We start from the raw sequence: 461373 nt of genomic DNA, 5'->3' as shown, positions 1-461373 counted from the left end.
CGCGCGGATTCCGGGTACCGCTGGTCCCGTATGTGCCGATCCTCGCGGTGCTGTCCTGCCTGTGGTTGATGGTGAATCTTTCGGTCGAGACCTGGCTGCGTTTCGTAATCTGGATGCTGCTCGGTTTGGTGATGTACTTCGCATACGGCCGACGGCATGCGCTGGTCGGTAGGTCCTCTTCCGAACAGGGGTGATCGCGATGGGTCTGTCGTGGCGGTGGTTCCGGCGCCGGGAGATACAGCCCTTTCATCAACCGGTGCTGCGGGATGCTTCGGGCACGGAACTGGTGGTGGACTGGATCGACGCGGTGACCACCGGCCTGGCCACCGCGCCACCCGGGCCGCCCGAGGCCGCGCCCGCCCGGGTCTGCGACGGTATGTTCACCGCGGCGACCATCGTCGCGGTGCTGATCGAGAAGATCGCCGACCGGACCGAGTACCGGGTCGCCAACAACCGCTGCATGGCCTCGGCGGTCGATTTCATGAAAGTTCTCGGGGAGGACACGCTGCGCCGCTACCGTATCGACGGGGTGCAGCCGGTGGGCTGGGAGAACATGGGCACCGAGATGGACGAGATGGCGATCACCCGCCGGCTCGGTCAGCTGGGTGAGGCCCTGCAACTGGCATTACTGGCGGTGACCACGGACTACGAATTATCCGACGAGGTGCGCGAGGCGGCGGAGGAGTCGGGTTTGCTGGCAGCCGACGTTCTGGTCGAGGCATGTCAGGCTATTCGGACAGATCCCACAGTGTGACTCCCACTCACGGGTATTCCGGTACGGGTGTACGAGTCGGTAGTGTGTGGTCCGCACGCCCCCATAGCCCAATTGGCAGAGGCAGCGGACTTAAAATCCGCCAAGTGTGGGTTCGAGTCCCACTGGGGGCACTGCTGTGCCGCAGGTAGATTGTTGTTTCCTTCGGCCGCGTCGGTGTCCGGACCCTGCTCGGTCCGCAGCGAGTCCGCAGCAGCCAGCGCGCCCCATGCATCGAGTCCGCCGCCGCGGGCAGCCAGATGCGGGGCGGAGTCGAGCGCCTCGACTGTGCGCTGGCACAGGGTTGCCTGCGATACCCCGAATGCTTCGGCGACTTGGTCGATGGGCTGCTTGCTCGGGTACGCCGGCTGCGTCCGAATTGCTCGCCGAAGCGGAAAAGCGAGCTGCAGGCGAAGATCAACAACGGAACCATCACCTCGAACGACCTGCCGGGAGAGATCCAGTCGGAGTTCCCGGGCGAGTTCAAGGGCAAGACGCTCAATGACACCAGGAAGGAATGTGGGATCGAGTGACCACAGAGGAGGGGGCGACGGGTGAAAGCTCCTGGTCGGAGGCACTGTCGGCCGAAGAGATGCGCGGACGCCTCGCGGGTCTGTCGACGGCGGAGCTCGTGGCCAGGTGGTCGGCCGGTGACGAGTACGACGACTACTACGAGGCGGTCGCCCGAGAGCTGTACGAACAGGGCGAACCGGGTATCGAGGTGCTCACCCAAGAGCTGGCCGGCCGACGGGTTCCACAGCTTCGCGCAGCGCTCACGGTCTTGGCGATGCACCAGGGCAGCGAGGTGGCGTTCGTCGAGAAGGTCAAGTTGCTGGCAGGTGATTCCGAACCGGTGATAGCTGGGGATGCAATCAGGCTTCTGGGCTCCCTCGGTATCACCGAACTGGGAGAACGGATCCGCGGAATGGGTGACCACCCGTCGCCGTTCGTGCGAGCCAGCGTCCTGGACTATCTCGCTCGGGCGGAGCCGGAGTCGGCGTATCCGGCGTTGGTGCAAGGCCTTCGCGATAGCGATTACGTCGTGCGTGAGACCGCCGTCGACGCGCTCGATGACCTCGACTCGACGGAGTCGATCTCCGCGATCGAGCCGCTGTTGGAAGATCCTCATGAGGATGTCCGCCTGGCCGCGCGGACGGCTGTGGACAATTTGCGCGATCGGGCCGGCTCCGCCGGCTGAATGGCGGTGCGATCGCCTCGATCGGGAGATGTGAGGCACGCATCGGATGCCTTCGATGGATGATCAGCGTCTACATCGCAAGGCTCAACTCGCCTTCCGGTCGCGGACCTATGGGTACTGTCTCGATGGGCGACATGCGTGCCCGATTCGGGTGGGTCGTCTCGGTCATAAGGGGTACCTTCCCCCTATGACGGAACCGCCGCACAACTATGGGCGCCAGGACCCCCGCCGCGAGGGTTACCCGCCCACCCAGGCCTACTCCCAGCAGCAGGGTCGCGCGCCGCAGCAGTCGGAGTACGGTCATCAGCCCGAATACGGCCACCAGCCCGACTACGGGTACGAATCGGACCGGCCCGAACCGCGGTCGAACGAGCCGAAGATCAACCTCGGGCGCCTGTGGGCGGGCGGGGTCGGCACGGCCATCGTGGTAGCGCTGGTGATCGTCGTGCTGATCATGCTGGTGCGCGGCATTCTGAACATCTCGGTTCTCTCGCCGGAGGGGGCGGGTGCGTACGGAACCGTGTCGACCACGTCCTACGCCGTGGCCGGTGGTGCGGCCGCGATCGCGGCGACCGGGCTGTTGAATCTGCTGCTGGCTCTCATGCCGAGCCCGATGCAGTTCTTCTACTGGATCACCGGGCTGGTCACCGCGCTGGCGACGCTGGTCCCGTTCACCCTGGTCGCCGGGGTGGACGCGAAGATCGCGACGGCCGTGATCAACCTGATCGCGGGACTGTGCATCATGTCGCTGCTCGGTGGCGTCGGGTCCGGTGCGATCATCCGGCGGCCGCAGTCGCAGTACTGACCTGTCGGCCGCGCCGGGTGGCGGTCCCCGGCCGATGGTCGACCCGGGCCGCTCGGTGATGCCGCCGGACCGGTGATTCAGGTGCGCTCGGGATGTACTCGGACGAGCTGCTTTCCGAGGTTGTGCCCGTCGAACAGCCGCTGGAGGGCGGCGGGAGCCTCGGTGAGACCGGTGGCGATGTCCTCCGCCCAGTGCAGGTCGCCTGCCGTGACCCAGCCCGCGAGCTGGGTCAGCGCGGCGGGGAAGTCCGCGTGATGGTCGTAGAAGACGAAACCTTCCATGCGGGCGCGGCGAAAGGCCAGCTGCATGTAGTTGGCCGGGCCGACGCCGTAGCCGGCGGCCGTGTAGCCGGAGGAGATGGAACCGCACAGCGCGATCCGAGCGTGCAGGGCCAGATGATCTAGCGCGTTCTCCAGCAGAATGCCGCCGACATTGTCGAAGACCGCAGTGAGGCCGTCCGGGGCGAACCTGTGTAATGCGGTCGGGATATCGTCGTCGCGATAGTTCACGCAGGTGTCGAAACCGGCGGTCTCGCGAACCCATGCCACCTTCTCCGCCGACCCCGCGGTCCCGATCACGCGCGCACCGCGCAGCCGCGCGATCTGACCGGCCAGCGACCCGACGCTACCGGCGGCGCCGGTGACCAGCACCGAGTCCGATTCCGCTACTTCCAGCACGCGAGTGATCCCCATATAGGCGGTCAGACCACTCACCCCGAAGACGGTGAGCATATGGCGGGGGTCGATCCCCGGGGGCACCGGATTCACACCGAACAGGCCCGCGCGGCGCGCCACAGCGTACTCCTGCCAGCCGAGCTCTCCGTAGACCCAACGGCCCTCCGGTAGCGCCGGGTCGCGCGAGGCGACCACTCGGCCGACCCCGCTGCCGCGCATCACTTCACCCACAGCGACCGGATTCGTATAGGTCGTCACGGGGTTCAACCAGGTGCGCTGGGTGGCGTCGACACCGAGCCACTCCACCCGGACGAGGGCCTCGCCGTTTTCCAATATCGGAAAGGGACTACGCTTTTCGGCAAAGGTGCCGGTGGTTATCCCGGTGGCGGGCCGTTCGCGGAGAACGATCTGGCGGAAGGTCCGGTCGGTCATAGCGGCCAGTGTTCAGCAGAGACCCGGCGGATGTCGCCTTCATTTTCTCTCCTCCGGGTTCTCTCCTCCGGGCGCTGTACCGGCTGTCGTTCGGCAGGCCGGCAGTATTGCGTTCACGGTGATCGCAACCCGTGTCAACCGGCGGACCGGGCCGTAGCCTCGGAATTTCCGGTCCAGGTTCGGGGAGCACACCGCATGATCAAATTACTGATTTTCACCCTTGTGGGTATCGGCGCGCAGATCGTCGACGGTACGCTCGGGATGGCCTTCGGTGTCACCGCGACGACACTGCTCGTCCTCAGTGGTACGGGGGCCGCGCATGCGAGCGCGGCGGTCCATTTCGCCGAGGTCGCCACCACCCTGGCCTCCGGCGCCTCACACTGGCGGTTCGGCAATATCGACTGGAAGGTCGTGCTGCGGCTCGGTGTGCCCGGCGGTGTCGGTGCTTTCCTCGGCGCGACCGTACTGTCCCGGATCTCGACCGAATCGGCTGCGCCCATCACCGCCGGCATCCTGCTCGCGATCGGGGTGTTCCTGGTTGTCCGGTTCTCATCGCGGCCGCCGGTGGAATTTGCGGCCTCGGAGAAGACCGCCCATTCCGCGAAATTCCTGACCCCGCTGGGACTGTTCGGCGGTTTCATCGACGCCAGCGGTGGCGGCGGCTGGGGTCCGGTCACCACCAGCACCCTGCTGACCACCGGCCGCAGCGCACCGCGCACGGTGATCGGTTCGGTGAGCGCTTCGGAGTTCATCGTCTCGGCCTCCGCCAGCGTCGGCTTCCTGCTGGGGCTCGGCTCGGATTTCTTCGACAACCTGGTGATCATCGCGGGCCTGGCACTCGGCGGTGTGATCGCCGCTCCGCTCGCGGCGTGGCTGGTCAGCCGTATCACCCCCGGCGTGCTCGGCACCGGAGTCGGCGGTCTGCTGGTACTCACCAACGCTCGTTCGCTGTTCAAGTATTTCGATATCGAAGGCGCGCCCCGCACGATCGGCTATGTGCTGATAGTCGTGGTCGCGGTGGGTCTCACCGTCCTCGCCTGGCGGAAGTCCCGGGCCGCGACGGCTGCCGAACCCGCGGCCGCGCCCACCGCGACCACGGGGCCGGACGCTGCCGGTACCGAGCCCGAATCCGCCGGTGAAGGCTCAGCGGATGCGACGCAGGTACCGGTCGGATAGCAGGTGATTGCCCGGTTTCGTCCGCCCCCCGATGGGCGGTGTGACCGCAGAGTGAGGAACAGCGTCCGGCCGCCCGGACATCGAGTCCGGCGGCCGGGCACTCTCGTTCGTACTCCCGGCGCTCTTCTTCGGCCGGTTCAGTCGATCGGGGCGACCCGGATCAGGTTGCCGTCCGGATCCTCGACCACGAATGTGCGCCCGAAAACCGCGTCGTGGGGTTCCTGGACCACCTTCACTCCCCGGGCCAACCACTGCTCGAACTGCCGGTCGATCGCGGCCGGGTCGCCCGGCAGGTTGAGACAAACCTCGGCGGTGCGGGCGCCGGCGTGGTCCAGCTGGTCGGCGTGCCCGCTCCACAGCGCGAGGTCCACGCCCGCGCTCAGTTCGAAGGTGATGAAGCGCGGTGATTCGAACTTGGGCGCCATATCGAACAGATCCGAGTAGAAACGGGCCGAAGCAGCTGCGTCGGCGACGTACAGGATGAACATGTTCGGGGTCGGCATGGTGGTGGGACCTTTCGCGTCGGAGCGGACAAGGTCGAGAATGCCGCAGAGGTCCGACAGATTGGCAGAGGTCGCGTTCGGGGGCGGTCGGTGTCGCGACCGCAGCAGCGGCGGTGGCGGCGGTGTTCCGGCTTGTGGTTACCGGTTCATCGACACGGGATCCGCGGCGGCTGACGCGGTGGTGGCCGCCTTGCGTCCGGGTGCCCACGCGCCCAGCACGAAGGCCATCACCACGGTGAGGATGCCCAGCGCGAGGGCGGCCTGCTGCGCACCGTGAACGAAGGCCTCTTGTGCGAACGCCGCGAGCGGGGCCGCCGCCGGCCCTGCCTGCTCGGCGACCTCCAGCGCGGCGGCCAGCGAATCACCGACCGGTCCGCGGGCGGGTTCGGGCAGGCTGCTCAGCGCGGGAGAGATCCGGTCGGCGTAGCCGGCGGCGAGGATGCTGCCGGAGACGGCGATTCCGATGGCCGCGCCCACTTCACGGGAGGCGTCGTTGACCGCGGAGGCCACCCCGTGTTTCTCCGGCGGTGTGCCGTTGATGATGGCCGCGGTCGCGGGGGCGGTGCACAGGCCGAGTCCGGTGCTCAGGATCAGCAGCGGCCAGAGTACGTCGAGGTAGGTGCTCTCCACGGTGGTCCGGGAGACGAGGATCAGCGCACTGCCGACGCACAGGAGTCCGATGAAAGTGGGCAGCCGTAGACCGAACCGTTCGGCCAGTCGCGGCGCGACGACCGAGATACCGATCAGTGGGGCGATCATCGGTGCCATCGCGACAGCGGACATGAGTGGCGAGTATCCGAAGATCAGCTGCATGTACTGCACGAACAGCAGGAAATAACCGAAGGCGACCAGGAACTGGACTCCGACGCTCACCGCGCCGCTGCCGAAGCCCCGGTCGGCGAACAACCGCACATCCAGCAGCGGGTTCGGCACCCGCAGTTCGACCGTCGCGAACCCGACTCCGGCCAGGACTCCGGCGCCGAACAGACCCAGGACCAACGGGTCGGTCCAGCCGCGTACCGGCGCCTCGATGGCGCCGACCACGATGGCGCCGACGGCGACCGACGCCGTGATACCGCCCCAGAAGTCCAGCGGCGGCCGGGTGTCGTCCACGGATTCGGGAACCGTGCAGCCCGCGATCGCCGATACCGCTCCGGCGAGGGTCATCGCGAGGAATATCGCCTGCCAGGACCAGATCTGCAGCAGTAGTCCGGAGCCGAGGATGCCCAGTACGGCGCCACCACTGACCACTCCGGCCCACAACCCGACGGCGACTCCCCGCCGTTCCGGCGGAAAGCCGCCGGTGAGCAGTGACAATGTGGAGGGCATCACCAGCGCGGCACCCACCCCCGCGACAGTCCGCGACGCGATGATCCAGTGCGGTTCGTCCAGGGCCAGCGGTACCGCGGACGCGATGGCGAACACCACCAGGCCGAGCACCATCATGATCCGGCGGCCGAACCGGTCGCCCAGCGCGCCGGAGAACAGGACCAGACAGGCCAGCGCGAGGGTGTAACCGTCGACCACCCAGGTGAGCTGCTGCTGAGTGGCGCCGGTATCGGCGGCGATCTCGGGAAGCGCCGTGTAGAGGGCGGCCATGGCCGCGATGACCAGAGCGACCGCCATGGACGACAAGGTGAGCAGCCAGATGTGCGCCCGGGAAAGGCGCGGGTGCACCGATGTCATTGCCACCTCCCGGCAGATGGAACAAGCGGTTGCTTCCTATTGATCAGAGCACAATTCAGCTGGACGGCTATCGGTGATCTCCGTCACGGTGGCCGGCGGGTGGCGGACCGCCTGGTCACCAGTGGCGTGTGGTGGGCGAGCCGAGCTCCCCTCCGGCGGGCTCCCGACACCCGTCACCACTGCGCCCGCGTGGCTACCCTGGGGCGTGTGAAGGCAGATACCGCGCTCTTGGTCCCGGTCGCCGCCGAACTGGACGACATCACCACCGTCGGTCCGGAAGAGGACGCCGGGGACGGCGGACCGACCCGGGCGGAGATCGAAACGATCTGGTCGGCGGTGCGCGACTGGTACCGGATGGGCAGCACACCCGCGATCCAGGTCTGCCTGCGTCGCAACGGGCGGGTCGTGCTGAACCGGGCTCTCGGCCACGGCTGGGGTAACGCGCCGGGGGACGGTCCGGACGCCGAGCGTGTCCCGGTGACCACCGATACGCCGTTCTGCGGATTCTCCACCGCCAAGGGCGTTTCCGCCGCGGTCATGTTCATGCTGATCGAACAGGGTGCGTTCGGATTCGACGATCCCGTCAGTGACTACGTCCCCGAATTCGCCGCCAACGGTAAAGGCGCCATCACCATCGGTCAGGTGCTGACCCACACCGCGGGAGTCCCGTTCGTGACCCGCCCGTACCGCGGGCACGAGATGGTTTTCGACGAGGACCTGTGCCTGCGCGGCCTGATCGATCTGAAACCGAGCTACCCGGCCGGCCGGTTCCGGGTGTATCACGCGCTGACCAGCGGGCTGATCCAGCGCGTGCTGGTGCAGCGGGCCACCGGGAAGCGGATCCGGGATCATCTCGCCGAGCGGGTGCTGGAACCGCTGGGTTTCCGCTGGACGAATTTGGGTGTCGCGCCCGGCGACGTGGACGCGGTGGTACCGAGTGTGAAGACGGGGCCGCCACCCTCGAAGATCGCCTCGTTCCTGGCGGGCCGGGCGCTGGGCGGGGGATTTGCCCCCGACGCGGTGAACCGGGATTCGAATCGGGCCTTCCTCGCCGCCGAACTGCCCTCGGGCAATCTGGTCACGACCGCGGCCGAGCTCTCCCGGTTCTACGAGATCCTCGCCCGCGGCGGGGAACTCGACGGTGTCCGGATCATGCGGGCCGAAACCTTGCGTGACGCGGTACGTCCCGCTCCCCGAGTTCCGGGTGTCGCGGGGCGGGTGAGCCGCGCGGGATACGAACTGGGGGGCCACCGCTCCAAATTCGGGCACGACACCACCGCGCATTTCGGCCGCAGCGGGTTCACCACCCAGTACGGCTGGGCCGATCCGGACCGCAATCTCAGCGGCGCGATCCTGACCAACGGGAAGTCCTCGCTGGACGGGGAACGGCCGTGGCAGCTGGTGGCGCAGATCTCGGGGTTGTTCCGGCCGCTACCGGCCGCGCAGCGGATCTTCGAACTCTGATCACCGAACTGTGCGCCGGGGTCACTGCACGATCGAGGCGATATGGTGGCGCACCACTCGGTCCGCTGCGCCGTCACCGGCTCCGTGCGGGTAGGCGAGTTCGAAGGCCAGACCGCTGAGCAACGCGACCAGCCGCTCCGTTTCCAGCTCGATATCGGCCACTGCGGCCCGGGTGAGCGCTGTGGCGACGATGGTACGGGTGGAAGTGCCCATCCAGTTCGCCTCGGCCTCCATTCCGTTCACGTGCCGGGCGTTCGCGACGATTTCGGTGCGTAGCAGCAGGCGCCGGCGGTCGGCGGGGTCGAGCAGGAGCGCGCGGATGACCGCCTCGAGATAGTCCCGCCGGTCGGCCACGGAATCGCTCTGTGGTCCGTCCCCGATCGCCGCGAGGCGGCGGTCGCGGTCGAGTTCGAGTTCCTTGGCGGCGGTCATCAGTAATCCGTACTGGTCACCGTATCTGCGGCGCAACGTTTTTCCGTCCACGCCGCAGTGGTCGGCCACGCGGCGCAGCGTCGTATCCGTTACGCCGCGGGAGGTCACCAGGTCGAGTACCGCGTCGAGTACTGCGTGCTGCTCGTCTGTCACGATCGATGATCCTTCCCGAGCCGATCACCAGTGTGTGCCGGGCACCCAGCGGGCGGCGCGGCGCAGGGCGGTGCCGGTACCCCGCGCGACCCGTGCTCCCGCGCGGGGCAGTGGTGCGCGCCTGGACCGGGTCGGTGACGGCGGGCGGTGGTCGTCGATGTGGTGGACGACCGCGGTGACTTCGTCCGGACTCTCCGAATCGGTGAGCGCCGTGACCGATGGGAGGTCCGTGGTCGATCCGTTCTGTTCACCTCGGGCGGCCGGGGAGTCCGGGATCATCCGGTAGTAGCGGTGCAGGACCAGGTCGCGCAGGCGCGGCGCGAAGATCGCGCCGAATTCGCCGAGCGTGCCGATCGGCACGTCGATACGCCGGGGGCGTTCGGTGAGTGCGCGCACGATGGTCGCGGCGGCCCATTCCGGCGATTCGGCGCGCCCCTGATCGCCGGACGGGGCGATCATCGGTGTCCGGACCAGCGGCATGTGGATGGTGGTGAAGCCGACCCCGTCGGCCATGGTCTCCACCGCCGCGACTTCGGCGAATTTGTCCAGCGCGGCCTTGCTCGCCAAATAGGCGGAATAGCGCGGGGTGGCCACCTGGACCCCCGCGCTGCTGATGTTGACGATATGGCCGAAACCGCGCTCCCGCATCTGTGGTAGCAGCGCCAGGGTGAGCCGCAGCGCGCCGAAGTAGTTGACGGCCATGGTGCGTTCGTAGTCGTGCAGCCGGTCGGTGGAGCGGTGGATCGCCCGGCGGATGGATCGGCCGGCGTTGTTCACCAGCATGTCGACCCGTTCGTGCTCGTCGAGCAGCTCCTTCAGGGTCGCCTCGACCGAGGCGGTGTCGGTGATATCGCAGGGGTAGCCGTGCGCCCGGCCACCCGCGGCCCGGATCTCCGCCACGACGGTGGCGAGCTGGTCCTCGCGCCGGGCGATTAGGAATACCACCGCGCCCTTCTTCGAGACGGCCAGTGCCGCGGCCCGTCCGATGCCGGACGAGGCGCCGGTGATGAGGACGTGCCGCCCGGCGAGCTCGTGTTCTGCCCGGTAGGTCCCGGATTCGCTCATGAACAGCCCCTTTGCGCAGGTCTTCCGGGGCCGAACTTACTCCGAAGTAAGAAACTGCGCCAGGGGTGATCCGACGTTCGAAAGCAGGTTCGATTTCCACTCTCCGTATTCGAACATATGTGCGATACTCGAAGCATGACGGACGATCGGATGGCGGATATCTATGCCGCGGTGCGGCTCGGCGGTGTGAATCGGGAAGCGGCGCGTCAGGCGCTGCGAATGCTGTGGGACCAACTCGGGCCGGGCGGGGAACCACTGTCCCGGAGCGCGGTGGCCCATCATCTGGCGGACATCCAGGACACGGCCGAGGACGCGCTGCTCTGGGACACCCGGGCGCTCGACTCGGCCTTCGTCCCCGGTGTCCCGCTCGGCGAAGGACTACTGGGTTTCCTACCGTCGCTGTATCTGAGCCTGGCCGACAGCCACCGGCTGGTAGGCGATTTCGATACGGCACGGATGCAACTGGCGCTGGCGCGCGGGCATGCGAACATACTCGCCGACGACGCCTACGGGCGGGTGATCCGGGCAGGCGTGGATCATGTGGCGACCCTGCTGGAAGCTCAGTCCACCGAGCGGGTCGCCTGCTGACGCGCGGCATGGGATGGAGCAACGGCCCGCCGAGTTGGGCCGAGATGGAACGGGTGCTGTCCGGCCGGCCGGACAAGCGGGTGGTGTCCGGCCGGCCGGACCCCGGACAGCTTTCCGGCGACGGCGGCGACACCCCGGCCTGGAGCAACAGTCGCGGGGAATACCTGCCCGAACCAGCGGACCCACCGGTCGGCCCGCTGGTGCCGTACGCGGAACTGCACACACATTCGGCGTTCAGTTTCCTGGACGGGGCCTCCCAGCCGGAGGAAATGGTCGCCGAAGCCGCGCGCCTGGGGCTCTCGGCGATCGCCCTCACCGACCACAACGGTTACTACGGGGTGGTCCGATTCGCCGAAGCCGCGGCCGGACACGGGATCGCCGCGGTGTACGGCGCCGAACTCACCCTCGTGGAATCCGGTTCCCGGCAGACGGATTCGGCGCCCCGCACCGGCGCACCCGACCCGGACGGTGAACATCTGCTGGTGCTGGCGCGCGGCGAAGAAGGATACCGGCGACTGTCCCGGCAACTCGCGGCCGCGCATATGGCAGCCGGCGAGAAAGGGATCCTGCGCTACGACCTCGATACGCTCACCGCCGCGGCCGGTGGCCACTGGCAGATACTCACCGGCTGCCGCAAGGGCCGGGTCCGGCGGGCGCTGGAACAAGACCTGCACACGGGCGGGCAACCGCTACGCGCCGAGGCGGCGTTGCGGGAACTGTGCGAGCGGTTCGGTCCCGACCGGGTGACCGTGGAACTCACCCGGCACGGCCTGCCTGTCGACGACGAGTGCAACACCGCGCTGGCCGAGATCGCCGAGCGGATCGGGATACCGGTCATCGCCACCACCGCAGCGCATTTCGCGACACCCGACCGCAGTCGCCGGGCTGCGGCCCTGGCCGCTATCCGCGCCCGGCGCAGCCTCGACGATATCGCCGGCTGGCTCGCACCGGCCGGCGGCGGATATCTGCGTTCGGGTGCGGAGATGGCGCGACTCTTCGCGGAATTCCCGGCCGCCGTGCCGAATTCGGTGCGACTGGCCCGTGAATGCGCGTTCGATCTGCGATTGATCGCGCCCAGCCTGCCGCCGTTCGATGTGCCCGGCGGGCACGACGAGAACTCCTGGCTACGTGAACTCACCCGCCGCGGCGCGGCCGACCGTTACGGGCCGCCCGCCGCGAACCCGGCCGCCTACCGACAGCTCGAACACGAACTCGCGATCATCGCCCAGCTCGGATTCCCGGGATATTTCCTGGTCGTGCACGATATCGTGCGGTTCTGCCACGAGCACGACATCCTGTGCCAAGGCCGGGGCTCGGCCGCCAACTCCGCAGTCTGCTATGCCATCGGCATCACCAACGTCGACCCTGTCGCGAACAAATTACTGTTCGAACGGTTCCTCTCCCCGGAACGCGACGGGCCCCCGGATATCGATGTCGATATCGAATCCGATCGCCGCGAAGAAGCGATCCAATACGTCTACCGCCGATACGGCCGGGAAAACGCGGCACAGGTGGCGAACGTGATCACCTACCGCGGGAAATCAGCGGTCCGGGACGCGGCCCGCGCACTCGGATTCGCTCCCGGCCAGCAGGACGCGTGGAGCAAACAGGTGAGCCGATGGACGGGCGTCGGGTCGGAAACCGGGACCGATATCCCCGAACCGGTGCTGGCACTGGCCGCCGATATCGAAGGCCTGCCCCGGCACCTGGGCATCCACTCCGGCGGCATGGTGATCTGCGACCGGCCCATCGCCGATGTGTGCCCGGTGGAATGGGCGCGGATGCCCGGCCGCAGCGTGCTGCAATGGGACAAGGACGATTGCGCCGCGGCGGGTCTGGTGAAATTCGATCTGCTGGGCCTGGGCATGCTCTCCGCCCTGCACTACATGATCGACCTGGTCCGTGAACACATCGGCGTGTCGGTCGAACTGCACGCCCTGGACCTCGCCGAACCCGCGGTGTACGACATGCTGTGCCGCGCCGATTCGGTGGGCGTCTTCCAGGTGGAATCCCGGGCACAGATGGCGACCCTGCCGCGACTGAAACCGCGAAAGTTCTTCGACCTGGTGGTCGAGGTGGCGTTGATCCGGCCCGGCCCGATCCAAGGCGGTTCGGTACATCCCTACATACGCCGGAAGAACGGACTGGAAAAGGTCGTTTTCGACCACGAGGCACTGCGGAATTCACTCGAACGCACACTCGGAGTGCCGTTGTTCCAGGAACAACTCATGCAGATGGCCGTGGATGTCGCGGGATTCACCGCCGCCGAAGCGGACCGACTACGCCGCGCCATGGGGTCGAAACGATCCCCCGAGAAAATGGAACGCCTCCGAGGCCGGCTCTACCAGGGCATGCGCGATCTGCACGGGATCACCGGCGAACTGGCCGACCGCATCTACGAAAAACTCCGCGCCTTCGCGAACTTCGGTTTCCCGGAGAGCCATTCACAGAGCTTCGCCGCCCTCGTCTTCTATTCCGCCTGGTTCAAACTGCACTATCCGGCCGCATTCTGCGCCGGACTGCTGCGCGCGCAGCCGATGGGTTTCTATTCACCGCAGTCACTGGTCGCCGACGCCCGCCGGCACGGGGTCGCGGTGCACGGCCCGGATATCAACGCCAGTGACGCCGAAGCCACCCTCGAACAGCACGGGACCGAGGTGCGACTGGGTCTGGCGGCCGTTCGGTCCATCGGCTCGGACCTCGCGGACAAGATAGTCGCGGCCCGGACCGAAAACGGCCCCTACACTTCGTTCCTCGACCTCACCGGCCGAGTGGAAATGACCGTCCCGCAAGCGGAATCCCTGGCCACCGCCGGGGCACTCGGCTGCCTGGGATACTCCCGGCGCGAAGCACTGTGGGCGGCCGGTGCGGCAGCCGGAGAACGACCCGGCCGCCTGCCCGGGACCGGCGCCTCCACCACCACACCCGCCCTGCCCGGCATGAGCGAACTCGAACACGCCGCCGCCGACGTCTGGGCGACCGGGGTCTCACCGGGCAGCTACCCCACCCAGTTCCTGCGCTCACGCCTCGACGCACTCGGTGTGACCCCGGCCGCCGATCTGCTCTCGATCCCCGACGGCACCCGGGTCCTGGTCGGCGGCGCGGTGACGCACCGGCAGCGCCCCGCCACTGCGGGCGGTGTCACCTTCCTGAACCTGGAAGACGAAACCGGCATGGTGAATGTGGTGTGCTCGGCCGGACTGTGGGTCCGATACCGCCGCACCGCACAGAGCTCCCCGGCACTGCTGATCCGCGGACGGATACAGAACGCGGAGGGGGCGGTGAGCATCTACGCCGAACACCTGAGCCGCTTGGATATGCGCGTGGGCTCCCGTTCCTGCGACTTCAGGTGAGCTGTGTCTGATTGCCCCGCCTTCGGCGGGGCGGGTCGGGGCCCTATTAACCCCGGTTCTTCACTCCGTCGCTCCAGAACCGGGGCGGGCCCCGACCACTGAGGTGGACCATCCGGAGTTACCAGTGAGATGGACCATCCCGGAGAAAGAGCAGGGGATCATGCGACGGGCTGGGCCTGATCGCGGTGGCCGGCCTTCGGATTCGGGTACCTGATCCCGGAATCGACCATTACGCTGCCAGCATGCGAAGGCTCGGGGTGCTGTTACTGGTTGTGTGCGGGTCCGTTCTCCTCGCGGGGTGTGGTGGGGACGACTCCCGCTCCAGCACGGCGGATCACTCGTCGTCCTTCGAGGGCGGTGCGCCGGCACCCGCGACGGCGCCGGGGATCCGGGTCCAGAAGGCACCCAACCGGGAGCAGGCCCCCGCGCCGGACACCCCCGACCAGGCCACCGATCGCAAAGAGGTCATCACCGGGACTGTCGATCTCACCGCTGGTGATCCCGTGGCGGCGGCGAAGACGCTCGTCGACCGAGTGGACGATCTGGACGGCCGGGTCGATCAGCGCACCGAGAATCCCGGGACCGGTGATATCGAACCGCACGTGAATCTGGTCATCCGGATTCCGGCCGCCGATACCGATGCGTTCATCGACGGCCTGGGCGAACTCGGCGAGATCACCCAGGTCAGTACCGATCGTGACGATGTCACTCTCCAGTGGCAGGACCTCGACGCCCGGATCACCGCGCTGCGGGCCTCGGTCGACCGGTTGCGCGACCTGATGGTCCGCGCCGCCGATACCGCCGATCTGATCGCCGCCGAGGAAGCCCTCGCCGTCCGGCAGGGCGAACTCGACAGTCTCACCGGGCAGCGACGGTACCTCGACGACCAGATCTCGCTGTCCACCCTGACCGTCGATATCAGCAGCACTGTGGCGAAGACCGGTGACGACGGGCCCACAAACTTCTGGGACGGGATCGTGGACGGCTGGAATTCGCTGTTCGACTGGCTGAAGGGCGCCATTGTCTTCGTCGGTCAGGTGCTGCCGTGGCTGGCCTTCCTCGCTGTCCTCGGCGCCGTCGTGGGCGTGATCGCCGGACTGGCCCGCCGCCTCCGCGCTCGGCGCGTCACCGTGTCGCCCGCGCCCGCCGCCCCCGCGCCCGCCGCCCCCGCGCCCGCGCCCGCGGCGAGCGTCGACGAGCCGACCGGGACCGATGCCGCTACCGGAAACGCTGGTGCGCCCAGCGAACCGGGCGGGACGGCCGGCGAAAAGGAGTGAGCCTGCCCATCACGGTCCACGCGGTGATCAAACCGAACAGCCGGAAGGGTCCGCTGGTGGAAACCCTGCCGGACGGCACCCTGCGCCTATGGGTGCGGGCACCGGCCGTGGAGGGGAAAGCGAACCGGGCCGCTGCCGAACTGCTCGCCTCTCATCTCGGTGTCCCGAAGAGCGCTGTCCGGCTCACTGCCGGGCCGACCTCCCGGCGCAAACGCTTCGAGATCGACGACTGACCGGATGGCGCGGGTCAGACCGCGCCCGGGAAACCGTGCTGCCGCCACGCCTCGTACACGGCGACCGCGGCCGCGTTGGCCAGGTTCATCGACCGTCGGCCGGGCAACATCGGGATACGTATCTCGGCGCTGATGTGTTCGTCGGCGAGCACCTCGGCCGGTAGCCCCGAGGGTTCGGCACCGAACAGCAGCACGTCGCCGGGCAGGTAGGCGACCTCGGTGAGCGCAGTGGAGGCCCGGGTGGTGAACGCGTACACCCGCTCGGGCCGCAGCAGCTCCCACGCGGTCGGCAGATCCGGGTGCACCGTCACCGAGGCGAGGTCGTGATAGTCCAGCCCGGCGCGGCGCAATTTCGCCTCCGACATATGGAAACCCAGCGGCTCGATCAGATGCAGTTCGCTGCCCGTCCCGGCCGCCAGCCGGATGGCATTGCCGGTATTTCCCGGTATGCGGGGTTCATGGAACATCAATCGGAACACAGCGGACCAGTCAATCAGGTGGTGGCCGCTGCGGCGTACCGTGGTCCCGCCCACTCTGCGGGAATCCGTTTCCGGTGGTCGAATGGGCTGTCCGATTCATTCCGGAGGGAGAAATATGGCCGTGCTGCAGGGCCAGGGTAATCCAGACGACGGGAGCGGGGTGAGCGATCCGGGTGCCGGTCCGGAGAAGCTGAGCCGCCAGTTGGCGAACCGTCATATCCAGCTGATCGCGATCGGTGGCGCCATCGGCACCGGCCTGTTCATGGGGTCGGGTAAGACGATCTCGCTCGCCGGCCCCTCGGTGATCCTCGTCTACATGATCATCGGCTTCTTCCTGTTCTTCGTCATGCGGGCGATGGGGGAGTTGCTGCTGTCGAACTCCGGGTACAAATCGTTCAGCGATTTCGCCGGTGATCTGCTCGGCCCGTGGGCAGGGTTCTTCACCGGCTGGACCTACTGGTTCTGCTGGGTGGTCACCGGTATCGCCGATGTGGTGGCCATCGCCGGGTACGTCTCGTACTGGTGGTCGGACCTGCCCATGTGGATACCCGCGCTGGTCTGCATCGTCGTATTGCTGGTGCTCAACCTGCCGACCGTGCGCGCGTTCGGGGAGACCGAGTTCTGGTTCGCGCTGATCAAGGTGATCGCCATCGGCGCCCTCATCGTCACCGGCGTGGTCATGGTGATCACCGGCTTCACCGGCGACAGCGGTACGACCGCCTCGCTGACCAACCTGTGGAACGACGGCGGTTTCTTCCCGACCGGACCCATGGGTTTCGTGGCCGGATTCCAGATCGCGGTATTCGCCTTCGTCGGGATCGAACTGGTGGGCACCACAGCGGCCGAGGCCAAAGACCCCGAACGCACCCTGCCTCGGGCGATCAACTCGATTCCGGTGCGTGTCCTGCTGTTCTACGTCGGCGCGCTGATCGTGATCTGCGCGGTGACCCCGTGGCGGCAGGTCTCGGCCGCCGAGAGCCCGTTCGTGGCGATGTTCTCCCTCGCCGGGCTCGGTATCGCCGCGAGTGTGGTCAACTTCGTGGTGCTGACCAGCGCTACCTCCAGCGCGAATTCGGGTATCTACTCGACCTCGCGGATGGTGTACGGCCTGGCCGGCGACGGTGACGCGCCCGCGCTGTTCGGGCGGCTGTCCCGGCGCAAGGTTCCGGCCAACGCGCTGCGGTTCTCGTGTGCGTTCCTGTTGATCGGCGTGGTGCTGCTCTACGCCGGCCAGTCGATCGTGGAAGCGTTCACAGTGGTCACCACCATCTCCTCGCTGTGCTTCATGTTCGTCTGGACGATGATCCTGGCCAGCTACCTGGTGTACCGGAAGCGGCGGCCGCAGCTGCACGCCGCGTCGGTGTTCAAGATGCCCGGCGGTGTCCCGATGGTGTACGCGGTGCTGGCGTTCTTCGTCTTCCTGATCTGGGCGCTCACCCAGGAGAGCGACACCCTGCAGGCACTGCTGGTGACCCCGATCTGGTTCGTGGTACTGGGTGTGGCCTATCTGGTCGTGCGGCGCAGCCCGCACCATGCCGCGCTGCGGAAGCAGCATCGGGAGAAGGTGCTCGCCGAAACCGCCGCGCTGCGCTGATCCGGCTTCCGGGCGGTGCCGTCAGCGCAAGCGTGACGTGCCGCCCGGAACCGGGACCACCGGTGTGGGCAGATCCACCCGCTCGTGCCGGGCAGCGGGAACTCGTTCCAGGACGCCGCCCGCGAAGACGTCGTAGAGCGGCAGCGATTCCAGGTGGACGTAGCCGATATGGCAATCACAGAGTGCGCGCTGGCACGGCCGCGGCCCGAGCGCACCGCGATAGGAACCGTCGTACAGGTCATGGTCGAGGTGGTCAATTCGACGCCCGAGCCCGACGGCACCAGCCGCACCTACTGGCTCCGGGTGCCGCCCACCACCCGGACCGCGCGGGAGGGCGTCTCCTGGACGTTCGGCGTCACCGAGGCGGACTACGAACCGCTCGTGCAGACCTGAACCCCGGATCTGGAACAATCGCCCTCGTGACCGACGCCGCGACTGGAACCGACGACGATCCCGGCACCGGCAACCGTTGGGCCGGCTTCTTCCGCTGCCATCTGCCGATGGTCGTGGTGGCGGTGGTGGTGTTGATCGCGGTGGTGTTCGTCGCGCAGGACCGCTGGCGTCGTGGCGCCTTCTTCTTCGGTGGCGCCACCCTTGTCGCCGCCGCGTTCCGGTTGTGCCTGCCGACGGTACGGGTCGGTCTGCTGGCGGTTCGTAGCAAACCGTTCGACGTGGGTGCGCTGACGCTGTTGGGTGGCGCCGTCGTGTTCCTCGCCGCCACCATCAACACCCTCGGCGTGGGCTGACCGGTCCCGTCCCGCTCGAACGGGACGGGAGTCAGCGTCCGGCGCGGGCCAGGTTCATCGTCTGGACGAGCAATTTGCTGATGGCTGCCGCCTCGGTGAGAAAAGCGTCGTGGCCGTCGCTGGAGTTGATGACCTCGAAATGCCGGCAACCGGGCAGTCCGTCGGCCAGTTCCTGCTGCGTGTGCAGCGGGTACAGGCGGTCGGAATCGATACCGCCCACGATGCACGGAACCTCGGTGGTGGCCATCGCGGCCTCGATACCGCCGCGGCCGCGGCCGATATCGTGGCGGTTCATCGCCTCGCTCAACAACACATAGGTCGCCGGGTCGAAACGCCGGCTCAGCTTCTCAGCTTGGTATTCCAGGTAGCTCTGGACCGCGTAGCGGCCGCCGTCGCGCGGGTCCTCGCCCTCCTGCGGGCTGTTGGCGAACCGGCTGTCCAGTTCGACCTCGGTGCGATAGGTGAGGTGCGCGATCCGGCGGGCGATTCCCATACCGGCCGTCGGCGCTCGACCCGTGCCGTGGTAGTCGCCACCCTGCCAATTCGGGTCGCTGGTGATGGCCGCGATCTGGGTGGTCTGGGTGCCGATCTGGTCGGCGGTCGCCCGCGGGCCCACCGCGAGGATCAGCGCGGCCGCCAGGCGTTGCGGGGCCAGCAGCATCCATTCGAGGACGCGCATACCGCCCATCGAACCGCCTACCGCCGCGGCCAGCCGGGGCACACCCAGGAGATCGAACAGTTTCAGTTCCGCGGTCACCTGATCCCGGATGGAGATCTCCGGAAAACGCGAACCCCACGGAACTCCGTCGGAGGCGAGTGCGGCCGGGCCGGTGCTGCCCTGGCAGCCGCCGAGGACATTGGTCGCGACGACGCACCACTCGTCGGTGTCGATCGGTGCGCCGGGGCCGACCATCCCGTTCCACCATCCGGCCTGCGGATGTTCGGCGGTGGGCTGACCCACGACATGGGAATCCCCGGTGAGCGCGTGTTCGATGAGCACGATGTTGTCCATGGCCGGCGACAGTTCGCCCCAGCGCTGGACGGCGAGCCGGACTCGCGGCAGCCGGGCGCCGTTCTCCAGGGTGAGTTCGCCGATATCGATATGGCCCGGGGTGCCGTCGGGCGGGGGTAACTGCGCCACGGGACGAGCCGTGGTCGATTCGGTGCCTACCTTCACGCCGGGACTTCCGCCGAACCGATGGTCAGTGATGCGCGGAAGGTATGAATCGCCGCCGTGGGCCCGCCGGTGCGGGTATCGGGGGCACCGAAAGCGAGCGGCCGTGCCCGGCGGGTCGCTCCGGCGACAGTCGCATCGGGAACATTGTGATCGGTCATATCCTGCTCCGGGAAATGGGGGATTTCTCGTCGAGTCGTGAAAACGCCGCTATCAACGCGACCAGCACCGGCACAAATCGACAACCTCCTGACGTGCGCTTGCTCCCGGCCCTCGGAAGCCCGGTCATCACCCGGAGCACCCCACCGCAGCAGGAGGGTTGCCGACCAGCGAGCCGGGGCTTGGCGCTGGCACTCATGACCTGCCGAATATCGTAGCCGGGCGCCTATGTGGATCGAAATCAGCGTATGCGCCCACCGGGTAATCTTGTGGTGCGATTCACCCCTGTGAGATCTCACCACCGGGGCTGGCTGCACCGTGAGACCACCACTAGCAGTACGCTCGTCTTGGTTACACCAGACGTCTCGTGGACAACGCGGGATGTATACGTTGTCTGTTGAACAGCTGGGGTCCGCTCACAAGCGTGTTCGCCTGGCCGTGCAATGAGGGCACCAGTCTTAGGAGGACACGAAGATCCATGTCCAAGATCAAGGTTGAAGGCACCGTCGTCGAACTCGACGGCGACGAGATGACGCGGATCATCTGGCAGTTCATCAAAGACAAGCTGATCCACCCGTACCTCGACGTGAACCTCGAGTACTACGACCTCGGCATCGAGTACCGCGACAAGACCGACGACCAGGTCACCGTGGACGCCGCCAACGCCATCAAACAGCACGGCGTCGGCGTGAAATGCGCGACGATCACCCCCGACGAGGCCCGCGTCGAAGAGTTCGGGCTCAAGAAGATGTGGCGGTCGCCCAACGGCACCATCCGCAACATCCTCGGCGGCACCATCTTCCGCGCGCCGATCATCATCTCCAACGTTCCGCGCCTGGTACCGGGCTGGACCAAGCCGATCATCATCGGCCGTCACGCCTTCGGTGACCAGTACCGCGCCACCGATTTCAAGGTCTTCCAGGCCGGCACCGTCACCCTCACCTTCACCCCGGAGGACGGCAGCGAGCCCATCGTGCACGAGGTCGTGCAGATGCCGGAAGACGGCGGCGTCGTCATGGGTATGTACAACTTCAAGAAGTCCATCGAGGACTTCGCGCGCGCCTCGTTCAACTACGGGCTGCAGCAGAACTACCCGGTCTACATGTCGACCAAGAACACCATCCTCAAGGCCTACGACGGCATGTTCAAGGACACCTTCGAGGAAGTGTTCGAAGCCGAGTTCAAGAGCCAGTTCGAGGCGGCCGGCCTCACCTACGAGCACCGGCTGATCGACGATATGGTCGCCTCCTCCATGAAATGGGAGGGCGGCTACGTCTGGGCCTGCAAGAACTACGACGGCGACGTCCAGTCCGATACCGTCGCGCAGGGCTTCGGGTCGCTCGGCCTGATGACCTCGGTGCTGCTGACCCCGGACGGCCAGACCTGTGAGGCCGAAGCCGCGCACGGTACGGTCACCCGGCACTACCGCCAGCACCAGCAGGGCAAGCCGACCTCGACCAACCCGATCGCGTCGATCTTCGCCTGGACCCGTGGCCTGGAGCACCGGGGCAAACTGGACAACACCCCCGAGGTCATCGGCTTCGCGCAGACACTCGAGGACGTCGTCATCAAGACCGTCGAGGGCGGGCAGATGACCAAGGACCTCGCCGCGCTGGTCGGTGGCGACCAGGGGTACCTCTCCACGGAGGAGTTCCTCGCCGCACTCGACACCAACCTGGCGCGCGCACTGCGCTGACGGTGTTTTCGGCGCCGCCTGCGGCGGCGCGGGGGTTGAGGGCTGTGTTTTCGGCGCGCTGGCGCGCGCGGGGGTTGAGGCCCTGAAGTCTCGCCGTTCAGGCCTCGAGACTTGCGCTTCGCGCATGCGCTTCGAGGCCTGAACGGCGAGACGGCCTCAACCCTTTGGGTGTCTCGTAAGACTCGACTCATGCGGGTTGCGTCGGCATTCGATGTTCTGGATCGCACGCGGATCCGGGAGTATTGCGCGTTTGGTGGAAGTGGCTGTGCCCGGTCGGTCGTGCAACGCCAGTAGGGGTTGTGTGGTCTGTGTCCGGCTGTTACTCGGTATCGGTGACCGTTCGCCGGTGACCTTGCCTTTGTTCCGGCGGGTTCCTCGGTTTCGTATCCCCGGTAGACCTCGTGTATGTCTTCGCGAACGGTCGCGCCCGCCCGGCACCCCGGATTTCCCGGTTTCCGGTGCCTCCTTCGCCAAGAACTGGCAGGGTGTCAACAAGGCGGGCGAATCGAGGGGTTCGCCCGGTGGTTTACGCCGTAATGCTGCTGGTGATACCGGAGGACGACGATGTTCGAATGGTCCGATACCGACCTGATGGTCCGCGACGCGGTGCGGACGTTCATCGATAAGGAAGTGCGACCCAACCTGGACGCGCTGGACAGCGGGGAGATGCTGCCCTATCCGGTCCTGCGCAAGTTGTATGCGGATTTCGGTATCGGTGCCATGGCCGAAGAGGCTCTGCACAAGCAGCTGGCGGCGAAGCAGGCGGCCGCAAAGGGCACAGGCGGCACAGACGGCACAGACGGCACAGACGGCACAGAAAAGCCTGCCGCGGAACGCTCCGGCAGCGGCTTCGATCAGCAGAGCATGATGGCTGTGCTGACCAGCGAACTCTCCGGTGTTTGTATGGGTCTGTGCAGTTCGCTCGGGGTGAGTACCGGGCTGGGCGGCGCCACCATTCTGTCGCGGGGCACGCTCGCGCAGCAGCAGCGGTGGGTGCCCGATATCGTCAGCCTCCGAAAAATCGCCTGCTGGGCGATCACCGAACCCGATTCCGGGTCGGACGCTTTCGGCGGGATGAAAACGTATGTGCGGCGCGATGGCGACGACTACATCCTCAACGGTCAGAAGACGTTCATCACCAACGGACCGTTCGCCGACACACTGGTCGTCTACGCGAAACTGGACGAGGGCGACGGCACGCCGTCACGTGACCGCAAGGTGCTCACCTTCGTCCTCGACAAGGGTATGGAGGGCCTCACTCAGGGCAGACCCTTCAAGAAGATGGGTCTGCACGCTTCGCCTACCGGGGAACTGTTCTTCGACAATGTCCGTCTCGGCCGCGACCGGTTGCTCGGGGAAACCGAGGAGCATCGCGGCGGTGACGGCCGTGAGAGCGCCAAATCCAGTTTCGTGGCCGAACGGGTCGGAATCGGGTTCATGGCGCTGGGTGTGATCAACGAATGTCTGCGGTTGTGTACCGATTACGCACGCGACCGGAAACTGTGGGGTCAGGAGATCGGCCGCTTCCAGCTGATCCAGCTCAAGCTGGCGAAGATGGAGGTCGCCCGGATCAATGTGCAGAACATGGTCTTCAACATCATCGAACGTGCGAAGGCCGGTAAGCCGCTGAGCCTTTCGGAAGCGTCGGCGGTGAAGCTGTACTCGTCGGAGGTTGCGACGGAGGTGGCGATGGAGGCGGTGCAGCTGTTCGGCGGCAACGGCTACATGTCCGAGTACCGGGTGGAACAACTCGCACGCGACGCGAAATCACTGATGATCTACGCGGGCAGCAACGAGATCCAGGTGACCCACGTGGCGAAGGGTCTCCTCGGGAGCTGAGTGCGAACGGCGGGACCCCGGGGGCCTCGACCCCGCAGGCGGCGCGGAACTACACAGCCCGCAGGTGATCGCGACTGGCGTAGATGTGTTCGGCGATCAGGTTCGCGATCCGCTCGGGATCCTCCAGCATGGGTACGTGACCCGCCCGGTTCAGCATGATCCGATCCGCCGTGGCCGGTAGTTCGCGCAGGAACCGGCGACCGTACCCCGAAGGGGGCAGGACGCGATCGGAGTCGGCGAGGATCAGTCGGATCGGGGTTGTCAGATCGGACATATTCGCCAACGACGGTCCGTGCAGGGTTCCGGCAGTCAGAGCGGGCAGCGCCGGACAGTGCAGCGCCGCCAGGATCACGGCGTCGATGTCCGCGCGGGACACCGCGCGGGTGTCCCGCGTCAGCAGATGCGCCATGGCCCACCGCACGATCCGGCTCCGCACCGGGCGGTCGCCCAGCCGACCGGCGATTTCGAGGACCGGAATCATCGGCATGATCTTGGCCGCCGCGAGGATCTGTCGCGGTGACGGGGTTTTCCAGCCGCCGGCCGGGGCGATGGCGGTGAGTGTTCGCGCTCGGCCCCGGCGCGCCAATTCGATACCGATCCAGCCGCCCAGGGAGTTGCCGGCGATATGGCAGGTCCGCCACCCGAGATCGTCGAGCTGTGTTTCGATGCGGTCGGCGAGGGTTCGGGCGGAGTAGCGGCCGTCCGCGAATTCCGGTCCGCCCCAATGCCCGGCCAGGGCAGGCGCGAAGACCTCGCACCGGCCGGCCAGCAGACCCGCGGTCTGCTCCCAGCAATGTGGCGAGAGCATGACACCGTGGAGTAGCAGCAGCGGGGCGCCCGATCCCAGATGTAGCGCCGCGACCGGCTCGGGTGGGGTGGTTGCGGAGGTGCCTGACATCGGTGTCGTCACCCCTTCCTGGCATGTGGTGGTGACACGTCATTGTACGGTCGGTGGGTGCCTTACATCCTCTCCACCGTCAACGTCAATGGGGTCCGGGCCGCCGCCGGCAAGGGGCTGCTCGCCTGGCTGGCTCGGACCGAGGCCGATATCGTCTGCCTGCAGGAAACGCGAGCCGACGACACGCAGGTCGCGGCCGCGCTCGCGCCGGCGCTGGAGCAGGGCTGGGAGTTGGCGCACGCCGAACCCGGGTCGAAGGGCCGGGCGGGGGTCGGGGTGCTGTCGCGGCGGCCGATCGAGTCGGTTCGGATCGGTGTCGAACCGGATAGCGAGTTCATCGGGACGGGCCGGTACATCGAGGTCGAGCTCGACGAGGTCACCGTGGCGAGCGTGTACGTCCATACGGGAGAGGCGGATACGCCCCGGCAGGACGAGAAGTACCGGTTCCTCGACGAACTCGCCGCCCGGATGGCCACTCGCACCGGCGCTTTCGTCATCGCCGGTGACTGGAATATCGCCCACACCGAGCGAGACCTGAAGAACTGGAAGGGGAACCTGAAGAAGTCCGGTTTCCTTCCCGCCGAAAGGGCTTGGCTGGACAGGCAACTGGCGGCCGGATACGTCGATGTCGTCCGGGAACTTCACCCGGAGGGTGACGGCCCGTTCAGCTGGTGGTCGTATCGTGGGCGCGCGTTCGACACCGACACCGGCTGGCGGATCGATTACCAGCTGGCGACACCGGCGGCCGCCGACCGGGCGAAGCAGGCGGTGGTCGAACGCGCCGCGACCTATGCGGAGCGCTGGTCCGACCATGCTCCGGTGACGGTCCAGTATCGATGAAGGGGTAGTCGTGCGAGCGAAAGTTCTGAAGGTCCTCTCCGCGGTGGGCGCGGTGGTGGTGGCGATCGTGGTGGCCCTGCTGAGCGCTCAGAGTGGGGACGACAGCGGGTCGACGGCCGCGGCGCCGGTCTCCGGCACCGCCGTGACTTCGGCGCCGACCGGTGGGAAGCCCGCGCCCGGCCGGACCACCGCGACCGATGCGCCGGTGGTGTCGAAGGTGGCCGGGGTACCCGACCGCGCCTATGCGACTCTCGCGGAGATCGATGCGGGCCGCTGGCCCGATTCGGCGAACGCGCCGGGAACCAAGGGCGGCGTCCCGTTCGGGAACCGGGAGGGCCGCCTGCCCGCCACCGATTCCGCGGGCAAGGCCGTGAAATATCAGGAGTGGGATGTGAACCCGAAGAAGCGGGGACAGTCCCGCGACGCCGAACGCATCGTCACCGGTAGCGACGATTCGGCCTGGTATACCGGCGACCACTACGACACTTTCACCAGGATGCGCTGATGGCCGAAGCCCTCTCGCTGGCCGATTTCCTCACCCTCCCGCCCCGGGAACAGCTCGCCGCCGGTATCTCGCCGCCGGCTACCGGCTCGGTGACCGTGGACGCCGCCGAGTTCAGCAGGGTGCGCTACGGCGCGCCCTCCGGGTACCGGGTGCGCGAGGTCCGGGGCAGCCGGATGCGCACGGTGGCGGCGTTGTTCGACGAGTTCGCCGCGGCGCTGCAGTTCCCGTACTACTTCCGGCCGAACAAAGACGCGTTCGACGAATGCCTGTTCGACCTCGCGGATCTGCTCGGGGACGCGAGCGGTTATGTGGTGGCGGTGCGGGATGCCGAGCAGCTACTCGCGGACGTGCCGCAGGAGCGGAAGTGGTTCGATTCGGTGATCGCCGAATGCGCGGGGTTCTGGATTTCGCGGGAGGTGGCGTTCCGGGTCGTGCTGCAGGGAGCGCCGGTCGGACTGACAGCGGTTCCCGTCCGTCTCTGACGACACCGGCCGGGCCGGGGCGGGTTCAGTCTCCGCGGCGCGCGAAATCCTCGCCGAGCAGGACGAAGACATCCGTCGTGTAGTCGATCAGCTCATCCCGACTGATCGGCAGATCACCGCGGACCCAGCCTGTCAGCGTCTGGACCAGCCCGCCCACCAGATAGGTCGCCCGGAAATCGATCACCGGGTCCGGCGCGGGATCGGTGACGCCGTAGAACTCGGTCCCCTCGCTGGCTACCAGGCGGGCGAACACGCGGATGGTTTCGGTGGTCCGCGCCCGCAGCGCGGGCGTAGCCATCGCGGCGACCATTGTGACCTCGGTTTTGCGGGGATCATCGGTGAGCAGGTGGATACCGGCGGTGATGGCGGCGTGCGCCTTGGCTCGCGAATCATCGCCGGCCTGCCGCAGAGCCGCCGCGATGGCGACCACCAACTCCTCGGCGATACCGTCGATCAGCGCGCTGAGGACGTCGTCGCGGCTGCTGAAACTCTCGTAGTAGTAGCGCTCGTTGAGCCCGGCCTCCGAGCACATCCCGGACACGGTGAGCTTGTCCATGCCGTGGGTGCCGATGATCTCCAGCGCCGCGCCCAGGAGCGCGGACCGTCGCTGTGTTCGCCGTTCCTCCGCGGACAAACCGCCATAGGTGCGCTGGGCTGCCATCCCTCGATGATCCCAGTGCCCGGGCTCACCCTCCCACGGGGGAGGCCGGGTCGTCGGCAGCGGGGCCGGGGCGGGGTTGTCGCCGCGAGGGGCGCGGACCCCGCTGTGCTCGCGCTCGGCTCCTTTCATCGGTGGTCCCGCGGGTGCAGGATCGGTGGGTGCCGTCCTCTGTCGAGGACCCCGATTCCGGTCCATGGGCACGGCCGGTGGTTGTGCGGGCCGATACGTCCGGCCCGGATGGGCGCGAACTCGCGGCACCCGCCCGGGCAGCCGATCGAGGACAGCGGACCCCAGGGTGTCCCGCCGCGCACAGCTATGCGCAACTGGCGGGCGGTGATGAAGGGACGACATCCGCACGGGGGCGGGGTGCGGTGGACGCCGACACCGATCCACGGTCGGGTGTGCCGGGTGCATGCGGTATCAGTGGACATACCGCGTCTCCGGGTGGGCGGCTCGGTAGCGGGCGATGACACCGTCGATCTCGTGTTGCTGCCGGGGCATGTGGCCGGTGCTGCCGACATCGAGGTCGCGGAGGGCCCCGGCGACCCGTTCGAGGGTTGCGCGGTCATAGCATTCGGCTGCCTGCCAGAGGTGTGCGGCGGCGGCCGACTCCCGACCGTTCGGGGTTGTTCGCCGCGGTAGCGCCGGTAGTGCGGTCGCCGGCCGTTCGGCTGCGTGGTTGCTGGGGATCTCCGGCATGGATACCTCCGGTCGAAGGGCGGTGGTCGAAGCGGTTGATCCGCACCAGCACAACGGATTTGCCGACAGCCGCCGAGCCGAAATGGATAATCCAATCGGATTGATCAGAAGCGCGAGCGTATTGTCCACAGATCGTGCGGGGGCCATCCAGGAATCCGGGCGAACTCATCCAGAAAAGGCAGGTCAGCATGGCGGATATCGGCTCGACCCTCCCGCGCCGCCAACTCGGGAGGTATCTACGGGAGCTGCGGCAGGGCGCCGGGCTGACGATCGCGGAACTGGCGCGCCGGATCGAGCGCGGCGCCACCACAGTCCAGCGGCTGGAGACCGGTAGCGCCGACCGGATCAGGCTCTGGGACATCGAGGCGATCAGCCGGGTGTGCGGTGCAGACGAGACCACGATCGAAGCCCTGAAAGGTCTTGCCCAGCAGGGCAACAGCAAGAACTGGTGGCATCAGTACGGGGATCTGATCCCCCTGAACTTCGATGTGTACATGGGGCTGGAGGCGGGAGCGAGGCGGCTGAGCGCATTTCAGGAATTGGTGCCTGGGCTGTTGCAGACACCTGATTACGCGCGGACGCTTACCCGGCTCGCGCATCCGTCGGAGCCTGATAGTGAGGTTGCTCGGCGAGTCGAGATGCGAGTACGCCGTCAGATTCTTCTGACAAAGAGGGCGGAACCGCTGCCGGTAGATGTCATTCTGGATGAATCGGCGCTGCACCGGGTCATCGGAAGTCGGCGCGTGATGGAAGCGCAGCTGCGACACCTGGCAGATCTGGGGACCAGGGCGAATATCGAGATCCGCGTCCTGCCGTTCGCCGCGGGCGTGCCACTAGGTGATCTGGCGGGACCATTCATAATTTTGGACTTTGCCGGACCCACAGACGGAGACCCCGCAGAGCCGCCCGTCGTGTATGCCGAGGGTTTCACCGGGGATATGTATTTCGAGGATGCGGATCTTGTCGAGCGGTATCGCAGCGCGTACGCCCACCTGCGGCGGGTAGCATTGGATCCGCAAGACAGCAGGAAACTGCTTCGTGAGAAGGCAAGGGAGTTCGCAGGGTGAGCGTTGATCGATCCGAGGCTCGCTGGTTCAAGAGCAGTTACAGTGGCGGCAGCAGAGAGTGCGTCGAGGTAGCTTTTCTTGACGAAGGTGTGGTCGGTGTCCGTGATTCGAAGGATCGTGGTGGTCCGGTGCTGGCTTTCTCGCCTGCCGAGTGGGATGCCTTCACCGTGGACGCTCGTTCGGGTCGGTTCGACGGGAATCATGCCTGAGTGATCGTGCCCGGGCCCCGGACCTGTTGGGTCCGGGGCTTTTTCGTATCGGGGTAGTCAGCTGACTTGCGGCGGGTAGCGTTGGATTCGCAAGACAGCGGGAAGCTGCTTCGTGAGAAGGCAAGGGAGTTCGCAGGGTGAGCGTTGATCGATCCGAGGCTCGCTGGTTCAAGAGCAGTTACAGTGGCGGCAGCCAAGATTGCGTCGAGGTAGCTTTTTTTGACGAAGGTGTGGTCGGTGTCCGTGATTCGAAGGATCGTGGTGGTCCGGTGCTGGCTTTCTCGCCTGCCGAGTGGGATGCCTTCACCATGGATGCTCGTTCGGGTCGGTTCGACCGGAACCATGCCTGAGTGATCACGCCCTGGACCTCTTGGGTTCAGGGCTTCTTCGTGTTCGCGTTCGAAACGGGGCGCCCGCGACTCGGCTGCCGGACCGGCTATTCGTCGTCGGGTAGGAGGCGGAAGTAGTTGTAACCGGTCAGCGGGCGCATCGCGCGGAAATCGCGCCGATCCAGAGTCGAGACGACGTCCGTGTCGTAATCGGCCGCCAGTGCCACGTTCACCGCATCGGCCAGGTCCAGCTCGAGGTCGTGGTATCTCCGCTCGACCGCGCGAGCCGCCGTCAGAGTCTCGAGCCGTGCCTCCGGAATGGTGAAACGCATCCGATCCACCTGTGTGAACAGGAAATCCATCACGGGCCGTCGAACAACGGGAAGTCCAGGGGCTCGTTCCACACGCGCATTTTCTGCGCCGCTCGATGAATGGCCTGACGGATGATCTCGGCTTCGGAAACTCCCCGACGGGCTGCTGCCTCTTTGATGACGGCAAGGTCCTCGGGATCGGCGTAGACAGTCGTTCGTTCCAGTGGCATGTACCTATGTTGGTACACCTTCTGGGCTGCTCGGGTGGCTTCGATCGGTAGCCGCCCGGTCGGCGTGGGTCTTCCGGTCTTCCGGTGCCGGCTCGATATCCCGGTTGGCGCGTCTCGGCCTCGAGGGGTTTGGTGGTGGGTCTTGCCAGAATTCGATAACTGGTGAATCCTATTGCCAGATGCGCGGTTGCGCAGTGCTCGGTGGTGAGCTGGACCAGGAGGCTGAGATGGCCGTGGATAGCGGATATTTCTCCGACGATTCGATGATCCGGCGGGTGATGCGCAAACGCGCCGTCGGCCTCACCTACGGGCTGCGGGCGCTGGTGATCGGCGCGGTCAACCCGCTGCTCTACGTCGGGACCGCCGAATCGACCCAGCACCGGGATACGCCCTACACCCGGCTCGCGCTCACCGGGAACCTCTTCGAGGCCGTGTTCTTCGGAACCCGGGAGGAGGCCGACCGGGCGCTCGAGTTCACCGGGAAGAAGCACGCCCAGGTGAAGGGCCGGCTACCGGAGGACGCGGGCGCACGCCACCCGGCGGGGTCGGCGTATTCGGCCTACGACCCGCATCTGAGTTTCATGACCATGGCGTTCACCTTCGAATCCGCCGAGGTCATGTACGACCTGCTGGTCCGGCGGCTCAGCGATACCGAACGCGAGGACCTGTACCAGGACTATGTGCGCTGGGGGGAGCTGTTCGGGATGCCACGGGAAGCCGCGCCCGCGGACTATCGCGCGTTCCGGGCCTATTTCGACCGCTACCTGGCCTCCGATGAGTTGTTTCTGACCGACGAGGCGCGCATCGTGGGCAACTATCTGTGCGGGCACGTCGTCCCCTACCCGCAGCGGACACCGGGCAGGCAGGTGAGTTCGGCGTACTACCTGCTGGTGCAGGGCAGCCTGCCCGGGCGGATCCGCGATATGTACGGGATCGACTGGAAACTTACCGACGAGATCGCCTATCGCGGGCTGGCGCGGTCGGTGCGCAATGCGCACGGGGTGCCGTCGGTGCTGGTGCCGCGGCCGGTCAAAACGGCGTTGAACGGGCCGAGCGCGCCGATGTACCGGCTGATCACGAAGCAGGAGCAGCGCCTGGCCCGGGAGGGGAAGCGCAGTATGCCCGGTATCGATCCGCGTCGGCACGCGCGAGTCGAGCTCGGAGGCGGAAGCGCGGCGTAACCACGCAGGGCCCTCGCTGGTGCCCGATGGACGCCAGAGCCCTTGCTCGTGCCCGATGGCACGGTGGGCGGATCGGAATTCGGCTTGATCCACATGCGAAGATCGGAGCATGTCCAGTCCTGCGCAGACCCCGGCCGCCGGGGAACGTAAACAGCGGGTGCTCTCCGGTATCCAGCCGACCAGTGCCTCGTTCCATCTCGGGAACTACCTCGGTGCCCTGCAGTACTGGGTGAACATGCAGGACGATTACGACGCGCTGTACTTCATCCCGAATATGCACGCGATCACCGTGTCGCAGGACCCCAAGGAGTTGCGCCGCCGCACCCGGGTCGCGGCGGCGCAGCTGCTGGCACTGGGTATCGACCCACAGCGTTCGACTCTTTTCGTGCAGTCGCAGGTGCCCGAGCACGCCGAGTTGACCTGGGTCCTGAACTGCCTCACCGGGTTCGGTGAGGCGAGCCGGATGACGCAGTTCAAGGACAAGTCGGTGAAGCAGGGTGCCGACAACACCACCGTCGGCCTGTTCACGTATCCGGTGCTGATGGCGGCCGATATCCTGCTCTACCGGGCGCAACAGGTGCCGGTGGGGGAGGATCAGCGCCAGCATCTGGAGCTCACCCGCAACCTCGCCCAGCGGTTCAACACCAGGTTCAAGAAGACCTTCGTCGTTCCGGAGGCCCATATCGTCAAGGGCACCGCGAAGATCTACGACCTGCAGGACCCCACCGCGAAGATGAGCAAATCCGCCAGTTCGGACGCGGGCCTGATCAACCTGCTCGACGATCCCGGGGTGACGACGAAGAAGGTGCGCTCGGCGGTCACCGATACCGAGCGCGAGATCCGCTACGACGTCGAGAACAAGCCGGGTGTCAGCAATCTGCTGGTGATCCTGTCGTCACTGACCGAGACGCCGATCGTGACCCTGGAAAAGGATTACGCGGGCCGCGGATACGGCGACCTGAAAGTCGACGTCGCCGACGCACTGGTCGAATTTGTCACGCCTTTGCGTGCGAAAGTGGAAGAGTACATGGCGGATCAGGGTGAACTCGATCGCATACTCGCCACCGGCGCCGAGCGTGCGCGCGAGATCGCCGGCAACACTCTCGCACAGGTTTACGACCGGGTCGGGTTCCTGGCTCGCTGATACCGGTCGGTCGGCCGTGCGCGTGGGCGATGAGGGGCGCGAACAGTGCAGGTGATCGACAACGGCAAGGCCGCCGTCAAGCGCGTGATCGGACAGCGACCGTGGCTCGACCATCTGGTGCGCGCGGTCGGTAGATATCAGAGCCAGGGTGGCGATTACTACGCGGCGGGTATCACGTATTTCACTGTGCTGTCGCTGTTCCCGCTGTTGATGATCGCTTTCGCCATCGCGGGTTTCGTCCTCGCGGGCAATGCCGAGCTGCTCGGTGAGCTGCAGGAGAAGGTCGTCGAGAACATCCCGGGCGAGATGGGTGACCAGCTCAACGATCTGATCGACCAGGCGGTGCGCTCCCGCGGGACGGTAGGTGTCCTGGGTCTGCTCACCGGGCTGTATTCGGGCATGGGCTGGATGGCGAATCTGCGTAAGGCGTTGACCGAACAGTGGGAGCAGCCCTCGGACGAGGACAATTGGCTGCGCACCAAACTCTCCGATCTGGGGGCGCTGTTCGGTCTCTTCCTGGCTCTGGTGGTGTCACTGGGACTGTCGGCGCTGGCGTCGAGTCGGCTCGGCGTGCAGTTTCTCGAACTGATCGGACTCGAGCAGATGCCCGGGGTGCGCTGGCTGCTGTGGTTGCTGTCCACCGTGCTCGCCATGGTGGCCTCGTGGGCATTGTTCGCCTGGATCATCGCGCGTCTGCCCCGGGAACCGGTCACGCTGCGCAGTGCGCTGAAAGCCGCCGCTCTGGCGGCGGTGGGGTTCGAGGTGTTCAAGAACATCGCCGGGATCTATATGCGGTCGGTGCTGAACAGTCCGGCCGGGGCGGCCTTCGGCTCGATCATCGGCATCATGGTGTTCAGTTACGTGGTCTATCGGATCATCCTGTTCGCGACGGCCTGGGCGGCGACCTCCCGGGAGAACGAGCAACTGACCTCGGTGCCGGTGCCCGGACCGGCCATGATCCGGCCGCGCGTGGCGAGCGGGCGGCCGGGACTGTTCGGCGGTGCCGCGTTGTTCGGCGCGGGCGCGCTCGCCACGCTGGGTGTCGCCCGGTGGCAGCGCCGGCGGCGGGACTAGACCGCCGGACGCTCCGGGGTGCGGCCCGGCCAACTCAGCGGTGACGCGTCCGGATATGCCAGGTGCTCACCAGCAGGATCGGGACCAGGATCAGCGCACCGACCAAGAGCAGCATCCAGAGCTCTTCGAACTGGCCGCCGCCCTGCGGTTGAGCCGAATACGCCACGGCGTCCTGCGGCGGAACCGCCGTTTCCGGTCCGGCTGCGCTGGATTCGGTTTCGTCGCCGGGGATTTCACCGACCGTCGTGTTCGGGCCCAGTGCGAAGCCGTAGTCGAGTAGGCGCGCGGCCTGCTCCCACGGCCGGATCGGCAGCACATCCGCCTGAAGCAGGGTGACCGCGAGGCGGTGGCCGTCGCGTTCCGCCGCGGCGACGAAGGTTTGGCGGGCGTCGTCGGTGTAGCCGGTTTTGCCGCCGAGGGCGCCGGGATAGTTGTAGAGCAGGCCGTTGTCGTTCGCGATCGGGAAACCGGGATGGTCCTGATCGCCGGGGATCCTCGGGTCGGCGGGAAACCCGGGGAAGTCGTACTGCTCGGTCTCGATCATCTCCGCGAACAGCGGGATCGACATGGCCTCCCGGAACAGCAGAGACAGGTCGTAGGCCGAGGTACTCATCCCGGGCCCGTCCAGTCCGGACGGAGTGGCCGCGCGGGTGTCGTAAGCGTGCAGCGATTCCGCGAGGTCGTTCATCTTCACCACCGCGGCCTCGTCGCCGCCCAGTTGAGCGGCCAGTGCGTGGGCGGCATCGTTACCGGACGCCATCACCAGGGCGTGCAGCAACTGCCGGTTGGTGTAGCGGCCGCCCGGCCCGATTCCGACCCGGGTGCCTTCGACATCGGCGTCGGCCTGGGTACCCACGACGACCTTGTCCAGGTCGAGGGTGCGGAGCGCGATGATCGACAACAGCACTTTGATGGTGCTGGCCGGTCGGTACCGGCCGTGCGGGTCCTTGGTGGCGAGGACCGCGCCGGTATCCAGGTCCGAGACCATCCAGGCGGTCGCGGAAATATCCGCGGGCAGCGCGGGCGCACCGGTGGGCAGGACCACACCGCATTCTCCGAGCCGTTTGCCGCCGACCGGGGAATCGGGGACCGCTAGTGGCACCGGCGCCGATTCGCCCGGTTCCGGGACCTCGGAGGCATCGATCGCCGGGGGCGGTTGCGTCTTCTGTGGACAGGAATCGGTGACCGGCGTGGTGAACGGGGTCGTGGTGGGTGGTGCGGGCTGTGCTGTCGCGGGCCCGCATACGATGGTCGTTCCGGCCGCGAGAACCGCGGCGGCGAGCACCGAGCCGAGCAGACGGAGGGTGCGCTGGTTTTGCTGCCTGTTGTACATCGACGCCGAGCCTAGATGGCGCTGCGGGCGCGGCCGTCCACAGCCGGTTCAGCCCAGCAGTACCGCGTATCCCGGTTTGATGATGTCGTCGATGATGCGCAGCCGCTCGGGGAACGGGATGAACGCCGACTTCATCGCATTGATGGTGAATCGTTCCAGATCACTCCAGCCGTAGCCGAAGGTCTGGTGCAGTTTCAGCATTTCCCGGCTCATGCTGGTATCGCTCATCAGCCTGTTGTCGGTGTTCACCGTCACCCGGAAGCGCAGCCGCGCAAGAAGATCGAACGGATGCTTGTCCAAGGAGGGCACCGCGCCGGTCTGGACATTCGACGACGGGCACAACTCCAGCGGTACCCGGGTATCGCGCACATAGGCCGCCAGCCGCCCGAGCCGGGCGTTCTCGATCCCGCCGGGTACCTCGATATCGTCGACGATGCGGACCCCGTGCCCGAGCCGGTCGCAGCCGCAGAACGCCAGCGCTTCGTGGATCGACGGCAACCCGAACGCCTCACCCGCGTGGATCGTGAAATGGGCGTTGTTGACCCGCATGTATTCGAAGGCGTCCAGATGACGGGTGGGCGGGTACCCGGCCTCCGCGCCCGCGATATCGAACCCGCAGACCCCCCGGTCCCGGAAGCGGATCGCGAGCTCCGCGATCTCCCGGGACCTCGCCGCGTGCCGCATAGCGGTCAGCAGACAGCGCACCACGATGGGCTGCCCCGCTCCGGCGGCGGCCGCCTCGCCCGCGGCGAACCCGGCCAGTACGTGTTCGACCACCTCATCGAGGGTCAGGTCCGCGGCGAGATGCTGTTCGGGCGCGAATCGCACCTCGGCGTAGACGACACCGTCCGCGGCGAGATCCTCCGCGCATTCGCGGGCCACCCGGTGCAATCCTTCGGGAGTCTGCATCACCGCGACGGTATGGGTGAAGGTCTCCAGATAGCGCTCCAGCGAGCCGCTGTCGGCCGCGTCCCGGAACCAGCGGGCCAGTGATTCCGCGTCCGCCGCGGGTAGCCGGTCGTATCCGCAGTCCGCGGCGAGGTCGAGCACGGTGGCGGGCCGCAGGCCGCCGTCGAGGTGATCGTGCAGCAAGGCTTTCGGCGCCCGGCGCAGCGTTGCGAGATCCAGCGGCAAAGGTCCGGTCATGTACCGACGGTATCGCCGAATGTCTCGCAGGTCAGCCGGACGCCCGGAAACGTCTCGCCTCTTCGGCTGCCGCTCACCCTGAATTCTTCCCGTGGTCAGCGGCCGGATACGGATGCGTGTGGCCGGTGACCCGACCCGAGCGGGCGGGCGAGTGCCCGGACTGCCCGTGCGGTGTCCAGTGGTGGCCGGAGTGGACGCCGCGCCGGTCGGGACCGATCCGGTCGAGGACCAGTGGGCCGCGGGCGGGGCCGCCGGTGGATTCCGTGTCGATGGTGATCGATTCGGCCAGCGCCTCGAACGCGCGCGGAAACGCTTCGGGGGTATCGGTGTGCAGCGTGAGCAGCGGTCGGCCGGCGATGACCCGGTCGCCCGGGCCCGCGTGTATCCGGATCCCGGCACCGGCCTGGACCGGGTCGCCCTGACGGGCCCGGCCGGCGCCCAGCCGCCAGGCGGCGATACCGATTCCGCGCGCGTCGAGCCCGGTCAGGATGCCGGAGGAGGGGACGGACAGGGTTTCGGTGTGAGCGGCGGCGGGCAGCGGTGCGGCGGGGTCGCCGCCCTGGGCGCGGATCATCGCCCGCCAGTGGTCCATGGCGCGGCCGTCGGCCAGTGCCGCGGCCGGGTCGGCGTCCAGACCTGCCAGCGCGACCATCTCGCGGGCCAGGGCCAGCGTGAGTTCCACGACATCGGCCGGGCCACCACCCGCGAGTACCTCCACGGCTTCGGCGACTTCGAGCGCGTTGCCCGCGGTGCGGCCCAGCGGAGCGTCCATGGCGGTGAGCAGGGCCACGGTGTCGACGCCGGCATCGGCGCCGAGTTCGACCATGGCGGTGGCCAGCGCGTACGCGTCCTCGCGGGTGCGCATGAACGCACCGGACCCGACCTTCACGTCGAGTACCAGGGCGGCGGTGCCCTCGGCGATCTTCTTGCTCATGATCGAACTGGCGATCAGCGGGATGGATTCGACGGTGCCGGTGGTGTCGCGCAGCGCGTAGAGCCGTCTGTCGGCGGGAGCCAGGTCGGCCCCGGCCGCGCAGACCACACACCCCGCGGCCGGGTCGGTGAGGATCTCGCGCATCCGGCCGGGCCCGATATCGGCCCGCCAGCCGGGAATCGATTCCAGTTTGTCCAGGGTGCCGCCGGTGTAACCCAGTCCGCGCCCGGACAGCTGCGGTACGGCCGCACCGCAGGCCGCCACCAGGGGAGCGAGCGGCAGGGTGATCTTGTCACCCACACCGCCGGTGGAGTGTTTGTCCACCGTCGGCCGGGGGAGATCGGTGAAATCCAGACGCCGACCCGATCGGAGCATCGCCTCGGTCCAGCGCGCGGTCTCGCGGCGGTTCATCCCCCGCAGCACGATCGCCATGGCCAGCGCCGCCATCTGCTCGTCGGCCATCTCACCGCGGGTGAACGCGGCTACGGCCCAGTCGATCTGTGCGTCGGACAGTTCGCCGCCGTCGCGTTTGGCCCCGATGATGGATACCGCGTCGTGTGCCGTCACGACCCCAGTCTGGCAGCGTCGCGTGGCCGATGCGGTGCGCCGGCGGACGCTACTCCTGAAGGGCGCGCAGCGTTTCGAGCCGGTGTTCCACCGTGGGCCCGGTGGGGGCGACGATGATCTCGTCCGCGCCGGTGTCCTTCGCCAGCGTGTCGAGCCGATCGATGACCTGATCGCGGGTGCCGATGGCCTGATCGGCATTGCGGTCGTCGACGAAGGCGTTCTCCGCGTCCGACCACGCGTACGACTCCGCTTCGGCCAGTGTCGGGATCCGCTGCGGTAGCTGCCCGGTGCGCATCCGCAGCTGGACCAGGCTCTGCGGCAGCGTCCGCCGCCGGGCTTCCGCGGCGGACTCGGCGACCACGGTCGCCACCGCCAGCATCGAACGCGGTTCGCTGAGCACCTCCGAGGCCCGGAACTCGCTGCGATACAGGTCGAAGACCAGCGGGGTGTTGCGCCCACCGGCGAAATGGTGGGCGAACGCGAACGGCAGCCCCATCATCGCGGCCAGCCGGGCACTGAAATCACTCGAACCGAGCAGCCACATCTCGGGGGAGTCACCGTTACCGGGGACCGCCTGGATACGGTCGCCCTGCCCGCCCTGCAGCGGCGGGATCGTCCCGAAGTAGGCGAGCAGTTCCACCACCTGTTTCGGGAAATCCTCCACCGCCTCGGCCGCGGCACCGCGCCGGATGGTCGCCGAGATCAGCGGATCGGTACCGGCCGCGCGGCCCAGCCCCAGATCGATACGGTCGCCGTAGAGCGCCACCAGGGTGCCGAACTGTTCGGCGACAACCAGCGAGGAATGGTTGGGCAGCATCACGCCACCGGAGCCCACCCGGATCCGTTCGGTCGCCGCGGCCACCGCGGCGATCAGCACCGGCGGCGCCGAACTGGCGATACCCGGCATGCCGTGGTGCTCTGCCACCCAGAACCGGCGGAACCCCAGTCGCTCGGCCTCCCGGGCGACGGTGAGGGTGTCGGCGAGCGCCTGCCGATGCGATCCGTCGGCGGCGACGGCGGCGAGGTCGAGAACGGAGAGGGGAACTGTCATACCCGGACCAACCCGTGCGATCGCGCCGGGATTCCATGGTTCCGGTCACGGATCAGGTCAGACCCGCGGCCAGGTCGTCGGGACCGAAGGCATCGGCCAGCAGCCGCCCCAGTGGGACCGGTCCGTCCCGGTGGTCGATCAGCAGGTCCTTGCCGCCGAATTCGTAGAGCACCTGGCGGCAGCGGCCGCAGGGCAGCAGGATCTCGCCCCGGGAGTCGCAGACCGAGACCGCGAGCAGTCGCCCGCCGCCCGCGGATCTGTTGTTGCCGACCAGCACACATTCGGCGCACAGCCCCAGGCCGTAGGACACATTCTCGACATTGCAGCCGATCGAGACAGTGTCGCCGTCCCAGCCGGCCGCACCCACCGGAAATCTGGAATAGGGGGCATAGGCGCGTCGCATAGCGGTATGCGCGTTGGTGCGAAGAAGATTCCAATCGATAGCCATAGCTGCTCCCGCGTCCGTGGGCGTCCCGGCCCAGCCTGCCGCATCACCGTGTCCACCGTGCGTTCCGCGCCCGATGTTCAGCGCCGGATCCGCTCCGAGCGGAAGTGAAACACGTCGTTCCGCTCGGAGATATGTAGAGTGCCCGGCCGCTCGGCCGGGTCATCACCAGGAAGGTGCGAATGACGCTTCCCAAGTTCCTCATCGTCATGGTGTATTCGAAAATGCTGCTGTCCAAGCTCGACGCCCACGACAAGGTCGAGGTGCGGATGGAGTACCGGATCGTGCCCGATGACGAGGCAGATCCCGCCGTCGGCAAGTACCCGCAGAGCGCACTGGCGAGCCAGGCCCTGCTCGGCCGGGTTCCCGGCGAAATCGTCGATACCGTTTTCAACTACGAAGCCGTACGACTCCGGGTCGAATCGATTCACGAAGGCGACTGACCCGCGGTGGTCCACCGGCGGCGGCCCGGCTTCCGGCTCTCGGGCGGTACGGCGGCCGGTGGCCGGTGGACCCGGCGCTGCCGCTGGGCGCGGACTCCAGCGGGTGCATAGGGTCCGGACCTTCGCGTAATTCCGCCTATTGCCGAAAAGTCTTTCGTCCGGAACCGACCTATCGGCTACTGTTGAGTAACTTGGCCGTGTGGACTGAGACATTTTGCACATTGCCGCCGCGTGCAATGGCGACATCGGCATTCGCAATGGCGACATCGGCATTGTGAGTCCGTGCGCGAACCGTAAACGGCTGCCCTGCTCGTGTGCCCGGGTCGAGATGTGAAATGCGCTGCACAGCAGGGTTTTGCGGAACAATTCGATACCGCGGAAGGGTTCTGTGGGTAGACGGTAGAAGGCGCGACGAACCCGCCGCGAAACCCCTTCACCGCCCTACAAAGGTAAACCTAACCTGTGTGATCTGGGCGCAACGCGCGACCCGCCGAATTAGTTCCCCGTTTGTCGGAGGATTAGAGTCCAGAACAGATCGGTTCAGGTTCGGCGGCGGCGAGCCCATCGACAGCGGCCCCGGAGTCGGCCCCTGTCGGCCGTGGGTTGGTACGCCACCGAAATCCCGGCCCGCCACACCGGTGCCGGGATCTGTGACCGGGTCCATCAACGATGTTGGAGGCACCGAAACCCAATGGCCACGATAGAAGCTCCGGCTCAGCCGAAGCGCAAAACGCTGTACCGAGGCGACCCCGGAATGTGGTCGTGGGCCCTGCACCGGATCACCGGTGTCACGGTTTTCTTCTTCCTTTTCGTACACGTCCTGGACACCGCGCTGGTACGGGTCAGCCCGGAGATGTACGACGACGCGATCGCGATCTACAAGACACCGCTCGTGGCGCTCATGGAAATGGGCCTGGTCTTCTGCGTGCTGTTCCACGCGCTCAACGGTGTGCGAGTGATCCTGGTGGACTTCTGGTCCAACGGGCCCCGCTACCAGAAGCAGATGCTCTGGGGCATCATCGGGCTCGTGGTCGTGCTGCTGGTGCCCTCGATCGGCCGCATGTTCTACCTACTGTTGACGGAGCACTGAGTCATGTCCGCACCTGTTCTCGGTAAATCCCACGACCGTCCCGCGAGTCTGGATCTGCCGCGGTCTCAGCGTTCGCACGCCAGCGGGAACTTCGAAAAGTACGCGTGGCTGTTCATGCGCTTCTCCGGTCTCGCGCTCATCGTGCTGGTCTTCGGTCATATGACGATCATGCTGCTGCTCGACGGTGGCGTGAAACGACTGAACTTCGCCTTCGTCGCCGGCCGGTGGTCCAGCCCGTTCTGGCAGATCTGGGATCTGGCCATGTTGTGGCTGGCCCAGCTGCACGGCGGTAACGGTGTGCGCACCGTGATCGCCGACTACTCGCGCAAGGATTCGACCCGGTTCTGGCTGAACACACTGCTGGTGCTGTCGATGATCCTGATCATGGGCGTGGGCACCTACGTCATCTTCACCTTCGACCCCAACATCAGTTAGGAACGGGCCCCCTCGCATGAGTGAGCGCAGCGAAAGAATCGACACCGCTGGTGAGCGCAGCGAAAGTATCGACACCGCTGGTGAGAGCGGCGAACGAAGCAGCGGTTCCGTTGAATCCCGCCCTGTTCAGGAGCACCGGTACGACGTCGTGATCGTCGGTGCCGGTGGCGCGGGTATGCGCGCGGCTATCGAGGCCGGTCCCCGGGCCCGGACCGCGGTGCTGACCAAGCTGTACCCCACCCGCAGCCACACCGGCGCGGCGCAGGGCGGTATGTGCGCGGCCCTGGCCAACGTCGAAGAGGACAACTGGGAGTGGCACACCTTCGACACGGTCAAGGGTGGTGACTACCTGGTCGACCAGGATGCGGCGGAGATCATGGCCAAGGAGGCCATCGACGCGGTGCTGGACCTCGAGAAGATGGGTCTGCCGTTCAACCGGACGCCCGAGGGCAAGATCGACCAGCGACGGTTCGGCGGGCACACCCGGGACCACGGTAAGGCCCCGGTTCGGCGCGCCTGTTACGCCGCCGACCGCACCGGTCACATGATCCTGCAGACGCTGTACCAGAACTGCGTCAAACACGACGTCGAGTTCTACAACGAGTTCTATGTGCTGGACCTGGTCCTGACCGATACCGATCGCGGCCAGGTCGCCACCGGTGTGGTCGCCTACGAGCTGGCCACCGGTGAACTGCACGTCTTCCACGCCAAGTCGATCGTCTTCGCGACCGGCGGTTCGGGCCGGATGTACAAGACCACCTCCAACGCGCATACGCTCACCGGCGACGGTATGGCGATCGTGTTCCGCAAGGGCCTGCCGCTCGAGGATATGGAATTCCACCAGTTCCATCCGACGGGCCTGGCCGGTCTGGGCATCCTCATCTCCGAAGCCGTCCGCGGTGAGGGCGGCATCCTGCGCAACGCCGACGGCGAGCGGTTCATGGAGCGCTACGCGCCCACCATCAAGGACCTCGCGCCGCGCGATATCGTCGCCCGTTCGATGGTGCTCGAGGTGCTCGAGGGTCGTGGCGCCGGACCGAACAAGGATTACGTCTACATCGACGTGACCCACCTCGGCGAGGACGTGCTCGAGGAGAAACTGCCCGATATCACCGAGTTCGCCCGCACCTATCTCGGTGTGGACCCGGTCAAGGAACTGGTGCCGGTATTCCCCACCTGCCACTACGTGATGGGCGGAATCCCCACCCGCATCGAGGGCGAGGTGCTGAAGAACAACACCGATATCGTTCCCGGCCTGTACGCCGCCGGTGAATGCGCCTGCGTCTCGGTGCACGGCGCGAACCGGCTCGGCACCAACTCGCTGCTCGATATCAACGTATTCGGCCGCCGCGCCGGTATCGCCGCCGCGGAATACGCCCACCGCGCCGAGTTCGTCGAGATGCCGGAGAACCCGTCGCAGATGGTGCAGGAGTGGCTGTCGCTGATCCTGTCCGACCACGGCAACGAGCGGGTCGCCGATATCCGCACCGAACTGCAGCGGTCGATGGACAACAACGCCTCGGTGTTCCGCACCGAGGACACTCTCAAGCAGGCCCTCACCGATATCCACGCGCTCAAGGAGCGCTACGCCCGGATCACGGTGCAGGACAAGGGCAAACGCTACAACAGTGATCTGCTCGAGGCCCTGGAGCTGGGCTTCCTGCTGGAGCTGGCCGAAGTCACGGTGGTCGGTGCGCTCAACCGCAAGGAATCGCGTGGCGGGCACGCGCGCGAGGACTACCCGGACCGCGACGACGTGAACTTCATGCGGCACACGATGGCGTACAAGGAAGGCGCGGATCTCCTCTCGGATATCCGGCTCGACTTCAAGCCGGTGGTGCAGACCCGTTACGAGCCGATGGAGCGTAAGTACTGATGACCGCTGTAGCCGAGAATCCCGCAGCTCCGGCCGCTAGCCCGGCGCCGGTCCCCGAGGGTTCGACCATGATCACCGTCAAGGTGGCGCGGTTCAACCCGGAGGACGGTCAGGGACAGCGCTGGGAGTCGTTCCAGGTGCCGGCCCTGTCGACGGACCGGTTCCTGAACCTCCTCATCTACATCAAGTCCTACCTGGACGGCACTCTCACCTTCCGTCGCTCCTGCGCCCACGGTGTGTGCGGGTCCGACGCGATGCGGATCAACGGGGTGAACCGGCTGGCCTGCAAGGTCCTGATGAAGGACATGCTGCCGAAGAACGGTAAGCCGGTCACCATCACCGTCGAACCCATCCGCGGTTTGCCGGTCGAGAAGGACCTGGTCGTGGATATGGAACCGTTCTTCGACGCGTTCCGGGCGGTGAAGCCGTACCTGATCACCTCCGGCAACGAGCCGACCTACGAGCGGATCCAGAGCCAGGCCGACCGGGCCCGCTTCGACGACACCACCAAGTGCATCCTGTGCGCCTGCTGCACCACCTCGTGCCCGGTGTACTGGACCGACGGCAGCTACTTCGGTCCGGCCGCGATCGTGAACGCGCACCGCTTCATCTTCGACAGCCGTGACGAGGCAGCCCGAGAGCGCCTGGACATCCTCAACGAGGTCGACGGTGTGTGGCGCTGCCGCACCACCTTCAACTGCACGGATGCCTGCCCGCGTGGTATCGAGGTCACCAAGGCCATCCAAGAGGTCAAGCGGGCGCTGCTGTTCGCGCGCTGAGCTCGACCCCGCCGACAGAACCGCTCTCGTGCCCGGCACGGGAGCGGTTCTGCATCTCCGGCCATTTGTATTCCGTCACACGAACTTGATAATTCGGGTACCCGAACTTACCATTCTGACTGGAAGGCGGTGGTTCGGAATGCGAGTGTTTCCCCGGATCGCCGCTGCGCTCGCGGCCTGCGGCCTCGCCGTCGTACTCACCGCCTGCGATACGTTCCACCTACCGCGCACCGGTGCACCGGTCGTCGCCACCACCTTCACCGTGCTGGCCGATATCGCCTCGAACGTCGCGGGCGAATACCTCGAAGTCCAGTCGCTCACCAAGCCCGGTGCCGAGATCCACGGCTACGAACCCACGCCGGGCGATATCAAACGCGCCGCCAAAGCCGACCTCATCCTCGACAACGGGATGAACCTGGAGGCCTGGTTCGGGCAGTTCGTGGCCGATCTCGACGCCGAGCACGTCACCGTGAGCGAGGGGGTCGCGTCGGTACCGATCACCTCCGACGCCTACGCCGGAAAACCCAATCCGCACGCCTGGATGTCGCCGCTGAACGTGCGGACCTATGTGGACAATATCGTCGCCGCCTTCTCCCGGCTCGTCCCCGAACACGCGGCAGCCTTCCGGGCCAACGGGGAAACCTACAAACAACAGTTGCAGCAGGTCCACGACGAACTCGTCGCCGACCTCGCGAACCTGCCCCGCCGCCAGCGGGCCCTGGTGACCTGCGAAGGCGCCTTCTCCTACCTCGCCCGCGACGCCGGACTCTCGGAGTACTACATCTGGCCGGTCAACGCCGAACAGCAGGCCACCCCGCAGCAGATCACCAGGGTCATCGAATACGTCCGTGACCACGAGGTCCCGGCGGTGTTCTGCGAATCCACGGTTTCCGATGCCCCGATGCGCCGAGTCGTGGAAGCCACCGGCGCACGGCTGGGCGGGGTGCTCTACGTGGATTCGCTATCGGCCGCCGACGGGCCGGTACCGACCTATCTGGACCTGATCCGGCACGACGCCGAGACCATAGCCGCAGCACTCACCGGGAGCAGGTCATGACAGTCCCCGCGATCGACGTCGACGGCGTCACCGTCTACTACGGCGAAGTCCAGGCACTGGACGAGGTCCGGCTGACCGTGGACGCCGGCCGGATCTGTGCGCTCATCGGAATGAACGGGTCCGGGAAATCGACTCTGTTCAAAACTCTCATGGGGATGATCACCCCCGATCTCGGAACGGTTCGGATCGGTGGTGCCGAACCGGTGGCGGCCCGGCGGGCAGGTGTCCTCGGATATGTACCGCAGAACGAGGCCGTGGACTGGTCGTTTCCGCTGTCGGTACGCGATGTCGTGACCACCGGGCGTTACGGACGGATGGGATTCACCAGGCGGGCGAGCCGGGCCGACCGCGCCGCCGTGGACGAAGCGCTGGAACGGGTCGAATTGACCGATCTGGCCGGTCGCCAGATCGGTCAGCTCTCCGGTGGTCAGCGCAAACGCGCCTTCGTGGCCCGGGGTATCGCGCAGGGCGCCCGGATTCTGTTGCTCGACGAACCGTTCGCCGGGGTGGACAAGAGGTCCGAGGCGACGATCACCGGCCTGCTGAAGGAACTGGCCGCCGACGGGGCGACCGTGCTGATTTCGACGCACGACCTACATGCCCTGCCCGGGCTGGCAGACGAAGCCGTGCTGCTGATGCGGCGTGTGCTCGTGCACGGCGCTCCGGCGGAAGCGCTGCGACCGGAAAACCTCGCCCTCGCCTTCGGCCTCGACGTCATCGGGCAGCGGTGAGTGTGATGGACCTGCTCGAATTCTTTCTCGAACCGATGCGTTATGCGTTCATGGTGCGCGCACTCACCGCCAGCGTGGTCGCGGCGCTCGTCTGCGGTCTGCTGTCCTGCTGGCTGGTGCTGGTGGGCTGGTCGTTGATGGGAGACGCGGTATCGCACGCGGTGCTGCCGGGAGTGGTGCTCGCCTATATCGCGGGGGTGCCGTTCGCCGTCGGCGCGGTGATCTTCGGGTTCCTGGCGGTCGGGCTGATCGGGCTGGTCCGCGATACCAGCCGGGTGAAAGAGGACGCGGCCATCGGCATCGTGTTCACCACACTCTTCGCCTTCGGGCTGGTACTGGTCTCGGTGACGCCCAGCAATACCGATCTCAACCACATCATCTTCGGCAATCTGCTGGGCGTGAGCACAGAGGAACTGGCCCAGATCGCCGGGCTGGCCGCCTTCGTCTTCGCCGCGCTCGTCCTCAAACGCCGCGACTTCACCCTGTACGCCTTCGACCCCACCCACGCGTACGCGCTCGGCCTGAACCCGCGAGTGCTGGGCGCGACCCTGCTCGGCCTGCTCGCACTGACCTCGGTGGTCGCCCTGCAGGCGGTCGGTGTGATCCTCGTGGTGGCGATGCTGATCATTCCCGGCGCGACCGCCTATCTGCTCACCGACCGGTTCGGGCGGATGCTGGTGATCGCTCCGGCACTCTCGGCGATCTGCGCGGTCACCGGCCTGTACGTGAGCTACTACGCCGATACCGCGTCCGGCGCCACCATCGTGCTGGCCCAAGGGGTGGCGTTCACCGTGGTCTACCTGTTCGCGCCGCGGCAGGGGCTGATCGGCTCCCGGCTGGCCGCCGGTCGCCGCCGGGCCCGCGGCGCAGCCGGAAAAACGCCGGTCGCCGCTGCTGTCGAACCGGGCTCCTGAGCTCCGGCCGATCGTTTCGACACACCCGCGAAACCACAGCCGGTGCCGAGCCGGCGAAACGGCGGACTCACGGGAAAACATCGTCGAACGGGGCAGCGCGCCGCCAGTCCTCGCCGGCGAGCACCACGTGGTCCAGGAACCGCAGACCCACGGTCTGTGCCGCCGCGGCGAGCAGCGTGCTGGCACGGCGGTCGTCCGGGCTGGGTGTCGGGTCCCCGGACGGGTGATTGTGTGCCACCGCGAAGGCGCGGCCGTCGTGGCGCAGGACTGTGTTCAGGATCTCGCGGACCGGTACCGCAACCTCATCGATGGCGCCCTCGGCGACGAAGATCCGCTGTCGTGGCCGGTTGCGCGCATCGCAGATCAGCACCAGGAGCCGCTCCACCCGGGCTCCCGCGAACAGCGGTGCGGCTTCCCGAGCCACATCGCCGGCCCGCAGCAGGGGCGTCGGGGCCTGGGTGCCGGCGCGCGCTCGGGCGGCGAGCTGGAACGCGGCGGTGATCGCCGCGGCCTTGGCCATCCCTACTCCCGGTCGGCGCAGCAGTTCCTCCGGGCGTGCGGAGGCCAGCCCGCCCGCTCCGCCGAACTCGGTGAGCAGTGCGAGGGCGAGTTCGACGGCGCTCTCCCCGCGGCGGCCCTGGCCGAGCAGCAGCGCGAGCAGTTCGCCGTCGTTCAACGCCTGCGGGCCGAGCGCGCACAGACGTTCGCGCGGTCGCTGCGCTATGGGCAGATCGGCGATCGGTACCGGCATGAATCCCCCTCCAGAGTCCGTGCGTCCGGATCATGCCAGCCGATACCGACAGTTTCGGCGGGTGCGGCCGGGCGATGAGCTGCGGTGGGGAGCCGGGCGGCTCAGCCGTCGACCACCGCGGGCTGCGGGGAACGGTTCAGTGCCGACGCGGCAAGCCGCTCGAAATGCCGTAGCTGGCGCTCGTGCACCACGATCCGGCGCAAGGCCTCGTGAATGGTCGCCTTGCTCGTCGCCGTGCCCATTATGGCCCCCGCGGCCACCAACAGGTCCTGATCCAGCTCGATCCGCACTGTCGGCATAGGTCCTCCTTCGTACATCTGCCCTGGTGCGGCGGCGTGCCACCGCACCCGGCAAGCCGGGCAATGGCTGATGGCTACGCAAACGAACGCCGCTGGCCAGTCAGTGTGCCCAGTCGATGCCGGTTTATCGACAGAAAGTCACGCCGTGTGTCCACATCGAGACCTGAGTGCGCACGGATACCGGCTCAGCGCGGAGTGAGCCGGGACTCGAAATTGTGTTCGAGCTCGCGCCAGGCCTGTGATTCGGCGTCGAACGGCGGGTTGGGCGCCATCCGGGTCGGATCCGGATTGAGCAGGTAGGAGACGTACCAGCCGAGCGGCGTCGATTTGGCCAGAGCCTGCTCCACCGCATCGTCACCGGCATAGTCGGCGGCGTCGGAGAACAGCTCCAGAACCAGGTCCAGTTGCTCGGTATCCACGGACTCCGGTCCCTCGGCCAGGTCGTCGGCCAGGCCCGGCAGCACGTAGACGTTCTCCTCGGTGACCTCGACCTCCAGCGATCCGTCGATGGCCGCGGTCTGCACTTCGGCGTACGTGCTGATCCGGGACAGATCGTGCTCGTGGTCGTCGGCGAGATACCGCGCGAGCGCACGCTCACTGCCGAACACCGAAATAGAGTTCTTGGTGCCGAGGAAGATCGGTTCGTCGTCGAGGTAACACCGCAGGGTGAAGTATTCGGTATCGGTCGTCACGATCTTGACGGGGTCGATGCCCACTTCCTCCCAGAACGTGAGTTCCGCGTCGTCGTCCCCGCCGTCGTCCTCGTCCAGATCGACAGGTTCGAAATCGCTGTCGTCGTCGGTGTCGGCCACGTCGTCGGCATCGACCTCGTTCTCCTCGGCGGCCAGCAATTCGGCCTCGGCCACGGCGACCGCCTCGGCGTCGACCTCGGGCACCCGGACCACCGAATCGATGGCATCGAGTACATCGTCCCAGCTCTTGGCCACCGCGGCACCGATCCGATCCCACAGCTCCTGGCCTTCGCGCCCCGCGAACATATGGGTGCCCCCGGCCAGCGCCCCGAGCGACGGATGCGAACCGAAGAATTTGGTGACTGTATCGAGTTCGCAGACCTCGCCGATATTGCGCACCATGGCCAAGGTGTCCTCCAACTCGGCGACGGTGTCCACATCGGGATCACCGGCGGCCAGTTCCGGCACCCCGACCAGGTCGAAGGAGTAGTTGTCGTCGGGCTCGAACTCGGCCGCCGAGAGACCCGCGACCACCTTCCACGCCGGATGATCGACCAGGTCGTTATCGGAGTCGGTTCGGATGAAGGCCGCTAGTTCGGCCACGGACTCGAAGCCGTAGAGGGCATCCTCGTGCCCTAGGAACGCCTCCCACTCGTCGTCACCGTCACGCCAGCGCGGTGCCCACAGGGTGACAAGATCGCCGTCGGTCAAACCGAGCTCGATCGGGACGATGTCTCCAGAAGCCATACGCCGAAGCCTAATAGGTCCGGCAGGGCGGAGCCCACCCCTGGTTCGTACCCGGCCCCGGTGCAGGCGGCGATACGCAATCCGTGCAGGCCGTGGCGGTGGCGAAAGTACACCCACTTCGCGGTCCGCGATATGTGCGGAGGTGCATCCGGGAGCCTGTCTCGTCAGGCGTCGGCGGGCCGGGTTCCGGTCGGTTCGACCACTGCTACCGGTGCCGGCGCGAACGATTCGTTCAGTGTGGCAACGATCTCCGAGCGTCGGCCGCCCGCGTCCTCGGCGGCCTGCCGGCACGCCCAGATGATGAGCTGTGCCGCTTCGGCGGGAGGGAGCGTGGTCACGGCCTCGGTGAGCTGCAGATTCACCAGTGCACCGTCGCTGTCGACCTCGGCGGTGACCATCCCGTCCTCGGTGCCGAAGCGGCCCCGGACCTGTTTGAGTCCGTACAGCGCCGCCTCCAGCGCTTCCAGTTTCCGGGTGGCGCCGGCGACCAGGGCGTCCATCTCCGCGCTCATGCATGCCTCCTGGATACGAGCGGGAATCCGCTGTGTTGGTACCGCGTACGCCGGTCGCTCATACCGGCCTCATCCAACTGGTCTGGCCGGTATCGGCGTCGTCCATCCGGTCGAGTTCGTCGACCGCCTGCTGCCGGGTGGGCAGCCCGAGCTGGTCCAGGATCTCGTCGGGCATTCCGTTCTCCGCCAGCATCTCCCGGCGCTTGGCCTTGGCCGCGATGGTGGAACGGTGGGTCAGCCGCAGGATCTCGTCGGCGAGAGCTTGTGCGCCGTACCGGTATTCGCTGCGTTCGAATTTGATCTCCACCGGCATCCCCTGGTCGGTGGCCCGTACCGACAGGGTGCCGGTCCGATTGCGGCTCGCCGCCATCGTGACATTGGGCACCTCGGGAACCTGCTGCTCACTCATAATTCTGTCCACTCGTCATGATCGGATGTCCACCCCCGCAACGGGCGGCCTCTGCTGCCTGCGATTCATTCCGTCGGCCGGTAGAAACCGAGGAACTCCATCCCGCTGTTCTCCGTCCGAACCGAACTGATCTGCACCGGATCCCCGGCTTCGATCAACTGCCCGTTGCCGATCACCATCGCCACATGACCGTCCCATACCGCCAGGTCACCGGGTGCCAGATCGCCGGGAGAAACCGGAGTCGCGCCGTTGGCCTGTTCGTTGGCCAACCGGGGGATTTCCACACCGGCCTCGCCGTAGGCGTATTTGGTCATACCGCTGCAGTCCAAGCCGGAGCCGGGGGTGTTGCCGCCCCAGACATACGGTGTGCCCAACGTGCCCAGCGCCGACTTCACCGCGGTGGCCGCCTTCTCGTTCGGTGCCTCCACCACACTCCCGTCCGGCAGGGTGACCTTCACACCCTGGCCCTCGGTGGTGGTGCCTGCGGTGGTGGCGGTCTTCTTGGGAGTTCCGGACGAGGTGGTGGTGCCGCCGGGACTCGACGACAGGGCGGTGCTCATCATCGAGCCGGCCATCCCGGCCGCACCGCTCAGGCCCGAGGCCACCGTGGAAACGGCCTGGGTGCTCACCGGCGCGGTGTTCGCGGCAGACGGAGTGGACGGTGGCGGAGTGAGTTCGTTCATGGAGCTGGTCTGGGTCTGCAATTCGTTCTGCACCCGGCCCACCACGCCCAGTGCCTGCCCCAGATGGTCGATGGCAGACCCCACCAGCAGTGAGAGACCCGCCGGGGTGCCCAGGGTGGGCGCGGCCGCGGCGGCGGTGTTAACGAACGACTGCGCGATGGTGGTGAGATCTTTGTTGCCGGTTTCCACATGGGCCGCGGCCTGCCCCATCACCGTCGCCATCTCGTTGCCGCGGTCGGAGATGCTCGCGGCCGAGGTCTGTACCCGCAGGGCCTTGGAGGTCGCGGCGTCCGCGCCGGTGCCGTCCCACGCGGTGTTCATCTGGTTGATTCCGTTGCGGCCCAACGTGTGGACCTGCTCGATGGCCGTGGACGCGGCGCGTAGTGCGTCGCCGGGACCGCCGGTGGCCAGCACACCGGTGCCGAAACTGGCGAGCAGATCGAGAATCGGCTTGGCCAGCGTATTGATATCGATCACAGGGTCACTCCCCGGCGGCACCGCGCAGGGCGGCCGCATTGCTGATATCGGCGTCGGCGTAACTCACCGCGGCCACGCCCGCCGCGCCGCTCATCGTGCCCAGCACCGCGGACAACTGGCCGATCGTCGCCATATGACCGGCGTGTGCGGCCGCGTACGCCGCCAGGAAATCGCCGCCGACCAAACCGAAGATCGGGCCGAGGATCGTGGGCGCCGCACCCGATGCGCCGGTCCCGGCCGCCGCGAGTTCGGCGGCCATCACCCCGGCGGTGGTGCCGTAGGCCGCGATGCCCTGGGCATCGGCTGAGATGTTCACCATCAGAGTTCCCCCTCGACTTCGTTAACGGGCAGAGTATGTCATCCACCGGTTTCGACGCAGCGGCTTCCCGGACGGTTCCCCGAAAACCGAACCCGCGGAAAGTCACGGCGAAACCGCCACGCCCGCCCCTTCGACTTTATCGTTCCTCCATGCGCACGCACACGCTGGATCATCCGCTCGTGGCGATACTGCTCACCACTCTCCGCGACGAACGCACACCCGACCCCGCCTTCCGGGCCGCCCTGCGAGATCTGTCCAGGCTCTTGGTCTACGAGGCGCTGCGCGATGCTCCCGTGGAGTATTTCGACATCACCACGCCGGTCGCGGCCACTCAGGGTGCGCGGCTGGCCCGGCCACCGCTGCTGGTCCCGGTGTTACGAGCCGGGCTCGGCATGGTCGACGCGGCTACCGACCTGATCCCCGACTCACAAGTGGGTTTCGTCGGTGTCGCCCGCAACGAGATGACCCATCGGCCGGTGCCCTATCTGGAATCGCTGCCCGACGACCTCTCGGCGACCCCGGTCATGGTCCTGGACCCGATGCTGGCAACCGGCGGATCCATGCTGCACACACTGGGTCTGCTGGCCGACCGCGGCGCACTCGACATCACCGCGGTCTGCGTGGTCGCCGCTCCCGAAGGAATAGCGGCGCTGGCGGGTTCGGGCTATCCGGTCCGGCTGGTGACGGCCGTGATCGACGACCGGCTCAACGACGACGCCTACATCGTGCCCGGGCTCGGCGATGCCGGGGACCGGCAGTTCGGACCACGCTGAACCCGCTCAGCCCGACAGCGTGCGACAGTAGGCGCGTAGCTCCGCGAGCCGCTCCCGGGCAGTGTCGCGCCCGGCCCGCAGCCCAGCGGGACCGGAAACCGGGTGGACAACCTCCAGATAGCACTTGAGCTTCGGTTCGGTGCCCGAGGGCCGGACGACCATTCGGACCCCACCGCCGGTGAACACCAGTGCGTCGGTACGCATCCGGCCCCGCAGCGCCGACATGTCGGTGTATTCGACCGCGGTTCCGGCCAGCGTCCGCGGCGGCGCGCCACGGAGCGCGGTCAGCACTGCGGCGGCCGCCCGCTGATCCGGTAGGCGTAGCGAAACCTGGTCGACCGCGTGCACACCGAACTCGACCGCCAGCTCGTCGAGTTCGTCGTCCAGGGTGCGACCGCGAACCCGCAATCGCGCGACCAAGTCCGCGGCCAGGACGGCCGCGGAGATCCCGTCCTTGTCGCGGACGGTCGCCGGGTCCACACAGTGGCCGATGGCCTCCTCATAGGCGTAGACCAACCCATCGCCCGCGCGGGCCAGCCATTTGAACCCGGTGAGGGTTTCGGCATAGCGGGCGCCCCGCGCCGGCGCCAGCCGCGACAACAGCCGCGACGAGACGATCGTGGTGGCGACCAGCGCATCCGGCCCGGCGGTGCGCAGCACGTCATCGGCCAGCAGGACCCCGGTCTCGTCACCGCGCAGCATCCGCCAACCGTCCGGTGTCGGGATGCCCAGCGCGCAGCGGTCCGCGTCGGGGTCCAATGCGATAGCGAGATCGGCATCCACCCGTTCGGCCAGCCGCAACAGCAGATCCGCTGCCCCCGGCTCCTCGGGATTCGGGAACGCCACCGTGGGGAAATCGGGGTCGGGTGCGAATTGTTCGGCCACCGCGTGGATATCGGTGAAACCCGCCGAGGTGAGCGCGTGTACTGCGGTGGCTCCCCCCACTCCGTGCATCGGCGTGAACGCGATCCGGATCCCGGCACGCTCCCCGTCGCCGCCGATCAGCTGCGGCAGCTGCGCGACCCGGGCCAGATAGCGCGACAGGACTTCACCGCCGGATACGGTCACCGCGGTGCGCTCGATCGGTTCGGTGACCGCCGTGATCCGCTGCTCGATCTCGGTATCGGCGGGCGGTGCCAGCTGGGTGCCGCCGTCGACGAACACTTTGTAGCCGTTGTCGCCGGGCGGATTGTGGGAGGCGGTGATCTGCACACCCGCCACCGCGCCCGATTCGCGTACGGCGAAGGCGGTTACCGGCGTCGGCAGCGGCTCGGGCAATCGGATCACCGCGAAACCGGCGGCGGCCAGCACCTCGGCGGTGATCTCGGCGAACTCCGCCGACCCGTGCCGAGCGTCCCGGCCGACCACCACCCGGCCACCGCCGAGACAGCGGTCCCGCAGCCAGGCCGCGACCCCGGCCGTGGCCCGGGCAACCGTGGTCTCGTTCATACCGTCCGGCCCGGGCGCCAGCGGCCCGCGCAATCCCGCTGTGCCGAAGGTCAGCATCTACAACTGCTCCAGCAGCCCGCGCAGCAGTTTGCCCAGCCGCGGGGCCGCCGCGCGCCCCTCCGCCAGCACCTCGGCGTGGGTCAGCGGGGCACCGGTGACCCCGGCCGCCAGGTTCGTGACCAGTGAGATACCGAGCAACCGGACCCCCAGGGCACGCGCGGCGATGGCTTCGAGCACCGTCGACATCCCCACCAGATCAGCACCGATCGTGGCCAGCATGCGGATCTCGGCGGGGGTTTCGTACTGCGGTCCGGTGAGCCCGGCGTACACGCCCTCGGTGAGGTCGGGGTCGATGCGGCGGGCGAGATGGCGCAATTCCGGATCCCAGGCATCCACCATATCGACGAAAGAGGCCCCGGCCAGCGGCGTCGTACCGGTGAGATTCACGTGATCGCGCACCAGCACCGCCTCACCGACCCGCAGCCCCGGCCGGATACCACCGGCGGCATTGGTGAGGATCACAGTCTCCGCGCCCGCTGCCACCGCGGTACGCACCGGATGCACGACCTCTTCGGCCCCATGACCCTCGTACAGATGCTGGCGCCCCATCAGAACCAGGGTGTCGGTATCGCCGACCGATACCGACACCACCCGGCCGACATGACCCTGCGCGGTGGGCGCGGCGAACCCGGGTAACTCCGGCATCGGTATCTCGGCATTCGGGGTCCCGAGCTCGGCGACAGCGTCCTGCCACCCCGAACCCAGCACCACCGCGACCCGATGGCGATCCACTGACGTCCGGGCCGCGATCTCCTCGGCGGCCTCTTCGGCAAGCATGGCGGTCAGTGTATTGCCTCGCGCCCCGCCGGCCCGCCCGAACCGCTTGCGCCGGTGACGGCTCCGGCGCCCGCCCGCCGACCCGCAGCCGATACGCTGCACAGATGCCGTACCTGGAACGTGATGGGAACGTTTTCGTGCTCTCGCTGGGCAATGAGGGCCAGACCGACAGCGAGAACCGCTTCAGCCACGAGTGGATAGACGAGACACACGCGCTGCTGGATACGGTGGCCGCCAGTGAGGGACCGGCCGCGCTGGTCACCACCGCCACCGGGAAGTTCTTCAGCAACGGCCTCGACACCGACTGGCTGTTCGCGAATCTCGACCGGATGCACGGCTACCTCGACCGCGTGCACAGCGTGTTCAGCCGGATCCTGGCCTTCCCGCTGCCCACCGTCGCCGCCGTCAACGGCCACGCCTTCGGCGCCGGAGCCATGCTCGCGACCTCGCACGACTTCCGGGTCATGCGGGCCGACCGCGGGTTCTGGTGCCTGCCCGAAGTGCATCTGGGAATGCCCTTCACCATCGGCATGAACGCCCTGATCAGCAGCAGGTTGACCAATCAGGTGGCGGTGACGGCCATGACCACCGGACACCGCTTCGGCGCCGCGGAAGCCCTCGCCGCCGGGATCGTCGACGATATCGCCGAGCCCGCCGCGTTGCGCACCGCCGCGGTGGAACGAGCGGCGGGACTGGCCGCAAACCGGACACCCAGCCTGCCCGCCATCAAACGTTCCCTGCACGCCACGGCCCTGACCGGGCTGGCGGTGCCGACCACTCCCGATAACCTGGCATTCGCCTCGAACTAGCGTCGAACGAGCCCGCCGCACCGGATGCGCGGGCGCGGCGCGGATGCCGTTCGCGCACGGATCCGGCTGCGGTGCGAAACTGGAGGATACGGCCGTTCCCCGGGGGATAGCGGAACCGCCGGTATGTACCGCGGCCACGGTCGCGGACGATACGTGTACGGATGGCCCGTACACGTGCAGAAGCGGTTCACAGCTGCTCGTTCTACGACAGGAGGACATTCGGTGAGCACAACCGGCCGTACGGTGCGAGACGGACAGGACGCGGTGACGGCGTGGCTGGCCGAGCACACGGTCGATCTCGTTCAATGGCGCAGGCACATCCACGCCAACCCGGAATTATCCCGCACCGAGTTCGCGACCACCGAGTTCGTCGGCACTTGGCTGACGAAGGCCGGACTCCCGTTCCGGGTACTGCCGACCGGTACCGGTCTGATCTGCGATATCGGTCCCGAGAACGCGCCGCGAATCGCGTTACGTGCCGATATGGACGCGCTGGCACTCCAGGAATTCACCGGCCGGCCCTTCGCCTCCACGGTTCCCGGGGTCTCCCACGCCTGTGGCCACGACGCGCACACCAGCATCCTGCTCGGTACCGCCCTGGCTCTGGCCGACCACGACCTACCGGTAGGTGTGCGGTTGATCTTCCAGCACGCCGAGGAAGTCATGCCCGGAGGCGCCATCGACATGGTCGCCAATGGGGCTGTGCACGGTGTGGACCGGGTATTCGCCCTGCACTGCGACCCGCGACTGGAAGCCGGCAAGGTCGGCATCCGGGTCGGTGCCATCACCTCCGCGGCCGACACTGTCGAACTGGTCCTGGACTCACCCGGCGGGCATACCTCACGCCCCCACCTCACCAGCGACCTCGTCTACGCCATCGGCACCGTCATCACCGGTCTGCCCGGTCTGCTCACCCGCCGGATCGACCCCCGCACCAGCACGGTCATGGTGTGGGGAGCGGTCAGCGCCGGTAAAGCACCCAACGCGATCCCACAGACCGGCATGCTCACCGGCACCGTACGAACCGGCGACCACGCCACCTGGGCGCTGCTCGAACCGATGGTGCGCGAAATCGTCGACGGCCTGCTCGCCCCGACCGGAGTGCGCTATCAACTCGACTACCGGCGCGGGGTACCCCCCGTCGTCAACGACGAAAAATCGGTCCGCATGTTCAGCGACGCGGTCCGCGCCATCGGCCCCGACGCCCTCGCCGACACCCCCCAATCCGGCGGTGGTGAGGACTTCTCCTGGTACCTGGAAGAAGTCCCCGGCGCGATGGCCCGCCTCGGCGTCTGGTCCGGCGAAGGCCCTCAGCTCGACCTGCACCAGCCGACGTTCGACATCGACGAGCGAGCGCTGCCGGTGGGGGTTCGGACGTTGACGAATATCGTTCTGCAAGCGGGGCAAGAATTGGTTTGAGCGTTCCGGTAGGGGCCGGGGCCGGCCGGGTCGCGGCCTCGCTTGCACCCCGACCCACCGGTGGAGCCGAGGCGGCTTCGCCGGCGGGGTCGGGGTGAACGTGGTGTGCGGAGGTCGGGAGAGTGGATCTGCTGGTGAGGCTGAGGGGTGGGCTTGCTTGCGGGGGTGAGTGGTGGGCTTGCTTGCAGGGGTGAGTGGTGGGCTAACTGGTGAGGGGTGAGTGATGGGCTTGTTGGTGAGAGCGGGTGTGTGTTTGCTCGTGAGGGGTGAGAAGTGAGGTTGCTCGTGAAGGTGAGGGTGGGTTCGTAGGTGAAGGTGCGGGATGGGTTCGCTGGTGAAGGCTGACAGTGTGTGCTGGTTCGTGAAGGTGCGGGGTGGGTTTGTAGGTGAGGGGTTTGTTGATGAAGAGGAGGGGTGGGCTCGCTCGTGAAGGTGGAGGTGGGCTTGCTCGTGGGAGGGTGAGAGGTGGGCTTGCTCGTGGGAGGGTGAGAGGTGAGCTTGCTCGTGAAGGTGCTGTGTTTTTGGCGCGCTGGCGCGCGCGGGGGTTGAGGCCCTGAAGTCTCGCCGTTCAGGCCTCGAGACTTGCGCCTTCGGCGCATGCGCTTTCGAGGCCTGAACGGCGAGACGGCCTCAACCCTTTGGGTGTCTCGTAAAACTCGACTCATGCGGTTGCGCCGGGATTCGCGGTCGCGGTCGGCATCCGGGTTTGAGAGCATTGCGCGGGTCGGTGGAGGGTGCCCGTGCCCGGTCGGTCGCATGGTGCGGTCGAGGGTTGTGTGTCTGTCACTCGGTTCCGGTGGCTGTTCGCCGGTGAGCTCGCCTTTGTTCCGGCGGGTTCCTCGGGTTCGTATCACCGGCAAACCTCGTGTGTGTCGCTTTCGTGGACGGTCGCGCTCGCCCGGTGCCGAGTTTTACGAGGCCCGAAAAGGTCGAGCCCGTCCCGCCCTTGGCCGGAGGTGCTCCGCAGGTCACATTCCACGGATGGCCGACCGCACGTCGCATGCGCCGAAGGCGCGAGTCTCGAGGGCGCAGCGGCGGGACTTCCAGGGGCCTCGACCCGCGGCGCCGCAGGCGCCGCAAATAAACACAGCTCAGCTGAAGTTGTTTCCCGGTCCCACGTTCCGGCTGTTGCGTGTACGCAACGCGTGGACGTATTCCTCGGGCGCGCCGGCCTTCTCGGCGGCATCGGCCATCACGCCGATGTATCGCGCCGAGGGCAGCCCACCTTCGTACGCGTCGAGGACGTACAGCCACGCGAGGATCGGGTCGGTGCCGCTGCCCGGACTGGGCGAGACGCGGAGCCGGATCTTGCGGTGGATCCCGAAATCGGAGCCTTCCCAGCGGTCGAGCCGTTGCTCGTCTTCCGGGGAGACGTCGTAGAGCACGACGAAGACCCTGGAGCCGGGTTCTTCGACGACGGTGGCGAGCGGACCTTCCCAGCCGATATCGTCCCCGCTGAACGTGAGGCGCCAGCCCTCCAGCCAGCCCGTCCCGGACATGGGGGAGTGCGGACAGCGCTCGAGCATCTGGGTCGAATCCATATTGGACCCGTAGGCAGCGTAGATCGGCACACCGGCAGCTTAGTTGTGTGGTCGCTCGCTTCGGTACGGGGCGTCGTAATTCGCTTTCCAGGATGTGCTTCGACCGGTCGGGCCGCCCGGGGCGCGGGTGTGGCGGCGGGTACCCGCCGGGTACCACGAGCTTCGCTCCGGTCGGACGCGGAATGCCGATGGCCCTGCGCCGAGCAGCACCTATTAGGCTGGACGCGGCGAGTGAGGGCCGCGAAGCTGCCGCGCCGCGCGCGGGTGATCAGGACAGGGGAATGTATGACCCGCATTGCAATCATCGGTGGCGGACCGGCCGGTTACGAGGCAGCCCTGGTCGCGGCCCAGCACGGGGCGCAAGTGGTGCTGATCGATTCCGACGGTATCGGCGGGGCGTGTGTGCTCTGGGATTGCGTGCCGTCGAAAACCTTCATCGCCTCCACCGGTGTGCGGACCGATCTGCGGCGTGCCCGGAACCTGGGGATCACTCTCGATCCGAGTCAAGCGGCGGTGCGGTTGCCGGAGGTCAACGAGCGGGTGAAGGCGCTGGCGCTGGCGCAGTCCTCCGATATCCGGTCGAAGTTGCAGGCGGCGGGGGTTCGAGTGCTGCCGGGGCGGGGCCGGCTGGCGGGTGCGGGATCGGGCCGGGCGACACATCGGGTCGTGGTGTCGTTCCCTGACTCGACCGAAGAGGTCGTCGAAGCGGAGGTGGTGCTGCTCGCGACCGGCGCCTCGCCGCGGGTGCTGCCCGGTGCCGAGCCGGACGGGGAGCGGATCCTGAACTGGCGCCAGCTCTACGATCTGGCGGAGCTGCCGGAGACCTTGGTGGTGGTCGGTTCCGGTGTGACCGGCGCCGAATTCGTTTCCGCATATACGGAAATGGGTGTGCGGGTGATCCTGGTGTCCAGCCGGGACCGGGTACTGCCGGGTGAGGACGCCGATGCCGCGCTGGTCCTGGAGGACGCCTTCGCCGAACGCGGTGTGGAACTGGTGAAGCACGCCCGTGCCGACAAGGTGGAGCGTACGGGCGATTCGGTGCTGGTCACCCTGGCCGACGGCCGCACCGTTTCGGGATCGCATGCGCTGATGACCGTCGGCTCCATCCCGAACACCGGTGATCTCGGCCTGGAACAGGCCGGTATCGAACTCGATCGGGGCGGATACCTGCGGGTGGACCGGGTATCGCGGACCGGGGTGCCCGGTATCTACGCCGCGGGTGACTGCACGGGTTTGTTGCCGCTTGCGTCGGTGGCCGCGATGCAGGGCCGGATCGCCATGTATCACGCGCTGGGCGAGGGAGTCAGCCCGATCCGCCTCAAAACGGTGGCCTCGGCGGTGTTCACCCGCCCGGAGATCGCGACGGTGGGCGTGAGTCAGACCGCGATCGATGACGGTGAGGTTCCGGCGCGCACGGTGATGCTGCCGCTCAACACCAATCCGCGGGCGAAGATGTCGGGGTTGCGCCGCGGTTTCGTGAAGATCTTCTGCCGCCCGGCGACGGGGGTGGTGATCGGTGGTGTGGTGGTCGCGCCGATCGCTTCGGAGCTGATCATGCCGATCGCGCTCGCGGTGCAGAACAACTTGACGGTCAATGATCTGGCGCAGACTTTTTCGGTGTACCCGTCGCTCACCGGTTCGGTCATGGAGGCCGCCCGTCAACTCATGCGCCACGACGACTTGGGCTGAGTTCATTTGCCCCGCCTGCGGCGGGGCGGGTCGGGGCCCTCGTGACCCCGATTCTTCACTCCTCCGCTCGGTCGCTGCGCTCCCTCGCTCCGTCGCTCCAGAATCGGGGCGGGCCCCGACCGCGGCGGGCGGCCATCCGGAATAGACGGAAAGTGCGAGCGAATCGGGGAGGTGAGAGTGCGGATGCGCCGGACTGTCTCGGTAGGTCACGGCTTCGTCGGTGCTCAACAGTCGGCGCTCTCCGCTGGCCGACCGCACATGATCGGTCGCCGCGCTCCTTCGCTTCCGCGCTACGGAAAAGGGCTCGACCTCGGAAACCGGCCGTCTGTGAGGGTGTGAGGCCCGGAGGGAGTGCCTCGATCGACTCGTGTAAGCCTTGCGCTTCGAGCGCTCGACGGTCGCGGTCGTGGACCCGGCACGGGCGGCCGTTATGCCCTCGTTCGGTTGCTGTTCTCTCGCTTTGTCGCTACATAAAAAGGGCAGATACTTTCTGCGCATGCCCGCTGTGCGGAGAATGCGTCCGAGAACGAATTCCGGGCGCGGAACCGGGTCTGAGTTACGGGTCGCGTCGCTGCTTTTTCATTGGTTCGCCGCCCGTGAGTGTTCCTGCCGGTGGTGAGTTTTCGCCACATTGCCGGAACTGCTCGAGTATGGTTCACTTCCCAGGCAGAGATGCGATCGACGGGCGGTCGCGAGGTTTGGTGCCGGGGGGTTCGTCCTTTCGGACTCGGACAGCGAGGCCCACTTCGGGTCACCCGCTGGAGTTCGTGTCTCGGATGAGACGGAACTGGATGTGAACCGCAGTGGCGACGCATCCGGGAAAGGGATTGGGCGAATAGTGAAACATCGTAAGCCGAACCGGGTGGGCCGGGCGGTGGCGAGCACTTCGCTGCCTCTTGCAACTGCCGCGGCCATGGCCATTTTCGCGTCGCCGGCGGGGGCCGTTCCGAGCGATCAGCCGGCGACACCGACGACACCGGCGCCTGCGCCTTCGCAGCCGGGCACCAACGAGCAGCAGAACGGTCCGGAGACCACTCCGAGCCAGCCGGGCGTGCAGAGCGATCAGGAGCGGCCGGAGAGCAGCCCCACGCCGAGCCCGAGCCAGCCCGGTGTCACGACTCCGGAGAAGGACGGCCAGAACGACCAGGGCCTGACCGGACCGACCCAGCCGGGTGTCACCAGCCCGCGCGTGGCGCCGCTGCCGGTGCCCGGTCAGCCTGCCCCGGCGCAGCCGGCGATCTCGCCGAATACGCCGCAGGGTCAGCAGCCGCCCGCGAAGCCGGGTGACGCCCCGGCCGCGTCGCCGGACACCGAGGGTGAGAACGCGGAGCCGGGTGCGCCGCAGACCGATGCCCTGGTCGCGCCGCAGAGCCCGCAGTGGCAGGCGCCGAGTCTGGACGAGGCGCCGGTGGCGCCGGTGGTCGAGATGCAGGGTCCGCATACGGAGATCGGTGCCGCCCTCGACGGTGGTTCGCTGGCTCCGGGGCATTTCGCCAACACCCATCACTTCTCCAACCAGGCCGGCTACGTCGGTACGGCCGGTTTCCGTACTCCCACGGGTACGGGCGAGGCCGGTATCTCGGTGGAGTTCGTCGACGAGAACACCATCAACGTGTCGACGTTCACCGGTGGGAACGGACTGCCGGACAACCGCCTCGACCATGTCATCGACACCACGCCGGTGAACACGGCGAAGGCCGCCGTCGAACATTGGATCGTTCAGCAGCCGGGCGGTGCCGCCGCCCTGGACGCTGTGGCCAAGATTCCGCCGCCGCCGCCGTTGCTGCCGCCTGGTAACTACCCGGAGCAGGGATTGAACGTCGGTGGCGTCAATACCCAGTGGGGTGGTTCACTCCAGTACTGACGCGAGTGAAATCTTGCCGGGTGGGGCGGTCGTGTACGGCCGCCCCACCCGCGTGTCTCGGAAGGGATGGGCTGTGACCGGCGAGGGTGAAGGCAGGGAGCGCGAACCCGACCGGGCGGATTTCGGGCCCCCTACCGGCGATTTCGGTCCGCCGGTGTCGGGGTTCGGTCCGCCGACGGGTGAGGTACCGGAGCCGGGCTGGAAGCCGACTCCGCGCCCGGAGGATTCCGGGCTGACCTGGCGACCGGCCGGTGGTTCGGGGGCTTCGGCCCCGGAGCCGCCGCCGGTTCCGCCGCCACCGCCGCAGTATCGGGCACCGGGCAGTTCGATTCCGGTCCAGGTTCCGGCTCCGGCCGATTCCCGCCCGGTGGCGCGGCCCACGGTCGGCGCATCCGATCCGGACTCGACCACGGTCCGCCATCAGATCCCGCCGGAACCGATCGCGCGCAACACCGCCGGGCGTGCGCCGGAGTCGGACCAGGCCACTGTTCGTCACCAGACGGGACCGGACCTGCGCTGGCCTTCGCCGAATCAGTCGAATCAACCGGATCAGTCCGGTGGGTCCGATCCGGCCGCGGGTTCGGCGCGGCCCCGGCCGGGAGGTTTGTCCTGGGACAGCGACCCGATCGCGCAGAAGCTCACCCCACAGTCGGTGGCCGGTGCGCTGTCGACGAAACCCCGCCGCCGTCCCCCGGTCGGCCGGATTGTGACGGGCGTGGCGGTCCTGGTGGCTCTGGTCGCGGTAGGGGTGGCGATCGTCGAGGTGAGTGGAGGTGACGATGAACCGTCGACGCCTGCGACTGCCGATTCCGCGCTGAGCTGCCCGGCGAGCGAGGAGAGCGGGGTGATCGTGGGCGACGGGGTCGGGGATACGACCAGCGGCGCGGGCGCCATCCTGGGGTTCCAGCACCAGTTCTATGTGGAGCGCGATGGTATCGGGGCCCGCCAGTTCGTGGCGGTGGATTCGCCTGCTATCTCGAGCGCGGAGACGATCCAGGACGCGATCGATATGCATATCCCGGCGGGCACCGCACATTGTGTGCGGATCACCGAGCGGGCCCCGGCGTCCTTCGACGTCGATCTCACCGAGTTGCAGCCCGACGGTAAGAAGACCGTGTACAAGCAGACAGTGACCACGGTGGATCGGGACGGTAAAACCGTGCTGTGGGTGATCGCGGATCGGCGCTGATCCCAGTATGTGAAATCACAATGCCAAATGGTGAAAATTCGTGGGATGATCGGGTGCACTACCTGGTGATTCTCCGGAGGCCCCCATGCCGCACTACGAACCGCCGCTGGCCGGCAAGCTGGCCGGCCTCACCAGCTCCGCTATCCGTGACCTGCTGAAACTCACCGCCGATCCGAATATCGTGAGCCTGGCCGGAGGTCTGCCCGACGCCGAACTCATGCCCGGTGCGCGGATCGCCGCCGCGGCCGAATCGGCACTGCGCGGCAGCGCCACACTCCAGTACACCGAGTCACCGGGGTGGGGTCCGCTGCGCGAAGTACTCGCCGACCGGGAATCGGACAGGCTGGGGCGCCGGGTCGATATCGCCGAGGTCTTCGTAACCCACGGTTCCCAGCAGGCACTGTCGTTGCTCGCGGAGGTACTGCTGGACCCGGGCGCGCTGGTGGTGGTCGAGGATCCGGCCTATGTCGGTGCGCTGCAGGTGTTCCGCGCCGCCGGAGCGCGGATCGCCGCGGTGCCGCTGGACGACGAGGGTCTACGGGTCGACCTGCTCGCGGAGTTGATCGCCGGCGGGGAACGGCCGGCTGTCGTGCACACCGTGAGCAATTTCCACAATCCGGGTGGCGTAACCATGAGCCCGGTACGCCGGCAGGCGCTGGCGGCGCTGGCCGAAGAGCACGGTTTCTGGGTGATCGAGGACGACCCGTACGGCGAACTGTGGTTCGACCGGCCCGCGCCCTTGCCGGTGGCCTCGTACTCGGCATCGGTGATCCGGCTGTCGTCGGCGTCGAAGATCATCGCGCCCACCCTGCGGGTGGGCTGGATGGTGGCTCCGGAACGGGTGTGCCGGGCCGTCGAACTGCTGAAACAAGGCGCCGACCTGTGCGGTTCGGCATTGACCCAGCAGATAGCCGCCGAACTACTCGCCGATTCCACCTGGCTCGCCGGTCATATCGAGACCGTCCGCAGGGTGTACGCGGTGCGCGCCGAGGCCCTGGTCGAGGCCGCGCGAGACCACTTCGGCGATACGTTGCGCTGTTCGGCGCCTTCCGGGGGCATGTTCGTCTGGGCGGAGTTCACCGACGGAACCGACACCACCGAACTACTGCCCCACGCGCTCGACGCCGGGGTCGCCTTCGTACCGGGGCGGGCCTTCGCGGTGAGCGAGCTCTATTCGAACGCTATGCGGATGTGTTTCACCACCGCTGCGCCGGAAGCGCTCGCCGAGGCGGTGACACGGCTGGCCCGCGCCGCCGAGCACCGGACGCCGGTTCACTCCGCCCAGTTGTAGGTCCGTTCGACCGCCTTGTTCCAGTCACCGAGCCGGGTTTCGCGTTCGGTGGCGGACATGGCGGGAATCCAGGTCTTGTCCGCGGTCCAGTTGGCCCGGATATCGTCGGTGCCCGACCAGTATCCGACCGCCAGCCCGGCCGCGTAGGCGGCCCCGAGCGCCGTGGTCTCGTTGACCAGCGGGCGGACGACCGGTAGATCGAGGATATCGGCCTGGAACTGCATCAGCAGGTCGTTGCCCACCATCCCGCCGTCGACCTTGAGCGCGGTCGCCTCCAGATCCAACGACCGGGCTTCGGCATCGGCACGCATGGCGTCCATCACCTCACGGGTCTGGAACGCGGTCGATTCCAGGATCGCGCGGGCGAGGTGGGCTTTGGTGACGAAGCGAGTGAGGCCGGCGATCACCCCGCGGGCATCGGGCCGCCAGCGCGGGGCGAACAGGCCGGAGAACGCCGGCACGATATAGGCGCCGCCGTTGTCCTCCACCGTGCGCGCGAGATCTTCGATCTCCGGCGCCGCGGAGATGATGCCGAGATTGTCTCGGAACCACTGCACCAGAGCGCCGGTCACCGCGATCGACCCCTCCAGCGCGTACACCGGCGGATCTTCGCCGAGCCGGTAGCAGACCGTGGTGAGCAGTCCGTGCTCGCTGAAGACCGGGGTGGTGCCGGTGTTCAGCAGCATGAAGTTGCCGGTGCCGTAGGTGTTCTTTGCCTCGCCCGGAGCCAGGCACGCCTGGCCGAACATCGCGGCCTGCTGATCGCCGAGGATTCCGGCGACCGGCACCCCCGCCAGCGGACCCGCGCCGATCTCCGCGTAGATCTCCGACGAACTGCGGATCTCCGGGAGCATCGCGACGGGTACCCCGATCTCCGCGCAGATCTGCTCATCCCAGGCGAGCGTCCGCAGATCCATCAACAAGGTGCGGGAGGCGTTGGTGACGTCGGTGATGTGCCGGCCGGTGAGCTTCCACAGCAGCCAGCTGTCGACGGTGCCGAAACACAGTTCGCCCGCCTCGGCGCGCTCCCGGGCACCCGGCACGGTATCGAGGATCCAGCGGACCTTCGGCCCGGAGAAGTAGGTGGACAGCGGTAGTCCGGTGCGTTCGGCGTAACGCGCCGCGCCGGACTCCCCGGCGAGTTCGGTGCACAGGCGGTCGGTGCGGGTGTCCTGCCAGACGATGGCGTTGTGCACGGGCCGCCCGGTGTCGCGCTCCCAGACGACGGTCGTCTCACGTTGATTGGTGGCCCCGACCGCCGCGATATCGGCAGCGGTGATATCCGCCTCGTCCAGGACTGCGCCGAGGACGAATTCGGTATTGCGCCAGAGCGTTTCCGGGTCGTGCTCGACCCAGCCGGGCTTCGGGAAGATCTGATCGTGCTCGCGCTGGGCGACGCCCGCGATCTGTCCCTGCCGGTCGAACAAGATACATCTGCTCGAGGTCGTGCCCTGGTCGATGGCGGCCACATAGCGCATGGCGAGAGGCTAGCGTAATCCGGCATGTCGGTGACGGCTGTCTCCCTGTGGTGGCGCGCCCCGGTTTTCCGCCTACGCTGTAGATCGAAAGCGGGAATCCACAGCCGAACCCAGTCGATCTCGTACTCCAGGAGTCGAACCGACCTGCGCGTTCGCTACGGCCTCCGCGAACCGCATGTACCTGCTCACGAGGAGGAATGATGCCCATACAACCGGGATCGCAATTTCTCGGACCGGATCAGCGTCGCGCGGCATGGGACCGCATGGGCAAGGAACATTTCGATGTGGTGGTGGTCGGCGGCGGGGTCGTCGGTGCCGGAATCGCACTCGACGCAGCCACCCGGGGACTGAGGGTGGCGCTGGTGGAAGCGCGGGATCTGGGGTCGGGAACCTCGAGCCGGTCGTCCAAGATGTTCCACGGGGGTCTGCGGTACCTGGAACAACTCGAGTTCGGGCTCGTCCGCGAGGCGCTGAAGGAACGCGAACTGTCCATGTCGCGGCTCGCACCGCATCTGGTGAAACCGCTCCGGTTCCTCTATCCGCTCACCCGCCGTGCCTGGGAGCGTCCCTACGTCGCGGCGGGTCTATTCCTCTACGATTCCATGGGCGGCGCGAAATCTGTTCCGGGGCAGCGCCATCTGAGTAGGCACGGGGCGCTGCGGCTGGCTCCCGGCCTGCGGCGCAACTCGATGATCGGCGGGATCAGCTACTACGACACGGTGGTCGACGACGCCCGCCACACCATGACCATCGCCCGTACCGCGGCCCACTACGGCGCGGTGATCCGCACCTCCACCCAGGTGGTGGGGTTCCTGCGGGAAGCCGACCGGGTGGTCGGGGTGCAGATGCGCGACAGCGAGGACGGCACCACCGGCGAAGTCCGGGCGCATGTGGTGATCAACGCGGCCGGGGTGTGGACCGACGAGGTGCAGGCGCTGTCACAGCAGCGGGGCCGGTTCCATGTGCGGGCGTCCAAGGGCGTGCATATCGTGGTCCCGCGCGACCGGATCATCAGCGATGCCGCGATCATCCTCCGGACCGCCACTTCGGTGCTGTTCGTGATCCCGTGGGGTGCGCACTGGATCGTGGGCACCACCGACACCGACTGGAATCTCGACCTGGCCCATCCGGCCGCCACCAAGGCCGATATCGACTACCTGCTGGACCGGGTGAACGAGGTCCTGGTCACGCCACTGACCCATGCCGATATCGATGGTGTGTACGCGGGCCTGCGGCCGCTGCTGGCCGGGGAGAGCGACGAGACCTCGAAGCTCTCGCGTGAGCACGCGGTGGCGCGCACCGCGCCGGGACTGGTGGCGATCGCCGGCGGAAAATACACGACCTACCGGGTGATGGCCTATGACGCGGTGGACGAGGCCGCCCAGGACATCCCGGCCCGGGTCTCACCCTCGATCACCGAGAAGGTCCCGCTGCTGGGTGCCGACGGGTATTTCGCGCTGGTCAACCAGACCGTGCAGCTGGCCGAGGAGTACGGGGTGCACCCGTACCGGGTGAAGCATCTGCTGGACCGCTACGGTTCGCTGATCGACGAGGTCATGGCACTGGCCGCCGACCGGCCCGATCTCAAACAACCGATCGCGGCGGCACCTTCTTATCTGCGGGTCGAAGCCGTGTACGCCGTAGCCGCGGAAGGGGCGCTACATCTCGACGATGTCCTCGCGCGACGAACCCGGATCTCCATCGAATACCCGCACCGCGGCGCCGAATGCGCCGACGAGGTAGCCGGGCTCATCGCCCCGGTGCTCGGTTGGAGCGATGCGGAGACCGATCGTGAAGTCCGGACCTATCTCGCCCGAGTGGACGCCGAGGTCCGATCACAGACCCAGCCCGACGACGCCTCGGCCGACGCACTGCGCATCGCCGCACCCGAACCGCGGCCGGAGATCCTGGAGCCGGTACCCACCGACGGCTGAACAACCCCCCGCCGCGCTCAGTGGGCGGCGGGATAGTGGCCGGGAGCCGTGGTCACCGCAGGTCCGAGCGGTACGGGTGTCGGCGCCTGCGGTGTCGCGGCGGGATGTAGCAGGAAGTAGCAGAACACCGCGGTGGCCACCACTGCCAGCACTGCGGAGAGCAGCTTGCCGGTGACGGCGGCCAAGTGGACGGTTCGGACGTTCATGGGACCTGCTTCCGGTGCGGTACCCGTGTGTCGTCGGAAAGCGGCCGAACATTACTGCGCTCATGGCGGCCGTCACAGACAGGGCAGCGGCCGGTCCGGGCCAGCGTACGGGCTCAAACCGGCGGGACCTGGCATTTCGGGCAGAAGTAGATCCCGCGTTCCCGTCGGCTGACCCGGTCGTATCCCGGGACGGTCTCGCCCAGCATCTCCACTCGCAGCGAGGTCCCGCACCGCCGACAGGGGCGAGGAGCCCGGCCGTAGGCCAGCGGCCGCCACGGCGGCTGGTGCGCGGCTCGGTGCAGTACCCGGTGTGCCTCGTGCACCAGCGCCGCCAGATCGTCCACCTCACCGACCGGGAGCGCCGGATGGACTCGGCGCAGATAGCAGATCTCGCTCCGATAGATATTGCCTATCCCGGCCAGATTGCGCTGATCGAGCAGCGCGAGGCCGATCGGCCGGACCGGGTCACGGCTGAGCCTGTCCACGGCCTCGGCGGGATCCCACCCCGGTCCCAGCAGATCCGGTCCCAGGTGTTCGACGGCGCGATGTTCCTCGCTGCGCCGCAGAACCTCCACCACGCCGAGATCGAAGCCGACGGCCTCGGCGTCGGCGGTACCGAGCACGATCCGCGCGGCGACCCGCGGTTTGGTCCACCGCTGGCCGCAGCGGAAAACCCGCCAGGTGCCCTCCATCTTCAGGTGGGTGTGCACACTGACGGTTTCGGTGCGGATGAACAGATGCTTTCCGTAACTGCCGACGCTGTCCACCACCTGGCCACGCAGATCGACCGTCGCGTACCGGGGCACCCGGAAATCACTGCGGGTCAGCGTCGCGCCGTCGAGCGCGGCCCGCAGTCGCGTGGCGGCGAGAAAGACCACATCACCCTCGGGCATCGCGGGCCTGTGTCGTGGTCATGGGCGGCGCCGAAGGCGCAAGCCCTGCGGGGTCGCGGCGAAACCGGCTGCGGTGAGGAAGGCGGCGAAGGTATTGCCGTGAACCGATTCGCCGTCTACCCGGTCGATGACCAGCGAATCGGCCCGCCCGGTCCGGACCAGGTCGGCCAGTGCCCCGGCCGCGGCCTGTCGAGCGGTGGGATCTTCGGTGCAGGTGAGCAGCGTTTTTCCGCCGCGTTCCAGGTAGAGGACGAGTTCACCGTCGACCAGGACGACCAATGCGCCCGCTTTCCGGCCCGGTCGGTGACCGGCCCCGCCTTCGGTCTTGGGCCACGGGAGCGCGGCGCCGTAGGGGTTGGCGGGATCGCAGGCCGCGAGTGCCAGCGCGGCATCCGTGGGCTTGCGGTCGCTGTCGAAGGAGCGCAGCCGGTCCACCACATCGGTGGTGGAGAATTGGGCACCGCCGAGCGAATCGATGAAATACCCGCGGCGGCAGCGGCCGCGATCCTCGAACTCGCTGAGTACGCGGTATACGAGTGCGAAGCCGCCGGGGACGCCCTCACCCTGCACCGACCCCTTGGTCAGGACGCCGTAGCGTTCCAACAGCAGGTCGGCGGTGGCATGGGCACGGACTGTGTTGTCGGTCGCCCGGTCGGGCAGCAGCGACCAGCGGCCCGCCACGGTCGGTGGGCCGGAACGGCTCGGCATCGCCGGCCGGGGCAGGTAGGTGCGGCCGCGAGGAGCGCGCCGCGGGGTCCGGTGCGCGGTAGGGGTCCGGGTCGATCCGGACAGCCGGGCCCGTACCGGGGCGAAGGTGTCACCGGAGACCAGACCCGCCCAGACCAGGTCCCACAGGGCGGCCGCGACCCCGGCGTCGTCGAGCAGGCCCGTCGCGTCCGACAGTTGACGGAAGAAATAGGCGCCACCGCTGTGCGGAACCGGTGATGCGGTGGGATCGGCATCGGGCCGATGGCCGGCCGGGGTGGTGAGGGCCGGTCCGGCGCCGAGGGCCGCGAGCAGAGCGAGATGGGTCTCGGTGAATTCGGGTTCGTCGGCCGGTGGGAGAGTGAGCGGAGCTCGGTCGGCCGGGTGCAGGGCGACCCAGCCGTCCTTGGCGTTGATGACGCCGTGTCCGGACCAGCGGACCTCGCCGGTGGCCATGAGTTCGTCGAGGAACGCGGGTGTGTAATCGCGGATCCGGGCCGGTAGCACCAGTGATTCCCATGCCGACGCGGGGATCGGGACGCCGGCGAGTTGCTCCACCACTGTCGCCACGCCGTCGATACCGCGCAGTTCACCGGTACCGATGTGCTGCCAGTCGGGTAGGAACCGGCCGAAGGTCCCGGTGGATACCGGTTCCACCTCGTGCCGGGCGGCGGCGAGACTGCGCCGTCGCAACCGCCGCAGCACCTGGGTATCGCACCATTCCGTACCGCCGGTCTCCGGGGTGAATTCACCTTCCACCACCCGTTTCTCGATGCCGAGGCGATGCAGCGCCGACCCCGCGACCGAGACGCCCAGCCCGAACCGGTGCGCGACCGACTCCGTGGTGAACGGACCGTGGGTCCGGGCGAAGCGGGCCACCAGATCGCCGAGCGGGTCGGGGACCGGTTCGATGAAGGCGGCCGGGGTGCCGATCGGCAGCGGAACACCCAGCGCATCGCGTAAGCGGGCGGCGTCCTCGATCGCGGCCCACCACACCTCGCCCGCATAGGACACCTCGAGCGCGCGCCGGGCCCCGGCGAGTTCGGCGAACCAGTCCGCGGGGTCCGCGCGGCAGCGGTGCCGTGCTTCGGCCGCGGTGATCGGTCCGAGCAGCCGCAGCAGATCCGCCAGGCCTTCCATATCCCGGGCCTGCCGGTCCGGGGCGAGGCGTTGCAGTTCCGACTCGACCTGGGCGATGACCTCGCCGTCCAGCAGTTCTCGCAACTCGACCCGGCCGAGCAGTTCGGCGAGCAGCGCCGAGTCGAGGGAGAGGGCCGCGGCCCGGCGTTCGGCCAGTGGGCTGTCGCCGTCGTACATGAACTGGCCGATGTAATCGAACAACAGCGCGTTGGCGAACGGTGACGGGGTGGCGGTCTCCACTTCGACCAGGCGCACCCGGCGGCGCGCCACCTCGGTGAGCAGGTCCCGCAGCGCGGGCAGGTCGTACACATCGCGCAGGCATTCGCGCACCGTCTCCAGCAGGATCGGGAACTCCGGGAATTTCCTGGCTACATCGAGGAGCTGAGCCGACCGCTGTCGTTGCTGCCACAGTGGCGCGCGTCGTCCGGGATCGCGGCGCGGCAGCAGCAGTGCCCGGGCGGCGCACTCCCGGAAACGGGACGCGAACAGTGCCGAGCCGCCGACCTGTTCGGTGACCAGGTCGTCGATCTCGTCCGGTTCGAAGACGAACAGTTCCGCGCCCGGCGGCTCGTCGGTGGTGTCGGGTAGCCGCACCACGATGCCGTCGTCGGAGGCATTCGGTGCGGCATCGACCCCGAAACGTTCGCGCAGCCGGGCGCCCACAGCCAGTCCCCAGGCCGCGTGCACCGGCAGCCCGTAGGGTGAATGCAGGACCAGCCGCCAGTCGCCCAGTTCGTCTCGGAAACGTTCGACCACCAGGGTTCGGTCGGTGGGCAGCCGGCCGGTCGCGGTGCGCTGATCCTCGAGCAGTGCACGCAGATTCGCGGTGGCGTTCTCGTCCAGCCCGGCGGCGGTGGTTTGTTCGGTCAGTGTTTCGGGCGAGGTCTGTGACCCGGCCCGTCGGACGAATTCACCCAGCGCGGCACCGAGTTCGGCCGGGCGCCCGAGCGAATCACCATGCCAGAACGGCAACCGTCCGGGCTGCCCGAACGCGGGTGTCACCAGCACCCGGTCGTAGGTGATGTCCTCGATCCGCCAGCTGGTGGCACCGAGAGCGAAGATATCGCCCACGCGGGACTCGTAGACCATCTCCTCGTCGAGTTCGCCCACCCGCGAGGCTTTCTCACCGACCATGTACACCGCGAACATGCCGCGGTCGGGTATGGCGCCGCCCGAGGTCACCGCCAGTCGCTGGGCGCCGGGCCGTCCGGTGAGCGTGCCGGCGTCACGGTCCCACACCAGCCGCGGCCGCAGCTCGGCGAATTCGTCGGAGGGGTAGCGGCCGGCCAGCAGATCGAGCACCGCCTCGTACGAGGATCGGGGCAGCGACGCGTAACTGCCGGTGCCGCGCACCGTGTCGAACCAGGCATCGACGTCCAGCGGCTCGAGCGCGCAGGCCGCGACGGTCTGCTGGGCGAGGATATCGAGCGGATGCGCCGGTATCTTCAATGCCTCGATCTGCCCCGACAGCATCCGCTGGGCCGCCACCGCGCAGTGCACGACATCGGTGCGATGTTTGGGGAACAGCACACCGCGCGAAATCTCGCCCACCTGGTGCCCGGCCCGTCCGACGCGCTGTAGTCCGCTCGCCACCGAGGGTGGAGCCTCGACCTGGACCACCAGATCCACCGCGCCCATATCGATACCGAGTTCGAGGCTGCTGGTGGCCACCACACAGCGCAGCCGGCCGCTTTTGAGGTCGTCTTCGATGAGGGCGCGCTGCTCCTTGCTCACCGACCCGTGGTGGGCGCGGGCGAGCAACTGTTCGGCGCCGTGGGCGACCTCGGTGGACGGGCCGAGTTGGGCGGGTGGGGCATGGGCGGTGTCGACGGACTCGCCGATCCGGTCGGCGTAGGTTTCGTTCAGCCGGGCGGTCAGCCGTTCGGCGAGCCGGCGTGAATTGGCGAACACGATCGAGGAGCGGTGGTCGAGCACGAGTTGGACAATCGCCTCGTCCACATGCGGCCACAGCGATCCGGGCTGGTCCGAATCGCCCGGCTCGGTCATATCCGGGACCGGGACCCGCACGGAGAGGTCGAAGGTTTTCGGTGCCGGTGGAGAGACGATGGTGATCGGCGCCGGCCCCACCAGGAACCGGCCCACTGCCTCCGGCGGCCGGACGGTCGCGGAGAGACCGATTCGCTGCGCGGGTCGTTCGGTGAGGGCATCGAGCCGGGCGAGGGAGAGCGCGAGATGCGATCCCCGTTTGGAACCGGCGATGGCGTGTACCTCGTCCACGATCACCGTCCGCACGCTGCGCAATGTTTCCCGGGCCGCGGAGGTGAGCATCAGGAACAGTGATTCGGGCGTGGTGATGAGGATATCGGGCGGGGTGCGCTGTAGTCGGCGGCGTTCCTGGGTGGTGGTATCGCCGGAACGGACGCCGACGCTGATCTCCGGCGCCACCAGGCCGAGGCGGCGGGCAGTCTGGCGTACCCCCACCAGCGGTGCCCGCAGATTTCGTTCCACATCCACGGCCAGCGCCTTGAGCGGGGAGATGTAGAGCACCGAGGTACCCGAGTCCGGTGGATCGCCCGCGGCCAGCTGATCGATCGCCCACAGGAAAGCCGACAGGGTCTTACCCGACCCTGTCGGCGCGATCACCAGGGTGTGCTCCCCGGCCGCGATCGCCTGCCACGCCCCCAGCTGCGCGGCTGTCGGCGCAGGGAACGCACCGTCGAACCACTGCTGGGTGGCGGCGGAGAAAACGGTCACGGAACCCAGTGTGCACCGGGGCACCGACACCGGGCCGGATGCGGCCCTGACCCGGCCGGTAGGGGCCGGCCGGGTGTGGAAGCGGTCAGCCCGGGGCCTCCTCGACCAGATAGGGGCCGGTGAGACCCGGATCGGCGAATTCGGTCTCGGGGACATCGGGGGAGAGCAGGTCGGGGGTGTGATCCTCGCCGATCAGTCCGGCCAGCCGGACCAGATCCGAGGTGGTCAACCAGCCGACCGGCCGGAACTCCCGGCTGAGTCGGCGGCGGAGGAACTCGGTTCGGGAAATACCCAGGCCATTGGCTTGCCGGTCGATCTCGTCGATGACCGCACCGGGAACGGCGCGGATCAGAATATCTGTCATCCTCGATCACCTCCTGCTGGCAGCGGGGCACGATGGGCCGGGAGCCGGTACGAACCGGCTACCGGTGACAGTCCGGCATTTCTATGCTTCGACGGTGCCTGGTGTTCGAAAACTCGACTTGATCTCCCACGGCGTCACCGAGGCGTCGCGGGCGGCGCGGTTCCCGGCCGACGAACCGCTCACCCCGGCGGGGCGGGCGGCGCTGGCGGACCGGGCGGTCGAACCACCGGCGGGCGCACTGGTGCTCGCGGGCCCGGAGCGGCGGACCGGAGAGACTGCCCGACTACTGGGCCTGGACGCCGCACCACTATCGACATTACGCGATCTCGATGCCGGTGCCTGGCGTGGTGCGGAACTCGGCCTGCTGGCACCGGAGGAGGTGGGGCGCTGGCTGACCGAGCCCGGGTACCGCCACCACGGTGGCGAGTCGGTTCTGGACCTGATCGAACGGGTCCGCGGATGGCTCGGCGAGGTGGTCGCCGAGGCACAGCCGCACACTCTCGCGGTGACGCATCCAGCGGTGATCCGGGCGGTCCTGGTCGTCGCCCTGGACTCCGCGCCGCAGTCTTTCTGGCGATTCGATGTGGCGCCGGGGGCTCGGGTCCGATTGCACTATCGCACCGCGTGGACCTTACGGCTGAACTGATCGGCCGGGTCCCTCGGACTACTGCGCGTCCACGGCGACCGTGGTGCCGAAGGACAGCGGGAAATCGCGGAAGGTGATGCTCGCCGGCACCGATCCGGCGGGCAGTCCGTAGACCAGATGGGTACCCAGCGATTCGCCCGGTCGCAGGTTTCGCGGAGCGGCCGCGGCGGCCGCGCGCTGGGCGGTGGCGGTCACATCGGGGCTGTATTTCGCGCCCGCCGTATCGTTGAGCTCTTGTCCCAGCGGCAGGTAGGTCTTCGACTGGTCCGCGATATTTCGGACGGTGAAGCTGACCACCACGAAGGTCCCCTCGGCGCGTTCGATACCGACGGCGCGCACCCCTGATTCCACGTTCAGCACCGCGAACTCGAAATTGCCGTCCCGGACCGGGACGCCCGGATCCGCGACGGTCGCATTCGCCGGTCTGTCGTCACCACTGAAGAACCGGATCGATCCGGCGCCTTCGAACAGTGCGGCCACACAGCCGCCGATCAGTAGCAGCGGCACCACGACGAGCACGATCAGCCACAGCAACAGCCGCCGCGATCTGTTCTTGCGGCGCCGGGGCGTTCTGGTGCGGGTGCGCGGTGCGCGCCGACCGGGCGGCGGGCCCGGATAGTGCGGCGCGGGGCGGTTCGGGGCGACCGGGGGACCGCCGCCACCCCGGCTGTGCGGTGCGGGTCCGGCGGTCTGTGCCGGGCTGCCGGCGTAGCCCGGCCGCATCCCGGTCTCCAGCCGGGTATAGGCCCGGGTGGGCGGATGAGCGGGAGGATGCGCCGCCCCTCCGGGCGCGTGGTCGGTGTATACCCGGGTCGGCCGATAGGCGGGGGAGGGCACCGGCTCGCCGGGACGGTGTTCGGTATAGGCGCGGGTTCCCGGGTGGGCAGCCGCGGGTTCGGGCCGGTCATCTGCTTCGTAGTGGCGGGTCCCGGGATGCTCGGCCGCCCGGACGGCTGGATCCGCAGCGCTCGCGGTCCCCGGCTGGGCGGTGGCGGTCCCCGCCAGTACGGTGGTGGCGGTCCCCGCCAGTGCGGCCGTGGCGGCCCGCGCGAAATCCCCGGCGCTCCGGTAGCGATCCCCGGGCTCCTTCGCCATCGCCCGGGCGATCACCCGGTCCAGTTCCGCCGGAATCCCCGGCACCAGGGCGCGCACACTGGGCGGGGTGGTCGTGAGATGGTCGTGCATCTGCCGGGCCGGATCGGTCGCGCCGAACGGCCGGACCCCGGCCAGACATTCGTAGAGCACACAGCCGAGGGAGTAGATATCGGCGCGGGCGTCGGAATGCCCGGTGAACCGTTCGGGGGCCATATACGCCCAGGTGCCGACCGCCAGTCCCGATGCTGTGAGCGCGGCGCTGTCGGCGCCGCGTGCGATACCGAAGTCGATGAGGTAGGCGAAGCCGTCGCGCCGGACGACGATATTGGACGGTTTCACATCCCGGTGTACCAGTCCGGCCCGATGCGCGGCATCCAGCGCCGCTGCGGTCTGAGCGACGATATCGACTGCGCGCACCGGCGGCAGCGCGCCGCTCGTGCGCAGGGTCCGGCCCAGATCGTCGCCCTCGACGAATTCCATTTCGATGAACAACCGGCCGTCCAGCGCGCCGTGCGCGTCGATCGGCACGATATGGCTGTCGTGCAGGCGGGCGGCGAGCTCGGCCTCGCGTTCGAACCGGCTCCGGTAGGTCTGATCCGCGGCGAGTTCGGCGGGCAACAGCTTCAACGCGACCCGGCCGCCCGGGCGTCCGCCGGCCGGTTCGGTGTGTGCGAGCCACACTTGACCCATCCCACCCTGGCCCAGCAATCGCTCGAGCCGGTAACGGCCCAATCGCTGCCCGGTCATGACGCACCCTTCCCGATCACCGCCGACCCGCGGTCCGGACGGTCACGGTGGTCCGGGCCCGCCCGGGGCCGGACTGTACCCCGACCCTAGTGGGCGCGGTCGGCGATGCCCATCGGCAATCCGTGCACGGGTGGAAAGAGGGCGGCGGTACGCCGTAGGCGCACAGGCGGAGCGAACGCCGGCGCCGGGCTGTGCCAGGGTGAGCGGATGGAGGCGATCGAGATCAATGCGGGCGCATGGTATCTGCGTGCGCTGCGGGCCGATGAGCGGATCGACGACCGGCCGGCGCTGGCCGCGAACGGGATCACCGATCCGGAGTACGTCACCCGGCGGCGTACCCAGTGGGCCGAGGAGTCCCGCTTCTCCTGGGCGGTATGTGAACCGACCACCGCGGAACTGGTGGCCGAGATCGGCGTGACCCCTCGACGAGACGGGACCGCCGAGATCGAGAGCTGGGCACTTCCCGGCCACCGGGAGGCGCTCGACGTCGCGGAGCCGGCGGTTCGCCGGTTCGCCGAGGGCGCGCTGGGTTTGCGTCCCGACCCGGCCTGACCGGTTCGCGAGCCGGGGCCGGTCAGCCGAGGTCGGTGAGTACGCGGTCCAATGCGGCCACCGCCGCCGTGAGTTCATCGGGCTCCACGGTCAGCGGCGGCCGGAACCGGATACCGCGCTCACCGGTGCCGATCATCAGCACCCGTTCGCGTTCGCGCAGGGTAGTGAGTACCGCATCACGGAAGGCGGTGTCGGATAGAGTTACGGCGCACATCAACCCCCGGCCGCGCGGTTCGGTGACCGTGGGATGCCGGTCGGCGAGTTCGCGCAGCAGGTCCAGTAGCGAGCGGCCTTGTTCGGCAGCCCGGTCGACCAGTCCGTCGAGTTCGATCACCTCGAGAATTCGGGTGGCCCGCACCATATCGGCGAGATTTCCGCCCCAGGTGGAATTCAGGCGCGAGGACACGGCGAACACATTGTCGCCGACCTCGTCCACCCGGCCACCGGCCATGATCCCGCACACCTGGGTCTTCTTCCCGAACGCCACCACATCCGGCTCCAGTCCGAGCTGCTGGTAGGCCCAGGTACTTCCGGTCATCCCGACGCCGGTCTGCACCTCGTCGACGATGAACAGCGCGTCGTTGGCGTGGCACAGGTCCTGGACGGCCCGCAGGAATTGCGGCCGCATATGGCGGTCGCCGCCTTCGCCTTGGATCGGCTCGGCGATGAAGCAGGCGATCCCGTTGGGCCGTTCGGTGAACGCGCGCGCTGCCTGCTCCAGTGCATGGCGCTCGGCCGCTTCGATATCGATACCTGTTCCGAGGCAGGGTGTTTCGATTCGTGGCCAATCGAAGGCGGGGAACCGATCGGTTTTGACCGGGTCGGTGTTGGTCAGCGACAGGGTGTATCCGGTACGGCCGTGGAATGCGCCGGTGAGGTGCAGGACGCCACCTTCGAACCCGGGACATGTTGTGCGACCGTTCATCTGGTTGTGTCGGCTCTTCCAGTCGAACGCGGTCTTGAGAGCGTTCTCCACTGCGAGCGCGCCACCGTCGATGAAGAACAGGTGCGGTAGGCGCGGATCGCCGAGCACCCGGACGAAGGTCTCCACGAAACGCGCCATCTCGACCGTGTAGATATCGGAGTTGCTCGGCTTGTTCACTGCGGCCGTGAGCAATTCGGCGCGGAACCCGGCGTCCCCGGCCAGCGCGGGATGGTTCATGCCGAGGGCGCTGGAGGCGAAGAAACCGAACATATCGAGGTAGTCGGTGCCGTCGCGCGCGTCCACCAGATGGCGGCCGTGGGATGCGCTCAGGTCGAGTACCAGATCGAAACCGTCGGCCAGCATATTGGCCGAGAGTGTCTCGAACACGCGAGAGGCGGGGATGCGGCCGTTGGTTCTGCCACCGCCCGTGCCGGAGTGCTCCAGTTCGATGGTCACACTCCGACGGTACGGGACCGAACCCGGCTTGTCAGAAAGATTTTCTGACAAGTCCGTAACTAAAGGGACTTGTTACGGTATCGACTACTTTTCATAGAATGTCTGCAGGATTATGGTGCTCCGGGTTCGGACATTGGCCGTCGCCCGGATCTGCTGCAGCAACTGTTCCAGATGCCGCGGTGAGGCCACCCGCACCAGCAGGATGTAGCTCTCGTCGCCAGCCACCGAATGGCAGGCCTCGATACCGGGCATGTTCTGCAGTGCCGCCGGGGCGTCGTCGGGCTGGGAGGGATCGAGAGGAGTGATCGCCACAAATGCCGACAGCAGCTGTCCCAGTGCTTCGGGATCGACGTTCGCGGTATAACCACGGATCACGCCGCGCGCCTCGAGCCTGCGCACGCGTGACTGCACGGCGGATACCGAAAGACTCGCCTTCTCGGCCAGATTGGACAGGGTCGCCCGTCCATCGGCCATCAGTTCCCGGATCAGCAGGCGATCGATCTCGTCCAGGGCTGGTTTTGCCGGTGTTTCCGCCATCAGCGAAGGCTAACGTAGCGGACACACCGCCGGAACAGTGTTGTGAACGTTCATTCTCCGGCCCTGCTCTTCGCACAGTGCATTTCGTCCGGCCCACCCCGAGGAGTTCGTGATGACCGAGACCGACCGCGAGACCGTGACCGCCGCATACGCCGAGCGGATCGGCACTCTGCTGCGTGTACTGGAGGTCGATCCGCCGGCCACCGGGGAGATGCGTGTGCACTGCCCGATCGACGGTGAAGTGCTGATCGGCTTGCGGCCCGACTCACCCGCCGAGATCGATGCCGCCCTCACGGCTGCCGCTGCCGTATTCGGTTCCTGGCGCCTCGTTCCGGCACCGCAGCGGGCCGCCGTAGTACGCGAACTGGCCGTCCTGTTGCGGCGCCACCAGGACGAACTCGCCGAACTGGTCACCCTCGAAGTGGGCAAGATTCCCGCCGAGGCGCGCGGCGAGGTCCAGGAGATGATCGATATCTGTGAATTCGCGGTCGGACTGTCGCGCCAGCTCTACGGCTACACGATGGCCTCGGAACGGCCCGGCCACCGGCTGATGGAGACCTGGCACCCGCTCGGGGTGGTCGGCGTGATCTCGGCCTTCAACTTCCCGGTCGCGGTCTGGGCCTGGAACACCGCGCTCGCGCTGGTCTGCGGCGACACCGTGGTGTGGAAGCCGTCGGACCGGACCCCGCTGACCGCGCTCGCCTGCCATACGCTGCTGCGCCGCGCGGCCGATACGGTGGGCGCCGATCAACGAATCCATCAGCTCGTCCTGGGTTCGGCGGCCGCCGGAGCCCGGCTCACCGACGACGAACGGGTCGCGCTGGTCAGTGCGACAGGTTCGGTGACGATGGGGCGCGCGGTCGCCCCGCGCGTGGCCGCCCGGTTCGGCCGCTGCCTACTGGAATTGGGCGGGAACAACGCCGCCGTGGTCGGCCCCTCCGCCGATCTGGACCTGGCAGTACGGGGCATCGTCTTCGCCGCTGTCGGCACTGCCGGACAGCGGTGCACCACTCTGCGCAGGCTCATCGTGCACGCGTCGGTGGCCGACGAGCTGTGCGACCGCCTGGTGCGCGCCTACCGGCAGCTGCGGGTGGGCAACCCGCTGGACCCGGGCGTCCAGGTGGGTCCGCTGTGCGGCCCCGACGCCTGGGCCGGGATGTGGGACGCGCTGGCGCGTGCCCGCGGCGACGGCGGTGAGGTGCTGTGCGGTGGTGACCGGGTCGAACCCGCGGGTGTGGGTCCCGGTGCGTTCTACGCCGACCCGGCGATCGTCCGGATGCCCGCCCAGACCGAGGTGGTGCGCGAGGAGACCTTCGCCCCGATCCTCTACGTTCTCACCTACGACGATTTCGATGCAGCCCTGGCCCTGCACAACGGCGTCCCGCAGGGGCTGTCGTCGGCGATCTTCACCACCGACCAGCGGGAGGCCGAACGCTTCCTCGCCGCCGACGGCTCGGACTGCGGTATCGCCAACGTCAACATCGGCACCTCCGGCGCCGAGATCGGCGGCGCGTTCGGCGGTGAGAAACACACCGGCGGCGGCCGCGAATCGGGATCGGACGCATGGAAGGCGTATATGCGGCGCGCCACGAACACGATCAACTACTCCACCGAACTCCCCCTGGCCCAGGGCATCCGCTTCGACTGACCGAAGACAGTTCGGTGAAGATCTCCGCCACCACCCGGCGGCCGATCTCCATTCCGCGCGCCAGGATCCCGGGATCGGTTTCGACGCTGCTGATATCCGGTGATCCGGCCGGCGGATGGATCTGGCACGCCGACGCACCCATCCCGGTGATCGCCCCGTCCTCCAGCGCCTGCTGACCGGGCCGCAGCTTCCATGCCCGGTAGGCACCGGGCGCGATGAACCGCATATACGTGCCGCCCACCACATCGTGCAGCCGAGGCGCCGGTGGGCGTCGCTCGTCGGAGCGCCGGGTCCGCAGCACGAGTGCGTGGGTGGCGCCGGCTTTCAGGGCGCTGCGTACCGGGACCGTTTCCGCGAGGCCGCCGTCGAAGTACCGGCGCCCGCCGAGTTCCACCGGGGGACCCGCCAGCAGCGGCAGTCCGGCGGAGGCGCGCAGCGCGGTCTGCAGTGTCGCCTTGTCGACGATGAAAGGGTGCAGGTCCACCGGTTCGCCGGTGCGGATATCGGTGGCGATGGGATGGAAGGTGGTCTCGTTGGCCAGGATGGCCGGGAAATCCATCGGATGCAGTCCGTCGTACACCTTGTGGACCAGATAGTTCAGATCGAATGCGGGCCGGCCGCGCAGCATCCGGGCCGGATCGATCGCCCGGCGCATGATCGCGGCGTCGGTCCATGCCTTCAATCCCCGGCCCGCGCGGCCGCACAGCAGCCAGGCCGCGTTGATCGCGCCCGCCGAGGTGCCGTACACCGCATCGAAGATCCGGGCCATCCCGAGCTCCTCCAGCGCGTGCACCATCCCGCTGGAGTACACCCCGCGGCTGCCGCCGCCTTCGATGACGAGGACGAGCCGATGACCGTCGGCCCGGCTACCGGATGCGAAACGGTCGCGGATCACCTCCGCGACCGTCGGATGTCCTGGACTCACCGGGTCACCATACGCCGGAGCGGGTGGCGGCCATCGGCCGCGCACCCGCTCCGGTGAGTGTGCATCTACTGTTGGTTCGCTGGTCGGCATGCTGTCGCATACCGGTCGCGGCCCACAGCGAGGCGGCCGCGACGCCGAACCGTTATTTGATCTCGGCGAGGACGGTGCCCTGCGTGATCGCCGCACCGGCGGCCACGCTCAGACCGGTCACCACCCCGGCCTTGTGCGCGTTGACCGGGTTCTCCATCTTCATGGCCTCGAGCACCACGATCAGATCGCCCACCTCGACGGTCTGGCCTTCTTCGACCGCGACCTTGACGACCGTGCCCTGCATGGGTGCGGTGACCGCGTCACCGGAGGCGGCGCCGCCGCCCGCACCGCCGCGCGTGCGCGGCTTCGGCTTCTTGCGGACCGCGCCTGCCGCTGCCGGAGCGCCGGAACCGACCGAGAACGAATTCGGCAGCGAAACCTCGACCCGCCGACCGCCGACCTCGACCACGACCTTCTGCCGGGGCTCGTCGTCCTCTTCGGCCGGGGCGCCGCCGGTGAACGGCTCGACGGAGTTCTTCCACTCCGTCTCGATCCACTTGGTGTAGACGTCGAACGATTCACCGTCGCCGATGAAGGCCGGATCCTCCACGATCGCCCGATGGAACGGGATGACCGTGGCCAGACCCTCCACCTGGAACTCGGCGAGCGCGCGCCGCGCCCGTTCCAGGGCCTGAGTCCGGTTCTCACCGGTGACGATCAGTTTGGCCAGCATCGAATCGAACTGGCCGCCGATAACGCTGCCCTGCACCACGCCGGAGTCCACGCGCACGCCCGGGCCGGTGGGCTCGGAGTACGCGGTGACCGGGCCGGGGGCGGGCAGGAAGCCGCGGCCCGCGTCCTCGCCGTTGATCCGGAACTCGAAGGAGTGCCCACGCGGGGTCGGATCCTCGGTGATCTCCAGTTCTTCGCCGTCGGCGATCCGGAACTGCTGGCGGACCAGATCGATACCGGAGGTCTCCTCGGTGACCGGGTGCTCGACCTGCAGGCGGGTGTTCACCTCGAGGAATGAGACGGTATCGCCCTGCACCAGGTATTCGACCGTGCCCGCGCCGTAGTAGCCGGCCTCCTTGCAGATGGCCTTGGCCGACGCGTGGATGCGGGCGCGCTGGTCGTCGGTCAGGAAGGGGGCCGGAGCCTCTTCGACCAGCTTCTGGAAACGGCGCTGCAGCGAGCAGTCGCGGGTGCCGGCGACGATCACGTTGCCGTGCTGGTCGGCGATGACCTGGGCCTCGACGTGGCGGGCCTTGTCCAGGTACTGCTCGACGAAGCACTCACCCCGACCGAAAGCGGCGACCGCTTCGCGGGTCGCCGACTCGAACAGCTCGGGGATCTCCTCGATGGTGTGCGCGACCTTCATACCGCGGCCACCGCCACCGAACGCGGCCTTGATCGCGACCGGCACGCCGTACTGCTTCGCGAATTCGACGACCTCGTCGGCGTTCTTCACCGGGTCCTTGGTGCCCGCCGCCATCGGCGCCTTCGCCCGTTCGGCGATATGGCGCGCGGTGACCTTGTCACCGAGGTCGCGGATGGACTGCGGCGACGGGCCGATCCAGATCAGCCCGGCGTCCAGAACGGCCTGGGCGAAGTCGGCGTTCTCGGAGAGGAAGCCGTAACCCGGATGGATGGCGTCGGCGCCGGATTTGGCGGCGGCATCCAGGATCTTGTCGAAGACCAGGTACGACTCGGCAGAGGTCTGCCCGCCGAGGGCGAAGGCTTCGTCGGCGAGCTCGACGAAGGGTGCGTCGGCATCGGGTTCGGCGTAAACCGCGACACTGCCGAGACCGGCGTCCTTGGCCGCCCGGATAACGCGCACGGCGATCTCGCCTCGGTTAGCTACGAGTACCTTCGTGATCCGCGCGCTGGCATGGCTGGGCACTGAGCCTCCTGTGTGCAATCTCTTTGTTCGATGTGCGGGATGGGCCGCGCTTCGGCTCCGCTCCCGCGGATCGGGGTCCGCTGTCCGGCTTCCGAAGGGGATCGGATCGCATGGTGGGGCTCCGGGTCCGTGGGTTCGGATCCGCTAAGCGGGCTCCGCGCCCGTGGTCGACACTAACTGTCTCGGGGCGAGTGTAGGCAGTCTGCCAACAAAGGCGGAACTCGGATAGGGCTACCGGGGAGTAGGTCCCAGATCACAATGCTTCTCGGCTGGGTATGTGGAACGATCCCGGGCCCGAAACGCGCTGAGCGTCTGAGCCCATCCGGATCACCGGCCTCGGCGGCCGGGGGAGTGCCCGGGATAGGCAGGCCTACCCGAAGTGGGGGAGGCCTGCCTATCCGTGGGTCAGGTCATGGGGCGGGATGTGGGCTTGCTCCGGGAGGACTACGTCAGTAGCTGTCGGTGTCCGGGCCGGAAATGATTCGAGACCGGATCCGGTTCGGGCCGTGGTGCTCTGGGTCGGTCGGTGAGGTCGATGCCGAGTTCGGTGCCTCCGGGGGCTGCCTCCGCAGCTGAGGGGAGGGCGGCTTGCTCGGGCGGGTGTGGGGTGAACTTGCTTGTGAGGTGTTGGGGTGGGCTTGCTCGTAGGGATGAGAGGTGAGTTTGCTGGTGAGGGTGTGGGGTGAGTTTGCTGGTCAGGGTGTGGGGTGAGTTTGCTGGTGAGGTGTTGGGGTGGGCTTGCTCGTGAGGGTGGGAGGTGAGCTCGCTCGTGAAGGTGCTGTGTTTTTGGCGCGCTGGCGCGCGCGGGGTTGAGGCCCTGAAGTCTCGCCGTTCAGGCCTCGAGACTCGCGCCTTCGGCGCATGCGCTTCGAGGCCTGAACGGCGAGACGGCCTCAACCCTTTGGGGTGTCTCGTAAAACTCGACTCATGCGGTTGCGTGGCCGCGGGGATGCGGGTTCGGTACTGCGGCTGGTGTGGGAGGTGATGTTCGGGGTTTCTTGGCGGGGTGGCGCCGCTCATAATCGGCCGGTTGCGATCGGCATCTTGACCGAATTGCCCCATTCGGTCCAGGAGCCGTCGTAGTTGCGTACGGATTCCCGGCCCAGCAGGTACTTCAGGACGAACCAGGTGTGGCTGGATCGTTCGCCGACCCCGCTGTAGACGGTGATGGGCCCGGCATCGATAGCGCCGTAGATCTCGTCCAGTTCGGTCCGGCTGCGGAAGCGGCCGTCGGAAGTGAGCGCGTCGGTCCAGGGGACGTTGACGGCGGTGGGGATATGCCCGCCGCGCAGGGCCGTGCCCGGTCCGCCCTCGCCGGGGTTGCCCGCGTATTCGTGTGGCGAGCGCACATCGATGAGTGGTTCGCCGAGGTGGCCGAGGACGTCCTCGCGGAAGGCCCGGAAACTCGTATCGTCGCGTTCGGTGTGCGGGTACCGGCTGCGGGGCGGCTCGGGGGTTTCGAAGACGGTGTCGCGGCCCTCGCCGATCCAGGTGTCGCGACCGCCGTCGAGCAGGCGGACGTCCGTGTGACCGAACATGGTCAAAAGCCACAGCGCGTGCGCGGCGTGGGAGTTACCGTCATTGCCGTACAGCACAAGGGTGTCGTCGTGTTCGACGCCCTGGGAGCGCATGAGTTCGGTGAACCGCTCGCCATCGATATAGTCACGGGTCACCGGGTCGTCGAGGTCGCTGCGCCAGTCGAGCTTGCTGGCACCGGAAACATGGCCTATGCCGTAGAGGAGGACGTCGGCATTACATTCGATGATCTTCAGGCCGGGCGTGCCGAGGTTTGCCGACAGCCATTCCGTGGTTACCAGACGGTGTGGGTAAGCATAGGAGGCGAAGGCAGGATATGGGTCCGGGGCGACGGGCACGTTCGGATTCCTTCACAGGAGGCGGGCAGTGCTGACGACAGGTTCGAGCCGCACCGTGGATAGTAAGTGTGACTCGAGGTGAACTTGTTGAAGAGCACAAAGTCGGTGCAATGGGCGATTTAGTCGCACATGTCTCCGATAAAGTCTCCCCGAAGGAGGGGTGAGCTATGTCTGATTCTTGGCCGCGGCGACGCCTGCTCGCGATCCTCCGCGGCGCGAGCGAGCCTCTCGACGCACAGCAGCTGGCGCAGATCACCGGCCAGCATGTCACCACGGTGCGGTTCCATCTCGACATCCTCACCAGGGAGTCGCTGGTCCGGCAGTTCCAGCAGCCGCCACGCGGTCGTGGGCGGCCGCGGATCGGGTACAAGGCTGTCCAGCGGACCATCGGATACCAGGATCTGGCCCAAGTACTCGCCGACCAGCTGGGGCCCGACGCGGAACGACGCGCGGCCGCCGGTCTGGCGGCCGGGCGGGCCTGGGGCGACAAACTCGATACGGCCGGAGAACCGATCGAGTCGGTACGCGATGCCAAGGACCGCGTCGTCTCGTTGATGTCGGAGCTGGGTTTCGCCCCCGAGCGGGACGGGCGCGAGAACGGCGCCCGTGATCCCGAGGAGAGCGCGGTGGTCCGGTTGACGGCCTGTCCGCTGCGCGATCTGGCGCGTACCCACACCGATGTCGTGTGCGGGGTGCATCGCGGTCTGTTGGCCGCTCTGCTGGAGCGTTCCGGGGCGCAGGGCACGGTGGAGGCCGAACTGGTCCCGTTCGTGGCCGAGGAGATGTGCGAGGTGCGGTTACGGCGGGTCGCTCCATCACCGGATCGCGCTCCGGTCGAGGAACCGGCGGAATCCGGCGTGACCGGCGCTCGCCGCCGGCCGCAGCCGGGCCGGATCGATCCGGCCGCAGGACAAGCGGCGCGGTTGTCGCGGGTCTCGGGTCAGACGGTTCCGCCGGGCAGTCAGTTGCCGCCCGCGTCGGCCGCGTCGGCTTCGGACCCGTTCCCGGCCGCTACCGGACCGCTGGCTCCGTCCGCCCGGCAACAGGCCGGGCGCGGGTTCCGCGGCGTATCGCCGTCAGAGGCGGTCGGTCCACAGCTGGGCGACGCCAACGCCCACTTCCTGGAGCAGTCGGCGCAGCAGTGGTAGACCGATCCCGACGACGCTGGACGGGTCTCCGTCGATCCGGTCGACGAACCAGCCGCCCAGCCCGTCGAGGGTGAACGCGCCCGCCACCTGCAACGGTTCGCCGGTGGCGATATAGGCGTCCAGTTCGGCGGGATCGGGTTTACCGAAGTGCACGGTGGTGGCGCTGCAATCGGTCGCCTCGGCGGTGACGGCACCGTCGCGCAGGCGCAGTACGCAGTGTCCGGTCACCAGATCCGCGAAGTGGCCCGCCATCGCCTGCCAGCGCGCCAGCGCCACCTCCGGCGTATGCGGTTTGCCCTGTAACTCGCCATCGATCAGCAGCATCGAATCGCAGCCGACGACGACGAGATCGGGGTCACCCTCGATGGCTCCATCGCTCAGGGTGGCCGCCACGGCCCGGGCCTTCGCCCGGGCCAGTTCGACCACCACTTCCCGTGGCCCGGTACCGGCCGGGAGGGCTGCCGCGACAGCGTCCTCGTCCACATCCGATACGCGGACTACGGGGTCGATGCCGGCGGCGCGCAGCACCGACCGGCGGGCAGGGGACGCGGACGCGAGTACCAGCCGGGTCACGTCTGGAGATCTCCTGAAGTCGGTGTCAGAACCGCAGATGCGACAACTGCGGATAGGAGTACGGCGAGAACGGGGAGTTACCGCGGTGCATCAATGTCGCTGTGCCCCACAGGTCCTGCGGGCCGGAGTCGGTCGATGCGGAACCGGCGGCGGCAGCGGTGAACACGCACACCAGCGCCGCGATCTCCGCGTCGGAGGGCGCGCCCTTCTCGATCACGAGGAACGGCTGCTCCCCGTTCGTCGCGGCAGTGCCCGCGGCGGCTTCGGTCGTGGTATCGACCGCCACATCCCTGGTAGCGAGGTCCAGTTCCGCTGCGGCCAATACTTCTTCTTCTGCCACAATCGTCACAGTGCCAGGTCCTCTCTCTTGCCTTGATCGGGCTCGCGCGGTTCAACGGAACCGAGCCGATCCTCTCTCACCGATCGCATACCCGAAATCAGTGTGCGGCCTACTGAGCGTATCGCCGGATCACAACGGGATGTTGCCGTGTTTCTTGGGAGGCATGGTCACCATCTTCCGCTCGAGCAGCCGCAGCGCGGAGACGATCTGGCCGCGAGTGTGCGACGGTGGGATCACCGCGTCCACGTAACCGCGCTCGGCGGCCACGTACGGATTGACCAAGGTGTCCTCGTACTCGTTCTGCAGCTCCAGACGCAGTTTGTCCACGTCGGACCCCTCACGAGCGGCGTCGGCCAGCTTTTTGCGGTACACGAACCCGACCGCGCCGGAGGCACCCATCACGGCGATCTGGGCGGTGGGCCAGGCCAGGTTCACATCGGCGCCCATATGCTTGGAGCCCATGACGTCGTAGGCGCCACCGTAAGCCTTGCGAGTGATGATCGTGATTTTTCCCACAGTGGCCTCGCCGTAGGCGTAGAGCAGTTTGGCGCCGCGCCGGATGATGCCGTTGAACTCCTGGTCGGTACCGGGCAGGAAGCCGGGGACGTCCACCAGGGTGATGATCGGGACATTGAACGCGTCGCAGGTGCGTACGAACCGCGCGGCCTTCTCCGAGGCGTCGATATCGAGGCAGCCGGCGAACTGGGTGGGCTGGTTGGCGACGATGCCGACACTGCGGCCGTCGACCCGGCCGAAGCCCACGATGATGTTCATGGCCCGCTCGGCCTGGATCTCGAGGAATTCGTCGTCGTCGAGTAGCCGGCGGATGACCTCGTGCATGTCATAGGGCTGGTTCGGCGAGTCCGGGATCAGGGTGTCGAGTTCGAGATCCTCTTCGGTGAGCGATTCCTCGATCGCACCGGTGATCGGATCGGAGGCCGGGAATCGCGGCGCTTCGGCGCGGTTGTTGCTCGGCAGGTAGGACAGCAGATCCTTGACGTAGTCGAGGGCATCCTGCTCGCCGGAGGCCACATAGTGCGCCGAACCCGACTTCACCATATGGGTGTGGGCGCCGCCCAGCTCCTCCATGGTGACCTCTTCACCGGTGACCGTTTTGATGACGTCCGGTCCGGTGATGAACATCTGGCTGCTCTGGTCGACCATCACCACGAAATCGGTGAGCGCGGGGGAGTACACATGCCCACCGGCGGCGGCGCCCATGATCAGCGAGATCTGCGGGATCACGCCCGAGGCCTGGATATTGCGATGGAAGATCTCGCCGTAGAGGCCGAGCGAGACGACACCCTCCTGGATACGGGCGCCGGCGCCCTCGTTGATACCGACCAGCGGACGTCCGGTCTTGATCGCCAGGTCCATGACCTTGACGATCTTCTCGCCGTACACCTCGCCGAGGCTGCCGCCGAACACGGTCACGTCCTGGCTGAAGATGCACACCTCGCGGCCGTCGATGGTGCCGTAACCGGTCACCACGCCGTCGCCCAGCGGGCGCTGCTTGTCCAGACCGAAGTTCACGCTGCGGTGCCGGGCCAGGGCGTCGAGTTCGACGAAGGAGCCCTCGTCGAGCAGGGCGAGAATGCGCTCCCGCGCGGTCATCTTGCCCTTGGCGTGCACCTTGTCGACTGCGGCCTCACCCATCGGATGCTGGGCTTCTTCCAGCCGATTCCGCAGGTCAGCCAGTTTGCCGGCGGTGGTGTGGATATCGGGCGCACCTGCCGAATCCGGCGTGGGCTGCTGCTGGACACTCGTCATGGGTCGGAGTGTAACCAGAGTCGCAGCGCGCTGTTAACCCGGATCTGGCTACCGGTGAGTAAGCGCTGGTCGAGAAAACCCCAGGTGGGCACGCCATCAACGGTTCATATGTGTACCGCGGATCGCGGCAACCGTCCGCACGGTCGGCGACGGTGAGCCGTCACAAGACTAACCCGGCCGCGCCCGGGGCGCGCACCCGGGAATTAAATCGCTTTCGCACAACCGGGCCGGGCAATACCCTTGTAGCAGGCCACTTTTGGAACACAGAGGGGAGGTGGCCTGCTATGTGGCATTGGACAACTCGAACCGGCCGATTCCCGGAGGCCGTGGCGTTCACCCGGGTTCCCGAGCCGGAGCCCACCATCACCGACGCAGAGGCAGAAGCTGGAACCGAAGAGACCGAAACCGTGGAACACGACGCGATCTGCGAGGTTTCCCGGCCGATCGGTTACGACCTCGCCGGTTAGATCCCGGGGGTCGCCGCACCCCGCCGTGCGGTGACCCCCGGACCCGCCCGATAACCTGCCCTCGTGCAGAGGCCACCGTTGGACGTCGAACATCTGCGGCGAGCGCTGACCGGAACCCCGGAACTGGCGTTCTACACCGGAATCGACGTGATCGAATCGACCGGATCCACCAACGCCGACCTGATCGCGCGCGCCGCCGACCCTGATGTGGACCGCGTGGTACTCGTCGCGGAAGCGCAGCGGAGCGGCCGTGGCCGCCTCGCCCGTGCCTGGGCCAGTCCGCCACGCGCCCAGATCTCCCTGTCACTGCTCATCCGGCCCGACGGCCTCGACCCCGAGGCGCTCGGCTGGTTGCCGTTGCTCACCGGAATCGCCGCCGTCGACACACTCACCACGACCGCTCAGGTGCCTGCCGCCCTGAAGTGGCCCAACGACGTTCTGATCGAAGGACGCAAGGTCGCGGGAATACTCGCCGAAGTCGCCGCCGGGGGCCCCCGCCCGGCGATCGTCGTCGGTATCGGAATGAACGTGAGCCTCACCGCCGACGAACTCCCGGTCCCGCACGCCACCTCGTTGCTTCTCAGCGACGCCACCGATACCGACCGCACCCGCCTGGTGCTGGCGTTCCTCACCGAATTCGCCCGCCGTTTCTCCCACTGGCAGGAATCCGGCTGGGCGAGTGACCCACTCGCCGAGGCCTACCGGGAACGCTGCGCGACGCTCGGCTCCCGGGTCCGGGCAGAGCTGCCGGGGGGCGGGGTGTTGACGGGAACCGCCCGCGATATCGATGCGGCGGGACGGTTGCTCATCGATGATCGAGCCGTGGCGGCGGGAGATGTGACGCATCTCCGGCCGGGGGGCTGAGGACGAAGGCCCCGCGCCACCGCAGGCGGCGCCGAAAAAATACACCGTCGGCGAGGTAATGTGCGGCCATGGGTTATCCGGAGGATGCGCTGGCGCCCGACGAAGAGTTGATCCTGCACACCCACCCGCATTGGAAGATGCTGTTCTGGCCCATCGTCACATTGATCGTGGTGACGGCGGTCGCCGGTTTCCTGGGCGGCCTGGTGTGGCGTACCGCCGACGAGTCGTGGCGGTCGATCGCGCTGCTGGCGGTTCTGGTCGTGTGGCTGCTGGTCCTGGCGTGGCGCAGTATCGCGCCGATCGTGACCTGGAAATCGACTCATTTCATCGTCACCGATCGCCGGGTGCTGGTCCGCGAGGGCGTGATGACCCACACCGGTATCGATATCCCGATGAGCCGTATTTCGAGCGTCCAGTTCCGGCACGGGCTGGTCGATCGGATGTTCGGGACCGGGGAGTTGATCATCGGTTCCTCGTCCGAGGAACCCCTCGAGTACAGCGATATCCCGGATGTGGAGCAGGTGCACGCGATGCTCTATCACCAGGTTTTCGAGGCCGCGCCCCGGTACGGCGGCTTCTGATCCGGGTATATCTGGTGGTGTCCCGGGCGTGAGGCGGCGGGCCCCCGCGGTGGTGGACCGTAATCTTGTCGCATGACCGCCGTATTGCTGGGCGAAGACGACGAGGCCATCGCGGCGCCGCTGTCCCGGGCGCTGGGCCGCGAAGGGTATTCGGTGACCGTGGAGAGCTTCGGTCCCGCGGTGTTGGACCGCGCACTGGAAGGACACCATGATCTGCTGATCCTCGATCTCGGCTTGCCGGGAATGGACGGGCTGGAGGTGTGCCGTCAGGTGCGGGCCAGGGGTGCCGAGATGGCGGTGCTGATGCTCACCGCCCGTACCGACGAGGTGGATTTCGTGGTCGGGCTGGACGCCGGTGCGGACGACTATGTCGGGAAACCGTTCCGGTTGGCCGAACTCCTGGCCCGGGTCCGGGCCCTGCTGCGGCGCAGCGGGATCGGCGACGACATTGTGGAGGTCGGCGGGATCCGACTGGAACCGGCGGCACGGCGAGTGCTGGTCAACGGGGTGGAAGTGGGGCTGGCGAACAAGGAGTACGAGCTGCTGAAGGTGCTGATCGACCGGGCCGGTCAGGTGGTGCCCCGGGAGACGATCCTGCGTGAAGTGTGGGGTGACGCGGAACTGCGCGGATCCAAGACGCTGGATATGCATATGTCCTGGTTACGCCGCAAGATCGGCGACGAGGGCCCGATGGCGGAACGCCGGATCGTCACCGTGCGCGGTGTCGGTTTCCGGTTGAACACCGACTGACGTGCGGCGGCGGATTCTGCGGTCGATGCTGACCGTGCTGATGTTGACCACGGTCGTGCTCGGCCTGCCACTGACGTATACGGCGTGGCTGTGGGTCGAGGACATCACCCGCAACGACCTGCGCAGCCGGCTGGAACTGATCTCCGCGGAGGTGATCGGCCAGGAGCACGGCAGCGGGGTGATCAGTGGCGGGTTGGATCTGCACACGGTGCAGCCGCTGGTACCCGAGGGCGGTCGGCTCACGGTCGTCTATCCGGCGCCGGAGGATACGGCGGTGAAGGTCGAGGTCGGCTCGTCGACCGTGGACGACCCGCTGGTGGAGTCGCTGTCGATGGGCACCGATGTCTCCCTGCGGCTGGAGGTACCCGCTACTCCGATGGAGGCCCGGCAGCGGCAGGCGGTGGCCGGGGTGGCCCTGGCCGTGGCGATTTCGTTGGCGGCGGCGATCACGGTGGCCATCGTCACGGCGCGCCGGGTCGCCGATCCGATCCGGGATGTGGCCGCGCGGGCGGCGCGGCTCGCGATGGGCGATTTCCGCCCGGATCCGCGCCGCCACGGTATCGCCGAACTGGATCGGGTCTCCGATGTGCTCGACTCGGCGACAGTCGAGATCGCCGGCCGATTGCAACGCGAGCACGCGTTGGTGGCCGATGTCTCGCATCAGTTGCGCAGCCGCCTGACCGCGGTACGCCTGCGGCTGGACGAACTGTCCGCGCATACCGATCCGGCGGTGGTGCACGAGGCAGAGGAGGCGATGGCCCAGGTGGACCGGCTGACCGAGGCCATCGACGATCTGGTGCGGGCCTCGCGTGACGAGGACGCCACCGACCGTGATCCGGTACCGGTGATGGACGAACTGCGCGGCATCGTGGCCGAGTGGACTCATCCGTTCCGGGAGACCGGTCGCACCCTGCGCCTGACGGGTGACGAATCGCTACGTGCCCCGATCTCCGGCTCCCGGCTGCGGGAGGCGGTGACGGTGCTGGTCGACAATGCGCTGATGCACGGCGGTGGCACCTGCACGGTGTCGGTGCGTACGGTGCGGCCCGGTCAGGACCGGGAACCACTGGTGTGTGTGCAGGTCGCCGACGAGGGCGAGGGGGTCAGTGACGATCTGGCGCCGCATATCTTCGACCGCGGTTTCTCCGGCGCGGGTTCCACGGGTGTGGGGCTGGCGCTCGCGCGGGCCTTGATCGAGGCCGACGGGGGCCGGTTGGAACTACAACGCCGCCGGCCCGCGCTGTTCGCCGTATTCCTCGGGAAACCGCTGGCGACGCGGGTCGAGAACCGGGTGGTGGGGGAGCCGCGGTAGGGATCGTCCGGCCGGGGCGGTCGAGCGCCGGGGCTCAGCTTCCGAGCCGGCGCCGACCGTGTTCCTCTTCGACGTATTCCTCGAGCTTCTCCAGCATCTGGTCCACTTCGTCGGGGAATACCCAGCGTCGCATCGCCCAGTACCGGAACGCCATCTGCAACAGATTGCCGATGATGTAGGCGCTGACGAAGTCAGCGATGTTCTCCACCATGAAGCTGACCGTGGGCTGGTGCAGCTGGAAGGCGTAGCGGGAAATGTAGAGCGGGAGCATGCTGAGGACCACGCCCACCCCGCTGACCGCGAAGAACAGCAATGCCTCGTGGTGGCGTTCCCGGCCGCCGCGGTTCTTGAACGACCATTCGCGGTTGAGGATGTAGGACGCGATCACCGCGATCACCCCGGAGATGATCTTCGCGGTGAGCGGCTTCTCTTCGAGTACCGTCCACTTCAGCGCGTAGAAGATGCCGCCGTCGATAACGAACGTGGTCGCTCCGACAATCGCGAACTTGATGAGCTCGCGTTGACGGAAGGCGATCTCCTGGAGGGGCTGCGGGAGGACGCGAACCACGTCGTCGACGAATGACACAAGACCGGAGCATACCGCCAGCCGGTGTTCCCGCAGGACGTGACAGTATTGACCGACGTGAACGCACGTAGTTTCGACCCTGCCGCGATGCCGACCGTCGCCATGATCGGTGGCGGCCAGCTGGCGCGGATGACGCATCAGGCGGCCATCGAACTGGGGCAGCGGCTCCGGGTGCTCGCCGAACGGCCGGACGATCCGGCGGCCCAGGTGAGCCCCGATGTGGTGATCGGCAGCCATTCCGACCTCGGCGCGTTGCGTCGGGCCGCGACCGGCGCGCACGCGCTCACCTTCGACCACGAGGGGGTGCCCACCGAACATCTGGAGGCACTCGTCGCGGAGGGGGTGAACGTCCTCCCGCCGCCGGAGGCGCTGCGCTTCGCGCAGGACAAACTGGCGATGCGCCGGGAGCTGTCCGCGCGCGGGTTGCCGGTGCCCGCCTTCACCGTCGTGGAGTCGGCGGCCGAGGCGGTGCGCTTCGGTGACGAACACGGCTGGCCGATCGTGCTCAAGGCGATCCGCGGCGGTTACGACGGCCGCGGTGTGTGGATGCCCGAGGACGCCGACGAGGCGGCGAAGATCACCGCCGAGCAGCTCGCCGCGGGAGTGCAACTGCTGGCCGAGGTCCGGGTCTCGTTGAAACGCGAGTTGTCGGCCATGGTCGCTCGCTCCCCGTACGGGCAGGCCGCGACCTGGCCGGTCGTGGAGACCGTGCAGCGGCGCGGTCAGTGTGCTGTGGTGATCGCCCCGGCGCCCGATCTCGCGGAGGAGCTGGCCGCCGAGGCCGAGGAGCTGGCGCTGCGGCTGGCCGCCGATCTCGGTGTGGTCGGGGCGATGGCGGTCGAACTCTTCGAGACCACCGACGGGACCCTGTTGATCAACGAGCTCGCCATGCGCCCGCACAACTCCGGCCACTGGGGGATGGACGGTGCCCGCACCGGGCAGTTCGAACAGCATCTGCGCGCGGTCCTGGACTACCCGCTCGGTGACACCCGCCCGCTGGCGCCGGTGACGGTGATGGCGAATATCCTCGGTGCGCCCGAGGCGCCCGCCATGTCGATGGACGAGCGATTGCACCATCTGTTCGCGCGGATGCCGGATGCCAAGGTGCACCTGTACGGCAAGGGCGAACGCCCGGACCGCAAGATCGGGCATGTGAACGTGCTCGGCGACGAGGTCGCGGTGGTACGGGAACGAGCCGAGCGGGCGGCGCACTGGATGTCGCACGCGGTATGGACCGATGGATGGGATCCGCATGAGTGACGTGGTGGAAGGCAGTGTTCCGGGCTCCCCGGCGGTCGGGGTGATCATGGGCAGTGATTCCGACTGGCCCACGATGGAGGCGGCCGCCGAGGCACTGGCCGAGTTCGGGATCCGTTTCGAGGTGGGCGTGGTGTCCGCGCACCGGACCCCGCAGCGCATGCTCGACTACGCTCGCGCCGCCGCCGGGCGTGGTATCCAGGTGCTCATCGCGGGTGCCGGTGGTGCCGCGCATCTGCCCGGGATGGTCGCCTCGGCGACCCCCTTGCCGGTGATCGGTGTACCGGTGCCGCTGAAGTACCTCGACGGGATGGATTCGCTGCTCTCGATCGTTCAGATGCCCGCCGGAGTGCCGGTGGCCACCGTTTCGATCGGCGGTGCCCGGAACGCGGGCCTGCTGGCCGCCCGGATCCTGGGTGCGCACAACCCGGCGCTGCGTGAGCGGATGGAACAGTTCCAGGCGGGACTGGAGGCGATGGTGCTGGAGAAGGACGAGGCGCTGCGCGCGCGTCTGCTGGGCTGATCGCGCCTCCCGGGGACGACTGCTGCCGCTCGACGGACGACTCCGCGGGCATCGCGGCGCCGCTCGCTACGGTGGCGCTCATGGACAACGAGGAAACCGCCCGCCGAGTCGGTGGCGCCGAGCTCGTCCGTTTCCGGCTCGGGGTCGTGGACGAGGCATTGCGCTTGTTCGCGGATCAGGGCTACGAGGCGACCTCGGTGGACGAGATTGCCGAGGCGGCCGGGATATCGCGGCGTACGTTCTTCCGGCAGTTCCGGTCCAAGGAAGATGTGATCTTCGCCGATCACGAGGCCCAGCTGGCCGCCGCCCAGGAATATCTGCAGCAGACACAGATCGACCCGTGGGACGCGGTCTGCGAAGCCGCGATCGGGGTCTTCGAGCGGTTCACTCGCTGGCGCGATATCGCCGATCGGCGATATCGCGTGGTGCGCCGGGTTCCGGCACTGCGTGACCGGGAGATCGTCACCGTCTTCCGCTACGAGCGTTTGTTCACCGACTATCTGCGCGAGCGGCTGCCCGATTCCCCCGACCTGTCGCGGGTCCAGTTCGCGGCCGCGGTGACCGCCACCCACAATTATCTGCTGCGCCGGATGATCCGCGGGGAATCGGCGGCAAGCCCCGCCGACCTGCGGACCGCGCTGAGCGAGATCCCACGAGGCGGCCGACGTCCCGGTGGCGAGGACGATCTGGTGCTCGCTGTGTTCCGCCGTGACCTGCCCGCCCGGCATGTCGCCGAACTGCTCCGCGAGCGCCTGGGTAGTTTGGCAGAAGCACCCACCGACTGACACCGAGTGCCACGGCGTCCTGCGCAACCCCGCGGAGTGCGCGGTATACTGGGACGAGGTCTTGACACTGAGTGCCGATTCGTTGGCACCACCCGTACGCAACAGGAGTGAACCCAATGGCGGGAAACCCGGATTTCGATCTGTTCAAGCTGGCGGACTTCCACGATGAGCTGCGTTCGGCCATCCGCGCCCTGTGCGAGAAGGAAATCGCCCCGCACGCCAAGGACGTCGACGAGCACGCCCGCTTCCCCGAGGAAGCCCTCACCGCGCTCAACGCCGCCGGCTTCAACGCCGTCCACGTCCCCGAGGTCTACGGCGGCCAGGGTGCCGATTCGGTGGCGACCTGCATCGTCATCGAAGAGGTCGCCCGCGTCTGTGGTTCCTCCTCGCTGATCCCCGCCGTGAACAAACTCGGCACCATGGGCATGATCCTCAACGGTTCCGAGGAGCTCAAGCAGAAGGTGCTCGCCGATATCGTCGACGGTGAGATGGCCTCCTACGCGCTCTCCGAGCGTGAAGCCGGTTCCGACGCGGGCAGTATGCGCACCCGCGCCCGGCAGGAGGGCGACGATTGGATCCTCAACGGCTCCAAATGCTGGATCACCAACGGCGGCAAATCCTCCTGGTACACCGTCATGGCCGTCACCGACCCCGACAAGGGCGCCAACGGTATCTCCGCGTTCCTGGTGCACAAGGACGACGAAGGCTTCGTGGTCGGCCCGCTCGAACACAAACTCGGTATCAAGGGGTCCCCGACCGCCGAACTGTACTTCGAGAACTGCAAGGTCCCGGGCGACCGCATCGTCGGCGAACCGGGCACCGGTTTCAAAACCGCCCTCCAGACCCTCGACCACACCCGCCCCACCATCGGCGCGCAGGCCGTCGGCCTGGCCCAGGGCGCCCTGGACGCCGCCCTGGCCTACACCAAGGACCGCAAGCAGTTCGGCAAATCCATCGCCGACTTCCAGAACACCCAGTTCATGCTGGCCGATATGGCGATGAAGATCGAAGCCGCCCGGCTCATGGTCTACACCTCCGCCGCCCGCGCCGAACGCGGCGAACCCAACCTCGGCTTCATCTCGGCCGCCGCGAAATGCTTCGCCTCCGATGTGGCCATGGAGGTCACCACGAACGCGGTACAGCTGTTCGGCGGGGCGGGCTACACCACCGATTTCCCGGTGGAGCGGATGATGCGCGACGCCAAGATCACCCAGATCTACGAGGGCACCAACCAGATCCAGCGGATGGTCATGTCCCGCGCCCTGCTCAAGGGCTGATTCGTAAGATCACGGTGTCCGGCCGGCGGTTTGGGAACCACTCCCGGGCCGCCGTCAGGGACGTCCGATTCGCAGCGACTCGAGTGGTTCTGTCGGCCGGTCTGTAATGCCTTGCTGTGATTGAGTTGAAGCATGGCGAAAGAGAAGGCCGGACCTGCGGCGCATGGCCCGGACCGGTACGGCCCGGACCGGTCGAGGATCGATCCGTCCGTTGAGGACGTCGCGGAATGCCGTGATGTGTACGACCTTATCGATCACAACATCCGGCTGCGGCCGACGATGTGGGTCCGCGGCGGGTCTTTGCAGGAACTCGAGGCGATCTTCTCGGGTTACTGGCTGGCACTTCAGGTGCACTCTGCGGCGGAAGAATTCGCACTTCATCCGAGCGACGGACCGTTCGCGCGCTGGTTGGCATCAGAATATGGGTGGTCGATGGCTCTGGGGTGGGCGTCCGCTATCGAGAACCATCCGAGTGGTGGAGAAATGGCGTTGGATGCCTTCTTCCGCCTGCTCGACGAGTACCGGTCCACTGGAGGGGCGTATCCGACGGTGTGAAATTCTGCGCAGTCGGTTCTGATCGCGAACTGTCGGAATCTTTCCGGGCGCGCTGATCGTGCTCGCGGTCAGGTGCTCCGCACCGGCGGGAACAGCGGTGGTGGCGTACCTATGGGAATTATCCGGGTGCCGGACCAGGGGCAGCGGGTGCTGCTGTCGCGCAGATGGTCCGCGATACGGTCTTCCACCACTGAAACCGAGCGGCCGGGGCACGATCCAGGACAGCTGATGCTTACGAGCGGGCCGATGAGGATTCGGCGGGTGCAGATTCGTATGTACCGTAGATTGATCCACGGGCCGCGCCCGCATCTGCATACCGCGACGTCGATGACCTTCGTTCCGATCCATGGACATTCGCCCGGCACATTCCGCCAGTGTTCCGTCACCCGGTTCTCGTACAGCCGGAAGCCATGAAGGCAGTGCAGTTTCTCCGGGCAGTAGTAGAGCCCCTGGGACGACTTGGGTGTGAGCATTCCGACGTGGATCCAAGGAGCGACGCGACATGGACATTCTGATGCTCTCTGTGGTCGCGCAGTTCGTTCCCTACCAGATGGGCTCACCGGTAGTCACCGCCCGGAAGAGGCCGGTGGCGATCGCGGTTCGGCGGATGCGTTTCGCTGTTGTCCTCCTCGTCCTGCGATCCGCGAAGGAGGCAGGGGGTCGCCTGCTCCCGCAACGCGGTGGCGATGCGCTGAAGGGTGGCAAGGTCTGTGCATCCGCACTCCTGCCACAGGCGCAGGGTTGCGGCGAGTGCTCGGTTCGTCGGCGGTCGGGTGGGCAAGGAAGGGCGATTGTCGAGCGTTGTGTTCCGAGCCGCCGCGAATCGTCCAGGGGATTCGTTCGAGTCGTCCTCTGTTCGCGCCGAACATCGGGGTTCTATCATCCGGCGCTCTGCTGTATCGCTCATACACACAACAGAACCCGGCCCGCCGGGGCTACGGACCATGTGAATCACCGCGTGAATTCGCAGTGCCACGAGTGTGGCCGCGAATCATGACCTGTCGGCGTATCATCGCGTTCGATCTGGTGGCGGACCCGGCGGGAAGTGGGTGACCGAAATGACCGAACCCAATACAGCCCTCGGCGATCTCATCGATGAGGCCGGGATGTCGTGGGCGGGACTCGCGAAACGCGTGAACGCGCTGGGCGCGGATGAGGGTGAGGCGCTTCGCTACGACTACACCGCAGTGGGACGTTGGGTGAAGCAGGGGCAAAGGCCTCGTGGCATCGCCGCGCACCTCATCTCCCGGGCGTTGAGCGAGAAGCTGGGGCGGCAGGTACGTCCGGCCGAGATCGGCATGGAAACTGCGGAATCCATCGCATCGCGCAGCCTGAACTATTCACCGAATCCCCTGGAGACCCTCGAGACCTTGCGGGATCTCGGACACGCGCACACCACCGGTGGATTCGCCGCGCCGTTCATCCTGGCAGCGCTCGCCGCTCCGAGCCGGGACTGGCTGCTCGCGACATTCGAGGAAGTCGGTTCGGATCGAGGGCCCCGAGTCATCGGTATGCATCAGGTGGCCGGCATCCGGGAGATGTTCAGCCTCTTCCAGGAAATGGACGTCATGCGCGGTGGCGGGCACGCCCGCTCCGCGCTGGTCAGCTATATGAACACGACGGTGATTCCACTGATCCGGGACCAGCATCAGCCCGACGTACAGGCCGCGCTCTACGACGCGGCCGCCGAACAGGCGTACCTCATCGGCTGGATGGCTTACGACGACGGTGAGCACGGACTCGCGCAGCGTTATCTGATCCAGGCATTGCGGCTCTCTCAGGCGGCCGGAAACAGAGTTCTGGGCGCCCATGTACTCGCCGGGATGTCGGACCAGGCGAATTTGCTCGGACACTCCTATGAAGCGGTTGCGCTGGCACGGGCCGGAATGCGCGGCATTGCGCCGGCCGATTCACCTGCTTGTTATGCGGACCTGGGCATTCTGGAGGCCCGAGCGCTGGCCCGCCTCCACGACACCCGGGGCTGCACTCAGGCGATCGCCCGCGCCGAATCGAATTTCGAGGCTGTCGATCCCGCGAACGAACCCGAATGGGCACGCTTCATCGATCGAGCCTACTTCTATGGCGAAGCCGCCTATTGTTTCCGCGACCTGCGCCAGCCGGACGAAGTCGAGCGGTTCGCCGAGATCTCGATTCAGGAATGCCGTGCACAGGGTCGTGCCCGGAGAGGCAGCCTCAGCCAGGCGGCGATCGCAGCGGCATGCTTGCAACGCAACGATATAGAGGCGGCGGCGCATCACGCGAGCACCGTCGTCCGGCTGACTTCGACTGTCAATTCTTCTCGATCTCTGCACGCGGTCCGGGACCTTCGGCGCACTCTCGAACCGCATTCCGCTCTGCCGGCCGTCCTGGCCTTCGACCGGCAGGCGTTCCAGCTCCTCGGCTCGGCAGCGTAAGCGCCCTCTACCGTTGTGCCGGGGTCCGGCCTCGATCCTTGGTTGAGGAGAGTCGCCGAAACGCATCGACGCATCCAGCGCCGGGCCACTGTCTTCGACAACAAGATCCTCTCGGTTGTTCGGCTGTGATCCGTGTCGAGGAACGAGACGCCGATCTCGGGCGAGCATCAGGAGACTCTGGACGTGCGGGTGCACGGGCATCATGGCGTTATGCACACGGGCAAGCTCATTCGCGACCTGCGCCAGGCCCGCGGATGGTCACAGGGGCGCCTTGCCGACGAACTGGCCGAACACTCGGGCACATCGATCAGCCGCGAATACATCTCGCGGCGCTGGGAGTCCTGTAGATCGGTTCCGTCCCCGTTCTGGTTGCGGCACTTGGCCGCCGTACTCGATGTGCCGCTGGCAGTTATGGAGTCCGATGTGAACCGCAGACAGTTTCTGTCCTCTCTGGCCGCGACCACGGTCGCTCCGGGCGTCGCATCTGATCTGCTGGCGGAGGGGTTCTCCGCGCGATTGAAAGGTGCCGGGCCATCGGTGGAGGCGTGGGCAGATACCTTGACCACCTACGGCGCCGACTACATGACCCTGGGCGCCGCCGAGATCCAGAAGCGGCTCGCTGTCGACCTCGCAGTGATCCAGCAGCAGTGCGACAACCCGCGGATGTGGGCGCACGTGTCACGGCTGATGACGTTGTATGCCAAGACATTTCCCGGATCGGACGGCAACAGGGCCGTTGCCTGGTATCGAATGGCCGCCGAGTCGGCGGACCGGTCCGGTGATGCCGACACTCGTGTGTGGGTCCGGGGGCGGGCGGCCATCGCCCTCGGATACGAAGGCGCATCGTTGCCGGTGGCGGCCATGTTCGCGGACCAGGCTCTGGCTATCGACGACCGACCTTCGCTGGGCCGGTTGAACGCTATCTACGGCAAAGCGCATGCGGCATCGATCGCGGGAGACACCGACGCGGCGCGCGCTCTCGATACCGAGGGCCGCCGGGTGTTCGACCGGGCCGGTTCCGGAGACGACGAAGCATCCGATTACGCGGTTCCGTACTGGCGGCTGGGGGTCTTTCGATCGTTGTTACGCGCCCGGCTCGGTGATGAGTCGGATGCGGTGGAAGCCCAGGACGAAGCGCGTCGCCTGCTGCCTCCGACACTTCCCCGATTCGCCACCCATCTCGAGTTGCACCGGGGACTGATGCTGGTCCGGGCCGGTGATCGTGATGGTGGGGTTTCGTACGCTCGGGCGGCCCTGGATGCGCTACCACCGGAGAAGCACTCACTCACCCTCCGGATGCTGATGCAGGAAGTCGCCGGACCGACAACCTGAATCGATAGATCGTTCGGCGGTCGGTCCAGCGTCGAGGCCGTGGCGGTATCGTTCCTTGCCGCACCGCCCACTTCGGCTCTATCGGGACGACCGGGGACACCGCACTGTCACCGGGTCACGCGTTTACATGCCTGAACAGGAGAAACCCGGTATCAGGGGCCGTGTCAGGTCGGCGTCAGCACGGTGTCAGGCCGGACGCCGAAAGTTCTCGGTATGACGAAGAACAACACCACCTCGACCTTTTCGAAGTGGACCGGCATGGTTGCGGTTGACGATACGGCCCTGGCCGTCACCGACACCGGCGGTTCCGGCATTCCCGTGGTCTACCTCAACGGCCAGTTCGCCACTCAGGGGTACTGGAAGAAGGTCATCGCCGAACTGGGCACCGAGTTCCGGCATATCACCTACGACGAACGGGCGCGGGGTAGATCCCAGCGTTCGGCGGACTATTCCTTCGAGGTCGCTGTCCGGGATGTCGATACCGTTCTGGCGGCCCGGGGCGTGGCCGGGCCGGTGCTGCTGGTGGGCTGGTCGTATGGGGCGTTCGTCGGGGCGCACTGGGCGGCCCGGAATCCGGCTCGCACCCTGGGTGCGGTGCTGGTCGACGGCGCGTTTCCGTACGACTGGCTCGACGAGGCAATGGAGCAGCGGATTCGCAAGCTTTTCAAGCGGCTGAACTGGGTGATGCCGCTGCTCCGTCCGACGGGTTTGACGCCGCGGATGAGCGCGGAGCAGCAGGCCGAGAGCAATATCGAGGTCGGTCGGATCTCGCGCGAGATCGAGTTGGGTCCGGTGCTGGACAGCATCACCGTACCGGCGCGGTATGTGGTTGCCTCGGGAACTTCCTTCGGAAGCAAAGGCGACGAGCAGGAACGGATCCGTACCGGTCTCGACGCGGTGATCCTCCGCAACTCGAATATCCGGATCAGCGCGAAGGTCGCGAGCAATCACGGCGCCATCCTGCGCAAGGACTTCCGTGCCGTCGCCGGTGCTGTGCGCGAGATCGTGGCGACCGGCGATCACGCGAGTTCGCCGAAACGGTAGTCCCGGCCGTATCTCGCAAGATCACCGCGGCTCTCGACGCCGGAAGAGCGAGAGCGGGATCCGGCCGGGATCGTTCGGCCGGATCGCGCGGTAACTCCGGCGGTCGGAGGGTCCGCCGGAAGGGTCCGGTTACGGAAGTCGGCGGGCGCGAGTGCGGGCTGTCAGCGGACCGGAGCGGTGCGAACGGCTTCGAGAATGCGGCGTAATGAGGCGAGAGTGTCGGGGAGAGCGCCGGGGTCGGAGGTGGAGGCGAGCCAGAGGGCGGCCTCGTTCATGGCACCGGACAACAGGTGGGTGAGCGGTACTACGGGCTGGGGCGGGATGACGCCGGCGTCCACCAGCGAGGTGAGGGCCTCGGTGAGGTGGCGGGCGGAGGCGGCCGCGTCCATGGCGCGCCATTCCTGCCAGCCGAGGACGGCCGGACCGTCGATCAGCATGATGCGCTGGGTCTCCGGGGCGGTGCAGGCGGTCAGGAAGGTCTCGCAGCCGGTGACGAGCTGGGTCCACGGGTCGGATTCGGCATCCGCGGCGGCGGCGACGCGGTCACCGACCTCGGATTGGATGTCTTCCAGGACAGCTCGGAACAGGGCGAGTTTGCTGTCGAAGTTGTGATAGAGCGCGCCCTTGGTCACCCCGGCGGCGGCGACGATCTCCGAAAGACCCACGGCGGCATAGCCTTTGGTAGCAAAAAGTCGTCTGCTCTCGTGCAGCATGGTTCGGCGGGTCTGTTCCCGCTGCTGAGTGCGGAGCGAACCTGCCATCGCGAACCTTCCATTGACATACCAGCGGTATGCGACCTAGCCTAGTTCACATACCGTTGGTATGTGAAATCTGGCGCGAAAGAGGTATCCATGGCACTCAGCAGCTTCTACCCGGTCATCGGCACCACACGCGTCGCGCAGGCACGCGATTTCTACACCCGATGGTTCGGTTTCGAGATCACCTTCGAAGCCGACTGGTACGTCAGCCTGCGGCGTGCGGAGGGCGAGCGGCACTACGAACTGGCCCTGCTCGACCCCGCACACCCGACCCTCCCCGCGGGCTACCGCAAACCTGTCCAGGGGCTGTTGCTGAACTTCGAGGTCGACGATGTGGATGCCGAGTGGGAACGGCTGGTCGTACAGGGCGGTCTGCGGGCCGAACTCGATATCCGCTCGGAGGATTTCGGGCAGCGGCATTTCATCGTCGCGGATCCGAGCGGTGTACTCATCGACGTCATCACCGAGATACCGCCCACCGGTGCATACGCCGAGCAGTTCGCCACCGGATCCACGGCGCAGTGACGTTCAGTTGTCGTCCCTGCCCCCAACCCGCGGCTCGCCGGAACCGGATCTACGGAAGAGCAGGGGCGGGGGAAAATCCCTGGAGACGATCCGCGTGCCGGACCATGGGCACACCGTGCGGCTGTCGCGCAGATGTTCGCCGACGAGTCCGTCCACGATCGTGACATTGCGGGCGGGGCACAATCCTGGGCAGCCGATACCGGTGATCGAACCGGCGCGGTCGCGGTGGAGACTGCGCAGTTGACGCGAACTGATCCACGGCCGGTGACCGAGCGGGCAGACGAGGCTCTCGGTGACTTTGATTCCGACCCAGGGACATTCACCGGGAACATTGCGCCAGTGCTCGGCCACCCTGCCGTCCACCACGGTCGTCCCGTGTAAGCAGTGCAGTATCTCCGGGCAGCGGTACCGGCCGGAGGTCGTTTTGGTGACGAGCATCCCGATATGGATCCAGGGCTCGATCCGGCAATCGCAGTCAGAACCAGCTGGCTGTGGCATGCGGTGTAGTTCGGTGTACCGATGTCGCCGGATGGGCGGACAATCGACGGAATGAGATCCGGTGCGTACGCCAAGTTCAGCGACCCGGCCGAACTCCGGGCGCGGTTGCGCCATATCTATTGGATCGGTGGGGGGGAGCGGCGCCGGGAAGTCGGCCGTCGCGACGCGTCTCGCGGCCCGACATGGTCTGTCGGTGTACTCGACCGATAACACCATGGCCGATCACGCGCGGCGCAGTACGCGCGGCGAAGCGCCCTACCTGTTCGAGTTCATGGAGATGAGCATGGACGAGCGCTGGGTGAACCGGACTCCGGAGACGATGCTCGAATCGTTCCACTGGTTCCGGGGCGAGGGGTTCGGCGCGATCGTCGACGATCTCCTGGGTCTACCCGATAGCACTGTCGCCGAAGGGTTCCGCCTGCTACCGGACTTGGTCGCGCCCCTGCTGGCCGATCCGGCCCGGGCGATCTGGCTGCTGCCGTCGCCTGGATTCCGCCGCAAAGTTTTCGTCGATCGTGGCTGGGAGATTCCGCACCGGACGAGCGAGCCGGATCTCGCGCGGCGAAACCTGTTGCGACGCGACGAAATGTTCACCGACCGGCTGCGCGCCGACCTGTCCCGGCTCGGTTTGCCCGTGCTCGAGGTGGACGGATCGATGACAGCGGACGGAGCCGCCGATTACGTGGGGTGTGCCTTCGGTCTGTGAACCAGTGGGCCGAAGCGAGGAATCAGATCCGGCCGAGATCGATCTCCACGGTGAACGGGGCGGAAACCTTGACGATTCCGGTGAACATCTCCCCGGTCCGATAGGAACCGGTCGCCGGATCGAGGATGGAGGTGTAGATCAGCGGAACTCCGGTCGCGGCTTGTTCGATCCGCCAGTAGAACGCGATACCGGCCCTCGCGTACTGCTCCACCTTCACTATCCGGTCGGTGGTCTCCGATCCCGGTGACACGACTTCGGCAACCAGCAGCACGTGCTCGGGGCGGGTCGGCGTGATGTCGATCGTATCCGCGCGGTACACCACGACATCCGGCCGCCGATTGTTCAATGGGACATCCTGGAGACGAACATCGAAATCTGTATCGGCGTTCCAGTCCGGTCCGGCGGCTGCGTCCAGTGCGTTCGCCAGGATCCTGGCCAGGCGGTTGTGCCGCTTCGATGCACTGGGACTCACGACCACCATTCCGTCCACGATCTCGATCCCGGCACACTGCTCGTCGGACCAGGATTCGTACTCCGCCGTTGTGATCTGCTCGTGCATCCACGCGGGGGCTATCGTCTCGATGGCCATGACGCTCCTCCCGGATACCTGGCGGGCGGGCGGTGTCCCGCTGCAGGAAGTCTACTGCGTCGACTGCTGTCGCAGTCCGGTCGTCACGGTGGCGGTGTCGCGTTTCGGGTCGTCGGTCGGATGGCAACCGACGAGCACCCGAGCGCGGGATACCGGTCGCGGGTCGCCTCGGTGGTATCCGCCCGACTCGTGGATCATGTACGCCGTGAGCGATACCGATCTTGTGGACGTGACCGTCAGTGGACCCGACGAGGAGTGGCTGGCCGAGTTCACCCAGCGTCTCGTCACGGACCGGTTGGCGGCGTGCGGGAACATCTTCCCGGATGTGCGGTCGATCTACCGGTGGGAAGGTGCGGTGGAGGATGCCTCCGAGGCCGTCGTCGTACTGCACACCCGGGCGTCGCTCGTACCCGCGATCATCGAACGCGCCAATTCCGAACATCCCGACGAGGTTCCCCAGGTCGTCGCGGTCCCGGTAGCCGCGGTGAACCCCGCCTACGGACAGTGGATCCTGGACGAGACCGCGAGCTGAGCACGACGGTCACCGTGACCGCGGGCGGTGCGGATCGGGCAATCGAATCCCTTGCCGGCCCGATGGACGCCGCCGCTCAGCGGTGGACCAGATCGGCGTATTCCGGATGGGCGCCGATGTAGTCGTCGACGTACCAGCAGGTGGCCGCGACCTCGAAGCCGGCGGTACGGGTCTCGTCCAGTGCGTACTTCACCACCTGCGCGGCCACACCCCGCCCCCGGAACTCCGGGAAGGTGATGGTGTGGTGGAAATTGCGGACCTTCGGCGACTCGGTCTCCGCGTAGTCGGCATAGCCCGCCAGGGTTCCGTCGAGGTAGATCTCGAAGCGGGTGTCGTCGGCGTTGTGCCGGAGTTCGGTACTCACCTTCGGTGGAACCGTGGGCCGGGGGCGGTTTGTTCCGATATCAGAGGACGGCGCCGGGGTTGAGGATGCCGTGCGGGTCCAGCGCGTCCTTGATCCGCCTGGTCAGATCCATCACCTCGGGTCCCAGCTGATCCGGCAGCCAAGCTTTCTTGAGCCGGCCCACACCGTGTTCTCCGGTGATGGTGCCGCCGAGGGCGATGGCCAGTTCCATGATCTCGCCGAAGGCGCGGTGCGCGCGTTCGGTCTCGTCGGGGTCGGACGGATCGTGCACGATCAGCGGGTGGGTGTTGCCGTCCCCCGCGTGCGCGATCACCGAGACGGTGACCTCGTTGCGGCGGGCGATCCCGGCGACACCGGTGACCAGATCGCCGAGGCGGGGGAGCGGCACCCCGACGTCTTCGAGCAGTAGCTGACCGAGCCGTTCTACCGCGGGGATCGCGTAGCGGCGGGCCGCGGTAAAGGCTTCGCCCTCGTCCGGGTCGGCCGTGTCGAACGCCTCGGTGGCCCCGGCGGTCCGGCAGGCTTCCAGCATGATGCGGGCTTCCTGGGCGGCGTGCTCGCCGGGGGCGTCCGACCGGGCGACCAGCAGTGCGGCGGCGTCGCGGTCCAGGCCCATCCGTAGTTCGTCCTCCACCGCGTTGATGGCGACGGTGTCCATGAACTCCAGCATGGCGGGCCGCAATGCGCCGGTGACGGCGAGAATCGCGTCGATGGCGGCGGGGAGGGTCGCGAACGAGGCGACCACGGTGCTCTGGGCCGGCTGGGCGGGGAGCAGTCGCAGGGTGAGCTCGGTGATGACGCCGAGGGTGCCCTCGCTGCCGACGAACATCTTGGTGAGCGACAGCCCGGCCGAATCCTTCAGCCGGGGACCGCCCAGCCGGACCGCGGTGCCGTCGGCCAGCACGACCTCCATACCGAGGATGTAGTCGGTGGTCACGCCATATTTCACACAGCACAGGCCGCCCGCGTTGGTGGCGGCGTTACCGCCGATCGAGCAGATCTCGAACGACGAGGGGTCCGGCGGATACCAGAGCCCGTATTCGGCGACCGTTCGTTTGACCTCGGCGTTCAACAGCCCGGGGCCGACGACGGCGGTCCGGGTGACCGGGTCGACGCTGATCTCGCGCATCCGCTCGGTGCTGAGCACGATTCCGCCGTCCACCGCGGTCGCCCCGCCGGACAGTCCGGAGCCCGCGCCGCGCGGCACCACCGGGACCCGGTGCTCACCGGCCCAGCGCAGGGTGGCGGACACATCGGCGGTTCCGGTCGCGCGGACCACGGCCAGCGGTGTCCCCGCTGCCGGGTCCTTGGCCCAGTCCTGCCGGTACCCGGCGAGGACGCCGGGGTCGGTGAGCACCGCGCCGGCGGGCAGGAGATCGATCAGTTCACCCAGGTCCACGCCCCAACGCTAACCTCTCCGGGCCGCGTCGGGGTCCCGTCCGCGCGGACGGGACCCCGGGACCTCACAGGCCGTGCCCTCGCGAACCGTTCACCGACTCCGCGAGTTCGGCTTCCCCGGCGGCGGTGAAACCGGCGCGGTGTGTGGCGACCGCGATATCGAACTCCTCTTCCACCAGATCGGCGTTGATCTGCGCGCCGGCCGTGGCACCCGCGGCGGCGGCCGCCCCGACCTGCGCGGGGAGGTCGGTGACATTGCCCGCGGCCCAGACCCCCGGTACCTCGGTGCGGCCGGTGGCATCACTGGGGAGGTAGCGGCCGAACCCGCCGGGATGCTCGATCGCCACCAGACCCAGGCTGTCCAGGAACTCGGACCGGGCCACCATATGTGTGCCGACAGCGATGGCATCCCGCGCGACGACCGTGCCGTCCGCGAGCCGGATACCGGTGATCCGATCGTCGGTGGTCTCGATTCCGGTCACCTTGCCGGAGACCACTCGCACGCCGCGAGCGGCGAGACGTTCGGCGGCGTCCGGTGTGGGATCGGGCTGGTCGTGGGTGAAGTAGACGACGTCGTCGCTCAGCTGCCGGAACAACTGCACCTGGTGCATCGATACCGGTCCGCGGCTCAGCACCGCGATCGCCCGGTCCCGCACCTCCCAGCCGTGGCAGTACGGGCAGTGCAACACATCGCGGCCCCAGCGTTCCCGCAGGCCCGGGATATCGGGCAGTTCATCGGTCAGCCCGGTGGTCACCAGCAGCCGCCGGGCCCGGACGGCTCGCCCGTCGGCCAGGGTGATCGCGAAACCGGCACCGTCGCGAACCGCGGCGATGATCCGGCCGGACACCACCTGCCCGCCGTAACGGCGCACCTCGGCCCGGCCGGTTTCCAGTAGTTCCGCCGGCGGTGTCCCGTCGCGCGCCAGCAGTCCGTGCACTGCGTCGGCGGGGGCGTTGCGCGGTTGCCCCGCGTCGATCACCACCACCCGGCGCCGCGAGCGCGCCAGCATGAGCGCCCCGTTCAGACCGGCCGCCCCACCACCTGCCACTACCACGTCGTAGTCGTTCTCCAGTTGCTCGGTCATCGTGACCACCTCCTGGTCGCCGACTATCCGGATCTTCCGGCAAATTGGCAAACAAATTTGCCGAAACAACAAATAATCGTCGAGCCGGGGCGGCGCTGTCCAGCTGCGGGACCGCGCCCGAACTGCGGGTTTGCCGGACGCTCATCTGCCGGTCACCTGGTCCTGCGAAGCTGGCGCCGTGCAGGATCTGGCGACGAACGCTGATATGTGGGAGATCCGGTTCACTCGATGGTGCGTGGCGGTGGTCGCGCGCCTGCCCTGGGGTCTGAGCCGGAATGTCGCCCCTACCTTCCTCGGCTTCGCGCTGATCAACGGCTTCACCTTCGGTGTCGACCTGCTGATTCTCACCGCCCTGCGCAGCGGATTCGGCCTGCCGGGCTGGTTGTCGGTATCGGTCGGCTACCTCTGCGCCTTCGCGCTGGCGTTCTATCTGAATCGGCGGCTGAACTTCCGCTCCCACGCGCCCGTCGGGCGGCAGGCGGTGACCTACGCGGTGGTCGTGCTGATCAACTATCTCGCGTTCATCCTGGGTGTGGGCGCCGGACTCGCCGCGCTCGGCGTGCAGTACCACCTCTCGCGATTGCTGGCCGGTGCGTGCGAGGCGGCGTACATGTACTCGGCCATGCGCTGGGTGGTCTTTCGGCGTCGCTGAACCAGGCGGACCACTCCGGACTCGGTCCGGGTTTCGGAGCGGCATGGCCGGTGGAGCCGGATCAACCTGTGTACAAGCGGGTTCCGCTGCCGTCGCGGACCACCACATCGGTATCGGTGAGCGGCCAGTGCGGGGTGCCCGCCGCGCGGTACCGGGCGGCGAGCTCGTCACCGGCACCTTCGGGGTCGGTGGGTGAGCCGAGATGCGGGACTATCGGGCGGTCGATCACCCCGAGCCCGTCCCAGATCGTCTCGATACCGCAGGCCGGCGGTACCTCGGCGGGATCGTCGGCGGTCTCCAGCCCGGTCAGGTCCGGGCTCAGCACACAGGCGCCCGCGCTGTAACCCGCGTAGAACAGCGCATCCGCGGCCAGGAGGTCGGGGAGGATCCGGTCCGCGCCGCTGCGTGCGAATTGGGCGCGCAACACAAAGGTATTGCCGCCGCGCACCCAGATCGTCGGGAACTGTGCCAGCCGCCGCTTCAGATCGGCAGTGCGCCCGGGGTATTCGCGCAGGTCGATCTCTTCGGGCCGGAAGCCGAGCTTCCGCAGCGGCACCAGTTCACTGGTCAGTGCGGCGTCGCGGGCCCGACCCCAGGCGTCGCAGGCATTGGCGATCACCGCGATCGGGCCCGGTGGCCCGGCCAGTGCGGCGAACCTGTCGTAGTGCGCGCCGAATCGGTAGCTCGCCAGGAAAAGTCGCATCTCAGATGGTGAACGCGAGATTGCGGACCACCTGGTGGCCCAGCCCCGAATCGCCGCGGAAAGTGATTCGGTCCAGCGCCGATTCGGCATCGACCCGGCCGCCGCCGAGCCGGACCAGCAGGCCGGAGTCCAGTTCCACCCTCACGGTGGGTTCCCCGGCGGGCGCTTCCGTATAGCGGGCGCGGTCACCGATCTCGATGTGCAGGGTCCGTGCGAGCGGTCCGGTGAGTTCCAGTGTGATCAGCGAACCGGCCGGCGCCTTACCGCGTTTCGCGACCACCCGGGGCAGCGATCGCGCGAATTCGGCGAAGGCGAGTTCACCGCGCGTGCCGCCCTCGTCGACCTGTTCCCCCAGCGCGTCGGCGATATCGAGTTCGTGCATCCAGCAGTCGAACAACCGCACCCGCATGAATCGCGCGTAGGGCACCTCGCCGATCGGCGACGGAGACGGCGTAGTCCATGCCGCGTCGTCCATGGCGCCCAGCGCCGCACGGCGGCGGCCGGTCACCTCCCGGTACAGGTCGAGCAGTTCGGCGCCCGGCCGCGGACGCAGCCGCTGCACCCAGATCTCGTTGAGGACACCGATCTCGTTGCGGACATGCGGCAGGGTCTCCACATCGATATCGGGGGATTGCGGATCACGGGCCGGCGGTTCGTCCCCGAGCAGCAGCGATTCGGTGCCGATCACATGGCTCAGCACATCGAACACGGTCCATCCCGGTAGTGGTGACGGTGTGCGCCAACGGTTCTCGTCGAGGCCGGAAACCAGATCGGCGAGGGCGTCGAACTGCTCGGACAACCGTGCGGTGAGTTCGGTTCGGTCGAGGGTATCGGTCACGGGGTCCTCCTACATGTCGAGGGCGGCCAGGTCCGCGCGCAGCGTCGCGGCGACGCGCTCCGGTTCGTGTGAGCGGCGTAGGACGAGCCCGGTCGCGAACCGGAACTTATCGCCGTGGCTGCGCGGAATGACGTGCAGATGCACGTGCGCGACCGTCTGGAACGCGGCCTTGCCGTCGTTGATCAGCAGATTCGCGCCGTCGGCGGCGAACCCCGGACCCTGCACCGCCCGGGCGATGCGATGGCCGACCCGGAACAGCTCCACCCCGGTCCCGGCGTCCAGTTCGGACAGGTCGGTGGCATGCCGCTTCGGGACAACCAACGTGTGGCCGCGAGTGATCGGCCGGATATCGAGGAACGCGGCCACTGTGTCGTCCTCGTATACCCGATGAGCCGGTGCGGTGCCGGCCACGATCCCGCAGAAAACGCAGTCGCTCACAGGCCGCACTCTACGGCGTAAGGACGAATCGGGTCCCGGTGTGGGCGGATCGGCTTGGCAAACTTTTCAAACTCCTGGGAACGCTTCTGCGGATATGGCCCGTGATCAGGATTTACCGATGCGAAGACAACCGGACGCGCAGGCGAAATGTGACGGGCATCTCAGCTAATCTCACTTCGGTCGATGTACGGTTGCCAGGATTTCGGGCGGTGGTGTCCCAGGGCACCTCCGCCCGGCGCCGTTGATCGGCGGACCGAACAGTAGGAGAGGGAAGTAGACAAGTGGAGACAACTCGGGTGGGAGTAGGGGGGGAAGAGACACGTCCCGTGAGCGATTCGTCGCCGCGCGGGGCGCGTGTCGGCGTCGTTCGCGAATCCGCCGCGGGCGAGCGGCGGGTCGCCTTGGTTCCGAAGATCATTCCCACCCTGGTGAAGCAGGGCGTGGAGGTCGTGGTCGAGGCCGGAGCCGGATCGGGCGCGCTCATTCCCGATACCGCCTACGAGGAAGCCGGTGCGACGATCGGGGATCCCTGGTCGGCCGAGGTGGTCGTCAAGGTTGCTCCGCCCAGCGACGCCGAAGTGGGCAAACTGTCCTCGGGGCAGACGCTCATCGGGTTCCTCGCCCCGCGCAACGCCGACAACCAGATCGACGCGCTGAAGAAAGCCGAAGTGCAGGCGTTCGCGGTGGAGTCCATTCCGCGGATCTCGCGCGCCCAGGTGATGGATGCGCTGTCCTCGCAGGCCAATGTGGCCGGGTACAAGGCAGTACTGCTGGCGGCGTCGGAATCGACCCGCTTCTTCCCGATGCTCACCACCGCGGCCGGAACCGTGAAACCGGCGACCGTGCTGGTACTCGGTGTGGGCGTGGCCGGATTGCAGGCACTGGCCACCGCGAAACGCCTGGGCGGCCGGACCACCGGCTACGACGTGCGGCCCGAGGTCGCCGACCAGGTGCGTTCGGTGGGCGCCCAGTGGCTCGATCTCGGTATCGACGCCGCCGGTGAGGGCGGCTACGCCCGCGAACTCACCGATGCGGAGAAGGACAAGCAGCAGCAGGCACTCGAGGACGCCATCAAGGGTTTCGACGTCGTGATCACGACCGCCCTCGTTCCCGGCCGCCCGGCACCGCGGCTGGTGACCGCCGCCGCGGTGGCCGGGATGAAACCGGGCAGTGTCATCGTCGACCTCGCCGGGGAGACCGGCGGCAACTGTGAACTCACCGAGCCCGGCGAGACCGTGGTGAAGCACGATGTGACGATCTGCTCGCCGCTGAACCTGCCCGCCACGATGCCCGAGCACGCCAGCGAGCTGTACTCGAAGAACGTCGCCGCGCTGCTGGAACTGATGCTCGCCGAGGGCGAACTGAAACCGGACTTCTCCGACCAGGTGCTGGCCGATTCCTGCGTCACCCGTGACGCCGAACCGACAACGAAGGCGCAGTGATGTACACCGAGCTGCTGGCGAATATCGCGATTCTGGTGCTGTCCGGATTCGTGGGTTTCGCGGTGATCTCCAAGGTCCCCAATACCCTGCACACCCCGCTCATGTCGGGTACCAACGCCATCCACGGCATCGTGGTGCTGGGCGCGCTGGTCACCCTCGGGCGGGTGGAGGATCCCTCGATCGGGGTGCAGGCCATCCTGTTCGTGGCCGTGGTGTTCGGAACGCTCAACGTGATCGGTGGTTTCGTGGTCACCGACCGGATGCTGGGCATGTTCAAGGGTAAGAAGCCCGCCGCGGGTGCCGAGAAGGCAGGTAAGTGACCCATGGACAATCTGGTCGATATTCTCTACATCCTGTCCTTCGCCCTGTTCATCTACGGTCTGATGGGGCTGACCGGTCCGAAGACCGCCGTCCGGGGCAACTGGATCGCGGCGGCCGGTATGGCGATCGCGGTGATCGCCACTCTGATCGCGGTGCGCGACAGCACCAACTGGATCCTGATCGTGGCCGGTCTTGTCGTCGGTGTGGTGCTGGGTGTTCCGCCCGCGCGCTACACCAAGATGACCGCGATGCCGCAGCTGGTGGCGGCGTTCAACGGTGTCGGCGGCGGTACGGTCGCCCTCATCGCCTGGGCCGAATTCATCGACACCACCGGTTTCTCGGCGTTCCAGCACGGCGAGGAACCCACGGTGCACATCATCGTCGGCTCGCTGTTCGCCGCGATCATCGGTTCGATCTCGTTCTGGGGTTCGGTGATCGCGTTCGGCAAACTGCAGGAGATCCTGCCCGGCCGCCCGATCGGGCTCGGGAAGCTGCAGCAGCTGGTGAACCTGGTGCTGCTGGTGGCCGCTGTCACGGCGGCGGTGGTCATCGGGCTCGGTGCCGCCGACGGTGGGGCATCGCAGTGGTGGATGGTCGGTCTGCTGCTGGCCGCCGGTGTGCTGGGCTTGATGGTGGTGCTGCCGATCGGCGGCGCGGATATGCCGGTGGTGATCTCGCTGCTCAATGCCCTCACCGGGCTGTCCGCGGCGGCCGCCGGTCTGGCGCTGAACAACACCGCCATGATCGTGGCCGGCATGATCGTCGGCGCGTCCGGCACCATCCTGACCAACCTGATGGCCAAGGCGATGAACCGGTCCATTCCGGCGATCGTGGCGGGCGGCTTCGGTGGCGGCGGCGGTGCGGTCGCAGGTTCCGGTGACGGTGAACAGAAGCAGGCCAAGGCCACCTCGGCCGCCGACGCCGCGATCCAGATGGCCTACGCCAACCAGGTGATCGTGGTGCCCGGCTACGGTATGGCCGTCGCCCAGGCGCAGCACGCTGTCAAGGAGATGGCGGCGCTGCTGGAGGCCAAGGGGGTCGAGGTCAAGTACGCGATCCATCCGGTCGCGGGCCGGATGCCCGGCCATATGAACGTGCTGCTGGCCGAGGCGGAGGTGTCCTACGACGCCATGAAGGAAATGGACGATATCAACGGCGAATTCGGCCGAACCGATGTCGCCCTGGTCATCGGCGCCAACGATGTCACCAATCCCGCCGCCCGCGAGGATTCCACCAGCCCGATCTACGGGATGCCGATCCTCAATGTCGACCAGGCCAAATCGGTGATCGTGCTGAAGCGCTCGATGAACAGCGGTTTCGCCGGTATCGACAATCCGCTGTTCTACTCCGATCACACCTCGATGCTGTTCGGGGACGCGAAGAAATCCGTCGGTGCGGTCACCGAGGAGTTGAAGGCGCTGTAATCGCGCGGTAGTCACCACGGCCCCGGTTACGCGGTTCACCACCGCGCCCGGGGCCGTTGTGCTGTTGTACGGTCGGTCGATGGCGAGTCCCGGAGCCAAACTGCTGCAGTCCCGTTGGTTCGTACCGGGAATCGAGCGGGATCACCGTGCCCGCCGGGCGGCCGGAAAACCGGTGGACGGTCTCCGGTTCCGGGCCGATGATGGACGGCGATGCTGGAACGCCATGAACCATTGCGCCTGATCGAGAACGACAGTGCCGCCGCCGACCCCGCCGACGCTCTCCCGTGGTCGGCTGTTCTCGACTCCTATTCCACCCCTCGCGACCTGCTGGACATGCTGACGCTCAGCCTGTTCGGCAGGGGTGTGCAGCCGTTCTATCGGAAAAGGCAACTGGAACGGGTGCGGGCCGACGCGCCGTTGCGCCCGCCGGGATCGGCGATCGCGCGGCAGATGGTCGAAGCCGAGGCACTGTCGATCCTCGTATTGGGTGAGGGGTGGGCGCTGCGTGCCGATCGGTGGGCGGATAAATCGGCCACCGTGGAGGTGACCGCGACCAGTGACGACCTGGCCGAACGCATAATCGCCGAAGCGACTCGTGATGCCGAGGAGGCGGCCCCGGCCGACCTGGCCTCGGTGAAAATGGGATTCTGGCATCAGGCCGACCGCGGGGCCAACCGGCGGGTTCTCACCGTCACGACGCCGGAATGGCCGGAGATCCGGGAGAACTACAGCAAGACCGTGGCCGGCGCCCTGGACCGCCTGATGGCATTGCGTCCGGCCGATATCCGCGGCCGGTTGCTTCTGCTGCACGGTCCGCCCGGGACGGGTAAGACCACCGCGTTGCGGGCGCTGGCCAGATCCTGGTCCGATTGGTGCCAGGCCGATTGCGTACTCGATCCCGAGATGTTGTTCGCCAAACCCGGGTATCTGATGCGTGCGGCGATGGGAGCCGAGGGCGAGGACGAACAAGCCGACCGCTGGCGGCTGCTGATCCTGGAGGATTGCGACGAGCTGATCCACGCCGAGGCGAAATCCTCTTCGGGACAGGGGCTTTCCCGATTGCTCAACCTCACCGACGGGATGCTCGGGCAGAGCCGCGATGTGCTGGTCGCGATCAGCACCAACGAGGATCTTTCGCGGCTGCACCCCGCGGTCACCCGGCCCGGCCGCTGCCTGGCTCAACTGGAGATCGGGAAGCTGTCGGCCGCCGAGGCCCGTACCTGGTTGGGTGATCACCCCGCCGCGGGGGCCGCCACGGAGGCGACCCTCGCGGAACTGGTCGCGCTCCGTGACGGGCACGGAGATATCGCGGTCACGGCCGCTGCTCCCGATTCCGGTATGTACCTGTAGTTTCGGGGCTTCGGCCGGCCGATCAGATCTCGGGTGGCGCGACGTAGGTGAAGGCACCGGTTCCGGTGGCGCTACCACCGCTCGTGGTGACCACCACGTCCACCGCACCGGCGGCTCCGGCCGGTGTGATCGCAGTGACCAGTGTGTCGGACACGACCGTGAACGGTGCCGGGTTACCGCCGAAAGTAACCGAATCGGTGGTGGTCAGCGCAGTACCGGGGATGGACACCGAAGTCCCGCCGCCAATCGGTCCGGCGGTAGGGGCCGGCGTGCCGATTGTGGGCACGGCGACGTAGGTGTAGGCAACCCCGTTGCTGGTGCCACCCACGGTGGTGACCCTGACCTGCACTGTGCCGGTCCCGGCCGGAGCGGTAGCCGTGATCTGTGTGCCGGAGACGACCGTGAACGAAGTCGCCGGCGTGGCGCCGAAGGTGACCGCGGTGGTTCCGGTCAGGCCGGTACCGACCAGGGTGACAGGGGTACCGCCCGCCACCGGCCCCGAAGCCGGAGCGACGGAGATCAGCGCGGGGACTGCGACATAGCTGTAGAGCAGACCGTTACTGGTGGTCCCCGCGGTGGTGACGGTGACCAGTACGGCCCCCGTGCCGGGTGGGGTGGTGGCGGTGATCTGGGTGCTGGAGTTCACGGTGAAACTTGTTGCGAGGGTGGCGCCGAAGGAGACCGCGGTGGCTCCGGTGAGGTTGGTGCCGGTGAGTGTGACGGTGGTGCCGCCGGTTGTGGGTCCCTGCGTGGGGCTGATCCCGGTCAGCGTCGGGACCGTGGCATAGGTGTACGGAAGTCCGTTCGTGGTGCCGCCGGTGGTGGTGACGGTGACCTGTACGGTTCCGGTGCCGGGTGGGGCGGTGGCGGTGATCTGGGTGCTGGAGTCGACCGTGAAGGTGGTTGTCGTGGTGCCGAAACGCACGGCCGTGACGGTACCGGCGAATCCGGTGCCGGTGAGTGTGACGCTGTTGAGTCCGGCCGCCGGCCCTAGATTCGGGTTGACCGAGGTGAGCGTCGGGACCACGACGTAGGTGTAGGACGCGCCGTTGCTGGTACCGACGCCGGTGGTGACGGTGACCTGCACGGTACCCGTGCCGGGTGGGGCGGTGGCCGTGATCTGGGTGCCGGAGTTCACGGTGAAACTCGTTGCGGGGGTGGCGCCGAAAGTGACGGCGGTGGCTCCGGTGAAACTGGTGCCGGTGAGCGTCACCGAGGTGCCGCCGGTTGTGGGTCCCTGCGTGGGGCTGATCCCGGTCAGCGTCGGGATCGTGGCATAGGTGTAGGGAAGCCCGTTGCTGGTGCCGGCCCCGGTGCTGACGGTGACCTGCACGGTTCCGGTGCCGGGCGGGGCGATCGCGGTGATCTGGGTGCTGGAGTCGACCGTGAAGGTGGTTGCCGTGGTGCCGAAACGCACAGCCGTGACGATACCGACGAATCCGGTGCCGGTCAGCGTGACGTTGTTGAGTCCGAAAGGGGGGCCCGAAGTCGGCGACAGGGAGGTCAGGGTGGGGGCCATGGGGTTGCTCCTTTCAGAGCGGGCGGAGGAGCCCCCGCCCGGCCGGGGGCGAGGGCGGTTCGAGCGCTGAGGGATTCCGGTCCCGGGCAGAGCAGTGACTTGCCCTGCCCGGGATGCTCCGGGCCGTCAACGGCCCGGATGACCGGTCAGATACCGGGTCCGGCGATATAGGTGAACGCGTCGGTCACGGTTGCGTTGCCACCTGCGGTGGTGACGACGATATCGACGGCACCGGCGGTTCCCGGTGGCGTCACCGCCACGAGAGCCGTATCGGAGAGAACGCTGAACGGTGCCAGGACACCGTCGAACGTAACCGATTCGGTCTCGGTCAGGCCGGTGCCGGGGATGGTCACCGCGGTGCCACCGGAGGCCGGGCCGGAGGCGGGGCTCGGGGTGCCGAGAGTGGGCGCGTCCACGTAGGTGTACGAAAGACCGTTGCTGGTCCCACCCGCGGCGGTGACGGTGACACCGACCGAACCCGCCGCCGCGCCCGCGGGCACGACTACGGTCAGCACGCCGTCGTTCACCACGGTCGGAGTCGCGGAATTGGCACCGAAGGACACGGAAGTGGCTGTGGCCAAACCGGTTCCGGTGATAGTCACCGTATCGCCGCCGGCGGTGACTCCCGAGACAGGAGACAGGCTCGATTTGAACGGCGGGCCGATGTAGAAGAACGACAGTGGATTGCTGGTCCCGCCCGGTGTGGTGACGGTTACCCCGACTGTGCCGGCCCCCGAGGGGGAGGTGGCCGTGATCGAGGTGGGTGTATTGGCTGTGATGGTGGCCGATTTGGTACCGAAACGTACGGCGGTGGCGCCGGCGAGGTTGACGCCGGTGATGGTGACGGTAGTGCCGCCGGCGGTCGATCCCTGGTTCGGAGAGATGGGCATGAGGGGTGTCCTTCTGCTGGATATGTTCGGTGGGCACGACCGATCGACGCCGGGCGGGGTAATGCCGCCGAGTGAGGTGGGTGTGCTGAGAGTTGCCGTCCGGTGACTCCGCTGCCGGCTTTCGGCTGTCAGCGGGTACGGACGGGGACGTTGCTCCGGCCGGAGCTTTCGCCCGAAACTTCGCCGGCGGTGCCGATCGGGACCCCGAGTTCGGAGTGACGGACGCCGCAGGTGTGGTTCACCGCTACCGGTGACGTAAATGCATTCGATATCGGGAGTGTCGCCGGTTTTCGCCGACATTCTCACGGGTAATCAAGAATTATTCATATTTTCCCTTGCGTTGATCGATCGGAACGATCCACTCGCCAAGGTACGTCTCCGGAACGTCATATGCAACAGTGGATTACGAATCGTATGCACAGCTCAGGATTCGGATGGAGTGTTTTTATCACCGAATGCGACGAAATTATCATGAATTCCGACACCGTTTTTTCATGAAACCCGGTGCTGTTTTATCGCGAAATTCGACGGCAGTGAAAAGATATACCGGTTCGTTTGTTCCTCGATTCCGTCGCCGCGTCCCGCCGGACGAACCCGAGGGGGTCGGGCTACGGATCGGCGGGCAGCACGCGACAGCGGACCCGCCTTGTGATGCCGGCCCGGACGCGGTGCCCGGGCCGGGTCAGCGGGACGGGTCGGGAGGTGCGCTCGACCGGGAGTGTGCCCGGCGATAACTCTGGTTTCCGGTCTCGACGATCGTGCCGCCGAACGTGAGCCGGTCGATGATTGCAGCGCGGAGCCGGGGGTCGGGAAAGATCTCGGACCAGTTGGTGATGCCGCGGTTGGAGACGATCGCCACCGATCTCCTTTCCTCGCGTTCGGTCAGCACCTGGAACAGCAACTCGGCGCCGTGCCGGCCCAGTTCGGTGTAACCGAGTTCATCGATGCACAGCAGGTCGACGCCCCGGTAGCGGCCGATGGCCCGGGACAGCCGCTGCCCGTCGGCGGCTTCCCTCAGTTTGTTGACCAGCCCGGCGGCGAGGGTGTATCTGACCCGGTAACCGGCCCTGGCGGCTTCGGTGCCCAGCGCGATCAGCAGATGCGACTTTCCGGTGCCGGCCTCGCCGATCAAGCACAGCGGCAGCCCTTTTCGTACCCATTCGCCTTCGGCGAGGGCGTGGATCACGGCTGGGTCGACGCTGGGGTTGGCATCGAAATCGAAGTCGTGGAGCGTTTTGGAGCGGGGGAACCCGGCCGCGCCGACGAGTCGTTCGGTGCGGCGACGGGCAGTCGTCTGTTCTGTTCGCAGCTGCGGTCTGCGTTCACGGATATAGGCACTGACCCGCTGATACGACACGTCCACCATGCCCTGTTCTGTGCGCAGCCGCTGGTAGATCCGGGTGGCCGTATGGCGCTGCCTGGGCGGTCCGTCGAGATCGGCGCGCAGCACATCGTCGATGAACGACTTGTAGGGATCCAGCTTCTGGGGCCGTGGCGAATACTCTTTGCGCGGTTCGGGCAACACCGATTCCGTCGCCCTCGCGACCGTGCGCCACCCGACGCCGTGCTTGCGCTCGATCGCACGTTTGGACAATCCGGCACGAAGGTCCTGCCGGATCGCCGCGTACAGCTCCACTTTGGACATGTCCGGCATCAGCACCCTCCCCTCGCCCCACTTATTCCATATCTACATGATAGGCCCGGCCTGTTACACCCTTCGTGACGTCGAATCGCAAGCGGGGCCGTCCATTCCGTTGGGCAAATGCCGTCACGATCGGCGAACACCGGTGGAGTAGGTGGGGGATCCCCGCCGACTCTTCGGAATTCCACATCGGTCGCGCCGGGGCCGCTCCGCGGGCATCGCGCCTGTCGAATCGGGCGCCGCGGAGCCTGTCGCAGGCCGCCGGGGGGCGGCTATCGTTGGCGAAATGGATGCGTTGGCCGGATTGCTGGAGGGCCCCAGGGCGAGAGGTGCCTTCCTGCTGCGCTCGCTGCTGAGCCCGCCGTGGTCGCTGCGCATCCAGGACGAATCCCCGCTGACCGTGGCCGCGGTGATCCGGGGGCGTGCGTGGATCCTCACCGAGAACGGTGGCCGCCACCGGATCGGTGCCGGGGATGTGGCGGTGTTCCGCGGGCCGAGCCCGTATACCGTCGCCGATGATCCCGCCACCGAACCGCAGATCCTCATCAACCCCGGCCAGGTCACCACCACAGTCGACGGTGAGGTGCTCTGCGAGACGATGAGCCTCGGTGTGCGGCAGTGGGGTAACGACCCCGACGGTGAGACCGTACTGGTCACGGGGTCATACGAGCAGGCGGGCGCGGTGAGCCGACGCTTGTTGCGCGCGCTACCGCAGACGCTGGTGGTGCCGCGCGGCCGTTCCGACGATCGCGTGCTGAGCCTGCTGGCCGAGGAGACGGTCAAGGATCAGCCCGCACAGAGCGCGGTGCTGGATCGGCTACTGGATCTGCTGCTCATCGCCACCCTGCGCACCTGGTTCGCCGGGAACGAGGCCCCGCCCTGGTACCACGCCTACAGTGATCCACAGGTCGGCAAGGCGCTGCGGCTGCTACAGCACAATCCCGCGCACAGTTGGACCGTCGCCGATCTCGCCCGCGAGGTGGGCGTCTCCCGCGCGGCGCTGGCCAGGCGGTTCACCGAGCTGGTGGGCGAGCCGCCGATGGCCTTTCTCACCGAATGGCGGCTGGATCTGGCTGCCGACCTGTTGCAGGGCACCGAGGACACGGTGGAGTCCATCGCCCGCCGAGTCGGGTACGGCAGCGCTTTCGCATTGAGCACCGCCTTCAAACGGCAGTTCGGGGTGAGCCCCCGTGAGCACCGCCTCGGGGCCGCGTCCGCCGCGGTGCCCACGGCCGGCTGACCCCGGTATCGTCGGCCGGGTGACCCAGCAGTATCCGGTGCTCTGGCCGGTTCCCACCCGGTGGGCCGATAACGACCACTACGGCCACGTGAACAACGTGACCTATTACGCCTATTTCGATACGGCGGTCAACGCCTGGCTCATCGACGCCACCGGAATCGATATCCGGGACCTGCCCGCTATCGGGATCGTGGCGGAGACGTCCTGCCGTTTCCACGCCTCGCTGAGCTTCCCGGACCTGCTGCGAGTGGGTCTGCGCGTCGCCCGGCTCGGCCGATCCAGCATCACCTACGACCTCGCGATCTTCCGGGAGGCGGGCGAGGAGCTGGAACTCGCGGCGACCGGGACCTTCGTCCACGTCTATGTTGATTCGCGGACCCGTAAACCGGTGGAGATCCCCGGGGCGATCCGCGACGCCGCCGCGGCACTGGTTACCGATACCGCCGAGTAGTAGCCGCCGCGGGCGGTTCACGCCGTTCGCGCGGGACGCGTCCGGTGCCCGGACGCACGGCCGATCGGATCTCCGAATCCCTGACGGTAGAGCCGGGATCAGCTCGTCGCGGCTGCTGTGCAGAGCGTAGATCGTGGTGAGCGGTACCCGGGCCCGACGTGCCGTCACTCCTCGGCGCCGGGGTTCTCCAGTGCGTTCTGGAAGCGGCGCATACCCCGGATCCATCGGTCGTAGTCCGAGCCCTTGTGCTGGTACATCGTCAGTACTTCCGGATGCGGCAGGATCAGGAATTGCCCCGCCGCCACCCCGGTGAGCACGGTATCGGCGACCTCTTCCGGGGTGAGTACGGCGCCCGCGGACCGCACGGCATCGATCGCCAGCCGGCCTGCCGCCACATTGTCCGGCGGGATCATCCCCTCGCGGAGCAGCGCGGTGTCCACGCCCATCGGGCATACGCAGCTGACCCGAATGCCTCTGTCGCCGTAGGTGACCGAAAGCCATTCGGCGAATCCGACCGCGGCATGTTTGGAGACCGCGTACGGCGCGGATCCGAGCTGGGTGAGCAGTCCGGCCGCCGACGCGGTGCTTACGAAATAGCCCGTGCCGCGCGCCAGCCAGCCCGGGACGAGCAGCCGGGCGGCGCGGATATGGGCCATGGTGTTGATCTCCAGCGCCGAGGCCCACTGCGCATCGGTGCTGTCGAGTCCGGCGCCGCCACCTATACCGGCATTGGCGAAGTACAGGTCGACGGGGCCGAAAGCGGATTCCGCGATATCGATGAAACCCTGGATCACCTCGGGGTCGGCGGCGTCGCCGGCGGCTGCTACCGCTGCCGCACCGATCTCACTCGCGACCCGCGCCGCGGTGGCCGGATCGAGGTCGGCGATCACGACCTTCGCACCGTGGTCGGCCAGACGATGCGCCAGCGCCGCGCCGATACCGGATCCACCGCCGGTGACGATGGCGGTCCGGCCCGAGAATGTGTCCGATACTGTGCCTGAGAGCTCCATGCCGGCACCTTAGCGGTTCTTTGCGACATCTACTCTCTTATGTCGCTTACCCGGATCGTTCAATCGATGTCCCGTCCGGTCTCCTGATCTCGTCCCTGCGCCGGACTCGAGGTGCCCGCGCCGGTGCGCGGGCCCGACCGGGGATTACCGGACGGTCGGGACACCTCGGCCAGCCGGTGTAGCAGGGGTGCGATACGCGGCCCCACCGATTCCTGCATCACCAAGGCCATATTCGTGCGGACCACCCCTGGGATCTTCAGAATCTGTCCGGTGATCCGGTAGAGATCGTCGGCGTCGCGGGCCACCACCCGCACTGTGAGGTCGGTGGGGCCGGTCATTCCGCACACCTCGGTCACCTCCGGTATCTCGGCGAGTTCGCCGACCACCGCTTCCAGGCGATGCTGGTCCACGACCACCGCCACGAAGGCCGACAAGCGGTAGCCGAGTGCGCGCGGTTCGACCCGGCGTTCGAAACTTCCCAGCACTCCGGTGGCCTCCCAGCGGGTGATCCGCGCCTGCACGGTGTTGCGGGACAGGCCGAGCCGGGTGGCCAGCTCGACGCCGGTGGCCCGGGGGTTGGCGATCAGTTCGAGTAGTAGGCGCGCATCGGTCGCGTCCACTACCGCTTCGGTGGTCTCCGGACTGGTCATATGACGCAGTATGACAGGGTCGACGGCATTCGAACTGTGCATTCTGCTCAGTTCTCGGATCTGGACTTGCGCAGATCGCTTAAGCGAGGATGCTATGTGTTACAGGCCACATCAGCGCGTGACCCGCGTGAGGAGGCGAGGCCGATGCCCGGCACAACCGAGTACCCGGTGCAGTTGATCCAGCCCGACGGCGCTCGGGTGCACCACCCCGAATATCAGGCCCTGGTCGCCGATATCGGGCCCGGCGAACTCCGGCAGCTCTATGAAGATCTGGTGGTCACCCGGCGTATCGACACCGAAGCGGTCGCGCTGGCCCGGCAGGGACAACTCGGGCTCTGGGCGCCGTGCCAAGGGCAGGAAGCAGCCCAGGTGGGTTCGGCCCACGCGCTGCGTCCCGACGACTATGTATTCGGCAGCTACCGCGAGAGCGCCGTCGCCTACTGCCGGGGGGTGCCACCGAGTGCCATGACCGCCATGTGGCGGGGAGTGTCGCACTCGGCCGGAGATCCGGCACTGGCCAATATGGCCAACCCGGCGATAGTTGTCGGCGCCCAGGGGTTGCACGCCACGGGCTACGCCTATGCCGCTCACCTCGACGGTGCCGAGATCGCGACCGTCGCCTACTTCGGGGACGGCGCCACCAGCCAGGGGGATATCGCCGAAGCGCTGACCTTCGCCGCGAGCTGGGGCGCGCCCGTGGTGTTCTTCTGCCAGAACAATCACTGGGCGATCAGCGAACCCGTCCAGTTGCAGAGCGCCACCCCGATCGCCCAGCGCGCGATCGGGTACGGGATCCCCGCCGTCCGGGTGGACGGCAACGATGTACTGGGCGTGCTGGCCGTCACCAGGCAGGCCGCCGCGCGAGCCCGCAGCGGCGGCGGCCCCTCGTTCGTCGAGGCCATCACCTACCGGATGGGGCCGCATACGACCGCCGACGATCCCACTCGCTATCGCACCGCCGCCGAAACCGAGGAATGGGCCCGGCGGGACCCGATCCTGCGGATGCGGCTGCTGCTGGAACGGGAGGATCTGCTCGACGACGAGTTCCGGCTGCGGGTGGACGGACGCGCCGACGAGGTCGCGCACCGGATGCGCACCGAAACCCTGACGATGGCCGATCCCGAGCCATCGGAACTGTTCGCTCACGTCTATGCGACCCCGCACCGGGGCCTGGACGAGCAGCGCACCGAGTACGCCGCGTATCTGGCCGACGACCCGTCCGCCGCGCTCGCCACCGTCGCGCCTGCCGTGCGCGAGAAAGGAGTCCGCTCATGATCACCACCTTCGCCGCGGCGCTCAACGCCGGGCTGCGCACCGCGCTGGAGGACGATCCGAAAGTGGTGCTGATGGGCGAGGACATCGGCCGGCTCGGCGGCGTCTTCCGGGTCACCGACGCGCTCCAGAAGGACTTCGGCGAGCACCGGGTCATCGATACGCCGCTGGCCGAGTCGGGCATCATCGGCACAGCCTTCGGCATGGCGCTGCGCGGCTACCGCCCGGTGTGCGAGATCCAGTTCGACGGATTCGTCTATCCGGCGTTCGACCAGATCGTCTCCCAGGTCGCCAAGATCCACAACCGGACTCGGGGTGCTGTGCGGGCACCGCTGACCATTCGGATCCCGTTCGGGGGCGGTATCGGTTCGGTGGAACATCATTCCGAGTCACCCGAGGCGTATTTCGCTCATACGGCCGGCCTGCGGGTGGTGGCACCGAGTAATCCGGCCGACGCCTTCACCATGATCCGTCAGGCCATAGCGCTGGACGATCCGGTGATCTTCTTCGAACCCAAACGCCGGTACTGGGACAAGGCCGAGTTCGATCCCGCGGCCGAACCGGATCTGCCACTGGATCGGGCCCGGATATGTGTGCGCGGTACCGACGCCACCGTGGTCGCCTACGGAGGCACGGTCGCGACTGCGCTGGCTGCCGCGAAGACGGGTGCTGAAGAGGGGATCTCGCTGGAGGTGGTGGATCTGCGGAGCCTGGCGCCCCTGGATGTGGATACCGTCGCGGAATCGGTGGACCGGACGGGCCGGCTGATCGTGGTGCACGAAGCGCAGCGCACCTGCGGTATCGGCGCCGAGATCGCCGCCCGGATCACCGAGCGGTGTTTCTACCGGCTCGAGGCGCCGGTGCTGCGGGTCGCCGGGTTCGATATCCCCTACCCTCCGGCTAAGCTCGAGAAGCATCATCTGCCCGACCCGGACCGGATCCTGGAGGCGGTCGATCGAACGCTTGCCGCCTGAAGCGTGATCCCACCCTGACGCCCGCCGGAGGTGCCCGAAACCGTGGACGAGAACGCCCGCGCCGACGAAGATCGTGCCGCAGAAACCGGCGAGATCCTGGAGTTCCGGCTCCCCGATCTCGGCGAAGGGCTCACCGATGCCGAATTCCAGAACTGGACGGTGGCGGTGGGCGACGAGGTCGCGCTGAACCAGACGATCGCCGAGGTGGAAACCGCGAAAGCGGTGGTCGCACTGCCGTCTCCGTTCGCCGGGACGGTGGTGGAACTGCTCGCCGAACCGGGGGAGACCATTGCGGTCGGCGCTCCGCTGCTCCGGATCCGTACCACTGCGACGGGATCGGATTCCGGTGGCCGCCCTTCGGTGCTCGTCGGCTACGGGCCGACGGAAGAGCGGGTCACCCGGCGTCGCCGTGGTGGGCAGCACCCCGGTGGTGCCGCGGAACCGCCCGCCGAATCGGCCGCCGGTAACGGGATGTCCTACGAAGGCGGGGTCATCGGCGGCGGATCGAACGGCTCGGCGCAACAGCCGGTGGACCGGGCTCCGGAGCGCGGCGGGGACGCCGCCCGCGCCGCCGCGGCCGAATCGCAGCGGGTCGCCGCCACGCCGGGCGCGCGAAAGCTGGCCCGGGAACTGGGTATAGATCTCTGGTATGTGGCCGGATCGGGTCCGGACGGGGCGGTCACGGTAGCGGATGTCCGTGGTGCGGTACCGGTTTCGGAACCGGACACCCGAGACAGCAGCCCCGAGACCACAGTGGTGGCGGAACCGGCCGCCGGGTCGGCCCGTGAGGAGCGGACACCGATCGCGGGGGTCCGGAAGCGGACCGCCGATGCCATGGTGACCAGTGCGCGGACGATCCCGCAGGCCGACACCTCGATCACGGTCGATGTCACAGCCTCGCTCGAACTGCTGGAACATCTCCGTGGCACCAAGGCATTCGAGGAAATCACCCCCACCCCGCTCGCGCTGGTGGCGAAATCCGTGCTCGCCGCACTGGCCGAATTTCCTGTCGTCAACACCTTCTGGGACGAGGCGAACGCGGAGATAGTCACCCGGCACTTTGTCAACCTGGGTATCGCCGTGGCCACCCCGCGCGGCCTGCTCGTGCCGAATATCAAGGATGCGCAGACGCTGAGCCTGCGCGAATTGTGCCGCGAGATCAATTGGCTGGCCCAGACCGCGCGCGACGGCCGTTCGGGCCTGGCGGACCTGCGGGCGGGCACCTTCACCATCTCCAATGTCGGCGTCTTCGGCGTGGAAACCGGTACACCGCTGGTGAATCCGGGTGAGGCCGCGATTCTGTGCCTGGGCGCGGTGGTGAAACGGCCGTGGGTTTTCCGGGACGAACTGGCGATACGTTCGGTGGCGACACTGACCCTGAGCTTCGATCACCGGATGATCGACGGCGAAGCCGCGGCGCGTTTCCTGGCGACCGTCGCCGGACTGCTGGAGGATCCACTCACGCTGCTCGCTCGTATCTGACCGGAAGAATTCAGCGCGCGATATCCGTGTACGCATGGACTTCGCCGACCGCCCCCGCGTACGGTGACGAAATCTGTTCCAGACGCTTGGACGAGGAGCTGCGTTGAACGCGGTATTGATCTCGGCTGAAGACCTCCGGGAATCAACAGTGAAGAATCTGCGCCTGCTCGATGTGCGCTGGCAACTCGGCGATCCCGAGGGTCCGCAGCACTATCAGAACGGTCATATCCCCGGGGCGGTATTCGTCGATCTCGATACCGAACTCGCTGCCCTGCCGTCGCCGTCCCGCGGCCGGCATCCGCTACCGAACCCGGCCCGGTTGCAGGCCTGTGCCCGCAGTTGGGGACTGTGCACGGGCGATCCGGTGGTCGTCTACGACGCGATCGGCGGTATGTCCGCGGCTCGGGCGTGGTGGCTGCTGCGCTGGGCGGGAATAGCCGATGTCCGGATCCTGGACGGTGGGCTACCCGCGTGGATCCGCGCCGGCGGCGAATTGGCCACCGGCGTGGAATCCGATCCGGTGCCGGGCGATATCGAGTTCGAACCGGGCCGCTTGCCGGTGATCGACGCGGACGCCGTCGCCCGGTGGGAGGGTGTGCTGTTGGATGCCCGCGCGGCCGAGCGCTATCGCGGCGAGCAGGAGTCGCTCGACCCGCGCGCTGGTCATATTCCCGGTGCGATCAGCGTTCCTACCAGCGATAATCTCGATCAGGACGGGTGTTTCCTACCCGCCGAACTGCTGCGCGAACGGTTCGGGGATTTCGGTGAGGCCCCGGTCGCGGTGTACTGCGGATCGGGGGTCACGGCGGCGCATGCGATCGCCGCGCTCGCCGTGGTGGGTGTGCAGGCCGCGTTGTATCCGGGGTCCTGGTCGCAGTGGGCACACGATCCGAAACGGCCGGTCGCCACGGGTGCGCACGCCGAGTGATCATCCACAGGTCCCGGCGATCCGGCGCAGCGCCGCGTGATCGGCGGCGGTGACCGGCAGCTGATAGCGCAGCGCGACCGTGAGATAGCGGCCCGCGTAGTAACAGTGGCCGGACCGAGCCGGTGGCAACCAATCCGCGGGGGTGCTGTCGCTCTTGTCGGTATTGGCCGCATCGTCGGTGGCCTGCAGGTTGTAGTCGATATCGTTGGCGAAGCGGATCCGCTGTGCCGGCGGCCATCCGGCCGCCCCGAAATCCCAGGCGGCGGCCAGCGGATAGATATGGTCGATCGGTATCCGCCGGGCGGTCTCCTTGCTGAACACGATCAGGGCGCCGGTGTAGGGATCGGCCAGAGTGCCGGACTGTACGACGCACCGATGGGTGCCGGGCCGGTAGCCGACCCCGGTGAGCTGGCGGGCCAGCACGTTGTTGCGGGTATCGCAGCCGTCCCGGCCACCGGGACCGTCGTGGTCGTCGGACCAGGCCGGGCCGAAGACACAATTCTGCCGGGCGCCGCAACCACGCTCGTACCCGCCCGGATGCGGACGTTGCGCGACCACCCGGACCGCGCCGAGCAACTGTTCGATCCGCTCCCGCCCGGGGCTGCCCGGTGCGGGTCGTTGCCCGGCGACCGCGGCGCAACCGGTGCCCGAAGCCAGTAACAGAAATGCGGTACACAGAGCGGTAACCGCGTGAATCATCCCCCGTGTCATCACAGCTACCGGTATACCGGACCCCTCCGACAGTTACCGGTGATCCGGGCCTACAGCCAGGCGCGGGCCAGCAGCTCGTCGTTGTCGACCCGGTTGCTGTGGGGCGGGAATCGGGTAGCGACCAGGGATTCGATATGCACCCCGTCGTGGCCGATCACCCAGGACCCGCCGCTGTCGGTGCATTCAGCGATCTTGGCGAAGGCGGTGAGCAGGAAGGTGACCGCCTCCTCGGGCAGCGCGGTGTGAGCCAGCCGCTGCGATTCCCCGGGCCGGGACAGGTCCAGCCAGACCCCGCACTGCCCGTCCAGCCGCATACCGACGATCTTGTCGGCATTCACGAAGGTGAACTTGCGCCGTTCCCACGGGGTGGTCGGCGTGTAGCTCTGCTCGAGAACCTGGAGCAGAATCGTCATACTGCTGCCCTCCGCTTTTCGATGGCACCGTGGTGCCGAGACGCCGCTGTGTGAGGTGACCGCTGTTCGCGGGCCGGGATTCGCCGGGTGCCGCACCGAGCCGCCGCTGATATCCAGACCCGGGCAGCGCGACCCGCCCGGCGGGACTGCGCTCGGCGGGTAGGGATATCAGCGGTGACCAGCGGATATTTCTCAGTATGTGCCGTCGCGGGGGATAAATCCAGACACTACGGCGGGTGAGCCGGGCCCGTATCGCGCGGCACCGGTCCGCGCCGGCGGGGTCCGGGTGGGGGACCGTGCGCGGCCTGCCACACTCGGCTGATTTGATGGGGCCATGTTGCACGGACTGTGGTCGCCGGGTTCCGGGCTACTGCTGTGGCGTACCCCGGATACCGGCGACGGGGCCGAGCCGATACCGGGTCTGCTCGGGTCGGTGCTGGGTGAATCGCGGTTCCGGCATCGGGCCGAGGTGCTCATGGTGGGCGAAACGGGTTCCCGGCGCGAAACCGTGCCGGCGCACGCGCTCGCGCCCGGGCCCGCCGCCGCCGCGCTGCGGCAGCGATTGCCGGTGGGCGCCGTGGCCGGGGATCTGCGGTTCCTGGGACATATCGCCCAGGGCATCGAACGGTGGGTGCGGGCCGGGATGGTGGTCCCGGAACTGCGGCGCGACGAGGGCGAGTGGTGGGCGCGCTGGACGCTGTCCGGGGGCGCGGGTCAACGGGCCTGGCTCGCCGAACTCGCCGCACTGCTGCCCCCGGCACTTCGGGTGGCCGGTCCGGCGGCCGATGTCCTCGACGATATGGTCACCGAACTCACCGATCCGATTGTTCGGGAACTGATCGCCGCCGATCCCCATCCGCATCCGCTGGTGCACGGTCTGCGCACGGACGTACCGGTGGAGACCGGGAGCCATCAGGCCGCGGAGGTGCTGCGGCAGTGGCGGGAGACCCGCCCGTCCGAGGATGCCGGTCTGGTGCTCCGCCTGCGCGAACCCGAGGGGGAGTTCGCGCAGGCCCCGGACGCGTCGGCGCTGTGGCGACTGGAGGTCTGCCTGCGGGCGGACGGGACGGCACCGCGGCCGATACCGGTCCCCGGCAGTGCCGATGAGGTGCGGACAGGTCTGGAATGGCTGGGCCGGGCGCAGCGTGCCTATCCCCGCCTGCGTGATGTCCCGGGCGACCCGCACAGTCTCGATCTGTTGCTGCCGACCGAGGTCGTGGCCGATCTGGTCGCCCACGGGGCGCAGGCGCTGTCGGCCGCCGGTATCCCGCTGCTGCTGCCCCGGGCCTGGAATATCAGCGAGCCCAGCCTGCGGCTGCGGGTCGAGGGTGCCGCGGTAGCCGCCGCCGAGAGCACGGTCGGGTTGGACGGTCTGGTCGGCTACCGCTGGGAACTGGCCCTCGGCGACACAGTGCTCTCCCACGACGATATGCGGCGGTTGATCAGCGCCCAGTCCGATCTGGTGCGCCTGCGCGGGGAGTGGGTGCAGGCCGATCACACCGTGCTCGCGGCCGCGGCGAAATTCGTGGCGCTGCACCACGGCGACAACCCGATCACCCTGTCCGATCTGATCGGCCAGATCAGCGAGAACCGGGCCGGTGGAGTGCCGCTCACCGAGGTCACCGCGAGCGGATGGCCCGCCGCGCTGTTCGATCCCGCGCGTCCGGTGGATCCGGTGACCGTGCCCGGCCGGCTGAAAGCCCAGTTGCGCCCGTATCAGGAGCGCGGTCTGGCCTGGCTCGCGACCATGAACCGGCTCGGCTGCGGTGCCGTCCTCGCCGACGATATGGGATTGGGTAAGACGGTGCAGGTCCTGGCCTTGCTGCTGCACGAACGCGAGCAGGGGACCGCGCCCGGTCCGACCGTTCTGGTCTGCCCGATGTCGGTGGTCGGTAACTGGCAGCGGGAAGCCGAACGGTTCGCGCCCGATCTGCGAGTACTGGTGCACCACGGCGCCGGGCGGGCACAGGGCCGCGATCTGGACGCCGCGGTGGCCGGAGCGGATCTGGTGGTCACGACCTACGCGTTGCTCGCCCGCGATATCGCCGACCTGTCCGGGCAGCAGTGGGAGCGGGTGGTGCTCGACGAGGCCCAGCACATCAAGAACGCGGCGACGCGGCAGGCGCGCGCCGCCCGAGCGCTGCCCGCCCGGCACCGGCTGGCCCTCACCGGCACCCCGGTGGAGAACCGGCTCGAGGAACTCCGCTCGATCTTCGATTTCGCGGTGCCGAAACTGCTCGGCAGCCCGCAGACCTTCCGTGCCCGCTTCGCGGTGCCGATCGAACGCGAGAACGACGAGAACGCGGTCGCCCGCCTGCGCACCGTGACCGCACCGTTCCTGCTGCGCCGCGTGAAGACCGATCCCGCTGTCATCAGCGATCTACCGGACAAACTCGAGATGACCGTCCGCGCCAACCTCACCGCCGAGCAGGCGGCGCTGTATCAGGCGGTGGTCGAGGATATGCTCGAGAAACTGCGCGACGCGAAGGGTATGGCGCGCAAGGGTGCGGTGCTCGGCGCACTCACCCGGTTGAAACAGGTGTGCAATCATCCGGCCCATTTCCTCGGCGATTCCTCCGCGGTGCTGCGTCGAGGTGCGCACCGATCCGGCAAGCTCGCGCTGGTCGAGGATGTACTCGACGCTGTGCTGGCCGAGGGGGAGAAGGCGCTGCTGTTCACCCAGTTCCGGGAATTCGGTGAACTCATCGCGCCCTACCTCGCCGAACGGTTCGGTGGCGAGATCCCGTTCCTGCACGGCGGGGTCACCAAGAAACGACGCGACGGTATGGTCGCCGCGTTCCAGGAGGCGGGGGGGCCGCCGATCATGCTGCTCTCGCTCAAGGCCGGCGGAACCGGGCTGAACCTGACAGCCGCCAATCATGTGGTGCACCTGGACCGCTGGTGGAATCCGGCGGTGGAGAACCAGGCCACCGACCGCGCTTTCCGGATCGGGCAGCAACGCGCGGTACAGGTGCGCAAACTGGTGTGCGTCGACACGATCGAGGAACGGATCGACGAGATGATCACCGGGAAGAGCGAACTCGCCGATCTGGCGGTCGGGATCGGTGAGAACTGGATCACCGAACTCGGCAACGACGATCTGGCCCGGCTGTTCACTCTCGGCGCCGAGGCGGTGGGCGAATAATGGTCGATTTCGGTGAATTCGGCCGGCGCCGAGCAGTTTCCGGTGGGGTGAGTGCGCGCAGTCGGCGCGGCGCGTTCGCGCGGACCTTCTGGGGCAAGAGTTTCACGGAGGTGGTGGAACGGCTGGCCGAACCCGGCCGGCTCGCCCGCGGTCGCACCTACGCCCGCGCGGGCCAGGTCGTGAGCTATCGGATCGAGCCCGGGGTGGTGGTCGCCGAGGTGCAGGGAAGCCAGCCGCGCCCGTTCGCCACGACCTGCGATATCCGCCGGCTGCGTGATGAGGAAGTGGATCTGCTCGTCGAAGTGATCCGGGCGTCGCCGGGCATGCTCGCGCGCGTGGTCTCCGGCGATCTGCCCCGCGAACTCGCACCACATCTGCTCCCGGAAACCGCGGCCGATATCGACTTCGGCTGTACCTGCCCGGATCCCGGCTGGCCGTGTAAGCACGCGGTGGCGGTGGCGTGCCTGCTGGCCGAACGTCTCGACGAGCATCCGCGCGATCTGCTGACCCTGCGCGGGTTGAGCCTGGATACGCTGATCGGCGGGGTCGAGTCCACCACTCCGGACGGTGACGAGTTCGCCGACCCGTACGGCGAGAATCTGGAACTGCCCGCCCTGCCGACGCCGCGGATCCGGCCCGCACCCGACGAACTGGATCCCGCGCTGCTACGACGCGCCCTGCGCATGCTGTCCGAGGACGAGCCGGCGGCGGCGGAGGCCGGACGAGCCCTGGTGGTCGTGTACTCCGCCCTCACCGGCGGCTAGTTCGCGTGTCGAAGTGGTAGGGAGTCTCGACCGCTGCCCGAACGCACGATCCGCACATCAATCGATGGCGGAGAAGTTCATGCGCATCCACGGGACCCAGATGCCTGTCCCTGTCTCACGTTCCCAGAGTGCGGACATGGATGATTTGTCTTCGGACGGCCGGAGAGTGCTCCGCATCCCCTCACCGTCGAAGAGCCAGGACCCGTCGTCGTTCGGGTGTGCGGTCATGGTGCTGTATGCCCCGGAGGCATCGAAGGCCCGCATCGCGTAGGTGCCGGCATCCGGGTCGTAGTCGCCGATGAGTTCGAGCGCCCGGGTATGCGCGTCGCCCATCATGACGTCGACGCGGTGCAGGATCCACCCGCCTCCGGCCATCCACTCGTACTCGTCGGTGCCGTCGATGTTCATCGTCTGCCGGCCGTGCTCGTCGAGGACGACACCGGATGTCTTCCACCGCCCGACAATGGCTTCGAAACGGTGCATCGTGTGGGCGGGTGTGGTCATTCGAGGTTCTCCGTTCGTCGGTGCCCGCGCACGGCATCGCGTCGGTGCCCGCCAGTGCGCTCGTGGAGGAGACGAGCCGGCCCGGAAGAACTCATCGGTCGGGCATCACTCCAGTCCGTACACCCGCTGGGCATTGGTACGGAACACCCTCTCCAAGATCTGTGTACCGCCCAGATGCTCGGCCAGGACCGCCGCGACCGCCGTGGCGCTGCCGGTGACGGAGGTGATCGGCCGGTCCACCGGGAAATTCGACCCCCAGACCAGGCGTTCGGTGCCGAAGATATCGGCCGCGTGCCGCAGCAGCGGTCCGATCCGTTCGATGAGCCGGGGCACCGGTGTGGATTCTCCGAGGCGCGGGACCGGATGCCCCAGGATCGGCATCATCAGTCCGCTGACCTTGGCCACCACATTCGGGGATTCGGCCAGCGCGGCGATATCGGTACGCCAGCGTTCGAATATCTCGCCACGCTGTTCGGCGTCGTTTCCGGTGTGTTTTCCGATCGGCCCGAAGATCCCGGCCGGTGTGCCGAGATGGTTCAGCACAATTCTCGCTTCGGGGTAACGCCGGGCCAGGGCGGTGAGATCGGGGATCTGGTGGGAGTACACCCACGCCTCGAAGAGCAGATCACGGTCGATCAACTCGGCGAAGCCGTCCAGGAACGCGGCGCCGCGCAGAGCACCCGGGTCGGCGGTGAAGCTGCGAACATCCGGGTCCGGGTGGTGGGCGACCATGCTGCGGATACCGCGGACCAGCGGTGAGGCCGAGCGATGAGCGTCGAGCAGTTCGGCGAATCCGGTGGCTCCCGGGAAAGCGCTCGCGCTCACCGCGACCAGTGCCGGGGTATCCACTCCGAAGGGCAGCGCGGTGACCCAGCGGGTCTCCTCGACCTTCGGCCCGGCCCATTCGACCTCGATGTGTACCACTGATTCGACCGGTAGTTCGCCGGCGTCGGTCCGGTAGTCGGCGGGCAGGTAGGGCGCCAGATAGGCCGAGGGTTCGCCGATGAACTCGCGGTCCCGGCGCGGTGCGAGGCGCACCGCGAGCGAGAGCGGGACGGGTACGGCCCGCAGCAGTTTCGCCGTGCGGCTGAATTCGCGCGGATTGCCGAACGGGTCCCACTGGTGGATGTGCGCGTCGATGATCCGGATATCGCCGATGTCCATTTCGCGGCGGCACCTCCTGCGATCGTCTGTGGTCTGGTCGCCGAGCGTAACGCGTGACCGGCGCCGGTGGGCCGGATCGCCTCGCGCCCGGCGTGGTCGCGGATCCGGCGGCATACTGGGTCTGTGGCCGAACAGGATTCGGCGCCGCGGGCGCCGGTGTCGGGGGCCGAAACAGTTCCCGACCGGGTCGTGACGGAGAAATCCGCCCCGGCCGCCGCGCCGCGCCCGGCGGGCGGACCGGTGGCGGAATCGGAAGCCGGGGACGTCGCGGTATCGGCGGAGCCGGATCGGGCGCCCGCCGCACTCCGTGATCTGGTCGAGCAGGGTGTACTCGACGAAACCCAGTTGACCGCCGTGGTCACGGCCCTGAAGCAGGAGCGGCCGCGGCCCACCCCGGCCCGGCTACTGGCCGAGATCGCGGCCTATGCCGGTGCGGGTCTGCTGCTGAGCGGACTGGTACTGATCCTGGCGGAGTCCTGGGACGATATGGCGAAACTCGGCCGCTTCGTCCTGTTCGCACTGGTCGCTCTCGGTTTGATCGTGGCCGGCGTGGCGACGGCGGGCGGTGTCTCGGTGTTGGTGCGCGCGGCGTGGCGGTCGGTCCCCGATACCGGCCATACCGCCCGGACCCGGCTCGCGGTGGTGTTGTTCGCGCTCGCGGCGGCGAGTGTGGCCGCGGCCGCGGGTTCGGTTTTCGACAGTGCCGGCGATACCACCTGGGTCTATGCCGCGGGCGCGGGTCTGCTGGCGGCGGCCGCCGGTTATGCGGCGCTGCCGTCGCTACTCGGTCTGCTGGTGTGTACCGGGTTCAGTGTGGCGCTGGTGGTGGGTCTGCTGGACGCGGTCTTCGACCTCGACGACAGCTGGGTCGGCGGCGGGGTACTGGTACTGGGTATCGCCTGGCTCGGTCTCACGCGGGCCCGTGTGGTGCTCGAAGTGTGGGCCGGTTATCTGGCGGGAGTGGCTCTGGCGGTGTCGGGGGCGCAGACCGTCGATGCTTTCGACGGGATGTGGCCGGCTTACGCGCTCACCGCTGTGGTCGCGGTGGTGTGCTTCGGGATCTACGCCACCGACCGGTCCTGGGTGCTGGTCCTCGGTGGTGCCGCCGCGCTGACTCTGGCGGCGGTGGAGGCGGTCGCCGACTGGACGGGTGACTCCGCGGGTGCGTCCGGGGCGATTCTGGTGATCGGCGCGGTGGTGCTCGGCATCGGCAGCTATCTGCTCTCCCGGTCCACGAAAGCCGTCGGTTAGCAGGGCCGATGGTGTGACTCGCCGGTTCGTGCGGCGCGTTCCCGGCCGGCTCTGGTTTCGGCCCGGGACCGAGTGTATCGTTTTACTTGGACGTCCAACTATTGGAAGCCCGCAAAACGATCTTCCTGTGACGGACGGCCGCAGCGCCGCGCCCGCCACCCGACACGAGGCAGGAATCGCATGGCTCGAGAACTCACACATTTCATCGGCGGGCAGCACGTCCCCGGCACTTCCGGCCGGTTCGGCGATGTCTACGACCCGAACCTCGGCGAGGTGCAGGCCCGGGTGCCGTTGGCCACCCGCGCCGAGGTCGAGGCCGTCATAGCGAATGCCGAGGCGGCGCAGCCGGCCTGGGCCGCGACCAACCCGCAACGCCGGGCCCGGGTGCTGATGAAGTTCTTGACCCTGGTCAACGACGAGATCGACTCCCTCGCCGCGCTACTCTCCAGCGAGCACGGCAAGACCATCGCCGACGCCAAGGGTGATATCCAGCGCGGCCTCGACGTCATCGAATTCGCGGTCGGGATCCCGCATCTGCTCAAAGGCGAGTACACCGAGAGCGCGGGCACCGGTATCGATGTGTACTCGATGCGCCAACCGCTGGGTGTGGTCGCCGGGATCACCCCGTTCAACTTCCCGGCCATGATCCCGCTGTGGAAGGCCGGCCCCGCGCTGGCCACCGGCAACGCCTTCGTGCTCAAACCCTCCGAACGCGACCCGTCGGTCCCGCTGCGGCTGGCCGAGCTGTTCCTCGAGGCCGGGCTGCCCGCGGGCGTGTTCAATGTGGTCAACGGCGACAAGGAAGCCGTGGACACGATCCTGCACGACCCCCGGGTCAAGGCCGTCGGATTCGTCGGGTCCACTCCGATCGCGCAGTACATCTACGAGACCGCGACCGCGAACGGTAAGCGCGCGCAGTGCTTCGGCGGTGCGAAGAACCACGCCATCGTCATGCCCGACGCCGATCTCGACGATGTCGCCGATCAGCTCATCGGCGCCGGTTACGGTTCGGCCGGTGAGCGCTGTATGGCTATCTCGGTGGCCGTGCCGGTCGGCGAGGAGACCGCGGACCGGCTGGTGGAGAAGCTCACCGAACGGGTGCACAAACTCAATATCGGCAAATCCGACGATCCGGGCGCGGACTACGGGCCGCTCGTCGGGCTCGACGGTGTCGACCGGGTGAAGAAGTACATCCAGCAGGGCATCGACGAAGGCGCCGAACTAGTGGTGGACGGCCGCGGCCTGACCGTGGAGGGCGCGGAGAACGGATACTTCGTCGGCGCGACCCTGTTCGACCGGGTCGGCAAGGAGATGTCGATCTACAGAGACGAGATCTTCGGGCCGGTGCTCAGCGTCGTACGCGCCGCGGACTATGAGGAAGGCCTGCGGCTGGCCAACGACCACGAGTACGGCAACGGCGTGGCGATCTTCACCCGTGACGGTGACACCGCCCGCGATTTCGCGGCCCGCGTGCAGGTCGGCATGGTCGGTATCAATGTCCCGATCCCGGTGCCGATCGCGTACTACACCTTCGGCGGCTGGAAGCGGTCCGGGTTCGGCGATCTGAACCAGCACGGCCCGGATTCGATCCGCTTCTACACCAAGACCAAGACGGTCACCCAGCGCTGGCCCGCGGGAGCGAAAGAGAGCAACAGCTTCGTCATCCCGACGATGGAATGACGATCGTGTTCACACTCGATTCCGATGAGCGGGCCATCCGCGATACCGCCCGGGAGTTCGCCGACGAATATCTGGCGCCGCACGCCGTGGAATGGGACCAACACAAGCACTTTCCGGTGGATGTGCTGCGGAAATCGGGTGCGGTCGGGCTCGGCGGCATCTATGTGGACGAGGAGTTCGGTGGATCCGGGCTGCGCCGGTTGGACGCGGTGCGGATCTTCGAACAGCTCGCGACCGGGTGTCCCACCATGGCGGCCTATATCTCGATACACAATATGGCGGCCTGGATGATCGACGCCTACGGTGACGACGAACAGCGTCGGCAGTGGCTGCCCGGGCTGACCGCGATGGAGAAGCTCGCCAGTTACGCGCTCACCGAACCCGGGGTGGGCTCCGATGCCGCCGCCCTCACCACTCGGGCGGTGCGTGACGGCGACGACTATGTGGTCAACGGGTCCAAGCAGTTCATCTCGGGGGCGGGTAGCAACGACCTGTACGTGATGATGGTCCGCACCCAGGACACCGGAGCGCACGGGATATCGACGCTGATCATCCCGGCCGATACGTCCGGCCTGGAGGTCGGTCCCAACGAGAAGAAGATGGGCTGGAACGCCCAGCCCACCCGGCAGGTGAACCTCACCGACGCGCGGGTACCGGTCGTCAACCGGCTCGGCGCCGAGGGCGACGGGTTCCGGATCGCGATGAACGGGCTCAACGGTGGGCGGCTCAATATCGCCGCTTGCTCGGTGGGTGGCGCGCAGGCCGCGCTCGAGAAGACCGTGCCCTATCTCGCCCAGCGCACCGCGTTCGGCGGGCCCCTGCTGGACAATCCGGCACTGCAGTTCCAGCTGGCCGATATGCGCACCGAATTGGAAGCCGCCCGGACCTTGCTGTGGCGTGCTGCGGGGGCGCTGGACGACGACGCACCGGACAAGGTCGAACTCTGCGCCATGGCCAAACGGTTCGCCACCGATGCCGGTTTCGAGGTCGCCAACGCCGCGCTGCAACTGCACGGCGGATACGGTTACCTGGCCGAATACGGTCTGGAGAAGATCGTCCGCGATCTGCGGGTGCACCAGATCCTGGAGGGCACCAACGAGATCATGCGGATGGTGGTAGCCCGGTCGATGACAGCGTCCGTGGCGGGTGTGCCGTGATCGGTGGACGTCTCGCGACGAGCGCGAAAGGAAATAGATGAACGACGAACCCGAAGTCCTGGTCGAGCAGCGCAACGGCCTGGGCTCGATAACCCTGAACCGGCCCAGGGCCATCAACGCCCTCAACCACGCGATGACACTCACCATCACCGAGCGGTTGCGGGCCTGGGCCACCGACGATTCGGTGCGGACGGTGGCCATCACCGGTGCCGGAGACCGAGGCTTGTGCGCGGGCGGCGATATCGTCGCCATCCACCACGACGCCGCGGAACAGCAGGCGGCGGGGCACATCGGGTCCGGGGCGGATTCGGCGACCGGGAAGTTCTGGCGGGACGAGTACATTCTCAACGCGCTGATCGGCCGCTATCCGAAACCGTATGTCGCGGTGATGGACGGCATCGTGATGGGCGGCGGTGTCGGACTGTCCGCGCACGGCAGCCATCGGATCGTCACCGAACGGTCGAAGGTCGGCATGCCCGAGGTCGGGATCGGATTCATCCCCGATGTCGGCGGCACCTATCTGTTGTCCCGGGCGCCGGGTGAACTGGGTGCGCATATCGCGCTCACCACCGCGCGGCTCGGGGCCGGGGATGCCATCGCCACCGGTTTCGCGGACTACTACGTACCCGCTGACCAGATCCCGGCGCTGCTGACCACGCTGGAGACCGAGGCCGCGGATATCGCCATCGCGAAATTCGCCGCCGAGGCCCCGGAATCGGCGCTGATCGCCCAACGCGACTGGATCGACGACTGCTACAGCGCCGAAACCGTCGCCGAGATCGTCGGCCGTCTACAGGCCCATCCGGCCGCCGAGGCGAACAAGGCCGCTATCGAGGTGCTGGGTAAATCGCCGGTCGCCCTGCAGGTGACCCTGCGGTCGCTGCGTTCGGCCAAGGGCGCCGGCAGCCTGGAGGCGGTGCTGAACGAGGAGTACCGGGTGTCGATCGCCTCGCTGGCCTCGCATGATCTGGTCGAGGGCATCCGTGCGCAGGTGGTCGACAAGGACCGCAATCCGCAGTGGTCGCCCGCCACCCTGTCCGATGTGACCACCGCGCAGGTCGACGGATATTTCGCCGAACTCGGTGCGCGGGAACTGGGTTTGACTGTTCCGGAGGACAAGCAATGAGCAAAACGATCGGCTTTCTCGGCCTAGGCCATATGGGCGGCCCGATGGCGGCGAACCTGGTGAAGGCCGGGTACGACGTACACGCGTTCGATCCGTCGCCCGCCGCGCAGGAGCAGGCCCGCGTCGACGGGGTCGCCCTGGTGGATGCCGGGGTGGCCGCGGCCACCGGACGCGACATCGTGATCACCATGCTCACCAACGGCACACTGGTGCGCACTGTGTACGCCGAACTGTTGCCGGCCGCGAACCCGGGCACGCTGTTCATCGACTGTTCGACCATCGATGTGGCCGATGCCAAGGCCGCGGCCGAGGCGGCCGCCGCGGCCGGTCACCGTGCGCTGGACGCGCCGGTGTCGGGCGGCGTCGCCGGTGCGGCCGCGGGCACGCTGACCTTCATGGTGGGCGGCGCCGACACCGATTTCGCCGAGGCACTGCCGGTGCTCGAGGTGATGGGCGCCAAGGTCGTGCACTGCGGCGCGTCCGGGGTGGGGCAGGCGGCGAAGATCTGCAACAACATGCTGTTGGGCATCTCCATGATCGGACTGTCGGAAGCGTTGGTACTGGGCGAGAAACTGGGCCTGAGCCATCAGTCGTTCTTCGATGTGGTGTCCACCGCGTCCGGGCAGAGCTGGGCGCTCACCACCTACTGCCCGGTTCCGGGCCCGGTGCCGACCAGCCCGGCGAACAACGATTACAAACCGGGGTTCGCCGCCGCGCTGATGAACAAGGACCTCGGCCTCGCGGTGGAAGCGTTACGCGCCAACGGTGTCGAGGGCCGGATCGGCGAACTCGCGGCACAGATCTATCGCGAGTTCGCCGAGGCTTCCGGCGAGCGGGATTTCTCGGCCGTCATCACCGATATCCGGGGGCGTAGCTCAGCGGAGTAGTTCCTGGTCCGCTGCCCGAAACCACCTCCCTGCGGCCGGTGACCCGCGCGGTATCGTCACCGATATTCATGACCGTTTCGACCAGAGGATGTGCTGTGACCGACTTCGAGACGATTCTGCTGGAGCGTAAGGACAAGGTCGGCCTCATCACGCTGAACCGGCCCAAGGCGCTCAACGCGCTCAACGCGCAGGTCCTCGATGATGTGGTTGCCGCTCTCGACGAGCTCGAGCGCGACGACGAGATCGGCGCCGTGGTGATCACCGGTTCGGAGCGGGCTTTCGCCGCCGGGGCGGATATCAAGGAGATGCAGCCGAAGTCCTATATGGACATGTTCATGGACGATTACTTCGCCCGCTGGGAGCGGCTGGCCCAGTTCCGCAAGCCCACCATCGCCGCGGTCGCCGGGTATGCGCTGGGCGGCGGCTGTGAACTGGCCATGATCTGCGACATCCTGATCGCGGCGGATACGGCGAAATTCGGGCAGCCGGAGATCAAACTGGGTGTTATCCCCGGTATCGGCGGTTCGCAGCGGCTGACCCGGGCTGTCGGCAAAGCCAAGGCCATGGATCTGGTGCTCACCGGTCGCAATATGGATGCCGAGGAGGCCGAGCGTGCCGGTCTGGTGGCCCGGATCGTGCCCGCCGCCGAACTGCTGGATACCGCGCTGGAGGTCGGTGCCACCATCGCGTCCATGTCGCTGCCGGTGGCCATGATCGCCAAGGAAGCCGTCAACCGGTCCTTCGAGACCACCCTGGGCGAGGGACTGCGGTTCGAGCGCCGGGTCTTCCATTCGCTGTTCGCGACCGCGGATCAGTCCGAAGGCATGGAAGCCTTCGTGGACAAGCGGCCCGCGAAGTTCACCAACCGCTGAGATCTCGCGCCCCCGGGCCGGGCCCGGGCGGCGGGGCGTCCTGGATATCGGTGGGTATGTGATTGTTCCTGGTGGGTTGCGCGGATCCGCTCTGGGCTGTCAGCAGCCCGGCCACCGTCGCGCCGAGCCCGATCGTCACGGCCGCGGCCGCGTAGATCTTGCGCCGCCCGACCGTCGGCGGTGCCAGCTGCACCACCTGCCCGCCCGCCCGGATATGCGCGGTGCGGATACCGGCGGCGGGCCGTTCGGCCGCGAACAGCAGCGCGCCGCGGGCCGAGACATACTCCGGTTCGGAATCACAGACCAGCGGCAGGCCGAGTAGATCGGTCAGCCGGGCGTGCAGGGCCGGATTGCGGGCGCACCCGCCGAGCAGGGCTACCGCATTCGGCGCCGCTTCCGTCCGTTCCGCCACCCGGCGCACCAGGGTCGCGGCCGACCGCACCGCGTCCGCGCAGAGTTCGGCCAGATCACTGCGGGTGATGACCGCTCGTTCGGCGGTATCGGGGTCGGCCGCCGTCACCACGCGGGCGCTGCTCAGCGCTTCCCGGTACCGCCGGGCCGCCGCCTCGTCGGTGAACACACCGGCTCCGTCGAGCCAGTCGCACAGCAGTTCGTTGTAACCGTCGCCGCCCAGCCCCGGGCAGTGTGTTCCGGCCAGCACCGTATCGGTTCGGCAGTCGATCTGGGTGAGGGTCAGCCCGGAGGAGCCCAGATCGAACAGGGAGACGACCCCGGCGGTCGGGAGTTTCTCGGTGAATCTCAGGTATCGCAGCTGCGCCAGTGGTTCGTCCACCAGGGTCACCCGTCCGGCACCGAGGGCATCGCCCACAACGTCGGCCTGCTCCCTGTTCTGGCAGGTCACGGCAGTTCCGGTGATGTACTCGTCGCGTCGGTGGGCGGCGTTGTACATACGGCGGATCGCGATGAGAACCGGGTCGGCCACCGGTGTACGCGCGGGGCGGGGGATATGGCACCGATCGATCGGTGGCAGGTGCGGTTGATCCGAATGGGTCAGCACAGCACGCGCTCCTGAAGCGCCTACTGATACCCCGAGAACCAGCACCATAAACATATGGTGCGCCGTGGGTGGGTTGTTGCCAAGCTGAACCACCGAGAAATTTGCTGAACGGGCGCCTCGGCATCATGTGTTCGCCGGCTGCGGGGTCCGGCAGATGTCCGGGATATCTCGATCCTGCTCAGGTTTGCTCGGTCATCCGGTCACTCGGGGTAACCGGTCCGGGTTCGGCCCAGCGCGGCGGTTCCTCGCCCGTATCGAAGTCTCCGGCGGTGTGCCGGAACTCGGCCAGCAACTGCAGCAGCGTCCGCAGCCGGTCGGGGGGAAGTTCGGGCCGGGCGAACACGCGCTCGTTCAGGTACCTGGTTGCTTCGGCGACGAGAGCTCTTCCGGCATCGGTGATCTCGATCAGCGTGGCCCGCCGATCGTTCGGATGCGGCACCCGGTTCACCAGCCCCGCTGCCTCCAGCCGGTCCACCGAATTGGTGACACTGGTCGGATGCACCTGCAACCGAGCGCTGGCCACCGCCATCGGCAGCGCGCCGGTGGCACTGAAGTTCAGCAATTGCAGCAGTTCGTAGCGGGAGAATGTCAGGCCGGTCGGCCGCAGGGCTTCGTCCACGCGCGCCATGACGATCTGCTGGGCGCGGACCAGTGAGGTCACCGCGGCCATCCCATCGGCGACCGCGCCCCAGCCGTGGCCGACCCATTGGCGGTGGGCCTCCTGGATCGGGTCGAGGGGTAGCGGGCGGGGACGGGACATGTGTTCGATCATCGCACGGCGCCCCGCCCGCGAGCCGCGTCGCGGGCGCCCACCGGTGGTGGGCGTCACCCTGGGGCGCCGCGGTGTACGCCGCCCGGTTCGCCTCCTGTCACCGGTTGCGATCCCGCTGAGCCCAACTGTGGGCTCCGGGGCGGAAGCGGGACATGATCATCGAGTCACGCGGGCGTGGCTGAGTGGTTCAGGCGACGGTCTGCAAAGCCGTTTACGCGGGTTCAATTCCCGCCGCTCGCTCTGTTCGCCGCCGGCCGGAGTCGTTCGCGACTCCGGCCGGGCGGCGTCTCTCCTCCGTGACAGCTCAGCTCAGCCCGGAGAAGTCCCGCAGCACAACATGGTTGCGGTCGGCGAAAGTTCCCAGTGTGTATTCGGGGAGCAGGCCGAAGTATTCGGCTCGGGTCAGCGTGCTCCAGCGGCGCGAGTCCGGGGTGCGGGTCTTGTAGAAGTTCACCGTGTAGCCGCCCTCGTAGATCCGCAGCAGGCTGTATCCGCCGGGGTACTCCTTGATCGCGCCGACCTCCAGGAACTCGACCTCGCACGCGGTATCCGGCCGGGTCCGGCGGGTGCGGTGGGTGTGGCCGCTGTGCTGCAGGAAAACTCCCGGTGCGCCTTCGTACAGCCGTTGTAGCCGCAGCGCGGTGTCACGGTCCAGCACGAATCCCGGGCCCGCCGTATTGGTCAGCCCGGCTTCGACTGTCACCGGGTGGTGCCCGAAAATCACAGTGGGACGGTCCGGTTCGGAGCGCAGCAGTTCGGTGACCCGGTCGAATTGCGCGGCGTCGAGGACGCCGCCCGCCCCGTCCAGCGCGCTGGTGTCGAGGCCGAGTACGCGCAGACCACCGAGTTCGTGTTCGATCACCTGTTGCCGGGGTCCGAAAACGTCACTCCAGCAATCACGGTGGTCCGGTGCGCCGGGCACAGCGGGACAGTCCGCATAGTCCGTGCCGGTGTGCGGGCGGTCGTGGTTACCGCGGACGGCGAGATAGTCCTGACCCTCGGTGCCCCACCGGTCCAGCCGGGTGCGGACCGCCCGCATATCCGCGGGCGCCGCCTCCGCGGTCAGATCGCCGGCCAGCAGCAGCAGTTCCGCGCCGCGATCGGGTCGGCGCAGATCGTCGAGTACTGCGTCGAACATGACTTCGGGGTAGGGCGGGAGGCCCGGTTCCTGCCGGATTCCGGGCGGAAGATCACCGGCCACCAGGCCACTGACGGTCTCCCCGTAGTGGACGTCGTTGGCCAGCGCGAGAGTTCGTAGCAGCCGCCCCGGTGGCGGGAGCTGGGTGGTGAACGACGCGGTGGTTTCCGGGGTGCCGGCACGCCCGGTGACGACCGAGGGCGCCGGTCCGGCCCGCACCCCGGCAGACCGGGCTTCGAACCGATAGCCGCGGCCCGGTTCGAGGCCGTCGATCTGGGCGTAGTGGAAGGGGGTGGCACCGTCGGAGGCCCACACCGGGCGTAGCGGGCGCCTGCTGTCGGCCGGGCCGAGCAGGACCTCGCCGGGGGTATCCACCGGGATCGCGGTGCCGGGGTCCCGGCTGGTCCAGGTGAGCACAGCCGAGGTGTCGGTGACCGTGACGACTTCCAGGTCGGTCGCCAGCACCGGCCCGGGCGACGCCGTCGCCCGGCCCGCGCCGGCGAGCCCGGCGGCGGGGAGCAGTGCCGCGAGGCCGAATGCGCCGAGTACGGTGCGCCGAGTCGGCCCGCAGCAGCTCATCGGCGCCCGCCCTCGCTCACTTCGCCTCGCTGCCCGACGAGCAGACTCGCCACTCGCCGTCCTCTTTCACCAGGTTCTCTTCGGAGCTGTCGTCCATCTGCTCGTCTTCGCCACCGGGCGCCGACAGGCTGAACTTGCCCGTGATCTCGGCCTTCGCGCGGTCGCCGGTCACGGCGATCTTGTCGACCGAGTCGATATCGACCTTGAACCCGAGCTTCTCGGCCTCGGATTTCTCGGCGTCCGACATACCGTCGAATTCGTCGCGATCGGCTTTGCAGGCCAGCTGGGTGGCTGCTGCGAAACCGTCGTCGCTGAGCGTGCCGTAGAACTCGCGCAGCGAGGCCTCGATCTGCTGGTCGTCGGTGGACAGCGGGGTGCGTCCCTGCACGGTCAGTACCACTACGGCGGCAATGGCGGCGACCACCACGAGCAGGGCCACCACCACGCCGATGATCAAGCCGGTACGTCGTTTACGGGGCGGCTGCGGAGAACCTGTCGGCTGCGGAGAACCTGTGGGCTGCGGGTAGCCGGCGGCCGGGTCCGGCCCGCCGGGCTGGACGCCGTCGGGCGGCTGCGGCCCGGTCGGGGGTGGACCTGCCGGTGGCTGAGTCAAAACGTTCTCCGTTCCCGGGGGGATTTTCCCGAACACTACGACACCCCCGCGCCTACGTCCGGTCCGGCGCGTCGCCCGGGGCCGGGCCGGTGGCCGAGTGCTCCGCGCGCGCAACGACGTCGGCGCTCATACACTCCTTCCGTTCGGGATCCGGAAAATGCGTGGAGGTATTTGTGATGGTCGGTCGCGGTGTCCACCTGTGCGGCAGTGTGCCGCTCTTCGATGCCGCGGCGGTTTTCGCGCAGGTCGCTACCCGGTTGGGGGGACATATCACTCGGATCCCCGACGGTGAGACCGGCGAACGCGATAACTGGGTGGTGTGGCAGCTGCCCAGGCTGCAGGCACATCCCGCCCTGGTCACCGTGCCGCCGCCGAGCCCGGAGTACGGGCCGAGCGAACGGGTGCAACCGGCTCCCGGAATCGAGCCTGGGGCCATCGATTTCGGTTCGCTGGGGTACGCGCAGGCGGCGCGGCAATCGTGGCGCGTCTTCGAACAACTCCGTGAACAGGGCGTGATCCGGCCCGGTGTCCGGTTCCAGGTGAGTCTGCCGACCCCGATCGCGGTGGTCGGCGCGTTCGTCGCCGGCCCGCAGGCGGAACTGGAAACCCGCTACGAGGCCGCGATCCTGGCCGAACTGGATCAGATCACCTCGGCGATTCCGCACGAGGATCTGGCGATCCAATGGGACGCGGCCGTCGAATTCGCCCTGTTCGAAGGTGTTTTCCCGTGCTGGTTCGGGGACGACTATCCCGCCCGCCTGGGCGGTGTGATCGAGCGGCTGGCCCGCCTCGGTGATGCGGTTCCCGCGGGTGTGGAGCTGGGGTATCACCTCTGCTACGGCGATTTCGGGCATCAGCATTTCGTCGAACCGGCCGATACCTCGAAACTGGTCGATGTGGCCTCCGGGGTGGCCGTCGCGCTGGCCCGCCCGCTGAACTGGGTTCATCTGCCGGTCCCGAAGGGGCGCACGGACGCCGCGTATTTCGCTCCGCTCGCGGGCCTCGCGACGGACCCGGAAACCACTCTTTTCCTGGGTTTGGTGCACGCCTCCGACGGTTTCGAAGGCGCCCGCCGCCGGATCAAGGCCGCGGCCGCGTTCGTGGCCGAGTTCGGAATCGCCACCGAATGCGGGATGGGCCGCCGCCCGGCCGGTCAGATTCCGGACCTGCTCGATCTGCACGCCCGTCTCGCGAACGCGCTCGACTGACCAGGCCTCCCGTCCGCAGTGCGTCAACCAAAGGTTGACGAATGAAGCATCGTCAACTATTAGTTGACGATGTTCGAACGGTAGCGGACCAACAGGAGCGGTAATGGTCGATTTCGAGAACTCAGCGCGACAAGCCGGCAGTTCCGGGGCGAAACGAGCGGTGGTGGTAGGCGCCGGTATCGCCGGGCTGGCGGCGGCACTGCGGATGTATCGGGCAGGCTGGGACGTCGTGGTACTCGAGCGGTCACCCGCGCGGCGCAGCAGTGGTTATCTGCTGAACCTGCACGGGCCCGGATACGACGCCGCCGAGCGACTGGGCCTGCTGCCCGCACTCGCTCCGCGCGATATCGGGTTCTTCACCTCTGTCCTCGTGCACGCCGACGGCCGGGAGAAGTTCACCATTCCCGCCACCGTCGCGCAGGCCGCGGTGGGCGAGCGGGCGCTGAGCCTCTTCCGCGGCGACCTGGAGTCCGCGCTCTACGACGCGGTGGCCGGCCACGCCGACATCCGGTTCGGCACCACAGTGCAGACGCTGACCCAGGAAACCGGTTCGGTCGAGGTGACCCTGAGCGACGGCACCCATCTGCGGGCCGATCTGCTCATCGGCGCCGACGGCGTGCACTCCCGGATCCGTGACCTCGTCTTCGGTCCCGAAGCCGACTTCCTGGTGGACCTGAATCACATGGTGGGAGCCTTCCCGCTCGAAACCGTTCCCACGCACGTTCCCGAAGGCGTCGGCACGACGTTCCTCGGCCCCCGGCGCACCGCCGCGGTGATGAACCTGGGTCCGGGCCGGTCCTCGGCATTCTTCACTTACCGCAGCCCCGATACCGCAGCCGAGCCGGCACACAACGCCGACGCGGCGCTCACCTCGGCCTTCGGTGATCTCGGCGGCGGCATCGCCGACGCCCTGCATCAGCTCGCCGCCGATCCGGCCGCCGCCTATTTCGACTCGGTCGGCCAGATCGTCATGGACCGGTGGAGTCGTGGCCGGGTCGTATTGCTGGGCGATGCCGCGTGGTGTGTCACCGTGTTCGCCGGCTACGGCGCGGCACTCGCCCTCGACGGCGCCGACCGCCTCGGTGCTGCCGTAGCGGCCCACGGCGACGACCTCTCCGCCGCGCTCGATGCCTGGGAGCAATCGTTGCGGCCGGAGGTCCGCAAACGACAAGCCCTGGCCCGCAGGGGAATCAGCCGATTCGCTCCACCCACCCGGGTACACGTCTGGCTCGGTGATCTCATGTTGCGCGCCATCCAACTGCCCGGAATCCGAGGTCTCGTCCAGCGATCGATCCAGCGCGCGAACAATTAGGCGGTTGGTAGCCCGGAAAATGCCTGGTCATTATCGAGATGTATCTGGTCTGACCGTCGCAGATCACGACGTGCCATCGGTACCGCTCCGCATCACGGTCGTTGATCAGGCACCAGGGCAAGCTCGCCGTGTTCGAGGTACAGGGTCGTTCCTTCGGCGTGTGCTCGGTATGCGCGGAGGATACGGCGAGCGAGTCGCGGAATGAGGTAGTCGCCCAGCTGGTCGACGGCGACCCATTCCCAGTGGTCGAGTTCCGTGCCGTCGAGTTCTATCCGCGCTTCATCGGTTCCGAGGTCGCCACAGCCGAAGATGTAGAGAAGCTTGTCGCCTTCGTCTTCGCGTGGTGCCCAATCGTGGATCAGGAGGCGTATCGGTCGGCGGTCCAGGCCGATTTCCTCGAGAACTTCTCGGCGGCACGCATCGGCCGGAGATTCGCCATGGTCGACGTAGCCACCCGGTATGTCCCACCGGTTGCCGTAGGTCTTTCTGACCAGCAGCACTCGATCCTCGTTGATGAACAGAGCGCCGGCTGCCATCCGTGGCGTCGCGAAATCTTCGGCTGAGTCGGTGATGCCGGTTATCTCCTGGGGTCTTGATTCGGCGCGCGAGCAGAGCGATTGCGCGAGTCGGGCGTCCCTGCGCATTTCCTTACCCAAGTAAGGGCAAGTTACCTGCTCTTAGGTAACGATGCCGGCCAGTTCCGGCGCGAGCTGTTCAGCTTCGACACACACTGTTGGGAGAAGGCGGGTGTCCGGCTTCATGATGCTCGTGATACCTGCGGGATTACGATGCATCTCCGGAAGGCTCCGATAGCTGTGATCGCGGCATGACTGGGTCATGCGAGCGTGGCGGCGAGGGTCTACACCCATTCCGAGGACGAGGCGCTGCGGGCTGCGGCGAAGACCTTGGGTGAGGTTGTGACAACTCGTGACACTCAGGCTTGCGGAGGCTGAGATGGAGAAAGGCCCCCGACCAGAACCCAGCTGGTCGGGGGCCTTCCTCGTACGTGCCCTCGGCAGGAATCGAACCTGCGGCCTTCTGCTCCGGAGGCAGACGCTCTATCCCCTGAGCTACGAGGGCGGGGATCCACCCGGTTCGACCGTCAACCGGCCGATCGGGCGGACCACAGCGTATCGCATCACCGCCGGTGCGGCCAAAACGAGTGGTGGCGGGTCAGTTCAGGGGGAGCGGCCGGCCCCCGCGGGCGGTGAGCATATCGGTGATGAGCCGGGCTTCGCCCTGTTGCGCGGCCAGCATCTGCCCGGACAGGATGCTGATCTCACCGGTCTCGGCGTGTTCGGTGCCGTATTCGAGCATCGGTACCCCGCCCTCGTGGTGCCGCAGCATGAGCTGGAGGAACACGACATCGAGGTCGCTGCCGCGAGCGGCGCGCAGCCGCTGGATATCCTCGGTGCTCGCCATCCCGGGCATGGCGGCCATGGCCCCGGTGTGATGCATACCGGAGTGGCCGTCGCCGCTGTGCTCGTCCGCACTCTGCTCGTCGTGCATCCAGCCCATATAGCCGTCCGCGCCGCGAGCAGGCGCGTCCCACATCTGTAACCAGCCCTGCATCCGGCCTATCTGGCTCTGCTGGGTGGTCAGGATGTCGTAGGCCAGCCGCTGAACCGCCGGATCGGTGGATCCGAGCAGCGCGATCCCGGACATCTCCACAGCTTGGGTGTGATGCGCCGACATGTCCTGCGCGAATCCGATATCGACCGGGCCGGGTGCGCTGTCACCGGAATCGCCCGGCGACAGCAGCACACCCGCACCGAACCCGATCACCAGCAGCGCGATCGCGGCGATGATCAGCAGTGGAGTGCGCTGACCGCGTAGCTGCGCGCGCAGACCGGTTTCGGGGCGGGGGTCGGTTTCGGAGGTATCCGCTTCGGGCATTACTGCCCGGCTCCGGGAACCTGCTGATCGGGCGAGGCGCCGGGAGCCTGCTGGCCGGGCAGCGCGCCGGGCATTCCCGGAATCGCCGGGATACCGCCGGGCAGACCACCCGGAAGGCCGCCGGGCAGACCACCGGGCAGACCGCCGGGGGCGCCCAGACCGCCCAGCTCGGTCGGGTCGGGCTGCAGGCCGGCACCGTCCATCGGCACAGCGTCGGGTCCCGGTTCGCTCGGTTCGTAGGGCGGCGGGTTCTGAGTGTCGAAGGCGACGGTCGCACAGTCGGCACCGACCTCGGGGTAGGCGAAGTTGTTCAGGCGCAGCGCCGTGATGAATTGCCCGACCCGCTCGTCGTCGGCGCTGTTCACGGTGAGCTGATGGCCCCACGACTGCAGCGAGACGGGCGCTTCCTGGTCGGGATGGGGCGACATGAGCATGTACTGCTCACCCTCGACCTTCTTCTTCAGCGTGTCGATACCCGACTGATCGACCTTGTCCGGGTTGTAGGTGATCCACACCGCGCCGTGTTCCAGCGAGTGCACCGCGTTCTCCTCGCGCAGCGCCTTGTCGTAGACGGTGCCCATGCAGTTGGCCCAGGAGGCGTCGTGCGGGCCACCGAACGGCGGGGTCTTGTCGTAGGCCACCCGCTGGGTCCCGTCGACGTGCAGACCGGCCGGGTATTCCTGTTCGACCACACCCTCGATCTGGTCGGAGGGGTCCTGCTGCTGCTCCGACGGTGTGAACTTCTCCAGGGCTGCCTTCTCCTGGTATTTGGGCACCAGGTTCACCGCCAACGCCGCGACCAGCCCGACCAGCAGCACTACCGCGCCGACGGTGAGCCAGGGGATTCGCTGTGTGATCGGGGGCTTGCCCTTGTTCTTGTTGCTGCTCGTGCGGGCGCCCGCGACTTTGCCCGCCGCCTTCACGGCCTTCGCCGATTTGGCGCTCGTCCTGTTCGGCATACCGGTCCCAGTTCTTTCCACGTCGATGAACAGTGCCGAGCTGCGGTGCCCACTCGCGGCGCGCACCCACTCGGACCATAGGATAGAGACTCGTGACTCCAGCCGACCTTGCAGATCTCCTTCACGCCACCGCGGCGAAGGTCCTCGCCGAACGTGGACTGGACGCCTCGGTGCTGCCCGACTCGGTCGATGTGGAGCGTCCGCGGAATCCGGAGCACGGTGACTACAGCACCAATGTAGCGATGAAGGTCGCGAAGAAAGCGGGCACCAACCCGCGGGAGCTGGCCGGCTGGCTCGCCGAGGCGCTGAGTGGCACCGAATCGGTGGCTGCCGCGGAGGTCGCCGGGCCGGGCTTCCTGAACATCCGGGTGGCCGCGTCGGCGCAGGGCGCGGTCCTGGATCAGGTCCACGCGGCCGGCGCGGACTACGGTACGGGTGCCGCGCTCGCCGGTACGAAGATCAATCTGGAGTTCGTCTCCGCCAACCCGACCGGTCCGGTGCATCTGGGCGGGACCCGCTGGGCGGCGGTCGGCGACGCGCTGGGGCGGATCCTCGCCGCGCAGGGCGCCGAGGTGACCCGCGAGTATTACTTCAACGATCACGGCGGGCAGATCACCCGGTTCGCCGAATCGCTGGTCGCGGCCGCCACCGGTGGGCCGACCCCGGAGAACGGGTACGCGGGCGCCTATATCGGCGAGATCGCCGAGCGGATCGTCGCCGCGCATCCCGGCGCGGCCGACCTGGAGCCCGAGAAGCGGCTGGAACTGTTCCGGGCCGAGGGCGTAGAACAGATGTTCGCGCATATCAAGAAGACGCTGCACGAATTCGGTACCGATTTCGATGTGTATTTCAACGAGAGTTCGCTGTTCGCCTCGGGGGCGGTGGAGCGCGCGGTGGCGGCCCTGAAGAAGTCCGGTGACCTGTATGCCAAGGACGGCGCCTGGTGGATCGCCAGCTCCGAATACGGCGACGATCAGGACCGGGTGGTCATCAAGAGCGACGGCAATGCCGCCTATATCGCCGGCGATATCGCCTATCTGCAGGACAAGCGGTCGCGCGGATTCGATCTCTGCATCTATATGCTCGGCGCCGACCACCACGGCTATATCGGCCGGTTGAAGGCCGCGGCCGCCGCGTTCGGTGACGACCCCGACAGTGTCGAGGTGCTCATCGGCCAGATGGTGAACCTGCTGCGCGACGGGGTGGCGGTGCGGATGAGCAAACGCGCGGGCACCGTGGTCACGCTCGACGATCTGGTCGAGGCGATCGGTGTGGACGCCGCCCGTTACTCCCTGGTGCGCAGTTCGGTGAACTCCAGCATCGATATCGACCTGGACCTGTGGGCCAAACAGGACAGCGTGAACCCGGTGTACTACGTGCAATACGCCCACGCCCGTGCCGCGTCCATCGCGCGCAATGCCACCGAATTCGAATACGACACGGTGACACCGGATTTCGCCCTGCTCGATTCGGAGTTCGAGGGCGCCCTCATCCGCACCGTCGGGGAATTCCCCCGCGTGGTGGCGAGCGCGGCGACGCTGCGGGAACCGCATCGCATCGCGCGGTACCTGGAGGAATTGGCCGGTGCCTACCACCCGTTCCAGACCAACAAGGCCCTGCGGGTATTGCCGCTGGGCGACGAACCCGTCTCGCCGGTCAACGCCGCCCGCCTGGTGCTGGTGAACGCCACCCGCCAGGTGCTGGCCAACGGCCTGGCCCTGCTCGGCGTCACCGCCCCGGAGCGGATGTGACCGAGCTCCGCACCCGTATCGACCGACTGTTCCGGCAGTGGACGAGGAAGGAAGAACGATGAGTGTCCATCCCGCCGGGCCCCGGCACGCCGAGATACCGCACGCGCCGAATCTACCGGAGCGCCCGGCCGACCCGCGGCAGCTGATCGACCTGCCCGCGCAGGTGTGGCCGCGCAACGCCACCCGCGGCGCCGACGACGTGGTGCGGTTGGCGGGGGTGCCGGTCACCGAACTCGCCGCCCGGTTCGGCACGCCGCTGTTCGTGGTGGACGAGGACGATTTCCGGTCCCGCTGCCGCGATATGGTGCGCGCCTTCGGATCGGATTCGCGGGTTCACTACGCCTCCAAGGCTTTTCTGTGCGGTGAGATCGCGCGCTGGATCCGCGACGAGGGGCTCTCCCTGGATGTGTGCTCCGGCGGTGAGCTGGCGGTGGCGCTGCACGCGGGCTTCCCCGCCGAGCGCATCGCCTTGCACGGCAACAACAAATCGGTGGCCGAGTTGGAAGCCGCCGTCGCGGCCGGTGTCGGACACGTGGTGGTCGATTCGCTGACCGAGGTCGAGCGGCTGGAAGCCGTCGCCGGAGCGGCCGGGGTGGTGCAGGACGTCCTGGTCCGGGTCACCGTCGGTGTGGAGGCGCACACCCACGAATACATCTCCACCGCGCACGAGGACCAGAAATTCGGTTTCTCGATTTCCGGCGGCGACGCCATGGAAGCGTTGGCCCGAGTATTCGAGGCCGATAATCTCCGCTTGGTCGGACTGCACAGCCATATCGGATCGCAGATCTTCGAAATCGACGGTTTCGAAATCGCCGCGCACCGGATGCTCGGCCTGTTGCGCGAAGCCGTGGACAAATTCGGCGTAGAACGTACCGCGCAGATATCGCTGCTCGACCTCGGCGGCGGTCTCGGTATCTCCTACCTGCCGTCGGACGATCCGCCGCCGCTGGATCTGTTCGCCGAGAAACTACGCGTGCTGGTCGCGCGCGAAGCCGAACTCGCCGGCCTGCCCGTACCGCGGATCGCGGTCGAACCGGGGCGGGCCATCGCCGGGCCCGGCACCGTGACCCTGTACGAAGTCGGCACGGTGAAGGACGTATCGCTCGACGGCGGTCTGCGTCGCCGCTATGTGAGCGTGGACGGCGGGATGAGCGACAATATCCGGCCCGCGCTGTACCAGGCCGACTATCACTGCCAGCTGGTTTCACGCGGATCGGAAGCCACACCGGTGGTCGCCCGTGTGGTCGGAAAGCATTGCGAGAGCGGCGATATCATCATCCGCGACACATGGATACCGGCCGACGCGGGCCCCGGCGACCTGATCGCGGTGGCCGGAACCGGTGCCTACTGCTATTCCATGTCGAGCCGGTACAACATGCTGACCCGCCCCGCTGTCGTGGCCGTCAGCGACGGCGCGGCCCGGCTCATCCTGCGCCGGGAAACGGTCGAGGACCTGCTCGGTTTGGAGGTCTGATGGACGCAACGAAAGGGGAGACCATGCCAGAGGGGGCCGAGGTGGTGCCGGGTCGATGGGGTCCGGACCGTCCGATCGGTATCGCGGTGTTGGGAATGGGCAATGTCGGCCGGGAGGTCGTACGGATCCTGCGGGACCACGCCGACGATCTACAGTCGCGGGTCGGGGCGCCGCTGACGCTGCGCGGGGTCGCGGTTCGCAGCCTCGATCGAGATCGAGGCGTACCCGCCGAACTGCTCACCACCGATGCCGAAGCGCTGGTGGCCCGGCCCGATGTGGACCTCGTGGTCGAGGTGATGGGCGGGATCGATCCGGCCCGGAAACTCATCCTGGCCGCGCTCAACGCCGGGAAATCCGTGGTCACCGCGAACAAGGCGCTACTGGCCGATTACACCGGTGAACTGGCCGCCGCCGCGGAACGCAGCCGCGCCGACCTGTACTTCGAGGCCGCGGTAGCCGGTGCCATCCCGGTGGTGCGTCCGCTGATCCAATCGTTGTCGGGGGACCGGGTGAACCGGCTGGTCGGCATCGTCAACGGCACCACCAACTTCATCCTCTCGGCCATGGACGAGACGGGCGCCGATTACGGCGACACCCTCGCCGAAGCCACTCGACTCGGTTACGCCGAAGCCGATCCGACGGCGGACGTCGGGGGCTACGACGCCGCCGCGAAGGCCGCCATCCTGGCGTCGCTGGCCTTCCACACCAGGGTGACCGCCGCGGACGTCTACCGGCAGGGCATCGCCGAGATCACCTCCGAGGATCTGGAAACCGCCTCCGCGCTGGACTGCACTGTGAAACTGCTGGCCATCTGCGAGCGAGTTCCGGCGGGTCCCGGGGAGCCGACCCCGGAGGAAGGCGGCAAAGAGCGGGTGTCGGTGCGGGTCTATCCGGCGCTCATCCCGCGCAAACATCCGCTGGCGGCGGTGAACGGAGCATTCAACGCTGTCGTCGTGGAAGCCGAGAACGCCGGGCGGCTGATGTTCTACGGACAGGGCGCGGGCGGTGCGCCGACTGCGTCGGCCGTACTCGGTGACCTGGTCATGGCCGCGCGCAACAAATTCTTCGGTGGCCGCGCGCCGGGAGAATCGGTTTATGCTGAGCTTCCGATCGCGCCGATCGGCGATACCCCCACCCGCTATCACGTGAATCTCAAGGTCGAGGACCGTCCTGGTGTGCTGGCCCGGGTGGCGGGTGAATTCTCCCACCACGGAGTGAGTATCTCGACGGTCCGCCAGGAAGGTCACGACGACAAGGCGCGGCTGGTGGTCGTGACCCACCTCGCGACCGACGCGGCCCTCGCGGAGACCGTCGCCGCCCTGGCGGATATGGAATCCGTCACATCTGTCACCAGCGTCCTGAGATTGGAAGGCACCGAGGAATGACGACAGCATCGCGCAGCGAGTCCGTGCGGGGCGCAGGCCGGGCGACGGGCGGTGTCACCACCGGTGTCGCCCCGCAGACCGGAGTGCACTCCCGCTGGCCCGGGCTCATCGCGGCCTACCGCGACCGGCTCGCGGGCGCCGCCGACTGGGAACCGGTCACCCTCTTCGAGGGCGGAACTCCGCTGGTCCCCGCACCCCACCTGTCGCAGCTCACCGGTTGCGAGGTCTATCTCAAGGTCGAGGGCGCCAATCCGACGGGTTCGTTCAAGGACCGCGGTATGACCATGGCGATGACCGATGCCAAGTACCGGGGGCAGGAGGCGGTGCTGTGCGCCTCCACCGGTAACACCTCGGCCTCCGCCGCCGCCTACGCGACCCGGGCGGGGATGACCTGCGCCGTGCTCATCCCGCAGGGCAAGATCGCGATGGGCAAACTGGCCCAGGCGGTCATGCTGGGTGCCAAGGTCATCCAGGTCGAGGGCAATTTCGACGACTGCTTGGAACTGGCTCGCAAGGTCACTTCCGACTTCCCGTCCATCGGTCTGGTGAACTCGGTGAACCCCGCCCGGATCGAGGGGCAGAAGACCGCCTCCTTCGAGATCTGCGATGTGCTCGGCCGGGCGCCCGATGTCCACGCGCTGCCGGTGGGTAACGCCGGCAACATCACTGCCTACTGGCGCGGTTACCGCGAGTATCGCGGCGACGGCGTGACCGACTCGCTGCCGCGAATGCTGGGTGTCCAGGCCGCCGGGGCGGCACCGCTGGTCAACGGCGCTCCCGTCAGCCATCCGGAGACCATCGCGACCGCCATCCGGATCGGCGCGCCCGCGTCCTGGAACGGCGCCGTGGCAGCCAAGGAGGAATCCGGTGGTGCGTTCCGCGCAGCCACCGACGAAGAGATCCTGCACGCGTATCGACTGGTCGCGGCCGAAGAGGGTGTTTTCGTGGAACCCGCGTCGGCGGCGAGTGTCGCCGGTGTCCTTGCCGCCCACGCCGAGGGCTGGCTCGAACCCGGACAGACGGTGGTCTGCACGGTGACCGGCAACGGTCTCAAGGACCCTGATACCGCCCTGCTCGGTATGCCCGAGGTGCAGGCGATCGCTGTCGACCCGGTGGCCGTGGCCGCCCGACTCGAGCTGGCCTGACGGTGGAAACCCGAGAGAGCCGGCTCATGTCCCCGACCCTGCCCGCTGGTCTCACCGTCTCGGTCCGGGTCCCCGCGTCCACCGCCAACCTGGGTCCCGGCTTCGATTCCCTGGGGATGGCGCTGGGAATCTACGACGAGATCGAGGTGCGCAGCACCGAATCCGGGCTGAACATCGAAGTGACGGGTGAAGGCGCCGACGAGGTGCCCTGGGGGCCACAGCATCTGGTGGTCCGCGCGATCGAACGGGGGCTGGAAGCGGCCGGGATCTGGGCCGACGGCCTGGACGTGGTGTGCCGGAACGCGATTCCGCATTCCCGGGGGCTGGGATCCTCCGCCTCCGCCGCGGTCGGCGGTCTGGCCGCCGGCTGCGCGCTGGCCGCGCAATTCGATCCGGCCCTGGCCGTCGACTCCGATCAGCTGGTGCAACTCGCCGCGGAATTCGAAGGGCATCCGGATAACGCGGCCGCCAGCGTGCTCGGCGGAATCGTCGTGTCCTGGACCGAAACCGGTCCCGGCCCGGATACCGATATCGGCGCGCCGCAGCGCCTCTATCGGGCGGTTCGGCTGGCCCCGCATCCCACGTTGCGCCCGGTGGTACTGATTCCCGAGGATCGGTCTTCCACCGCGCAGACCCGCGGTCTGCTGCCCGATCTCGTCCCGCACCGTGACGCCGCGTTCAATGTGAGCCGGGCCGCGCTGTCGGTGGTCGCGTTGACCCAGCGCCCGGACCTGTTGCTCCCCGCCACCGCGGACCGGCTGCACCAGACGCAGCGCGCCCCCGCGCTGCCGCTCACCACCACTTGGATCGAGCGTCTGCGGGCTCATGGGATCGCGGCCACGGTCTCCGGCGCCGGACCCACTGTGCTCGCGCTATTGACCAGTGCTTTTCCCGAAGAACTTCGTTCGCTGGCCGCAGCGGACGGCCTCCGGGTCGTCGAGCCGGGGCTTTCCGAGGGCGTCCAGATCAGCTGACGGGCGCGTCCGCCTTGCCGACCTTCGTACTCGCCCGCTATCCTGGGCAAGTCCGTACATCGCGCGCATCAGACGCCGGTGCTTCATCAGGGCAATCGCTCCAGCAGGCTCCAGGCTCGAGCCCTCATGCCATGAGGGTGCCGCGCAGCCGCTCAACTGGAATGATCTCTTCCACCTTTTGCAGCGGTGGCGAAGCACCCGGTCCCGGAGGGGCAGGCGATACGGCTACAAATCCGAGTCCGGCAGCGAGATCGGGCTACGGAACGAACCCCTCGACACAGCACACGGCGATCGAGGGAAGGAAAGGATCTCCGTGACAGATACGGACCTGCTCGCGACACCCGGGGTGGCATCCGACTCCGAACCCTCGGGCAACCGCGAAAGTGACTCCGGACAGATTTCTTCGAAGATGAGCGAAAACACCGACATCGGATCGGGGCTGACTGGAATGTTGTTGCCGCAGTTGCGCGCACTGGCAGGGGAACTCGGAATTCGGGGCACCTCCGGTATGCGCAAGGGTGATCTCATCGCCGCCATCAAGGAAAACCAGGCGGGCAGACCCGCCGCCGCGGAACGCAGCACCCGCGCGAAGTCTGCCAAAGAGCGCAAAACCGCAGACCAGCCTGCCGAGGTCAGGACCGCGGCGCCTGCCGTCGAGGCTGCGCCCGCCGCCGCGTCGGCTCCGGTGGTCGAAGTACCCGCCGCCGATACCGCCGCGAACAAGGATTCGGCGACCACGGACAAGGGCGACAAGGGCAAGAGTAACCAGGCCGCCGCCAACGGCACGGCCGGCGCCAACGGCACCGTAGGCAATGCCGCGGACACCGACTCCGGCGCGAAAACCGAGGGCAGAGCCGACCACAAGTCGTCCGAGGGTGCCGAAGATTCGGGTCGGGATTCCGGCCAGCGTGGCCGGGGTCGCCAGCGTCGTGGCCGCGACCAGCAGGGCAAGAACGGTGAGCCCGCCGGCGAGGACACCAAGCAGGACGGTGCCAAGCAGGATGGTGCCAAGCAGGACGGTAAGGACGGCGAGCAGGGCGAACGCCGTCGTGATCGCAACCAGTCCGGCCAGCAGAACCAGGGCGGCTCCGGTGGTAATCGCGGTGGTGACCGGGGCGGCGACCGCGGTGGAGACCGTGGTGGCGATGACGAAGAAGGTGGCCGCGGTCGCCGCGGTCGTCGGTTCCGTGAACGCCGTCGGGGTCGCGACCGCGACGGCGGCGGCGGCAGTGCCGCCGGTGAAGCGCGCGAGCCCGAGATCCGCGAAGACGATGTGCTCCAGCCGGTCGCGGGCATCCTCGACGTGCTGGACAACTACGCGTTCGTGCGCACTTCCGGCTACCTGGCCGGGCCGAACGATGTCTACGTCTCGATGAACCTCGTGCGCAAGAACGGCCTGCGCCGTGGTGACGCCATCACCGGTGCGGTCCGCGCCCCGCGTGACGGTGAACAGAGCAATCAGCGGCAGAAGTTCGATCCGCTGGTGCGACTGGATACCGTCAACGGCGCCGAAATCGATTCGGCCAAACGCCGCCCCGATTTCAACAAGCTGACCCCGCTGTACCCGAACCAGCGGTTGCGCCTGGAAACCCAGCAGAACAAGCTGACCACCCGCGTGATCGATCTGATCATGCCGATCGGTAAGGGCCAGCGCGCGCTGATCGTGTCTCCGCCGAAGGCCGGCAAGACCACGATCATGCAGGACATCGCCAACGCGATCGCGATCAACAACCCCGAGTGCTACCTCATGGTTGTGCTGGTCGACGAACGTCCCGAAGAGGTCACCGATATGCAGCGTTCGGTGAAGGGTGAGGTCATCGCCTCGACCTTCGACCGGCCGCCGTCCGATCACACCTCGGTCGCCGAACTGGCCATCGAGCGGGCCAAGCGCCTGGTCGAAATGGGCAAGGACGTCGTCGTACTGCTCGACTCCATCACCCGGCTGGGGCGTGCGTACAACAACTCCTCGCCGGCCTCCGGACGCATTCTGTCCGGTGGTGTCGACTCCACCGCGCTGTACCCGCCCAAGCGGTTCCTCGGCGCGGCGCGCAATATCGAGAACGGTGGCTCGCTCACCATCATCGCGACCGCGATGGTGGAGACCGGTTCGACGGGCGACACGGTGATCTTCGAGGAGTTCAAGGGCACGGGTAACGCCGAGCTCAAACTCGACCGCAAGATCGCCGAGCGGCGCGTGTTCCCCGCGGTGGACGTCAACCCGTCCGGTACCCGTAAGGACGAACTGCTGCTCAACCCGGACGAGGCCGCGGTTCTGCACAAACTGCGCCGCGTCCTGACCGGTCTGGACTCGCACCAGGCGATCGACCTGCTGATCGACCGCCTGCGCAAGAGCAAGAACAACCTGGAGTTCCTGATGCAGGTCTCCAAGACCGCGCCGGGCGCGCTGGACGAATGAGAACAAACGGGGTCCGCGGAACACGCGGGCCCCGTTTCTCTTCCCTGGCCGATGAACGTTCTCGGAGCACGCACTGAGCCCAGCTTCACGACATGGCTCGCGTGTTGCCTGCGTTCGGCCGTGTACAGAGCGGCGGCCATCGAGTCCGTTCGGGCGCATATCCCGGACACACCTTCTGTCCACTCCGGATGGTCTGCTTCCGTGGTCGGGGCCCGCCCCGGTTCTGGAGCGACAGAGCGAAGGAGCGCAGCGACTGAGCGCCGGAGTGAAGAACCGGGGTTAATAGGGCCCCGACTCGCCCCGCCGAAGGCGGGGCAATAAATACAGCGTCGGCCGCGTTATAGGTGGCGCGGGTGGTCTGGCATACTGGACCGCCGTGCGTCTGTGATTCACGCAGACAATCCCGCCTGAAGTCGGTTCCGGTTCACGTTCGACGTAATAGTGCGAGCGACCCGGCGACCAATATCGAGAGGACACCCATGAAGGCAGGAATTCACCCGACCTACGTCGACACCACGGTGGTCTGCGGTTGCGGTAATACCTTCCAGACCCGTTCCACCAAGGAATCGGGACATATCACCGTCGAGGTCTGCTCGCAGTGCCATCCGTTCTACACCGGTAAGCAGAAGATTCTGGATACCGGTGGTCGTGTGGCCCGCTTCGAGGCCCGCTACGGCAAGCGTGCCAAGAAGGCCGACGCCGAGTAGCTTTCCCGCCAACGCCCGGTCCTGCCCAGTCGCAGGCCGGGCGTTGTTCTATTGCGGCGCCTGCGGCGCTGCGGGTCGGGGTCTTCGTGACCTCGGTTCTTCACTCCTCCGCTCGGTCGCTGCCCCCTCGCTCCCTCGCTCCAGAACCGGGGCGGGTCCCGATCACGGAGGTTCCCCGTCGGAATCAGTCGCTTGTAGGAGCTTCGCATGGCCGAGAAAACGGCACCGTCCGCGATCGATGATGTGCTGGCCGAATACGCCGGACTGGAAACCCAGTTGGCGGATCCGTCCCTGCACAACGACCCGGACGCCGCGCGGCGGGTGGGGAAGCGGTTCGCCGAACTGGCCCCGGTGATGACCACCTACAAGAAACTCGCCGCCACCCGCGACGACCTCGAAGCCGCCCGGGAACTGGCCGCCGATGACGCGGCATTCGCCGCGGAGGTGCCCGGACTCGAGGTACAGCTCGAAGAACTCGAGAAACAACTCGCCGACCTGCTCGCTCCCCGTGACCCGCACGACGGTGACGATGTAGTGCTGGAGGTGAAATCCGGTGAAGGTGGCGAAGAATCGGCGTTGTTCGCCGCCGATTTGGCACGCATGTACATCCGGTATGCCGAACGCCGCGGCTGGAAGGTCGAGATCCTCGATGCCGCCGTCTCCGATCTCGGCGGCTACAAAGAAGCGACGTTGTCCATCAAGAGCCGTGACGCCGCCCGCGATGGTGTGTGGTCGCGCTTCAAATTCGAAGGCGGGGTCCATCGGGTGCAGCGAGTGCCGGTCACCGAATCCCAGGGCCGCGTGCACACCTCGGCTGCCGGTGTCCTCATCTACCCCGAACCCGATGAAGTCGAGGAGGTGCAGATCGACGAGAGCGATTTGCGCATCGACGTCTATCGCTCCTCGGGTAAAGGCGGCCAGGGTGTCAACACCACCGACTCGGCGGTCCGGATCACCCACCTACCGTCGGGAATTGTCGTCACCTGCCAGAACGAACGCTCCCAGCTCCAGAACAAGGCCCGCGCCATGCAGGTCCTGGCCGCGCGTCTGCAGGCCCTCGCCGAGGAACAAGCGGAACAGGAAGCAGCGGAAGGCCGGGCCGGTCAGATTCGCACGGTCGACCGTTCCGAACGCATCCGTACCTATAACTTCCCGGAGAACCGCATCGCCGACCACCGCATCGGCTACAAAGCGCACAATCTGGAAGCAGTTCTGAACGGTGAGATGGATGCCCTCCTCGACGCCTTGGCGACCGCCGAGCGCGCCGCCCGCATGGCTGAGTAGGCGGCGCCGCAACCGCAGCCCTCGTGGCTCTCTTTCTCGCTCCTCCCGCCCCGCCGGTGCTGTTCGGTAGGCACAATGTGCGAGTGACCCGTGTTCAACTGCGCCCTGTCCTCGCCGAGGCGATCGAAATCCTCGATACGGCCGGTGTGCCCAGTCCCCGGGCGGACGCGGAGCACCTCGCCGCCCACGTGCTGGGCGTCGAGCGTTCGAGATTGCTGCTCAGTCCACTGATCGGGCCGGATCAGCTCGACGAATACCGTGCCCTGGTGGCCCGACGCGCCCGGCGGATCCCGCTGCAGCATCTGACCGGGCGTTCTTTCATGGGTGAGATCGATCTCGTGGTGGGTCCGGGGGTGTTCGTGCCTCGCCCGGAAACCGAGCTGCTCTTCGCGTGGGCACTCGCGCGTCTGGAGGCGGTCCGGCACGACCACACCCCGGTGGTAGTGGACCTGTGTACCGGCTCCGGCGCCCTGGCTCTGGCGCTGGCGCACGCCCGCCCCGACGCCGATGTGCACGCGGTGGAACTGGATTCCGACGCGCTGAGCTGGGCGCGCCGCAACGCCGACCAGCGCGCCGCCGACGGTGACACCCCGATCACCCTGCACCACGACGATGTCACCGACCCGTATCTGCTCACCGAACTCGACGGTTACGCGGATCTCGTCGTCGCCAATCCGCCCTATATCCCCGATGGCGCCGAACTGTCCCCCGAGGTCGTTGACCACGACCCCCATCGCGCCCTGTTCGGCGGCCCCGACGGTCTGGACGTGATCCGCCCGCTCGTGCCGCTGATCGGCCGCCTGCTGCGGCCGGGCGGGGGAGCAGCCATCGAGCACGACGACAGCAACGGTGGCGGAGTAGCCGCCCTGCTGGCGGCGGACGGCCGGTTCACCGAGATCGTCGAACACCCCGACCTGGCCGGAAAACCACGCTTCGTGGCCGCAATACGCATCAGCTGACAGTTTTCCCGGTTCAGGCCTGCTCACCTCGACACGAACCCCATCGCTACGCGCTCCGGACGGTCGGCATTTGTGGTCGGGGCCCGCCCCGGTTCTGGAGCGACGGAGTGGGGGAGCGAAGCGGAGGAGCGTAGGAGTGAAGAACCGGGGTCACGAGGGCCCCGACCCCGCCCCGCCGGAGGCGGGGCCATATCACAGCCCATACCATGGTCGGCGTGAGTACCGTCTACGACTGCGCCGATCCCGACTCGCGCGCCGCCGGCTTGGCCGCGGCGACCAGTGCTCTGAGATCGGGGCGGCTGGTCGTCGTGCCCACGGATACCGTTTACGGTCTGGCGGCCGACGCATTCGATTCGGCGGCTGTCGCAGCATTGCTGGCAGCTAAGGGGCGTGGCCGGGATATGCCGGTTCCGGTGCTGGTCGGTTCGTGGAACACGATCGACGGGCTGGTGTTCTCGGTGCGGCCGCAGGCTCGGGAACTGATCCGGGCATTCTGGCCCGGCGGACTGAGTGTTGTTGTGCAGCAGGCGCCTTCGTTGTCCTGGGATCTCGGTGATGCGCGTGGCACGGTGATGCTGCGGATGCCGTTGCATCCGGTGGCGCTGGAGTTGTTGCAGGAAGTCGGGCCGCTGGCGGTGTCCAGCGCGAATATTTCCGGTCGGCCCGCGGCCGAGAATGTGACGCAGGCGCGTGAACAGCTCACCACTCAGGTCGGTGTGTATCTGGACGGTGGCCCGGCCCAGCACGCCACCGCCTCCACCATTGTCGATCTCACCGCTGACCAACCGCGGATTCTGCGCGCGGGCGCGGTACCGACCGAGGCGGTCGCCGAAGTGCTGGGGGTCGCCCCCGACGACCTGATCGGGTCCGTCGCGCGGTGAACGTACCGGTATCGATGAAGGTGCGGGCGGTACCCCTGGTCGCGGGGCGGTGGTCGGCGCTATGACCGGTTACGGTGCCGTTGTCCCATTGCGCGAGCTGCTGCTGGTGCTGCTGATCTCGGCGGTGGTGACCTATCTGTCCACCGGGGGGATCCGCACGCTGGCGATCGGGTTCGGTGCGGTGGCTATTCCGCGTGATCGTGATGTGCATGTGAAGCCGATTCCCCGGATGGGCGGGGTAGGTATGTATTTCGGCGTGGTGGCCGCCGTATTGTTCGCTCATCAGTTGCCGGCGCTGCGCCGCGGTTTCGACTATCGGCCCGATATCGCCGCGGTGCTGGTGGCGGCGACGATCATTGTCGGGGTCGGCGTCGTGGACGATCGCTGGGGGCTGGATGCGCTCACCAAATTCGCAGGTCAGGTCACCGCTGCTGGGGTGATGGCGGTGATGGGCCTGGGCTGGTATCTGATCTACGACCCGTTCAACAACAGCACCGTCGTGCTCGACGGTCTGCAGGGCGGTCTGGTCACCGTCGCGGTGGCGGTGACGCTGATCAACGCCATGAACTTTGTGGACGGCCTGGACGGGCTGGCTGCCGGGCTGGGTTTGATCGCCTCGTTCGCGGTGTTCGCTTTCGCGGTCGGCCTGCTCACCGAGCAGGGCGGTTCGGTGGACAGTTATCCGCCCGCGCTGCTGGCCGCGGCCATGGCGGGTGCCTGTCTCGGGTTCCTGCCGCACAATTTCTCGCCGGCCCGGATCTTCATGGGCGACTCGGGGTCCATGTTGATCGGGTTGGTGCTGGCGGCCGTATCGACCAGTGCGTCCGGCCGGATCCCGCTGCAGGGGTACGGCCCGCGCGATATCGTCGGCCTGTTGTCGCCGTTGTTGCTGGTCGGTGCGGTGATGTTCATCCCGGTTCTGGATCTGTTGCTGGCGATCGTGCGCCGGGTGCGGGCGGGGGTCAGTTTCTCCACGCCGGACAAGATGCATCTGCACCATCGGCTGTTGCAGATCGGGCATTCGCAGCGCCGGGTCGTGCTGGTGATCTATTTGTGGGTCGGGATCTTGGCGTTCGGTGCGGTGGGCACCTCGGTGATGGATCGCCGAGTGGTGGTGCTGATGATGGCGGCCGGGTTGCTGTTCGCCCTGGTGGTGACAGCTGTTCCGGGTCTTTGGCGCCGGCAGGCGCGGCGGGACGCGGCGGGCACGGTTTCGGAGTCCGGGTAGAGTTCGGCCCGTGTCCACGAGTCCTGCCGGCCCCAGTTCCTCCGACAGTGCCGATGCCCCGTTGCGCGCGGCATTGAGGTACGGGCTGATCGGCCTGGTCGTCCTGACGGTGCTGTCGGTGGCGCTCGCGAGCGCGCTCGCGGGGGTGGCCGGACTGTGGGGTGCGCTGCTGGGGGCCGCGATCGGTGGTGGGTTCATCCTGACCACGGCTGTCGTGGTGCTTCTCGGCGCGAAGCTGCCGCCCAGTACGGCGGGTTTGGTCATGCTGGCCAGCTGGGTCGGGAAGCTGCTGGTCGCGCTGATCGTTGTCGCGATTCTGCAGCGATTCGATTTCTACGACCGGGTGGCTCTTTTCCTGACCGTCGTGGGGGCCCTGGTCATCGTGCTCGGGGCGGAAACTTACGGCGTATTGAGACAGAAGGCGCCCTATGTGACCGTCCCTGAGCAGGGGCGGGACGCGGAGCTCGACCAGGGCTGACCAGGCGCTACGACAATTTGTCGTAGATAACATCGCCCCCGCTACACGTTGTCGTAGTTCTCTTGGTAAAGTCTTGGTAAGCAAGCGACTAAGCCAGGGGCGCCGACCAGGTCCGACCAGCTAACGTTATGCTACTGCCGTGCCGTGCTCGTAAAGGGCTCGGTTCTGCATGTCGACGATGTCGCCGACACACGTACAGACGCCAGCGCGGATCGCCGCTACAGCTGCTGACGACCTCGAGCCGACCTCAGTCGACCCACATTGATCGTCAATGTCCGATCGAACCGCGGGAGCGAGAACTTCCCGCGGCCCGAACACGGGAGAGAACGCTGAGCGTCACCACCTTGGCCGCGGAGTTCCACGCGCCTTCGCTAACCGACTTCTTCCCTCCAGCGGTGCTGTTCGAGGGGACCCCCTTCGAACTCGATCGGCTGATGCTGGTTCGACTGTTGATGACCGCCGTCCTGATCGGCTTCCTGTTCCTGGCATTCCGGTCCCCGCGGATCGTGCCGAAACGGCTGCAGAACATCGGCGAAATGGGCCTGGTCTTCGTCAAAGAGCAGATCTGCGACGAGGTCCTCGGCAAGGAAAGCGGCCGCAAGTTCTTCCCGCTGATCGCGACGATCTTCTTCACCGTTCTGTTCCTGAACTTCTCGGGTGTGATCCCCGGTCTGAACATCTCGTCGAACGCGCGTATCGGCATGCCGCTGGTACTGGCAGCGATCGCGTACATCGCGTTCAACTACGTGGGCATCAAGAAGTACGGCTTCTTCACCTATATGCGCAGCAGCATCGTCGTTCCGAATGTTCCGCCGGTTATGCACGTACTGCTCATTCCGATCGAGTTCATCTCGACCTTCGTCCTGCGCCCGTTCACACTGACCGTCCGACTCATGGCCAATATGCTCGCCGGTCACATCATGCTGGTGCTGTTCTTCAGCGCGACCCAGTTCTTTCTCTTCGACGCGGACAACTGGATGAAGGTGTTCTCGCCCTTCGCGCTGCTGGGCGGGCTCGCATTCACGCTGTTCGAACTGCTGGTCATTTTCCTGCAGGCCTATGTGTTCGCGTTGCTGACCGCCGTGTACATCAGCCTCGCCCAGCACGCCGACGAGCACTGACCGACGACCGGAACAACCGATAAGGACCTGCTGCACCACGCCGTCCGGCGGGTGAGCAACAGAAAGGGAATGGAAGACTCATGAGCCTCTCGTACCTGGCCCAGGAAGCTGCCACCAACGAATCCACGCTGAAGGGCCTCGGCGCTGTCGGCTACGGCCTGGCTGCCATCGGCCCCGGCATCGGCGTCGGTATCGTCGTCGGTAAGGCGATCGAGGGCATTGCCCGCCAGCCCGAACTCTCCGGCCAGATCCGGACCAACATGTTCCTCGGCATCGCGTTCACCGAAGCCTTGGCACTGATCGGTCTCGTCGCCGGCTTCATCTTCTGATTCCGATGAACGAGTTCATTCTGCTCGCAGCGGAAGAGGGAGAGGATGTGAATCCTCTCATCCCCGCGACGTACGACATCGTCTGGTCGGCGGTCTGCGTGGCGATTATCGCCTTCGTGGTCTACAAGTACGCCATTCCGCGCCTCACCAAGGTGTTGGACGAGCGCGCCGACAAGATCGAGGGTGGCATCGAACGGGCCGAGGCCGCGCAGGTCGAAGCCCAGGAGACGCTGCAGCAGTACCAGAAGCAGCTGGCCGATGCCCGGCTGGAGTCCGCGAAGATCCGTGAAGACGCCCGCACCCAGGGCCAGCAGATCCTCGCCCAGATGAAGGCCGATGCCCAGGCCGAGAGCGACCGTATCGTCGCGGCCGGGCACACCCAGCTGGAAGCCCAGCGCCAGCAGATCCTCACCGAGTTGCGAGCCGATGTCGGCCGCACCGCCGTGGAGCTGGCCGAGAAGATCATCGGGCAGTCGGTATCGGACGAGGCCAAACAGGCCGCGACGATCGAGCGATTCCTCGACGAGATCGACCGTTCGGACGCCGGTATCGGGGTCGGAAGGTAACGACGGAGGAGTGAGAACCATGTACGCAGCGAGCCGTGAGGCCAGCTCCCGGTCCAAGGAGGCGCTCCGGGCCGCGCTGACCGGCAGCAACGGTGTTGCGGCCACGACGGGGTCCGAACTGTTCGCCGTTGTCGACGTACTGGACGACCAGCGTCCGCTGCGTGTGGCGCTCGCGGACGTGTCGGTGCCCGGTTCGACCCGCGCCGAACTCAGCGAGCGGATCTTCGGGAGCCGGGTCAGCGCTGCCACACAGGCGGTGCTGACCACTGCGGTCGCCCAGGATTGGTCGCGTCCCCGGGATCTGGTCGACACCCTGGTGCTGCTCGGTCAGCTGGCATATCTGGAATCGGCTTCCGAACAGGACCGGCTGACGGCGGTCGAAGACGAGCTGTTCCGCTTCGGCCGGATCATCGCCGACAGCCCGGAGTTGGATCAGGCCTTGTCCGACCGTGCCACATCGGCCGCGGCCAAACGAGAGCTGCTCGATCGGCTGCTGTCCGGTAAGTCCGAGACCATCACCCAGGCTCTCGCCGAACAGGTGGTGACCAGGCAGCGTTCCGGGATCGGTGTGGCCTTCGACGAACTGTCCGACCTGGCCGCGGCCCGGCGCGAACAGATCGTCGCACACGTCCGGTCGGCGATCGCACTGACCGATACCCAGCGTGAGCGGCTGGCCGGCGCCCTGGGGCGTATCTACAACAAGGCTGTCACAGTGCATGTCGAGGTCGATCCCGAACTGTTGAGCGGGCTCGTCGTGCGCATCGGCGACGATGTGATCGACGGCAGCGCGATCGGCCGGCTGGATCGGCTGCGCCGCTCGCTGACCTAGCGGCCACGGTGCCGGTTCGCCCGGTGCGGCCGCTCCACACCCCGACATTCCACGACCAGAGACCGAGAGCAGGAAGAACATGGCGGAGCTGACGATCTCCTCCGACGAGATCCGTAGCGCGATCGAAAGCTACACCCAGAGCTACACCCCGGAAACCTCCATCGAGGAAGTCGGTGTCGTCACTGATACCAGTGACGGCATCGCGCACGTCAGCGGCCTGCCTTCGGCCATGGCCAACGAACTGCTCGAATTCCCGGGCGGTGTGCTCGGCGTCGCGCTGAACCTCGAGGACCGTGAGATCGGTGCCGTCGTTCTCGGCGAGTACGCCGACCTCGAAGAGGGCCAGCAGGTCCGCCGCACCGGCGACGTGCTCTCGGTCCCGGTCGGTGACAAATTCCTCGGCCGCGTCGTGAACCCACTCGGCCAGCCGATCGACGGTCTGGGCGAGATCGAGGCCGACGACCGTCGCGTCCTCGAACTGCAGGCCGCCACCGTGCTGGAGCGCCAGCCGGTCGAGGAGCCGCTGGCCACCGGTATCACGGCCATCGACGCCCTGACCGCCATCGGCCGCGGTCAGCGTCAGCTGGTCATCGGTGACCGCAAGACCGGTAAGACCGCGGTCTGCATCGACGCCATCCTGAACCAGAAGGCCAACTGGGATTCCGGCGATCCGGCCAAGCAGGTGCGCTGCATCTACGTGGCGATCGGTCAGAAGGGTTCCACCATCGCGGGCGTGAAATCGGCCCTCGAGGAGCACGGCGCGCTGGAGTACACCACCATCGTCGCCGCCCCGGCCTCCGATTCCGCCGGCTTCAAGTGGCTGGCCCCCTACACCGGCTCGGCCATCGGCCAGCACTGGATGTACCAGGGCAAGCATGTCCTGATCGTGTTCGACGACCTGACCAAGCAGGCCGAGGCCTACCGCGCGATCTCGCTGCTGTTGCGCCGCCCGCCGGGCCGCGAGGCCTACCCGGGTGACGTCTTCTACCTGCACTCGCGTCTGCTGGAGCGTTGCGCCAAACTCTCCGATGCGATGGGCGGCGGTTCGATGACCGGCTTGCCGATCATCGAGACCAAGGCCAACGACATCTCGGCCTTCATCCCGACCAACGTCATCTCCATCACCGACGGGCAGGTCTTCCTGGAGTCCGACCTGTTCAACAAGGGCGTCCGCCCGGCGATCAACGTCGGTACCTCGGTGTCCCGTGTCGGTGGCGCCGCGCAGACCAAGGGTATGAAGAAGGTCGCCGGCTCGCTGCGTCTGGAAATGGCGCAGTACCGTGAGCTGGAAGCGTTCTCCGCCTTCGCCTCGGATCTGGATGCCGCGTCGCTGGCCCAGCTCGAGCGGGGTGCCCGCTGGGTGGAACTGCTCAAGCAGGACCAGTACTCGCCGGTCGCCGTCGAGGATCAGATCGTCTCGATCTACCTGGTCGACGGTGGCTACTACGACTCGGTGCCGGTTGGCGATGTCCGCCGGTTCAACGTCGAGCTGCTCGAGGATCTGCACAGCAATGCCGCCGATGCCTTCAAGAGCATCGAGGGCGGCAAAGTGCTCACTGGCGATGCGGCCGATCAGATCAAGACCGCGACCGACAACTTCAAGCAGGGCTTCCTGGCCGCCGACGGCAGTCGCGTGGTGAACGAGCCCGGCGCCGACGAGCTCGGGCACGAAGAGGTCGAGTCGCTGTCGGTCACCCGCAAGCACGTCGAGAAGTAGACCGGGCGAACCATGCGCTGTTTTCCTGTAACGCCGCGAACGAAGGGAGTGTGAACCGCCGATGGCCAACTTGCGCGAGCTGCGCTCCCGTATTCGTGGTATCAACTCGATCAAGAAGATCACCAAGGCCCAAGAGCTGATCGCGACCTCGCGTATCTCCAAGGCCCAGGCCCGGGTGGCGGCCGCAAAGCCGTACTCCGAGGAGATCACCAAGGTGGTCGCGGAGCTGGCGAGTGCGTCGAAGAATCTCTCGCACCCGCTGCTCACCGAACGTCCGAACCCGAAACGTTCCGCTGTCCTGGTGATCACCAGCGACAGCGGTATGTGCGGCGGTTACAACTCCAATGTGCTCAAGCGGGCCGAAGAGCTGATGACCACCCTGCGCGAAGAGGGCAAGGAACCGGTGCTCTACGTCATGGGCAACAAGGGCCTGACGTACTACACCTTCCGTAACCGGCGGCCGGTCGCGTCGTGGACCGGGTTCTCCCAGCAGCCGAGGTACCCCGATGCCTCGGCGGCCTGCAACCACCTGGTGTCCAGCTTCATGGCCGGTTCCGCGGGCGAGGTCCCGGCGCCGGACGGCACGGGTTCGGTAGCGGGTGTGGACGAACTGCATATCGTCTACACCCGGTTCGTGAGCATGTTGACGCAATCCCCGGAGGTTCGCCGGATGGCGCCGATCCAGGTGTCCTTCGTCGACGAGAACTTCGACCTGGGCAAGGACATGCTGTCCGATTCGCCCACCGCCGAGGTGCATGCGCAGTACGAATTCGAGCCCGACGCAGATGTGCTGCTGGCGGCGCTGCTGCCGAAGTACCTCAATACGCGTATCTACGCATCGTTGCTCGAGGCAGCGGCATCCGAGTCGGCGGCTCGGCGCACCGCAATGAAGGCGGCCACCGATAACGCCAACGATCTGGCGAGTTCCCTGTCCCGGCAGGCCAACTCGGTGCGGCAGGCCAACATCACGCAGGAAATCAGCGAAATCGTCGGCGGCGTGAATGCCCTGGCGGCCAGCTCGGAACGCGACTGATAGCGGTATGAGCGATGGACCCGGAGGCGGCAGCGCAGTGTAACCACGCAGGGTCCCGCGAATACCGCAAATTACTCAGCAGGAAGAGAAACCAGAAATGACCGCAGCTGTTACTCGAGAAGACTCGAGCCGGACCGGCGCCGCCACGGGCCGTGTGGTCCGGGTCATCGGCCCTGTCGTAGACATCGAATTCCCGCGGGGTTCCATCCCGGCACTGTTCAACGCGCTGAGCGCCGATATCGCCCTGAAGTCGGTGGCCAAGACACTGACCCTCGAGGTCGCCCAGCACCTCGGTGACAACATCGTGCGCACCATCTCGATGCAGCCCACCGACGGCCTGGTCCGCGGCGCCGAGGTCCGTGACTCCGGTAAGCCGATCTCCGTGCCTGTCGGCGATGTCGTCAAGGGCCACGTGTTCAACGCCCTCGGCGACTGCCTCGACACCCCCGGCCTCGGCCGGGACGGCGAGCAGTGGGGAATCCACCGCAAGCCGCCGAGCTTCGATCAGCTCGAGGGCAAGACCGAGCTGCTGGAAACCGGCATCAAGGTCATCGACCTGCTGACCCCGTACGTGAAGGGCGGCAAGATCGGTCTGTTCGGTGGTGCCGGTGTCGGCAAGACCGTGCTGATCCAGGAGATGATCACCCGTATCGCACGGGAGTTCTCCGGTACCTCGGTGTTCGCCGGCGTCGGTGAGCGCACTCGTGAGGGCACCGACCTGCACCTGGAAATGGAAGAGATGGGTGTCCTGCAGGACACCGCCCTCGTCTTCGGCCAGATGGACGAGCCGCCGGGCACCCGTATGCGTGTCGCGCTCTCGGCCCTGACCATGGCCGAGTACTTCCGCGATGTGCAGCACCAGGACGTGCTGCTGTTCATCGACAACATCTTCCGATTCACCCAGGCGGGTTCCGAGGTCTCGACTCTGCTGGGCCGGATGCCCTCGGCCGTCGGTTACCAGCCGACCCTGGCCGACGAGATGGGTGAGCTCCAGGAGCGCATCACCTCGACCCGCGGCCGGTCGATCACGTCGCTGCAGGCGATCTACGTGCCCGCCGACGACTACACCGACCCGGCTCCGGCGACCACCTTCGCCCACCTGGACGCGACCACCGAGCTCTCCCGCCCGATTTCGCAGAAGGGTATCTACCCGGCCGTCGATCCGCTGACCTCGACCTCTCGTATCCTCGAGGCCTCGATCGTCGGTGACCGGCACTTCGCGGTGGCCAACGAGGTGAAGCGGATCCTGCAGAAGTACAAGGAACTGCAGGACATCATCGCCATCCTCGGTATGGACGAGCTCTCCGAAGAGGACAAGGTCCTAGTCGGCCGCGCCCGGCGTCTGGAGAAGTTCCTCGGCCAGAACTTCATCGTGGCCGAGAAGTTCACCGGTCAGGTGGGCTCGGTCGTGCCGCTGGAGCAGACCATCGACGACTTCGACCGGGTCTGCAAGGGCGAATTCGACCACTTCCCGGAGCAGGCGTTCAACAGCTGCGGTGGTCTCGACGATGTCGAGGCGGCCGCGAAGAAGATCGCCGGAAAGTAGCCCTCCATGGCGGATATGTCAGTTGATCTCGTCGCGGTCGAGCGGCGGCTCTGGTCGGGTCGGGCGAGTTTCGTCAGCGCCCAGACCACTGAGGGACAGATCGGCATCATGCCCGGTCACGAGCCCCTCCTCGGCCAGTTGGTCGAGGGCGGCACCGTGACCATCGTCGATACCGACGGCACCCGGATCGTGGCCGCGGTACACGGTGGCTTCTTCTCGGTCACCGCCGATACGGTGCGCGTATTGGCGGAGTCCGCCGAGTTCTCCACCGAGGTCGATATCGCGGCCGCGCGTCAGGTGCTCTCGGACGGTTCGGCCTCCGCAGAGGCCCAGCTGGCCGCGCAGGGCCGGGTCCGCGCGGTGGAGCAGGCCGAATCGGCGTCCTGACCTCCTTCGAGAGCACAACAGAATCATCTCGGCTCCGGCCGGCGACGAACCTTCGTCGCCGGCCGGAGCCGTTTCGCCCGGGGCTGGTTCACCCGGACGCTGCCGTCGGCTGCCGCCGGGATCGATGACGTCGCATTTTCCGAGACATCCCCGTGCAATTTGTAAACTGGTTCGTGGTTGAATGGCGGCGGGTGCATCTGCCGGTCCGATCCGGTGATCGCCTCGGATGAGCGAAGGGATGTGCAGCATTGCAGACCGGGATGGCGTTTCTGATCATTCTGGTGCTCATGCTGGTCGCATTGGCTCTGGTTTCCAGTTATCGCCTGGTCATGTTGCGGCGCGGCGGCACCGCGGCCATTCTGCGTGTGCTCCCGGCTCGCGGCGGGGAACGCTGGCGTCACGGCGTCATCCGCTACGACGAGGATCACCTCGTCTTCTACAAACTCACCAGCCTCAAGATCGGCGCCGATTCGGTGATACACCGCCGCGGTATCGAGATCGGCGATCGCCGCGGACCGCAGGGTGACGAGTACGACATCATGACCGAGGGGATCGCGGTCATCGGAGTGTCCGATCGCAACGGCGAATACGAATTGGCTCTCGACCGGGCGGCGCTGACCGCGTTCTTGTCCTGGGTCGAGTCGCGCCCCTCGGAGCGGGCTCGCCGGCTGCGCGGCCACTGAGACCGTCCGTCTTCCCGTGCGGCGTTGCGGTGCCGGCGTGATTCCGGCGCAAATGCGCATCCGCCGAACCACCGCCCGGTCCGCACCAGCGTTTAGGGTGGGTCCTGTGAGCGTGCACTTGACGCGGATCTACACCCGCACCGGCGACGATGGGACCACCGGTCTCAGTGATTTCTCCCGGGTGCCGAAAACCGATCCGCGGCTGGTCGCCTACGCGGATTGCGACGAGGCCAATGCCGCCCTCGGAGTCGCGATCGCCCTGGGCGGCCCGGACCCGGAACTGACAGCCGTCCTGCGTGGGGTCCAGAACGATCTGTTCGACGCAGGCGCGGATCTGTCGACTCCGGTGGTGGAGAATCCGAAGTACCCGCCGCTGCGGATCACGGCGGGCTATATCGAACGCCTCGAACAGTGGTGTGACCGGTTCAATGCCGGACTGGCACCACTGAATTCGTTCATCCTGCCCGGCGGGACCCCACTCGCCGCACTCCTGCACACGGCGCGCACGATTGTCCGGCGTGCCGAACGATCTGCGTGGGCGGCAGTCGAGGTCTATCCGGAGGACACCAGTGCCTTACCGGCCAAGTACCTCAACAGGCTGTCTGATCTGTTGTTCATCCTCAGCCGGTACACCAATCCGGAGGGCGATGTGCTCTGGCAGCCCGGCGGTGACCGGGTGGCGGGGGCCGGTGCACCGGCTTCGGACGAACCCGGCGCCGGTACTCCGTCCGAAAGCTGACGGATTCTGTCCCGACGGTGGAAACTGCTCCTGGTGATCGGGTCGTGGAGCTGCCGCGCGCGGCGGTTCGGCGTTGTCTCGACCGGCGGCGGGATGCGATCGCGGGCGCTCTATCCTTGCACTCACTGGTGCGCCGAATACTCGGAGAGGCGGCATGGAACGGTTTTTGGTAACTGGCGGCAATCGGCTGGTCGGTGAGGTCTCGGTCGGAGGCGCCAAGAACAGCGTCCTGAAGCTGATGGCCGCTGCTCTGCTCACCGAAGGCACGACCACCATCACGAACTGCCCGGACATTCTCGATGTGCCGCTGATGGCAGAGGTACTGCGCGGTCTCGGTTGTGATGTCACGATCACCGGCGATGTGGTCACCATCGACACCCCGCCCGAACCCAAGTATCACGCGGATTTCCCGGCGGTGACGCAGTTCCGGGCCTCGGTCTGTGTACTCGGCCCGTTGATGGCCCGATGCAAGCGCGCGGTGGTGGCCCTGCCCGGTGGCGACGCCATCGGTTCCCGGCCCCTGGATATGCATCAGGCCGGGCTACGGCTGCTCGGCGCCACCAGCGAGATCGAGCACGGATGCGTGGTCGCCCGGGCCGACGAGCTGCAGGGCGCGCGGATCCGCCTGGACTTCCCGTCGGTCGGCGCGACCGAGAACATCCTCATGGCCGCGGTGCTGGCGCAGGGGGAGACAGTCATCGACAACGCCGCCCGCGAGCCCGACATCGTCGATCTGTGCACCATGCTCACCCAGATGGGTGCCCGCATCCGTGGTGCGGGCACCTCGGTGCTCACCATTCACGGTGTGAAACGGCTGTCGCCGATCACGCACCGGGTGATCGGCGACCGGATCGTCGCCGCGACCTGGGGTATCGCCGCCGCCATGACCATGGGTGACGTGCGGGTGACGGGGGTCAACCCCCAGCATCTGGCCTTGGTTCTGGACAAACTGCGCTCGGCCGGCGCGCGGATCTCGTTCGAACCGGAGGGCTTCCGGGTGGTGCAGCCCGATCGCCCGCGCGCGGTGAACTTCTCCACCTTGCCGTTCCCCGGTTTCCCGACGGATCTGCAGCCGATGGCGATCGGCCTCGCGGCGATCGCGGACGGTACCTCGATGATCACCGAGAACGTCTTCGAAGCACGCTTCCGCTTCGTGGAGGAGATGATCCGGCTCGGCGCCGATGCGCGGACAGATGGTCATCATGCGGTGGTCCGCGGTATTCCCCGTCTCTCCAGTGCTCCGGTCTGGTCCTCGGATATCCGGGCCGGTGCCGGTCTGGTGCTGGCGGGCCTTGTCGCCGACGGGGTCACCGAAGTACACGACGTTTTCCATATCGACCGCGGGTATCCGGACTTCGTAGAGAAACTCCAGGCGCTCGGAGCCGACGTGAAACGGGTAGGAGCGGGGACATGACCGTCCCCAGCGGCCCCGGTTCGGAAACGGTCTCGGAAACAGTCGCCGAAAAGTCGCCCTGACCAGGCGATTTGACATTGAATTAGATGCCACGTAACTTTATCCAAGTCAGAGCGACACGGACACCGACCCGGGGCCCGGAGCAAGGCGGAAACGCCGAGCCGGAGGGACCAGGGAAACGAGGTAGGACGATGAGCGCCTGGCTATCACACTGGTTCGGCCGGGACACCGATTTGCAATCGGGAAAACGGATGAGCTAAGCTTGAGAAGTTGCCTCACAGATCGAACGGCTTAAAAGCCGCGAGAAAGTGTGTGCGTGTGTTCTTTGAGAACTCAATAGTGTGTTGATGAATGTCAGTGCCAAATATTTAATTTGGTTTCGGTTCTTCATACCCCCGTGTGGAGGCCGAACATTTAAGTCAGCTAAATTCCAGCTGGCGATTTGTTTTGCTAGGTTTTCGGACTCTAGTTTGTACTTTTGATTGCGCCTTCGGGTGTGATTGTGAGTCTTCAACGGAGAGTTTGATCCTGGCTCAGGACGAACGCTGGCGGCGTGCTTAACACATGCAAGTCGAGCGGTAAGGCCCTTCGGGGTACACGAGCGGCGAACGGGTGAGTAACACGTGGGTGATCTGCCTTGCACTCTGGGATAAGCCTGGGAAACTGGGTCTAATACCGGATATGACTCCCAGTTGCATGACTGGGAGTGGAAAGATTTATCGGTGCAAGATGAGCCCGCGGCCTATCAGCTTGTTGGTGGGGTAATGGCCTACCAAGGCGACGACGGGTAGCCGGCCTGAGAGGGCGACCGGCCACACTGGGACTGAGACACGGCCCAGACTCCTACGGGAGGCAGCAGTGGGGAATATTGCACAATGGGCGGAAGCCTGATGCAGCGACGCCGCGTGAGGGATGACGGCCTTCGGGTTGTAAACCTCTTTCGACTCCGACGAAGCGAAAGTGACGGTAGGAGTATAAGAAGCACCGGCCAACTACGTGCCAGCAGCCGCGGTAATACGTAGGGTGCGAGCGTTGTCCGGAATTACTGGGCGTAAAGAGCTTGTAGGCGGTCTGTCACGTCATCTGTGAAAACTTGAGGCTCAACCTTAAGCTTGCAGGCGATACGGGCAGACTAGAGTACTTCAGGGGAGACTGGAATTCCTGGTGTAGCGGTGAAATGCGCAGATATCAGGAGGAACACCGGTGGCGAAGGCGGGTCTCTGGGAAGTAACTGACGCTGAGAAGCGAAAGCATGGGTAGCGAACAGGATTAGATACCCTGGTAGTCCATGCCGTAAACGGTGGGTACTAGGTGTGGGTTTCCTTCCACGGGATCCGTGCCGTAGCTAACGCATTAAGTACCCCGCCTGGGGAGTACGGCCGCAAGGCTAAAACTCAAAGGAATTGACGGGGGCCCGCACAAGCGGCGGAGCATGTGGATTAATTCGATGCAACGCGAAGAACCTTACCTGGGTTTGACATACACCGGAAACCTGCAGAGATGTAGGCCCCCTTGTGGTCGGTGTACAGGTGGTGCATGGCTGTCGTCAGCTCGTGTCGTGAGATGTTGGGTTAAGTCCCGCAACGAGCGCAACCCTTATCTTATGTTGCCAGCGCGTAATGGCGGGGACTCGTGAGAGACTGCCGGGGTCAACTCGGAGGAAGGTGGGGACGACGTCAAGTCATCATGCCCCTTATGTCCAGGGCTTCACACATGCTACAATGGCCGGTACAGAGGGCTGCGATACCGTGAGGTGGAGCGAATCCCTTAAAGCCGGTCTCAGTTCGGATCGGGGTCTGCAACTCGACCCCGTGAAGTTGGAGTCGCTAGTAATCGCAGATCAGCAACGCTGCGGTGAATACGTTCCCGGGCCTTGTACACACCGCCCGTCACGTCATGAAAGTCGGTAACACCCGAAGCCGGTGGCCTAACCCTTGTGGAGGGAGCCGTCGAAGGTGGGATCGGCGATTGGGACGAAGTCGTAACAAGGTAGCCGTACCGGAAGGTGCGGCTGGATCACCTCCTTTCTAAGGAGCATTTCTCCAGGACGGCTCACAGAGGTGAGTGTGTTCCTGGCAGAGGCCATTTCGGAAGCGAATGTTTTCCGATGGTTGCTCATGGGTGGAACGCTGACAACTTCTATCATGTATGGCTGAGGCTCTGTTCTCGGTTGTGGTGGATATATCAACACACTGTTGGGTCCTGAAAGAACAGACGTTCTTTCCAGGCAAGATAATACGATCCGCTCGGATCTCCGTCATACCGCGAGGGCTTTTCGAAGTTTTCGGCTGGTGCGGGTGAAAGTTTCGGGTGGGTGTGTTGTTTGAGAACTGCACAGTGGACGCGAGCATCTTTGTTTTGTAAGTTTTTAAGAGCGTACGGTGGATGCCTTGGCACCAGGAGCCGATGAAGGACGTAGGAGGCTGCGATAAGCCTCGGGGAGCTGTCAACCGAGCTGTGATCCGAGGGTGTCCGAATGGGGAAACCCAGCACGAGTGATGTCGTGTTACCCGCACCTGAATATATAGGGTGTGTGGAGGGAACGTGGGGAAGTGAAACATCTCAGTACCCACAGGAAGAGAAAACAACATGTGATTCCGTGAGTAGTGGCGAGCGAAAGCGGATGAGGCTAAACCATGCGTGTGTGATAGCCGGCAGGCGTTGCACGTGTGGGGTCGTGGGGCTCACTTTCTTGTCACTGCCGTGATGAGCAACAGTCAGAAAAGTTCGTGTTAGCTGAATTGGTCTGGGACGGCCAACCGTAGACGGTGAGAGTCCGGTAGGCGAAAACATGTTCTCTGTTGTAGTGGGTGCCCGAGTAGCAGCGGGCCCGTGAAATCTGCTGTGAATCTGCCGGGACCACCCGGTAAGCCTGAATACTCCCTGGTGACCGATAGCGGACTAGTACCGTGAGGGAAAGGTGAAAAGTACCCCGGGAGGGGAGTGAAATAGTACCTGAAACCGTGCGCTTACAATCCGTCAGAGCCTGTGCACAGTTTACTGTGGTGGGTGATGGCGTGCCTTTTGAAGAATGAGCCTGCGAGTTAGTGGCATGTGGCGAGGTTAACCCGTGTGGGGTAGCCGTAGCGAAAGCGAGTCCGAATAGGGCGTTTGAGTCGCGTGTTCTAGACCCGAAGCGGAGTGATCTACCCATGGCCAGGGTGAAGCGACGGTAAGACGTCGTGGAGGCCCGAACCCACTTAGGTTGAAAACTGAGGGGATGAGCTGTGGGTAGGGGTGAAAGGCCAATCAAACTCCGTGATAGCTGGTTCTCCCCGAAATGCATTTAGGTGCAGCGTCGCGTGTTTCTCACCGGAGGTAGAGCTACTGGATGGTCTAGGGGGCCTACAAGCTTACCGAAATCAGCCAAACTCCGAATGCCGGTGAGTGAGAGCGCGGCAGTGAGACTGCGGGGGATAAGCTTCGTAGTCGAGAGGGAAACAGCCCAGATCGCCGGCTAAGGCCCCTAAGCGTGTACTAAGTGGAAAAGGATGTGGGATTGCGCAGACAGCCAGGAGGTTGGCTTAGAAGCAGCCACCCTTGAAAGAGTGCGTAATAGCTCACTGGTCGAGTGATCCTGCGCCGACAATGTAGCGGGGCTCAAGTACACCGCCGAAGCCGCGGCAGTCACACAATACATCCGCGCATCCTTACGGGGGTGCGTGCAGTGGTGTGGCTGGGTAGGGGAGCGTCGTGTAGCCAGGGAAGCAGCGGGGTGACCCAGTTGTGGAGGCTGCGCGAGTGAGAATGCAGGCATGAGTAGCGAAAGACGAGTGAGAAACTCGTCCGCCGAATGACCAAGGGTTCCTGGGCCAGGTTAATCCGCCCAGGGTTAGTCGGGACCTAAGGCGAGGCCGACAGGCGTAGTCGATGGACAACGGGTTGATATTCCCGTACCCGTGTATCCGCGCCCAATGGCGAATCATCTGTGCTAAGTGCCCAAATGCGGACGGACCTCCTTCGGGAGGCTGGAAGTGGCTGCGCACGACCCTGGGTGTAGTAGTCAAGCGATGGGGTGACGCAGGAAGGTAGCTGGGCCAGTCAGTGGTTGTACTGGTGTAAGCCTGTAGGGCGTTGTGTAGGCAAATCCGCACAGCATATAGCCTGAGAGGTGATGCGTAGCCGATTGAGGCGAATTCAGTGATCCTATGCTGCCGAGAAAAGCCTCTAGTGAGTTGGTACACGGCCCGTACCCCAAACCGACACAGGTGGTCAGGTAGAGAATACTAAGGCGATCGAGATAACTGTGGTCAAGGAACTCGGCAAAATGCCCCCGTAACTTCGGGAGAAGGGGGACCATGTCCGGTGAACGCCTTTACGGTGGGAGCTGGGTGTGGTCGCAGAGACCAGTGAGAAGCGACTGTTTACTAAAAACACAGGTCCGTGCGAAGTCGTAAGACGATGTATACGGACTGACGCCTGCCCGGTGCCGGAAGGTTAAGAGGACCGGTTAGCGCTTCGGCGCGAAGCTGAGAATTTAAGCCCCGGTAAACGGCGGTGGTAACTATAACCATCCTAAGGTAGCGAAATTCCTTGTCGGGTAAGTTCCGACCTGCACGAATGGCGTAACGACTTCTCAGCTGTCTCGACCACAGACTCGGCGAAATTGCACTACGAGTAAAGATGCTCGTTACGCGCGGCAGGACGAAAAGACCCCGGGACCTTCACTATAGCTTGGTATTGGTGTTCGGTACGGTTTGTGTAGGATAGGTGGGAGACTATGAAACGGGCACGCCAGTGTTCGGTGAGTCATCGTTGAAATACCACTCTGATCGTATTGGACCTCTAACCTCGGACCATGATCTGGTTCAGGGACAGTGCCTGGTGGGTAGTTTAACTGGGGCGGTTGCCTCCCAAAATGTAACGGAGGCGCCCAAAGGTTCCCTCAGCCTGGTTGGCAATCAGGTGTTGAGTGCAAGTGCACAAGGGAGCTTGACTGTGAGACTGACAGGTCGAGCAGGGACGAAAGTCGGGACTAGTGATCCGGCACCGGCAAGTGGAAGCGGTGTCGCTCAACGGATAAAAGGTACCCCGGGGATAACAGGCTGATCTTCCCCAAGAGTCCATATCGACGGGATGGTTTGGCACCTCGATGTCGGCTCGTCGCATCCTGGGGCTGGAGTAGGTCCCAAGGGTTGGGCTGTTCGCCCATTAAAGCGGCACGCGAGCTGGGTTTAGAACGTCGTGAGACAGTTCGGTCTCTATCCGCCGCGCGCGTTGGAAACTTGAGGAAGGCTGTCCCTAGTACGAGAGGACCGGGACGGACGAACCTCTGGTGTGCCAGTTGTCCCGCCAGGGGCACGGCTGGTTGGCTACGTTCGGAAGGGATAACCGCTGAAAGCATCTAAGCGGGAAGCCTGTTCCAAGATGAGGTTTCCCACCACCTAGAGTGGTTAAGGCCCCCTACAGACCATGGGGTTGATAGGCCGGAACTGGAAGCACGGTAACGTGTGGAGGTGACCGGTACTAATAGGCCGAGGGCTTACTGAACAAAGATTGCTACGCGTCCACTGTGCAGTATCTGAAACAACACACAGATACAGAAGACACTCCAGAATTCTGGGCCGGGGTTTATACCCTGTGGTTCCGGGTTCGAAGAAAGGGAGTGGCTCTCTGTGGATAGTTTCATAGAGTTACGGCGGTTATAGCGGCAGGGAAACGCCCGGTCCCATTCCGAACCCGGAAGCTAAGCCTGCCAGCGCCGATGGTACTGCACTCGACAGGGTGTGGGAGAGTAGGACACCGCCGGAACATAATTCCCTTCAGGGGCCCACAATTGTGGGCCCCTGAAGTGCTTTTCGGAGTAAGTTCGCTGTATCTCGACTAGCGTCGGGGCACAGTGGTGGGGTGGTATTCGGGCAGGTACTCACTCGGTCTGCGGGACAGTGAGCCCGGGCGGCCGATGCTGTGGCCGGATGAGGTGCCGGCTACAAGTCGGCCTGCGGTTCGGGCTCGGGGGACGTTGCGCCAGTGGCGTGCGGGGTGGGGCGGTCGAGGCCGGAATGCCGTCGGCGTCGACCTCTCGGCGGGCTCGATTCTCGCGGTGGGTACGGCTGTCGGCGCCTTTGTCGCCTGGATACCGTGATCGTTGCCGCTGGTGATCTCGTGATGCGGGGACGAGCGCTTCCCGATCCTGTGGAAGAGAACGCAGTGCGGACCCTCCGCTGTGATCGGGGCGCCTCGGTAGCGCCTAGACTCTTCCGGATGCGCCTCGTGATTGCTCGTTGCCAGGTCGACTATGTCGGGCGGCTCACCGCTCATCTGCCGATGGCTCGCCGATTGCTGATGATCAAAGCGGACGGGTCGGTGCTGGTGCATTCCGATGGCGGGTCGTATAAACCGCTGAACTGGATGAGCCCGCCGTGCTGGTTGGACGAGCGGACCCCTGACGCGGCCGCGGAGACATTGAAAGCGCTCTGGGTGGTGACGAACAAGGCGGGAGAGGAACTGCGGATCGCGATCGAGGAGATCGAGCACGATTCCAGCCATGAACTCGGGGTCGATCCCGGCCTGGTGAAGGACGGCGTCGAAGCGCATCTGCAGGAACTACTGGCCGAGCACGTGGAAACCCTGGGCTCCGGCTACAGCCTTATCCGGCGGGAATACATGACCGCGATCGGGCCGGTGGATCTGCTCTGCCGGGACGCGGCGGGGGGGACCGTGGCCGTGGAGATCAAGCGCCGCGGCGAGATCGACGGAGTCGAACAGCTAACCCGGTACCTGGAGTTGCTGAACAGGGACCCGCTGCTGATGCCGGTCGCCGGCGTATTCGCGGCACAGCAGATCAAGCCGCAGGCGAGAACGCTGGCCGAGGATCGCGGGATCCGCTGCCTCACGCTCGATTACAACGCCCTACGTGGGACCGAGAGCAACGAATTCCGGCTCTTCTAGACTTGGAGCCATGCCACGACGAAATCCGCGCAACGCGCGCTCGCGCGCGGAGTCGCAGCGGACGGGCACCGGGCTGGGCGATGTCTACCGGCGAACCGAATCGGGGCCGGAGGGCGACCAGTACATCGTCCGCACCGTTCCCGGAGCGCGTGCGGTCAAACGGTACCGCTGCCCGGGCTGCGATCACGAGATCATGCCCGGCGTCGCACATGTGGTGGCGTGGCCGGCCGGTAGTGGTGAGACCGAGCGTCGGCACTGGCACAGTGGCTGCTGGAACGGCAGGCAGACCCGCGGGATCACCCGGCGCTGGTCCTGAGACGAACGCCGGATTCGGGGGCTAGGGAGTCCGAGTGCCGGCTGAGTTCTTCTGAGATGTCGCGGCGGGAGGAGAGCCCGCCGAACATCCCCGCAGCGCGCCCGGGTCCGCGTGGATCACCTCGAAGTCCCCGGCTGGGGAGCGCCTGCTTCTGGGCGAAGAACGCATCGAGCTCCGGGCGCGTGAGCCGGTGGCCGGCCTGGCTCTCGGTGATATGGGCCTTGCCGGGCGGTCTCGGCCGGATGGTCACGATCGCCACGGCTACCGCCGGACAGGCCGGGGTCGTCGACCGATCACCGCGTCCGGACGGCCTCCGATGGGTGGCCGGGATATCCGGGATATGAGGAAGGCCGCCCCCGTGGGGGCGGCCTTCGGATCGTCTTGTTGTGTCGCCAGGTACGTTCCGACAGGAGCTCAGCGGCTGATGTCGGCGTTCTCGCGCTCGTCCTCGACGATATCGTCGGATTCGTCTTCGGAGCTCACCTCGGGGATGGCCTTCTGACGCGGACCGTTCACCGACTTGTTCTGGCCGCTGCCGATGGACTTACGCGACTGCTCCGGCACACCGTCGAGCAGTTCGCTCTCCCGGTTGACGGCGGCGAGCATGGCGGGCACCGAATCGAGCTGGCCACGGATGCCGAGCAGCTGGGCCAGGACCCGGCCGCGCAGCACCCGCATCTCCTCTGCCAGTTCCTTCGCGTGCGCGATCTTGCGCTCGGAGGTCTGGGTGGCGGAGGTGATGAGGCGGTTGGCCTCATCGGTCGCGTCCTTGATCCGCTGTGCGGCCTCGGCGCGGCTGGTGGCCTCCAGCTCCTCCATGGCGCGGGTGAGCTTGGTGCGCCGCTCCGCCATGGTGACCTCGAAGTCCTGCTGCGTGGCCTTACGCTTGGCGTCGGACTCCTTGGCGAGACGCTCGGCGTCGGCCTGGGAGGCCTCGATGATCTTCGCGGATTCGGTACGAGCGTTGGCCAGCGTCTGCTCGTATTCGATTTCCAGCGCTTCGCGCTTTTCCTTCGTTTCGGCCAGCAAGGATTCATACTTGCCGCGCATCTCGGTGGCCTGCTGCTCGGCGATGGATACCATCTCGGCGGCTTCGGCCTGGGCGAGGGCGCGAACCTCGGACGCCTCGTCCGAGGCCAATCGCAACATGCGGGAGATGCGGTCGCTCATCCCCTCCGCGGTGGTCGGCGGTACGGACAGCCGGTCGACTTCCTTACGGAGCTCGTCGATTTCGTCGCGGGCGTCTTCCAGCTGACTGGCGAGGTTCCGGGCCTGGGCGGCAGCGGCGTCGCGGTCGGTGGCGGTGACCCGCAACTCGGCATCGAAGCGGTCGAAATAGTTACGTACCTCGTCTTGCGCATAACCCTTGCGCACAACGGTGAAGGGCAGCGCAACGAAGCGATTGCGATCGGACTCGGGTGACGACATGGCCAACAAACTACAGCCTGAGACCAGCGCATGGTGAGCCGACCGGGAATGTTATCGGAGCGTCTCCTTACAGCCCGATCCTGATACTAGTGCGTAACATTCGGATCCGGTTCCAGTAACTCGACCAGCACACCGCCAGCATCCTTCGGGTGGACGAAATTGATACGGGAGTCGGCGGTTCCGCGTCGCGGTGCCTCGTACAGCAGCCGGATGCCGCGATCGCGAAGAAATGCGGAAACTGCCTCGATATCGGTGACACGGAAAGCCAGCTGCTGCAGGCCGGGGCCACTGCGATCGATGAACTTCGCGATGGTCGAGGTTTCGTCGAGCGGAGCCAGCAACTGCAGAGCAGTCGAATCGTCCTCGGCGGCGGGCGCAGACAGCATCGCCTCCTGAACGCCCTGTTCCTCGTTGACCTCGCGGTGGGTTTCTACCAGGCCGAGATACTCCGCGTACCAGGCGACAGCGGCGTCCAGATCCGGAACGGCGATACCGACGTGGTCGACTGCGACGACATAGTCGGCGGGGATGAATTCTGATGACGGGGTAGCGGTGCTCACCCTTCGAAAGTAGCGCGTTCCATCGTGTCGCAGTTGCTTACCCACCCGGATCGGACCCAATGGAGGGCGGCTGCCATCAAATCTCGCCGGAGTGATCTGCGCATCCTGCACTTCGATCCGAGGAAGGCGCAAGCTACCGTGGAGTAGTCCGCGCCATGCGTTGCTTCCCGGTAGCGCGTGGGCCGCGAGGCCGCATCGTGAGCCGACCGGTCGAACCCGGAAGCTGCGTCGAGGCCACTCCAGGACCCCGCCACCATGTGGTCATGGCCCGCCCTGGCGGGCCGAGGAGAGCCGCGGCCGAGCGCATGCAGAACTACGCCGAGAGGGAGGCCGATGAGCACTTGCCGTGTTGTGGGCCCTCCGGCCGCTCGGGGATTGCCTTCGCCCGCACTCCGCGCCGTTTTCCGGACGACGTCGTTTCGCGATCGGAGCTCCGGAGCGACAGAGCGCGAGAACGCTGCGACCGGCCGTGTGCCGACCGCGTCCAGGGGCAGGGCAACACGTGGCGCGAACAGCGACGTGAGCGTACCCGGGCTCCCGGAATCCCACCCTCACACTTCTTCTGTCCCTTCCGGATGGTCGGCCTCGGTGGTCGGGGCCCGCCCCGGTTCTGGAGCGACAGAGCGAAGGAGCGCAGCGACTGAGCGGCGGAGTGAAGAACCGGGGTCACGAGGGCCCCGACCCTGCGCCGCCGGAGGCGGCGCCATATACACAGGAGGCTCGTCGTGACCAACACCGTGATCGTGTCCGGTGCCCGCACCCCGATCGGCCGGCTGCTGGGTGGCCTGAAAAACTTCAGCGGTTCGGATCTGGGCGGCTTCGCGATTGCCGCGGCGCTCGAGAAGGCCGGTGTCCGGGGCGACCAGGTCGACTACGTGATCATGGGTCAGGTGCTCACCGCGGGCGCGGGGCAGATCCCTGCCCGCCAGGCTGCCGTGGCGGGCGGAATCCCTATGGATGTTCCGGCGCTGACGCTCAACAAGGTCTGCTTGTCCGGGATCAACGCGATCGCGCTGGCCGACCAGCTGATCCGGGCCGGGGAGTACGAGATCGTGGTCGCGGGCGGGCAGGAATCGATGAGCCGCGCCCCGCATATGCTCGAGAAGAGCCGTGAAGGGTTCAAATACGGTGACGTGACCCTGCGCGACCATATGGCCTACGACGGGCTGCACGATATCTTCACCGATCAGGCGATGGGGGCGCTCACCGAGCAGCGAAACGACGCCGATCCGATTACTCGGGCCGATCAGGACGCATTCGCTGCGGCTTCACATCAGCGGGCGGCCGCCGCGTGGAAGAACGGGGTGTTCGACGACGAGGTTGCACCCGTCGAGGTGCCGCAGCGCAAGGGTGATCCGGTCGTGGTGAGCCGGGACGAGGGGATCCGCGCCGATACCACCGCGGAATCGCTGTCCAAGTTGCGGCCGTCGTTCCGCAAGGACGGGACGATCACCGCGGGGTCGGCTTCGCAGATCTCCGACGGGGCGGCCGCCGTGGTCGTGATGAGCAAGACCAAGGCGCAGGAGCTGGGGCTGAGCTGGATCGCCGAGATCGGTGCGGCGGGTGTCGTGGCCGGGCCCGATTCGACCCTGCAGAACCAGCCGGCCGACGCGATCGCGAAGGCGTGTGCCAAGGAGGGGATCACCCCGGCCGATCTGGATCTGGTGGAGATCAACGAAGCGTTCGCTGCGGTCGGTATCGCCTCGACCCGCAAGCTCGGTATCGATCCGGCGAAGGTGAACGTCAACGGTGGTGCCATCGCGGTCGGGCATCCGCTCGGGATGTCGGGTGCGCGGATCGTGCTGCATCTGGCGCTGGAGTTGCGGCGGCGTGGTGGCGGAATCGGTGCGGCCGCACTGTGCGGCGGTGGCGGTCAGGGTGACGCGCTGATCGTCAAGGTATAGGCCGTCTGGTTTGTCCTTGGTGACCGATGTGACCGGTTCGACTACGACGACGCGTAGTGGCTAGGGCACAATGGGGCGCATGAACTTCCTTGGTCTGCGTACCGTTGCCGGCAGGTTCCGATTCTTCGCGGTGCTCGAGGCGCTGTCCTGGCTGGGACTGCTGGTAGGAATGGCTTTCAAGTACCTTCCTGCCGAGGGCAACGAGATCGGGGTGAAGATCTTCGGTCCGGTACACGGTGCCATCTTCGTCCTGTTCGTGCTGACCGCGCTGCTGGCCGCGCGTGAGCTCGAATGGAACTGGAAGACCACGGTCCTCGCGCTGCTGTCCAGCATCCCGCCGTTCTTCACCGTGATCTTCGAGGTGTGGGCAGTGCGCACCGGCAAGCTGGGCGAGCTGAGCGCACCCGGAATCACCGAGTCCCCGAAGACTCTCGCGGCCTCCTCGTGACAAACTGGAACCTGTGACTCGACCAGCATCCCGCCGTCCTTCACCCGCCGCAGCCGCCGCCATGTCCGGGGCGGTCGACCTGTCTGCCCTGAAACAGCCGCCCGCGAGTGCGCCGGCTGTCGCCGTGGGCGACCATACGGTCACCGAGGCGGATTTCGAGACCAAGGTGCTGCACCGCTCCGCCCAGGTGCCGGTGGTGGTGGCGCTGTACTCGCAGCGCAGTCCCGGCAGCATCGAGCTGGTGCAGCTGCTCGAACGCCTGGTGGGCGAGGCAGGCGGTGCCTGGGATTTCGCCGCCGTCGAGGCCGAGAGCAATATGCGCATCGCGCAGGCATTCGGGGTCCAGGGCATTCCCACGGTGATCGCCGTCGCGGGCGGACAGCCGCTGGCCGACTTCCAGGGAAACCAGCCCGAAGCTCAGGTATCGCAGTGGCTGACCGCAGTGGTGCAGGCGGTGGACGGCAAGCTCGAAGGTGACCCGGACGCGCCCCAGGAACAACCCGAGGACCCGCGGTTCGCCGCAGCCGAGGCGCTGCTGGACCAGGGAGATCTCGCAGGCGCGAAATCGGCCTACGAATCGATCCTCGCCCAGGAGCCCGGCAATGCCGAGGCCAAAGCCGCGCTCCGACAGCTCGAGTTCGTGGGCCGCGCTCAAGAACTGCCGGAATCGGCGATCGCCACCGCCGACGCCGACCCGGGCAATGTCGCCGCCGCCTTCGACGCCGCCGATGTGGAGCTGTTCCAGCAGCGACCCGAGGCCGCATTCGATCGGCTGATCGGGCTGGTGGCCAGGACTGCCGGCGACGAGCGCACCGCGGCGCGTACCCGCCTGCTGGAACTGTTCGAACTCTTCGACCAGGCGGAACCCTTCGTCGTGGCGGCCCGCCGCAAGCTCGCAACCGCGCTGTACTGATGGCGCCGCCTGCGGCGGCTGTGTTTTCGGCGCGCTGGCGCGCGCGGGGGTTGAGGCCCTGAAGTCTCGCCGTTCAGGCCTCGTGACTCGCACCCTGGCCTGGGTGGGTTCACCTCGGCCGAAGGTGCTCAACGGTCGGTCCATCGGATGGCCGACCGCACGTCGCATGCGCTGCGAGGCCTGAACGGCGAGACGGCCTCAACCCTTTGGGGTGTCTCGTAAGACTCGACTCATGGGGTTGCGTCTTGTTCGAGGCTCGGTCGGGATGTGGCTCGCTCGCGCTGTCGATCACCGCTGGCTCGCATCCCCGATCCGTGGTGTTCGACGGCGACCCTCGACATCTACGGCTGCGACCGAATCAGTCCCTGGTCGCCGACAACCGCAGTGCCGTTCTACCGGATCCCACGCTTCCGGCATCCCCGCAGAATCTCGCGGCCGCCCACCTTCTCGACCAGCCGTCCTTCCCGGGCATCGAGGGCGGTGACTGCGACGGGTCAGTTGACCTCCGTCTTTTCCGGATGGTCAGCATTGGTGGTCGGGGCCCGCCCCGGTTCTGGAGCGACGAAGCGAAGGAGCGCAGCGACTGAGCGCAGGAGTGAAGAACCGGGGTTAATAGGGCCCCGACAGCCCCGCCGCAGGCGGGGCAAATAAACACAGCCAGATGACGCTGAGTGGGCCCAGCGTGAGCGCGGCCGAGGCTGGGCGGTCGTGACAGCTCGTGTCGTCGGCGTGGACTACACCGAGATTGCCCGAACCCGTGCCGCCGTATTCGAGTGCGTCGGTGTTAAGGATCTCGAGCCAGTCGCCGGCCGCGGGCAGTCCGATCCGGTAGTCGGTGTAGGCGGTGCCGGAGAAATTGCAGATACAGGCCACAGTGGATCCGTCGGCGCCGTGCCGGAGGAAGGCCAGGACATTGCTCTCCCGGTCGTCGGCGGTTATCCAGGAATGTCCGCCGGGGGTGGTGTCCTGGCTCCACAAGGCGGGATGGTCGCGGTAGACACGGTTGAGGTCGGCGACGAGCAGTTGGATACCGCGGTGCAGTGGATTTTCCAGCTCGTGCCAGTCGAGACCATGGTCGTGCCACCACTCGCGGTAGTGCCCGAACTCCTGGCCCATGAACAGCAGTTGCTTACCGGGGTGGGCCCACATATAGGCGAGTAGTGCGCGGACGCCGCCGGCTTTGGCGAACTCGTCGCCGGGCATCCGGGTCCACAGCGTGCCTTTGCCGTGCACGACCTCGTCGTGGCTGACGGGCAGCACATAATTCTCGCTCCAGGCGTACATGAGCGAGAAGGTGATCTCGTTGTGGTGCCAGGTGCGGTGCACCGGATCGCGGCTCAGATAGCCGAGGGTGTCGTGCATCCAGCCCATATTCCACTTCATGGAGAAGCCGAGCCCGCCGACTTCCGTGGCCCGGGTGACACCTGCCCAGGTGGTGGATTCCTCGGCGATGGTGACGACACCCGGATATGAGCCGTGCAGGCTGTCGTTCAGTTCGGTGAGGAAGGCGACCGCCTCCAGATTCTCGCGGCCGCCGTGGATATTCGGCTCCCAGTCGCTGCCGGGTCGTGCGTAGTCGAGGTACAGCATGGCCGCGACCGCGTCGACGCGGAGCCCGTCGATATGGAACTCCTCGATCCAGAACCGGGCATTGGCGACCAGGAAATTGCGTACTTCGGGGCGCCCGTAATCGAAGACATAGGTGCCCCATTCCGGCTGTTCGCCGCGGCGCGGGTCCGGATGTTCGTAGAGCGGGGCGCCGTCGAAACGGGCCAACGCCCAGGCGTCGCGCGGGAAATGCGCGGGTACCCAGTCGAGGATGACGCCGATACCGTCGGCGTGCATACGGTCGACGAAGGCACGGAAATCGTCCGGACTACCGAAGCGTGAGGTGGGGGCGTAGTACGAGGTGACCTGGTATCCCCACGACCCGCCGAAGGGGTGCTCGGCGACCGGGAGCAATTCGACGTGGGTGAAGCCGAGGCCGCGCACGTACGCACTCAGTTCGACAGCGAGTTCGCGGTAACCCAGGCCCGGTCGCCAGGACGCGAGATGGAGTTCGAAAACGCTGAAAGGGGAGCGCGCCGGATCGGTGTGGGCACGGGCGGTGATCCAGCTGTGGTCGGTCCACCGATGCCCGGATTCGGCCACCACGGAGGCGGTGGCCGGCGGGACCTCGGCAGCGAAGGCGACCGGGTCGGCGTGATCGGCCCGCCGGCCGTCGGCTCCGTACACGCGGTACTTGTAGCGGTCCCCGGGCGCCGCGCCGGGTACGAAAACCTCCCAGACTCCCGACTGCCCGAGCGTGCGCATCGGCCAGGTACCGCCCTGCCAGTGGTCGAAATCGCCGAATACGGTAACGCCGCGGGCGTTCGGCGCCCAGACCGCGAACGAGACACCTCGGACCTCCCCGTCCAGGCCGCGGTGGGTGCGCGGGTGCGCGCCGAGAACTTCCCACAGCCGCTGGTGCCTGCCTTCGCCGATGAGGTGCAGGTCGAGATCGCCGAGGGTGGGCAGGAAGTGGTAGCCGTCGGCGGCGACGGTGGCCGGAAGGTGGGGGTGCACGGTGACGATGCGGTAGTCCAGGAGTTCCGGGTACGGCAGGACGGCGGCGAATACCCCGTGGCCCACCGATTCCAGCCGATGATCGACACCGCCGACCAGTACCGACACCGATTCCGCGGCCGGTCGCAGCACCCGGACGACGGTGCCGTCGGGCTGCGGGTGCGCGCCGAGCACCGTATGCGGATCGGGGTGACTGCCGGCTGCGAGGAGCAACAGGTCGCGACGGTCCATTACGCGGTCACCGGAAATCGCGCCGGTACGCGAGAGCGGCACGGGCGTGATGGGGGACCGGTGGCAGCGCGATGAGGTGGGCGACCGCGTGGGCGGGGTCGAGCCGGATGTAGTTGGACTGCGCCCACTGATATCGCTCGCCGCTGATCTCGTCGTGCACCACCGGGCGGTCGTGCCATTCCCGGCCGACGGCGGGCAGATCCAGCGACAGCGTGCCCTGTTCGGTTGTGAAGGGGTTCAGGTTGACCACCATCAGTACCGCGTCACCGGTCGCGGGGTCGATCTTCGAATACGCGAGCAGATTGTCGTTGTCGATGTGGTGGAAGTGCAGACATCGCAGCTGCTGTAGCGCGGGATGCCGACGGCGGATCTCGTTGAGCCGGGTGAGCAGCGGCTCCAGCGATTCGCCGCGGGCCCGGGCTTCGGCGAACGGGCGAGGTCGCAGTTCGTATTTCTCCGAATCCAGGTACTCCTCGCTTCCGGGGCGGACAGCCTGGTGCTCGAACAGTTCGTAACCCGAGTACACCCCCCAGCTGGGGCCGAGGGTCGCGGCCAGCACCGCCCGGATCGCGAACATTCCCGGGCCGCCGTGCTGCAGGCTCTCGTGCAGGATGTCGGGTGTGTTGACGAAGAGGTTGGGTCGGGCTTCGTCGGCTTTGGCGGCGAGTTCCGAACCGAATTCGGTGAGCTCGTGTTTGTGGGTGCGCCAGGTGAAATAGGTATAGGACTGGCTGAAGCCGCGTCGTGCGAGACCGTAGAGGCGCGCCGGATAGGTGAACGCCTCGGCTAGGAAGATCACGTCCGGGTCGGTCCGTCGCACTGCGGTGATCAGCCACTCCCAGAAGTCGGCCGGTTTGGTGTGCGGGTTGTCGACCCGGAAAATCTTCACCCCCAGCTCGATCCAGTATCGCACCACACGCAACACCTCGGCGTAGAGGCCGTCGGGATCGTTGTCGAATTCGAGCGGATAGATGTCCTGGTACTTCTTGGGCGGATTCTCGGCGTAGGCGATGGTGCCGTCGGGCAGGGTGGTGAACCATTCCGGGTGCGCGCTCACCCACGGATGGTCCGGCGCGCACTGCAGTGCCAGATCCAGCGCGACCTCCAGGCCGAGTTCGGCCGCCGCGCCGACGAAGGCGCGGAAATCGGATTCGGAACCCAGCCGAGGATGGAACGCGTCGTGACCGCCCTCGGCCGAACCGATCGCCCACGGGGAGCCGACATCGTCCGGGCCTGCCGTGATCGCGTTGTTGCGGCCCTTCCGGTTCACCGCGCCGATGGGGTGGATCGGCGGCAGATAGACCACATCGAAACCCATCGCCGCGATCCGCGGCAGTTCGTTCGCCGCGGTCGCGAAGGTGCCGTGCACCGGGACGCCCTCGGTGTCGTGCCCGCCGGTCGAGCGGGGAAAGAACTCGTACCACGACCCGGTACGCGCCCGCGGACGCTCCACCAGGACTGAATACTGCGGTCCGCGCGTGAGTAGATCCCGTAGTGGTGCACGGCGCAGGATCTCGGTGATCTCGTCGGTGAACGCCGGGGCCACCCGCGCCGGGAGCGGTTCGTCGCCGCGCAATGCCGCCGCGGCTGCCCGCAGCCGCTCGAACTCCTTCTTCGGCACCGCCTGGGCCGCCCGGTCCAGCAACCGGGCGCCGAGCTCCAGATCGTTGTCCAGATCCGCAGCGCTCTGCCCGACCGCCAGCTTCGCCTCCACCGCCGACCGCCAGGTCGCGACGGAATCGGCCCAGCCCTCGACCCGGAAATGCCACACCCCGGGCCCGGTGGGAGTGAAGACGCCGTTGAAGACATCGGGTTCGTAATCGGGGGTCATCGGCATCCGCACCGACCGGGACGAGCCCGGGCCCCGGACCGCCAGCGTGGCGCCGACCGCACCGTGCCCGTCGCGCCACACCACGGCCCGCACCGGGAAAACCTCCCCGACCACGGCCTTCGCCGGGTAGCCGCCGGGGACGTGCGGTGCGGTGTCATCGATGGCGATGCGGCCGGTCATCCATACAACGTTATTGGCAACGACCTGGTCGGTGGAACCCGGCGCGTTATCAGCAGCCACACGGCCGCTCGAAACCCAATGCCGAAACCCCGGTCGGCCGACCTCAGCAGTCGGGGTCACCCCGCCCCCGACCGCCCCGCCGAAGGCTGGGGAAAGCAACGAAGTCGGGGCCCGCCCCGGTTCTGGAGCGACGAAGCGATGGAGCGCAGCGACTGAGCGCCGGAGTGAAGAACCGGGGTTAATAGGGCCCCGACCCGCCCCGCCGAAGGCGGGGCAAATAGATACAGCCAATAAGCTCGGGCGGATGAAGGCACTGCGTCGGTTCACCGTCCGCGCCCATCTGCCGGAGCGTCTGGCCGCGCTGGGCGAGCTCTCCACCAATCTGCGCTGGTCGTGGCACGGTCCGACGCAGGACGTGTTCGCCGCGTTGGATCCGGACCGGTGGGCGGAGATCGGGCACGATCCGGTACGGATGCTGGGGGAGGTGCCGCCCGAGCGGCTGGACGCGCTCGCCGGCGACAAGGATTTCTGCCGGCGGGTGGATGCGGTGGCGGCCGATCTACGGGCCTATCTGGACCGGCCCGCCGCCGATTTCGGGGTGGGCGGGGTCGCCTATTTCTCGATGGAGTTCGGGGTGACCGAGGTTCTGCCCAACTATTCGGGCGGACTCGGGATCTTGGCCGGTGACCATCTGAAGGCGGCGTCGGATCTGGGGTTGCCGCTGATCGCGGTGGGGCTGCTGTACCGATCGGGGTACTTCCGGCAATCGCTGACCGCCGACGGCTGGCAGGCCGAGCGGTATCCGTCGCTGGATCCGCAGGGCCTGCCGTTGCGGAAGCTGGCCGCCGATTCCTCGCCCGTGCTGGTGCACGTGGCGATGCCGGATCGGCGGGTGCTGACGGCACGGGTGTGGATCGCGCAGGTGGGGCGGGTGCCGTTGTTGCTGCTGGATTCCGATATCGCGGCCAATGATCCGGATCTGCGATCGGTCACCGACCGGCTCTACGGCGGAGATCAGGAGCACCGGATCGAGCAGGAGATCCTCGCCGGGATCGGCGGGGTCCGGGCGGTCCGGGCCTATACGGCGGCGGCCGGGCTCGCCGACCCCGAGGTATTCCATATGAACGAGGGCCATGCGGGGTTTCTCGGTCTGGAACGGATTCGTGAGTATCTGGCCTCGGGACACGATTTCGATACCGCGCTCGCCGCGGTGCGCGCGGGAACCGTGTTCACCACGCATACACCGGTACCGGCCGGGATCGATCGGTTTCCGGTGTCGCTGGTGCATCGGTACTTCGGCGGGTCGTCCGGGGAATCGGAGTCGCCGCTGCTGCCGGGGATCGGGGTGGACCGGATCATCGCGCTGGGCCGGGAGGCCGATCCGGCGGTGTTCAATATGGCGCATATGGGGTTGCGGCTGGCCCAGCGCGCGAACGGGGTGTCGCGGTTGCACGGTGCGGTGAGTCGCGACATGTTCAACCCCTTGTGGCCCGGTTTCGACGCCGCCGAGGTGCCGATCGGATCGATCACCAACGGAGTGCACGCCCCGACCTGGGCCGCGCGGGAATGGGGGGAACTGCCGGACGCCTCCGACTGCCCGCGTGTCTGGGAGCGGATGGGTGATCTGGAGCCGGAGCAGCTCTGGCGGATCCGCGCGACCCTGCGCGCGAAACTGGTCGGGGAGGTGCGGCGACGGCTGCGGGAGTCGTGGCGGCAGCGCGGCGCGGCCGATGCCGAACTGAGCTGGGTGGATTCGGTGTTCGATCCCGAGGTGCTGACCGTCGGGTTCGCGCGCCGGGTGCCGACCTACAAGCGGCTGACCCTGATGTTGCGTGATCCGCAGCGGCTGCGGGATCTGCTGCTGGATCCCGATCGTCCCGTACAGCTGGTGGTGGCGGGTAAGAGTCATCCTGCGGACGAGGGCGGTAAGGCGCTGATCCAGCAGGTGGTGCGGTTCGCCGATGATCCGGCGGTGCGTCATCGCATCGCTTTCCTGCCCGACTACGACATGTCCATGGCCCGGTATCTGTATTGGGGTTGTGATGTGTGGCTGAACAATCCGCTGCGACCCCTGGAGGCGTGCGGTACCTCCGGTATGAAGTCGGCGCTCAACGGCGGGCTGAACCTGTCCATCCGGGACGGCTGGTGGGACGAGATGTTCGACGGTGAGAACGGGTGGGCGATCCCGACCGCCGACGGGGTCGCCGCCGACGACCGCCGCGACGATCTGGAGGCGACTGCGCTCTACGAGTTGATGGAGCGTACCGTCGCGCGGCATTTCTACGATCGCGGCGCGGACGGGATACCTGCGCACTGGGTCGAGATGGTGCGTCACACGCTGCACTCCCTCGGTCCGAAGGTGCTTGCGGACAGGATGGTGCGCGAGTACGCCGAGCGGTACTACGCTCCGGCGGCCGCGGCCGGCCGGCGGGCCACCGAGGCGGGTCTGCGGGGGGCGCGGGAGGTCGCGGAGTACCGCAGGCGGGTGGATGATGCCTGGCCCGGTGTGCGGGTGGCGCAGGTCGACGCGGCGGGTCTACCGGACACCCCGGTGATCGGGGCGCGGTTGTCGTTGACGGCGCGGGTGGATCTCGGCGGTCTCGGTCCCGGCGATGTGACAGTTCAAGCGGTCCTGGGCCGGGTTTCCCCCGAGGACGATCTGTCCGATACGACCACCGTCCCGATGTCGCATGCCGGCCGTGACTCCGCTGAATCCGGGCTGGAGGTGTTCACCGCCGTCACCCCGGTTCCGCTGTCGGGCGCGGTCGGTTACACGGTCCGGGTTCTGCCGTCTCACGATCTGCTGGCGACCCCCGCCGAACTGGGCAGAGTGGTCAACGCCTGAGTTCCGGCGGGTAGGCCGTCGAGGCGACTTCGGTTCGTAACAGGTATCGGATACCGTTCCACACTGGCGCTGCCGGGCGCCGGACCTCCCATCTGTGTACAGCACGACCACCAGCTCTGTGTACAGCGCGACCACCAGCAGGGGGCGTACGGACCTGTCGCCGTCCGGTTCGGTTCGGCAAGGGTGTGCCGGGCCCCGCCGGAACGGTGCCCGGCGAGCTGCTGCCGGACTCCGGTCCGCTCCCGTCCGCATGCGGGCGCATATCTTGTCCAGCCGACTGGAGGTCCCATGGCCACCGATCTTCTGACCCGGACCCGCGGGCGGATCGATTCGTATTTCGCTGTCGGGGTGCACGGCTCGACCATGCGCCGCGAGCTGATGGCGGGAACGGTGACGTTCCTGGCCATGTGCTACGTGCTCGCGGTCAACCCGTCGATATTGGGTGACCAGGGCGCGCTCGGCGATCTGGGCATCCCGACGCAGGCGGTGTTCACCGCGACAGCCGTCTCGGCGGTGGCCGGGTCCCTGGTGATGGGTTTGTGGGCGCGCTATCCGATCGCGCTGGCGCCGGGGATGGGGTTGAACGCGTTCTTCGCGTTCTCGGTGGTGCTGGGCATGGGGATCCCCTGGCAGGTCGCACTGTCGGGCACGCTCCTGTCCGGTGTGATCTTCTTCGTGCTGGCCGTGACCCGGATCCGGGAGAAGATCCTCAACGCGATCCCGTTGCAGTTGAAGCTCGCGGTAGCGGCCGGGGTCGGCGTGTTCGTGGCGTTCCTCGGGTTCAAGAACGCGGGCATCGTGGTGAACAGTGACGCGACCCTGGTTAAGCTCGGCGATTTCACCGAGGGCACGACGGTGCTGGCGTTGTTCGGCCTGGTGGTCACCGTGATCTTCCTGGTGCGCGGCTGGCACGGGGCGGTCCTGTACGGCATCGTGCTGACCGCGGTGGTCGGGATGATCGCCGGGCTGGTGGATGTGCCCGACGGGGTCGCCGCGCTGCCCCGGGGACTGGACGAGACCTTCGGGCAGGCGATCATCCATCTGCCCGACGCGTTCACCGCGCAGATGGCGGTGGTGATCCTGACCATGCTGTTCGTCGATTTCTTCGACGCGTCCGGCACCCTTATCGGGGTCGCCAATCAGGCGGGCCTGCTCGACAGCGAAGGCCGGCTGCCGCGGGCCGCGAGCGCGTTGTCCGCCGACGCGGTGGGCACCATGGCGGGCGCGGTGATCGGCACCTCCACGACGACCGCCTACGTGGAATCGACCGCCGGAGTATCGGCGGGTGGGAGAACCGGGCTGACCGCCGTGGTGACGGCCGCGTGGTTCGCGGTGGCGATGTTCTGCTATCCGATATTCGCGGTGGTGGCGGCTTCGGGTGCGGTGACCGCGGCCGCGCTGATCGTTGTCGGGGTGCTCATGGCCCGGTCGCTGGGGGATATCGACTGGACTCGGTTGGAGTTCGCGGTACCGGCCTTCATCACCATCGTGATGATGCCGCTGACGTATTCGATCGCCAACGGGCTGGCCATGGGAATGATCTTCTACCCGGTGGTGATGGTGGCCCGCGGCCGGTTCCGTGAGGTGCATCCGGTGATGTGGGTGCTGACCCTGATCTTCCTGAGCTATTTCTTCTTCCTGGCGGAATAGCCTGTGCGAGGGCCGGGTTTGCAACCGTTGACGGCTCGAATCGGGCCCCGGTCTGTTTGTTTTCGCGGCTGACTACCCGGATAGGAAATGAGAGGTTCTCATGACCGCCGACTCGACATCGTTCCGTACCGCGGTCCCGGCGACCAGGGACCGGAATCTGTCCACCGATATCGGCCTGCTGATCCTGCGGGTGGTGTTCGGCCTGCTGTTCGCCGCACACGGCACCCAGAAACTCTTCGGCTGGTTCGACGGGCCCGGCCTGGCGGCCAACAATGCCGGTTTCGATCAGATGGGCTTCAACCCCGGCGGCTTCTTCGGCACGCTGGCCGGGCTCAGTGAACTGGTGGGTGGCCTGCTGCTGGCACTGGGCGCGCTGTCCCCGCTGGGTGCCGCCATCGTGCTGGGCACCACCATCGTCATCATCGATACGACCTTCAGCGGCGGGCTGTTAACCGGCCAGGGCTACGAGACAGGCCTGCTCTTCGCCACGGTGGCGGCGACGCTCGCATTCACCGGGCCGGGCCGATTCTCGGTGGACCACAACGGCCCGTGGGCGCGCGGCGGAGTGGTCTGGGGCGCGATCGCGGTGGCGGCCGCCGTGGTCGCCGCGGTGCTCACCCTGATTCTCGAGAGTGCGCTCTGAGCCTTCGATAGCGACGATTCGACGGAGACGCGGGGCCGGTGTCAGACGGTGGCCGCGGCGGACAGGCGGCGCAGCGCCTCGGCCACCACCTCGGGGTCGGCCGTCTCCCAGTACGGCGGCAGCGACGCCCGCAGGAACCCGCCGTAGCGCGCGGTGGCCAGCCGGGGGTCGAGGATCGCCACGACCCCGCGGTCGTCGACGCTGCGCAGCAGCCGGCCCGTGCCCTGGGCGAGGAGTAGCGCGGCATGGGTCGCGGCGACCGTGAGGAATCCGTTACCGCCGCGCGATTCGACGGCTCGCTGCCGAGCCGCCAGCAAGGGGTCGTCGGGGCGGGGGAACGGGATACGGTCCAGGATCACCAGACTCAGCGACGGGCCGGGGACGTCGACACCTTGCCAGAGTGAAAGGGTGCCGAAGAGCGAGGTTTCCGGGTCGTCGGCGAATTTCCGTACCAGGGCGCCGGTGGAATCCTCGCCCTGGCACAGGATCGGGGTGTCCAGCCGTTTACGCAGTACCTCGGCGGCGGCCTTCGCGGCCCGCATGGAAGAGAAAAGTCCCAGGGTGCGCCCGCCGGCGGCGCCGACGAGTCGCTCGATCTCGTCGAGGTAGGCAGGCGGCAGCCCGTCGCGACCCGGCGCCGGCAGATGCCGGGCGACGTAGAGGATTCCGGATTTGGCGTGGTCGAACGGCGAACCGACATCCAGCGAACTCCAGCGCACGGTATCGACGTCGCTCGGCGCCTCGGCGCTGCTGGCGGTCGCCGTGTCCACGCGGCCGCCGGATTGCGGCGGCAAACCCCAGGTGCGGGCGAGGCCGTCGAAATTACCGCCGATCTGCAGGGTTGCGGAGGTGAGGACAACTGTTGCCGCACCGAACAATTGACTGCGCAGCAGCCCGCCAACGGCCAGCGGTGCCATTCGCAGCGTGCGCCGGGTGACCCCGCGGATCTCGTCGGCCGACAACCACACGACATCGCGGCGCACCGCGGGATCGGGTTCGTCGAAGGCGGTGAGCGCGCGGACCGCGCTGTCGTGGATCTCCTCCACTCCGGCGATGGCCATATTCCGCCCGGCGGCCTCCGGGTCGTTCCCGGGAGCGCTCGAGCCCGGCGGGTTGAGCGCGGTGCGGGCGTTCCAGGCGGCGTCCCGGATCAGTGCCAGCACCCCGGCTACGCCCTCGGGCATGCTGTCCCAGCGGACCGGCGGCAGCTCGTCGAGAACGGTGTGCCAGGCCTCGGCCGCCTCCTCGAGCCGATCGACCTCGCGCTCGTCGATGAGTTTGGCGCAGCGCCGGGCGGCGGCGCTGATGGCGGTGGCGGACAGTTCCGCGGTCGCGATCCCGGTCACCCGGTCGACGAGTTCGTGCGCCTCGTCCACCACCACGAGATCGTGTTCGGGCAGTACCTGAATGCCGCTGATGGCGTCGATCGCGAGAAGCGCGTGATTGGTGACGACGATATCGGCTTTCGCCGATTCGGCGCGGGCCAGTTCGGCGAAGCAGTCCTGCCCGAACGGGCAGCGGGATTTCCCGAGGCATTCGCGCGAGGACACGCTGACCTGCCGCCAGGCCTGATCGCCGACACCGGGCGCGAGTTCGTCGCGATCGCCGGTTTCGGTATCGGAGGCCCATTCGTTGAGCCGCTTCACCTCCCGCCCGAGCCGGGAGACCGCGAACGCGTCGAACAGTTCGGCCTCGGCGGGCTCTTCCGGGACAGCACTGTTGATCTTGTTCAGGCACAGATAGTTGTTGCGCCCCTTGAGGATCGCGAACTCCGGCGCGCGGCGAAGCGGATCCGCCAGCGCCTTGGCAAGGCGGGGCAGGTCCCGATCCACCAACTGGCGCTGTAGTGCGATGGTGGCGGTCGAGATGACCACCGTGCGACCGGTGCGCACCGCGTACCGCAGGCTGGGCACCAGATAGGCGAGCGATTTCCCGGTGCCGGTCCCGGCCTGTACGGCGAGATGCTCCTTGTTCTGGATGGCATTGTCGACCGCCGCGGCCATGGTCAGCTGACCCGGGCGTTCCTTGCCGCCGAGTGCGGTCACAGCGGTCGCCAGCAGGTCTGATACGGGCGGGAGTTCGGGCACTCGGGCAGCCTACTGCGCCACACCGACAGCCGTGCGCGCAGTCGCGCGGCGGCCTGTCCTTCCGGCTCCACCCGGGAGGTTCGTTCTCACCACACCGGAGGTCGTGGCGCCCTTCCCACCATTCTTACTCAGAAGTAAGGTCGGACCATGGCGTGGAAACCTGATCAGATAGCCGACCAGCGCGGGCGCACCTTCGTCGTCACCGGGGCCAACGGCGGGCTCGGTGCCGAGACCACCAAGGTACTCGCCGGGAAAGGCGCGACCGTGGTGCTGGCCTGCCGCAACACCGAGAAGGCTCAGCAGGTCGCCGATTCCATCGGCGGTGATCTCCAGGTCCGTCGACTGGATCTGGCCGATCTTTCCTCGGTACGCGAATTCGCCGAGTCCATAGGCGAATTCGATGTACTCGTCAACAACGCAGGCCTGATGAACGTGCCGTTCTCGCGCACCACCGACGGATTCGAAACCCAGTTCGGGGTGAATCACCTCGGCCACTTCGCGCTCACCGGGCTGCTGCTGGACCGGGTGCGCGACCGCGTGGTGACCTTGGCGAGTATCGCCCACAAACAGACCCCCAAGCTCTGGGTCGACGACCTGAACTACGAGAACCGCCGCTACCAGCGCAACCTGGCCTACGCTCAGGCCAAACTGTCCAACCTGATGTTCGCGCGCGAATTGCAGCGCCGGCTGGCGGCGGCCGGATCCGCGAAACGCTCCTACGGCGTGCATCCGGGTGTTTCGGCGACCGAACTGTTCACCCGCACCGAGACCCCGCTGGACTGGGTCAGCAAACCGGTCATCAAGCTGGTCGGGCATGCCCCGGCGAAGGCCGCGCATTCGACCTTGTTCGCGGCCACCACCCCGGACGCCGACCCGGAAACCTACTGGGGTCCGACCCGGCTGTTCCAGTCGCAGGGGCCGGTGGAGGCGTCCCCGTCGACCCGCCTGTCCAAGAACACCGACCTGTGGCGGCGGCTGTGGGAGGAATCCGAACGCCTCACCGGGATCACCTACAAGTTCTGACCGGCGTCGATACCGGCTGCCGCGATATCCACCTCACACTACGGTCCGTGTAGTAGACGGGTACCGTGGTAGCCGTGTCCGCAACACCCCGCCGCACCGTGCACCGCCCGGCCCTGGTTGTCCTGGTGGTTGTACTGGCAGTGGCCGCGCTGGCCCTGGGCTGGTGGCAGTGGGAGCGGTTCTCCTCGGCGAGCGGCACCGCGCAGAATCTCGGATACGCGCTGCAGTGGCCGCTGTTCGCGGGGTTCGCCTTGTACGCCTACTTCCGGTTCGTGCGATTGGAACAGGAATCCGGTCCGGGAGCGCCGGGCACAACCGTCTCGACCGCGCTCGCGGGTCCGGACGCTCCGGCGGAAACCGTGGACGAGGTCCGGCCGGCCGGATCGCGTGCGAAGACGGGGCTGTTCACCGGCCGCCGCGACGCCCCGGCCTACAGCCCACGGGAGATTCCGGCCGGTTTCCTGCCCGAACGCCCCCGCGCCGCCCGGGACGACGATCCCGTGCTCGCCGAATACAACAGCTATCTGGCCCGCTTGAACGCCGACGACGGCGTCGCGGACCGCCCGGCGGGCGCGGCCCGCGAAACCGAGAGGAGCGCGGGTTGACCGCGAGCGAGAACGCCACCACCGCACCCGAGGCCGCCGCGCCCCCCGGCGACCGGCGGATCGCGGGAGCACTACTGCGCTACCGCGTCCTGGCTTGGGTCACCGGTCTCTGGCTGCTGTTCCTCACTGCCGAGATGATCGCCAAGTACGGCTTCGGTGTGGACACGCCGAGCTGGATCGCGGTAGTGCACGGCTGGGCGTATTTCATCTACCTGATTCTCACCGCCGATTTGGCAGTGAAGGTCCGGTGGCCGATCAAGCGCACCGTCGGCACGCTCCTCGCGGGCACCGTTCCGTTGCTGTCGTTCTTCGTCGAGCACCGCAACACTCAGCAGGTCAAGCGCGACTTCGGGGTTTGACGGCCCCGGCCGGTGCTCAGCCCGCCAGCGCGGCGAGCGCCGGGAGCAACTGCGCCAGCGCACGTCCGCGATGTGACGCAGCGTCCTTCTCCGCCGGGGTGAGCTGCGCGGCGCTGCGCTCACCACCGTCGGGACGGAACACCGGGTCGTAGCCGAAACCGCCGTCACCCTGCGGTTCCCGGGCGATGGTGCCCGGCCAGTCGCCGCGCACCACGATCTCCGCGCCGGCCGGTATCACCAGTGCGCACGCGGAAACGAAACTGGCGCTCCGGCGCTCGTCCGGGGTATCGGAGAGCTGCGCCAGCAGCAGGGTGTTGTTCGCGGCATCGTCACCGTGGCGGCCCGACCAGCGCGCCGACAGTACCCCCGGCATCCCGTTGAGCGCGTCGACCACGATTCCGGAATCGTCGGCGATACACGGCAACCGGGTGGCGCGGGACCCGTCGCGTGCCTTGGCCAGCGCGTTCTCCTCGAAGGTCGCGCCCGTTTCCGGGGCCTCCGGATACTCCGGCACATCGTCGAGCCCGACGATCTCCAGACCCGAGACTCCGGCCTCGGCCAGGATGCGGCGCAGTTCGGTCAGTTTCTTCGCGTTGCGGCTGGCGAGGAGGACCCGGCGCGTCATCACTTCTTCTTCGAGGTCTCGGTGGCCTCCGGCAGCACACCGGGATAGGGCAGGGCCAGCGCTTCCTTCTGCACGGTGAACAGTTGCTCGCAACCGGCCAGGGCGGAGTCGAGCAATTTGTCGAGGGTGGTCCGCGGGAAGGTCGCGCCCTCGCCGGTGCCCTGGATCTCCACCAATGTTCCGGTATCGGTGGCCACCACGTTCATATCGACCTCGGCGCGGGAATCCTCCTCATAGGGAAGATCGAGCCGGACCCGGCCGTCCACCACACCGACACTCACCGCGGCGATCCCACAGGAGATGGGCTGCGGATCGGCGAGCCCACCGGCCGCGCCGAGATAGGTGACCGCGTCGGCCAGCGCGACGTACGCACCGGTGATGGCGGCGGTCCGGGTGCCGCCGTCGGCCTGCAGGACATCGCAGTCCACGGCGATGGTGTTCTCGCCGATGGCGGCGAGGTCGATACAGGCACGCAGGGAGCGACCGACCAACCGGCTGATCTCCTGGGTGCGTCCACCGACCTTCCCCTTGACCGATTCCCGGCCGCTGCGGGTATGGGTGGCGGCCGGGAGCATCGCGTACTCGGCGGTGAGCCAGCCGAGACCCGATTCGCGCCGCCACGGCGGCACACCCTCGGTGACGCTCGCCGTGCACATCACTCGGGTCTGCCCGAACTCCACCAGCACCGAACCTGCCGGGTGCGTGGTGAAGCCTCGAGTTATCCGTACCTCGCGGAGTTCGTCGTCCGCCCTGCCATCGGCTCGTCTCGACACGGGCTCAGCGTAGTGGGTACCGGTGCCGGGATATGCCCGGGCCTAGAGGTCGAAGCTCTCACCGGGGGTGACCGCGTGCACCGGCCCGGTGAACTCGGCCTTGGCCTCGGCGATGACATCTTCGCGGGAGGTCCAGGGTGGAATATGGGTGAGCAGGAGTTCCCCGACCTCCGCCTCGGCGGCGATCCGGCCGGCCTCGGTTCCCGAAAGGTGGACGCCCGCCGGACGATTCGCCGGATCGTGGGTCCACGACGCTTCGGCCATGAGGACATCCGCGCCCTGGGCGAGTTCTCGTACCGCCGGACAGACCGCGGTATCGCCGGTGTAGACGAAGGTGCGGCCCGCCGCGGTGACGATCCGCAGCCCGTAGGACTCCGGCGGGTGGAACATCCGCCGGGCGGTGATGGTGTGCCCGGGACCGAACTCGACCGTCTCACCCTCGGCCCACGGACGGAAGTCGATCACATCGGACCAGTCGTCGCATTGTCCGCCGACCTCGGCCGAAGCATTGCCGATACGCAGCGGCGCATCCGACGGGCCGCGCACGATCGCCTTCCCGGCCGGGGGAGAAGGGTGGTAACGCCGCCATACGAGGAGACCGGGAAGGTCGAGGCAATGATCGGCGTGCAGATGAGTGAGGAAGATGTCGACCTCACCCGGATCGGCGAAACGCTGCAGCGCACCGAGGATGCCCGGACCGAAATCGATGACGACCGGCGACATATCCGGACCGGTCAGCAGATAACCCGACGCGGGGGAATCCGGGCCGGACACACTGCCCGAGCACCCGATGACGGTGAGGCGCATGTCACCATGCTGCCACGATGTTTCCCGATTCAAGACAGCATCCCCCGAAAATACTGGCCGCACCCGCGGTCACCGGGGTGGGGCGAGGGGCCCGGCGCGGAGTTGACGGCGGTGTCGACGTTCATCACTGGAGAGTACCCACCCGGCGAACAGTCCACCCATAGCGCCGAAAAGGTGTCCCTGCCATGATATTCCGTCCTGACCGGGCAGTACTCCCCACAGCAGTGAGCCGTAGAGGACCAGGACCACCAGCCCCAGCACGATCTGCCCCATCTGCCGGGCGAACCAGCCGCGGCAGATGAGGTAGGTCAGCCAGCCGAACACCAGCGAGGACGCACCGACGTGCACGGTGTTCTCACCGCCGGTCAGCCAGGTGCCCGCCCCGGCGACGATCCAGACGATCGCGGTGGCGGCCAGGCCCCGGCGGATCCCGGTGGCCAGGGTCAGGAAGAAGAGGATCAGCACGGGCAGGGTATTGCCGATCAAATGGTCCCAGCCGTGGTGCAGCAGCGGAGCGAATGCGATTCCGTCCAGACCGTCGACCTCGCGAGGCTCGATACCCAGCGTCCGATCGATGGAGAAGTCGATCATCGCGTCGACGACCTCGATCAGATACAGCACCAGCACGAACGCCAGGGTCACGATCCCGGCTCGCGACCAGGTACGCCGGGTCGCCGCGAACCGCCCGGCCCCCGGCTCACCGGGTGCGGGCCCACCACCCTGCGGCCGGAGTGCGGCGATACGGTCGGGGTCGAACGAAGCGCCCAGCGGTGCACCACCGGTCATACCGACATCCTCCTCGCACGCACTACTTGAGCCGACGCGTTACTCCCGAGCGTACTGGGTTCACTGCGTCGGTTCCGGGCGCCGCGGGCCGGGGCCCCGCTCAACCCTCGTTCTCAACGGTCCAGGTCCAGATCCGGGCGATGTCCGCCGAGATGGAAATACAGAGGTGTCGGGGGCGACTGCGACCGCGGTGCGTGGCTGCCTGTGCAATTCCGGTAGTCGGCATTTTCTGGCGGGGCCCGCCCCGGTTCTGGAGCGACGGAGTGAAGGAGCGCAGCGACTGAGCGGAGGAGTGAAGAACCGGGGTTAATAGGGCCCCGCCCTCGCGCGCGCCAGCGCGCCGAAAACTCAGGCCCAGAGCTGACCGTCGAGGCGTTCCTCGGCTTCTTCGAGGGTGCCGTCGTAGGCGCCGGTGGACAGGTACTTCCAGCCGCCGTCGGCGACGACGAAGGCGATATCGGCGCGGCGGCCCGCGGCGACCACTTTGCGGGCGACCCCGAGCGCGGCGTGCAGGATGGCGCCGGTGGAGATACCGGCGAAGATCCCCTCTTCTCCGACCAGTTCGCGGGTGCGGCGTACAGCGTCGTAGGGGCCCACGGAGAAACGGCTGGTGAGCACCGATTCGTCGTACAGTTCGGGGATGAAGCCCTCGTCGATATTGCGCAGGCCGTAGACCAGTTCGCCGTAGCGGGGTTCGGCCGCGACGATCTCGATGGCCGGGACATTCTCTCGCAGGAATCGCCCGGTTCCCATCAGGGTTCCGGTGGTGCCCAGACCGGCCACGAAATGGGTGATCTCGGGCAGATCGGCGAGGATCTCCGGACCGGTGGTCTCGTAGTGAGCGAGCGCGTTGGCCGGGTTGCCGTACTGATACAGCATCACCCAGTCGGGATTGGCGACCGCGATTTCCTTGGCCTTGGCCACCGCCTGGTTCGAACCTCCCGCGGCCGGCGAGTCGATGATCTCGGCGCCGAACATGGTGAGCAGCTGCCGCCGCTCCACCGACGTGTTCTCCGGCATGACACAGACCAGGCGGTAACCCTTGAGTTTCGCCGCCATGGCCAGCGAGATCCCGGTATTTCCGCTGGTGGGTTCCAGGATCGTGCACCCGGGCGTCAGCCGGCCTTCGGCCTCGGCCTGCTCGATCATGCGCAGCGCGGGGCGGTCCTTGATGGAACCGGTGGGGTTGCGATCCTCGAGTTTGGCCCACAGCCGTACCGGCTTCTCGCCCTCCCACTGCGGGGACAGGGTGCGCAGTCCGACCAGCGGGGTGTTCCCGAGGGTCGCGATCAGTGACTCGTAGCGTGCCACGGGACTTATCGGGCCCCACCCGCGACGGCCGGCAGGATCGTCACGGTCGATCCCTCGCCCACCGAGGTCTGCAGTCCACCGGAGAACCGGACGTCCTCGTCGTCGACGTAAATGTTGACGTACCGGTTCAGCTTGCCCTCGTTGAGCAGCCGCTCGGCCAGACCCGGGTGGTTGGACTCCAGATTCTCGATCACCGCGGCGAGCGTGGACCCCTGGGCCTCGACTCGCTTCTCGCCCCCGGTATGGGTGCGCATGATGGTCGGAATGGACACGGTGACCGGCATGGGTACTGCTCCTCGCTGTGTACTCGGTTTCAGTCGGAAAACTGTGATGGTCAGGCGGTTTCGTGTCAATCGCGCATGAGCGGGGGCCCTGCGTGGTGACGCTTCGCTACCGCCACCGGGCTTGACTCGCTCTTGCTGTAGGCGTCGACGATCTGCACCGGCTCCTCGGTGACCTCGCCGTCGACGATCCGGTAGCTGCGCAGTTCGTGCTGTTCGGGATCGCGGGTGGAGATCAGTACGTAGTGGGCGCCGGGTTCGGCAGCGTAGGAGATGTCGGTGCGGCTCGGGTAGGCCTCGGTCGCGGTATGCGAGTGGTAGATGACCACCGGCTCCTCATCGGCATCGTCCATCCCCCGCCAGACCTTCAACTGCTCGCCGGAGTCGAAACGATAGAAGGTGGGGGAGCGCTCCGCGTTCAGCATCGCCACGAACCGTTCGGGACGGTCGGAGCCCTCGGGCCCCGCGATGATGCCGCAGGCTTCGTCGGGATGGTCGGCGCGGGCATGCGCGACCATCGCATCCACCAGGTCGGCCCTGATCACGAGCACAATCGAACCCTTCCACCTCTTGTCACGGCCGCCGCCGACCCGTCACAGCCGACAACTATCGAGGATATTCGGGTATTCCCGGGCGCTCCGCACACCCCCTGCCGCTCCCCGCGACCGTGCCGCGACGACCTGCGCGCAATCGCCTGCGCGACGTGTCCTTCGCCCGGCCCCGAGACCGATGCCTTCGACAAGCACCGGTCGGCATTCGGTCGAGGGCCCGGACGTCCGCATCTGTCCGATCCACCACCAGCTCAACCCACCGAACCCTTCTGTCTACTCCGGATGGCCACCATCGGTGGTCGGGGCCCGCCCCGGTTCTGGAGCGACAGAGTGAAGGAGCGCAGCGACTGAGCGCCGGAGTGAAGAACCGGGGTCACGAGGGCCCCGACCACCCCGCCGAAGGCGGGGCAAACAATACAGTCGGGGCCCGCCCCGGTTCTGGAGCGACGAAGCGATGGAGCGCAGCGACTGAGCGTAGGAGTGAAGAACCGGGGTTAATAGGGCCCCGACCCGCCCCGCCGAAGGCGGGGCAGATAGACACAGCCCCGCCCCGCCGCAGGCGGGGCAATCAAACACCGAAGAGGTCGCGGTAGGCGGGGATACCGGCCACGGTGTGCGCCGCGCGGATCCCGTCGACCATCGCGCGTTCCACGCAGACCGCCGCGGCCGTGCTCAGCGCGTCGATCAACGGTAGGTCGGCCGGGAAGGCCGCGGGCAGTCGCGGCGGATCCGGCGGTGTCGCGGTACCGGTGGCCAGTGCGAAGAAGGTGTCGCCGTCGAGGGGGGAATGAGCCGGGCGCACCGCTCGGGCCAAACCGTCGTGTGCGACCGTGGCCAGCCGGCGGCAGCCCGCCGGATCCAGTGGTGCGTCGGTGGCCACTACGCCGATCGTGGTGTTGAGCACGGTGCCCTTCACCGCCAGCGCGTTCGCGGCGGCGAGTTGCTCGGCGGTGCCGGGGCGCAGCTCGAAGAACTCGGCTCCGTCGGTGCCCGCGCCCCAGGGGATCCCGGTGCGAGGATCGAAAACCGATCCGACGGGGTTGGCGACCACCAGCGCGCCCACCGTCACTCCGGCGGCTACGCCGTCGGTGAAGCGGATGCTCGCGGTTCCGATACCGCCCTTGAGGGCGCCGGCCTGGGCGCCGGTACCGGCGCCGACGCAGCCGCGCAGGAAATCGGGTCCGGCGGCTTCGGCTGCGTGATAACCGAATTCGGCGGTCGGCCGGGTGTACCAGTCGCCGACCGGCAGATCGAAGATGACGGCCCCGGGCACGATCGGTACCACCCGGGCGGGGTCCTCGGGCGACATGGGCAGGCCCTCGCCGTGCTCCTCGAGCCAGCGCATCACCCCGTCCGCGGCGGCCAGGCCGTAGGCGCTGCCGCCGGTGAGCAGGATCGCGTGCACCTGCCGCACCGTATTGGCGGGATCGAGCAGATCGGTCTCGCGGGTACCCGGCCCGCCGCCGCGCACATCGACGGCGGCGACCGCGCCGCCGGGCGCCCGGACCACCGTGCAACCGGTGGCCGCGCCGGAACCTCGGGTCGCGTCCGGGTCGAGTACCTGGTGGTGGCCGACCAGCAGACCGGAGACGTCGGTGAGCGCGTCGCGCGGGCCGGGGGCGGCGGTCACGGCGCCATCGCCTGGAGTAGTGAGTCCTGCATCCAGGTGAGCCAGTGGTAGACGTCCAGATGCGGTGCGCGTGGATCGTCGGGTGCGAACTGTTCAGGCGTGTCGGCGTCGATCTCCAGCACCACACCCAGGGCCAGTCGCACATCGGTGAGGGCGGTCAGCCAGGCGTCGGCTTCTTCCGGCGTGATCAGGACCTTGCCGCCGTCCGCGGGCAGGGTGCGGAGCACGACGCCGGCCGCGGCCAGTTTCTCGTCGATGATCTCCGGTTCGTGGAGGCCGCGTAGCGCGCTGTTCAGATCGGCTCGGTCGGCGTCGGGGGAGCCCGGTTCGGCGCGATGGAACTCGGGCAGCAGCCGGGCGAGTCGTGGATCATCGGGCGCCAAGGTGTTACCGCTGCGCAGACCGGTGAGCGCGGCGAGTTCGTCCTCGGGGGCCGAGGAGGCGCGTTCACCCAGCAGACCCGAAACCGCTCCGACCAGCGAGCGCAAGACACTGGCTTCGCGCTCGTCCATTTCCGACCGCAGTTTGAGTCCGCTCAATGAGTTCTTCCGGCTCCATTTACGCACGTCGCTACGGTAACCGTCCGATCAATCATCTCGTTGCATGGTCGCCCACAGACCGGCCGCGTGCAGGCGGCGGACATCCTGTTCCATTTTGTCGCGCGATCCCGACGATACGACCGCTCTGCCCTCGTTGTGCACCTCGAGCATGAGCTCGGTCGCCTTGGCTTTGCTGTAACCGAACAGCTTCTGGAAGATGTAAGCGACGTAGTGCATGAGGTTGACCGGATCGTCCCAGACCACCGTGACCCAGGGCCGGTCCTCTGCCTCGAGGATCTCGGTGTACTCCACTGCCTCCGGTGTCGCCTGAGGCGCCGACATCGTGACGCCGGAGGTGCCGAGGAGGACCTCTGCCGTCGGTGAGCGGGGTGCGGTGTTGCACAGGGCCATGAATTCAAGAGTACGACTCGGGGATTAATTCACAACACCCGGAGCAGGAACGATAGGCCCGGTGGGGCCGGTCGCGACGTTGCCCGCACCCGCGACACGCCGTCGCACGTGCTCGGTTCCCGGTGCTGCCCGCAGCGGGCTCCCCGCGGCTCGCGCGGGCTGTTTACAGTGACATCCGTGGACCTGCGCGACGTGTCCGGCAGCACTGCTCTGCTGACCGACCAATACGAGCTCACCATGTTGGCCGCCGCCCTCGCCGACGGTTCCGCCACGCGGCGGTGCACGTTCGAAGTGTTCGCCCGGCGCTTGCCACACGGCCGCAGGTACGGAGTAGTCGCCGGTACCGGCCGTTTCCTCGATGCGCTGGGCCGGTTCCGGTTCGGTGACGCCGAGTTGGAGATCGTCGCCCGATTCCTGGACGCGGAGACGGTCGCCTGGTTGCGCGACTACCGTTTCACGGGCGATATCGACGGCTACGCGGAAGGCGAGCTGTATTTTCCGGGTTCCCCGGTGCTCTCGGTCACCGGCACTTTCGCCGAATGTGTGGTGCTCGAGACGCTGGCCCTGTCGGTGCTCAACCATGACAGCGCGATCGCGTCCGCGGCGGCCCGGATGGTGGGTGCTGCCGCTGGGCGCCGGCTGATCGAGATGGGATCGCGACGCACCCATGAACAGGCCGCCCCGGCCAGTGCGCGGGCGGCCTACCTGGCCGGTTTTCACGCGACTTCGAATCTGGAGGCGGTTCGCCGCTGGGGCGTTCCCGGCGCGGGCACCAGCGCGCACGCCTTCACCCTGGTCCACAGCGGTGCCGACGGGGAACACGAGATCGAGGCGTTCCGCAGTCAGGTGGCCGCACACGGGACCGGTACCACCCTGTTGGTCGACACCTTCGATATCACCCGCGGGGTCGCACTCGCGGTCGAGGTGGCGGGGCCGGAATTGGGCGCGGTACGTATCGACTCCGGCGATCTCGGCGTCCTGGCCCGCCAGGTACGTCGGCAGCTGGACGACCTCGGAGCTGTGGAAACCCGGATCGTCGTGTCCGGGGACCTCGATGAATACGCCATCGCCGCCTTGCGGGCCGAACCGGTGGACGCGTACGGCGTCGGCACCCAACTGGTCATCGGATCCGGTGCGCCGACCGCCGGAATGGTCTACAAGCTGGTGGAGGTCGACGGTGTTCCGGTGGCCAAACGGTCCAGCCACAAGGAATCACGAGGCGGGGCGAAACGTGCGGTGCGGTCGGCGCGTGAGACCGGGACGATCGTCGAGGAGATCGTCTACCCGGCTACCGCCGAACGTCCGGCCCCGGCGGAATACGAGGTGCGCGATCTGCTGGTCCCGCTGGTTCGCGGTGGGACCCTGCTCGACCAGCCGACCTTGACCGAATCCCGGGAACTGGTGGCCCGTGGTTTGGTGAGTCTGCCGTGGGAGGGACTCAAACTGTCCGACGGCGAACCAGCGGTTCCGACCACATTCCTGGCCTGACCGGGTGAAGGCGAGGAGACTGAGAATATGAAACGTGCGCTGATCGTGGTGGATGTGCAGAACGATTTCTGCGAGGGCGGGGCGCTCGCTGTATCGGGCGGCACCCGCGTCGCGGAGTTGATCAGCGAATACCTGGCCGAATCCGATTACGACGCGGTCGTCGCTACCCGCGATTACCACATCGATCCGGGCTCCCATTTCTCCGAGACCCCCGACTTCGTGGACAGCTGGCCGCCGCATTGCCGGGTCGGTACCCCGGGTGCGGATTTCCATCCGGGTTTCGATACCGCTGCCGTGCAGGAGGTCTTCTCCAAGGGTGAGTATTCGGCCGCGTATTCGGGCTTCGAGGGCGCTTCGACCGCCGGGCAGACACTCACCGAATGGCTGCGCGCCCACGATATCGGCGCGGTCGACGTCGCGGGTATCGCCACCGACCATTGTGTCAGGGCGACCGCCCTCGACGCGGTGACCGCCGGTTTCACCACCCGCATCCTGCTGGGCCTGACTGCCGGCGTCGCCCCGGCCACCGTCGAGAAAGCACTCGGCGAATTGAGCGGTGCCGGGGTCGAACTCTCCGGTGCGGTGGTCACGGCCGGCGCCTGAGGCCGGTCCGTGGCGGGGCGCTTGTCACCGGGCCCGTGCACAATCGCAGCCATGAACGCCACCGGGGACGATGTCCGCGCCTATGCCCTGGCCCTCCCGGCCACTCTCGAAGAGTTCGCCTGGGGTATGCCGATTTTCCGCGTGGAACGCCGGCTGTTCCTGACCCTGCCCGAGGACGAGACCTCGATGGCGGTGCGTTGCCCGATCGTCGACCGCGACGAATTGGTGGCCGCGGAGCCGGACAAGTTCTGGATCGCGGGCCATGAGGTGAACAACGCATGGGTCCGGGTCCGGCTCGCCGCACTCGACGACCTCGACGAAATGCGGGACATCGTCCTGGATTCGTGGCGTCTCGCCGCCCCCGGCCCTCTGCTGGAAACCCATTAGAAGCCGGCCCACCCCGACTCGCACGCCCAGCGCCACGCAACCAATCGACCCGCCCGCCGCCACGCAACCAAACGACCCGTCCAGTGCCACGCAACCGTCTGAGTCGAGTTCTACGAGACACCCCGAAGGGTTGAGGCCGTCTCGCCGTTCAGGCCTGGAAGCGCATGCGCGAAGCGCGAGTCTCGAGGCCTGAACGGCGAGACTTCAGGGCCTCAACCCCCGCGCGCGCCAGCGCGCCGAAAACACAGCCCTCAACCCCCGCGCCGCCGCAGGCGGCGCCGAAAACACACCCCTTGCTGACGAATACTCGCTCACGTATATTCGTGTACGAGTAAGGAGGGTGTATGGCGAAGAAGCGCAAAGTCGGCAATCTGCTGGCCCTCGCGGTGCTCGCGGTGATGCAGGACGAAGCCGTGCACCGGTATCAGATCGCCGCCCGGCTGCGTGAATACGGCAAGGACCGGGATCTCGATATCAAATGGGGGTCGCTGTACACGGTTGTGCAGAACCTTGCCAAAGCCGGGTTTCTCGAGGTGGTGGGCAGTGAACGGGAGGGTTCGCGGCCGGAGCGGGTGATCTACCGGATCACCGAAGCCGGTCGCGGCGAACTCGTGGACTGGACCCGGGAACTGATCGCCGAGCCCGAGCCCGAGCGCGGCCGATTTCTCGCGGGTCTGTCGATACTGGCCGTGCTGCCGCCGGACGAGGTGGCCGAGCTGCTGGGCCGTCGGCTCACCGTGCTCGACGAGCAGATCGCGCAGGTGAAACAGGAACTCGCGGAGCTCACCGAGACCCTGCCCCGGTTGTTCGTCATCGAATCCGAGTACGGGCTGGCTGTTCTGGAAGCCGAAGCCGAGTGGACCCGGGCGCTGCGCACCGAACTGTGCGAGGGAACCTTCCCCGATCTCGCGGAATGGCGGGCATGGCATCGAGGCGGGCCCGGCGTGGACAGCGCCCGAGCCCGCGCCTATGTGGAGGGGGCTGATACGACGACCGGTCAGTGAATCGAGAACCGGGCTCGATGGAGGTGCGGCAACACCACCATCGAGCTCGGGTTACCGTCTCGGACCGTGCCCGCGCGAACGCACACCCGGCCACGAGTATGGCAGAACACAGGATAACCGGGTGGTCGATCACCGGGGCGGTTCGGTTGTGAATCCGAATCGAACTCCCGAGGAGTACACCCATGTCCGGAATCGAGACCGCCCTGGTGATCGGCGGCGGTATCGCGGGGCCCGTGGCGGCCACCGCATTGCGAAAGGCGGGTATCGGAGCCCGCGTCTACGAGGCCTACCCCGGCCCCGCCCACACGATCGGCAGCGGGCTGGCGCTGGCACCCAACGGGGTCGCGGCCCTGGACGTGATCGGCGCCGGAGACGCGGTGCGCGATATCGCGGTGCCGGTACCGCGGATGGCGCTGTCGGTCGGCGGCAAGATGCTGACGATGCCCGTGCTGGGCGACCAACCGCCGCTGCAACTGGTGGAGCGCGGCGAGCTGCACCGGGTGCTGTACGAGCGGGCGGTGGCGGCCGGGGTGCCGGTCGAATTCGGCAAGCGCCTGGTCTCGGCGGAGCAGACGCCGGACGGTGTCCGTGCGCAGTTCGCCGACGGCACCACCGCCACAGCGGATGTGCTGGTGGGCGCCGACGGTATCCGTTCGGCTGTCCGCCGGCTGATCGACCCGGACGCCCCTGGGCCGCACTACACCGGGATGCTCGGCTTCGGGGCCACCGTCGACTGCGCGGTCGACACCGAACCGGAGACCATCGTCTTCGCCTACGGCGCCCGCGCCTACTACCTGTACTGGCCGACCGGACCGGGCCGGGTCAGCTGGGGCGCGAATCTGCCCAGCAAGGAGTATCTCTCGCTGGCGGAGGCCCGCCGAATGCCGGCCGAACAGTGGTTGCGGATCCTGCGCGACACCTACGGCGACGACACCCCCGGCGGTCGGCTGGCCCGCGCGACCACCCCGGAACAGCTGGAGGTCGTCGGCGCGCTGCACATCATGCCGCCTGTCCCGCACTGGTACCGCGAGCGGATGGTGCTGGTCGGGGATGCCGTGCACGCACCGTCGAACAGTTCCGGTCAGGGGGCGTCACTGGCGATCGAGAGCGCGGTCCAGCTGGCCCGTTGCCTGCGGGACGTCCCCGACCCCGCCGCGGCGTTCGCCGCCTACGAGAAATTGCGCCGCCCGCGGGTGGAAGGCGTGGCCGCGCGTGCCGCGAAGATCAACCACAGCAAGACCCCGGGACCGGTGGCCCGCAAGGTGATGCAGGTATTGATGCCGATCATGGCGCGCACGGTGATGAACCCGGAGAAGACGCTCGCCGGTGAACAGCGTTACCGGATCGAGTGGGACGAGCCGGTGGGCCGCGATCTCGCGGCGATCGGATAGATCGTTCGAAGGGCTCGGCGCGCGGGGTGAACCCGGGCGCCGAGCCCTCGTGTGGACGCGTGACGGGTGGTCAGCATTCGAAGGGGATTGTGTTGCCCGCCGCATCGCGGGCGCCGATTCCCTTCGTGATCGCTTCCACCAATTCCGCACCGGTCTTCCAGGTGCGCGGCTCGTCGTCGTCCAGATTGCCGATGGTGTACCAGTCCTCGGTCTCCCGATAGCGGACGAGACCGAAACCCTCGGGATCGAGGGTGATATCGAGATCGCCGGAGATCGTCCCGGCTTCCCGGGTCATCACCGATGCCGCTTCGGGTAACTCGATGACTTCGGCTATTTGAACTCACCCCGTTCGACGCAGTCGTCCACCGCGGTGCGCAGTGCGGTCTGTTCCTCTGGGTCCACGCTCAGGCCGTACTTTAGCTTGATCTGGACATAATGTGAGATATAGCCACACCGGAAGCTCCCCGGCGGCAGATAGTGCGCGGCGTCCTGGTCGCCTTTGGAGCGATTGGCCGACGGGTCGGAGGCGATGAGGTTCACCGCGTCGTTGGCGATCCGGCGCCGCGTTTCGGTGTCGAGATCTTTGGCACCCGAGCGCCAGGCCTCTGCGAGCGGGACGATGTGCTCGGCGTCGACCGATTTTGCCTCGACGATGAATTTGTACGGTTTCAGCTTTCCGGTTTTGTTGTCCATGACGCCGTAGGCGTCCTGCCAGCCGCCGCCGGTACCGATTTTCAGATCGCAGGTCTTCGGATCGAGGGTGACCGCGCCGGCGGCATCGCGCAACATCATCACTTCGCGGATGGTGCATTTGCTGTATTGGGCGAATTCCGGGCCGAAGCCGTGTTCGGCGTCGTTGTTGTCCCAGTGCGGAAACTTGTCCCGGCTGTACCCGGCCATCCCGACCTCGGCTTTCACCGGCAGGCGGTCCAGTGCGGACCGTATTTCGGTGGCCGTGCCGGCGACGGATTTCGCGGCGCCGGCGGCGGGATCGGTCGCGGTGCTACAGCCTTCCAGAAGAAAGCCGGCGGCCAAGGCCATCGCGATCAGAACGGGTACGACGAGGGCGCCGAACTTGCGGGCTGGGGCAGGCAGGGCAGAAAGTAGCGATTTCATCGCCGGACCTCCGCGGATCGATGGGCGATGGGCTCGACGCCCTGTTCGTATTCATTTGCTGTGCGCTTCAACGAGATTCCTTGCCGAGGTACCGGGACATGCCGAGCGTCAAGCTACCGGCCGGTCAGCTAACCGAAAGCTACTGCCCGGTGTGAGATTCGGCATACCTGACCGTGAGTACCCGATGGGCGCGCGGGGTATTCCCGTTCGGTCTGGAAAGGGACCACCCCCGAGTCGCCGTGCCGGCGCCGACTCGGGGGTGGGCTTGTCACGAGCGAGGGCGATGGATCCCCGGCGCGAGTCGCGGGCCGGTTGTCCGGACCGGTGACCGCGACGCACCGCGGGGCTTGATGAGGGGTAGACCCGTGGTTTTTTCCGCGCCGAGTGCGCTCGCCGTGACGTATGGGGGGCCGGAGTGGACCCGGCCGGTCTGTCGGTATGAAGATGTAGGTGTGCGGTAGATGGTATAGGTCCCGACTCCGGGTGTACGCCGATCCGCCGTCAGGTGAAAAGCATAGGCAATTCCCATGATTGGGACGAACCGGGCCCTCGGGTCGGGCGGGGGCCTCGATCGCGGGTTATTCGGCAGCCTCCGCAGCCTCCGCAGCCTCGGCGGTCGGGAGGATCTGGGCGGTCGGCGGGATGCCGGTGTCCAGGAAGTGGATCAACCGCTCGATCCGGTCGGTGTGGTCCACGGTGCGCAGGAGTTTGTGGCCGATCAGCGCGAGTGTGATCGCGGTCTCGGTGGAGGTGCCCTCGATCGTCGACAGCGCGTTGTGCAGTTCCTGGTTGAGGATCTGCATGGCCGCCGTGCCGGTGTTGTCGGCCGGGGTGTGGCGGCCGCGGGTGACGGCGTGCTGGGCTCGGGCGGTGCATTCGGCGGTGCGGCCCGCCATCTGGGCCAGCACCCCGAGTGCGGGCGGCGGGGCGATGGGTTCGGGATGGCTCTGGTACACCTGGTCGGCTACCCGGCTGAACAACCAGCCGATCCGGGACAGTTCACCGGCGATCTGGATGGCGGTCACCACATGGCGTAGATCGCGTGCGACCGGCGCCTGTAGTGCCAGCAGGACGACGGTGCGCGCCTCGCAGGCGCCGTACATCGTCTGCAGGCGCTCGTCGAGGGCGAAGACCTCGTAGGTCGCGGTGAGGTCGGCCCCGACGACGGCATCGGTCACACGTTCGGCCGCTTCGTGGGTGATGCGGCACATCTGCGTCAGATCCGCGGTCAACGCGACGAGCTCGTTGGTGAACTGAGTTCGCACGGGGGAATTGTCACTCATGGCGCGTTCTTCGGTCGAATGATCCGACGATTCGTTCGGCCGGTCATATTCGAGGTGTGTCGGAACCAGTGGTGTTACCGTCGCCACATGACCGATATGCGGCGTATGAAACATCGCATTGTCACCACTTTCCAGCGGCATGTGGCCAATCCGCTGAACCGTAAGCGGTCGGCGCAGCAGCTGCTGGAGACGACGGGGCGGGTCAGTGGGGTGCCCCGTGTCGTACCGGTCGGCGGCCGGCGGATCGGGAACGAGTTCTGGTTCGTCTCCGAGTTCGGGGACCGCTCGGACTATGTACGCAATATTCGCGCGGACGGCCGGGTCCGGGTGCGATTGCGTGGGGAATGGTATTCGGGGACCGCGTACCTGCTACCCGACGACGACGCGGTTCGCCGGCTGGCGTCGCTACCGCGTGGCAACAGTGCGGCGGTGCGAATGATGGGCACCGACCTGCTGACGATTCGCGTCGATCTCGACGACTGAAACCGTTCGGGGATATCCGTGCGGACCGCACCGGATAATTCAGTGAAACGTGTTCCAGTTCGTTTGGGGGACTCGGGTGACGGCTCGCGCGATTTCCGGATATTGATGCGCCGGTCCCATCTGTCGTGGTCACTGTCACACTGTCGGGGATTTGTCCGTCACCGTGGGTAACGATTAGCTTCCTCTCCGTTGGCATCGATGCCGGACCGGAGAGATCACACGCAATGAATTTCGCAACAATCCGTCCCGCGAGAGCGGTACCTGGATCTCGGCCATGAGCTCCGAGCGCCGAACCGCGGCGATCGATTCCGCGGAGAAATCCGCCGAAGTCTCACGAAAATCCTCCGCGCGCGAAATTGTCCAGCAGAATTTCTCGGGCACCGTCGTGTCCTCGCTGCGTACCTTCGGCCGCGCGGTCGGGATGGCCCAGGAATCGGTCACCGGAGCGGCCTCGGATCTGGCCCGCGGCCGGTTCCAATGGCAGGAGATGCTGGTCCAGGCATGGCGGCTGGTCACAGTGACCGCCTTCCCGGCGATCCTGATGGCGATCCCGTTCGGCGTGATCGTCTCGGTACAGGTCGGCAATCTCATCCACAATCTCGGGGCCGATACGTTGCTCGGCGCCACCGGCGGCCTCGGTGTCATCAAACAGGGCGCGCCCATGGCCACCGGCTTCCTGCTCGGCGGCGCGGGCGCGGCCGCCATCGCCGCCGACCTCGGCGCCCGCACCATCCGCGAGGAGATCGACGCGCTGCACACCATGGGCATCAGCCCGGTGCACCGGCTGGTGATACCTCGGATGGTGGCGATGCTGTTGGTCGCGCCACTGCTCAATATCCTGGTGATCTTCGTCGGCGTCATCGCCGGATACCTGGTCGCGATAGGTGGCCAGGGGGTCACACCCGGTTCCTACTGGGCGACGTTCGGTTCTTTCACTACCGCCGCCGATGTCTGGGTATCGCTGCTCAAAGCCCTCATCTTCGGATTCCTGGTGGTGGTCATCGCCTGCCAGCGCGGCCTGGAGGCCAAGGGCGGACCTCGCGGTGTCGCCGACGCGGTGAACGCCGCGGTGGTGCTGTCGGTGGTGTCGATCGTGATCGTCAATCTGGCGATGACCCAGGTGACCGCCATGTTCCTGCCCACCAGGCTGGCGTGATGGCGGCGACCTCCTATGCCCCGAAAGGGCTCGGCTTCCTCGCGCGCTACTTCCGGCGCGGCAGTCGCATCCTGGGCGCGGTGGATTCGCTGGGCTTCGTACTGGTCTTCTGCTGGCAGGTTCTGTCCTCGATACCGCTGGCGTTGCGGCGGTATCGTGCCGAGACCCTGCGGATCATCACCGATATGACCTGGGGCCGCGGTTCGGTCATCGTCGGCGGCGGGACCGTGCCCATGATGATCGTGCTGGGCCTGGTGATCGGCGCGTCGATCGGCGTGGAATCGTTCGCCACCCTGGACATGCTGGGGATGGGCCCGGTCACCGGGATCGTCTCGGCGTTCGCGACCACGCGGGAACTGGCACCCATCGCCGCCGCGGTGGGTTTCGCCGCGCAGGCGGGCTGCCGGATCACCGCGGAGATCGGTGCCATGCGGATCTCCGAGGAGATCGACGCCATCGAAGCGCTGGGGTTACGGTCGGTGCCCTTCGTGGTGACCACCCGCGTCATCGCCGGGGCGATCGCCATCGTGCCGACCTTCCTGATCGCGCTCATCGGTTCGTATTTCGCCTGCCGTGGCCTGATCACGCTGGTGCACGGCCAGTCAGCCGGGGTCTACGACCACTACTTCTTCCAGTTCATCGCCGGATTCGACATCGTCGCGGCCACAGTGAAGGTCGCGGTCTTCGGCGTCGTGGTGATCTGTGTGCACAGCTACTACGGTTTCTTCGCGACCGGCGGACCCGAGGGTGTCGGTATTGCCTCGGGCCGCGCCGTCCGCGCCAGTTTCGTCGCCATCATCGCCATCGATATGGTGCTGACCCTTGTGCTGTGGGGCTTCGACTCGGCGATCAGCTTCACGGGATAGGGACAGATGCCGAAGTACGGAATGCCCGGGGTCGCCGCCGATCCGCGCAGTGCGCGGCGGATCGGTGTTCTGGTGGTCGCGGCGCTGGTGGTGCTCGCCCTGGCCGGTTACGGGTACCGGGAGCTGACCTCGGACGCCGGCTTGCGGATCGCGTTGCGGACCGAGCAGATCGGTGACGGTGTCGTGGCCGGCACGCTGGTGCGTATCGATGGCGTCCAGGTCGGTTCGGTCACCGATATCGCTTCCGCCGGGCGGGGCACCCAGGAGATCGCGCTGACCCTGGACCGGGACCGGCTGCACGGGATCGACGACAGCATGCTGGTCGACTACGCGCCGGCCAACCTGTTCGGTATCAGCGAGATCGAACTGCGGCCGGGCGCGGGCGGCGGACCCCTGGAATCCGGGGCGGTGGTCGATCTGACCGGTCGCCGGGCCGCCGATGTGTACGACGCGACCATGGGCGCGCTGCTGCGCAGCCTCTCGCAGTCGGGCGAGACGGTGTTCACCCCCGATATGGCCATGGTGATCTCGCAGGCGGCCGCCGATGTCAAGGCGTTCACCCCGTTGGCGGAGGCACTGATCACCGCCGGTCGAGTGATCGCCGACCACCAGTCGATGCCCGCGAACGAACTGGTGGGACGGCTGGGGCCGGCGTTCCAGGGCGGCGGGCAGTTCGCCGGGGCCACCATCGAGGTGCTCGACCGGATAGTCGATATCGATGTACTGCGCACCGACCGCGCCGATTTCGACGCGGGCGTGAAGGCGCTCACCGGCGATATCCTGCCGACCCTGGCCGCCACCGCGCACAGCGCCGGGCAGCTGTCCGGGTACACCGATTCGCTCGCGCCCACATTGAACCTGCTGGCATTGGCCGTGCCCGACCCACAACAGTCCGCCGCCGACCTGCGCACCCTGCTCACCCGGCTCGGGCTCGCGTTCGAGGAAGGCCCCGACGGCCCGGTACTCGATGTGGATGTCGAACTGGACGGCACTCCGGGAGGCGTGCGATGACGGCGCGGCGTGCCGCCTGGCGGCTGGCTCTCTTCGCGGCGGTGATGGGACTGGTGCTCGCTCTGGTGATCGGTGCCATCGAACGACCTGTCGACGGCGAGACCGAAACTCATCACGCCCTGTTCACCGACGCGAACGGCCTGAAGACCGGTGACGATGTGCGAATGTTCGGCGTGCAGGTCGGCAAGGTCGAGGCCGTGACGCTGGCGGGCGACAAGGCGAATGTCCGGCTGACCGTCACGACCGATACCCCGGTCTACGACAACAGCGCACTGGCCATTCGCTACCAGAACCTCACCGGCCAGCGCTATATCGACCTACAGCAGCAGCCGAATCCCGGAGTCCGGCTGGACGACGGCGCCACGGTCGGCCCGGAGCAGACCATCCCGTCATTCGACGTGACCAGTCTGTTCAACGGTTTACAGCCGGTTCTGGCGACCCTGTCGCCCGAGGCCCTCAACCAGCTGACCGAGAGCCTGCTCGCGGTGATCGAGGGCGACGGTGCCGGTATCGGTCCCGCCCTGGACGCCATCGGCACCCTCAGCGAATATGTCGGTGACCGGCAGCAGGTGATCGGCACGCTGGTCCGGAACATGTCCGACCTGTCCGAGCGAGTGGGCGGCCGGCTGTACCACCTGGTGCCACTGCTGGCCCGGCTCACCGATATCTTCCAGGCGCTACAACGCAATGTCGGCGGACTGGCCGATTTCGCGATGAGCGCGCCCTCGGTTCTCGAACCGGTGGATCGGTTGCTGGCCGCGGCGGGTCTGAGCCCGGAAGCCGGCCCCGATATCGACGCGATGATCCGGAGTCTGTTCCCCGATCCGCAGCAAGCCGTCGAGGTCTTCGGCCGTCTGCCCGGGCTGTTGGCCGCGGTGGACACCTCGTTTCCGCGCACGGTGGCGGGGTTCCGGCCGGAGTGCGGAAAGGGCACAGCCGAGGTGCCGGCCCCGGTGCGGGTGCTGATCGGCGGACAGCGGGTGGCGATATGCAACGGGTGAGCCTCACGAAGTGGACGGCGGCACTGGGCCGCTGGTTCGACCGGGACCAGCTGATCACCGACGAACCCACCAGACTGCGCAAACAACTGCGACTGGGGATTATCGGAGTATGCGCGGTGGCCGCGCTGGCGGTGACCGTCGGAGCGTTGTACACGGTGCCGCTGGGAAAGCGGACCTACACCGCCGAACTCAGCGAGGCGCAGTCGGTCAAACCCGGTGACGATATCCGTCTGGCCGGGGTGCCGGTGGGCGAGGTGAAATCGCTCGAGCTGGAACCGGATCGGGTGACCATGCGCTTCACCGTCGACCGGGACGTCTTCGTCGGCGACCGCAGCTCCCTCGATATCCGGATGCTGACCCTGGTCGGCGGACATTACGTCGCGCTGTTCCCCGCGGGCAGCGAAGAATTGGGCGATACTCCGATTCCCGCGGACCGGGTCCGGCTGCCCTACAGCCTGATGGAGACCTTCCAGGACGCCACCACGCCGCTGCGCGAAACCGACGGCGACACCCTGCGCCGCAATCTCGTCGCACTCGACACCTCCATCGACGCTGCCCCGGAATCGCTGCGCAGCGTGTTGGATACGGTCGGTAGTTATCTGGACGCCATCGAACGCCAGCGCGCCCAGGTCTCCGCCGCCATCGCCACCGCCGACGAGTACGTCACCATGTACGACGGCGCGAAAACCGATCTGGGCCGGTTGATGGACAACGTGAACCTCATGGAGACAGTGCTGCTGGACAAGCGCGCCGAACTGAAACAGGCTCTGGCGCTGCTGAGCTCGGTGGTTCAGCGGGTGAGCGTGCTCGCCCCGGCTTGGGACAGCACCGTGCGGCCCAAGGTCCAGCAACTCGCCGCGGCGCTGCCGCGCCTCCAGGAATACGGCGATCAGCTGGAGCCGATGATCGTGTCGGCGCAGAGCCTGAGCACGAAACTGCGGGAACTGGTCGGCCCGGACGGCGGGGTGCGGATCGACCGGTCGGGGACGACAGTGACCGCGCCGGGCGCCGTCGTCTGTGTGCCGCTGCCCGGGAAGGCGTGCTGATGCTGAAGAAGATTCTGGGATCGCCGGGCTTCATGTCGATCGCCGGGGCGATGGTGTTGGCACTGGCCGTGACCGCGGCGTATGTGATCGCGTTCCAACCGCTGAAGCAGACCCGGGCGTACTGCGCGATCATGCCGGACAGTATCGGTCTCTACCAGGGCAATCAGGTTTCGATGCGAGGTATCGCTGTCGGCACGGTGACCGGTATCGCCCCTGAGGGCGCGAAGGTGCGTGTGGATTTCGAGGTCGATGCCGACCATCCGCTCTACGCTGATTCCGGCGCGACCACCGTCTCCGACACCGTGGTCGCCGATCGCGAACTGGCGGTGCTGGCGAGTGGGAAGTCCACCGAGGAGTGGAATCCGGGACAGTGCGTGACCAAAACCCTCACACCCAAGAGCCTGACCCAGACCGTCACCGCGCTGGCGGAATTGTCCGATCAGATCGGCGGTACCGCCGATCGGCCGAACGCGCTGGCCGGCGGGCTGGACGCCCTCGACACGGCTTCGGCCGGTACCGGACCGCAGATCAACCATCTGATCGATCAACTCGGCCGGGTCCTGGAATCACCGGACGCCGATATCGCCCATCTGGCCGGGATCTTCGACGCCTACGCGTCGGTATCCAACAAGGTCGCCGAGCACTGGGGCGATCTGAAGCTGATGCTGACCAGGCTCGCGCCGACCTTGAACCAGGCGCACAGCGAACTGCTCGCCCCCGGTATCACGTTGTTCGACGGCCTGCGTGAGATCCTGCCCGTGCTCGACGATCTCACCGTCATCCTGTCCGATCCGCTGATGGTTACCTTGGACAACCTGGTGCCCATGGTGAAGCTTTTGCGGGCGAACGTGGGGTCGCTGACCGAAATCGTGCGCACCACTCCGGTATTGGTATCGGCGTTCCGGACGGTCGCCGATCCGGCCACCGGCGCGCCCGGACTCACCTACGCGCCGCCTCGGGTGGCGATCCCGCAGACGAACGCCGAACAGGTGTGTGCGGCGGTGAACGCGGTCTCGCCCGGCCGTTGCGCGGGGGCGGCGAACGGCATGGTCGATCTGGATCTGATGCAGCTGGTGCTGGGATCGGTAGGTGCTCGATGACCGCGCGGATCGTCCTGGACCGCACCCGGTTGCGGCGCGGGCTGGCCGCGTGCGGGCTGGCCGTTGCCCTGGGTATCTCCGGTTGCGCGTTCGATCCTTCCGATATCCCGGTGCCCGGGGCCGTGGTCGCCGGGGACAGCTACCGGTTGCGGATCGAGTTCACCAATGTGCTGAACCTGCCGGCCCGGGCGAAAGTGATCGCCAACGGTGCCCAGGTCGGCAATGTGGACAAGGTCGAGGTCGTGCCCGGTGACGCCGCGGGGCCGGGATATGTGGTCGTCGAGATAGAGGTGCAGGATTCGGTGGAGTTACCGGCGACCACGGTGGCCGAGCTCCGGCAGAACACCGTCCTGGGCGATATCCATATCGCGCTGACCACTCCACTCGACGGATACGACACCCTGCTACGCCCGGGCGACACCATCACCCGCGAACACACCCGGCCGCCGGTGCAGCTCGAGGACACCATGGCCGCGATCGCGTTCTTCGTGAACAGCGGTTCGGTGGGGCAGTTGCAGGACATCGTCAACCGCGTCAATTCGGTATTGCCCCAGGATCCGGCGGAAACGAAACGGATCGCGCAGGTCCTGGCCACCGATACGGTCGATCTCGCGGCGCATCTGGACCAGGTCGACCTCCTGCTGAACGGCGTCGCGTCGAACGCCGAGGTGATGCACGGAATCCAGGACGAGCTGGACAATATCCTGCGGCCCGAATCGGTTCAGCAGATGAACGCCGCCACCGGATCCATCGCCGGAGTGACCGAGATCTTCGGCGGACTCGGTCCGGTCGGCGGATCGCTGGCCTGGCTGGCGCCGATCGCCCAGTCCGGTGGTGCGGCCGCCACGGCCTTGATCCCGCTGGTGACCGGAGGTCCGCTCGATCTGCGGCAGCCGTCGAATCTGAACCTGCTGGTCGCGCTGTTGCGGGACAAGGTGATTCCGTTCGTGGAGAACGGAGCGCAGGTGAATGTTCGATCCGTACACGCCGGAGATCCGCTGTCCACCGGCGATCAGGTGCATCGGATCATCGAAACCCTGCGCATGATCGGAGCCGTGCGATGAAGATCGGGCCACTGGCATCGCTGGGCGGTATCGCGGCCATCACCGTGCTCGGCGCGAGCTATCTGACCTTCGGAGTGGTCCGTGCGGACCCGTTCGCCGACTACCTGAATGCCTCCCTGGTGCTCGACGATTCCGGCGGTCTCGGCGTGGGGTCGCCGGTCCTGCTCACCGGTATCGAGGTCGGCCGGGTGACCTCGGTGGACCGCGTCGCCGACGGCGTGGAAGTCGGCTTCCGGGTCGGCGATTCGCATCACCTGCCCACCGACAGCGTCGTCACCGTGGAACACCTGTCGGCGCTGGGTGAGCCGTATGTCCAGTTCGCCCCCAAGACCGGCGCCGGCCCCTATGTGCGAGACGGACAACGGCTGGAATCGGAGGATATCCACAGCCCGCTGTCCATTCCGGAAGCCGCGCGAATGGTCACCCGGACGATGAACCAGCTCGACCCGGCCACCATGGGATCGCTGGTGCGGACGTTGCGCGACGCCCTGCACGGCACCGACGCCGCACTCCCCGAACTCACCCGGGCCGCGGATCTGCTCGCGGCGACGATCATGTCCCGGGAACCGCGGATCGCCGAACTGCTCGACAATTTCGAGACCGCCGCCGCCGACAGCGACTGGTCCGGCCCGGCCACCTCGGCCGCGGCCACCGAGTTCACCCGGTTCGCCGAAGTGCTGGACGATTTCGTCGAGGCGGTGGGCAGGTTCACCGGTGCCGAGGGGTCACCGGAGCGGTACCTGAACGACGGCGGCCTGGTGCCGTTCCTGCAGCGTCTGCGTGAATTCCTCGACGAGGCCGGGCCCGAACTTGCCGCCCTGCAACCCGGGCTCGTCCCGCTCACCGACGCATTGAACGGTTCGGTGTCGCAGTTGGATATCGGCAGTCTGCTCGGCCAGGCGTTGCAGAGCACCACCGACGATTCGGTGCGACTGCGGGTCGGGGTGAAATAGCGGCGGGCGGGCGCGTGGGATGCGTCGCGGGAGGAGGCTGCTGTCAGGGTGCCGTGGACCGTAGCTGCCCCGCGCCACCGTGCGGGCCGGTCAGCCTCGGGAGCTCCGAGGCTGGTCCGGGGTATCGGGATTCGCGCGGTCGAGAATCGCCTGGGCCTCGTTGTCGACATCGCCCAGAGCCGAGATCAGGTCCAGCGCACCCAGTTCGAACGGTGTCTCCTCGGCCATCTGCCGCAGCTCGGCCAGGACGGATTCGATATCGTCCTCCGCCGCGGGGCGACGTCTCGGGTCCGGCGCCTCGACGGGCTGCCAGGCGATGGCCTGCTGCCACCACGGGTCACCGGTGGCCCAGGCCCAGATCGTCTTGCGCACCAGCGTCGAATCGTCGGTGTAGAGCTGGAAGAACGCGTCGAGATCGCGATGCTCCATTTCGAATATCTCCTCCGGTAGTCGACGCGCGCGGATATGGCACATGGGGGCGCGGATCACCTTCAGGGCTGGATCGCGCGGGTCCGGGGGAGTTTCCAGGATCTCGTCGAGAATGCTCTCGGTGAGATAGGGCAGCCGGAAATCGCCCGTGGTCACCGGGACTCGGGCGGCTCCCCGTGGGTTGTAGAGGCGGCGGGTGGCGACATCCAGCACGGCCAGGTCGCGGTCCGCGGTGAGGGCCAGCAAGGCGCGCAGACAGTCGAAACGATCGTCGATCGTGGCCTCCAGCAGTGCCCCACGGGCGTCGGGGCGCCGGTACACCCGCAACCCGGTGCCGGAGCGGTGGATCAATGTGCACACGACCCCGACCGGCTGCGGCGGCGGAGTCGGCTCGGGTGCACCGGCCATGGACTGATAACGCTCGTACGCCTGTAGGGCCGATTCGATCCCGGCCGCGGGCAATACGGCGAAAAGAGAACTCACCCGCCAAGTACAGCAAAATATGCGACTCGGCGCTGGTTCACTTCACAAGAATATCGCTCCGGCAACAGAATTCGTGGCAGATCAGATACCGGTGACGTCCGCGAACTGCCCGATCCCGTAGGTGACCGCCATGGCGAGCGCCCCACCGATCACTACCCGAGCCACGGCCCGGGCCCGGCTGCTGCCACCGAGGCCCGCACTGATCGAACCGGTGAGCGCCAGGGCGAGCAGGACCGCGATCATGGTGACCGGTATGCGCGCCGGTGTCGGCGGCAGCAGGATCGCCAGCAGCGGCAGCAGCGCGCCGACAGTGAAGGAGATCGCCGAGGACAGTGCGGCATGCCACGGATTGGTCAGTTCGTCGGGATTCAGACCCAGTTCGGCTTCGGCGTGCGCGGCGAACGCGTCGTAGGCGGTGAGCTCTTCGGCCACCTTCCGCGCGGTCTCCGCGGACAAGCCCTTGGCGTGGTAGATCGCGGTGAGTTCATTGAGCTCATCGGCCGGATCCTGCTCCAGCTCCCGGCTCTCCTGCTCGAGCAGGGCCTTCTCCGTATCCCGCTGGGTGCTCACCGATACGTACTCGCCGACCGCCATGGAGATGGCACCCGCGCTTATCCCCGCGATGCCCGCGGTGAGAATCGTGTCGGTGTCCGACGACGCGGCAGCGACTCCCACCACGAGGCCCGCGGTCGAGACGATCCCGTCGTTGGCGCCCAGCACCCCGGCCCGCAGCCAATTGAGTTTCGCCGCCAGCCCGGTCTGCGGGAGGTACCTGCCCTCCGCTGCCTCGGTCATAGCCGCACACTATGCGAAAAGATCGAGGCGAGGGCCGGCCTGCCGGGCATGTGTCGTCCGCGTACGACCGGTCCGGGCTGCCACGATATGCCGCGCCGACGTGATCAGCTGTTCCTGTTTCTCTCCGGCGAACCGCGCGGTAGCGTTCCGGTGGTGTCGAAGGTCAAGGTTCTGCTCTGGCTGGGACATGTCGCACTACCGGCCGTCGGGCTATGGCTGCTGGTATCCCGTCCCGAACTCGACATGGACCACGAGCACCACGGGACACATTTCTGGTTGGTACTCACCGCCGCCGCCATCGCGATGGCCCTGGGCGTCATGTTGTTCCGGGCCGCACGGATGCGCCGGGACGCCAGGTTGATCCTGGTGTCCCTGGTATTCCAGTTCAGCGCGGGTTTCCTCGGCTTGCACGCATTGGCCACGCCCGGCGTGATCCTGCCGACGCCGAACGCCGGATTCGTCTATTCGGTACCCGTCGGGCTCGGACTCGGCGGTATCACCGCCCTCGCGTCGTCGGTGGAATTCGGTCCCGCCGCTGCCGCTCGGTTGCATCGGTTCGCATGGCTGCTGTCCGCACTCCCGACACTGCTACTCGTAGCGTGGGCGGTGGTATCGATGGCACAGCTGCCGTGGCTGGATCACGCACCCGATCCGGCGGAGGCCAGGGGACCGCTGATCGGGGTGGCTTTCGCCGGATCGGCGTGCTATCTCGCCGCGGCATTCCGCTACGGGCGCCAGTACCTGCGTCGACGGGGCGTGGTGCTGCTCAGCGTACTCACTGCCTTCGTGCTGCTGGCCGAGGCGCTTTTCGCCGTGGGGTTCAGTCGCAGTTGGCATACCTCATGGTGGGAATGGCATGTGCTGATGCTGGCTGCCTTCGTACTCATCTCCGGTAGCGCGCACCTGCAACTCCGGCGTGAGGGTTCGGCGCTCGGACTCTTCGACAGCGTCACCCTGCACCGGACCATGGCCGGGCTGGAGCGCGACTACACGCACGCCCTCGACGAGATGGTCGACGCGCTGCGCGTGCGCGCCGAAGGCGGCGTCGCCTCGACCGAGCCGCTGGGAGCGGTCGGAGCGCGGCTGTCCAAGCGGTTCGGGCTCACTGAACGCCAGGTCGCGGTGTTGGAGCAGGGCGCCCACGCGCTGGGCAGCGAGCGGGAGCAGGTCCGTCGGCTGGGTCTGCTGGCGGCGATCGGTGAGCAATCGAACGTGATCCGCGGCGAACAGGAACTGCTCGCGGAGGTGTTGCATCTCGTTTCGGCGGCGTTCGAGCGGGATCGATTCCGGCTGGGGCTGGTCCGAGGCGGCGAACTGACCTTTTCCGACGGTGGACCCGCCGATCCGCAGTCGGAGGCGTTTCCGCTCGTTGTCAAGGGCAGCTGGGCCGGAATGCTCGAGGCGCGACGCGAGTGGGGCCGCTTCGGCGACACCGAGTACGCGATGTTGCGATCGTTCGCCGACCGGACATCGGTCATGTTGGAGAATGCTCGCCTGTATCAGCAACTCGACGGGCTGTTCCGTTCCTATATGTCGCCCACGGTAGCGACCGCGCTGATCGCCGACCCGTCCCAGGCCGGGCTCGGCGGCCGGATCACCGAGGTCAGCGTACTCATGGCCGACTTGTCGGGGTTCACGCCGTTTGCCGAGTCGGCGACCCCGGAAGCAGTGGTACACATGCTGAACACGTATTACGGTGCGATCGTGCCGACGATACTGAACTGCGGTGGGACGGTCATCCAATTCGTCGGCGACGCGGTGATGGCCCTTTTCAACGCGCCGACTCAGCAACCGGATCATGCGCTGCGGGCGGCCGGCGCGGGACTGGCGCTCCAGCGGGTGGTCGCCGAAACGGCGGCTCAACATCCCGATTGGCCACGTTTCCGGGTCGGAGTCAATACCGGCCCGGCACTGGTCGGCAATATCGGTGCCCCGCAGATGCGCAATTACACCGCGATCGGTGATACGACGAATCTCGCCGCTCGATTGGAGAGCTTGGCGGAACCCGGGACCGTGGTGATCGGTTCGCTGACCTGCGCGTACCTCGGCGCGCGTGCCGAGGTACGCAGCCGTGGCGCAGTGACTGTCCGAGGCCGGAGCGAACCGGTGACCTGCTATGTGCTGGATGGATTACGGTGACCACCGATTTCGAGATACTCCGTGGTCTGCCCGAACCGGAACGGCGCGAAATTCTCGCCTCGTGCATACTCCGCCGGTACAAGCGCCGGGAAGTCCTCTGCCACGAAGGCGATCCCGGTGACTGTCTGCATTTGATCAAATCCGGCCGGCTCATCGTCCGGGTCGCCACCCCGTTCGGGGATACCGCGACATTGACCATGCTCGGTCCCGGCTGTTCGTTCGGCGAACTGGCAGTGCTCGACAGCAGCGCCCGCCGTACCGCGACAGTCGAAGCGGTCGAGAATGCCGAGACGTTGACCTTCAGCCGCGCCCAGTTGGCGGCACTGCGCCGGAGTTACCCGGAGATCGACCGGGTCATGATAGACACATTGGCTGCTCAGGTGCGGCGGCTCTCCGCTCAGGTGCTCGAGGCGTTGTATCTACCGGTCGAAACCCGGGTGGTGCGACGTCTGATCGACCTTGCCGGAATCTACGGAGGCTCGACGGCCATTGCGGAGATCCGGCTCAATCAACAAGATCTGGCATCCATGGCGGGAACCACCCGGGCCACGGCGAACAAGGTACTGCGCGACCTGCAACAACGCAATATCCTCGTTCTGACCCGTGGCCGTATCACCGTGGTGGATCGGGCGGCGCTGGTTCGCTCCGCCCGCTGAAAGCCTACTTCTCGAGCGCCTTGCCGCCGGTGGGTGCGACCGCGAACCAGGTGCCGCCGACGCCCTGACCCAGCAGATCTCCCGGCCGCTGGTCCTTGGCGAAGTGGTACACGGGCCAGCCGCCGATGGTGATCTGGCACGAACCGTCCGCGCGCTCGATGAATCCGACCAGATCCGGGTCGATACCCACGATGTAGAGCCCCTGCCCCCGGCTCACCAGCAGTGGCGGCCAGGTGGCGGCACACTCGTTGTTGCAGTTCGACTGCGACGGTTCGGTGGTGTCCTTGTCGAATCGGTAGAGCGAGCGACCGTCACCGTCGGACACGCGCAGCCCGACCGCCGGGTCGGTGACGGCGGTGAGCTCGACGGCATCGGTGCCGTGCGGCGCCTGACCTGAGTAGATCTTCAGCCATCCCTGCGTTTTCACGGGTACCGGCGCCGATGTCGCCGGTGCGGGCGGTGCTGGTTCCGCCGTCGCCGCGGGGGGCGCGGACAGGCCCAGAACAGCGGCGGCGGCAATCGCGGCGGCGGCCGCATTGATCACGGTGGCAAATCTTGACATGGGATCCTCCGGGGGCATTCGTTCTTCGGTGCCCGCAATTCTTCGGCTTCGGACCCGAACGGTCTGTTCGCTCACCGACATCCACTGTGTGTCCGAGCCGACACACGAGCCCTCGCCACTACCGCGACTCCGATGGATCGAGCGCCTCGAAATCGGACCACTGATCAGCCTATTTCAGGCGCGGCACCTAGTTCGGTACGGCGTAGACGTACAGCAGTCCGACCGTGACCAGCCCCATCAGCGGTGTCAGTACCCAGGTCTCCACCTTGTTCCCCGTCCGGGAGATGATCGGGAGCGTCAGTTTGAACTTCAGCGGCCACAGCAGCGGGCAGCCGCGATCGGTGAGGCAATCGCCGACGATATGGATGAGCGCGCCCAGCCCGATGGCGAACGGTAGCCAGTAGGGCGAATCCGGTAACCAGCGGTCCATCAGTACTGTGCCCGCGCCGGCCAGCAATATGCACAAACCGTAGGCACGCAGCGAATCTCCCTTCGGTGTCAGGTGCAGCGCTCGCACTCCGAAGGCGAGCATCACGAAGACCACGCCCAGGGTGAAATACCGGCCCAGGTGATGCACTCCGGCCCAGGTCGCCCATCCCGCGAGTAGCACGAACAACAATCCGTGCGTCCCTTTGCGGTGGCCGCCGGATATCGCCGAAACCCCTTTCGCGAGCGTATTGCTCACCGGGCCGAGCGACTGCGCGATAGTGCTGTTGGGATGGTCGATATCGGGGAGCAGGGCGGCCCCCGCCGTGATGAAGGCACCCAGAACGAGTTCCAGCGCGCTGATCTTCACCGGCCCCTGGACGAACTCCAGGACGGAGGGCGGGACGACGGTGGCGGCGGTGACGAACGCGAGTGCGCCACTGGTGGCGTGGGAATGGCCGAGCACTAACTCTCCCGGTATCTGAAAAAGCGAAACGGACAGTAACGGTCAAATTTAGCAATCGATGCCGACAAGTCCGATACCGTCGGCCGCCTGCGCGACTCGCCGATGATCCGGCCCGACGGAGACACGCCGTGCCGACCGGTGTTCCGGTGAAAGATCCGATGACCATCTGTACTGCCGCGCGCCGAGGTGCGATGCTGGCCCGGTCGGACGTCGTGGGGGCGATCCGTTCATCGAGGGGGGCTTCGAAATGGTCGATTTCCAGCCGGTTCTCCACCGGGTGCCCGTGTACGAACCGCCGGTGCGCCGGTCGTGCCCGCATGACGGCGCCGCCGCGGGGCGAACGCACGTGCCCGATGACGTTCCCGCGCACGACAGCGAACAAGTCGAGGCGAACGTCGCCGCCCCGGAGGATCACAGTCCGCATCCGGACCTATCCGCCCCTTCGACAGGTTGCGCAGCTCGACTGGATCGGAAAGCGCTGCGGCGCAACCGCAGTGCCCCGGCCGGACTCCGGCGTGGCCAGCGCACCGGGCACGCTGCGGCCCGCCGTCCGGAACCGGCCGGTGCCAGGGCTTTCGCCACAACCGCGGTCCGGATCCTGCTCGAAGTACTGGATCGGCGGCGCCCGGTCGCCCAGCTGAACGCCCTGTGCACACCCGGTCTGGTCTGCGCGATCGGCTCCTTGGTGGCGGGCGATCACGCTCCCGGCCGGGCGCTCGGGTCGGCTGTGCCGGGCGCGGTGCGGTTGTTCCAGGTGGAGGAGCGGGCGGCGGAGATGATGGCCACCTATCAGCGGGGCCCGCGGCGGCTGGTGGTCGCCGGACGTATCGAACGTGGCAGTACGACGCCATGGAAGATGACCGCGCTCCGGGTCATGTGAACGACTTCGGAATACAGATGCGCTCCTCGTGCGTTTCGGGCACGGTTGGTCGGGTGAGAGCTCGAAGTGTCAGCGATCTGGTCGATATCGTGGCTGATGGCGGCCGGGTGAAGTATCTGCCGTTCTGGGGTCACCGTCCCCCCAGGGACGGGACGGTAGGTGCGGGTTGCCTGAGTCAGTGGTGGCCGGCGGAATTCACGGTCGACGGGGTGGTTTTTGCCACGACCGAGCACTACATGATGTGGCGGAAGGCACTGCTGTTCGACGACTGGGCGATCGCCGCGAAGGTCCTGGAAGCACGGAGCCCCGGAGAGGCGAAGACGCTGGGGCGGCGGATCGGTGGTTTCGACGAGGATCTGTGGGTGGAGCGCCGATTCGGAATCGTTCTCGCGGGCAGTATCGCGAAGTTCGGTCAGCACGAGGATCTTCGGTGCTTTCTGCTGAACACCGGGGATCGGGTACTCGTCGAGGCCAGCCCGGTGGACCGAATATGGGGTATCGGGCTGGCGGTGGACGATCCGCGTACGGAGGACCCCAGTCGGTGGAAGGGGTCGAATCTGCTCGGGTTCGCCTTGATGGAGGCTCGGACCGTGTTGCGTGAATCGCCGGTCGGGGACGTGGCCGAGTGAAGAGAGGTGGCGGGCCACCGGCTACTCCTGCTGTACGGGCCGTGCTCGGCGAACGGTAGGCCGGGTCGGAGCGTCAGCGGTTCAGGGGCGGTGGGCCCGGATATCGACCGGGCGGCCGTCCGGGTCGTGGGCCGTCATCGTCCACTGGGTGGGGAGTGTTTCGATCGGGCCGGCCGGGAGCCCGGCGCCCAAGATCCGTTCGCGTACCTCGCACAGTTGGGCGTAGGTCGCCAGGCGTAGACCCCACCCGGCTCGTCCCAGGGGGTCGAGGTCGGTGGACGGTCCGGTCGTGGTCTCGACGATCGCCAGATGGTCGGCGCCGCCGACATCGAGGACCGTGATGCGCGGGTCGGTGGCGGAGGCGGGGCGCTCGAAGGACAGTCGTGCTCCGAGGACTCCGGTGTAGTACGCCACGAGCTGGTCCAAGTCCGTCGTGGCCAGCGTCAGATGGTTGATCCCGAGGAGTTCCGGCATGGTGATCCGAGCGTAGATCCCCGGCCCGGCTCTCGTCCAGGGTGTCTTCTGCCGAAGCGGTGTGCGGAGGTGTTGCTGGGTGCCCGCTTTGTCTGATCCGGTATGCCTTACGCTGCTCTTCCTGATGGCAGGTGAGCGGAGGGTCATGGTCAGCGGTAACGAGCCGGTGGGTCGTCGGCGGGATGCCTCGGCCACGCGGGCCGCGATTCTGGCGGCGGCGCGGGAATTGTTCGCCGAGCGAGGGTACGAGCGCGCCACCGTACGCGATATCGCTACGCGGGCGGGGGTGAACCAGGCACTGCTGTTCCGGTACTTCGGGAACAAGGACGAACTGTTCCGGGCGACGATGACCGATCGCGGGCGCTCGGTACTCGATGCCGGGCCGGTGGACGCGCTGCTGTCCAGATTGCTGGAGCGTGCACTGGAGCCGAACGAGGCGGTCTCGCCGGGGAATTGGCTGCAGGCCGCGTTGCGGTCCAGCGGGCACGAAGAAGGTGCGTCGGTGATCCGCCGGGAACTGGGGGAGGAGTACATCCGGGCGTTGTCGACGCTCACCGACGGCGACGACGGGGAGTTGCGCGCGGATCTGCTGCTGGCCTGGTTGCTGGGGATCGGGTTGGTTCGTTCCGTACTGCATCGGGAGCCGCTGTACGGGGCGGACCCGGCGGAGATCGCCGGGCATGTGCTGCGGGCGGCGGGTGCGCTGCTGGAACGCAACGACGCGAGATTCCCACCGGCGTAACGCTGTTACGTCGTCCACTCCACCGCACGGTGGCCTCTACCTGGCTGGGTAAGCAAGGTGGCCACCGAAGATGTGGTGCTCAGCGGAATCACCGTGCGGGCGGGAAATTCTCGTGCGGTGGTGAGCGCGGATGATATTCCGCCGATGAACCGGCTCAGGTGGTCCAGCCGCGTGAATTGCGTTCCCGGTAGTAGTCGTCGTCCGCGTCGAAATCGTCCCGTGCGTGGTCACGGCGGCCACCGGGCCCGGATGCCGCGGCCGAGCGGACGGTGACAACGGCCTGCTGGAGCCGTCGCGCGATCTCCTCCGGTGAACCCGGTGTGAGGGTGAATTCCTCTTGCGTGTGATTGATCAGCAGGTAGCGGCCGTCCTGCGGTAGGTAATCCATCCAATGGAATCCGTGCGGGTTACCGGTGGGCCGGGAATCGATCGCCGGACCCGCGAACACCCCGATCTCGCCGACACCGGACCGCGGGCGCCGGATGATCCGGTTGATCTCCTCGGTCCGGGAGATCCGGGTGGGGTGGCGGGAGTACTCGACCTTCCCGATATCGGCGCGCGCGCCGTGGACCGTCGGATAACCCCCGATCGCGCAGCGCGGCAGGTATGTGACGAGCCGGGCCGTCAACTGCTGAGCCGGCAGAGCGTGCAACACGACGTCCCCGCCGTAGTCCTTCGTCGGTCCCGGTACCTGCACGGCGAGTGTGGCGGACTTCCCGTGCACACCCGCGTGCATGCGCACCACCCGTTCGAATCCGCGGTCGTAGATTCCGTGAACCTCTATGCGCACCTGGGGTTCCAAGAGGGTCTCCAACGCGCGGAACAGCCGCTCGTCGGCCAGGTCCGCCAGCCGTCGCGCCGCCGCCAGCCGCACCTGCTCGTACTCGTCGAACGTCGGCGGCGTCTCGGTGGGACCGAGCGGCAGCACCCGGATCGGGTAGGGCAATCGATCTCGGCCGAACGCCCGCACCGCCTGGGTGAACATTTCCCCGTCCAGGCGCCACTGTGGATCGTTCACCCGCCGATCACTCCACCCGGCGGCAACGCCGGCGGCTGGGTACCGAGCAGTTCACTGCCCCGGTCGTACACCAGGTAGTCGGGAACCTTGTGCTCCTCGTCCTCGTCCCCTTTGTTGCCGCGCGCTCCCGGCGGCATCATGCCCGGCATACCGCCGCGCCCCGCACGGTTGGACGCGCTGGTCGAAGCCGTGGGCGGGGTGCCGGTGGCGGACTTCGGCGCACCCTGCACGGTCTGTCCGGGCACGAAGGGAGCGGTGGTCTGCGGTGTGCCGGAAGGGGTCCCGGACGGTGACCCCGATGGTGTCCCCGACGGGCTTCCCGGCGTGGTGGTGGTCGGGGTGCCGGTGGTGAGCGCGGGGTTGGTCGGAGTTTCCGGTGTGGTCGATTGAGGGGTCGTACTCTGCGGCTCGGTGGCCTGCGGATCCTCCTGCTCGGTCGAGCCCGGATCCTCGGCACCTTTCTCGGTCTGCGTGCCGTCGTCGGTGGTGGTCTGCGACCGCGTGGTCTGCGGCTGTGTGCTCTGCTGGGAGGGTTGCGTCGCGCCGCCCGGCTGCTGGGGGCTACTACCGTCGTCGACGGTTTTCTTCGGCTCGGGCAGCACGGGAGTCCTGCTGTCCACATCGGCGGCGCCGGGCTCGTAGTAGGTGGTCATCACCCAGCGGGCGGTCTCCTGGGCTTCGTCGGCCCGATACTGGGGACTCTTCAAAGTATCGCCGAGAGGCAAAGAGTTGATGACCTTGTCGCCGAGGGTCACGGAGTCGGGTTCGCCGACAGAAGCTTTCGCCTGAGCGAGATGGCCTTCCATCAAGTCGAGGCCGTGGGCCACCATCTGGAAACTCGCGGCCAGAGCGGTGAACGAGGTGCTGAACTCACGGACTCCGTCGACCGCAGCGGTACCGGACTGACCGTTCCAACCTGCTTCCAGGTCGGCGTTGACGCCGTCCAGGAATTCCTTGTTGGCGGTGCGTGCCTTGTCGGTCAAGCCCCGCCAAGTGGTCGCGAAATCGTTGATCATGGCGGAATTGACGCCATCGAGAGCATCCCAGATCTGCTGATGGGTCATGGCGGGGAAGCCGTCCTTCTCGAGGATAGCGGACGGTGCGAACTGACCACCGAACTCGTTGACCAGTCCTGACCATTCCCCGCCGAAGGCTGCACGGTCCTGATTCCAGGTGGTGTTCTGATCCTCAGCGAGGTGAGTATCGTCGGACTTGTTCTTCGATGCCTCCTCCGAGCCGTTGAGAATCGGATTGAGCCACTGCGACAAACTGACCATGACTAGGCTCCTGCATTACCCAGCGCGTTGGAAGTGGACGAATCGGTTTCCAGGACTCGTCCGGCGGACAGTTCGAAGGTCTCCTTCATCAGGGTAACGATGTCTATCGCGGTCTTCAGACGGTTGGAAGCGGAATCGGAGTCCTGTACAGCCTTGGATGCGAATTTGGTCTGTAGGGCCATCGCGGACCTCAGCGTTCCGAAGCCGGAGAGCGCGGCCAGGTTACCGGATGAATTGAGCATGTCTTCCAGCTCGCCCAAGAAGGTGTCGCAACGTGCTGTCAGCTTTTCGACGATATCGGCATCCATCGTCAGCTCACCGCTCTCGGCCTGAGTCTTGAGGCCCTGCCACTGCTGCAGCATCGCCACCTGTGTGGTGCCTTGTTCTTGCTGAGCCATGGTGTCTTCCCCTATTGATGGGCGCTCGGTGCGGTCGGCCCTGCTCGATCATTGGACGCTACTGGGGCAGGTACGGTTCCAGCTTCTGTGCATGCTGAACCGCCAGTGCACATGGTGGAGACTCCGGCATTGAGCTGCGCTGGCTGTACTGCCAGTCGACATTGATGAAGAGCGAACCACCTTCCATCGGAAGGCTCACGTAGCACGCGCGGATCGGTTGATCACCGTTGTCAGGATAGAAGCGCAACCCGGTCCGGCCGTTGATCTGCTGCGGCTTGACGTCGGTGACCTCGGTGTTGTCGTACCACTCGTCCTGTGTCAGCGCGGTTGCGCCGATGCCGACGTGGTAGGGACCGCCGACCGAGTCCCAGGAACAGACTCGAAACAGCGCACGATCGCCTGGAGCGTTTATCGCGTTGTTCTTCTGCGATGGATCTACTCCGGCTGCCTGCAATGCCTCATTCGGCAGCTGCGAGCACGGGTTCCATTCCACAGAGGCCTCTGTGCTGTGCCCATTCGCCTCCGGCTGCCCTTCGACGGTGACCCCGCACCCGGCTACCAGCGATGGCGCGGTTATGGCGAGCGCCGCGACCCCTGCCCAGTTCTTCTTCGCGGTGCGCATACCCCTCCTGCTGCGACGTGTGAGCCCTCCGCACGGCCCCGGCACATCATACTTGTTGGTGTCTCGATGCGGGAGGCCCTCAACGGTGTCCGGATAGGCGTTTTTGGACGAGATGCCCGGAAGTCCATTGAATCGGCCTTTTTTGGACCCCGGGCTTGGTCCCCGGTCAGAAGAGAACACATCTGCCGGCCGCTTGAGTCAAGCCGATAGAAGGTCGAGAACGTAATTCCTCATGATGTTCGCAAACGACGACCGAGCTTTCGGCCGAAGACCAAATGTCGGCCTGCCCGGCTACGTCTGCTGTCGGACTCCGGCCTTCGCATCGTCGAGCCGGGTGATTTCGACGCGTTCTCGTTCTGCGCGTAGCTGCGCGATGAGTTGAAAAAGGCGGAGTGGGTCGGATCGAACGTCATGACCTGTATCTCCTTGCTATTTGCCGTAGCAGGTCCCGGGACCGCTGTTCGTCAAGCGTTGCGCCTTGGAGCGTCTCGTGAATGTCACGATAGATGGCAAGGTCCCCGATACTCTCGAAAAACATTGATCCAGTAGTTGTTTCGGTGTAAACAACGGGTGGCTCGTTTTGAAACTCGCGACTGCGCTCCGGGAAATCGAGGATGATGTAGGGAAGAACGGGGTTCCATTTTCCTGGAAAGCCTGCCGCAAAAGGGAGTATTCGCACGGCCAAGTTGGGAAGCGTGCTCATATCGGCCATGTGCCGCAGCTGGGTGCTCATCACCGCCGCTGGACCCACCTGCGTGTGCAGAGCGCTCTCGTGTACCAAGAACTCTGCTGACACAGGACTGTTCCGCCGAGTCAGAATGGCCGCTCGGCGCATGCGCAGCGCGATACGGCGTTCGACGGATTCTTGGGTATCCTGCGAGAAAAATGGTCTTTCGACAGCTCTCATGTACTCGAGCGATTGCAGAAGTCCAGGAATGATCGAGGGCTGGAAGGCACTCAGGTGAGATGCCGCCGATTCGAGCCTCAGATAGGTGGTGAACCCACCCCTGAACGTGCGGCGGGTTCCGTTCCACCACGACTTGGTCGCGGTCTGCTGAGCCAACTCTTTGAGATCTTCGATGTAGATGTCGTCGAGCTCGTACAGCCTTCCGAACCCCTCCACGTCCCGCAGTTTGACCTTCTCGTTGTGCCCCTTCTCCAGCCGGATGAGCGCGGTCTTGCTCATCTCCATCTCCTGTGCCGCTTGTTCGAGGGTGAACCCCACCCCCTCCCGCGCTTCCCGCAGGGCGCGGCCCAGTTGCCGCCGCGGCAGTGTCGAACCGGGTCGATCGTTTCCTGTCACGAGTTCCCCTTCCCCTGGTCGGTCCGTAACGGCCCAGGTGAAGGTCCGTTTCGGACGACGCCGCTCGGTCGACCGGACTGTGGTCTGGGTGTACGGACGAGCTGAATACTGCTGTCCCGCTGAGCCGTACGGGCGCGGCGTGCGGGCAGCAACATAACCACATGGCCGAGCAACACGGAAGCCCGCTGACCAGGGCGATACGACAGGTTCGCGACCGGAGTTCCAGCGCGGACGACGCTGTGCACCGAGCCGGGTGGGCTCGCGGGTTCTCCGGTGTGCGTTCCGCGCCCGAGGGCCACCCGCCCCGGCGTGAGGCGTCGCGGAGTGTCCGTCGCACCGAGTACGGCGGTTGTGTGGCGGTGTGGCGACTCGACCGGAATTGCGTCCGGATCGTCGAGGTGCGTGCTGAATCCGGGAGAGCGGTTTCGGTGGTGGGTACGCCGGATCTGGCGGAGATGCGGGAGCGTTGCCCGGAATTGGCGCCGCTGTGGGACGCGGTCCGGCACGATCTCTGGACTTCCCTCGCGGTCGCGGCCGGCCGCGGATGAGCGAGATCCGTTATCCCGATCCCGAGTCCGTCGACGAGATCGCCGCCCGTTATCTGCTGTCGCTGCCTACCACGCTGATGCCGATGCTGTACGGGTTCCGCTTCGACGGCCGGGCCATAGACGCAGACTGCGCGACGGTCGATCTCACCGGTGACCGGGATGCGTACGAACCCAATCCGATTCATCTGTGTGCGGCCGGCCTGCGCAAGGTACTCGGGCCGGGGATATTCGGTTTCGGACTGGTTTTCGTCGTATTCGCGGATCAGCTCGCCGATCGGCCGGAGAACCGGCACATCCCCGACGTGGTGCGTGCGGCGGCCGGACAGTTGCCCGGCGAGGACGATCTGATCGTGGCCGCGATCGTCGATGCGACCGGTCGGCAGTGGTGGGCCGTGGTCGGGCGGCACCTGACAGAGCTGGACCCGGTGCGGATACACATCCCCGCGAACGCACCGGACGAATGGCGCGTCACCGGGGCACTGGACAGCTCGCTGTGGACCGCCGCGCTCGCCCTCGACGAAGCAAACCACCCGCACCTGATGCGGCTGCGGACCGCGCCGGAGCTGTGAAACGGCGAGCCGGGTGTCCGGCGGGTCAGGCCTCGCTGGGCTGGACGATGACGAAACCTTCTCCGTCGAGCCGGAGCTGGTACACCTCACCCGAGCCGCCGCGAACCATCGAACCGAACGACTGCGACCGGTTCAGTGAGGTCTGCAGGTTCGCGCTCCAGCCGACCACGGCGTCGGTGTCGACGAAAACCGGGGCCTGCGGGTGCACCGGAATGATGATCGGCGTCCCCGCGCAAACCAGCCCCAATCGCCCCTGGCCGGAGAACACACAGTTGAACAACCCGCCACCTGCCATCCCGACGCCCTGCACCATGCGGATGTCGTACTGCAGGCTCGAATCGAACACCAGGACATTGCTGCCGTTGAGGGTGAGCGCGTCACCCTGGACGAGGTCGACGATGAAACAGTTGCGGTCGAAATGGGCGAACCATGCCTCGCCCTGACCGCGCACCGTCATCAGCGGCACGCCTTCGCCGGTGAATGCACGCTGCAGGAACTTCCCGACGCCCTGCCCCTTCTTCTCGAACCGCAGGTCGCCTCGGAAGGCGACCATCGACCCTTGCCGGGCGAGACACTCACCGTTGACGGCGTACTTCAGAGATTTCGCGCTCTGCGCGGTCAGGCCCGGAGCTGTCGCGGGCTGGGCCGTGTTCTCGGCGGCGAACAGTTCACTCTGCACAATGGGTTCCCTTCGTGTCGGGCGGGATCGGCTGCCTTCGCGCCAACCGGCATACGCGGACTGTGGTCAGCATATTGGACTCTCCCGGGGATCCGGCTTCGATCGTTGCGCCTACGGACCCGATCCGGACCGGCCCCGGGTGGCATGCGCCCTGTCGTTCGCCGGTGGGGCGATTTACGGCGACGGATGGCACAATTCGGCTCGCTCCGACAGATCGGGAAATTTTTCGGATCGATGGAACCAGGTCGTGTTCGTCGCCGTCGGATATGGGTGATGGATCTGTTGTCGAGGCTGAGGGGTCGGATGATGCGCCGCTCGGGTGCGTGGGAACGTGGTGTCCGCCACCTCGCGCCGGGAATACGGTTCGCTTCGGCGGGAGTGCGCTGAATGGGTATCGAGATCCCGGAATCGCTGCAGTGGGTGGCGAAATACGTTGTGGGAGCCGGTGACTGGCCGGAGGGCGACGAGACCGCGATGCGGCGGGTCGAGTCGGCGTGGACACAGCTCGCCACCGATCTGAGAGGCCTGGACGCCGACGCCGATTACGCGATCGACCAGGTGCTGGCATCGATCGAAGGCGACACCGCGCAGGCGATCTCGGACCGATGGACCCAGTTGGGGCACGGCCAGGGCGCGTTCGACGGTCTGATCGCCCATATCGAAACCCTCGCCGACGAGATCGGTGACGGTGCGGCCGATATCGAGCAGACCAAACTGGTGATCCTGGCCAGTCTGGCGATCTTCGCCGTCGAAATGGCCGTGGCCCTCGCCGCCGCATCCACCGGCATCGGCGCCCCGGCAGCCGCCGCGGAGGCGGCCGCGGCTCAGGTAACGACCCGGATCGCGATCCGGGTCGCGATAAAACAGCTGGTGCAGCGCATTCTCTCGAAGGCCGCGCTGAAAGCGGCCGCCCGAGCCGCGGTCCGTGGAGCCTGGGAAGCGGCACTGGAGGAGACCGTGCTCGACCTGGGCACCAAGGCCCTGCAAGTGGCGACCGGTCGCCGCGACGAGATCACGACCGACGACCTGACGGAGGCCGGTAAGACCGCGCTAACCGCCGCGGCCAGCGGCGCCGTCACGGGTGCGATGGGTCCCGACGGGTTGACCAGCCGAAATGTACCCGGCGGCCCGGAAGGCGGCAGCCCGCTGGCCAATGCCGCCAAGGACGCGGGCAAGGAGACGGTCGCGAGCGTCGCGGGGGAGGTGGCCGGTGAGGCCACCGACGCGGCGCTCAACGACCGCGAATTCAGCTGGGAGAACGCGCTCTCGCCGGAGAATCTCTCCTCCGCCGCGGCGGGCGGGTTGCAACGCGGTGGGGAAACGCTGGGAGAGAGCAACTCCGGCGACAGCCCGAACAGCGCCGGTGAGAACAACGAGACCGGTGGTGACGAAGGCGAGTCGAACGAGTCATCGGATACCGGAAACCAGCCCGACGGCGATAATGAGGCATCCGATTCGGGCTCTGAACAGGACTCGGGCGTCCGGGACACCCAGGACCAGGGTCAGTCGCAGAACCAGAGTCAGCAGCCGACTCAGCCGTCGGGCACGAACCCCCAACCCGCTCCGGACACCTCCACACAGCCCTCGGCGTCGGATCAGCAGCCTTCTGGGCAACCCTCGGATACCGATCCCGGAACCGCTGATACGCCATCCCAGACCTCCGGCGACGGAACACACCCGGCGGCCGGAGATCCGCCCTCCGGCTCCCCGGCCGCACCGGAGACCACGAGCGCACCGGGCGGAGCAGACGAACCCACCGCCGCGAATCCGCCCCCCGAAGCAAGCCCGGAAACTCCACAGCAGACCTCCAGCCTCGACCTGGGCCCGGAACCTTCGGCCTCACCGGATGCCGGAACGCCCGCTGCCGCAACTCCCGCGCCCGCGACCACTCCGGACGCCTCGACCACTCCGGACGCCTCGACAACGCCGGACGCCTCGACAACGCCGGACGCCTCGACAACGCCGGACGCCTCGACAACGCCGGACGCCTCGACAACGCCGGACGCCTCGACAACGCCGGACGCCTCGACAACGCCGGACGCCTCGACAACGCCGGACGCCTCGACAACGCCGGACGCCTCGACAACGCCGGACGCTTCGACAACTCCGGGCACCTCGACCAGCTCGGATACCCCGACCGACCCGGACACCCCTACCGGTACCACAACCTCGAACGGCTCGGAGACCGCCAACGGTCAAGGACACTCTCCGTCGCAGAGTGTCCCCGGCGCGACGACGCTCGAACCCGCTGCCACGGAAACGACCACCACCACCTCGGCCGCTGCCGCTACACCGACCGTCCAACCCGGACCCGTCGCTCCGCCCACATCGGGCGGTTCATCGGCAGACGCTCCTCGTATCAATTCGGCCCCGGAGGCAGCGGCAACTCCGGCGACGGCCGGCGCGAATCCCGCTTCGGGAACCCGTGCCGGGCCATCGGCATCCCGAGCCGCCCGCCCGACCGCTGATGCCGAGGGCTCGCGCGACCAGACCACGCCCGGCACCCCGGACACGCCACCGGATACACCCGGCTATCCCTACAACCTCTTCGACCCGGCCAACCACGCCCGGTTCCTGGCCGATTTCGCCCGGCCGCCGATCCCGAGCCGGACCTCGCCGGCCACCGACCGTGCCGAATCCACTGAGGCCGGACCATACCGGACGGACGATCCGCCGCACCCCTCCGGTCCATCTCGCGCGGACACATCCGACAGCACACCCACGACTCCGGCCGCCGCGCCCACCTCGCCACGGACAGCTGACGAAAGCCCGCCGGACTCGACATCCGAACCGGTTCGGTCCGACCGATCCACTCGGCCGTCGACGAGCTCCTCGAACGATCCGATCTGGAGTTCGCCCGAGCAGTCGTACACTTCGAGCGCAGATCCCGGTCTGGAGTCGAATCCGGTTCCACCGACCCACCCCGCGGGCTCCGGCCCCGAACCCGCGGGACCGTCGAACGCCCGGCCCGCGGAACCGCCGCCGCCCGGCGGCCCGCACCAGAACTCACCGTCGGGTACCTCCGATCCACCTGATCCGGGTCGTTCGTGGTGGCGGCCGGACCGGCATCGCCCGGCTCGTTCGGACAGCGATATCAGAGCGGCCCGAGCCGCCCGCGAATTCCACCGCACCCAACCTCCCCTCGGCAACCGGGTGACTCCGGTGCGAAGCAGCCGGAATCCGCACGGCCGTCCGGCCTACCGCGCCACCCGACACCGGCTGCCGAACGGTGAGACGTTGCATGTACTCACCGTGCGCGTCCACCCCACCCTCGGCCTGAATGTCACCTCGGCCGATATCAACCGGCTGATCGCGAACACCGAACGCAGCATCGACACAGACCTGAACACCGCGCCGCAGCTGGTCAGCGGTGACCGGGTGCTGGTGGACGTCGTTTTCACTCCCGATCCTCACGACGCCGACGTGCACATCAGCACCTCGCAGGGGCGCCCGACAGGCACGAATACCTGGTCGGTCGATTCCACGCCCGAAACGATCACCAACAATGTCCGGGAGCAACTCGGATTGGATCCGGTCCGCTCGGGCAGCGATCCGACGCTCACTCCCGATGACCTCCGGGCGCTCAGCAATGACATAGCTCGAGCGAATACCGCCCCGCGTTTCCCGAATCCGTCGAACTCACGTGTCGAGGGACGGGGCAGGCTCCGTCCCGTCGAGAACCCGGCGTATCAGCAGATGGTCGAGGATTCACTCCGAAACGGGAACAGATTCGTCGTGGGCGCCGACCCCCGCTTCCACCCGTACAGCCAGTTGGTCAACGACGGCGGCCCGTCGGTCGCCGGTCGTGGTAACAACTGTCTCGACTGTTCCCTGTCGGCACTGTCGTCCTTCTACGGGGACCCGCAGGTCTCGGCGCCGCGTTGGCGGGATCGCCAAGGATTGTTCCGCCTCGACCGAGTATCGGGTGAAATCGGTGGTGTCGAACGAGCGGCTGCCTGGCTGGGCAGCCCCCTGCGGGCACACGATCCGAACGTGCCGGTGCCGCAGCAATTCTTCGACCTGCACAACCATATCGCCGCGATGGGTCCCGGATCCTCGGCGCTGGTGGTGAACAGTTGGAGTCAGGGCGGAAGCCACGCCACCGTCGTCGTCTACCCCTACGGCGCCGGCGGACCCGTGTGGTGGGATCCCCAATCAGGACAGACCTCATCGTTCCCGCCGCCCGCTATGGTGGCGAACTCGAACCAGCTGTATTCCATCCCGGTACCCCCTCAGCAAGGAGTCGTCAATGCACCCGGAGCCCCCGTTCCGCACCAGCAACCAAGTGGACCGATACCTGAGGGAGCCGTTCGGCCCGGAGGCGGAATTCAGCCTCCTGGAGACGGAGTTCGGATGGGTGTGCCGCCCGATCCTGAGCCAGCAGGAGATAGCAGCCGGTCTGGGCCTGGGGCTGGGGAACTTCGTGGTGAACAAACAGACCGGGGTGATCACCGAACATCGCAGCATGCCCCCGGAAGTGATCGGCCAGGAGTACGACCAGTCGATCCGGTCGGGTCAACCGGTCCAGGGCGCCCGAGTGTATCCCCCGACCTGGAACGTGCAGATCCAGGCGACCCGGGAAACCCCGACCGATATCGAGTACCGAGTACAGGCCCGGTCGCTGACCGACCCGCCGATGGAACCCCCGATCGACCATCTGCTGCTGATCAACAAACAAACATTCCACATGGTGACCAACGTGCAAGTGATCCACCCGGCGTGCAGCGAAGCAGCGGCCTGGGCGGAGGACCGGAGCCAGGAGACCGGGACCTGGCCGCCGGCCGGGACCTTCCAGTTCTAGAGCGAAACCCGAGCTCCAGTGAAGACAGCAGGGTATTCGACGCGTCGGACACCTCGACAGGCCGAGAGGAAGCCGAAAGTTTCGGAGACGGAGCGCCGGGGGGTGATGACCCTGGCCCACCGACGACTGGGGACGGTGGCGATGGGGCCGAAGATACCGGTGAACGGCCGAACATCAGGCAGGTGGAGGTAGATGACCCTGCGATCAGCGACCTCTTGGAAATGCAACGCGAATTCCGCCGGACCGCAAATATCGGATGGCGGACTATGGGCGGAGCACTGCACTACGAGATAGGTGAGCTATCAGGCTCTTTCGCAGGATTCAGTGGAACTCAGGATCCGTCGATCAATGCCCCCGCAGGATCTTCATTGCCTCCGGTTGCTGCACCTTCCTCGGAGAACTCGATCATGCCCGGTGATGTTCCCCCCGAGAGGCTTCGGTCGAACGACGCCGAGAACAATATGCTCGAACACCTACATCGAATATTGCGGCTGCAGTATCCGGTGGCTGCCAGCGGAAACAGTCCGGCGGCTGGTCGCGTCCGGCTCTTCGTGGAGCAGACACCGTGCTTCTCGTGTAACCGGACCATAGCCCGGTTCCAAGCGGCCTACCCATCTGTAACGATAGATGTTTTCTTCGTGACGCCATACCCGCCACCGGACAGGAACCGTCCCACTCTATGAATTCCAGGAGGCTTGCATAATGACGTTTATTGCCCAACTTGCAGAGGATCTCATCGAGCGAGGCCTGGTGGCACGTGCAGGCAATCGCGGCTGTAGCGAACAGGAGATTTCTGACCTCATGCAGTCTCAACGGGTGGAGGCTCTACCCGAATCGTATCGGGAGTTCCTCGAGTACTCGGGAAGGGATCCCTATTGGCTCACCCATGAGGGTGAATGGAATTACGACTGGATCCTCGACGCCAAAAATGTAGCCCGGGACATCGTAGTAGAAGACTACAAAGGGGAATTTTCCTCTTTCGAGAACTCGTTCATATTCCAAACGCATCAGGGATACATGTTCTTCTACTTTCGGGAAGAAGACCTTCACGCGGCTGACCCGAGATTCTGGATATTCAAGGGTGGTAGCCCGGTCCAGATGAGTAGCCTTACCTTCAACCAGTGGTTGGCCGATCTTGCGCGGACGCTCCCCGAGGAGTTGCGCCTGCGGCAAAAACTATACGGCCGTTGACGCCGAGATCATGATCGGTAGCACCGATTACGAAGCCCGCCCCGGGTATCAAGGGCTGCCGTTGGTGAGAAACAGGTGGAGGATGCTGTCGCCGTCGCGGTGGAAGGCGGTGCAGGAGTCGCAATCGTCGCCGTCGAAGTAGTAGACGGGCCCGGACGGGTTGCCGCTGTCGGAGTAGTAGCCGGAGTTGTGCAGGAAATGGGGTGGGATGGCGGCAAATGCCCAGGGAGCCGCGCCGGGGTCTGGGTCATCGAGTAGCTCGGCGCAGAACTCGGCAACGAGCCGATCCGCCGTTCCCGGCTCGACATGCTTGTCGTAAGGGCTGAATGCCTCGGTCAACAGCCATCTCAGGTGCCGTTCGAAGCCGGCGCGATCCATCCGGTCTGCCGTGACGGTCGCGTCGAGCCGCACCATGAGGGCTGGGTGCCGGTCCGGATCCGGGACGTATCGTCGCAGTTCGGGGTCGTAGACGGTCCAATTACCCCAACACCTGGCGGCATCCGCCGCGGCGATCAGCTCACCGAAACCGGGATCATGGATGAAGGTGGTGACCGCGGCCGCGGTGTCCTGCTCCTGGACGGGTTCGCCGAGATCCGCCACCAGCAGGAAGGTGTTGCTGTTGATCGCGGTGTCGATGGCGTCCAGCAGCGCTTTCGCCGCGGGAAGGGCCGCACGTTCCATCCTCGGTATCACGGGTTCGCCACCTCTCGACCTGCCGTGCGCGGGTCGGAGATCCTGCGCCGCTATCGCGGATAATCGAGTCGGATCGGCCGGACGATCATCCGCGTGGAGCGTAGTCGAACCGTCCTCCCGGAGCCGGGGTGCGGTATCGCCTTCCTCGGTGGACACCCGCTCCCGCACCGTGAACACGTCGGTTAGATTGGCGAACCGGGTGGCTGCACCGCCCGGGTGGCCACGGATCGTCGACGATAGGTATCTCATGACCAAGACCGCGCTGGTGACCGGAGCGTCCTCGGGGATCGGCCGGGCGACCGCGGCACTGCTGGTGCGGCGGGGGTATCGGGTGATCGGCACCAGTCGCGATCCCGGGACGATCGGGGAATCGGCGAAGGTCGCCGGGGTGGAGTATCGGGCCCTCGACCTCACCGATCAAGCGGGTATCGAGCGGTTCGGTGCCGATCTCGGTCCGGTGGATGTGCTGGTCAACAATGCGGGTGAGAGCCAGTCGGGGCCCATCGAGGAATTGCCGATCGAGGCGATCGAGCGGCTGTTCCAGTTGAACGTTTTCGGGGCGGTCCGGCTGGCGCAGTGGGTGCTGCCGGGGATGCGGGAGCGGGGTTACGGGCGGATCATCATGGTCGGGTCGATGTTGGCGAGTTTTCCGCTCGCGTATCGGTCGTCGTATGTGGCGGCGAAGGCGGCGATCAAAGGGTTCGCGGACGCCGCGCGGCTGGAGACGACGCCGTTCGGGGTGTGGATCAGCACGGTGGAACCCGGGTCCATCGCTACCGGGATCGGGGAACGGCGCACCGAGTACATCGCGCGGGATTCGGTGTACGCGGCGGATTTCCGGACCATGATCGCGCGGCTGGACAGTAACGAGAAGGCGGGTATCTCGCCGGAGCAGGTGGCCGAGACGATTCTGCGGGCGATCGAGGCCGATAAACCGAAACCGTTGTACGCGAGGGGGAGCCGGGCGCCGATCGTCTTCCTGCTGCGGCGGCTGCTGCCGGCGTCGGTGATCGAGAAGGTCGTCGCGGGAATCCACGGGCTGAAGCGTTGAGTGTGCGGCTCCACGTCGGCTGTGCCATGTGGACACACACCGCGTGGCCGGTGCGCGGGGACAAACTGCGTGGCTACGCGCGGTGGTGCAACGCGGTGGAGGGGAATACGACGTTCTACGCGGTGCCGGCTCGGCGGACCGTGGAGAACTGGGCGAATCAGACCGAACCGGATTTCCGGTTCGTGATCAAACTGCCCAAGCTCATCACTCATGAGCGCCGCCTGTCCGGGGTGGACACCGAACTGCGTCAGTTCCTCGACACGATGGAACCGCTCGGGTCGCGGCTGCACGCGCTGTGGGTGCAGTTGCCTGCCTCGTTCGGGCCGGCGGATCTGGGTGCGCTGGCGATGTTCTTCCGGGGGCTGCCCGCGGGGTTGCCGCCGGCCGTGGAAGTGCGGCATCCGGAGTTCTTCGCCGACGAGAGCGCCGCGGCTCAGCTCGAACGGGTACTGGGGCGGATCGGTGCCGAATGGGTGCCCTTCGATACCGGTGTGCTGTTCGCGGGGCCCGCGACGAGTCCGGCCGAATTCGAGGCCCGGTCCAAGAAGCCCCGGTTGCCACGCCGGATGAAGGCGCTCACGGGTGCGCCGATCGTCCGCTACCACGGTCGCGACGACAGCGATGTCACGGTGGCAGGGTGGCGGCCGTGGGTCGAGCAGACGGCCGAGTGGCTGCGGGAGGGCCGGTCACCGACGGTTTTTCTGCACACGCCGGACAATGCGTCGTCCCGGGATCTCGCGCGCCGCTTCCACGACGAGGTCCGCCTGCTGGTGCCGGAGATCGAACCTCTCCCGGACCCCGCCGATGCCGAGCCGATGACCCTCTTCTGATCGGCCACTCGACGGGATCGTCGGAGTGTGTCCAGGCGGGGAGAGCTGAGCGGCGAGGTAGGGGCGCGACGGACCGGGTTCGTATCGGCCGGCACTGCTGCGGCCACCTCCCGATGCGCTTATCGGCAGTGGCGGTCGATTCACCGCGCGGTCGGCATCACCGCCATTTCGGCTGTCCCCGTGCGGCTCGACGGCCGCCTCTCCGCCCATGCGCCGCTCATGAGCGCGGCGCCGGACCGTAGCGGGCGAAGTAAATATCGGTTCTTTCGGCGATATCAAATAATTGCCTGCAATTCGCGCCTATTTGTAAGCGGTGATTCACGGGACGTGATAGAACTTCGGCAATCTGGAAGGCGGATAGGTATGAAGGCGACTGCCAAACAACGTGCCGCGCTCGGGACGATCTGCGATACGTTCGTGCCGGGGGACGGTCGCACGTTGCCGTCAGCGACCGAAATCGGTGCCGTGGACACCGTATTCGAACTGCTGGGGCGCAACCCCCGGGAGGCCGAGGGGAAGCAGCTGGCGATGCTGCTCGATATCTGGGATTCACCGGTGACGGGTCTGCTCACCGGCCGGGGGCCGCGGCGGTTCTCCACCCTGTCGCAGGCCGACCGGGAGCGGGCGCTGCTGCGGCTCGGCGACTCGAAACTCGGGGCGGTTCGGGCGGTTTTCCAGGCGCTCAAAGGGGCTTCGCTGCTGGCCTACAACGTCACTCCGGGACCCACCGGGTTCCATCCGCTGTGGAAGGAGATCGGGTACCCGGGGCCGCCCGGACCGTTGCCCAACGCGCCGCAGCCCGCGTTGTCCCCCCAGCGGATCACCGAACCGGGCACGCTCACCTGTGATGTCGTCATCGTCGGTTCGGGTGCGGGTGGCGGCACGGCGGCGGCGGTGCTCGCCGAGGCGGGCCTGGATGTGATCGTCGTCGAGCGCGGCGGTTACTACGACGACAAGGATTTCGGCGCGGGTGAACTCGCGGGCCTGCAGCAGCTCTACGCGCCCGGGCCGTCGGCATCGGCGGAGGGGCAGATCACCCTGGTCGCGGGCACCTGCCTGGGCGGGGGCACGGTGGTCAACTGGAGTACCTCGCTGCCGACACCGGACGGTGTACGCGACGAATGGGCCGAGGTCGGCGCGAAACAGTTCGGGGAAGCAGAGTTCACCGAATCACTGGAGGCGGTGGTACGCCGGCTCGGGGTCAACGAGCGGCGCTCGATCCTCTCGGCCCGCGACGGCGTGCTGGAACGCGGCGCGAATGCCCTGGGCTGGGCGGTGGATCCGTTGCCACGCAATGTGACCGACGCCTGTGACGCCGGGGTGGAATGCGGTCGATGCGGTAACGGCTGCCGGGTAGGGGCGAAACAGTCCGTCACCAAGACCTGGCTGGCCGACGCCGCCGCCGCAGGTGCGCGGTTGATCGTGGACGCCGATGTGCGGCGGATCGAGGTGCGCGGCGGGAAGGCCGAATCGGTGACGGCGCGTACCACCACGGGGATCGAGTTCGATATCCGGGCGCGGGCGGTGGTGGTAGCGGCCGGGGCGATCCAGACCCCGGCGCTGCTGAAGCGGTCCGGGCTGGGGAACGAGAACATCGGCCGGTATCTGCGGCTGCATCCGGCGGCCGCGGTGTTCGGGGTGTTCGACGAGGAGATCCGGCCGTGGGAGGGTGGCCTGCAGACGCGTATCTGCCGTCGCCACGCGGATCTCGACGGCGACGGCTACGGCGTCATCTACGAGACCGGGCCGCTGCATCCGGGGCTGTCCACCGGGTTCATGAGCTGGCGCGGCGCCGACAGCCACCGCACGAACATGCTGGATTTCGGTCGCTCGAACGCCATCGGCATCATCACCCGCGACCGCGATTCCGGGGTCGTGAAGGTGGACCGCGACGGTCAGCCCACCGTCGACTACCGGATCTCCGATTACGACGCCGCTCATCTGCACACCGGAATCGAGGGCGCGGCGAGCATTCTCGAAGCCGCGGGCGCCCGGCGGATCTTCTCCGGGCACCAGGCTGGGATCTCCTACGAACCCGGAGCGCGGGGATCACACGCGGAGTTCTCCGCCGCCGCCCGTGCCGCGGGCTACGGACCGGGGCGATGTTCGCTCGGCGCCCTGCACATCATGGGTTCGGCCCGGATGGGCGGATCGCCGGAACTCTCGGCGACCGACCCCGACGGCGCCACCTGGGAGGTGAAGAACGTCGTCGTCGCCGACGCGTCCTGCTTCCCGACCTCCTCGGGGGTCAACCCGATGGTCTCGATCGAGGCCATCGCCCATATGAACGCCAAGCGGTTGGCCGCCCGGCTGACCTGAGCCGGCCGGAGAATCAGCCGCCGCGCAAACTGTTCGCGATGGTTCGGAGCAGGCCGAGATCGCTATCGCCGGTCTCGGCCGGCGCGCGGACCAGGATCCGGCCGTCGTCGACCAGATCGCCGATGAGGATCTTGGTCAGCGCGAGTGGAATCCGCAGTTGCGCCGATACCTCCGCGACCGATTGCGGAACCCGGCACAGGCGCACGATATCGACGTATTCGGGTTCGGGCCGCCGGGAAGCCAGCCCCGGCGAGGCGTCGACCACCATGGTGTCGAGGGTCAGGTCGGTGCGCGAGGTGCGACCGCGTCCCCGGGTCAGCGCGTAGAGGCGTACGACGGGACCGGCGTCCTCCTCGTCCCAGCCGTCGTCGTGCGGCCCGCTCATGGCTGCGGCGCGCCGTTCGGGTGCGGGCGCGAGTCGACGGCCAGATGGCTACCGACCCGCTGCACAGTTCGGTTCATCTCGAACGCCACCATGCCCATGTTGGCGGATTCGGAGGCCAGCAGCGCCAGACAGGTGTTCCCGCCGGCGGCGGTGATGAACAGAACGGCGCGATCGAGTTCCACCACGGTCTGGCAGACGCCGCCGGCGTCGAAATGGCTTCCGGCACTGCGAGCCAGACTGTGGAACGCCGAGGCCATGGCCGCGAATCGTTCGCCTTCGGTCTGCTCCAGCCGCGCCGAGCGTCCCATCAGGAGACCGTCGGTGGAGAGCAGGACCGCGGATACGGCGTCCGGCAACCCGCTCACGAGCTCTTCCAGCAGCCAGCTCAGATCAGTGCGCGGAGGAGTTGTCATCGTCGCCTTCCTGTCGGTTTCGATCGGCCGTGCCCGGTTCGGGACGCGGGTGGCGTCCGGATCGGGTGCCGCCTTCGATGGCGGCCATCAGATTGCGAGCCTGTTCCGGTGTGCGCGTACGAGGGGTTTCCTCGGCGACCGGAGTTTCCCCGGGCTGGGGATCGGCCTGCTGCCGCTGACGGCGCGGTAGCGCGGGACGGGTGCCTTTCCCGGGTGACGGTGCGGTGGTGACCTGCTGGGTGGATCCGGGCGTGGACTGTGCCTGTGCGGCGCCGCCTTCGATCGCCGGAGCGGCGGCCTCGTGCGGTGCGGGACTCGCCACCGCGGCATACGCGGGCGCGGCGGGCGGTTCTGGGGAGTTCGCGGATTCGATGAGCGCGGCGGGGATCAGTACGACCGCCTTGATCCCGCCGTAGACCGATTCCGTCAACCGCACCGAAACACCGTGGCGGGCGGCCAGAGTGGCCACCACGAACAGGCCCAGCCGGGTCTCCCCGGTGAGGGCGGCCACCCCGAAATCGGGTGGCTGGGCCAGCAGTTCGTTGCGTTCGGTGATCTCTTCGGCCGACATCCCCAGACCGCGGTCGGAGACCTCGACCGCCACCCCACGGCCGACGACGGCGGCCGAAACCTCGACATGGGCCGACGGGGGCGAGAACGCTGTGGCGTTCTCCATCAGCTCGGCGAGCAGATGGATCAGGTCGGCGGTGGCCAGGCCGGTAATGCTCAGGTTCGGGATCTGACCGGTGTGGATCCGGGTGTAGTCCTGACTTTCCGCTGCCGCGCCCCGGATGAGATCCCACAGCGGCACCGGTTTGCGCCAGCGGCGGCCCGGCTGTTCGCCGCCGAGGACGATGAGGTTCTCGGCGTGGCGCCGGGCGCGGGTGGCCAGATGATCGAGTTCGAAGAGGAGTTCGAGCTGGTCGGCGTTCTCCTCCTGCCGTTCGGCCTTGTCCAGCAGGGCGAGCTGGCGGTGCACGGCGAGCTGGTTGCGGTGGGCGATATTGAGGAAGACGGTCCGGAAACCGGCCCTGGTCTGGGCTTCGGCCACCGCCGCGGAGACGGCGGCGACCTGAGCGCGGTTGAACGCGTCGGCGACTTCGCCGAGTTCGTCGGTGCCGAAGTCCAGGTGGGCCACCTCGGCGGCGGTATCGATCTCCGCGCCGTTGTCGAGGCGCTGCATGAGGTCGGGCAGGCGGTGATCCGCGAGTTCCAGGGTGTCGTCGCGGAGGCGACGCATGCGGGCGATGAACCGGTTCGCGCCGATGAGGGCGGCCAGCAGCGCCACCGCCGTGACGATCAGCACCACGATTCCACCGACAAACGACAGCCCGGCGGTATCGGTGCCCTCCGCGCGCGCGATGGCATGGGCATCGCGGCTCTGGCTCTCCCACAGACTCAGCAGCGCCGAACTGACCCGGACGGAGGCTTCCTGCCAGGCGGGCGCGGTCATCGGCAACGGCGCCGTCTCGGGTTCCGCGGATTGTTCGTACTCGTCGCCGTACTCGCCGGTGCCGTCGGTCTCGGCGGCGATCACCGGACCGCGCAGGACGACCGCGTCCTGCATGGCGATCACCTGGTGCCAGTCCGGTGAATCCGTGATGGTCTGTAACTGGGCCAGCCGCGGCCCGGTGAGCACAGTGGCCGAATAGGCCACCTGCGACCGGACTTCGCCGGTGTAGCGGGTGAATTCGAAGAGCTGCTGATGGGTCAGCTCGCCCCGAGTCAGGGCGACGGCGCCGAGAGTGTCGGCCTGCGACAATGCCTCGGCGGCCCGCAGGGGCTCGACGCCGTAACCGAGGGCGATACCGAGTCCGGCGTCGGGTGCCACCCGGGCCGCCACCATCGACGCTTTGAAGATGGTCCCGACGACAGTGCTGAAGAAACCGAATGCTTCGTCGTGGGGCATGACGCGGGCGTCGATCGCGGTGCGGACGCCGGGGACCCGGTTGTAGAGCGGCCGGAAGGTTTCCAGCTCGGCCGCCGATCCGTCGGGGTCGAGACGCTGAGCCGCCTCACCCTTGGCGATCACGGCGGCCAGGGCGGTATCGGAACGTTTCCGCGCGTCCACCAGGCGGTTCGCCGCATCCGGATCACCCGCCAGATACAGCAGCGACAGCCGCCGCTCCTCTTCGAAGGACTGCACCATCGAGATCACCGGAGTAGTGGTGCTGCTGATCAGCTCGGCCCACACGGTGGCGGAAAGACTGGCCTTGACCAGATACCCGGCGGCACCCACCCCGACGACCACCAGGGTGACGCTGGTGATCAGCACGATCGAGAGCAGCCGGGCCCGGATTCCCATGCGGCCGCGTGTCACGTTTCTGCCGGACCGCAGTGCCCGTACCAGTGATTCGGGCAGATGGCGCCGAACAGCCACGATAGATCAACCCGTTCCCGGGCATGCGCCGGTGCGGCAGGTGGTGACCGGCGCATCACCCAATATTCTCGGCATTGCCATTGCCCGGCAATGCATCAGCTTCCGTCCAGACCATAGCGAAAGTCGGGCGCCGGCCGGAGACCGGTCTCACCGAGCGGACTCGAAGGTATCGCTGTGACCGTTGCTACAACGGGGGCGAGAACTGCGTCGATCGGCCGTTCGGCGGCCGTGAGAATGCCGGTATCCAGACCGGTTCGATCTTGCGATCGGGATTCAGCCTCCCCGCAGACTGTTCGCGATGGTCTGCAACAAACCGAGATCGGGTGTGGCGTCGGAGGTCTCGACCGGAGCTCGTACGACCAGCCGGCCGTCGTCGATGAGATCGCCGACGAGGACCTTGGTCATCGCGAGCGGGACCCGGAACTGTGCCGATACCTCCGCCACCGATTGCGGCACCCGGCAGAACTGGACGATGTCGACGTATTCGGGTTCGGTACGCCGTGGGGCGAACCCGGCCCCGATATCGACCACCATGGTGTCCAGGGTGAGCTCGGTTCGCGCGGTGCGACCCCGGCCGCCGGTCATCGCGTACAGCCGTGCGACCGGACCGGCTTCCTCTTCTTCCCAGGGTTCGCGCGGTCCGGTCACGGCTGTCTCGCACCGCTGCGCTGCGGGCGCGAGTCGACAGCCAGATGGCTACCGACCCGTTGCACGGTTCGGTTCATCTCATAGGCGACCATGCCCATGTTGGCGGCTTCGGAAGCCAGCAGCGCCAAGCAGGCGTTTCCCCCGGCAGCGGTGATGAACAGCACCGCGCGATCGAGTTCCACCACGGTCTGACAGACGCCGCCGGCCTTGAACTGGCTGCCCGCGCTCCGGGCCAGACTGTGGAACGCCGAGGCCATCGCGGCGAACCGTTCGGCCTCGGTCCGGTCGAGCCGTGCCGAATGCCCCATCAACAATCCGTCGGTGGAGAGCAGGACCGCCGATTCGGCGTCCGGCAACCCGCTCACCAGTTCTTCCAGCAGCCAGCTCAGATCAGTGCGCGGAGGAGTCGTCATCGGTGCCTTCTTCTCGAGTGCGGTCGGTGGTGGGGGAGCCGTTGCCGGAGCGGCGACCGGACCGGGTGCCGCCTTCGATGGCCGACATCAGATTCCGGGCCTGCTCGGGTGTGCGGGAGGGCGGCAGCTCGACGATCGGGATCACTCCGGTATCGGCTTCGGCGGATCGCCGCTGCCGGCGTGGCAACGCCGGGCGGTGACCTTCGTCCGGCCGCGGTGTCGAGATCACGCTCGTCGGGTGCGCACCCGCGGATATACGCGGTGCGGGTTCGGCGTTGTGGCCGGCGGACGCGCCGGGGCTCACCGATGCCGGCGCCGCGGTGGGTTCGAGGGCCGGCCGCGCGGAACGCTCCGGACCGCCGGATTCGATGAGCGCGGTCGGAATCACCGCGATGGCTTTGATCCCGCCGTAGACCGAATCGGTCAAGCGCACCGTGACATTGTGGCGGGCGGCCAGCGTGGCGACCACGAACAGGCCGAGGCGGGTATCACCGGTGAGCGCGGCGACCCCGAAGTCCGGTGGTTCGGCCAGCAGGCTGTTGCGCGCGGCGACCTCCTCCTCGGTCATCCCCAGACCCTGATCCGCGACCTCGACCGCCACACCTTTGCCGACGACCGTCGCCGAAACCTCGACCTGGGATTCCGGCGGCGAGAACGCGGTGGCGTTGTCCATCAGTTCCGCGAGCAGATGGATGAGGTCGGCCACGGCTTTGCCCGCGATGAGGACATCGGGCACGCGTCCGGTGTGGATCCGGGTGTAGTCCAGGCTTTCCGCGACCGCGCCGCGGATGAGTTCCCACAGCGGGACCGGGTTGCGCCAGCGCCGGCCCGACTGCTCGCCGCCGAGGACGATCAGGTTCTCGGCGTGGCGCCGGGCGCGGGTGGCGAGATGGTCGAGCTGGAAGAGCAGTTCGAGCTGGTCGGCGTTCTCTTCTTGCCGTTCGGCCTTGTCCAGCAGGGCGAGCTGGCGGTGCACGGCGAGCTGGTTGCGGTGGGCGATATTGAGGAAAACGGTATGGAAACCGGCCCGCGTCCGGGCTTCGGCCACCGCTGCGGAGACGGCGGCGACCTGGGCCCGGTTGAACGCGTCGGCCACTTCGCCGAGTTCGTCGGTGCCGAAGTCCAGCCGGGCCACCTCGGCGGCCGAATCGACCTTCTCGCCCCGATCGAGGCGCTGCATGATGTCGGGCAGCCGCTGGTCGGCGAGTTCCAGGGTGTCGTCGCGCAGGTGGCGCATCCGGCCGATGAAGCGGTTCGCCAGCAGGAGGGCGGCGAGGAAGGCCAGACCGGTGATGAGCAGCACCGCGGCGCCGCCGGCCAGCGAGCGGTTGGCGGTATCGGTGCCCTGGGCGCGACCGATGGCGTGGGCGTCGGCGCTCTGGCCCTCCCAGAGTTTCAGCAGGCCCGCTACCACCTCACCGGAGGCCCGCTGCCAATCGGCGATGGTCAAGGGCAGCGCGGGCAGGTCGGAGTCCGTGGACTCGTCGGTGGCGTCGTAGCCGGAACCGGTACGGCTGCCGACATCCTCGTTGGTGGAGTCGGCGGACTCCGAATCGCCGGCCGGTATCGGACCGTGCAACATCACGGCGTCCTGCACGGCGATCAGCTGGTGCCAGGCGGGAGAGGAGGTGAGAGCCTGCAACTGGGCGAGGCGAGGGCCTTTCAGCACTGTCGCCGAATACGCCACTTCGCCGCGGAATTCGCCGACCTGCCGGTTGAATTCGAGCAGCTGCACATCGCTCAGCTCACCGAGGGTCAGCGCGACAGCACCTGAGGTGTCGGCCTTGGACAGTGCTTCGGCGGCCCGCAGCGGTTCGACGCCGTAGCTGAGCGCGGTCCCGACACCGGCGTCGGGCGCGACCCGGGCCGCCAGAACCGACGCCCCGATGATGGTGTCGATGACCGAACTGAAGAATCCGAACGCGTCCTCGCGCGGGATCGCGCGGGCGTCGATGGCCGCGCGCAGATTCGGCACGGCTTCGAAAAGTTTGCGGTAACCCTCGATCTGGCCGGCCGAGCCGTCGGGGTCGAGCCGCTGGGCGGCTTCACCTTTGGCACTGACCTCAGCGAGGGCGATATCGGAGCGTTTTCGCGCGTCCAGCAGGGCGGCCGCCGCGCCGGGGTCACCCGCCAGATCCAGTAGCGACAGGCGTCGTTCCTCTTGGAGGCCCTGCACCATCAGAATGGCGGGGGTGGTGGTACTACTGGCCAGATCGGCCCACTCCTGGGCCTTGCGACCGGAATTCACCAGATACGCCGCCGCGCCGACCCCGATCGCCAGCAGGGCGACGCTGGTGATGAGAACGATGGCGAGCAGGCGTGTCCGAATACCGACGCGGCCGCGTGTTCGACTCGGTCTGGAACGGAATCTCCGGATGAATCCGGGGAGTGGCAGCCGCTTGGACACAGTGAATCAACTCGTTCCCGGGGATGTGCGCGAACGCCATCAACGCCTCCGGCTCACCGCCCAACTATCCCGGCACTGCGGTCTCCCGGCAATGCGTCACGCTTCGGTCCCAGACACTAGCGAAAGCAATACGTTTCAGTCTCGAAAACCACTACTCCCACCAGGCAAGCTTTTCGGGATCCGAAGCCGGGTCGTTACGGCTTATCGGCGAACTGCTCGAGACCGCCGAGCTACTCGCGCGTAACCGCCGGGCGTCGGGTGCCCGCCACTCGGAAACACAGCGCCCGTTCCCCGTATCCGGCCAGCGGCCCGGCCTCGGCGGCCTGCCGGATACCACTGGCCGGGAGTTCGGTGAGCTTGGCGAACATGGTGGCATTACCGAACGCGGAACGGATCTGGGTCTCCGAGGCGTAATCCGCCCCGTAGTCGGCGAGTTTGCCGAAATCCAACGGCGCCAGAGGAGTATCCAGCGCGACCGGTTCGGCGGGCCGGCCGAGCGCGGCGTACTGGGTGGCCGCGCCCTGTTCGTACCAGCACAACTCGTAGGCGAGGTTCTCGGTGCTCGTCACGCTCAGTACCGGCCACTGCTCCGAAAGAGACCGCGCCAGCGGATTCTTCGCGACCGGGGTGAGTTCCCATTTGAGGCTCTTCACCGCGATCCAGCTACCCGACATCCGCTCGACCAGCACAATGTCCTCACCGAGTTCGGTGGTGGCATTGAGCTGCGGATCCCGGGTGCCCCAGTGCGCCTTGTCCACCCCGTAGGCGGTGTTGATATCCACCGGCTCGGCACCGGCCGCGGAGTACGCGGCGACGATGGCGTCGCGCACCTGTTGCAGCGCGTCGGGTGACGAGCACAGAACACTCAACGCCCCGAACGAGGATCCGATCTCCACCGGTTTGGCCGGTTGGTCCGGCATCGCCCCGGCGACCAGCGGTTTCAGGCCGACCAGCGCGAGCTGCCAGTTGATCTCCTCGATCGTGGCCAGATCTCCCGCGCTTTGGTACAGGATCTGCTGCTGGGTCAGATAACCGGCGCGTTCGAGGGTTCGGCATTCCAGCTTGCGCAGCGCGGCCTGCGTCTTGTTGGTGAAGCCGATCTCCTCGATCTTCAGATTCCGCAGTTGCGACGCCATGGCCGGGGTGGTGAGCGCGGTATAGCGTTCGCGATACATGGCCACCGCCTGTTTCCGCTGCCGGCCCACCATGAGGGTGCGCAGCAGGGTGTTCAGGGTGGCGAGGTATTTCCGGGACTGTTCGGCGTCGGCCTGGAACAGGGTGGCACGGATCCGGACCGCCTCGTCGGTGGCCACCACGGCCGCGCCCGGGTCCAGCCGGCACAGCCACACACCGCATTTCGACAGGCCGTCCGCGCAGACTCCCGCCGCGTTCGGATGATCGTGCGCCACCCGGGTATAGGCGTTGCAGGCGTCGCGAATGGTGGCCGTGGCGAGTTCGCGATGGCCGATGGCCCGGGCGGCCTGTTCCAGCAGCCGCAGCGTGTCCTGGACCTGGTTGGCGAAAACAGCCGACACATGACCGGAGGTGAACCAGCGCAGCCGGATCATCACCGCTTCCTGCGCGGGCTCCAGGGCGCCGGCTACCCGATTGCGCGCCGAACCGTCGGTCTGGGTGGCCAGATAGGCCGAGGCGAGCTCACACAGCGCGCTGGCCAGCTGGAGTTCCGCGTCCGGAGTTCGGTCACGCGCCGCGATCCGGTCTGCGGCCACCCGGCCCTCGATGGCGATCAGATCCATCGCGATCTCAATTCCCGCATCACCTTCCGCGCACGGTCGTCGAGCGGCCGTAGTCCGAGCATTGCTCGGAAGTCTGCCACAGGTGATGGTGAGTTAGCAGGGCTACCGGGCGGTTGCCCCCACCAGTGCGGGGCCGCCCGGGCCGGCGGGGACCGCCCGTCAGTCCACGGGTACTGTGCTCGCGCCGATTCCCAGGTAGAAGAGCATGATCAGGAACAGGAACCAGCCGGCCCCCTGCCAGATAGGCCAGGGGCCTTCCCGCCGCCAGACCCGGATCGTTTCCACGAAGGCACCGATACCGCCCGCCATCAGGACGAGCGCGGGCCCGAACAGGACGGCGATCCGGGAAGGCGTATCGCACAACAGCGCGTCGGCGTCGCGGCACCTCCCGGTCGCCGTCCAGATCGCCGCGACCGCGCACACCAGCGCGGCCAGCGCGAGTACAGCCAGGCCGTAGCGCACGGCCCGCCGGAAGTTCCCGTCGTCGGACCAGCGTTTCTCCGCATCGTTACTCATCGCCGCACCCTCCTGACCGCCGTATTTCCCGGCAGCGGCGCGACAAACATCCCCGGTGAACGGGCGTCGACCCGCCGAGTGCGAGACGGCCGGGCGGCCCGGTGCCCGGTAGAACCGGCTCGCATCGCCGGTCCGGCCGCCACAGCTTGCTCCGTGGCCGGGCCCACCCCCGGGTCCGAACCGAGAAGCGGGGGAGACATGCAGCCCCACAGTTCACCGATCGGCGACGAGAGAACTCGCAGTCTCGCGGACCTCCCAGGCTGATCGAGGTACAGACCCGCAGGCACCCTCCGTCTACTCCGGATCGTCTACCCCAGTGGTCGGGGCCCGCCCCGGTTCTGGAGCGACGAAGCGAAGGAGCGCAGCGACTGAGCGAAGGAGTGAAGAACCGGGGTTAATAGGGCCCCGACCCGCCCCGCCGAAGGCGGGGCAGATCAACTCAGCTTGCCCTTGACCAGTTTGCCCGTCGGGGTGCGGGGCAGCTCGTCGGCGAAGTCGAAAGTGCGCGGCACCTTGTAGTGGGCGATCCGCGCGCGCAGATACTCGCGCAACTCCGCGGCCAGGTCCGGGCCGGGTGCCACGTCCGGGGCCGGTTGGATCACGGCTTTCACCGATTCGCCCATCTCCTCGTCGGGAATACCGATCACCGCGACATCGAGTACCAGCGGATGCAGGGCGAGCGCGTCCTCGATCTCCTGCGGGTAGATGTTCACCCCGCCGGAAATGATCATGAATGCTTTGCGGTCGGTGAGGAACAGGAAACCGTCGGCGTCGATGTAGCCGATATCGCCGGTCGTCGTCCAGGTCGGGTGGTCCGGATGGATCGCCTGCTGCGTTTTCGCCGGGTCGTTGTGGTAGGCGAAGGGCATTTCCTCGCGTTCGAAATAGATCGTGCCGATATCGCCGGTCGGCAGTTCCGTGCCGTCCTCTCCGCAGATTCGGATCGTGCCCATCCCCGCCGGACCCACCGAGCCCGGTTTGCGCAGCCACTGCTCACTGTCGATGAAGGTGGCGCCGTTGGCCTCGGTCGAGGCGTAGTACTCGAACAGCACCGGGCCCCACCACTCGATCATCGCCCGTTTCACCTCGACGGCGCAGGGCGCGGCCGCGTGCACGGCGACCTTCAGGCTGGAGATGTCGTAGCGGGTGCGCGTGGCCTCGTCGAGTTTCAGCATCCGGACGAACATGGTGGGAACCCACTGGCTGTGGGTGACCCGGTAGCGCTCGATCGCGGCCAGGGCCTGCTCGGCATCGAACCGCTCCATCACGACGAGAGTGCCACCGAGAGCTTGGACGACGCCGCCGAAACGCAGCGGTGCGGCGTGGTAGAGCGGGGCAGGGGACAGGTAGACCGATTCGGTGTCGAAACCGTAGAGCGGGCCGAAGACAGCGGTATAGGGGTCGCCGGGCGGATCGTCGACCTGCTGGTCCGACAGCGGCTGTTCGATGCCCTTGGGACGCCCGGTGGTACCGGAGGAGTAGAGCATGTCGGCACCGCGTGGCTGGTCCGGCAGTGGTTGCGGGGGTTGCGCCGCCAGTGCGTCCTCGTAACACTCGTAGCCTTCGACCGGGCCGCCGAAAGCCAGCCGGATCTCCACTTCGGGAGTCTGCTCGACGATCGTCTCGGCGGCCTCGCGCAGCTCGGCCGAGACGATCAGCGCCTTCGCGCCGCAATCGTCGACGATATAGCTGATCTCGGACGGGGACAGATGCCGGTTGACCGCCGTGATGTAAAGCCCGGATCGCAGAGCTGCCCAGTAGGCCTCATAGACCTTCGGGTCGTTACCGGAGAGCAACGCGATGTGGTCGCCTTTGCTCAATCCGGCGGAGTGCAGATGCCGGGCGAGCCGGACCGAGTTGTCCTCCAGCTCCCGATAGGTCAGCTTCTCGCCGGTCTCGGCGACGATAATGGCTGGTTTATCGGCGAGTTCATCGACATGCGCGCCGGGATACATAATGCTCCTTCACGGAAGCGATGCGGTCGGTGGCCGACCGCCGAGCCGAGACGCGGCCCGTGTCGCTCGCGGCACCGGCCCCCACCGGGCAATCACCCGGCGATCGCGACGATAGCCGAAAGTGAACAGTGATTCGTCGGTTTTCCGGAACTCGTGGGCACGGCGCGGTGATTCGGTAGCCGGTTCTTGCCCAGTGCCGCGAGGGCTCGTTCAGGAATGCGGCATCCGGTCCGCCGGCAGGTGCGCGCCGGCCGTCCGGTTCACCCGGTCCCGGGCGCCGGGCAGCTCAGCTGTTCGGTGTGCTGATCTGGCGGACCTCACGCAGATGCTGCTCCATCGCGGTCGCCGCCGCGGGCCCGTCGTGCTCGGACACCGCCCGGTAGATCGACTCGTGGCCCTGGATGGAGATCCGGCGGCCCAGCGCGGTGCGGTGGGAGAGCACCCGGGTGCGTCGCGTCCATTCGTTGGTCATCGTGCACAGGGTGACCAGCAGCGGGTTCTGCGCCGCGTGCGCCAGCAGGGTGTGGAACTCGAGATCGAGACGCATCGACTCCTCGGCCGGCAGGGTCTCGTGTGAGCGGGCGAGCACCTCGTCGAGGGAGAGCAGATTGGAATCCACGGCACGCAGCGCGGCCAGTTCGGCGATCCGTGGCTCGACCAGATCCCGCAGCTCGGTGGCGTAGCCGAGCTCGATATCGAGATCGGCGAGGTTTCCGTGCAGCTGCGACGCCCCCGGTGAGATATCGGCGACGGTGCTGCCCCGGCCCTGTCGCCGCTCCACCAGCTTCTTGGACTCCAGCTCGAACATGGCCTCGCGCAACGACGATCGTGAGATGTTCATGTTCGCGGCGAGCTCGCGTTCCGGTGGGAGCCGATCCCCGGCCCGCAGCTCGCCGCTGATGATCAGCTTCTCCAGGTGCGCGGCCACCTCGGCGCTGACACTGCGCGACCGGCGGCGCATCGGGGGGATCGATGCAAAGGTCATAGGGCCCCTCCTATACCGGCCGCGCGGCCGCAACTGGTGATCCCGGTGTCGATTCACGAACGAGTGTGGTCCGACCAATACCGGGATGAGTGCTTCGGTGCGGATTCTACGGAGCCGACCGCGGATTGTCGCCACCCGTTCCCCGGCGGTCGGAATGATTCGGCAAAGTTACCGATGGCCAGCATATTTCGTGGTCCTGTTGCGGACCGGTAAACCGGTCGTTACGTTCCGCCGCCACGGTCGCGACCGAGTGTGGTGCCTCTTATGGTCGGTGCATCGGATGGTCGGACCAATAAGGAGTCGCGGTGACGACGCTGGTATCGCAGGAAGAGGCCGCCCCGGCCTTCCCGGTCCTGCAGCAGGGCACAGGAATCGACCCGGGCACGGCGTACGTGCCGGCCGAACCCGACCGGGTTCTCTGGGGCCGGTTGCCCTGCCGGACCGATACCGCCGTCGCCACGGTCGCACCGGGATCCACCGTTGTGGTCGACACCGTCAGCCACGAGGGCATCCTCGAGGATCAAGGATCGGATCCGCTGCGGTACTTCGGGAACCACGGGATAGCCCGCGACGAGGTACTCGCCGACACCGTGGCGGTGGCCGCTCGGCGGACCCGCGAATCCGGGGCCGGCCCGCATATCGTGACCGGGCCGATCGCGGTCGCCGGTGCGCGACCGGGTGATCTGCTCGCCGTACGGATCGACGCACTGACCATGCGCGCGCCCTACGGTGTGGTCTCGACCCGGCACGGGCGCGGGGTACTCGGCGGCCGGCCCGGCTTCGACGGTGACTACGGACAGTTCTGCCGGGTCGTTCCCGGTGACGACCGCTGGTTCGCCACGATGCCGCTCGACGCGTCCGGGCACGCCGGGCACGCGACCTTTCCGCTGGCACCCTTCCTGGGCATCATCGGGGTGGCCACCGATACCGGGACCCGGGTGAACTCCGTGCCACCGGGGCCGCACGGCGGCAATATCGACGTCAAACTCCTCACTGCGGGAGCCACCCTGTTCCTGCCGGTCCAGGTACCGGAAGCCCTGCTCTACATCGGTGATCCGCATTTCGCGCAGGGTGACGGCGAGGTCGCGCTGACCGCGCTCGAAGCACCGTTACGGGCGCGGCTGACCCTGGACCTGATCCCGGCGGCCGAGATCGCCGGTGGATTCGGCGGCCGGATCGGGCCGTTCGCCGCGGCGCACGGACTGCTGATCCCGACCGGGTTGCACGCAGACTTGAACACCGCCTTGGAGCTGTGTGTGACGCATGCGGTGGATCTGGTGAGCGGGCTGTTCGAAGCGGACCCCCGGCAGGCATACCTGTATCTCAGCGCCGCGGCCGATTTCACGATCTCGCAGGCGGTCGATCAGGTGCGCGGGGTACACGCCGCGGTGCGCAGCTCCGATTTCGGCCGGGCCGCCGATACCGCCTTCGCGCGCCGGGTGCTGGAGCGGTTGCGATGACCGGGGTCGCCGCGGATCCCGAAATCGACACCAGCGTCTGGCGAGTGACCGGGTCGCCGCTGGTGGACTCGACCGCGGCGGGCCCGCTGTCCGGGCGGACCGTGGCGGTGAAGGACTTGTTCGCGGTGGCCGGATTCGCCGTGGGCGCCGGTGTGCCGGCCTACGAGCGGGAGCAGGTACCGGCGCCCCGCCACGCGCACGCGGTGGCGCGGCTGCTGTCGGCGGGCGCGCGGATCGGCGGTATCGCCCGGACCGACGAATTCGCCTACAGCCTGACCGGCGGCAACGGCGCGTTCGGAATGCCGGTGAATCCGGCGGCGCCCGCGCGAATTCCGGGTGGTTCCACGAGCGGACCGGCGGTCGCGGTGGCCCGCGGAGAAGCCGATATCGGTCTGGGGACCGATACCGCGGGGTCTATCCGAGTACCGGCGGCCTACCAGGGGTTGTGGGGGATACGGACCACACACGGCCGGGTCGATACTTCGGGTCTGCTGCCGCTGGCGCAGTCCTTCGACACCGTGGGTTGGATCGCGCGGGACGGCGCGACGCTGGCGGATATCGCGGAGTGCGTACTGGATGCCGACACCGCGGCCCCGGCCGGTTACGCGATCGACCGGGCGGTTTGCGCCTACGCCGACCCCGAGATCGCGGCCGCCGTCGGCGCGATAGCCGATTCACTCGGTGCCGTGCCGGTCGAACTGTGTCCCACCGAGAGCTGGCTCGCGGCCTTCCGCGTGGTCCAGGCGTTCGAGGCCTGGGCGAATCACGGGGAATGGGTCGCGACCCATCCGGGCGTGCTGGACCCCGATGTGGCCGAACGCTTCGCCTTCGCGGCGTCGGTCACCGTCGCGCAGGCGGGCGCCGCACGCGAGGTCCTGGCCGGCGCGGCGGAAAGTCTGCGGTCCGTGGTCGGCGACCGGGTGCTACTGCTGCCGACTGTCGCGACTCCACCGCCGCCGCGCTCAGGTGGCCGGCAGGTATGGGAGCAGGCCCGCGCCCGCACCTTGCGGCTGACCTGCCCGGCATCCATAGCCGGGCTGCCGGCGGTGACAGTGCCGCTGCGATCCCGCGACGGTATGCCGGTCGGCTTGTGCCTGCTGGGCGCACCCGGCTCCGACCGTTCCCTGATCCGCCTCGCGCTCAGCAGTGTCGCTGTACCGGCCGCGGGATCGCTCCACAGTGAGGACCGACCATGAAACAACGATTCCGCCATGTTTTCTCGATCATCGCGGCCACCCTGCTGGCGATCGCCGGCCTGACCGGCTGTATCGCCACACCCGACAGTGCCGGTGGTGACGCCGGTGCGATCCGGATCGGGACGTTGCGCGGGCAGCCGCATCTATACGCCCCGTATTTCATGCAGCGCTTCGCCCCGGAGAACACCACCTACGAGATCGTGCTGTTCGAGAACTCGCCGGATATAAAGAACGCGCTCGCTTCGGGTGCCATCGATATCGGGGTCCTCGGCGCGCCCGCGATGCTCTCCGGTGTCGCGGCGGAACAGGATGTGCAGATCATCGCGTCGGCGGCCGACGGCGGGTCCGGGTTCGTCGGATCGCCGAAAATCCGGACCCCGGAGGAGTTGCGGGGCAAACGGATCGGGTTCCCGGCGGGATCCTCGCAGGAGATCGCGCTGAAACTCACCCTGCGCGCGCACGGCCTGGACCCCGATACCGATGTGCAGCTGGTGAACCTGGCGTACTCCGATATGGCGAGTGCCTACACCTCCGGTCGGGTCGACGCCTTCCTGAGCGCGGAAATGGGTGTGTCGATCGCCCGGCAGGCCGGCGCCCACCAGATCGTCTCGCCCTACGACACCTCGATCGGCGCCACCAATATCGTCCTCGGCGGCAACGGGCGCTTCCTCGACGAACATCCCGACCGCGCCCGCGACACCGTGCAGACGTTCGCGCGCGCCATCGATTTCATGAAAGCTGACCGCGAAACCTGGGCGGCCGGGCTGGTGGAGACCTTCGCAATGGACCGGGCGGTCACCGATATCGCCATCGACAATGTGCGGCTTCGCTGGGAGCTCGACGACGAGTACCGGCAGCGGGTGACCGAACTCGCGCGGCAGATGGTGGACTTCGACCAGTTGCCCGCCGCACCGGATATGAGCAAGGTCTTCCGGACCGAGTTCCTCGATACCGTGAACGCGCAGCGATGACCACGCTGGGGATCCGGACCGAGCGGGCTTCCGAGCCGGCGCACTCGGGGACCGCGGCGGGGACAGGCCCGCCGGATTCGCCGTCGCGGCGCGACCGCTATCGGGCCCGGGCGGTGGGGATCCTGTGGGCGCTGCCGGTACCGCTGGTGGTGCTGCTGCTGTGGGACCGCGGTGTCGACGGCGGCTGGACCCTCCCGCTCGGGATCCAGATGCAGTTTCTGCCCACTCCCGTGGAGGTCGCGCGGCGGCTGGTGGATCTGGCGGTGGGCGGGATCGTCGACGACTCCTACAGTGGCACCCTGTGGCTGCACCTGTACGCCAGCACGGTGCGGGTGCTGCAGGGTTTCGCGATCGCGGCGGCGGTGGCGGTGCCGTTGGGGATCGTGATGGGTCGTTCGCCGCTCGTCCACCGGATGCTCGAACCCACGCTCAACCTCATCCGCCCGATCCCGGTGACCGCCTGGGCTCCGCTGTCGTTGCTGATCATCGGATTCGGCGACCGGGCCACCATCTTCCTGGTGTTCCTGGCCGCGGTGTTCTCGATCCTGATCAACACCATCGCGGGCGTGCGCGCCGTGCCGGCCCGGCTGTTCGAGGCGGCGGCCATGCTCGGCACACCACCGGCGCAGACGTTGTACAAGGTGGTGTTACCGGCCGCGATTCCGACGATCGTTTCCGGGTTGCGGATCGCGCTCGGCCTGTCCTGGGTGATCCTGGTGGTCGGCGAGACGGTCGGTATCCGGGTCGGGCTGGGCGCGCTGATCACCCAGGCGCGCGAACAATCCCGCACCGACCTCATCGTCGCCGTCATGATCGTGATCGGGCTGGCCGGATTCCTCGCCGACCGCATCATGATGCTCGCCGTCCGCCTGGCCGCCGGCCGGCGGCCGCTGCTCCCGTGACCCCTTCTCGGATCAGGTGATAACCATGAAGATCTACTCCACTCGCCGCCGTCCGCATCGGCCCGCGCGGATCGTGCTCGACGGCCTGGGCAAACGATTTCCGGGTGCGTCCGGATTCGCGGTGGACGGGGTGAATCTCGATATCGCCGCCGGGGAATTCGTCTGCGTGGTCGGTGCCAGCGGTTGCGGTAAATCGACGCTGCTGCGGATCCTGGCCGGCTTCGAAACCGCCACCCAGGGCGCCGTGTCGGTGGGCGACGAGCCGGTCACCGGGCCGGGCCCGGACCGGGGGGTCGTATTCCAGGATTACGGGCTGTTCCCCTGGCTCACCGTCGCGGAGAACATCGCCTACGGGCCGAAACAGGCCCGGATGACCCGCGACGATATCCGGGAGACCACCGATCGCAGTCTGGCGACCGTCGGCCTGACCCGGGTGCGCGATTCGTTCCCGCATCAGCTCTCCGGCGGTATGCAGCAGCGCGTCGCCATCGCCCGGGTTCTGGCCAATCGACCGGCGGTGCTGCTGATGGACGAACCCTTCGGCGCGCTCGACGCCCTCACCCGCAGCGATATGCAGACCGAGCTCGCCCGGATCCACCGGGATTCCGGTGTCACGGTCGTCTTCGTCACGCACAGTGTCGAGGAAGCCGTATACCTGTCGGACCGGGTGGTGGTGATGGCCGGTGGTACCGCGCACGGTAGCGCCGGACATGTGCGGGAGGTGCTCGCCATCGACCTGCCCCGTGCGCGGGAGGCGACCGCCCCGGAGTTCAACGATTACAAACGCCGGATAGATGCGCTGATCCACCAGGGTGATCGGGCCGCGGCCTGACCGGTGCTCATACCGGGGTCGCCGGTAGCAGTTCCCGGGTCCGGGTCGTCCGCGCGACGACCCGGCCCGCTTTCACGACATAGCAACGGTCCGGCCGGTCCAGCAGCGCATCGGCGACGCGGTGGCTGGACAGCACCACCAGATCCGCCGCCGCGCCCACCCGCAATCCGTAGCTCTGCGCGATACCGATCACCGCGGCGGCCTCGTAGGTGGCCATGCCGAGAACCCGGGCCAGATCGGCGGGCCCGGCCAGATGCGAGGTCTGGGCCAGGAACAGGCCGATATCGAGCAGATCGGCATTGCCGTACGGGGTGAAGGCGTTGCGGATGTTGTTGGACGAGTACGCGGTCCGCACTCCCGCTGCCCACAGCTCGCGTACGGGGGCGATACCGCGGCGGATACTCGCGGTATCGCCGCGCCCGCCCAGGAACATATCGGTGGCCGGGAGCGGGACCACGGCCACGCCCGCATCGGCGAGCCGGAACAGGACCCGCCGCCGGTCCTCGGGCGGGCGGGCGGCCAGCGAGGTCGCGTGACCGATGGTGACCCGGCCCGCCATCCCGGTCCGATCGGTGACCTCGGCGATGTAATCGGCCAGGGCGAAGCGCGGATCGGTTGTATCGTCGGCGAAATCGGCGTGCAGGTCGACCGGGACCTCGAACTCGGCCGCCAGGTCGAACACGAGATCGATATGACGGCGGCACTCGGCGACCGAATGCTCGTTGTAGGTGCAGCCACCGATCACATCGGCGCCGTCGCGCAGTGCTTCGCGGAGCAGCTCGCGAGTGCCGGGCGCGCGGAAGATGCCCTCCTGCGGGAAGGCCACGATCTGCAGGTCGATCCGGCCGCGGAACTCCTCCCGCAGCTCCAGCAGGGTGTGTACACCCAGCAGGCCGACGATGGGGTCGACATCCGGATGCGCCCGGATCACGGTGGTGCCGTGAGTGATCGCCTGCTCGAGTACACGGCGGGCGCGGTCTCGGATCGAGGCCGGGGTGAACTCCCGTTTCAACTCGGCGGTGATCGCGATCGCCCCGGCCAGGGTGCCGTCGGGGTTCGCGCGTTCGCCGTCGAGCAGCGCTTTGTCCAGGTGCACATGCGATTCGACGAGACCCGGTATGACCACGCGCCCAGCGCAGTCGATCTCCGCGGTGGCGGTTGCGGCCGGTGCCGGGCCGATACCCGTGATCACCCCGTCCGTCACCGCGATGTCCACCGGCGCGGTCGCGTCGTCGATGCGCGCATTGCGGAGCAACAGATCCGTGTTGTCGATAGGCGACGGGTTCGCAACGGGCGTATCCGGGTCCGAAAAGGTCACACCGGTTGTATACGACCCGGGTGTTTCCGGTGGACCCGCGAAATGCTTCGCTGAGGTTAAGAACCCGCGCCCGACGGTGCCGGGTGGGCGGTCCGGAGCCGATAGGCGGTCGTCGCGTGCGCTATGTGCTCGGTGACCAGGCTCCCGGCCAGGCCCGCGTCCCCGGCCTCGAGCGCGGCGCAGATCCGCTCGTGCTCGTCCCAGGAATCGGTGGCGCGGCGTGGGAGTTCGACCGCGTACACCCAGGCGATCTTCCAGCCGAGCTGGGTGATCAGACCGGCCAGCAGGCTACTGCCCGAAGCTTCGGCCAATACTTCGTGGAAGCGACTGTTGAGCCTGGTCAGGTCGTCGAGGCGCCCGGCACGTACCGATTCCTGCCCCAGGGCGGTCAGCTCCTTGAGCCGGCCCAGTTGTTCGGGGGTGCGCCGATGCGCGGCCCGGCTCGCGCACAGCGGTTCGAGCAGGGCGCGGATCTCGAGCAGATCCGCGGCCTCGTCCTCGGTCAACTCGGCCACGAAGGTACCGGCATAGGTGCGCGAATACGCGAAACCCTCGGCTTCGAGGGTGCGCAATGCTTCCCGTACCGGTACCCGGGATACGCCGTAGCTCTCGGCGAGCGTGTCCTCGGTCAATCGCTGACCCGGTGCGAACACGCCGCGGATGATGTCGTCGCGAATGGCGCGGCACACCTGCTGTTTGGTCATCCGTGGGTTGGTGCTGTCCACATCGTCCTCGGCTCGGGTGGAAATCGGCGGGCGGTCGCATACGATCCGCCGCCCGGTACTCCACTTGAATACCAGGAATGCTCTCGAGTCGTCGGTGCGGCCCGCGGGAGCGGCGGGTTTCCGGGGTGACCGGCAGCACACGAGCGGCGAGCCCAGTGTGTTTCGTATACGATCCGGTCTCAATTGTGGTCGTGTGGTCAGAAGGATGTTGGGGGAAGGATGTTATGGATCCCGTGTACGCGGTGCTGCTGCTGGCGGCCGGTTTCGGCGCCGGCGTGTGCAACACCATCGCCGGCGGCGGCAGCCTGCTGTCGTTTCCCGCCCTGGTGGCGACCGGACTGCCGCCGGTGACCGCGACGGTGACCAATGCCGTAGCGGTGTGGCCGGGTTATCTGGGTGGCGCGGCCGCACTGCGCTCGCGACTGGCCGAACATCGCAGCCTGCTGCCCCGGCTCATCGTCGTCGGCACCGCGGGCGCGCTCGGCGGCGTGGTGGCTCTGCTCGCGGCGCCGCCCGAAGTGTTCACCGCTCTGGTTCCCTATCTGATCCTGGCGGCGACCGCGCTGTTCGCCGCGCAACCGCTGATCTCCCGGAAGCTCGCCGAAAAGGGCGGCGATTCCCGGGCCACCCTCTTCGCCGGGGTCTTCCTGGGCGGTATGTACGGGGCGTACTTCAACGGTGGGATGGGCATCGTGCTGCTGACCGCGCTCGCACTCGGTATCGATGCCTCCATCAACCTGCTCAACGGTCTGAAGAGTGTGCTGACCCTCGCCGTCTCCACCACCGCCACCATCGCGGTGGCTCTGTTCGGCCCGGTCGACTGGTGGTCGGTTCTGGTACTGGCCCCGGCCTGCCTGCTCGGCGGCGTGGTCGGCGGCAAGATCTCCGATCGGCTGCGCCCCGGCGCGTTCCGCGCCCTGGTGATCGTCTTCGGTGCGGGCGCGGGTATCGCGATGTTGTTCACGTGAATCTGGTGAAAGAAGGAATCATGACCGATCTGGTACTGCGCAACGGCCGTCCTTGGCTGCCCGGCCGACCGCTGGAAACCGCCGATATCCTGATCCGGGCCGGTCGGATCGAGCAGCTCGGGCCGGGGCTGGCGGCCCCCGGCGCCGAAACCCTCGAACTGGCGGGTGCGCTGGTCCTGCCCGGATTCGTCGATACCCACTGCCATCTGGACAAGACCCTGTGGAGTGGGCCGTGGGTGCCGAATACCGGTGGCCGTTCGCTGGCCGGGCGGATCGCCAACGGCGAGAACCGGCGTGCCGAACTCGGCATTCCGAGCGCCGACTATTCCGCGAACCTGCTCGCGACCATGATCGCCGGCGGAACGGCGCACGTACGTAGTCATATCGATATCGATCCCTCGGTCGGGCTGGCCGGGGTGGAGGCGGTGCGGACCGCCGCCGCCCGGCACCGCGACCGGGTGGACGTCGAACTGGTCGCCTTCCCGCAGGGCGGTCTGATCCGCCGGCCCGGGACCGCGGAACTGCTGGACGAGGCTTTGGCCGGGGGTGTCGAGGTGGTGGGCGGGATCGATCCCGCCGGATACGACGGTGACCCGACCGGGCAGTTGGACCTCATCTTCGGCCTGGCCGAACGCTACGGCGCGAAAATCGATATCCACCTGCACGATGGAGGTGCCCTCGGTGCCTGGGAATTCGAGTTGATCATCGAACGGACGAAGACCACCGGCCTGGGTGGGCGGGTCACCATCAGCCACGCCTACGCGATGGGCGCGCTGCCGCCCGACGAGCAGCGGCGGATCGCCGAGCGTCTGACCGAAGCGGGCGTGGCCATGGTGACCTGCGCGGTCGGCGACGCGCCGGTGGTGCCACTACGCGTGATGCACGCCGCCGGCGCGACTCTCGCTCTCGGCAACGACGGTATCCGGGATCTGTGGACCCCTTACGGCGACGGCGATATGTTGCGCCGGATCAGTACCGTGGCTTTCCGCGATCGACTGCTCGCCGACGAGGAGATCGAATTGGCGCTCGCTGCGGGGACTCTCGGCGGTGCGAAGGTCCTCGGACTCGCGGACTACGGGTTGCGGGTGGGGGCGCGGGCCGATCTCGTCACGGTCGAGGCCGCGACGCCGGCGGCGGCGGTCGTCGGGGTCCCGACCCGGAAACTGGTTCTCAAGGGTGGCCGGGTGGTGGCACGGGACGGACAATTGGTTTCTTGATCGTATACGAAACAGGGGTGTAATCCGGCGGACCGCGATCGGCAACGAGCAGCCGATAGAACTGTTCCATGAGCACAAAGGCTATCCCGGCGCCGACCCATACAGGGGAGGCAATGTATACGACCGGGCCGGACCCGGCCCTCGCGTTCCGGAATGTGTCGATGGTCTTCGAGAACGGAACCGCCGCACTGCGCGATATCGATATCGCCGTCCGCCCAGGCGAATTCGTCTCCCTCGTCGGCCCCTCCGGCTGCGGGAAATCGACCCTGCTACGGCTGGCGGCCGGTTTCGAAGAAGCCAGTTCCGGTGCGGTCGCGGTCGCCACCGAACATCTCGGCTACGTCTTCCAGGAAGCGACACTGCTGCCGTGGCGCACGGTCTTGCGCAATGTGGAACTTCCCGCGGAACTGGCCGGGGTGAACCGGGCCGAACGCCGCGCGGCGGCGCTGGACGCCATCGAACGGGTCGGGCTGGGCGGTTTCGAGAAACATAAACCCGCCCAGCTCTCCGGCGGTATGCGTATGCGGGCCTCCATCGCTCGCGCACTCACGCTGCGGCCGGAAGTGTTCCTGTTCGACGAACCGTTCGGTGCCCTCGACGAGATCACCCGCCAGCGGCTCAACGAGGAAGTGGGCGGTCTCTTCCGGCGTGACGCCTTCGCGGGTGTGTTCGTCACCCATTCGGTCCCGGAGGCGGTGTTCATGTCGACCCGAGTCGTCGTGCTCACCGGCCGTCCGGGCCGGGTGGCGGCCGATATCCCGGTATCCCTGGACTTTCCGCGGGAGCCCGGACTGCGCTACACCCCGGAGTTCGCCGAGATCGCCGGTGCGGTCTCCGCCGCGCTGCACGCTGCCGAACAGGGGGCCGCGGCATGACAACGGTCGCGGCGGACACCGCCACTCGTACTGCTACCACACAGGACCAGCCGAAACAGGCGGTGCGGACAACGCGTCGCAGGTCGGCGCCGGTGCGAATCATCGCCCCTGTTGTGGTGTTCGTCGTCGTCATGGGTGTCTGGTACTTCACCAGTCACCACCTGATCGCCGCGGAATCGCGTTTCCTGTTACCCGGCCCCGACCAGGTGATCAGCGAAGGCCTGCTCGATTCGGCCGTCCGTTCGGAGATCCTGTCCGCCTTGGGTTCCACGGTGCTGGTCGCATTGAGCGGACTGGTCATCGCCATGGCGCTGGGCGTCGGATTCGCGGTGGTGATGAGCCAGGCGCGCTGGGCCGAATATTCGCTGTACCCGTACGCGGTGATCCTGCAGACCATTCCGATCCTGGCCGTGGTCCCGCTGTTCGGCTTCTGGTTCGGCTACGAATTCGGCAGCCGGGTGATCGTCTGTGTGATGGTGGCGCTGTTCCCGGTGGTCACCAACACCCTGTTCGGCCTGAAAGCCGTCGCACCGGCCGAGCACGACCTGTTCACCCTGCACGGCGCGAGCCGATGGCAGCGGCTGCTGAAACTCCAATTGCCCACCGCACTGCCCGCGATGATCTCCGGTTTCAAGATCTCCGGCGGGATGGCGATCATCGGCTCGATCGTCGCCGACTTCTTCTTCCGCCAGGGTGAACCCGGTATCGGCCGGATGATCGACGTCTACCGGCAGCGGCTGGCGACCGAGGAACTGCTCACCGCACTGCTGCTGTCCTCGCTGGCCGGGCTGATGCTGTTCTGGTTCTTCGATTTCCTGGCCGTCCGCGTGGAGCGGGCGCACGGCCGCCGCCGCGGCCACTGATCTCTCCTCCACCTATCCACTCTTCACCTCAGGAAGTGCCATGAAGAAACCGCTGTCCGCTCTCACTGCCCTCGCGGGTACCGCGCTGCTCACCGCCTGCGGTGGAGCGAGTTCGGTTCCGGAACCCACCGGTGCCGGCCCATTGGCCGGAGCCTGCCCGTCGACCGTCGTGATCCAGACGGACTGGTACGCCACCCCGGAACGGGCCGCCGCGTTCCAGCTCGTCGGACCCGACGGCACCGTGGACGTCAACAAGGGCTCCTACGCGGGCCCACTGGGCGATACCGGTATCAATGTCGAGGTCCGGCTCGGCGGCCCGTTCCTGGGCGGTCAGCCGGTACCCGCGCAGATGTACCAGGACACCTCGATCACCCTGGGTTTCGTCCCCACCGACGACGCCGTCCGCGCCCGGGCAGAATTCCCGGTGACCGGAGTATTCGCCTCGCTCGATGTGAATCCGCAGATCATCATGTGGGATCCGGCGACCTATCACGTCGAAACGTGGAAGGACGTCCCCGACACCGGCGCCCCGGTGGTGTACAGCGAGGGCAAGATATTCATGGACTACCTCACCGCCCACGGCTATGTGCGTCCGGACCAGGCCGATGCCTCGTTCGACGGCACGCCGAGCCGTTTCGTCGCCGAGCGCGGTCGCGTGATGCAGCAGGGGTATGTATCCAACGAACCCTTCCGCTGGGAACACGACGTCGAGGGCTGGCGCAAACCCACCGACTCGCTGCTCGTCCACGAATCCGGTTATGAGATCTACCCGCACGCCTGGTCGGTGCGGACCGGTGAACTCGATGCTCTGCGGCCCTGCCTGACGAAACTGGTCCCGATGCTGCAGCAAGCCCAGATCGACTACATCGCCGATCCCGAACCGGTGAACCAGGCGCTGCTGCGGATCGCCGAAACCATCCCCGACGGGCCGCCGATGACCGCCGCCGGTAATACCGATTCGGTGAAAGTGCAGGTGGCCGAGAAGATCGTCGGTAACGGACCGGACGACACCCTCGGCAATTTCGACGAGGCACGGGTGAACCGGGTGATCGACGCGGTGACTCCGATCCTGCGTAAACGCGGCGACAAGATCGCCGATGGGCTCACCGCCACCGATCTGGTGACCAACGAGTTCATCGACCCGGCCATCGCCCTGCCCGCCGTGCCGAAACCCTGAATCCCGCTGTCCCTGAACGCTGTCCCGGAACGCTGTCGCGGTCCGGTGATGTCGAACGCCTCCTCCGGTAGCCGACCGTGCCGTGGCTACCGGGGGATGTGTGCACCTGCGAACTGGATCAGAAACCGTCGTCGATCACCGGTTCGTCGGTACGGCGCGTTCCGACGCGGAGTTCGGATACCGTCGCTCCCCCCGGAAAACGTCCGTGGCCGTGGATCTCCCCGGCCGGGGGCCGATCGTCGGCCGGGGGCGATGTGTCGAGGCCCTCACCCGGCACGAGCTCGATCTCGAAAACGGTCGGCGCGGTCCCGCACCGGGCGATCATCCGGTGGGCCTCGTCCCGGATGGCGGACTCGTCGTCCACGATCTTGCGGACACCGAACGCGGGTGCGGAGAGGAGCCACCGGCCCCCGTAACCGCTCACCTTCACCTCGAATCGCATGATCACCCCTCGGTCTGTGGTCGACTCGGATACCAGTTCCCCGGCACAGATATCCGGCGCGACGGTTGAGTCGACGGTAAGGAGTACAGACCGATCATGGCGAGCGGTGAGCACAAGTTTGCACAACCGGGTTCCGCTGTTTCCCGCGTGTCGGCGCAGAAGTGCATCATGTACGAGGTGCGGGAAAACTCGTGCTAACCATCGAACAGGGGTTGAAGTATGCGTCTGCGGTTTCTCGGTAAGGGGGGCTCGGATCTCGGTGGATGCCCCAGTCTGTACACAACCGATCAAGGAAGCTATCTGGTCCAGGGATGGGAGACCGACAGCCCCGCGACCGTCGAGATCCCGCACCTGCTACTGGGTTACGCCGAACCCGATACCTTCATCGGCGCACCCATGGAAGATACCGGCCGAGGCACGTTCACCCTCGCCGGCCGGCCGGTCGCCGAGCGTGAGATCTTGGCGCAGCTCGATCTGGCGCCCGATGAGGTAGCGATCGAAGTCCCGAAGACCAGAAGGACGTTCTACGGTGCTCTATCTTCCGCATGAGCCGCCGGACTGGGCCGCGCTCCTGCGCCAGTGCGTGTCCGAGGCATTCCACCTGGAAGTCCGGGACGCCTACGCCGTGCCGGCCGAAGCAGGCCGGCTGGGCCGGTTCCTGGACGGCCGCCCCGCGGTACCGGACGATCCGAAGGACGGCTGGAACTCGCTGATCCGGGAGACGACCGGCCGCGGTGTGACCGTGCGCCGGGTCCGGGTGGTGACGGTGCCGCACACCGACTATCACCGCTGGTTGCTGTCGGTGACCGATACCAACACCGATGCCGGTGAGGACATCCGGTACATACCCCGGCATCTGGCCGGCGACGTGCCGTCGGACGACTGGTGGTTGATCGACGACGAGCGGGTCGTCTACAACCTGGTCGACGGCCACGGCAAACCCTCCGGTCTGGCGGTCACGACGGATTCGGGGATCATCCGGTACGCCCGGTGTGTGAAGCACCGGCTCTGGGACATGGCCACGCCCTACACGGAATATGTCGACAGATGAACGAAGTGCACGACGCGCGAGAAGCTCTCGGGGCACGGCTCCGGGAGCTCCGGCGCCAGGCCGGGCTCACCAACCGAAGACTCGCCCTGCTCGCGGGCTGGCACGAGTCGAAGGTGAGCAAGATCGAATTCGCGCGGATAAGACCCTCCGACGACGATATCCGCGCCTACTGCCGTCACTGCGGCGCCGAAGATCAGCTACCGGACCTACTGGCCACCTCCAACACCATCGATGTCGCCTACCTCGAATGGCGCAAGATCCTCGGCACCGGCCTCGGCCGTCGGCAACAGAAATCGCTGAAACTCGAAGCGGCGTCCGCCCATATCCGGGACTTCCAGCCGCAGATCGTTCCCGGTCTACTCCAGACCGCGGAATACGCCGCCGCCAAACTGCGCCGCGGTATCGAATTCCATCGCATCCCCGATGATGTCGACAACGCGGTGTCGAAGCGGATGGAACGCCAGCGCATCCTCTACCAGCGCGACCACCTGTTCCATTTCCTGATCGCCGAACAAGCGCTCTACACCACGGTCGGCGACGATGCCGTCATGCTCGGTCAGCTCGACCGGCTCTCGTCCATCATCGGTATGCCGCGAGTGACCATCGGGATCGTGCCGTTCACCGCCGAGGCGCTGGTGGTATCCACCAATTTCGCCATGTTCGACAACCGACTGGTGATGGTGGAGGGGACCGCCGCCGAACTCACCATCACCCAGCCCCGGGAGATCGATGTGTACGGGCGGGCGTTCGATGCCCTCGCCGGGCAGTCGGTGACAGGGGAGAAGGCGCGCGGGTTGATTTTCGCGGCGCAGCGTGGACGGACCGCGAACACCGGTACGGCCGACCGGTTGTGAACCCGGATCGGATCGCCGGATGCGGATTTCAGCCGTGCGGTTCGTGCCGGCGGAGGAAGTCGTCGATCAGGGAGTTCACCTGGTCCGGTACTTCTACTGCGAGTAGATGACCGTCTTCCAGGAACGACAGTTCGGCTCCGGGGACGCTACGCGCCAGCTCCTCGACCTCGGCGGGCGGGAATGTCGAATCCTGTCGGCCACCGACGACCGCTGTGGGCGTGCGTATCCGGTCGAGCAGTTGTCGCTGATCGGGCCGGCGGATGACCACACTGTGCACCGCGTGCCGGGTCGACCCGACGTCGTTGGCGCGCACAGTGTGCCGTACTCGCGCGACCACATCCGGTCTGGTCCGCATGGTTGTCGGACCGAGGAAGGCGGAGAGCGCGGAACGGGTGAGCGGCCCCCGGTATCCGCCGAGGATTCGAGCGAACGCGAGCAGGGCTCGGAATTCGAGGCGCTGGCGCATCCCGGCCGGTGTGGCGGTCCCGTTCATCAGCACGGCGGTCAGCACTCGCTCGGGATGGACCGCGCCGAAAGTGGCGCCGATCATCGCGCCCCAGGAATTTCCGACGAAATGCGCGCGGTCGATACCCAGTGCGTCGAGGATCTGGAGGACACATCGCGCACATTCCTCGAAGGTGAAAGGTCGGGCGAGCGGTGTGCTCGCGCCGTGGCCCGGTGGATCGACGGCGATGGTGGTGAAACGCGGCGAGAAATAGGCGACCTGCGCGTCCCAGAGGGTGTGGTCCATCAGCAGACTCGGCCACAGGAGCATCGCCGGCCCCGATCCGGTGACCCGGACCCGCAGCGTGCCCAACTCGGTGGGGATATCCATATCCGACCCGCTCACGCCGGTTCTCCCGTTCCGGCCACGCGCCGCGGACGAGTCGCCCGAAGGTGCGGTTCGCCCGGGAGGCAGCATCGTCCGATCTCGATATCGTGCACCAGATCGCGGTAGGCGATCTGTAGTTCCGCCAGGCGAGTCCATTCCGCGTGCATGAGCTCGCCGGCCGGATCGTCGTGCCCCAGGAGATGGAACGCGCGCGCGGCACCAGCGGCGATCACATCGATGAGCTCGCCGAGGGTGCGCTCGTAGACGCGGACACCCGCGGTGGGCGCGGGTAGGTGTTGTGAGCTCCATGCGTTGATCTCGGCGATCAGGATCCGCCGGCGAGATCGCGCCCGATCTCCGGCGGGGCCCGATTCGAGCCGGTAGGACTCCGACAGCGCGGATGCGAGGCGGCACACCGGTCCCTCGGCTCTCCGGCCGCCGACCGCGTACAGCAACTCGGTCGGGCTGGGCAGCGGTAATGCACAGCCATGGTGTGGCGACAATCCGTATTGCGGCGCGAGATACAGCTGAAGCGGCATTCGTGAGTCGTACTTTCGCGATGGATTCCGGTGGGATGAACCGATGGGGTTCTAGGGAGAGAGCAGCGGCCCACCCGCCGGGCTGTGCGAGCGCTGTACCTCTCGACCGCGGAACATCGAACTCCGATCGGTGCCGATTTCCTCGTCGTGGCCTGGTACGAACGAGGAGTTTCGGTTCGTGCCCGATGGGACCGGGCAATGTCAGCGTATGGTGCCTCGGTCGCTTCTCCTATGGGCGGACGTCATGAAACAACGGCGTGCTCTCGTGCGCCCAGCACAAATGGGTCCGGATGCCTGTCGGGGCCGGCCGGAACGGCGCTCGTTCCCGCGGAAAAGGCTCTGAACAGCGCGCGGTGGTCACGGAAACGGCGGTATCGGATAGGAGCCGAGACCGACGCCGGTACGCTGCCGGATCCAGTGCGCCAGCTGTGCGGGGATCTCCAGGTGCGCGGCGTGCCCGGTCCCGGGAAGGACCCGGTACTCGAGGCCGAGTGCTGTACCGAGGTCGCGGACCGATCGATGGCGGGCCTGCGCGGAATGCTGCCCCACCGTCACGGTGATCCGATCCGCCAGGGTGCCCACCGGACGGGGTTCGAACGCTCGGAACATCGCCAACTCTCCGGCGACCGTATCGCGGGTGGCGACGGTGAGTTCCGGTGACCAACTGCGACCGTAGAGCGTCCTGCCGAACCCCGCCACACCCGCCCGCTCGAAGGACCGCGCGACCTCGTCGAGCAGTCCCGGTGCGAGCGATCCGGCCGCCGGTTCGTGCAATAGCGCGCCCGCGAATTCGACTCCTCGGGAAGCCATCTCCAAGCCGAGCGTCGCACCGCCGCTGACCCCCACCACGAACGCTCCCTCGCACAGTGACGCGAGAGCGGTGATCTCGGTCTCCATATCGCCCGACTGCGGCCGGTCGGGGGTGTGGACCTCGACGGCCGGGCCGAGTGCGGCGACCGTGGCCGCCCACACCCGGCTGTCCGTGGCCACCCCGTGGATCAGAACGACTCTCATGCGGTGACGGACTGCTTCCCGAGCGCGGCCAGCAACTGGTCGGACGTGGCGACCGCACCGAAGATCCCGCCCTGCATGGTGACCATGCTCAGCGCCGCTTCGTGGTGTTCGCGTTCGGTGGCGCCGGTGCAGTCGGACAGGATCAGGCATTCGTAGCCGCGGTCGTTGGCTTCGCGCATGGTGGTGTGCACGCAGACATCGGTGGTGATACCGGTGAGGATGATGTGGGTGATACCCGCACTGCGCAGCAGCAGGTCGAGATAGGTGGCGTAGAAGGCGCCCTTGCCGGGTTTGTCGACCACCGGTTCGCCGGGAATCGGCGCGACCTCGGGCACGATCGCCCAGCCCGGTTCGCCGCGCACCAGGATGCGTCCGCACGGGCCGGCGCTGCCGATCTCCGCACCGGCCCGCGCCGACCGCCAGCGCTTGTTCGCGGGCAGGTCGGCGAGATCGGGGCGATGCCCTTCGCGGGTGTGGATCACCGTCAGGCCGAGCTCGCGTGCGGCGGCGAGGACCCGCGCGGTGGGTTCCAGGCCGGCTCGGGTCAGCGAGAGGTCGTAGCCCATCTGGTCGACGTAACCGCCGCGTCCGCAGAAATCGAGCTGCCAGTCGATCAACAGCAGCGCGGTGCGGGCGGGGTCGATCGGGCCGTCGAAGGGCCAGGTGTATGGGGTGGCGTCCACAGTGGTGGGGGTCATGCGGTGAGCTCCTTGTCGCGTCGTGGTGCTCATGGCGCATCGGTCCCTTCGGGGGTGGGGAGTTCGTAGATCACGGTGATGCTGCCGCCGCCCGGTGGACCCTGGTGCTCGGCGCCGCCGGATACATACACCGCGCCGTCGCCCTTGAGCGCCGCCAACAGACCGCCGACGGCACCGCGCGCATGCCGGGTGGCGTTGATATCGGAGTCGGTGAGCATGGTGTGCCGCAGACCCCGCACCGAGCCGCGGGGATCGGCCTCCGCCTTGGCGAAGATCTGCCGCACCGTGCCCCCGGCCGCCGTCACCCGCGCCAACAGCTGCTGCACCGAGGCCAGGTCGATCGCATCGGCCATCTGCCCGTGCAAGGCGCGCAGCGGGTTGGCCGCGGTCGGGCTCTCGGCGACCACCAGCACATGGCAGTCGTCGAGTTCGGCGCCCGCGCTGGCGGAGGCCCGGGCCGACCAGACATCGGCGTCGCCGGCCAGGGCGCGCAGCGCGGTCTCCCGGTCGCATTCACCCAGTGCGACGGCGATTCCGAGTGAACTCGCCGCCCGCGACCAGCCCATCGACGCATAGGTATCGGTAGCGACGGGCGCCCGGCCCGCGGCATGCAGCGCGGTGATCTTGTCCGAGGTGAGCAGCGGGCATTTCACCAGCACCAGATGGACATCGGCGGGTGTCACGCCGAGCTCGGCGAGCAGTTTGCCCACAGTGTCGGCGACCGTGTCGATCTGGCCCGCCCGCCCGATCTCCCCGGGATCCAGTGCCCGGCTGCGGCGTGCGGCCGCGACCAGGCCTCGATCGAAACCCGCGTGGTGGCGGTCGTCGCGGACGAACATGTTCACGTGTGGGCTCAGCACCCCCTCGGTGCCACCGGAGAACACGGTGACCGCGGCTTCCGGGATACGCGGTTCCCAGACGGCGGTGGCCAGCGTGCGGCTGAAATCGTTGACGCAGCCGTTGCCCTCGGTTTTGCCGATCACCGAGACGAGGTCGCCGGTGCGGTAACCGGCTCCGGTCAGTATTTCGAAGGGGGCGGTATCGCCGGGATCGGTGGTGGGCACGGTCAACAGGGCGATACCGGTCATGCGGCGCTCTCCTTCTGGGTGCGGTCCGGGGTGAGGTGGTTGAAGACGAGATTGAGGACGAAGGCCACGATGACGGTGCTGGTGATCGCGCCGCCGGCGATGATCCGGACCGACGATGGGAGCCCTTCGTAGACTTCCGGCGCGACCACCGGGATCATGCCGATCCCCATGGCCAGCGAGACGACGAGCAGGTTGTCGTTGCGGGTGTAGTCGACCCGGGCGAGGGTGGCGATTCCGACGCCGGCGACGGTGGCGAACATGACCAGGCTCACCGAACCGATCACCGCGCCCGGCAGATTGGCGACCACCTCGCCCATCTTCGGCACCAGACCGAGCGCCACCAGCAGCCCGCCCGCGAGAGCGACCGCCCGGCGGCTCGACACCCCGGTCATCCGCACCAGGCTGACGTTCTGGGCGAAGATCGTGTCGGGGAACGAGGTCAGGAACCCGCCCAGCACGGCGGAGGCTCCGTCGGCGCCCAGCGCGCGAGCGAGCCGATTCGGTTCCAGCGGGCGGCCGAGGTGGTCGGCGGTGGCCATCAGGTAGGCGGTGGATTCGGTGAAGATCACCAGCATCACCAGGCACATCGAGATGATCCCGGCGATCGGGAAGGTGGGGGTGCCGAACAGGAACGGGTCGGGCAGGCCGAACCAGGCGGCCGTGCCGACGGCACTGAAATCGGTGAGCGAGAGCGCCGCGGCCGCGAGGGTTCCGAGCACCAGCGCGATCAGTACCGCGGACTGCGCGACGATGCCGCGGCCGTAACGCATCAGGACGACGATCGTGAGGACCACCCCGGCAGCCAGCGCCAGCGGCGCGCCACCCGCCGGTTCGTCACCGAAGGTCATCGATACGGCCTTGCCGATCAGCGACAACCCGATCATGGTGACCGCCGCGCCCCGCACCATCGGCGGGGAGAACCGCACCAGCGCGGCGAACGGGATCGCCACCAGCATGCCGAAGATGCCCGCCGCGATCATGGCGCCGTAGACGGCGGACAGGCCGTACTCCTCGCCGATCAGGATCATCGGCGTCACCGCGGTGAAGGAGGCACCCGCCACCACCGGCATCCGGGCCCCGAGCAGTTTCCCGATACCGAGGGCCTGCACGAGGGTGATGACGCCGGCGACCAGGAGGTCGGCGTTCACCAGGGTGGCGATGGTGGAGGTGTCCAGCCCGAGGGCCGCGCCGAAGACCAGCGGGACCGCGACGCAGCCGGTGTACATGACGAGCACGTGCTGGATACCGAACAGTGTTGTGCGCCAGAACGGTAGGCGAGCGGGTGGAGCCAGCGGCGGCGACTGGGTCGGGGCAGCGTCTGTGGACATGGGACCTGGCCTCGGGCAGAAGAAATAAGCAACACCAGAATTTGTATACAAATACTGTTTCGCCGATGTTGCTCGAGGTTCCATGCCGGTGAACTGTGCAAGTGACGCGCAACGCCGAAGAAGATTTGTATACAAACCTGGCGTTCATGCCGACCGGTCTCTGCTGGGTCGAGCCTGTTCAGGCGCTGGAACCCTCGGCGTCCATATCCGCGAGCAGCTCTTCGTCCCGGGCGATGTGCTCATCCATCAGATACCCCGCCTGGACCGGCGAGCCGTTGAGAATCGCCTGCGCGATGGCGGCGTGATCGCTCCACGAGATATGGGTTCGGCTCTCCAGCCGCTGCCCGAAAATCCAGGACACCCGCTCGAGGATCTGCTCCAGCATCGCCCGCAACTGCTGATTACCCGACGCCTCGGCGACCAGCGTGTGGAACCGCAGGATCAACGGCGGCAGCTCGTCGTGAGCGTGGCTCAGATCGGCCGACCGGCCCCGCTCCACCACCCGCTGGAGTTCCGCCGCCACCGTCCCGCCCCGAGACCGTGCCGCCAGCTGCGCCGCCAGCACCTCCAACCCCCGCCGGATCTGTACCAGTTCCCGCGCCGCCGACCCCGACGGCGCCGATACGGTGGCCCCGCGATAGCGCACCAGCGTGACGAACCCCTCGCTCTGCAACTGCGACAGTGCCTCGCGGACCGGTACCCGGGACACCCCGAACCGCTCCGCCAGATCCACTTCGCGCAGCCGGTCGCCGGGGGACAACCGACCGGCGAGAATGTCCTCGCGCACGGCGTCCGCGACCGCGGCGCCCGGGGCGGTCCGGCCGGGGTGCTGGGCAGTGGTCACCTGGTGAGGTTAGCCCCGGTTCCCTGGTGAGACACAACCTCGAGGTCGAGCGTAACCAGCAGTGTTACGACACCGAGAAGGACAGCCCGAAGAGCCGGCGGCTCAGGGCGCCCGAGGCGGCGGCGCGAGTGATCACACAGTCATCGGCGGAGCAGGTGCGAACGTGACCGGCAAGCCCGCCAAGGAGCGATGGTAGGGCCCGGACCGCCACTGCAAATCCTCGACGGAGACCGCCAACTCGATATCGGGTAGCGCATCGAGCAGTTGATCTATCGCCACGCGAGCGATGGTGGAAGAGATGTCCTTCGCGGGACAGGAATGCGGACCGGCGCCCCAGGCGAGGTGGGATCGATTGGCGGTGAAACCTCCGCTGTGTACTGCGGTATGTACCGCGGGATCGTTGTTACACGCGGACATGCTGATCAGCACGGGCTGATGCGCCGGTAGCCACACGCCGTCGATGAGGATCGGCTGCCGCGGATAACTGAAGCAGAAGTTCGCCAGCGGCGGATCGGTGAACAGCAACTCCTCCAGTGCGTCCACGGTCGAGAGGCTACCGCCGACCATCTCCCCGCCGAACCGGTCGTCGGTCAGCATCAGTCGCAACGTATTCAAGATGAGGTTGACCGTCGGTTCGATCCCCGCCCCGTATATGACGACAAGTTGGTGAATCACCTCCTCCTCGGTCAAGTTCGCGCTGTGCGCGATCATCCGAGTAGTGATGTCGTTGCCGGGCTCGGCGATCCTGTGCACGGTTTGTTCGTACAGCGCCGATTCCAGTATCGCGTTGCCCTGTTCGGCATCCGCGGAGGTATCGAATACGGCGGCCATGCCCTGCGCGACACGCGCCCCGATATCGGCCGAGCAGCCGACCAGGGTGTTGAGGACCTCGAAGACGAGCGGGTGCACGAACTGTTCGAGCAGATCGGCGTGTCCATCGATGCAGAAGGCGTTGATCAGCGGCACCGCGACCTTCTCGACCAAGGACTGCGCGCCGTGCAGGTCGATCCCGTTGATGGCGAAGGTGTTCGCCGCGCGCAGCCGAGTATGTGCGATTCCGGAGTTGCGGAGGGCATTCGGCCGCCACTGCAACATCGGCCGGACCGGGCAGTCGAGCGGTACGTTCGCCTCCCACATCCGGGGGTCGGCCGGAAAGTGCTCGGGGTCGTGCAGAATTCGCTTGGCGGCCTCGTAGGTGACGACAAGGGTGGCCGGCACACCCGGGGCGATCTCCACCGGTGCCAGTGATCCGTAGCGGGCCCTCAGCTCCAGGTATACGCGCTGCGGATCCGCGGCGAATTCCTTTGTGTATATCGCTACTCGCGGTCCGTCCTCATCGATCACCGAGCTGGGCACGATCGGGCAGCCGTCATAGGAAGACTGCGGCGTTTCCAGCGGCTGGGGGATAGACACAGAGAAACTCCAAACGAATCGATAGTTGTCGAGGGAATTCGACGGAAGGGGTTGTCGGCCGAACCCGAGGCGCCCGCTGACACGAGGCATGCGTGGAGAGGCATACCCTGTTTCTCGTGCCGGTGGACGCAGATCGGGGATACGGGACTGCCGATGATCACAGTGCGGCAGGGCTTGCCACTCGACTTCGGCCCGCGCCGCCGGCCGCCAGCACAATGGATAGAGTGCGCTGCTGGCCTATGCTCCCCTCGGTCGAAGCGATCGCAATCTATGAGCAGAACTTCGCGGTGAGCCACATACCCTTTCCAGGGAAGGGGCAAACACCTGGCGGACATGGTACCCGCAGATGTCGTGTCCCGCAGCAGAAGCCGTGACGGGACTTCGGTGATGCTGCCGCCGATGGCCGAACCGATCCGGGCGGGTCGGCCGGTCAGTGCGCGCGGCCGTAACGGGGAATCAGCAGAGCCTCCTGGACCTCACCGAGCGATACCGACTCACCCACCCACTCACGGTAGCCCGGTTCCGGCGAAAACGGTGGGCTACGTCCGGCCGGTGGGTATGGCGGTGATTCAGCTGGTGGAGGCGGTGGCGAACGGGGTTCCGGTGGCTGCGACGGGCCGGTCGACCGACCGGCGCCACAATCCCTTCTTCTCCAGGATCGGCAGGACGCCCTCACCGAACCAGTACGCCTCCTCGACGTGCGGGTAGCCGGAGAGGATGAAGTGGCCGATACCGAGTCGCGAGTATTCGATGAGCCGTTCGGCGACCTCTTCGTGCGACCCGACCAGTGCGGTGCCCGCCCCGCCGCGGACCAGGCCGACACCCGCCCACAGGTTGGGGGCGATCTCCAGGCGGTCGGTCCGGCCGCCGTGCAGGTCGAGCATGCGCCGCTGGCCTTCGGATTCGCTGCTCGCCAGGTTGGCCTGCACCCGTTCGATATCGGCCGGATCGATGCCCTGTAGCAGCCGGTCGGCCTCGGCCCAGGCGGCTTCGGAGGTGTCGCGGGTGATGACGTGCAGCCGGATGCCGTAATCGAGGGTGCGGTCGCGTTCGGCGGCCAGGCCGCGGATCCACTCCAGTTTCTTACCGACCGCCACCAGCGGTTCGCCCCAGGTCAGGTAGGTGTCGGCGTACCGTGCGGCGACCGGCCCGGCGGCGGCGGAGGAGCCACCGAAGAAGACCGGTGGTACCGGGTCGGGGTGGTTGTTGAGTAGGGCGCCTCGCACCTGAAGATGTGTGCCCTCGAAGCTGATCGGTTCCCGTGACTCCCACAGTTCGCGCACGATGTGCAGGAATTCGCCGGTGCGCTCGTAGCGCTGCTCCTTGTTCAGGAAATCGCCGAACGCCTGCTGTTCGTGCGGTTCGCCACCGGTGACCACGTTGAGCAGTAGTCGGCCCCGGGAATGCCGCTGGTAGGTACCGGCCATCTGCGCGGCCAGGGTCGGGCTCACCAGGCCGGGGCGGAACGCCACCAGGAATTTCAGGGTTTCGGTGGTCTCCACGAGCATGGCGGTGGCCAGCCAGGCGTCCTCGCACCAGGCGCCGGTGGGGGTGAGGACCGCCTCGAAGCCGTTCTCCTCGGCCGCGCCCGCGATCTGGTTCAGGTAGCGCAGCGAGGCGGGACGGTCACCGGACATCGATGTGCCGTGACCACCGGCCATCAGGCCGCGCGAATCGCCGTAGGTGGGCAGGAACCAGTGGAACGACAGACTCACCGGAATCCTCCTTCGAGGGGCTCTGGAACGGACAGTGGGGTGGCCGAGCTCCTCGCCGGGCCGATCTGTGATCCTGACCGGTTCCGCTCGTCCAGTCACCGGTTGGAATCGGCGGGATTCTTTGCCCGCCGATTGTTTCGATCTGACTGCGTGTAACCGGTGAGCGGGCCCGCGGTGTCGGTGATCGTGAGCGGATGACTTCCACCGCACAACCTGTCTCCGATACCGATCTGGACGCGGTGTTCGCGCCGATCTACGCCGATATCGCGGCCGGCGCGGTCGAGCGCGAGATCGACCGCCGGCTCGCCTACGACGAAGTGCGCCGGTTGCGCGCGGCGCGGTTCGGCGCGCTACGGGTGCCCGTCGAATACGGCGGGTACGGGGCGAGCGTGCGCCAGCTGTTCCGGCAGCTGATCGAGCTGGCCGCGGCCGAATCGAATCTGCCGCAGGCACTGCGCGTGCACTTCGTGTTCGTGGAGGACCAGCTGCTCGCCGAGGCGGGGCCGGCGCGCGAACAGTGGCTGCGCACGATTTCCGAGGGGACACTGGTCGGCAATGCGATCACCGAGCCGGGCATCGGGGCGGTGGGCCGGTATCAGACCCGGCTGACGCAGTCCGGGGAAGGCTGGGTGCTCGACGGGACGAAGTACTACAGCACCGGATCGCTCTACGCCGACCACATCCTGGTCGCCGCCGACCGGGACGGTGAGCGGGTCAGCGTGCTGGTGGACGCCGAGGCCGAGGGGGTGCGCCGGCACGACGACTGGGACGGTTTCGGGCAGCGGCTGACCGCCAGCGGCACCACCGAATTCACCGGGGTCGCGGTACCGCAGGACCGGATCCTCGGCCCCGGCTACGGTGCCGCGGGCGCGACCTATTCGACCTCCTACCTGCAGCTTTTCCAGCTCGCGGTCCTAGCTGGAATCGCGCAACGCGCCGAACGCGACACTCGCGAGTGGGTCGCCGCCCGTCGCCGCGGTTACACCCATTCCGCGGCGGATCTGCCCCGCCACGATCCGCTGGTGCAGCAGGTGATCGGCCGGTTGTCGGCCGCGTCGTTCGGCGCCCGCGCCAGCGTCCTGGCCGTCGCCGATGTGCTCGACGAGGTACTCGCCGCCGGAGCCACCGAGGAACAGAGCCTGATCGAGGCCGAACTCGCCGCGGCCCAGGCGCAACTCGGTGTGATCGATACCGTGCTGGCCGCCACAACTCAGCTGTTCGAGGTGGGCGGGGCATCCATCACCTCGGAGGGGTTGCGGCTGGACCGGCACTGGCGCAATGCGCGCACCATTTCGGTGCACAACCCGGCCATTCAGAAGGCGCGGGCCATCGGTGATCATCTACTGAACGGCACCCAGTTACCGTTCGCCTGGAGCGCGGGGGAACGCAAGCCCGCCGAAGGGGCGGTGTGATGACCCGGCGGATCCGGTTCAACGCCTTCGATATGAACTGTGTCGCCCACCAGTCTCCCGGGCTGTGGCGGCATCCCGATGATCAGTCGCACCGCTACAAGGAATTGAACTACTGGACCGAACTGGCGGCACTGCTGGAACGCGGCCGGTTCGACGGACTCTTCATCGCCGATGTGCTGGGCACCTACGACGTGTACGGCGGTGACGATCGCGCGGCGCTGCGGCAGGGCGCGCAGACCCCGGTGGCCGATCCGCTGCTCCTGGTCTCGGCGATGGCCGCGGTGACCGAACATCTCGGATTCGGGATCACCACCGGGACCGGTTTCGAACACCCGTATCCGTTCGCCCGCCGGTTGTCCACCCTCGATCATCTGACCGGTGGCCGGGTCGGCTGGAACGTCGTCACCGGGTATCTGCGCTCGGCGGCACGCAATTTCGGTGCCGATGATCAACTCGACCACGACGATCGCTACGACCAGGCCGACGAGTACCTGGAAGTGCTCTACAAATTGTGGGAGGGGTCCTGGGAGGACGACGCGGTCGTCCGGGATCCGGTGCGCAATATCTATGTGGATCCCGCCAAGGTGCACCATATCGGCCACAGCGGAAAGCATTACACCGTTCCGGGTGTACACCTGTCCGAGCCGTCGCCGCAGCGCACACCGGTGATCTTTCAGGCGGGTGCCTCGCCACGCGGGGTGCGGTTCGCCGCCGAGAACGCCGAGGCCATCTTTGTCGCCGCGCCGTCGAAACGAGTGCTCACACAGACGGTGTCCGGTATCCGCGACGCGCTCGAGGCGGCGGGCCGCGATCGTCACGCCGCCCGGATCTACGCACTGGCCACCATCGTCACCGCTGCCACCGACGAGGACGCGCGACGTAAACACGAGGAGTACCTGTCCTACGCCAGCGTCGAGGGCGGGCTGGTATTCATGTCCGGCTGGATGGGAATCGATCTGTCCCGCTACGACCTCGACGACCCGATCGGCGAGGTGCAGAGCAATGCCATCCGTTCGGCGGTGGCCGCGTTCCAGGAGTTCGACGACGACGGCCGGGAATGGACGGTTCGCGATATCGGGCGGTGGGCCGGGATCGGCGGAATCGGGCCGGTATTCGTCGGCTCCGGCGAGACGGTGGCCGACCGGTTGCAGGAGTGGGCACAGGACACCGATGTGGACGGGTTCAATCTCGCCTACGCGATCACGCCCGGGACCTTCGAGGACATCGTGCGATACGTGATCCCCGTGCTCACCGAACGCGGTGCCTACCCCACGGAGTATGTGCCGGGGACCCTGCGCAACGCGCTGTTCGAGCGCGGGGACCGGTTGCCGCCGGAACATCGCGGCGCGCGGTACCGCGTGGGCGGGCCGGGCTCCACCGTGCTGCCGGACGAAGTGTCGCGCAATATCTCCGGGGAACTGATCACCTGATCACCACGGCATCATCGCGCCCGGCCCTGAGGGGTGGTTCACGACCCGCGCCGGGCCCGTCGCGGTCGCCGAGACGAGCGCTCAGGTTCGCGCCAGCGACTCCAGAAAGACCTCGGCGACCGATTCGATCCCGCGCCGGTCGGTCTCGTCGAACCGGCCGGGGCGCGGACTGTCGAGATCGAGAACGCCGACCAGTTCACCCGCGTGCACCAGCGGCACCACGATCTCCGAGCGACTGTCGGCGTCGCAGGCGATATGGCCGGGGAAGGTGTGCACATCGGCAATCAGCTGGGTTCGGCGGGTGTGCGCCGCGGTGCCGCACACGCCCGCGCCCAGCCTGATCCGCACACACGCCGGTTTTCCCTGGAAAGGCCCGACGACGAGCTCCCGGCCGTCGTAGAAGTAGAAACCGGCCCAGTTGACCTCCGCCAGACTGTGGTAGATCAGCGAACTCAGATTGGCGGCGTTCGCGGTCCGGTCGGATTCGCCGGCGAGCAGCGCGGCGGCCCGGGCGGTGAGTTGCCGGTAGCCCTCGGCGCGGTCGCCGGTCAGCGGGACGAGATCGAACGTCATATACGGATGGTAGAGCGGGCGATCCGGTCCTGTTTCGGTGGCAATCGTCGATGATGTCACGAAAAGGGCTGCGGTGCGGTGTTGTTCGGCATCAACTCGCGATGAGTGTAATGGTGCAGCTCGGCCGCCGCGATCGTGACCATGGCGCTATGACAACGCAGAACACTTCCCACCGCAAAGCCGCCGTGATCGGAGCGGGACAAACCGGCGTCACCGCGGCGCTCGGCCTGCTCGACGCCGGGTTCACGGTCACCGTCTACAGCGATAAGGACCAGCGCGATCTGCGCGACAAAGTACCCGCGACCGGTACCGCGCTGATCTTCGGTGAGGCCCAGGCCGCCGAAGAAGCACTCGGCCTGCCCACCTACCTCGACCGCGCACCGCTGCACAGCGGTCTCACCGTCCGCGTCGCCGGTGGCGGCGAGGAGCTGATCGCCTTCGACGGCGCCTTCGACGGTTACCACGGCCTAGCCGTCGATACCCGGCTCAAAGCCGACGAACGGCTCACCACCTTCCTGGAACGCGGCGGTCGGTTCGTCGTGGATCCGGTGACACCCGAACGGCTCGACCCGATCGCCGCCGATAACGACCTCACCCTGGTCGCCACCGGCCGCGGCGGTCTCTCCCAATTGTTCGCAGTGGACGAGACGCGCACCGTCTACGACGCACCGCAGCGCAATCTGCTCACCGTCACCGTCACGGGCCTGCCGCACGACGAGTCGGTGTTCGCTCATCGCAGCCCGGCCGGTGGCGGGCGCAGCGGCTTCTCCATCCTCGCCGAGGAAGGCGAGGCGTGGTGGGGGCCGTACCTGCACAAGGACGCGGGGCCGACCTGGGCTTTCCTGGGTTGGGCGCGGCCCGGCGGCGACTGGGAGAAGCGCTTCGCGGCCGCCGATTCGGCAGAATCGGCGCATCGGATCGTGACCGACCTCTCCCGCGACTACCTCGACTGGGATCTGCCGGAGGTGCTCGCCACGAAGGTGCTCGCCGACGATCCGTATTCCTGGCTCAAGGGCGCGGTCCGGCCGCTGTTCCGGCGCGGTGTCGGGCACACCACGAGCGGCCACCCGGTGGCGGCGCTCGGGGATACCGCCGTGGCCTACGACCCGGTCGCAGGGCAGGGCGCGCAGAGCGGGCTCATCCAGGCACAGCGCTTGGTCGCGGCGGCCGCGTCACACGAGGGCGCGTTCGACGACGCCTGGATCACCACCCAGTACGAGGCGTTCCTGGACGCTCGGGCCGAAGATGCCGCCAAGGTCACCCGCCTGTTCCTCAGCGACCCCGAATTCGCCGAGATCGGCGGCCAGTTCTTCAGTGCGGCGGCGGCCGATCCGCGGTTCGCCTCGGCGCTCGTGGGCACACTGCACCGCCCGCAGGCGGCGCGTTCGGTGAACTCGGTGGCGGACGCGCACGACCTCATCGCGCAGGTCACCGGTGAGGACGCGGCCACAGTGCTGGGCCGCTTCCAACCCGCCGGGCGTTTCAGCAGGTCTCAGTACAACGGAGCCGCCGCGACCTCGGCCTGACCGGCGCCGGAACCCCGGCGACTCGGCGGCCGCCTGGGCGCCGGCTGCGAACCCGAGTACCGGGGGCAGGAGCCGGTACTCGGGTGCGGGCCGCCGGAGGTGCACGGGCCTGCCGCCCGTCGCGGCCGTTGCGGGATGCGATCCCGCAGATTCAAAACCTCGTAACACCGCCGACCTCGCTGGTGAACTGAACGCGCGCCGGGTACAGGGGTTGTCGTGCCCGGCGTCCAGACGACAAACACCCACGGCGAGCAGCGGGAGCGGCGATGATGCGATACCTCCGCCTTCGCTGCGGCCTCCGCGGACCGCATGTACCAGCTCGAGGGAGGCTCGATGAGTACCGAGAAGACCACCGACCAGATCCGGTTCGCCTACTGGGTGCCCAATGTCAGCGGCGGTCTGGTGACCAGTGAGATCGAACAGCGCACCGGCTGGGATTTCGAATACAACAAGAAGCTCGCGCAGACCGCCGAACGCAACGGGTTCGATTACGCGCTCTCTCAGGTCCGTTACACCGCGTCCTACGGTGCCGAGTTCCAGCACGAATCCACCTCGTTCAGCCTGGCGCTGCTCGGCGCCACCGAACGGCTGAAGGTGATCGCGGCCGTGCACCCCGGTCTGTGGCATCCTGCCGTGCTCGCCAAATTCGGTGCCACCGCCGACCATCTGTCCGGCGGCCGGTTCGCCATCAATGTGGTCTCCGGCTGGTTCGCCGGGGAATTCACCGCGCTCGGTGAGCCGTGGCTCGAACACGACGAGCGGTACCGGCGCAGCGCGGAATTCCTCGAGGTGATCCGCAAGATCTGGACCGAGGACCAGGTGAACTACGGCGGCGATTTCTACCGAATCCGCGATTTCACGCTCAAGCCCAAACCGCTCAACACCCCGGAGCGCCCGAACCCCGAACTGTTCCAGGGTGGTAATTCCAGTGCGGCTCGCCGTAACGGCGGACGCTACGCCGACTGGTATTTCTCCAACGGTAAGGATTTCGACGGCGTCACCGAACAGCTCGACGATCTGCGCGCTGTCGCTCGTGCCCACGACCGCGAAGTGAAATTCGGGCTCAACGGTTTCATCATCGCCCGCGATACCGAGCGCGAAGCCCACGACACCCTGCGCGAGATCATCGATAAGGCGAACAAGCCCGCGGTGGCGGGTTTCCGGGACGCGGTGCAGCAGGCCGGTGCCTCGACCCGCGACGGGAAGGGGATGTGGGCGGATTCGAGCTTCGAGGATCTGGTCCAGTACAACGATGGTTTCCGGAGCAAACTGATCGGCACGCCCGAACAGGTCGCCGAACGGATCGTCGCCTACCGCGAACTCGGCGTGGACCTCATCCTGGGCGGATTCCTGCACTTCCAGGAGGAGATCGAGTACTTCGGTGCCAAGGTGCTGCCGTTGGTGCGTGAACTGGAGGCCGCGCGACGTCCCGCTGCGGTGGCGGGGCGATGACCGCCGTCGGGGCGGCCCGCATCACCTCCGCGGAGCAGGCCCGCACGGCCGCCGCGGAACTCGCCGCCGAATTCGCGGTGGACGCCGCGCACCGCGACCGGGAACGCGCGCTGCCCTTCGCCGAACTGCGCAAGCTGGCCGCCAGCGGCCTGCTCGCCGTGACGGTGCCCGCGGTCCACGGCGGCGCCGATCTGCCCCCCAGCGCGGTCGCCGAGGTGGTGCGGTTGCTCGCGATCGCCGATCCCAATATCGCGCAGATCCCGCACAGCCATTTCGTGTACGTGAACCTGCTGAAACTGGCCGGTTCAGCCGAACAGCAGCGCCGCTATCTGACCGGTGTCCTGGACGGCGCGCAGATCGCGAACGCGCAGTCCGAGCGCGGTGGGGCGACGGTCGCCGATATCGCCACCACGGTCCAGCCGCTCGCGGGTGCGCGGCAGTTCCGGATCGACGGGGTCAAGTACTACTGCACCGGTTCACTGTTCGCCGACTACCTGGCCGTGCTGACCCGGCTGGACGACGCCGGCGGGGTGTCCGGGCTACCGTCCGGCCAGTACGTCGTGTTTCTTCCGGCCGATACCCCGGGGGTCCGGATCGTGGACGACTGGAACGGGTTCGGTCAGCGCACCACCGGAAGCGGGACGGTGTCGTTCGACGGGGTCGTGGTCGAGCGCGATCAACTCGTCGCCCGTACCGCCGCCGTGGACGAGCCGACCGCCTACGGGGCCTCCGCACAGCTGCTGCACGCCGCGATCGACGCCGGAATCGCCCGCGGGGCACTGACCGCTGCTGCCGGGTTCGCCCGGGACAAGAGCCGGCCGTGGTTCGAGGCGAAGGTGAGCAGGGCGATCGACGATCCCCTGCTCATCCAGCGGTTCGGTGAACTGGCTGTGGCCGTGTCCGCGGCCGAGGCGACCCTGGCTGTCGCCGGGGCCGCCGTGGATGCCGCGCGCGAGGCTCCGGAACGCGTGGCCGATGCCTCGATCGCCGTCGCCACCGCCAAGATCCTGGCCGATCGGGCCGCCACCGACGTATCCAGTGCGCTGTTCGAGGTGGGCGGGACGCGTAGTGCGGCCGACGACCTCAATCTGCACCATTTCTGGCGCAATGCCAGGACCCATACCCTGCACGACCCGGTCCGGTGGAAATACCAGCACATCGGACGAACCCTGCTGCACGGCAGCCCGCCGCCGTTGCACGGTGTGATCTGACTGTGCGGTGTGATCTGACTGTGCGGTGTGATCTGGCCCGGACGAAGGCCATCCGATGGGAAATGCTCCCTCGCCGGGTGGTCCGCCGGTGGCCGAATGTGGGTCGGCCACCGGTGAGCGTCCGGCCGGGGTAGGGAGCGGCGGCGGTGCTACCGCGATCGTCCGGCGGGCTGTGCCGATCGGTCAGCGGGACGCCGTCGCGCCCTCCGGATGCACGGGATGTTTCCCTTCGGCGAACTCCTCGACGATCTTCGCGCAGAAAGCGGGCAGGTCGCGGGGGTTGCGGCTGGATACCAGGCCGTGGTCGTTCACGACTTCCTCGTCGACGACGGTGCCGCCCGCATTGCGGATATCGGTTCGCACACTCGGGTACGAGGTGAGAGTGCGGCCGCGCACCACGTCCGCCTCCACCAAGGTCCACGGCCCGTGGCAGATCACCCCGACCGGCTTACCGGTAGCGAAGAAGTCCCGGACGAAGGCCACCGCGGATCCGTCTTGGCGCAATTTGTCCGGATTCGTGGTGCCGCCCGGTAACAGCAGTGCGTCGAATTCGCCGGGGCCGCATTCGCCCACCACCCGGTCCACGGCGAAGGTGTCACCTTTCTCCACATCGTGATTCATGGCCTGGATACGGCCGGGTCGCAGCGATAGCAGTGCGGTACTCGCGCCGGCGTCCTCGACGGCCGACCGGGGCTGGACGAGCTCTGCCTGCTCTACGCCGTCGGTCGCGAGAATCGCGATTCGCCGTCCGGTCAGGTCGTGCTGCTGCGCCATATCGTGCTCCTTTCGTCGCTGCGCCATATCGTGCTCCTTTCGTCGCGGGCCATATCGTGCTCCTTCCGCCGCGGATTGCGATCTGCCCCGCGGGCTACCCGGGCGCCGTGCAGCGAAACGTGGGCGCCGCGCAGCGAAACGTGGGCACCGGCACCGGCAGCGGTGAGTGGTGTTGCGCACAGCTGGGCCGGCCGCTGATTCGACCACGGACGTCCGGGTAGTCGCTTCTTGTCCGGCGAACCGGCGAACGAGAAGAAAGGCATTCGACGATGAACGTCCCCATCAAGAGCACCCTCGACCCGGAACAGCAGCACATCACCGGTGAGGCGCTACGCGCCACGGTCATCGACCTCATCGATCTGTCGCTGATCGCCAAGCAGGCCCACTGGAACGTCCTCGGCCGGAATTTCCGCTCCGTCCACCTCGCACTGGACGAGCTGGTGACCGCGGCCCGTGATTTCACCGACGACGCCGCCGAACGCGCGACCTCCATCGGGGTCAGCCCGGACGGCCGTGCCGCCACCGTCGCCAAGGAGGCCGGCGGTCTGGAGTTCCCCGACGGCTGGCAGCAGGACACCGATGTCATCGAAGCCATCGTCAAGAACCTCAACACGGTCATCGTGCGTTTGCGCGAGCGCATCGCGGCCACCGAGAAGGCGGACCCGGTGAGTCAGGACCTTTTCATCCAGATCGCGGGCCGACTCGAACAGCTGCACTGGATGTGGCAGGCTCAGCTCGCCTCCGCCTGATACGCCGTCCCGCGCCTCGGCGGGCACCGTGCCGAGCCGGGGCGACCGCACAGGTGGGCCACGCCGCGATCGGGCCGGAGTACGAGGAGGAGTCGAGTGTGGTCCGGGTTCCCGGATCGCCGTACGGGCTGAGTAGCGCCCCGACGGTGCCCTGTGGTTCACCGAATGGGCGGTGAACCGGCTGGGTCGCGGTCGGACCGGACGGAGCCTCTGGGGTCCTTCACCGCGCACGGGTCCGTCCCATCGCTGGCCGGTATCGCGGCGGTCGCTGACCAGGGGCTCAGGCGCGATGCCCGACCGCGGGCAGAATCGCCTGATCGACGATATCGGCGAGGGTGCTCTCACCGGGGAGCTCACCCGAGTCGAGGGCGAATTTCAGCACCAGGGCCTCGCCGATATCGAGCACCACGGCGGTGAGCCGCGCCGGGTCGATGAGGCCGGTGCCGGCGTAGTGCCGCAGGACGGTGGTGGTGAAACGTCCGCCCTTGGGCTCGAACACCTCGCGGTAGATGGCCTCGGCCAACTCCGGATACCGCTCGCGTTCGGTGAGGACCGCGCTGGTGGCGCGCGCGGTCGGGGTGGCCAGCCAGGCCACCATCAGCCGCAGTGCTTCGAGCAGGTCGTGCCGGAGATCGTCGGTCGGTGCCGGTGTCGGGCGCTCCTGCGGGAAGTCGGCGCGCAACGCGTCCAGCAATACCGCTCGCGGGCTGCCCCAGCGCCGGTACAGCGAGGTTTTCGCGATACCGGCGCGTTGCGCGATCCCGTCCATGGTGAGCTTCGCCAGGCCCACCTCGATGAGTTCCTCGACGACCGCGGCACGTGCGGTCGCCACCACTTCGGCATCGCTGCGGCGGCCACGTGAGGCGGACATGGAACCTGTCCTTCCGGGAATCGCGCGGGACCTGTCCCGTGCAGACTAGTCGGCGGCGATACCCACCGTCGCGACAGCGGTGGCGAACGGGCCGAGTTCCACCTCCCCGTTCACGACCGGCCTCGTCTCGGCCGGCCCGCTCCCGGTGGTGGTATCGACGGTCGTGATCGCATCCACCGGATCGGTGAAACGCACGCGGACCGGTTGGGGATATTTGTTGACGAGCAGAATCTTTCGTGAGCCGTCCGGAGACCGGAACGCTTGCCCGTACACCCGGGTCTCCGGGGACTCCATCGTGGGGGCGGCGCCTGCCCGGTGGACGGTGTCGCCCGGTGCGAAGTTGTCCAGCAGCAGTTTCAGCGACCGGTAGCGGGCATTGGGTTCTCCGGTGTTCCAGTCGAGGAGTGAGGCCCCGTAGATCATCCCCGGGTAGTCGATGAACTCCGCGACTCCCACGAGATCGATACCGAGTTCGGTCAGGCGTGCCCAGAGATAGGCGACGACCGCACCGCTGAGCGCCCAATAGTCCGCGGGAGCATCGGGATCCGGGTTGACGATATCGGGCGCGAAGGTGCCGAGCTCGTTGATATGTGTCGCGGTCTCCGGCGAGAGACGGCGTTTGATCGATTCGATCAATTGCACCTGGCGGAGGAAACCGTCTGCTTGTGAGAAGAGCTTGCCGTGCCATTCCCCGAAGGGGGCGTTGCCGGTCAGTGAGATCGGGTCGAGGATATCCGGGGTCGCATAGAAGTGGTACGAGAAGGCGTCCAGTGGAATGGCGTCCTTGTGGTTGGCCGGGTCCAGGAAATACCAGAAGTACTCCGGATCCAAATCGATCAGGCTGAGCGAGAGCCCGACGAATTTCATCTCCGGATCGAGGGGGCGCAGCCTCTCGACGACGGCGTCGTACAGCCGCGTGTACTCCTGTGGCGACAGCTTGTGCCCCACATCGGGTTCGCACAACACCTCCCAGTACGCGAACCGGTGGTGCCGGCCGGATTCGTGGCGCACGCCGAACTGGTCGGTGAACCCGCCGTCGATGTACCAGCGGCCGATCCGCTCGAAATGCTCGGCTACCTGGGTGAGCGTACGGTCACGGAACTCGGTGCCCTGTTCGTAATCCCAATGAGTCGCCGACGGATCGTCTTGTACCACTACGGGTTCCGGAGTGTCGAACATCCAGGTTGGAATGGTGGCGAAATTCGCGACCACGGACCGGCCCTGTGTGGCGTCCAGGAAGTCGTCCACGAATTCGTCGAGTCGGCCGAAGTCCCAGGAGGTCCTGCCCTCGGCCGGCGGATCGAGTTCGGGTACGGACAGTTTGGGTGAGGACCACCAGGGCAGAAATCGCGTGTAGTCGGTCCGGAGTTCGCGGAGCGCCGCCCAGGATCTGTCGTGGATCGGCGAACTGCGCCGGAGCGGCGGTGCGGTCCACAGATGGGTGGTCAGGGTGGTGCGGGAGGTGATCGTCGGTGTCGTCCAGTCGACGGCGATGGGCAGGGCGTCGGTCATGGTGGCCTCTCTCGGAAGATGACTCCACCAACGTAGCTACAATTACGTAGCTACACAACCGTAGCTATTAATGGCGATGCGTCTCCGATCCGGCTGATGCGCCGGACCGGAGACGCGACGGCCCTACTCGATAGCGCGGAGGTGGTTTCGGAACGTGTCCGGAACCGGGCCGGCCCGCTCACCGTGACTTCACTCCCGGACGCTCCTCAACCCCCAGTTCGGGCTGCCTCGCGGTTCGAATTCAGTCGTCGCCGACAGGCCCGGCGACCTCGCTCAGCCGACCACCGGACAGCAGCAGCCGGCGCTGGACCCCGATCTCGGCGAGGAACCGCTCATCATGGCTGACCACCACGAACGCTCCCCGGTAGGAGTCGAGCGCGCTCTCGAGCTGCCCGACGCTGACCAGGTCGAGGTTGTTGGTCGGCTCGTCCAGCAGCAGCAACTGCGGCGCCGGCTCGGCGAACAGGACACAGGCCAGGGTGGCGCGCAGCCGCTCGCCACCGGAGAGCGCACCCACCGCGAGGTCGACCCGGGAACCCCGGAACAGGAAGCGTGCCAGCAGGTTCAGTCGTTGCGGAGTGGGTAGGTTCGGAGCGAACGCGGCCAGGTTCTCGGCCACAGTGCGGTCGAGGTCGAGCAGGTCCAGTCGCTGGGACAGGTACGCGACCCGGCCTTCGGCACGGGTGATCGAACCGCTCTCCGGCGCCAGATCGCCGTGAATGAGCCGCAGCAGGGTGGACTTGCCCGCACCGTTCGGTCCGGTCAAGGCGATCCGCTCCGGTCCCCGGATCGTCAGATCCGAGCCGTCACCGGTGAAGATGTCCTGTTCGCCGAACCGGTACCGGATCCGCGCACCGGCGAACACGGTGCGCCCGGCCGGGACATCGGTATCCGGTAACTGCAGGGTGATCCGCTGCTCCGGACGCAGTGTGCGCTCGGCCCGGTCGAGCCGGTTCTTCGCGGCATCGACCCGGGCCGCGTGGGTCTCGTTCGCCCGGCCGGCCGATTCCTGGGCATTACGTTTCATCGTTCCGGCGAAGATCTTGGGCAAGCCGGCGTTGCTCAGATTCCGGGCCGCGTTGCTCGTTCGCTTCGCCGCGCGCTCCCGGGCTTGCTGGAGTTCGCGTTTCTCCCGTTTGACCTCCTGTTCGGCGTTGCGGATGTTCTTCTCCGCGACCGCACGCTCGGCGCGCACCGCCTCCTCGTACGCGGTGAAACTACCTCCGTATAAGCGGATCTCACCGGAGTGCAGTTCGGCGATCCGGTCCATCCGGTCCAGCAGCGCCCGGTCGTGGCTCACCAGCAGCAGACAACCCTTCCAATCGGCCAGCAGATCGTAGAGCCGATGCCGGGCGTCGAGATCGAGGTTGTTGGTCGGCTCGTCGAGCAGTAGTACATCGGGCCGCCGGAGCAGCTGGGCCGCCAGCCCCAGCGACACCACCTGGCCGCCGCTGAGCGTGCGCAATCGCCGGGTCAGCGAAAGATCACCCAGTCCCAGTCGTTCCAACTGGGCGCGGGTGCGTTCCTCGATATCCCAGTCCGCGCCGATGGTGGTGAAATGCTCCTCGGCGGTGTCGCCGGATTCCACGGCGTCCAGTGCGGCCAGGACGGGCGCGATACCCAATATTTCGGCGACGGCCATATCGCCGGTGAGCGGCAGGGTCTGCGGAAGGTACCCGAGTAGGCCGTCGACGGAGACGTTGCCGCTGCGAGGCGCCAGATCCCCGGCGATCAACCGGAGCAGCGTGCTCTTGCCGGCACCGTTCGGGGCGACCAGGCCGGTCCGCCCGGCGGGCACGCTGAAGGACAGATCGGTGAACACGGGAGTGTCGTCCGGCCAGGAGAACGACAGGTTCGAACCGACAATGAAAGTTTCGGACATGTGGGAGAGACCTCGTTTGTCGTTCGGGCGCATAGAGCTGCCACGAAGAGGGAAAGTGAACGACGAAACGGCCACTACAGCGGCGCCTCATGCGCGCCCTACTGGTGGCCGTCAGAGCCGGGTGGCTCCGGAGATGTCGAGTTCACCAACCATGGTCGATCTCTCTGTGTCGAAGATGCCCTGTTCACGATAGCAGCCGACCGGGCCCGGCCGACCGGATGACCGGCCCGGAAAAGGACCGGAGCTCACGGGCGGGGGGCGAGATGGGTTTCGACGTCGCCGGTGGTCGGTGGTTCGCCGCACTGTATTCCGCACCGCTGCTCATCGGGCACCGTGGACCCGTCCTGATACGCGCAGCTGGCGCTGTCGCAGACATAATCGCGGGTATTCGGGTCCATCGGCAGGGGTTCGGAGTAGTACGACCACGCGAACGAGTCGGAGCCCTGTACCGCCGAGCAGTAGACGGTGGTGCCGTCCGCGAGGTGCCCGACCTCGCCGGGTTCCTCGCAGTAGCTGTGCAGCTCTACCTGTGGGTTCGGCCCGTCGGCGGCCGGCGCCACCTGGGCCCAGGGGAGCGCGGCCGCGGGAGCGGCGGCGGCGAAGAATAGAGCGGCGGCTCCGACGGTCGCGCCGAGAAGTCGGGAACCGACGCGCCCGATGCGCGTTTTCGGCCTCATGGTTCGACTCCGTTCTGTCGAGTCCCCCACCCGTTCGAGCTGATCGATCGTAGCTATCGCCGCAGGTGGTCGGCAATGGTCCGTAATTTTCGGGCGGGCTGCGCGGATACGCGCCGGAGCTGTAACCGTGCCGCGACCGTGACCGGTGCGGCACCCGGGCGGACGCGCCGTGCGGTAGCGGCCACCCGCAACCGACCGTAGGAGCGGCTTTCTCGCCAACGGGCACCGGAAGGTGCCGGCGGTACACCCGCGACCTGTGCCGAGATCTCGATTCGGGCACTTCCATGCCCGCATTCGAGCCGTCGGGCCCGAGCGCTGCCACCTCCAACATGCTTGCCGGTGACGCCCCGGACCGGCCGACCCTGGAGCGCGGGAGTCGGATTGAGCGACTGGAAGTCCGGTCGAAATGTGCCTGCCCGCTTCGGTGTGTTGCATCCGGTTCCAGTGGTCTTGATCGATCGTGCCCGGCACCGAGAGCGGATTTCCGCGATTACTACCTGAACCCCAGAACCTTCGCGACCAGCAGAAGTAAAGAGCGGGGCGGCACCCGTAAGGGGCGCCGCCCAGCTCTTCGTCTTGGGTCGAGCCTGCAGTGTTGTTCCGGCGCGGCTTGCCCACGGGAACTCGACGATGTCACCGTCGTTGTAGGTCGAGCCGATCCACTCGATGATGTCGGTTTCCGCTTTCCGCAGAAGCGATTCCGGTACATCGACCGGTGCGGTCATCTCCAGCAGGTAGTAGGCGCGGTTACCCACGTCTTGGCCCGAATGTTCACCGGCCCAGTCCAGATGCATCTCGTAATCGATCTCGGCTTCCTGCTCCAATCCGACCTCGGCCCGACTGAACTCGGTGTACTTCGCCAGCTCGGCGATGACGGCTGTTCGAACGGAATCCGCTTGGACCGGCGTGCAGTACAGCTGGACAACCAGGTGTGTCGACTCTTGTGCGGTGCGGATGGGTGCTCACAAATCCTCGGTGAGCTCGTCGGTGCGCTCCTGGTCACCGTAGACCGCGGCGAAGAGTACTCGAGTCATGATCATGGGCGCGTCTCAGATCCTGGTTCGAGGTGGCCGACCCGACGCGGGCCGCGTCCCGAATACGGCGCCACACCGACTTCGTACAAGATCAACATCGGTCTGGGCATACGTTGCCCTCAATCCGAGAGCCGGGCGCTGATCCGCACTCACGACGACTCGGTTCGACTCAGCTCACGTCCTCGAAGTCGACGTGGTCGGGCGGCGGGTGTGCTTCGATAGGCGCGAGGCTCTGCTCAGTGGGGTTGCCCGGGAGCAGCGGATGGCTCGGGGTGAGGACTCTTGCGCACGGATCTCCGTCATAACGACGGAGATCCGTGCAGGAGTTGTGCGCGAGGGGGGACTTGAACCCCCACGTCCGTGGACACCAGAACCTAAATCTGGCGCGTCTGCCAATTTCGCCACTCGCGCTTGATGGTACGACCGTCCAAACTCTACCGGGCGCGCGCCGGATCGCGAAGACGTGGGCGAGTGTTTGTACTCACCGGTAACCCCACCTGCGATTATAACGATTCGGTAACCGCCAATATGAGGAGTGCTCACGTTTCGCGTGGGTAAGTATTGGTCCTCACCAGGGGGTTCAAACATGAGGGAGGTTCATGTTTGCTTCGATTCTGGTACATAAGTGCACGAATACCCGCCGGTAGTCGGCGCACGGTCAGGGAAACGTGAGGATTCCCTCATGATTTTGTGTCATTCTCGCTGAGAGCAGGCCGATGGGCGTGGACCGCCCGCGCGCGGACTGGGAGCCGGGGAAGTCTCCGAAGACATGTCGCCACGAGAGAAAGTCGAAGCGTCTTGACGATCAACGAGAGCACTGCGTCCGGAGCCGGGCACCAGGTGGATATGGCCGCAGGCAGGACCGTGACCGAGACGAATCGCACGCCGTTGCTGGACCGGTTGCGTGAAGGAACCCCGTACGCGCTCGCCTTCGGTGGACAGGGTGCGAGCTGGCTGGGCGAACTGGCCGAGATCGGTCGTGACGCCGCCCTGGAGCCCGAGCTCACTGCACTGGTCAACGAGGCGGCCACGCTGCTGGAACCCGTTGCGGACCAGCTTCTGACCGTCCGTCCGGTGGGATTCGACCCCGTCGCCTGGATGCTGGAGGACGACCTCGCCGACGACGAGACCGAAACGTCGGACGCACCGCCGGAGCGGGTGCTGCGGTCGGCGGCGGTTTCCATGCCCGGTGTGCTGCTGACCCAGCTGGCCGCCCTGCGCGCACTGCGGTTGCAGGGACTGGACCCGGCCGAGATCGCGCCGGTCGCGGTGGTCGGGCATTCGCAGGGACTGCTGGCGGCTGCCGCGGTGCGGGCGGCCGGTGAGCAGGACGCGGAGATTCTCGCGATCGCCCAGCTGGTCGGCGCGGCCGCCGGACTGGTCGCGCGGCGGCGCGGGCTGATGCCGATCGGGGATCGGTCGTCGATGGTCGCGGTGTCCAATGTCGATCCCGACGAACTGCGCGCCGTACTCGCCGAGGTATCGGCGGGCGTGGACCCGATGGTGGCCGCGGTGCTGTCGATCCGCAACGGCCGGCGCCGGGTGGTCCTGTCCGGAACCCCCGACCAGCTGCGCCGCGTACAGCAACGCTGTGCGCAGTTGCACGCCGAACAGGACCGGGAGCGCTCGGCCAAACAGCGCGGCGGCTCGGTATTCGCGCCGGTCTTCGAGGATCTCGAGATCGACGTCGCGTTCCACCACCCGGCGCTCACCGACACCGTCGAACTGGTCGCCGGCTGGGCCGGGCAGTGCGGGCTCGACACCGAACTCGCCGGGGAGCTGGCGCGCGACATCCTGGTCGAACCCGTCGACTGGGTCGCGACCGTGGACGCTGTGGTGACCTCCGGTGCCGAATGGATCCTGGACCTGGGCCCCGGCGACCTGCTCTCCCGGGTCAGCGGCAATTCGCTGAAGGGCAGCGGGGTAGGCATCATCGCGGCGGCCACCCGGACCGGTCAACGTAATCTGCTGACCCCGGGCGCGACCCCGGAGATCGCGCAGCCGTGGACCGCGTTCGCGCCCCGCCCGGTGCGGCTGCCCAACGGCCGTATCGTGGTCGAGACCGCGTTCACCAAACTCACCGGGCGTTCGCCCGTTCTGCTCGCGGGTATGACCCCGACCACGGTGGACGCGAAGATCGTCGCGGCCGCGGCCAATGCCGGGCACTGGGCGGAACTGGCCGGTGGCGGCCAGGTGACCGAGCAGATCTTCGCCGACCGCGTCGCGGATCTGCGGGAACTGCTGCACCCGGGACGGCAGGTGCAGTTCAATTCGCTGTTCCTGGACCCGTACCTGTGGAAACTGCAGCTGGGGGGTAAGCGGCTGGTTCAGCGGGCCCGCGCGGCGGGCGCTCCGTTCGACGGTGTGATCGTCACCGCCGGTATCCCGGAGCTCGAGGAAGCCGTCGCGCTGATCGCGGAACTGACCGAGGCGGGCATCAGCCACGTCGCGTTCAAACCGGGCACGGTCGCGCAGATCCGCGCGGTGCTCCGGATCGCCGGCGAGGTGCCGGACTATCCGGTGATCGTGCATATCGAGGGCGGTAAGGCCGGCGGGCACCACTCCTGGGAGGACCTCGACGATCTCCTGCTCGAGACCTACGCCGAACTGCGCACCCACGGAAACGTCGTGGTCTGCGTCGGCGGCGGGATCGGAACCCCGGAGCGGGCCACCGAATACCTGACCGGCACCTGGTCCGCGCCGCACGGCTACCCGGTGATGCCGCTGGACGGCGTGCTGGTCGGTACCGCGGCGATGGCGACGCTGGAGGCCACCACCACGCCCGAGGTGAAGCAGCTGCTGGTCGACACTCCCGGTACCCCGGACTGGGTGGGCGCGGGGACCGCGAACGGCGGAATGGCCTCGGGCCGTAGCCAGCTGGGCGCCGATATCCACGAGATCGACAATGCCGCCTCGCGGACCGGTCGCCTGCTCGACGAGGTGGCGGGAGACGCCGACGCGGTGGCCGAGCGTCGCGCCGAGATCATCGCCGCGCTGAACGGGACTGCCAAGCCCTACTTCGGTGATGCGGCGACCATGACCTACCTCGCCTGGCTCGAACGCTATGTGGATCTCGCGATCGGGCAGGAGCGTCGCCAGGATTTCGACTGTGGTACCGATCTCGGCGACGCGATCGCCGCGGCCACCCAGTCGGTGTGGCTGGACATCAGCTGGCGGGACCGGTTCGCCGAGATGCTGCGCCGCGCCGAGGCCCGGCTCGCGCCGGAGGACCGCGGTGAGATCGAATCGCTGTTCCGGGACGAGGATCTGGAAGATCCGGCGGCCGCACTCACCGCCCTGAGCGAGCGGTACCCCGCTGCCGCGCAGACCGTGCTGCATCCCGCGGACGTGCCGTTCTTCGTCACCCTGTGCAAGACCCCGGGCAAGCCGGTCAACTTCGTACCCGTGGTGGATCAGGACGTGCGGCGCTGGTGGCGTTCGGATTCGCTGTGGCAGGCACACGATCCGCGGTACTCCGCCGACCAGGTCTGCGTCATCCCGGGCACCGTCGCGGTCGCCGGGATCACCCGGGTGGACGAGCCGGTGGGCGAACTGCTGGACCGATTCGAGCAGGACACCGCCTACACACTGGTCCGCGATGGTGTGGCGCCGACCGCGGTCGATGCCCGCCGCGTGGCCTACGTGACCAGCGGCCCGATCGATGTGGTGCTGGCCGCGCCGGACGTGAGCTGGTCGGGCCGGGCCACCGTGAACCCCGTGCATCGCCTCGGTGATCTGCACGAGTGGACGGTGGACGAGAAGGGCGCGGTGCACCCGCCGACCGGAGCCACCCTCGTCGAGACCGAGGGTCCCGAAGCGGAGAACAACTACGTAGAACTGACCGTCCCGCTGTACGCGGGGCACGTGGTGCGTATCCGCATCACGGTTCCGGTGACCGTGTACAACGGCGGCGCGCCGGTGGTCACCGAATCCGATGCCGATGTGGCGATGTCCGCACTGCTGGGTGTGGCGGCCGGTCAGACGCTGCCCGAGGTGAAGGGTGGTGTCGCGCACCTCAATCTGGCCTGGACGCCGGATCTGGTCGCCGATCACGCCGGAGTCACCGGGGCCGGTCTGCCGGCGAATCTGAGCACCCTGGGCCGCACCGCGCCGGATGTCCTGGTGGGCGCGTGCTGGCCCGCGGTCTTCGCGGTACTCGGTGCGGCGCGGACCGGGGCCGATACCAGCGTGATCGAGGGCATGCTGGATCTGGTGCATCTCGACCACCGGATCGAGTTGCTGCGTGAACTCCCCGATGAGACCAGCATTCTCGTGGTGCGCGCCGTTTCCGGCGCCGTGATCGATACCGATCTCGGCCGAGTGGTCGAGGTGGAGGTCACCGTCGGTGAGATGCGTGACAAGGGCTTGGACGTGGTACCGCTGGCCCGGCTGGCCGAGCGTTTCGCGATCCGCGGACGGACCGGCGCGGGCGAACTGACCGATCCGCCGCGGGCAGCGGGCACGGTGAGCGACGAAGCCACCGAGACACCGCGCCGCCGGCGCCGGGACGTCACCATGATCGCCCCCCGGAGCATGGCCGCGTTCGCCGCGGTATCCGGCGACCACAACCCCATTCACACCAGTGACTCCGCGGCGAAACTCGCCGGGCTGGGTAGCCCGATCGTGCACGGGATGTGGCTGTCGGCCGCCGCGCAGCACGCGGTGTCCGCGGTGGACACGCAGGCGTCGGTGCCGGCGCGCACCGTGACCGCCTGGACCACCCGGTTCCTCGGCATGGTGCGGCCGGGCGCCGATATCGATGTCCGGGTGGAACGGGTCGCTGTCGACGCGGGTGACGAGATCGTCGAGGTCTCCTGCCGTGCCGGTGGAGATCTGGTGATGACCGCTACCGGTCGTACCGCCGCGCCGAAGACCGTCTACGCCTTCCCGGGCCAGGGCATCCAGCGCAAGGGAATGGGCCTGGACGCGCGGTCGCGGTCCAAGGCCGCCAAGGCCATCTGGGACCGGGCCGATAAGCACACCCGGGAAGCTTTGGGCTTCTCGATCCTGGCCGTGGTGCGGGACAACCCGACCTATCTGAAGGCGCGCGGGGTCGAGCACCGGCATCCGGACGGCGTGCTGCATCTGACCCAGTTCACCCAGGTCGCCATGGCGACCCTCGGTGTCGCACAGGTCGCGGAACTCCGCGAAGCCGGTGCGTTCGTGGAGGGTTCGCTGCTGGCCGGGCACTCGGTCGGTGAGTACAACGCTCTCGCCGCCGTGGCCGGTGTACTGCCGCTCGAGGCCGTCCTCGAGGTGGTCTTCCAGCGCGGTTCGGCCATGCACGAGCTGGTCCCGCGCGACGCACAGGGCCGCAGCGACTACCGGATGGCCGCGATCCGCCCCTCGCAGATCGGGCTGCCCGACGACGAGGTGATCGGTTTCGTCTCCGGCGTCGGCGAGCAGGTCGGTGAATTCCTGGAAGTGGTGAACCTGAACCTGCGGGGTTCGCAGTACGCCATCGCGGGCACCGTCGCCGGTCTGGAAGCGCTGGAGGCCGAGATCGATCGGCGGCGCGCCGAATTCGGCGGTAAGCGGGCCTTCATCCTGGTCCCGGGTATCGATGTGCCGTTCCATTCGACCGTGCTGCGCAAGGGCGTTCCGGAGTTCCGGGGCAAACTCGAGCAGTTGCTGCCCGAGGAGCTGCAGCCGGAGGTGCTGGTCGGACGCTATATCCCGAACCTCGTGCCGAAGCTGTTCTCGCTGGAGCGCGAGTTCGTCGCCGAGATCGCCGATCTGGTGCCCTCCGAACCGCTCGCGGCGGTGCTCGCCGATTTCGACTCCTGGGCGCAGCGGCCGAGCGAACTGTGCCGCGTGGTGCTGATCGAACTGCTGGCCTGGCAGTTCGCCAGCCCGGTGCGCTGGATCGAAACCCAAGATCTGCTGTTCGGTGACCTGGACGTGGAACGTTTCGTGGAGGTCGGGCTGGGTGCCACCCCGACGGTGGCGAACCTGGCGAGCCAGACACTGAAGCTTCCCGCTTTCGCCACGGCCACCGTGGAAGTGCTCAATATCGAGCGTGAGGCGGCGGTCGTGTACTCGACCGATACCGATCCGGCACCGGCGGACGATCCCGTGGAAGAGGTCGCCGACGCGCCCGCCGCCGCGGCCGCCCCGGCCGCGGCACCGGTGGCCGCGGCTCCCGCCGCGACCGGTGGACCGCGACCCGATGACATCACCTTCACCGCGGCCGACGCGACCCGGGTGTTGATCGCGCTGTGGACCAAACTCCGGATCGACCAGATCGGTCCCGTCGATACGATCGAGGGACTCTGCGACGGCGTGTCCTCGCGTCGTAATCAGCTGCTGGTCGATCTCGGATCAGAACTCTCGCTGGGCGCGATCGACGGTGCGGCCGACGCCGATATGGGTGCCCTCTCGGCGACCGTGGAACGTCTCGCCCGCACCTACAAGCCGTTCGGCTCGGTGCTCAGCGATTCGATCAGCGACCATCTGCGCAAGGTGTTCGGGCCGTCCGGTAAGCGGCCGGCCGCGATCGCCGAACGGGTGAAGAAGGTCTGGGAACTGGGTGAGGGCTGGGCCAGCCACATCACCGCCGAGGTCTCGCTCGGTACCCGCGAGGGCACCAGTGTGCGCGGCGGTGACCTGGGCGGTCTCGTCTCCGGTGCGCTCACCGACGGCGCCTCCGTGGATGCCGCGATCGACGCCGCCGTACAGGCGGTCGCGGCACGGCGCGGGGTCGCGGTATCGCTGCCCTCCGCGGGTGGGTCCGGCGGCGGCACCGTGGATGCCGCGGCGCTCGGCGAGTTCACCGAGCAGATCACCGGCAAGGACGGTGTGCTGGCTTCCGCGGCTCGGCTGGTGCTGGAACAGCTCGGCCTGAGCGAGCGGTCCTCGGCCCCGGAAGCCACCGAGGACGGCCTCGTCGATCTGGTGTCGGCCGAACTGGGTTCGGACTGGCCGCGGCTGGTCGCCCCGGCATTCGACGCGCGCAAGGCGCTGCTCATCGACGACCGGTGGGCCACCGCGCGTGAGGATCTGGCCCGCCTGTGGCTGGGTGACGACGCCGTGACCGCGCAGCTGCCGGTCACCGGTTTCGCCGGTGCCGGCGAAGCCGTTGCCGCGCAGGCCGACTGGTGGCGGCAGCGGGCCGTGCACGAGGCGCGTTCGGTGCTCGCCGGTCACTTCGAGCAGATCGCCACGGCGGCGCGCGACAGCGCCGAAGCCGGCGAGTGGGCCGATGAGGTCGCGGTGATCACCGGTGCGAGCAAGGGGTCCATCGCCGCCGCGCTGGCCGGTCGCCTGCTCGGTGGCGGCGCGACCGTGGTGGTCACCACCTCACGTCTCGACGACACCCGGCTCGGCTTCTACCGCGACCTCTACCGCGCCAACGCCCGCCACGGTGCGGCCCTGTGGGTTGTTCCGGCGAATATGGCCTCCTACACCGATATCGACGCTCTCATCGACTGGGTCGGTACCGAACAGGTGGACAACGCCGGTGGTGCCAAGATCAAGACCAAGGACGCGCTGACCCCCACCCTGCTGCTGCCGTTCGCGGCGCCGCGGGTCTCCGGCTACCTCTCCGACGCCGGCGCCCGCGCCGAAATGGAGATGCGGGTACTGCTGTGGTCGGTCGAGCGGTTGATCGGTGGTCTGTCCACCCTGGGCGCCGACCACGATGTAGACGCGAAACTGCATGTGGTGCTGCCCGGTTCGCCCAACCGCGGACTGTTCGGCGGTGACGGCGCCTACGGCGAGGCCAAGGCCGCGCTGGACGCTGTGGTCGCCAAGTGGCGGGCCGAGAAGTCGTGGTCGAGCCGGGTCACCCTGGTGCACGCGCTGATCGGCTGGGTCCGGGGCACCGGGCTCATGGGCCATAACGATCCCATGGTCGACGCGGTCGAACAGGCCGGTGTACAGACCTGGTCCACCGACGAGATCGCCGGTGAACTGCTGAACTGGGCGACCGCGCAGGCCCGTGAGGTCACCGCGACGGCTCCGCGACAGGTCGACCTCACCGGCGGACTGGCCGACGCAGACCTGGATCTGGCCGCCCTGGCGAAGCAGGCTCAGGAGGCCGCGGATGCCGAGGAGACCGACGCGGCCGACGAGTCGGATGCGCCGCGGATCCCCGCGCTGCCCGCGCCGCCGGCGCTGAGCTCGGCCCTGCCCGTCCCCGAATGGGGCGCGGTCACCACCGATCTCGCCGATATGGTCGTCATCGTCGGTGCCGGTGAGCTCGGACCGTACGGGTCCGCGCGGACCCGGTTCGAGATGGAGGTCTCCGACGAACTGTCGGCGGGCGGCGTCCTGGAGCTGGCCTGGACCACCGGCATGGTGACCTGGGAGAACGATCCCAAGCCGGGTTGGTACGACACCGAATCCGGTGATCTCGTACCGGAACACGAACTGGCCGAGCGCTATCACGACGCGGTCGTCGAGCGGTGCGGTATCCGCCGCTACGCCGACGACGGTGCCATGGTCGACAACAGCAGCCCGCTGATGACCTCGGTGTTCCTGGATCAGGATCTGTCGTTCACGGTCGGCGGCGAGGCCGAGGCGCGTGCCTTCTACGCGGCCGGCCCCGAGCACACAGTCATCACCCCGGTCGCCGATTCCGGTGACTGGACGGTGACCCGCAAGGCCGGCACCGAGATCCGGGTGCCGCGCCGGGCGAACCTGTCCCGGACCGTCGGCGGGCAGATCCCGACCGGCTGGGATCCCACCGTCTGGGGTATTTCCGCCGATATGGCGTCCTCGATCGATCGGGTCGCGCTGTGGAACATCGCCTGCACCGTCGACGCGTTCGTCGGGTCCGGATTCAGCCCGTCGGAGCTGATGGGCTGGGTGCACCCGAGCCTGGTGGCCAACACCCAGGGCACCGGGATGGGCGGTATGTCGTCGATGCGTTCGCTCTACGTCGACAATCTGCTCGGCGAGCCGCGCCCCAACGACATCCTGCAGGAGGCGCTGCCCAACGTCGCGCTGGCGCATGTGGTGCAGTCCTACGTCGGCAGCTACGGCGCCATGGTGCATCCGGTCGCGGCCTGCGCCACCGCCGCAGTATCGGTGGAGGAAGGCGTCGACAAGATCAAGCTCGGTAAGGCCGAGGTGGTCGTGGCCGGTGGCTTCGACGATCTCGGTATCGAGGGCATCGTCGGCTTCGGCGATATGTCGGCCACCGCGGATTCGGCGGCCATGAGCGCCAAGGGCATCAGCGACCGCTACTTCTCCCGCGCCAACGACCGCCGTCGCGGCGGATTCGTGGAATCGCAGGGCGGTGGCACCGTACTGCTGGCTCGCGGTGATGTGGCGCTGGAACTGGGTCTGCCGGTGCTCGGTGTGGTCGCCTACGCTCAGTCCTTCGCCGACGGCGTGCACACCTCCATCCCGGCGCCCGGCCTGGGCGCCCTGGGAGCGGGCCGGGGCGGCCGGGAATCCCGTTTCGCCGCGGAACTGCGCAAACTCGGTGTCGGCCCGGACGATATCGCGGTGGTGTCCAAACACGACACCTCCACCGCGGCCAACGATCCGAACGAGTCCGAACTGCACGAGCGGCTGGCCGCGGCCGTCGGCCGGTCCACGGGCGCCCCGCTGTTCGTGGTCTCGCAGAAGAGCCTCACCGGGCATGCCAAGGGTGGTGCCGCCGCGTTCCAGCTGATCGGTCTGTGCCAGGTGCTGGAGAGCGGTGTGGTCCCGCCGAACCGCAGCCTGGACTGCGTGGACGAGAAGATGGCGGAGTACCCGCATCTGGTGTGGGTGCGTGAGGCGTTGCGCTTCGGCGACCGGTTCCCGCTCAAGGCCGGTCTGGTCACCTCGCTCGGCTTCGGGCATGTGTCCGGTCTCCTCGCGATCGTGCACCCCGAGGCGTTCGTCCAGGCGATCGAGCCGGAGCGCCGGGCGCAGTACCAGCGCCGGGCGCAGGAACGGCTGCTCGCGGGCCGGCAGCGGATCGTCGAGGCGATGTGCGGTGGCGCGGCGCTCTACGAGCGTCCGGCCGACCGGCGTCTCGGCGGTGACGGCACTCCGGCGGCGCGGATTCGCGGTCTCGAGGCCGATATGCTGCTGTCCGAGGATGCCCGGCTCGGTGCCGGCGGGATCTACCAGGTCGGTGGAGCCGGTTGCGAGACCGGACAGTTCACCGGTGGCGGTTCCGATGCCGACTCCGCCGGCACACCGTAGGCTGCGCGACTGTGACAATCCTCGGAATCGGCTTGGACCTGGTGACCATCTCCGAGTTCGCCGAACAATTGGACCGTGCCGGAACGACCATGCTCAGGGAGAGTTTCACCGCCGGTGAGCGGCGATACTGCCAGAGCAAGGCCACCGATCCGGCCCGCAGTTACGCGGCGCGGTGGGCGGCGAAGGAGGCTGTGCTCAAAGCCTGGGCCTCCTCCCGGTTCGCCCGTCGCCCGCAGATCGGGGACAACCCGTACCCGCTGATCGAGGTCGTCAACGACGCCTGGGGCAGGCCTAGCATCAAATTGCACGGCCTGGCCGCGGAGTTCCTGCCGCGGGTTCGGGTGCACCTGTCGCTCACCCACGACGGTGATACGGCGGCCGCGATGGTGGTGCTGGAGGACCCGGGCGAACTCGCCGATCTGATCGAGGGTCGGTCGGCGGAGAACTGACGAAGACAACGAACGGCCCGCGGTGGTGGTGGCTTCGAGAAGACGTCGAACACTGCCCGATGGTCAGGTAGACGGTAGACAACGCGGAAGGCTCGGCTGTGCCACCACAGCCGAGCCTTTCGCGTCGCCCGCACAGCCGAGCCTTTCGCGTCGCCCGGGCGATCAGTTGCCGGGCGATGATCCGCTACCTGGGCCAGAGCCTCAGTGCCCGAACGGTTCCCACCTACGGGAGATAGGAGCGCAGGAGAGGGAGCAGGATGTCCTAGAGCTTCCGAGGATCCAGGAGAGACGCCGATGACCACATCTCATCCCCTGACTCTCGCAGGCCTGTTGGCCGGGCATGCCCGGGACCGCGGCGGATCTCGCGCGGTCAGCGCGCCCGCCGGGTCGCAGACCTATGCGGAGTTCGCCGGGGACGTGGCGCGGATCGCGGACCGGCTGCACGCTGCCGGTCTGCGCCGGGAAGACCGGGTGGCGGTGCTCGCGCACAACGACTTGGCCTACGTCCAGCTCGTCTACGCTGCCTCCTGGGCCGGTATCGTGCTGGTCGGCCTGAACTGGCGGCTGGCGGCGGACGAGCTCCGGGCTGTTCTGGACGATTGCAAACCCTCCCTTCTCTTCGCCGATCAGGAGTTGGCACCCGGTGCGGACCCCGGGTGCCCGGTGGTCCGGCTGGACAGATCCGAAGAAGGTTCCGACTTCGAGCGCTGGTATGCCACGGGAGATTCCGGCCGGGCGCCGGATGTCCACCAGACCGACGAGTCCCTCGTGCTGCTGGCCTACACGACCGGCACCACGGGCGAGCCCAAGGGCGTCCAGCTCGTCGAGCGAAATCTGCGGGAGATGGCCCAGCATGCGGCGGCGGCCTGGGCGCTGCACCCGGAGATGCGGTACATGGCCTGCCTGCCGCTGTTCCGGATGAGCGGGATGAGCTCGGTGATGTGCTGTGTGCACCTGGGCGGTGAGGTGGTCATCCCGTCGGGGAGCTCGCTCGCCGAGATCGCCGGCGCCGTCGAGGAGCGGCGTGTCACCCACACCAGCCTGGTGCCGACCCTGCTGAACAGCCTGGTTGCCGAGAAGGCCGCCGAAACCTTCGACCTGTCCAGTCTCGAGGTGATCATCTACGGCTCGGCGCCCTCGACCGGCTCGATGATCGAGCAGGCGATGGAGATGCTGCCACAGACCGGCTTTTCGCACGGTTACGGCTTGACCGAAACCTGTGCCGGGGTGGCGATCGCGCCGACCCTTCGCCGGGGGGAGGTCGACCGGCATCCGGGCAGCGTCGGCACCGTCGCGCCCAACTGTGAGTGCCGAATCGTCGATGTTTCCACCGGTCGCGATGTCGGCACCGGTGCGGATGGCGAGATCTGGCTGCGGACGCCGCAATTGACCACAGGCTATTGGAACAAACCGGCGGAGACCGCGGCGGCGATATCCGCCGACGGCTGGTTCCGTACCGGCGATATCGGGATGATCGACGCCGACGGATTCCTCTACGTCCGCGATCGGCTCAAGGACATGATCATCCTGGGCGGCGAGAACGTCTACTCGGTCGAGGTCGAGAACGCGATCGGCGCGCACCCCGCGGTGCTCGAGACCGCCGTCGTCGGCGTACCGCACCCGCACTGGGGTGAGACGGTCAAAGCGGTCGTGGTGCTGCGTCGGGGTCAAGAGCTCGACGAGTCGGAACTGCTCGGCTGGCTCGAGGGTCGGCTTGCCCATTACAAGTGCCCGAGGATCGTCGAGTTCGTGGGTGATCTCCCCAAGGCGGGGAGCGGCAAGGTCCTGAAACGTGAACTCAGAGAAGGCAAGGGCTGACATGCCCGAAGTGCCTGTCGCGGATTCCCTGTAGGTTGTCCCGGCCGGACGGGACGGAACCGCCGTGCGTGACGGGTGAGATCAGCGTTGACTGGCGGTGCGGGATTCCTTCTCCGCGACCAGGAGATAGGCGACCATGAGCCGTTTGAGTTCGGCGACCGCGTCGGCGTGACTCTGTTCGTCCTGCACCGAGAAATTCATCATCGAATACACCACGTGCACCAGTACCTCGGCCATCATGGTGCGCCGGGCACGTGGCGTCCGGGGGGTCAGCGGTCGCAGCATCTGCGAGACGACCTCGGCGAACTCCTTCTCGTGGATGGCGCCGGTCGCCCGGGTGGACGGAGTGGACTGCATGGCCAGCCACACTTCGCGCCGGGACGGATCGGTCATCCAGAGGCTGGCCAGATGGTCGACGAACTGGTTCATATGCCGCAGCCAGTCCAGCGACGGGATCTCGCCGTGGAAATCGGCGAGTTCCTGCGATACCGCCACCAGGTCCTGCCGATTGAGCTCGCAGACGATCACGTACTTGTTGGCGAAGAACTGGTACAGGGTGCCGATGGGCACTTCTGCCCGCGCGGCGACCTCTTCGCAGGTGAACGACTCGAAACCGACCTCCACCAGCAGTTCGCGCGACGACTGCAGCAGCGCGTCGAACTTGCGTTTACTGCGTTCCTGGGTCGGACGCCGGCGCGGCATCAGTTCTTGCGGGTCGTCCTGAAGTTCCAGCGCAGGGTCCGGACGCCGTTTGGCCCTGGCCTCCGTCCGTACGTTCACCTGTCCCAGGCTAGCGGTTGCGGGAAACCAGTGGTGCAGAGTGCGGAACTGTGACGGTGAGTCTGTCATGTCTCACCACGGAAATACCGCCGCACCGGGTATGCGACACCGGCGGTTCGGTACGCCGGTCCGGCGGATTCGGCGTTATCCGCGGGTGCGTCTGCGGAAGAGGACCAGTGCCGCGACGTACCCCACCGCGGCGATTCCGCCCCACCAGGCGAGCGCGAGAACGGCGCTGTTGCCGATCGGGGTTCCTACCAGTAAACCGCGCAAGGTTTCGATCACCGGCGTCACAGGCTGGTGCTCGGCGAAACCGCGCAGCCAGCTCGGCATGGTCTCCGGCGGTACGAATGCGCTGCTGATATAGGGGAGGAACATCGCGAAGACGGTGAATCCGTTGGCGGCCTCGGGACTGCCGGCGATCAGCCCGAAACAGGCCGATACCCAGGACAGCGCCAGCACGATCAGCGCGAGGAGCGCCGCCGCCGCGAGCCAGCGCACCGGATCGGCGGTGGGGCGGAAACCGATGGCCAGCGCCACACCCACGACTACCGCGCCGGCCGCCATATTGCGCAGCAGGCTTTCGGCGATATGGCCGGTCAAGAACGCGGACCGGCTGATGGCCATGGTGCAGAACCGCGCCACGATCCCTTCGGTGATATCCACCGAGACGCCGACCGCGGTGGCCGCGGAGCCGAAACTGGCGCACAGCAGGATGATTCCGGGTACGACATAGTCCACGAAGGTGCCGTCGCCGACGTCCATGGCGCCACCGAAAACATAGACGAACATGAGCAGGATGATGATCGGCAGGGCCAGTGTGCTGATCAACGCGTCGGGGCTGCGCAGCGTGTGGCGGATATTGCGGCCGGTCATGGTGGCCGCGTCCTGGGCGCTGTGGGTGAAGGTGGTCACTCGTGTGGCTTTCTGTGGCTGGTGGAGAGGGCGATTTCGGAACGGGTCAGGACGCGGCCGGAACCGGTTCGGCGGGACGGCTGGTGAGCGCGAAGAACACATCGTCGAGGTCGGGTGTGTGCACGCTCAGTCGCGCGACGGCGATGTCGAGGTCGGTGAATTCGTCGAGCAGATATTTGAGGTGGGTGACGCTGCCGTCGGACGGGACCTGCAGGGTGAGTTCGTCCGGATCGGTTTCGGGGTGACCGGTCGCCCGGGCGGCGGCGGCCAGTGCCGCCCGGTCAGCGAAACGGAACAGGATATGGCCGCCGGGAGTGAGTTGTTTGAGTTCGGCGGCGGTGCCGTCGGCCACGATCCGGCCGTCGTGCAGGACCGCTATCCGGTCGGCGAGTTGATCGGCCTCCTCCAAGTATTGGGTGGTGAGGAAAACCGTGACGCCGTCGCCGACCAGTTCTCGGATCACCTGCCACAGTTCGCGTCGGCTGCGCGGGTCGAGGCCCGTGGTGGGCTCGTCCAGGAAGACCACCTCCGGCCGCCCCATCAGGCTCATGGCCAGATCGAGGCGGCGGCGCATTCCGCCGGAGTAGGTGCTGGTGGGCCGGTTTGCGGCCTCGGTGAGTTCGAAGCGTTCCAGTAGATCGCTGGTGCGCTGCCGGACTTCGGCCCGGTTCAGGTGGAGTAGTCGCCCGACCATGTGCAGGTTCTCGGTGCCGGTGAGGACTTTGTCCAGGGCCGCGTACTGACCGGTGACCCCGATGGCGGCGCGTACCCGGTCGGGTTCGCGGATCGGATCGTGGCCGGCTACCCGGATCGTTCCGGTGTCCGGGCTGGTCAGTGTGGCGAGGATGCGGACCATCGTGGTCTTCCCGGCGCCGTTGGGGCCGAGTAGTGAGAACACCGATCCGCGGGTGATGTCGAGGTCGATGTCGTCGAGTACGCGGTGGTCACCGAAGGCTTTGCCGAGCCCGGTGAGGGAGATGGCGGGTGGGGTGGTCATGGTGGACTCCGTTCAAGAAACTGCATGCCTCATAAACTGTATATAGCATATATTTTGATTAGAGAGTACACAGTTGTATCCGGGGCGCAAGCCCGTCCCGGAACAGATGGGATAGGAATGAGGGGCATCGGCGCGGGACTATGGCACGGTGCTCGAGCCCGGACAATCGGGCGCAGCGATCAGAACGGAAGAGGTCGATAACGATGTCGAGCGCAGCCGAACCCGAACCGGACAAGCAACCACGATCGGCCGGGGAAACGGCGTCCGAACCGGAGGCGGCGCGGCCTGGCGGCGAAGGTCCACCGCTGCCGAAATCGGTCGAGCTGATGTGGGGTCTCGCGCCCGCGGGCACTCGCGGACCCCGCCGCGGGCTGAGTCTGGAACAGATCGTCGACGCCACGATCGAACTCGCCGACGAGAGCGGATTCGCCGCGCTGTCGATGAACAAGGTCGCCGAGCGGCTCGGGTTCACCGCGATGTCGCTCTACCGCTACGTCGACAGCAAGGCGACCCTGCTGGAGATCGCGTTCGACCGGGTGGTCGGGACGCCGCCCGTCATCGCGGCCGGTACCCCTTGGCGCAGCGCGCTGGAACTGTGGGCGCAGGAGGAATATCGGCTGATCAGTCGGCATCCGGGCTGGCTCAGCGCGCCCATGAGCGCGCCGCCGCTGGGCCCGAACAATATGGCCTGGCTGGAGACGGGCCTGGCCGCGCTGGGGCAGACCCGCGTACCCGAGCCCATGAAACTGCAGTTGGTGATGAACTTGTCGCTGTACGTGATCGGCCGCGCACGGCTGGCGGCGGAAATCGAACCGGAGAAAGACGAATCCGAAGGTGACTGGGCGATCGTCGACCGCGTGCTCGACCCCGAACGATTTCCCGCCCTCACCGCCGCCGTGCGGGCCCAGGCCTTCGAACAGGAGCAGGAATCGTGGGGAGACCTGTTCTTCGACAACGGGCTGACGCTACTGCTCGACGGCTACGAGCGGTTCGTCGCGTCCTACGAGTGACCACCCGGGCCGGGCCCGGGTGGTGCCGGGCTCACACGGAGAGATCGCGGCGCAATTTGGCGACATGCCCGGTAGCGCGCACATTGTACTGTGCCACTTCGATTTTGCCCTCGGCGTCGACGAGGAAGGTCGAGCGGATGACGCCGGTCACCTGCTTGCCGTACATGGTCTTCTGACCGAACGCTCCCCATGCGGTGAGTACCGCCCGGTCGGGATCGGACAGCAGCGGGAAGTTCAATTTCTCCGCATCCCGGAACTTGGCGAGCTTCGCCGGTTTGTCGGGGGAGATACCGATCACCTCTAGACCTGCGGAGTTCAGCTCGCCGAGGTTGTCGCGGAAGTCGCAGGCCTGTTTCGTGCAACCGGGCGTGCTCGCGGCCGGGTAGAAGTACACCACGACCTTGCGGCCGCGGTAATCGGCGAGCGATACCTCCTTGCCGTCGGCATCGGGGAGGGTGAAATCGGGCGCCGGGTCGCCGGGGGAGAGTCGCTGGTTGTCGGTCACCCTCGCTACCGTATCCGAACCGTTCGGCTCCCGAATCCGGATACGCGAGGTGGCCCGGCGCCGACGCCGGGCAGGGCGGGGCGATGCGGTAGCGGCCGTCATGAGCGCGGATACACTCGAGCCCGAACCCCGGCGCGGTCCGGTGACAGCGCGGTCCGGGGGCGATCATCGGCCGCCGGAGAACGCGGCAGACCAGTTACAGGAGGCGTGAAGGTGGCAAAGGATACCGAGCGGATCGAGCAGGAGATCGAGGCCGCGCGGGAGCGGCTGGCCGGCACTCTGGACGAGATCGCCGTGCGGGCCGATCCGCAGCGGATCGCCGAGGGTACCAAGCAGTTGGCACTTGCCAAGGTGAACGAGCCGAAAGTGAAGTACACCCTGATCGGTGTGGGTGTCCTCGCGGTGGGCGCGCTGCTGTTCAAGATCCTGCGCTGATCCGGGTACCGGCCCGGAATACAGAACACCCGGTGACAGAACCTCTGTCACCGGGTGTTCGCGCGCAGTAACCGTGGATCAGACGGTGGGGCAAGCGAACCCGTCGCCGTCGGGATCCAGGTGGGGGCCGAAACCGGGCTCACCGCGGAAAATCGGCGCCCGGCCCGCGGCGCGTGCTTCATCACAGTTCTTGAAGGCGCCGCCCGCCGAACCGGTCTGCGTCAGCTGGGCCGATCCGGTCGCGCCCAGTACGGCGTCGGCCGCGGAGGAACCGGTGCCGGCCAGGGAGGGCAGCGGGATGGCGCTCGCAGCGGGAGCGGCCAGAAAAGTCAGCCCCGCGGCGGCGGCACTGACATAGAGCTGGCGTACGTTCATGAATTCCTCTATGTCTGCTGGGGAGTGGATCTGCGTTCGACAAGAGAACGCGCGGCTCCCACTGTTGTGAGGGCCAGGTCGATTGTCAACTCGTATGGCCTGGATAAGACAGGAGAAAATGGGCGCGGGGTTGGGTACTCCCCGGATGCTGTGCCGCCCACGACGCAGTGGCGCAAGTCCCCCGCAGTACGGGGAGGTTTCGCCGGAGACAACACATTGTGATAGGGATGCATGCTATGTCCGAGGCTCGTACTCCGCTGCTGTTACTCGACCCACCCCGGGCCGGCCGGAGAAAGCGATAGGTCGGGGAAAGCAGTTGTTGCGAATCAAGGACGGCGCTGTCTCCGGTGACCCTTCCGCGTCACCCCCGGCCCCGGCGCCCGCGGCCCGCTCGGCGGATTATCGGCTGGATCTGGACGGTCTGCGCGGGATAGCGATCGCGCTCGTCGTCGCTTTCCACGTCTGGTACGGCAAGGTTTCCGGCGGGGTCGACATCTTCCTGGTGCTCTCGGGTTTCTTCTACACCGGCATGCTGCTGCGTCAGGCGGAACGGACCGGCGCGGTGGGGTTGCGGCAGACGGCGGTGCGTACCGCGCGGCGCCTGCTTCCCGCGCTGATGGTGGTGCTGGCAGTGGTGGCCGTGGCCACAGTGTTGTACCGGCCGTACTCGACCTGGGGCAATATGTCCGGTCAGACCATCGCCACCGCCTTCTATTACCAGAACTGGTATCTGGCGCAGGCCGCGGAAAGTTATCTGGCCGCAGATCCCTCGGTCAGCCCCCTGCAGCACATGTGGTCGATGGCCGTACAGGGACAGTTCTATCTCGCCATCGCGGTGCTACTGGCGGTGGTGGCCTGGGTGTGCGGCCGGCTGGGCCGGGCCGCTGCGGTCCGTCCGACGATTGCGGTGCTGGCGCTGGTGCTGGGTACCGGTTCCTTCGTCTATGCCGCCCTGTGGATGACGAAGGCCCAGGAATGGACCTACTACGACAGCGGCGCCCGCGCCTGGGAGCTGCTGACCGGTGCGCTGCTGGCCGCGGTGCTCCCGTGGGTGCGTATCACCGCCGCCCGATCCGCGCGCATCGCGCTGACCGTCCTCGCGTCCGCCGGACTTCTGGCGGTCCTCGTCTGCGGTGTGCTCTTCGACGGTGCCCGCCAGTTCCCGGGTCCGGCCGCGCTGTTCCCGGTGGGCGCGGCGGTCGCGCTGATCGTCGCGGGTGTCCGGACCGAGACCGGCTGGCGGTCGGTGGTGTCGCGGCTGCTCGCTTCCCGTCCGATGGTCGAACTGGGAGCGGTCGCGTATTCGCTGTACCTGTGGCACTGGCCGCTGCTCATCTACTACCTGGTGCAGACCGGGAAACCGCATGCCGGCCTCAGCGGGGGGCTGATGGTCATCGCGGTATCGCTGGTGCTGGCGGTACTCACCAACAAGTTCGTCGAGGAGCCGCTGCGCCTGCGGTCCGGGCGCGCGATCATGACACCGGTCTGGCAGCGCCGTATCCCGGCCGTCGCGGTGAGCGTGGTCGGTCTGCTCGTTCTCGGCTCCTGTATCTCGTGGCAGGTGGTGATGGCGCGCACGCCGTCGGAACCGGTGGAAGCGCTCCCGGTCAACGAATATCCGGGTGCGGAGGCACTGTTCGCCGGTGCGGCGGTTCCGGCGGCGAAACTGCGGCCTTCCATCCTGGAGGCATCGAACGATCTGCCGGCCCCGACCCGCGACGGCTGTATCTCCGACTGGTTCAACAAGGAGATAGTGACCTGCACCTACGGTGATCCGAACGGGTCGCGCACCGTCGCCATGGTCGGTAACTCCCATGCCGAGCACTGGATGCCCGCCATGGATGCCCTGGCCCAGGTACACGACATCAAAGTCGTCGTCTATCTGAAAATGGGCTGTTCGCTGAACATCCGCGACGACGCGCAGTACCGGGGTCTGGATATCTCCGACTGCCGCGACTGGTCCCGGCAAGTGATCGACCTGCTCGCCTCCGATCCACCGGATTGGGTGTTCACCACCGCCACTGCGCCCATCTGGCCCAGCGGGGGCGATATGGTGCCGGCCGAGTACCTCGACGTGTGGGCGGCACTGTCGGAACGGAATCTGAACGTGCTGGCGGTCCGCGACACTCCCTGGTTACGCAGCCCCACCGGTATCCGCTACAGCGCGGTGGACTGCCTGGCCGCAGGTGGTGACAGCGCGACCTGCGGTATGCAGCGGGCTACGGCACTGGCGCCGGTGAACCCCGCGCTGGCGCATGCCGCGGCGTTCCCGAACATGCGCCCGCTGGATCTCACCGATTCGGTGTGCGGGCCCGAGGTCTGCCGGGTGGTGGAGGGGAATGTGCTCGTCTACCACGATGAACACCATCTCAGCGCCAGTTACGCCCGGACGCTGGCTCCCGAGCTGGAACGGCAGATCGGGGTGGCCACCGGCTGGTGGTGAGCGGTACCGGCCCGGTGCGCCGAGCCACCCGCCGCCGAGGCGGGTGGTGCCCGGTCACCACGGGGTGACCGGAGGCTTCACCCAGAGCAGTTTCTCGTCCGTGTGTTGCCGCGCCGCTGCCGGGTGGTCCGGTCGGTGCGCGGCCCAGTGGGCTTTCTCGTCCAGCAGTTGCGCCACCGAATGCCAGGTCTCCTCAGTGCTGGGCGGATTGGCTCCTGCCGCCCGGGCGAGCTTGCGCCGCACCGTGGTCGGCATGTCGAGCAGTTCGGAACCCGAGATGTCCCGGTCCCACAGATATCCGGCCAGCTGTCGTGCCTTGGCGGCCCGACCGGCCTCCGCGGCCGGGGAATGTGCGTAATCGGCCATGAGCAAGTGTAGAAGATCCTCGGAAAGCGGTAGCCGGAGAACAGTATTCGCCCCCGCCACTCCGCATGCGGTGGGGACACCCGAGACGGGAAATGCGCGGTGCCGCCCATATCGGACGGCACCGCGCACCCACCTCATTGTGGTCCCCGCTGATTCAGCGGGTCTCCGCCACCGTGCGTCGTTGCGCGGCGCGGACGATCTGCAAGGCCCTGGGTTCATCGCCCGGGACAACTCCGTCCCGGCTCCGGATGTCCGGGACCCCTCATCGTGGTCTCGTCATCCGGGAGTCCGCCGGCGCATCATTGCGCCACCCTGTCGATCCTGGAGTTGTAGTGCCGGCATCGGGGAGAGCCCGGAAGTTTTCCGGGCCATCGTGCCCCGCAGTCCTGATCCAGCAGTTCCGCACACATACGGGCGCCCACCGGCCTTCCGCTCCCTGCCCCCTTCCCCCGATACCGATGGTCCACATCCGTGGTCGGGGCCCGCCCCGGTTCTGGAGCGACGTAGCGAAGGAGCGCAGCGACTGAGCGAAGGAGTGAAGAACCGGGGTTAATAGGGCCCCGACCCCGCGGCGCCGGAGGCGCCGCCGATAACTCAGTAGGCGCCGTTGACGTTGTCCATGGAGCCGTACCGGTGGAAGGCGTAGTTGCAGGCCGCCGCGATGTTGGAGACCGGGTTCCACACGTCGAACGCGGTGCCGGGCACGTGGTAGGCGGCGAAGGTGGGGTCGATCACCTGGAGCAGGCCCTTGGACGGGATGCCCATGATGGCGTTGGAGTCCCACAGGTTGATGGCCGCCGGGTCGCCCGAGGACTCGCGCAGGATGTTGCGCCTGATCCCTTCGTAGCTGCCGGGGATGCCGTTCTTGGCCAGAATGTCCCTGGCTTCCTGGATCCAGCCGTCGAGGTTGTTGGGGTAGGCCGGGGCGGGGGCAGGCATGGGCGCGGGCAGCGCTGCGGGGGCCGGGGCCGGGGCAGGTGCCGCTTCGGGAGCGGGGGCCGGGATGGGCGCGGCTTCGGGGGCGGGCGCCGCGATGGCGGCGGCCTCGGCGATGGGCGCGGCGGCGGGCTGCTGCTCGGCGACGGTGGCGACCCGGCTGGGGGAGCTGTCGTCGGCCATGGAGACCGCGGAGGAGGCGGTTACGGCGACGATGCCGGCGGTGGCGAGGGCGAAGCCGATGGCTTCACGCTTGGTACGGCGGCGCAGGCTGGTGAAACGGTGGGAAGACATGATCGGATTCGGTTCCTTGTCGGGTCTCGGGATCCGGCCCGGTTCGGGCAGCACGGATCTTCGGCGCGGGCGAGTGGCTCGCTGCCGGAAAATATGACTGTGCTGTTGTCGGGTTCTTTTGTGTGACACCGAACGCAGGCTGGTCCGGGTCCGGATGGCGCTTATCGCGGTTATCGGGTGGTTTCCCGGTCCGTCGCGCCCGCAGGAACTCCACACTGTGGTGAAGTCGAGTGGACTCGAGTTCGACTATCGCGATACCGTTTGTGGTTGTCGCGCCGGCGAGTTTTCGCGGTTGTTTCCAACCCTGTGTCCACAACATCGCGGACTAGCCGAACTTCAGGTCGTTTCTGACCGGATCTCAGAATGGTCACAGCAGGTGAACAGAAGGTAAACGGAGCCTGAGAAAACAGTAAGTGCGATCTTGAAGTACGAAATGAACGGGTTGCACCATTGTTGCGACCTGGGGAAATGGTTCTAAACGTGTTGTGGCGGAGGACACAAAATTTCTGATCGGTAACGGTGGATTCAGCTGCTCGTGATGGTTCCGTGATCGGTGAGCGCGATGGTGGCGGCACCGCGGCCGGCACCGGGAGACCTCGGTTTTTCGGGCCCATATCCGCTTCGAGGGTGGAAGCGCGCGGGGGCGTAATGGTGTGATGAGGTCCTGCAGGCCCAGCGGCCGGGTCGCCGCCGGGCCGGACCGATATCGGAAAGAGAGCCCGCGATGTACTCGACGACGAGTTATCCGCAGCTGTTCACCCCGCTCGAACTCGGGAGCACCACACTGCGCAACAGGGTGGTCATGGGATCGATGCACACCGGTCTGGAGGACCGGGCCTGGGACGCCAACCGGTTGGCCGCCTATTTCGCCGAGCGCGCGCGCGGCGGCGTCGGCCTGATCATCACCGGTGGTTACGCGCCCAATCGCACCGGCTGGCTGCTGCCCTTCGGCGCGAAACTGACCAACCGCACCGAGGCCTATCGGCATCGGACCATCACCCGCGCGGTGCACGAGGCCGGGGGAAAGATCGCACTGCAGATCCTGCACGCGGGGCGCTACGCCTACGTCCCCGGCAGTGTGTCCGCCTCGTCGATCAAGGCACCGATCAATCCGTTCCGCCCGCGCGCGCTGTCGGATCGCGGAATTCGGCGGACTATCGACGATTACGTACGCTGCGCCGAACTCGCCCGTTTCGCGGGATACGACGGTGTCGAGATCATGGGCGGGGAGGGCTATTTCATCAATCAATTCCTGGCCCCGCGGACGAATAAACGTAACGACCGCTGGGGTGGGTCTGCGGAGAACCGCCGCCGTCTCGCACTGGAGATCGTTCAGCGCACCCGCGCGGCGGTCGGTCCCGACTTTCTGATCGTATTCCGTTTGTCGATGGCGGAATTGGTGGAGAACGGTCAGACATTCGAGGAGATCCTCGCTCTGGCCCGGGAACTGGAAACAGCGGGCGTCAGTATTCTCAATACCGATATCGGCTGGCACGAGGCGCGGGTGCCGACCATCGTGACCTCCGTACCGCGCGCGGCCTTCGTCGAATTCACCGCGAAGGTCACCGCGGCGGTGGGGATCCCGGTATGCGCGTCGAACCGTATCAATATGCCCGAGATCGCCGAGGAGATCCTGACCCGCGGCGATGCCCAGCTGATCTCCCTGGCCAGGCCGTTGCTGGCCGACCCGGAATGGGCGGACAAGGCCGCCACCGGACGCACCGACGAGATCAACACCTGCATCGCCTGCAACCAGGCCTGTCTCGACCACGCCTTCCAACACCGCACCGTGTCGTGCCTGCTGAACCCGCGGGCCGGGCGGGAAACCGAACTCACGCTGCTGCCCACCCGGCGCGCGAAGACGATCGCGGTGGTGGGGGCCGGTCCGGCCGGTCTGTCGGCGGCGGTGAACCTCGCCGAGCGCGGTCACCGGGTGGATCTGTTCGAGGCCCTGGACCGGATCGGTGGACAGTTCGATATCGCGCGCCGGATTCCGGGAAAAGAGGAATTCGACGAGTCGATTCGCTATTTCACCCGCAAACTCGAACTCACCGGTGTGCAAGTACATCTGAACACCCGCGTCACCGCGGCCGAACTCGTCGACCGGCGTTACGACGAAGTCGTCCTGGCGACGGGAGTCCGGCCGCGGATCCCCGATATTCCGGGTATCGACCATCCGATGGTGCTCTCGTACGCGGAACTGGTGCGGGACGGGCGACAGGTGGGCAAGCGGGTCGCGGTGATCGGTGCGGGCGGGATCGGGTTCGACGTGAGCGAATATCTGATCGTCGACGGGCACCCCACGCTGAAACCGGACGAGTGGCGCCAGGAATGGGGTGTCGACCCCGACGACGAACAGGTTCGGGGCCAGTTGCGGGAAGCTCGTCCGTCACCCGCGGTGCGTGAAGTCGTCCTGCTGCAGCGCAAGGACACGTCGTTCGGGAAAGGACTCGGCAGAACCACCGGCTGGGTTCATCGCGCGGCGCTGAAGGCCAAGGGGGTGGAGCAGCTCGGTGGCGTGAACTACGAGCGGATCGACGACGAGGGCCTGCACATCAGCTTCGGTCCGAAGCGCGAGCGGCCCCGGGTGCTCGGGGTCGACAATGTGATCGTCTGTGCCGGACAGGAATCGGTGCGCGAACTCGAATCGGAACTCACCGCGGCGGGTGTGCCGATCCATCTGATCGGCGGTGCGGAGCTGGCCGCGGAACTCGATGCGAAACGTGCCATCGAACAGGGCACCCGGCTGGCGGCTCGACTGTGAGGTCCGGGCCGGTTCGCGCGGGATACTCCGCGTGAACCGGCCCGGAGAGCCTAATAATCTGTTTTACGGTCTTGCGGTGCGCGGTAAGGTGGCGGCTTTGTGTCCGCGCAACACAGGGGGTGACCATGCCGGCCACTGTGCTCGATCTCCGGGGCACGGCCGGTGTCTACCGGCGGTTGCTGGTGGCCGGTTTCCGCCGGCAATGGCATTACAAGCTGGCGATGTTCGCGGGGCTGTTCACCAATTGCGTATTCGGTTTCGTCCGCGCGTCGGTGATGGTGGCCGCGATCGGCGCCACGGGCGGGTTCGCGGGATACGACGCGGGCAGTATCGGCGCCTACGTCTGGATCTCGCAGGGCCTGCTCGGTGCGATGCAGTTCATGGCCGCGGAAATCGAACTGGCCGAACGGGTCCGCACCGGTGATATCGCCATCGACTTCCTGCGTCCGGTCGATGTGCAGCTGGGCAATCTCGCCGCCGATCTCGGCCGGGCACTGTGCACGCTGATCCCGCGCGGTATCCCGAGCCTGCTGATCGGCTCACTCACCTTCGGGCTGGTGCTGCCCACCGCCCCCGGGCCCTATCTGCTCGGCGCGCTCAGCATCCTGTTGGCCGCCGCGATCTCGTACCTGTCGCTGTTCGCATTGACGATGATCGGCTTCTGGGTCGTGGAGACACGCGGATTCCGATCGCTCTATCAGACCGCGGGGACCTTCCTGGCCGGACTTTTCGTACCGGTGCACATCTTCCCGGACTGGTTGCGCGCCATCGCCGAGTCGACGCCGTTCCCGTCGATGCTGCAGGTGCCGGTGGATGTGCTCTCCGGCCGGGCCACCGGGTGGGATGCGGCTGCGCTGGTGGGCACGCAGATCTTCTGGCTGCTCGTGGTGGGTGCGCTCGGGCGGGTCATGCTGGCGGCCGGCCGGCGAAAGCTGGAGGTGCAGGGTGGTTGAGACCACGGTCCGGCCGCCGGAACGACGTGCCGCGGCCAACTCCCGCTTCGGACCCTACGCAGCGGTCCTGCGGTCCCGGATTCGGGCGCAGCGGGTCTACCGGCTGTCCTTCGCCAGCGATGCGGCGGGCGCCACCATGGTCGGGCTCGTCGAGTTCGCCGAGGTGTGGGTGTTGTTCAACCAGGCGAAAGTATTGGGCGGCCTGGACCTCGATGCCGCGCTGCTGCTGTTCGGCCTGAGCAATCTGGCTTTCGCACTGGCCCAGCTGATGTGCGGCCACCTGGACAAACTCCCCGGCCTCATCCGCCTCGGCATGCTCGATATCTATCATTTGCGCCCGCAACCGGTGTTGCTGCAATTGATCACCAGCGACTTCTCGCTGCGCAGGCTGGCCCGGGCCACGGTCGCACTGGTCGTGCTCGTCACCGGCCTGGTGCGCAACGATATCGGCTGGTCGGTGCACACTGTCGGGTTGATCGTGCTGACGGTGGTGTGTGCGACCGTTCTCTTCGCCGGGTTGTTCGTTGTGGCCGCCGGCTGTCAGTTCTTCCTCATCGACGGTGCGGAACTGACCAACAGCTTCACCTACGGAGGTTCCTTCGCGGCGACACAACCCGCGTCGGTCTTCCCGACTCCGTTGAAATTACTGTTCTGCCTCGCGATACCGGTGGCTTTCACCGCGTATTTCCCGACGCTGGCTCTGCTCGGCCTGCCGGGTCCGGCCGGATTCCCGTCCTGGCTCGCCTGGTGGTCGCCGATGGCAGCGGCGTGGGTATGGGTGCTGGCCTGGGGGATGTGGCGGTTCGGGACGAGGCACTATCAGAGCGGCGGTGGCTGAAATGGATGACCGGGGTGCGGTGGGGGACGAAACGATCGTCGAGGTGGTCGGGCTGACCCGGCAGTTCACCCGCCGGACCGGGAAGGGGCTGCGCGCGCGACGTGAGGTGGTCACCGCGGTGGACGCGATGACCTTCCGGATCGAGCGGGGCGCGGCGGTCGGCTATATCGGCGCCAACGGTGCCGGTAAATCCACCACTATCAAAATGCTCACCGGCATCCTGGTCCCGACTTCCGGCTCGGTGCGCACCTGCGGACTGGAGCCCATCCGGCAGCGCCGGGAGCTGGCGAGCCGGATCGGGGTGGTCTTCGGGCAGCGATCGCAGCTGTGGTGGGATCTACCGCTGCGGGAATCGTTCACGATCTTGGCCGCTATACACCGGCTCGAACCCGAAGCCGGGCGGTCGCGCACCGCGGAGTTGGTCGAGCAGTTGGAAATGGCCGATACGCTCGACATCCCGGTCCGGCAGCTGTCGCTGGGGCAGCGGATGCGTGCCGAGGTCGCGGCGGCCCTGCTGCATTCCCCGGAGTTGATCATCCTGGACGAACCCACCATCGGCCTGGACGTGCTCTCCAAACAGCGGCTGCGGGAATTCCTGCGTGCCGAGCGAGCCGAACGCGGCACCACCCTTGTCCTGACAACGCACGATATGGGTGATATCGAGCGACTCTGCGACCGGGTGCTGGTGGTGGATCACGGACGATTGGCCTACGACGGTTCGCTGCCGGGTCTGGGCGCGACGGTCGGTGTGGAGCGGATGCTGGTCGTGGACCTCACCGGACCCACCCCGGCCCTCGACGGGTTGTCCGGCGCGGAGCTGGTCTCCTACGAGGCGGACGGTATGCGGCAGCGGCTGGCCTTCGACGCCGAGACGACCACCGCGGCGCAGTTGCTGGCCGAAGTCTCGGCGCGCGCCGAGGTACGCGACCTCTCGATCGAGGAACCCGATATCGAGGACATCGTGCGGCGGCTCTACGAGACCGCTCGCTGAAAACAAACGGTGCCGGGCCCCCCAGTGGGGGACCCGGCACCGGCTCGTCTCCGACGGACGTCACGCCTGAGCGTTGCCTGCTTTCCACTCGGACCACGGGACGTTCCAGTCACCCAGGCCGTCGACTCCGGACAGTACGGAACCGACCGTATTGGTCACGATGGCGATATCGCCGCGTTTGGCCGTGTTGTAGACCCACCGGGCGTCTTCGGGGCTGAGATTCAAGCACCCGTGGCTGGTGTTGGTATTGCCCTGCGCGCCCAGCGACCACGGGGCCGAATGGAAGAAGATCCCGCTGTAGGACATCCGGGTGGCCCAGTCCACATCGGTGCGGTACCCGGCGGGTGAGTTCACCGCGACGCCGTAGGTGGAGGAGTCCATGACGATGTGCTCGTGCCGGTCGGCCAGGATGTACACCCCGTTGTCGGTGGGGGTGTCGTCCTTACCCATCGAGGTCGGCATCGTGCGGATGACCTGGCCGTTCTTCTCGACCGTGACCATCTTCGTATTGTCGTCGGCCTTGAAGACCACCGCGTCGCCGATGACGAAGTTCGAGTGGATGTCGTCCTGGCCGTAGAGCCCGTTGCCCAGGTCCTTGCCGTATACGTTCACATCGATCGTCACCTTGGTGCCGGCATTCCAGAAATGCTCGGGCCGCCAGCGGACCTCGCGGTTGTTCACCCAGTAGAACGCACCCTCCACCGGCGGGTCGGTCTTGATGGTGATGGCGTCCTGCGCGGCCTTGCGGTCGGGGATGTTCTCGTCGAACTGGACCGCGACCGGCTGGCCGATACCGACGACCTCGCCTTCACCCGGCACCAGGTACGGCTTGGTGACATTGCCGGGCGCCGTTGTGGTGAAGCTCATACCCGCGGTGGAAGCGCCGCCCAGTCCGTTGGCCCGGGCCTGCAGCCGATAGGTCTTGCTGTAGCCCAAGGGCTCGGTGGTCGACCAGCTGCGGCCGTCGGCCGCGAGCTGCCCGACCACCGGCTGATCATCCGGGTTGAGCAGGGCCACATCGGTGAAAAGACCGTCGGTGATCTCGAACTTCATCCCCGCGGCCGGTGAGACACCGATATCGCCGTCCTTGACGGGAGCCACGAGCTTGGGCTTGATCAGCTCGGTGAGGGGATTGCGGTCGATGGCGACCGTCCCGTCCGAGGCTTCGGAGGACGAACAACCGGTCAGCACCATCGCGACCAATGTGACCAGGACCAGCGGTCCGAGTATCCAACGGACCGGCCCACGCCGATCACCTGTACGCATATCAACCCCGTTTCAAGTCCCGGCGCACCCGCTTCGCGCCGATGGCTTCGGATCCGACCGATTCGCTCACCTCGACCCACGGCGGCGGGATCGGTCGAGACCACGTCCAACTATTCTGCCAGCCGTGTGGGGGTGATCCCAACCGCCGATGATGACGTCCGGCGCCACTGGCCCACCTGGACATAGGCTTCCGCGCGCCTTCCGTTACGGGTGTCGGCCGGGTCACACCCGTCCGACCCACTATCGATTTCACTTCTGCGGTCCGAGCCTGTTAATGTCTGTCCCGCACCGATCGACGGGGCACGCGCCATTAGCTCAATTGGCAGAGCAGCTGACTCTTAATCAGCGGGTTCGGGGTTCGAGTCCCTGATGGCGCACTTCGAGTCGAAAGACATTACGACTATAGGGTTTGCGTTCGGCACCCGTACATTCAACTGCCCCATACGTGATCAACCCGCTATCTTGTCGTACTTCGACCGTGGCTCCGGCCCGGTCATCGGCCCCTCGGCCGTAGCCCGCCCTGTCTGCCACGAATCCATTAGGGTGCGCGGTATGAGCGAGGCGAACGCGCGGGTGGGGCGCGGGCAGGTGGTCGCGTGGGGACTGTGGGACTGGGGGTCCGCCGCGTTCAACGCCGTGATCATCACCTTCGTCTTCGCCGTGTATCTCACCGACAGCGTGGGCGACGATCTGCCGGGCGGTATCGCCGCCAGCGCCTGGCTGGGGTGGGCGCTCGGACTCGCCGGGTTGATCGTCGCGGTCACCGCGCCGGTCACCGGTCAGCGTTTCGACGCGACCGCGAGCCGCAAGCGTTCGCTCGGGATCATGACCGGTGTCGTCGTGGTTCTGACGGCGGCGATGTTCTTCGTCCGGGACGAGTACACCTACCTGTGGCTCGGGTTGGTGTTGCTCGCGCTGGGGTCGGTTTTCTTCGAGCTCGCGACCGTGCCGTACAACGCGATGCTGCGCCAGGTGTCCACCCCCGAGACGCTGGGCCGGGTCTCCGGATTCGGCTGGGCCATGGGTTACTTCGGCGGGATCGTCCTGCTGCTGATCTGCTACTTCGGGTTCATCGCCGGCGATGGACCGGAGCGGGGGTTGCTCGGTGTCGCCACCGAGGGCGGGTTGAACATTCGGTTGGTCGTGCTGCTGGCCGCCGTCTGGTTCGCCGTCTTCGCCCTGCCGGTGCTGTTCGCGGTCCCGGAGGTGCCCCGCACCCGGGCCGATCCCGGGGCGGCGAGCGCGGGCCTGCTGGGTTCCTATCGGGTGCTGTGGCGGGATCTGCGTGAGCTGTGGGCGCTGGATCGCACCGTCATCTGGTTTCTGCTCGCCAGCGCCGTGTTCCGGGACGGCTTGGCCGGTGTTTTCGCCTTCGGCGCGGTGCTGGCCGTGAAGGTGTACGGGATCAGCGACTCCGATGTACTGCTGTTCGGTATCGCGGCCAATGTCGCGGCGGCGCTGGGTGCGATCGTGGCCGGCCGGTTCGACGATACTGTCGGGCCGAAACGCGTGATCGCGGTATCGCTGCTGGCGTCGGTGGTGTGTGGGGCGATGTTGCTGGTGGTGTCGGGGGCCACCATGTTCTGGATCTTCGGCCTGGCCCTGACGTTGTTCGTCGGTCCCGCGCAGGCCTCGGCGCGGTCCTTCCTCGCCCGTTTGACGCCACCCGGGCGGGAGGGGCAGTTGTTCGGGCTCTACACCACCACCGGGCGGGCCGCCTCGTTTCTGGCACCTACCTTGTTCGGTCTGTTCGTCTGGGCTTTCGGGACCGATCGCGCCGGTATCGGGGGCCTGCTGGTGGTGTTGGGGGCCGGGCTCGTCGCTCTGCTGTTCGTCCCGGCTCCGGACGTCTCGGGGAGTAAGGAGCCGGCACACACATCCGTCGGGTGAGGCGATGCCGAGCCGGTGTGTGTTCAGGGCTTCCAGGCCCCCATCCCGAGGGCGACGAGTCGGATCTGCTGAATGGTGCGGTCGATGACCGGTTGTTCCTCGCGCGGGGTCGCGCCCACATAGTCGGCGATGCCGTCGATCACTGTCGCGACCAGCAGGTCGGCCGCCACCTCCAGATTGCCCGGTGACCAGTCGTCCAGTGCCGGAATACGGGACAGGTCGGCCACCAGTTCGCGCACGATCAGTTGTAATTCCAGTGCGATCGCCGAACGCAGCGCCGGACTGCCACCGCGCTGCTCACGGATCAGGAACCCGTACAGCTCCCGTTTCCGGCCGACCTCGCCGAACACGAAACGCACCGTCTCCGAGAGCCGGGCGTCGGGTGTTCGCCGCAGTTGCCGCAACGCCAATCGCAAGGCCTGGACGCCTTCGTCCACCAGGGTGGCGCCGAGGTCGTCCAGTGAGTCGAAATGCCGATAGAAGGCCGTCGGGACGATACCGGCCGAGCGGGCGATCTCGCGCAGGCTCAGTGCGCCGAAACCGCGTTCGGCGGCCAGCGCCAGCGTGCCGACGAGTAGGGCCTGCCGGGTGCGCTCCTTGCGCTCGACGCGGCTCGCTCCCTGATCCGTCATTTCAGTGAGCATACAGCCGTTCACCATTTGCCCTTCTCCTTTTTGTTGTCCGCGTCACACCTGTTCCTGGTTGACAGTTCCGGCGGGGCATCCGGCACACTAGTTGAGTGTACAGTCGTACACCGAAATGAGTTCAAGCTCGTGACGTGACCGACAGACAGGGACGGAGAACTCCCATGGTGGCCCTCCTCGATCTGGTACAGACTCTGACCACTCCGCATCCGGTGGACCGATACCTGGAACTGGTGCGCCCGATGCTCACCGTCCGCGATATGCGGGCCCGGATCATCTCGGTGGACCGCTCGGTCCCGGGAACGATCTCGCTGAGCCTGCGCCCGACCCGGCAGTGGGACGGGTTGCGCGCCGGTCAGTTCCTGCAGCTGGGCGTGGTGATCGAAGGGGTGCGGCATCTGCGCTGCTACTCGCCGGTGAACTCCCAGCACGACCGCCGGCGTCGGCTCGATCTCACCCTCCGCGTCCATCCACACGGTCTGGTGTCGCGGTATCTGCACGAACACGCCCGCCCCGGCATGATCGTGGACCTCGAACCGGCGTCCGGGGTGTTCCACCTCCCGGACCACCGGCCCGCGCGAGTCCTGCTGATCAGCGGGGGCAGCGGCATCACGCCCGTGCTGTCCATGCTGCGCACCCTCGTCGACGAGGGATATTCCGGTGACGTGGTATTCCTGCACTACGCACGGTCACCCGAACTGGTGCCACATCATGCGGAACTCGCCGAAATCGCTGCCGCCCATCCGAATATCGCCGTCGAGATGCGGTACCCGGAACGAGACGGCCGAGGTTTCGATCACGACGAGCTCGTGCGGGTGGCTCCCTGGTTCGCCGAAGCGCAGACCTACCTGTGCGGACCGCCGCCACTGATGGAGTCGGTTCGTGACGTCTATTCCGGCGCGGACCTGAGTGAACGCCTGCACACCGAGGAGTTCGTGGCTTCCACCGTCGCGGTGGACAGCGCCGAGGTGGACGGGACCACCACCTTCTCCGCCAGCGGGGTAACCGCGGAGAACGCCGGAGCCTCGCTGCTCGAGCAGGCCGAGGGCGCCGGACTGCGCCCGGAGTTCGGTTGCCGGATGGGGATCTGCTTCTCGTGCACTTCGGTCCGGCGCAGCGGGTGCACCCGCAACCTGCGTACCGGCGAACTGGAGGCCGACCCCGACCAGCCCATCCAACTCTGTGTCCAGGCCGCCGTCGGCGACGTGGACATCGAAATCTGACATCTGAGACGAAGGGGAGAAACAGATGACCATTCTCACCGAGACCAAGGACGGACCGCTGGTCCTCTCGCCCGACCAGGTCGAGGAGATCGGCCGGGCCCTCGACGAACTGCGCGCCCGTGTGGTCGCCGATCTGGGCGAACGCGACCGCGAGTACATCTACGACATCATCAAGGCGCAGCGTGGTTTCGAGATCGCCGGGCGCGGACTGATGTATCTGGGCTTCCTGCCACCGTTCTGGCTGGCGGGTGTGGCGGCGCTGAGCGTGTCGAAGATCCTCGACAATATGGAGATCGGCCACAACGTCATGCACGGCCAGTACGACTGGATGCGGGAACCGGGCCTCAACTCGCGGGTCTTCGAATGGGACAACGTCTGCCCCGGGGACCAGTGGAAGCATTCCCACAACTACATGCACCACACCTACACCAACATCCACGGTCGCGATCGGGATATCGGTTACGGCGTGCTGCGCATCGACGAGGGACAGGACTGGAACCCGTACTACCTGGGCAACCCGGTGTACGCCTTCCTGCTGATGGTGTTCTTCGAATGGGGCGTGATGCTGCACGACCTCGAGGCGGACAACATCGTCAAGGGCAAGCGCAGCTGGTCGGACCTCAAACCGCTGATCAAGGGTCAACTACGTAAATCGGGCCGGCAGGTCCTCAAGGACTATGTGGCCTTCCCGCTGCTGACCGGTCCGCTCTTCCTCTCGACCCTGGCCGGGAACGCGACGGCCAACCTGGTGCGCAACGTATGGGCGTACTCGATCATATTCTGTGGTCATTTCCCTTCCGGTGTGCAGACGTTCACCGAAGAGGAGACCGCTGAGGAAACCCGCGGCGAATGGTATGTCCGGCAGATGCTCGGCTCGGCCAATATCTCCGGTAGCCCGCTGTTCCACATCATGTCCGGAAACCTCTCGCACCAGATCGAGCACCACCTGTTCCCGGATCTGCCGGCCAACCGGTACCCGCAGATAGCGCCGGAGGTCCGCGCACTGTGCGAGAAGTTCGGGCTGCCCTACAACACCGGACCGCTCGGTAAGCAGATCGGCTCGGTGTGGGCGAAGATCTTCCAGCTCGCTCTCCCGCCCCGGGTGCAGGAGTCCCGGCTGGCCAAGTTCCTGCCCGCTGCGCTGCGGAAACAGCCCACGTCCGGTGTTATCGTGATGCGTCAGCAGAGTCCAACCGAAGCGGGCGTGTGATGATCGGCAAATTCGAGGCCAACAAGGATCTGATCCAGGAACTCACCTCGTCGGGCGCGCGCCGGGTCGGCAATATCGCCGGGATCATCACGGGCACGGTTTCGGAGGTGACCCGCGAGATCGGCGAGTGGATCACCGACGCCATCGAGATGAACGAGGCCGCCGCCGCAGCCCGGCGTGACGCCGCCGCGACCGAGGGACGCGAAGATCCGGCCGGTGTGCGGGACGACGTCTCCGGGTCCGCACCGGTTCAGGAATCCGGGGTCGTAACGGCCGCCGATATCGTCGACGCCGAGACCGTCGATCCCGGACCCTCCGGCAGTCGGTACTGATCCGATCCGGGAACCGCTCGGTGGGACAACTCACATCGGGCGGTTATCCATGGGCTAGCCTCTGGTCGTGCCCGCCTACATCTCCTCACCGGAGCTGACCTTCGGCTTCTTCTTCGCGTTGGAGGATCCCGAGCGGATCGCCGAGGTGGTTCGCGACCTGATGGAGCGCAAGACCGTATCGGTCTTCCGGCTGGCCCGGTTGTCCGACGATGACGGGCCACCGGAGCGCTATGTCGTGAACTGGGCGGCCATCCCGCAGATATCCATCACCACCACCGCACCCGACGAGGCGGAACTGCGAGCCGAGCGGGTGATGCTCGTCAACGCGTTCCTCGGCGACGCGGGCGAGGTGCGGTTGTATTCGGCCCAGGGGCAGGCCCCGCAGTAACCCGGCCGCGGCCGGCCCGTATCCGTCCACCCTGTCTCTGCGATCCCCGTGACTGGTAGTGATCCGTCGTTATCGAACTGTAGCCTTGTGCGTGGGTTCCTGAACGAGCGATGGGTGACTGAGGAGTGGACGCAGTGGAGAACGTGATACGGCTGCTGATCGTATTCGGGGGCACGCTGATAGTGACCATCGCGATCGGCTGGGCCATCGACCGCGGGCTCCGGTACTGGTCGGCCAGGCACCCGAAGACCACCATCCCGAGCCTGTTGCGACGGGTCCAGTTGCCGCTGCAATTGTTCCTGGGTTTCGCGGCGCTGCGTATCACGTACCCGCTGGCCGAACTCGACCTCCGGCAGGACGTGGTGATACTCAGCGTGCTGGCCACCATGGTCACCATGTCGGCGGTCTGGCTGGTCGTCCGGATAGCCGACGCGGTGGCCGACGGCCTGCTCAACAGTTACTCCCGCCGCGCCCGTGATCCCCGCCGGGTACGCCAGCTGAACACCCAGTTCACCCTGATCCGCCGGATCACAACCGCGATTCTGGCGGTCGCGACCGCGGCTATCGCCATGCTGATCCTGTTCCCGGGGCTGCGCGTACTGGGTACCTCGCTGCTCGCCTCGGCCGGCATCATCGGCATCATCGCCGGTGTGGCCGCCCAATCCACTCTCAGCAACCTGATGGCCGGTTTGCAGATCGCCTTCGGTGATTCGGTGAAGATCGGTGACACGGTCGTGGTCGAGGGTGAGATGGGCACCGTCGAGGAGATCTCCCTGTCCTTCCTCACGGTCCGTATCTGGGACGATCGCCGGCTGACGATGCCGGTGTCGTACTTCAACAGCAAGCCCTACGAGAATTGGTCGCGGGGCGGCCCGGAACTCACCGGCACCGTATTCCTGCATCTGGACCACAGCACCCCGGTATCCGATCTGCGGGAACATCTCTACGAATACCTGAGCGACCACCCCGATTGGGACGGCCGCAGCTGGAATCTGCTGGTGACCGACAGCACCCCCACCGGTATCGAGGTCCGGGCATCGATGACCGGTCGTGATTCGGATGCGGTGTGGTCGCTGCGCTGTGCTGTTCGCGAAGAACTGATCAGTTGGCTGAACGCGCAGCATCCGGGCGCCTTGCCGCGCCTCGCCGCGCTGGACGGCTTCGAGAAGACTCCGGCCAGGTAGGGCGCGCCGGCGGCCGCAGCCGGAGGCTGGTTCGGCAGTCGATTGATCTCGATGCCGTGTCGGTACGGCGGGATGAACACGAAAAAGTGTGTGATACCTCACAATTGAGGGGCGGTCGAGCCGGTTGGGTCGGCCGGACCAGCACCCTCTAAGGAGCGTTGATCACGATGCCTGCTCCCGCCGAATACCCGGTCCGAGTCCGCGGCGATCTGGACCCCGCGCTATCGCGCTGGATGTGGATCGTGAAATGGTTTCTCGCCATTCCGCACTACATAGTCCTGTTCTTCCTGCACATCGGTTACGCGGTGGTCACGGTGATCGCGTTCTTCGCGATCCTGTTCACCGGCAAGTACCCCCGCGCCCTGTTCGACTACAGCGTCGGCGTCATCCGGTGGACCTGGCGCGTGAGCTACTACGCCTGGTCGCCTGCCGGGACCGACAGGTATCCGCCGTTCTCGCTGTCGGCCGACGACGACTATCCGGCGGATCTGGCCGTCGACTATCCGCCGACTCTGCGTCGCGGCCTGGTGCTGGTGAAATGGTGGCTGCTGGCGATTCCGCACTACCTGATCATCGGCGGGATGACCGGTGCCGCCTGGCTGGTCGATTTCGACGACGCCGGCACCACCGCGAGCGCCGCGGGTATTCCGCTGATCGGCGTTCTCACCTTCGTCGCCCTGGTCGGCCTGCTCTTCGCCGCTCGCTATTCGCAAGGGTTGTTCGATTTCGTGATGGGGATCAACAGGTGGATGCTGCGGGTGCAGACCTACGCTTCGCTGCTACGCGACGAGTACCCGCCGTTCCGATTGGATCAGGGTGCCCGGGATGAGGTTGCGCCCGTGATCGATACGAGCGAACCCGAAGTCTGAGACTGCTACCGGCCCGATGAAAAAGCCCGAGGACCGGTAGGTCCTCGGGCTCTTCAGGGTGAGTGACGGGACTCGAACCCGCGACATCCAGGATCACAACCTGGTGCTCTACCAACTGAACTACACTCACCATTGCCGGTTACGCACCGGCGGCCTAGATAGTAGCGCGTCCACCCCTCGGCAAGCCAATCGGATATCGGTGTGCCGGTTCTTCTACCTATGCCGAGTTGCTCCCGGCCTGGTCGGACCCGCTGTCGGAACCGGCACTCAATTCGGTGGCGATCGCGGAGATCTCCGCGGTCGAGGGCCCGGGCGCGGGTACGAACGCGGTACGCCGGTAGTACGCGAGTTCCCGGATCGATTCCTTGATATCGGCGAGCGCCCGATGGGCCAGGCCCTTCTCCGGCTGGCCGAAATAGATACGCGGATACCAGCGGCGGCACAACTCCTTGATCGAGCTGACGTCGATCATCCGGTAGTGCAGATGCCCGTCCAGTTCCGGCATGTCCCGGGCGATGAAACCACGGTCGGTGGCGATGGAGTTACCGGCCAGCGGCACCATACGAGCAGTGGGCGCGTACTGCTTCACATAGTCGAGCACCTGCCGCTCGGCCTCGGCGAGGGTGACCGTGGACTGCCGCACCTCTTCGGTGAGCCCGGACCGTGCGTGCATATCGGCGACCACCTCGGGCATCGCGGCGAGCGCCTCGTCGTCGGCGTGGATCACAATGTCCACCCCGTCACCGAGAACGTTCAGATCGCTGTCCGTCACCAGGGCGGCCACCTCGATCAGCTTGTCGGTGACCAGGTCGAGCCCGGTCATCTCGCAATCCATCCACACCACTAATTTGTCCGACACTCGCACCACCCTAATCAGCCGCCCCGCTCATCTGGCGCAATCGCCACCCCCGCTGTGTGGAAAGCTCACCGGAGCGGCGGTATCAGCCGCCGAGCTTCTTGTAGAAGGCGCCCGCGATCGGAGCCGTGACCGCCCGCGGGCCGTAGTTGCCCGCGGTGCTCATACCCTTGCCGATCAGGCCGGGTACCACCCGCATCTTGTTCCGGGCCAGCGCGTCGATCGAGATACGGGCCGTGTACTCGGCGGACACCCAGAGGAAGTCCGGGACCATCCGGTCGACCAGCGAGGCGTCGGCGGGGTCGGGTGCCTCGGTGCGTACGGGTCCAGGGGCGAGCAGGGTGATGTGTACCCCGGAACCCTTCAGTTCCCCTCGCAGTGACTCGGCGAAGGTGTTGGCGAACGCCTTGCTCGCCGCATACGTGGTGTTGTTCGGGATAGGCATGTTCCCGGCCGCCGATCCGCTCACCAGGACGCCTCCGGAACGCCGTGTCAGCATCGCGGGCAGAACGGCCAGGGTCAGATCGTGGACGGCGACGGCGTTCAGCTCCAGTTGGTCGCGTTCGTAGGCCGGATCCAGGCCGGCTATGGGCCCGAAGGTCGCGATTCCCGCGTTGTTGCAGAGGATGGAGATATCGCGTCCGGCGAGTTCCTCGGTGAGCGGAGCGCGCTGTTCCCGATCCGCGAGATCGACCGCGCGGACCTCGGCGGTGATGCCGTGGTCGCGGGTCAGCCGACCGGCCAGGTCGTCGAGGATCTCACCGCGGCGCGCGACCAGGATGAGCGAATGACCCCGCCGGGCCAGTTCGGTGGCCAGTGCGGTTCCGATTCCGGACGAAGCTCCGGTGACCACGGCGCGGCTGTCGGCGGTAGGCGAAGGCAAACCCATTCCCGACACCCTAGATGGCGCTGCCGGGCACAGCCCCTTCGCAGCTCGCACGGCAGGAGAGTATGCGGAGGTACGCCGAGGCTCCGGGGTGGGCGCTGTGTGTGTTTGGGGCTCGTTCCAAGGGGGTACACCCACTCCGACTGGCTCGAACAGCTCAGTCGGGTGGGTGGAGCGCCCCCGGCAGGAATCGAACCTGCGACCTAGGGATTAGAAGGCCCTTGCTCTATCCAACTGAGCTACGGAGGCAGTGGTTCCACCATGGCGGACAACGGCCGCGCTGTCCAGCTGAAAAGTGTAGCGATCGACCAGATCGTTTGTTTTGGGCTGCCCGGAAACAGCCCCGTCGGGCCGGACAGTGCCCACCGAACTACTCTCGAACCTATGTCGTCAGCCCAGGCCCCCGCCGCCGAACCTGTTACCGAGGCCGGTCGGCCCGGCGGTTCGGCGGCCGTGTCGGCCGTGCTGACCGTGCTCGCCGCAGCGCTCGCGGCAGTGGTATCGATGCTGGTGGTGGGCTTGTCGGCCGCCCAGGCGCTGAGTCTGCTGGGTATTCCGGACCCCGGCCCGCTGACCACCTATGGCCTGCCCGCGATCCGGGCGCTGTCGGATCTGTTCGCGGCGTTCACTGTGGGGGCACTGCTGTTCGCGGCGTTCCTGGCGCCCCCGCAGCGCAGCGGGCTCCTCGACGCCGGCGGTTATCGGGCGGTGCGCCGGGCATCCGGCCTGGCGGTGGCGTGGGCGGTGTGCGCCGCGCTGCTGGTGCCGTTGACCGTGTCCGACAGCACCGGACGCCCGGTCACCGAGGTTCTCGCTCCCCAGGACCTGTGGGGTGTCGCCGACGAGATCGAACTGGCGGGCACCTGGCGGCTGACCGCGATCGCGGCGCTCGTGCTGGCGATCGCCTGCCGGCTCGTGTTGCGCTGGGGCTGGACCCCGGTGCTGTTCGCGGGCTCGATCGCGGTGATGATGCCGCTGGCGCTGACCGGACATTCCGCATCGGGCGGCGCCCATGACGTGGCGACCAACAGTCTGATCCTGCATCTGATCGCGGCGGCGGTCTGGGTCGGCGGACTCGCCGCGCTGCTCGTGCACGCGCTGCGTGACGGTACTCATACCGCTCTCGCGGCCGAGCGGTTCTCCGCGGTGGCCCTGATCTCTTTCGTGGTGCTCGCGATCAGCGGTGTCGCCAACTCTTGGGTACGGGTGCCGGTCGACGAATTGTTCACCAGCACCTATGGGCGGTTGGTGCTGGCCAAGGCCGCTGCGTTGGTGGTTCTCGGTGTCGTCGGCTGGTGGCAGCGGCGCGCGGCGCTCCCGGCGCTGGCCGCCGACCCCGACGACCGGCGGGCGCTGGCCAGGTTCGCGAGTGTGGAACTGCTCGTGTTCGCCGCGACCATGGGACTGGCGGTCGGGCTCGGCCGTACCCCGCCACCGGCACCCACCAGCGTGCCCACCCCGATGGAGGTCGAGCTCGGCTACAACCTGGACGGGCCCCCCACCGTGGCGCGACTGCTCTTCGACTGGCGATTCGACCTGATATTCGGCACGCTCGCCATCGTGCTGGCGGTGCTGTATCTGCTGGGCGTCCGGCGGTTGCGGGCGCGCGGTGACGTCTGGCCGATCGGCCGGACGGTCGCGTGGCTGCTCGGTTGCGCGGTCCTGCTGTTCACGACGTCATCGGGGGTCGGCCGGTACGCGCCCGCCATGTTCAGTGTGCACATGGGCGCGCATATGGCCCTGTCGATGCTGACACCGATCCTGCTGGCCCTGGGCGGCGTGGTGACGCTCGCGTTGCGTGCGCTACCCCCGGCGGGCCGCGACGGTGCTCCCGGTTTACGGGAATGGATCCTCGCGGCCGTGCACAATCCGGTCTCCCGCTTCCTCACTCATCCGATCGTCGCCTCGGTACTCTTCGTGGCCGGTTTCTATGCCCTGTACCTCGGCGGCGTCTTCGACAGCTATGCCGATTCACATACCGCGCACCTGCTGATGAACGTGCACTTCCTGCTCAGCGGTTACCTCTTCTACTGGGTGGTGATCGGGATCGATCCCAAACCGCGCCGAGTGGAGCCGCTCACCAGACTGGCGATGGTGTTCGGATCGCTGCCGTTCCACGCCTTCTTCGGTGTCGTGCTGATGGGTATGAGCACGGTGCTCGCCGGATGGTTCTACCGCAGCCTCGACCTCGGCTGGCACGTCGATCTGCTGGGCGATCAGCGCACCGGAGGGAGTCTGGCCTGGGCGACCGGCGAGGTTCCGCTGGTCGTGGTGATGCTGGCGCTGCTGATCCAGTGGTCGCGCAGCGACGCGCGGCTGGCCCGGCGCACCGACCGCGCCGCGGAACGCGACGACAACGCGGAACTCGCCGCGCACAACGCCATGTTCGCCGAATTGGCCAAGCGAGATCGGGCAGATAGGTAGATGACCGAGCAGAGAATCCCGCTGACACCTGTGCAACCGCTCCGGCGTATCTACCGTTCGGATGTGCGGGCGGCGCGTCGGCGCCTGACCGGCCGTATTCGCAAGACCCCGGTTTTCCACACCGCTGTACCGGGGCCGTCCGGTCCCGTCCCGGTCACTCTGAAGCTCGAGTATCTGCAGCACGGTGGCACGTTCAAGGTGCGGGGCAGCTACAACGCGCTGTTGTCGGAACGGGTGTGCCCCGAACATGTGGTGATCGCCTCGGGCGGAAACGCGGGAATCGCGGCGGCCCTCGCGGCGGCCGGGATGGGCAAGACCTGCACGGTGGTCGTCCCGGAATCGGCGCCGCACACCAAGGTCGCCGCCATGTGGTCGCACGGCGCGGAGGTGCGTTGGCACGGAACCACGTACGCCGAAGCCTACGATCACGCCTGCGAGATCACCGCCGAACGCGGGGCGTTGCAATTGCACGCCTATGATCTGCCTGCTGTGGTTGCCGGGGCCGGGGTGATCGAACTGGAGATCGAGGAACAGGTGCGCGGTCGACCGCCGATTCTCGTCGCGGTCGGCGGTGGGGGGCTGATCGGCGGGATCGCGGCGGCGGGCGGGCGGCGGCGCGAAATCGTCGGTGTCGAACCCGAGGGGATTCCGACGCTGAACTCCGCGCTGGCCGCCGGGAAACCCGTTGATGTGGGGGTATCCAGCATCACGGCCGACGCGCTGGGTGCGTCCCGGATCGGCGAGATCGCCCTCGACGTGGCCCGGCGCTACGGCGTGCAGTCGGTATTGGTGACCGACGACGCGATCACCGATGCCCGGGACTATCTGTGGCGGGAGTTCCGGATCGTCGTCGAACTGTCCGGTGCTGTGGCGCTGGCAGCGATTCTGAGCGGTGTCTACGTACCGCGCGAGGGGGAACGGCCGGTGGTCGTGCTGTGCGGAGCGAATACGGAACTGCCGGTGCTCTGACGCGCATCGAACAGGGTGATCCGGAGGCAGATCGCAACCTCCGCCCGTCGTCGGCGCATGCGTCCCGGTAGCACGGTGCCTACACTGATGCGGGTGCAGCAATCCCTCGCGACAGTCTTCGTCGGTCGCGACGCCGAGGTCGCGACCCTGGTCTCGTGTGGGCGTACCGCGGTCGCGGGGCGCGGAGCCGTCGCCTTGGTGGAAGGCGAAGCCGGCATCGGGAAGACGACGCTGCTCGGTGCCGCTGCGCAACAGTTCGCGGAGCTCGGGCTGCAGGTGCGCGCCAGCTCGGCAGGGGAACTGCAGCAGGACGTCCCGTTCGCGGCGGTGGCGGGTTGGCTCGCGACCGGGGATGTGCCCGGCGCCGATTCCGATCCGATCCGGATGTTGCTCGACGGTGGTGATCAGGCCGGAGACGCCGCGGCCACACACGAATTCGCACTCGCCGAACTGCTGCTCGAACAGGTCGGCTCGTGGTGCGCCGACCAGCCTGTCGCACTGTTGCTCGACGACGTCCACTGGTCGGACCGGTCCAGTCTGGCCGTTCTGCACCGCCTGTCGACGCTCGCCGATCGGCTGCCACTGGTCCTGGTGCTGGCGACCCGCCCCTTCACAGCGGACCCGGCTTTCGCGGTATTGACGGCCACATTGACCGCCTGTGCGGCCTCCACCGTCCGGCTCGGCGCGCTGCCAGATGCGGCGGCGGCCACCATGGTGCGGGAGATGGTCGGCTCGGCGCCACCGCCGGCGCTGCTGCGCCAAATCGCCGGAGCGTCGGGTCATCCGCTGCACATCACGGAACTGGTCGCCACCTCGTTGCTGGACGCCGGCGAGAAGTCCGGCGGCGGCTCTCGGGCCGGGGGTTCGCTGGCCGAAGCGATCTGGCGGCGGGTCGATTCGCTGTCGCGTCCGACGCGCGACCTGCTGCCGATGGCCGCCGCGCTCGGGCCCAAGGTCGATGTCGCGGAACTGGCCGCTGTCCTGGATTGCCACTTCATGGAAGTGTGGAGCGCGGTCGCCGAGGCGACGGACGCCGGGCTGCTCACCATGGTCGATTCCGAACTCGCCTTCCGGCACGACCTGATCCGGCACGTCCTGGCCGACCGGTTACCGTTTTCGCTGCGGTCCGATCTACTTCGCCGTGCCGGGCTGGTCCTGCAGACGACCGGGGCACCGATCGAACGCGTCGCCTACTACCTGACGATCGGCGGGCGTGACCTCGATCCGACGAGCCTGCAATGGCTGCTCTCGGTTGCCGACGCGCTGATCGTGCGGGCGCCGGAACTGGCGATGCGACTGCTGACCCGAATAGTCGACACTGCCGGGTTCGATACGGTCACCCGTGCGGCACTGATCCGGATGCGGACCCGTGCCCTGCTGTGGAACGGCCGGTCCGAACAGGCCGAAGCCACACTGCGCGTCGCGTTGCGGCACCGGCCCGAGCACGCCGACGACCCGGGTCTGCGCTGGCTGCTGGCCCATGTGTGTCATGCCCAGGGTCGTTTGGCCGAGGCCGTCGACGTCGCCGAGACCGCGCTCGCCACTCTGGATCTCGGCGAATCCGACGCAGCCCGGTTCCTGGGGCTGTGCGCTCTGGACAGTTTCTTCCTCGAGCGGTTCGCCGGAGCCGAACAGGCCGGTCGGCGCGCGGTCGACCTCGGTCGGCAGTCGGGCAATTCCCTGGCCACCGGATACGGTCTGATGGCGCTCGGCGCGGTGCGCTACACCCAGGGTTATCTCGACGAAGCGCTGGAGATCAGTACCGAGGCCCTCAGGGTTCTGCAGGACGGCGCCGGATCGGACCAGATCGATCCCTACATGCTCTACGCACACTGCCTGATCGAGCTCGATCGGCCGGTCGCCGCGCTGGAGGCATTGCGGACCGCGATCGGGCACAACCGCCGGACCCGCGGCGTGTACCTGGCCCCCAACCTCATGGCCGAAGCGCGGCTGTTCCTGCTGAACGGCCGCTGGGACGATGCGATCGAGGCCTGCCGAGTGTGCCTGGAGGCAACCGATGTACTCGGCTACGCGCCGCTCGCACACAGCGTGATGGCTCTGATCGGGCTCCACCGCGGGGCGCAGGTGCCCGGTGATGTGCTCGACCCGGACGATCGGCTCGGGACCGCCGGCCACGGGCACATGCGGCCGTGGGTCGCTGCCCTCGTGCTCGAGACCCGCGGGAACCCGGAACCGGCGCTACGGTTGCTCGTCGAGACCCATACGAACCTGGCCGACGGTATGAGCGCCTCGACGTTGCACTACATAATTCCCGATATCGCCCGGCTGGCCTTCGACGCCGGCGACGAGGAGGCGCTGCGCGGGGCGCTGTCGGCCGCGCAGGGACTGGTGGCGAAACAGTCCACCGCGTCGCGGACCGGTATCGCATATCTGTGCCGCGGGCTGGCCGAACACGATCCGGAGGCACTCTTCGCCGCTGCGCGCGAGTTCGCGCGCAGCGACTGGCCGCTCTACGAGGCCCAGGCCTTCGAGAATGCCGCGATCGTATTGGCCGCGGGGGGTCGTGGCGCCGACGCCCGGGATGCGCTCGAATCCGCTGTTCAGCTGTACTCCCGGCTGGGAGCGTCGTGGGATACCGCCCGGGCCGTGGCGCGGGTTCGCAGGTACGGGATCCGCCGGGGCGTGCGCGGGCCGCGCAACCGCCCGAAAACGGGCTGGGCATCGCTCACCGATACCGAACGCGCCGTGGCGGTTCAAGTGGCCGAGGGCAGTTCGAACGCGGATATCGCGGCGCAGATGTTCCTGTCGCGCCGCACCGTCCAATCCCATGTGTCCAGCATCCTCGCCAAACTCGGGGTGCGCTCACGGCGGGAGATCGCCGCCGCCATGCCCACGACCACACGGTGAATCCGGCGCATCGGGTCCGCGCTCTTTCCACAAGTTCACAGGTGCGCCGAAGTTGTCCACAGATTCGATTCGACTCCACCATCGTCCGGACGGCCGTACCACGATGAATACGTTCCCGGAACGGCCGGGAGAACGAAGGGGTGGAAATGTACGAAGCAGTGGCGACCGTGGTCGGCACCGTGGTGACCGAGCCGGTGCGACGCGACCTGCCCAGCGGGGAGCAGATGATCAGTTTCCGGTTGGCGAGTACCGCGCGGCGGTTCGACCGCGAAACCGGCGAATGGGTGGACAATGGGATGCTGTTCCTCACCGTGAGCTGCTGGCGGCGGCTCGTGGCGGGAGTCGACGCGTCGATCCACCGTGGCGATCCAGTGATCGTGCAGGGGCAACTCCGGTCCAACGAGTATCGCACCCGTGACGGTGCCGAACGACGCGATCTGGAGATGCGGGCCCATACCCTGGGACCGGACCTCACTCGCTGCACCGCCCAGGTCGAGCGTCGGCGAGCCGGGCCTTCGGGGGCGAACGGGAATATATCCGCCGGTACGGACGCTGCGTCTGCCGAAACCGGGGTGGCGGGGGAGCAGGACGATCCGAAGGTGGAGCAGTCGGCGCGGGCCGATGTGCCCGTGAACGCCGACGTGTGAAACCGCACCGATGTTTGACGGATAGGGTGATCGCTATGGCTGAGTTCATCTACCAAATGAAGAAGGTTCGCAAGGCGCACGGCGACAAGGTCGTGCTCGACGATGTCACCTTGAACTTCCTTCCCGGCGCCAAGATCGGCGTTGTCGGTCCGAACGGCGCCGGTAAATCCAGCGTTCTGAAGATCATGGCCGGATTGGACCAGCCGAACAACGGCGAGGCCTTTCTCGCGCCGGGCGCCAGCGTCGGGATCCTGCTGCAGGAACCCCCGCTGAACGAGGAGAAGACGGTTCGCGGCAATGTCGAGGAGGGCCTCGGCGAGATCAAGGTCAAACTCGACCGGTTCAACGAGATCGCCGAGCTCATGGCCACGGACTACTCCGACGAGCTCATGGACGAAATGGGCAAACTGCAGGAGGACCTCGATCACGCCGACGCGTGGGATCTCGACTCCCAGCTCGAGCAGGCTATGGACGCCCTGCGCTGCCCGCCGCCGGACGAGCCGGTGAACAACCTGTCCGGTGGTGAGCGCCGCCGGGTGGCCCTGTGCAAACTGCTGCTCAGCAAGCCCGATCTGCTCCTGCTCGACGAGCCCACCAACCATCTCGACGCCGAGAGCGTGCTCTGGCTCGAACAGTTCCTCGCGCAGTACCCGGGCGCCGTACTGGCGGTCACTCACGACCGGTACTTCCTCGACAACGTGGCCGGCTGGATCCTCGAGCTCGACCGCGGCCGGGCCATCGGTTACGAGGGCAACTACTCCACCTATCTGGAGAAGAAGGCCGAACGGCTCGCTGTCCAGGGCAAGAAGGACCAGAAGCTGCAGAAGCGGCTCAAGGACGAACTCGCCTGGGTGCGCTCGGGTGCCAAGGCACGCCAGGCGAAGAGTAAGGCGCGTCTGGGCCGTTACGAGGAAATGGCTGCCGAGGCCGAGAAGATGCGGAAGCTGGACTTCGAGGAGATCCAGATCCCCGCCGGCCCGCGTCTGGGCAGTGTTGTAGTCGAGGTGGAGCATCTGGACAAGGGCTTCGGCGACCGCCAGCTGATCAAGGATCTGTCGTTCACCCTGCCGCGCAACGGCATCGTCGGTGTGATCGGCCCGAACGGTGTCGGTAAGACGACCCTGTTCAAGACCATCGTGGGCCTGGAGGAACCGGACAGCGGCACGGTGCGGGTCGGTGAGACGGTCCAGCTGAGCTATGTCGACCAGACCCGTGCAGGTATCGATCCCAAGAAGACCGTATGGCAGGTGGTCTCGGAAGGCCTCGACTATATCGAGGTCGGCCAGCAGGAGATGCCTTCCCGGGCCTATGTGAGTGCCTTCGGGTTCAAGGGTCCGGACCAGCAGAAGCCGGCCGGAGTGCTCTCCGGCGGTGAACGCAACCGGTTGAACCTGGCGCTCACCTTGAAGCAGGGCGGCAATCTGATCCTGCTCGACGAGCCCACCAACGACCTCGATGTGGAGACCCTGGGATCGCTGGAGAACGCATTGGAGCAGTTCCCGGGCTGTGCCGTGGTCATTTCCCACGACAGGTGGTTCCTGGACCGCACCTGTACGCATATCCTCGCTTGGGAAGGTGACGCCGACAACGAAGCCGAATGGTTCTGGTTCGAGGGCAACTTCGAAGCCTACGAGGCCAACAAGATCGAACGCCTCGGGCAGGAAGCCGCACGGCCGCATCGTGTGACACATCGCAAGCTGACCCGCGGGTAACGCCGCAGGACTTTTCCCGCTGCCCGGGTTCGGGTCTACCCTCGGGATCGGTGTCGGTGTGTCCGAGAAAAACCGCATTCAAGGGAGTGGGAAATGACGGTCTCGTCCGAATTGTCCAGCGAGGCATGGGCTGCCGAGTTGCCGGATACGTTACGTGCCGACCTCGGCGATCTGGAGGACGGATATTTCCGGCACGTCGAGACCGAAGACACCGATTGTGAGATCACCGCACCCACCCTCACCTTCCGGGCCCATCTGACACTGGCCCTGACCCGCGAACCGGGTCAGGGCCTCGTGCGGGTCCACCACCCGGACGATGGGTCGGGACTGGGCGCGGCGGTCCAACTCGTCACCGACGATATGCCGATGCTGGTCGATTCGGTGACCGCGCTCTTCGGCCGGATGGGCGCGACCATCAGCGAGGTCATCCACCCGATCTTCACGGTCGAACGGGATTCCGGCGGTATTCTCACCTCGGCTCATCTACACGAAGCCGGCCTGCGTCGCGACGGTAACGCCGAGGGCCGCGAATCCTGGATCCATCTCCAACTGCACCCGGCGACGAGCGCTCGGCTGCTCGACGAGATCGCCGCAGCCGTACCGGACGTCATCGAGGATGTGCGGCAGGTGAGCAGTGATACCGGGGCGATCCATGCCATCATCGATGCATTGGCGACCCGGCTCGAACAGGCCGGTGATTCCGCGGCCGCGGCAGCGGCCGATATCGAACCGGCCGACTGCGCCCGCCTGCTGCGGTGGATGGCCGACGACAATTTCACGATGCTGGGTTACGCCCGGTATCGGAGCGAACCGGGTGCGGAACTGCCGGTGCCCGTGCCGGATTCCGAGCTCGGAGTCCTGCATCCGGGTACCGCGACGGGTTTCCAGGTACCGATCGCGACGGGTGCCCGGCCGCTGCTGCGAATGACCCAGGGCCTGATCCCGGTCACCATGCAGCGCGCGGTATATCCGTACTACATCGGCGTCGCCGATCTGGACAGTGCGGGTGAGGTCCGGGGTGAGCACCTGTTCGTCGGTGTCTTCACGGTCACCGCGCTGCACGAGAACGTCCTGGACATCCCGGTGGTGGGGCAGCGGGTTCGTGCCGCGATCAGCGGCAGCGGATTCGATCTGGATTCGTTCTCGGGCCAGGCCATGCTCGAAGTGATGCAGGGGTTCCCGCGTACCGAGCTGTTCTCCTCCGATACCGCGACCCTGCGCCGCACGGCCGCCGCGGTGCTCAATGTCGGGTTGCGTCGTCAGGTCCGGTTGTTCCCCCGGGTCGACCCCTATGGCCGGTTCGTCGCGGCAATGGTGTATCTGCCGCGCGATCGCTACACCACCGCCGTCCGGCTGGAGATGCAGGACATCCTGGTCCGTGAACTCGGCGGCGCCTCGATCGACTACTCGGCGCGGGTGAGCGAAAGCGAACTCGCCAGCGTGTATTTCACCATCCGGATGCCGGGAGCGGATACTGCCGAGGTGCGGGTGTCCTCGGCGGAGGAGATCTCCGAAGCCGAACGGGTGCGGATCCAGAACCTGCTCGCCGAGGCGAGCCGGACCTGGGACGATCATCTCAACGACGCGGTGAACGCGTCGACCGTGCTCGACCCGCGGATCGTCCGCCGCTACTGCGAAACGTTTCCTGAAGGGTACAAACAGGATTTCAGCGCGCGGCGCGCACTCGCCGATATCGATCGCCTGGAGCGGTTGCGACCCGGCAGCATCGATCAGCACCTGTACCGAGTGGCCGACGCCCCGGCCGGATCCTGGCGTTTCACGCTGTACATCGGTGGTTCCGGTATCTCGCTCAGCCAGGTGCTGCCGGTGCTGCAGAGCTTGGGCGTCGAGGTGCTCGACGAGCGGCCGTACCGGATCCGGCGTGAACGTGACGGCGGCGAGGCAGCCGAGGAACGCTGGATCTACGATTTCGGCCTGCTGGCGAGTAACGAACTGCTGCGCGGCGCGCTCGATCAGGATCTCGACGCCGAACTGCTCGAGGTGGCGCCCGATACGTTCGCGGCTCCGAAAGCCGAGGCTGTTGCCGCGGATCGAGTTCGCGACCGCTTCACCGCCGCGTTCGACGCGCTCTGGTACGGCCGGGCCGAGGCCGACGGCCTGAACGAACTGGTACTGCGGGCCGGGTTGTCCTGGCGCGCGGTCGCCGTGCTGCGGACCTACGCGAAGTATCTGCAACAGGCGGGTTTCCCCTACAGCCAGGTCAATATCGCCCGGGTCCTGCACACCTATCCCGATACGGCGAAACTGTTCGCGCAGCTGTTCACCGCCCGGTTCGATCCGGACGTTCACTCCACCGAACAGGCCGCCGAACTCGAAGAGCGTTTGCGTGAACGTATCGACGAGGTGGTGAGTCTGGACGCGGACCGTATCCTGCGCGCCGTTCTCGGGCTGATCCGCGCGACTCTGCGCACCAACTACTACGTCACCGACCCCGACGGTGCTCCCCGCGATTTCATCTCGGTGAAGCTGGAACCGCAGGAGATCACGGAACTGCCGCAACCGCGGCCGAAGTACGAGATCTTCGTGTATTCGCCGCGGGTGGAGGGTGTGCATCTGCGGTTCGGTGCGGTGGCGCGTGGTGGTTTGCGGTGGTCGGATCGGTTGGAGGACTTCCGTACCGAGATTCTGGGACTGGTGAAGGCGCAGGCGGTGAAGAACGCGGTGATCGTGCCGGTGGGCGCGAAGGGCGGTTTCGTGGTGAAACGCCCGCCGGCCGCCACCGGTGACGCCGCGCTCGACCGGCAGTCCCGGATGAACGAAGGTATCGAGTGCTACCGCACCTTCATCTCCGGCCTGCTGGATATCACCGATAACGTCGATCTCGCCGAAGGGCACGTGCTGCCGCCCGAGCGGGTGGTGCGTCGTGACGGCGACGATACGTATCTGGTGGTTGCCGCGGATAAGGGAACGGCGACGTTCTCGGATATCGCGAATGATGTTGCGGGCCGGTATGGTTTCTGGTTGGGGGATGCGTTTGCTTCGGGTGGTTCGGCGGGGTACGACCACAAAGCGATGGGAATTACCGCGCGGGGCGCATGGGAAAGTGTGAAGCGGCATTTCGCGGAGATGGGGGTGGATACCCAGTCGCAGGATTTCACTGTGGTGGGTGTGGGGGATATGAGTGGGGACGTTTTCGGCAACGGTATGTTGTTGTCGGAGCATATTCGGTTGGTGGCGGCGTTCGATCATCGTCATATTTTCTTGGATCCGGATCCGGATGCGGCGTCGTCGTTCGGTGAGCGGTCACGGTTGTTCGGGCTGGCTCGGTCGAGTTGGGCCGATTATGATCGTTCTTTGATCAGTGCGGGTGGCGGTGTGTACGACCGCACCGTGAAGGCGGTACCGATCAGTCCCCAGGCCCGCGCGGCGCTCGGCCTGCCCGGCGACGTCGTCAAGCTCGCTCCGCCGGAATTGATCCGTGCCATTCTCCAAGCGCCTGTCCAATTGCTCTGGAACGGCGGTATCGGCACCTATATCAAAGCGAGCACCGAAACCAATGCCGATGCCGGTGACAAATCCAATGATGCGGTCCGGGTGAATGCCGACCAATTGCGGGTCGAGGTGATCGGCGAGGGTGGCAATCTCGGCGCGACGGCGCTGGGTCGGATCGAATTCAGTCGTAACGGTGGGAAGATGAACACCGACGCGCTGGACAATTCCGCGGGTGTGGATTGCTCGGATCACGAGGTGAACATCAAGGTTCTGCTCGACGGTGTGGTGTCGGCGGGCGAGCTCGATATCGAGGATCGCAACCCGCTGCTCGCCGAGATGACCGACGAAGTCGCGCAGATGGTGTTGCAGGACAACGTATCCCAGAACTACGTGATGGGAATTTCGCGGGCCGAGGCGGCGCGGATGCTCAACGTGCATCGGCGCCTCATCGAAGAGCTGGAGACCCGGCGCGGCATCGACCGGCAACTCGAGGCGTTGCCGACCGATGCGGTGCTGAAACGACGGCTCGAGGAGGGCACCGGGCTCGCTTCGCCCGAACTCGCCAATCTGCTGGCGCACGTGAAGTTGTCACTCAAGGCGGACCTGCTGGCCGGCGACCTGCCCGACAGCGCCTTCTTCGCTGCCCGCCTCCCCGAGTACTTCCCGACTCCGCTGCGGGAACGATTCGGCGCGGCGATCAAGAAGCACCGCCTGCGCCGGGAGATCGTCACCACCATGATCGCCAACGAGGTGGTGGACTACGGCGGTGTCACCTACACCTACCGGCTCGCCGAGGAGATCGGCGCGACCGCGACCGATACCGTGCGGGCCTTCGCCGCGGTCACCGAGGTCTTCGGCCTGCACGATATCTGGAACCGGATCCGTGCCGCGGATACGTCCGTAGAAGTGCGCGACCAGCTCGAGCTGGAGACCAAACGCACGCTGGACCGGGCGTCGCGCTGGTTGCTCACCAACCGCCCACAGCCGGTGGCCGTCGGTGCCGAGATCAACCGGTACCGAGTGGGAGTGCGTGAACTCGCACCTCAGGTGCCGGGTTGGTTGCGCGGCCACCATGTCACCATGCTCACCGACCAGGCCGCCGATCTCGTCGCGCACGGCGCCCCACTGGATCTCGCGACCGAGGTTTTCGGGCTGTTGCACCTGTTCCCGCTGCTCGACGTGATCGATATCGCGGATATCACCGATCGTTCCGGTGCCGAGGTCGGTGCGCTGTACTACGCCCTGAACGAGCATCTGAAGATCGACTGGCTGCTGGAGGCGGTCAGTCATCTGGAGCGCGGTGACCGCTGGCATGCGCTGGCCCGGCTCGCGCTGCGCGACGATATGTACAGCTCACTGCGTTCGCTGACTCTCGATGTGCTCTCCGGTGGCGACCCCGAGGAGAGCGCGGACGAGAAGATTGCATACTGGGAGTCCAAGAATCAGTCCCGGCTCGGCCGTGCCCGCGCGGCGCTGGCGGAACTGTTCGAGTCCGGAACCCACGATCTCGCCACGCTGTCGGTTGCGGCGCGGCAGGTGCGCAGCATGGTGAGTGGGGTGGGTGCCCAATCGGAGGTACCACGGTGACGAACGCTGCTCCCCGCAACGGAACGAGTCCCGATGTGGAGGTGCCCGTCGCGGCACCGCCGCGTCGGTTCCATACCGCTGTGCACGTGCGGTGGTCCGATATGGACGTCTTCCAGCACGTCAACCACGCTCGAATGGTGACGCTGCTGGAAGAGGCCCGGATCCCCTGGCTGTTCGAGGACGACCGGCCGACTGTGGCATTGCGCAACGGCTGTGTGCTGGCGGATCTGCACGTGAAGTACCGCGGCCAACTGCGGCACGAGGACACGCCACTCGATATCGCCATGTGGATCGAGCAGTTGCGGGCGGTCGACTTCACCGTCGCCTACGAGGTGCGGGCTGCGGGCGCCGCGCCCGAATCGCCCGCGGCGGTCACCGCGACCACACAGCTGGCGGCGTTCGATATCGAGACCCAGCGGCTGCGCCGGCTCACCGGTCCCGAACGTGACTATCTCGCCCAGTGGATCGCCGAATGAGCGGTTCGGCGGTGCCGGTCCGATCGTGATAATCGACCAGCGGACCCTGTCTGTATCGGACCCGGCAGAACGCGAGAATCTGGCCACCTTCCTCACTCGGGCGCAGCGACTCGACCCGGCGGTGGTGGTACGGCTGCGTCGCCGCGGCACCGGCCTGGTGGCGGCCTGGGTCGCCACCGGTTTCGAGGCGCTGGCGACCCGGACAGTGACCGCCGATCTGGCCGTGGACGATGTGACGGTCGGCGCGGACACCGTCCTCGCCGGCCTTGCCGCGGTCGGGCCGATCGACTTGGGCTATTCGCTCGATTCGGCATGGCGGGGCGCGCTGCCGCCGGACACCGGGTTCGGCCATGTCGACGACCTGCCCGCGCGCACCCTGGTCGAACTGGCCGAACGCGGGGCCGATCTGGCGAAGGAGCACGGCTCCGAATACGGTCCCCCGGCCTCGCTGCTGGACCAGACCGTGCTGACCGTCTCGGCCGGGGAGGTTCGGGTCCAGGTGCCGATGCGGGTGGTCTTCGCGCTGACCGCGATGGACTTCGTCCCGCACGCGGGAGAACGAGCGGATGCCGAGCGGATCCCGTCCGGTGAACTGGTCCGGGTACGTGCGAGCAATACCTGGCTCCGGTTGGACGCGCGCTACGGCTCGGTCGCACGCCGGAGAACCGGGGGGTTCTCGCTGACCCCGACTACGGGGCCATGACGTCGTTGCCGGCGGCCGCCGCGCAGTCGACGCGTCAGGCCGCGCCCTCGCCCAGGTATTGCAGCCAGACCGGGTCCAGCTCGTTTACCGTGGACAGCAGACGCCAATGCGGGCCCCTGGGGGAGACGAGGGGGGCACGCAGCGTCCAACCCAGTTCGCTGAGCAGTTTGTCGGCCTTGCGATGGTTGCAAGGCGCACAACTCGCGACGCAGTTCTCCCAGCTGTGCTCACCACCGCGGCTGCGTGGGATGACGTGGTCTATGGTTTCGGCCTTGCCGCCGCAATACCCGCAGCGGTACCGGTCGCGCTGCATGAGAGCCGCTCGGGTCATCGGGACGCGGGCGCGGTAGGGGACACGGACATAGGTACGCAGCCGGATGACCGACGGAATCGCTACAGCGGCTCCGGCGGAATGCAGAACGGGCCCGGTGGGGTCGTGGTGCACCGCATCGGCCTTGTCACAGACCAGCAGCACGATCGCGCGACGGGCAGTGAGTGCCGTGAGCGGCTCGTACGTGGCGTTGAGCAGCAGCACGCGGCGTTTCAGCCAGCTGATCTGCTGCGGTGTGGCGAGATGGGGAGCGCAACCGCTCTCGGAACGGGATTCGGGGTGAGAAGCGGTATCGACATGGTGCCGGTTGGCCGCGTGATCGGACAGCACGTGATCGGACAGCAGTTGCAGCGGAAGAGCCCCCGACCCACGAGCGTGGACGTCGGCGGGCTTCAGTTGTCGGTGGCGTATCGCCTCCGGTGATCGGGCGCCGGTCCGTTGCTTCATGTCGACCCCAAATTCTGCGTTTCAAGATCATATGGTATCTCGGCAGAGACAGAAACCAGTTGACCATGGAAAGGCCCGCAGCGCACGGTTATTTTGCACAATGGCCGGTTAACTGTCGTTGAAGCGAAGTCCGGCGGCTACCGAGCCGGAAACGCCAGGTGCGAGCTGTCGCGCCGGTGCTGGGGGCGGCGAATCTGCGAACCCGTGCCGGCGCGGGCACAATGGACGGCGCATCCGGCGAAACGAGAGGGTTCATGACTTCGGGTAACGCGGCTTCGGGTACTCCGGCGGGCGAACAGGCCACGCTCTCTTTCTACGACGCCGTCGGCGGGGCGGAGACCTTCCACCGGTTGGTGGCCGTTTTCTACCGCGAGGTCGCCGCCGACGAGGTACTGCGCCCGATGTATCCGGAAGAAGACCTGGGTCCGGCTGAACGCCGGTTACGCATGTTCCTCGAACAGTACTGGGGCGGTCCCCGCACCTACTCCGACGAACGCGGCCATCCGCGACTGCGGATGCGGCATATGCCCTTCGAGATCGGCCCGGTCCAGCGGGACGCCTGGTTGCGCTGTATGCGCATCGCCGTCGCCGAGATCGAACCGGAAGCTCTCGACGACGAGCACCGGCGCCAGCTGCTCGACTATCTCGAAATGGCGGCGAACTCGCTGGTAAATGCGGCCTGGTGAGGGGGTGGACCCTACATGGCGAAGCGCGGGGCGCGGGTCGTGCAACAGGGGTGGCAGGGCGTCGCGGCCGGTTGGCGAAGGGGCTCACGCGGGGCGGGGGTAGTCGGGCCCGCGTGTGAAGGCGAGAGGCGGGCTTGTTCGTGGAAGTGGCATGCGGCTTGCTGGTGACAGGTGGGGTGTGGGGGATGTCTATGTCGACACCGCCTATCCCTCGGTGAACTACTACAGAGGATCGTCTACCTTTAGCGGGTGAGCATTCTCGAGACGGTGGCGATTTTCGCCGGTATCCCACTGGGGATCTACCTCATAATCGCTGGTTTGTCGTACCTCGGTAAGCCGCTGCCCGGTGAGAAGCCGGTCCACTTCGATATGAGCAAGAAGTGGACGGCCGCTCCGGTGCTGTGGAGTGCCACCGATGAAGTGACCGGTCCCGGTCATTCGTATGACGCCGGAGAGTCGTCGCACGGCTCGCATGTGGCGTTCGACTCCCTCGAGGCACCCAAGGCAGCGCTGATCGGAGGCCGGGCAAGTGGCAAGTACTAATTGGCCGGCGGTGGTCGAAACCGACCTGCCGCACGGATACGCGCTCACCAGCAGCGGCCGGGTCTCCGGTGTGCACGAGGCCGGTGATGTGTTCAAAGAGGCTCCGTTCGACAACAACGAGCGGCTGGCCATGGACAATGTGCTCACCGAGGCCACTCGCGCCACCAAGGTGCGGTTCAACGTATTCATCGGTGATCTCGGCCCGGACGCCGCGGCCGCGGTGGACGCGCTGTTCCCCACCACCCCGGAGGCGGCGCGTTCGGTGCTCATCGCCGTCTCCCCGAACGATCACTCCGTGGAGGTCCGTTCCGGTAGGGATGTGGCCGACCGCGCCAACGACCGGGTGTGCCAGCTCGGCGTCACCGCCGCGTTGAGCTCGTTGCGGCAGGGCGAGCTGATCGACGGGCTGATCTCGGCGGTCCGGGTGATGTCGGCGGCCATCGGCCGCTGACGCCGGTTCGGCCGGTCGCGCTCGCAACACACGAGAACGGCGCGTCCCCCTCCGGGGGACGCGCCGTTCGTTGTTCCGGATCAGGAGACGTCGAAGGCGCGGGCGCGCAGCGAACGTTCGATACCCGCTTTGCCCTCGCTCACCAGTCGTCGCAGGGCCGGGGGGTGGTCGGCCGCGAGGAATTCGTCGGCCCGCGCGACCGCTTCGTCGCTGATATCCCAGGCCGGATACAGCCCGACCACCACCGTCTGCGCAACCTCACTGGACCGGCGCTCCCAGACCGCGGGGATCTCGTCGAAGTACCGGCCGACGAACGGTGCCAGCAGATCCTCCTGCCCCGCCGGTGCGAAACCGCCGACGATGGAGCGTGCCGTGATATTGGGCACCGAATCGTCGCCCACCACCGTTTCCCACGCCGATTCCTTGACCTGTGCCAGCGGGCGGGCGGTGGCCGCCGTGGCCGCCTGACGCCGACCGGCGGCCGTTTCGTCGTTGCGCAGTTCGGTATCGATGGTGGGAGTGTCGGGGCCGTCAGCATCGATCTCCCCGGCCGCGGCGAGGGCGGTGATCAACCTCCAGCGCAGATCGGTGTCCACGGTCAGTCCGGGCAGACCGACTCCGGCGGGGTCGCCATCGAGCAGTTCGCGCAGCACCTCGGTATGCCAGGGGGACAGTTTCGCTCCCGCGAGCGCGTTGACGAACGCGAGTTGATGATCGGACCCGGCGTCCGCTTCCCGCGCCAGTTCCAGGAGCCGGTTCGCGTACTCCGGCCAGCCGGTGGCCGCGGCCCAGGCCGGGTCGGCGTAGCTGCGCAGCGTGGTGTTGGTTTGCATGAGCAACCGCTGCACCACACCGATCTCGGATTCCGCGCCGATCCCGCGCTGCACCAGCGCGACGAAATCGCGGGCGCGGAATTCGGCCTGCCGGGTCATCTCCCAGGCCGCGGACCAGGCCAGCGTGCGGGGGAGCGGTTCGGCGATATCGGCGATGCGGTTGACCAGCACGTCGAGTGAATCGGCGTCGAGACGGACCGAGCAGTAGGTGAGGTCGTCATCATTGACCAGCACGAACTTACCGCGTTCGGTGCCGACCAGATCGGGCACTTCGGTGCGTTCGGCGGCATCGAGGTCGAGTTCCACCCGGCGGGTGCGCACCAGTTTGCCGTCGCGCTCGTCGTAGACACCGATGGCCAGCCGATGCACACGCTGTTCACCGGCGCCGGGCGCGGCCCCTTCCTGGACCACCGTGAAGGAGGTGAATTCGCCTTCGGCATCCACCTCGAATTCCGGACGCAGGATGTTGAGGCCTGTGGTCTTCAGCCACTGGGCGCCCCAGGTGGACAGGTCCCGGCCCGACGATTTCTCCAGGGCGGTGAGCAGATCGTCGAAGGTGGCATTACCGTAGGCGTGGTCGGCGAAGTAGGCGCGCAGCCCGGCCAGGAACGGATCGAGGCCGACGTAGGCGACGAGTTGTTTGAGAACGCTCGCGCCCTTGGCATAGGTGATGCCGTCGAAATTCACCTCCACCGCGGCCAGGTCGGGGATATCGGCGGCGATCGGATGTGTGGAGGGCAGTTGATCCTGCCGGTAGGCCCACGACTTCTCGACATTGGCGAAAGTGGTCCAGGCACTGGTGTATTCGGTGGCCTCGGCTTGGCACAGTACCGATGCGAAGGTCGCGAAGGATTCGTTGAGCCACAGGTCGTCCCACCACTTCATGGTGACCAGATCGCCGAACCACATATGCGCCATCTCGTGCAGCACTGTTTCCGCGCGCCGCTCGTAGGAGGCCCGGGTGACCTTCGACCGGAACACATAGTCCTCGAGGAAGGTGACGGCGCCCGCGTTCTCCATGGCGCCGGCGTTGAACTCCGGTACGAACAGCTGGTCGTATTTCCCGAAGGCGTAGGGGATTCCGAAGTTCTTGTGGTAGAAGCCGAAACCTTGTTTGGTCTCGGTGAACAGTCGCTCGGCGTCCATATGTTCGGCCAGCGAGGCACGGCAGAAGATGCCGAGCGGGATCGTACCGTGATCATCGGTGTAGGTATCGGTCCATTCGGCGTAGGGACCGGCGATCAGCGCGACGAGATAGGTGCTCATGAGCGGGGTGGTGGCGAAACGGTGTTTTCCGCCGTCCACGGAGCCGGCACCGTTGGAGATCACTTTCCAGTCCGACGGAGCGGTGACCTCGATATCGAAGGTGGCTTTGAGGTCCGGCTGGTCGAAGCAGGCGAACATCCTTTTGGCGTCGGCGGTTTCGAACTGGGAGTACAGGTAGACCGCGTCGTCGGCCGGATCGACGAACCGGTGCAGGCCCTCGCCGGTATGGGAGTACTCGCACTCGGCCTCGACTACGAGCTCGTTACGCTCGGCCAGACCGGCCAGGGTGATCCCGGTGGATTCGTCGTAACCGTCGATATCGAGTGGAATCCCGTTGAGGACCGCCGAGCGCACTCTCCGGGCGACGATATCGACGAATGTGGACGAACCGGGTTTCGCGGTGAAGGTGACGGTGCTGCGGGACAGGAACGTCTGTTCTCCCGGATTCCCTGCCCGGTGTTCCTCCGAACCGGGCGAGGGCTCTGCGTGGTTACGCTCCGCTACCGCCTCCGGGCCTGACTCGCCCATCCCGTGTTCACCGGGGACGGACGAGGGCCCTGCGTGGTTACGCTCCGCTACCGCCTCCGGGCCTGACTCGCCCATCCCGTCGGTCAGGTCGAGTTCGATGCGGTAGTTCTCGACCGAGATAACCTCGGCGCGTTCGATCGCCTGTTCGCGGGTGAGGTTCGGTGCGGACATCGGGCTCCTTCGAGGACACGATTGATCGGGCACGGGCGCTGTCCACAATGCCACGTGGGTAAGGTTGCCCGCGCGGGAGTGATCTCGCCGGCCACTCGACCAGGATCGGAGCGACAACGTGAAGCATGTGCACGCCGGGAAGGTGCGTGACCTGTACACCGACGGCGACACATTGCTGTTGGTCGCCTCGGACCGTGTTTCGGTGTACGACGTTTCGCTGCCCACCCCGATTCCGGACAAGGGCGCCCTGCTGACCCAGCTGTCCAACTGGTGGTTCGAGTACTTCGCCGATATCCCCAACCACGTACTGTCCGCCACGGACGTGCCGCCGGAGTTCGCGGGCCGGGCCGTCCGGGTCAAGCCGTTGAAGATGGTGCTGGTGGAATGCGTAGCCCGCGGCTACCTGGTGGGCTCGGGGTGGAAGGACTATCAGCGCACCGGCTCCGTTTCGGGGATCCGGCTGCCCGACGGGTTGCGTGAGGGCGACAAACTGCCCGAACCGATCTTCACACCTACCACCAAGATGTCCGATACCGGTCACGACGAACCCATGACTTTCGACGATGTGGTGGTGCAGGAGGGTGCCGAGGTCGCCGCGCGGCTGCGTGACCTCACGCTCGGTCTGTACTCCCGCGGCGCGGCATATGCCGCTGAACGTGGCGTGATCATCGCCGATACCAAGGTCGAATTCGGCTGGGACGGTGATGTACTCACCCTCGGTGACGAACTCCTGACCTCCGACTCCTCCCGTTTCTGGCCGGCTGCCGAATGGGAGCCGGGCCGTCCGCAGCGGTCCTTCGACAAACAGTTCGTCCGAGACTGGGCCACCTCCACCGGATGGGACAAGGAACCTCCGGGTCCCGAGATCCCGGCCGATATTGTCGCGGCCACCCGGAGCAAATACGTCGAGGCCTTCGAGCTGATCACCGGTCGTACCTGGTAGTCGCTCCGGTTTCCGACAGCTACCGCACCCTGCGATATATGTCGTCGATCTCAGCTCTCACAGGGTGGTCGAGGTATCGGCCAGACGGGCCGGATCCACCGGTTCGCCGGAGAGGATCAACTCCTTGATCCGGTCACCCGCGTCCCACACGTTCACATTCATCCCCGCGAGTACACGGTGCTGGGGATCGAGCCAGAATGCGACGAACTCCCGGCCGTCGCGGTCGCCGCGGACGACCACCTGCTCGTAGTCGCCGGGCGCGGCGAATCCGGTGTATTCCATACCGAGGTCGTACTGGTCGGTGAAAAAGTACGGGAGCCGGTCGTAGGATGCGGCCCGGCCGAGCATGGCGGCGGCGGCGACAGCGGGCTGGTTCAGCGCATTCGCCCAATGCTCGACCCGGATCCGGCGCCCGAGTACCGGATGATCCTGCTCGGCGATATCACCGACCGCGACGATATTCGGATCGCTGGTGATCAAGCTCGCGTCCACCAGAACGCCGGTGCCGGTCAGCAAACCAGCGGCTTCGGCCAGGCCGAGTTCGGGCCGGGCACCCACCGCGACGAGAACCGCGTCCGCAGCCGATTCGGTGCCGTTCTCCAGGGCGATACCGTTCGCGCGGCCGTTCGCGGTCGTGATCTGCTGGACCTGGGCACCGAAGCGCAGATCGACCCCGTGCTCGCGGTGCAGGGCGGCGAACACTTCACCCATTTCCGGACCGAGCGCGCCCAACAGCGGCGCGGAGCTCGTTTCCACGACGGTCACCTCCACGCCCGCCGCGCGCGCCGCCGCGGTGACCTCGAGCCCGATCCAGCCCGCCCCGATCACCACCAGCCGTCGCGCGGTCTGGAACAGTTCGATCAGGGCATCCGATTCGCCCAGGGTGCGCAGGGTGTACACGCCGTCGGCGTCGGCGCCGGGGATCGGCAGTGTGCGGGACGAGGAACCCGTGGCCAGCGCGAGTTTGTCGTATTCCAGCATCGAGCCGTCCGGTAGCCGCACCGCCCGGGCGGCCCGGTCGATCGCGGTCACCTCGGTGCCCAGCCGTAGGTCCACATTGTGGTCCCGGTACCAGGCCGCCGGTTCGACCGTGAAATCTTCGACCGGCTTCTTACCGAGCAGATACTCCTTGGACAGCGGCGGCCGCTCGTAGGGTAGCCGGTCCTCCTTGCCGATCAGGGTGACGTGGCCGTCGAAATCGTTGTCCCGCAACGCCTGGGCGAGTTTCGCCCCGGCCAGGCCGGCACCGACGATGACGAAATGCTGCGCAGATGTCATGGCTGACACTCCCTCGTGGTGGGTTGTTCCAGCGACGATCCGAACTTCTCCCGCCAGCCTACAAAGGACGGCGCCGATCTCCTGGGCGGCTCGGGAACGAAAACCACTCCGCCGGGGTTGCTCGTATCGACGGCTGTGCCCGGTGGGCGACCCGCCGGCCGCACGGCGGTCGCCGCGGCGGCGGGCGGAATCCGCCGACGACCTGTGGAGAGGAACGAAACGTGTCCGACTCGGCCGAGAAGAAGGACCTTGCCGAATTCTGGTTCGACCCCCTGTGCCCGTGGTGCTGGATCACCTCCCGATGGATTCTGGAGGTCGCGAAGGTTCGCGATATCGAGACGCGTTTCCACGTGATGAGTCTGGCGGTCCTCAACGAGGGTCGTGACCTGCCGCCGGAGTACCAGGAGCTGATGACCTACGCCTGGGGCCCGGTCCGGGTGGCCGTGGCAGCGGCCCAGCAGCACGGCGAGGAGATCCTGCCGTCGCTGTATACCGCGCTCGGCACCCGGCTGCACGACCGCCGGGCCGAGTTCGAGCTCGAGGGCGATCGTCAGGGCACCCTCGCCGCGGTCGTGGCGGACGCGCTCGCCGAGACCGGGTTGCCGGCCGAGCTGGCGGCCGCGTCGGAGAGCGGCGATTACGACGAGGCACTGCGCACCAGCCATCACGCGGGGATGGACAAGGTCGGTCCCGATGTCGGTACGCCGACCATCCACGTCAACGGTGTCGCCTTCTTCGGCCCTGTGCTCTCGCGTATCCCGCGTGGTGAGGAGGCGGGCAAATTGTGGGATGCCGTGGTGACGCTGGCGGCTTACCCGCACTTCTTCGAGCTGAAGCGCACCCGCGACGAGAACCCGGAATTCGACTGAGCGCGCGGGTTCCGGATTCCGGTCGGAATCCGGAACCCCTTTTCGGCCGCGGGCCGGGTCAGAGCGGGGCTTTGGACAATGTGACCGCGTCGCCACCGTGACCGTGGCCCGGCGGCAGTCCGGTCGGCGGGCCGAATCGCGGCGGAACCGGGTTCGGCCGCCAGAACAGGCGCCCGTGCCGAGTGCGATCGCGCAGCGCCCACATCCGCCAGGTCAGCACCGGATGCGAGGCCATCGCATTGACCATCCAGATGAAGAAACCGCGTTCCTGGGCCGCGCGGTCGGCCATCTCGTCGAACCCGACCACCGAGTTCAGGTACTTTCCGGCCGCCAGGGTGCCCATCGCGGCGGGAGCACCCTGCGGTCGGTGGCAGTAGCCGTGGTTGTCGGCGGTGTATTCCTGGGCTCGGATCAGCGAATTGCCGAGGATCGGCAGGAACGGCACCAGGAACATGCCGAGCTGACGCCAGTAGGAGGTGTGACCGGCCGCGATATGACCCACCTCGTGACCGATGATGAACGCCAGGGCATCCGGTTCCCGGGCGGCCCCGCTGATCTCGAACAGATCGCTGTACACCACCACGTAGCGCCGGAAACCGTGTCCGGACGCGAAGGCATTGATCTGCCCGTTGCCGAGGACGACATAGGCGTCCGGGGCAGCGGCCATCCCGAATCGGGCGGCGGCCTCCTGCACCATCCGATATCCGTCGGGGAACTGTGAGGGTGACATCTTCACCCCGTTCACCCGCTGCGACGAGAAGTTGATACCGCGACCGAACCAGATCAGCAGCGGCGCCGCCACCAGGATCAGAACGTACTGGTTGACCGCGCCGAGGAACAGCAGCAGGAACGCGAGCAGGTAGGCGACAGCGGTGAAGAGGACGACCACGACCAGCAACGGGATCTCCCAGCTGTGCCTGGCGGGCATCCCGAACGGCGACAGCCCCCGGGGTTCGTGCAGCGGCATCTGCGGTGGGGGATATCCGCCCGGGAGCGGAACCGAGGACGGTGGACGGTCGGTGAGCCACGGGTAGGGCCCGGGCTCCGGCGTACTCGCGGACCAGGCGGCGCCGGGACCGTATCCGGACGGCTGCTGAGGGTCGTGCGGCTGCATACCCACGACTCTAAGCAGTAACTCGGTCACCCCGCCCGCCGTCGGCTCCCGTTCGGGGGCCTGACAGAATCGCAGCCATGCGCGTATACCTGGGTGCCGATCACGCTGGTTTCGAATTGAAGAACGCCGTCAAGGACCACCTGGAGAAGGCCGGTCACGAGGTCGTCGACTGCGGCGCCCTCGTCTACGACGCGCTCGACGACTATCCCGCCTTCTGCATCGAGGCGGCCCGCCGCACGGTCGCCGACCCGGGCAGCCTCGGGCTGGTTTTCGGCGGTAGCGGTAACGGCGAGCAGATCGCCGCGAACAAGGTGCCCGGCGCGCGGTGCGCGCTGGCCTGGAGTGTCGAAACCGCGCGGCTGGCGCGGGAACACAACAACGCGCAGCTGATCGGTATCGGCGGCCGGATGCACTCCCGTGCGGAGGCGCTGGCGATCGTGGACGCCTTCCTGGAGACCCCGTGGTCGGATGAGGAGCGTCATCAGCGCCGGATCGATATCCTCGCCGATTACGAGAAGTCCGGCGAAGCGCCGGCGCTGCCCGCCGGCTGATCCACCGGGCAGGCGAGTAGTCGGGTGCCGGAAGGTCATACCCTGCACCGTCTCGCCCGCCGGCACCAGCAGCGGCTGGCCGGAGCGGTGGTACGGGTGTCGAGTCCGCAGGGAAAATTCGCGGCGGGTGCCGCCCGCGTGGACGGTCGGGTCCTGCTGCGGTCCCAGGCGTGGGGCAAACATCTGCTCCACGAATACGAAGGCGAGCTCTACCTGCACGTCCATCTCGGGTTGTACGGCGCCTTCTCCGAATCGGAGCCGCCGCTGCCGGAACCGGTGGGTCAGGTGCGGATGCGGTTGACCGGACCGGGTCGGGACGGTCGCGGATTCGGTACCGATCTGCGTGGTCCCACCGCCTGCGAGATTCTCACGCCACCGGAGACGGCAGCCCTCATCGCACGCCTCGGACCCGATCCGCTGCGTCCGGACGCCGACCCGGAAACCGCTTGGGCGCGGATCCGCCGCTCCCGGCGCGGTATCGGATCGCTGCTCATGGACCAGCGCGTGGTCGCCGGGGTCGGCAATGTCTACCGCGCGGAAGTGCTCTTCCGGCACGGTATCTCCCCGCGGCGTCCGGGGATGGAACTCACCGCCGCGGAGTGGTCGGCGCTGTGGGCGGATCTGGCCGAACTGATGCAGGTGGGTGTCCGGCTGGGAAAGATGCACGTGGTGCGTCCCGAGCACGATCACGGCGCGCCGTCCTACGCCGCGGACCGCCCGCGCACCTACGTCTACCGCCGCGCGGGCGAACCGTGTCGCTGCTGCGGCGATCCGGTGCGCCATACCGTCCTGGAGGGCCGGAACCTGTTCTGGTGCGCGCGGTGCCAGCCGGCCTGACTGCCGCGCTCAGCCCGCGACCGCGGTATCGACCGCCGTCTCCAGCGTCTCCGCGCCGGCGAACCGGCGTCCGCCCGCGGATTTCGCCGAGTACATCGCCTGATCGGCGCGGCGGAGCAGCTCCGCCAGTTCACTACGGTCCGACGGCGGCGCGTAGGTTGTTCCGACACTGGCCGATACCGGTACCGGTCCGGCCGACGACCACACCGAATCGTTGAGTGCGAGCACGATATCGTGGGCCAGTTCGGTCACCGAGTAATCGGCGGCCATACCGGCGGCCAGCACGAACTCGTCCCCGCCGTAGCGGCAGACCACCGCGCCGGGTGGCGCCACCTCACGCAGCCGTTTCGCCAGCTCCACCAGCACCTCGTCGCCCACCGCGTGCCCGTAGCTGTCGTTGATCTGTTTGAATCGGTCCAGATCCACCACCAGTAGCCCCACCCCGCGGTCGACCTGCTCGGCCATCGTGCGCACCCGCTTGCGCAGCAGGGTGCGATTGGCGAGTCCGGTCAGGGCGTCGTGGGTGGCTTCGTGTTCGAGCCGCTGCTGCAGCGCCGCGAACTCGCGGACCCGCCGGGTGGCCTCATCGGAGAGGTTCTTCTTCTGCTGGGCGAGCGCCAACTCCTGTAGCGCCTGGGCGTAACTGTCGATCGCCTGGCTGGCCACCAGCGGCCACTGCGTCGCCACCAGCGACCCACGGGGCCCGGCCGGAAAACCGAGCAGGGTGCGCGTGACCAGGGCCAGCATCCGGACCCGGTGCAGAGGTTCGGCACAGAGCCGGGCACCGAGCCGGCGAGCGGCGCGGATCGGGAACGGGTCGGAGACGGTGAGGTCCAGTAGATGTTCGAGGATCTCCACGAGCACAGGTTCGATCTCGGCCGCGCTGATATCGGCATCGGGCTGCGCGCCCGCGGCCAGCGCCCACTCCCGCGCGGTGGATCGGACGGGCGGCCGGTGCTCAGTGGTCATATCGACCACCGGGTGGCGGTGGAGATCGCGTCACGGACAGCGGTCCGTGCCCCGGGCACCGGGCTCGGCCGGCTCTGTCGCACTGCTGTGCGGATGGTCCACCTTGTCGGGTGCACGCAACCGCCCCCTTTCCAGATACCCCGTCCGGCAAGAAGATCGTAGCAAGATGGTGGAACCCGCCGACCTGCGTTCTGCAGCAAGTTCTCGGGCCCCGGAACAACAGCAATCTCTGCGCCTATCGTCGCGGAATCGACTGTGTTACACACCTTTGCAGAAATTTTCGGTGACGAGTACAGCCGACCTTCCGGGGGCAGGCCGCGAAAACCGGCACCAGGGGTTTCCCATCACCGGTGAATCGCCGCGGCCGCTGTGTTCTCCGGAGCCGGCGGCGATATCGGCACGGCGGCGGGGGCTGATTGGCGAAATGAAACCGCGATTGGGTAGAGTGCGCTGTGCACGCGACATCAGGGCCATCCCATCGACGTCGTAGGCATGCGGGTGTAGTTCAATGGTAGAACCTCAGCCTTCCAAGCTGATGGTGCGGGTTCGATTCCCGTCACCCGCTCCAAACCGGTGATCACCCCCTCCGGGGGTAGTACGGGGTGTGGCGCAGCTTGGTAGCGCACCCGCTTTGGGAGCGGGTGGTCGCAGGTTCAAATCCTGTCACCCCGACAGTCTTTCGTTACGGGCGGCGCCCTTCGGCCGTGCCCGCAACTCAGATATGAGAGCGCGAGGGCTGCTTCCCGTTGGCCGCGGCGCTCTGTTGCCCGGGGCGGGGGCGGGCGATCTCCACCTCGGGCGTGGGGAGTTCGGCGCGTCGGCCGAAGGCCTGATCGACCAGTTCGGAGGCAGCCCGAGTGACGATGAGGCGGGCGATCGCCAAGTCTGTTTCGAGCTTGGTGCGGTCTTTGGGGTTGCGTTCGGACTGCTCGTAGGACCGGCCCGCGAGTACATAGAAGATCTCGGCGGCGTAGCGGTCGGCGATTCGATCGCAATCGGCGCGCAGTCGTTCCACCAGGTGGAAGGTGGCGGCGGCGGGCAGGCCGGCGTCGGAGAGCCGGGTGGCCAGATCGCTGCAGCGCGGATTGGTGACCCGATAGACGTCGAACGGATCGTCGCTGGCGGCCAGTGCCTGTTGGACGTAATCGGGCAGTTCGTGGGCCGGTTCTTCCGGCTCGGGTTGTGGTGGGCCGGCGGGAGCCGACCGTCCAGGAGTGCTCGGGTCGTGATCGGTGACGCCCAGGACGTCCGCGAGTCCGTCGCCGCGATCCCAGGCGGACAGCAGTTCCCGGATGCCGTTCAGTTTCATCCCACGGCCGAGCAGACGGCTGATCGTCTGCAACCGGTTGAGGTGGTCGGCGTCGTAGTAACCGATTCGGCCTCGGACGTCGGGCGAGGGCAGCAGCCCACGCTCGTGGTACACGCGGACACTGCGCACGGTGGTCTCGGCAGCGCGCGCCAGCTCGTCGATCGTGTACTCGGATTCGCCAGCCATACCTATAGGAAACCATAGTTGGGCCCGTAGTTAAACGGTACGTAACTAAACGAACCGCCAAGCAGCGGCTAAAAGAAGTGAAATGTGGGTCAACGTCCCGTTACTTAACGGTAAGGCGCTTGCCTGGCAACTTGCTGTGCTCTAACGTATGTGATGCAGCTGACATCAGCTGGTTTCCGGGGTCTGTCGAGCAGCCCTGATGATCCGCCCGATAAACGGGACACGCTCCGGTCCACCGGCGTGCCCTCGGCAGTTCCGGAGACGGTTATGAGCGCAACACGAATTCGTCCGCTGGGCACTGTGATGCCCGCCACGAAGCATGCGTCGGCGGTATCGACGCCCCTGGTTCCGGCACCCGTGAAATCTGTGCAGCGTCCGCCGTGCGCGGACGTGCCGGACAGCTGGGACCTGGATTCCGGAACCCCGGAGTCCTGGCATACGGCGATACGTACTTGCTATAGCTGCCCGCTGTTCGAACATTGCAGCAAACTCGCACAGACCCTCATCGAGCGGGGCGATGCGCCGCGAGCCATGATCTGGGCGGGCATCGCCTATGACAACTCCGGCAATGTCGTCGAAAATCTGGACCGGCACCGTGCCGTACCCATCGACCACAAGCGTCCGATGCGGATCATTCGCAACGGCCCACGCCCCGCTCGACCTCAGTCGGCCGTGGCCGCGCCGAAACGGCATCTGGTGCTCGGGCATCCGCTGAAGCCGACGGAAACCGTCGGCGTATGACTATATTGCGAAGGCAATCGCGGATCTAGCACAGGTGGTTTGGTAGATGACAGTCCTGGCACTGGAGGTCGGCCCGACCCGGATCGCGGCAATCGAGATCGCCGACGATGTGGGCCCCGATCAGGTCAAGCAGATTCCGGTGCCGGAGAGACAAACCTGGGAACGGGTCCGTGAGCTGATGCAGGACATCGCCGCGGGTCGGGACATCAAGGCGGTCGGCATCGCCTCGGGTGGCCCGATAGATATGTCCTCCGGGGTCGTGGCGCCGAGCCATATCAGCGACTGGGAGGCCGGATTTCCGCTGGTGGATTCGATGGAGAAGCTGTTTCCCGCGGCGACGGTCGCCCTGGCTCTCGACGGTGTATGCCTGTCGCTGGCCGAACGGCATTTCGGCGGGACCCGAGAGGTGATGGACTCGCTGGCCATGTATGTGTCCGAAGCCATTGTCGGCGGTGTGATGGTCGGCGGGTTCGTGGTGGTGGGGCGGACCGGAAACGCCGGGCAGATCGGGCATGTGCTGGTTCCGGGCTACGACGTCCCGTGTTCGTGTGGTGGGCGGGGCTGCCTGGAAGCGGTGGCGGGGGGCGCCGCTCTGGTCAAATGGGCCAACGGTCAGGGATGGGGCGGCGCGTCGGTCGAGGCGCTGGTGGCCGCGGCCGGCGAGGGGCAGCAGGTCGCGATATCCGCGCTGGAGCGGGCGGGTACCGCGCTGGGGCGGGCTATTGCTTCTGTCGCCGCGCTGCTGGATATCGACCGCGTGGTGGTCGGCGGACCGGTCACCGCGGCCGGTGCCTTGCTGTGGAAACCGCTGCAGAACGCGATCGCCATGCACGCGCGGTTGCCGTTCCTGCCCGGATTGCGTGCGATTCCTTCGGAACTGGGTGACCTGGGCCTTCTTGCGGGCGCCGGTGTGCTCGCACTGAGTTCGATACAGCAGCAGCAGAGTTGAGCCGCTCCGGCGCCGCCCGTTACGGAGATCGTGACGGGCGGCTGTGCTGGGTGACGCCACACTGCTCCCCGTAGCGGGCGCTTACCAGGGGTTGCCCTGGATTAACGCCACCGGCTTCTTCTGTGGAATCCTGCATATGGTGGCGCCGTTCGTCGGCCGTCTGCGTGCCGATCGCAGTCGAATCGACTGTGTTGCTCGGGATTACGTGATCTCCCTCAACTTCCCTGCCTGTTCGGGAAGAAGCCCGAACAGGCATTGTTGGACAAGTCATGCACACCGATCCCAGGTTCACTGTTGAACGTGCCGCTGAGCAACGGTACATTATCTCTCGCGGCCATTGTCTCATTTGAGGCAAGCGCCGTGTGAACGCTGGACGCACGCGATGAGAGGGCGCGCAGTGATCCCCTGGGTGACGGTCGAAACATTGGCGCCGGAAGGTTTCTCGGTGGCCTCGGTGGGGGAGGCCGCGCGTGACTTCGGTGACTGGCGGCGGGTGCTGCAGCGACAGCTGGCCCGTACGCCCGCGCTGTACGACGGGTTGAACACCCGTGATATCACCGAGGCGCTGCGCACCTCGATAGAAAAAGCGGTGGAACTGGACAAGACTTTCGACACCGGGTCGGGCCCGCACCGGTTGATGATCCGACCCGTTTTCGGCCCCGCCGGCGAGGTGCACGCGGTGCGTTGGTGGGCCGGCCCGGATCCGGGCCCGGTCGTGGACCCGCCCGCGGCGGTCGGGGCGACCTGGGATCTGGACAGTCAGACCCTGGCCCAGCCGGTCGGAGTCTCCGCCCTGTCCGGGATCGCGCCGGAGGAATATGTACCGCGGATATCGATCGCGGAGTTCTTCCACCGGGTCTCGGCCTTCGACCGGCACGCGGAGGTCCTCGACCTGCTCTATCGGCCGGAGCCCGGCGGGCGGATGCAGTTCGAGGTCTCGATGTTGCGTCCCGCCGGACGGGCCACCCGCTGGCGGATCACCATCAGGGCCCGCGATGACGAACACTGCCGTGGTGCCTGGTGGCTCATCGAGGACATAACCTCGGACGACGATCCGGCGGTATGGCCCACACTCGAGAGTGTGGGGTTGCGAGAGGCCCACAGGCGCGCGGGTAACCACCTTGCCGTGGTGCAGCTCGCCAATACGAGCATTTCGCACTGGCTCACCGACCCGGCGCCCTGGATTCGCTGGGATTACCTGTTCCGGCCCGTGGACGTCTTTCATCCCGACGACCGGTTCCGGCTGGTGGAGTTGGGTGATCGGGTCCGCTCCGGGGAGAGTACGGAGGTCACTGTCCGGGCGCTCAACTACAGCGGGGGGTACACCCCCACCACGTTGTTGCTCTATCCGTATCCGGGCTTCTCGAACCGGGAGTTGGCGATTGCCCACCTGACCCGCGTGCGCGGAGACATCACCGCGGAGGAAACGGATCCGGCCGACCGGGCGTTACCCGACCGGCCGATCGGATACGACGATCAACTCCGGTATCGGCTGGCCGGTCGATTGCGGCACAGTACGGTTCGTTGAACTGCTGTACGCCGTCGCATCGGTCCCCAGCTCTGGGAAGTTCGATATCGCTGACCCGGGCGCTGCGTCCCTACCATTTCGAGAGTGAGGATTGGTGCTGCCGGGAGCGCGGATTCGGGCGAAGCGTTGCTTCGCCGGATGGCCGCGCGACGGCGACGCGACAATTTGGTGGTCGGGTTGTTGTCCGTACTGGCGGTGCTCGGTGGGGGGCACGCAATCTACAGCTTCTTCTCGGCCGACCCGGTGCCGCCCGGCGACGATTCCATGGTCGCGGTCGCCGGGCATGCGCAACTGGCGAGTTCTTTCGCCGAGGACTTCGTGATGACCTACCTGGGCGGGGATTCCTCAGACCAGGACGCCCTCGCTCGATACATTGACGGGACACAGCAGATCTCGCTGCCGAAGACGGGGCAGAAGGTGGCCGAGCCGATTGTGGTCTACCAGTCGCGCACGCTCGCCGGCGGCGCCGTGGAAGTGTGGTCGGTGACGGTTTCGGTGCGCATCGGTACCGACGGCACGCGGCAGCATTATCGGGTGCCGGTCTCGGTCTCGGAGGGACAGTTGCGCGCGCTGGCCCTGCCCGCCGCGGTGGAGCCGCCGGGCATCGGCCCCGACCTGGCTCAGGCCTATTCGGCGCCCTGCGGCGAAGAGACGGCGTTCACTCAGGTGGCGACGGGATTTCTCGACGCCTATCTGACCGGTTCGGGGGACGTGGCCCGATATGTGACAGTGGGTTCGGCGATCTCGGCACTACAACCCGCACCGTTCCGTGAGCTGGCGACAGTCGCCGTGACGGCGGAGGACACCGAATGTGGCACCGGTGGCTCCTCGGCCCGGGTGCTCGCCACTGTGACACCGAAAGGTGCCGGCGGTGCAGCCCCGGCACTGGCCTACCCGCTGACGATGGTGCGTGGCGAGGGACAGTGGCAGGTGCAGGCGATCGATCTGATGCCGGCCCTGCGGGAACCGCTGTCCGTCGTTACGCGCCAGGGTGGGGATCAGAGCAGTTCACCCGGTGTCGGTGCCACCACCGCATCCCCGACCACTGCCGCGCAGATCCCGCCGGCGACCCAGAACTGACGCCGGAGGCGACACCATGAGCAATCTGAGCAACATCCTCTACGGGATATTGGTCTTCGTCCGCTGGGCGGGCCTCATCTTGATCACCATCGTCTCGATGGGGGTGATGATCTCCGAGGCCGCGAAATCCAAACTGTCGCCGGCGAAGATACTGGGGGTCGCCGGGTCGGCGGTCCTCGCGGCAGTGCTGTTCTGGATGCTGCCCACGCTGGTCAACTACGCCCGTAGCGACGCCAACATCATCGTCCCCGATCACCCGGTCGGTAGCTATCGATGACCCAAGCTCAGGTGATCAAGGTCTTCACACCGGTCAAACGGGTACCCACCGTCATCGGAAAGGCCCAGAACGGACAGAAATTGCCGTTCGGCCCCTACACCCTGCCGCAGGTCGCGGGTGTTGCGCTGGGGCTGCTGATCACCTCTTTCCTGGCCATGACGCTGCCGGCGAATCCGGCCGTGACCTTCCTCATCGGACTCGCCTTCACTGTTGTGATCGGGTTCGGGCTCGGCCTGATCCCCTACACCGGTGTCCGGTTGTCCTCGCGGGTGGTGTGGGTCGGCCGATTGGTTCTCTCCCCGAAACCGGTGTCGGTGTCCGGGATGCCGGTGACGCCCGAGTCGGGCCGGATGACCTCGTTCATAGAGGAGACAGTCGTAGTCGTCCTGCCCGAGCAGAGCCCGGCGGGCCGCGCGTCTTCGCCGAAGTCCCAGCCGGTGGGCAGTTCTTTCCTCGAACTGTTCGAGCGGCACCGTGCTCCCGCCGCCGCCACAGCCGCAGCCGCAGTCACCGCCAAGGCTCTCGCCCCTGCCTCGTCGAATTGGCGGGCGATGACCACCGGTAATGGGGTGAAGGCGGACGGCGACAGGGAGCGTTCAACGAACGGAGAGCGACGCTGATGGGGTTCAATCGAGATCTGCAACCCACCGCGGCTATCAGAGGCCATCTCCAGTTCACGCACACGGGGCTGGTGACGGCGACCTACTTCATCAATCCGCTGGGATACGGCCTGCGCAAGGCCAGCGATAAAGTCGACGTGAAGATGGCGCATCATGCGCTGATCAACAGTCTCCCGAACGGGTCGTTGCTCCTGGGTATCCAGGCTCGTCAGAACACCATCGATGTGCTGAGCAAGATGGTGGAAGGTGTCGATCTCGACGAATGCGAAGACTATGCCGACGAAGTGGTTGCCTCGTTCGAGAGAGTACGGGCAATCAATCCGTTGACCAGGATCTTTCTGCTGTCGATTCCGGTCGGTGCCGCCAACCCCGGCATCTCGGCGCTCTCCCGCATGTGGCGCGGAAGCACCACCACGATCGACGCCACGGCGATTTCCCGGGCGGATCTGGACAAGTACGACGACGAGGCCAACGAGATCCTGTCCAGGATCGGTGGCGAGTTCGACCCTGTGCCGGTGCCCGCGGCGATGTTCCAGTGGCTGTGGGAGCACTACCTGGCTCGTGGAGCTGTCAACGATCCCGTCGCGCCGACCAGGATCGGAGCCCTCGACGATGCGACGTCCGCGGTATTCCGGTCCGCCGCGCTGGACGAGGGAGCGCGTACGGACGCCAATCGCAAGCTGCGCCCGTCGTTCGTTCCGGTGATCAAGATCGTTCAGCCCGACTCCGGGTATCGACCCTCCTACCAGGCGATGCTCACTCCGCGCTCCTTCCCGTATTCCGGGATGGCCTTCCCCGGCGGCAGTGAATTCCTCGCGGTGCTCGAGGGACTCGGCGACGTCACCGTCGACTGGGGGATGCGGGTGGCCACCAAACCGGCCGAGGCGGTGTTGAAGGCCAACGAGATCAATCTGCGCCGGCTGGGCGAGCAGATGGACCAGCGCGACCAGGAGCTATCGTTCGCCCAGAACACACTCATGTCCAAAGCGCAGATGCTGGGCGAATACAACCAGCATTTCGAGGTCAACGGTGGTGAGTCGGAGGTGTCGTTCACCACCGTGATCGCCGTGGGCGGTTCGACGCAGGACGCGACCATGGACGCGGTGAACACACTGCGGCGCCGCTACAAGCGGTTCCAGGTGGAGATGACCGCGCCGGTGGGCGCCCAGGTGGACCTGTGGTCCATGCTGGTTCCCGGTAGTCCGCACCGGCGCGCTTACGACGATTTCGCGCATATCGTGCCGTCGGACATGTGGGCGGGGTTCGTACCGTTCACCACCAATCAGATCGGTGACGACAGTGGCCCGGTGATCGGAGTCAATCTGCTGTCCGGAAACTTCGAACCGATCCATTTCGGAATCATGGAAGCGGCGCTGCACGACCTGTCCGCGTCGTTTGCGGTGACCGGGGAGCTCGGCTCGGGTAAATCGTATTTCCTGAAATTGATCGCGGTGCTGGTGCACGATATGGGTGGACAGTTCCTTGCGATCGACCGCAGCCAGGTCGGCGAGTGGGAGCATTTCGCCAGCACGATCGACAACGCGGTGATCATCGACCTGGCGAACCCGTCCGTATCGCTGGACCCGCTGCGCCTGTTCGATCCGCGGGTGGCCGGAGAACGGGCCCTCGATTCGATCCTGCCGCTCTTGGATCTTTCGCCTACCTCCGGGGCCGGAGCCGCCATCAGCGGCCTGCTGTCGCCGAAAGGGATGGCTCAGCACCGTATCCAGAGCATGCTCGACCTGTTCAATGTGGTGTGCCGATTGCGCGACGAGCCCGGGTCGCTGGAGGAATACGCGGACTTGGCCTCGCGACTCGGCACCGTGGTCGAGCGAGTGCCGGTCCTGTTCGATCCGAGCCTGCGCCCCATGCGACTCGACGCCGCGGCTACGGTCGTCCGCAGTCACAATCTGGCACTCCCCAGTGCGGAAGAACTCACCACCCCGCACCTGTACAACCGGCTGCCCTTGACCAAGCGACTCGGTACCGCACTGTACGAGCTCGTGGGTGTGACGGCCCGCGAGGCCTTCCTGTCCGATAACGGGCGGTTCGGGTTGCTGGTCGGCGACGAAGCCCACCACTTCACCCAGACTCAGGTCGGGGCCTCGGTCACCTCCGATTTCAGCAGGGACGGGCGTAAGCACCTGGCAGCGATCGGTTTGGCATCCCATGATCCGGCCACCGACTTCCAAGGTGCCGCGCACAATCTGATCCCGAATCGCTTCGTCTTCCGGCAGCGCGACGAGATGCTGGCACGCAACAGTTTGGCATGGCTGGGGGTGGACCTCGAGGAAGCACCATTTCTTCTGTCGGTGCTGAGGGAAGAGACCTCACCACCGATCGGTGCGGGGCGGCAGGTACCGGAGGAGCGGCGCGGCGAGATGTTCATGCGGGACGCGCTGAGCCGGATCGGTCGCGGGAAGGTATTGGGCCCCGCGCGACCCGATCGTGGCGCGGCGATCACCAGTACGCCGACCGCGGCGGGACATCCGGAGGAGCGGGAGCCGGAGGTGGTTCGGTGATGACAGACGACCGGTTCGGCGCGGTGCGCCCGCGCGTGTCCATCGTCGACTAGAAGACACCGGGGCTGAGCTGTGCGGTCGGAGAAGAAGCTACTGGTTGTGCTGCTGTTCCTCGTGGCGACATGTGGATGTTGTCTGTTCGCGCCACTGACCGCAGTGGGCAATATGGCGTCCCACGGAGCGAACGACTTCCAGAATCAGTGCGACAGCGCGATCGGCCCGGATCCGTCGAGCACCGTCACCGCCACGCCCGCCCAACCCTCCCGAACGGTCGTTTCGCAGGCCCCTCTGCCCAGTACCAACCCGTACTCGTCGATGACGGTCGCCGCCGACGACCCGAATATCTCCGATCGCTATCGTGCCTGTGTCGCGGCTTTGAAGTCCGCGCCCTATCAGGCGCCGGGTGCGATCCAGATGCCCAACGCCGGGGTCGCGGCTGCGTGCGCCCAGCAACTCGCCCTCCGCTATGCGCAAGGCGGTGCCGGGGATCCGGCAGGGTTGGCGCGCGATGTTGTCTACGCGGCGTCTTCGGCCGCGCTCACCGGACAGTGCATCGTGATCCAGGCGCCTCCGGGTGCCGATGCGGTACCCAGCGGATGCGGAGATCCCAACGGGCCCAGGCGGCTGGTCGTCCTACCCCCGACGGTTGGGCAACAGGGCTATTGCGGACAGCAGGTCGTGGCCTCGGCTGTCACTGCTGGGGACCTCGTCTTCTGGGACTACCGCGATAATGCTGCTACAAGAGTAGGCATCGCGGTGAGCCCCATGGAGATGGTGACCGGAAATTCCGGCGGAGGAGCCTTTTTCCGGCTTCCGATTCCGGAGACGCGGGATGTCCGTGTCAAACGGGTGTTGGGTGGTGACGTATGACGAGCGCTGAAGCAGGTGCGCTTCCTGCAGAAGCCGAGTCGGAGAACGAACTCGATCCGGCTGCGGCCGCCGGCACCGAAGACGCTCTCTGGGAGACCCCTTGGGCGCCCGATGGCCGGCGACGGCCCGGGACCGGGCGACCGGGATCGGCGCCGGGGACGCCGGCGGGGAACAACCCGCAGCAGAACGGGACTGCCCCGGGTTCGGCCCCGCCGGGCACCGCGGCCAATCCCGGGGGGCAACCGGGCGCCGTCTCCCCGCCGCCAGGAGCCACCGGCGCGCCGAACGCCGCCGGGCTACCGGTCGCGGCGCCACCGGCAGGGCAGCCGCCGGTCCCTCCACCCGCCGCGCAGCCTCATCCCCAACCGGAACCCGGGCGGGAACCGGCCGAGGGCCGGCCTCCCGTAGATCCGGAACTGCTGGGGGATATGGCACCGATGGCGATGATGGCCGGGATGGGTTTGCTCCCCATCCTCGGGTCCGCGCTGTCGGGGCTGCTCGGGGGTGGTTCCGGGGGTGGTTCCGGTGGTGGTTCCGGAGGAAGTTCCGGTGGCGGCGCAGCTCAGCCGGATGGACAGTTGAGCCCCGAGGCGCAGCGCGCTTTGGAAGCGCTGGACCTTTTGGCCGAAGTCTATGGTGACGGGCCCACCGACGATCCCGAAGTGAAACGCTTGCGCGAGGAGCTCCTGGGCTCCGAAGGTTCGGGTTCGGGTGCGGGTTCGGGGGAGACCGCCAGAATGGTCAAGGCGCGCCAGCTGTTCCAGAAGAACGCGGCCACGGCCTTCAACAATCTGGACAATCAACTCAACAATTACATCAAGGGGCTGGCCGGGACCAACTCCGTCGACAAGAAGGCCGTTACCTCCCTGATCCGGGAAGTCAATGTCGCGCTGGCCGAGCTGGGGCCACAGGCGTACACGAAAGAGGGCCAGCAAAAGGTCCGCGAGATCCTCACCGCGGCGCTGCGCAAGGCGCACAGCATCGTATCGGGCGGGCAGTCGAACGCCGACGATACCGCGACCGCGATCAACAAGCTCACCAATCAGTACCTCTACAATATCGCCGGGCAAAAAGTCCCCAAGGGGCAATCGACTTCCACGCCTGCCGCGGGCGCCGGCGGTTCGCCGGCCGCGCGCAGGGCGGTGGAGGTCGCACTGGCCCAGGTCGGTGATCCCTATGTGTGGGGCGCCGAAGGGCCGAACCAGTTCGATTGTTCAGGGCTCATGCAGTACTCGGCGAAGGCCGCGGGCGTCGATATCCAGCGGGTGGCAGCCGACCAGTACCGATCACTGCCCAAGGTGGCGGCCGGCGATATTCAGCCGGGCGACCTCATCTTCCCCTCGAGCAGCTTCAAGGGCGACGGACCCGGACACGTCCAGATGTACATCGGGAACGGTCAAGTGGTCCACGCTCCGAGATCGGGCAAGGATGTCGAGGTCATACCGCTGCCGTCGAGTTACCGGGCGGCGCGCTGGGCGTAATGCCCTGACCGCTACCGGGAAACTCCCACCGGGTCAGGGCCGCGGTGGCGGCCAGCACGGCCAGGCGTTTCAGAGCGGTAGCGGTCGATCCCGGAGACGAGACACCCCGGCCCGCGAATCCGTTTTCTCGGGTCCGCGGACCGGGGTGCCCGGTTGACCTCGGCTACGGATCCCAGGGATCCAAACCCATTTCCGGACCCATATGGTCGAGGTTGGCAATACGGTTGGTCCACCGCATCAGCTCCCTGCGGTTGGCTTCGGTCGGAGCCAACCGGTGACGTACCGCCGCCTGCTGATGGGCCGTGGCCACTTCGTGCGCGATGGCGAAGCGGGTATTGCGACCGACCTGGTTCCATTCGTCCGGTGTGATCGCATTGCGCAACGCGACATCGGAATCCCAATTCGTACGCACGCGATTGACGAAACCCCGGTTCACCGCGACCCCGGCGACCGGCCGGTTCGTATGCCTGAGGAAGTTGGACGCCGCGATCTCGGCCTGTGCCGCGAATGCCGCCTGCGCCCCGAGAGGCTGATCCAGATGAGCCTCGACCGCGTAGGCTGCGGCAACCGCCTTCTGCAGTGGCTGGAAACCGTACGGGTTCGTCGACTTTCTGGCCCCCTGTACCGCCACAGCTCGCTGAGCTTGCTGCACGGAGTAGTGGGTAGCGCCTGGGAGGTCGAGAAGGAGCGCGGCGAGCTGGGCTTCCGGAACCTTGCTGTCCCCGAGTCCGTCCAGGGCATTGGCCATCCCGATGGCATTTCCCACTCCACCGTGTGCCGCCGCGCGCGAAATGGCCTTGTTCCGCCAGTTGTTGCGACCCATCTGGCTCCACGCGTACAGCTCCTCGCGTGAATCGGCGGTGCGGAAGTTCACCATATCGGAGACCTTCTTGCGGCGGGCCAGCGGATTGAGCGGGCTCGGCGTCCCCATTGCCAGCCAGCCGGTCAGCGGCGAGTTGTTGACAGTGCTCAAGGCTGCGAGCGCCGCGAGACCACTCATACCGCCACCGCCGCCACCGCCCGGCAGCTGGGCACCACCCATTCCCAGTGCTGTTCCGCCGCCACCGCCGCCCGAACCTCCGGAATTGCCCTGGATGGCGAACGCGAAGCGATTCGCGACCCAGTTGTTGCCGCGTTCCAAACTGTTGTTCAGTCGGCGTACCTGGGAGATCGCGACGAGTTCCACCGCGCACAAGATGACGATCACCGACATCACCTGGCCGCGAGCCTGGTCGAAGATATTGCCCATGAACAGCAGGTAGACCCCGAGGAACACCGTGAACGCCGCCATGCGCGCCGCCGAGATGAAGGCGTCGACGATATTGCGGACCAGGAAAGTCTGGGTAGGGCCGTAGACGAACCCACCGGCGGCGAACCCGAATATCGCCATGAACCCGTGATAGATCGTATCCATCGCGGCCTTGGTGACCTTGAGCCCGAGGTATACGGCGAAGAGCATCAGCAGCGTGGCGCAGATCAACAGGATGAGGCCGGTACCGAGCTGCCCGACACTCGGATTCGATGCCTTGTTGTGGGCAGCCGAATCACCGCAGTTCTTGACGGCTTCTTTGATATTGTCGTCCTCGCCCGTCAGCACACCTGCCGACCAAGCCGTCTCGCAGGCACCGTTGTTGTCGATCACATGGCCGAAATTCCATACCTGCAACGGCTTACGGGCGAAGTTGTCGGCCAGATCGTGCTGCATGATGCTGACCAGCTGTTTCGGATTCGGATTGCCGTTCCCGTTCAGCCCGGCCGCCACGGAAAGGCCCACATCGCGGCCTTTTACGAGCAGCCCGTCGGAGGACAGCACATCCTCCAGCGGCGCGGCCAGGAAGATCGGGCCCAAAATCGCGACGCCGAGCATGGTCACGACCTGCATGGTCGCCTTCGCGTGGAAACCCCGCACGATGAACCAGGCGACGAAGAACGCGCCGATGGTGGCGGCGGTGATGAGCACCATCGGAGTGGCGATCTGGCGGACCAGCGCCTGCGCGGTACCGCTGAGGGCGGAACTGAACATATCCAGCCACTCGAAACTGAAAGTGAAGGTGACCACCCAGATCGCCGAGGTGACGATCGCCATGTACCCGACGAATTCGAGACCCAGCAGCGTCCACAACACGGTGTTCGCCGGGTTGAACAGACTGCCCTTGTCGGTGACGAACTGGTAGCTGGAGAGCGGGACACCGTTGGAATCCCGGACGTTCATCCAGCTCAAGCCGTCGATCTGGGAGACGCCGCTTCCGGGCTGCGCGGTGGCGACGACCGCTCCGACAACGGCCGGGAACACAACGAACGCTGACACCAGGACGAGTGTCCACAGTGCGCGACGCCGCCACGGCCGGGCATCCAGCCAAGTGCGCCAACGCCGGACGAGGGTATCCGGGTACCAGCGCAGCGGATCCCACGTGGCGGCGTTTCCGGTATCAGTAGCCGACATGAGACCCGCCTTCCCGCAACTGGCCGACTCCTGGAACGTTCGCGACCGATCCGTAACGCTCGATCGCATACCGCACCCCCGCAACGATATTGTCCACCGGATCCCAGATATTGCGTTGCCCCGGCAGGGAATAGGCGGCGAAAGTCGGGTCGATGGTCTGGATCAGGCCCTTCGACGGCGTGCCCGCGCCGGTATTGCTGTCCCGGTTGTTCATCGCGTGTGGGTTCCCGCTCGACTCGTATCGGGTGATCGTCGCGATATCCGCGGCAGCCGTCGCGAAGGCCGGCCGGCCACTACCGAGTATCGATCCGGCCCGCTGCAGCGCGGTGTTCAACGTATTCATCACCAATTGTTCTCCGGCGCTGGAGTGCTCGACCGTAGCGAGGGCGGGGAGGGCAGTATGCACCTCGGCGATGATCGACTGAACCGCTGCCCGTCCCCGGGCGGTAATGGCGGCCGACGTCCTGAGCGCGGCAGAGCCCATCCGGGTGCTCGTAGCCGCGGTGTCTGCGGAGCCGGCTCCGATAGTGGAGGGCATCCGCGTGGTCGAGGCGCCGGTATTCGACCCGATCGTCACGCGCTGTGTTGCGCTGGGACGGGGATCCTGTACCGAAGGCTTCGGTGGCGGCACCGATACGCGCGGGTGGTTATTGCGCTCGCGTCGATCGGATCGCCGTTCCGGTGCGGAGGCGATGGAGATGCCCGCGGGCGGACCGGGTGCACTTTCCTGGGCTTTTGCTTCCCTGATCGGAGGCGCCATCAGCGATCCACAAAGTTACCGGCCGCCCCGGGGCCGGTGGCGAGTGTGCGGTTGTCTGGGCGAGCGTGCCGAGACATGTTGTGATGGAGGTTCATTCGGTGCTACCTCCTGCCGCGAGGACTGGACTGTCGGAACATTTGCACCCCAAGCGGCACAGGTGATCTGGGTCTCTGCCTGGAGACACCTATCCTGACTGGTCCGCCACATGGGCCGATTCCCGGTAGTGGGAATCGCCGACAATGGTGGCGTCAGGAAGGGAGTTTCGCGGATGCTCGGTCCACGAGCGAGTTCGGTCCCTTTGTCGGTCATCGGTGGTGTGCTGTGGTCGGTCTCGTCGATCACAGTGTGATCATGGGTAGGTGAGTCGTGGGCCTGTTCGACTCCATCGTCTCCCCAGTGGCAAGCGGGGTCGGCGGCTGGGTTGCCGACAACTGGGACACCATTGCGGTGAGCGCTGCGAGCGTTGCCGGTTTCGCGGTCGGCGGCCCGCTCGGCGCGGCGCTCGCCGGCGCTGCGGTGGGAGGGCTCACTGCTGGTATCCAGGATGAGGACGTCGGCGCTGCCGTGCTCATGGGTGGGCTTGGTGGAGTGTTCGGGGGTATCGGTGGCGCAGCCTTGCGTGGCGGGCTTTCAGCCGCCGGCCGGACCGCGCTGAGTAACTTCTCCAAACGTAGCGTCACCGCACTCGCTCGTGGTCGCCTGGGGGGAGGCGGTGTTCGAGGCTCTCTATCGGCTTACCGCAAGTCGGTGCAACGGCAGATTCCCAACAGGGTTTCGGGCTCGCTGGGTGCCGGCTTCGGTGCCGGTCTCGGATACTGGCAGGAAACTTCCGACTGGGCTCCCTCCGATGGAGGGGAGGACTCCGGGTTTGCGGAGATACCTGTTATTCCGATCGGCGACGAGGAACGCCCGGAAGGAATGCCCCAGGTGCTTATGCCGGATTCATCCGATACCGCATCGCCGCCATGGCCGTCGGATCTGACTTTCAGCGAGCCGATGCAGCAGAACTATAAGACCTTGCCCGGTGTGTACAAAGATATCTTGGGTAGCTTCGGCAAAGACCCCACCGAAACAAGCCTTCCCGAGGAAGTCCCGCTTCCGGGAAAAATCAAAGATCCGGAAAAAGCGGGAATTCCCAACTATGCCCAGCGAGCCGGTGACTTAGAGGTCCGATTCGAAAACATTCGAGGTTTCGATGATCAGGTTGCGAAGACTGTAGAGCGGACAGTCGAGTACTGCGATGAAGGCAAAGGTGTTGCCAAAATTTCTGTGCGCACCGTAGGCGATTTCGCGAAGGTCCACCCTGAAAATATTGAAGGGATCAAGGCGGCGGTCGGGGCAGCGGAGGCTGCGTCTCCGAACGTGGAAGTCCCGGTCTTCCTCTTTCCGCAAACCTACGGGGCAGACGGGAACTTGACCGAGGACTCGTATGTCCTGTCGATTATGGAGGGTTCCTACGCCGGTATCGAATCCATCATGAGTCACTACGCAAAGTTATTCGACGAGTTGGCCGCCGCGACCGAGAAACCCGACGATGAGTCGAACGAGAAGCCCGGAAATGAAAAGCCCGGCGACCAGAACCGAGGCGATCCGAACACTACCCCCGGCATCGACACTCCGCAGCCCGTCCCCGCACCCGACGCCCAAGAAACGCCGCTGGAGCCACCGAAGCCGATAGATCTCGGGGACACCGACGATTCGTCTTCGGGTAGTAAGGCCGACGAGCCGGGAAAGTCGGCCAGGGAGGCGCTGGAACAGCTCGGAAAAGACGCGGCGGCTACGGGCACGGGCCCGGGTGCGGGGCAGCCGCCACAGATTCCGGCAAATGCGAATGCCGCCGGCTCCGGAATGGAGTCGATGATGCTCCCGATGCTGATGCAGGCCATGATGGGTATGGGCGCCAAACAACAACCCGGCCAGCAGCCCGACGATCGTCTCCGGCGCCGCCGCCGGGAGGACGAGGCCGGGCCGGAGCAGGCCCCGGCGATCGCGCCGGTGCCGAGTGCGCCACAGCCGGCAGCGCCGGCCGCGACGCCGCCGGGAACTCCGACACCGCCCGCCCGCGTCTCGGCACCGCCGGTGGCGCCGCCTGTTCAGGCGGGAGCCGGCAAACCGGCCGGTACCTCGCAGGACAATGTGATGTATACCTTCCCCGACGGCCGGACCCAGGAAGTGTCCGCAGTGGTCGGCCGGGCGCTGGACGCAGCGTTCGACAATGCCGGCGGTACAGATGCCGCGGCGGCGTATACGAACACCCCGGCGAAGTGGACCGACGAGAAGAAGATCGGTCCGCGGGTCGACCCCCACCAGCTGATGACCGGCGATGTCGGAGTCTGGGACGACCGCACGGCCTTGCTGGTGGTGTTCGGGACCGATACCAGCGGGACCCTCGAGGCGGTGGTCGACGGCCAACTGCAGCCGGTGACCGGACCCGAGGATATGCGCGACGGCCAGGGTGAGTTCGGCCAGTTCGTGGGATTCTTCCATCCGCCGGGCATCGAGAAGGCGGCCCCGGCATCCGAGGCCGCGGATGCGGCGGTTCAGCCCGCAGCGGCTGATCCGACGGTCGCCACGGCACCCGCATAGGAGTGAATCGTGGATGTCAAAGCGTTTCTCGTCGATGTCGCGGTGGGCGCGGCGGTCACCGCGATAGTTCCGGGTGCCCTGCCGGTCGCCGGCTTCATCGGCGGTGCTGCGGGCGGTTATGCGGGCTACGTGTCGCAGCACGGTTGGAAGCTCGACGAGGGCGCTTTCAACGCTGCTTTCGCCGGTGGTATAGGTGGTCTCGCGGGTGGTGCCCTCGGTCGGTTCTTCGGTAGGCGAGCCGATGAGGCGGCGACGAAAGCTGCCGAGAAGCTCGGGAAAGTCCGCGGTCCGGAGGACGCCAGGAAGGCCGCTGACGATGCATTGAAGGAAGTCCAGAAAACAAATCCTGCAGCGAAGGCGCAGGCGCAGAAAGATTTCGACTATTGGAACAGCAAGCCTCCTCCCCCGGAGAAGGCAAAAATGAGCAAGAAGGATTTCGATGCTGAATGGAATAGGCGAAAACGGGCTCTGGATGATACCGATAAAACACTGCCCGATGCTCAGAAAGCGCTGAAGGATGCCGAGGTCCAAGCGAAGAAAGTAGAGAAAGAGCTACTCGCGGCGACGAAGGCCGACAAGGCCGCCAAGAACTGGAACCGAAGGGGTTTCGCTCAAGGCCAGGATGTGAAGTGGTTCAATAAAATACTTCCGGCTAGCTATGGTGGTCTGGGCTCCGCCTTGGCAGTTCTGGGCTGGGAGCACCACCGGAACAAAGAGGCCGGTGGCGCCGGAGCGCCGGGTACCGACCCATCCGTCGAAGGATCCGGCGTCCCGCTCATGTGGTCGGGGGCGGCAGCTGCCGGCGCCGCGGGTGTCATGGGGCAGCCACCTTTCGTCGCTGATCCCAGTATTCCCGCGCAGGGCACCGGTTTCCTGTTGCATCCGGTGGAATTGAGCCCGCATCTGGCCACCTGGTACGGCGGCCCAAGTAATTCGTTCGCCTCCTCGCTCGCGGAGAATTACTCGATGTACGGCAAGATCGAGAACAAGGAGCAATTGTCGTATACCCCTATGCGCGGGTTGAAACCTTCGGTCGCCGTGCAGGGTAGCGAACTCGGTGCCAACTATTCACAGTCTCTGCAAGCGGCGAACCAGGAGATCGTGACCTGGAATGAGTCGCACAAAGACATCATGTCAACCATGGACAATTTCGAAGAGGCCATATTCAAGTCGAAAGAAAGCCTCGAACATTTGATCGGCGGCATCAACTATGTGATGCCCTCGATTCCGGATGCCACCGACGCCAGCTTTCTGGCGATATTCGCGCAGGGGTTCCAGGAGTCGGCCGGGATCATGAGTGATGCCATTGCTGCCGCCGAATTAGCGGCCGGCACGATCGGCGCACCGGGCGCGAAAACCACTCCGTCCGGTGATGATCTGGCCGGTGCGGTCGGGCAGATCAGCAGCGGTCTGGACAATTCCGCTCTGTGGCCGGACGACACACTGTCGGCCGCCCAGAAGCTGGACGACCTCGTCCCCGACGGCGTGGACGCCGACGACCGGATGAGCCCCGAACTGGAGCGTGCGACCGACCGGCTCCAGCAGGCCACGGACCAGGCCGCGAATCAAGCTGCGAATCAGGCTGCGAATCAAGCTGCTGCGAGCCAGGCCGCGATGGCGGGTGCGGACCCTTCGTCCAATATGATGGGCTCGCTGATGAGTTCGATGCTGCCCATGATGATGCAGCAGATGATGACGCGCAATATGGCCGACAACGACCTCGCCGGCCGCCGGCACGATATCGATCCCTCCCGTTACGAACAGGCCCGTGCGGCCACCGCGCCACCCCCGGTCGCACCGCCGGTGGCGACTACACCGTGGACTCAGCAGACCCCGGCTGCCGCGCCTGCTGCCGCGACGCCGCAGACTCAGGGCCAGCACCAGGCCGGCCCCTCCTCGGGCGCCACGTCTTCGCAGGCCGGTGGTGGCCGGCCCCCGCGTACCCCGGGCGAGGACGGCAGCGTGCTGTACACGTTCCCGGACCGCCGTACCCAGAAGGTGTCCCCAACAGTGGCAAAGGTCTTGGACAAGGCGTTCGCCAATATCAAGGGCACGGACGCTCAGGAAGCGTATGCCGATACCGAGGCGAAGTGGACGGACAGGAAGGAGATCGGGGCCCGCGTCGATCCGTTCCAGTTGATGACCGGCGATGTGGCCACCTGGGACGACCGCATCGCGATTCTCGTGGTGTTCGGTGCGGGCGAGGAGGGCACACTGGAAGCTGTGGTCAACGGCGAACTGAAGCCCTTCGAGCCGGAAATGTCGGACTCGGCGGGTGAATTCGGCCAGTTCACCGGGTTCATGCATCCGCCGGGGATCGAGCTGGGCGGCGGGAAGGACAAGGGCGACGAAGGCGCCGCGTCGTCGGGCGACCAGCAGTCCGCGACTCCGGCGGCCGATATGCCGCTCGCGGTCGCGCCCGCGTGACCTGCCGATGGGCGAGAGGAGACAGTGATGGCACTGAACGTCGATCTCGGAGAACTGGTTACTGTCGCGGCCCGGTCCGCGGATACGGCCAGGACAACAGGCGCTGCCCTGCCACGTGAGTGGGTCCTGCCGGCCGGCGCCGATCCGATTTCCGCGCAGAAGATCCCCCAGCTCAACGCGCAGGCAGCCAGCTTGTTCAACGGTATGCTCGGCATGCTGAACGAGGTACAGAAGCTGTCACATAATGTCGGTGCCGCCGCCGTGGATTACGCGGCGACCGACGAGGAGGGGGCTCGGATGATCGCCGCCGCCGGTGGCGGGCTCGAGGTGACCAATCCGGTCCCCGCGGTGGAACAGCTGCGATATCGCCGGGTGCCGGGACCTTTGAGCAGTATGACCAGCACTACCGGTGACCCGCTGGTTTTCGCCCAGCAGTTGCATTCCGGCCCCGGCCCGGGCCCGGCCTATCGGTTCGCTGATTCGGTGCGCTCGTTCGCCAGCGATTCGGCCATCACCGTCCGCGGCGATATGGACAGCGCCGCCTCGACCATGCAGCATTGGACGCCGGTCGGCAGCCAGGTGTCGGAGAAGCTCACGAAATACCGTGGCTGGCTCGACGAACTCACCACCGGGCTGACTCTGCTCGCCGACGACGCGGAGTCGTACGGCAATTCCTTCGAGAAGGCCAAGGCGAAGCATCCCACCCCGGAAGAGATCATCGCTGCCCGGAAAGAACTCGTGCGTTCGATGCGTTCCAAGGACGAGATCGGGATACAGGCGGCGCTGGCGAAATTCCAGGAACAGAACGCGAAATCGGTGGAGACTGTCGGTTCGTACACCGCGGAGACCGGTGCCACCGGGACCGGCTCCGGCTCGGAGGCCGGCTCCGGGCAGAGCAGCGGTGACAGCAGCATGCTGGCCCAGATGTTGCCCGCCATGATGAGCATGATGGGCACTGGTATGAACGGCCTGCCGGGTACCGAAGAGATCTCCGACGATTACTACGACGATTACTACGACGACTACGGCACCGGTGACCTCGGGGTACCTCAGTTCGGATCGCCCGGCGGCAGCAGCTTGCCGTCCGGCGGCGGAATCCCCAGCACCGCGGATATCGAATCCGTTTCGGTCGGGGCGATGCCGATGTCGACCAGCACCGGAATGGGTTCCGGCGCCGGGACGGGAACGGCCCCTCGGGTCCCCGTGATGGAAGGGGCTTCTCCGTCCTCGTCTTCGGGTAGCCAAACCGCTCGTGGCGGTATGCCCTATATGCCGATGGGTCCGATGGCGCCGGGCGCCGGGGGTGGCGGTGGCGGCGGAAACGAGCGCAACCGGGTGGTCGCCTGGCACCCCGACAGGTTGATGTACGTCGACGACACCCCGCATACCGAGCAGGTGATCGGTGAACGTCCTACGATCGCGCCCACCGTGACATCACCGACTCCAGCGCCCAACCAGGCACCCACTCGTTCCGGAGGTACCGCATGAGCAATATCCACCCCGATGTGCAGGCTGCGCTGGACGCAGCTCGCAACCTGCGCCATCGAATCGCGGATATGCGGGAACGGATCGATACTGTGCGGGCGCGCCGGCCCTCGCCCAGCGGTCTGGTCATCCCGGAGGTCGACGCGATGGGGCGGCTCACCAGCCTGTACCTCGCGCCCGGTACAGCCGGTCGTTTCACCGGTGAGGAGCTGGTCGCCGAGATCATGGCGGCGATCCGGGAGAGCACACTCGACGCGGCCCTCCAGTATCGGGCGATCATGGAGACGTCGATCGCCGACGGCAAGATCGGCGGCGACGAGGCCGGTCTGCCCGCCGCCGGCTCCCGGACCTCGGAGACCGTGCCGTGACCGGACCCGACCTGGCCGACGACGATGTATCGGTCAGCGATGCCGTGTTCTGGCTGCAGGAGGAGGGACTCGCCCGCTTGGTGGCACTGGGCGAAATCGCCGGGCCAGCGGGTGCGTTCACCGTCGATATCGCGAGCGGGATGGTGACGATGTTCCCCGCGACCGGCGGCGGCGCGGGCGGGGATTCGGCATCCCGGTCCGCCGACGACCTCCCGGTCCCCGCGGAGAGCGTCAACCGGCTCGTCATCGTCGGCGTCACGACCGCGGACACGCTTCTGGTGGTGGACCTGGCCGGATCGCTGATGATCGCGGTGAACGGTGATCGCCCCGAACTGGCTGCCCGGTCCTGGGCGACACAGCTCCTGCTGAATCCGGAGATCACGCTCACCACCAACAGCGCCGAGGTGGCAATCGGTTCGAGTCCGCGGTGCCGGAAGAGTTTCATTCCCGGCGGCGGCGGTGCCATTGTCAGTGTGGACGACGGGAAGCCCCCGGTGACCACGATTTCGATGAACGCGACCATGGACAGCTCGGACTACCTCGAGATCGCCCCGGACGGATCCGGGGAGATGTACCTGGGGCCCAGATTCTGGCAGTTGAGCCATGTCATGACCATTGCCGACGCCCCGTGGTCGGCGCTCGCCGCGGCACTCGACGCGGACGGTAAGTAACGCCGGGCAGCCGGCAGATGAGTGGAGACTTTGCGATGACCGACATCGACGACGAGTACGAATACGAGCCGGAAGCCGACGAGGTGGCCGCCCCGCCGCGCAAGACCATCTACGAGGTCTTCAATCCTGAGGGCAGCGTAGGCGTGGCCTGCGACCGTGACGGCGAAATCGTGGGTATGCACATCACCGACGAAGCCCGCGAGGGTGGTGATCCTTGGCTCGCCGCCGAAATCGTGAAACTCGCCAAGCTGGCACATATGCAATCCCGCGTCGGCCTGCGCAAGGAGATGGAGTCGAAGGGCACCCGCCCGTACACGATCGACTCGTTCGGTCTGCCGACCGAAGCGGCCTACCGGGCATTGGAGAACGAGACGTTCGGAACGCGGGCACACTGATCGCGCTGCCCGGCGAAGCTGGAGACAGGAGCCGCAATGCTGGATATGGACGACCCCGACGAGGTGATCGCGGCGTCCGGCAAGTTCACCACGGCGCTCACCACAGCGGCGGGTGATGTCGGCACTGTCGTAGACGATCTCGTTCTGCACAGCCGAGCGGATTCTCCGTTGGACCGCGCGCTGGTACAGAAGCTGGAGTGGATCCATACCACTTTCGGCAATGCGGTGAGCGCGGCCGGCAGCCAAGCCGAAACGACCCGGGACATCACGGTGGTGGGCGCGCGGGCAATCTCGAATTCGGATATCGACGGTGGCACGGCTGTGCGCAGCGTCGAGGTCTGAGCCGAGAGCCTGTGCATCCGGAGCGGGAGAGTCCCTATTGGGACCGGATCGTCGGTAACGACTGGCCGGAGATATCGCCCGCTGCGTGGAACGCACTGGAAACTTCGGCGCGCGACGGTGCCGACGCGTTGAATACCGGCGATGCCGGGCAGGCGCTGCGCGGATTCGACGATGCCGTACGTTCCTCCGAAGCTCTGCAATCGGTGCGGGATGCCATGGCAGCCCTGCAACACAATCCGCACGCTTTCGCGACCGCGCTGTACGCGACGGCCGACACCTTCGGCGACTTCGCGGAGATCGTCCGGCGTACCCGCAATCAGATTCTCGATGTCGTAGCCGATGCCACGGCCCGGGTCCGGCGGGAAACCAGCGGCGACAACAACGATGACGGCGAAACCGGTGATCAGGCCGAGGCCGAGACGGATGCCGCTACCACCGATTCGATCGTGGAGCAGGCCCGGGCCGACGTGATCGATATCGTCGACGCGGCCCTCGCATCGATGGGGCCGCAGGGGTTGCCGGCGCTGGACGATATCGCCGAGGCTCTGGGACAGCCGGGCCCGTGGAAAGCCGGAAGTCCCCTCCCGGATGTTCCGCGTTCCGCGCCGACGGACCGGGATGTTCCGGACGGAGTCCCCGGGCGGCCGCGCCGGGAGGACGGGACAGCACCGCAGCCCGAATCCGTCCCCGGCGTATGGGCGCCGGATCAGCTCGGGGATTCCATGTTTCCGACGATCGGCGACTATCCACCGGTCGGAGTCGACGATGCGGCCGGTGGAGTTCAGGACCGGACAGTGGGGGGTCCGGGTCCGGTGTCCACTCCGCAACAATCCGCCACGACCGCTGGATCACCATCGGCACCGCAGTACGGTGCTCCCACGAATCCGAACGGGTTCGTACCCGACGCGGAATCCCGGCCCGGCGGGTCTGCGCGACCGGCTGGGAACAGCGCCGATTCCGAAACTGTCGCAGACGATTCGCCGTCGAATTCCGGAAGCGACGAGTCCGGCGAGCACGATCGGAGCCGCAAGACGACGGATCCGGATCTCACCGGGGAAGCAGCCGATCTCGGCGGGACGGAGACCTTGCTCAGCAGGCCCGCTTCTGCCAGAACGGACTCCGCGACCGCGGACTCGTCCGCCGGCGCGCCGCCGCCGATCCTGCCTCAGCTGCTGGGCGCCAACCCGTCCGGTGGGAATACCACTGGAGCCGTGCCCCCGGCACCGGCGCGTTCGGTTCCCGGGCCGCCCACCGAAGCGCCCCGCGTTCAATCAGCTGTGGTGGCGAAAGCGCCAGGGCCCGCTCCACAGTCGAGTGTGACAGCTGCCCCCGCGGGCAAACCTGCCGCGGGGTCGCGTGACGGCACCTCGTCCGGGGGGCCGGACCAGGAGAAGGAAACTGCCAAGGGCAGCGGTGAGTTCGTGAAGGATGCTGTCGGCGCCGCGATCGTGGCGTCCGCCGCACCTACCTTCGTCCTCGGGGAGCGGGTGGACGGTGACCTGGTTCTGGCGCGGACACTGCTCGGCGGTATCCGGGCGGCGGTGGACTCCTGGCTGGTCGGCGTGGACTGGGCGGTTTCGGTGATGCGGCACCAGACAGGAGTGAGCGCGTTCGTCACCTCCAACGAGGGCCGCGGCTGGCTGCCTACCGATCTGTTCCTGCCCCGTGAGGTTTCCACGCCGTGGTTGTGGTCGGTATCGGAGGACGCCGGCTGGGAGGGAGTGGCGGATCCGGCGCGGGTACTGGTGGAGTTCGCGCTGGCCTGGGGAGGGAGATCCGGTGCCAAGCTGTCGGCGCTCGCGTCTTCCCAGCCGATCGGGCCCGACCTCCGCCGGCAGTTGGGCGATGTCGCGATGGCCGGATCGGTCCCCGCGTCCGCGCAGATGGTCCTCGGCACAGCGTCCGACAGCACCTTGGACCGGCTCGGGATCACCGGTTCCCGCCAGCTGATCGACCGGGCCGCCAAGGTCGCGGACGGGTCCGTGGCGCTGCGCTGCCTCGAACTGGCGGTGGATGCGCATATGCGGGTGGAGAAGGCCGGTTTCGTGCCCATGGAATCGGTGGGCGCGCCGGATATCCGGCTCCGGATATTGCGGGCGGTTCGGCAGAACCGGGAGTTTCCGGGTAGTTGGTGGGAAGAGTTGCAGGATGCCGATGACCTCCTTGCCGCCTCGGCTCTCTCGCACCGGCTCGATGTGGGCCGGATCGCACTCGGTGAACTGCGATCTGATCGCGCAGGTGGGTCAGTGGAATCCGGCATGAGTGTATTGCGCGAACTGACCTTTCAGCGCCGCTGCAACGAGCTGGTATTGCTGCTCATGGAAGGAGTGACCCGGCAGACGTTGCGCGACGCGGTTTACGCGCACGCGCAGGTCCTCACTCATCCTTTGTTCGCCCGCCGGACACCCGCCGGACCGGGTCCCGGGACCGCTGCGGTATCGAGTCACGGCCCGCGCTGACGCATAGCTGAACCCTTCAGTCAGTAACTCCCACATGTGGGAAGGCTTGACAATAATTGATGTCGGGTGGTGGGAAAGGATTGATCTAGCATGCCGGAACGGCTGGAAATCGACCCTGAGGTGCTGCGCCAGCTCGCGGAGCAGCACCTCCTGCTGGCAGGCGAACTCGATGAGTGGGCCAAGCCCCCGGCCGAATGGCTCGCCAACTTCGAACCCACCTACGGCAAGATCGCCAACCCGGTGCGGGTAGCACTGGTCAAGTACTACGACGCACGGCAGCGGGCCGGGCGAGCGCTGGCCCGCGAACACGAACAGACCGCCGAATCGCTACGCAGAGCCGCCGAGTCCTACGAGCTGGCCGACCAGGACAGTGGCTCGCTTCTCGGACGCAACGGCGAAGAGTTCCTGGGTGGGCCCTCCTCATCTGTGCCGCTCTCGCAGGCCACCGGCTCACCGAACTTCCTGCCCACCGGGGCGGCCGGCGCCTTGCTGGGCAGTACGGTGAACGACCCGTCGGCCCCCGCGGCCTCCGGGGCCGCGCCCAATACTGCGCCGGGCTCCGGTGCGCAGGCACCGGGGACAAGCCCTGTTACGACACCGGCAGGGGCGATGGCAGGAGCCTCCGGTCCGGCAGCGGACGGCGGCACCGGTACGAACAGCTCGACACCGCCGGGCGGCGCCCCCGCTGCCGCGAACGCGCCGGGCGACGGGCACCCGCCGGCGGGGACAGCCGGCCTGGCCGGCGGACCGGTCGGACCGGTCAGTGGTGCGCCGGGCGACGACCGGTCTGTGGGCCAGTCGCAGAATGCCGCGGCAGCCAACGGTATGCCTGTACCGGTTGCCGCGACACCGTTCGGTTCCGCCGTCGCGGCAGCGAGGGACAAAGCCGCCGAACCCGACTATGTGGTCGGTGAGGAAGTGAGCGAAGACCTGATCCTCGCTCGCACCCTCCTCGGTGCGGTATTGGCGGCGGTGGAGTCGCCCGTCGGTACCGCATGGGCGGTCTCGGTGATGCGCGGTCCGGCGGGAGCCGGAATCTTCATCACCTCCAACGAAGGCCGCGGCTGGCTGCCCGCCGGGCTCTACCTCCCCCGCGAGGTGTCCACGCCGTGGCTGTGGGACGAGTTGCTGCGCAGCGAGACTTCGCCCGGATCGCCGTGGGAGGGCGTCTCGGATCCCGCCCGGGTCCTGGTGGAATTCGGCTTGGCCTGGGGCGCGAAAGCCAACGCGCAGCTCTCCGCGCTGGTCTCGTCCGGTCCGATCGATGCCGGACTGCGGGTACATCTCACCGGTGTTCCGATGGAAGGCATGGTCGGCCCGTCCTACGACGTGGACCTGCGGGTCTTCACACCCGACACGGTCGACAGGCTGGGGCTCGCCGGTTCGGTTCCGGCCATCGAAGGCGTCGCCGCACTTCCCGACGCCCAGATCCGGGCGCGTTGCCTGGAACTCGCCGTCGACGCACAAACCCAGCTGAACCGGGCGGTTGCGGCACCCGCGGAAAGCGTCGGGGTGCGCAATATCCGGGATCGGATCCTGGCGCGTCTGCAAGCAAGCGCGGAGGTGCCCCGGGAGTGGTGGAACGAACTGCGCGATGCCGACGACTTGATCGCCGCGACCATGATTTCGCGGCGGGTCGATGTCGGCCGGGTCGGGTTGGGCGATCTGCGCGTCGACGACGAGGTCGCGATCCTGCGCACACTGGCGTGGGAACGCCGCTGCAACGAGCTGGTCACGCTGCTCGATCAGGAGGAGAACCGGCAGCTCTTGCGTGACGCGGTGTTCGCACACGAACAAGTCGTCCAGCATCCATCGTTCGTCACGACGCCGGCACCCGTCTCCACAGGTACAGACGAGCGCATCGAGATTCCAGCGGCTTCCTCCGGTGCGGTATCCGCACCGGAGGGTGCGGTAGCGCCACCTGCGGTCGCTGCCGGTCCGCCCTCGGGTGCGGTGGCACCACCGGTTTCACCTCCCACCGAACGGGGGCAGAGTTGATGCTGTGCCTGTTCGAGCACAGTTCCGGCAAGGTGTCGGCGCTGTCGGTCGGTGAACACGTGCGCATACCGCTGGTGCCGAACTTTCCTTCGGCCGAAATCGAGTTCGACGGTTTCCCGGGATTCGCATCGTCGATCGAAAGCGCCTGGTCCACGGCTGGTGGCCGCGAGAGACTGCGCGCAGTCCGTGCTCCGGCCGGCTGGTCGTGACAGCCGAGCTCGCCGCCGACTTCCTCGTCGATGTGGTCGGCCGATTGTCACCGGACAGCGACCCGGCACCTATCCGGGCCATGGTGGGCCGTGCCTGCGGAGGTCAGCTGAAGGCCCGAGCGCCGGATGGACGCCGTGCTTGCGGGTTGACGGCTTCCGGGGTCCCCTTCGAGGCCAGTGTGTCCGGTGGGCGCGGAAACCTGACGCCCGCCATCCGTTACACCACTGAAACCGCGACGCAGGAGACCGAGTTCGGTACTCGCGTGGCGGCTCAACGAGACGCTATCCGGGACCTGGTCGCGTGGTTGCCCGGTGGGGGCCAGACGGTTACGGATATGCTGTGGTCGTTCATATCGGCGCTGTATCCGGAACCCGCAACTCTTACCGGACGGTACAGATCCGCCACGTGGATCGGGGTCGTCCAGGATATCTCGGCACCGCATCACGCAATCCGGCTCAAAGTATATGGCTTTCCGCATATTGTGCCCGGGGCGTTGACTCGGCTGTGCAGTGAGTGGCCCGGGTTCGCCGGGTTGGTTTCCCTTCCTGAGGACGAGAAGCTGTTCGAACAGGCATTTCTCGCACTCGAGGTGGATGCGGACGGCGGAGTACACCACAAGGTCTATCTACGGGCCCGGCGTTACGACGTCGCCGTGCCTATGCTGCTGATTCGTTATTTCGGGGACCCTGCCTGGCAGCTGCTCTCCGAGCTCGTCCGGTGTGGCGCCGACGCAGCCGAACTACATCAGCATCGATACTTTGTCTGTTGTGCACGCGGTGCGGGCGAGCCGGTCTTCACACTCCATATGGGAGCGGGGCGGCGCGAGGACCTGACCGGACTTGCGCGCGAACTCGCGTCCCGGCATCACGGAACCACCCATGGGGTCGATACGCTCGCGCGAGCAGCGGAATCGAGCGGTGCCGGCTGGCGGTATTCGGCGATCGGCCTCGGCTTCTCGAATACCCACGGCATCGACAAGCTCAATGTCTATGGCACGCCTTTCTGGAACGCCGCGTAGGGGGCTGGTCCGCAGATGCTCGACAGCGAACCATCGGCGGCCGGTGCCGGGTACCGGGGAGGGAGCCCGGCGCAGTGCAGGTCGGCGGGCGGCAATGCGCCGGGGTCGGAGCGTGAACGAGTGAGGGTCACATGAGAGAAGTCCACCCGACTGTGCAGGTCGCGCTCGACGCAGCGCGGGAGATGCGGCACCGCGTGGCCGAATTCCGCGAGCGCGCGGACCGAATTGTCGCCAGACGGCCGTCTCCCAGCGGTTTCGTGATTCCGGAGGTCGACGCCTTCGGAAGGCTGCGAGATCTTTATCTGGCGCCCGGGACCTGTGCTCGGTTCGGCAATGCCGAGTTGGTCGCCGAAATCATGGCAGCCATCACGGAGAGCTCCGACGATGCGCGTCGGCAGTATCACGTCTCCATGAACGACGACAGCAATCGGCCACCACCGCTCGCAGAGGTCATGCGGGAACGGTGGTCCGGGACTGCCGGGACCGACGAGGTCCGCTGGTCCCCACCGGTGAGAAGGAAGAACAATGAAGAGATGGGTGGCGGGAAGGGCTGATCAGGAATGTCCAACTACCTGAATCTGGAACCGGAGGAGCTTCGCAGAATAGCCGGGCAGCACCACAGGCGTGCGATAGCCGTCCGGAAATGGGGTGAGATCCCGCATGACTGGCTCGCCGACTACAAGCGCTCGCACGGCACGATCGCCGATACCGTGCGAGAAGCACTGGTGGACTATTACAACCGGCGCTACATCAAGGCGGAACGGCAGGCCGCCACCCATGAGCGGACGCGTGACGATTTGCTCGCGGCGGCGCGCGCGATGGAGGACACCGATAAGGATAGTGGTGGCCGAGTCGAGCAAGCTGGTGGTTTCGGCAATCCCACTCCGGTCGGTTCGACCAGCGCGGGTCCCGTCGGTTCCGCGCCTCCCCGCCCTGTGGATCCGAGACCGCCGGTGCGCACCGGCCCGGGCACACCATATGAGAGTCGGACGGACCCCGGGCGTAGTTCCGCTGCGGCGCGGGCCGCACTCCCCGGAATCGATGCTGCCGGCCGGACGGCAGCATCACCGCCTGCTTCGATGCCGTTGATATACGCCCCGGCCCCCGTCCCGGCCGCGGCTACAGCACCGGCAGCACCGGCAGCACCGTCTACGGGGACGCCACCTCCTCCTACCGGTATGCCGAGCACGGGCGCCATCCCGCCTGTCGGCGCAGCCGCACCGGCGCATAGCGCTGCCGCTACGGTTGCCGCGACCTTCACACCACCGTTCTCGCCCGCGGCCGTGAACGAATCGTCGACTCCTGGTGCGAGCGCGGCGCCCCGAATGCCTGAGCCGCTGGCCGCAGGCCCGCTCGCTGCCGCGCGAAGCGCAAGAGGGAATCGTTCGTCCCTACCGTCTCTCGTGGTGGGTGATCGCGTCGATGACGACTTCCTGCTGGTCCGCACATTACTGGCCGCAACACTTGCCGCCACCGGAGACTCCGCGCCAGGTCTCGAGTGGGCCGCTGCGGTGTTGCGGACTCAGGCCGGTCCTGTCGTGCTGCTGACATCGAACGAGGGCCGTGGTTGGCTCCCGCCGGGACTCTTTCTGCCGTCTGAGGTCACGATCCCGTGGAAGTGGGACGGTGGGCGGGTTGCGCGCCGAGTCTTTCAACGTATGGAAGGCACAGCCGCACCTGCCCGGATGCTTGCCGAGCTGGGCGTGCTGATCCCCCGCATGAAGATCACCGCGTTGGTGTCGTCCGCAGCGATCTCAGAGAATCTGCGTGCGGCACTCGGAGACGATGTGGCACTCGAGGGTGGAGTATCTGCCGGTCAGTCCGCTGTCGACTTCGGGTCGCCCGCGCCCGGGCTTGCCGACCGGCTCGCGATTGCGGGGTCGGCCGAGTCGCTGAAACAGGCTATTACGGTGCCTGATTCGGAAATTCGTGCCAGATGCATCGAATTGGCACGGGATGCGGATGAGCGGGTCCGTGCGGCTGGATCCGCTTCGGACCTGTCGATTTCCGCCAGTCGTGCGTGGCGGCCGCAGATTCTCGAGGCTTTGGCCGCCGGCCGTTCTGTACCGGTGAACTGGCAGGAACAACGTGGCCCCGCCACCGGTGTGCCGGCTGCGATGCCGTTACCAGGGGTCGATCATTTCTCTGGCTCGGTTGGGGTTCGTCGCGACGTACCGGAACCAGAAGCTCGCCGCGCCATAGTTTTCGAGCGTCGCGTCGAAGAACTGTTGTTCTTGCTGGCAGCGGGCGAGCCCGACCGGCAGACACTGCGCGATGTGCTCTATGCCTACGGCCAGATCACCGAACACCCTCAGTTCCCGGCGGCAGCGCGGGTGGCGGTGGCGGCCGACCTCGATGGGGCCGTTCCGCAGTTCGAGGGCGACAGAGGTGTCGAAGTGGGCTCCTACGCTGTCCGTTCCGCAGGCCATGGCGGAGTTCTCCGTCCATCGCCCGACTACTGAAGGCCCGGCGCGGAGCATCGGACTCCGGTGAACAGAGGAGAGCGTGATGGCCGAAGGCGATGGAAACAAACTTGCCAACGACATCGAAAATGATTACGAAGACGGCTGGTGGGGCGGGAACGAAGTCGACGACGGCAAGGTCGGGGGGTGGTTGGAGCGTTTCGAAAAATTGGACTCGACGGAGTTCGCGGCCGCCGTCGAAGATATGGACGGCGATGCAAAACAAAGCCTCATAGACGAGGCTGGAAATTTCAAAGACGACGACAAATACAAACCAATTCTGGACGCGATCGATAAAGGTCCGGACAGTGATGAATATAAAAATTATGTCAACAATCTGACAGAAGACGAAACGGAAGCGGACAAAGCGAAATTCGAAGACGAGGACGGAACTACTCCGCTGGCTCCCGAAGGTGACATGCTTGCGGGGGTTGCCCTCCACCGGCCGCAGGGCGCGAGTGAGGACCTGCAAGCGCTCATCAAAGACACCGAGTGGACGATGCAGACGGGATTCGACACGCTCGGCGCAGGTAACCCGAAAGCCGCACCCGGCTTCAGTAATCAGCTCGACGGTACCGGAGTCGAGTCCGCCGAAGGCTGGGCGCAGATTGTGGATGGGGCCAATGATCTGAACGGTGCTCTGACCGAGCGGCAGACCAAGTTCGACGAAAAGCATAAGAACGTCGACGCCGATGCCTTCAAGTCCGACCTGGAACGCGATAAAACCTTTCTGAAACTTGTGGAGATCAAGGACACACTCAACGAGCATCTCAAGAAGGACCTCTCGTCGCTGGAGAACTACGCTCAGCTCGATGACAAGATCATCTATAACGATGACCCTCAACGCAGTGTGGGATTCGAGCTCTACGAGAAAGATCCGGATTCCGAGAAGGGTTACTTCGTACTGACTCCCGAGGCGGAGCATCGATTCTATGTTCAGCATATCGAGACAGCCACAGAGGACTGGGAGACGGAGTACGCCAAGGCGAAGGAAAATCTCCAGCGAGTGGCCGAGAGTGTCGACAACGACGATCCGCCGCCTGACGACACCGACAATCCGCCGCCTGCCGACAACAACAACCCGCCTGCCGGCAACAACAACCCGCCTGCCGGCAACAACAATCCGCCGCCTGCCGGCAACAACAATCCCCCGCCTGCCGACACGAACACAGATACCGCGACAGAGGACTTCAGTAAGACCTACGAAGACCTGTTCGGTAAGGAAGAATCCCCGGCCGAGAAAGGGGAGGAATCCGGTGGAGAAGAGAAGACCGGCGCCTCGCCGCTGGAGGAATTGCTCAAACCGATCCGTGACGCGATCACCGGTGGTGGCGGCGATGCCGGCTCGGGTCAGAACGCGGCCGCAGCACCTGCTGCAGCCGGGGGCGGCGGCGACATGATGAGCATGATGATGCCGATGATGATGATGAGCATGATGAGTCAGATGATGCAGCAGATTACCAAGAAGAAGGACGACGAGTCCGACAGGCGGGAGGAAGAAGAGCGCGAGCGGGAGGACGAAGGCCCGCAGGCCGCCCCGGCACCCGGCCCGGCCGCGGCACCGCCCGCCCCGGCTCAGCCCGCTTCGACCGCACCCCCCGCGCCGGCGGATCCCGGCCCACCGCCTGCGGAGAACACACCGAAGTCCATGGTCGATATGAAGCTGCCCGACGGGTCCACGCAGCGCGTGTCTTCGGTGATCGCCGAAGCGATGAACAAGGAACTCAACAACCCGAACGGCAGCGACGCGCGGGCCGCCTACCAGGGCACTGCCGGCGAGGCTACTGCGGGCAGTCCGTGGAATTCGGTGGAGAGTACGGCTGTCGCCACCGGCGATATCGCGCAGTGGGAGAACCGGTCCGCTCTCGTGGTCGTGACCGATGCCGGTCTGCAGGCCATTGTCAACGGCGAACTGGTGCCGTTGGATCCGCACAACCCGCCCGATGGCGGACAAGGCGGATACGGCGAATTCCGCGGCTTCTTCCACCCGAGCGGCGCCGATATCAGCGGTACGAACGAGATGCCGGCAGCTGGGGCGCCCCCGGAGCCTCCTGCCGTGAGCACCGCTCAGCCGCCTGCCGCGCCCGCGGCGCCGCCGACAGTGGCACCTCCGGCCACGATGGAGGTCCGGTGAATCGCGGGACGATGCATCGGAACTGACAACACGATGGCGTGCTCCGGGTATTACCCGGAGCACGCCATCGTGTTGGGGTGAGAAGTCGGGGGTCGTCGTGCGGTAGCCGTGACAGGGCGTCAGGCCTGCGCCTGAGGTGCCCCCTGGTTCTGGTTGTCTTCCGGCTTCGGAGGATCGCCGGGCCCGGGCTGGTCCGCCGGGGCAGTTGCGCCATTGGGCGGCGCGGTGGGATCGATGGGTTTCGGGGGAGGCTCGCCGGGGGGAGCTTCGTCCTCGTCTTCCTCGCCCTCTTTTTCCTCTGGCTTCAGCAGATCGGGCAACATGCCGGCCAGGGGCATGAGCGACATGGGCAGCATGGCGAGCATGGGCAGCATGGAGCCGAGCCCGCCGAGGCCGCCGGCTCCCGCGCCTCCTGCGCCCGGGGCCCCGGCATTCTGGTTGCCTTTGCCCCCGGAGCTTCCTTCGTCGCCTGATTCCCCGGCCATTTGCGAACTGAGGTCGGAGACCGCGGTGACCTTGTCGTACACGAGCTCCACCGCACGGGCGACGAGATCCATGATCTTGATCTCCAGCTCGGGTTTGAGCTTCGCGCCCCCGACCGACCCCAGTGCTTCTTTCAGCTGTCCGACGATATCGATGATCGAACGTAGGGTCTGATCCTGCTCCCCGGCCATCACGATGGACGTATCGATGACCTGATTGTCCATGATGAGCAGTGAGGTCTGCTGAGATTCGACTTTGGTGAGGGTATCTTGGTAGGCCTCTTCGGCCTTCCCCTTGCCGAGTGTGTTCCGGACCGTAGGGGTGAGCAGCTCGTCGACCTTCGGTGGTGGCGTCGGCATGCCCCGGCCCAGGAGATCGACCGCTGTTTGAATTGCGGCCTCGGCCATGGCGATGAAGGAGACCAGCCCTTCGGAAGCGCCCGCCGGGGGCTCCAGCTCGACAGTCCAGTACCTTCCTTCGCTGCCCTTGTCGCCGAATTCGTCTTTCGGGTCTGTCGCGCTGATGGGTTCGAGGACCGGATCGTCAGGAGCATCCGGGTCCTTGGGTTCCTTCGGGTCGCCGGGATCCTTGGGGTCGCCGGGATCCTTGGGGTCGTTCGCATCGATCGGTTCTTTACGCGGCTCGGGGGCCGGCTCGGGGTCGGGCCGGGGAAGAGGATCCGGACGCTCCGGAACCTCACGACCGAAGACCTCGTCTTTGGGCCGGGGGTCAGCGGGATCGACGTCGTCGCGAGCGCCGGTCCGGACCTCGAGATTGCGCATATCGGCTGTGCCGGTCGCCATTCGCGGACACCCACCTTCCTGAGACTTCTCGAATTCATTGTCTTGTCTTCCCGGATGTGGGAATGGGCGTTAACCAAATCGCGGCTCGCTACCGCATAGTCGAAACAGCCCGCGCAGGGGACCGGCGGCCGGGCCGTCGAAGTTGGAAAAGTCCGGAGCCGGGAGGTGGTCGATGATCAGCGAGAGCGAGTCGGTCGAATGCCAACACTGACCGATGATGTGAACAGTGTGCTCAGCGGCTTGCTGGGCCTGTATGGTGACGGCCAGCCGTCGGAGCGGGCGATGGCGTCGCTGTCCCAGTCGCTGGCGGCCGATATCAGCATGCAGTCCGGTGGTTTCGCCACCGGTTACACCAATCTGCAGAGTGCGCACCGGGTTATCACCGAGACGCAGACCGGCCGCGACGGGATCGTGCAGCGAACGGCACTCGAATCCGGGAGTGGAACGTTGACAGGTCGAGGGGCGCTCACCAACCAGATCGCGGATCTGCGGAGCCGCATCCAGGCGATCGCGACGATCGCGGACACTCGTTTCAGCGGGCCCGCATTGCTCGAATCGGCTCACAACACGATCACCACCGCCACCAAACAGGTGAATGCGGATGTGGACGCGGCGCGGCAACAGGCCGCCCGGATCATGCCGCCTGTCGCGCCCCGAGCCCGGGCGCACAAGGCGGAGCCGGTGAGCCGTCGTCGGCGCCGTCGTCGGCCACGGTATGTGATGGGTGTGTCGAAGCAACCCCGCCGCCCGCGGGTTCGGATTCCCTCTGATCGCACCGCCGGCGGGCGGGCGGTCGGGGCGGCGAATGCTTGGCTGGGGGCTCCGTACATCTGGGGCGGTGGCGGCGCTGGTGGCCCGTCGGGCGGCGGATTCGACTGCTCCGGACTCACCCAGTACGCGGTGGCGCAGGCAACCAACGGTGATGTCGTTCTCCCGAGAACTACATACGAGCAGATATACGCCGGTGAGCGTGTTCATTCCCGCGATGTGCGGCCGGGTGACCTGGTGTTCCCGGCGGAGTCCTTCAGCGCGCGAGGGCCGGAGCACGTCCAGCTGGCGGCCGGGAACGGGATGGTCATCGAGGCGCCGTACTCCGGGTCGACGGTCAAGTACTCGCAGATGCCGGGTAACGCTGTTGTCGTGCGGGTGATGTAGTGGTGTGAACTGAATTGCACACGGCCTCATGTGGTTCGCCGGGTACGGAAACCGCATCGGTTGGAGGCTGGGTTGCAGGCAATCCAACGCATTACCGCGTAGAGCTCCGCAGAGTTCGGTCGGCCGGTGGCTCGCTGTTTCCACCGGCCGACCTGTTGCTAGATCGACAGGGATGAGGGAACCGTCGATCTGTTGAATAACGTACCACACGATAATGCGCCGTTCAATAGCGGCAAATGAAGCCGACTGGTCAATTTCTTATGGTTCTCGCGCTGGTCACGAGATTGTCCATAAGCCCACCGCGATGCGACCTTCGAGCGATCCGAAGGACGGTTAGCCGACAGTTTACGAACCGTTGGATAGCGGCGCTTCGCTTGCGTCGAATGGTCCTCGAGTGCAACCGGTTTCCGGGTGTCATGTGTATGGGGGGCGAGATGCGCGGCCTCGCTTTTCGGGTGAGGCGCCGGGGGAGGCCGGCCGAGTAGACGGAAGGCTCTCGGGCGTTACGCTGCTGACGTTCTCGTGTGCCCGGTGACTGCCGGAATCGCGCTTATCGTTCGATTGCCGTGAGGTCGCCGAGCTGGTTTTTCCGGTACTTCCCAAGAGGGGGAACTTCCTTCCGTCTTGCTTGTGTGACCGGTGGCTTATCGTGCACTTCAGCTAGTAGCGGCGGAAGGGATGTCCGAGGTGTCAGGGGCCGAAGACGCGTTCTACACGGGTGTTCAAAGTTTGGGGTTGGTCTCCGGTGGAGCGCGCAACGAGCAGAGCGCCCGGGCAGCCTTCACCGCTGCGACGGATCTCGATCCGGATATGTGCGATGCCTGGCTAGGGCGGGCGATGGCTGGTGATATCAGCCCGGAAGTGATCTACGGCGCCTATCGGTCGGTGCACAACCTGTACCGGGACCAGCAGCGGGCCGGTTTGGTCGACCGTGCGCTGTGGTGTCAGGTCGAGATCGGGATGTACGGCCTCCGGGTCGCCATGGCCGACCGGGACCAGATCTCCGTGGCGCAGGCGTCCGCGTATGCCGATGGGGGTGAATGGCAGGAAGCGGCGTCCATACTCGATGAATTGCGTGGCGACGACGTCGCCGATTTCGCCCGGATGTCACTGTACTACCGAACCGGTCGCTGGCCGGACGTGATCGATGCGCGATCGGCCAAACCGGTGATCGAGGACGGCCTGCTCGATATCGCGGCCGAGCTGATGACCGCGGGTGCCATGGCGCACCTCGGTCGTTTCGGCGAGGCATTGCCACGCGCACAGCGGATCGTGGAGGACAGCCGCTCCGGCAACCTTTCCTACATATGGGCCGATGCCCACTACTTGCTCGGCATGATCCTGCGCCACAACGGCGACCTCGATGCCGCCGACAAGATCCTCAAGGGGTTGCAGGGCTCGGGATTGTGGCCCGATCGTCCTGAGTGGCAGCAGGCCCTGAAAGACAAGAACTTCCGGCTCGGGATCACCACGCCGGCGGTGATCGCCTCGCGAGTCGACATCTGGGATCCCGCATCGGGTGACGATCCTGCCGAGGTGGCGGCGAACGCCGCGAAGGAAGAGCGGGACATCCAGCTGGCCGAGGCATCCGAACTGCTGCAGGCGCAGATCGGTATGGATTCGGTGAAAGAGCAGGTGGACCGGCTGAAATCCGGTGTGCTCATGGACCAGGTGCGCGTCAAACGTGGGCTGGCGGTGGATTCGCGATCGAATCACCTGATCTTCTCCGGCCCGCCGGGCACCGGTAAGACGACCATCGCCCGGGTGATCGCCAAGATATTCGCCGGGCTCGGCGTCGTCGAGAATGCCGATGTCATCGAGGCGTCGCGCAACGATATGGTCGGCACCCACCTGGGGCACACAGCGCCGAAAACGAATGCCCTGATCGATTCCGCCCTCGGGGGCGTGCTGTTCATCGACGAGGCCTACACCCTGATCCAGGAGGGGTTGTCCGGCGGAGATGCTTTCGGCAAAGAGGCTGTCGACACGCTGCTGGCTCGGATGGAGAACGATCGCGACAAGCTGGTGGTGATCATCGCCGGGTACGAAGAGGAAATCGACCGGTTCCTGGGATCCAACGACGGTCTCTCGTCACGATTCACCAAGCGGATCCGCTTCCCGAGCTACGATCCGGACGAACTGGTCCAGATCGCCGACCACATTGCCGGGAAGAAGGATTCCATTCTTTCCGATCAGGCGCGAGAAGTGCTGCGTGATCGCTGTCTGGAGATGTCCCAGCAGAGCAAGAACGGTCGGCGGTTGATCGATCTCGCAGGTAACGGTCGATTCGTCCGAAATGTGGTGGAAGCGGCCGAGTCCGAACGTGACTTCCGGTTCACCCGCGGTGAGGTCGATATCGCGGCGATGACGAACGAGGAGTTGATGACCGTCGACGCCTTCGATATCACCGCCGCGCTGGCCGGTCTGGCGCCCGCGTCGCGATAGCTCGCCCGCTGCCCGTTTTTCGTAATTCCCAGTTCTGGGAATGGTGACGGCTCACGGGTACATCTTCTACGGCTAGTTTGTGGCCGAGTTCGGCGGAAGGGGCGCGTACCGGTGGCACGCTTCCGGGTGGTGACCAAACACCAGGTTTCGGGTTGGCGGTTCCTGCTGCACCGAATCGAGCACGCACTGGTACGTCGCGACGCATCGATGATCGATGATCCGCAGCGCGGACGGTCCACCGCGCTGATGATCGGTGTAGTCCTCGCCTGCGTGGGCGTGGCGGGCGCGGCCGTACTCGCCTTCTTCAAACCGGCCAAACCGGTCGGCGATTCGGCCATCATCGCGGACAAGGACACCAGCGCCTTGTACGTGAAGATCGACGGACGGTTGCATCCGGCCCTGAACCTCACTTCGGCCCGGCTCATCGTCGGCTCCCCGGATAAACCCCAAGACGTGCCGGGCGCGGAGATCGGTAAATTCCCGCGCGGTCCGTGGGTGGGGATCCCCGGCGCGCCCGGGCAGATAGTCGACAAGGAAGAAAAGGATTCGGAGTGGTCGGTCTGCGATACCGCTCGCACCGGGGCATCCGCACCTGTCAACCCGCGCACCGGACTGCCGACGTTGGCCCGATCCGCTGTGCACACGACCGCGATCGGTGGTCCCCTCACGGTCGACGGAGATACCGTGCGGGAGTTGACAGGCCGTGACGCGCGACTGCTGCGCAGCGACAACACCACCTGGCTGGTCTACAACGACTCGGTCCAGGGGGTAGTGAAAGCCGCCGTCAACCTGGCCGAATCGCCGGTGATGCTGGCGCTGGGCATCGACGCCACGAAGAAGGTCGTCGCCGCCTCGAAGGGCCTGATCGATGCCATTCCCGAGGTGGCTCCCATCACGGTGCCGGAGGTACCCGGAGCCGGACAGACGATTTCGCTGAACGCCGCGCTCGATGTGGTAATCGGTTCGGTGGTTACGGTCTCCACCCCGGACCGGCCCGCGACCTACTATCTGGTGTCGAGCACCGGTCTGATCCGGATAAGCCCGGTACTGGCTGCCATCGTGCGCAACGCCGATTCCCACGGTGCCGTGGCCACCAGCACCATCAGTCCGGATATGGCAGCCGCGAACCTGCGACCGGGGGATTGGCCGGGGACCGCGACCTACCCGACGGAACCGGTGGAGATCATCGACCCGGTACGGCAGGGCATCACCTGCTACCACTGGTCGCGGACCGGCAGCGATCCGGAGGCGCACACCCGACTGCTGATCGGCCGGCAGTTGCCGTTGGAGAAGGAAGAGCAAGAGCGCACGGTGAACCTGGTCACCGCGCCGGCGTCGCGGGGCAACACCGCCGATGCGGCTTATCTACCCAGGGATACCGGAAAGTTCGTCCAGGTCACCGGCGCCGAACCCGGATCGCCGCTGCGGGAATCCATGTATTGGATCTCCGATAGCGGGGTGCGCTACGGGGTCGATATAGCTACCGGCCAGGCCGCGTCCTCGGACATGACATTACGAGCACTTGGTCTCTACGCTCCGGTCGCGGCGCCGTGGAGTGTTGTGTCGTTGTTCGCGGTAGGTCCGGCGCTGTCGGTGAAAGACGCACTGATCCAGCACGACGGAATTCCGACCAATCTGCAGGGCATTCAGGTCAGCGGGGGCACATCGTGACCGCTACCAAACGTTTCGTCCGACCGCCTCGCATGGTGCGTGGACCGTCGGCGCCCGCTGTGACAGAGCTACGGTTGCAGCCACCCACCGAGCTGCCACGGCCGGTACCGATGTCCAAGTTCAAGGTCATCATGCCGATCATCATGGTGACTGCCATGATCGGCATGGTCGCCATGATGTTCACCGGCGGCCGCCAGATGTCGCCCATGATGCTGTTCTTCCCGCTGATGATGGTCGTGTCGATGTTCGGCATGCTCACCGGCGGTATGGGCGGGGGCGGTGGTGCGAGCAGCACGGCGGCGGGGCTCAACGAAGAACGCAAGGACTATCTGCGAAGTATCGCCGACAACCGCAAGACCGTCCACGAGTCCGAAGCCGAGCTCCACCAGTACCTCAACTACACCCATCCCGGCCCGATCGGACTCGGGCGGTTGATCGGTGGGAAGCGGATGTGGGAGGTCCAGGTCGCCAGCCCGCAGTACCTCCGGGTCCGGATAGGGCGTGGGCGGATCGCCAACCAGGTGCGGGTGATCGTGCCCGAAGCCGCGCCGACTTCCGACCTCGATCCGGTGGGCGTCGTCGAACTGACCAGATTCGCCAAGGCGTACTCGACAGTCGGCGGTATGCCGGTGGCCATCAATCTGCTGTCCACGCCGCTGGTCGGGTTGGATGGTGATTCCGTGCAGGTGGCCGGGTTGGTCCGGTCGATGATCGCCGAGATCACGGTATTGCACGGTCCCGATCAGGTCGGTATCGCCGCGGTGTTGACCGAACCGGACGCACCACAGTGGTCATGGTTGAAATGGTTGCCCCACACGCAGCATCCCGAGGACACCGATGCCATCGGCTCGGGCCGGATGGTGTATCGCAGTGTCGCCGAGCTGCGAACGAAAGCGCTGGCCCGCCTCAACCGCGGTCCCTTCTCCGCCAACGCCGAGCCCTCGCTGGACAAGAAGCACTATCTGCTGATCGTCGATGTGGGCGGGGCGGCCACCGAGCGTGATATCTCCGGGATCGATGGGTGCACCTGGCTGCGAATAGGTTTCGCCGAACAGGTTCTGCCGCGATCGCTGCGGTTCACCGTGTCGGAGGAACGGGCGCTGCACGAGCTGACGTCGCGTGGGCGGCGGCTGGTCGGCTCGGCGGACACTCTGTCGATACCGGAGGTGTCCGCTTTCGCGCGGCAGATCTCACCCTATCGATTGTCTACGGTGGTCGAGGCGGTGGCAGCCGAACAGGCCAGCGTCGGAACGTCCTGGGAGGAAATGGTCGGGATCGTCGACCCCGGCAATGTCCGGGTGGACATCCAATGGCCGCGGCGCAGAGATGCCGACCGGAGCCGGCTGAACATCCCCGTCGGGCACGACCCGACCGGTCAGGTCGTCTACCTCGACATCAAGGAGTCCGCGGAAGAAGGCATGGGGCCGCACGGTATGTGCATCGGTGCCACCGGCTCCGGAAAATCCGAATTCCTGCGGACGCTGGTGTTGTCGGCGGTGGCCGAACATTCACCGGATGTGCTGAATATGCTGCTGGTCGACTTCAAGGGTGGCGCCACCTTCCTCGGGTTCGATCGGCTGTCCCATGTGACCGCCGTGGTGACCAATATGGAAGAGGAAGCGGATCTCGTCACCCGTATGGAGGACGTGATCAACGGCGAGATGGGTCGACGGCAGCGGATCCTGCGAGATGCGGGAAACTTCGCGAACGTCGCCGACTACGAACGTGCCAGGGAACAGGGGGCGCAGCTGGAACCGCTGCCCACCCTCCTCATCATTCTCGACGAGTTCGCCGAGCTCCTGGAGCAGCATCCGAGTTTCGCGAAGCTGTTCGTGGCGATCGGGCGCCTGGGCCGCTCGCTCCGGATCCATCTGCTGCTCTCGTCGCAGAAGGTTCCGGCCAACAGGATGGGTGAGCTCGAAGCGCACCTCTCCTATCGGATCGCCCTGCGGACCAACCAGACCAGCGACTCACGCGACGCGATCGGCACTGCCGATGCCTACCACCTGCCGAAGAAGCCAGGATCCGGTTATCTGCGGGTGGGGGCGGGCGATTTGCAGCGCTTCCAGGCCGCCTATGTCGGCGGACCGTATTCGCCACCGGCGCAGGCGTCCGCGGTGAGCGCCCAGCGGGCCCGGCGGCCCGGCGGCGGTTACCGGCCGCCGCAGCGGTTCACCGCGTCGTTCATTGCCGACATCCGCCCGGCGCAACCAGTGGAACCCGTCGGGGTGGTCGAGCCCGAGGTGGAGAACGAGAACGACCCGGTCACTGTGATGGAGACCGCGCTGCAGCAGTTCGCGCGGCACGGCCGGCCGGCCCACAAGATGTGGTTGCCGCCGCTGAGCGTTCCTCCCACATTGGACTACCTGATCCGATCTGTGGAGCCGGGGGAGCTGCGCCTCCCATTGGCGGTGATCGATAAACCGCGCCAACAGCGCCAGGATGTCTGGGCGGTCGATGTGTCCGGAGCCGGCGGGCACGTGGCGGTGATCGGTGGCCCGCAGTCCGGAAAGTCGACCGCACTACAGACGTTCATCCTGTCGGCGGCGCTGACTCACACCCCCGAACAGGTGCAGTTCTACTGTCTGGATTTCTCCGGAGGCCTGTCCGGGGTACGGAATCTTCCGCACGTCGGTTCCGTTGCCACGGCTCGGGACGGCGATCGGGTGCGCCGTACTTTCGCATTGATCAACAACCTGATCGCGAGTCGGCAAACCCTGTTCGCCGAGTTGGGAATCGACACGATGCGGGAGTTCCGGCGCCGCCGTGCCACACCCCGCGGCACGGCCGACCTGGGCGCCTGGGGCGACCACCACGGTGACGTGTTCTTCGTTGTGGACGGCTGGGACGTCGGATTCGCGGTCAACGGACCGTATTACGACGAATACATCCCGGTCATGGAGGCCATAGCTCTGCAGGGACTGAACTACGGCGTGCACCTGGTGGTGAGCAGTTCTCGGTGGGCGGCGATCCGGCCGGCCATCAAGGATCTGCTGCAGACGCGTCTCGAAATGCGGCTGGGCGACCTCGCCGATACTTCGTTCACCACGAACCGGGGTGTCGTCGCGTCCATTCCACCGAACCGGCCGGGCCGGTGCGTTTCCACTGAAGCGCTGCATATGCTCACTGCCCTGCCCCGTATCGACGGAGACAGCACCGTGGATACGGCGGGAGCGGGATTGGTCGCCGCGGCCGAACAGTTGAATCAGACGTATGCCGGCCGGCGCGCACCCGAGGTTCGATTGCTCCCCAGCCAGATCACTTTGGCGGAAGTCATGGCCGGAATTCCGGCGCCTACGACACTCGCGGAGCGGCTGGTGGTGCCGTTCGGCGTTCGTGAGTCCGATCTGAGCCCCGCGGCAGTCGATTTCGGCGTCTCGACACATATGATCGTGCTCGGATCCTCCGGATGCGGGAAGTCGACGGTGCTCGCGGCCTTCCTGGCCTCGATCCGGTCCCGATTCACGCCGGAACAGGCGAAGGTGCTGCTGGTCGACTATCGCCGACACCATATGGACGCGTTGCCCGAAGAACAGTTGATCGGTTATCTGACCAGTGCGCGGGATCTCGAAGAGGGCCTTCCGCCGTTCGCGGCCAAAATGCGAACTCGGCGGCCTCCCCAGGGGGTGACGTCACAGCAGCTCAGAGAGCGTTCGTGGTGGAGCGGCCCGGAGGTGTTCGTGGTCGTGGACGACTACCACATGGTCGCCCAGCGCGGAATGATGAATCCCCTGGATCCGATCAAGGACCTGATCGTCGACGGGCGCGATACCGGAATGCACATCATCGCGGCCCGCAATATCGCTCAGGCGGATACGGCGATGTACGACGGAGTCCTCGGTCAGATGAAGAACATCAACTCGTCCGGATTCGTAATGGATGGCTCGAGGCTCGACGGCATCCTGATCGGCGATGTGAAGGCGTCGAAACAGCCTCCCGGACGCGGGATCTTCGTCGAACCACTGTATTCCCGGAAGGATTTGGTGCAGGGAGCGTGGTCCGCGGCCGACAATTGACCCGCCTGATCGATTGCCATCCAAGGGTGGGAATAGCCTAGCGTTTCTGGTGTACGACTTCCCTGCCGAGTCGGCATCGGACGAATGGAGACTTCGATGACTTCCATTGCTATCCTCACCGAGTACCTCCCGGTCATTGCTGCGAAGCTAGGTGTGGAGGAGTCTGCCCTCTCCGCCGTTATCGGGGCATCGAAGACGGCGTCGGTGCCCACGCCCGCCGCCAGTGACGATGTCAGTTGCAAGCTCGCGGCGAGCTTCTGCGCGTACGAGCCCCGGTTCTACACCCCGACCGCGACGGCCGTCGGGTACTGGCTGCAAGGCGCGGAGGTGCTCGTTCCGGTCAGCACCGACTATGACGCCACCGACGGGCACGGCGGCGCCGAGGTCGGCGGCCACCTGCCCGGACTCGCCGCCATTTAGCCGAACGGAACCGTGTCATGATCCTGGGGTCTTACCTCGCGCTACCGCCCGAGGTGAACTCGGCCCGGCTGTACGGTCCCGGGCCTATACATCTCGAGACGACTGCCGCGGCGTATGCGGGTATGGCGGAAGCGCTGTCCTTGGCTGCCGAGGGATCGGACGGATCGACGAACGAAATTTCGCTCAACTGGGATGGCGATTCCTCGAACCTGGCCCAGGCAGCGTTTCGTAAGCACGCGAACTGGTTGCGGACACAGGCGGCCGTCGCGAGCGAAGTTTCCGTTCTGGCCGAGGGTGGCGCTACGGCGTACAAAGCGGCATGGGCTGCCATGCCGCCACTCTGGCTGATCCAGGCGAACCGTGCGCACGCTGTCGAACTGTCGTTGGAGCTCGCGGCGACCAGCTCCACGGGAGCGAGCGTACTGACGATGGGGAAGATCGTCGCCAATGAGATGGCCTATGCGGTTATGTGGGCCCAGGCCGCGGCGACGATGGCCGCGTACGAGGCAGAATCGTTGGCACTGGTTGCCAGTCTCAACGCTCTCGAGCCACTGCCGCCTCCGCAGATCACCACCTCCGGTGGGCCGGAAAGTGTGTCGACTGACCTGCTGACGGGCCCTCCCTCCGGCCCTCCCTCCGGCCCTCCCTCCGGCCCTCCTGCCGGACCGCCGAAGACAGGGCCGGCGACTCCGAAAGGAATGCCCTCCGATACGAGTTCGACCGGCTCGGACCTGACACAGTCGAGCACCCAGCCCACCGATGTGACGCAGACACCGGGAAGCTCCGAGGCGCAGCAGGCGATATCCGAAGTCGACCACGCCCTGTCGTCGATGAACGATTCACTGGCCGACCCGGGGCTGGGCGACTCGCAATCCAGTGGCTTGCAACAGCACGGGTTCTACGGCACTTCTCCGTATTCGCCCACCCTCGCGGGCATGACCGGTGGTATCGGCAGCCTGGTCGCCCTGGGGATGGTGCAGGGTGGAGTGGGCAACATGTCCGGATCCGCGACCGGGTTCCGGATGCCGTCGAACTGGTCACCGGCTGCCGGTAAGGCATTCGGTGCCGGTACCGGCTCGCCTACGCCGGCCGGGAGTGCTGCCCCCCGCCGTGGGGTCAGCGCTCCGGCAGGACGGATGCGCCGGCGCCGTGACCGTGACGAGAAGTCGAAGTCGAAGGTCTTTCTGCCCGGCGAAGACCAGGATGTTCCGGTACTGGAGCGGCCGCCGGAGATCGGCATCATCGAGTATCAGGACGACGACCTGTACGAGGAGACCGTCGCGGACGACGACCTGCTCGTCGGTGTTCTGGAGCGTTTCGACGAAACGGAACCCGTGGCACCACAAGAACGTTCGCGGTGAGCCTCACCGAGTTCGAAGTAGTTCACTTCCGGAAAGGAACAAACCATGGAAGCGGATCCCGAGGTCCTCATCCCGGCGGCCAAGAGCGCGCTCGGACTCCAGGGCAATCACGAAGGCTATTTGAAGAGCATGCTGGCCGTCCAGGACGAGCTGGCAGCTTACGTCCAGAGCCCGGGCGCCGGTAACCAGATCGCCCAGGCCATGAACTCCGCGCATACGGCGGGCAAACAGCTTTCCCAGCTGCTGCAGGAGATCATCGAGACCCTCCAGGACACGGGCATCAAGATCGATGTGTCCGATATGGAGAACGCCGCTCAGCTCCAGAACGCGAATGCCTGGGGCCTGGACGGCACGAGCAGTGTGTCGGGCGACAGCATCTCGCCTTCGACGGGGCGAGTGAATCTCACCGGTATCTGATATCGGAGTCGGTTCGAAACGAAGGAAGGTGTTGAACCATGGCAATGAAGTACAACTATCAGGGTGTCGAATCCAGCTCCCTGACATTCGGTCAGATCTGCACGAATATCACCAACAACAACGGTGATCTCCGTGGTTTGGAGACCGGCCTGAAGGGCAGCTTCACCAGCGACGGCGGGCAGGATGACGCCGCTACCGCTTGGCACGCGCAGATCGAAAAGCTGATGGGCAGGATCGATACGTTCCAGGGTCAGCTGGAGAATCTGAAGGCGACCGTGGTGCGTGTGGCCGGTGACCAGGGTGTGATGAAGCAGACCGACACCCAACAAGGCCACCGGTTCCTGCAGGTAGGGATCTGATCGCGCTGATGACCATCTCTCGGCACTACCCGGCCCGGGATCGCCGAGAGTGTCGCGTGGGAAACAGATGTGGAAGCTGACCCGGTCTCCGTCGATTTGAATGTCGATGCCGCCCTTGTTCTACAGAATATGGTCGGCATCGACTCATATCCACTCGTTCTCGCCCTCATGCCGAATATCTACGACATCGAGGACCGGGACCGGGTACGTATCGTCGTCGAAAAGCAGCTCACCGAAGCCGGGATCGTCGACGACGGCCGAGTGCACCCGGAGGTGGTGCGATGGCTGCACTGTTTGTACCGGCCGGATATGGAGTTGGTCGTCCGGATCATCGACAACGGCGTGGCCGGCCACGATGCGACAATGCTGCGTATGTCCTTGGTACGCCGTGGTGAAAGCCACGTGCTCGCGATCCGATGTGACGATCACGTCGTCATCCAGCCGGTATTTCACCAAGGACGAAAACTGAAAACCTTGGCGGCGGCGCTGAAGTCGGCTCTGGGTGGCTACCCGGCACTGAACTTCGAGCCGCTGACCGTTGCCACGGCGGACCTGGACGAGGTCCCCGCCGATCCCGATGCGGCCCGTGGAGCGTGGCGGGAGCTCGGTGCTGCGCCACACACCGCGAGTGTGCTCACCCGGGCGTTGACCGAGACGGTTCGCCGCACCGAGGTCGTCATGATCGAACATCATGACGGTGGGGCAGGCTCCCTCGATACGAAAATGTGTGTGAGCGTGCTCGATACGTTGTCCGGTAGGTTGGTTGTCACACCCAGCACTGCTATGGACGGGCAGATCTGGTCGACCTTCCGGCCCGGTGAGGACGCGGCGCTCGAGGCGGGTATCGACGCCTTAATCGAGTTGCTGCCCGGGCGCAGCTGGTTCGATACGTCCCGCGCACCGTAGCGTCCCTGCTCGACGAGAGGACGATCAAGATGAACCGAGCATCGACCACGAACGGCCATCCGACTACGTCGGCTTTGGCGCAGGGCGGGTACAACGCCTATTTCGCGCAGGTCGAACAGAGTGCGGATGAGGGCGTCGGCGCGAACGTCACCGGTGCCGCTCCGGCGGAACAGGTCGAGCACGGTTCGGCAGCGGCCTCTGTGCAGCCGCCCAGGGAATCCGCACCACCGCCGCAGGGTGCGGGCGGACCACCGTCCCCGCCTGCACCACCTGTACCCCCGCCTGTTCCGCCCCAAACCTCCGCTACACCCGGGCCCGGTTCGACCGCAACGGTATCGGACGTCGGCGCGCAGCGAGAGGGGCCCGCCCAGGGACCCACGGCCGGGCCGGGCTACGGCGCAGGTGCGTCCGGCGGCGCCGCACCCACATCGTCCACCGACAGGTTCGGACAGTGGGCCGACCCGGCCGCCACTGCCGCATCGGCCGAGCGGCAACAAGCTCACTCCGCCGCAGCGCCGGGGCAGGAACGCCCGGCCGCGACGGGTGACCGCTTCACGCACGCCGGTGGGCAAGGCGCTTCGAACGTCGATACCTCACGCGTCCCGGATCGGATAGCCCGTTACGACCATCGGATCTCCGTACTCCCGCCGGCTTTGGCCTCACCCGAGCTCCTGGCCGATATCGCCGCGGTCCGTCAGGCGCATCTCCAATCCTCCTCCGGGGTCCGGGGGGCACTGAACAAGGTCGGTTTCAGTTTCGGGCTGTCGCCGATCGAGCAGCGCGCCGAGGATCGCCGGAACCGGATTCGCCGGCCCCTCACCACCCCGTATCAGATCGCGGTGGTGAGCGTGAAGGGCGGCGTCGGTCGGACGACCACCGCGGCCGCACTGGGTTCCACCTTCGCGAAATTGCGGCCCGACCGCGTGGCCGCGGTGGATGCCAACCCGGACTTCGGTGACCTGTCCACTCGGACAGTCCGCCATCCCTACGGGCTTACCCTGCGGGACCTGGCCACCGCAGCACATCCGCTGGATTCCTTCTCGGCGGTACATGCCTATACCGCGGTCAACGCCGCGGATCTGGCGGTTATCGCCTCACCCTGGACCAGCGACGCCTCGGACGCGCTCTCGGGCGACGAATACGCCACCGGCGTGGAGACGCTGCGCCGGCACTACAACCTGCTACTCGTCGACTGTGGGACCGGTGTGCTGGATTCGGTGACCGACACCGTTCTGCGAACCAGTGACGCGGTGCTCGTCGTAACCCCCGCCACCGTGGGCGGAGTCACCGGTGCGGTCGCCACTTTGAACTGGCTGAGTTCGCACGGTTTCGATCATCTGATCGCCACATCCGTGGTCGCGATCGTGCACCATCATCCGGTCAAACCCACCGTCGACGTCGCCGCGATCGAGAAACTGTTCGCGAGTGCGCAACGGCCGACTTGCCGGTTACCATTCGATACGCATTTGGCGGAAGGCGGTGAGGTCGACTTGAGATTGTTGGACAAAGAGACGGTTCTGGCGTTCGAGGAATTGGCCGCCGGTCTCGCCGATGACTTCCCCCGTTACGAGGTCGGACCAGCCGGTGCCGGAGGGCGGCTGTGACAACAGTTCAGCCGGCTCCCCCTTCGGCAGGCGGAGGGACGGCGTCGGCGGAGGTCGCGCGTGCGCGTATCGCCGTGATGGTATCGAGCTACCAGGTGGACGTCGTGGTGCCGACCAGGTTCACCATCGAGACCTTCATCGACGATCTCGTCAGTGTCCTCGCGGCGGCGATCGAGGACGAGGAGATCGACTTCACGCCACCCGCCGGGCAGTGGAGCCTGGCCCGGCCGGGTGAGCAGCCGATGCCGCGCTGGCGCAGTCTTGCCGATCACGAGATCGTCGACGGTACTGCCCTGATGCTGACCACCGTCGAATCCGCCGAGGTGTTCACCCCCGTCGTGGAGGACATCACCGACGCTCTCGCGCTGATCAACGAACGCGAGTTCGCGGAGTTCGATGCCGATACCGCCGCGATCGTGGGATTGAGTGTGCTCGGCGTCGGTGCGGTGGCATCGGCGACGATGCTGTCGTGGATGTGGACACAGACCGGGTCCATGGTGTGGTGCGGGCTGCCGGCGTTGCTGCTCGGGGTGGTGTGCTGGGGGAGTGCCCTGGCGGCCCGGAATCGTGGCGCGGCGGAACGTATCTCGCTCGGTTTGGCGTTGACCTCGGTGCCGTTGCTGTTCGCGGGCAGTGCCATGCTGGTGCCGCCGGCGCACGGCGAACCCGGACCGCTCGCGCCGGCGAATATCGCGGCGGGCGCGGTGGTGGTCGCGGTGGCCATGGCCGCGACGATGCGGGTGACCGGTTCCGGTATCGCCACGCTGATGGCGGTGACCGGACTCGGCGTCGTCATCACCATGGCGGTGATACCACTGACCTATCTGGATCTGCTGGTCCGGCAGGTCGCCGGTGGTGCGGTTTTCGTCGGACTCATCCTGCTGACCCTGGCGCCGCGTATCGCGGTGGCGATCGCCCGGATCCGGCCTCCCGATCTGCCGGACCCGGGAAGTGAGGTGTCCCCGGGCACGCTCACCGATATTTTCGACGCCGCTTCGACATCGGACGGTGATACCGATGCGGAGGCACCGGACGACTCCGGGCAGCGAGAGAACAACGCGGTGGGAATCGAGAGCCGCGCAAGGTTGGCGGTGACCAGCCTGCGCGGCCTCATCACCGCTGTTTCTGCCCTGCTGGCGATAGCGACGGTGATCTGCGCTGTGGTGAGCCCCGGCGGTATCAGGGAGATCATCATGGGTACGGCAGTGGCCGGGCTCTTGGCGATGCGCTCGCGCTGGTATCCGGACCGTGTTCAAGCGCTCGCGCTGGTCATCGGATCCGCGATCGTGGTGCTGGGGCTCGGCGCAGTTCTGGTCGGCCACTACGAGAGCTCGTTCGCGCGTCTGACTGTCGTGATCCTCGTGGTTGCTGCGGCGTGCGGGGCCTGCGTGGCCGCACTTCGGCTGCCCGGGAAACGATTGACCCCGGTGACCAGACGAGTGATCGACCTCATCGAATATCTGCTCATCCTCGTCGTGCCGGTCATCGCGTTCTGGATCATGGGCGTCTATACCGCCATGCGGGGGCTCTGATGAAGATCAGCAGGGCGGCGATCACGGCACTGGCCGGCCTGGTGATATGCACCAGCGCCGCGCCCGCCATGGCGGTGGAGCCGCCGGAGGTGGGTGTCGGCACGCCGCCGCCGGACGATCCGCCCGGGCCCGAGCGGCCGACCGAGCAGGACAAAGGCTGTCTGGCAGCGGGTGTGCTGCCGGACAGCGATGTGTCGCGGGTGCCACCGCCGGAACTCGCGCTCGATCTGGGTCGGGCACGCTCGCTGAGCCGAGGCGCGGGGACAACCGTCGCGGTCATCGACACCGGGGTATCGCCGCATCCGCGACTGCCGAATCTGGTCGGCGGTGGCGACTATGTCGCGGCCGGCGGGGACGGACTGTCCGATTGCGATGCCCACGGAACCCTGGTTGCCGGAATCATCGGCGCCGCTGCCGATCCCGCAGACGCGTTCAGCGGCGTCGCTCCGGAAGCGCGGCTCGTGTCGATCCGGTACCGATCGGGCGCGTTCCGGCTGCAGCGGTCATCCGCCGACCAGCGTGAAAAGTCGGCCATGGAGGTCCGGAACCTGGCACGGGCGATCACCCGCGCCGCGAACCAGGGGGCCGGGGTCATCGTGGTGTCGGTACCGGTCTGTCTCGCCGCGGACGCCGGGGTGGACCAGGCCATGCTGCAGGCGGCGGTCGGATACGCGGTGCATGTGAAGGGTTCACTGATCGTGGCCGGCGCCGGCAATACGGACGGCAATTGCCGGCAGAACCCCGGGATCGACCCGGGCCGTCCGGGGGACCCGCGGAACTGGCGTGGAGTCCAGACGATTTCGACACCGGGATGGTTCAGTCCGGCCGTACTGACGGTCGGGTTCACGACGGTCAGCGGGACGGTCGCGGAGGAGTCGCTCACCGGGCCCTGGGTGTCGGTGGCGGCTCCCGGTACCGGGATCGAATCGCTCGGCCCCGGTGGTGGCGGGTTGATCAACGGTGTCGGAGCACCCGATCAGCTGGTACCGGTCGGTGGCGCTTCGTTCGCGGCGGGCTATGTCGCCGGGGTCGCGGCGTTGCTGCGGTCCCGATTTCCCAATGAGACCCCCGGCGAGATCAGCGCTCGTCTGCAGGCGAGCGCACACGCGCCGGCTCGCGGTATCGACAACGCGGTGGGAGCGGGGGTGGTCGATCCGCTGCGCGCGCTCAGCTACCGGACCCCGCCCGAACCGCCGACGGGCCTGTTCCAGGCTCGAATTCTCGATCTGCCGCCGGCCGGGCGCGCCGAGGATCGGCTTCCGGGGTTGGCGGCCGCGATCATTATCGTAGTGGCGGTGCTGCTCGGTGCGGGTGTGAGTTATTGGGGCCGTGCGCAACGGAGGGCACGGTGAATGCGCCCGATCAGCGGGTTGCCGGTGTGGAGCGGGGGCCGTTCGCGTGTGCCGTGGTGGGCGGCAGTGTCGTGATCGCGGCGTTGAGCGGCCAAGCACCGTGGTGGGTGGGCGCGATCGTCGTGGTTTTCGTGATCGCGGCGGTGACCGTTCGACTGCGGGGCCGGACGCCGGTGCGCTGGCTACTGGATCGGGCCGGCTACCAGATGGGACGGGCATCCCGGGCCGGGGGCCTGTCCGGATCGGACCAGGTACGCGATATCCGGGTACCGGCCGGGGTCTGTGGAATCCGGGCCGATGGTGACACCTTGATCGCGGTGATCCAGTTGGCGCCGAACCTGGATCTGCCTACCGTGATCGCCGAACACACGGTCTACACCGAGGATACGGTCCGGGTGGAAACCCTGTTGCCGATGCTCGACCAGTACGGAGTAGCTGTCGATATCGATATCGTCACCACCGGTCAGCGGGTTCGATCCGCCGGCAGCTACAGCATGCTCTACGACCAGTTGATCGGGCCCAATCCGGTGGTGGGCAACCGGCTTACCTGGTTGGTGGTGCGCCTGGATCAGGTGCGGAACCTGCCGGTGCTGGCCAAACGCGGACCGTGCGCGGTGGTGGGCCCCAAAGCTCTCGCCACGGCGGCCCACCGCATCGCCGGGCGGCTGCGCGAACGCGGCGTCGCCGCGCACGCTCTGCCTGCCGAGGCGTTGGTGGATGCCTTTTCCGTGCTGCACTCCGGCATCGAACTGCCGGAGGTCCGGGAGGCTTGGCACTGCCTCTCCACCGCGGTACCGGGGCGGGTCGTGACCAGCTTCGGTATCGACTGGTCCGAGCTACACGATGTCACGCTCGACGATTGCTGGACGTGGAACAACGGTCGTACCACGCTGGTGGTGAGCCTGTCGGAACTACACGACGGGCCACGGGCCATGGTCCGGTACGTCGGTCCGGCGATGGAGGACGCACTCCCGGACTACTTGCGCAGCTTGCCTGGGCAGCAGCTCACCGCTTTCATGGCCACACTGCCCACCGGTACCTCGGTGCGCGATCTGACCCGGGACGAGCGGGCCGTGGCCGCCGCGCCCGAGGAGGCCGCTGCGAAACTGGCCGTCACCATCGGCCCGAACGGCCAGATCCTCGGTTCCATCAGCGGACAGCCGCGACATCGGCTGGCCATGCCCCTCTTCGATCCTGCCCGATACAATCCGCGTCGCCGCTCGATCGATGTGCACGCCGAATTGCCCGTCGCCCAGCAGATCATCTTGCGAGCGACCGTGGTCGGAGCGGATGTGGAGGTGCATACGAGCCGACCGCAGCATTGGAAGTCCCTTGTCGCCGCGGTCGGTGATCCGCGGTCGCTCTGGGTCGTCGGCGAATCCGAAACCGGTGAGCGAGGAGCGAATGAGGCCACGATCGCCGTATTCGACCATGTGCCGGTTCAGGGCTCCACCGCGCCGACCGCGGTATCGATCAGCGATCCGGGCGGGCGCCGGAACCGTTCGGCGGACCTGTCGATCGAGCAGATCGGCGACTCTGTGCTAGACGTTAGTATTCCCATGCGGACGGTGCGAGTGAATCTCATCGAACCGCGTGGCGAAACCCGCTATCTCGACTTCACCGAGCCACAGACGCAGGTCTATGCGCCTCTGTCTAATACCGGGGTGACAACCCCGGTATCGCGGCCGGCCGGGCGTCGTACCCCTTGATTCGGACGGACGGTAATGTCATTCACTGTGGTAACGGAGGATTCCCAGGCGGAGGATGGCGATATCCAGCACTCGGGCAACGAAGACGAGTTATCACCTCGTCGTGCGGCGGCGGCTGTTTTCTCCAGCCGGCTCTCGGAGCTGATCTCCGAGTCGGTCGTTTCCACCGAGGACGGGTCGACCCGCTCTCTGACGCTGTACTCGCTGGCGCAGCACCTGGAGCTGGCGTACCCGGATGTGCCGGTATCGCAGTCCGGGCTGTACCGGCTCATCCACGGTGACGCGATTCCCCGGTTGGATCTCATCATCGCGCTGGCCCGGGTATTCGACGTTCCGCCCGAGTACTTCGTCAGATAGTCGAATGCGTCCTGCGGGCGCAAACGCGGAGTCGGTAGCTTCTCGGACGCGGGAATAGCGGGCTGATCGCGGGCAATGCGGAGAAGCTAGCATCCGGTCATGCCCGAGGCGGACCCTGGAGATCTATTTCTCCGACATCGCGGCGCGATCCTCGACGCGCTGCTGTCCGATCCGTATTTCGGGTACAGCGCTGCGGACAGCTCGGTAGGTGATGCGTCCGGGCAGGCATTCGTGGACGTTCCTGATGAGCCCCCGGGTATCTCTGCCGTCGGTGCACCGGGTATCTCTACCGTCGGTGCACCGGGTGTCGCTGCCGATGAGTCGCTGTTCGGCGCGCCCGAACCGGACTTCGATGACGACCGGGCCGACTTGGGCTTCGAACCGGTCGAAACGCGGCCGCCGCGCCGTTCCACCGCCGGCCCGTCCGCCAGTGACCGGATCAACGCACTGCTGAGTGGTCAAGCGCGCGATCCCGGCGGAATGGCGCCGGACTATGCCCAGGAAGCTGCCGACCGGATCAACCGGGGTGTCCAGGACCAGCAGGAGTCGTCGGAGGTCACGCAGGCGTCCGCGTCGCCGGCCGCTGAGGAGCGAGCCTCTCCGAAGGAGATCGCGCGAGAAGTCGCCGACCAACTGCGCAAGCCGAAGGTGGCGTTGGCGGTCGCCGCGGTGGTGGCCCTGGTGATCGTGGTTCTGCTGGTGTTCACCAGTGGTGATACCAAGGAGGAGACCCGGCCGCTCGCGGTCACTCCGGCGCCCACCGTACCGGCCACGACCTCGGCCGCGGTGGAAGAAACCGGCGGCACCCTCGAGGTGAAGAACGCCGAGTCGTACTGCCCGCCCGGGAGTACCGACGGTATGGACGCGTTCAAGGGCGAGCCGGACAAGGCGTGGTCGTGCCCGCGCTCCTATAAGGTCGACGGTCAGATTCTCCGCATCGATCTCGGCAAGGAATACAAGGTCGATTCCATCGGTATCGTGCCGGGTTGGGATTATGTGGGCACTGACGGCACCGACCAGTGGGAGAAGTTCCGGACGGTGACGCGGGTGTCGTACCAGCTCGACGACGATGACAAAGAGACGGACAAGACCATCTTCACCCAGGAGACGCTCGATCAGCGAACCCTCGTGGTGACCAAGATCGAGCCGCCGGTCACAGCGAGCGAAATCGTTCTGACCGTTCTCAAGTCCAGTGGTGAAGCGTCTGTCAACACCGTTGCCATTTCCTCCATCGTGATCACCGGACAGTGAGGTGACGGCGGCATGTCCGAGGTGATCTGCCAGTATTGCGGTCACTCTGTAGGGCTTTCCGGCCCGGTCTGCTCGCACTGTGGCGCGCCCGTGCCGGAGGTGGGCAGTGCTCCCCGGCCCGCCACTGCCGAACCTTCTCCGGGAAATCCGGTGGGCCGGTCGGCGGCCGGTGAGCTGAGCGGGGTCGCCGGTCGGATTCGATCGCGACTGGTGTCGGATGTGGAGTCCGGTGTCCGGGCCCACCATCCCGCATGGCAGTGGCGGGCCGCGTCGGCGGTACTGGTGGTCGTCCTGCTGCTTCTGGTGATCCTGATGGTTCGATCGTGTTCGTTTCCGTTTCCGACCGGCGGGTTGGGCGATTCCGGTATGACGGTGCGGCCCGCGCAGGCCCTGCCCGATGCTCTACAGGGGGCCGCGTGCCGGCCACGAGATTCGGCCTCGGGTGTCGAGCAGTGCGTGGTGGCCGCCGGTGATCCAGTGCTGGAGGGCGGGCTCACCGGTGGCCGGGAGTTGACCCTGTATGTCCAGGTGATCGCGCCGGCCCAGCTCGATCAGCTCATTGCGCAGTGGCGGTCGATCGGTGCGACGGTGGTCGCCGATGACGAGGTGTTCGCCGCGGTGAGTGGCGCGTCGGCGGTGCTGTTCGCCGATACCGGATCGGGGTTGCGCCTCGATACCGGCACTTTCGTCAATCGTGCAGCGGCGCAAACCTTTCTGGCCCGATCAGGACTTCTCTAGCCCTTCCGGGCCTTCCCATCAGTGATAATGCCTGGTGACGCGCGTTACCATTTTGCTCTCTTTCAATGTGCCGTTAGGCAACGGTACGTTAGAGTGTGAGATCAGGTAGGGGACGGCAGCGGACTCGGGAAGGCCAGATTCACGGTGACCACAACACAGCACAGGATTTCGCAACAGCGGTTCCGGGGTGATCCCACCGAGCTCGAAGCAGCGTACTTCCGCTGGAGCAAATCGGATACGGCCACCCTGACCATTGCCGAACAAACCGAACTGATTCTCCATCATCACCTGGAACTCGCCGCGCACCGCGCGTCCGGCCAGGTCTCCACCAGGCTCTATCGCGCCGATGACGGTAACGGTCTCGGCGTGGCATTACAGATCGTCAACGACGATATGCCGCTGCTCGTCGATTCGGTGACCTCGACGCTCACTCAGCTGGGCGCCACCGTCACCGGCGTCGTCCACCCGGTGTTCGATGTGGTGCGCGACGAGCAAGGGCAGCTGCGCGATATCGCGCCGCGCGACGTCGACGGCCGGGCGGAGCGGGCCGACGACGAAGCACATTCCGCGACACCGGAATCCTGGATCCACGTCCAACTCGCCACACCCGTCTCCGACGAGATACTCGATCGGATCGAACGGGAAATTCCACAGGTTCTCGTCGGACTGCGCGCAGTGGACGAGGACAGCCCAGCCATGCTCGATACCTTGATCACCGTGGCCGAACGGCTGGATCGCCTGGCCGACCAGGGGAACGACGACGAGGTCGTCGAATGCGCCGCACTGCTCCGGTGGCTCGCCGCCGGGCATTTCACCGTCCTCGGTTACGGCGAACACCCGGCGGCGTCGCCCATCGGAGTACCGGAGACCGCGACACCCTTGATTCCGGGTTCCGGCCTCGGGGTACTGCGCGACGGGTCCGCCGCCGATATCCAGGGTGACCCGGTGCCGGGCCCGAATCACCAAGTCGTCCGGGTGACCAACGGTTCGGTGGATTCCCTCGTCCCGGATTCGGCGGACCTGTACTTCGTGAGCGTCACCGAATACGAACTCGCCGGCTCCGACGAGGATGCGCCGCCTCGCGCGCGAACCGAGCACCTCTTCGTCGGGATGCTCACGGTAACCGCTCTGCACGAGAACATCCTGGACATACCCTTGATCTCGCATCGGGTCCGGCAGGTGATGGACTGGGCGGGCTTCGATCTGAACTCGTTCTCCGGCCGGTCGATGCTCGAAGTGATGCAGAGCTTCCCGCGCGCCGAACTGTTCTCCGCGGATGCCCGGCGTCTGTTCGACGAGGTATCCGCGGTGATGAATCTGGGACTGCGCCGCCAGATACGGTTGTTCCTGCGACAGGATCCGCGCAGCGGCGCCGTCTACTGCCTGGTCTATATGCCGAACGACCGCTACTCCAGCCAAGTCCGGTTGCGGATGCAGGACATCGTGGGCAGCGAGTTCGACGCCGCTCGGATCGGATACTCGGCCCGGGTCACGGAGTCGGACTTGGCTGTCGTGTACTTCACCGTGCACCGCGCCGCCGGCGCGGGGGCGGCGGACCTCTCCGAGGAGAACCGGCAACGGGTCCAGGACCTGCTTTTCGCCACCACACGTACCTGGTCGGACCGGCTCGAATCCGCAGCGGCCGGAGCGACCGGCGTCGCGCCCGCGACGGCGAGTGCGTATGCCGCCGCGTTCCCCCTGAGCTACCAGCAGGAGTTCGGGCCCGAACGCGCCCTGGCCGAACTGCGTCGGCTGGAGCGGCTCGCGGACGGGGAAATAGATACGGTCCTCTACCGCACCGCGGATGCGCCCGCCGGGTCCTGGCGGTTCGTACTCTATGTGGCCGGCGCGGGTATATCCCTGAGTCGCGTGCTGCCCGTGCTGCACAGCCTCGGGGTGGAGGCCGTCGACGAGCGGCCCTACCGGCTGGATCTGAAGGACGGCAGGCGTCGCTGGATCTACGATTTCACTCTGCAGGTTCCGACGGCCCTGTTGCGTGATGCGGTGACCGACGCTGAACTCGGCACGGTCCTGGACGAGACACATCTCGCCGGCGGTCTCGCCCAGCGTTTCCAGGACGCGGTGAAAGCCATGTGGTTCGGCGCTGCCGAAACCGACGGATTGAACGAACTGGTGCTGCGAGCGGGTCTGCACTGGCGCCAGATCGTCATGCTGCGTGCCTACGCCAAGTACCTGAAACAGGCGCGATTCGGCTACGGAGTAGCCGGTATCACCCGGGTGCTGCTGGCGAACCCGGTCATGACCCGCAGGTTCACCGAGTTGTTCGAAGCCTACTTCGACCCGGACGCCGCCGACGCGGCTTCCGAGCGTACCGAGGAGATCACCGCGCGGCTCACCGCCGAAATCGACGCTGTGGTCGGGCTGGATACCGACCGGATACTGCGTGCTCTGCTCGAGCTGATCTCGGCGACCCTGCGCACCAACTACTTCCGTCATGACACCAGCGGCACACCGCTGCCGTACCTCTCGCTCAAATTCGACCCGCAGCAGCTCGACCTGCTGCCGCAGCCGCGCCCCAGATACGAGATATTCGTCTACTCGCCACGGATGGAAGGCGTGCATCTGCGTTACGGTGCGGTGGCGCGCGGCGGACTGCGGTGGTCGGACCGGCTCGACGATTTCCGTACCGAGGTCCTGGGGCTGGTGAAAGCTCAGGCCGTGAAAAACGCGGTGATCGTTCCGGTGGGAGCGAAGGGCGGGTTCGTCATGAAACGGCCGCCCGCCGTTACCGGTGACGATGCGATGGATCGCCGGGATCGCCAGGCCGAAGGGGTGGCCTGCTACCGCATGTTCATCTCGGGTCTGCTCGACATCACCGACAACCTCGACCGGGTGACCGGGGCCGTGCTACCGCCGGATCGTGTGGTGCGCCGCGACGGCGACGATTCCTACCTGGTCGTCGCCGCGGACAAGGGGACCGCGACCTTCTCCGATATCGCCAACGACGTGGCGCAGAGCCACGGGTTCTGGCTCGGTGACGCCTTCGCCTCGGGCGGCTCGGTGGGATACGACCACAAGGCTATGGGAATCACCGCCAAGGGTGCCTGGGAGAGCGTCAAGCGCCATTTCGCGGAAATGGATATCGATACGCAGGCACAGGATTTCACTGTCGTCGGCGTGGGTGATATGAGCGGCGATGTGTTCGGGAACGGCATGTTGCTCTCCGAGCACATCCGGCTGGTCGCTGCGTTCGACCACCGGCACATCTTCCTCGATCCGGACCCGGAGGCGGCGCGGTCGTTCCGTGAGCGCCGGCGCCTGTTCGAGCTGCCCCGGTCCAGTTGGGCGGACTACGACCGCTCGCTGATCAGTAAGGGCGGTGGCGTCTTCGACCGGAGCGCCAAGGCGATCGCCGTCACGCCGGAGATACGCGAATCGCTGGGGCTGGACGCCAAGGTGACGAAATTGTCTCCGCCGGAGATGATCCGGGCGATTCTGACAGCCCCGGTCGACCTGCTGTGGAATGGCGGTATCGGCACCTACATCAAGTCGAGCAGTGAGACGCACGCCGAGGTCGGCGACAAATCCAACGACACCGTGCGAGTGGATGCCGACCGCTTGCGGGTCAAAGTGATCGGTGAAGGTGGCAATCTGGGTGCCACGGCGCTGGGCAGGATCGAATTCTGCCGGCACGGTGGCCGGATGAACACCGACGCGTTGGACAACTCGGCCGGTGTGGACTGCTCCGACCACGAGGTCAACATCAAGATTCTGCTCGATGCCGTGGTTTCGAGCGGCGAGCTGGCGGTCGGCGAGCGTAACCCCCTGCTGGCCGAGATGACCGACGAGGTTTCGGATCTGGTGTTGCGCGACAACATCTCCCAGAACTTCCGCATGGGTCTGTCCAGGTCCCGGGCCGTTCCGCAGGCTGCGGTGCACCGTCGGCTGCTGAACGAGCTGGAGGTCCGCCGCGGGCTGGACCGCGGGCTGGAAGCCTTGCCCACAGATGTGGAGATGCAGCGCCGGATCACGGCCGGCGCCGGTCTCACGTCTCCGGAGCTGGCGAATGTCCTCGCCCATGTGAAGCTGGCGTTGAAAGCCGATCTGCTCGCCGGTGATCTGCCCGACAGTCCCGCTTTCGCTTCGGCGTTGCCCGCGTACTTCCCGACACCGTTGCGAGACCGCTTCGCGACCGCGATCGGTGAACATCGGCTGCGCCGGGAGATCGTCGCCACGATGGTCGTCAACGATGTGGTCGACTACGGCGGGCTCACCTTCGCCTTCCAGCTCGGTGAGGAGGTCGGCGCCACCACCGACGACGCGGTGCGTGCGTTCACCGCTGCCTGCGATATCTTCGGCCTCCGTTCTATCTGGGATCGGATCCGCACGGCTGCGATGCCGACAGCGGTACGTGACGAATTGGAGCTCGAGGTCGGCCGGACACTGGTCCGGGCGGCACGCTGGCTGCTGTTGAACCGTCCGCAGCCGATCGCCATCGGCGCGGATATCGCGCGCTATCGCGACGGAGTGGGCGCTCTGGCCGCCCGGATCCGGGATTGGTTGCCCCAGCATCTGCAGGACGACTTGTCGCAGCAGGCCGACGCGGTTGTCCGACGGGGTGCGCCGGAAGACATTGCCGGCGATGTGTTCCGGACGAGCTATCTGTTCCCGCTGCTGGATGTGCTCGATATCGCCGATATCGCCGAGCGTGACCGGGCGGAGATGGCGGAACTGTATTTCGCGCTGAACTCGCACTATCAGATCGAGCGGTTGCTGACCGCGGTCGCCGACGTCGAACAGGGGCAACGGTGGCCGACCCTGGCGAGATTGGCTGTACGCGATGACCTCTACGAATCGCTGCGCCTGCTGACGCTGGACGTTGCCGGCACCAGCGATCCCGAGGACGCGATAGGCGAGAAGATCTCGTACTGGGAGTCCACGAACAAGTCTCGACTGGCTCGGGCTGCCGCCTCGCTGGCCGAGATATTCGCCAGTGACAGCTCCGATCTGGCCACGCTGTCGGTGGCGGCGCGCCAGGTACGCAGCTTGGTCGGTAGTGCAGACCCGGGTGCGGTGGGGGCGAGCGGGGCCGCTTGACCGGACGGATACTCTGCCGCGGGGCCGGGGCCACTTCGAGTGGCCCCGGCCCCGCGGCGTATCCGGATCACGGCCGGTCGACCTGGGTTCCGCAGGCCCCGCAGTAGCGCGCGGTCGCCACGAGTTCCGAACCGCAGTTCCCGCAGTGGCGGGGAGCCCGGGCGCCGAGGTTCATACCGCAGTTGACGCAGAAACCTGCTCCGGCCGGACTGACGGCGCGGCAGCTCGCGCATTCTGGTTGCGTGGTGCTTGCTGGTGGGAGGGCAGCAGGCTGCTGGGTGGTCGACGGTGTCTCGGTGGCCGGTGGCGGGATCGGGGCCGGCGTGTTCTGTTGCAAGGCATTGATACCGAGTGTCGCACCGAGGAAGCCGCCTTCGTGGCTACCTCCGTGCGCCAGGCCCTGGCCCGCACCCAGGGCCAGTTCGCCCGCAGCGTACTGGCGGAAGTCACCGGCCAGCCGGATGTAGGTCACATCTTTGGCGAGCCGTTTGAGGCGGTCGGTGTCCTCGGGAGCCAGCGTGATGTCGAAGTTGCCCAGTCGTGGCATGCGCAGGCCGTATTCGTACAGGGTCCTGTTCGTGTGCCGCAGGACTGCGTCCTCGATTGCCGGCAGGTAGCCTGATAGGCCGAGCACCGGCCATGTCGCCTGCGAAATTCCCTGGGTGACCATGACCTTCATGCTCTTGACGAGCAAATCGGCGCACCAGGACCGGATACTCGAAGGATCGTTGAGATCGGTGGTGCCCGTCAGGGATGTGATGAGCACGGCCGGGTCGCGAATCGTGAGGGCGTACTCCCCGAACACTCGCAGTGTCACCACCTGCTCGCTGACCGGGTCGGCGATATCCGCCAGCCGCCCGCCGAACTTCAGTCCGGCGAACTCCCGAGTGGATATGAAGTACAGCTCGGCCCGGTAGAGGTTGCCGCCGGACAGCGTATCGGCGAGGGCGCCGAGAACCGGTAGCTCGTCGGCGTCTATCCGGTGGCGGCCCGGCCCCATGGCGCCGACGACCTGACCGGATTTCACGAACAGCGCGATCTCGTCGGCGTTGACGACGGCGCGTGAGTAGCGCCGAATGTTCACATCCGGCCACTTGTACACGAGTTGGTTCTTGCCGGTCTCCGGGACGGCGATGAACTCGCGTTCGAACCAGGCCATTCGGGTGCTCCTCGAGGGTTGTCGTAGTCGAGCGTATCGACGTTCAGCGGCTCGATCAATCGTGCAAATCGTGGCGTCGACCTCGGAGAACGTGAAAGTTCCTGGTTTCCAGTACGTTGCACCTACAAGTTACCTATTGATCGTGCCGCTAGATAGCGGTACATTCTTCGCAGACATGATCTGCGCCACTCGAAAGGCAAGACAATGACAACTGTTCAAGAGCCTCGGGGACAGGAGGCGCCGGCGGACTCCCTGCACGCCGAGGACGCGGGCTACCACAAGTCGCTGCGCCCTCGGCAGCTGCAGATGATCGCCATCGGTGGCGCCATCGGTACCGGCCTGTTCCTCGGCGCAGGCAGCAGGCTGCACGATGCCGGGCCCGGTCTGTTCCTCGTATACGCCGTCTGCGGCATCTTCGTATTCTTCATTCTGCGAGCCCTGGGCGAACTGGTACTGCACCGCCCGTCCTCCGGCTCGTTCGTCTCCTACGCCCGGGAGTTCTACGGCGAGAAGCTGGCCTTCGGGGTCGGCTGGATGTACTTCTTCCACTGGTGCATGACCGGCATCGTGGATATCACCGCGATCGCCACCTATGTCCACTTCTGGGGCGCTTTCAAGGTGATTCCACAGTGGACCATCGCACTGATCGCGCTGGCCATCGTGGTCGCGATCAATATGATCTCGGTGAAGTGGTTCGGTGAGCTGGAGTTCTGGGCCGCGTTGATCAAGGTCGTGGCACTGGTCAGCTTCCTGATCATCGGCACTATCTTCCTGGCCGGGCGCTTCGAGATCGACGGCGCCGCCACCGGTCCGAGCCTCATCTCCGACAACGGCGGTTTGTTCCCGACCGGATTCCTGCCGTTGATCGTTGTCACCACCGGTGTCGTGTTCGCCTACGCCGCAGTGGAACTCATCGGGACGGCGGCCGGTGAGGCCGAGAACCCCGAGAAGATCATGCCGCGTGCCATCAACTCGGTGATCGCCCGGATCGCGCTGTTCTACGTCGGCTCGCTGGTCCTGCTCGGCCTGCTGCTGCCCTACACCGCGTTCAAGTCCGGTGAGAGCCCGTTCGTCACCTTCTTCTCGAAGATCGGTATCGACGGTGCCGGTTCGGTCATGAACCTGGTGGTGCTGACAGCGGCATTCTCCAGCCTGAACGCCGGCCTCTACTCCACCGGCCGCATCCTGCGCTCGATGTCCATGAACGGCAGCGCGCCCAAGGTCGCGGGCCGCATGTCGAAGACCGGTGTCCCCTATGTCGGCATTCTCGCCACCGGAGTCATCGCCCTGGCGGGCGTGGGGCTGAACGCGCTCGTTCCCGAGCAGGCGTTCGAGATCGTGCTGAACGTTTCGGCGCTGGGCACCATCTTCTCGTGGACCGCGATCGTGCTGTGCCAGCTCCAGCTGTGGAAATGGGCCCGTGACGGCAAAGTGACCCGTCCCAAGTTCCGCCTCCCGGGCACCCCGTACACCAGTTACGCCACCCTGGTGTTCCTGGTCGGTGTGGTGCTGCTGATGCTGTTCAGCAGCGAGCACGAACAGCGGTACGCAGTGATCGCGATGCTCGTGATCGGAGTCCCGGCACTGTTCGGCGGCTGGTTCCTGGCTCGCAAGCGGGTCTTCGAACTCGCCGCGGCGCGTCAGACGCCTTCGGTCCCGGCGGCAGCCGCGTCCGGAGAGCCGACCACCACGGTGCGTATTCTGGACGAACCGGAAGACCAGCGGTAACCTACCGCGAGTCGCACGTGTACCCCGGGTTCTCGAACCCGGGGTACACGCATTCCCAAGGAAGGGAACGATTCACCAACGCGGCCCGCACCGCCGGATCACAATGGATTCTCGGTTCTTCCGCGGGGTTTGAGAGGTCGTGCATGCCGGAGCAGTCCAGCTCGTCCGAGCGTCCTGTGGTACCGCCGTGGTCGAAGCGGCGGATAGCGGGGGCCGAGATGCCCCGCCGCACCGCGCACAGCTGGTCGACGCGGCGCACGACCAGCAATGAAAACGCGAATCGGCTCGCCGCGCAGGAATCGGAGCTGACGCGTGCCGCGGAGGAGTTACTCGCCGAGTCGGGCGAAGCCGCCCCCCGCAGCCCTACCGATGCCGCGGCGCTACCAAACCCCTCTAGTGTTTTCGTCCCGGTCACTGTCGACGGACCCCCGGAGATGCCACCGCTGACCGCCGGCGCGTCGAATGCCCCGGACTTCTCGGATTTCGACCAGGCAGTCGCCGCCCTCACCGGCGACGATATCGCGCGTCTCAACAGCCTCGCCGGGCCCGACGACGACCTGGACGAGTTGCTGCTCGCCGATGACGACGACGATCTCGATCCCTTTTCGGGATTCGAAGAGGAACTGTCGGGACGCAACGCGCGGTCACGCCCGAGCTCACGGCGGCTCGGTGCGGGACTGGTCGCACTGCCCCGGGTCGACCCGGTCGATCCGGCGACAGCGGTCCTCGAGGATCCCATCGTTCCGGAGCCGAAGCGGTTCTGCTGGAAATGCCAGGTGCCCGTGGGACGTTCGGGCGCGAGCGGCCCGGGCACCGTGGCGGGGGAGTGCGCGGGGTGTGGATCGCCGTACAACTTCCGGCCGGCCCTCACGCCCGGAGAGGTCGTGGCCGACCAGTATGTGGTCAAGGGATGCCTCGCGCACGGCGGGCTGGGCTGGATCTACCTCGCGGTGGACACCAATGTGAGCGAACGCTGGGTGGTACTGAAAGGGCTGCAGAACCCACAGGATTTCGAGGCGCACGTGGTCGCGCTGGCCGAGCGGCAGTTCCTGTCCGAGATCACCCATCCGGGTGTGGTCAAGATCTACAACTTCGTCAAGCACCGCTCGGATCGCGATGTGGCCGACGGCTATATCGTCATGGAGTACGTGGGCGGGCGGTCGCTGAAAAAGCTGCTGGACCTGGCCGGCTCGGAACGGCTCCCGGTGGCCCAGAGCCTGGCCTACATGATGGAGATCCTGCCCGCGCTCGATTATCTGCATTCGTTCGGGCTGGCGTACAACGACCTCAAGCCCGACAACATCATGGTCACCGACGACGAGGTCAAACTCATCGACCTCGGGGCCGTCGCGGCGATGGAATCCTACGGAAGTATCTACGGTACGCCGGGATACCAGGCTCCGGAGATCATCGAAACCGGGCCCACCGTGGTCTCGGATATCTACGCGGTGGGCCGTACTCTCGCCGCGCTCGTTCTCGACCTGCGTAAGGACGCCAACGGCGACTATTGCGCCGACGTCCCGGCGCCCGAAGACTATCCGGTGTTACAGCGACACCCTTCCCTGCACCGTCTACTGGTTCGTGCCACGCACGAGGACCCGGTGCGGCGATTTCCCTCCGCCTACGCGATGTACTGCCAACTGGCCGGGGTGCTGCGGATGGTTCTGGCGGCCGAGACAGGGCGTGAGCATCCCCAGGGTTCGGTCGAATTCGGATCGCTGCGCGGTGATTTCGGCATAGACGCCCTCATCGGCCAGACCGACGGGATGGTGGACGGCGGTCACCGCCCTCCTGCGCTGGACGCCGTTTCCGTGGTGGCGGCTCTTCCGGTTCCCTTGATAGACGCGGACGATCCCAGTGTCGAGTTGCTCAATCCGGTGCTGCACGGCGACGCGCGCCAGACCCTCGACGCGCTCCGGCGTACCGCGGAGCGCATTGCCGCCGGCACGATCGACGCCCCGGAAACCTTCGAAGTCGAGGGTGCGCTCGCCGCCATCCGCGCTCATCTCGATCTGGGTGATCGGACGCTGGCGCTCGCATTGCTCGACACCCTGCGCCCACGTGCGGTAACCGATTGGCGCATAGAGTGGTTCGCCGGTGTGACGTCGCTGTTGGATGGGAGCTACGAGCGCGCCTATATGCACTTCGACGAAGTGCACACCATGTTGCCCGGCGAGATCGCCCCGGCGCTGGCGTTGGCGGCCACCGCCGAACTGGTGCTGCAGAATCCCGCAGACCCGGACGACACCGATCGATGGCATCGCGCGGCCGCGAATTTCTACCAGCTGGTCTGGCAGACCAATCACGGTGTGATCAGCGCGGCCTTCGGCTTGGCGCGTCGGTTGGCGGTCGAGAGTTCGCTGCTGCAGGCGGTACATGTCCTGGACGAGGTCCCGGATACCTCACGCCACCACGGCACCGCGCGGATGACCGGCAGTCTGTTACTGGTCTCGCGCCCACATCACGAGATCACCGAGGTCGACCTGCTCGATGCCGCCTCCCGGCTGGAGCTGGCCGACGAACCTCGCAGCCTGCAGCTGCAGGTCGTGGTGGTCGGTGCGGCACTGGACTGGCTGCGTTCCCGCAAGCGTCCGGCCGCGACGGATACCACGTTGCTCGGCTATCCGCTGACCGTTCCGGGGTTGCGCGCCGGCCTCGAGTCGAGGCTCCGGGCCGTGGCACGAACCGCCCCCGATTGGCTCCATCGATACAGGTTGGTCGATTTGGCCAACAGCGTACGACCGCAGACCAGGTGGTGAATGCTCAACGGAGCGGGGTCGCGCGGCGCCGACGCGCCAGTGCCACAGGTATCAGCGGCACGCTGACCAGCACGATTATCAGGAGAAGTAGCCAAAGCCAGCCGCCGAAAACGAGTGCCAGGATCAGTGCCGACACCGCTGCTACGCCGGCGAGTGCCGCAAAGAGGAGCGCTGGGTCGGTGGGGTCGAGCGGGGTGGCCGTGGGTGGTGCGGCCGGTAGATCTGTGAACATTTCGGCCAGTTCGGGCATGGTCTCCGCCGCCGTCACCGCTGCCGTGCGCTCTTCGAACTGAGCCAGGGTCAAGCGGCCTGTACCCAGGTGATCGGCCAGCTCCCGTAACGCGCGGTCGCGTGCTTCGACAGTTATTCGCGCGCCGGGTAGCTCGTTCATAACCGCAGCATAGGGAGGTCGGGCCCATCCGAAAAAGGCTCTCGATCACCACTGGCGGGAAGCCGGGTGAGTCGCGTGAGGTCGCATTCCCAAGTGTGGGGAGCTAATTAGTCTGGGCTACATATCCGCGGGCAGAGGAGTTGTGTATGTCCACTGTTTTCCAGTACCGGCGCCCGGCCTCCGAGGCATGGGATTGGCAGCTGCACGGTTCGTGCCGTGGGCTGGAGTCGATGGTGTTCTTCCACCCGGAGGGTGAGCGTGGCCGGGCTCGTGCCGCTCGGGTGCGCCGCGCCAAACAGATCTGCGATACCTGTCCGGTGCTGGACCGGTGCCGTAGCTATGCGCTGGCGGTCCGCGAACCGTACGGGGTCTGGGGTGGAATGTCGGAGGACGAACGCCGCACCCATACCCAACGGGCCGTTACTTCGAGCGCGACGAACTGAGCAGATCTGGAACCAGGAGGCTTTGAATCGGACATTTGATCGTGTCCGGCGCAGGTCGTCGCCGCGGCTTTGTGGTTTCCTTGTTATATGGCTGCTGGTGCGGAGTACACGATCGATGAGCTGGCGCGGGCCGCCGGCACGACCGTGCGCAGCCTGCGCGTTTACCACGAACGGGGGGTGCTGCCCCCGCCGCAGGTCAAGGGTCGCACCGGCTATTACAACCCGGATCACCTCAATCGGGTGCGCACGATCAGTAGACTGCTCGATCGCGGGATCAAGCTCAACGGGATCAAGGAGCTTCTCAAAGCTTGGGATCGCGGCGACGACCTCGGAGATATTCTCGGTGTCGGGTCGCTGCTCGGCGGTCTGGAATCCGATGAACCTCCACCGGACGATTCGACCGCGCCCAGCGATACTATTCCAGCCACCGACCTGCAGGAACGGTATGCCTCGGTGCCCAACGGGCTGGCGCGCATCGTGGCCGCCGGTCTCTACGAACCGGTCGATGCCGCCACCTATCGGCCCGCTGACCGCCAGCTCATCCGGATCTCGGAGCAGCTGGCCGCCGCCGGGGTCCCCGAGGCCGAGGTGCTGGGGGAGCTCGAGCGCATGCGCGCCGACAGTGATCGGATGGCCCGGCGCTTCGTCGATCTCTTCCATCGCACGGCCTGGCAGAAGTATCAGGAATCCGAGCGCGACGCCGATGACCTGGCCGAACTGACTACACAACTGCAGCTCGCCCGCATTCTGCCCGGAAAGGCGGCCGCGGAGCTGGTGAACCGGTTCGTCGCGCATTACATCGACAGCGACAGCGAACTCGCCGAGCTACCCACTGAGCCCTGAGCTGTCGCGGTCACCTCATCGGCTTCTCCGAACTGGGAACGGGGTCCGCGAGCTTTTCGCTGGATGACGGTACATTCGACGGCGGCTCTTCCGCTGGACACTCGATATCCGGCCGACCCCATGTACTTAGGTAAATTTCCGTCGCCTACGGATGCGTAACGTCGCGTCCGGGTGCAGAATCTGGTTCTTGGCACCTGATGCGGTAGATGAGGCATGGAATGGGAAGCGTGACACTGTGGATGCAGATCTCGCTCGACGGGTTCACGGAGGGGCCCGACGAGGCGGTGCACTGGCCGGTGGTCGACGAGGAGCTCTGTACCGAATACCTGGATGAACTCCGCCGGGCCGATCTCCTGCTGTACGGACGGAAGACCTACGAGATCATGGCGGCGTTCTGGCCGACCGCCGATCTCGCCCCGGTCTCCCCGTTCTATGTCGATTTCGCCCGATTCTGGCGCGTCGCGCCGAAACTGGTCGTCTCGCGGACCCTGCGCGACCCCTCGTGGAACACGAGGGTTATCGGCCCTGACCTGGTCGACGAGGTGAACCGCCGCAAGGATGCAGGTCAGAACATGGTGCTGTTCGGTGGTGCCGAGACCGCGCGCAGCTTTCTGGAGCACGAACTGATCGATGAACTCCGGCTTTTCGTGCACCCGTTGTTGCTCGGGGGCGGGGTGCCCCTGTTCCGGTCGCCGGTCGACACCACCGGTCTTCGCCTGATGGATGTGCTGACCTTCGACAGCGCGGTGGTCCAGATGCACTATCGCCAGACCGCGTGTGTGATGTGCTGAGCGTTATCTGCTTCCCGAATACGGGGCGGTCGTGAAATGACCGGGTTCCCCGGACGGTGCGTGGCGACGTGCACTAATTTACGTTCCTATGGCGGTGAGCTACCCGAACGGCGCGGCACCGCCCGCGCCGGTGACCGAGTTCTTCGGTCGAGAACGGGAGCTGGCGCACCTTCATGACCTGCTGCGGTCCGGGGCGGCTCGCCTGATCACGCTGGTCGGGCCGGGTGGCATCGGCAAGACCCGCCTCGCCGCCGAGTCGCTGCGCCGCTGTGATCCCGGTCGGCCCGTGTACTGGGCGCGCCTGGCCGAACTCGAACGCGACTGCGGCGATTCCGCGGAGAATGTGCTGCGATCGGTGGTCCGGACCGATACCCGCGATCCGGTCGCCCTGGATGTCGGTGTGGGTCCCCGCGAAGGATCGATCGCCGGACAGGCGATTCTGGTGCTGGACAACTGTGAACACGTACTCGCCGCAGTGGGCCGGGTGGTGATCGACCTGCTCACGACCACACCCGGGCTGACGATTCTGGCCACGAGCCGGGAACCCATCGGCTGGGCCGACGAGTACATACTCACGGTGCCGCCACTGTCCTCGTTCGAATCACTGCAGCTGTTCCGCCGCCGCGCCGCACTGACCGGTCGCCCGATCCGCGACGATCCGGACCAGCTGGCGATCGTGCGCCGCATCTGCCGCCGGGTCGAGCGCAACCCGCTGTTCATCAGGCTCGCGGCCGCGCGCCTACGGCATCAGCCGCCGGCCATGGTGCTGGCCGAACTCAGCGGCGATGCCGCCGACCAGCGGATGCATTGGTCGCAGAATGCGCGGTCGGGTACCGAGCAGCGGCACCGCGGCGTCTACGACGTGATCGCCTGGTCTTTCGACCTGTGCGAACCCGACGAACAATTACTGCTGCAACGTATGGCGGTGTTCGCGGCCGGCTATGAAACCGACGGGGTGGCGCCGCAGCGCAACGGGGTCGAAGCAGCCGCGGTCGCCGCGGTCTGCTCCGACGAGGCATTGCCCGCCGAGCGGGTGGCGCCGTTGTTGGAGCGGCTGGCCGAATGCTCTCTGGTCGCCACATTCCGCACCGAGACGAGTGTGCGCTGGTATCTCGTGGAGAGCGTGCGCCTGTTCGTCGGCGCCCGCCTGCGTCATGTCCCGACCGAGGCGGTCCGGGTCGCCGGCCGGCATCGCCGCTATCACCGGGATCGGGTGGTCGAGGCTCGATCACTGTGGTACGGACCGCAGGAACAGGCCTGGCTCGAATGGGTGCGCGCGTCCTGGGACGACATCCTGATCGGTATCGAAACCGGCCTCGCCGATCCCGGTGAGGCCCTGATCGGACTGGAGACGGCCTCGGTCCTGCTGTCTGTGTGGGTGCCGTTCGTCAACGGTGGGAGCCGGGCGCTGACCCGGCTCACCGCGGCGGCCCTCGATGTGACCCGCAGCGAAGCTGCCGCCGGTTACCACATCCGGGCCACCGCCCTGCTGGGCTGGTACTACCTGTGGCAGGGCGACGCCGATCGGGCAGCGGCCCTGCTCGACGACTGTGTAGCCCGCTGTATGCCGGAGGGAATCGGTGCGGTGTCCTGGCGCGCCACCCCGGAAACCGATATCGGTCTGCCCGCCTCGGTGGAATGGATCTGGGGACTGGAGCTGATGCTGTTCCGCCTGGATCCGCGCGCGATCACGGTCCTGGAGCGGGCCGGCCGCAAGTTCACCACACAGGGCGATCGGGTCGGGGTGGAGCGTGGACTGGTGTTCGCGGCGCTCGCGGCCTCCATGCTCGGCGATCCGGAAGCGGCCGAGCGGACGACTCGGCAACATCTGGAACGTTCGGTGGCCTCGGGGTCCGCCTCGGCCGCGCACTGGGCGCGGGTCGCGCGGGCCTTGGCGCTGGCCCGTTCCGACGATCCCGCCGCCGCCCTGGAACCGGCGGGCGTGGTGGTCTTCGGAGATGGAGCGGGCAGCGACACCTGGATGACCTCGTGGTCGGTGGCGGTGTGCATGCTCGTGCTCTCCCATGTGCTCGCCGTCGACCCCGCGGCGCTGGGCGCCGCGGCAGCCGCGCGGGCGCGTGCGACGGAACTGGCCTGGCTGGTAGGTGTTTTCCGGGCCTGTCACCGCACGATGGGGATCTGTATCGAGCGGGTTCCGATGGTGGCCGCGGGCGTACGGCACGCCACCGAAACCGCCACGACCATCCTCGGACCGGCGGAATTCGCCGCCGCCGAGCAGCGGGGTAGCCGGTTGCACCCGGGTGGCGAGGAGGTCCGGCAGCATCTCCGCAATCACTGGCCGGTGCGCTCGGCGACCCCGATCAGCTCGGCCGCCGGTGGTGAATTCGAACCGGCCGGGCGAGCCGAGTCGCGCTGGAATGCGTTGTCACCGGCCGAACGCGAGATCGCGGTGCTGGCCGCCGCGGGCTGGCCGAACAGTGCCATCGCCGAGCGGCGGGGCAGTTCGGTGCGCACGGTGGACGCGCAGGTCGCCAGTATCCGGCAGAAGCTGATGATCGCCTCCCGCCGGCAGATTTCCGATCATATTCCCGGCGACCTCGCCGAACGGGTCGGCGCAGAACGCACTACCGCTGGCGGCCGCCCGCGCACCCGGCGGCGGTGACCGAGACTGCCGGACAGGCGGTGATGCTCAGCGGTCTCGATCACCGACAGGCGTAGTAGTACGGCTTGTACGCGCAGACGTCGAAGTATCCGCCCTGGTCACCGTCGTAGGTGAAGCTGCGCTCGGCCGGGATCGCGTGTACCGGCTCGCTGCGGTTGCTGGGGTCGCTGGGAAAGTCGTGGGTATCGCCGTAGCTGCCGTTGCCCGGGTGGCTGTCGTCACGCTGGCTGTGGCCGGGGGTGTCGGCCGCCGCCAGCTGCGGGGCCAGGGTGGCGGGGACCACGGCGAGTGCGCCGGCGAGTGCGGCGGCGGCAACGATTCTCTTCACGAGTCCGTGGTTACGAGCGATGGTCATGGTGTGCTCCGTTTCATTTCTCGCGGATAGAACTTCTACGGTGAGTCGCTATGTGAGGGCCCGTAGTTCTATGTGCCGCTGTCTAACGGTACGGTACACGAGTGTTTGAATAAGCGAGTATGCATTTCCCAGAATTGGGAAAAGGGAAGGGCCATAGCCCTCGGGTCGGCTGCAACCGAACGGTCGATCAGCGTGAGCTGCCACGGATGGTCGCGCACCGCATAATTCGCGCCTTCTCCGGCGAGCGGTCCGAATGGCGCCGGCTTCCGGCGTGGTCTTCTGTGTGATCGTCGCGGAGCTGTGTGATCGTCACGGAGCCCGGTCGGCGCGGCAAGGCAGTTCGCTACCGGCCGTGGGCCGGCGCGTGACTAACCGGGCCAGCGCCAATTCGCCACTTCGGGAATGTCGTCGCCGTGCTCCCGGGTCCAGGTCCGGGCCCGCAGGCGCGCGTCCACCATCTCCTGGCGCAGGCCCGCCGCCTGCTGACGCAGCGCCGGGACCCGGTCGATGACGTCCATGACCAGGTGGTATCGGTCGAGGTCGTTCAACATGACCATATCGAAGGGCGTGGTGGTGGTGCCCCGCTCCTTGTATCCGCGCACGTGCAACCCGGCGTGATTGGTGCGTCGGTAGGTGAGTCGGTGGATCAGCCACGGATAGCCGTGGAAGGCGAAGATCACCGGGGAGTCGCGGGTGAACAGCGTGTCGAATTCGCTGTCCGCGAGCCCGTGCGGATGTTCTCCGGCCGGCAGCAGCCGCATCAGATCGACCACGTTCACCACCCGCACCCGCAACCACGGCAGATGTTCACGCAGGATGGCCGCGGCGGCAAGGGTTTCCAGGGTCGGTACGTCACCGGCGCAGGCGAGGACCGCGTCGGGTGTGGTGGCCGGTTCGTCCCGGTGGCCCGCCCAGTCCCATATCCCGATTCCCCGGGCACAGTGCAGTGCGGCCTCGTTGGCGGACAGCCAATCCGGCTGCGGTTGTTTACCGGCCACCACCACGTTCACATAGTGTCGTGAGCGCAGGCAGTGGTCGTATACCGACAACAGGGTGTTCGCGTCCGGTGGCAGGTACACCCGCACGATCTCCGGTTTCTTGTTCAGCACCACATCGAGGAAACCGGGATCCTGGTGGGTGAACCCGTTGTGGTCCTGCCGCCACACATGCGAAGAGAGCAGGTAGTTCAGGCTGGCCAGCGGTTGCCGCCAGGGCACCGCGGCACTCGCGTCGAGCCATTTCGCGTGCTGATTGAACATGGCGTCCACGATGTGGACGAAGGCCTCGTAACAGGTGAAGACTCCGTGGCGGCCGGTCAGCAGGTACCCCTCCAGCAGGCCTTGGCACATATGCTCGGACAGCACCTCTATCACCCGCCCGGCCCGGTCCAGTTTCTCGTCGTGGACGCCGAACTCCTCCTGCCAGTTGCGGCCGGTGACCTCGAGGATGTCCTGCAGCCGGTTACTGACCAGCTCGTCGGGCGCGAAGGTCAGGAAGTTATCGGGATTGGCTACGGTGACCTCGCGCAACCAGCCGCCGAGCACCCGGGTCGCCTCGTGGACTGCCCCGCCCGGCTCGGGGACGTCCACCGCGTGCGCACGCCAATCGGGCAACCGTAGATCGCGGACCAGCGTGCCCCCGTTGGCCACCGGGTTCGCGCTCATCCGCCGCGTGCCGGCCGGTACCAGCCGCCGCAACTCCGAGACCGGCGCGCCCGCTTCGTCGAACAGTTCCTCAGGGCGATAGGAATGCAGCCACTGCTCGAGCACCGAACGGTGCGCGGCATCGTCGCGGACCGCGGGCAACGGAACCTGATGCGCGCGGAAGGTGCCCTCCACCGGCTTTCCGTCCACCACCGGCGGTCCGGTCCAGCCCTTCGGCGTCCGGAGCACGATCATCGGCCACCGCGGCCGCGTCGGATCGGAGCCGTCCCGGGCGGCGCGCTGGATCTGCGCGATGCGTTCGAGGCAGGCGTCCATCGCCCCGGCCATATCCTGATGCACCTGGGCCGGATCTTTCCCGGCCACGAGCAGCGGTTCATAGCCGTAACCGCGCAGCAGCGAGACGAGTTCGGTCTCCGGAATGCGGGCCAGCAGGGTCGGGTTGGCGATCTTGTATTCGTTGAGCGCGAGAATCGGCAGCACCGCGCCGTCACGCGCCGGGTTCAAGAACTTGTTGCTGTGCCAGCTACCCGCCAGCGGACCGGTTTCGGCCTCACCGTCGCCGACCACGCAGAAGACTGTCAGATCCGGATTGTCCAGGGCTGCCCCGAACGCGTGCAGCAGTGAATAGCCCAGCTCCCCGCCCTCGTGGAAAGACCCGGGTGTCTCCGGCGCGCAGTGACTGGGCACACCTCCGGGAAAGGAGAACTGGGCGAACAGCGCCCGCATACCCTCGCCGTCGCGGGGCACGTGGCTGTAGAGCTCGGAGTAGGTGCCCTCCAGCCACGCGCATGCGTTGGGGCCGGGGCCGCCGTGCCCGGGCCCGGCGACGAACACCGCGTTCAGGTCCCGTGCTGTGATCTGCCGATTCGCGTGCACCCACACCAGATTCAGGCCCGGTACGGTACCGAAGTGGCCGAGCAGGCGGGGTTTGATGTGCTCGCGCACCAGCGGTTCGCGCACCAGCGGATTACCCATCAGATAGATCTGACCGACCGACAGATAGTTGGCTGCCCGCCACCACGCGTCCAGGGTCTCCAGCTCGTCGGGATCCAACGGACCCGATGCCGTCGTCGACAGCACATAGGGCTCGGGTGCGACGGATTCCGCACCGTCACCGCCCATATTGTCGGCTCCGGTATCCCCACCTGCACTCGCCAACTGCGTCATACGCCGAACCTCCTGGAGGTCGTGGTCGCACCGGGCTGCCCGCACGCCGAGCGCGGGCAGACACCACGATAGCTGGAGGTGTGCCGCGATATGTCTCGACGGCGGTGCGCTCGCGCACGGACAGACGCGGTGCGCTCGCGCACGGACAGACCCGGCGACCGCACCGCGATGCTCGCCCCGACCGCGGACCCGATCACCTCCACACGAAAGAAGTCGTCGCGCCCGAGTGTCCGATGCGGCGGCGGTAGGGTGCGGCGCATGCAGACAATCGGCAGGATCATCGCTGTCGCCGCCGTCGGCGCGGCCGCGTTCGGCCTCACCGGCTGCGGCTCGGACGACACCGGCGGTACCGCGACAACCAGCACGGCGGCCGATCAGCCGGGCGGACAGGTCGCACCCTCCGAATCGAAAGGCCGCGAATGCGTGGCCGACGATATCGAGGTGAAAGGAGGCTTCGGCGAGGTCCCGCAGATCACCATTCCCGACGACTGCGACCCGCCGAAACAACTGGTGGTCAAGGATCTGGTCCCGGGATCCGGACCCGGTGCGGCCTCCGGACAGCAGCTGACCATGAACTACGCGCTGGTCACCTGGTCGGACCGACAACAGCTCGACTCGTCGTTCGATCGCGGCGAACCCTTCGAACTCACCCTCGGCGACGGAATGGTGATCCCCGGATGGGAACAGGGCCTCGAGGGGGTCCAGCAGGGTGCCCGGCGGTTGCTGATCGTCCCGCCCGACCTGGGTTACGGAGCCGGGGGCAACGGGGTGAAGCCGAACGAAACGCTGGTGTTCGTCACCGACGCGGTGGCCGTTCCGCAGAACTGAGTTTCCGGCGCCGACCGCGCGTCACAGCTGCGCACCCACCGGGTGACCGGCGTCCAGCCCGGTCAACTACCCTGGTCGGGATGCGTATCCCGAGCGCGTGAAACCGCAGGTGCTCGCCGCTTCGGACGGTACGCCGAGGGCGCGTACCCGCGCGTCGTCGCCAGACCACGCGCAATCACCCGGCCACCAGCACGGATATCGTGCGGGCCGGCGAAAACGAACCGACGAGAACGAGGAGCATGTCCGTGAAGAGCACCGTCGAGCAGCTGAGCCCGACCCGGGTCCGGATCAATGTCGAGGTGCCCTTCGAGGAGCTGAAGCCGGACTTCGATCGCGCCTACAAGGCCCTGGCCAAGCAGGTGCGCATTCCCGGCTTCCGTCCGGGCAAGGCGCCGGCCAAGCTGCTCGAGGCGCGCCTGGGCCGTGGCGCGGTCCTGGAGCAGGTCGTCAACGACGCCCTGCCCGGCCGCTACAGCGAGGCCGTCACCACCTCCGACGTGAAGGTCATCGGCCAGCCGGAGATCGAGATCACCAAGATCGAGGACGGCCAGGAGCTGGCTTTCACCGCCGAGGTGGATGTCCGGCCGGAGATCACCCTGCCCGAGGACTACAGCACCATCACCGTGACGGTGGATGCCCTCGAGATCACCGATGCCGATATCGATGAGCAGCTGCAGTCGCTGCGCCAGCGTTTCGGCACCCTGAACAGTGTCGAGCGTGCCGTCCAGGACGGCGATTTCGTCTCCATCGATCTGTCCGCCACCGTCGACGGTGACGAGGTGCCGGAGGCCGCGACCACCGGTCTGTCGCACGAGGTCGGGTCCGGTCAGCTCATCGAGGGCCTGGACGAGAGCCTGATCGGGCTGTCGGCCGGAGAGTCCAAGGAGTTCACCTCCACCCTGGTCGCGGGCGACCACGCCGGCCGGGAAGCCGTCATCACGGTGACCCTCGGTTCGGTCAAGGAACGTGAACTGCCCGAGGCCGACGACGAATTCGCCCAGCTCGCGAGTGAATTCGACACCATCGACGAGCTGAAGGACGATCTGCGGTCGCGTGTCGAGCGGGTCAAGAAGGTGCAGCAGGCCGGCGATATCCGCGACAAGGTGCTCGAGCAGCTGCTCGACAGCGTCGAGGTGCCGTTGCCCGAGGCCGTGGTGAAGGCCGAGATCGACGCCGTGGAACACGACGCGATCCACGGTTTCGACCACGACGAGGCCAAGTTCGCCGAGGCGCTGGAAGAGCAGGGCTCGAGCCGCGAGGAGTTCGACGCCGATACCAAGGAAGCCGCGGAGAAGTCGGTGAAGACCCAGCTGCTGCTGGACGCGGTCGCCGAGGCCGAGGGCACCCAGGTAGGCCAGGAAGAGCTCACCGAGCGCATCCTGTTCCAGGCCCAGCGCTATGGAATGGCCCCCGAGCAGTTCATCCAGCAGGTGCAGCAGGCCGGCCAGCTCGGCGCCGTATTCGCCGACGTCCGTCGCGGCAAGGCCCTGGCGGAAGTTGTCGGCCGGGTGACTGTCACCGATTCCGAGGGCAACAAGGTCGACACCGACGAGATGTTCGGCAACGCCAAGGAATCCGACGCCGCCGACGAGGCGACCGAGGACTCCGCGGACGAGGAGTAAACCACTCGAGGATTTGCGTACGGGAAGCCCTGGGACCTGAGGCGGTGTTGGCCATCCGGAGACAGAACACGATCGAGGACTGTCACCGGTACGCGCACGCCGAGGGGGCCGGGGCTTCGTCGTCCCCGCAGCGCGTCCGGTCGGTCACCCGCCGGGAACCCTTTGAGCACCTACAGTGCTGTGGGCACGCCCAGCTCGGTGGATGCGCACCTCCGTGCGAACCTTTCGTCTACTCCGGATGGTCAGCATTCGTGGTCGGGGCCCGCCCCGGTTCTGGAGCGACGAAGCGAAGGAGCGCAGCGACTGAGCGTAGGAGTGAAGAACCGGGGTCACGAGGGCCCCGACCATGCGTCGCCGGAGGCGGCGCCATCAATATTGCGCTCTGAGCGAATCGGGGTGGTACCGGGAGTTCGGTGCCGCCCTGCTTCGTTAATGTTTGTGACAGCAACGAGCCGGCGAGAGAAGGCAGGTATCCGTGACAATCAACCAAGCCGAGGTCATGACAGCTCCGACCGCTGGGCTCAATCTCAGCGATTCTGTGTACGAGCGCCTGCTGCGAGAGCGCATCATCTTTCTCGGCACCCAGGTCGACGATGACATCGCGAACAAGATTTGCGCGCAGATCCTGCTGCTGTCGGCGGAGGACCCGACCAAAGATATTTCGCTTTACATCAACTCGCCCGGCGGGTCGGTGAACGCGGGTATGGCGATCTACGACACCATGCAGTACGCCGAATGCGATATCGCGACCACCGCGATGGGTCTGGCCGCGTCCATGGGGCAGTTCTTGCTGACCGCGGGCGCGCCGGGAAAGCGTTTCGCGCTGCCGCACACCCGGATCATGATGCATCAGCCGTCCGCCGGTATCGGCGGTTCCGCCGCGGATATCGCGATCATGGCCGAGCAGTTCGCTTATACCAAGCGTGAGCTGAACGAGTTGCAGGCGATGCACACCGGCAAGCCGGTGGAGCAGATCAATGCCGACGCCGACCGCGACCGCTGGTTCACGCCCGACCAGGCGCTGGAGTACGGCTTCATCGACCGTGTGATCACCAATGCGCGCCAGGCGGGCGGCACGGGCAGCAACTAGGGCGGCGTTCGTGAATCCGGCCCGGGGTTCGCGAATCCGTCCGGCGGACAGCTCACTCACAGACTTGGAGACGAATATGGCCAATCCGAACGATTCTCGTGGCCTCGGCGGTATCGCCCCGGCGGGCCCGCAGTCGCGCTACATCCTGCCGTCGTTCATCGAGCATTCGAGTTTCGGCGTCAAGGAATCCAACCCGTACAACAAGCTGTTCGAGGAACGCATCATCTTCCTCGGCGTGCAGGTCGACGACGCGTCGGCCAACGACATCATGGCGCAGCTGCTGGTGCTCGAATCGCTGGATCCCGATCGTGATATCACGATGTACATCAATTCGCCGGGTGGTTCGTTCACCTCGCTGATGGCGATCTACGACACCATGCAATACGTGCGTGCCGATGTCGCGACCGTCTGCCTCGGGCAGGCGGCTTCGGCGGCGGCGGTGCTGCTGGCGGCCGGCACCCCCGGTAAGCGTGCCTGCCTGCCCAATGCGCGCGTGCTGATCCATCAGCCGTCGGTCGAGGGCGGTATCCAGGGGCAGGTTTCGGATCTGGAGATCCAGGCGGCCGAGATCGAGCGGATGCGCCGGTTGATGGAGGCCACCCTGGCCCGGCACACGGGCAAGGACGCAGAGGTCATCCGCAAGGACACCGACCGTGACAAGATCCTGACGGCCGAGGATGCCAAGGAGTACGGGATCATCGATACGGTGTTCGACTACCGCAAGCTCAGCGCCCAGAAGTGAGGCGTATCCGGGTCCGGCGCGCCGCGTGAGTGGTACGCCGGACCGGTCGGGGCAGCGGGCCCCGGCCGCGGTGATTCCACGCGACGTTTCCCGACACACCCCGGGTGGTCCGGTATCGGAGAAAACGTGCCGCGACGCGGTATCCGCGTGAATCCCCGCACAACCGCGACGAGAAACCTGCCCGAGTTGTCGACCTCCATCGCACACACCGGGTACGGTCAAACCCAGGGACCTTTGTTCCCGGTTGACAGCACCGCCCTTCTATCCGGGTGATCGATCCGGATTCGCTCCACCGCAGGCGGCGGTCGGCTGGAAGCTGGACGGATGGTTGCACGCGAACAAGGAAGTAGGGACCCACGAGATGGCGCGCATCGGCGACGGCGGCGATCTGCTCAAATGCTCGTTCTGCGGAAAGAGCCAGAAGCAGGTCAAGAAGCTCATTGCGGGACCAGGGGTGTACATCTGCGACGAGTGCATCGATCTGTGCAACGAGATCATCGAAGAGGAGCTGGCCGAATCCAGCGAGGTCAAACTCGATGAGTTGCCCAAACCCGCGGAGATCCGGGATTTCCTGGAGAACTACGTAATCGGGCAGGACACAGCCAAACGCACGCTCGCGGTCGCGGTGTACAACCATTACAAGCGTATTCAGGCCGGCGACAAGGGTCGTGACGCGCGCGGGGAAAGCGTCGAGTTGGCGAAGTCCAATATTCTGATGCTCGGTCCCACCGGTTGCGGTAAGACCTATCTGGCGCAGACGCTGGCGAAAATGCTGAATGTGCCGTTCGCGATCGCCGATGCCACCGCGCTCACCGAAGCCGGTTACGTGGGTGAGGACGTCGAGAACATTCTCCTCAAACTCATCCAGGCCGCCGATTACGACGTCAAGCGCGCCGAGACCGGGATCATCTACATCGACGAGGTCGACAAGATCGCGCGTAAGAGCGAGAACCCGTCGATCACTCGGGATGTCTCCGGTGAGGGTGTGCAGCAGGCGCTTCTGAAGATCCTGGAGGGCACCCAGGCGAGTGTGCCGCCGCAGGGTGGGCGCAAGCATCCGCATCAGGAGTTCATCCAGATCGACACCACCAACGTGTTGTTCATCGTGGCGGGCGCGTTCGCGGGTCTGGAGAAGATCATCTCCGACCGTACGGGTCACCGCGGTATCGGGTTCGGTGCCGAGGTGCGGTCGAAGGCCGAGATCGACACCACCGATCATTTCTCCGAGGTGATGCCGGAGGATCTGATCAAGTTCGGTCTGATCCCCGAGTTCATCGGCCGGTTGCCGGTGGTGGCTTCGGTGACCAACCTGGACAAGGACTCGCTGGTGAAGATCCTGTCCGAACCGAAGAACGCCCTGGTGAAGCAGTACATCCGGCTGTTCGAGATGGACGGCGTAGATCTGGAGTTCACCCGTGACGCGCTCGAGGCCGTGGCCGATCAGGCCATTCTGCGCGGTACCGGCGCACGTGGTCTGCGCGCCATCATGGAGGAAGTCCTGCAGCAGGTGATGTTCGATATCCCGAGCCGCGACGATGTGGCCAAGGTCGTCGTCGACGCGGATACCGTGAACGACAATGTGCTGCCCACCATCGTGCCGCGCAAGCGGGAGCGTCCGGAGCGCCGCGACAAGTCGGCCTGACAGATCCGCAATCGTTCCGATGCGGGAACGGAGCCGGTCCGGAGCCGGCCCGCAGTAATCTCGGTGGCCCCCGACATTCGTGCGATGTAGGAGCAGGTCATGGTGACACGGCTGCTTGTGCAAGGCATCAGGTTCGAGCGGCGCGCTGACGCCGATACGCCCACGCGGTCGATCCGCGTGGGCGTTCTGCTGTCGCTGGCGGCGATCGTATCGATCCCGTGGCTGTTCACCGCGGCCCCGGCTGCCGCGACCGTGCGCGAGGTCAGTGTGACACCGGATCTGAACGCCGGTATCCGGACGAACTACGGCACCGGTTGCAGCTACACCGTGCGGGCCTGGCTGAGTGAGGCGGTCACCGAGGTGACTTTCCTGGACAACGGGGTTCCGTTCGCGACGGTCCCGCCCGACGGCGGTGGGCTGGGGCTGGTGCACTGGGTGCCCGCCTACGAGGGTGACCACACCCTGCAGGCGGTCCAGCCGACCGGTGGGAACGATCAGGCCCCCTATGTGCAGGTGTTCGTCGGCCGCGGGGAGCACATCGGCTACGCGTGCTGGGTCATCTGAGCCGGGCTCACGCCGCCCGAATCCGATCCGGGCTCACGCGCGAATCGGATCCGGGCTCACGCGCGAATCGGATCCGGGCTCACGCCCGAATTCGATCCGGGCTCACGCCCACGGCACCCGGCAGGAATCGGTGCTGAATCCCTGGGCGGTGATTCCCAGGGCGTGGTTGTTGCGGGCCCGGGAGTTCTCCAGGGCGATTTGATAGGTCAGTTCGACGACTCCCGCGCGGCCGAATCGTTTCTCCAGGTCGGCCACCTGCTCGTCGGTGACGGTCATCGGGGTGGCGGTCATGGCGTCGGCATAGGCGATGGCCGCGCGTTCGTCGTCGGTGTAGTGCGGTGAGGTCTCGTAATCGGCGATGTGCTGGAGACGGTCGATATCCAGGCCGTCCAGTCGTTGCAGCATGGTGCCGAAGTCGACGCACCACGAGCAGCCGACGGTCCATGCCGTGCGGTAGACCGCGATTTCACGGATATTGGCCGGCAGTTTCTTCGACACCTTCTCGGCGAGCATTTCGTGTACCCCGCCGGCGATCAGGATTCCGGTGTGGTGGGCGCCGACGGCGAATGGTTCGGGGACTTCGCCGACCTTGCGCTTGGCGAACCAGTACAGCGCTCTGGTCAGCGGCCCGGCGTTCTCGGGGGCCACGGCGGGAATGCGGGAAGTACTCATCGGGTCTCCTCCTGAGGTGGGGTTTGTTGTCCCTGCAACTCGGACGAGATAGCGACCCGCGGCGTGACGCCCCGGAGCGCCTACGGTGACGGCCGAGCGCACTCGTGCCCTGTGATCAGGCTATGCCGGGTGCGCGGTGCGGGCCAGGCCGGTCGTAGGCGGCTCCGGGGCAAGGCGATATGGCGGCTCAGCGCAGTCGAGCCGCCATATCGCGGGTCATTCGGGTTCGACGGACATATCGTCGGCGCTCCAATAGGCGCGCATCCGGGTGATCCGGCCTTCGTCGTCGAACTCCATGACATCGATCGGGCTCAGTGTCATGCGGTGCCCGCCTGCCCTGGTCACGAGGGTGAACACGAAGGCGGCGTGGTTTCCGGCGATCCGTACGGTCTCCGGGGCGAGGCTCGTTTCCCGTTCGAGGCTCGCGATCACGTCGTAGAACTCGCGGATGGCATCGTGCCCTTGTTTGGGTTCGGTGCCGATCGGGTCCTCGATCACGGCGTCGGGGGCATAGAGATCGACGATATCTGCGGTCGGCCCCGCACCGACGAGTTTCACGTACTGCTCGACTACGTCGCGGATCTCCCGTGCCATCACAACTCCTATCAAATTGAAACGTGTTCTAGGTTCGGGAGCGTAGCAGTTGCTTGTGCGGCCGGTAACCGAATCGGCGCGCAACAGGATATTCGCACATATGCCCTCCACTGCGTTGTGGTGGGAAAAATGCCTGGTAGAGACACTGGGATTGCAGGACGGGCGGGTATCGCCGCTGACCCCTCGGTTCGTCGTTGAACCGCCGCCGTGCAGTTATGTGTCTGCTGATAATTTCGCAGTGAACGCTTCGAGTGTTACGTGTTCCAGGCGGAATTCTGCGCCGGATCCCATTGTCCGGGCACTCGCGATCGGGGTGCTCGCCCGGTGAGCGAATCAGAAATCATTGCTATGACTGCAGGTCCGGACGGTGTGTCGGTCGTTCGGTGTCGGTATTGTGATGTTGAATCGACCCGGTCAACCAGATGTTCGAGCGATGAGTGAAAGCGGAGGAGATATGGCACTGCCAACGATGACCGCGGAACAACGCACGGAGGCTCTGGCCAAAGCGGCGGCGGTGCGCAAGGCGCGCTCCGAACTGATCGGTCAGGTGAAAGACGGCAAAGTCTCTGTCGCCGACCTGCTGCGCAAGGCCGATAGTGATGAACTGGTCAAGAAGACGAAGGTGGTCGCCGTGATCAAGGCGCTGCCCGGCGTCGGCCCGGTGAAGGCCGCCAAGCTGATGGACCAGGCGGATATCCCGGAGGATCGCCGGATCGGCGGGCTGGGCGCCCGTCAGCGGGCGGCGCTGCTGGAGGCGCTGGCCAACTGAGGAGGGGGAGCGTCCGGCTCGGACGCTCCGAACTCCGGCCGTGGCCGAGCCGGTCGGTGAAACGACCGGCGTGGCCCGGCGGGTGGCTGTCGCGAGCCGCCGTGCACGATCATGGGCGCCGATCGGCGTATCGGTTCGGGCGGTTCGCGGCCTCGAACACGGGAGTGTGGATACCGTGGCCGTATGGCTATCCGCGAAGAACTCGAAGCGTTCCTCGACGAATATCAATCCGCGCTGAGCGCCTACGACGCCGAACGCACGGCCGCGCTCTGGGGGACTCCGGGCACCATTGTCGGCGACGATTTCGTCGGTTCGCTGCATTCACGCGAAGAGATGGCCCGCGGGCTGGCGCAAGCCCATCCCATTTACCAGATGCTCGGATTGACGCGCGTCGACCACACGGTGATCGATTACGCGGAGCTGACCGGTTCACTGGTCCGGGCGCGAGTGCGCTGGCATTTCTACGACAGCGACGACGGGCTGCTCACCGACAGCGACTACGAGTACTTGTTGCGCCGCGACGACGACGGATTGCGTACCTACGTCGCGGTCGCCATCGATGAGGCGGAGAAATTGTCCCGGCTCGCGGCCGAGCGGGGAATTAGGTTGCCCGGAATGTGAGCGCCGCGTCCTTCCGGTAGCCGGGACGGGACTGCCCGGAAATCCGGAGCCGGACGGCCCGGAAATTCGGGTCACTCCCGTCGGATACCGCGTTCGGCGAGCAGTGCCGCTACCCCGTCGAGAATGCGTTCCGTTCCGAATTCGAGGGCGGCATCGCGTTGCGGTGTGCGGGCCGGTGGTCCGGCGGGTGCCGAGGGTTCCGATATCGCCGCGACCAACTGCGGAAACCGGCCGTCCGCCAATTCCAGTGCGGCGGCCATCGCGCCGGTGAATTCTCCCTCGGTGGCACCGGGGCCCACGACCTGCTGCGCCAGGCTGCGCACGTGCCCGTTCAGCACGACGAGCGTATCGAGCCGTTCCGGTCCGGTCAGGTCGATATCGGCCGCCGCCTCCAGCGCGGCCTCGGTCCAGCCCAGTTCGTTGGGACCCATCGGTCGCGCGCCGGCCAGTAGTTCCATCACCCAGGGGTGGCGCCGGTAGCGCTCGAAAGTCAGCAGTGCCCAGGACCGCAGGCCGCTGCGCCATGGTTCGGGGCCGGAGGTGTCCAGCGCCGGTAGGTCGCTCATGGCCTCTTCCACCATCAAGGCGGTCAGTTCGGCCTTGCCCGGCAGGTGGCGGTACAGCGACATCTTGGTGTAGCCGAGCCGATCGGCCAGCCGCTGCATGGAGAGGGCGGCCAGGCCTTCGGCATCGGCCAGTTCGACCGCCGCGGCGATGATCGCGGACCGGGTGAGGGTGGGTTTGGGGCCCCGGGTCGGTCGCCGGTCGGTTCCCCAGAGCAGCTCGAGCACGGTCGGCGTCGCCATCGGGTGCCTTTCGGAGTGGGTTGACGTGGAACTGTGTCTACCATACGCTAATTGGCGTCCGTCGGAAACAGTTTCTTACGGACGCATATCATGGATGGAGTTCGTCATGCAGAACCGCACCGTTCTCGTCTCCGGGGCGAGCATCGCCGGCCCCGCGCTCGCCTACTGGCTCGAGCGGCACGGATTCGACGTCACCGTGGTCGAGCGCGCTTCAGCGCTACGACCGGGTGGTCAGGCCGTCGATTTCAAGGGGGCCGTACAACGCACGGTGCTCGAGCGAATGGGCGTATACGACGAGATCCGCCGACGTAGTACCGGCGCCACCGATACGGTCTTCGTCGACACCGACGGGCGAGAACAGGCGCGCATGTCCGGCGATTTCAGCGGTGGCGATGTCGAAATCCTGCGCGGCGATCTCGCCGAGATCCTCTACGGGCTCACGGCCCGGCGTTGCAGCTATGTGTTCGGTGATTCGATCAGTGCACTGCGCGATACGGCCGCTGGCGTGGAGGTCGAATTCGAACACGGTCCGGCACGCCGGTTCGACCTGGTCGTCGGTGCGGACGGTATCCATTCGCGGGTGCGCTGCCTGGTATTCGGGCCGGAAGCGAAGTTCGTCCGGCACCGCGGCTACTACTACGCCATAGCCGGGGAACCGCTCGCCGGGGAACGCGCCGGCGGGCCGCGCCGACGGATGTCGTTCGCGTACAACACACCAGGGCGGCTCGCGGTGCGCGGTGGCCCCAAGGCACAGCATATGTACATGTTCGCCGCGCCCGAACTCGAGTTCGCCGACGACGCCGAGAAGCGTCGCGTACTGGTCGACCGGTTCACCGGTATGGGTGGGGCGGTACCCGAGATGCTGGACGAACTCTCGGAATACGACGATTTCTACCTGGACGGCCTGGCACGGGTACGCATGCCCAGTTATGTATCGGGACGGGTGGCTCTGGTCGGCGACAGCGCATACGGGAACACGCTCGCAGGCTTCGGGACCGGTCTGGCGCTCGTGGGAGCTTACGTACTGGCCGGCGAACTCGCCGCCGCATCGGGCGACCACACCGCGGCCTTCGCCCGGTACGAGCAGATCATGCGCCGATACGCGAAGCTCGGCGGCCACAGCAGCCCGGGTCCGTTCCTGGCCCCGAAAACGGCCCGGGGCCTGCGTATGCGTAACTGGTTCCTGGGGTCACGGTGGTTCGACATCATGGACAAGTTCGCCGGCGACGCCAAGGACGATATCGAACTGCCCGACTATGCCGGCGTGATGCCGCGATAGCGGGCAGGACCGGTGATGCGGGCGGAACCGGCCGAAGCGGTCGCGGCGGAAACCATTCGGTGCAGGCCCGGGTCACTCGGCGGGAGCGGACCCGCGGATCCGCTCCGGATGGCTGTAGATGTTCATCGTCTCCCCGCGTACGAAACCCGCGAGGGTGAGACCGGATTCCTCGGCCAGATCGACGGCCAGCGAACTGGGGGCCGAAACGGCGGCCAGGACGGGGACACCGGCCAGAACCGCCTTCTGTGCCAGTTCGAACGACGCGCGTCCGCTGACCACCAGCACGAGATCGGCAGCCGGGATGCGGTTCTCGCGCAGCGCCCAGCCGATCACCTTGTCCACGGCATTGTTGCGGCCGATGTCCTCGCGCACCGCCAGGACTTCCCCGGCCGCAGTGAACAGGCCGGCCGCGTGCAGACCGCCGGTGGCGTCGAACACCGTCTGGCGGCTGCGCAGCCCGTCCGGCAGCACGGCCAGTACCGCGGCGTCGAGCAGTGGTTCCGGCCGCGGCAAGGGATACCGGGTGCGCATCCGGACCTCGTCCAGCGCGGTTCGTCCGCAGAGACCGCAGGCGCCGGTCGTCAGAAACGGGCGGGCCGGGAGGACGATCGGGGAGTGCAGGTCCACATCCAGCACGTTGTAGGTGTTGCGCCCCTCTTCGTCGGTACCGGCGCAATAGCGGGCGCTGTGGATATCGGCAGCCCCGGCGATGAGAGTCTCACCGAAGAGGAAACCGTGCACCAGGTCGATATCGTGGCCGGGAGTGCGCATGGTGACCGTGAGCGATTCACCGCGGATCCGGATCTCCAGCGGCTCTTCGACGGCAAGCGTGTCGGGACGGATGATCTCGCCGGACGGGGTGATCCGCCGCATCCGGCGCCGGGCGGTGACTCTGCTCATCGCGTGCGATGGATATGGGGCAGGCGATGGATATGGGGTTCGAGCCGGATGGTGACGGCCTTGGAGACCGGAGTGTTCGACCGCGCCGCCACATGGTCGAGGGGTACCAGCGGGTTCGTCTCGGGGTAGTAGGCGGCGGCATTACCGCGGGGAGTCGAATAGGCCACCATCCGGAATCCCTCGACCCGCCGGTCGGTCCCGTCGGTCCACTCCGAGACCAGGTCGACCAGGTCGCCGTCGTGGAAACCGAGTTCGGCGATATCCGCGGCGTTCACCAGGACCACCCGGCGTCCGTGGTGCACCCCGCGATAGCGATCGTCGAGACCGTAGATGGTGGTGTTGTACTGGTCGTGGCTGCGCAGGGTCTGCAGGATCAGCCGACCCTCCGGGACCGGTACCCAGCTCAGCTCGTTCACCGCGAAATTCGCCTTCCCGGTGGCGGTCCGGAATTCACGGGAATCACGCGGCGGATGCGGGAGTACGAAACCGTTGCGCTGCCGGACCCGGGCGTTGTAATCGGCGCAACCGGGCACCACCCGGGCGATGGCGTCGCGTACGAGGTCGTAGTCGCCGCGGAACCGCTCCCACGGCACCGGGTGTGCGAGGCCCAGCAGTTCGCGGGCGAGTTCGCAGACGATCGCGACCTCACTGCGCAGTTCCGGGCCCACCGGATTCAGCCGGCCGGTGGACAGATGCACCATCGACATCGAATCCTCCACCGAAACCTGTTGCCGGACACCGTTCTGGATATCCAGATCGGTACGACCCAGGGTCGGCAGGATCAAGGCCGTGGCCCCGTGGACGACGTGGCTGCGGTTGAGTTTCGTGGATACCTGCACGGTCAGCGCGCAACCGCGCAACGCCGCTTCGGTGACCGCGGTATCGGGGGTGGCGGAGACGAAATTACCGCCCATACCGAAGAAGACACGGGCGTGGCCGTCACGCAGTGCCCGGATCGCCGCGACGGTGTCGTACCCGTGTGCTCGCGGACTGCTGATACCGAATTCGCGATCGAGCGCGCCGAGGAAGGATTCGGGCACCTGCTCCCAGATACCCATGGTGCGGTCGCCCTGCACATTGGAATGCCCGCGGACCGGGCACAAGCCCGCGCCCGCCTTCCCGATCATGCCGCGGGCCAGCAGCAGATTGGCCGCTTCCTCGATGGTGGCCACGGCATGGGTGTGCTGGGTGAGCCCCATAGCCCAGCACACGATGGTGCTCTTCGACCCGGCCAGGAGTTCGGCGGTGCGTTCCAGTTCGTCGCGGGACAGTCCGGTCGCGGTGATCACCGTATCGAGGTCGACGCCGCGGATATGCCGTTCGTAGTCGGCGAAACCCGCGGTGTGGCCGTCGACGAAGTCGCGATCCAGGACGGTGCCCGGGGCTCGGTCCTCGGCCTCGAACAGCAGTTTCGCCAAACCCTGGAACAAGGCCATATCGCCGCCGAGGCGGATCTGCAGGAAATCGTCGGCGATATCCACACCGGTGGTGAGGCCTCGCACCGTCTGTGGATCGCGGAAACCGATCAGCCCGGTCTCGGGCAGCGGATTGATCGCGACGACGCGCGCGCCCGCTTTCTTGGCGTCGGCGAGGGCGCTGAGCATGCGCGGATGATTGGTGCCCGGATTCTGACCCGCGACCAGGATCAGGTCGGCGGCCGCGAAATCGTCGATGGTCACCGAGCCCTTGCCGATACCGATCGAACCGGTGAGCGCGGTGCCCGAGGATTCGTGACACATATTGCTGCAGTCGGGCAGATTGTTGGTCCCGAAGCTGCGAACCATCAATTGGTAGAGGAACGCCGTCTCGTTGGCAGTGCGGCCCGAGGTGTAGAAGACGGCCTCGTCGGGGGAGTCCAGGTCGCGGAGTTGATCGGCGATGAGCCGGTAGGCGTCCGCCCAGGAAATGGCGGAGTAGTGGGTATCGCCGGGACGCAGCACCATCGGATGAGTGAGCCGGCCCTGACGGCCCAGCCAGTACCCGGACCGGTCGGCGAGATCGGCGATCGAATACCGGGCGAAGAACTCGGGCCCCACTGTCTCGAGCGTCGCCTCCTCGGCAACGGCCTTGGCGCCGTTCTCGCAGAACTCGGCGGGCCGGCGGTGACCGGTCGGTTCGGGCCAGGCACAGCCCGGACAGTCGAACCCGTGCACCTGGTTCACCCGCGCCAGGGTCCGCGCCGTGCGGACGACCCCCATATCGGAGACCGCACGTTGCAACGCCACGGCGACCGCGGTCACCCCGGCCGCCTGCTCCTTCGGCGGGGTGACCGTCAAGGCGGACTCGTCGATATCGTCGGCCGGGGCGCTGCGGTGCATATGGTCCATTGTGCGGTGTGCGGTGGGCCATCCGCAGAAGGGTGGCCGTTGAGCACTTACAGTGTTGTGATCCTGCCCAGGTGGGCCCGGTTTTCAGGTCGACGCGTGATTTCCGGTATTGCGGATGGTGTTACTCGCGCGGCGCGGCTCGGTCCGAGGTGGGTAGCGAGAAAAGGTGGAGCGTGCAGCGACCGAGCGTGTGCTGCGGTCTCCAGCGAGCGGCGACCAGCCAGCGGTCGCATCGACGCACCCCTACCCGGGTTGATCGACCCATCCGAGCACACACCTCGCGTCTACTGCGGATGGTCGCCCTCAGTGTCGGGGCCCGCCCCGGTTCTGGAGCGACAGAGCGAAGGAGCGCAGCGACTGAGCGCCGGAGTGAAGAACCGGGGTCACGAGGGCCCCGACAGCCCCGCCGAAGGCGGGGCAATCGAACACAGTCGGGGCCCGCCCCGGTTCTGGAGCGACGAAGCGAGGGAGCGCAGCGACTGAGCGTAGGAGTGAAGAACCGGGGTTAATAGGGCCCCGACCCGCCCCGCCGCAGGCGGGGCAATCAAACACTGTAGGTGAGGACCTGTTCGCTGATGCGGATCCGGCCGCCGGGGGGAAGTTCGGTCGGGGTTTGACTGATCCGTGTCCAGCGGGGTTCGCCGGGGGTGGAAACGAAGGTTCCGGCCGCGGTTCCGGCGTCGCGGAGGAAGACCTTTCCCGAATTCACCGACAGGTAGGCGTGTACCCGTGAGATGTGCCGGTCGCGCTGCAGGACCAGAGGGGCTGCGGTTTTGCGGCGTACCGATTCGTCCACCGAGGGTCCGCGGCCGATGACGTAGGCGCGGTCGAGTGGGTAGGCGGTGCCGTCCTCGGCGACCAGGGTGGGGGCGGTCGCATGCTGAGGGTCGGCGGTGGGCGCGGCGGTGGGCGCGGGGGTGTGCAGAGGGGGGCGCGGCGATTCTTTTCGCAGGCGGATCGGCTGGGCTTCGACGCGCATCGATGCCGGTGCGGCCGACCACGCCCGGGTGCCGGGCAGCGGCTCGGGGGTGGGAGCTTCGGTGAGGCCGGTCCGCGGGCCGGACTGCGAGTCCGGTTCCGGTTCGCTCGCCGCGAGTCCGGCCGGTGCGGTCGCGACGGGTTCGTAGGATGTCACGTTCTTTTTCACCGGTGTTGCCGTGCGGTTCCGGTTCTTGTTGTTCCGGCGCACTGCCGCCTCGATGACGAAACCGCCGCCGGGCACTACGCCGCCGCGCAGATCTGTTCGTGGATACGGCGTGACCCGGCCGTCGGAGCCGGGGCCCACGGCCAGTGTTCGGACCGGGTCGCGCACGATTTCGTCTACCCAGGTGAAGGCGCGGGCGCCCACGAGCCGCCGGGAGCCCTCCGCGCCGGAGATCATCGCGGAGACCGGGCCGCGCAGCAGCACCAGGGTGCCGTCGGCGGTGGGCGCGACCAGCCCGAAAGGTGGCGGCTCGGAACCGGTGCCGAAGACGACGGCCGCGAGCCGCTGCGCGATGGCCGCACCGGGGTGCTCCACGTCCGCCACGGCTTCGACGGCGCCGAGTATCCGCTCGGTGGACGTATTGGCGCCCACGAGATAGATCACGACATCACCGAATCGAGCGACCAGGCCTTCGCCCGGTGCGATCCCGATTGTGGACGTATCAACGCGCACCCGCGGCTCCTTCCTGGCGCACTACCGGATCCAGCATAGATGCGAATCCGTTACCCGGCGTATGAGATGGTTGCGACGGATCTCCGGGTGGGAGGCCGGGGCGTCCGTGGCACACGGAACAGGAAGAAGGACCTCATGCCGCTCCGCGCACTGGACGAGCGCACCGCGCTGATAATCGTCGATCCGCAGAACGGGGTGCGGGCACGGCCGGTCGCGCCCGAGCCGGTGGCGGCGGTCGTGGCCCGCGGGACCAGGGCCGAGGTTCTGGAACTGTTGCGCGTCTCCCGGTCGGGTGCGAGATGATCCGTTCGGCCGGTGCCGCGGATATCCCGGTGCTGCAGGGGATCGAGGTACGTGCGGGGGAACCGTTCGCCGCGGTCGGCATGGATGCGGTCGCCGGTGACGAACCATTGGCGGCCGAGGTATTGGGTGAGTTCGTGCTGGACGGCCGTGCCTGGGTCTGGGAGGACGAGGCGCGGGGGCCGGTGGGCTACCTGATCGTGAGCGTCGTCGACGGGAACGCGCATATCGACCAGGTATCGGTACTGCCCGACTGTCGCGGGTCGGGGATCGGCCGTCGCCTGATCGATCGCGCGGTGAGCTGGGCCGCCGAGCACCGGCTGCCCGCGATAACCCTCACCACGTTCACCGAGGTGCCGTGGAACGGGCCCTACTATCGGCGGTTGGGTTTCCGCTACCTCGACCCGGCCGCGGAGACCCCGCAGTTGCGCGCTTTGCGGGTGGCCGAGATCGCGCACGGTCTCGATCACTGGCCCCGCTCCTGTATGTGGGCCGCTGTCGGGACCTGGGAATACGCCTGAGGTCAGACGGTGGTGCCGGCCACCGCGGCTTCGGCGGCGGCCAGTGCGGCCGCGCGGTCGGCCGGAACCAGGCCGATGCGGGTGCGGCGGTCCAGCAGGTCACCGGCGTCGAGGGCGCCTTCCTGCTCGAGCGACCATACGAACTCCGCGGCCAGCACATCCGCGCCGGGCGCGACCGGTCGGGCCAGTTCGGGGTTCGTGGCGGCCAAGGCCACGACGGCGGGGGCCTCGGCGCCGTAGCGTTCGATGAGGAGCTGAGGCGCGGCGAGCCGGTCCCGGGCAACCCCGCGGACCGCACCTGTCAAGGGAAGATCCTTGGTCCGGCACGGCCCCCCGTGCAGTCCGGTGGATGCGACTGCCGCGTCGACGGCGTCCTGCGCCATCTTGCGGTAGGTGGTGAGTTTGCCGCCGACCACCGTCACCAGTCCGCTCGGCGCGGTGAGCACAGCGTGTTCCCGCGAAATATCGGCTGTGCTGTCCTCCGCTGTACGCAGCAGCGGCCGTAGGCCGGCGTAACTACCGCGGATATCGGTGTGGGTCAGCGGGATACGCAGCACCGTGTTTACGGTGTCGAGCAGGAAGTCGATCTCGGCGCCGGTGGGCTGCGGTTCGTCGGACACCGGCCCGGGGGCGTCCTCGTCGGTCAAGCCCAGGTAGACCCGGCCGTGCGGAGCGGGCAGGGCGAAGATGAAGCGGCCGACCGTGCCGGGCACCGGTACGGTGAGCGCCGCGGTGAGTCCCCCGAAGGCCGCGGCATCGAATACCAGATGGGTGCCCCGGCTGGGTCGCAGCTCGATACGGGTATCGACCTGGTCCGCCCAGACGCCGGTCGCGTTCACCACGGCTCCGGCCCGCACCTCCAGTGTTTCGCCGGTCAGGGTGTCGCGCAGGACGGCCCGGTCGCCGGTGGCCTCTTCGGCAGCGACCCGGGTCAGCACCGTCGCGCCGTGGGCGGCGGCCGTGCGCGCCAGCGCCACCACCAGCCGCGCGTCGTCCACGAGTTGCCCGTCCCAGGCTTGCAGGCCGCCGCGTAATCCGTGCTGTCGCACTGTCGGCGCCAGCCGTAGGGCCTCGGCCCGGGTCACCCGCCGGGACCGCGGCAGCAGCCCGGCCGGGGTACCCGCGCCCGCGCGCAGGGCGTCACCGGCCAGAAAGCCCGCGCGGATCAGGGCCCGGGTGGAGAACCCGATCTCCGGGAGCAGGGGGACCAGCTGCGGTAGGGGTCGCACCAGGTGGGGGGCGGTGCGGCGCAGCAGGATTCCGCGTTCCACCGCACTCTCGTGCGCGATCGCGACCTTGCCGCTCGCCAGGTAGCGCAGCCCGCCGTGTACCAGCTTCGAGCTCCACCGGCTGGTCCCGTGGGCGAGATCGTGGCGTTCGACCAGCACTGTGCGCAGGCCCCGAGTGACCGCGTCGAGCGCGACTCCGGCGCCGGTCACCCCGCCGCCGATAACCAGCAGGTCGATGTTCGGGTCGTCGCCGAGGGCCGCGAGTTCATGGCGGCGGCGGTGAGCGTTGAGCGTGGGTCCTGAAGCGAGGAAAGGTTTCTCGGCCATCTGTTTCTCGGCACGGCGCCCGTCCGGGGGACGGTGGGAGACTGTCGCGGGTGGCGGCCGCTACCGGTGCGCCGGGCGCTGCTCCTTCCTGGAAGGTGGGGTCATGGGGCGAGATAGCTGTCGAGGGTGTGTCGCAGTTCGATGTCGAGCAGGGGCCCGTCGAGCAGATGGGCGACTGTGGCCGCCGACTGCACCGCGGACTGGGTGATCAAGAGCAGCATGGCGGCCAATCGGTCGGGTTCGCCGAGTCGCACCGAACCGTCTGCCTGACCCTC

General features: G+C 66.9%; 409 protein-coding genes, 9 tRNA genes, 3 rRNA genes, 3 pseudogenes and 1 riboswitch (2 of these 425 only partly in view). Of the genes and pseudogenes, 261 read left to right on the top strand and 163 right to left on the bottom strand.

All coding sequences use genetic code 11. The features are described from left to right. The 6 genes from OG405_RS21915 to OG405_RS21890 all read left to right on the top strand — a co-directional run. Nucleotides 1–194 carry the 3' end of an amino acid permease gene (locus tag OG405_RS21915; protein WP_327148345.1) on the top strand. Its footprint begins 1285 nt before the window's first position, so only the last 194 of its 1479 coding nucleotides appear in the window; the start codon falls outside the window, past its left edge; the stop codon is at nt 192–194. Nucleotides 195–256: 62 nt separating this feature from the next. Continuing rightward, nucleotides 257–754: a hypothetical protein gene (locus tag OG405_RS21910; RefSeq protein ID WP_327148344.1), complete on the top strand. Its 498-nt coding sequence runs from the start codon at nt 257–259 to the stop codon at nt 752–754. Nucleotides 755–811: 57 nt separating this feature from the next. Further along, a tRNA-Leu gene (locus OG405_RS21905) sits at nt 812–885 on the top strand. A gap of 201 nt (nt 886–1086) precedes the next feature. Then, nucleotides 1087–1284 (top strand): hypothetical protein, encoded by a 198-nt coding sequence (locus OG405_RS21900; protein ID WP_327148343.1) that lies wholly within the window; start codon nt 1087–1089, stop codon nt 1282–1284. Continuing rightward, nucleotides 1281–1949, top strand: coding sequence for a HEAT repeat domain-containing protein (locus OG405_RS21895; RefSeq protein ID WP_327148342.1), 669 nt, complete (start codon nt 1281–1283; stop codon nt 1947–1949). The genes OG405_RS21900 and OG405_RS21895 overlap by 4 nt, the downstream gene beginning before the upstream one ends. A 187-nt stretch (nt 1950–2136) precedes the next feature. Beyond that, the gene (locus tag OG405_RS21890; RefSeq protein ID WP_327148341.1) at nt 2137–2754 is read left to right on the top strand and encodes a DUF6069 family protein; all 618 of its coding nucleotides are present in this window, start codon (nt 2137–2139) and stop codon (nt 2752–2754) included. 77 nt (nt 2755–2831) lie between these two features. Here OG405_RS21890 and OG405_RS21885 read toward each other — a convergent pair whose 3' ends face one another. Further along, a complete protein-coding gene (locus OG405_RS21885) occupies nt 2832–3860 on the bottom strand; it encodes an NADP-dependent oxidoreductase (RefSeq protein ID WP_327148340.1) in 1029 nt (342 codons plus the stop codon). A 195-nt stretch (nt 3861–4055) separates the two neighbouring features. On the opposite strand from OG405_RS21885, the gene OG405_RS21880 reads away from it, so the two are divergent. Then, nucleotides 4056–5036 (top strand): sulfite exporter TauE/SafE family protein, encoded by a 981-nt coding sequence (locus OG405_RS21880; protein WP_327148339.1) that lies wholly within the window; start codon nt 4056–4058, stop codon nt 5034–5036. Nucleotides 5037–5173: 137 nt separating this feature from the next. Here the strand turns inward: OG405_RS21880 and OG405_RS21875 are convergent, their stop codons facing one another. Beyond that, nucleotides 5174–5539: a VOC family protein gene (locus OG405_RS21875; RefSeq protein ID WP_327148338.1), complete on the bottom strand. Its 366-nt coding sequence runs from the start codon at nt 5537–5539 to the stop codon at nt 5174–5176. Between the two features lie 138 nt (nt 5540–5677). After that, nucleotides 5678–7225, bottom strand: coding sequence for an MFS transporter (locus OG405_RS21870; protein ID WP_327148337.1), 1548 nt, complete (start codon nt 7223–7225; stop codon nt 5678–5680). A gap of 207 nt (nt 7226–7432) precedes the next feature. On the opposite strand from OG405_RS21870, the gene OG405_RS21865 reads away from it, so the two are divergent. After that, nucleotides 7433–8689 (top strand): serine hydrolase, encoded by a 1257-nt coding sequence (locus OG405_RS21865; protein WP_327148336.1) that lies wholly within the window; start codon nt 7433–7435, stop codon nt 8687–8689. Nucleotides 8690–8710: 21 nt separating this feature from the next. On the opposite strand, the gene OG405_RS21860 is transcribed toward OG405_RS21865, so the two are convergent. Continuing rightward, nucleotides 8711–9274, bottom strand: coding sequence for a TetR family transcriptional regulator C-terminal domain-containing protein (locus OG405_RS21860; protein WP_327148335.1), 564 nt, complete (start codon nt 9272–9274; stop codon nt 8711–8713). A 24-nt stretch (nt 9275–9298) separates the two neighbouring features. Then, nucleotides 9299–10339: an SDR family NAD(P)-dependent oxidoreductase gene (locus OG405_RS21855; RefSeq protein ID WP_327148334.1), complete on the bottom strand. Its 1041-nt coding sequence runs from the start codon at nt 10337–10339 to the stop codon at nt 9299–9301. A 135-nt stretch (nt 10340–10474) separates the two neighbouring features. Between OG405_RS21855 and OG405_RS21850 the strand changes: the two genes are divergently transcribed. The 4 genes from OG405_RS21850 to OG405_RS21835 all read left to right on the top strand — a co-directional run bounded on the left by OG405_RS21850 (nt 10475) and on the right by OG405_RS21835 (nt 15790). Next, on the top strand, nt 10475–10927 hold the full coding sequence (locus OG405_RS21850) for a hypothetical protein (RefSeq protein WP_327148333.1): 453 nt from the start codon (nt 10475–10477) through the stop codon (nt 10925–10927). Between the two features lie 8 nt (nt 10928–10935). Next, nucleotides 10936–14280, top strand: coding sequence for an error-prone DNA polymerase (locus OG405_RS21845; RefSeq protein WP_327148332.1), 3345 nt, complete (start codon nt 10936–10938; stop codon nt 14278–14280). A 242-nt stretch (nt 14281–14522) separates the two neighbouring features. Continuing rightward, nucleotides 14523–15557, top strand: a complete 1035-nt coding sequence (locus OG405_RS21840; protein ID WP_327148331.1) for a DUF4349 domain-containing protein — start codon at nt 14523–14525, stop codon at nt 15555–15557. A gap of 2 nt (nt 15558–15559) precedes the next feature. After that, nucleotides 15560–15790, top strand: a complete 231-nt coding sequence (locus OG405_RS21835) for a DUF167 domain-containing protein (protein WP_327152442.1) — start codon at nt 15560–15562, stop codon at nt 15788–15790. 14 nt (nt 15791–15804) lie between these two features. Here the strand turns inward: OG405_RS21835 and OG405_RS21830 are convergent, their stop codons facing one another. Then, the gene (locus OG405_RS21830; protein WP_327148330.1) at nt 15805–16269 is read right to left on the bottom strand and encodes a tRNA (cytidine(34)-2'-O)-methyltransferase; all 465 of its coding nucleotides are present in this window, start codon (nt 16267–16269) and stop codon (nt 15805–15807) included. 115 nt (nt 16270–16384) lie between these two features. Here OG405_RS21830 and cycA point away from each other — a divergent pair, with 115 nt between their 5' ends. The 3 genes from cycA to OG405_RS21815 all read left to right on the top strand — a co-directional run bounded on the left by cycA (nt 16385) and on the right by OG405_RS21815 (nt 18609). Continuing rightward, complete coding sequence (gene cycA, locus OG405_RS21825) at nt 16385–17863, top strand: D-serine/D-alanine/glycine transporter (protein ID WP_327148329.1); 1479 nt, start codon at nt 16385–16387, stop codon at nt 17861–17863. Between the two features lie 168 nt (nt 17864–18031). Then, nucleotides 18032–18256 (top strand): DUF6745 domain-containing protein, encoded by a 225-nt coding sequence (locus tag OG405_RS21820; RefSeq protein ID WP_327148328.1) that lies wholly within the window; start codon nt 18032–18034, stop codon nt 18254–18256. A 107-nt stretch (nt 18257–18363) separates the two neighbouring features. Then, nucleotides 18364–18609 (top strand): DUF3017 domain-containing protein, encoded by a 246-nt coding sequence (locus OG405_RS21815; RefSeq protein WP_327152441.1) that lies wholly within the window; start codon nt 18364–18366, stop codon nt 18607–18609. Between the two features lie 31 nt (nt 18610–18640). Here the strand turns inward: OG405_RS21815 and metX are convergent, their stop codons facing one another. Beyond that, nucleotides 18641–19786 (bottom strand): homoserine O-acetyltransferase MetX, encoded by a 1146-nt coding sequence (metX, locus tag OG405_RS21810; protein WP_327148327.1) that lies wholly within the window; start codon nt 19784–19786, stop codon nt 18641–18643. Next, complete coding sequence (locus tag OG405_RS21805) at nt 19783–19944, bottom strand: hypothetical protein (RefSeq protein WP_327148326.1); 162 nt, start codon at nt 19942–19944, stop codon at nt 19783–19785. Before OG405_RS21805 ends, metX begins: the two co-directional genes overlap by 4 nt. 90 nt (nt 19945–20034) lie before the next feature. Next, a riboswitch (SAM riboswitch) is annotated at nt 20035–20145 on the bottom strand. A gap of 275 nt (nt 20146–20420) precedes the next feature. Here OG405_RS21805 and OG405_RS21800 point away from each other — a divergent pair. Further along, nucleotides 20421–21638 carry an NADP-dependent isocitrate dehydrogenase gene (locus OG405_RS21800; protein ID WP_327148325.1) on the top strand — a complete coding sequence of 406 codons (1218 nt, stop codon included), beginning with the start codon at nt 20421–20423 and terminating at the stop codon, nt 21636–21638. 564 nt (nt 21639–22202) lie between these two features. Next, nucleotides 22203–23477: an acyl-CoA dehydrogenase family protein gene (locus OG405_RS21795; RefSeq protein ID WP_327148324.1), complete on the top strand. Its 1275-nt coding sequence runs from the start codon at nt 22203–22205 to the stop codon at nt 23475–23477. Nucleotides 23478–23526: 49 nt separating this feature from the next. On the opposite strand, the gene OG405_RS21790 is transcribed toward OG405_RS21795, so the two are convergent. After that, nucleotides 23527–24375 carry an alpha/beta fold hydrolase gene (locus tag OG405_RS21790; RefSeq protein WP_327148323.1) on the bottom strand — a complete coding sequence of 283 codons (849 nt, stop codon included), beginning with the start codon at nt 24373–24375 and terminating at the stop codon, nt 23527–23529. A gap of 57 nt (nt 24376–24432) precedes the next feature. On the opposite strand from OG405_RS21790, the gene OG405_RS21785 reads away from it, so the two are divergent. Genes OG405_RS21785 through OG405_RS21775 form a run of 3 tightly spaced genes read left to right on the top strand, consistent with a single transcriptional unit; the run spans nt 24433 to nt 26202 of the window. Further along, nucleotides 24433–25215, top strand: a complete 783-nt coding sequence (locus tag OG405_RS21785; protein WP_327148322.1) for an exodeoxyribonuclease III — start codon at nt 24433–24435, stop codon at nt 25213–25215. Between the two features lie 10 nt (nt 25216–25225). Then, nucleotides 25226–25720 carry a ribonuclease domain-containing protein gene (locus OG405_RS21780; RefSeq protein ID WP_327148321.1) on the top strand — a complete coding sequence of 165 codons (495 nt, stop codon included), beginning with the start codon at nt 25226–25228 and terminating at the stop codon, nt 25718–25720. Further along, nucleotides 25720–26202: a barstar family protein gene (locus tag OG405_RS21775; protein WP_327148320.1), complete on the top strand. Its 483-nt coding sequence runs from the start codon at nt 25720–25722 to the stop codon at nt 26200–26202. Before OG405_RS21780 ends, OG405_RS21775 begins: the two co-directional genes overlap by 1 nt. A 25-nt stretch (nt 26203–26227) precedes the next feature. Here the strand turns inward: OG405_RS21775 and OG405_RS21770 are convergent, their stop codons facing one another. Then, on the bottom strand, nt 26228–26863 hold the full coding sequence (locus tag OG405_RS21770; protein WP_327148319.1) for a TetR/AcrR family transcriptional regulator: 636 nt from the start codon (nt 26861–26863) through the stop codon (nt 26228–26230). A gap of 420 nt (nt 26864–27283) precedes the next feature. Then, the gene (locus tag OG405_RS21765; protein ID WP_327148318.1) at nt 27284–27562 is read right to left on the bottom strand and encodes a hypothetical protein; all 279 of its coding nucleotides are present in this window, start codon (nt 27560–27562) and stop codon (nt 27284–27286) included. Nucleotides 27563–27750: 188 nt separating this feature from the next. Here OG405_RS21765 and OG405_RS21760 point away from each other — a divergent pair, with 188 nt between their 5' ends. From OG405_RS21760 to OG405_RS21750, 3 genes are all read left to right on the top strand, one after another. Beyond that, nucleotides 27751–28629 carry a helix-turn-helix domain-containing protein gene (locus OG405_RS21760; RefSeq protein WP_327148317.1) on the top strand — a complete coding sequence of 293 codons (879 nt, stop codon included), beginning with the start codon at nt 27751–27753 and terminating at the stop codon, nt 28627–28629. Further along, nucleotides 28626–28838 (top strand): DUF397 domain-containing protein, encoded by a 213-nt coding sequence (locus OG405_RS21755; protein ID WP_327148316.1) that lies wholly within the window; start codon nt 28626–28628, stop codon nt 28836–28838. The genes OG405_RS21760 and OG405_RS21755 overlap by 4 nt, the downstream gene beginning before the upstream one ends. Before the next feature lie 137 nt (nt 28839–28975). Next, entirely contained in the window at nt 28976–29188 is a 213-nt protein-coding gene (locus tag OG405_RS21750) for a DUF397 domain-containing protein (RefSeq protein ID WP_327148315.1), read from the top strand. Between the two features lie 86 nt (nt 29189–29274). Here the strand turns inward: OG405_RS21750 and OG405_RS21745 are convergent, their stop codons facing one another. Next, entirely contained in the window at nt 29275–29499 is a 225-nt protein-coding gene (locus OG405_RS21745; RefSeq protein WP_327148314.1) for a hypothetical protein, read from the bottom strand. A 29-nt stretch (nt 29500–29528) separates the two neighbouring features. Further along, nucleotides 29529–29708, bottom strand: coding sequence for a CopG family transcriptional regulator (locus OG405_RS21740; RefSeq protein WP_327148313.1), 180 nt, complete (start codon nt 29706–29708; stop codon nt 29529–29531). A 227-nt stretch (nt 29709–29935) separates the two neighbouring features. On the opposite strand from OG405_RS21740, the gene OG405_RS21735 reads away from it, so the two are divergent. The 3 genes from OG405_RS21735 to yhjD all read left to right on the top strand — a co-directional run bounded on the left by OG405_RS21735 (nt 29936) and on the right by yhjD (nt 33107). Next, entirely contained in the window at nt 29936–30889 is a 954-nt protein-coding gene (locus tag OG405_RS21735) for an oxygenase MpaB family protein (RefSeq protein ID WP_327148312.1), read from the top strand. 109 nt (nt 30890–30998) lie between these two features. Further along, nucleotides 30999–32033: a tryptophan--tRNA ligase gene (trpS, locus tag OG405_RS21730; RefSeq protein WP_327148311.1), complete on the top strand. Its 1035-nt coding sequence runs from the start codon at nt 30999–31001 to the stop codon at nt 32031–32033. A 45-nt stretch (nt 32034–32078) separates the two neighbouring features. Further along, nucleotides 32079–33107: an inner membrane protein YhjD gene (gene yhjD / locus OG405_RS21725; protein WP_327148310.1), complete on the top strand. Its 1029-nt coding sequence runs from the start codon at nt 32079–32081 to the stop codon at nt 33105–33107. A 34-nt stretch (nt 33108–33141) separates the two neighbouring features. Here the strand turns inward: yhjD and OG405_RS21720 are convergent, their stop codons facing one another. The 5 genes from OG405_RS21720 to OG405_RS21700 all read right to left on the bottom strand — a co-directional run bounded on the left by OG405_RS21720 (nt 33142) and on the right by OG405_RS21700 (nt 38586). Further along, entirely contained in the window at nt 33142–34440 is a 1299-nt protein-coding gene (locus tag OG405_RS21720) for a D-alanyl-D-alanine carboxypeptidase family protein (RefSeq protein ID WP_327148309.1), read from the bottom strand. 48 nt (nt 34441–34488) lie between these two features. After that, entirely contained in the window at nt 34489–35586 is a 1098-nt protein-coding gene (locus tag OG405_RS21715; protein WP_327148308.1) for an adenosine deaminase, read from the bottom strand. Nucleotides 35587–35659: 73 nt separating this feature from the next. Then, the gene (locus tag OG405_RS21710) at nt 35660–37087 is read right to left on the bottom strand and encodes a thymidine phosphorylase (RefSeq protein ID WP_327148307.1); all 1428 of its coding nucleotides are present in this window, start codon (nt 37085–37087) and stop codon (nt 35660–35662) included. Nucleotides 37088–37136: 49 nt separating this feature from the next. Then, nucleotides 37137–38138 carry an LLM class flavin-dependent oxidoreductase gene (locus OG405_RS21705; RefSeq protein WP_327148306.1) on the bottom strand — a complete coding sequence of 334 codons (1002 nt, stop codon included), beginning with the start codon at nt 38136–38138 and terminating at the stop codon, nt 37137–37139. A 52-nt stretch (nt 38139–38190) separates the two neighbouring features. Then, entirely contained in the window at nt 38191–38586 is a 396-nt protein-coding gene (locus OG405_RS21700) for a cytidine deaminase (protein ID WP_327148305.1), read from the bottom strand. A gap of 179 nt (nt 38587–38765) precedes the next feature. Here OG405_RS21700 and OG405_RS21695 point away from each other — a divergent pair, with 179 nt between their 5' ends. The 8 genes from OG405_RS21695 to OG405_RS21660 all read left to right on the top strand — a co-directional run bounded on the left by OG405_RS21695 (nt 38766) and on the right by OG405_RS21660 (nt 45908). Continuing rightward, entirely contained in the window at nt 38766–39026 is a 261-nt protein-coding gene (locus OG405_RS21695) for a hypothetical protein (protein ID WP_327148304.1), read from the top strand. Nucleotides 39027–39717: 691 nt separating this feature from the next. Continuing rightward, a complete protein-coding gene (gene sdhC / locus OG405_RS21690; RefSeq protein WP_327148303.1) occupies nt 39718–40116 on the top strand; it encodes a succinate dehydrogenase, cytochrome b556 subunit in 399 nt (132 codons plus the stop codon). Nucleotides 40117–40119: 3 nt separating this feature from the next. Next, on the top strand, nt 40120–40551 hold the full coding sequence (locus tag OG405_RS21685; protein ID WP_327148302.1) for a succinate dehydrogenase hydrophobic membrane anchor subunit: 432 nt from the start codon (nt 40120–40122) through the stop codon (nt 40549–40551). 175 nt (nt 40552–40726) lie between these two features. Next, nucleotides 40727–42427 carry a succinate dehydrogenase flavoprotein subunit gene (gene sdhA, locus OG405_RS21680; RefSeq protein WP_327152440.1) on the top strand — a complete coding sequence of 567 codons (1701 nt, stop codon included), beginning with the start codon at nt 40727–40729 and terminating at the stop codon, nt 42425–42427. Next, entirely contained in the window at nt 42427–43206 is a 780-nt protein-coding gene (locus OG405_RS21675; protein ID WP_327148301.1) for a succinate dehydrogenase iron-sulfur subunit, read from the top strand. Before sdhA ends, OG405_RS21675 begins: the two co-directional genes overlap by 1 nt. A gap of 139 nt (nt 43207–43345) precedes the next feature. Beyond that, nucleotides 43346–44263 carry a metal ABC transporter substrate-binding protein gene (locus OG405_RS21670; protein WP_327148300.1) on the top strand — a complete coding sequence of 306 codons (918 nt, stop codon included), beginning with the start codon at nt 43346–43348 and terminating at the stop codon, nt 44261–44263. Then, nucleotides 44260–44994, top strand: a complete 735-nt coding sequence (locus OG405_RS21665) for a metal ABC transporter ATP-binding protein (RefSeq protein ID WP_327148299.1) — start codon at nt 44260–44262, stop codon at nt 44992–44994. The genes OG405_RS21670 and OG405_RS21665 overlap by 4 nt, the downstream gene beginning before the upstream one ends. Nucleotides 44995–44999: 5 nt before the next feature. Beyond that, complete coding sequence (locus OG405_RS21660) at nt 45000–45908, top strand: metal ABC transporter permease (protein ID WP_327148298.1); 909 nt, start codon at nt 45000–45002, stop codon at nt 45906–45908. A 67-nt stretch (nt 45909–45975) separates the two neighbouring features. Here the strand turns inward: OG405_RS21660 and OG405_RS21655 are convergent, their stop codons facing one another. The 7 genes from OG405_RS21655 to OG405_RS21625 all read right to left on the bottom strand — a co-directional run bounded on the left by OG405_RS21655 (nt 45976) and on the right by OG405_RS21625 (nt 50797). After that, nucleotides 45976–46659 (bottom strand): JAB domain-containing protein, encoded by a 684-nt coding sequence (locus tag OG405_RS21655; RefSeq protein WP_327148297.1) that lies wholly within the window; start codon nt 46657–46659, stop codon nt 45976–45978. Nucleotides 46660–46760: 101 nt separating this feature from the next. Continuing rightward, nucleotides 46761–46958: a type II toxin-antitoxin system VapB family antitoxin gene (locus OG405_RS21650; RefSeq protein ID WP_327148296.1), complete on the bottom strand. Its 198-nt coding sequence runs from the start codon at nt 46956–46958 to the stop codon at nt 46761–46763. Nucleotides 46959–47143: 185 nt separating this feature from the next. Beyond that, nucleotides 47144–48397: a primosomal protein gene (locus OG405_RS21645; protein WP_327148295.1), complete on the bottom strand. Its 1254-nt coding sequence runs from the start codon at nt 48395–48397 to the stop codon at nt 47144–47146. A 164-nt stretch (nt 48398–48561) separates the two neighbouring features. Beyond that, on the bottom strand, nt 48562–48909 hold the full coding sequence (locus tag OG405_RS21640) for a YbaB/EbfC family DNA-binding protein (protein ID WP_327148294.1): 348 nt from the start codon (nt 48907–48909) through the stop codon (nt 48562–48564). Between the two features lie 58 nt (nt 48910–48967). Then, entirely contained in the window at nt 48968–49318 is a 351-nt protein-coding gene (locus OG405_RS21635; RefSeq protein ID WP_327148293.1) for a hypothetical protein, read from the bottom strand. Nucleotides 49319–49383: 65 nt separating this feature from the next. Next, nucleotides 49384–50478 carry a C40 family peptidase gene (locus tag OG405_RS21630; RefSeq protein WP_327148292.1) on the bottom strand — a complete coding sequence of 365 codons (1095 nt, stop codon included), beginning with the start codon at nt 50476–50478 and terminating at the stop codon, nt 49384–49386. A 4-nt stretch (nt 50479–50482) separates the two neighbouring features. Continuing rightward, on the bottom strand, nt 50483–50797 hold the full coding sequence (locus OG405_RS21625; protein WP_327148291.1) for a type VII secretion target: 315 nt from the start codon (nt 50795–50797) through the stop codon (nt 50483–50485). Between the two features lie 149 nt (nt 50798–50946). Between OG405_RS21625 and upp the strand changes: the two genes are divergently transcribed. Continuing rightward, nucleotides 50947–51570, top strand: a complete 624-nt coding sequence (gene upp, locus OG405_RS21620) for a uracil phosphoribosyltransferase (protein WP_327148290.1) — start codon at nt 50947–50949, stop codon at nt 51568–51570. 6 nt (nt 51571–51576) lie between these two features. Here upp and OG405_RS21615 read toward each other — a convergent pair whose 3' ends face one another. Both OG405_RS21615 and OG405_RS21610 read right to left on the bottom strand, forming a co-directional pair. Continuing rightward, nucleotides 51577–53076 (bottom strand): phospho-sugar mutase, encoded by a 1500-nt coding sequence (locus tag OG405_RS21615; RefSeq protein ID WP_327148289.1) that lies wholly within the window; start codon nt 53074–53076, stop codon nt 51577–51579. Beyond that, complete coding sequence (locus tag OG405_RS21610; protein WP_327148288.1) at nt 53077–53856, bottom strand: purine-nucleoside phosphorylase; 780 nt, start codon at nt 53854–53856, stop codon at nt 53077–53079. Nucleotides 53857–53960: 104 nt separating this feature from the next. Here OG405_RS21610 and OG405_RS21605 point away from each other — a divergent pair, with 104 nt between their 5' ends. Together OG405_RS21605 and OG405_RS21600 are read left to right on the top strand one after the other, a co-directional pair. Next, nucleotides 53961–54665, top strand: coding sequence for an enoyl-CoA hydratase/isomerase family protein (locus OG405_RS21605; RefSeq protein WP_327148287.1), 705 nt, complete (start codon nt 53961–53963; stop codon nt 54663–54665). Between the two features lie 264 nt (nt 54666–54929). After that, complete coding sequence (locus OG405_RS21600) at nt 54930–56084, top strand: M20 family metallopeptidase (RefSeq protein WP_442790777.1); 1155 nt, start codon at nt 54930–54932, stop codon at nt 56082–56084. Between the two features lie 1091 nt (nt 56085–57175). Here OG405_RS21600 and OG405_RS21595 read toward each other — a convergent pair. Continuing rightward, nucleotides 57176–57655: a gamma-glutamylcyclotransferase gene (locus OG405_RS21595; RefSeq protein WP_327148285.1), complete on the bottom strand. Its 480-nt coding sequence runs from the start codon at nt 57653–57655 to the stop codon at nt 57176–57178. 255 nt (nt 57656–57910) lie between these two features. On the opposite strand from OG405_RS21595, the gene OG405_RS21590 reads away from it, so the two are divergent. The 4 genes from OG405_RS21590 to OG405_RS21575 all read left to right on the top strand — a co-directional run bounded on the left by OG405_RS21590 (nt 57911) and on the right by OG405_RS21575 (nt 63658). Continuing rightward, nucleotides 57911–59314 (top strand): NAD(P)H-quinone dehydrogenase, encoded by a 1404-nt coding sequence (locus OG405_RS21590; RefSeq protein ID WP_327148284.1) that lies wholly within the window; start codon nt 57911–57913, stop codon nt 59312–59314. Between the two features lie 838 nt (nt 59315–60152). Then, nucleotides 60153–61178, top strand: a complete 1026-nt coding sequence (locus OG405_RS21585; RefSeq protein ID WP_327148283.1) for a hypothetical protein — start codon at nt 60153–60155, stop codon at nt 61176–61178. 73 nt (nt 61179–61251) lie between these two features. After that, a complete protein-coding gene (locus OG405_RS21580) occupies nt 61252–62367 on the top strand; it encodes a hypothetical protein (protein WP_327148282.1) in 1116 nt (371 codons plus the stop codon). An 85-nt stretch (nt 62368–62452) separates the two neighbouring features. Next, complete coding sequence (locus OG405_RS21575; RefSeq protein WP_327148281.1) at nt 62453–63658, top strand: aminotransferase-like domain-containing protein; 1206 nt, start codon at nt 62453–62455, stop codon at nt 63656–63658. On the opposite strand, the gene glpK is transcribed toward OG405_RS21575, so the two are convergent. Further along, complete coding sequence (gene glpK / locus OG405_RS21570) at nt 63640–65136, bottom strand: glycerol kinase GlpK (protein WP_327148280.1); 1497 nt, start codon at nt 65134–65136, stop codon at nt 63640–63642. The two genes, OG405_RS21575 and glpK, sit on opposite strands and share 19 nt — an antisense overlap. A gap of 200 nt (nt 65137–65336) precedes the next feature. Between glpK and glpD the strand changes: the two genes are divergently transcribed. Further along, on the top strand, nt 65337–67070 hold the full coding sequence (glpD, locus tag OG405_RS21565) for a glycerol-3-phosphate dehydrogenase (protein ID WP_327152439.1): 1734 nt from the start codon (nt 65337–65339) through the stop codon (nt 67068–67070). Between the two features lie 17 nt (nt 67071–67087). On the opposite strand, the gene OG405_RS21560 is transcribed toward glpD, so the two are convergent. The 4 genes from OG405_RS21560 to vapB form a co-directional block, all read right to left on the bottom strand. After that, nucleotides 67088–67276 (bottom strand): hypothetical protein, encoded by a 189-nt coding sequence (locus OG405_RS21560; protein ID WP_327148279.1) that lies wholly within the window; start codon nt 67274–67276, stop codon nt 67088–67090. A gap of 113 nt (nt 67277–67389) precedes the next feature. Next, nucleotides 67390–68169, bottom strand: a complete 780-nt coding sequence (locus OG405_RS21555; protein WP_327148278.1) for a DNA-formamidopyrimidine glycosylase family protein — start codon at nt 68167–68169, stop codon at nt 67390–67392. Between the two features lie 18 nt (nt 68170–68187). Next, entirely contained in the window at nt 68188–72729 is a 4542-nt protein-coding gene (locus tag OG405_RS21550) for an ATP-dependent helicase (protein WP_327148277.1), read from the bottom strand. A gap of 85 nt (nt 72730–72814) precedes the next feature. Beyond that, nucleotides 72815–73093 carry a type II toxin-antitoxin system VapB family antitoxin gene (gene vapB / locus OG405_RS21545; RefSeq protein WP_327148276.1) on the bottom strand — a complete coding sequence of 93 codons (279 nt, stop codon included), beginning with the start codon at nt 73091–73093 and terminating at the stop codon, nt 72815–72817. A 94-nt stretch (nt 73094–73187) separates the two neighbouring features. Here vapB and OG405_RS21540 point away from each other — a divergent pair, with 94 nt between their 5' ends. Beyond that, nucleotides 73188–73739: a histidine phosphatase family protein gene (locus OG405_RS21540; protein ID WP_327148275.1), complete on the top strand. Its 552-nt coding sequence runs from the start codon at nt 73188–73190 to the stop codon at nt 73737–73739. Between the two features lie 18 nt (nt 73740–73757). Here OG405_RS21540 and OG405_RS21535 read toward each other — a convergent pair whose 3' ends face one another. Further along, a complete protein-coding gene (locus OG405_RS21535) occupies nt 73758–75581 on the bottom strand; it encodes a protein kinase domain-containing protein (RefSeq protein WP_327148274.1) in 1824 nt (607 codons plus the stop codon). A gap of 207 nt (nt 75582–75788) precedes the next feature. On the opposite strand from OG405_RS21535, the gene OG405_RS21530 reads away from it, so the two are divergent. Continuing rightward, the gene (locus OG405_RS21530; RefSeq protein ID WP_327148273.1) at nt 75789–76133 is read left to right on the top strand and encodes a hypothetical protein; all 345 of its coding nucleotides are present in this window, start codon (nt 75789–75791) and stop codon (nt 76131–76133) included. 22 nt (nt 76134–76155) lie between these two features. Here the strand turns inward: OG405_RS21530 and lat are convergent, their stop codons facing one another. Together lat and OG405_RS21520 are read right to left on the bottom strand one after the other, a co-directional pair. Further along, the gene (lat, locus tag OG405_RS21525) at nt 76156–77514 is read right to left on the bottom strand and encodes an L-lysine 6-transaminase (RefSeq protein WP_442790589.1); all 1359 of its coding nucleotides are present in this window, start codon (nt 77512–77514) and stop codon (nt 76156–76158) included. An 84-nt stretch (nt 77515–77598) separates the two neighbouring features. Then, complete coding sequence (locus OG405_RS21520; protein WP_327148272.1) at nt 77599–78051, bottom strand: Lrp/AsnC family transcriptional regulator; 453 nt, start codon at nt 78049–78051, stop codon at nt 77599–77601. A 112-nt stretch (nt 78052–78163) separates the two neighbouring features. Between OG405_RS21520 and amaB the strand changes: the two genes are divergently transcribed. Beyond that, a complete protein-coding gene (gene amaB / locus OG405_RS21515; RefSeq protein ID WP_327148271.1) occupies nt 78164–79699 on the top strand; it encodes an L-piperidine-6-carboxylate dehydrogenase in 1536 nt (511 codons plus the stop codon). Here amaB and OG405_RS21510 read toward each other — a convergent pair. From OG405_RS21510 to OG405_RS21500, 3 genes are all read right to left on the bottom strand, one after another. Beyond that, nucleotides 79650–80624 (bottom strand): patatin-like phospholipase family protein, encoded by a 975-nt coding sequence (locus OG405_RS21510; protein ID WP_327148270.1) that lies wholly within the window; start codon nt 80622–80624, stop codon nt 79650–79652. The genes amaB and OG405_RS21510 overlap by 50 nt on opposite strands. A gap of 142 nt (nt 80625–80766) precedes the next feature. After that, on the bottom strand, nt 80767–82554 hold the full coding sequence (locus OG405_RS21505; protein WP_327148269.1) for an acetyl/propionyl/methylcrotonyl-CoA carboxylase subunit alpha: 1788 nt from the start codon (nt 82552–82554) through the stop codon (nt 80767–80769). Between the two features lie 1016 nt (nt 82555–83570). Continuing rightward, nucleotides 83571–84428 carry a sulfurtransferase gene (locus tag OG405_RS21500; RefSeq protein WP_327148268.1) on the bottom strand — a complete coding sequence of 286 codons (858 nt, stop codon included), beginning with the start codon at nt 84426–84428 and terminating at the stop codon, nt 83571–83573. A gap of 167 nt (nt 84429–84595) precedes the next feature. Here OG405_RS21500 and OG405_RS21495 point away from each other — a divergent pair, with 167 nt between their 5' ends. After that, complete coding sequence (locus tag OG405_RS21495) at nt 84596–85576, top strand: helix-turn-helix transcriptional regulator (protein WP_327148267.1); 981 nt, start codon at nt 84596–84598, stop codon at nt 85574–85576. On the opposite strand, the gene OG405_RS21490 is transcribed toward OG405_RS21495, so the two are convergent. The 3 genes from OG405_RS21490 to OG405_RS21480 form a co-directional block, all read right to left on the bottom strand. Continuing rightward, on the bottom strand, nt 85505–86149 hold the full coding sequence (locus OG405_RS21490; RefSeq protein ID WP_327148266.1) for a Maf family protein: 645 nt from the start codon (nt 86147–86149) through the stop codon (nt 85505–85507). The two genes, OG405_RS21495 and OG405_RS21490, sit on opposite strands and share 72 nt — an antisense overlap. Nucleotides 86150–86174: 25 nt before the next feature. Continuing rightward, nucleotides 86175–86498 (bottom strand): acyl-CoA carboxylase subunit epsilon, encoded by a 324-nt coding sequence (locus OG405_RS21485; RefSeq protein WP_327148265.1) that lies wholly within the window; start codon nt 86496–86498, stop codon nt 86175–86177. A 120-nt stretch (nt 86499–86618) separates the two neighbouring features. Next, nucleotides 86619–88259 carry an acyl-CoA carboxylase subunit beta gene (locus OG405_RS21480; RefSeq protein WP_327148264.1) on the bottom strand — a complete coding sequence of 547 codons (1641 nt, stop codon included), beginning with the start codon at nt 88257–88259 and terminating at the stop codon, nt 86619–86621. 284 nt (nt 88260–88543) lie between these two features. Here OG405_RS21480 and OG405_RS21475 point away from each other — a divergent pair, with 284 nt between their 5' ends. From OG405_RS21475 to OG405_RS21455, 5 genes are all read left to right on the top strand, one after another. After that, nucleotides 88544–88726: a hypothetical protein gene (locus OG405_RS21475; RefSeq protein WP_327148263.1), complete on the top strand. Its 183-nt coding sequence runs from the start codon at nt 88544–88546 to the stop codon at nt 88724–88726. A gap of 63 nt (nt 88727–88789) precedes the next feature. Then, a complete protein-coding gene (locus tag OG405_RS21470) occupies nt 88790–89590 on the top strand; it encodes a biotin--[acetyl-CoA-carboxylase] ligase (protein WP_327148262.1) in 801 nt (266 codons plus the stop codon). 68 nt (nt 89591–89658) lie between these two features. Then, the gene (locus OG405_RS21465; RefSeq protein ID WP_327148261.1) at nt 89659–90171 is read left to right on the top strand and encodes a PH domain-containing protein; all 513 of its coding nucleotides are present in this window, start codon (nt 89659–89661) and stop codon (nt 90169–90171) included. A gap of 72 nt (nt 90172–90243) precedes the next feature. Beyond that, nucleotides 90244–90921 (top strand): response regulator transcription factor, encoded by a 678-nt coding sequence (locus tag OG405_RS21460; protein ID WP_327148260.1) that lies wholly within the window; start codon nt 90244–90246, stop codon nt 90919–90921. Between the two features lies 1 nt (nt 90922). Next, nucleotides 90923–92233 carry a sensor histidine kinase gene (locus tag OG405_RS21455; RefSeq protein WP_327148259.1) on the top strand — a complete coding sequence of 437 codons (1311 nt, stop codon included), beginning with the start codon at nt 90923–90925 and terminating at the stop codon, nt 92231–92233. A gap of 34 nt (nt 92234–92267) precedes the next feature. Here the strand turns inward: OG405_RS21455 and OG405_RS21450 are convergent, their stop codons facing one another. Next, nucleotides 92268–92819, bottom strand: a complete 552-nt coding sequence (locus OG405_RS21450) for a GtrA family protein (protein WP_327148258.1) — start codon at nt 92817–92819, stop codon at nt 92268–92270. An 87-nt stretch (nt 92820–92906) separates the two neighbouring features. On the opposite strand from OG405_RS21450, the gene OG405_RS21445 reads away from it, so the two are divergent. From OG405_RS21445 to OG405_RS21410, 8 genes are all read left to right on the top strand, one after another. After that, nucleotides 92907–94079 carry a 5-(carboxyamino)imidazole ribonucleotide synthase gene (locus OG405_RS21445; protein ID WP_327152437.1) on the top strand — a complete coding sequence of 391 codons (1173 nt, stop codon included), beginning with the start codon at nt 92907–92909 and terminating at the stop codon, nt 94077–94079. Next, on the top strand, nt 94072–94599 hold the full coding sequence (gene purE / locus OG405_RS21440) for a 5-(carboxyamino)imidazole ribonucleotide mutase (RefSeq protein ID WP_327148257.1): 528 nt from the start codon (nt 94072–94074) through the stop codon (nt 94597–94599). The genes OG405_RS21445 and purE overlap by 8 nt, the downstream gene beginning before the upstream one ends. A gap of 80 nt (nt 94600–94679) precedes the next feature. Continuing rightward, nucleotides 94680–95384 (top strand): TetR family transcriptional regulator, encoded by a 705-nt coding sequence (locus tag OG405_RS21435; RefSeq protein WP_327148256.1) that lies wholly within the window; start codon nt 94680–94682, stop codon nt 95382–95384. Between the two features lie 116 nt (nt 95385–95500). Further along, on the top strand, nt 95501–96661 hold the full coding sequence (locus OG405_RS21430; protein WP_327148255.1) for an acyl-CoA dehydrogenase: 1161 nt from the start codon (nt 95501–95503) through the stop codon (nt 96659–96661). 132 nt (nt 96662–96793) lie between these two features. After that, entirely contained in the window at nt 96794–97216 is a 423-nt protein-coding gene (locus OG405_RS21425; RefSeq protein ID WP_327148254.1) for a hypothetical protein, read from the top strand. A 1058-nt stretch (nt 97217–98274) separates the two neighbouring features. Next, nucleotides 98275–99630 carry a hypothetical protein gene (locus OG405_RS21420; protein ID WP_327148253.1) on the top strand — a complete coding sequence of 452 codons (1356 nt, stop codon included), beginning with the start codon at nt 98275–98277 and terminating at the stop codon, nt 99628–99630. Nucleotides 99631–99840: 210 nt separating this feature from the next. Next, entirely contained in the window at nt 99841–100962 is a 1122-nt protein-coding gene (locus OG405_RS21415; RefSeq protein WP_327148252.1) for a helix-turn-helix domain-containing protein, read from the top strand. Between the two features lie 213 nt (nt 100963–101175). Beyond that, nucleotides 101176–102006 (top strand): alpha/beta fold hydrolase, encoded by an 831-nt coding sequence (locus OG405_RS21410; RefSeq protein ID WP_327148251.1) that lies wholly within the window; start codon nt 101176–101178, stop codon nt 102004–102006. 161 nt (nt 102007–102167) lie between these two features. On the opposite strand, the gene OG405_RS21405 is transcribed toward OG405_RS21410, so the two are convergent. Then, nucleotides 102168–102767, bottom strand: coding sequence for a TetR/AcrR family transcriptional regulator (locus OG405_RS21405; protein WP_327148250.1), 600 nt, complete (start codon nt 102765–102767; stop codon nt 102168–102170). 90 nt (nt 102768–102857) lie between these two features. On the opposite strand from OG405_RS21405, the gene OG405_RS21400 reads away from it, so the two are divergent. Next, complete coding sequence (locus OG405_RS21400; protein ID WP_327152436.1) at nt 102858–103289, top strand: VOC family protein; 432 nt, start codon at nt 102858–102860, stop codon at nt 103287–103289. A gap of 3 nt (nt 103290–103292) precedes the next feature. Here OG405_RS21400 and OG405_RS21395 read toward each other — a convergent pair whose 3' ends face one another. Beyond that, nucleotides 103293–103727, bottom strand: a complete 435-nt coding sequence (locus OG405_RS21395; RefSeq protein ID WP_327148249.1) for a hypothetical protein — start codon at nt 103725–103727, stop codon at nt 103293–103295. A 253-nt stretch (nt 103728–103980) separates the two neighbouring features. Between OG405_RS21395 and OG405_RS21390 the strand changes: the two genes are divergently transcribed. Beyond that, on the top strand, nt 103981–104493 hold the full coding sequence (locus OG405_RS21390; protein WP_327148248.1) for a hypothetical protein: 513 nt from the start codon (nt 103981–103983) through the stop codon (nt 104491–104493). A gap of 22 nt (nt 104494–104515) precedes the next feature. On the opposite strand, the gene OG405_RS21385 is transcribed toward OG405_RS21390, so the two are convergent. Next, nucleotides 104516–105082, bottom strand: coding sequence for a Uma2 family endonuclease (locus OG405_RS21385; RefSeq protein ID WP_327148247.1), 567 nt, complete (start codon nt 105080–105082; stop codon nt 104516–104518). Between the two features lie 205 nt (nt 105083–105287). On the opposite strand from OG405_RS21385, the gene cutA reads away from it, so the two are divergent. After that, nucleotides 105288–105614 (top strand): divalent-cation tolerance protein CutA, encoded by a 327-nt coding sequence (gene cutA / locus OG405_RS21380; protein WP_327148246.1) that lies wholly within the window; start codon nt 105288–105290, stop codon nt 105612–105614. 76 nt (nt 105615–105690) lie between these two features. Here the strand turns inward: cutA and OG405_RS21375 are convergent, their stop codons facing one another. The 3 genes from OG405_RS21375 to OG405_RS21365 all read right to left on the bottom strand — a co-directional run bounded on the left by OG405_RS21375 (nt 105691) and on the right by OG405_RS21365 (nt 108461). After that, nucleotides 105691–105978, bottom strand: coding sequence for a GNAT family N-acetyltransferase (locus tag OG405_RS21375; RefSeq protein ID WP_327148245.1), 288 nt, complete (start codon nt 105976–105978; stop codon nt 105691–105693). A gap of 40 nt (nt 105979–106018) precedes the next feature. Then, complete coding sequence (locus OG405_RS21370) at nt 106019–107377, bottom strand: FAD-binding oxidoreductase (protein WP_327148244.1); 1359 nt, start codon at nt 107375–107377, stop codon at nt 106019–106021. 64 nt (nt 107378–107441) lie between these two features. Then, nucleotides 107442–108461 carry an NAD(P)/FAD-dependent oxidoreductase gene (locus tag OG405_RS21365; protein ID WP_327148243.1) on the bottom strand — a complete coding sequence of 340 codons (1020 nt, stop codon included), beginning with the start codon at nt 108459–108461 and terminating at the stop codon, nt 107442–107444. 205 nt (nt 108462–108666) lie between these two features. Here OG405_RS21365 and OG405_RS21360 point away from each other — a divergent pair, with 205 nt between their 5' ends. Beyond that, nucleotides 108667–109113, top strand: a complete 447-nt coding sequence (locus tag OG405_RS21360; RefSeq protein ID WP_327152435.1) for a GtrA family protein — start codon at nt 108667–108669, stop codon at nt 109111–109113. A gap of 61 nt (nt 109114–109174) precedes the next feature. On the opposite strand, the gene OG405_RS21355 is transcribed toward OG405_RS21360, so the two are convergent. The 3 genes from OG405_RS21355 to OG405_RS21345 are packed head-to-tail and all read right to left on the bottom strand — an operon-like array spanning nt 109175 to nt 111092. Then, the gene (locus OG405_RS21355) at nt 109175–109816 is read right to left on the bottom strand and encodes a Type 1 glutamine amidotransferase-like domain-containing protein (RefSeq protein WP_327148242.1); all 642 of its coding nucleotides are present in this window, start codon (nt 109814–109816) and stop codon (nt 109175–109177) included. 1 nt (nt 109817) lies between these two features. Beyond that, nucleotides 109818–110654, bottom strand: a complete 837-nt coding sequence (locus OG405_RS21350; protein WP_327148241.1) for a maleylpyruvate isomerase family mycothiol-dependent enzyme — start codon at nt 110652–110654, stop codon at nt 109818–109820. 9 nt (nt 110655–110663) lie between these two features. Next, nucleotides 110664–111092 (bottom strand): HIT family protein, encoded by a 429-nt coding sequence (locus OG405_RS21345; RefSeq protein ID WP_327148240.1) that lies wholly within the window; start codon nt 111090–111092, stop codon nt 110664–110666. 326 nt (nt 111093–111418) lie between these two features. On the opposite strand from OG405_RS21345, the gene OG405_RS21340 reads away from it, so the two are divergent. From OG405_RS21340 to OG405_RS21320, 5 genes are all read left to right on the top strand, one after another. Beyond that, nucleotides 111419–112534: a Re/Si-specific NAD(P)(+) transhydrogenase subunit alpha gene (locus tag OG405_RS21340; protein ID WP_327148239.1), complete on the top strand. Its 1116-nt coding sequence runs from the start codon at nt 111419–111421 to the stop codon at nt 112532–112534. Then, a complete protein-coding gene (locus OG405_RS21335; RefSeq protein ID WP_327148238.1) occupies nt 112534–112854 on the top strand; it encodes an NAD(P) transhydrogenase subunit alpha in 321 nt (106 codons plus the stop codon). The genes OG405_RS21340 and OG405_RS21335 overlap by 1 nt, the downstream gene beginning before the upstream one ends. Before the next feature lie 3 nt (nt 112855–112857). After that, nucleotides 112858–114279, top strand: a complete 1422-nt coding sequence (locus tag OG405_RS21330; protein WP_327148237.1) for an NAD(P)(+) transhydrogenase (Re/Si-specific) subunit beta — start codon at nt 112858–112860, stop codon at nt 114277–114279. 79 nt (nt 114280–114358) lie between these two features. Then, nucleotides 114359–114520: a hypothetical protein gene (locus OG405_RS21325; RefSeq protein WP_327148236.1), complete on the top strand. Its 162-nt coding sequence runs from the start codon at nt 114359–114361 to the stop codon at nt 114518–114520. Further along, complete coding sequence (locus OG405_RS21320; protein ID WP_327148235.1) at nt 114490–115629, top strand: DUF5925 domain-containing protein; 1140 nt, start codon at nt 114490–114492, stop codon at nt 115627–115629. Before OG405_RS21325 ends, OG405_RS21320 begins: the two co-directional genes overlap by 31 nt. A 22-nt stretch (nt 115630–115651) precedes the next feature. Here the strand turns inward: OG405_RS21320 and OG405_RS21315 are convergent, their stop codons facing one another. The 3 genes from OG405_RS21315 to istB all read right to left on the bottom strand — a co-directional run bounded on the left by OG405_RS21315 (nt 115652) and on the right by istB (nt 119692). Then, nucleotides 115652–117148 (bottom strand): beta strand repeat-containing protein, encoded by a 1497-nt coding sequence (locus OG405_RS21315; protein ID WP_327148234.1) that lies wholly within the window; start codon nt 117146–117148, stop codon nt 115652–115654. 146 nt (nt 117149–117294) lie between these two features. Beyond that, a complete protein-coding gene (locus OG405_RS21310; RefSeq protein ID WP_327148233.1) occupies nt 117295–118038 on the bottom strand; it encodes an IPT/TIG domain-containing protein in 744 nt (247 codons plus the stop codon). A 682-nt stretch (nt 118039–118720) separates the two neighbouring features. Next, entirely contained in the window at nt 118721–119692 is a 972-nt protein-coding gene (istB, locus tag OG405_RS21305) for an IS21-like element helper ATPase IstB (RefSeq protein WP_327148232.1), read from the bottom strand. 274 nt (nt 119693–119966) lie between these two features. Here istB and OG405_RS21300 point away from each other — a divergent pair, with 274 nt between their 5' ends. Continuing rightward, on the top strand, nt 119967–120920 hold the full coding sequence (locus OG405_RS21300) for an AraC family transcriptional regulator (RefSeq protein WP_327148231.1): 954 nt from the start codon (nt 119967–119969) through the stop codon (nt 120918–120920). A 19-nt stretch (nt 120921–120939) separates the two neighbouring features. After that, complete coding sequence (locus OG405_RS21295; RefSeq protein ID WP_327148230.1) at nt 120940–121371, top strand: acyl-CoA thioesterase; 432 nt, start codon at nt 120940–120942, stop codon at nt 121369–121371. A 164-nt stretch (nt 121372–121535) separates the two neighbouring features. On the opposite strand, the gene OG405_RS21290 is transcribed toward OG405_RS21295, so the two are convergent. After that, on the bottom strand, nt 121536–122381 hold the full coding sequence (locus OG405_RS21290; RefSeq protein ID WP_327148229.1) for an SDR family oxidoreductase: 846 nt from the start codon (nt 122379–122381) through the stop codon (nt 121536–121538). Nucleotides 122382–122440: 59 nt separating this feature from the next. Continuing rightward, on the bottom strand, nt 122441–123031 hold the full coding sequence (locus tag OG405_RS21285; RefSeq protein ID WP_327148228.1) for an Lrp/AsnC family transcriptional regulator: 591 nt from the start codon (nt 123029–123031) through the stop codon (nt 122441–122443). Nucleotides 123032–123175: 144 nt separating this feature from the next. Here OG405_RS21285 and pdhA point away from each other — a divergent pair, with 144 nt between their 5' ends. The 4 genes from pdhA (at nt 123176) to OG405_RS21265 (ending at nt 127687) form a co-directional block, all read left to right on the top strand. Beyond that, nucleotides 123176–124306: a pyruvate dehydrogenase (acetyl-transferring) E1 component subunit alpha gene (gene pdhA / locus OG405_RS21280; RefSeq protein ID WP_327148227.1), complete on the top strand. Its 1131-nt coding sequence runs from the start codon at nt 123176–123178 to the stop codon at nt 124304–124306. After that, entirely contained in the window at nt 124303–125277 is a 975-nt protein-coding gene (locus OG405_RS21275) for an alpha-ketoacid dehydrogenase subunit beta (protein WP_327148226.1), read from the top strand. Before pdhA ends, OG405_RS21275 begins: the two co-directional genes overlap by 4 nt. A 93-nt stretch (nt 125278–125370) precedes the next feature. Beyond that, nucleotides 125371–126759: a dihydrolipoamide acetyltransferase family protein gene (locus OG405_RS21270; protein ID WP_442790776.1), complete on the top strand. Its 1389-nt coding sequence runs from the start codon at nt 125371–125373 to the stop codon at nt 126757–126759. A gap of 103 nt (nt 126760–126862) precedes the next feature. Beyond that, a complete protein-coding gene (locus OG405_RS21265; RefSeq protein WP_327148224.1) occupies nt 126863–127687 on the top strand; it encodes a sulfurtransferase in 825 nt (274 codons plus the stop codon). Here OG405_RS21265 and OG405_RS21260 read toward each other — a convergent pair whose 3' ends face one another. Both OG405_RS21260 and OG405_RS21255 read right to left on the bottom strand, forming a co-directional pair. Beyond that, on the bottom strand, nt 127688–128398 hold the full coding sequence (locus OG405_RS21260) for an HNH endonuclease family protein (protein WP_327152434.1): 711 nt from the start codon (nt 128396–128398) through the stop codon (nt 127688–127690). It lies immediately after the preceding gene. A 50-nt stretch (nt 128399–128448) separates the two neighbouring features. Further along, nucleotides 128449–128811 (bottom strand): hypothetical protein, encoded by a 363-nt coding sequence (locus tag OG405_RS21255; protein WP_327148223.1) that lies wholly within the window; start codon nt 128809–128811, stop codon nt 128449–128451. 334 nt (nt 128812–129145) lie between these two features. Here OG405_RS21255 and OG405_RS21250 point away from each other — a divergent pair, with 334 nt between their 5' ends. Together OG405_RS21250 and OG405_RS21245 are read left to right on the top strand one after the other, a co-directional pair. Beyond that, nucleotides 129146–131956 (top strand): DEAD/DEAH box helicase, encoded by a 2811-nt coding sequence (locus OG405_RS21250; RefSeq protein ID WP_327148222.1) that lies wholly within the window; start codon nt 129146–129148, stop codon nt 131954–131956. After that, nucleotides 131956–132720, top strand: a complete 765-nt coding sequence (locus OG405_RS21245; RefSeq protein WP_327148221.1) for an SWIM zinc finger family protein — start codon at nt 131956–131958, stop codon at nt 132718–132720. Before OG405_RS21250 ends, OG405_RS21245 begins: the two co-directional genes overlap by 1 nt. Before the next feature lie 57 nt (nt 132721–132777). Here OG405_RS21245 and OG405_RS21240 read toward each other — a convergent pair whose 3' ends face one another. Continuing rightward, nucleotides 132778–133224 (bottom strand): DUF1579 family protein, encoded by a 447-nt coding sequence (locus OG405_RS21240; RefSeq protein WP_327148220.1) that lies wholly within the window; start codon nt 133222–133224, stop codon nt 132778–132780. Nucleotides 133225–133329: 105 nt separating this feature from the next. After that, nucleotides 133330–134388, bottom strand: coding sequence for an amidohydrolase family protein (locus OG405_RS21235; RefSeq protein WP_327148219.1), 1059 nt, complete (start codon nt 134386–134388; stop codon nt 133330–133332). Nucleotides 134389–134511: 123 nt separating this feature from the next. Here OG405_RS21235 and OG405_RS21230 point away from each other — a divergent pair, with 123 nt between their 5' ends. The 6 genes from OG405_RS21230 to OG405_RS21205 all read left to right on the top strand — a co-directional run bounded on the left by OG405_RS21230 (nt 134512) and on the right by OG405_RS21205 (nt 141361). After that, complete coding sequence (locus OG405_RS21230) at nt 134512–135639, top strand: DUF2157 domain-containing protein (protein WP_327148218.1); 1128 nt, start codon at nt 134512–134514, stop codon at nt 135637–135639. Nucleotides 135640–135819: 180 nt separating this feature from the next. Next, nucleotides 135820–137319 carry a CoA-acylating methylmalonate-semialdehyde dehydrogenase gene (locus tag OG405_RS21225; RefSeq protein WP_327148217.1) on the top strand — a complete coding sequence of 500 codons (1500 nt, stop codon included), beginning with the start codon at nt 135820–135822 and terminating at the stop codon, nt 137317–137319. Nucleotides 137320–137324: 5 nt separating this feature from the next. Next, nucleotides 137325–138476: an acyl-CoA dehydrogenase family protein gene (locus tag OG405_RS21220; RefSeq protein ID WP_327148216.1), complete on the top strand. Its 1152-nt coding sequence runs from the start codon at nt 137325–137327 to the stop codon at nt 138474–138476. 37 nt (nt 138477–138513) lie between these two features. Further along, nucleotides 138514–139602, top strand: coding sequence for an enoyl-CoA hydratase/isomerase family protein (locus tag OG405_RS21215; protein ID WP_327148215.1), 1089 nt, complete (start codon nt 138514–138516; stop codon nt 139600–139602). Next, the gene (mmsB, locus tag OG405_RS21210; protein ID WP_327148214.1) at nt 139599–140489 is read left to right on the top strand and encodes a 3-hydroxyisobutyrate dehydrogenase; all 891 of its coding nucleotides are present in this window, start codon (nt 139599–139601) and stop codon (nt 140487–140489) included. Before OG405_RS21215 ends, mmsB begins: the two co-directional genes overlap by 4 nt. 95 nt (nt 140490–140584) lie before the next feature. Next, entirely contained in the window at nt 140585–141361 is a 777-nt protein-coding gene (locus OG405_RS21205; protein ID WP_327148213.1) for an enoyl-CoA hydratase, read from the top strand. Here the strand turns inward: OG405_RS21205 and OG405_RS21200 are convergent. Then, on the bottom strand, nt 141348–142379 hold the full coding sequence (locus OG405_RS21200; RefSeq protein WP_327148212.1) for a hypothetical protein: 1032 nt from the start codon (nt 142377–142379) through the stop codon (nt 141348–141350). The two genes, OG405_RS21205 and OG405_RS21200, sit on opposite strands and share 14 nt — an antisense overlap. A 178-nt stretch (nt 142380–142557) precedes the next feature. Then, the gene (locus tag OG405_RS21195) at nt 142558–143139 is read right to left on the bottom strand and encodes a MarR family winged helix-turn-helix transcriptional regulator (RefSeq protein ID WP_327148211.1); all 582 of its coding nucleotides are present in this window, start codon (nt 143137–143139) and stop codon (nt 142558–142560) included. 180 nt (nt 143140–143319) lie between these two features. On the opposite strand from OG405_RS21195, the gene OG405_RS21190 reads away from it, so the two are divergent. After that, nucleotides 143320–143391, top strand: a tRNA-Cys gene (locus OG405_RS21190). 64 nt (nt 143392–143455) lie between these two features. Here OG405_RS21190 and OG405_RS21185 read toward each other — a convergent pair. Together OG405_RS21185 and OG405_RS21180 are read right to left on the bottom strand one after the other, a co-directional pair. Next, complete coding sequence (locus tag OG405_RS21185; protein ID WP_327148210.1) at nt 143456–144868, bottom strand: metallophosphoesterase; 1413 nt, start codon at nt 144866–144868, stop codon at nt 143456–143458. 16 nt (nt 144869–144884) lie between these two features. After that, on the bottom strand, nt 144885–145481 hold the full coding sequence (locus tag OG405_RS21180) for an Rv0361 family membrane protein (RefSeq protein WP_327148209.1): 597 nt from the start codon (nt 145479–145481) through the stop codon (nt 144885–144887). 176 nt (nt 145482–145657) lie between these two features. Here OG405_RS21180 and OG405_RS21175 point away from each other — a divergent pair, with 176 nt between their 5' ends. Together OG405_RS21175 and OG405_RS21170 are read left to right on the top strand one after the other, a co-directional pair. Continuing rightward, nucleotides 145658–146689: a hypothetical protein gene (locus tag OG405_RS21175; protein ID WP_327148208.1), complete on the top strand. Its 1032-nt coding sequence runs from the start codon at nt 145658–145660 to the stop codon at nt 146687–146689. Nucleotides 146690–146792: 103 nt separating this feature from the next. Then, nucleotides 146793–148001 (top strand): FAD-dependent oxidoreductase, encoded by a 1209-nt coding sequence (locus tag OG405_RS21170; protein ID WP_327148207.1) that lies wholly within the window; start codon nt 146793–146795, stop codon nt 147999–148001. A 92-nt stretch (nt 148002–148093) separates the two neighbouring features. Here OG405_RS21170 and OG405_RS21165 read toward each other — a convergent pair whose 3' ends face one another. From OG405_RS21165 to OG405_RS21150, 4 genes are all read right to left on the bottom strand, one after another. Beyond that, on the bottom strand, nt 148094–148657 hold the full coding sequence (locus OG405_RS21165; protein WP_327148206.1) for an NUDIX hydrolase: 564 nt from the start codon (nt 148655–148657) through the stop codon (nt 148094–148096). Between the two features lie 351 nt (nt 148658–149008). Beyond that, nucleotides 149009–149081 (bottom strand) — tRNA-Arg (locus OG405_RS21160). 93 nt (nt 149082–149174) lie between these two features. Next, nucleotides 149175–149897, bottom strand: a complete 723-nt coding sequence (locus OG405_RS21155) for a DUF305 domain-containing protein (RefSeq protein ID WP_327148205.1) — start codon at nt 149895–149897, stop codon at nt 149175–149177. Next, the gene (locus tag OG405_RS21150; RefSeq protein WP_327148204.1) at nt 149897–150856 is read right to left on the bottom strand and encodes a DUF3105 domain-containing protein; all 960 of its coding nucleotides are present in this window, start codon (nt 150854–150856) and stop codon (nt 149897–149899) included. Before OG405_RS21150 ends, OG405_RS21155 begins: the two co-directional genes overlap by 1 nt. Nucleotides 150857–150948: 92 nt before the next feature. Here OG405_RS21150 and argS point away from each other — a divergent pair, with 92 nt between their 5' ends. From argS to OG405_RS21010, 28 genes are all read left to right on the top strand, one after another. Next, nucleotides 150949–152607, top strand: a complete 1659-nt coding sequence (gene argS / locus OG405_RS21145; RefSeq protein WP_327148203.1) for an arginine--tRNA ligase — start codon at nt 150949–150951, stop codon at nt 152605–152607. Between the two features lie 58 nt (nt 152608–152665). Beyond that, nucleotides 152666–154081, top strand: coding sequence for a diaminopimelate decarboxylase (gene lysA, locus OG405_RS21140; protein WP_327148202.1), 1416 nt, complete (start codon nt 152666–152668; stop codon nt 154079–154081). A 23-nt stretch (nt 154082–154104) separates the two neighbouring features. Beyond that, nucleotides 154105–155466, top strand: coding sequence for a homoserine dehydrogenase (locus OG405_RS21135; RefSeq protein ID WP_327152433.1), 1362 nt, complete (start codon nt 154105–154107; stop codon nt 155464–155466). Nucleotides 155467–155549: 83 nt separating this feature from the next. Next, the gene (gene thrC, locus OG405_RS21130) at nt 155550–156611 is read left to right on the top strand and encodes a threonine synthase (protein ID WP_327152432.1); all 1062 of its coding nucleotides are present in this window, start codon (nt 155550–155552) and stop codon (nt 156609–156611) included. A 26-nt stretch (nt 156612–156637) separates the two neighbouring features. Then, a complete protein-coding gene (thrB, locus tag OG405_RS21125) occupies nt 156638–157585 on the top strand; it encodes a homoserine kinase (RefSeq protein WP_327148201.1) in 948 nt (315 codons plus the stop codon). 313 nt (nt 157586–157898) lie between these two features. Beyond that, nucleotides 157899–160001, top strand: a complete 2103-nt coding sequence (gene rho / locus OG405_RS21120) for a transcription termination factor Rho (protein ID WP_327148200.1) — start codon at nt 157899–157901, stop codon at nt 159999–160001. Nucleotides 160002–160480: 479 nt separating this feature from the next. After that, nucleotides 160481–160708, top strand: a complete 228-nt coding sequence (rpmE, locus tag OG405_RS21115) for a 50S ribosomal protein L31 (protein ID WP_327148199.1) — start codon at nt 160481–160483, stop codon at nt 160706–160708. Between the two features lie 207 nt (nt 160709–160915). After that, on the top strand, nt 160916–161992 hold the full coding sequence (prfA, locus tag OG405_RS21110; protein ID WP_327148198.1) for a peptide chain release factor 1: 1077 nt from the start codon (nt 160916–160918) through the stop codon (nt 161990–161992). A gap of 83 nt (nt 161993–162075) precedes the next feature. Further along, a complete protein-coding gene (gene prmC, locus OG405_RS21105) occupies nt 162076–162951 on the top strand; it encodes a peptide chain release factor N(5)-glutamine methyltransferase (protein WP_327148197.1) in 876 nt (291 codons plus the stop codon). A gap of 215 nt (nt 162952–163166) precedes the next feature. Further along, a complete protein-coding gene (locus OG405_RS21100; protein WP_327148196.1) occupies nt 163167–163832 on the top strand; it encodes an L-threonylcarbamoyladenylate synthase in 666 nt (221 codons plus the stop codon). Between the two features lie 61 nt (nt 163833–163893). Further along, entirely contained in the window at nt 163894–165060 is a 1167-nt protein-coding gene (locus OG405_RS21095; RefSeq protein WP_327148195.1) for an MraY family glycosyltransferase, read from the top strand. 10 nt (nt 165061–165070) lie between these two features. Then, nucleotides 165071–165538 carry a hypothetical protein gene (locus OG405_RS21090; RefSeq protein ID WP_327148194.1) on the top strand — a complete coding sequence of 156 codons (468 nt, stop codon included), beginning with the start codon at nt 165071–165073 and terminating at the stop codon, nt 165536–165538. A gap of 395 nt (nt 165539–165933) precedes the next feature. Further along, on the top strand, nt 165934–166659 hold the full coding sequence (gene atpB / locus OG405_RS21085; RefSeq protein ID WP_327148193.1) for a F0F1 ATP synthase subunit A: 726 nt from the start codon (nt 165934–165936) through the stop codon (nt 166657–166659). 80 nt (nt 166660–166739) lie between these two features. After that, nucleotides 166740–166988, top strand: coding sequence for an ATP synthase F0 subunit C (locus OG405_RS21080; RefSeq protein ID WP_327148192.1), 249 nt, complete (start codon nt 166740–166742; stop codon nt 166986–166988). Nucleotides 166989–166993: 5 nt separating this feature from the next. Continuing rightward, nucleotides 166994–167554, top strand: a complete 561-nt coding sequence (locus OG405_RS21075; protein WP_327148191.1) for a F0F1 ATP synthase subunit B — start codon at nt 166994–166996, stop codon at nt 167552–167554. Between the two features lie 19 nt (nt 167555–167573). Then, entirely contained in the window at nt 167574–168383 is an 810-nt protein-coding gene (locus OG405_RS21070) for a F0F1 ATP synthase subunit delta (RefSeq protein ID WP_327148190.1), read from the top strand. 79 nt (nt 168384–168462) lie between these two features. Further along, nucleotides 168463–170100 (top strand): F0F1 ATP synthase subunit alpha, encoded by a 1638-nt coding sequence (atpA, locus tag OG405_RS21065; protein ID WP_327148189.1) that lies wholly within the window; start codon nt 168463–168465, stop codon nt 170098–170100. Between the two features lie 61 nt (nt 170101–170161). Beyond that, nucleotides 170162–171133 (top strand): F0F1 ATP synthase subunit gamma, encoded by a 972-nt coding sequence (locus tag OG405_RS21060; protein WP_327148188.1) that lies wholly within the window; start codon nt 170162–170164, stop codon nt 171131–171133. A gap of 97 nt (nt 171134–171230) precedes the next feature. Beyond that, nucleotides 171231–172679 carry a F0F1 ATP synthase subunit beta gene (gene atpD, locus OG405_RS21055; protein ID WP_058854882.1) on the top strand — a complete coding sequence of 483 codons (1449 nt, stop codon included), beginning with the start codon at nt 171231–171233 and terminating at the stop codon, nt 172677–172679. A 6-nt stretch (nt 172680–172685) separates the two neighbouring features. Then, nucleotides 172686–173066 carry a F0F1 ATP synthase subunit epsilon gene (locus OG405_RS21050; RefSeq protein WP_058854881.1) on the top strand — a complete coding sequence of 127 codons (381 nt, stop codon included), beginning with the start codon at nt 172686–172688 and terminating at the stop codon, nt 173064–173066. A 260-nt stretch (nt 173067–173326) separates the two neighbouring features. Then, nucleotides 173327–173749: a DUF2550 domain-containing protein gene (locus tag OG405_RS21045; RefSeq protein ID WP_327148187.1), complete on the top strand. Its 423-nt coding sequence runs from the start codon at nt 173327–173329 to the stop codon at nt 173747–173749. A 106-nt stretch (nt 173750–173855) separates the two neighbouring features. Further along, on the top strand, nt 173856–174488 hold the full coding sequence (locus tag OG405_RS21040) for a cob(I)yrinic acid a,c-diamide adenosyltransferase (protein ID WP_327148186.1): 633 nt from the start codon (nt 173856–173858) through the stop codon (nt 174486–174488). Nucleotides 174489–174642: 154 nt separating this feature from the next. After that, nucleotides 174643–175902, top strand: coding sequence for a UDP-N-acetylglucosamine 1-carboxyvinyltransferase (murA, locus tag OG405_RS21035; protein ID WP_327148185.1), 1260 nt, complete (start codon nt 174643–174645; stop codon nt 175900–175902). 510 nt (nt 175903–176412) lie between these two features. Next, nucleotides 176413–177929, top strand: a 16S ribosomal RNA gene (locus OG405_RS21030). Between the two features lie 331 nt (nt 177930–178260). Further along, nucleotides 178261–181392: ribosomal RNA gene (locus OG405_RS21025) — 23S ribosomal RNA — on the top strand. Between the two features lie 144 nt (nt 181393–181536). Then, a 5S ribosomal RNA gene (gene rrf, locus OG405_RS21020) occupies nt 181537–181653 on the top strand. The 16S, 23S and 5S rRNA genes sit together here, the layout of an rRNA operon. Before the next feature lie 453 nt (nt 181654–182106). Beyond that, the gene (gene nucS, locus OG405_RS21015; protein WP_327148184.1) at nt 182107–182793 is read left to right on the top strand and encodes an endonuclease NucS; all 687 of its coding nucleotides are present in this window, start codon (nt 182107–182109) and stop codon (nt 182791–182793) included. A 10-nt stretch (nt 182794–182803) separates the two neighbouring features. Next, nucleotides 182804–183109, top strand: a complete 306-nt coding sequence (locus OG405_RS21010; protein WP_327148183.1) for an ATP/GTP-binding protein — start codon at nt 182804–182806, stop codon at nt 183107–183109. A 414-nt stretch (nt 183110–183523) separates the two neighbouring features. Here the strand turns inward: OG405_RS21010 and OG405_RS21005 are convergent, their stop codons facing one another. Continuing rightward, the gene (locus OG405_RS21005) at nt 183524–184537 is read right to left on the bottom strand and encodes a hypothetical protein (RefSeq protein ID WP_327148182.1); all 1014 of its coding nucleotides are present in this window, start codon (nt 184535–184537) and stop codon (nt 183524–183526) included. A gap of 86 nt (nt 184538–184623) precedes the next feature. Then, complete coding sequence (gene mce / locus OG405_RS21000) at nt 184624–185097, bottom strand: methylmalonyl-CoA epimerase (RefSeq protein ID WP_327148181.1); 474 nt, start codon at nt 185095–185097, stop codon at nt 184624–184626. A gap of 725 nt (nt 185098–185822) precedes the next feature. On the opposite strand from mce, the gene OG405_RS20995 reads away from it, so the two are divergent. The 3 genes from OG405_RS20995 to OG405_RS20985 all read left to right on the top strand — a co-directional run bounded on the left by OG405_RS20995 (nt 185823) and on the right by OG405_RS20985 (nt 188362). Beyond that, entirely contained in the window at nt 185823–187001 is a 1179-nt protein-coding gene (locus OG405_RS20995) for an acetyl-CoA C-acetyltransferase (RefSeq protein ID WP_327148180.1), read from the top strand. A gap of 79 nt (nt 187002–187080) precedes the next feature. Continuing rightward, nucleotides 187081–187449 (top strand): DUF3817 domain-containing protein, encoded by a 369-nt coding sequence (locus OG405_RS20990; protein WP_327148179.1) that lies wholly within the window; start codon nt 187081–187083, stop codon nt 187447–187449. Nucleotides 187450–187510: 61 nt separating this feature from the next. Further along, nucleotides 187511–188362: a tetratricopeptide repeat protein gene (locus OG405_RS20985; protein WP_327152431.1), complete on the top strand. Its 852-nt coding sequence runs from the start codon at nt 187511–187513 to the stop codon at nt 188360–188362. A 609-nt stretch (nt 188363–188971) separates the two neighbouring features. On the opposite strand, the gene glgB is transcribed toward OG405_RS20985, so the two are convergent. Both glgB and OG405_RS20975 read right to left on the bottom strand, forming a co-directional pair. Further along, nucleotides 188972–191158, bottom strand: a complete 2187-nt coding sequence (gene glgB, locus OG405_RS20980) for a 1,4-alpha-glucan branching protein GlgB (protein ID WP_327148178.1) — start codon at nt 191156–191158, stop codon at nt 188972–188974. Between the two features lie 7 nt (nt 191159–191165). Further along, nucleotides 191166–193169 carry an alpha-1,4-glucan--maltose-1-phosphate maltosyltransferase gene (locus tag OG405_RS20975; protein WP_327148177.1) on the bottom strand — a complete coding sequence of 668 codons (2004 nt, stop codon included), beginning with the start codon at nt 193167–193169 and terminating at the stop codon, nt 191166–191168. A 304-nt stretch (nt 193170–193473) separates the two neighbouring features. Here OG405_RS20975 and glgP point away from each other — a divergent pair, with 304 nt between their 5' ends. The 3 genes from glgP (at nt 193474) to OG405_RS20960 (ending at nt 198307) form a co-directional block, all read left to right on the top strand. Continuing rightward, on the top strand, nt 193474–196014 hold the full coding sequence (glgP, locus tag OG405_RS20970; RefSeq protein ID WP_327148176.1) for an alpha-glucan family phosphorylase: 2541 nt from the start codon (nt 193474–193476) through the stop codon (nt 196012–196014). A gap of 288 nt (nt 196015–196302) precedes the next feature. After that, the gene (locus OG405_RS20965) at nt 196303–197664 is read left to right on the top strand and encodes an NCS2 family permease (protein ID WP_327148175.1); all 1362 of its coding nucleotides are present in this window, start codon (nt 196303–196305) and stop codon (nt 197662–197664) included. A gap of 100 nt (nt 197665–197764) precedes the next feature. Then, on the top strand, nt 197765–198307 hold the full coding sequence (locus OG405_RS20960) for a DoxX family protein (RefSeq protein WP_327148174.1): 543 nt from the start codon (nt 197765–197767) through the stop codon (nt 198305–198307). A 41-nt stretch (nt 198308–198348) separates the two neighbouring features. Here OG405_RS20960 and OG405_RS20955 read toward each other — a convergent pair whose 3' ends face one another. Then, nucleotides 198349–200394 (bottom strand): ATP-dependent DNA helicase, encoded by a 2046-nt coding sequence (locus tag OG405_RS20955; RefSeq protein WP_327148173.1) that lies wholly within the window; start codon nt 200392–200394, stop codon nt 198349–198351. Nucleotides 200395–200541: 147 nt separating this feature from the next. On the opposite strand from OG405_RS20955, the gene OG405_RS20950 reads away from it, so the two are divergent. The 3 genes from OG405_RS20950 (at nt 200542) to OG405_RS20940 (ending at nt 202381) form a co-directional block, all read left to right on the top strand. Then, nucleotides 200542–201417, top strand: a complete 876-nt coding sequence (locus OG405_RS20950; RefSeq protein ID WP_327148172.1) for an oxidoreductase — start codon at nt 200542–200544, stop codon at nt 201415–201417. A 74-nt stretch (nt 201418–201491) separates the two neighbouring features. After that, complete coding sequence (locus tag OG405_RS20945) at nt 201492–202022, top strand: transcriptional regulator (protein ID WP_327148171.1); 531 nt, start codon at nt 201492–201494, stop codon at nt 202020–202022. Nucleotides 202023–202081: 59 nt separating this feature from the next. Continuing rightward, complete coding sequence (locus OG405_RS20940; RefSeq protein ID WP_245664774.1) at nt 202082–202381, top strand: DUF3817 domain-containing protein; 300 nt, start codon at nt 202082–202084, stop codon at nt 202379–202381. 16 nt (nt 202382–202397) lie between these two features. Here OG405_RS20940 and rdgB read toward each other — a convergent pair whose 3' ends face one another. The 10 genes from rdgB to clpS all read right to left on the bottom strand — a co-directional run bounded on the left by rdgB (nt 202398) and on the right by clpS (nt 210095). Further along, nucleotides 202398–203006 carry an RdgB/HAM1 family non-canonical purine NTP pyrophosphatase gene (gene rdgB / locus OG405_RS20935; RefSeq protein ID WP_327148169.1) on the bottom strand — a complete coding sequence of 203 codons (609 nt, stop codon included), beginning with the start codon at nt 203004–203006 and terminating at the stop codon, nt 202398–202400. Beyond that, nucleotides 203006–203779: a ribonuclease PH gene (rph, locus tag OG405_RS20930; protein WP_327148168.1), complete on the bottom strand. Its 774-nt coding sequence runs from the start codon at nt 203777–203779 to the stop codon at nt 203006–203008. Before rph ends, rdgB begins: the two co-directional genes overlap by 1 nt. Before the next feature lie 42 nt (nt 203780–203821). Further along, nucleotides 203822–204586 carry a cyclic nucleotide-degrading phosphodiesterase gene (locus OG405_RS20925; protein WP_327148167.1) on the bottom strand — a complete coding sequence of 255 codons (765 nt, stop codon included), beginning with the start codon at nt 204584–204586 and terminating at the stop codon, nt 203822–203824. A 69-nt stretch (nt 204587–204655) separates the two neighbouring features. Next, entirely contained in the window at nt 204656–205372 is a 717-nt protein-coding gene (locus OG405_RS20920) for a rhomboid family intramembrane serine protease (RefSeq protein WP_327148166.1), read from the bottom strand. Nucleotides 205373–205720: 348 nt separating this feature from the next. Continuing rightward, nucleotides 205721–206683, bottom strand: coding sequence for a PLP-dependent cysteine synthase family protein (locus OG405_RS20915; RefSeq protein WP_327148165.1), 963 nt, complete (start codon nt 206681–206683; stop codon nt 205721–205723). Nucleotides 206684–206688: 5 nt separating this feature from the next. Further along, on the bottom strand, nt 206689–206967 hold the full coding sequence (locus OG405_RS20910) for a MoaD/ThiS family protein (RefSeq protein ID WP_327148164.1): 279 nt from the start codon (nt 206965–206967) through the stop codon (nt 206689–206691). 65 nt (nt 206968–207032) lie between these two features. Then, the gene (locus OG405_RS20905; protein WP_327148163.1) at nt 207033–207515 is read right to left on the bottom strand and encodes a M67 family metallopeptidase; all 483 of its coding nucleotides are present in this window, start codon (nt 207513–207515) and stop codon (nt 207033–207035) included. Between the two features lie 568 nt (nt 207516–208083). Beyond that, on the bottom strand, nt 208084–209145 hold the full coding sequence (locus tag OG405_RS20900; protein WP_327148162.1) for a P1 family peptidase: 1062 nt from the start codon (nt 209143–209145) through the stop codon (nt 208084–208086). Next, a complete protein-coding gene (gene aosR, locus OG405_RS20895) occupies nt 209142–209711 on the bottom strand; it encodes an oxidative stress transcriptional regulator AosR (RefSeq protein WP_327148161.1) in 570 nt (189 codons plus the stop codon). Before aosR ends, OG405_RS20900 begins: the two co-directional genes overlap by 4 nt. Nucleotides 209712–209732: 21 nt before the next feature. Continuing rightward, complete coding sequence (clpS, locus tag OG405_RS20890) at nt 209733–210095, bottom strand: ATP-dependent Clp protease adapter ClpS (protein ID WP_327148160.1); 363 nt, start codon at nt 210093–210095, stop codon at nt 209733–209735. Nucleotides 210096–210332: 237 nt separating this feature from the next. Here clpS and OG405_RS20885 point away from each other — a divergent pair, with 237 nt between their 5' ends. The 5 genes from OG405_RS20885 to OG405_RS20865 all read left to right on the top strand — a co-directional run bounded on the left by OG405_RS20885 (nt 210333) and on the right by OG405_RS20865 (nt 214968). Next, entirely contained in the window at nt 210333–211583 is a 1251-nt protein-coding gene (locus tag OG405_RS20885; protein ID WP_327152430.1) for a nicotinate phosphoribosyltransferase, read from the top strand. 27 nt (nt 211584–211610) lie between these two features. Further along, nucleotides 211611–212186, top strand: coding sequence for a nicotinamidase (locus OG405_RS20880; RefSeq protein WP_327148159.1), 576 nt, complete (start codon nt 211611–211613; stop codon nt 212184–212186). A gap of 51 nt (nt 212187–212237) precedes the next feature. Continuing rightward, nucleotides 212238–212573, top strand: a complete 336-nt coding sequence (locus OG405_RS20875) for an MmcQ/YjbR family DNA-binding protein (RefSeq protein ID WP_327148158.1) — start codon at nt 212238–212240, stop codon at nt 212571–212573. Nucleotides 212574–212917: 344 nt separating this feature from the next. Then, entirely contained in the window at nt 212918–213577 is a 660-nt protein-coding gene (locus tag OG405_RS20870; RefSeq protein WP_327148157.1) for a PadR family transcriptional regulator, read from the top strand. Between the two features lie 182 nt (nt 213578–213759). Further along, nucleotides 213760–214968, top strand: a complete 1209-nt coding sequence (locus OG405_RS20865; RefSeq protein ID WP_327148156.1) for an FAD-dependent monooxygenase — start codon at nt 213760–213762, stop codon at nt 214966–214968. Between the two features lie 70 nt (nt 214969–215038). Here the strand turns inward: OG405_RS20865 and OG405_RS20860 are convergent, their stop codons facing one another. From OG405_RS20860 to OG405_RS20850, 3 genes are all read right to left on the bottom strand, one after another. Next, nucleotides 215039–215263, bottom strand: a complete 225-nt coding sequence (locus tag OG405_RS20860; protein ID WP_327148155.1) for a hypothetical protein — start codon at nt 215261–215263, stop codon at nt 215039–215041. Nucleotides 215264–215298: 35 nt separating this feature from the next. Continuing rightward, nucleotides 215299–216084 carry an HNH endonuclease family protein gene (locus OG405_RS20855; protein WP_327148154.1) on the bottom strand — a complete coding sequence of 262 codons (786 nt, stop codon included), beginning with the start codon at nt 216082–216084 and terminating at the stop codon, nt 215299–215301. 578 nt (nt 216085–216662) lie between these two features. Further along, a complete protein-coding gene (locus tag OG405_RS20850; protein WP_327148153.1) occupies nt 216663–217349 on the bottom strand; it encodes a phosphate signaling complex PhoU family protein in 687 nt (228 codons plus the stop codon). 105 nt (nt 217350–217454) lie between these two features. Between OG405_RS20850 and OG405_RS20845 the strand changes: the two genes are divergently transcribed. From OG405_RS20845 to OG405_RS20805, 9 genes are all read left to right on the top strand, one after another. Further along, nucleotides 217455–217850 carry a nitroreductase/quinone reductase family protein gene (locus tag OG405_RS20845; protein ID WP_327148152.1) on the top strand — a complete coding sequence of 132 codons (396 nt, stop codon included), beginning with the start codon at nt 217455–217457 and terminating at the stop codon, nt 217848–217850. Nucleotides 217851–218124: 274 nt separating this feature from the next. Then, nucleotides 218125–219006 carry an MlaE family ABC transporter permease gene (locus tag OG405_RS20840; RefSeq protein WP_327148151.1) on the top strand — a complete coding sequence of 294 codons (882 nt, stop codon included), beginning with the start codon at nt 218125–218127 and terminating at the stop codon, nt 219004–219006. Further along, complete coding sequence (locus tag OG405_RS20835; protein WP_327148150.1) at nt 219006–219872, top strand: MlaE family ABC transporter permease; 867 nt, start codon at nt 219006–219008, stop codon at nt 219870–219872. The genes OG405_RS20840 and OG405_RS20835 overlap by 1 nt, the downstream gene beginning before the upstream one ends. A 6-nt stretch (nt 219873–219878) precedes the next feature. Continuing rightward, nucleotides 219879–220883, top strand: coding sequence for an MlaD family protein (locus OG405_RS20830; protein WP_327148149.1), 1005 nt, complete (start codon nt 219879–219881; stop codon nt 220881–220883). Continuing rightward, complete coding sequence (locus OG405_RS20825; protein ID WP_327148148.1) at nt 220880–221884, top strand: MlaD family protein; 1005 nt, start codon at nt 220880–220882, stop codon at nt 221882–221884. Before OG405_RS20830 ends, OG405_RS20825 begins: the two co-directional genes overlap by 4 nt. After that, the gene (locus OG405_RS20820) at nt 221872–222930 is read left to right on the top strand and encodes an MlaD family protein (RefSeq protein WP_327148147.1); all 1059 of its coding nucleotides are present in this window, start codon (nt 221872–221874) and stop codon (nt 222928–222930) included. The genes OG405_RS20825 and OG405_RS20820 overlap by 13 nt, the downstream gene beginning before the upstream one ends. Then, nucleotides 222930–224030, top strand: coding sequence for an MlaD family protein (locus OG405_RS20815; RefSeq protein ID WP_327148146.1), 1101 nt, complete (start codon nt 222930–222932; stop codon nt 224028–224030). The genes OG405_RS20820 and OG405_RS20815 overlap by 1 nt, the downstream gene beginning before the upstream one ends. Further along, nucleotides 224027–225094 (top strand): MlaD family protein, encoded by a 1068-nt coding sequence (locus OG405_RS20810; protein WP_327148145.1) that lies wholly within the window; start codon nt 224027–224029, stop codon nt 225092–225094. The genes OG405_RS20815 and OG405_RS20810 overlap by 4 nt, the downstream gene beginning before the upstream one ends. Then, a complete protein-coding gene (locus tag OG405_RS20805; RefSeq protein ID WP_327148144.1) occupies nt 225091–226047 on the top strand; it encodes an MlaD family protein in 957 nt (318 codons plus the stop codon). The genes OG405_RS20810 and OG405_RS20805 overlap by 4 nt, the downstream gene beginning before the upstream one ends. 90 nt (nt 226048–226137) lie before the next feature. Here the strand turns inward: OG405_RS20805 and OG405_RS20800 are convergent, their stop codons facing one another. Together OG405_RS20800 and OG405_RS20795 are read right to left on the bottom strand one after the other, a co-directional pair. Then, entirely contained in the window at nt 226138–226959 is an 822-nt protein-coding gene (locus tag OG405_RS20800) for a hypothetical protein (protein ID WP_327148143.1), read from the bottom strand. An 81-nt stretch (nt 226960–227040) separates the two neighbouring features. Further along, nucleotides 227041–227754, bottom strand: a complete 714-nt coding sequence (locus tag OG405_RS20795; protein ID WP_327148142.1) for a VIT1/CCC1 transporter family protein — start codon at nt 227752–227754, stop codon at nt 227041–227043. A 153-nt stretch (nt 227755–227907) separates the two neighbouring features. Here OG405_RS20795 and OG405_RS20790 point away from each other — a divergent pair, with 153 nt between their 5' ends. Further along, nucleotides 227908–229893, top strand: a complete 1986-nt coding sequence (locus OG405_RS20790; RefSeq protein WP_327148141.1) for an adenylate/guanylate cyclase domain-containing protein — start codon at nt 227908–227910, stop codon at nt 229891–229893. Continuing rightward, complete coding sequence (locus OG405_RS20785; RefSeq protein ID WP_327148140.1) at nt 229890–230549, top strand: Crp/Fnr family transcriptional regulator; 660 nt, start codon at nt 229890–229892, stop codon at nt 230547–230549. Before OG405_RS20790 ends, OG405_RS20785 begins: the two co-directional genes overlap by 4 nt. A 4-nt stretch (nt 230550–230553) precedes the next feature. Here OG405_RS20785 and OG405_RS20780 read toward each other — a convergent pair whose 3' ends face one another. Together OG405_RS20780 and OG405_RS20775 are read right to left on the bottom strand one after the other, a co-directional pair. After that, a complete protein-coding gene (locus tag OG405_RS20780) occupies nt 230554–231111 on the bottom strand; it encodes a hypothetical protein (RefSeq protein WP_327148139.1) in 558 nt (185 codons plus the stop codon). 187 nt (nt 231112–231298) lie between these two features. Continuing rightward, complete coding sequence (locus OG405_RS20775; protein ID WP_327148138.1) at nt 231299–232003, bottom strand: metal-dependent hydrolase; 705 nt, start codon at nt 232001–232003, stop codon at nt 231299–231301. 346 nt (nt 232004–232349) lie between these two features. Here OG405_RS20775 and OG405_RS20770 point away from each other — a divergent pair, with 346 nt between their 5' ends. Both OG405_RS20770 and OG405_RS20765 read left to right on the top strand, forming a co-directional pair. After that, the gene (locus tag OG405_RS20770; RefSeq protein ID WP_327148137.1) at nt 232350–232883 is read left to right on the top strand and encodes an Rv3235 family protein; all 534 of its coding nucleotides are present in this window, start codon (nt 232350–232352) and stop codon (nt 232881–232883) included. Between the two features lie 53 nt (nt 232884–232936). Further along, a complete protein-coding gene (locus OG405_RS20765) occupies nt 232937–233512 on the top strand; it encodes an NADAR family protein (protein WP_327148136.1) in 576 nt (191 codons plus the stop codon). An 81-nt stretch (nt 233513–233593) separates the two neighbouring features. Here the strand turns inward: OG405_RS20765 and OG405_RS20760 are convergent, their stop codons facing one another. Then, nucleotides 233594–233986, bottom strand: coding sequence for a VOC family protein (locus tag OG405_RS20760; RefSeq protein WP_327148135.1), 393 nt, complete (start codon nt 233984–233986; stop codon nt 233594–233596). Between the two features lie 79 nt (nt 233987–234065). On the opposite strand from OG405_RS20760, the gene OG405_RS20755 reads away from it, so the two are divergent. Then, nucleotides 234066–234728: a TetR/AcrR family transcriptional regulator gene (locus tag OG405_RS20755; protein ID WP_327148134.1), complete on the top strand. Its 663-nt coding sequence runs from the start codon at nt 234066–234068 to the stop codon at nt 234726–234728. A 154-nt stretch (nt 234729–234882) separates the two neighbouring features. On the opposite strand, the gene OG405_RS20750 is transcribed toward OG405_RS20755, so the two are convergent. From OG405_RS20750 to OG405_RS20730, 5 genes are all read right to left on the bottom strand, one after another. Beyond that, nucleotides 234883–235746, bottom strand: a complete 864-nt coding sequence (locus OG405_RS20750; RefSeq protein WP_327148133.1) for an ESX secretion-associated protein EspG — start codon at nt 235744–235746, stop codon at nt 234883–234885. Continuing rightward, a complete protein-coding gene (locus OG405_RS20745; protein ID WP_327148132.1) occupies nt 235743–237023 on the bottom strand; it encodes a hypothetical protein in 1281 nt (426 codons plus the stop codon). The genes OG405_RS20750 and OG405_RS20745 overlap by 4 nt, the downstream gene beginning before the upstream one ends. A gap of 2 nt (nt 237024–237025) precedes the next feature. Continuing rightward, entirely contained in the window at nt 237026–237421 is a 396-nt protein-coding gene (locus tag OG405_RS20740; RefSeq protein ID WP_327148131.1) for a hypothetical protein, read from the bottom strand. 58 nt (nt 237422–237479) lie between these two features. Next, nucleotides 237480–238043, bottom strand: coding sequence for a DUF3558 domain-containing protein (locus OG405_RS20735; RefSeq protein WP_327148130.1), 564 nt, complete (start codon nt 238041–238043; stop codon nt 237480–237482). Nucleotides 238044–238452: 409 nt separating this feature from the next. Beyond that, nucleotides 238453–239268 (bottom strand): helix-turn-helix domain-containing protein, encoded by an 816-nt coding sequence (locus tag OG405_RS20730; RefSeq protein ID WP_327152429.1) that lies wholly within the window; start codon nt 239266–239268, stop codon nt 238453–238455. Nucleotides 239269–239507: 239 nt separating this feature from the next. Here OG405_RS20730 and OG405_RS20725 point away from each other — a divergent pair, with 239 nt between their 5' ends. Together OG405_RS20725 and OG405_RS20720 are read left to right on the top strand one after the other, a co-directional pair. Then, the gene (locus tag OG405_RS20725; RefSeq protein WP_327148129.1) at nt 239508–239894 is read left to right on the top strand and encodes a hypothetical protein; all 387 of its coding nucleotides are present in this window, start codon (nt 239508–239510) and stop codon (nt 239892–239894) included. Beyond that, nucleotides 239891–240463, top strand: a complete 573-nt coding sequence (locus OG405_RS20720; protein WP_327148128.1) for a hypothetical protein — start codon at nt 239891–239893, stop codon at nt 240461–240463. Before OG405_RS20725 ends, OG405_RS20720 begins: the two co-directional genes overlap by 4 nt. A gap of 25 nt (nt 240464–240488) precedes the next feature. On the opposite strand, the gene OG405_RS20715 is transcribed toward OG405_RS20720, so the two are convergent. After that, nucleotides 240489–241142 carry an AIM24 family protein gene (locus tag OG405_RS20715; protein WP_327148127.1) on the bottom strand — a complete coding sequence of 218 codons (654 nt, stop codon included), beginning with the start codon at nt 241140–241142 and terminating at the stop codon, nt 240489–240491. Between the two features lie 387 nt (nt 241143–241529). Here OG405_RS20715 and OG405_RS29290 point away from each other — a divergent pair. Further along, nucleotides 241530–241925, top strand: a pseudogene (locus OG405_RS29290) (WXG100-like domain-containing protein); the annotation flags it as partial. 812 nt (nt 241926–242737) lie between these two features. Here the strand turns inward: OG405_RS29290 and OG405_RS20705 are convergent. Continuing rightward, nucleotides 242738–243334, bottom strand: coding sequence for a hypothetical protein (locus OG405_RS20705; protein ID WP_327148125.1), 597 nt, complete (start codon nt 243332–243334; stop codon nt 242738–242740). Nucleotides 243335–244838: 1504 nt separating this feature from the next. Here OG405_RS20705 and OG405_RS29285 point away from each other — a divergent pair. The 3 genes and pseudogenes from OG405_RS29285 to OG405_RS20695 form a co-directional block, all read left to right on the top strand. Then, nucleotides 244839–245243: pseudogene (locus OG405_RS29285) on the top strand (toxin glutamine deamidase domain-containing protein); the annotation flags it as partial. Nucleotides 245244–245391: 148 nt separating this feature from the next. Continuing rightward, nucleotides 245392–245943 (top strand): hypothetical protein, encoded by a 552-nt coding sequence (locus OG405_RS20700; protein ID WP_327148124.1) that lies wholly within the window; start codon nt 245392–245394, stop codon nt 245941–245943. 702 nt (nt 245944–246645) lie between these two features. Further along, a complete protein-coding gene (locus tag OG405_RS20695) occupies nt 246646–247134 on the top strand; it encodes an SMI1/KNR4 family protein (protein ID WP_327148123.1) in 489 nt (162 codons plus the stop codon). A 48-nt stretch (nt 247135–247182) separates the two neighbouring features. On the opposite strand, the gene OG405_RS20690 is transcribed toward OG405_RS20695, so the two are convergent. Continuing rightward, a complete protein-coding gene (locus OG405_RS20690) occupies nt 247183–247815 on the bottom strand; it encodes a hypothetical protein (protein WP_327148122.1) in 633 nt (210 codons plus the stop codon). 259 nt (nt 247816–248074) lie between these two features. On the opposite strand from OG405_RS20690, the gene OG405_RS20685 reads away from it, so the two are divergent. The 3 genes from OG405_RS20685 to OG405_RS20675 all read left to right on the top strand — a co-directional run bounded on the left by OG405_RS20685 (nt 248075) and on the right by OG405_RS20675 (nt 252027). Beyond that, nucleotides 248075–248878 carry an SDR family oxidoreductase gene (locus OG405_RS20685; protein WP_327148121.1) on the top strand — a complete coding sequence of 268 codons (804 nt, stop codon included), beginning with the start codon at nt 248075–248077 and terminating at the stop codon, nt 248876–248878. Nucleotides 248879–248904: 26 nt separating this feature from the next. Beyond that, complete coding sequence (locus tag OG405_RS20680) at nt 248905–249708, top strand: DUF72 domain-containing protein (RefSeq protein WP_327148120.1); 804 nt, start codon at nt 248905–248907, stop codon at nt 249706–249708. Between the two features lie 363 nt (nt 249709–250071). Further along, nucleotides 250072–252027 (top strand): GMC family oxidoreductase, encoded by a 1956-nt coding sequence (locus OG405_RS20675; protein ID WP_327148119.1) that lies wholly within the window; start codon nt 250072–250074, stop codon nt 252025–252027. Nucleotides 252028–252040: 13 nt separating this feature from the next. Here the strand turns inward: OG405_RS20675 and OG405_RS20670 are convergent, their stop codons facing one another. The 10 genes from OG405_RS20670 to OG405_RS20625 form a co-directional block, all read right to left on the bottom strand. Further along, the gene (locus OG405_RS20670) at nt 252041–252412 is read right to left on the bottom strand and encodes a DUF742 domain-containing protein (protein ID WP_327148118.1); all 372 of its coding nucleotides are present in this window, start codon (nt 252410–252412) and stop codon (nt 252041–252043) included. Beyond that, nucleotides 252409–252825 (bottom strand): roadblock/LC7 domain-containing protein, encoded by a 417-nt coding sequence (locus OG405_RS20665; RefSeq protein WP_327148117.1) that lies wholly within the window; start codon nt 252823–252825, stop codon nt 252409–252411. The genes OG405_RS20670 and OG405_RS20665 overlap by 4 nt, the downstream gene beginning before the upstream one ends. Continuing rightward, on the bottom strand, nt 252803–255205 hold the full coding sequence (locus OG405_RS20660; RefSeq protein WP_327148116.1) for a sensor histidine kinase: 2403 nt from the start codon (nt 255203–255205) through the stop codon (nt 252803–252805). Before OG405_RS20660 ends, OG405_RS20665 begins: the two co-directional genes overlap by 23 nt. A 273-nt stretch (nt 255206–255478) precedes the next feature. Beyond that, nucleotides 255479–255853: a DUF742 domain-containing protein gene (locus tag OG405_RS20655; RefSeq protein ID WP_327148115.1), complete on the bottom strand. Its 375-nt coding sequence runs from the start codon at nt 255851–255853 to the stop codon at nt 255479–255481. Next, nucleotides 255850–256266 (bottom strand): roadblock/LC7 domain-containing protein, encoded by a 417-nt coding sequence (locus OG405_RS20650; RefSeq protein WP_327148114.1) that lies wholly within the window; start codon nt 256264–256266, stop codon nt 255850–255852. The genes OG405_RS20655 and OG405_RS20650 overlap by 4 nt, the downstream gene beginning before the upstream one ends. Next, entirely contained in the window at nt 256244–258673 is a 2430-nt protein-coding gene (locus OG405_RS20645) for a sensor histidine kinase (protein WP_327148113.1), read from the bottom strand. The genes OG405_RS20650 and OG405_RS20645 overlap by 23 nt, the downstream gene beginning before the upstream one ends. Before the next feature lie 230 nt (nt 258674–258903). Continuing rightward, entirely contained in the window at nt 258904–260430 is a 1527-nt protein-coding gene (locus OG405_RS20640) for a hypothetical protein (RefSeq protein WP_327148112.1), read from the bottom strand. A 159-nt stretch (nt 260431–260589) separates the two neighbouring features. Next, nucleotides 260590–260946, bottom strand: coding sequence for a hypothetical protein (locus tag OG405_RS20635; RefSeq protein WP_327148111.1), 357 nt, complete (start codon nt 260944–260946; stop codon nt 260590–260592). A 434-nt stretch (nt 260947–261380) separates the two neighbouring features. Beyond that, nucleotides 261381–262901 carry an acyl-CoA synthetase gene (locus OG405_RS20630; protein WP_327148110.1) on the bottom strand — a complete coding sequence of 507 codons (1521 nt, stop codon included), beginning with the start codon at nt 262899–262901 and terminating at the stop codon, nt 261381–261383. 286 nt (nt 262902–263187) lie between these two features. Next, on the bottom strand, nt 263188–263886 hold the full coding sequence (locus OG405_RS20625) for a FadR/GntR family transcriptional regulator (RefSeq protein ID WP_327148109.1): 699 nt from the start codon (nt 263884–263886) through the stop codon (nt 263188–263190). A gap of 305 nt (nt 263887–264191) precedes the next feature. Between OG405_RS20625 and OG405_RS20620 the strand changes: the two genes are divergently transcribed. From OG405_RS20620 to OG405_RS20600, 5 genes are read left to right on the top strand one after another with little or no spacing between them, the layout of a single operon-like run. Continuing rightward, nucleotides 264192–265346, top strand: a complete 1155-nt coding sequence (locus OG405_RS20620; protein WP_327148108.1) for an acetamidase/formamidase family protein — start codon at nt 264192–264194, stop codon at nt 265344–265346. After that, nucleotides 265343–266542, top strand: coding sequence for an amidase family protein (locus tag OG405_RS20615; protein ID WP_327148107.1), 1200 nt, complete (start codon nt 265343–265345; stop codon nt 266540–266542). Before OG405_RS20620 ends, OG405_RS20615 begins: the two co-directional genes overlap by 4 nt. Further along, the gene (locus tag OG405_RS20610; RefSeq protein WP_327148106.1) at nt 266539–267513 is read left to right on the top strand and encodes an ABC transporter substrate-binding protein; all 975 of its coding nucleotides are present in this window, start codon (nt 266539–266541) and stop codon (nt 267511–267513) included. The genes OG405_RS20615 and OG405_RS20610 overlap by 4 nt, the downstream gene beginning before the upstream one ends. After that, complete coding sequence (locus OG405_RS20605; protein WP_327148105.1) at nt 267510–268415, top strand: ABC transporter permease; 906 nt, start codon at nt 267510–267512, stop codon at nt 268413–268415. The genes OG405_RS20610 and OG405_RS20605 overlap by 4 nt, the downstream gene beginning before the upstream one ends. 25 nt (nt 268416–268440) lie before the next feature. After that, a complete protein-coding gene (locus tag OG405_RS20600; protein WP_327148104.1) occupies nt 268441–269247 on the top strand; it encodes an ABC transporter ATP-binding protein in 807 nt (268 codons plus the stop codon). Nucleotides 269248–269254: 7 nt separating this feature from the next. Here the strand turns inward: OG405_RS20600 and OG405_RS20595 are convergent, their stop codons facing one another. Together OG405_RS20595 and OG405_RS20590 are read right to left on the bottom strand one after the other, a co-directional pair. Next, complete coding sequence (locus OG405_RS20595) at nt 269255–270565, bottom strand: amidohydrolase family protein (protein WP_327148103.1); 1311 nt, start codon at nt 270563–270565, stop codon at nt 269255–269257. 56 nt (nt 270566–270621) lie between these two features. Continuing rightward, the gene (locus tag OG405_RS20590) at nt 270622–271290 is read right to left on the bottom strand and encodes a GntR family transcriptional regulator (RefSeq protein WP_327148102.1); all 669 of its coding nucleotides are present in this window, start codon (nt 271288–271290) and stop codon (nt 270622–270624) included. Nucleotides 271291–271514: 224 nt separating this feature from the next. On the opposite strand from OG405_RS20590, the gene OG405_RS20585 reads away from it, so the two are divergent. The 5 genes from OG405_RS20585 (at nt 271515) to OG405_RS20565 (ending at nt 276390) form a co-directional block, all read left to right on the top strand. Beyond that, complete coding sequence (locus OG405_RS20585; RefSeq protein ID WP_327148101.1) at nt 271515–272258, top strand: sulfite exporter TauE/SafE family protein; 744 nt, start codon at nt 271515–271517, stop codon at nt 272256–272258. 20 nt (nt 272259–272278) lie between these two features. After that, on the top strand, nt 272279–273475 hold the full coding sequence (locus tag OG405_RS20580) for an amidohydrolase (RefSeq protein WP_327148100.1): 1197 nt from the start codon (nt 272279–272281) through the stop codon (nt 273473–273475). A 113-nt stretch (nt 273476–273588) separates the two neighbouring features. Beyond that, on the top strand, nt 273589–274350 hold the full coding sequence (locus tag OG405_RS20575; RefSeq protein ID WP_327152428.1) for an ABC transporter ATP-binding protein: 762 nt from the start codon (nt 273589–273591) through the stop codon (nt 274348–274350). Nucleotides 274351–274442: 92 nt separating this feature from the next. Beyond that, a complete protein-coding gene (locus tag OG405_RS20570; protein WP_327148099.1) occupies nt 274443–275213 on the top strand; it encodes an ABC transporter permease in 771 nt (256 codons plus the stop codon). A gap of 40 nt (nt 275214–275253) precedes the next feature. Then, entirely contained in the window at nt 275254–276390 is a 1137-nt protein-coding gene (locus tag OG405_RS20565) for an ABC transporter substrate-binding protein (protein ID WP_327148098.1), read from the top strand. Between the two features lie 118 nt (nt 276391–276508). Here the strand turns inward: OG405_RS20565 and OG405_RS20560 are convergent, their stop codons facing one another. Beyond that, entirely contained in the window at nt 276509–276832 is a 324-nt protein-coding gene (locus tag OG405_RS20560; protein ID WP_327148097.1) for a hypothetical protein, read from the bottom strand. A gap of 219 nt (nt 276833–277051) precedes the next feature. Here OG405_RS20560 and OG405_RS20555 point away from each other — a divergent pair, with 219 nt between their 5' ends. From OG405_RS20555 to OG405_RS20545, 3 genes are read left to right on the top strand one after another with little or no spacing between them, the layout of a single operon-like run. Next, nucleotides 277052–277381 (top strand): hypothetical protein, encoded by a 330-nt coding sequence (locus OG405_RS20555; protein WP_327148096.1) that lies wholly within the window; start codon nt 277052–277054, stop codon nt 277379–277381. Further along, nucleotides 277362–277883 (top strand): DUF6879 family protein, encoded by a 522-nt coding sequence (locus OG405_RS20550; RefSeq protein WP_327148095.1) that lies wholly within the window; start codon nt 277362–277364, stop codon nt 277881–277883. The genes OG405_RS20555 and OG405_RS20550 overlap by 20 nt, the downstream gene beginning before the upstream one ends. Beyond that, complete coding sequence (locus tag OG405_RS20545) at nt 277880–278737, top strand: helix-turn-helix domain-containing protein (protein ID WP_327148094.1); 858 nt, start codon at nt 277880–277882, stop codon at nt 278735–278737. The genes OG405_RS20550 and OG405_RS20545 overlap by 4 nt, the downstream gene beginning before the upstream one ends. 28 nt (nt 278738–278765) lie before the next feature. Here OG405_RS20545 and OG405_RS20540 read toward each other — a convergent pair whose 3' ends face one another. From OG405_RS20540 to OG405_RS20500, 9 genes are all read right to left on the bottom strand, one after another. Then, complete coding sequence (locus OG405_RS20540; RefSeq protein ID WP_327152427.1) at nt 278766–279572, bottom strand: alpha/beta fold hydrolase; 807 nt, start codon at nt 279570–279572, stop codon at nt 278766–278768. A gap of 11 nt (nt 279573–279583) precedes the next feature. Continuing rightward, entirely contained in the window at nt 279584–280108 is a 525-nt protein-coding gene (locus tag OG405_RS20535) for a hypothetical protein (protein WP_327148093.1), read from the bottom strand. A gap of 357 nt (nt 280109–280465) precedes the next feature. Beyond that, nucleotides 280466–281122 (bottom strand): alpha/beta fold hydrolase, encoded by a 657-nt coding sequence (locus OG405_RS20530; RefSeq protein ID WP_327148092.1) that lies wholly within the window; start codon nt 281120–281122, stop codon nt 280466–280468. Further along, nucleotides 281119–281820 carry a biuret amidohydrolase gene (gene biuH / locus OG405_RS20525; RefSeq protein ID WP_327148091.1) on the bottom strand — a complete coding sequence of 234 codons (702 nt, stop codon included), beginning with the start codon at nt 281818–281820 and terminating at the stop codon, nt 281119–281121. The genes OG405_RS20530 and biuH overlap by 4 nt, the downstream gene beginning before the upstream one ends. A gap of 29 nt (nt 281821–281849) precedes the next feature. Then, nucleotides 281850–282908, bottom strand: coding sequence for a ring-opening amidohydrolase (locus OG405_RS20520; RefSeq protein ID WP_327148090.1), 1059 nt, complete (start codon nt 282906–282908; stop codon nt 281850–281852). Continuing rightward, nucleotides 282905–284236, bottom strand: a complete 1332-nt coding sequence (locus OG405_RS20515; RefSeq protein ID WP_327148089.1) for a nucleobase:cation symporter-2 family protein — start codon at nt 284234–284236, stop codon at nt 282905–282907. The genes OG405_RS20520 and OG405_RS20515 overlap by 4 nt, the downstream gene beginning before the upstream one ends. A gap of 178 nt (nt 284237–284414) precedes the next feature. Then, nucleotides 284415–285080 carry a GntR family transcriptional regulator gene (locus OG405_RS20510; RefSeq protein WP_327148088.1) on the bottom strand — a complete coding sequence of 222 codons (666 nt, stop codon included), beginning with the start codon at nt 285078–285080 and terminating at the stop codon, nt 284415–284417. A 132-nt stretch (nt 285081–285212) separates the two neighbouring features. After that, nucleotides 285213–286493 (bottom strand): cytochrome P450, encoded by a 1281-nt coding sequence (locus tag OG405_RS20505; protein ID WP_327148087.1) that lies wholly within the window; start codon nt 286491–286493, stop codon nt 285213–285215. Nucleotides 286494–287062: 569 nt separating this feature from the next. Further along, nucleotides 287063–288208: an LLM class flavin-dependent oxidoreductase gene (locus OG405_RS20500; protein WP_327148086.1), complete on the bottom strand. Its 1146-nt coding sequence runs from the start codon at nt 288206–288208 to the stop codon at nt 287063–287065. A 194-nt stretch (nt 288209–288402) separates the two neighbouring features. Between OG405_RS20500 and OG405_RS20495 the strand changes: the two genes are divergently transcribed. Next, nucleotides 288403–289620 carry an acyl-CoA dehydrogenase family protein gene (locus tag OG405_RS20495; RefSeq protein WP_327148085.1) on the top strand — a complete coding sequence of 406 codons (1218 nt, stop codon included), beginning with the start codon at nt 288403–288405 and terminating at the stop codon, nt 289618–289620. Continuing rightward, nucleotides 289620–291050, top strand: a complete 1431-nt coding sequence (locus OG405_RS20490; protein WP_327148084.1) for an LLM class flavin-dependent oxidoreductase — start codon at nt 289620–289622, stop codon at nt 291048–291050. The genes OG405_RS20495 and OG405_RS20490 overlap by 1 nt, the downstream gene beginning before the upstream one ends. An 81-nt stretch (nt 291051–291131) precedes the next feature. Here OG405_RS20490 and OG405_RS20485 read toward each other — a convergent pair whose 3' ends face one another. Further along, on the bottom strand, nt 291132–291623 hold the full coding sequence (locus OG405_RS20485) for a GAF domain-containing protein (protein ID WP_327148083.1): 492 nt from the start codon (nt 291621–291623) through the stop codon (nt 291132–291134). Between the two features lie 149 nt (nt 291624–291772). Here OG405_RS20485 and OG405_RS20480 point away from each other — a divergent pair, with 149 nt between their 5' ends. From OG405_RS20480 to OG405_RS20470, 3 genes are all read left to right on the top strand, one after another. Beyond that, nucleotides 291773–293149 carry a styrene monooxygenase/indole monooxygenase family protein gene (locus tag OG405_RS20480; RefSeq protein WP_327148082.1) on the top strand — a complete coding sequence of 459 codons (1377 nt, stop codon included), beginning with the start codon at nt 291773–291775 and terminating at the stop codon, nt 293147–293149. 333 nt (nt 293150–293482) lie between these two features. After that, nucleotides 293483–294601 (top strand): dimethylsulfone monooxygenase SfnG, encoded by a 1119-nt coding sequence (gene sfnG / locus OG405_RS20475; RefSeq protein WP_327148081.1) that lies wholly within the window; start codon nt 293483–293485, stop codon nt 294599–294601. Next, entirely contained in the window at nt 294598–295812 is a 1215-nt protein-coding gene (locus OG405_RS20470; protein WP_327148080.1) for an SfnB family sulfur acquisition oxidoreductase, read from the top strand. Before sfnG ends, OG405_RS20470 begins: the two co-directional genes overlap by 4 nt. A gap of 183 nt (nt 295813–295995) precedes the next feature. Here OG405_RS20470 and OG405_RS20465 read toward each other — a convergent pair whose 3' ends face one another. Beyond that, nucleotides 295996–296586 (bottom strand): type 1 glutamine amidotransferase domain-containing protein, encoded by a 591-nt coding sequence (locus tag OG405_RS20465; RefSeq protein WP_327152426.1) that lies wholly within the window; start codon nt 296584–296586, stop codon nt 295996–295998. Nucleotides 296587–296855: 269 nt separating this feature from the next. Between OG405_RS20465 and OG405_RS20460 the strand changes: the two genes are divergently transcribed. Continuing rightward, entirely contained in the window at nt 296856–297335 is a 480-nt protein-coding gene (locus OG405_RS20460; RefSeq protein ID WP_327148079.1) for a Dps family protein, read from the top strand. A 280-nt stretch (nt 297336–297615) separates the two neighbouring features. On the opposite strand, the gene OG405_RS20455 is transcribed toward OG405_RS20460, so the two are convergent. The 5 genes from OG405_RS20455 to OG405_RS20435 form a co-directional block, all read right to left on the bottom strand. Further along, complete coding sequence (locus OG405_RS20455; protein ID WP_327148078.1) at nt 297616–298206, bottom strand: TetR/AcrR family transcriptional regulator; 591 nt, start codon at nt 298204–298206, stop codon at nt 297616–297618. A 45-nt stretch (nt 298207–298251) separates the two neighbouring features. Continuing rightward, nucleotides 298252–299718 (bottom strand): hypothetical protein, encoded by a 1467-nt coding sequence (locus OG405_RS20450; protein ID WP_327148077.1) that lies wholly within the window; start codon nt 299716–299718, stop codon nt 298252–298254. Nucleotides 299719–299959: 241 nt separating this feature from the next. After that, a complete protein-coding gene (gene abc-f, locus OG405_RS20445; RefSeq protein WP_327148076.1) occupies nt 299960–301600 on the bottom strand; it encodes a ribosomal protection-like ABC-F family protein in 1641 nt (546 codons plus the stop codon). Nucleotides 301601–301845: 245 nt separating this feature from the next. After that, the gene (locus OG405_RS20440) at nt 301846–302277 is read right to left on the bottom strand and encodes a hypothetical protein (RefSeq protein WP_327148075.1); all 432 of its coding nucleotides are present in this window, start codon (nt 302275–302277) and stop codon (nt 301846–301848) included. A gap of 1363 nt (nt 302278–303640) precedes the next feature. Beyond that, nucleotides 303641–303722: transfer RNA gene (locus tag OG405_RS20435), tRNA-Leu, on the bottom strand. Nucleotides 303723–304109: 387 nt separating this feature from the next. Between OG405_RS20435 and OG405_RS20430 the strand changes: the two genes are divergently transcribed. From OG405_RS20430 to OG405_RS20420, 3 genes are all read left to right on the top strand, one after another. Then, nucleotides 304110–313454 carry a fatty acid synthase subunit beta domain-containing protein gene (locus OG405_RS20430; RefSeq protein WP_442790587.1) on the top strand — a complete coding sequence of 3115 codons (9345 nt, stop codon included), beginning with the start codon at nt 304110–304112 and terminating at the stop codon, nt 313452–313454. An 11-nt stretch (nt 313455–313465) separates the two neighbouring features. After that, on the top strand, nt 313466–313903 hold the full coding sequence (acpS, locus tag OG405_RS20425; protein WP_327148073.1) for a holo-ACP synthase AcpS: 438 nt from the start codon (nt 313466–313468) through the stop codon (nt 313901–313903). 294 nt (nt 313904–314197) lie between these two features. Continuing rightward, on the top strand, nt 314198–315721 hold the full coding sequence (locus OG405_RS20420; protein ID WP_327148072.1) for a class I adenylate-forming enzyme family protein: 1524 nt from the start codon (nt 314198–314200) through the stop codon (nt 315719–315721). Nucleotides 315722–315802: 81 nt separating this feature from the next. Here the strand turns inward: OG405_RS20420 and OG405_RS20415 are convergent, their stop codons facing one another. From OG405_RS20415 to OG405_RS20405, 3 genes are all read right to left on the bottom strand, one after another. Further along, nucleotides 315803–316423 (bottom strand): TetR/AcrR family transcriptional regulator, encoded by a 621-nt coding sequence (locus OG405_RS20415; protein ID WP_058855195.1) that lies wholly within the window; start codon nt 316421–316423, stop codon nt 315803–315805. A 222-nt stretch (nt 316424–316645) separates the two neighbouring features. Further along, nucleotides 316646–317377 (bottom strand): ABC transporter permease, encoded by a 732-nt coding sequence (locus OG405_RS20410; RefSeq protein ID WP_327152425.1) that lies wholly within the window; start codon nt 317375–317377, stop codon nt 316646–316648. Nucleotides 317378–317462: 85 nt separating this feature from the next. Continuing rightward, nucleotides 317463–318413 carry an ATP-binding cassette domain-containing protein gene (locus tag OG405_RS20405; RefSeq protein ID WP_327148071.1) on the bottom strand — a complete coding sequence of 317 codons (951 nt, stop codon included), beginning with the start codon at nt 318411–318413 and terminating at the stop codon, nt 317463–317465. Nucleotides 318414–318616: 203 nt separating this feature from the next. Here OG405_RS20405 and OG405_RS20400 point away from each other — a divergent pair, with 203 nt between their 5' ends. Further along, nucleotides 318617–319423 (top strand): TetR/AcrR family transcriptional regulator, encoded by an 807-nt coding sequence (locus OG405_RS20400; protein WP_327148070.1) that lies wholly within the window; start codon nt 318617–318619, stop codon nt 319421–319423. A 31-nt stretch (nt 319424–319454) separates the two neighbouring features. Here OG405_RS20400 and bcp read toward each other — a convergent pair whose 3' ends face one another. Further along, complete coding sequence (gene bcp, locus OG405_RS20395; RefSeq protein ID WP_327148069.1) at nt 319455–319928, bottom strand: thioredoxin-dependent thiol peroxidase; 474 nt, start codon at nt 319926–319928, stop codon at nt 319455–319457. A 213-nt stretch (nt 319929–320141) separates the two neighbouring features. Between bcp and OG405_RS20390 the strand changes: the two genes are divergently transcribed. Next, nucleotides 320142–320363, top strand: a complete 222-nt coding sequence (locus OG405_RS20390; protein WP_058855232.1) for a DUF3618 domain-containing protein — start codon at nt 320142–320144, stop codon at nt 320361–320363. 78 nt (nt 320364–320441) lie between these two features. On the opposite strand, the gene OG405_RS20385 is transcribed toward OG405_RS20390, so the two are convergent. Then, entirely contained in the window at nt 320442–320738 is a 297-nt protein-coding gene (locus OG405_RS20385; RefSeq protein WP_327148068.1) for an excalibur calcium-binding domain-containing protein, read from the bottom strand. Nucleotides 320739–321054: 316 nt separating this feature from the next. Between OG405_RS20385 and OG405_RS20380 the strand changes: the two genes are divergently transcribed. Beyond that, entirely contained in the window at nt 321055–323181 is a 2127-nt protein-coding gene (locus tag OG405_RS20380) for an acyltransferase family protein (protein ID WP_327148067.1), read from the top strand. Nucleotides 323182–323235: 54 nt separating this feature from the next. On the opposite strand, the gene OG405_RS20375 is transcribed toward OG405_RS20380, so the two are convergent. Continuing rightward, complete coding sequence (locus tag OG405_RS20375; RefSeq protein ID WP_327148066.1) at nt 323236–323547, bottom strand: hypothetical protein; 312 nt, start codon at nt 323545–323547, stop codon at nt 323236–323238. Nucleotides 323548–324141: 594 nt separating this feature from the next. After that, complete coding sequence (locus OG405_RS20370) at nt 324142–324777, bottom strand: transglycosylase SLT domain-containing protein (protein ID WP_327148065.1); 636 nt, start codon at nt 324775–324777, stop codon at nt 324142–324144. A gap of 724 nt (nt 324778–325501) precedes the next feature. On the opposite strand from OG405_RS20370, the gene OG405_RS20365 reads away from it, so the two are divergent. The 4 genes from OG405_RS20365 to OG405_RS20350 all read left to right on the top strand — a co-directional run bounded on the left by OG405_RS20365 (nt 325502) and on the right by OG405_RS20350 (nt 330323). Next, a complete protein-coding gene (locus OG405_RS20365) occupies nt 325502–327541 on the top strand; it encodes an NADPH-dependent 2,4-dienoyl-CoA reductase (protein WP_327148064.1) in 2040 nt (679 codons plus the stop codon). A gap of 125 nt (nt 327542–327666) precedes the next feature. Further along, nucleotides 327667–328494 carry an ABC transporter permease gene (locus tag OG405_RS20360; RefSeq protein WP_327148063.1) on the top strand — a complete coding sequence of 276 codons (828 nt, stop codon included), beginning with the start codon at nt 327667–327669 and terminating at the stop codon, nt 328492–328494. Further along, nucleotides 328487–329332 (top strand): ABC transporter permease, encoded by an 846-nt coding sequence (locus OG405_RS20355; RefSeq protein ID WP_327148062.1) that lies wholly within the window; start codon nt 328487–328489, stop codon nt 329330–329332. Before OG405_RS20360 ends, OG405_RS20355 begins: the two co-directional genes overlap by 8 nt. A 1-nt stretch (nt 329333) precedes the next feature. Then, nucleotides 329334–330323 carry an ABC transporter ATP-binding protein gene (locus OG405_RS20350; protein WP_327152424.1) on the top strand — a complete coding sequence of 330 codons (990 nt, stop codon included), beginning with the start codon at nt 329334–329336 and terminating at the stop codon, nt 330321–330323. 60 nt (nt 330324–330383) lie between these two features. On the opposite strand, the gene OG405_RS20345 is transcribed toward OG405_RS20350, so the two are convergent. Further along, nucleotides 330384–331589, bottom strand: a complete 1206-nt coding sequence (locus OG405_RS20345) for a L,D-transpeptidase (protein WP_327148061.1) — start codon at nt 331587–331589, stop codon at nt 330384–330386. Nucleotides 331590–331893: 304 nt separating this feature from the next. Here OG405_RS20345 and OG405_RS20340 point away from each other — a divergent pair. After that, a tRNA-Lys gene (locus tag OG405_RS20340) sits at nt 331894–331966 on the top strand. A 175-nt stretch (nt 331967–332141) separates the two neighbouring features. Continuing rightward, nucleotides 332142–333479 (top strand): MFS transporter, encoded by a 1338-nt coding sequence (locus OG405_RS20335; RefSeq protein WP_327148060.1) that lies wholly within the window; start codon nt 332142–332144, stop codon nt 333477–333479. A gap of 23 nt (nt 333480–333502) precedes the next feature. Here OG405_RS20335 and OG405_RS20330 read toward each other — a convergent pair whose 3' ends face one another. Next, a complete protein-coding gene (locus tag OG405_RS20330) occupies nt 333503–334111 on the bottom strand; it encodes a TetR family transcriptional regulator (protein WP_327148059.1) in 609 nt (202 codons plus the stop codon). Nucleotides 334112–334287: 176 nt separating this feature from the next. Between OG405_RS20330 and OG405_RS20325 the strand changes: the two genes are divergently transcribed. The 6 genes from OG405_RS20325 to OG405_RS20300 all read left to right on the top strand — a co-directional run bounded on the left by OG405_RS20325 (nt 334288) and on the right by OG405_RS20300 (nt 339329). Then, a complete protein-coding gene (locus tag OG405_RS20325; RefSeq protein WP_327148058.1) occupies nt 334288–335346 on the top strand; it encodes a ferredoxin reductase in 1059 nt (352 codons plus the stop codon). Nucleotides 335347–335371: 25 nt separating this feature from the next. Beyond that, nucleotides 335372–336556 (top strand): fatty acid desaturase family protein, encoded by a 1185-nt coding sequence (locus tag OG405_RS20320; protein WP_327148057.1) that lies wholly within the window; start codon nt 335372–335374, stop codon nt 336554–336556. Then, complete coding sequence (locus OG405_RS20315) at nt 336556–336888, top strand: hypothetical protein (RefSeq protein WP_327148056.1); 333 nt, start codon at nt 336556–336558, stop codon at nt 336886–336888. Before OG405_RS20320 ends, OG405_RS20315 begins: the two co-directional genes overlap by 1 nt. Before the next feature lie 67 nt (nt 336889–336955). After that, complete coding sequence (locus tag OG405_RS20310) at nt 336956–337276, top strand: hypothetical protein (RefSeq protein WP_327148055.1); 321 nt, start codon at nt 336956–336958, stop codon at nt 337274–337276. A 134-nt stretch (nt 337277–337410) separates the two neighbouring features. After that, nucleotides 337411–338460, top strand: a complete 1050-nt coding sequence (locus tag OG405_RS20305) for a mechanosensitive ion channel family protein (RefSeq protein ID WP_327148054.1) — start codon at nt 337411–337413, stop codon at nt 338458–338460. A 167-nt stretch (nt 338461–338627) separates the two neighbouring features. Further along, nucleotides 338628–339329, top strand: a complete 702-nt coding sequence (locus OG405_RS20300) for a DUF4389 domain-containing protein (protein WP_327148053.1) — start codon at nt 338628–338630, stop codon at nt 339327–339329. Between the two features lie 57 nt (nt 339330–339386). Here OG405_RS20300 and OG405_RS20295 read toward each other — a convergent pair. The 4 genes from OG405_RS20295 to OG405_RS20280 all read right to left on the bottom strand — a co-directional run bounded on the left by OG405_RS20295 (nt 339387) and on the right by OG405_RS20280 (nt 341320). Continuing rightward, nucleotides 339387–339459 (bottom strand) — tRNA-His (locus OG405_RS20295). A gap of 87 nt (nt 339460–339546) precedes the next feature. Beyond that, entirely contained in the window at nt 339547–340188 is a 642-nt protein-coding gene (gene orn / locus OG405_RS20290; RefSeq protein WP_327148052.1) for an oligoribonuclease, read from the bottom strand. Between the two features lie 82 nt (nt 340189–340270). Next, entirely contained in the window at nt 340271–341074 is an 804-nt protein-coding gene (cmrA, locus tag OG405_RS20285; RefSeq protein ID WP_327148051.1) for a mycolate reductase, read from the bottom strand. Nucleotides 341075–341246: 172 nt separating this feature from the next. After that, nucleotides 341247–341320, bottom strand: a tRNA-Arg gene (locus OG405_RS20280). A 135-nt stretch (nt 341321–341455) separates the two neighbouring features. On the opposite strand from OG405_RS20280, the gene OG405_RS20275 reads away from it, so the two are divergent. From OG405_RS20275 to OG405_RS20240, 8 genes are all read left to right on the top strand, one after another. After that, nucleotides 341456–343495, top strand: coding sequence for a cytochrome c oxidase assembly protein (locus tag OG405_RS20275; protein WP_327148050.1), 2040 nt, complete (start codon nt 341456–341458; stop codon nt 343493–343495). After that, the gene (locus tag OG405_RS20270; protein ID WP_327148049.1) at nt 343496–344464 is read left to right on the top strand and encodes a threonine/serine dehydratase; all 969 of its coding nucleotides are present in this window, start codon (nt 343496–343498) and stop codon (nt 344462–344464) included. It begins immediately after the preceding gene. A gap of 93 nt (nt 344465–344557) precedes the next feature. Further along, nucleotides 344558–347332, top strand: a complete 2775-nt coding sequence (locus OG405_RS20265; RefSeq protein WP_327148048.1) for an ATP-binding protein — start codon at nt 344558–344560, stop codon at nt 347330–347332. Between the two features lie 146 nt (nt 347333–347478). Next, a complete protein-coding gene (locus OG405_RS20260; protein ID WP_327148047.1) occupies nt 347479–347979 on the top strand; it encodes a single-stranded DNA-binding protein in 501 nt (166 codons plus the stop codon). A gap of 35 nt (nt 347980–348014) precedes the next feature. Then, a complete protein-coding gene (ettA, locus tag OG405_RS20255; RefSeq protein ID WP_327148046.1) occupies nt 348015–349691 on the top strand; it encodes an energy-dependent translational throttle protein EttA in 1677 nt (558 codons plus the stop codon). Nucleotides 349692–349784: 93 nt separating this feature from the next. After that, nucleotides 349785–354731, top strand: coding sequence for an NAD-glutamate dehydrogenase (locus OG405_RS20250; protein WP_327148045.1), 4947 nt, complete (start codon nt 349785–349787; stop codon nt 354729–354731). A 101-nt stretch (nt 354732–354832) separates the two neighbouring features. Further along, on the top strand, nt 354833–355207 hold the full coding sequence (locus OG405_RS20245) for an acyl-CoA thioesterase (RefSeq protein ID WP_327152423.1): 375 nt from the start codon (nt 354833–354835) through the stop codon (nt 355205–355207). Between the two features lie 31 nt (nt 355208–355238). Further along, nucleotides 355239–355910 carry a hypothetical protein gene (locus OG405_RS20240; protein WP_327152422.1) on the top strand — a complete coding sequence of 224 codons (672 nt, stop codon included), beginning with the start codon at nt 355239–355241 and terminating at the stop codon, nt 355908–355910. Between the two features lie 34 nt (nt 355911–355944). On the opposite strand, the gene OG405_RS20235 is transcribed toward OG405_RS20240, so the two are convergent. Continuing rightward, entirely contained in the window at nt 355945–356688 is a 744-nt protein-coding gene (locus tag OG405_RS20235) for an HNH endonuclease (RefSeq protein WP_327148044.1), read from the bottom strand. A gap of 254 nt (nt 356689–356942) precedes the next feature. Here OG405_RS20235 and OG405_RS20230 point away from each other — a divergent pair, with 254 nt between their 5' ends. The 3 genes from OG405_RS20230 to OG405_RS20220 all read left to right on the top strand — a co-directional run bounded on the left by OG405_RS20230 (nt 356943) and on the right by OG405_RS20220 (nt 358368). Beyond that, complete coding sequence (locus tag OG405_RS20230; protein WP_327148043.1) at nt 356943–357374, top strand: globin; 432 nt, start codon at nt 356943–356945, stop codon at nt 357372–357374. A gap of 249 nt (nt 357375–357623) precedes the next feature. Next, nucleotides 357624–357917, top strand: a complete 294-nt coding sequence (gene ctaJ, locus OG405_RS20225; protein ID WP_327148042.1) for an aa3-type cytochrome oxidase subunit CtaJ — start codon at nt 357624–357626, stop codon at nt 357915–357917. Further along, nucleotides 357904–358368: a DUF5130 domain-containing protein gene (locus tag OG405_RS20220; RefSeq protein ID WP_327148041.1), complete on the top strand. Its 465-nt coding sequence runs from the start codon at nt 357904–357906 to the stop codon at nt 358366–358368. Before ctaJ ends, OG405_RS20220 begins: the two co-directional genes overlap by 14 nt. Nucleotides 358369–358448: 80 nt before the next feature. Here OG405_RS20220 and pepN read toward each other — a convergent pair whose 3' ends face one another. Beyond that, a complete protein-coding gene (gene pepN / locus OG405_RS20215; RefSeq protein ID WP_327148040.1) occupies nt 358449–361166 on the bottom strand; it encodes an aminopeptidase N in 2718 nt (905 codons plus the stop codon). Nucleotides 361167–361284: 118 nt separating this feature from the next. Here pepN and OG405_RS20210 point away from each other — a divergent pair, with 118 nt between their 5' ends. Next, entirely contained in the window at nt 361285–362109 is an 825-nt protein-coding gene (locus OG405_RS20210) for a phosphoribosylaminoimidazolesuccinocarboxamide synthase (protein WP_327148039.1), read from the top strand. 57 nt (nt 362110–362166) lie between these two features. Here OG405_RS20210 and OG405_RS20205 read toward each other — a convergent pair whose 3' ends face one another. Beyond that, nucleotides 362167–363387, bottom strand: a complete 1221-nt coding sequence (locus OG405_RS20205) for an NAD(P)/FAD-dependent oxidoreductase (RefSeq protein WP_327148038.1) — start codon at nt 363385–363387, stop codon at nt 362167–362169. A gap of 221 nt (nt 363388–363608) precedes the next feature. Between OG405_RS20205 and OG405_RS20200 the strand changes: the two genes are divergently transcribed. Continuing rightward, nucleotides 363609–364256, top strand: a complete 648-nt coding sequence (locus tag OG405_RS20200) for a mycothiol-dependent nitroreductase Rv2466c family protein (RefSeq protein ID WP_327148037.1) — start codon at nt 363609–363611, stop codon at nt 364254–364256. Between the two features lie 58 nt (nt 364257–364314). On the opposite strand, the gene OG405_RS20195 is transcribed toward OG405_RS20200, so the two are convergent. Then, nucleotides 364315–365199, bottom strand: a complete 885-nt coding sequence (locus tag OG405_RS20195) for a M48 family metallopeptidase (protein ID WP_442790775.1) — start codon at nt 365197–365199, stop codon at nt 364315–364317. Nucleotides 365200–365447: 248 nt separating this feature from the next. Between OG405_RS20195 and OG405_RS20190 the strand changes: the two genes are divergently transcribed. Together OG405_RS20190 and OG405_RS20185 are read left to right on the top strand one after the other, a co-directional pair. After that, nucleotides 365448–365921, top strand: coding sequence for a ribose-5-phosphate isomerase (locus OG405_RS20190; protein WP_327148036.1), 474 nt, complete (start codon nt 365448–365450; stop codon nt 365919–365921). 24 nt (nt 365922–365945) lie between these two features. Beyond that, nucleotides 365946–366758: an Fpg/Nei family DNA glycosylase gene (locus tag OG405_RS20185; RefSeq protein WP_327148035.1), complete on the top strand. Its 813-nt coding sequence runs from the start codon at nt 365946–365948 to the stop codon at nt 366756–366758. A 9-nt stretch (nt 366759–366767) separates the two neighbouring features. Here OG405_RS20185 and OG405_RS20180 read toward each other — a convergent pair whose 3' ends face one another. After that, complete coding sequence (locus OG405_RS20180) at nt 366768–367727, bottom strand: diguanylate cyclase domain-containing protein (protein WP_327148034.1); 960 nt, start codon at nt 367725–367727, stop codon at nt 366768–366770. Between the two features lie 494 nt (nt 367728–368221). Here OG405_RS20180 and OG405_RS20175 point away from each other — a divergent pair. Further along, nucleotides 368222–368295 (top strand) — tRNA-Gly (locus OG405_RS20175). Nucleotides 368296–368325: 30 nt separating this feature from the next. Beyond that, nucleotides 368326–368399: transfer RNA gene (locus OG405_RS20170), tRNA-Pro, on the top strand. Nucleotides 368400–368442: 43 nt separating this feature from the next. Here OG405_RS20170 and OG405_RS20165 read toward each other — a convergent pair. Then, a complete protein-coding gene (locus OG405_RS20165; RefSeq protein ID WP_327148033.1) occupies nt 368443–369222 on the bottom strand; it encodes a MerR family transcriptional regulator in 780 nt (259 codons plus the stop codon). A 267-nt stretch (nt 369223–369489) separates the two neighbouring features. Here OG405_RS20165 and OG405_RS20160 point away from each other — a divergent pair, with 267 nt between their 5' ends. The 9 genes from OG405_RS20160 to OG405_RS20120 all read left to right on the top strand — a co-directional run bounded on the left by OG405_RS20160 (nt 369490) and on the right by OG405_RS20120 (nt 379290). Beyond that, complete coding sequence (locus tag OG405_RS20160) at nt 369490–369963, top strand: hypothetical protein (protein ID WP_327148032.1); 474 nt, start codon at nt 369490–369492, stop codon at nt 369961–369963. Nucleotides 369964–370009: 46 nt separating this feature from the next. Beyond that, entirely contained in the window at nt 370010–370912 is a 903-nt protein-coding gene (locus OG405_RS20155; RefSeq protein ID WP_327148031.1) for an ROK family protein, read from the top strand. Between the two features lie 382 nt (nt 370913–371294). Next, nucleotides 371295–372440, top strand: a complete 1146-nt coding sequence (locus tag OG405_RS20150; RefSeq protein ID WP_327148030.1) for a GAF domain-containing protein — start codon at nt 371295–371297, stop codon at nt 372438–372440. Nucleotides 372441–372524: 84 nt separating this feature from the next. Then, nucleotides 372525–373520: a conjugal transfer protein gene (locus tag OG405_RS20145; protein WP_327148029.1), complete on the top strand. Its 996-nt coding sequence runs from the start codon at nt 372525–372527 to the stop codon at nt 373518–373520. Nucleotides 373521–373536: 16 nt separating this feature from the next. Beyond that, the gene (locus OG405_RS20140; protein WP_327148028.1) at nt 373537–373797 is read left to right on the top strand and encodes a hypothetical protein; all 261 of its coding nucleotides are present in this window, start codon (nt 373537–373539) and stop codon (nt 373795–373797) included. Continuing rightward, the gene (locus OG405_RS20135; protein WP_327148027.1) at nt 373794–374417 is read left to right on the top strand and encodes a hypothetical protein; all 624 of its coding nucleotides are present in this window, start codon (nt 373794–373796) and stop codon (nt 374415–374417) included. Before OG405_RS20140 ends, OG405_RS20135 begins: the two co-directional genes overlap by 4 nt. Next, a complete protein-coding gene (locus OG405_RS20130; RefSeq protein ID WP_327148026.1) occupies nt 374417–376939 on the top strand; it encodes an ATP-binding protein in 2523 nt (840 codons plus the stop codon). Before OG405_RS20135 ends, OG405_RS20130 begins: the two co-directional genes overlap by 1 nt. Before the next feature lie 72 nt (nt 376940–377011). Beyond that, a complete protein-coding gene (locus OG405_RS20125) occupies nt 377012–377809 on the top strand; it encodes a hypothetical protein (protein WP_327148025.1) in 798 nt (265 codons plus the stop codon). Next, complete coding sequence (locus OG405_RS20120; protein ID WP_327148024.1) at nt 377806–379290, top strand: C40 family peptidase; 1485 nt, start codon at nt 377806–377808, stop codon at nt 379288–379290. Before OG405_RS20125 ends, OG405_RS20120 begins: the two co-directional genes overlap by 4 nt. A 163-nt stretch (nt 379291–379453) precedes the next feature. Here OG405_RS20120 and OG405_RS20115 read toward each other — a convergent pair whose 3' ends face one another. Together OG405_RS20115 and OG405_RS20110 are read right to left on the bottom strand one after the other, a co-directional pair. Next, nucleotides 379454–381733, bottom strand: coding sequence for a hypothetical protein (locus OG405_RS20115; RefSeq protein WP_327148023.1), 2280 nt, complete (start codon nt 381731–381733; stop codon nt 379454–379456). Further along, nucleotides 381720–382139 carry a transglycosylase SLT domain-containing protein gene (locus OG405_RS20110; RefSeq protein ID WP_327148022.1) on the bottom strand — a complete coding sequence of 140 codons (420 nt, stop codon included), beginning with the start codon at nt 382137–382139 and terminating at the stop codon, nt 381720–381722. Before OG405_RS20110 ends, OG405_RS20115 begins: the two co-directional genes overlap by 14 nt. Before the next feature lie 720 nt (nt 382140–382859). Between OG405_RS20110 and OG405_RS20105 the strand changes: the two genes are divergently transcribed. The 14 genes and pseudogenes from OG405_RS20105 to OG405_RS20045 all read left to right on the top strand — a co-directional run bounded on the left by OG405_RS20105 (nt 382860) and on the right by OG405_RS20045 (nt 401048). After that, nucleotides 382860–385079, top strand: coding sequence for a hypothetical protein (locus OG405_RS20105; RefSeq protein ID WP_327148021.1), 2220 nt, complete (start codon nt 382860–382862; stop codon nt 385077–385079). Nucleotides 385080–385121: 42 nt separating this feature from the next. Beyond that, nucleotides 385122–387506, top strand: coding sequence for a hypothetical protein (locus tag OG405_RS20100; protein ID WP_327148020.1), 2385 nt, complete (start codon nt 385122–385124; stop codon nt 387504–387506). A gap of 27 nt (nt 387507–387533) precedes the next feature. Further along, nucleotides 387534–388994: a PPE domain-containing protein gene (locus OG405_RS20095; protein ID WP_327148019.1), complete on the top strand. Its 1461-nt coding sequence runs from the start codon at nt 387534–387536 to the stop codon at nt 388992–388994. Further along, nucleotides 388991–389359 carry a hypothetical protein gene (locus OG405_RS20090; RefSeq protein ID WP_327148018.1) on the top strand — a complete coding sequence of 123 codons (369 nt, stop codon included), beginning with the start codon at nt 388991–388993 and terminating at the stop codon, nt 389357–389359. Before OG405_RS20095 ends, OG405_RS20090 begins: the two co-directional genes overlap by 4 nt. Further along, complete coding sequence (locus OG405_RS20085; protein ID WP_327148017.1) at nt 389356–390030, top strand: hypothetical protein; 675 nt, start codon at nt 389356–389358, stop codon at nt 390028–390030. Before OG405_RS20090 ends, OG405_RS20085 begins: the two co-directional genes overlap by 4 nt. Nucleotides 390031–390065: 35 nt before the next feature. Continuing rightward, on the top strand, nt 390066–390425 hold the full coding sequence (locus tag OG405_RS20080) for a hypothetical protein (protein ID WP_327148016.1): 360 nt from the start codon (nt 390066–390068) through the stop codon (nt 390423–390425). A gap of 36 nt (nt 390426–390461) precedes the next feature. Continuing rightward, nucleotides 390462–390767, top strand: a complete 306-nt coding sequence (locus tag OG405_RS20075) for a hypothetical protein (RefSeq protein ID WP_327148015.1) — start codon at nt 390462–390464, stop codon at nt 390765–390767. A gap of 11 nt (nt 390768–390778) precedes the next feature. Beyond that, nucleotides 390779–393226, top strand: coding sequence for a hypothetical protein (locus OG405_RS20070; protein ID WP_327148014.1), 2448 nt, complete (start codon nt 390779–390781; stop codon nt 393224–393226). 90 nt (nt 393227–393316) lie between these two features. Continuing rightward, nucleotides 393317–395224: a type VII secretion target gene (locus OG405_RS20065; RefSeq protein WP_327148013.1), complete on the top strand. Its 1908-nt coding sequence runs from the start codon at nt 393317–393319 to the stop codon at nt 395222–395224. A 205-nt stretch (nt 395225–395429) separates the two neighbouring features. Then, nucleotides 395430–396452, top strand: a complete 1023-nt coding sequence (locus OG405_RS20060; RefSeq protein ID WP_327148012.1) for a hypothetical protein — start codon at nt 395430–395432, stop codon at nt 396450–396452. Between the two features lie 131 nt (nt 396453–396583). After that, the gene (locus OG405_RS20055; protein WP_327148011.1) at nt 396584–397006 is read left to right on the top strand and encodes a hypothetical protein; all 423 of its coding nucleotides are present in this window, start codon (nt 396584–396586) and stop codon (nt 397004–397006) included. Nucleotides 397007–397012: 6 nt separating this feature from the next. Further along, nucleotides 397013–397246 (top strand): annotated as a pseudogene (locus OG405_RS29280) (hypothetical protein); the annotation flags it as partial. Nucleotides 397247–397858: 612 nt separating this feature from the next. Next, entirely contained in the window at nt 397859–398914 is a 1056-nt protein-coding gene (locus OG405_RS20050) for a hypothetical protein (protein ID WP_327148010.1), read from the top strand. Between the two features lie 46 nt (nt 398915–398960). Further along, nucleotides 398961–401048: a hypothetical protein gene (locus tag OG405_RS20045; protein WP_327148009.1), complete on the top strand. Its 2088-nt coding sequence runs from the start codon at nt 398961–398963 to the stop codon at nt 401046–401048. A gap of 119 nt (nt 401049–401167) precedes the next feature. Here OG405_RS20045 and OG405_RS20040 read toward each other — a convergent pair whose 3' ends face one another. Continuing rightward, nucleotides 401168–402334: a hypothetical protein gene (locus tag OG405_RS20040; protein WP_327148008.1), complete on the bottom strand. Its 1167-nt coding sequence runs from the start codon at nt 402332–402334 to the stop codon at nt 401168–401170. Nucleotides 402335–402532: 198 nt separating this feature from the next. On the opposite strand from OG405_RS20040, the gene OG405_RS20035 reads away from it, so the two are divergent. The 17 genes from OG405_RS20035 (at nt 402533) to OG405_RS19955 (ending at nt 428685) form a co-directional block, all read left to right on the top strand. After that, nucleotides 402533–403489, top strand: a complete 957-nt coding sequence (locus OG405_RS20035) for a C40 family peptidase (RefSeq protein WP_327148007.1) — start codon at nt 402533–402535, stop codon at nt 403487–403489. A 687-nt stretch (nt 403490–404176) separates the two neighbouring features. Next, nucleotides 404177–405934 (top strand): type VII secretion AAA-ATPase EccA, encoded by a 1758-nt coding sequence (gene eccA / locus OG405_RS20030; protein WP_327148006.1) that lies wholly within the window; start codon nt 404177–404179, stop codon nt 405932–405934. A gap of 129 nt (nt 405935–406063) precedes the next feature. Further along, nucleotides 406064–407605: a type VII secretion protein EccB gene (gene eccB, locus OG405_RS20025; protein ID WP_327148005.1), complete on the top strand. Its 1542-nt coding sequence runs from the start codon at nt 406064–406066 to the stop codon at nt 407603–407605. A gap of 110 nt (nt 407606–407715) precedes the next feature. Beyond that, the gene (gene eccCa / locus OG405_RS20020) at nt 407716–411621 is read left to right on the top strand and encodes a type VII secretion protein EccCa (RefSeq protein ID WP_327148004.1); all 3906 of its coding nucleotides are present in this window, start codon (nt 407716–407718) and stop codon (nt 411619–411621) included. A 96-nt stretch (nt 411622–411717) separates the two neighbouring features. Next, the gene (locus OG405_RS20015; RefSeq protein ID WP_327148002.1) at nt 411718–412041 is read left to right on the top strand and encodes a hypothetical protein; all 324 of its coding nucleotides are present in this window, start codon (nt 411718–411720) and stop codon (nt 412039–412041) included. Between the two features lie 17 nt (nt 412042–412058). After that, nucleotides 412059–413402 (top strand): PPE domain-containing protein, encoded by a 1344-nt coding sequence (locus OG405_RS20010; protein WP_327148001.1) that lies wholly within the window; start codon nt 412059–412061, stop codon nt 413400–413402. Between the two features lie 45 nt (nt 413403–413447). Next, nucleotides 413448–413819 carry a hypothetical protein gene (locus tag OG405_RS20005; RefSeq protein ID WP_327148000.1) on the top strand — a complete coding sequence of 124 codons (372 nt, stop codon included), beginning with the start codon at nt 413448–413450 and terminating at the stop codon, nt 413817–413819. Between the two features lie 38 nt (nt 413820–413857). Then, nucleotides 413858–414178 carry a hypothetical protein gene (locus OG405_RS20000; protein WP_327147999.1) on the top strand — a complete coding sequence of 107 codons (321 nt, stop codon included), beginning with the start codon at nt 413858–413860 and terminating at the stop codon, nt 414176–414178. 69 nt (nt 414179–414247) lie between these two features. Beyond that, a complete protein-coding gene (locus OG405_RS19995) occupies nt 414248–415084 on the top strand; it encodes an ESX secretion-associated protein EspG (RefSeq protein ID WP_327147998.1) in 837 nt (278 codons plus the stop codon). 29 nt (nt 415085–415113) lie between these two features. Continuing rightward, nucleotides 415114–416688 (top strand): MinD/ParA family ATP-binding protein, encoded by a 1575-nt coding sequence (locus OG405_RS19990; RefSeq protein ID WP_327147997.1) that lies wholly within the window; start codon nt 415114–415116, stop codon nt 416686–416688. Beyond that, on the top strand, nt 416685–418220 hold the full coding sequence (gene eccD / locus OG405_RS19985; protein WP_327147996.1) for a type VII secretion integral membrane protein EccD: 1536 nt from the start codon (nt 416685–416687) through the stop codon (nt 418218–418220). The genes OG405_RS19990 and eccD overlap by 4 nt, the downstream gene beginning before the upstream one ends. Further along, entirely contained in the window at nt 418220–419572 is a 1353-nt protein-coding gene (mycP, locus tag OG405_RS19980) for a type VII secretion-associated serine protease mycosin (protein WP_327147995.1), read from the top strand. Before eccD ends, mycP begins: the two co-directional genes overlap by 1 nt. Then, complete coding sequence (gene eccE / locus OG405_RS19975; protein WP_327147994.1) at nt 419569–421281, top strand: type VII secretion protein EccE; 1713 nt, start codon at nt 419569–419571, stop codon at nt 421279–421281. The genes mycP and eccE overlap by 4 nt, the downstream gene beginning before the upstream one ends. A gap of 15 nt (nt 421282–421296) precedes the next feature. Continuing rightward, on the top strand, nt 421297–421638 hold the full coding sequence (locus OG405_RS19970) for a helix-turn-helix domain-containing protein (RefSeq protein ID WP_327147993.1): 342 nt from the start codon (nt 421297–421299) through the stop codon (nt 421636–421638). Between the two features lie 99 nt (nt 421639–421737). Continuing rightward, nucleotides 421738–422889 (top strand): discoidin domain-containing protein, encoded by a 1152-nt coding sequence (locus tag OG405_RS19965; RefSeq protein WP_327147992.1) that lies wholly within the window; start codon nt 421738–421740, stop codon nt 422887–422889. 12 nt (nt 422890–422901) lie between these two features. Next, a complete protein-coding gene (locus tag OG405_RS19960; protein ID WP_327147991.1) occupies nt 422902–423627 on the top strand; it encodes a hypothetical protein in 726 nt (241 codons plus the stop codon). Between the two features lie 144 nt (nt 423628–423771). Further along, on the top strand, nt 423772–428685 hold the full coding sequence (locus OG405_RS19955) for an NAD-glutamate dehydrogenase (protein WP_327147990.1): 4914 nt from the start codon (nt 423772–423774) through the stop codon (nt 428683–428685). A gap of 67 nt (nt 428686–428752) precedes the next feature. Here the strand turns inward: OG405_RS19955 and OG405_RS19950 are convergent, their stop codons facing one another. Next, nucleotides 428753–429844 carry an SPFH domain-containing protein gene (locus tag OG405_RS19950; protein ID WP_327147989.1) on the bottom strand — a complete coding sequence of 364 codons (1092 nt, stop codon included), beginning with the start codon at nt 429842–429844 and terminating at the stop codon, nt 428753–428755. Nucleotides 429845–430048: 204 nt separating this feature from the next. On the opposite strand from OG405_RS19950, the gene OG405_RS19945 reads away from it, so the two are divergent. Both OG405_RS19945 and OG405_RS19940 read left to right on the top strand, forming a co-directional pair. Next, a complete protein-coding gene (locus OG405_RS19945; RefSeq protein ID WP_327147988.1) occupies nt 430049–431572 on the top strand; it encodes an amino acid permease in 1524 nt (507 codons plus the stop codon). Nucleotides 431573–431715: 143 nt separating this feature from the next. Beyond that, nucleotides 431716–434331 (top strand): serine/threonine-protein kinase, encoded by a 2616-nt coding sequence (locus OG405_RS19940; RefSeq protein ID WP_327147987.1) that lies wholly within the window; start codon nt 431716–431718, stop codon nt 434329–434331. Between the two features lie 4 nt (nt 434332–434335). On the opposite strand, the gene OG405_RS19935 is transcribed toward OG405_RS19940, so the two are convergent. Further along, a complete protein-coding gene (locus tag OG405_RS19935; RefSeq protein ID WP_327147986.1) occupies nt 434336–434722 on the bottom strand; it encodes a DUF1707 SHOCT-like domain-containing protein in 387 nt (128 codons plus the stop codon). Between the two features lie 146 nt (nt 434723–434868). Here OG405_RS19935 and OG405_RS19930 point away from each other — a divergent pair, with 146 nt between their 5' ends. From OG405_RS19930 to OG405_RS19915, 4 genes are all read left to right on the top strand, one after another. Further along, nucleotides 434869–435165, top strand: a complete 297-nt coding sequence (locus tag OG405_RS19930; RefSeq protein ID WP_327147985.1) for a WhiB family transcriptional regulator — start codon at nt 434869–434871, stop codon at nt 435163–435165. 87 nt (nt 435166–435252) lie between these two features. Then, nucleotides 435253–436008 carry a MerR family transcriptional regulator gene (locus OG405_RS19925; protein WP_327147984.1) on the top strand — a complete coding sequence of 252 codons (756 nt, stop codon included), beginning with the start codon at nt 435253–435255 and terminating at the stop codon, nt 436006–436008. 218 nt (nt 436009–436226) lie between these two features. Further along, nucleotides 436227–436799 carry a dihydrofolate reductase family protein gene (locus OG405_RS19920; RefSeq protein ID WP_327147983.1) on the top strand — a complete coding sequence of 191 codons (573 nt, stop codon included), beginning with the start codon at nt 436227–436229 and terminating at the stop codon, nt 436797–436799. Nucleotides 436800–436893: 94 nt separating this feature from the next. Next, nucleotides 436894–439422, top strand: a complete 2529-nt coding sequence (locus OG405_RS19915; protein WP_327147982.1) for an ATP-binding protein — start codon at nt 436894–436896, stop codon at nt 439420–439422. Between the two features lie 40 nt (nt 439423–439462). Here the strand turns inward: OG405_RS19915 and OG405_RS19910 are convergent, their stop codons facing one another. Beyond that, nucleotides 439463–439777 (bottom strand): hypothetical protein, encoded by a 315-nt coding sequence (locus tag OG405_RS19910; protein ID WP_327147981.1) that lies wholly within the window; start codon nt 439775–439777, stop codon nt 439463–439465. Between the two features lie 368 nt (nt 439778–440145). Beyond that, nucleotides 440146–442563 (bottom strand): phosphoketolase family protein, encoded by a 2418-nt coding sequence (locus OG405_RS19905; RefSeq protein ID WP_327152420.1) that lies wholly within the window; start codon nt 442561–442563, stop codon nt 440146–440148. 303 nt (nt 442564–442866) lie between these two features. On the opposite strand from OG405_RS19905, the gene OG405_RS19900 reads away from it, so the two are divergent. The 6 genes from OG405_RS19900 to OG405_RS19875 all read left to right on the top strand — a co-directional run bounded on the left by OG405_RS19900 (nt 442867) and on the right by OG405_RS19875 (nt 449096). After that, nucleotides 442867–443436 (top strand): FKBP-type peptidyl-prolyl cis-trans isomerase, encoded by a 570-nt coding sequence (locus OG405_RS19900; protein WP_327147980.1) that lies wholly within the window; start codon nt 442867–442869, stop codon nt 443434–443436. 245 nt (nt 443437–443681) lie between these two features. Next, a complete protein-coding gene (tig, locus tag OG405_RS19895; protein WP_327147979.1) occupies nt 443682–445058 on the top strand; it encodes a trigger factor in 1377 nt (458 codons plus the stop codon). Between the two features lie 499 nt (nt 445059–445557). Then, nucleotides 445558–446148 carry an ATP-dependent Clp protease proteolytic subunit gene (locus OG405_RS19890; protein WP_030523257.1) on the top strand — a complete coding sequence of 197 codons (591 nt, stop codon included), beginning with the start codon at nt 445558–445560 and terminating at the stop codon, nt 446146–446148. Between the two features lie 76 nt (nt 446149–446224). Further along, a complete protein-coding gene (locus OG405_RS19885) occupies nt 446225–446890 on the top strand; it encodes an ATP-dependent Clp protease proteolytic subunit (protein ID WP_327147978.1) in 666 nt (221 codons plus the stop codon). Nucleotides 446891–447251: 361 nt separating this feature from the next. Next, nucleotides 447252–448532: an ATP-dependent Clp protease ATP-binding subunit ClpX gene (gene clpX, locus OG405_RS19880; protein WP_058856531.1), complete on the top strand. Its 1281-nt coding sequence runs from the start codon at nt 447252–447254 to the stop codon at nt 448530–448532. Nucleotides 448533–448631: 99 nt separating this feature from the next. Beyond that, on the top strand, nt 448632–449096 hold the full coding sequence (locus tag OG405_RS19875; protein WP_327147977.1) for a hypothetical protein: 465 nt from the start codon (nt 448632–448634) through the stop codon (nt 449094–449096). 102 nt (nt 449097–449198) lie between these two features. On the opposite strand, the gene OG405_RS19870 is transcribed toward OG405_RS19875, so the two are convergent. Beyond that, nucleotides 449199–449768, bottom strand: coding sequence for a carboxymuconolactone decarboxylase family protein (locus tag OG405_RS19870; protein ID WP_327147976.1), 570 nt, complete (start codon nt 449766–449768; stop codon nt 449199–449201). Nucleotides 449769–449984: 216 nt separating this feature from the next. After that, nucleotides 449985–450362, bottom strand: a complete 378-nt coding sequence (locus tag OG405_RS19865) for a nuclear transport factor 2 family protein (protein WP_327147975.1) — start codon at nt 450360–450362, stop codon at nt 449985–449987. 454 nt (nt 450363–450816) lie between these two features. On the opposite strand from OG405_RS19865, the gene mihF reads away from it, so the two are divergent. Together mihF and OG405_RS19855 are read left to right on the top strand one after the other, a co-directional pair. Next, the gene (gene mihF, locus OG405_RS19860; RefSeq protein ID WP_030523251.1) at nt 450817–451131 is read left to right on the top strand and encodes an integration host factor, actinobacterial type; all 315 of its coding nucleotides are present in this window, start codon (nt 450817–450819) and stop codon (nt 451129–451131) included. A gap of 183 nt (nt 451132–451314) precedes the next feature. Continuing rightward, complete coding sequence (locus OG405_RS19855) at nt 451315–451752, top strand: nuclear transport factor 2 family protein (protein ID WP_327147974.1); 438 nt, start codon at nt 451315–451317, stop codon at nt 451750–451752. Nucleotides 451753–451823: 71 nt separating this feature from the next. On the opposite strand, the gene OG405_RS19850 is transcribed toward OG405_RS19855, so the two are convergent. Beyond that, a complete protein-coding gene (locus OG405_RS19850) occupies nt 451824–452558 on the bottom strand; it encodes a TetR/AcrR family transcriptional regulator (RefSeq protein WP_327147973.1) in 735 nt (244 codons plus the stop codon). A 106-nt stretch (nt 452559–452664) separates the two neighbouring features. On the opposite strand from OG405_RS19850, the gene OG405_RS19845 reads away from it, so the two are divergent. Then, nucleotides 452665–453837, top strand: a complete 1173-nt coding sequence (locus tag OG405_RS19845) for an FAD-dependent monooxygenase (RefSeq protein ID WP_327147972.1) — start codon at nt 452665–452667, stop codon at nt 453835–453837. Nucleotides 453838–453909: 72 nt separating this feature from the next. Here OG405_RS19845 and fdhD read toward each other — a convergent pair whose 3' ends face one another. From fdhD to OG405_RS19830, 3 genes are all read right to left on the bottom strand, one after another. Continuing rightward, nucleotides 453910–454737: a formate dehydrogenase accessory sulfurtransferase FdhD gene (fdhD, locus tag OG405_RS19840; protein ID WP_327147971.1), complete on the bottom strand. Its 828-nt coding sequence runs from the start codon at nt 454735–454737 to the stop codon at nt 453910–453912. Then, nucleotides 454734–457055: an FdhF/YdeP family oxidoreductase gene (locus tag OG405_RS19835; RefSeq protein WP_327147970.1), complete on the bottom strand. Its 2322-nt coding sequence runs from the start codon at nt 457053–457055 to the stop codon at nt 454734–454736. The genes fdhD and OG405_RS19835 overlap by 4 nt, the downstream gene beginning before the upstream one ends. Before the next feature lie 553 nt (nt 457056–457608). After that, a complete protein-coding gene (locus OG405_RS19830; protein WP_327147969.1) occupies nt 457609–458721 on the bottom strand; it encodes an FHA domain-containing protein in 1113 nt (370 codons plus the stop codon). A 135-nt stretch (nt 458722–458856) separates the two neighbouring features. On the opposite strand from OG405_RS19830, the gene OG405_RS19825 reads away from it, so the two are divergent. After that, nucleotides 458857–459024 carry a hypothetical protein gene (locus OG405_RS19825; protein ID WP_327147968.1) on the top strand — a complete coding sequence of 56 codons (168 nt, stop codon included), beginning with the start codon at nt 458857–458859 and terminating at the stop codon, nt 459022–459024. Next, a complete protein-coding gene (locus tag OG405_RS19820) occupies nt 459021–459542 on the top strand; it encodes a GNAT family N-acetyltransferase (protein ID WP_327147967.1) in 522 nt (173 codons plus the stop codon). Before OG405_RS19825 ends, OG405_RS19820 begins: the two co-directional genes overlap by 4 nt. Nucleotides 459543–459544: 2 nt before the next feature. Here the strand turns inward: OG405_RS19820 and OG405_RS19815 are convergent, their stop codons facing one another. Both OG405_RS19815 and OG405_RS19810 read right to left on the bottom strand, forming a co-directional pair. Beyond that, nucleotides 459545–461098: a glycerol-3-phosphate dehydrogenase/oxidase gene (locus OG405_RS19815; RefSeq protein WP_327147966.1), complete on the bottom strand. Its 1554-nt coding sequence runs from the start codon at nt 461096–461098 to the stop codon at nt 459545–459547. A 101-nt stretch (nt 461099–461199) separates the two neighbouring features. Next, nucleotides 461200–461373 carry the final stretch of a TetR/AcrR family transcriptional regulator gene (locus OG405_RS19810; protein WP_327147965.1) on the bottom strand. The gene runs 420 nt beyond the window's last position, so 174 of the gene's 594 nt are visible here — the last part of the coding sequence; the start codon falls outside the window, past its right edge — the gene reads right to left on this strand; its stop codon occupies nt 461200–461202.

It is taken from the genome of Nocardia sp. NBC_01329 (assembly GCF_035956715.1).
In the GTDB taxonomy this organism is placed as follows: Bacteria; Actinomycetota; Actinomycetes; order Mycobacteriales; family Mycobacteriaceae; genus Nocardia.
This window is presented reverse-complemented; position numbering and strand designations above follow the sequence as displayed.

Bases quoted from the DNA above. Each gene is read 5' to 3' on its own strand.
- OG405_RS21890 (WP_327148341.1), top strand. From the start codon at position 2,137: ATGACGGAACCGCCGCACAACTATGGGCGCCAGGACCCCCGCCGCGAG.
- OG405_RS21885 (WP_327148340.1), bottom strand. From the start codon at position 3,860: ATGACCGACCGGACCTTCCGCCAGATCGTTCTCCGCGAACGGCCCGCC.
- OG405_RS21880 (WP_327148339.1), top strand. From the start codon at position 4,056: ATGATCAAATTACTGATTTTCACCCTTGTGGGTATCGGCGCGCAGATC.
- OG405_RS21875 (WP_327148338.1), bottom strand. From the start codon at position 5,539: ATGCCGACCCCGAACATGTTCATCCTGTACGTCGCCGACGCAGCTGCT.
- OG405_RS21870 (WP_327148337.1), bottom strand. From the start codon at position 7,225: ATGACATCGGTGCACCCGCGCCTTTCCCGGGCGCACATCTGGCTGCTC.
- OG405_RS21855 (WP_327148334.1), bottom strand. From the start codon at position 10,339: ATGAGCGAATCCGGGACCTACCGGGCAGAACACGAGCTCGCCGGGCGG.
- OG405_RS21850 (WP_327148333.1), top strand. From the start codon at position 10,475: ATGACGGACGATCGGATGGCGGATATCTATGCCGCGGTGCGGCTCGGC.
- OG405_RS21845 (WP_327148332.1), top strand. From the start codon at position 10,936: ATGGGATGGAGCAACGGCCCGCCGAGTTGGGCCGAGATGGAACGGGTG.
- OG405_RS21840 (WP_327148331.1), top strand. From the start codon at position 14,523: ATGCGAAGGCTCGGGGTGCTGTTACTGGTTGTGTGCGGGTCCGTTCTC.
- cycA (WP_327148329.1), top strand. From the start codon at position 16,385: ATGGCCGTGCTGCAGGGCCAGGGTAATCCAGACGACGGGAGCGGGGTG.
- OG405_RS21820 (WP_327148328.1), top strand. From the start codon at position 18,032: ATGGCAATCACAGAGTGCGCGCTGGCACGGCCGCGGCCCGAGCGCACC.
- OG405_RS21815 (WP_327152441.1), top strand. From the start codon at position 18,364: ATGGTCGTGGTGGCGGTGGTGGTGTTGATCGCGGTGGTGTTCGTCGCG.
- OG405_RS21805 (WP_327148326.1), bottom strand. From the start codon at position 19,944: ATGACCGATCACAATGTTCCCGATGCGACTGTCGCCGGAGCGACCCGC.
- OG405_RS21800 (WP_327148325.1), top strand. From the start codon at position 20,421: ATGTCCAAGATCAAGGTTGAAGGCACCGTCGTCGAACTCGACGGCGAC.
- OG405_RS21795 (WP_327148324.1), top strand. From the start codon at position 22,203: ATGTTCGAATGGTCCGATACCGACCTGATGGTCCGCGACGCGGTGCGG.
- OG405_RS21790 (WP_327148323.1), bottom strand. From the start codon at position 24,375: ATGTCAGGCACCTCCGCAACCACCCCACCCGAGCCGGTCGCGGCGCTA.
- OG405_RS21775 (WP_327148320.1), top strand. From the start codon at position 25,720: ATGGCCGAAGCCCTCTCGCTGGCCGATTTCCTCACCCTCCCGCCCCGG.
- OG405_RS21770 (WP_327148319.1), bottom strand. From the start codon at position 26,863: ATGGCAGCCCAGCGCACCTATGGCGGTTTGTCCGCGGAGGAACGGCGA.
- OG405_RS21765 (WP_327148318.1), bottom strand. From the start codon at position 27,562: ATGCCGGAGATCCCCAGCAACCACGCAGCCGAACGGCCGGCGACCGCA.
- OG405_RS21760 (WP_327148317.1), top strand. From the start codon at position 27,751: ATGGCGGATATCGGCTCGACCCTCCCGCGCCGCCAACTCGGGAGGTAT.
- OG405_RS21745 (WP_327148314.1), bottom strand. From the start codon at position 29,499: ATGCGTTTCACCATTCCGGAGGCACGGCTCGAGACTCTGACGGCGGCT.
- OG405_RS21740 (WP_327148313.1), bottom strand. From the start codon at position 29,708: ATGCCACTGGAACGAACGACTGTCTACGCCGATCCCGAGGACCTTGCC.
- OG405_RS21735 (WP_327148312.1), top strand. From the start codon at position 29,936: ATGGCCGTGGATAGCGGATATTTCTCCGACGATTCGATGATCCGGCGG.
- trpS (WP_327148311.1), top strand. From the start codon at position 30,999: ATGTCCAGTCCTGCGCAGACCCCGGCCGCCGGGGAACGTAAACAGCGG.
- OG405_RS21720 (WP_327148309.1), bottom strand. From the start codon at position 34,440: ATGTACAACAGGCAGCAAAACCAGCGCACCCTCCGTCTGCTCGGCTCG.
- OG405_RS21715 (WP_327148308.1), bottom strand. From the start codon at position 35,586: ATGACCGGACCTTTGCCGCTGGATCTCGCAACGCTGCGCCGGGCGCCG.
- OG405_RS21705 (WP_327148306.1), bottom strand. From the start codon at position 38,138: ATGACAGTTCCCCTCTCCGTTCTCGACCTCGCCGCCGTCGCCGCCGAC.
- OG405_RS21700 (WP_327148305.1), bottom strand. From the start codon at position 38,586: ATGGCTATCGATTGGAATCTTCTTCGCACCAACGCGCATACCGCTATG.
- OG405_RS21695 (WP_327148304.1), top strand. From the start codon at position 38,766: ATGACGCTTCCCAAGTTCCTCATCGTCATGGTGTATTCGAAAATGCTG.
- sdhC (WP_327148303.1), top strand. From the start codon at position 39,718: ATGGCCACGATAGAAGCTCCGGCTCAGCCGAAGCGCAAAACGCTGTAC.
- OG405_RS21685 (WP_327148302.1), top strand. From the start codon at position 40,120: ATGTCCGCACCTGTTCTCGGTAAATCCCACGACCGTCCCGCGAGTCTG.
- sdhA (WP_327152440.1), top strand. From the start codon at position 40,727: ATGCGCGCGGCTATCGAGGCCGGTCCCCGGGCCCGGACCGCGGTGCTG.
- OG405_RS21675 (WP_327148301.1), top strand. From the start codon at position 42,427: ATGACCGCTGTAGCCGAGAATCCCGCAGCTCCGGCCGCTAGCCCGGCG.
- OG405_RS21670 (WP_327148300.1), top strand. From the start codon at position 43,346: ATGCGAGTGTTTCCCCGGATCGCCGCTGCGCTCGCGGCCTGCGGCCTC.
- OG405_RS21665 (WP_327148299.1), top strand. From the start codon at position 44,260: ATGACAGTCCCCGCGATCGACGTCGACGGCGTCACCGTCTACTACGGC.
- OG405_RS21660 (WP_327148298.1), top strand. From the start codon at position 45,000: ATGGACCTGCTCGAATTCTTTCTCGAACCGATGCGTTATGCGTTCATG.
- OG405_RS21655 (WP_327148297.1), bottom strand. From the start codon at position 46,659: ATGCCGGTACCGATCGCCGATCTGCCCATAGCGCAGCGACCGCGCGAA.
- OG405_RS21650 (WP_327148296.1), bottom strand. From the start codon at position 46,958: ATGCCGACAGTGCGGATCGAGCTGGATCAGGACCTGTTGGTGGCCGCG.
- OG405_RS21645 (WP_327148295.1), bottom strand. From the start codon at position 48,397: ATGGCTTCTGGAGACATCGTCCCGATCGAGCTCGGTTTGACCGACGGC.
- OG405_RS21640 (WP_327148294.1), bottom strand. From the start codon at position 48,909: ATGAGCGCGGAGATGGACGCCCTGGTCGCCGGCGCCACCCGGAAACTG.
- OG405_RS21635 (WP_327148293.1), bottom strand. From the start codon at position 49,318: ATGAGTGAGCAGCAGGTTCCCGAGGTGCCCAATGTCACGATGGCGGCG.
- OG405_RS21625 (WP_327148291.1), bottom strand. From the start codon at position 50,797: ATGGTGAACATCTCAGCCGATGCCCAGGGCATCGCGGCCTACGGCACC.
- upp (WP_327148290.1), top strand. From the start codon at position 50,947: ATGCGCACGCACACGCTGGATCATCCGCTCGTGGCGATACTGCTCACC.
- OG405_RS21615 (WP_327148289.1), bottom strand. From the start codon at position 53,076: ATGCTGACCTTCGGCACAGCGGGATTGCGCGGGCCGCTGGCGCCCGGG.
- OG405_RS21610 (WP_327148288.1), bottom strand. From the start codon at position 53,856: ATGCTTGCCGAAGAGGCCGCCGAGGAGATCGCGGCCCGGACGTCAGTG.
- OG405_RS21605 (WP_327148287.1), top strand. From the start codon at position 53,961: ATGCCGTACCTGGAACGTGATGGGAACGTTTTCGTGCTCTCGCTGGGC.
- OG405_RS21590 (WP_327148284.1), top strand. From the start codon at position 57,911: ATGACCCGCATTGCAATCATCGGTGGCGGACCGGCCGGTTACGAGGCA.
- OG405_RS21575 (WP_327148281.1), top strand. From the start codon at position 62,453: ATGCCGCACTACGAACCGCCGCTGGCCGGCAAGCTGGCCGGCCTCACC.
- glpK (WP_327148280.1), bottom strand. From the start codon at position 65,136: ATGCGCTATGTGGCCGCCATCGACCAGGGCACGACCTCGAGCAGATGT.
- glpD (WP_327152439.1), top strand. From the start codon at position 65,337: ATGCCCATACAACCGGGATCGCAATTTCTCGGACCGGATCAGCGTCGC.
- OG405_RS21560 (WP_327148279.1), bottom strand. From the start codon at position 67,276: ATGAACGTCCGAACCGTCCACTTGGCCGCCGTCACCGGCAAGCTGCTC.
- OG405_RS21555 (WP_327148278.1), bottom strand. From the start codon at position 68,169: ATGCCCGAGGGTGATGTGGTCTTTCTCGCCGCCACGCGACTGCGGGCC.
- vapB (WP_327148276.1), bottom strand. From the start codon at position 73,093: ATGACAGATATTCTGATCCGCGCCGTTCCCGGTGCGGTCATCGACGAG.
- OG405_RS21535 (WP_327148274.1), bottom strand. From the start codon at position 75,581: ATGACCGGGCAGCGATTGGGCCGTTACCGGCTCGAGCGATTGCTGGGC.
- OG405_RS21530 (WP_327148273.1), top strand. From the start codon at position 75,789: ATGGAGGCGATCGAGATCAATGCGGGCGCATGGTATCTGCGTGCGCTG.
- OG405_RS21520 (WP_327148272.1), bottom strand. From the start codon at position 78,051: ATGGCGGAAACACCGGCAAAACCAGCCCTGGACGAGATCGATCGCCTG.
- amaB (WP_327148271.1), top strand. From the start codon at position 78,164: ATGACCGAGACCGACCGCGAGACCGTGACCGCCGCATACGCCGAGCGG.
- OG405_RS21495 (WP_327148267.1), top strand. From the start codon at position 84,596: ATGTCTGATTCTTGGCCGCGGCGACGCCTGCTCGCGATCCTCCGCGGC.
- OG405_RS21480 (WP_327148264.1), bottom strand. From the start codon at position 88,259: ATGACGAGTGTCCAGCAGCAGCCCACGCCGGATTCGGCAGGTGCGCCC.
- OG405_RS21475 (WP_327148263.1), top strand. From the start codon at position 88,544: ATGTGGCATTGGACAACTCGAACCGGCCGATTCCCGGAGGCCGTGGCG.
- OG405_RS21465 (WP_327148261.1), top strand. From the start codon at position 89,659: ATGGGTTATCCGGAGGATGCGCTGGCGCCCGACGAAGAGTTGATCCTG.
- OG405_RS21460 (WP_327148260.1), top strand. From the start codon at position 90,244: ATGACCGCCGTATTGCTGGGCGAAGACGACGAGGCCATCGCGGCGCCG.
- OG405_RS21445 (WP_327152437.1), top strand. From the start codon at position 92,907: ATGCCGACCGTCGCCATGATCGGTGGCGGCCAGCTGGCGCGGATGACG.
- purE (WP_327148257.1), top strand. From the start codon at position 94,072: ATGAGTGACGTGGTGGAAGGCAGTGTTCCGGGCTCCCCGGCGGTCGGG.
- OG405_RS21435 (WP_327148256.1), top strand. From the start codon at position 94,680: ATGGACAACGAGGAAACCGCCCGCCGAGTCGGTGGCGCCGAGCTCGTC.
- OG405_RS21430 (WP_327148255.1), top strand. From the start codon at position 95,501: ATGGCGGGAAACCCGGATTTCGATCTGTTCAAGCTGGCGGACTTCCAC.
- OG405_RS21425 (WP_327148254.1), top strand. From the start codon at position 96,794: ATGGCGAAAGAGAAGGCCGGACCTGCGGCGCATGGCCCGGACCGGTAC.
- OG405_RS21420 (WP_327148253.1), top strand. From the start codon at position 98,275: ATGACCGAACCCAATACAGCCCTCGGCGATCTCATCGATGAGGCCGGG.
- OG405_RS21415 (WP_327148252.1), top strand. From the start codon at position 99,841: ATGCACACGGGCAAGCTCATTCGCGACCTGCGCCAGGCCCGCGGATGG.
- OG405_RS21410 (WP_327148251.1), top strand. From the start codon at position 101,176: ATGACGAAGAACAACACCACCTCGACCTTTTCGAAGTGGACCGGCATG.
- OG405_RS21405 (WP_327148250.1), bottom strand. From the start codon at position 102,767: ATGGCAGGTTCGCTCCGCACTCAGCAGCGGGAACAGACCCGCCGAACC.
- OG405_RS21400 (WP_327152436.1), top strand. From the start codon at position 102,858: ATGGCACTCAGCAGCTTCTACCCGGTCATCGGCACCACACGCGTCGCG.
- OG405_RS21395 (WP_327148249.1), bottom strand. From the start codon at position 103,727: ATGCTCGTCACCAAAACGACCTCCGGCCGGTACCGCTGCCCGGAGATA.
- OG405_RS21385 (WP_327148247.1), bottom strand. From the start codon at position 105,082: ATGGCCATCGAGACGATAGCCCCCGCGTGGATGCACGAGCAGATCACA.
- OG405_RS21365 (WP_327148243.1), bottom strand. From the start codon at position 108,461: ATGACCGAGCAACTGGAGAACGACTACGACGTGGTAGTGGCAGGTGGT.
- OG405_RS21360 (WP_327152435.1), top strand. From the start codon at position 108,667: ATGTGGGAGATCCGGTTCACTCGATGGTGCGTGGCGGTGGTCGCGCGC.
- OG405_RS21355 (WP_327148242.1), bottom strand. From the start codon at position 109,816: ATGCGACTTTTCCTGGCGAGCTACCGATTCGGCGCGCACTACGACAGG.
- OG405_RS21335 (WP_327148238.1), top strand. From the start codon at position 112,534: ATGTACACCGAGCTGCTGGCGAATATCGCGATTCTGGTGCTGTCCGGA.
- OG405_RS21330 (WP_327148237.1), top strand. From the start codon at position 112,858: ATGGACAATCTGGTCGATATTCTCTACATCCTGTCCTTCGCCCTGTTC.
- OG405_RS21325 (WP_327148236.1), top strand. From the start codon at position 114,359: ATGGCGAGTCCCGGAGCCAAACTGCTGCAGTCCCGTTGGTTCGTACCG.
- OG405_RS21320 (WP_327148235.1), top strand. From the start codon at position 114,490: ATGCTGGAACGCCATGAACCATTGCGCCTGATCGAGAACGACAGTGCC.
- OG405_RS21315 (WP_327148234.1), bottom strand. From the start codon at position 117,148: ATGGCCCCCACCCTGACCTCCCTGTCGCCGACTTCGGGCCCCCCTTTC.
- OG405_RS21310 (WP_327148233.1), bottom strand. From the start codon at position 118,038: ATGCCCATCTCTCCGAACCAGGGATCGACCGCCGGCGGCACTACCGTC.
- istB (WP_327148232.1), bottom strand. From the start codon at position 119,692: ATGCCGGACATGTCCAAAGTGGAGCTGTACGCGGCGATCCGGCAGGAC.
- OG405_RS21300 (WP_327148231.1), top strand. From the start codon at position 119,967: ATGGATGCGTTGGCCGGATTGCTGGAGGGCCCCAGGGCGAGAGGTGCC.
- OG405_RS21290 (WP_327148229.1), bottom strand. From the start codon at position 122,381: ATGGAGCTCTCAGGCACAGTATCGGACACATTCTCGGGCCGGACCGCC.
- OG405_RS21285 (WP_327148228.1), bottom strand. From the start codon at position 123,031: ATGACCAGTCCGGAGACCACCGAAGCGGTAGTGGACGCGACCGATGCG.
- pdhA (WP_327148227.1), top strand. From the start codon at position 123,176: ATGCCCGGCACAACCGAGTACCCGGTGCAGTTGATCCAGCCCGACGGC.
- OG405_RS21275 (WP_327148226.1), top strand. From the start codon at position 124,303: ATGATCACCACCTTCGCCGCGGCGCTCAACGCCGGGCTGCGCACCGCG.
- OG405_RS21260 (WP_327152434.1), bottom strand. From the start codon at position 128,398: ATGACACGGGGGATGATTCACGCGGTTACCGCTCTGTGTACCGCATTT.
- OG405_RS21255 (WP_327148223.1), bottom strand. From the start codon at position 128,811: ATGACGATTCTGCTCCAGGTTCTCGAGCAGAGCTACACGCCGACCACC.
- OG405_RS21250 (WP_327148222.1), top strand. From the start codon at position 129,146: ATGTTGCACGGACTGTGGTCGCCGGGTTCCGGGCTACTGCTGTGGCGT.
- OG405_RS21245 (WP_327148221.1), top strand. From the start codon at position 131,956: ATGGTCGATTTCGGTGAATTCGGCCGGCGCCGAGCAGTTTCCGGTGGG.
- OG405_RS21240 (WP_327148220.1), bottom strand. From the start codon at position 133,224: ATGACCACACCCGCCCACACGATGCACCGTTTCGAAGCCATTGTCGGG.
- OG405_RS21235 (WP_327148219.1), bottom strand. From the start codon at position 134,388: ATGGACATCGGCGATATCCGGATCATCGACGCGCACATCCACCAGTGG.
- OG405_RS21225 (WP_327148217.1), top strand. From the start codon at position 135,820: ATGGCTCGAGAACTCACACATTTCATCGGCGGGCAGCACGTCCCCGGC.
- OG405_RS21215 (WP_327148215.1), top strand. From the start codon at position 138,514: ATGAACGACGAACCCGAAGTCCTGGTCGAGCAGCGCAACGGCCTGGGC.
- mmsB (WP_327148214.1), top strand. From the start codon at position 139,599: ATGAGCAAAACGATCGGCTTTCTCGGCCTAGGCCATATGGGCGGCCCG.
- OG405_RS21195 (WP_327148211.1), bottom strand. From the start codon at position 143,139: ATGTCCCGTCCCCGCCCGCTACCCCTCGACCCGATCCAGGAGGCCCAC.
- OG405_RS21185 (WP_327148210.1), bottom strand. From the start codon at position 144,868: ATGAGCTGCTGCGGGCCGACTCGGCGCACCGTACTCGGCGCATTCGGC.
- OG405_RS21175 (WP_327148208.1), top strand. From the start codon at position 145,658: ATGGTCGGTCGCGGTGTCCACCTGTGCGGCAGTGTGCCGCTCTTCGAT.
- OG405_RS21170 (WP_327148207.1), top strand. From the start codon at position 146,793: ATGGTCGATTTCGAGAACTCAGCGCGACAAGCCGGCAGTTCCGGGGCG.
- OG405_RS21155 (WP_327148205.1), bottom strand. From the start codon at position 149,897: ATGCCCGAAGCGGATACCTCCGAAACCGACCCCCGCCCCGAAACCGGT.
- OG405_RS21150 (WP_327148204.1), bottom strand. From the start codon at position 150,856: ATGCCGAACAGGACGAGCGCCAAATCGGCGAAGGCCGTGAAGGCGGCG.
- lysA (WP_327148202.1), top strand. From the start codon at position 152,666: ATGAGTGTCCATCCCGCCGGGCCCCGGCACGCCGAGATACCGCACGCG.
- OG405_RS21135 (WP_327152433.1), top strand. From the start codon at position 154,105: ATGCCAGAGGGGGCCGAGGTGGTGCCGGGTCGATGGGGTCCGGACCGT.
- thrB (WP_327148201.1), top strand. From the start codon at position 156,638: ATGTCCCCGACCCTGCCCGCTGGTCTCACCGTCTCGGTCCGGGTCCCC.
- rpmE (WP_327148199.1), top strand. From the start codon at position 160,481: ATGAAGGCAGGAATTCACCCGACCTACGTCGACACCACGGTGGTCTGC.
- prfA (WP_327148198.1), top strand. From the start codon at position 160,916: ATGGCCGAGAAAACGGCACCGTCCGCGATCGATGATGTGCTGGCCGAA.
- OG405_RS21095 (WP_327148195.1), top strand. From the start codon at position 163,894: ATGACCGGTTACGGTGCCGTTGTCCCATTGCGCGAGCTGCTGCTGGTG.
- OG405_RS21080 (WP_327148192.1), top strand. From the start codon at position 166,740: ATGAGCCTCTCGTACCTGGCCCAGGAAGCTGCCACCAACGAATCCACG.
- OG405_RS21075 (WP_327148191.1), top strand. From the start codon at position 166,994: ATGAACGAGTTCATTCTGCTCGCAGCGGAAGAGGGAGAGGATGTGAAT.
- OG405_RS21070 (WP_327148190.1), top strand. From the start codon at position 167,574: ATGTACGCAGCGAGCCGTGAGGCCAGCTCCCGGTCCAAGGAGGCGCTC.
- atpA (WP_327148189.1), top strand. From the start codon at position 168,463: ATGGCGGAGCTGACGATCTCCTCCGACGAGATCCGTAGCGCGATCGAA.
- OG405_RS21060 (WP_327148188.1), top strand. From the start codon at position 170,162: ATGGCCAACTTGCGCGAGCTGCGCTCCCGTATTCGTGGTATCAACTCG.
- atpD (WP_058854882.1), top strand. From the start codon at position 171,231: ATGACCGCAGCTGTTACTCGAGAAGACTCGAGCCGGACCGGCGCCGCC.
- OG405_RS21050 (WP_058854881.1), top strand. From the start codon at position 172,686: ATGGCGGATATGTCAGTTGATCTCGTCGCGGTCGAGCGGCGGCTCTGG.
- OG405_RS21045 (WP_327148187.1), top strand. From the start codon at position 173,327: ATGGCGTTTCTGATCATTCTGGTGCTCATGCTGGTCGCATTGGCTCTG.
- murA (WP_327148185.1), top strand. From the start codon at position 174,643: ATGGAACGGTTTTTGGTAACTGGCGGCAATCGGCTGGTCGGTGAGGTC.
- nucS (WP_327148184.1), top strand. From the start codon at position 182,107: ATGCGCCTCGTGATTGCTCGTTGCCAGGTCGACTATGTCGGGCGGCTC.
- OG405_RS21010 (WP_327148183.1), top strand. From the start codon at position 182,804: ATGCCACGACGAAATCCGCGCAACGCGCGCTCGCGCGCGGAGTCGCAG.
- OG405_RS21005 (WP_327148182.1), bottom strand. From the start codon at position 184,537: ATGTCGTCACCCGAGTCCGATCGCAATCGCTTCGTTGCGCTGCCCTTC.
- OG405_RS20990 (WP_327148179.1), top strand. From the start codon at position 187,081: ATGAACTTCCTTGGTCTGCGTACCGTTGCCGGCAGGTTCCGATTCTTC.
- OG405_RS20985 (WP_327152431.1), top strand. From the start codon at position 187,511: ATGTCCGGGGCGGTCGACCTGTCTGCCCTGAAACAGCCGCCCGCGAGT.
- glgB (WP_327148178.1), bottom strand. From the start codon at position 191,158: ATGGACCGTCGCGACCTGTTGCTCCTCGCAGCCGGCAGTCACCCCGAT.
- OG405_RS20975 (WP_327148177.1), bottom strand. From the start codon at position 193,169: ATGACCGGCCGCATCGCCATCGATGACACCGCACCGCACGTCCCCGGC.
- glgP (WP_327148176.1), top strand. From the start codon at position 193,474: ATGAAGGCACTGCGTCGGTTCACCGTCCGCGCCCATCTGCCGGAGCGT.
- OG405_RS20965 (WP_327148175.1), top strand. From the start codon at position 196,303: ATGGCCACCGATCTTCTGACCCGGACCCGCGGGCGGATCGATTCGTAT.
- OG405_RS20960 (WP_327148174.1), top strand. From the start codon at position 197,765: ATGACCGCCGACTCGACATCGTTCCGTACCGCGGTCCCGGCGACCAGG.
- OG405_RS20950 (WP_327148172.1), top strand. From the start codon at position 200,542: ATGGCGTGGAAACCTGATCAGATAGCCGACCAGCGCGGGCGCACCTTC.
- rdgB (WP_327148169.1), bottom strand. From the start codon at position 203,006: ATGACGCGCCGGGTCCTCCTCGCCAGCCGCAACGCGAAGAAACTGACC.
- OG405_RS20925 (WP_327148167.1), bottom strand. From the start codon at position 204,586: ATGCGCCTCACCGTCATCGGGTGCTCGGGCAGTGTGTCCGGCCCGGAT.
- OG405_RS20920 (WP_327148166.1), bottom strand. From the start codon at position 205,372: ATGACCGGTGGTGCACCGCTGGGCGCTTCGTTCGACCCCGACCGTATC.
- OG405_RS20910 (WP_327148164.1), bottom strand. From the start codon at position 206,967: ATGCCGGTCACCGTGTCCATTCCGACCATCATGCGCACCCATACCGGG.
- clpS (WP_327148160.1), bottom strand. From the start codon at position 210,095: ATGGCCCTGTGCAACACCGCACCCCGCTCACCGACGGCAGAGGTCCTC.
- OG405_RS20885 (WP_327152430.1), top strand. From the start codon at position 210,333: ATGTTGGCCGCCGCCCTCGCCGACGGTTCCGCCACGCGGCGGTGCACG.
- OG405_RS20880 (WP_327148159.1), top strand. From the start codon at position 211,611: ATGAAACGTGCGCTGATCGTGGTGGATGTGCAGAACGATTTCTGCGAG.
- OG405_RS20875 (WP_327148158.1), top strand. From the start codon at position 212,238: ATGAACGCCACCGGGGACGATGTCCGCGCCTATGCCCTGGCCCTCCCG.
- OG405_RS20870 (WP_327148157.1), top strand. From the start codon at position 212,918: ATGGCGAAGAAGCGCAAAGTCGGCAATCTGCTGGCCCTCGCGGTGCTC.
- OG405_RS20865 (WP_327148156.1), top strand. From the start codon at position 213,760: ATGTCCGGAATCGAGACCGCCCTGGTGATCGGCGGCGGTATCGCGGGG.
- OG405_RS20860 (WP_327148155.1), bottom strand. From the start codon at position 215,263: ATGACCCGGGAAGCCGGGACGATCTCCGGCGATCTCGATATCACCCTC.
- OG405_RS20855 (WP_327148154.1), bottom strand. From the start codon at position 216,084: ATGAAATCGCTACTTTCTGCCCTGCCTGCCCCAGCCCGCAAGTTCGGC.
- OG405_RS20845 (WP_327148152.1), top strand. From the start codon at position 217,455: ATGACCGATATGCGGCGTATGAAACATCGCATTGTCACCACTTTCCAG.
- OG405_RS20840 (WP_327148151.1), top strand. From the start codon at position 218,125: ATGAGCTCCGAGCGCCGAACCGCGGCGATCGATTCCGCGGAGAAATCC.
- OG405_RS20835 (WP_327148150.1), top strand. From the start codon at position 219,006: ATGGCGGCGACCTCCTATGCCCCGAAAGGGCTCGGCTTCCTCGCGCGC.
- OG405_RS20830 (WP_327148149.1), top strand. From the start codon at position 219,879: ATGCCGAAGTACGGAATGCCCGGGGTCGCCGCCGATCCGCGCAGTGCG.
- OG405_RS20825 (WP_327148148.1), top strand. From the start codon at position 220,880: ATGACGGCGCGGCGTGCCGCCTGGCGGCTGGCTCTCTTCGCGGCGGTG.
- OG405_RS20820 (WP_327148147.1), top strand. From the start codon at position 221,872: ATGCAACGGGTGAGCCTCACGAAGTGGACGGCGGCACTGGGCCGCTGG.
- OG405_RS20815 (WP_327148146.1), top strand. From the start codon at position 222,930: ATGCTGAAGAAGATTCTGGGATCGCCGGGCTTCATGTCGATCGCCGGG.
- OG405_RS20810 (WP_327148145.1), top strand. From the start codon at position 224,027: ATGACCGCGCGGATCGTCCTGGACCGCACCCGGTTGCGGCGCGGGCTG.
- OG405_RS20805 (WP_327148144.1), top strand. From the start codon at position 225,091: ATGAAGATCGGGCCACTGGCATCGCTGGGCGGTATCGCGGCCATCACC.
- OG405_RS20795 (WP_327148142.1), bottom strand. From the start codon at position 227,754: ATGACCGAGGCAGCGGAGGGCAGGTACCTCCCGCAGACCGGGCTGGCG.
- OG405_RS20780 (WP_327148139.1), bottom strand. From the start codon at position 231,111: ATGTCAAGATTTGCCACCGTGATCAATGCGGCCGCCGCCGCGATTGCC.
- OG405_RS20760 (WP_327148135.1), bottom strand. From the start codon at position 233,986: ATGCCGGAACTCCTCGGGATCAACCATCTGACGCTGGCCACGACGGAC.
- OG405_RS20745 (WP_327148132.1), bottom strand. From the start codon at position 237,023: ATGGTCAGTTTGTCGCAGTGGCTCAATCCGATTCTCAACGGCTCGGAG.
- OG405_RS20740 (WP_327148131.1), bottom strand. From the start codon at position 237,421: ATGGCTCAGCAAGAACAAGGCACCACACAGGTGGCGATGCTGCAGCAG.
- OG405_RS20735 (WP_327148130.1), bottom strand. From the start codon at position 238,043: ATGCGCACCGCGAAGAAGAACTGGGCAGGGGTCGCGGCGCTCGCCATA.
- OG405_RS20725 (WP_327148129.1), top strand. From the start codon at position 239,508: ATGGCCGAGCAACACGGAAGCCCGCTGACCAGGGCGATACGACAGGTT.
- OG405_RS20720 (WP_327148128.1), top strand. From the start codon at position 239,891: ATGAGCGAGATCCGTTATCCCGATCCCGAGTCCGTCGACGAGATCGCC.
- OG405_RS20700 (WP_327148124.1), top strand. From the start codon at position 245,392: ATGCACCCGGAGCCCCCGTTCCGCACCAGCAACCAAGTGGACCGATAC.
- OG405_RS20695 (WP_327148123.1), top strand. From the start codon at position 246,646: ATGACGTTTATTGCCCAACTTGCAGAGGATCTCATCGAGCGAGGCCTG.
- OG405_RS20690 (WP_327148122.1), bottom strand. From the start codon at position 247,815: ATGGAACGTGCGGCCCTTCCCGCGGCGAAAGCGCTGCTGGACGCCATC.
- OG405_RS20685 (WP_327148121.1), top strand. From the start codon at position 248,075: ATGACCAAGACCGCGCTGGTGACCGGAGCGTCCTCGGGGATCGGCCGG.
- OG405_RS20680 (WP_327148120.1), top strand. From the start codon at position 248,905: ATGTGGACACACACCGCGTGGCCGGTGCGCGGGGACAAACTGCGTGGC.
- OG405_RS20675 (WP_327148119.1), top strand. From the start codon at position 250,072: ATGAAGGCGACTGCCAAACAACGTGCCGCGCTCGGGACGATCTGCGAT.
- OG405_RS20670 (WP_327148118.1), bottom strand. From the start codon at position 252,412: ATGAGCGGGCCGCACGACGACGGCTGGGACGAGGAGGACGCCGGTCCC.
- OG405_RS20665 (WP_327148117.1), bottom strand. From the start codon at position 252,825: ATGACAACTCCTCCGCGCACTGATCTGAGCTGGCTGCTGGAAGAGCTC.
- OG405_RS20650 (WP_327148114.1), bottom strand. From the start codon at position 256,266: ATGACGACTCCTCCGCGCACTGATCTGAGCTGGCTGCTGGAAGAACTG.
- OG405_RS20640 (WP_327148112.1), bottom strand. From the start codon at position 260,430: ATGGATCTGATCGCCATCGAGGGCCGGGTGGCCGCAGACCGGATCGCG.
- OG405_RS20635 (WP_327148111.1), bottom strand. From the start codon at position 260,946: ATGAGTAACGATGCGGAGAAACGCTGGTCCGACGACGGGAACTTCCGG.
- OG405_RS20630 (WP_327148110.1), bottom strand. From the start codon at position 262,901: ATGTATCCCGGCGCGCATGTCGATGAACTCGCCGATAAACCAGCCATT.
- OG405_RS20625 (WP_327148109.1), bottom strand. From the start codon at position 263,886: ATGACCTTTGCATCGATCCCCCCGATGCGCCGCCGGTCGCGCAGTGTC.
- OG405_RS20615 (WP_327148107.1), top strand. From the start codon at position 265,343: ATGACCGGGGTCGCCGCGGATCCCGAAATCGACACCAGCGTCTGGCGA.
- OG405_RS20610 (WP_327148106.1), top strand. From the start codon at position 266,539: ATGAAACAACGATTCCGCCATGTTTTCTCGATCATCGCGGCCACCCTG.
- OG405_RS20605 (WP_327148105.1), top strand. From the start codon at position 267,510: ATGACCACGCTGGGGATCCGGACCGAGCGGGCTTCCGAGCCGGCGCAC.
- OG405_RS20600 (WP_327148104.1), top strand. From the start codon at position 268,441: ATGAAGATCTACTCCACTCGCCGCCGTCCGCATCGGCCCGCGCGGATC.
- OG405_RS20585 (WP_327148101.1), top strand. From the start codon at position 271,515: ATGGATCCCGTGTACGCGGTGCTGCTGCTGGCGGCCGGTTTCGGCGCC.
- OG405_RS20580 (WP_327148100.1), top strand. From the start codon at position 272,279: ATGACCGATCTGGTACTGCGCAACGGCCGTCCTTGGCTGCCCGGCCGA.
- OG405_RS20575 (WP_327152428.1), top strand. From the start codon at position 273,589: ATGTATACGACCGGGCCGGACCCGGCCCTCGCGTTCCGGAATGTGTCG.
- OG405_RS20565 (WP_327148098.1), top strand. From the start codon at position 275,254: ATGAAGAAACCGCTGTCCGCTCTCACTGCCCTCGCGGGTACCGCGCTG.
- OG405_RS20560 (WP_327148097.1), bottom strand. From the start codon at position 276,832: ATGCGATTCGAGGTGAAGGTGAGCGGTTACGGGGGCCGGTGGCTCCTC.
- OG405_RS20555 (WP_327148096.1), top strand. From the start codon at position 277,052: ATGCGTCTGCGGTTTCTCGGTAAGGGGGGCTCGGATCTCGGTGGATGC.
- OG405_RS20545 (WP_327148094.1), top strand. From the start codon at position 277,880: ATGAACGAAGTGCACGACGCGCGAGAAGCTCTCGGGGCACGGCTCCGG.
- OG405_RS20540 (WP_327152427.1), bottom strand. From the start codon at position 279,572: ATGGATATCCCCACCGAGTTGGGCACGCTGCGGGTCCGGGTCACCGGA.
- OG405_RS20535 (WP_327148093.1), bottom strand. From the start codon at position 280,108: ATGCCGCTTCAGCTGTATCTCGCGCCGCAATACGGATTGTCGCCACAC.
- OG405_RS20530 (WP_327148092.1), bottom strand. From the start codon at position 281,122: ATGAGAGTCGTTCTGATCCACGGGGTGGCCACGGACAGCCGGGTGTGG.
- biuH (WP_327148091.1), bottom strand. From the start codon at position 281,820: ATGACCCCCACCACTGTGGACGCCACCCCATACACCTGGCCCTTCGAC.
- OG405_RS20520 (WP_327148090.1), bottom strand. From the start codon at position 282,908: ATGACCGGTATCGCCCTGTTGACCGTGCCCACCACCGATCCCGGCGAT.
- OG405_RS20515 (WP_327148089.1), bottom strand. From the start codon at position 284,236: ATGTCCACAGACGCTGCCCCGACCCAGTCGCCGCCGCTGGCTCCACCC.
- OG405_RS20495 (WP_327148085.1), top strand. From the start codon at position 288,403: ATGACTTCCACCGCACAACCTGTCTCCGATACCGATCTGGACGCGGTG.
- OG405_RS20490 (WP_327148084.1), top strand. From the start codon at position 289,620: ATGACCCGGCGGATCCGGTTCAACGCCTTCGATATGAACTGTGTCGCC.
- OG405_RS20485 (WP_327148083.1), bottom strand. From the start codon at position 291,623: ATGACGTTCGATCTCGTCCCGCTGACCGGCGACCGCGCCGAGGGCTAC.
- OG405_RS20480 (WP_327148082.1), top strand. From the start codon at position 291,773: ATGACAACGCAGAACACTTCCCACCGCAAAGCCGCCGTGATCGGAGCG.
- sfnG (WP_327148081.1), top strand. From the start codon at position 293,483: ATGAGTACCGAGAAGACCACCGACCAGATCCGGTTCGCCTACTGGGTG.
- OG405_RS20470 (WP_327148080.1), top strand. From the start codon at position 294,598: ATGACCGCCGTCGGGGCGGCCCGCATCACCTCCGCGGAGCAGGCCCGC.
- OG405_RS20465 (WP_327152426.1), bottom strand. From the start codon at position 296,586: ATGGCGCAGCAGCACGACCTGACCGGACGGCGAATCGCGATTCTCGCG.
- OG405_RS20460 (WP_327148079.1), top strand. From the start codon at position 296,856: ATGAACGTCCCCATCAAGAGCACCCTCGACCCGGAACAGCAGCACATC.
- OG405_RS20455 (WP_327148078.1), bottom strand. From the start codon at position 298,206: ATGTCCGCCTCACGTGGCCGCCGCAGCGATGCCGAAGTGGTGGCGACC.
- OG405_RS20450 (WP_327148077.1), bottom strand. From the start codon at position 299,718: ATGACCGACGCCCTGCCCATCGCCGTCGACTGGACGACACCGACGATC.
- abc-f (WP_327148076.1), bottom strand. From the start codon at position 301,600: ATGTCCGAAACTTTCATTGTCGGTTCGAACCTGTCGTTCTCCTGGCCG.
- OG405_RS20440 (WP_327148075.1), bottom strand. From the start codon at position 302,277: ATGAGGCCGAAAACGCGCATCGGGCGCGTCGGTTCCCGACTTCTCGGC.
- OG405_RS20420 (WP_327148072.1), top strand. From the start codon at position 314,198: ATGACCACATCTCATCCCCTGACTCTCGCAGGCCTGTTGGCCGGGCAT.
- OG405_RS20415 (WP_058855195.1), bottom strand. From the start codon at position 316,423: ATGCCGCGCCGGCGTCCGACCCAGGAACGCAGTAAACGCAAGTTCGAC.
- OG405_RS20410 (WP_327152425.1), bottom strand. From the start codon at position 317,377: ATGACCGGCCGCAATATCCGCCACACGCTGCGCAGCCCCGACGCGTTG.
- OG405_RS20405 (WP_327148071.1), bottom strand. From the start codon at position 318,413: ATGACCACCCCACCCGCCATCTCCCTCACCGGGCTCGGCAAAGCCTTC.
- OG405_RS20400 (WP_327148070.1), top strand. From the start codon at position 318,617: ATGTCGAGCGCAGCCGAACCCGAACCGGACAAGCAACCACGATCGGCC.
- OG405_RS20385 (WP_327148068.1), bottom strand. From the start codon at position 320,738: ATGAACGTACGCCAGCTCTATGTCAGTGCCGCCGCCGCGGGGCTGACT.
- OG405_RS20375 (WP_327148066.1), bottom strand. From the start codon at position 323,547: ATGGCCGATTACGCACATTCCCCGGCCGCGGAGGCCGGTCGGGCCGCC.
- OG405_RS20370 (WP_327148065.1), bottom strand. From the start codon at position 324,777: ATGTCTTCCCACCGTTTCACCAGCCTGCGCCGCCGTACCAAGCGTGAA.
- OG405_RS20365 (WP_327148064.1), top strand. From the start codon at position 325,502: ATGTACTCGACGACGAGTTATCCGCAGCTGTTCACCCCGCTCGAACTC.
- OG405_RS20360 (WP_327148063.1), top strand. From the start codon at position 327,667: ATGCCGGCCACTGTGCTCGATCTCCGGGGCACGGCCGGTGTCTACCGG.
- OG405_RS20350 (WP_327152424.1), top strand. From the start codon at position 329,334: ATGGATGACCGGGGTGCGGTGGGGGACGAAACGATCGTCGAGGTGGTC.
- OG405_RS20345 (WP_327148061.1), bottom strand. From the start codon at position 331,589: ATGCGTACAGGTGATCGGCGTGGGCCGGTCCGTTGGATACTCGGACCG.
- OG405_RS20335 (WP_327148060.1), top strand. From the start codon at position 332,142: ATGAGCGAGGCGAACGCGCGGGTGGGGCGCGGGCAGGTGGTCGCGTGG.
- OG405_RS20330 (WP_327148059.1), bottom strand. From the start codon at position 334,111: ATGACGGATCAGGGAGCGAGCCGCGTCGAGCGCAAGGAGCGCACCCGG.
- OG405_RS20325 (WP_327148058.1), top strand. From the start codon at position 334,288: ATGGTGGCCCTCCTCGATCTGGTACAGACTCTGACCACTCCGCATCCG.
- OG405_RS20320 (WP_327148057.1), top strand. From the start codon at position 335,372: ATGACCATTCTCACCGAGACCAAGGACGGACCGCTGGTCCTCTCGCCC.
- OG405_RS20315 (WP_327148056.1), top strand. From the start codon at position 336,556: ATGATCGGCAAATTCGAGGCCAACAAGGATCTGATCCAGGAACTCACC.
- OG405_RS20300 (WP_327148053.1), top strand. From the start codon at position 338,628: ATGCCTGCTCCCGCCGAATACCCGGTCCGAGTCCGCGGCGATCTGGAC.
- cmrA (WP_327148051.1), bottom strand. From the start codon at position 341,074: ATGGGTTTGCCTTCGCCTACCGCCGACAGCCGCGCCGTGGTCACCGGA.
- OG405_RS20275 (WP_327148050.1), top strand. From the start codon at position 341,456: ATGTCGTCAGCCCAGGCCCCCGCCGCCGAACCTGTTACCGAGGCCGGT.
- OG405_RS20270 (WP_327148049.1), top strand. From the start codon at position 343,496: ATGACCGAGCAGAGAATCCCGCTGACACCTGTGCAACCGCTCCGGCGT.
- OG405_RS20260 (WP_327148047.1), top strand. From the start codon at position 347,479: ATGTACGAAGCAGTGGCGACCGTGGTCGGCACCGTGGTGACCGAGCCG.
- ettA (WP_327148046.1), top strand. From the start codon at position 348,015: ATGGCTGAGTTCATCTACCAAATGAAGAAGGTTCGCAAGGCGCACGGC.
- OG405_RS20250 (WP_327148045.1), top strand. From the start codon at position 349,785: ATGACGGTCTCGTCCGAATTGTCCAGCGAGGCATGGGCTGCCGAGTTG.
- OG405_RS20245 (WP_327152423.1), top strand. From the start codon at position 354,833: ATGGACGTCTTCCAGCACGTCAACCACGCTCGAATGGTGACGCTGCTG.
- OG405_RS20235 (WP_327148044.1), bottom strand. From the start codon at position 356,688: ATGAAGCAACGGACCGGCGCCCGATCACCGGAGGCGATACGCCACCGA.
- OG405_RS20230 (WP_327148043.1), top strand. From the start codon at position 356,943: ATGACTTCGGGTAACGCGGCTTCGGGTACTCCGGCGGGCGAACAGGCC.
- pepN (WP_327148040.1), bottom strand. From the start codon at position 361,166: ATGTCCGCACCGAACCTCACCCGCGAACAGGCGATCGAACGCGCCGAG.
- OG405_RS20205 (WP_327148038.1), bottom strand. From the start codon at position 363,387: ATGACATCTGCGCAGCATTTCGTCATCGTCGGTGCCGGCCTGGCCGGG.
- OG405_RS20190 (WP_327148036.1), top strand. From the start codon at position 365,448: ATGCGCGTATACCTGGGTGCCGATCACGCTGGTTTCGAATTGAAGAAC.
- OG405_RS20180 (WP_327148034.1), bottom strand. From the start codon at position 367,727: ATGACCACTGAGCACCGGCCGCCCGTCCGATCCACCGCGCGGGAGTGG.
- OG405_RS20165 (WP_327148033.1), bottom strand. From the start codon at position 369,222: ATGGCTGGCGAATCCGAGTACACGATCGACGAGCTGGCGCGCGCTGCC.
- OG405_RS20160 (WP_327148032.1), top strand. From the start codon at position 369,490: ATGAGCGCAACACGAATTCGTCCGCTGGGCACTGTGATGCCCGCCACG.
- OG405_RS20155 (WP_327148031.1), top strand. From the start codon at position 370,010: ATGACAGTCCTGGCACTGGAGGTCGGCCCGACCCGGATCGCGGCAATC.
- OG405_RS20150 (WP_327148030.1), top strand. From the start codon at position 371,295: ATGAGAGGGCGCGCAGTGATCCCCTGGGTGACGGTCGAAACATTGGCG.
- OG405_RS20140 (WP_327148028.1), top strand. From the start codon at position 373,537: ATGAGCAATCTGAGCAACATCCTCTACGGGATATTGGTCTTCGTCCGC.
- OG405_RS20135 (WP_327148027.1), top strand. From the start codon at position 373,794: ATGACCCAAGCTCAGGTGATCAAGGTCTTCACACCGGTCAAACGGGTA.
- OG405_RS20130 (WP_327148026.1), top strand. From the start codon at position 374,417: ATGGGGTTCAATCGAGATCTGCAACCCACCGCGGCTATCAGAGGCCAT.
- OG405_RS20120 (WP_327148024.1), top strand. From the start codon at position 377,806: ATGACGAGCGCTGAAGCAGGTGCGCTTCCTGCAGAAGCCGAGTCGGAG.
- OG405_RS20115 (WP_327148023.1), bottom strand. From the start codon at position 381,733: ATGTCGGCTACTGATACCGGAAACGCCGCCACGTGGGATCCGCTGCGC.
- OG405_RS20095 (WP_327148019.1), top strand. From the start codon at position 387,534: ATGGCACTGAACGTCGATCTCGGAGAACTGGTTACTGTCGCGGCCCGG.
- OG405_RS20090 (WP_327148018.1), top strand. From the start codon at position 388,991: ATGAGCAATATCCACCCCGATGTGCAGGCTGCGCTGGACGCAGCTCGC.
- OG405_RS20080 (WP_327148016.1), top strand. From the start codon at position 390,066: ATGACCGACATCGACGACGAGTACGAATACGAGCCGGAAGCCGACGAG.
- OG405_RS20075 (WP_327148015.1), top strand. From the start codon at position 390,462: ATGCTGGATATGGACGACCCCGACGAGGTGATCGCGGCGTCCGGCAAG.
- OG405_RS20065 (WP_327148013.1), top strand. From the start codon at position 393,317: ATGCCGGAACGGCTGGAAATCGACCCTGAGGTGCTGCGCCAGCTCGCG.
- OG405_RS20055 (WP_327148011.1), top strand. From the start codon at position 396,584: ATGAGAGAAGTCCACCCGACTGTGCAGGTCGCGCTCGACGCAGCGCGG.
- OG405_RS20045 (WP_327148009.1), top strand. From the start codon at position 398,961: ATGGCCGAAGGCGATGGAAACAAACTTGCCAACGACATCGAAAATGAT.
- OG405_RS20040 (WP_327148008.1), bottom strand. From the start codon at position 402,334: ATGGCGACCGGCACAGCCGATATGCGCAATCTCGAGGTCCGGACCGGC.
- OG405_RS20035 (WP_327148007.1), top strand. From the start codon at position 402,533: ATGCCAACACTGACCGATGATGTGAACAGTGTGCTCAGCGGCTTGCTG.
- eccCa (WP_327148004.1), top strand. From the start codon at position 407,716: ATGTCCAAGTTCAAGGTCATCATGCCGATCATCATGGTGACTGCCATG.
- OG405_RS20015 (WP_327148002.1), top strand. From the start codon at position 411,718: ATGACTTCCATTGCTATCCTCACCGAGTACCTCCCGGTCATTGCTGCG.
- OG405_RS20010 (WP_327148001.1), top strand. From the start codon at position 412,059: ATGATCCTGGGGTCTTACCTCGCGCTACCGCCCGAGGTGAACTCGGCC.
- OG405_RS20005 (WP_327148000.1), top strand. From the start codon at position 413,448: ATGGAAGCGGATCCCGAGGTCCTCATCCCGGCGGCCAAGAGCGCGCTC.
- OG405_RS20000 (WP_327147999.1), top strand. From the start codon at position 413,858: ATGGCAATGAAGTACAACTATCAGGGTGTCGAATCCAGCTCCCTGACA.
- OG405_RS19990 (WP_327147997.1), top strand. From the start codon at position 415,114: ATGAACCGAGCATCGACCACGAACGGCCATCCGACTACGTCGGCTTTG.
- mycP (WP_327147995.1), top strand. From the start codon at position 418,220: ATGAAGATCAGCAGGGCGGCGATCACGGCACTGGCCGGCCTGGTGATA.
- OG405_RS19970 (WP_327147993.1), top strand. From the start codon at position 421,297: ATGTCATTCACTGTGGTAACGGAGGATTCCCAGGCGGAGGATGGCGAT.
- OG405_RS19965 (WP_327147992.1), top strand. From the start codon at position 421,738: ATGCCCGAGGCGGACCCTGGAGATCTATTTCTCCGACATCGCGGCGCG.
- OG405_RS19960 (WP_327147991.1), top strand. From the start codon at position 422,902: ATGTCCGAGGTGATCTGCCAGTATTGCGGTCACTCTGTAGGGCTTTCC.
- OG405_RS19950 (WP_327147989.1), bottom strand. From the start codon at position 429,844: ATGGCCTGGTTCGAACGCGAGTTCATCGCCGTCCCGGAGACCGGCAAG.
- OG405_RS19945 (WP_327147988.1), top strand. From the start codon at position 430,049: ATGACAACTGTTCAAGAGCCTCGGGGACAGGAGGCGCCGGCGGACTCC.
- OG405_RS19940 (WP_327147987.1), top strand. From the start codon at position 431,716: ATGCCGGAGCAGTCCAGCTCGTCCGAGCGTCCTGTGGTACCGCCGTGG.
- OG405_RS19935 (WP_327147986.1), bottom strand. From the start codon at position 434,722: ATGAACGAGCTACCCGGCGCGCGAATAACTGTCGAAGCACGCGACCGC.
- OG405_RS19930 (WP_327147985.1), top strand. From the start codon at position 434,869: ATGTCCACTGTTTTCCAGTACCGGCGCCCGGCCTCCGAGGCATGGGAT.
- OG405_RS19925 (WP_327147984.1), top strand. From the start codon at position 435,253: ATGGCTGCTGGTGCGGAGTACACGATCGATGAGCTGGCGCGGGCCGCC.
- OG405_RS19920 (WP_327147983.1), top strand. From the start codon at position 436,227: ATGGGAAGCGTGACACTGTGGATGCAGATCTCGCTCGACGGGTTCACG.
- OG405_RS19910 (WP_327147981.1), bottom strand. From the start codon at position 439,777: ATGACCATCGCTCGTAACCACGGACTCGTGAAGAGAATCGTTGCCGCC.
- OG405_RS19905 (WP_327152420.1), bottom strand. From the start codon at position 442,563: ATGGGCGGTGACGGTGCGGAATCCGTCGCACCCGAGCCCTATGTGCTG.
- OG405_RS19900 (WP_327147980.1), top strand. From the start codon at position 442,867: ATGCAGACAATCGGCAGGATCATCGCTGTCGCCGCCGTCGGCGCGGCC.
- OG405_RS19890 (WP_030523257.1), top strand. From the start codon at position 445,558: ATGACAGCTCCGACCGCTGGGCTCAATCTCAGCGATTCTGTGTACGAG.
- OG405_RS19885 (WP_327147978.1), top strand. From the start codon at position 446,225: ATGGCCAATCCGAACGATTCTCGTGGCCTCGGCGGTATCGCCCCGGCG.
- clpX (WP_058856531.1), top strand. From the start codon at position 447,252: ATGGCGCGCATCGGCGACGGCGGCGATCTGCTCAAATGCTCGTTCTGC.
- OG405_RS19875 (WP_327147977.1), top strand. From the start codon at position 448,632: ATGGTGACACGGCTGCTTGTGCAAGGCATCAGGTTCGAGCGGCGCGCT.
- OG405_RS19870 (WP_327147976.1), bottom strand. From the start codon at position 449,768: ATGAGTACTTCCCGCATTCCCGCCGTGGCCCCCGAGAACGCCGGGCCG.
- OG405_RS19865 (WP_327147975.1), bottom strand. From the start codon at position 450,362: ATGGCACGGGAGATCCGCGACGTAGTCGAGCAGTACGTGAAACTCGTC.
- mihF (WP_030523251.1), top strand. From the start codon at position 450,817: ATGGCACTGCCAACGATGACCGCGGAACAACGCACGGAGGCTCTGGCC.
- OG405_RS19855 (WP_327147974.1), top strand. From the start codon at position 451,315: ATGGCTATCCGCGAAGAACTCGAAGCGTTCCTCGACGAATATCAATCC.
- OG405_RS19850 (WP_327147973.1), bottom strand. From the start codon at position 452,558: ATGGCGACGCCGACCGTGCTCGAGCTGCTCTGGGGAACCGACCGGCGA.
- OG405_RS19845 (WP_327147972.1), top strand. From the start codon at position 452,665: ATGCAGAACCGCACCGTTCTCGTCTCCGGGGCGAGCATCGCCGGCCCC.
- fdhD (WP_327147971.1), bottom strand. From the start codon at position 454,737: ATGAGCAGAGTCACCGCCCGGCGCCGGATGCGGCGGATCACCCCGTCC.
- OG405_RS19835 (WP_327147970.1), bottom strand. From the start codon at position 457,055: ATGCACCGCAGCGCCCCGGCCGACGATATCGACGAGTCCGCCTTGACG.
- OG405_RS19825 (WP_327147968.1), top strand. From the start codon at position 458,857: ATGCCGCTCCGCGCACTGGACGAGCGCACCGCGCTGATAATCGTCGAT.
- OG405_RS19820 (WP_327147967.1), top strand. From the start codon at position 459,021: ATGATCCGTTCGGCCGGTGCCGCGGATATCCCGGTGCTGCAGGGGATC.
- OG405_RS19815 (WP_327147966.1), bottom strand. From the start codon at position 461,098: ATGGCCGAGAAACCTTTCCTCGCTTCAGGACCCACGCTCAACGCTCAC.